Raw genomic sequence first — 461,373 nt, 5'->3', positions numbered from 1 at the left:
ATTCTCCGGTCTTTTGCTGAGTGCCTGATCCATGTCCATATATATAATTTTGTGTTCTTCCGGTCCTGAAAGGACAAGCGAACCCAGACTTTTTCGATAAGCTGCAGTCAACTCATTAAAGGGAAATGACGGTGTAACTACCATGGACAGATCTCCCTGTAAATATCGAATGACATGCTCACGGAAAGTTTCAGCTGAGATTCTCAACGTCTCCAAGTCCATCTGCGGAGCTCCGATCTGATCTTGATTCTGCAAGAACATAACCAGACACTCATGGGGTCCGCGACCAAACCACACGTTAAATTGCTCTCCAAGTACTTCCTCTGCAATATTACCTACCGCAAAATCCATCAGATCCAGAGACTGCTGGTCCATCGATGAGAAGCGTCCTGTAAGACGAATCAGCATCATCACAGCCGATTGTTCCGGATCGATATGAATCTCATATTGTTGCAGTTGTTCCCGAAGTGCCCGCGCCGTGATCTCACGCCCCAGCAGCAGATCATGCATGAGATTTTCCCGCAAAATTTTATAGTCAGACTTCCGACTGTATAACAGCCGGTGATATTTATCGAATTCATCCCACTCATCGCGAAGAGACGTGATGGCTGCCGACACCGATCCCATAAACTCATCATCGTTTACGGGTTTCAGGATATAATCTGCTGCCTGCAATTGAATGGCTTTTTTAGCATAATCAAAATCACTGTGACCCGTTAGTAAAATACAGCGGATATGAGACCAGCGCTTGCTTACCTCTGCAATGAGATCCAGTCCTGACATGCCAGGCATGCGAATATCGGTAACCACGATATCTACTGCATTTTCCTCCATAATCTCCAACGCTTCCTTACCGGATGCGGCACGCAGCACGGTCGTTACTCCAAGCTCTCCCCAGGGGATCGTAAGTTCCAGACTTTCTGTTACGTAAGTCTCATCATCTACCAGTAATATATCAATCAAGTGATTCACTCCCTATTTCGTTCATTCTGCAAATGGATTCCATCGCTACACATTCCAAGTGCTTATCCTTCATTCTCCAGAAGAAACTCCTGTTCGGCAGGCCATGACAGCGTTACGCGTAATCCACCAAGTTCCGATTCCGTTACACCCAGCCCTGCCTGCTCCCCATATCGAAGCTGGAGTCTCTGATTCACATTCCACAGGCCACAGCCCATCTCCTGATCCATCGTTCCCCTGAGCTTATTCAGAAGCGCCTCACGTGCCTCCTGCGTCATGCCTTGCCCATCATCTTCAACGACAAGAACCATGACACCACCCTGTTTTTCCCCGGATACTCTTATTTCTCCGGCCTCCGCGTCCGCTTCGATACCGTGAATTACCGCATTCTCCACTAGGGGTTGCACGATGAGTGGCGGTACCTCCTGTCTTAACATCTCATCAGACAGATCAATCTTGTAATGAATGCGGTCCATACGCATCCGTTGGATCTCCAGATAACAGCTGACAAATTCAATCTCTTCTGTCAACGGTACCACGTCCCGCTCCTGTCTTGTCGTATACCGATAATAGCGCGATAGATTATGCGACATCGCTACAACAGCGTCCATACGCTTGAGTTTCGCCATACTTGTAATGAAGGAGAAACAATTATAGAAAAAGTGCGGGTTAATCTGCGATTGCAGCTGCTTCAACCGAGCTTCACGTACATGAATCTGTTCCAGGTAAACGTGTTCAAATAACTGCTGGATCTGCTCCACCATCAAGTTGAAACGTTCGGACAGGAAACTGAATTCATTGCGGCCCTTTGGCTTAATCCTCACGGAATAATCCTCCTGCTTCAATCGCTGGAACCCACGAATGAGTTGTTTCACTGGCACCTGCACCTGTACATAGAACAAGTACGCCACACCAAAACTCATCAGCAACAAACAAATCATGGAAGAATAGAACAGCATATTGGATTGGTGAATGGGCTTCAGAATATCTGATAGCGGCATATAGTCCACCAAATACCAGCCTGTTGTACTGGATTTCACAGTGTTGACCATATATGGCTCGTTCCCGATCACTACTGTACGATTATCAACGTCCTGAAGTTTATGGATGGACAGTTCTTCCATCAACTGATTCGTTAATGAACGATCTGAAGTCCGGTTATAGATAACACCCGATTCTTCACGGAAATAGAAGGGGTCATGCCTGCCATCGTCTTTGAATTTGTCGAGCATATCCCGGATGTTGTCACTATCAAACTCCAGTTTAATAATCGTTTCTGCATTATTAGCCGGGTCTTTAATGCCGTAAGGGGATACCGTAATCCAGCTAAACATGAACCGATCATCTTCCCCGTCCTGAATCTTGCGTACATCCCAGCCGGAAATGATATTTTCCCTTAGTGCTTCTTTATCGTAAGAACGTGCGTCCCTTTCGGAAACCACCCTGCCCAGCGAAGGAGAATACAGATATAATTTCGTGGCCCAATTGGATGAGCTTTCCTGAATACTCAGCTTATTCTGAATACGTTTGACCAGGTTGATCGCATCCAGATCAAAGTAGTTACTGTCCGCATAGATTCGCCGGAAGCTGCCAATATCAGGATCATGTATGAGCAGATTAGGCCATGAGGATAACAGTTCGATGTGTGTGTTCACTTGATTTTGGAAAAATTCAAGCTGGTTACTATTCGATCGATTCAACTCATCTCTGAGAACAGCTGTTGTTTTGTGATTGGAGTACCAGTACAAAAGCACTACAGGAATCAGCATAATCAGAATAAGAATGACCATTTTGGAAAACAGGTTTGTCCGATATGACATCTTTTCATCTCACCTTGTCTTAATTTGTCGTGACATTAATTGTAATGATGTAAGCGCTAAAGACAAACAATTTTTTTGAGACAAACCGATTCATTATCTAGCGTAAGCGTTACCAATTCAAGGGGAAAGGAGATAAAACCAATATTTCTGCACTAAATGCAACTTCCACGCACAAAAAGAGCCAGCGATTAGCCAGCTCTCTATCTAATTTCAGTATATATCTTTAATCGTTCTATTCAACTCAAACTTTATTCCAATTCTGTTTATGTAATTATTCTTTTTTTCTATGAAAATATCACTATGGAATATCATAATCAAATACCGTATTCGCTCCATCCACGCCTACATCCAGCACAATATCCATAAGTTTCCCATTGACGAACAGAGGGGATTCCGCTTTCCCGTAAAACTCCAACTTACCTGTAAACGTTCCATGGCGTTCAATCTCAACATGTACGGGCCTTAATTGGACAGACTGCAAGGCTTCCAATAGGGGATCGTCCTTTAACTTATAACTACGTGCGAGATCAGGCAATAACACGGCGGATACGGAATCTCTGCCGTAATTTTTGAGTGTCAGATCACAGGTTGCTCGGGTCTCACCCGTTTTCAGCACGTTAAAGGTACAAGAACTTGCATTCTGTACATAGGATACCGCATTAATGCCTGAAGCTCCCCACTTGGCTACATACATGATTTTATCCGTCATGTACGAATAACTGAGAACGATAGCGATAACTACGATCCATAACCCTTTTGCAAGAGCGGGGAATGATTTCCCGATTTCTTTGCGAGTAAGGTAAAATCCACACGCGAATATCCCCAATCCGAGGAAAAGTGTGATATGAACTCCACTCAAGTAAGATGTAGTATACGGTGATATACCTATTGCTGACAGCATGGTATCTCCAACAGAAAAACCAAGATGATGGTTACATGTAAAGATAATAGCAAATAGCAATAACGCCCCTGAGAACACAAGTCTGGTTCTCGACACACGAACACCCCCTAATCAACCACCTTATTATATCATATTTTTCCTATTTATGATTAACAATCCAAATCAAAAAAAAACAATAAAAAGAACGTCTTCGGTTGTTCACCGAAAACGTCCTCCATTTTCACCGCTGACAAGAGCTTGTAATAACACAGGTCTCTCTGTCATGGCTGACGATCATTTATTGCTTAGCCAAGAATGCATCGAGTTGTTCCTGTTTGGCTGCAATAATTTTATCGATTCCCGCTGCTTTCAATTTCTCCAGATATTTCGGAATCATCTCATTTGGATCAACTGCGCCCGATGTCATACCCGGCTTGAACTGTTTGTTCACGTTGTTGACCGCAGCAATTTCATTTTTGACAGATTGGCTGTTGAATGTAAAGCCCAGTGCTGGCGACTTCACACCTTTGGCGTTAAACTCTTTGAACTTCTCCCATTTCTGTGGATCTTCATTATCCCAGAGGAAGTTCAGGAATTGGTTACCCAGTTGCCATTGTGCACCTGGATTGTAGGTACGACTGTTGGCATCTACGCCATCAGGGAGAGCAATGATATTATCCTGTCCGTCTTTTTTCACATAATGTGTACCTTCAATTCCGAAGTTTAACAAGTTGTTAATTTCCTTGTCGGAATGCAGCAGGTTAATGACCTGCATCGCTTTCTCCGGTTGCTCGGAAGAACGGGAGATTGCAAGCATCGCTCCAGACGCATCACCCGTCGTGATTGTTGGCTGTGTCATCTCAATCTGAGTGAGTGGGAAACCCACATACCCTTCTTCTTCTTTATCCTTGCCTGGCTTCATGCCATCTGTCCAGAGAAACGCTTTTCCAGCCTTCGCCTGGTCTTTCGGGAACACATTAGAAGTAGCAGCATCACTGTTGATATATCCCGCTTGATACCACTTGCGAGCGAGTTCAGCTGCTTCTTTGAATTCTGGGGTCTCCACTTCATTCAGCACCGTTGTTCCGCCTGCTGTTTTGGAGATGACTCCAGGTACGGAAGCATCACCGAGATAATCCCAATCCAGATTCTCTAACAGCCCGTTACCGTTGGTATTGGACATATAGAATGGTGTGATGGCTGGCTCGTTTTCCTTGATTGTTTTGAGCAGTGGCTCCAGATCAGCCCAAGTTTTTACAGCTGTCAGGTCCAGCTTATACTTGTCAGCCAGATCTTTACGTACCAACACACCACGTGTGGCAGCAAGTTCCTTATTCGTAGGAACGCCGTAATTCACGCCGTCCACCTGGGAACCTTCCAGAAAGGCAGGGTCCAGGTTTTTCTTAATATCCTGGCCATGTGCATCAAGCAGATCATTCAAGGGTAAGAATGCGCCTTTAGCTACATTCACCGTGTAGTTCTGCCAAGCTGCTGTGAAGATAATGTCTGATTTTTCACCTGAAGAAATCATGAGATTCAGCTTGTTATCCCACTGTCCCCAGTCAATCGCATTGATCTTAAGCGTGGCCCCGATCTTTGGTTCCATCTTTTTGTTAATCTCGGCTTCCACCAGAGCGACATCCTTCTGTGGTGTCCCTGGGTAGAACAGTGTCACTTCATAGGGTTTGCCCCCACCTTCACTTGCTCCTCCGCCTTCTGCGCCAGGTGTTGTTGTTCCACCCTTGTCTGATGAGCAAGCAGCCAGCACCAGGCTCAGCGCCATAACCGTTGCCATCATGCGTGACCATACCTTTAATGATCTAACCAATTGAACCCCTCCTGTCATGTGTTGAACCATACAACCGAATTCCCCAATTCACAATTAAACCGATAACTACTTCTGTATATGCCCTTTCAGTCCATCTTCATTTACCTTGCCCACTCCGCTAACCGGTTCAGAGTTATCCCTTCACAGCGCCAACCGTAAGACCTTTGATGAAATAACGCTGGAAGAACGGATATGCCAGTACAATTGGACCAATACCGACTACAGCCATCGCCATTTGCAGAGTTTTGTTAGGCAGATTCAGCAATCCACCCTGCGACGAAATCTGTGAAGAGACGTTGGAGTTGGTTGTTAAATATTGAATATCGAGCAGCGTCCGGTACATAAGGTACTGAAGGCTGATCGTCCGGTTATCTGATATAAAAATCATACTAAGGTACCAGTCATTCCAGTAATTCAATGTACTGAACAACGCGACGGTTGCCATTACGGGGAGAGAGAGCGGAAGCACGATACGTGCAAACGTTCTCAATTCTCCCGCACCATCAATCCGAGCCGATTCCAGAATAGACACCGGAATGGAGTTCGCGAAGAATGTACGCATGACCAGTACAAAGAATGGGGATAGCAGTAGCGGCATAATGAGTGCCAGTAGGGAGTTTTTCAGATCCAATACGTTGACATAGACCAGGTACCAAGGTACCAGCCCCCCATTGAACAACATTGTGAAGAAGATGAAAAAGGCGAACCAGCCCCGGTAAGGCAGATCTCTCCGTGAGAGCGGATACGCATACAATGCGGTCAGCGCAACACTTGTAATTGTACCTACAACGGTAACGATAAAGGATATACCATACGAGTGAATGATCTGATCCATATCTCTGAACAGAAACTCATAAGCCGTCAAGCTGAATTTCTCTGGAATAAGCTTATATCCATTGGCAATTACTGTTGTCTCGTCCGAAAATGAGATGGCGAAGACAAGCAGGATCGGCACGATACAGGCAATGGCATAGAATAGAAACATCGCATGAATAACGGATGCGGAACGCTTCGATACGGCTAGTGGATCACGTGATTTCACAGCTGACTTGCCTCCTCTCAAAATAATGCATTATCTTTATCTATTCGCCTTACGATGGTATTGGATACAAGAACCAGCACAAATCCAACGATTGCTTGGTATAGACCAGCTGCTGATGACATCCCGATATCTCCACCGATAAGGAACGTACGATATACGTAGGTATCCAGTACATTCGTTACAGGGAACAGCGCTCCCGATTCCAATGGAACCTGATAGAACAGACTGAAGTCTGCATAGAATATACGGCCAATTTGCAATAACGTCATAATGACGATTAATGGGACGAGAAACGGAATGGTAATGAAACGTATCTGATGCCATTTGGTTGCGCCATCGAGCACAGCTGCTTCATAATATTCTTCATCGATACCCACGACAGCTGCCAGATAAATGACGGCATAATATCCAATATTTTTCCATGTGTTCACGAGTGGCAAAATATACGGCCAATACTTCGGCTCTGAATACCAGTCGATCGGCTGACCGCCGAACATCTGCAGAACCGTTGAGTTCATGAAGCCTGAATCCTTGCCCAGGAAAGCCAGTACCAGATAACTGACCACAATCATGGACAAGAAATACGGTAATAACATAAGTGATTGATATAACTTGGACATTGCCTTGTTCTTCACTTCATTGAGCAGAATAGCAAGCCCGACACCTACTAAGAGATTCAGTGCAATGAACACCGTGTTATACGCGAGTGTATTTCGGGTAATTTCCCATGCATCACTGGTTGAGAACAAATATTTAAAATTGTCCCATCCACTCCATGGGCTACCCCAAATACCATCAGCATAGTTTACATTTTTGAATGCGATCAGAACGCCGAACATCGGCATATAGTTGTTCACCAGTAGAAACAGGACACCTGGCAAGAACATGAGATACAGCACCTTGAATTTGCCAAGATTGTGCCACACAGACTTGCGCTTTCGGACTGTTTCTCCCGGTATTTCCGATATCCGTACTCCCTTACCCGCCTGGGGTTGTGTCTTCATAACTTGTTCTCCCTCACTCCTCTTGAATTCTTCCTCAGGATGAAGCTCCGTTGCGGCTCCTGTGGTTCAAGTATACGGCGGGGCGAGTAAGACCTCTATCTGCTGTGGTGACCTGTTGACTTATCAAATTATGACTTTAGTACCAAAAAAAACAAAAGACGCAGCATGCTGCGCCCTGAACTATACGGTACGTGACTGTTTTCGAAACTCCTGTGGCGTTATACCCGTGCACTTTTTGAACATTTTGGTGAAATGCGAGTAATTGTAGTACCCCACCTTGCCAGCGATATCCGTCACTTTGACGGTGGACTGGGACAACAATGTCTTCGCTTTGGCTACTCTGCCCTGCAGAATAAACTCAGATAGGGACATCCCCTTCTCTTTCCGAAACAGACGTGATAGATAAGCGGGATTGAATCCGGCAAAAGCTGCAAGTTCCTCTCGCATAAGTTCTTCACCAATATGAGTTTCAATATAAACGCACAACTGATCCACAATGGTCATGGGGCTATGATCGTCCGGGTACAACACCGGGATAACACGATCAATCAGATCCGACGTCCACTGTTTCAACTGCGGCAACGACCTTGTCACCATACTCTCTTCCGGCTCCCGTTCACCCGGATACAGACTGCGTATTGACACGTTTTTCTGATGAAGCAGCGGATAGACCACATGCAGCATGGCATGATAGTAGAGATGTAACATTTCAGGAGATAAACCCTCTTGGGCAGCAAGCAACTCAAAAATCTCATCCACACGTTCTCGCAAATCTCCTACTTTACCTGTCTCAAAAAGAATAGATAATTCCGAAAACCATGGAATAGGCAAAAAGCGATCTTCCTGATCTCTTCCCCGCTCATCATAGACAAATACTTCTTCAAGCTCCTTAATATTGCGCCGCTCCATATCCATCAGTTCATTTAACATGCCTTGCAGCTCAGTCACAGCAACCGGGGCACCAACATAACAGGACAACCGACAGTAGAAATACGTACCACATTCCTGAATATATCCCTGACAACGTTGTGCCACTTCGCTCGCACTCGGAATGATGCCATCTTGCTCATAAGCAAGCACAATATTTAATCCACTTTGATCCTGAAACACCTCACCGGGCTTGTCGCCCAGTAGCATCTCTTTGGCTGCATTACGAAGGGCATATTCCAATACCTCTTCGTCACGCAAATCAAAATCACGCACCCATTCCTCTACCGATATCACAATGGGTAACACACGAGCATGCGGATCAATCTCGGCACCATACAGTTCTGCGAGCTCTTGCAACCGTTGTTCGGTTAACGTGATACGCTGAGAGATGGCATCTTTCCAGAAGCGTTCCGTCAGCAGCGGTTTATGGGTTTTCCAGCGTTTGTATACGGTCTCATAAACTTCGTTGGTACGGGTACGCTGCTCCCCATCCTTGATCTTCTCCACCGCCTGGGTTACTACCTTAATCAATTGATCCGCTGGAGCCGGCTTCAACACATAATCAAAGCTGTTTAGCTTAATGGCTGTCTGAGCATAATCGAATAAAGCATGCCCTGTCAGGAAAATGGTCATTATACCTGGATCATGTTTTAACACCCAGCTTTGCAGGTCAAGCCCTGTTTCACCAGGCATCTCGATATCACAGATCATGATATCAATAGCATTAGCCTTTAAAATCTTTCTTGCCTCTTCGGCATCACCAGCACTGTATACCTGGTCAATGCCTGCTGCTTGCCAATCGACCCCTTCCACCATTGCTTGTAATGCATACACTTCATCATCCACGATCAACAGGTTCCGCATAGGCTCCCCCTTCTTCCTCTTCGGTCTGAGCGGGTAAATCAATGATGACTTTGGCGCCATGATCCACCTCATTGCCAAACTGCAAACTGGCTTGATCACCATACTTCACTAAAAGCCGATGAGCCACGTTCCATATACCGATATGCTGTCCACTCGGGTCTTCAGCATATTGTCCATGTTGCAGACGCCCCAACAATTCCTCTTCAAATCCGACACCATTGTCCACAATCATCAGTTGAAGCACCGTCCCATCGACCTGACCGGATGACTTCACACCGAGGCGCGCCACGATCCGAATGACAAATGCTTGTGTCCGGCGCTGAAATCCATGAATAATGGCATTCTCCACAAAAGGCTGAATGGTTAATGGCGGAATCACATAATGTCCCAGATTCGGCTCAACATCCAGTTCAAAATCGAATCTGCTTGGAAACCTCAGCTTTTGAATTTCTAAGTAATGACGAATGTGCTCGAGCTCTTCATCCAGACGAATAACACGTTTGCCTGCACGCAGGCTGAATCGAAAATAATCGGCCAGATGACCAGCCATCTGCTGCACCAACTCATGTTTTTGCAAGGAAGCCAGACTATGAATAATATTGAGTGAATTCAGGTAAAAGTGAGGATTGATCTGCATCTGCAGTTGTTTGAACTCTGCCTCCCGCGTCCGCAACTGTTCCTCATACACATCAATCTTCAGATGCCTGATCTCACTGGTCATTTGATTGAAACTTCGTGTCATAAATTCAAGCTCCGACGAAGATGGCGGGTCCAGCTTCACATCGAGATCTCCACGGCTGACCCTTCTCATGCCTCGGATTAACGCATTCATCGGGCGGAATAACAGATGCCGCAAAAAGATCAGTGCAGTAACCAGAATTACTGCCGCACCAATGGGAAGCAGACGAATGATCTGCTGGAAAAACGGGAGGTTACGCATCATGTCTTCCTCAGGCAGTAGCACGATATAATTCATCTGGGACATGGCCGAGGCAGTACCCAACATCAAATATTGACGTGCTTCTCCCTTGTTCACAACTTCAGAGATCACCTGATACGGATTCTTCAGGCCGGAAAGATGCGCTGCAGCCAGCTGAATCTGTGCAGTATTCAATGTGGAATCCGATAGTGCCCCACCGTCTGTTCCAACAATGACTGCACCTCCCCGATCTCCGGATTCAGTGAATTGTTGTGTATGATTCAGTGCATTCATATCAACAAGTGCACCTGCATAGAACTGCTGGTTGATTCGCACCGTTTTCACCAGCGCATTCCACGTCCCGCCACGCACGATGCTCCATTCCGGCTTCTGGATATCCCCTTCCAATTGCTGCATCTGGACTGGCATACTCTCCTGCACAACCGACTTTTTGACATCATAATTGCCTGAAGTGGCGAGCAGCAGATCATCATTCACGGCATCATATAGAAAAAAAGAATCGATTAGATTATAAAAACCGATATCTGTCATGAATTTGTTCATAATCCGTTGCTTTGCAATGATATAATCACCGCTGCCGTATTTCAGAAAAAACAGAGAGATAATATCCGGGTCCCGCTCGCCCAGACTATATAAATACCGATTCGTCTCCTGTAACACACGTTCATTCTGCTCCACACTCTTGGCGAGATGATTCATATTGGTGAGGGATACTTTGTCACGTACAACTTTCATGGCGTAGACGTTGTTGTAATAAAGCAGCATGAATAATGGCAGCATGATCAATGTAAGACCCACTATAAATTTAAAACGAAGTGAACGGATAAAGCTCATGGATTATGGATTCCCGCCCTTTTAGAGGTAGTTCAAAAAGTCCGCTGTACTGAAACCAGACTTATTGAACACACACTTTATTTCAACATAGTTTTTTTCTATTTTCTTCCTTATGATGGCATGTTTATTGTAATCACCCCTGCTTGCCACTGTCTATGGGGTCCCGTGACCTTCACATATCAATTCTGGTGACTTCCATCCGCTCCAATTTCAAGAGTAACAAGCTTCATGTAGTAATAAATTCTCCAGTTGTAAAAAAAATCCTTCATTATTACTCAGAAGCTTCACCCTAAAAATAAATGCTGCGGCAAGCCCCGGACTCCACGAACGCCCGATCTTGACATGCATACGATATATCACTCCTCGGGTTAGTCACCAGGATGTAGGGAGGCCTGTTCGATGAATATTCAACTCACTGCGTTACACTATGTCTATCTGGCATTTATCGTCTTGATCATCGCAGTTATGATCCGGCGCAGGGACACCACCATCATCTGTGTTGCGGGTATTATGACCATTGGACTTCTGGCAACCGAAACCTTAAGCGGGTCAGTTGCTGGGATCTTCAGCAGTTTTATCTATGCAACAAAAGAATTGCTGAGTACAATCTTTATCATCTCAATTATTGTGGCAATGAGCCGTGTTCTGATCAGAACCGGCATTAATGAGGTCATGGTAACACCCGTTACAAGGTTTATCCGTTCTCCTCAGGTCGCTTATTGGGGTATCGGATTGATCATGATGGTAGTATCACTATTTTTCTGGCCATCCCCGGCCGTAGCACTCGTTGGTGCAGTACTGCTTCCTGTAGCCGTGCGTGTAGGTCTTCCTCCGATTGGAGCTGCTATTGCGATGAACCTGTTTGGACATGGGATTGCACTGTCGGGAGATTACATTATTCAGGGGGCTCCTAAACTTACAGCTGATGCGGCGGGTATACCAGTCACTTCCGTCATGACGGCCAGCATTCCTTTGGTCATTGTCATGGGCACCGTATCTACACTTACAGCCTTCTGGATGCTGCGCAAAGAGATGAAATCAGGTTCACCTGTTCATTCCCCAAACGTTACATCAGGTACCGTGAGCACGGAACCTTCTTCTTCATCAGAGGCTGTGTCCACCTCCCTACCCACTGATCAGCCTGTTGAACGTCAAGCCATGTCACTCCGTTTGCAAAAAGCATTCGCTCTGCTTATCCCTCTGTTATTCGCAGTTGATGTGATTCTGATGTTTGTATTGAAATTGCAAGGCGGCGACGCAACAGCTCTGATTGGCGGAACCGCTGTGGTTATACTGATCGCCGTTACCCTTGCCGCACACCGACATGCGGGACCAGAGGAAACGACCAATTATTTAATAGAAGGATTTCAGTTTGGTTTCAAGGTGTTTGGACCGGTTATTCCCATAGCCGCATTTTTTTATCTGGGAGATGCTGCGATTACGGAGTTGTTCATCAACCCTCTTCCTGAAGGTTCACACGGGATTGTGAATGATCTCGGGGTCGCACTTGCTAGGCTGGTGCCATTAAATGATACGGTGGGCGCGATTACAATGACGGTAACCGGAGCAGTGACCGGAATGGATGGTTCGGGGTTCTCGGGGATATCCCTGGTTGGCTCGATTGCGTCCATGTTTGCAGGTTCAGCAGATTCCGCACCTGTACTGACAGCATTAGGTCAGGTTGCAGCCATATGGGTAGGTGGTGGAACCTTGATTCCATGGGCATTGATTCCTGCTGCTGCAATCTGCGGAGTCAATCCTTTTGAACTGGCAAGACGCAACCTGAAGCCTGTACTGCTGGGACTCACGGTAACAACAATTGTAGCCATCTTTCTAATCTGACCAAAGGGTTATGCTAAACCGTTCAAAAAGACGTGCGCGAACGCGCCCAGTTCCAGAGATCTTCACGTTTCATCTCTGCCAGATGCAGCATGTCCACATATGGATCTCCCTGTAGTCCAAGTACAGAAGCAAAAGCAGGCTCCGTCTTCCAACCTGCCTGTTTCAGTCTGCGGATCTCACGGTGTCCCGCGTCTCCCCACAGTTGCAACAATCTCCACTCTACGATCATATGTAAGTATGCATTCTGCCTGTAAACTGGCACGGATTGGGCAAAAATCTCCACAGGCCAATGTCCCACTTGCAAATTACAAGTCACATAAGGACGTTGGTCTGGAAGATCCCCACCACGTACACATTGAAACTCAACAACGGCTCCGATTCGATTGTGTATCTCGGCTTCAAACACATCCAGATCCTCTGCATAACACAGCAGATCCAGATCACTGCCCGGAATATCAATATCAATTGGCACCGTTCCTGCTGGATATGGGTGATAGTCAGCTAATATATCAAGTAATCCACTGCTCTGTAACACATGATAGGCGTCCTGCTGACGTGTATTACCCGATGCCAGATGTGCCATTACTTCTGCGGTAGTACTCATCTCCCCGCCTTGGACCACAGTTAGTTCGAGCCTCCTGTAATGACCTGTTTCACACGTCCCACTTGACCACTCGTTAGTCGTACTTTGATTCCGTGTGGATGTGTAGGTGACTTGGTTAACAGATCCTTCACAATGCCACGTGTCAGCTTACCTGTAGCTTGATCCTGCTTCAGCACAATGTCCACTTCCAGACCTGGCTTAATATTTACACGTTGTTGTCCATTCATTATGTTCACTCTCCTCTATGTCGTAATTCATACCATGTATACTATATAACCCTTAAACTCAAAGCTCCATCTATTGTAGACGTTTTGGTTTCAAAACAAAAGGGACACGGCAATAACCTCCTAAGGCTGGTTCCATGGTTGATATGAAGACCAAGATAAAGAAACCGCAGGTCTCTTCATCTGAGACCTACGGTTTCTAATTGGATTACCATGTTCAGGGCTGCACATGCTTCAAAATAGACGAGGGCGAAGTTCCATCCTTCGCGGCTTCGCGTGCCTTTACAGCAAGTAGCTCAGACACCGTAACGAATTGGTACCCCTGCTGCTGTAGTTTCGGCAGAATCGTTTTGAGTGCTGCTACCGTATGCGACTTGCCTTCCACCTTATCGTGAAAAAGTACAATATCCCCATTACGTGCGTTCTTCAACACTTTGTTAACGATAGCCGATACACCTGGAGAAGCCCAGTCCCGTGTATCCTGATGCCAAGACCAGAGTACAATGGTATACCCTTTTTGTTTGGCAGCCTGGATGACCATGTCATTGTAATAGCCGCCCGGTGGCCTGAACAACAGGGGACGCTCCGCGCCAGCTTTAATAATGGAACTTTCTGCTTCGTTCATATCCTTCATGTACTTGTCCGCACGTGTTGATCGAACTGCATACGTGTGCGCATACGTATGGTTGGCGATTTCATGCCCTTCGAGCTGTTCCTGCTTAATCAGTTTAGGAAATTTATCTGCCCATTTGCCAAGTACAAAAAAAGTTCCTTTAGCATGATACTGCTGTAACAAAGCCAGGATCTGCGGAGTCTGAATCGGATCTGGTCCATCATCAAAGGTAAGGGCGATGAGTTTATCCTGTGTGGGAACTTCCCACACAATCTCTCCTCGTTCCTCATAATACTGACGGTTCTTCTGTACAGGCTTCGCATAGGCAGAACTGCTACCCAGCAAAATAATTAGCGTGAACATTCCGATGACTCGGGCTGCCTTCAGGTTCATGTGGTGTCCTCACTTTGTCTTCATACGTAAACTCCCTGTTAGCATTTCCCGATTCACCCGAACTCATTAACGAAAGATCTGAGCCACGACTGCAATTTCCTCAGCAGTTAATTCCACATTTAATGTTTGCAGATTGTTAATGACCTGCTCTGGTCGCTTGGCACCCGGAATCAATGCATCAATAGAAGGCTGAGTTAGGTACCAGGCCAGAACCAGATGCGCGACCTCAACATCCTTGGATTGTGCTATGCTGCGCAGTTGTTCAACTTTATCGAGATTTTCAATGAAAGCTTCACCTGTGAACAGCGGGTTCTTTGCCCGTCCATCCTGAAAGGTTGTATCACGATTATATTTCCCGCCCAGCAGTCCCGCTGCCAGAGGGAAGTAAGGAACAAAAGAAATGTTATGCTCAGCCGTATACGGCAATAGCTCTTTCTCCGCATCTCTTTTGAACAGATTATATTCAGATTGCAGTACGTCTACATGCCCGTCCTTGTTGGCTTCACGCAACTGATCAATGGAGAAATTAGATACGCCAATGGCACGAATTTTGCCAGCGTCTTTTAATTGTTTTAACGTATCTACCGCTTCATCCTTAGGCGTATGTTCATCCGGAAAGTGGATGTAGAACAGATCAATGTAATCGGTTTGCAGACGTTTCAACGCCTCATCCACGGCTGTTTTCAGAAAAGCAGGTGAGTTATCTATGACAATCTTGCCATCCACAAATTTATGAGCTGCCTTGGTTGCAATGATGGTATTCTGCCGCTGACCAGTTTCCTTCAGTACTTCACCAATCAGTCGTTCGGAATGCTCCGGTCCATAGATGTATGCCGTATCCAAAAAGTTAATACCTTGTTTCAAAGCTGTACGAACTACTTCCTTACCCGTCTCATCATTCAGCATGTCCGGATAGATATTATGTCCGCCTACTGCATTCGCACCCAGTCCAATGGGATTCACGATCAGATCCGTCTTGCCCAACCGAATTTGTTGTTCTGCCATGTCTCATCTCTCCTTCACTGATCGAATAAGTACAATTTAGTTGTAACGTCTTTCTTGTCCCATATTATATCAAACCGTTTAGCATATTTAAATTATCGGATTTATCGGGTTAGGTGTTTTTCAGCGCAGTTGCTTCCACGTCGTTAATAAACCGGCGCAGTTTCGCAGCCACATCACGGGTGATTTCGCCGTTTTCATACAGTTGTTGCACTGTATTGCGCTGTTCCTGAATGGCCACCATCTGCAACTCCAATTTCTCCTGATTAAACGGATCTTCCGTTTTACCTTGGTTCCAAGTGCGCAATTTGGCAATTACACGCTCATACTTGGCAATGACCGACAGTGCGACGACTCGATTCCCATCATTCATATGAGCACGAATAGCCTTAATTGCCGCTTCAGAGGTGCGCAGCTTCACCTGACGGAACAGTTCTGCATTTTCAAGCATAAATGGTTGATTCGGCTTCTGGGACCGGTTGGTGAATAGATGTCCTAACACACGCCCGATCTCGCTGATCGAGGTCATGAACTGAGTGTTTGCGCGATTCGCCAGCATCATTTCCTTGCGATCCAGCCAGCTGTCACATTTGAAGGCCGCATCAGAAGCAATTGCATTTTCGTCTAACATTACTTCAACTTCTTTACGCTCCGCCCGGGTGGCAATCAGGTTAATAGCCGTTTCTTGTTTTTGAATATCTTTGCGTTTATCGGCGGTAAGCTGACCTGCGGCCTGTCTGATGTACTTGGACAAGTCGGAGACAACCGCGAGTGCCGCAGCTTTGTTCTCATCGTTCATTTCGGATTTGACAGCTCGTATTGCCGCATTCAGCATAATGTCATGTGCTTTTCGTTCTGACTTCTGCGGTGTTTCTTCTGTAGATTTCCCATCGTCCTTGGCCAGAACTGGAAGAAACACGCTCGCCGCAATCAGGGAGAAGAGGATAACCCCTGCCGCCAGGAAAATAATCAGATCCCGTTCAGGGAAAGGTGATCCATCCTGAAGCACATAAGGAATGGAGAACGCACCCGCCAATGTAACAGCTCCCCGCACCCCAGAGAGGGAAATGATCGTAATATCCTTGAATCTGGGCCTGCCAATAGAGGATTTGGCACGCAGCAATTCATTCCCTTGCCAGAACAGATAGATCCAGAGAAAACGCAGAACCAGCAGTAGCACCGAGATCAAGCCCACATATCCCAACACCTGCAGATTATTAAACGAAACATTTTCAAAAATGGTACTCAACACATCCGGTACCTGTACACCCAGAATAACAAACACCAGACCATTTAGTATAAATAAAATGACTGACCATGTGCTCGCAGATACCACCTGCATTTTCAACTGAACCGATTCAGCGCGGTCACGCTCAATGGCGTGGATAATACCGCCTGCCACTACCGCAAGAATACCTGATACCCCAATTTCTTCACTCACCAGATAGATGATAAATGGCGTCAGGATTTGCAGCAGCATGTGAATGGTCACATCTTCCATGCCCAATCTACGGATCCATACCCCTAGCCTGATTAACAGAAAAGATAACAAGGCCCCGACAAGAAGTCCGCCAATCGCAATCAGAATAAAACTGAAGGTTGCATTCGCCAGGGAAAATACACCTGTAACTGTGGCTGCAATTGCGAATTTGAAGGCCACGAGGCCAGATGCATCATTCATTAATGCTTCACCTTCAAGAAGCCTATGTATGCCTTTGGGCAAATGTACCCGGCCCGCCATGGCGCCAACGGCCACAGCATCTGTCGGGGACAGTATGGCTGCAAGAGCAAAAGCAGCAGGTAACGGAATCGAAGGAATCAGCCAGTGAATGGCATATCCCGCCACGACCACCGTCACGAATACAAGCCCTAGTGCAAGCAGAAGTATCGGTGCACGCAGATTCCATAATTCATTCCTTGGCGTTCGCTTACCATCGTTGTATAACAAAGGAGCGATGAACAGTACAAAGAACAATTCCGGATTCAACGGCAGGTGAACACCTGCGGGAAGCAAAGCTATAGCTACACCAAGCACGATTTGAATGAGCGGAATGGGAATAAAGGGTACAAACCGGTTTAAGATATTGGATAAACCAATCAGTACCAGTAACACAAGTACGGCAATAAATATTTCCATGATGACAATCCCTTTCCGCTATAGAAGTGGTGAAACCTTTGTTGTATAGGTTTATTTTAACATAATCCAACCTTTATTATAAAAATGTTGTCATATTCATATACCCATTCAACTGGCTTCAGACTAGTCTGAATGAAAGATTTCTGATGGATTCTGTATATAAGATGTTACAATATGCTCAGGACAATACCCGTTTGGAAAGGAACTTGCATCTATGGCATTTGGAATTAAACGACAAGAGCTTGCTACGTGGAAGGAACAAGTGGCTCGGGGTGAGATTGCGTACCTCACTCATTTCTGGATTGACAACCGATTTCCCGGTATCACCAGTGTCACCAAAGTTGGCTGTGCAGATCTGGAACGTCTCGAACGTTGGTGCAACGATCATGGGTTGGACCCGCGATACATTCATCGGCGGCAACCCTTTCCCCACTTTGACCTGATGGGCAGCAAACAAAAAGAAATTTTGATCCAGGAAGGCTTTACGGATCATGTGGTTCGCTTTCATTTGTAATCAACTCAAAAACGCCAGTCTTCAAGGTTCATCCCTCCGCAATTAGGGACGAACTCATGAGGACTGACGTCTTCAAGGATCAAGTCATATTGTGGACTACCGGTGGATCTGCTCAAACGACTTCATGTTCTCCAGTAGTTTCAGTTCAATTTTCTTCAGCATGCCAAACATCTGCTGTTGCTCCTCTTCGGAAAGTGCTTGCAACAATTCCCAGGTCATTCGGCCGCGATTCGCATTAAGTGTCTTGGCAAGCTGCGCGCCTTCATCCGTTAAGGAGAGCCACACAATTCTCCGGTCTTCTTCACTGCGCACCCGCTGGATCAACCCTTCCGTCTCCAGTTGATTCAGTACAATGGTGGTTGCGCCGGAAGACAAACTGAGTTGTCTGGCCACATCAACCGCCATGCAGCGTTTTTCACGTAAAATCATGCCCAATATATGACTTTTTGTCGGATTCAGTTTACAGTTGGTTTCGGTCTTCTGCTGCTGATCCAATACTTTATTTTTATATCTGAAGAAGGCCTCCAACAATTGATCTACGTTTGCCAATTGAGAGTTTCGCTCCGTATCCGGGCTCATAAACGTTCCTCCTGCCTTTCATCATAACCTACCTTGTATTGTAACATATTTACACTATGATGTTTGTGAAAAATGCGCTTGTATCCGACATCCTATCGTTGACTGCAAGACTCTTGTTTTATTTTGGGTTTCGCCTATTGCATTATGGCAACGGGTTTGTTTATAATAACCTATATCTTTAAAGTTACTTTTAGTTACTTAATGATTTTAATAAATCTGTTGTTATAAAGTAAATGAAGCGTCACCATTATAATGCAAGGGACTTATGCACATGAATCAGAATACACAATCACAACTCAAAACGGATGTTTGCATCGTCGGCGCTGGACCTGGCGGTGCTTTGCTTTCTTATTTACTGAATCAAAAAGGAATCTCCACGATGCTCATTGAGCGGCAGCCCCACCTGCACAAGTCGTTTCGCGGGGAGTTGCTCAATGTGGACGGCGAAGCCATCTTAAATAAACACGGCATCTATTCCCTCATTCAGGAACGCGGAGCGCTGCTCTTGGAACAGATTCAGTATTGGGAAAATGGGCAGATTATTCATACGGTATCACCGGGCAATGGAGAATCTCATGTTGGTATTCATGTACCCCAAGATCATCTCCTGGAAGCCATCGTGTCGCATGCTCAGCAGCACAATTCAAACGAACAAGTACTATTCAATACGATTATGACCGGTTTGTTACGAGACAAGAACGGCCAGGTCGTGGGTATTAACATTCGGCAGAAGGGTGTTCCTGCCTCCATTGAAGCATCTGTAATTGTGGGTGCTGATGGCAGATACTCTGCTGTACGCAAACATTCCGGTATGACCCCGGAGATTCGTAAGCATGGATATGATCTGCTCTGGGCACGCATTCCGGCACCCGTAGGTTGGGAACCCGCTGTTCGAATGGCCAGCATGGATGGTCAACAGCTCGCACTGTTCTCACAGTTCGGCGGTTATGTTCAGATTGGATGGAACATTCCCGAAGGAGCTTACTCCAAGCTGCGAGAGCAGCCGATTGCTCCTTTTGTAGATAAACTTGTATCTGCTTTTCCTTGCCTGTCTGATTCTGTAGCTGCCAACATTCAGAGCTGGAGTGATTTTGTTCTGTTATCTGTCGAAAGCAGCTATTGCCCGTCGTGGGCACAGGACAATGTTGTACTCATCGGTGATGCCGCTCATACCATGACACCAACCGGTGCGTTTGGACTTAATGCCGCGCTCGAAGATGCGGATGTGCTCTCCGAATTACTTGTCCAAATGGCTGCAGATCAATTCAGTTCCACTGCACAACTTCAGGAACTTCAGACGATTCGCGGTGCAAAGGTACAGCAGCAACTTGCACGACAAGTGGAGATGGAATCCTCTTTCCAACAGCGTTATGAATCCTTTCTCTAAACCCAGTTAATACGGATAAAATGCCTATATGCCCAAACAGCCGATCACTTCCTCATAGAGAAGAATCGGCTGTTTGGTTTGTTGGTTTATCTTTTTTATGTAATTCCGTATCCTTCTTCATTTTCGTTTGCGTGGAGCAAACGTGTCTTCTCTGGGTGCTTCTTGTACAGTATCAACGTCCTTCGGATAGGATGAGATGTTATCTTTTTCATATACTGCTTTCTCCAGATTGCTTAAGCGGCGCAATACTTGTTTGCTTTTATGAACGATATATACAATACCAATAATCAGCAGGATCAACATCAGAATGAATATAACCATCCCCGGGTAAAAGACAAATGACATGAATCCACCTCCTTTGAAAACGATTTCTCTATATCATTCTAACCCGAATGATTCAAGATGTGAACCCGATTGGAAGTTTCGCTTGTGGAATAAGGACTAAACCACCTGACACAACGACAGGAACTCACCCTGCTGCAAAAGTAAAAAAGGTGGCATCCCTGATCAGGATTACCACCTTGAACCTCGAATAAGATTCGAAGTCTGTGATTATTATTTTATCCTTCTCTGCCGTTCATGGCACTAACTCGAAGTTCTGTCAGTGGCAGAGACGTTTGCTCTGGGTGAAGTAGTCTCACTGTTCGGCTCTCACCGGGGAGCAGATCGAAATAATTGTCACTGAATCGGACACGCCCAAGGGGAAGCTCCAGCTTCACCAATCGTGCAATCCCACCACTGGCCGTAACCGTAACAGACTGCTCCTCCTCGTTCACATGTACGCTCAATTGCGACTCTGGCATCGTCACATCCTTAGGATCGCGCAAGAAGTAACGATTACTCGGTGCCGCAAATCCTTCGGATACCAACTCAACCATTACTTCCTCCGCGCGTCTATCCTGTAACACCTCTACTTCAGTTAATTCAACAATACACCGTGAGGATTGGGATGTTACTTCAACAGCATGTGAGCTGGAGTAGATCTTCTCTCCATTCAATGCATAGACATTGAGCCGCAGCTGGCCTTTCATGACGTCCCGAGTATCGTTCACAACCCACAACGCAAGCGGCTCACATGGCTCATGCTCCAGTGACAACAGAACAGGATGAAAGAATATTTTCCCATAATAAAAGGATGCCTTCGGCAGCAGTTCATAATCAATCATGGACCAGCTTGTTCCTGGCCAACTATCGTTCAATTGCCATACAAGCGCTCCGCTGTTGCGGTGATTGATGCGCCGGAAATGTTCAATTCCATATCGTAGCCCTTCTGCTTGAGTAAGCATGGAGTAGTTCATATACTCTTCTATGTCTTGCGGAATCCCTGTGTAACCCTCCATAAGCAGAATACCTTTCTGGTGATTGGTATCTTTGTTACGATAGGCCATCTCCGGACTGCCCCAGTAAAACTGCCCTGCGGGCATATTTTTCTCCAGTGTGTAACGATTGGCCGAGGCGTGCATACCAAATTCACTGCTGAACAACGCATGATCCTTTTTATAATTTTTGAACGTTACACCTTCAATGCTGTAGTCCAGCAGCGGCGGCTCTCCATGCTTCCTTGGATAGACCGAACCATGCCATACCTGCCAATTGTGGCGATCCCCCACATCCGGGTCATTCGCATCCTGACCGTTACTGTCCCCGAACGGCGAAGAAGGCCAGTACGGACGAGACAGATCCAATCGCTCCAGCACTTCAGGGATCAGCTCATGATAGATAAGTTCACCGTAGAACGGGCTGGTAATATCTCCACTTGCAGACTTCATATCATAGAGCCAATCTATTTCATTATTCCCACACCAGAGGGCAAGCGAGGCACGGTTACGCAGACGTAAGACATTGTTTTCTACCTCTTGCCGTACATTATCCATGAAATCACGATTGAAATCCGGGAACAGTGCATTCGCGAATGCAAAATCCTGCCACACCAACACCCCTTGCCGATCACACTCATCGTAGAAGACATCCTTCTCATATATACCACCAGCCCAGACACGCAGCATGTTCATATGCCCTTCCACCGACAGCTCGACAAGCTCACGATACCGAGAGTTGGGGATGGCGCCAATCAGATGATCAGCCGGGATCCAGTTGGCACCCTTGGCATATACTTTGACTCCATTCAGAATAAAAGTAAATGCATTTTCACCCCTTTCATTGTGAAGAGCCAGCTCAATCGTTCGTAACCCATAAGGCTCGTTATAACGATCCACTTCAACGCCATTTGCGAATAATGTAACCTCCAGCATATACAGATAAGGTTCACCCAGATCATGAGTCCACCATAACTGAGGTGACGTAACGTTTAATGTGGTATCTGCTATACCACCCTCTACGGGTAGTTCAGTGACACCTGCCACCTCGTGTCCACTGCGATCCAACAGACGAACATTACAGGTCGCAACCACAGCCTGCTCACGTTTCTGTCTGCTACGGTAAGACAAGACCGACTTCACATCCGCTGTGACATGTAAGACTGCCAACTCTGAACTGACTGATTCCGTACGAGCATACACATTTTCCAGCTTGGCGATTGTTCGTTTTTCCAGCCTTACCGCACCCCAGATCCCCACCGTAACCATGCGTGGACCCCAGTCCCAGCCAAAATTCATCGCTGCTTTTCGCAACCATGGCCGTTCCTTCGTATACGAGGACCAGTCAAAGGTTTCTTTGTCCCGGTGATGCAGGTGAAGCGGATCAAACTTGACAGCAATCGCATTCCAGCCGCTGCATACCAGAGACGTTACATTAAACGTATGTGACATAAGCATATTGGCCGTTTTCCCGACCTCATGGCCGTTGACATATATCGTTGCAAACGTATCCAATCCTTCGAACACTAATTCAAAGTGCTCCTCTGTCTCTGCATCGCTCACCAGATTGAAGGTTGTGCGGTACCACCATTCCTTTTGCTCAATCCAGCGACTTTTGGCATCATTATGTCCGTAATAGGGCGGATCAATGATACTGCGCTCAACCAGTGCAGCATGTACATCGCCAGGCACTTCAGCCCCGATCCAGAAACGGTCATCCAGCGCAGCTGCTGCCACATCCATTGCCCGCTTCTCTCCAACTTCAAAATGTTGTATCTTCCATTGTCCCGATAAATCCTGACTTGAACTATAGGTCTTCATCCGTATGCCCTCACTCTCCAATAACCCTGAGTAATACCATATCGAAAACGTTTGCAATAAGGCAAGACATGTTTCCTAATCTGCTCATTTCTAACTTCCCGAAGGCTTGAACGACAACGCCTCTTCGCGATATTCACTCGGGGTCTTGCCGGTATGTTTTTTGAACAGTCTGCTAAAATATTTCACGTCCTCGTAGCCGCTGATTGCAGCGACTTCACTAACCTTCGCTGGAGACACCGCGAGCATATCCATCGCTCTTCGTATACGCATATCGGTGACAAAATCTCCGAAGGTCACACCCATTTCTTTTTTAAACAGTTCACTGAGGTGACCCGGATGTAAATGAACATGTCCAGCTACCTGCTGCAGATTAATATCCTGCGCCAATGATGATTCAATATAACCGATAGCCTTCTGCACATGGGTAGCCTGTCCCTGACCCATTCGGCTATGATAGACATGCATCAGACCATACAGATGATGGAACAACATATCCCCGAGCTCCGCAGCTTCGGCATCTGGTTCCGGCAACCAGGGCTCGAGCCTTGCGGGTTCTTCACGCCCTGTGGCTCGCATTGTGCGAGTCAGCCAGCGATGACCTGCAATGACGGCCGAGTGCAGACAAGCATTGAACGATTCTGGTGTGACCTCCGGTTCTGTAATCAGATTAGCCACAAGTTCCCGCGTCCATGTCGTTAACGTGACTGAATCATTATCCAGCAATATTGTACCAAGTCTGGTCTCCGCTTCGTGCGTAAGTACAGTTTTACCACCTTGGCGATCCTGAACGTGCTCATAATGCCATACTTTATAATCCATCAAACCCCGATATCGGAAGGCAGCTGAAGCAGTTCTATAGCTTTCGTGCAGATCTGCATATCCACGCATAGGCAGACCTACCGCTGCTCGCAGGGTGCACTTCAGTAATTGCTCCACCCGACGTAATGCACTCTCCAGCCTGAACGTAGTTTCATGTTCTACAGGCGGCCATGAAACTACACAGATAATTTGCTGTTTCTCTACATGAGCAATGGCACCAGGTAACATATCCTCCAGGGTATTCTGCACCGCAAATCGTAATAGCGCATCCGAGGATCGATCCCAACCCTCTGCTCGAAGAATAATGACTTGTCTGAGAATCTGTTCATCATCAAGGCCAACAACCCCTGCCTCTTTTCCAGCATCAGATCGCAAGAATGAAGGAAAATGGCCCGAAGCGGTGTCACCATCAATGATCCACCCGGCAAATAACCGCTCTCGATTCTCCCGCATAAGCTGGCCCTCTCTGGACTTCTCTGCCCAACGTTCCGTGATTCGCTGTTTGGCCTGTAATACGGTTTTGATGATCTCTTCCGGCTTGCTTGTTTTGAGCAGATAATCTGTAACACCTTGGCGAATCGCCTGTTGGGCATAAGAAAAGTCATCGTATCCGGACAAAATAATGACCTCCAGCTCAGGTAACAATTTCAGACCCTCTTCTGCCAGTTCCAGCCCTGATCTGCCTGTCATCCGAATATCCGTCATCAGGATATGTGGACGTTCCTCAGCCAAACGTGTTAACGCCTCCTCTGCCGAGGCAGCAGGTTGAAGAAGTTCAATTCCGAGTTCATGCCACGCGATAACGCTGGCAAGCCCTGTACGGATAATCACTTCATCATCAACAATTAATAGTCTCATGACGAACCCTCCAAGATTGGAATGGAAAACGAAATCCGGGTACCTCCCCCAACCCTGCTGTCTACTTCAAGCTGTGCATCCGCTCCATAATGGAGCAGCAGTCTCTCATTTACATTGCAGAGCCCATAACCGCCTTGGTTTAGCTGTTTTTCCGGCTGTTTTCCCTTCCATTCCCTAATGCTTATCCTTAATTGTTCCAGCATGTCCTGCTCCATGCCGACACCATCATCCAGCACCAGCACATTCATCTGTTCATTATCCGGGTCCTTGCGAATCATTATAGTGATGGTACCCACGCCTGCTTTGGGCTGAATGCCATGAATCATGGCGTTCTCAACAAGCGGTTGCAGCAATAACTTCAGCATCATTCGCTTCTCAAGCGCTGGATCTACGATATAATGCAACACAAATTGATCAGGGAAACGAATCGACTGCACACGCACATAATGGCGAATATGAGCAATCTCCTGTTCCACAGGGCAGTAATCCTGACCATTGTTCAAGCTGATACGTAGAAAATCACTTAGGCCCTCAACCATATCCGCAATCCGCTTCTCTTCAGACATCAAGGCAATCCAATGAATTGAAGAGAGCGTGTTATATAGGAAGTGCGGATTAATCTGCGCCTGAAGCACCCGAAGATCCGCTTCTTTTTTGCGAGCTTCACCTCGAATAACCTCTTCCTTTAATAACTGAATATGTGCACCGAGCAGATTGTAACTCTCCCCAAGCCTGCCAATCTCGTCATCACTTTCAGATCGAAACAGAGGAAGCGGGCGTTCCGGATCAATTCGGGACAGATGCCGGGTAAGCACACGAAGCGGCCTCGTCACACGCCGCACCGTAAACCAGACCAAGCCAGCACTGATCACAGCAGACATGGCAACGGCGCAGCCGGTTAGAATAAGAATGTACCGATTCTCGGACTTGTACTGGTCGTATGGGACTGTTCCAACCAACGTCCACCCCGTCAATTCTTCCGGATAATAGAGCAACGTCCGTTTATCGTCACCACTGCCATACGTGGTGGTTCCGCTACCGCCATCCTGAATTAACGTCGAAATCCCTGGTTCGACACCTTCCAGCTTAAGTCCAAGCCGAGATTTGTCCATCGAAGACAGAATCTCTCCAGAACTGCCGATGAGCTCCAGTCTGCCTTGCCCTCTGCCTAATCCCAGAGCCGCCCATCCCTTGGATATGGCCTTCTCATCCAGACTAATGGCTAACCAGCCGATGGGTCGATAATCATGGATACTACGGATTGGCCGAACCAATGTGATCACATTTTGAATACCCGCGTAATTCTGCACCGGGTATACCCCCGTCCATTTTTTCACTGCTTCACCGCTCGGCACTGGTGGATAAGATAAGCTTGAATTATTGGATTCATACCAGGTAGCCGTAGACAATGTGGCATCGAATCGGCTTGGATATATGGCGATGTTCGCAATATATTTCTTGGAAGCAGCCAGATTGGTCATCCTGCCCAGGATATCCACCCGGTCCAGCTCATGATCTTCATTGTGGCTAAGATACTGCTGGATGTCCCGTTCTCCAATCAGAAAAATCGATAGGTTCTCGGCATCTTGTAACATATAACGAAGATTCGCTTCCACCTGTTTCAGCGTATCCATGCCGGACAGCTTTGTTTTTTGCTCTGTAATGCGGGAAGAGATCAGAAAGGCGAACAGACCCAACGCCAGCAATGGCACAATCATTGAAGCCGTCACGACGACCGATAGCTTCCTTTGTAACGAAGATGTGAGCCAGCGTGCCAAACGTTTCTCCTCCTCTGGATGCGCTTTCGCTTATCCTTTGACAGCTCCTGCTGTCATGCCTTTCATAACTTGTTCCTGGAATATGAGATACAAGATAATGGTTGGAATGACCGATAGGGTCATGGCAGCAAGCGTTAATCCGTAATCGGTTTGATACCCATCCGCAAAGTTCGCAATGGCCAGCGGTAACGTTTTCAATCCGGTTTTGTTGATGAATACAAGCGCAAATGAAAAGTCATTCCACGCATGCAGGAAACTCAGGATCGTAACCGTTGACAACGCAGGTACAGACATGGGTAACATGATCCGGGTAAACAGCCCCCAAAGTCCTGTTCCATCAATAAAAGCTGCCTCTTCAATATCACGTGGAACACTTGTCAGATAAGCCGTAAGCACAAAAATAGCCGTAGGCAATGCAAAAGCCGTATAAGGTAATATTAAGGCCCAGTACGTATTTAGCAAGGACATCTGTTTCATTAAAATAAATAAGGGGACAAGTGTACTATGGATCGGAATGAGCATACCAACAACAAAGAAGGTCATGATCAACCCTTTCCAGCGAAACTGGAAACGAGCCAGGATGAATGAAGCCAGCGCTGCAATAAACAGCGTCAGAATAAGTGATCCCACCGATACAATTAGTGAATTGCCAAAAGCGGTTCCCAGCCTGGAGCTTTCCCATGCATTGCTGAAATTGGCAACATTCCAGTTTTCCGGCAGACCAAAGGGCCTGCTATAGAAATCTTCATTTGTTTTGAATGCACTAATCACGAGCCAGTAGAACGGATACAATGTTAAAATACCATAGACCGTTAGCAGCGTCCAAACAATTCCGCTACGTAGACGGCGAATCGGATGGCCCGAGCTGCTTTGTGGTGATGGCATGGATACAGGTGTCACGCGCATGATAACTCCTCCTCTCTATTGATTCTCTTTTCGTTTGCGACTAGTTAGCCACTGGCTTGTTCCGATCAGCAGCAGAGAGATCAGTACGATGGTTGTGGAGATCGCACTACCAAAACCATATCGGTATGTTGTAAAGGTTGAATTGTACATATACGTTGCAAGCAGTTCCGTCGCATGTGCCGGACCACCCTTGGTCATGATGTAGACCAGATCAAATGATTTCAGACTACCCGAAATACATAGAATGATCGCTACCTGAACCGTACCCCAGATTATGGGCAAAGAGACCGATACCAGTTTCCGGATTCCTGAAGCACCGTCTATTTTGGCAGCATCATGAATCTCGCCTGGAATATTCTGTAGTGCCGAGATAAAGATAATCAGATACAACCCGACAAAGCTCCAGAGCAGCGGCGGTACCAATGAGAAAATGGCAATCTTGTCATCGGAAAGCCATTGCAGCTTCCAACTTTCCAGCCCCAGAGCGTCCAGCAGAAAGTTCAATATCCCGATCTGCGGATGATAGATATACTGCCAGATCATACCGATAACGACAGTGGATAACACCATCGGCAGAAATACGGCTGAGCGCAGAAACCGCTGTAATGGATTGCTTTTGTGTAATATGACCGCCAACATCAACGCTAACGGAATTTGTCCAAACACCGATGCCAATACAAAAATAACGTTATTTTTCAGTGCCCGCCAAAATACAGGATCATGCCAGATCTCCACGTAATTATCCATACCAATATATTTGGATGCGCCGATGCCGGACCAGTTGAAGAAACCGTAGTATGCCGACCACACGACCGGTACAAATACAAACAATGCATAAATGATGACTGCCGGGGCCAGCCCCAGCATAATAAAACGCCGACTGCGCAGTGCGTTCATCTGTTCACTTCCCTTCGATAAATGCCTTTACCAACTTGCAACTGACTATTCCATTCATACTTAAAACCCCTCCCCTGCCGGGAAGGGGTTTTAACGAATGGTTACTGACTAACTGCATTGGCTTGAGCCGCCTGAATTTTGGCTGCAATGTCTTCAGCCTTGCCGCCCATTAGCAACTCTTGCAATGCATTATTAATAACCTCAACCGTTGCCGATCCCAGCTTGGAATCGTATACTGGCGTGATCTTCACTTCTTGCATCAGATCATATAATTCTACGAACAATGGATGTGCTTTGGTTTTGTCCAGATCAATCTTGTAACTCACCAATGTGCTGCTATCCAATGTGGCCTTCTGACCATCAGGTCCTGCCAGCGCATAGAACAGCTCCATCGCTGCCTCTTTTTGCGGACCGCTCAGCTTTTTACTTACACCCAACCCGGTTCCTACTACACCGGATGTTGTTCTTGGTTCACCCTGACCTCCGTCCACTGGAGGAAGAATCGTAATATGTGTGTTGTTCAACACCTCTTCAGGTGCATTGTTCACCAGATTTGCCAAGGCCCATCCGCCGTTCATGACCATCGCTGCCTTACCTTGGAAATAAAGCTGCATCATCTGTGTCTCATCGATACTGTTGAATCCATCTTGGAATGCTTTGGTGTTGCCAAGCTCCTGCATCTTGTTCAAGGCTTCAATAAATTGTGGATCGGTAAAGCTAGCACCCTCTTGTGCTGCCGCTTTCAGGAACCAGTCCGTACCGGTAATCCGATCAGCCAGTGTACTGAATATCGTTGATTGAGCTACCCAGTTGGCCTTGTTGCCAAGTGCCATGGGAATGACTTTATTTTGATTAAAAGTAGCAATCGCTTGTTCCAGTTCCGCCCATGTCTCAGGTACTTTTACGTTGTACTGTTTGAAAAGAGCTTCATTGTAATAAATGAAGGAACTTGGCGCCAGATTCATCGGCACGGAGTAGATATTCCCGTCTACGGTGTATCCGTCCAATGCATTCGGGATAAAGTTATCTTTCCACTCTGGCTTTGCGTCCAGCTCTGCATTAATGGGCTGTAACAGATCCCCTTTTACAAATTCCTTCGTCATGGCATCCGGCCACATCACGAACAGGTCTGGCATCTCGTTGGCAGCGGCCACCGTACGAAGCCGGGTTTTGAGACCATCTGTTGGCAAGCCTTCATCCACAACTTCAATATCTGGATGCGCCGCGCGAAAATCTTCAATAATTTTGCGCATCGCAACCGCCTTTGCGTCCTGTCCGGTCCAGTTGTGCCAGAGTGTGACGGTTACTTTGTCATTCCCACTGCCTCCTTCTGAAGTGTCCCCGCCAGCACAGCCAGCCAGCATAATGGAGAACAATGTTATTGCCAGGAAACCTGAAAGCCATTTTTTCAACATCTCTATAATCCCCCTCGGCGATTTGAATACACTTATTGTAAATGTTAACGCTATCATACCGTAAGGTGACGATCCACGGATGCAGGGGTGAAAAATATCGGTTCCCCTGTTTGGAATTTACTTTGCTGGCTTATTGTTCATAACAACTAAAAAGAGCCCTCACAATGAGAGCTCTTTCTTGTTGCAGCCGTTGGCTGCTTCACCCCAGGCTATATATAATGAATAAGTGCTAAATCGTATTAAATATGGATTGCGTATTATTGGATACTGTTTTTCACCAGTTCTGCAAAAGCTTCGGACCCTTGCGTAGTGAGATGTACGCCATCTTTTTCAAAATATTCGTCATGTCCCTCACTTGCACTGTTCCAGTCAATCAACGAGACATTGCTGTATTTGGATGCTGCCTCATTCAACGCCCTGTTCACCGTTCGTTCCCACGGACGAGGTACGCGCACAGTAACCAGATATACCCGATCCTCATCTTTCAGATAATCAAGCACAGCATTCAAGTTTTTGGAGTTAAAGGAACCATTCGTCCCGAGCTCCAGCACCACTTTGCTGCCCATTTGGTTGTTTTGCTTCAGACCTTCCAATACATCGCCTGCCTGCCACATCTGACGACCAACATGTCCGTCCACATACACTCCCGATATACTTTGCTCCAGATACGGTTTTGCATCCAAAATCACCGAATCTCCAATAACGGTATAATGAACCTTGCCATCCTGAGCAGGAGGAGCCGTTTCTTCATTGTCCTGAGATAAATCAGGTGCATCATCCGTATGATCCGTATTATCGGATTGATTCGATCCGGCGTCATCCGGTGTATCATTCTCGTTCGTCACGGAGTCATCAGCCGGCTTATCTTCAGACTGACCGTCCTTGCCAGCATTCACTGAATTGTCTTGTTCGTCAGGTTTTGAATCTGGAGCAGACTCTCCTGTTGGCTTCTCATTTTTCCCCGGATCATCTTTCGTTCCTGCTTCCGGTTTATGGGTATGAGCATCGTTCTTTTGGCCAGAGCCTGACGTTCCTGTAATAGCCGGCAACACATCCTGTCCCTGTTCCTCCGCTACGGAATTCTCTCCATTTAATGTGTTGGACATCGATACCGAATGGGAATCGGAGTTCGCTGCATGGGAGACCATCATCTGAGATACTGTATAGGACAACAGCAGAATCGTCATCAACAGACCTGCCCGCTTCCACCATACGTTACGTATACCGATTGATGACCGCCCTCTTCCCCATAATCGGGACCAAGAATCACGGAATCCATTGTACCGAATCGGATTTTCAATATATTTAAGGGACAATGAGGCCAGTACAACCGTTGCAGCAACCTGTAAAATGATGCGTACAGGATGTGCTCCTCCCGTATCCACCGCGGGATTGGTTAAAATAATGACTGGATAATGCCACAGATATAATCCGTAGGATCGCTCTCCGATCCAGCGTAATGGCTTCGCACCAATGATACGTGCCAGGAAAGACGATGGGTGAGCCAACACCGCTACCAGCAACGTTGTTGCGATAGCCTGAAGCACCATGCCCCCTTGATACAGAAACGGATCATATTCACTGCTGTTCAGCATCATGTAGATTAACAAAGCGAGCGCAGCAAGTCCCGACACATCGAGCACAAGCCGGTTCATGCCAGACAGAGAGTTCGATAGCTTGCGACTAGGCCACACCACGGCAAGAGCAGCACCAGCAAGCAGTGCGAATGCCCGCGTGTCTGTTCCATAATATACACGGCTCGGGTCCAAATCCGGATTATACATGATGGCCATTGCGCCAGCAGATAATTCAGCTGCGACGACAATGAAAACGACCAGCCATCCCTTTCTTTTGAACACTACGATTGCCGCGATCAGTAGAAGAGGCCATATAAGATAAAATTGCTCTTCCACAGCCAGTGACCAGAAATGTCCAAACGGTGATGGAGGGCCAAAACTTTCGAAATAGGAAACGTTGTGAAAGATATACCACCAATTGCTTATGTATAATACACCCGAAACGATATCACCACGAAGCGCAGCAAGCCGGGATGGATCTGTACAAGCCAACCAGATCATCACCACTGCTGTCATGGTCAGCATGCCTGGAAGCAAACGCCTTACCCGTCTTACCCAGAAATCACCGAGTGAAATGCGTCCATGTTCCTGCCACTGTGACACGAGAATATCTGTAATTAAATATCCCGAGAGAACAAAAAATATACCTACACCGAGCAGTCCGCCCGGAATAAAATCCAAATTCAGATGATACGCGATTACCGCAAGTACAGCGATGGCTCGCAAGCCGTCAAGTCCGTTCATATGTCTCTTACGATTTAACGATTGTGACATGCATGCCCCTCCTTGTTACTGTGAGTCAACAACATCGGTGTTGGGGGCATAAAGGAACTCCTGATCGTTCTGGTTGTCATTAACATACGTATTGCACCTTCCATCTTTCATTTACAGCATAAGAAAAGCTTCTGTTCGAAGCACGATCCGATGATGCGACATTCTGTGTGAATTCTATAATCTTAAAGAAGACGAGTTGCCTATCCATTAAGTTTAATTATTAAAATATTCTTTATATTCATTCGTGAGTTCACGTTTAGCATTATACGCCCGTATTAAGCCTTATACTTTACAGGAATAGTTACAAACGATTAAACCGATGTAACCTTTCCTGCCAGCTCATATAGCTGTAAAATCATACTCTAATTTTGTCGTTAAATATAGTACTTTTCATCGAGTGGCTAAAATTACCTGTCCCGCTTGCGCAAACCAGCATACCCACGCACACATCGATTGAAACAATTGAATTCATAACAAAAGGCTGCCGACTTGCTCAGCAGCCAATATCCATTATAAACCTATGTCAGACCGGATTGAAAGTTTTGCTCATAATTGCTTCTTCTTGCCTAGGACCCTAGAGGTAGAACGGGTGAATCTTTTCTTCTGTCCTCGCATCCATGATCCGGTATGCTGAACGCCCTGTGTACATTGGGATTTGCAACTTCTCCAGATCAACCATTCCATTCTCCAGAAAGTACTTCTGATCCTGATATCGCTGTAACACTTCGCCTGCAATCCATTCATGGTCACCATATGTCGTAATATCCATAACCTTGCATTCATAAGCAAAATAAGCATCTGTCAAAATGGGTACACTTACCTTGATTCCTTCCTCATACGGAATGCCGAATCTTGTGAATTTATCCGTATCTCTCCCACTGAACGTTCCTGCAGCTTGAATCCACTCCGATCGATGACCTGGCAGGAAATGAACACCGAATACGCCACTCTTCTCAATGAGTTCATAGGAGTATGTTTCCTTACGAAGGGAGATGCCGTATACGCCTGGTGATGACCCGATGTATGTATGCCATCCGGACGCCATCACATTCTGGACTCCCTCATGACGTGAAGTCACCACCGCTACCATTCCAGGATAAGAATAAAATATGGGTTCTTCTATCGGCTGACGCATCTAATCCCCTCTCTTCTTCGTTATAAACACAACTTTAATTATAAAGGAAAGAAACAGGTTGAAACAGCGTTTTGCAGAGGATTTCGCTATAAGCGACACATTCAGTATCATGTTATACTGAGATGGATCAATTTCTAAAAATACAATACTGGGAATGTGATAGGATATGGTCAAATCAGTCAAATATACCTCCTAAATAAAAGACATTATTCAAATTTAGGAGGTTATAACTTATGTTTAATTCAATCGTGTTAGATCAGTGGGATCGAAAGCCATACTTTGACCACTACTTGAATCAGGTCAGATGTACCTACAGCATAACTGCTAATCTGGATATCACTCTATTGATCAACGAACTGAAGCTTAAAGGATTGAAGTTCTATCCGGCTCTTATTCATATGATCTCTACGGTCGTCAATGCACACAGGGAATTTCGAACTTGTTTTGATGCCGAGGGAAGATTGGGCTACTGGGACGAAATGTCTCCGAGTTATACGATTTTTCATGAGGACAACAAAAGTTTCTCAACGATCTGGACAGCATTCCATGAAGATTTCGAGACGTTCCACAATCGACATCTGGAAGATATGAAGAATTACAAAGATCACAAACAATTTGTTGCCAAACCTAATGAACCACCAAATACTTTTCCCGTTTCCAGTATTCCTTGGGTGAACTTTACCGGATTTAATCTGAATATTTACAATGAGGGAACCTACTTGTTGCCTATTTTCACGATGGGGAAATATGTTCAACAGAACGATAAAGTATATCTTCCCTTATCCGTTCAGTTACATCACGCCGTGTGCGACGGCTACCATGCTGGTGTTGTATTTAATGAATTGCAATCACTTGCAGATCGATGCCAGGATTGGTGTTAGTTAGCTAAATGACAAAAAGGCATTTCTGACTTCATGATGGAGTCAGGAATGCCTTTCTTTTTCTCTTTTTTTCAAAAGATATTTAATTGCATTTACTGTACCCACAGTTGCTGCATGTTTTGCAACCTTCCACATTCATCAGGGATGCCGAGCCGCATGAAGGACATAAATCTCTCGATTCGGTAAAGGTTTTCTGATCCTCCACTTTTGGATACGTGCTCTCCACTTGACTCTGTTCTTGTAATGCTCCAGGTTCGTTCTCCTGCACATCGCTCTGTACATGACTTTCCAATGCTTTGGCGACTGCATCAGCAATCGATTCCACTCGATTAGCTCCGAAGCCAATCGCGCCCGAACCACCGATTCCCTTGAGATGTTTGATCAACAGTTCCACCTTGTGCCCATGATCTCCGTATCGAAGGAACAGAGAGCATACTCGACCGAGTGCCTCAGCCATGGCAAACACGTCCGATCCCGCTTTGCCCACGTTCAGGAAGATCTCACCCGGCGTTCCCTCCAGATCATTAATCGTAATGTAAGCCATACCGAATGGCGTATTGATTTTGTATGTCGCACCGCGTAGTACTTGAGGACGACTTCTATATTGTTTATCCAGCACTGTGGAAGAGGAAGGGGCTTGATCGGAAGAATGCGTTCTAACACCAACCTGGCTATTGGAAGTTCCATCACTTGCCTGCACTTCAGCATTATTCGGGTTTTCTATAGCAGATACGACTGTCTTCTCTTCAACTTCCGCCGTGTTCTGATCTTCAGCCTGGGTCGCTTCCTTCTTCGACGTGGACAACACCTGCACATCCCTGCTGCCATCGCGGTATATCGTTACTCCCTTGCAGCCAAGGTCGAAGGCCAGTTCGTACAGCTCAGCCGTATCCTCCACTGTAAAATCAGCCGGACAGTTGGCCGTCTTCGAGATCGAACTATCCACCCATTGCTGAATCGCAGCCTGCACCCGTATGTGATTCTCAGCCGACAAATCCATCGCCGTCACATAATAGTCTGGTAAAGCTTCACCCGGATGTTCATCCAGCCAATCTTGTGCGATCGGTACAAACTGTTCATCATAACCTAGACGGCTTTGACGGAAATACTTGAAGGCGAAATACGGCTCAATACCTGTTGATGTGCCCACCATCGTACCTGTACTTCCCGTTGGCGCCTGTGTGATCAGTGTGACATTTCGAATGCCCTGTTTACGAATGGCCTCTCCCACTTCAGGGTACGTCGCAACCATGTTTTTCATGAATCCACTCTGTAAGTACGGTTCAGCTTCGAAAGCTGGGAAAGCTCCCTTCTCTGCTGCAATCTCTGCCGATGCCAGATAGGCCTCCTTCGCCATGAATCCATACAGTTTATCCAGAAAAACAAGGGATTCAGGACTGCCGTATCGAATACGCAGCTTAATCATCAGCTCCGCCAGTCCCATTGTGCCAAGCCCAACCCGGCGTTCACGCTGCTGATTCAGTCTATTTTCCTCAAAATGATATGGTGTTGCATCGATGACATTGTCCAAAAATCTAGCCGAGATGCGAATGGTTTCCGCCAGTTCATCCCATGCCACATCATGATTTGTTTCATCGTAGAATTTGGACAGATTGATCGCAGACAGATTACATACACCCCAGCCAGGCAGGCCTTGTTCCCCGCACGGATTAGTACAGATAATCGGATTGAAGTACCAGCTGTTGGACATCTGGTTGTAGTACTCCATGAATACCACACCAGGCTCTGCCGATTTCCAGGCTGATTCAATAATGGTATGCCAGATTTCGCGCGCCTTCAGTGTACGATAGTGCACCACCGAATGACCTGCGGCTTTCCATTGCTGCATATCCCCGTTCCACTCGGTGTCGTAGTCCGGATCGTTCGTATCGGGGAAAACCAAGTCCCAATCTCCGTCCTGCTTGACAGCCTCCATAAATGCGTTGCTCACACATACAGACAGATTGGCATTGGTCACCTGCCCCATCGTTTGTTTCACGGTAATAAAATCAAGCACATCTGGATGCCAGTCATTCATCATCAGCATGAGCGCACCCCGGCGGCTTCCGCCCTGTTCAATCAGTCCAGTCGTATAACTGAACAATCCGCCCCACGATACGGAACCGCTGGATGATCCGTTGACACCTTTCACCACCGCTCGGCGAGGACGCAAAGAGGACAAATTAATGCCAACACCTCCCCCACGTGCCATAATCTCCGTCATCTCGGTCAAAGTCTTCATGATTCCACCCCGACTGTCTTGCGGAGACGGAATGACATAACAATTGAAGAGTGTCAACTCGTCGCTTGCCCCCGCACCCGCAGCAATTCGGCCTCCGGGTACTAACTTCCAATCTTCCAACACAGAGCGGAACTTGGACTCCCACGTTGCCCGCTGATCGGCGGTGGATTCGACAGAAGCCATCGCTTTGGCAAGACGGTCCCACATCTCTTCCGGAGTTTTTTCTATGTTGAGTGTCAATTTCTCCACGTTTGTCTCAATCATTTCTCCGCTTCGAGTCCTTACCTGTACAATCTGACCCTTACGTTCTATGATTTCGCCCACTTCCTTGGTTGGGAACTTGGGATCATCCTTCGTTAATACCAATACCACATCTCCGACCTTGGCATGATTCGAATCAGCGTCCTTCCAGGCGTATCGGTCCAGAAATATTTTTTCGCTAAGTCCTTCTAATTGATGCGATCGTTGGTTTGATTTCATCGCTACATTCAACCTCCCCGGTATAAAGCTCCATTTTCACTATAAGAGTAAACTATGATAAAACACCACATATAGTGATACAAAACCAGTATATTACACCATATATTGATTTTCCATGCGACTTTTATCATAGTCCATCTTCATAGACTCCCCATACTCGGACAAGCTTCTTCACACACCCTCATACGCATGAATACGACATCTGTGAATTTTTTGGCACAGAAAAAACATGTGCCTTCACTAAATTTCTGGGTTCAATATAAGTTAAACTAATCATTTGCACGTCAACGGAGAGGACAGAAAAAACCTGAAAAAGCGAAGCGTTCGCCTAAAAGCTTTCTGAAAGAAAGCTGCATCGAAAGCATACGCTATCCCCGGATTTCCCCTCCAGAAAAGGGAATCAAAGAAATCTGGGGATAACAGCGATTGGAAGGTTATTCTGTCATCGGAGTGACAAGTGTAAATATTCCTTATTTGAACCCACATAGTTATGAACTGACTCTCATTCGTCCATACTATTACCTACGAATAAAACGTCATCACGTATGGCAGGGGAGGAAACACCATGAACCGGAAAAACCCGCACCACACGAATCAACCTGTAGCTGAGCTGCCCGTTCCTTTGGAATTTGATCGGACTTGGATTAATCAATTGGAATCACGACTGGATAAAGGAGGTCCTTGGGGGGATTATCGACTCTTCCAACTCGGCATTCAAGCCGAAGAGACCAACCTGATTCCCAATTTTGACGAGATCCAATGTCTCAAGCATCTACAAGGCCTTACCCCACTCCCTCACCAGATGGACACTGCTCGCAGAGTATTATTTGAAATGTCAGGCCGGGCCATTCTCGCCGATGAGGTGGGTCTGGGCAAAACCATTGAAGCCGGTCTCATTCTGAAAGAATATATGGTTCGGGGTCTCGTATCCAAGGTACTCATTCTCGTGCCTGCCTCTCTTGTACTGCAATGGGTACGGGAGTTGAATTCAAAATTTGGCATCCCTGCTATTGCCCAGAAAAAGGCCTATTCCTGGCAGAATGAAGTAGTTGTTGCTTCCATAGATACAGCCAAACGTGACCCGCATAAAGATATGCTGCTGAATACTGATTACGACATGATTATTATTGACGAGGCTCATAAGCTCAAAAACAAGAAAACAACCAACTATCAATTCATGCTCAAATTGCGCAAAAAGTATTGTCTGCTGCTTACAGCTACACCTGTGCAGAACGATATGAGTGAATTGTTCAATCTGATCAACCTACTGAAGCCCGGTCAACTAGGTCGTCAGGGTGACTTTGCGGCCAACTTTGTTGTAGACAAACGTGTTCCGAAAAATCAGGAACAGCTTAAGAACGAGTTATCCAAAGTCATGATTCGTAACCGCCGCGGCGAAGGCCCCGTTCAATTTACCAAACGGAACGTCTCCAACGTGAATCTGCAATTATCGCCTGAAGAACAAGCGCTTTATGATGGCGTGACTTCCTTTGTTAAAGACCAGTACCAGGAAGCTGGCGGCAACCTGAGCAGCATGCTCTCCCTTGTTACATTGCAGCGTGAAGTGTGCAGCAGTCGGGATGCTGTATTCGTGACGCTTGTTAATCTGTCGAAGAAACTTCCGCTGGACTCTCCCCTTCGGGACAAGATTTGGGAACTCGTTGCCCATATTAAAGCGATCAAGGAGAATACCAAAGCGGAGAAAACGATGGAGCTGGTTCGGAACATGAATGAAAAAGTAATTATCTTCACCGAATACCGGGCCACGCAGGAGTATCTGCTAAACTATTTCCGCAACAATGGGCTTACGGCTGTACCCTATCGGGGTGGCATGAATCGAGGCAAAAAAGACTGGATGATGGATCTCTTCCGCGGGCGTGTGCAGGCCATGATTGCAACCGAAGCGGGTGGTGAAGGCATTAATCTGCAATTTTGCCATCATATGATCAACTTTGATTTGCCTTGGAACCCTATGCGGGTTGAGCAGCGGATCGGTCGGGTACACCGGCTGGGACAGCAGAATGACGTGAACATCTTCAATTTATCCACGACTGGAACCATTGAGGAACATATTCTGAATCTGCTGCATGAGAAGATCAATATGTTTGAGATGGTGATCGGCGGGCTGGATGTCATTCTGGAACGGTTAGAGAAGAAGGAGTCTATTGAGAAAAGTTTGTACAAAATCATGCTGGAATCACAAACTGATGAAGATATTCGCCGAAAAATGGATTCACTTGGACAATCGTTGAACTCTATTCAACGTGAGGTTTCAGATGAAGGGCCTGCCGTATCCGGGTTGTTAGATCTTCGTAAAGGAGGTAGCTAACTCATGACCATGTCTCCCCATGAAGTGCAGGCTTATGTTCTCACCTATCTGGAAGCACTGGATTGTCAGATTATGGAGCGTTCCCCTGCCCATGTTACAGTCAAACTCTCGCCTGAGGCGGACAAAGCGTTGACCAATCGCCCCTATTATTGGGGGTTCGTGGAACGAACCGGAGCACCCGCTGAGACGATGTCCTTTACATTTATATTTGATCCTGACAGTTATCAGCAGGCCATTGAAGCAGCAGAAGCCACAGCTGCGCAAGCATCACCTCCTGCTGTTCCTAACCCTGATGGAACGAATGGCGTAACCAACGGCAGTCCGCAAGGCGAGCCACCAAAAGAAACTATTCTAGGCCGTTACTTCGGTATTACGCCATCGCTGCCACAGCTGGGGCCAGGACGAATATTGCGTGAAGAAGTGGTGTATGGCAGTCGCAGACTCCAGCAGATTTTCGGCGCTGCCCGTGAAGGCGGTGCTTTCGTGAACCTGTTCGAACAGGCTGCCAAACGGCAATTGCGCGCTACAGCTCCAGCCGTATATGAGCCTTGGCTTGGTGTCTGTTTCAAGGTGGAATTCGCCTGTGATTTGAAACGGGAGGAATTGCATTTTCTCGGTATCTCCCTTCGCTCGGGTGAAATTATAGAGAAATTCGGCACGAAGCTGAACCGACGTGATCTTAGTCCGAGGCTTGCGGAGAACATGCATGTACAGACAGCTAAAGTTTCGTTATTTGATGCCGGAGCTGCTTTGGAATCTCATTTGACGAACCGCTTGTTGGAACTCGATTATAGCTGGGCAGAGAAAGCCCAAGAGCGGCTTGATCTGGAGCTGGACGTGTTGGACACCTACTATGAGGCGGTACTCCGAGAAGATATGCCTGAGGTAGAATCACCAGGTAACATAACCTCAGACACGGAGAATGTCCCTTCTAACCGCACGCCACCTGTACCACTGAAAAAAGTTGTGGATATAACTAACGCTAAACCCATTGGAGCAGATGTAGAACTGGCGGCAGAGGCCGCAGTACCGATCGACTCCGAGACAGATGCCGAAGAAGAGAAAGCAAAACAGGCGGTAATCGATCGCGAAGCTATGAAACTGCAGTATGAGACACGCCGGACCGAGATGATCTGGCAATATGAACCCAAAGTGAAAGTGACTGCCATTAGCAGCGGCATGTTTCACTTAAGATAGACGAAGACACTACTTTTCCTGCAAATGCTGGCAAAAGTAGTGTTTATTTATGATCAGCTACCCGACAGGTTGCAGCAACCTTTGCATAGCCTGTCCCCTAGAATGAAACTAGGACCCGCTCAGGTAACGGATAAATGAAAAAGTAGGTGTAAATTTGAGACGATTCTTTCATACGTGTTGGAACAACGCTTGGAAAACAACCTGTATAACCTTGGGCTTGCTCAGTTGTCTTGCCCTATTCTCTTTTTGGTCGATAGCCAATGCAGAGGAACAAAAAATGTCTTCGCTATCCCCCGCATCATCAACAGAGTATAGCTCCAAACATCATGCCATTCAGAATGAAAAGCTAGCTCCCGCTGCTGTGCAACAGTTTGCAGAGCAACAAGCTGTTACACTTGGTACAGCTAACGGCGAAGTGCATTGGAAGAACGCCGACCTGGACTTCTACCCTCTGGGGCCGGGTTTACATAGCTGGCTTGTACAAGCTGAGTTTGAAGGCAAACCGATCGGATATATGATTATTACGGCCACAGAGCAGGGCCAGTTGATGCTTAGTGAATATGGTCATGGAGAACAGTCACCATACGACAATGAACTTCTTGGACAAGCCTTGGATCGACAACATGTGAATCTTGAGGTATTACTCGCTGGCGGGGGAGAGCTTCATCTTGGTTATGCTCTTCCCCTACTGGCTTATTGGAAAGTGGAACAACCTAATCATCCTGCACTTTATATTGAGGCTACGAACGGAGATGTACTACCTTCAGAGTTACTGAACCTGCTAGAGGCTGATTCCAAACAGAACTCTGCCAGCATAACTGATTTATCCACAACGCCATCTTTATCAGTCGATCCACTTCATCTTCGCCCCGTCTTCAATCCGGCTGACAATTTATTGTGGATTACCTCCAAACCTGTTGCTGCCGACCGGGCACAAGATGTGATACAACACGGGGAGAATCAAGAGATTGTTTTCTCAGCGGGTGATCGTAACGTTGTATACGGTGGTCCTCTACCCGTTAGCGGTTATCAGCTATGGCATGCAGATCAGGAAGCAGAGTCCATTCTATATGTAGCGCTAGGTGGAAAATCATCCATTCAACGCTTTGTCCCTTTAAGCACATTGCAGCAAGATGGCCATTTTTACCTCGTAAATCCTTGATCATCAGCAAATTCTTAAGACACAGTCAGATAATTTGTAAAACAACAAATAAGACGCCTTCCCATTTTATTAAGGGATTGCGTCTTTTGGTTTACCATTAGTGAAATAGGTAAGGGATAGTCACCCTTTTCCCGAAGAACTTCGTTTATGAGACTGTGTATCGAATTCTTTTTCCTTTTTCCCCACCCACAGGGATACAGCGAAAGGGATCATACCAAACCACTTCATCGCCCACGGCTCTTTCCTTTTGGTGCGACCTTTCCGCTCATCCTTCGGCGTATCGATATAATGTACTACACGTTGCGTAATGTATTTTACCAACTCATCACTTTTGGCCATAACCTCTGCCTCCTTCGCTCCTGCACTTTCACGGAGCTTACGATAGTTCTATTGTGTGCAGGATGTGCAATGGTTAAACATTTTTTTATTGAAAGGAGTATGAAAACCCTCAAAATGCACAGTCTAATGCCAAAGGTATCCATACAGTCTTTAATCTGCATCCGGTACCTATTTCATGAAGGAGTGTGTATTCCCATGTATAAGCTACTGACCGCTTCGGTGGCCTTGCTCATTAGCTTCCATTGTCTTCCCATCCTGCCCCACCATGTCGCGCATGGAAAAGCAGCCCCGTCCCAGAACAGTCCATCCATGCTACCAGTGACCGATGGAGATGCTTATCGCTCAAGTCATCATGCCTTTGCAGCACCCGTTATCCTGCTCGACGTAGGCCATGGGGGTATTGACGGTGGTACGTCAGCCCAAGGTGTGCTGGAAAAAGATATCAACCTGGCCATTAGCCAAAAGGTCTATCTCCTGCTTCGCAGCAAAGGTTATGCCGTTATCATCAATCGACTTGGTGATTATGCACTTAGTGATGAGAACCGCTGGCTGAACAGCCGCTCCCGTCATACCAGAGATCTTGCCCAACGTAAAAGCCTTAGCGAAGAAGTAAGTACAGATATCGTGGTCAGCATTCATGCGAACTGGAGTCCCCGATCGACAGCACACGGCCCGGTGGTACTGCACCAGAAAGAAGGCAGGAGTTATTTGCTGGCCCAATCCATTCAGGATGCCATGAACAAGTTGTACGAAACGGAGCACGGGGTTGTATGGGGCAAGCCCTTTTATATATTGAATTACGTGAAGCAACCTGCCGTCATCGTCGAAACCGGATTTTTGAGCAATGCGGCAGATCGAGCCAGAATGAATGACCCCGCTGAGCAAAAACGAATCGCCCAGTCCATTGCCAATGGCATTATTTATTATCTGTCGGTAGTGTAGGAGCAGACTGCCATTGCCACACATCTCGAACCAGATCACCAATCCCTACAAATTGGACCTGATTTTGCAGACGGGAGACGGATTCACGAATTACTGCGGATGTGTTCATCCCCGAATGACCGACATGACCAATGACAACACAGATATCCTTGTCGATCGCACGCTGAGCAGCCAGATCCAGTTGCTTGCGAATGTGTTGCTTGGAGTTTTGATCATCCAGGAAAATGTCATTACCTACAGGTGGCATGTTTTTGGATATGGCCAGTTCCCCCACCACGGAGCGAAAGTTCGTACGACTGTCTACAAAGAAGAGGCCCCGCTCCTTGCATACATCGAGCACAATGGACATGATGCGTTTGTCCGAAGTAATTTTGGAACCCATATGATTGTTCATGCCAATGGCGTGCGGCACATCATCAATCGCTTTCTCCACGCGTGAGCGGACTTCTTCATCTGTTAGATTGGATGTGATTGCACCCGGGCCCAGCCATTCAGGTCGTCCTTTCTTGGGTTCCATGGGCATGTGCACAATCACATCCATTCCCTTTTCATGTGCAGCCATCGCATCTTTCTTCGTTGTTGGTAAAAAAGGCATAACCGCTACCGTCAGTTTGACTGGCATCGCCAGGATCTCTGCCGTACCCTTCATGTCATTACCAACATCATCGATGATAATCGCTAACCGTTTGTGATTCGATGTGGACTCTGAAGCTGCCGCTGTAGGCCCTCCTGCCGATATGCCTGCGTAAAACACAATCAATAATGCCATGATACCTGCAATGAATCGATAATTCTTTCTCTGTACCTTCATCATGATTCCCTCCCCGTAACTTCTGTGATCTCATTGTTTGATAATGAAGGGAGGAATATGTAAGCCAAAGCCTTCCTTAATGATCATACCCCCGCCCATTGAAGACCTCTATCTCAAGCGAATCCCCCATCATTCCAGTTTTCCCTTTTGCATTCAGACAAGAACTGTCATTGAATAGTTAGAAAATAGAGATTAATTAGAAAAAATACTGTAATTTGTCAGGTTTTCAGTTTAGGAATTTTTTAGTAGAATCAACAAATGAAAGAGGTTCTATGCTTCAATTCTATCCTATGATTTATGGAAGGAGGTTTTGAAAGGGTTTACATAAAATAAATGCCAGACAATCCGCTATTCTTGTTTGTTATTCCTGGTTGCGGTTTCTCTATGTAACTTACTATTATCGAGGAGGATGAAAGTAGTGAAATTCAAACTAAAAAAGACGATTAATGTTCTTTTGGCCTGTTTAACAGCCCTGCCTTTGATGTTAACCCCGACAAATGTGTCAGCAGCCAGCGATGCCAACATTAATTTGTCCTCGGAAAAACAGCTGATCAAGGGCTTTGGGGGCATTAACCTTCCTGCCTGGATTGGTGATCTGACTCCCGCTCAACGTGAAACTGCTTTTGGTAATGACCAGAATCAATTAGGCTTCTCCATTCTCAGGATCTACGTTGATCCAGATTCCAATAACTGGTATCGTGAAGTTGCCACAGCCAAACGAGCTATCGAAAAGGGTGCTATTGTATTTGCATCCCCATGGAATCCTCCAAGCAGCATGGTTGAAACGTTCAACCGCAATGGGGACACAAATGCCAAACGTCTGAAATACGACAAATATACCGCATATGCGCAACATCTGAACGACTTTGTAACCTACATGAAAAATAACGGCGTAGATCTGTATGCCATTTCTGTACAAAACGAACCGGATTATGCTCATGACTGGACTTGGTGGACTCCACAAGAGATCCTTCGATTCATGAAAGAAAATGCCGGGTCCATCCAAGGTACCAAAGTCATGGCGCCTGAATCATTCCAGTACTTAAAGAACATATCCGACCCAATCCTGAATGATCCGCAGGCACTTGCCAACATGGACATTCTGGGAGCACATACGTATGGAACCCAGATTTCGAATTTTGCCTACCCTCTCTTTAAGCAAAAAGGAGCCGGTAAAGAACTGTGGATGACTGAAGTGTATGTTCCAAACAGTGACAACAACTCAGCAGACCGCTGGCCTGAAGCATTAGACGTTTCCTATCACATGCACAATGCCATGGTAGAAGGTGATTTCCAGGCCTACGTGTGGTGGTACATCCGCAGACAGTATGGTCCGATGAAAGAGGACGGTACCATAAGCAAACGCGGGTATAATATGGCTCATTTCTCTAAATTCGTGCGTCCAGGCTACCTGCGAGTCGATGCAACGAAAAATCCGGATACGAACACATTTGTCTCAGCCTATAAAGGTGATAACAAAGTCGTCGTCGTGGCAATTAACCGTGGAACTTCAGCCACAAGCCAAAAATTCGTTCTGCAGAATGGTAATGCCTCTACTGTGTCCTCATGGATTACGGACAGCAGTCGAAATCTGGCAAGCGGAACCTCGCTTAACGTATCCAATGGAGCCTTCACGGCACAGCTCCCGCCTCAGAGCGTAACAACGTTTGTTGCCAACGTTACTGGCGGAAATAGCGGCGGGAATACAGGCAGTGGCACTACGTATGAAGCCGAGACCGGAACGTCACTTACGGAAGCTGCCATTGAAACAATCTACACCGGTTACACTGGGTCCGGGTATGTTAACTTCAATGCGATGACTGGTTCGGCCATTCAATGGAACGGCATTAATAACACGACAACAGGTACCAAAAACGTAAAGTTTCGTTATGCGCTGGAAAGCGGCACTCGGAACCTCGACATTTTTGTGAACGGAACCAAAGTCATTAGCAACGAGCCCTTTCCGGCTACGGGAAGCTGGTCCACTTGGGTTGAAAAAACAATACAGGTCCCCATGAACACGGGGACCAATACATTGAAAGTGGTTACCACCGGATCGGAAGGACCGAATATTGACAGCGTTAATGTTACCGCAGCACAATAAACGTTCCGTATGGCTGATGGAAGACATTTGCTGTACGTGCAGCTAAGCACTAACCTCTTGAATACTCATCACTAAAGTTAGTGTTATATCAAAAAATGCAAAAAAAGACTCCTTAAGCGTTAGCTTAAGAAGTCTTTTTATTAGATGCGGTCGAGAGGACTCGAACCTCCACGGGGGTTAGCCCACACGGACCTGAACCGTGCGCGTCTGCCAATTCCGCCACGACCGCATATTGTATCTCCGTCATCAATATCGGCGACAATAAATAATATATCATGCGTAATCTATCATGTCAACACTGAAAATAATAACAATAAAGCCCGAATCAGACGTCCATGTCGATTCGGGCTTTACCTTTAACTGCTGCTAATAGTTTGGTTCATTAAAACGGAAGCATACTACAAATTACAGCTTGGAAGGCCAGTTGCCATACCATGCATAACCGCCTCTTCTTTCTTTATCAATATCACTTAATTTGTATTTAACTACCCCGTCACGACCAATAAAGATTGGTTTATCCGTTCCGATCTCATAGAAGCGTGCCCAAATTGGTGCAGCTTTGGAATCAGCGATAATTTTACTATCTCCATTAGCTCTTTCATACTTGTAACCCGTAATTTTCACTTTGTTAAACCAAGCCTCCGCTCCTTTAATGGATGCGGTAATTTTAGCGTTAGCAGGTCTGGTTTTCAGAAATTTAACAATCGTTACACTCTCTCCAGCTGTCAGTGATGGCACTTCGTAGATTCTTGCGCTCGCTGGTTTAAGAGAGCTGGAATCATGTTGTTGTCCCCATGCTGTCAGCTTACCACCTGAAACGACCTGTGTATTCAGAATCGCCTCCACACCTTTGGCAACTGAATTTTTACTGCGGTTAGCAAGTGTGCTGTCGATAAATGAGAAATCACCTTTGCGTGCTGCTACTTCATCCAGCATGATCATTACATTAATCATGGCATCATCATTGTAAGTGATGTGCTTGTGGTATCCGGAGCTTTGGTAAACTTGTGGCCACCCGCCGTTTGAATACTGCATGTTGATCAAAAAGTTAATTCCTTTGATTGCAGCTGTGGAGTAACGCGGATCATTCGTCTTTTTAAATTCCTTCGCCAATCTTCTAATTTCTGAGTATGTAGCCTTGTTGTCTATCGTGGACTTTGCCCACTCTCCACTTGTCTGTTTATAATCTTTTCTCCAACCTCCATCCGGCAGCTGGTTCTTCAAAATATCAGAAATACTCGCTGTAGTACCCGACGCATCTGCAGCAGATACCGTCCCTACAGGGAGAACTGCCATTCCAACTACTGAGAACACCATCGTACATGCCAGGACAAAAGTAATTATTTTCTTCGCTTTCAAATGTAACACTCTCCTATGTTCGTTTTTATAAATCTTCCACTTCTACTTTACCTATGATATACGCCCCAAACCTCCTTTATTTGTATTTATCGCATAATAAAATCAATTTTCATCCAATATGTGGATTGGATAATCAGATAATATGCAAAAAATCGATTTTTGTCAATATATGCAACTTAATGAATATAATCTCTCTAATTCTACATAACGGGATAGTTCTTTTAACTCATGACAAACCTATTTATTTATCCAAATTCGTCTTAAACGAACCAATAATGACGTTTTTGTCATGAATGATACCCAAACTTGATCCCTTCTTTCATATAAAAACCTTAATTCCGCTAACATTGAGGTATTACGAAGGGTTTTAAATGGGTTTGACAATTACGCATTTATGCAATATAGTTTCAAATAGTTACAAAAACTTAATTATTCATTGCCGAGTTTCATGTTTGAAAACGGGGGAACCAATTTGGGTGAATTATTCTTATACATAGGAAATATAGGGAACCTTCTACCGAACCCTTAGCTAACTCCGTAGGCATCGAAGGGAGAACATTGATTTTGAAAAAACTGATTATCTCCATTTTTGGAGCAGCTGTATTATTTACATCCGGGGCAACAAGCACAGAGGCAAGCAGTATCAACTCCGTAGTGAACAACATGACAGGTATTCCTTACAAATGGGGTGGCACAACTGTAGCCGGCTTCGACTGTTCTGGTTTTATGAGATATCTTTTCAACAAATACAGCATTGAATTACCACGTACTTCGCAGCAGCAAGCCAAAGCAGGTACTCCCGTATCCAAGAGCAATGTTCGGACAGGTGATCTGGTGTTCTTTAATACAACAGGCAAAGGCATTTCACATACAGGTGTATATATCGGCGGCGGACAATTCGCTCATGCCTCCAGCAGTAAAGGTGTAAGCATCACGAAGTTATCGAATCCATACTTCAATGATCGTTATGTAACAGCACGTCGGGTAACTGGACAGTTTATGTATGATAAAATGTTAGGTAAAATGTGATTCACATACAAAAAGGCATCGGTTATTAACCGGATGCCTTTTTTGCACTTAAAAATTTATGTTGCATTGCTTACTAATGCAGCGCCTTCTGCACTCGCATCGCACCCTGAGACAGGGCATGTCCTCCACCAACAGCTCCGGCCACGGCTACGGTCTCCATGATCTCCTGATCTGTTGCACCCTTGGCACGGGCTTCTTCTACATGGTAGAAGGTACATACCTCATTGTTGGCGAATAATCCAATGCCAAGTGCAATTAGCTGTTTTGTCTTCGCATCAATCACGCCAGGTTGGAAGCATTCTCCGGTAAACTCATGATACGACTTCACCACACCTGGCAGCACATCGCTTAATGCTCCAATCTGATCCTTGTAGGCATGAACTTTATCATTCATCAATGTCATGGCTTGTAGCACACCCTCTCGGCTATAGTTACAGATCTTCCTCACTGTACCTATCTTCTCTCCCGAGTGAGCCAATTATGCCAAGAAATCATGGTAATTCCAAACATTTAACGCGCATGGCCCTGCCATAATTATAAGCTGTTACTCACTAAGTGGACTCTGGCGCGGCTCGCTGAACAGCTGATAGCTGTAACCTCGGTCCAGCTTAACGACACGTCGATTCTGACGACGGATAAGTACCTGCTCGCCATCCCAGGCAACCACAATGCCCTTCACGTCGTTCGATTCCAGCTCGTCCCGTACGACTCTAACTTTCTCACCTGACAGACGCAGGGCGTCCAATTCTGTATCACTAATCATCTTCATGGCTCCTATATTTCAAATTTATTTACAAAAAGAGACCTAAATGAAAAGTCATTTAGGTCTCACGTGACTGTATTGGACTGTCATGTCATTCGAAATTATGTCCCGACTGAAAGTTACCGCTGCGCGTGCTCTTTGCTGTCGTTCTTCTCGAACCAAAAATCAAGCACTTTGGCGGACATCACACGTTCTTCAAGGTACTCCACTTGATGCGGTGTAAATTGTTCTTTCCAAGAGAAGGACAACTCTTCGCACAAGCCTACAATCGTCAGTAATTCTGACCAGGCAACATAGCGTTTGTACCAGAAAAATTGAGGATGTTCAATCATATAGGGATAAAGGTCATCGAATTCCGTATGTTTACAATCCAGGGCACGTTCAAAATGAACTTTCGATTCCGCCAGCTTATCATTAAAAAATTGTTCTGTTGCCGGTTGGTTCCCCATGGTGTTGCCTCCTCTCCCTAACATAACCCCATTATAAATGAAATCGGCGGTCATGCAAAGGCATAGTTCAAAAAATAGGCCCTATTCCTTTAAAATGTCACATTTCGTTATCGTCAAATTGTACTGTTCCATCGTTCAGGGAACGAATGCGTACCAAGGCTTCCACCGGAATACCCTGTTCACGAATCGTGCGTGCCCCTGCCTGGAAACTTTTCTCGACCACAACGCCGAATCCGACAAGTTCCGCACCGGAACGCTCGATAATTTTGATGACGCCACGAGCGGCATCTCCATTGGCAATGATATCATCAATGAACAAAATGCGGTCATTCTCATGAATGAACTCGCGGGATACCATAATGTCAGTTACAATTCCTTTGGTAAAGGACGGTACACGTTCACAGTAAGCATCAGGATCAGCCAGAAGTGTTTTTTTGCGACGGGCGAATACAAGGGGCACCCCAAGTTCATAGGCTGCGGCAAACGCAACCGGAATCCCTGAGGATTCTACCGTGATTACCCGAGTTACTCCACTTTCACGAAAACGGGCAGCAAACTCACGTCCCATCTCCATCGTTAATGCAGGATCAATCTGGTGGTTCAACAGACCATCCAGCTTTAATACTTGATCCGAGATAACCACACCTTCTTGTAAAATTCGTTGTTTCAATAATTCCATGATTTGACCTCCCAAGCCTATCCTATGAGGTAAAAGTATCATATATCTATCTATAAGTTCAAGCGAAATTGCCTTGACGCTGTCCTTGGGACGCATTTCAAGCCAAAGCTCATTATCGATTGTCATGACTTTCGTGGGTCAAGCATACCTTGTACCATGGTACCCGCATGTCCAAACTATACAGGGGCCTGAGAGGGGAAACACATGAAACAGGCATTTCGGGTGCTGCAGATCGCATTTACATACATTGGAACGGTTGTTGGAGCCGGCTTCGCTACAGGGCAGGAAATTTTGCAGTTTTTTACCCAGTATGGCAAATGGGCCACCATCACCATAGGCTTATCCACCATGCTCTTTGTCTGGTTAGGTACCAAAATGATGCTGATCGCTCACGATACCGGGTCCCGCTCTTATGAGGATCTGAACAAACATTTATTCGGCCATAAGGCGGGCAAATGGATCACCTGGGTGACCCTTCTCATTCTCATTGGCGTGAACAGTGTCATGCTTGCCGGAGCAGGCTCCGTTTTTGTCGAGCATCTGGGTTTGCATTATCAGACAGGTCTGATCGTCACACTTGTAGGGACATATCTGCTTCTCGGTCGGGGCATTCAAGCCATCCTACAAATGAATAGCATCGTTGTGCCCATGATGCTCCTGTTATCTCTGCTCATGATCACCAGTACGATCCATCATCCAGGTGCTTCCCGATTCATCACACTGACGACAGACTCAAACCCTATTCAAGTGTGGCTGTCTCCACTATTGTATACTTCATTCAATCTGGTGTTGGCTCAAGCTGTTCTTGTGCCTGTAGGTAACCAGATTCGTAGTCGGAATGTGCTGAAGTGGGGTGGAGTATTGGGTGGAATTGGCGTTGGTTTCATGCTGATGGCAGCTCATTTTGCCATGTCAGCTCAGATGCCCGGCATCATCCAATTCGAAATCCCGATGGGCAGCATTGCCTTTCAACTTGGATGGGCAGTGCAATCTGTATATGTATCCCTTATTTTCATGGAAATATTCACTACCTTTGTAGCCGATATCTATGGAATGACCTTGCAACTGAGACAACATATACGTGTCCATCCCCGTTTCATTACATTAACCATTATGCTATTGTGTTACTCACTCAGCCAGTTTGGATTCAGTTCCCTGCTGTCCATCCTTTACCCCATCTTTGGAACAATGGCATTAATCTGGGCTGCCAAATTGGTACTGAACCGCTGGGGCACCTTTCGTAAACGCAACAATATATAAATCTCACGGTCCATGTATTTCATGAATATGAGCATCCGTTTGCCTTCTAACCACAATTCACCGCGGGTACTCTTTCCTTAAACATGACAAAAGGCCGCTGTTTATCACAGCGGCTCGCACTTTTTGCTCTACGTTTTAGGCTTGGCTAGGAAACTGTAGATACATCTTTTTCAGCTCATTGACTGATCTGCCGAGCGAGTAATGTGTCTTGGCTTTTTCACACGCTGAACGGGCAAGTTCATAACGATAAGCCGGGTCCAGCATCACCTTTTCAAGCGCTTCAGCCAATGCAGAAGGATCTTCTGCCGGTACAAGCAACCCATTGCTACCGTTCTCGATCTGTTCCGGTATACCACCTACATCCGTACCCACAAGGGCAAGACAACTCAGCGCCGCTTCAGCGAAGACGGAACCAAATGCTTCTGCCCGTGAAGGAAGTACAAAAATATCAAAGAATGGCATGAATTCCTCAGGGTGCAGTGTGTAACCATAGAAAATGGTCTCATTATAGATCCCCAGTCGCTGCGCCAATTCTTCCAGGTCAGGACGAATCGGTCCATCTCCAATAATATGTAACACATAATCATGACCTCGACCCTTCAGTTCCGCACAAGCTTTGAAAAGAATATCCAACCCTTTTGCCGGAACAAGTCGACATACCGTGACCAGCTGTGGTATCGCATTATCATGAGGGATCGGCTTAAAGCGCTTCTCATCAAATCCATTGGGAATCACACCGATGACATCAGGTTCCTTCACGTAGGGAGCCAGATAACGGCGGAACGAATCCGACACCGTCAAAAGGCGCTCTGCCTGGTGTTCCAGCTCACCATATATCGCAAGCAGGAATCGATGCTCCGGTCCATCCGTTTCAATGCGTCCATTAAGGATTAATTCTCGTTCATAACTGGAGTGAATCGTCTGAATGAGGGGTGTATCCGGGAAAACTGTTTTCATCGCAAGTCCTGCAATTGGGTGGTGGGCATGGATCAGATCATAGGGCTTCTGAATTCGCAGTTTGGTCCACCAAAGATAATCACGATATGTTTGAATATATTTTTGGACAACAGGACTATCCTGATATTCAGTCCAGTCAAACGTTTCGAACTGAACTTCCTCTCTGCCCTTATTGCGAATTCGCTTTGGCAACGAGAACAGATCCATTTCCCACCTCGGGGTTGTAAATCTCTCTTGCATATACGGAATCATAGAGGATACACCTCCGGGCTGCTCCGGAGGAAAGAAAAGCGCCTGCAGCAATTTCACCGTTAGTTTCCCCCTTTCTAACTTACGTACTGCTCTACTATCCATTATGACATAGGGAAGCCGGAACATCTATATTACGATAACTCGTATATACAACATATTCATGAAACGTTCCCCTCAGAAGCAAAAGCTCTAATTCAGCAGTCCATCGCTTGCGGTTGTCGTCAACATATTCATAGGATAGTCAGAATTCTCAGCTCAGTGGCTCCACGGGCTTCTCATATGTACTGTAACCATCGGTCACTCCCAAAAAAGTATACCCGTTCCGCGCGTAAAAGGCGTTCAACGTAGCATTGCTCGCTCCGCAATCTAACCGAACCGTATGTTTGCCTTCAAAATGTATGCCGCTGCTGGACCATTGCAAAATGGACCGTCCCAGACCGCTCTGAGCATATTTTCTTCGAATCGCTAACCGATGCAGATAAATTGCGCCATCCTCGGCATGAGCTTTTGAACCCCAAAGATGAATATCCCAAGGACTTGGCTGAACCAAAAGGATGACCATCCCCGCTACATCCGCTCCTTTTTTGAATACAAACACATCCCCACGGCGAATCGCCCCTGCCGTATCATGTGAATCTTCACCTTTAAGCAAAGCGTTCCATTGGGAAGAACCTTGGCTCTGTAACCATTCGGCTGTCTCCACCAGCAGCGACATCACATCCTCCGTATCTTCCGGCTTCGCCTGAACCGCTTGAAAACCATCGTTAATATATTCGCTACTGATCCTGAATGAGTGCATCATTGTTCTCCTCCGCTTCCTGATCTCTTTTAAACTAATGGTACTATACCGGGAAATGGATTTTTCGTCAAAACGAGAACAAAAAAAGGTAAAAGGCGGTTGCCCTTTACCCATCTATTCTGGCTTCATCAATAATCTGATTTCGATACAACATCGTCAGGTGCAAGGTGTCAAACTCCATTTCCTTGTCCAACTCCTGCATCAACACTTCGACCAGGCTCTTTCGCTGAATGCTGGTACCAGGAACCTCGTATTCAATGTATCCCGTCAGATCGGAATGAGAAGTGTCTATAGTTGCTGTTCCCACAGGCAATCCACCTCGCTCCTGAAGAAACAACTCATATACCCGGAACTCCCGATCCTTACGCTTCAGCATGACATAACATGTTTCTTCAGCGGCTTCCAACTCGTCCAGATCTGATTCATCGGTATCCTCAAAATCCTCGGAGAAATCGCGATGTACCCACTCTAGCGTTTCGAGTTCGTTGCCCTGATGCCACATGCCGATTGTAATCGTATCGATGATATCTTCATCCAGCTCTCTGACCAGTAACTCTGCCGCAGCTTCCAATTGATTCTCTTCCGGCTCGTCATACCAGTGTATTTCACCTTGTACATCAGCGCCATATTGTTTTAAGGAAGCTTCTGCAAGTTCCTGCCCTTCGACATCATTGAATATATACGTCGATATGCTGCGTCCTGCGCTTACCATTTCCATCTCCAGAACCTGATCCCGATCTTCATATGTAAACGATTCGGCTTGTGAAACAGGGATTACCTTACTTCCACTGCTACCTATATCGTCATAGCTGCCTTCGTCATGATTCATATCTTCAGACGGCCACACTGTCTCTGACTCAGGCTTATGCAGAACCGTATGTAATGAGCCACAACTAACCAGCACTTCATAATACGCAACTTCCAACGCATCTGCAAGAGATCGGACATAGGCATGTACTTTTTCCACAATAAATTCCTCTGTATCATCTGGCAGAGACTCCTGCTCGATCTGAAGACTACCAGATAAACGATCTCCTTCTCTGTACACAAGGAAAAGTGATCCTGCATATTGACCATTGACCATCACGTCCTGTACCTCTCCACCTGATGTCCGCAGGTCTGCAACCAATTCCACATCATATTTCATCACGTGTCCTCCTCCATTCCTAACGTTATTCTCTTAGGATGCCCCGAGGACGGTAGATTATGAGGAAAGCGTGCATTTTAAGTATAAGATGTAGGGTTAGACGGATAACACATATTTTTGGATTGCGTGTGCCACACCCTGCTCGTTATTGGAGAGTGTAACCTCGTCCGCAGCAGCTTTCACCTCGTCCGGTGAGTTATCCATGGCAATGCCTTTGCCCGCAAAAGTCAGCATCGTAATATCATTGAAGTAGTTACCAATCGCCATAATCTCCGAAGGCATGATTCCTTTCGATTCGGCAAGCCTTTTAAGCGCAGCGCCTTTGGACGCTTCGGGATGCATCAGATCAATAAAAAAGTCACCACTCCGTGTCATATAATAAGGCAGATTCCAAGTAGACCATTCCTGAAGTACTGCATCCATCTGTTCAATCGGACCAAATGCAGTGAACTTCGCCAGCGGTTCTGTCATGTCAACCCACTTGGGTAACTTCAGTGGCTCGGCCATAAAGTTGTAATACATCTCACGCACCTGCAACCCCAAACCTTCCGGTTGATCCACATACAGACCAAATGCCGTATTGATGTCAAAATGTACTCCATTGGTTCGACAGTAGGATATGATCGGCTCCAGTCCTTGTCCATCTAATGCAAAATGATGAACTACCTCACGGGTATCGACTTGCGCGGTAACGGCGCCGTTATGCGTAATCACATATCCATCCAGTCCCATCTGCTCCATAAAAGGAATCGTGTTGGCAGGACCTCTACCTGAACACAGGACAATCTCTGCTCCCTGACGGGAAGCTTGGATCAAGGTCTCCTGAGTCCATTCGGTAAGTTCATGATGATCATTCAGCAATGTTCCATCTACATCAAGTGCAATTAATTTATAAGTCATCTGGCTTCATCCTCATCTGTTAGTAGTCGCACCCACCCAAACCCTCCCTTCCGAGGGAGGGCCCCAGAGAGCTCTGCCCTCTGGACTCCCGTCTTGCTCACCGGTGTTAGGTCGGGTCTTGCTATGTCACGGTTGTTGTAGGAACGCTTGTTGCCGGGCACACCGCTGGTCAGCGGCGGTCCCACCCAAGCTTAACCGGGACCATTACGGGCAGGGCTTCGCTCTCTGCCCGGCTCCCTGCTTCACTTCGTGAAGATCGGGAGCTTTCTCGCCTGCGGCGTTAGTATCGGGGCTTTGCTTCCCTCCACAACTCCCTGCTTCACTTCGTGAAGATCGGGAGCTTTTTCCGCCTTCGACGGTTAGTATCGGGGCTTCGCTTCCCTCCACAACTCCCTGCTTCACTTCGCAAAGGACGGGAGCTTTTACTTCCGCAGAAGGCTCAACTCATCTGCGGTTAGTTCACGATAGCTTCCGATAGCAAGATCGGAAGCTAGTTCCAGCTCACCCATCGCCACGCGTTTCAGATAGACCACTCGCTTGCCTACCGCCTGAAACATACGTTTCACTTGGTGAAACTTCCCTTCGTGAATAATAAGCGAGATCGACGAGATCGTACCTTCTTCCGTCTCTTCCTGACCAAGTATAGTCAGTTCGGCCGGCAACGTCTCGTATCCGTCATCCAATTGAATGCCCGCCTTGAAACGTTGCACATCCGCTTCATCCACGTTTCCCAGCACACGGGCTTCATAGGTTTTGGGCACATGCTTGCGTGGAGATAACAGATCATGGGCAAGTGGACCGTCATTCGTAAGAATGAGCAGTCCCTCCGTATCCTTATCCAGTCGTCCCACAGGAAAAGGATTGAACACCCGATCCTCTTTGCGCAGCAGATCCAGTACCGTCTTATCTCTGTTGTCCTCGGTAGCAGACACGACACCCGGAGGTTTATGCAACATCAGATAGATCATCTCCCGATACACAATCCGCTCCCCATCAGCTTCAATGACGTTGACCTCGGGATTCACCTGTACACCACTGTCTTTCACCGCTTTGCCGTCCACATGGATTCTGCCTTGTTTCACCATTTTTTTGAGTTCACTTCGTGTTCCCACACCCATATGGCTTAATATTTTGTCCAATCGCAACGTTTGTTTGCCTTTTCCACTCATACCGATGTCCACCTCCAGCCTGCCGGATATTCATTCTTCAGTACACCATCCAGCCATTTCCCCCAGCCAGCGGCATAACCATCTACACATACAAGAACGTACCCTTTGGCAAACGTATCCGCCTTGAGCACCACTCGTTCTTCTTCAATATTTAACGTTTCACCCTTGAGGTACCTCACGGCTTCGCCATCAGCGGATGACAGATTTACGCTTCTCCGTGCTTCAGATGCATTCAGAGCACACGCAAGCGGGTGGGACGGAACAAATCGTCCATTCTTGATCGTGCCCATAAACCAGCCTGGACGAATGACTTTCAGTCCCTCCAACCGAGCTGCACCAACCGATGATTGATACACACGATCTCCATAACATACCGTCTCTCCCGTTAACTCAATCTCCAATTGTTCTTTCATAAACTGACTGTAGATCTCAACCGGATCAATACTTGCCGAATCAGCTCCGCGTCCATGACCCCGTTCCGATTTACGACCACCGTGATCTTTACCTTTTTTGCTCTGTCTACCCGAATTCTTGCCGCCGCCAGCCTGTCTGTCATGGGACTCTCGGGATTCGATTCGCAATAAACGTTCCTTTTTACGATCAGCCTTGGTTATAGCAATTGAAGAAGCAGCAATAGAGTGATCCTTGTTCCCCTCTGCTTCAATCCTGGACACATCCACGACCTGCCCATACTCCATTGCTCCTTCTTTAACTACTCCAGGTTGATCTGTTTCTACTTCTTGCCCTAGACGATGCTGCAATACAGCGACATAATGTCCCTCTCCTTCCAAAAGGTGAGGCCACAATCTTGCGGTGCCACGCGTTTGATCCAGTACAGCTTCCGTCTCCTCTGCCTTCTCTGGCATCATCTGACGTACCCATTCCGGACGTCCTGTTGCGAACCCTGTATCTTCAGGAATGTCCATTACTACGAAATCCCGGTTTACATTCAGGAACTCCGCAATCATCGCTTCGTTTTCCTCCGGCGCAAAGGTACATGTCGAATATACGATGGTTCCTCCCGGTGCCAGCAACCGTGCCGCAGTCTCCAAGATATCTCGCTGCATGAGCACACATTTTTCCACCGAATGATGTTCCCATGATTTCACCATGTCCTCATCCTTGCGGAACATGCCTTCACCTGAGCAAGGCGCATCTATTAATACTTTGTCAAAATAATGAGGAAATGCATTTGCGATCCGCTCTGGCGACTCATTCAAAACAACCGCGTTACGCACCCCGTACAGTTCCACGTTCTTGGCCAGCGCTTTGGTGCGTTCAGCATGGATATCGTTCGTGACAAGTACACCCTTGCCTTGCAGCTTTGCAGCAATCTGTGTGGTTTTTCCTCCCGGAGCAGCACACAGATCAAGCACACGATCTCCAGGCTCCACCTGCAATAATTCAACTGGAGCCATTGCACTTGGTTCCTGTATATAATACAGGCCTGCATGATAATAAGGGTGCAGCCCCGGTTTAACACCATGAGGTACATAGAATCCTGTCTCACACCACGGAATAGATCTTAGATCAAACGGAGCAATCTCATCGAATTGTTCCATCGATATTTTTAGCGTATTCACTCTCAGTCCCGCATGAGGAGACTGTTCATAAGATTTCATAAATTGTTCAAACTCATCACCCAGCAAACTTTTCATTCGCTCAGCAAATATCAAAGGTAACTTTACACCCATATTCCCACTCATCCTGTCTTGGTAAGATTGCAATATCGTTTTATTTTATCATATCCAAGCTTTGCTTTCCTATCATATCGTATCTATTCCACTACAGCGTGTAATGTAGTATAATGGCAAGTAGATTGATTCCTGAGCAAAAATTCGGGTGTTTATGCATATTATCCCAACCTTTATTTTTGCCCAAACTATATTTCGATATGATCGATGGGGGATGTCCAATGAAATCCAAGAAGAAAAAGAAAAGTGCTGCGATCCTTATTTTCCTGGGTATTTTAATCATTATGATTGCAGCACTGGTTGTCGTAGACCAGCAATCCAAGAAACAGATGGATTCAGTGGAAAATGCTTATGGCATCGCTGCTTCCAAGCTTAATCCAGCTACACGGGAGCTACTTAGTGATCCCAACTATCAACAAATTATTGTACCCACTGATCTCAAAGCCAAAATCGATAACAAAGACAGCTTTTTTGTTTATTTCTTTGCTTCCGACTGCTCGCACTGCCGTGCCACAACACCTCAGTTGATGCCACTGGTTGACAGTGAAGGTATTGAGCTGCCACAGTTCAATCTGCGTGAATTCGAAGCAGGATGGACCGATTACAATATCGAGTTCACACCTACACTCGTCTATTATGAGGCTGGTGTCGAGAAAGACCGTATGGTTGGCGGACTGCAAGAGAATGGCAGTGACCAAGGCTACACACTGGATGATTACAAACAATTTTTCCAAAAATATAAAGGCAGCGCTACTCCTTCAGCAAGCTAAATGATAGGATCTGTTACCACAGTATCTACAATCAGGTACTTGTATCACCAGAAACTGTTCTGTTGAAGGACAGGCTGCGCCACCTGCAATCATCTGAATATGACGCAACATTCAAAAATACCCCGATCGTTCCCTTTACAGGAATCGTCGGGGTGTTTCATATACATGGAACTTCATATCCATGGGATGCTCATTTGAATGTTAAGGTGACTACGGTTCAACTTTTACTCTGATCCATCGCCTTTATCTTCTCTTCGTATATTCGCCCTCTGGTAGGACTCCGGCGCTGCGGAATATTAGGTTTTAGCTCAAGCGATCTTCTAGATATCTCTTGTTCTAAGACCTCATCAACAATTCGTATGGACAAATCCCTATAAGTCACAGACTGAGCGTCAGGCTCAGACAGTTGCTTCACGATTGCCTTTACTTCCTGTACCAAAATCCCAAGCTCAATGCCCAGGGTCGTAGCAGGATAAGGTTCCAGAAGATCAAGTGAGCTCTGTAACATCATCGTTCCTCCGCGGAGATTGCCATTCCTGAAGTGGTATAAACCAACTGCAATTTGCAACAACCCTTTATAGAGAGAATCCCGGTTCCGTTCAAGCCACAATTCTTCCAGCACCTCATGGCACTCGAAATAATCCTGATCCCGATTGAAGTAGATTAAGTAGTCAACGTACAGTGGCTCATAGATGCTCATCCGGGTTTTCGCCCTTTCTGGCGTTGTTCAGAAGTTTCTTCACGTCATCCAGCAAGTCTTTGAGCCCTTCCATATCATGCTGTTCCCAGTAATCGTTAAATCGCTTCTGTGCTTCAATTGCTTCACTGACAAGGTGGTAGAAGTATAATTGATGAATGATATTCAATGTTCTTGACACGATATTGGAATCATCCTCAAATGCCTTCTGCGCCTCCAAAATCTGTAGACGAATTGCAGACATCTCGTTGTCCAGTATAAACGCGGCCTCAGCCGTTTTTTTCAGCCTGGTTCTCATCTCATCAGGTAACCCTTCGCGAAACTTGTAACTCAGCGAATGTTCAATGGTAGCCCAGAAATTCATGGCAAGCGTCCGGATCTGTATCTCGGCCAAAACTTTCTTTTGTCCCAGAGCCGTCTGAACGGGATACTCAATAATCATATGGAAGCTTCGGTAGCCGCTCTCTTTGAAATTCGTAATGTAATCTTTCTCAATGAGTACCGTGAGATCCTTACGACCTCGAATATACTCGGCAACCCGACGGATATCATCCACGAACTGGCACATAATGCGGATACCTGCAATATCCTCAATGCCTGTTTCCACGTCATCAAGCGACACATTCAGTCGTCTGGATTTCTCCAGAATACTGGATATTTTTTTGACACGACCGGTAACGAATTCAATCGGGGCATACTCTTCCCGTTTCTTCAGTTCCGCTCGCATTGTCTTAAACTTGACTTTCAATTCCTCTACCGCTTGTTCATAAGGAAGTAAAAATGTACCCCAGTCTCTACCGTCCATGCTTATGCCTCCTGTCTCTATAGCGTCCCCTGTTCTATTCCATTATACATGATGTTTGGTGGGGGGAAGAGTCCCGAACCATTTTACGCTCTTCCCATGCTTCTATATTTTCATTCCGGGGATTCACATTCCTTCTTAACGATGCTCCGCACCAACCGCTTCAGAGATATGACGATAACCGTCCTTGCGCAGCAACTCACGCAGTCCGGCATGAATGCGCCGATTCACCTCAGGTCCTTCATAGATCAATGCTGTATATATTTCGACCAAGCTTGCTCCGGCTTTAATTTTCTCGTATGCATCCTCACTTGTGAAAATGCCACCTGAACCGATAATCGGAAGTTTGCCTTCGGTCTGGCGATAGATCTGGCGAATAATCTCCGTTGAACGGTCACGTAGAGGTTTACCGCTCAGACCGCCAGTCTCTTTTGCATGTTGGTGGGAAAGTCCTGTACGACTGATGGTTGTGTTCGTAGCAATAATGCCAGCAACACCGCTGTCTGCAATTGTGCGAACCATATATTCAAGTTCCTGATCATTCACATCCGGTGCGATCTTCACCAGAACTGATTTGGTCGCTCCGCCCGCTCGTGCATGCTGCACGTTCATCTCGTTCATAACCGCAGCGAGCAGTTCCTTCAATTCATTCCCATGTTGCAGATTACGCAAATCCGGTGTATTTGGTGAACTGATATTAACCACGAATAGATCAGCATAATCGTATAGTGCCTGAATGCACTTAGAATAGTCCAGATGAGCTTCCTCATTAGAAGTTGCCTTATTCTTGCCTATGTTAACAGCCACTGGAATACGCCGATCCTGTAGACGTGCCAATTCACCTGCCATGGCTTCCGCACCAAGATTGTTGAAGCCCATTCGGTTCACCAACGCCTCATCTGGAGGCAAACGGAACAGCCGTGGTTGATCGTTACCAGGTTGTGCAAGTGGTGTCACGGTTCCCACTTCCATGAATCCAAATCCGATGGAAGAAAAGCCCGTTACGGCCTGCCCGTTTTTGTCCAGACCCGCAGCCAGACCAACAGGTGTAGGGAAATGACACCCAAACATGTCAACAGCCAGATCAGACGTTTCACGAACGCCGTACATCACACGCAGTCCGGAAGGAACCGGACGGATGCTACCCACGCCACTAAGGCCGCCAATAATCAGATGATGGGCCTGTTCAGGGTCCATTTTGAACAACAAAGGTTTAGCAAGACTTCTGTATAACAAATCACTCACTCCGTTCTGGTCCGGTACGCCAAAAAGCCGTTGTCCGTCTTTTCATATGTAAAAAAACACTCTACTCACAAGTTTATCTGTTTCTTATTAAAAAGGAAAGTAGTTTGCGCATAGACAGCACAAATCGAATAATACAAAATGCTCACAAGAAATCCACCCGCCCACTGGAAATGACGAGTTGAATTCTTTACAATGAGAGCATGGTTACTCTACACCAGTTCTATTCCAAATAAGGAGGAATAACTCATGGCTCCCAAACGTAAACCACCTGCATTACAGCAAAAGAAAGAAGAAGTGAATCGCAAAGCCATTGCATGGACAGCAGCCAGTGTAGGCGGCCTGATCATCATCATTGGTGCTCTTATCATTATTGCCAACATGTAGATGATTCAGGCTGAATCCATCTGATTCTACATATCAAACAGATCAATTCAGCCAGTGATACGTTTTGTTCGGATTATTTTGCTTTGGAACAAGCGTATGCTGATAACGCTGCTTTGCTTCTGGAACAAGCGTCAAATCTGGCAATACATCTTCTCCAATGCGTACCGGAGTGCCTTGCGGAGCAAGAGCGAATAACTCTTCTACATCTCCTGTACGCATTCTCACACATCCAAGGGACTCATCCAGTCCGATACTGTCTGGCTCGTTGGTCCCGTGGATGGCATAATTCGTATTCGAGAGCTGCATACCTCTGCTTCCGAACTCCCCGTTCGAGCGTCCATTCGGATTGACCACTTTATCTGTAATGACAAATGAACCCTCCGGTGTTCGATCACCGCCAAGTCCCACATCATACATACGAACAATGGTATCCCCACTGATTAATGCAAGTTTATGTTTATTCTTATCAATGACAATCTCCAGCGGTTCCTGCAAAAAAGGCTGACCTCCCAGCGTATCTGCAAAAGCGGCATTTTTGCTTTGAGACGAATTCGAAGTCGTTGAACCATTCTCTTTACCACTCGAATCGTTCTTTCCTTCCTGTACCTTTCCTTGATGCAAAGCTAGCAGCTTCGGAAACATCTCGGTCATCCCTGACGCAGTCTCTCCCAGAATATTGTTCGGAAATGGCTGAGCCATTTGCGTTACACTCTTGGGCCAAGCATCATTTTTTTTGCGATAGGCAACGATTGCACTTGATAATGATGCAGCTGCTTCCTGCTTGGCGGTCCACGCCAAGGCCATCTTTTTGATTTTCGGTGTAATTTCAGGAGGTTCACAGTTACATTGCTTGGCATCATAACTCTGTGCAGTCAATTTCCCGCTTTTATTGGTTTGTACTATGTATTTCACAGGCATATTTCGTTTCCATAAAGACCAGTCATCTGAGGTTTGCATGCCCAGTACAGCAGAGGTCTCTACTTTTGGGCCAGACCCGGACCAGGCAGCTGCGAGCGCAGCCTCGCCATGATTACCTCCACCAAATGCCGCAGCAGTGAACACATTGCTTGGCGCAATGGATGCAGTTCCAACCTGTTTATCCGCTTCTACAGGCGCTTCGATGTCATCTGTGGATTCCAGTGCTGCTGACAGTGCGTCGGCCGCTTCCCGACTGAAACCCGGAGCGTCCGCAGGTGGCAGACCTGCCAGCACAAGCAACATGAGCAACGTGAGCCACATTTTGCGTCTACGTTGTTTTTTCTCCTTTTGCTCAGACATCTCCACCAGTTTATCCTGATAGTCTACCCAGATGTCCGCAGGAGCTTTACTGCGTTCAAATGCCTCATAAACCTCGCCCGCTTGCTGAAAGCAATAGTTGGCTTTGGCCTCCTGTCCTTCGCCCAAATACTCTTTTCCGAGCAAGTACCAAGCCATTTTATTGTCGGGATGTTTCTTGACATATGTTCTTAGATGAGTATTTTGCATCCGATCCTCCACTATTTCGCCTTTTTCGTATATCATTATATATCGGCATAACCAAGCGTTGAATCCATAGGACTTGAGTACCCGGTGGAAAAAAGGGGGGTTCGACAATGTTCGTCCTTGATCCACAGTCAGATAATCACAGTTAAATGAATGCAAAAAAAGCACCTTCCCTTGTCGTTAAGACAAAAGAAAGTGCTCTATGTTCATGTGAGAAATAATTAGCCTTCTTTATTGAAAGGCTCGTCCGCTACTTTGATTGAATCTGTAGGGCAGCCATCGCATGCATCCTGCATATCGTCAAACAAGTCGTCTGGAATAGCTTTGACACCATGGTTAGCATCGCCGTCAAAGATAACTTCAGCCAAACCTTCATCATCATAATCGTAGATGTCTGGAGCTGTTGCTCCACAAGCGCCACATGCGATACATGTGTCTTTTTCAACCCAAGTATATTTACTCATTTACATTCTCTCCTCCTAAAATTCAAAACGTACAGTGTTTTTATCTAGAAACATATTAATACAAAGTAAGGATAATTACAAACATTTTGCAACCACAAGTCTCTATTATCCCTTATTTAATCAAGACTTTGCAAGTTATCTTTTTGCAGGGAAGTACCGCGCACTTTATGATTACGAAGCAGCACGGAAGGATCGTCTCCAAGCATGCCTGCGGTCACAACAGCATTCTCACCAAATTTATCACGTAACTGATCCATAATCCGAATCAGATTGTCCTTCTTGGGCTTCTGCTCATATTCGAACAAGTCCATCTGTACAGCGGATTCTTCTCTTGGAATCAGGTTTTGAAGTGTCACACCCAGCATGCGTACAGGTTTGCCACTACCCCAATGCTTCTCAAATAGTTTACAGGCCTCACGGTAAATGACCGTTGCATCCTCCGTAGGAACTTCCATTAGACGTGATCGGGTGATTGTCTTCATATCCGGTGTCCGGATTGTTATCTGAATACCCTGGCTGAACATTTCGTGCTTGCGCAACCTTCTGGCTACCTGGTCACTTATATTGAGGAACACCCGATGAATCTCATTCATATCCGATACATCCGCCGGTAAAGTGGTTGTATGCCCAATGGATTTATTGGCCTCCCGTTCCGCGTGAACTGCGGAATGGTTAATGCCATTCGCGGAATTTTTGAGCCATGCTCCATTAACTCCAAATAGTTCGGTCAACATGTTCTCATCCGACTTGGCCAATTGACCAATCGTTTCAATGCCCAGTTTTTTTAACTTTTCAGCCGTTTTTTTGCCAATGCCAAACATCTCGTTGCATGGTCTGTGCCAAAGAATCCGGGGTACATCCCTCATGCGTAAAATGGAGATACCGTTCGGTTTTTTCAGATCCGAAGCCATTTTCGCCAATAATTTGTTGGGCGCAATGCCTATGGAACATGGCAGCCCCAATTCATCCTTGATTCTACGCTGAATACTCTCCGCAATCTCCATTGGATTCCCGAATTGCCTTGAACCTGTAATATCAAGATAACATTCATCAATGGATGTCGCCTCAAGTTGAGGCGTATAGCTATACGCAATCTGCATGAAGGCTCTTGAATATTGACGATATAAATGAAAATCAGGACGTATCACAATGAGATCAGGGCACTTTTTCATGGCTTGGTGCACAACCATACCTGTTGAGATGCCTCGATTACGAGCGGCATATGAGCAGGTTACAATTACACCCTTTCGCAGTTCACTGCTGCCCGCAACGGCCGTTGCTTTTCCTCTATATAAATCTGGTTCCTCGGCTTCATGTACAGAGCAGTAGAAAGCATTCATATCGACATGTAGAATCACCCGTCCGGCTGTAGGGTAGTATTGATCCACATTTGCTGGAGGATTGCCGTCTGAAGACATCATGAACCTCCGCCCTTTCTTGCACACTAATTAATGAAACGAATTTCTTTCTTCTATAGTATATCAAACCCGTTATGTTAATTCAGTCATGAGCATTTATTTTCTGCGAGATCTGATCAGAGACCGAATAATTAACCATCCTACACTCACAAAAAATATCAAAGTGATCAGAGCAATAATCGTATTTTCCCATAAAAAAGTCAAAATCACCCCTCCTTTTCTTCCATATATTACAATTAAAACTCAATAATAGATTATAACATACATCCGGATTATGATTAACATCCTTCTTTTTTCTCTAAAATACGTTAATTGTTACATGAAACTGCGATTTCTATGTAGCATTTGGCTATAATGGTGCTATAATAATTAATTATACAAATTGACGACTTTAGGACAAATCAGCGCATTGAGTTTAACACAGTGTAGCGTTGCCGAATCGAAGGATTCGTCCACTAACGTACTTAACAGCTTTTCCTAACTTAAAATCCAAACTTTTAAAAGAGCGCTTTATCTCAAAGGAGGATCTTCATGTCAAAGGCCATTTCCATCTTCGATACGACTTTACGTGACGGCACACAAGGGGAGGGTGTCAGCTTATCGGCAGACGACAAACTCAAAATTGCCAAGAAGCTTGATGACCTGGGTGTCCATTATATTGAAGGCGGAATTCCCGGCAGCAATACCAAGGACATTGAGTTTTTCAAAAGAGTCAAGGAATTAAACCTGAACGCAAAGGTTGTTGCTTTTGGCAGTACCCGCCGTAAAGGCAGTGTTGCTAGTGAAGACGCCAACCTGAAGCGCATGATCGAATCTGGTGCTCAGGCTGCAACCCTGGTCGGTAAATCATGGGACTTCCATGTGCACACCGCTTTGCAGACTACATTGGAAGAAAACTTGTCCATGATCTATGATTCCATCGCCTATCTGAAACAGAATGGAATGGAAGTGATCTTTGATGCAGAACACTTCTTTGACGGATTCAAACATAACCCGGAGTATGCTCAAGCGGTCTTGACCAAGGCCCACGAAGCTGGAGCGGACTGGCTCATTATGTGTGATACCAATGGCGGGACGATGCCAAACGAGGTGCACGAGATCGTATCCACACTGCATAGAAGCCTGCCTCATGCACATCTCGGGATCCATACACATAATGATTGTGAACTGGCTGTGGCCAACACACTCAGCGCTGTACAAGCCGGAGCCCGTCAGGTGCAAGGAACGATGAATGGTTATGGAGAGCGTTGCGGTAACGCCAATCTAGCATCCATTATCCCGAACCTGCAACTGAAACTTGGCTATGAATGTGTTACTGATGATTCCATGAGACAACTTACAAACGTGGCTCGTTATGTTAGCGAGATTGCCAATGTGAATATGCCGATTAATCAGCCTTATGTCGGCAATGCTGCTTTTGCTCACAAAGGTGGGATTCACGTCTCTGCCATCCTGCGGGATTCACGTACCTATGAACACATCGTGCCTGAACTGGTTGGTAACAAACAACGTGTGCTGGTCTCTGAACTTGCCGGACAAAGTAACATTGTATCCAAAGCCCAGGAACTGGGGCTTGAGTTCGATCCAAGCAGTGCCAATTCACGTCAGATTATTGAGAAAATCAAAGACCTGGAACATCAGGGTTACCAGTTCGAAGGCGCAGATGCTTCGCTTGAATTGTTAATTCGTGAAGCGAACGGTGACATGAAAGAATTGTTCACGTTTGAATCATTCAAAATGCTTGTGGAGAAAACGGCGGGTAAATCCGTTGTTTCTGAAGCTTTTGTCAAAGTGAATATCGCTGGAACAAGCGCTTATACCGCTGCTGAGGGCAATGGTCCGGTTAACGCACTCGATAACGCCCTTCGGAAAGCGCTGGTACAATATTTCCCTTCACTTGCCAACATGCATCTGTCGGACTACAAAGTGCGTGTTCTGGATGAGAAGGATGCTACAGCTGCCAAAGTTCGTGTATTGATCGAATCCAAAAATACAGAGAACACATGGAACACTGTTGGTGTATCCGAGAACGTAATTGAAGCAAGTTGGGAAGCGCTCGTTCACAGTTTCCGCTATGCTTTGCTTCAAGAAAAATTACAGGATGAGCCGGGCACACTCCCTATTCCTGCTCATGGGATAAGCAACCACTAATAACGCTTATTTCCCGGAAAATATAAAGAAGCCTCTGTACCCATGATTCATGGATGCAAAGGCTTCTTTGTTTACATGAAAATTAATTCGCAATTAACTTTTTAATCTTACGTTCCAACTCTTTCTCAGGCAATATGCCCAGAACAATCTCCTGTATAACTCCTCTGGAGTCAATCAGAACATTCGTTGGAAAAGCCACCCCATTGTATTGAGCATACACAGTCCCCTTCTCATCCAAGGGAATAGGGAACGTCAGTTGGTACTCATCCACAAAAGCTTTGGCATCCTTGAGTTTATCATATGACGTTACATTAACCCCATACATGTCAAGCTTATCCTTGTATTTCGCAGCCATTCTGTTCAGCTCCGGAGCTTCCTGCTTACACGGCTCACACCAGGATGCCCAGAAACTGACGAACGTGGCCTTATCTTTGGCACCGCCCACACTGTACGTCTCTCCATCCATTGCTGTCAGAGAAAAAGCAGGTGCCAGAAGACCCGCACGTGGTCCCGTCTCTGTAGGCATCGGTTCTTCCTGCTTAAAGACGGCTGCAATGCCGTCACCCGCATTCTGGGCCAGTGCAATACCAACCAGCAAGACAACACCAAGGAGTATGTATATGTTTCGTTTCATAACCCGCCACCCTTTTATATAATTAGCATATTGAAACTGAAACCGTAATTTCTGCACATGCTAAGTGTTTATCACGCTCTATCATAGTTCACCAGAACATGATTCCCAAATGTTCTCTTTATTATTGTACCCTTTTCCTTTAAAATTTTACAATCCGCATCACTGAAAATAAAATGAAAAAGGACTCCTGCCATAGCAGGAGCCAAAGAGAGAGGGGTGAATACAAATGGCAGCACTTCACGGGCAGCAAAACGCCTTCTACATCCCTTCTTCCGTAGAACAAGAGATGTCAAAGCACATGTTCCTTTCGCTGCCACAAGAAGCCTGCGGGGTTATGCTGGGTGAAACCGCAGCGGGCGGTATACGAATCAGTCGGTTTCAGCCCATTCGTAACGTAGCACCTGACCCGCTGCACCATTTTACTCTGGACGATGCCGAATGGATTCGGTGCGTATTCTCCGAGCCCAAGCTCATTGGTATCTTCCATTCTCATCCACATACAAGGCCCGTTCCATCCTTAGAGGACATCCAAGCGCTTCAGGCCTTCGCCGGTTTGCTTCAGATGTACCTCATCGGCTCACCCGACCTTACAAGCGGGTCGCGATCTCATATGCATCTGAACGGTTATCTGATTGAATCTTCGAAGGAATCGCAGGATCCGGCACAACACGTTGTGCCTTCATACAATCTGCTTCCCGTTCCGTTATGCGTGACTTAGCTGGGTATACAGATCACCCAAGGTCTCTACATTTTTACGAGTCATGTCCTCCAAGTAGCAGGACCATAACTGTGCAGTCATTTTTGAATCTTCCAGTGCATGGTGACGTCCATAGATCGGAATCCCTCTGGATTCCAGCAATTCATCCAGACCATACCCCGGCCTGCTCGGTTCAAGCCAGCGGGCCAACATCATCGTATCGATTAAACGATGTGTCAGCCTTACCTTTGAAGTCCGCCACAGAGCTGCATTCAGAAAAGCTCGGTCATGCGCACTTGCGTGTGCAATCAGAACATTTCCACCTACAAAAGACATGAAATCATGCAACCCTTCCAGCAAAGTTGGTGCGTCCAACGTCATCTCCTGTGTAATACCTGTAAGTTCAGTAATATGTTCCGGAACCGCAGTCTTGGACTGCACCACCGTATAAAACTGTTCTCCTTCCAGTACCACACCTCCATGTATACGGACCGCACCAAATGAGATAATCTCATCCCCGTGCTGGGGCGAAAATCCCGTCGTTTCCAGATCAAATACAACTGCGTCCAGCTCATTTAGAGGTGTATGCAGAACCTCAGGTCTGCGCTGTTCTCTCATCATAGAGCGGATAAACGCCATGTGTTGCGCCGTAGGGGCTCCCATAATGGAAGCGATGGCGGAAGGAACCCCTCCCTGACGCAGCGAATTCCAGAATCCTGTATTGCCCCTTGCCGGCTCTCTCATGGACGTCTCCTTTCTGCAAAACGCAACTGTCTTTGCAAAGCACGATGCACTCGTCGTACCAACCCGAGCGTATCCCTGAGCTCATAATGAATCTGTTTTTGTTTCATCTGTTTCTCATCCAGAAACCCACTGCTATGTTGCAAATCCCCTTGGATGACAACCGGTGTAATTCGGCGAAATTTCAAAGCAGCTAAGAAGGCCCGCTGGCATGCATCCAGTAATGTAAATGGAACAGCTTCAAGTGAAGTCAGTCTCTCCACTCTTTTTAACGTAGATGACTCCTTGATCCCATGTTGCAAAGCCAAATACCGGGCACTGTTCACCAGCGGAATGTACAAGCCATACTTGATATCAAATCCGCCTGCATGTTCACCAAATCGTTCTGTGACCACACGTCCAAGTACATTTAATGTAGCTTTATGTTTAACCGTATTGCGAAGAACTGCATCCGAAAGTTCAGGAATCAGTCTGAACTGTTCATAAAAACTCGTGATCCATTCCTCCGCCAGACTTTGCTCACCTGCAACAAAACGCATGTCTGAAGCAATAATCAGATTACGAACGGGCTCCCAATTCAGATCCGAGCTCCAATCTGCTAATTGTTGTTTCCATGACGCCAGCGTTTTTCTCCAGAGTGGCTCAGAGCACATGACTTTACCTTCGCACTTGGCGTAACCAAGCCCTTCTAACACATCCGTCATTCGCTGTCCGAGCTGAGCAAAATATTCCTCTTTACCTTCATGCGGAGTATCGCTAATGATCATGCCATTATCCTGATCACTCCATAACGTTGCTTCTTCCCTGCCGGAACTGCCAAATACGATAAAGGCATAGGGGACGGGAGGTTGGCCGAAGCCTTCCTCAACCATCCCCTGAATGCATAACTCTACTGCTTTCCGTGCAATCCGGTCATGCAGTTCATTTACCGTTTGGTACCACTCGATCGGCGACAAGGAAGCGGACAACAATTCCTGGAGCTCGTTCTGTAATATTACACGTGCCTGGCGCAGTTCTTGAGAAGACACCGCACCATCGATTCCCTGATAAGACCAGGAATAGTTTGTATACGAGATGGGTTCCATCATGTCCAGCCTCCTTGAAGCATGATTCAGCATCATTCACCTCAGGAGCTGAACGTACCACCATTGGATTTAGAATCTACATTTTTCATTTGTTCAGGGTATCCGTAAGTACCGTGCTCACTGATATCCAGACCCATTGTTTCTTCTTCTTCAGTAACACGGATGCCCATGATCGCTTTCATTCCGCCCAGAATAATGAAGGACATTACCAGTACGAAGGCAAAAGCACCTGCCAGACCGAGAAGCTGTACGCCCAATTGGTGGAATCCACCGCCATAGAACAGACCCGCTTGACCTACACCAGCATTCTCGGCAAGTTCAGGAGTAGCGAACAAACCTGTGGAGATTGCACCCCACATACCAGCAATACCATGTACGGAGAAAGCGTAGATTGGATCGTCAATTCCTTTACGATCGAAGTACTGTGCTGTGAAGAATGTGATGATACCCGCCAGAGCACCGATAACCAGGGCTGCCCAAGGTTCAACGAATGCACATGCTCCTGTAATCGCAACGAGTGCCGCAAGCACACCGTTTAACATGCTAGGAATATCAGACTTCCCAAGTACTGCCCATGAGATCAACAGCGCAGCAACACCACCGGCTGCAGCAGCTACGTTAGTAGTTAATGCAACATAACCGAAGAATCCATCTCCCATGGCAGACAATGTACTACCTGGGTTGAATCCGAACCAACCGATCCAGAGGATAATAACCCCGAGTACGGAATACACTTGGTTGTGACCAGGAATGATGTTAGGTTTGCCGTCTTTGTTGTATTTACCAATACGTGGTTTCAACAAGATCGTCGCTACCAATGCTGCAGTCGCACCAGTCAAGTGAACAACCGTCGATCCTGCAAAGTCTTGCATACCCAGCTCAGCCAACCAGCCGCCGCCCCATACCCAGTGAGCAACAACCGGATACATGATAATGGTATAAAGTGTACCGAATACAATATATACGCTCATTTTTGCACGTTCAGCCATACCACCGCAGGCAATGGCCAGAGATACCGCCGCAAAAGCGAGGTGGAAAACGAATTTAATAGTCAGTGGAACATCGGAGAAAGCCAGTGATTCGAAGGAAGCAGCCATCTTGTCACCGCTCAGGAAAAATCCTGTTGTTCCAAAGAAGCTGTTACCATTACCGAAACCAAGACCGAAACCCAAAGCCCAGAAGGCAATAACTGAAATTCCCAATGTCAGGATGGTCTTACCCGCAATGTGTCCTGCATTCTTCATTCGTGTTGAACCCGCTTCAAGTAAAGCAAATCCCCCTTGCATCAAGAACACGAGTACAACAGCCAAAAACGTAAAGGCTGAGTTCAAACCACTTTGAAGTTCAATGTTAGTCGGACCCTCCGCAGCCGCAAATGCGCTAACCGGAAAAGCGAACAAAGTAAGCATTACTAACATGGAAACCAACCATTTCTTTCTCATATACCCCACTCCCTCTTATGTTAAGTTTCTTCACATAACGTGAAACTCTTAATGTCATTATAAGCAGAAGAGAGGAAAGTTGACAAGAGTATTTTCATCAAAATTGAAAATTATTTCTGGGAATAAAGTCATACGTCTTTTTCTTGCACTTAAGTACATAATCACATTCTATGAGTACATAGATATAGAAATGCAGTATGCTGATTGCCAAAGCATAACGTTTGACTGTACGGTTAAAGATCATGTATCATACTTATTAGTAAGAAAAATTGGGCGTAGTCTAGAAATTCACAAGTGGAAACTACAATTCCCTACATTTGAACTTGCAAGCGAGGTGAATATCATTGGGGATATGAAACTTTTTCGGATTGGCGAACTCGCCAAGACCGCTGGTGTTAGTGAACGGACGATTGATTATTACACAAAGCTTGGACTAATCGCTCCCGAAGAACGTACACAAAAAAATTATCGTCTCTATAGTAATGAAACTTTAACGAGGCTTGAACGTATTGTACAGATGAAACAAGAGAAGTATAGTCTCGACGAGATTAAACAATCTCTTGAGAAGTGGCGTCTGGTTAGTACAGAAGAACAAGTTGCCAGCAAATTGACAACATTGGAACTTCACGTACAACAACTTGAGCGAGAGGTTAACGAACTCAAACCGCTACTTGGAGAGATGAAACCTGTACAAGCACGTAAAATGATGGCAGGGCTCCTCACCAAAAGTGCCGGTACAATGGAGGCACTAAAAATCTTGCTTGAGAACACCATGATGTAGCTTATTCATAGAAAGCGGAGGAATGAATATGAGTTTTAATAACGGTATGTTCGTATTGATCATTATCGCCTTTTTGCTCTCTTTATGGGCGCAATTTCGCGTTAAAGGTACGTTTAGACGTTGGTCGGAGGTACCGAACCAGAACGGAATGACTGGTTATGATGCCGCTCGCCAGATGCTTGATGCTAACGGCCTGCATGATGTTCCAATTGAACCTGTACGCGGCACACTCTCTGATCACTATGATCCGATCAATCGGGTTGTACGTTTATCAGAACCAGTATATTACGAAAACTCAATCTCAGCTGTTTCGGTAGCGTGTCACGAAGTTGGCCACGCCATTCAGCATAAAGAAAGTTATCCGATGCTGGCACTGCGTCACCGGATCTTCCCAATTGTGAACTTTGCATCCGGATTAGCTCCATTCCTGTTAATTGCAGGATTCATCTTCAATGCCATGAACCTTGTAGGTATCGGTATCATCTTCTTCTCCGTAACTGTAGCATTCCAACTCATCACTTTACCGGTTGAGTTCAATGCAAGTAATCGTGCCAGAGAGATTATGGTATCCGAAGGGTACATCCGTAATGAAGAAGAAAAAGGTGTCGCAAAAGTTCTGAATGCCGCAGCCTTGACTTACGTTGCTGCAGCGTTGATCTCACTGCTTGAGTTGATTCGTTACATCGGAATCTTCAACAGCCGCGATTAATTGGATACCTATACAACAAAAACAAAAAAACAATACCCCACCGTTAATCGGATGGGGTATTGTTTTGTTGTAAACCGAAATAATCAAGCAAGAATGAACGAAAGGACTGAGCAACCAGCGGCAATTTATCATGCGCACGATGAATTAACCCGATAGTTCGCGTTACTTTGGGATGGGAGATAGCCACATGTGCCGGTTGCAACGGATTCGTCTGGAATAACGCCATCTCAGGTAGCAGACTGACCCCCATGCCCGCAGCGACCAATCCGCGGATGGTGTCGGTCTCTTCCCCTTCAAAAGCGATCTTGGGTGTAAAACCAGCTTCCAGACAAGCATGCCATACAATAGGACGAAGAGAATAACCTTTGCTGAATAATACAAATTTATCATCCTTGAGCTGTTCAAGCGCAATTGTCTCTTCACCAGCTAACGGGTGATTAGGAGGAAGGATCGCATGTAATTCTTCCGTGAGTACAATATCGCCATCTACTTGATCATGCTTCTCTGGAAAAGGAGAAATGAATGCCAAGTCTACCTCTCCCGATAACACATCACGAATCAGTGTAGGGAACATCCCCTGCTTGAATCTGAATTTCACGTTGGGGTAGCGCTGACGGAAAGCAGCCACCACGGAAGGAATGAGATGAATCCCCAGGCTATGCGGAAACCCAATTCGAATCTCTCCATGCTCCGGGTCCAGAAACTCATGAACTTCCCCGACTGCCTTGTCCAAATCTTTCAAGATACCTTCAATTCGTTTGCAAAAAAGCTGCCCTACTGCAGTCAACTGCAGGTTTCGCCCCTTTTGCATAAAAAGGTCCACGCCCAGTTCTTCTTCCAGCTGATGAATCTGACGACTCACCGCCGACTGTGCCACATGCAACTCTTCAGCAGCCTGTGTTACATGTTCCTTCTGTGCCACTTTCAAAAAGTAATGCAACTGTCTTAATTCCACTCGCCTGATCGCTCCAATCTGTTATACCCTACTTATCCTTGACTGTATTCCATCTTGAGAACGTTCTGACTACCGCTTTAAGCTGCGGGGTTTCCACAATCTGATCAACAGTCCGTAAATAAAGAATCCACCCAACAATCCGCCAAGGTGAGCCATCCAGTTGATGCCTGACATGGCAAAGGAGAATATGATTCCGAACAAAAGCAACGTGTACATCGTTTTGCGCGAAGCCTCGTCCATCATCGTTCGCTGGAACAGCGCTACATACAGGAATGCACCATAGACGGCATAGATCGCTCCTGAAGCACCTACCGAGATGGTAATGCTCCCAACCGAGTTGTACCACGCAACAGCAAGAATATTACCCAATACACCGCCACCCAGGTACAATACACCATACCTTACCGACCCGAGCAACCGCTCCATCGGTGGAGCAAATACAATTAACGCAAAGCTGTTAAACAATAAATGACCGAAGCCCGCATGCAGGAACATGGATGTAATGTAACGCCACCATTCATGCGCGAACAGTTCATGATTCGTAAGTGCCCCAAATTTCAGCAGCACCATATTGTTCGTTGATCCACCGTTCACCGTTAACACAATAAACATGACTACATTGGCAATTAAAAAAAGCGACGTCAAAGGGAAATACTTCAAATAACCTTTCCAGTTCTCATAGCGAATAAATATCATAAATTTCTTCTTTCACTCCACCCTGTTCAGATCGGACTCACATCTCTGATCCATCGTAATGGTACATGCCCGAATTGGACAATGCCTTTCATAAAAGATTATAATGGATTTTGGCACGGATCACCAATTTATAAGGAGGAACATTATTATGACACAAGAACGTACAGGCGCAGCCACATTTAAAGGCAACCCTATTACATTGATCGGACCCGAACTGAAAGTGGGCGATCAAGCACCTGATTTTACACTGAGCAAGAACCTGGTTGAGGATGCTTCCCTGAAAGACTTCGCAGGCAAAATCAAATTAATCAGCGTTGTTCCTTCCCTGGATACTGGCGTATGCGATGCGCAAACTCGTCGTTTCAACGTGGAAGCTGGAGAACTCGGAGACAATGTTGTTGTCTTGACAGTCAGTGTTGACCTTCCGTTTGCTCAGGCTCGTTGGTGTGGAGCAGCTGGTGTTGACCGCGTAGTTACATTGTCAGACTACAAAACACGTTCTTTCGGTGAAGACTACGGCGTTCTGATCAAAGAATTCCAACTCGACATGCGCTCCATTTTTGTTTTGGATGCCGAAGACCGGATTACATATGTGGAGTATTTGCCTGAAATGACAGACTCCCCTAACTTCGAACAAGCGATTGCTGCTGTAAAAGCTTTGCTGTAGAAGTTATCATACGTTCAGAACAAAAGCGAGGAAGGTTAACCTTCACTCGCTTTTTGTTATTTATCATCTATTTCAATCATTTGCTTTATACTTGCTTAGCTTTTTATCCAGTACAGAGAATAAGTTCATAATCGTGCGATAATTGGAACCCAAGTCTCCAAGTGAACCACGTGAAGCTGAATACATATCCACCGCACTGCGAACAGGACTTACTGAGATAATGGAAACTGTAATATCCATCGTCCGTCCAAAGGTAGTCCGCTTCTCCAGAATAACTTCTCCAACAGAAGGCACTTCATGTAGCACTTTATAACCCGGAATCTTTTTGAGTGTCGAAGAGACCTCTTCCCAGGCTCTGTCTTTGGATAAGTTATAATACCGTGTTTTTAATTTGGGATCCTTGGCTCGATCGCTGGTCCCCTCCATGCTGCGGATGATACCGACGAGCGTTCTCTTTAAGGTCAAGACCCTTCCTCCTTTGATTGTAACCGTTCCATTTATGTATCTTAGTGTAACATTGTTCAAGTAGTAACAAAAGGGCAAGCATCATATTTATCATAAAACCAATCAAAAACATTCATCACAACTTAAAAACACCCTGAAATTCCTTTTGTAGAGGAAAAGTCAGGGTGCTGTACATGAAGATTTAGGAACCCGCCTATGCCGTCCGGCTACATTGTCTTATGAACCTGCTTGGCAGGTGGGTGACCGCAAAAATGCTTTTTGAAGTCCCCATGTCGTATAGACAGGGCTTTTCAGCAACATTCTGTGTTGATCTCCCGAAGACATCATCATTGGTTCAAAACAACGAATAACCGAAACGTACATCGCAGGATGTACAATTATTATATCCCTAACTGTGTAAAAAGTAAATGGCGATTCATCATGTTTTATTTTTGCAATGTAATGTTTTTGTCGTCTGATGGCTCAGATGTTTCACCATTCTCTGCTGATTGTTCAGCCAGCGCAGCAGCTTCCTCTTCTTCCTTCTTGAGTTGCATCTTCTCCATCTGCTCCTGCATCTTGTTGAAGGTTGCGTAGAAGTTAAAGAAAGCAAACCAAGCAATGATGCTGATAATGAAGAAAACAAACAAGACCGGATAACGGAAACCGATGTAGAACAGCAATCCACTTCCCAGCAATGTGGAAAATACACGGAATGGTCTGATCAGCGTAAGCAATACCGCATTTTTGATAATGAGTCCGATGGACATATGATAATGTACAACCATCGAGAAGAAGTTAAAGAGTGATACAAATAACAAGAGAAGCAGTACTAACATGATGATTCCCACGAGCTGCATATTGCGGAACTGCGTCATGTACACTGTATAATCCAGATACATAATTGCGAACAGCAGTGTGTAAAAAATACCCCCAATTAAACTTTGCTTGTAGTTTTCCTTGTAACCTACAAAGAAAGTACGGAAGATCGGTACATCCGTATCGCCCATATTCCATTTACGAACAACCGTAAACAGCGCCGAAGTCGCCGGGAACAGTGTAAGCGGTGCCACAATAGCTATAGCCCAGTTCATTTGCAATGATTCGTTTGCGAGGTTCTGCTGCATCACGAGCAGTTTCATAATCAAGAAAAACAAGAACGGAGACGAACAAATAGCCCACAACAGATTGGTTGCGGCCAGTCTCGTAATCCACTCTGTAAGCCGGTAGATCCCACCCATAGCTCCTTTAAATTCCAAACATTTCTCCTCCTCTGCAGCCTTGCGAATTACCTGAAGTCTAATATTAATATACCTTATTATAGATAGGAAAAGCCAGTACTTCCCGAAAAGAGATCGTCATTATCCTTAGCTAGCGCTTCTGGCCGCTTATGATAGTAAAATAAAATGATGCAGTCACTTTGAAAATAAAAAAATGGAGCAGTTGCCCGCTCCATTTTTCAGATCATACGTTTATATTACTCGAAAGAAGAATCTTTCGCTGGACGACGTCCTTCGTTACTGCTTGGACGCGGTTTGCGGTCACGGTTGTAACCACCTTCTCTGCTTCCACCGCCAGTGCCAGTGCTGCTGCCGCTGTTACGATCACGGTTGTAACCGCCACGTCCGCCGCCACTGCTGTTGCGATCGCGGTTGTAACCACCACCACTGCCGCCGCTACCACTTGTGCGGTTACCGCTGTAACCCGATGGTTTACGTCCGCCAGAGCGAACATCCGGTTTACGACGTTTTGCACGGATTGGATCTTCAGGAGTCAGATCAACTTGAGCATCTTTCTTGTCACCTGTCAGGAGCTTCAGTGCAGCCGACAACAGTTGAACAGAATCATATTGCTCAAGCATTTGAATCGCAATACCTTTGTATTCGTTCAATTCGCCTGATTGTACGATTTCCAGCAAGCGCTCTGCCGTCAAACGTTGTTTACCTTCAACCGCTTCTGCCATTGTTGGCAGTGGTTTACGTGGAATACGGTGACGTGTTACACGCTCGATGAAGTGCAAGTGATCAATCTCACGCGGTGTAACGAAGGACCAAGCAGCACCCTCTTTACCCGCACGACCTGTACGACCGATACGGTGAACATAGCTCTCCGGATCTTGCGGAAGGTCAAAGTTAACAACGTGAGTTACACCAGATACGTCGAGACCACGTGCAGCCACGTCTGTTGCAACGAGTACGTCAATGCTGCCGTCACGGAACTTACGCATTACCGCATCACGTTGATTCTGGGACAAGTCACCATGAAGACCGTCTGCAGAATATCCACGTTTTTGCAAAGCTTCAGCCAATTCGTCAACACGACGTTTTGTACGTCCGAATACGATCGCCAGTTCAGGAGATTCCATATCCAACAAACGGCTCAATGCTTCGAATTTTTGACGCTCAGGTACTTCGATATAGGATTGGTCAATCAATGGTGCACTAACATGTTTCGGAATCACAGAAATGTGTTCAGGATTGTTCAAGAATTGTTGTGCCAATTTTTGAATGTTAGGAGGCATTGTTGCTGAGAACAGCATCGTTTGGCGCTCGTCTGGAACTTGTTTCAGGATGGATTGGATATCCTCCATGAAACCCATGTCGAGCATTTCATCTGCTTCATCCAGTACAACAGTTTGTACATCATCTAGTTTGATTGTTTTGCGGTTGATGTGGTCAAGGAGACGTCCAGGTGTACCAATGATGATCTGTGGTTTTCTTTTCAGTGCACGGATTTGACGCACGATATCTTGTCCGCCGTAGATTGGCAGGGAGCGAAGACCTTTGAAGCGAGTAAGTTTTTCGATCTCTTCAGCAACTTGAATTGCAAGTTCACGTGTAGGTGCCATAATAAGGGCGCGGATTTTCTCGTCACTTTTTGAGATTTTGCTGATCAACGGAATACCGAATGCAGCTGTTTTACCCGTACCTGTTTGAGCTTGACCAATCAAATCTCTGCCTTCGAGTGCCAAAGGAATCGCTTTGGATTGGATCGGTGTTGCTTCTTCAAACCCGAGCTCAGTGATGGCTTGCAGCACCAGTGGTTCAAGATTGAAATCTGTAAAGTTTAAATTTGTCAAAATTATTCATGCTCCTTTTATATGGTGGACATGGTGGACAATCCACTTTGTTGTCTGTATTCTTAAGTAGCGTTAATATTTATAGGGTATCCCAACGGGACGAATTATTTTCACTAACGAATATAATTCCATGAATGGGTCCCCAACATAAGACTAAAACTACATACATGTGTTTGAAACATTTCAAAATTTTATTGCTCCATTTAGGAAAAGTTTCCTACTCAAGAATATCCACAAATTATTATATCACAAAACAATTCAAGATTACCAGCAATCTGGTTTTAAATATAAATGAGGTGATTAAATTGCCCAAAATAATTTGGCACTCTTTAGTGATCATTTTGGGTGCTGCAGCTATTGCCTGCGGCTTCAACTGGTTTTTGGTCCCCCATCAGCTTTTAAGCGGCGGGGTGTCCGGTATTTCAATGCTTCTGGGTTATTTTACAACGTTGAATCTTAGTATAATGTATTTTGTTCTTAACATTCCCCTGCTCATTGCAGGTTGGTTTATTCTTGGACGACGCTTCATTACATTAAGTATTCTTTCGGTAGCAGCCACTTCCTGGTTCATTGCGCTTCTGCCTGTTTTTGCTGTGGCTACAGACCCTTTACTTAGTTCTGTATTTGGCGGTGTGCTTATTGGAATGGGTACTGGCGTTTCCTTCCGAGTCGGCGGCTCCACAGGAGGACTCGACATTGTTGGGTCCATTTTCACGCGTAAACGAGACTTTCCGATTGGTACAGTGATGGCCGGTATGAACGGTACGATCATTATGCTTGCAGGATACCTGAGTGACAATTGGAATACGGCCTTGGCCTCGATGGTATCCATCTACATTACAGGCAAAGTGCTTGATCTGATCCATATCAGTCACGTCAAAGTAACACTGTACATTATTACAAACGAAACCGAAGCCATGTTAAAAAAATTACTTGTTCGGCCTCGTGGAGTTACCAAAATTAAGACTCAGGGAGCCTACACGGATATTGAGAAGGACATGCTCATGACCGTCACCACCCGTTACGAGTTGGTTGAAATTAAACGTATTATCAAGGATACAGATCCAAACGCTTTTGTTAACATTGTGGAAACGGTTGGTGTTATGGGTTCATTTCGCAGAAGTTGAGACACCTGTACGGTTAACAATTCACAACATTGTGGTATAATAACGGTGTACGGCTCCTAAATATGTTGTATAGCAGGTTCAACCCTTCAATTTCACAGGCCATATGCTTTCCCGAATCGCGCCGAATGACTTACCATTTTGGAATTCGAGTAGGAAAGGGTGATTATTGTGGATATGGAAACGGTAAAACTGTTTGAGATTGTCAACAGATGGTGCCCGGAAATGCTCCCTTTCTTGAAACCGAATGAACTCGACTCACTGATTGTCCTCCGGGATGGGCTGGGCATCCTGGAACAGGGAGACGCAATGGAAATCATTCAGTACAGTATTTGTGAGCATCAAAATGAGATTTACATTCAATAATTTTTTTCAGATTGATCACGCCGCTTCTTGCAGGGGATTTCCTCAGCAGGAAGCGGTTTTCATTTTTTCCATGTGTTTCATTACTTGATTAATATGGTTAAAAGCCCAGAGGCTTTAATGTATAATTCATACATGGAATGCACACATAAGGGAGTGGAAATGAATGAACATGTTTTGGGCTTTAATGGCTATGGCCTTTGGAAGCTTTGGTGGTGCCCCCGCAGTGGCGGACCAGGGAAATCCTCAATTCCAATCGTTAACCAACAGTTTTAACACCGCAATTATCCAATCTCAAAAAGATCAGGTTGTTATTGATGCCGATAACCCACCTGCCAAAATTGATCCTCAACCTGATGCACCCGTGGTCAAAGGTATCTATGTAACGGCCTACAGTGCCGGCGGTGCACGTATGAAAGAATTGCTGGAACTGACCGACAGTACAGAACTGAATGCCATGGTCATTGATATCAAAGACGATCTCGGATACATAACTTATCCCACAGAAAACAAAGCGCTTCAGAAAATGGGTAAATCCCAACCTTTTATTCGGGATATCGATGCCTTGATGAAACGATTGCAAAAACATGAGGTCTACCCGATTGCACGTGTCGTTGTATTCAAAGATACGATTCTTGCCAAGAAAAATCCGGAGCTCTCCTTCCGCAACAAGGATGGATCTGTATGGGCAAATGGCAAAGGCGACAGCTTTGTGAATCCGTACAGCAAGGAAGTATGGGACTATAACATTGAGATTGCAAAGGAAGCTGCCAAGCTTGGATTTAAAGAGATTCAATTTGACTACGTTCGTTTCCCGGAAGGTTTCGAAACTCGAGCCGATGTACTGAAATACACCAAATCTGACAAGTCACGAGTGGATGTTGTGGCTGAATTCGTGCAATATGCACGCAAGGAGTTAGCCCCGCTAGGGGTCCGTGTCTCGGTTGATATTTTCGGTTATGCCGCTTCTGTACCTGCAGCTGAAGGCATCGGACAGGATTTTGTTAAAATATCCGAAAACGTGGACGTCATCTCACCGATGGTATACCCTAGTCACTATTCTACTGGCTGGTATGGGGTCAAGGACCCTGACAAAGATCCTTACACAACCATCAAGGGTTCAATGGAAGATACACACAAGAAACTGGACCCTACCAAAGAACTCAAACCTGTCATTCGTCCGTGGATCCAGGACTTCACAGCAAGTTGGCTGGGCAGTGGGCATTATGTCAAGTATGGCAAGAAACAAGTGGAAGACCAGATTAGAGCGATGAAAGACATGGATGTGCATGAATATCTGCTCTGGAATGCGTCCAACCGTTATACATCAGGTGTACAATATAAGTAATCCGCACTCTTTCATACTTCTCATTTCATCCAACCTCGTTCTGCTTGAAGCGGAGCGAGGTTTTTTGGTGTTCATTTTTCTCTGTACACCCCTACTCTGCTTTCTGTCCCTATTCAAATTGATCAAAATCCACTACAATAAATAGCTGTCCAGATATGACACTTGGATGACATCTCTTCAGAATAGCGAGGCACTGCCAGTGAACATGAACACAACAAGTTTTTCCCAAAAAGTGAAGCAATTCCTGATTATATTTTTGCCCATCTTCACCACTCAAATCGCCCTCTCTGCCATGTCGTTCTTCGACACGAATATGTCAGGCAAGTTTTCTCCGGCCGACCTTGCAGGCGTCGCGATTGGCACAAGTCTGTGGATGCCAGTTCAAACTGGACTAAGCGGGATTTTGATCGGTATTACACCTGTCGTTTCCCATCTGTTAGGTTCCAAACGTAATGATCAGATCGGGTATAACGTCATCCAGGCGTTGTATCTCGGGATCGCTGTCAGTCTCGTCGTGATCGGAGCCGGGGCGTTGTTACTTGGCCCTATACTGAACGGAATGCCTCTGGAACACCGAGTTGCCCAAGTTGCCTTCTATTTTTTGTGCGCACTTGCTTTTGGCATTATCCCACTCTTCGGATATACAGTGCTGCGCAGCTTCATGGATGCACTTGGCCAGACACGGACTACGATGTTTATTACGTTAGTTTCCCTGCCCGTTAACATCTTTCTAAATTATCTGCTAATATTCGGCCGCTGGGGTTTTCCACAATTAGGCGGTGTTGGTGCTGGTGTTGCTACAGCATGTACATACTGGCTGATCTTTCTTATTAGTCTCTTTTTTGTCCATCGGGTCGAACCTTTCGCCCAGTATGGCATTTTCCGTCAATGGACCCGTGTATCGTTGTCCAAATGGAAAGAGTTACTCAAGATTGGAGTGCCCATCGGATTCGCGACTTTTTTCGAAACGTCCATCTTCGCTGCTGTGACTTTAATGATGAGCCGTTTCGATACCACAACCATTGCTGCCCACCAGGCGGCGCTGAATTTCGCTTCTACGCTCTACATGCTGCCTGTGAGTATATGTATGGCTCTTACGATCCTTGTGGGCTATGAGGCAGGTGCGGGGCGTCTGAGAGATGCCAGACAATACAGTCTGCTTGGAATTGGTGGAGCCATCGGACTCTCACTGCTGACAGCGATCGTGTTGATTGTGTTCGGCGAACAGATTGCAGGCGTGTATTCAAACGATCGAGAGGTCATTGCACTTACGCAGCATTTCCTCATCTACGCCATTTTCTTTCAGATCTCGGATGCGATTGCTACACCGACCCAAGGAGCATTGCGTGGCTACAAAGATGTTAATCCGGCACTGATCATTACGTTCATAGCGTATTGGATCATTGGGTTGCCTGTAGGTTATCTAACTGCTACGTATACTTCACTCGGTGCCTTCGGATACTGGATTGGACTCATTGCCGGCCTTGCTGTAGGAGCAACAGCGCTTCTCTGGAGACTCTTCCTGGTACAAAAACAAGCCGCACTCCGCAAGGCGTAACATTGATATACTCACTCCGTGAAACAACAAAAAGAGCACAATCCACGTTAAAGCGGGATTGTGCTCTTTGCGTATGAATCGAATTATTGGGACAAACGTTGTGCAAGCTCGTAAGTCACCATATCGAAATCTTTTTTTGTGTTAACCACTTTATCAATATCCGTCAGGGTAAGTTCACCCTTGATAATGCCACAACCTTTGTCTGTCTCGCCTGCGATCAGACTACGGACAGCGAAGTCGCCAAGACGACTTGCCAGGTTACGGTCGAAAGGTGTTGGCGTACCCCCACGCTGAATGTGACCCAGAACGGTTACACGCGGCTCATACGTTGGGCAACGTTCCATCAGTTCTTTTGCTACATCTTCACCCTTGCCCACGCCTTCAGCAACGATAATAATACTGTGACGTTTGCCGTGTGCAAAGTTAGCTTTCATCCGATCTGCTACTTCGTCCATGTCAAACGGAACTTCTGGGACAAGAATCGTTTCAGCACCCGAAGCAAGTCCGGCATGCAGAGCGATATCTCCACAGTGACGACCCATAACTTCCACGATGGAAGAACGTTCGTGTGAAGACATCGTATCACGTAATTTGTTTACTGCATCAACCACTATGCTTACAGCTGTATCAAATCCGATGGTATAGTCGGTGAATGAAACATCGTTATCAATCGTTCCTGGCAGACCCATGGTGTTAATGCCCAGCTTGCTGAGTTTGTTTGCTCCGTTGTAGGAACCATCCCCACCGATAACAACCAGACCGTCAATGCCACGCGCACGCAGAATGTCCGCACCTTTTTGCTGACCTTCAGCGGTATAGAACTCCTTGCAACGTGCCGATTGAAGAACCGTTCCCCCACGTTGGATGATATCTCCTACACTCCGCAAATCCATTGGGAAAATGTCATTATTCAAAAGACCCTGGTATCCACGTTGAACTCCAAATACTTCGAGACCGTGAAACAGTCCGCTGCGAACAACCGCACGAACAGCCGCGTTCATCCCCTGTGAATCACCACCGCTCGTTAATACTGCGATTTTCTTTACTGCTGTCATGATGTTTCTTCCTCCTCTAGTTTCACTTCAGGCTCCGCAATATCACACCTGACTTACATATTTTTCCGTATCCAGCGACTGAAAATGAAGAAAAATATTCTTGTGATCGGACTATTTTTCAGCAGACGTTTGGATACAACGCGAACTTCCTGTTGTTCGCTAACTTTGGGATCAGACAGGTAAATGGCAATCAGTCCTTCGATGATCATCCGGTGAAAGGAGCTTCCCGGAATCTTCTGTACATCGCTGCGTGCCATCTCCACAATAAAAGCAATTCGGTCCAGCATTGTCTCCACATTCTCATAATAGTTGCAGAAGTTGAGATCTCCCCCGATGCGGTCCTCATCCTGATCAATTAAATAATCGAGCATAATGTGCAATGCGCATACATGTGGGAAATAGGCCGTGTGGATCGAGGCCGCTTGCTCTTCAGTCAACTGATCGTCACTCGCAGCCAGAAACAGCATGAAAACGCCCAGTGTAGAGCCAGTTGCAGCAGCAAATTCGTTCCAACGAAACTGAGGTGTGCGATGACGATGCTCCGACCACCATTCGAGCAGTGCCGTTTCTCTCAGTTCCGGCTTGATATGCTTATATACCTGCAGGTCCGTGTATAGGCCTGCCAGATCCTGAATTTGGGGCTTGGCGGACGTATAGCCTGGTAACTGACGGGTCAGTTCCTGACATGTGGTCACCAGATTCCGCAGATATCCACCGTCATCCTGCTCCTCACGGAGGGCATAATAATTGACGGGAATTGCTTCGGGATCTACCGCATCAAGCATGGATTGATGGAGAAGACGAAAGTCATCCGGGTCCATCGACGTGCTGCGGTCGCACAGATTGTCCAAATAATCACTAATAGTTTGATATGAAACGATCAGCGGAATCAGAATGTGTCTGTTTGGCAAATCAGCCAATGCGTAGACGGTTCCGCCTTCACAGTGAAACTGTTTATCCTTCAGACTGGCAAGTGCCTGTGTACGCAACTCCTCATTCGGAATCGCCTCAGCTTGAGCACGCCATCCATTCAGTGCCTTCCGTGTTTCCGGAATGGTGTATTTGTACACCCCTCTCATCAATGCCAGCGGTCCACGCGGATATTGATGACGTTTTCGATTTGATTGGCTCAAAATAAATGTGCCTCCACTTGGTTGAATACGTATTAGAGCGATTTTTAACCATTCCTATTATAATATGATCCCCTTAATTGTACAAATGATCTGCCGCATATTCCGCATAAAAAATCGCATCGGCGTTCAAAGCTTTGTGATATACTATCCATATTTCATCCATCAAAGGAGTCGTTGACATGTCGTCAAGTGAATCACTTTCGTGGAGACGGTTATTTTCTTTTTTTGTGCCACTTGGCATTTCCGCCTCTCTCGTCACCATTTCTCACGTCATTATAAACAGTACATTAGCACGTTCCGCTCATCCCGAGACGGTTATTGCCAGCTATGCCATCGCCGGTAGCTTGTTAACCCTCACGGAACGCCCCTCCACCCTGCTGCGGCAAACCTGTTCCGCACTGGTTCGCGATCGCCTTTCCTTTCAGGCCCTCACGTTTGTGACCAAAATATTTCTTGCCTGTGTGCTTCTCATTGGGTTTCTTATCGTATACTCTCCCGTTGGTACCGGGGTGTTCAAATACTTGTTTGGTGTAAGTCCGGATTTGCTGAACAAAGTCATCGACGTATATGAAATTCTCATGTATGTAAGTATCTTTTCAGTGATCCGCAACATCTATCAGGGGATCATCATTACGAATAACCGCACCAAGTGGTTAACCATCGGGATGGTATTCCGTTTAGCCGGAATGTACGGCCTATCCCTCTATTTCATATACACAGACAGCATTGACAGTGGACGTGTAGGCGCTATCATTTTTGCTGCTGGCATGATGATTGAAGCGCTTGTCAGCTTTCTGGAGGGTAACAGCATCAAGCGCAAGATGCCAGCCAAGCTTGAGGATCATCCCGTCGAGAGCAAGGGAGACGTATTTCGCTTTTATAAGCCGCTTCTGTTATCCAGCTTTGTAGCGCTGTTCATAGGACCGGTTATTAACATCGTACTTGGCAAAACGACCGGGATCGCACTAGCCATTTCATCCTTTGCCATAGCAAGCAGTCTGATGCAGTTGATGCTAAGCTTCTTTACATACATCCATCAGATCGTGCTGAATTTCTACCTTGTGGACGCCAAACTGGTACGAAAATTCGCACTTGTCACCGGATTTATTCCGTTTGCGATGATGGTGTCGATTGCCTATACCCCCTTGGGACCATGGGTACTCGAAAATGTAATGAGCGTTCAGGGCGAACTTTTGCAACAAAGTCTGTGGACACTGCGTGCGTTCGTCTTATTTCCACTGATCTTCCCTTTTCTGGATTTCAGCAATGGCCTCATTCTGCTTCGCGGTCAGACAAAAACGATGTTTCGTTCGCAAACGGCGAATGCAATCTGCACGGTGATTGTGCTGCTTATACTGGTTAGTATTTTTCCTGCGTGGAACGGCATGATTGGCGCTGTAGCCCAATCCCTTGGCCTGCTCGCCGAACTTATCATTGTCTGGCTTGTCATCCGGCGCACGAAGCAAGAACCTACGATGTCCGTGCCTAGAGCCCGTAAATCAACATCCCTGAAAGGGTAATAAAATCATTGAATTGTTATAAAGATTGGAGTCTCTCATCATGAAATTAAGTCACAACGCCCGCCCGGATCAGAACTGGTTGCGGGCTCTCATGTTCACCATCTTTGGTTCCACCGTTCTGGTGGTATCCTACTTCCAGCTTTACTTCAGTCATCTGGGCTTCAGTCGGGCTGAGATTGGATATCTCTACGGAATTGGCCCCCTCATCTCTGTGTTCTCCAATATGTTCTGGAGCATGGCCAGCGACCGCTACCAAACGGTACGCAAAGTGATGATCATTCTGCTTGGTGGTCAATTGATCACAGGGATCATGCTCGCCAATGCAACAACTTTTGGTCAGGTATTTGTACTCGTGACCCTGTTTTACTTTTTCTATTATCCGGTCTATCCACTCTCCGATACGATGGCTATTACAACGGCCAGCAAGTACGGCCGAAATTTCACTTCCATTCGAGTCTTCGGATCGATCGGTTATGCCTTCTTTGCATTAAGTATCGGGTATTTCCTTGGATCTTTTGGTCCAGCATGGACGATTTGGGTCTGCGTTGGTCTTGCTGCAACTACACTATTGATCAGTTTTCAATTGAAGGATCAACCTTCGGGGAGCAGTAGCAAAATGGATCTATCTGGGTTATGGGCTATTTTGAAACGCAGAGATGTGCTCACCTTTTTTGGCTGTGTATTTTTGCTTGCCATGGGACATCGCATGAACGAAGCATTTCTTACCATCACGCTAAAAGATCTGGGTGCCAGTGAGGGGCTGATCGGCTGGTCTTTGCTGATCTCTTCCGTAAGTGAAATCCCCATATTTCTACTGCTCAGCAAGTATGGAAACCGTTATAAAGAACTGCCGCTAATTGCTTTTGCTGCACTGATGTATACGGTTCGTTTGCTTCTCATGTCCGTCTCCGATACACCTGCAGCTGTTGTTGCGATTCAGACGATGCACAGTGTAACCTTTGGTATTTTCTACGTTACGGCGGTCCGCTACATCATTCGCCTAGTTCCGGACGGCTACAGAGCTACAGGTATGGCTTTGTTCACCATTGTCTGGTCCAGTGCTTCGGGACTTCTTAGCGGAACGTTGGGCGGACTGCTGCTGGAACATGCAGGCAGACAAACCTTCTATCTCACCGCTATGGCTTTCTCCCTGGCTGCACTGATCGGTTTCGGATTGAAGTTATGGTCCAGCATGACCAATCGTGTCTCCTGAACACACAGGGAAACTTACATCGTATTCAACCGTTATATACACTGAAAATTTTAGAATCAAAAAAAGCACAGCCTCCCATGGGGGGACTGTGCTTAGGTTCTTAATATTCAGCTATAAATTTATAATATATAAGAAGTCCGTTAGCCGGATAAATTCTTACAGTTTGTTTACGTTAGCTGCTTGAGGACCACGGTTTCCATCAGTGATTTCGAATTCTACCGCTTGACCTTCTTCCAATGTTTTGAAGCCATCTCCTTGGATTGCGGAGAAATGTACGAATACGTCCTCGCCGCCTTCAACTGAAATAAAGCCATAGCCTTTTTCTGCGTTAAACCATTTAACTGTACCTTTCAAATGAAAAACCTCCTAAAAATATCGCCATCTATGGCGAATACCCTTATTATACTGTATGGGCTTCCATTTTGCAATTTATCTTTCCATAAATGTCGAAAAAATTTGCTTTGAATCGTAGGGTACGGTATCATTTTACCAAAACCGTTAGTTTGGAGACTACCTATGATAAAAAAACATGAAATATACAAAACAGACAAGTGGAATATGATGACCGTAGAAGTTCAAGGCAAATATCTCGTACTCCGAGAAATTTCGGAAGAGTGGGGCGAAGAGTGCCATACTTTCCTAAGTCGTCCTGCATTAATGCACTGGGCTGAACGCCGTTTTCCAAAAGCAGATTTTGAGAACCGTGAGGATGAATGGCGTCAATTGATGGCTGCCTTCAAAGGGGTCTAACCCATGCAGCTTGACTCAAGCAATGTCGTCATCTTTATTATCCTTGCCTTCTCTCTTGGTATTGTGCTTATTCTGGGACGCAATTCCATCCCGGATCGATTAAGACGGGGAATGGCGCTTATTGCTACCCTGCTCATTTGTTTCGCCTTTTTCCTGATCGTTTATTTTCTGTATAACATGGGAGCCTAATCACGGGGACCCAGATGCTCAAATATTTCAACGTGCCTAAGGTCATACTATACGAGATTATTCGTATCGTAAGGAGGAAGGCCGTTGAAATACCAGAAATCGCTATCTGTTATCCTGGTACTTAGTCTGATTCCTTCGTCTCTCTCCGCACAGGCAAGCGAGACGAAGGCAGCTTCGTCCATACATTCATCAGATCATCAAAGGAGGATTTCCATGAGTCAATTATTGAAACGTTCCGAGGTGCCGGCTGAACATAGCTGGAAACTGGAAGATTTATTTGCCGATCAGAAAGCCTGGGATCAAGAATATGAAGAAGTATCGTCTTTGACCAAGAAGGCCTCCGAATTCCAAGGCAAACTGAATCAACCTGATGTACTCAAATCTTGCTTCGAATTCGAAGATGAGATCAGCCTCAAAATAGAACGCCTCTTTGTGTACGCACGTATGCATCAAGATGAAGACACAGCGAATCCTACATATCAAAACCTGTCCCAAAAAGCCCAGAAATTAGGCGTACGGGTTGGTGAAGCACTTTCTTTTGTCACACCGGAGATTCTTTCCCTGCCGGATGATCAGTTGGACGCATTTATTGCGAACGAAAAACTTTCTGCTTATACATTTACGCTGGAAGAGATGAAACGCGAAAAAGCCCACGTTCTTAGCCAAGCAGAAGAGGCTTTGCTTGCACAGGTAGGCAACCTTTCACAAGCACCACAGACAATATTCAGCATGCTGAATAACGCCGATCTCAAGTTCCCAAGAATCAAGGATGAACATGGTAACGAAGTTGAGCTGACACACGGCAGCTACATTCAGTTCCTGGAGAACCCTAACCGTGAAGTTCGCGAACGTGCCTTCAAAGCGGTATACGAAACCTATGCCAAACAGAAGAACACAATTGCGGCTGCCCTGAATGCAAATGTAACCAAAAATATGTTCTATGCTAATGTTCGGAAGTACCCTTCCGTGATGGAAATGTCCCTATATGGAGATAACATCCCAACGGATGTGTATACCAATCTGGTAGACACCATTCACGAGAGCCTTCCGTTATTGCATCGTTATATGGACCTGCGCAAAAAGTTGCTGGGTGTGGATCAATTGCACATGTACGATCTGTTCGCTCCACTCGTAGACGAATACAAAATGGATATTACCTATGAGGAAGCGAAACAAACGGTTAAAGACGGTCTGAAACCACTCGGCAAGGACTATGCTGACGCATTGCAGACTGGATATGATAACCGCTGGATCGATATATATGAGAATGAAAATAAACGTTCAGGCGCATATGCCTGGGGCGCTTACGGCACTCACCCGTATGTCTTGTTGAATCACAAAGATAACCTGAACAGTATGTTCACACTCGCACATGAAATGGGTCACGCTCTGCATTCACATTACTCGGATACAACACTTCCGTATCGTGATGCACAGTACACCATCTTCCTGGCTGAGGTTGCATCCACAACCAACGAAGCGTTGCTGATGGATTATCTGCTTAACAAATCAACAGATCCAAAGGAAAAATTGTATCTGTTGACCTATTATGCCGACCAATTCCGTACAACGGTATTCCGTCAGACCATGTTTGCTGAATTCGAGAAAATTATTCATGAACGTGCGGAACAAGGTGACGCATTAACACCACAATTGTTATCCGAGATCTATTATGATCTGAACGTTAAATATCACGGAGAAGGCATGGCTGTCGACAAAGAAATTGAAATGGAATGGGCTCGTATTCCCCACTTCTATAACAGCTTCTACGTTTACAAATATGCTACAGGCTTCTCCGCAGCAACAAGCTTTTCCAAGCAAATCCTGGAAGAAGGCCAACCGGCTGTTGACCGATATCTTGGCTTCCTGAAGAGCGGTGGCAGTGATTACTCCATCAACATTCTGAAAAAAGCAGGTGTGGATATGTCTACACCACAGCCAATTCGTGAAGCTATGAGTGTCTTCAAGGAACTGATTGAACAGATGGAGCAACTAACCAAATAAGGTTGTCTTTCCATGTGACCTGCATCCCTTGCCCTTTCGGGCAGGGGATTTTATCATCATTGCAAGATGCAACATACCCGAATATGGGTAATGCATATCTAGTTCTCAATTGTTCAACAAGGAGGCAACACCATGAAAATGCAATGGGCACTCATAGCAGGTCTTGTTTTTGCACTGCTCACGGGAATCTTTGCGGTTATTAATGTGGATTCCGTACAAGTCAACCTGTTATTTAACACGGTACAAATCCCGCTGATCTTGCTGATTCTCGGCTGTACCCTGATCGGTGGAATTATTGTAGGGTCATATGGCATCTATCGCCAATACAGACTGCAACGTGAGAATAAACAATTGAAATTGCGTGTATCTGAATTGGAAAGTTCCGCGACAAGCAAATCTACGTTGGATTCTTTCAAATCGATGGATTCGCTTGACTCAAATGAATCCGACAGCCTATTGGAGAATGATTCGACCCAGAGTCAGCGCAAAGGAAACCCTACGGGAACACTGTAACCAATCAGAGACAGCCTGCTGGCGAGTCAGGAATGGTAGTATCACATTCTCTCCCCCAGACAGGCTGTATTTTGTTTCACACCATACCCATGATCCGAGGAGGAAATTACACAATGAGTTTTACAATTGATGAATCATACGTTCTGTCTTTCCTGAAAAAATTGTTGGATACACCAAGCCCAAGTGGTTACACACATCATATTATCGAGATGATCCGGAAGGAAGCAGCAGCACTGGGCATCGCTTGTGAGCTGAATAACAAGGGCGGGGCGGGGCTTACATTGCCCGGACAGGACTCTTCCAAGACAATCGCTTTAAGCGCTCACGTGGATACGCTAGGGGCCATGGTACGCTCGGTTACATCCTACGGCACATTGAAGCTTACCTCTGTCGGTGGCTTTTCGATGCAAAGTATTGAAAACGAATATTGCAGCATCCATACCCGGGATGGAAAAACATACACAGGCACCATTCTCTCCCTTCATCCGTCTGTCCACGTCTATCCGGATGCACGTACCTTTGAACGGTCCGAGAGCCATATGGAAGTTCGAATCGATGAGGTCGTCTCCTCCAAGGAAGATGTGTTGAAACTCGGGATCTCTGTCGGCGACTTTATCTCCTTTGATGCTCGCGCAGTCATCACGCCGAGTGGTTATATCAAATCACGTCATCTGGATGACAAAGCCAGCGTGGCTGCCCTCTTTGGCATCCTTGAGTCTGCACATCGTGAAGGCTGGAAACCATTACATAACGTCTCTCTGCTTATCTCGAACTATGAAGAAGTTGGACATGGCGCATCGTATATCCCTGCGGAAATCAGTGAAATGATCGCTGTAGACATGGGAGCTATGGGTGATGACCTGAGCTGTAAAGAAACCGACGTTTCTATATGTGCCAAAGATTCTTCTGGCCCGTATGACTACGATATGACCAGTCGTCTCATTGAACTGGCCAAACAAGATGGGATGAATTACGTCGTCGACATTTATCCCCACTATGGCTCAGATGGCAGTGCAGCATTACGCGGAGGAAACAATATCCGTGCAGCACTGATCGGTCCTGGAGTTCATGCATCTCATTCCATGGAGCGTACACATAAGGATGCTGTCCTGAATACGGCACGATTGCTCGCAGCCTACATTACAACCAAGTAAAACAGAATCATTTTTCTACGAAATCATTATGGTGACATTCATATGTCTTGTCTAATCAAAAAGGCCCCTTCCAAGCACACTGAATTGTTGTGCTTGGAAGGGGCCTTTGTTGTCATATCTTTTAATCTGCCTGTTCGACATATGCATGATACTTACGATCCAATATCTCTAACTCTGCCTTATGGTCACGCATTTCATTTCTTAACACATGCATGGTTTTCCGAACCGCGCTCAGTCCATCCTTAACCTGACGTTCGGCTTTACGAATTTTGTCTTGAACCATCCAGTCCACGAAGAGGTTATCGAAGAAATAGTCTGCGAATGAAAGCAGACCCCCCAGATGCAGATCCGCATGTACTGCCATCTCTACATCCTCCAGTTCCTTCTGAAAACGTCGTAGACGCTTACCTGCATCCATGATGGCGACCTGAGCGTCATCCATTCTTCCTCGCTTGATATGTGTGGAGATGACCCCACCACCCATCATGTCATATACACCCCAATTACCTGCCGAAGCCAAAGCCTTCTCGGCACGTTCAAGGGCATAGAGCAGGTATTCCCCCTCCCGGAAAGCTTCATCCAGTTCCTGAAGCTCGCTCGCCAGATGTTCCCGATTCTCAGCCATCTGTTGCAATTCCGCATCCTGGTCCAGCAGTCGACCTTCCTTCTTCCCCCACAGCGCGTTGTAATCGCTCTGCCAGTACTGATACTGCCGCCCGCCCTCCAACTCCTGCTCCACATGAATTCGTTGCTCCTGTACGTCTTGTAACATGCGACAAGCGGTGTCGTATGCAGCCTTGCTCTCCATGAGTTCCAGCTCTTCCTTCTCCAGACGCTCTGTCTTCTTGCCAATCAGTTGATAGAAAAATGCCGACAATGTCATACTGTTCAGTCGATCAACGTCCTTCTGCTCCTTCTGGAGATGCTCCAGACGACGTTTTACCTTTGCTTCCCATTCGCTTTCCTCCGTTTGAAGCTTCTCCAGACGTTTGGTCCATTTCTCGTAAATTCTCCCCTTTTCCTTGAGCGCTGCCAACTGTTGATTAATTTCTTTATACATAAGTGTGGTGTTCTCTCCCTTCTATGGAATTCTTTACTTATACAACGTAATGAACATACAGAACGTTTCACATAAAATCGCAAATTCGCAGACAAAAAAATCGCCCTTTTCTCCAATGCGACATAAAGTCACTGTAGAAGAAAGGGCGATGTTTAGTTATAAATCAAGACTTGCTCTGTTCAATCTGCTCTGCAAGTTCATTCAGAACGGTCCAGCGTTCCATCAATTCATCCAGATGACGTTCAGCCTCAACCTGCTCCGCCATCAACTCCTGCAGACGGGCAGAATCACTAAATGACTCTTCCATCTCTTTGTTAATCCGGACAAGATTGGCTTCAGCCTTCTCAATATTTTCATCAATCTGGTCGTATTCACGTTGCTCCTTAAAGCTGAATTTCAACTTCGGTTTAGCCGCTGACACAGCAGGCGTCGTTTTCTCCGATGACTGCTTCACCTTCGCCGCTCCTGTATCACTCTCTTGATTAGCTCCAGGCGCATTTTTCAGCATCCATTCCGCATACTCACTGTAGTCGCCGACGTGCACACGTACAGCACCGTTGCCCTCAAAAGACAAAACTTTATCCACAGTACGATCAAGGAAATAGCGATCATGGGATACGACAAAGACAACACCAGGAAAATCATCCAGGTAGTCTTCCAGTACAGCGAGTGTCTGGATGTCCAGATCATTCGTCGGCTCATCCAGCAGCAATACATTCGGCGCAGCCATCAGCACACGCAGCAGATACAGACGACGCTTCTCTCCACCAGAAAGACGGGAGATTGGCGTCCACTGGGATGCCGGAGTAAACAGGAACCGCTCCAGCATCTGGGATGCTGTAATCAGAGAGCCATCAGCTGTTTTCACATTCTCGGCCACTTCCTTGATGTACTCAATCACACGAAGAGATTCGTCCATCTCCTGATGTTCCTGTGTGAAATAACCCAGATTGACCGTAGGACCAACGTCAACCACACCTGCATCAGGTTCCAGCTTGCCAGATATCATCTGAAGCAACGTGGACTTACCACTACCGTTCGGTCCGACAATCCCTACCCGATCTCCAGGTACGGCAATATAACTCAGATCTTCGATCAGCGTGCGGCCACCCACGGATTTGGAAAGATGCTCGATCTCCAGAATCTTTTTACCCAAACGAGTGGAGCCAACGGATACTTCCAATGAACCCGAGCGCTGGACTCCTTGTTGGTCTTTGAGTTGTTCGAAGCGATCAATTCTCGCTTTTTGTTTCGTCGTCCGTGCCTTGGCACCACGACGAATCCATGCAAGCTCCGTCCGAAGCAAGTTCTTACGCTTCTGTTCCGAAGAAGCTTCCCGTTCTTCTCGCTCCGCCTTCAGTTCCAGGAAACGTGTATAGTTCGCTTCGTATCGGAACAAACGTCCATGATCCAATTCCAGCATGACATTCGCCACACGATCCAGGAAATACCGATCATGCGTAATCATAAGCAGTGCGCCGCGGCGCTTCTGCAAGTACTGCTCCAACCAAACGACCGAATCATTATCAATATGGTTCGTAGGCTCATCCAGAATGAGCAGTTCACAAGGATGAATCAGTGCAGCAGCAAGTGCTACCCTTTTGCGTTGTCCACCAGACAATGTGCCCATCAGTGCATCGAATTGACGAATACCCAGTTTGGACAAAATGCTCTTCGCTTCACTCTCCATCTGCCAGAGCTGAAGCTGCTCCATTTGCTGATTCAAACGTAATAACCGCTCTTGCAACGCTGGATCAGACGAATTCAGTTCCAATAATTCCATCGTTTCCGTATATTCACGCACGGTTTTCATTTCCATGCTGTCACCTTCGAATACTTGTTGCAATACCGTATTATCCGGATTGAAATCCGGATTCTGTGCCAGGAACTGAATACGTACGTCATTACCGATCGAGATCTGTCCCGCGTCTGCAGGTTCCATACCCGATATCACACGCAAAAACGTGGATTTACCGGTTCCATTTACCCCAACGACACCAATCTTGTCCTGATCAGCCATACCAAATGAAGCATCCTTGAACAATATTTTTTCGCCATAACTTTTTGCAATTTGCTCTACCGTCATTATGTTCATTGCTCGTACCCACTTCTCTGTGAATTAAAATTCAATATTACGTACATCCGCGCACTTACTTTAAACTTGTAAAAAAGAACGGCATCCGTCCAGAAACAATGCTGCTGCAAAAGCAATTCGTTTGTTCAGATGTTCCTCATTAAACTCCGGATTCAACATGATATCCATCTTCAGCCGGTCCAGAATTCCAATATAGGCTTCAGCGAGCAATACAGGCTCAGGTACACTTGCACTTTCCAATACCTCACACACCATACTCATGTATTGATTCATGAATGCCTTCATGAATTTCATCAGATCCGGATCATTATTGGGTGCCATAAAAAAGAGCTTGGTATGATTGCGACGCTCATAATAATACGTAAGGTGGGTCTTGGCTATTGCTCCAAGTTTATCACCTGTGTTCTCATACGAGTTCAAAGCATATTCAAGACGGCTGATAAAACTGTTACAATCCCGCTTGGATACTGCGATAAATAATTGTTCCTTGCTTTTGAAATATAAATAAATGGTGCCTTTTGCGATGCCGGCTTCGTCTGCAATATCAGACATTTTGGTCTCATAAAAACCTTTCGAGCCAAAAATACCATAGGCCGCATCCAAAATAGCCTCCGATTTGTCTCCCTGTACAGTGCTCAAAATGTATTCCCCCCTACAACGCCAAAATGTTACCTAAACCAATCGCCACACATCCGCCGATCACCGAGCTAAGCACGTTCACCAGGTCGTTACTCATCCATGCCCAGCCACGAGCCCGAACCGTTGGATGCCCGCAATGTTCATGTACCTCAACTTCACGGCCACACACAGTACAACGATACATCATCTGCACCGTTGCGCCCAGATAGGAATCGGCAAAAGCACCTGCCAACCCGCCTGCAAGACCGACAAAAGTCCAACTAAACAGACTAAGCCCTTCTATCCCGGCGATCCAGGAAAACAAGAATGCTCCCACACCAATCAGAGCCCCGCCTACGGCTGCAGCCACGGTGCCAAGAAGTGAAACACCTCCTGAAGCACCTGGCGTAAGTACCTTCCACGTGAGAACAGAGCGCGGCGGCTTGCGACTGAGACTCCCAATTTCGGTTGCCCATGTATCCGATGTAACGGTAGCCATTACACCAATGAAAGCATACACCCATGCCGGATGTGGAAATATCCAGTATCCCAGACATAGGAACATACCCATTCCACCATTAGCCATCACTTGTCCGGCATCCCGATTTCCTGACTTGGCATAGGATTTCTCCAGCTCCTGCTTCCGATCTTTACGAAACCTGGAGAGCAACGTTGAAGTAATGAAAAACAACAATAACGTGCCAAACCAGAACAGGTTACCCGCTCCGTAATATATCGTTCCCATCATGATGGCTGCCAGGCAGCCAGACAAGGTTAGCGACTTTTTCGCATAGGCAGCACCTGCCACCATAGAAGCGCATACGGCGCCAATAATCCAATCCATAATGTCTCCTGCATGCAGCGTATGTACAGCCCGCATGACGTTTATTGTATTTTTGAAATTCAATTATACCACGGTTTGATCCCAATGCCGAAACTCCTTACGCCAGCACACAAAAAACCTGTTTTGGCCTCGTGTAGAAGTGCCAAAACAGGTTTTTGATCAAACGTTAAAACAAGATACCCTCCCTCTTCAAGTAACGTCTGGAATTCGGTGTTCCCAGGTTCTGTTTCAGACCCGCTTCGCTCCTCCAATGACCCCATATCGGTAGAGTACTCTGCGACCAAACCAGTTGAACAATCGATCCGTCAGGAATCCCATAAAACCCAGGGAAATCAGCCCGACAAAGATCCAATCTGTTCGGAAAAAGAGTCTGGAATTCCAGATTAAGTAACCCACTCCCTCATTCGAGGCAATCATCTCAGCACCGATTATGGCCATATACGAGGTTCCCATCGCCAGTCGCACACCCGTGAAGATATACGGGGTTGTCGCCGGAACAATCACATGCAGCAGAATCTGCCGTTCATTGGCTCCCATACTGCGGGCCGACCGGATTTTGTCCTCTTCGACGGAGAGTACACCTGTCAGTGTATTCAATACAACAATGAAGAAGGTTGCGTACATAATAAGCGCGATCTTGGATTGTTCTCCAATACCGAACCACACCAGAAATAAGGTAATAAAGGCGATCGGCGGGATAAAACGTATAAAGTTAAGGAACGGTTCCGCGAACAGCCGGATGAGATGAACTTTACCAATAATCAGCCCTACCGGGATAGCAATGATGCTTCCGAGTACCCAGCCCGCCAGTACACGAGTGAAGCTGATTCCGATATACTCCATCAGCGTACCGTCAGCAATCAGTTCGCGTGCTCCCAGGATCGTCTGCCACGGACCAGGGATTACGTCAGGCCCATAGATGAGGGCACCGAGCTGCCAGATTAAGATGACCGTTACCCATAGAAGCGGGATAGACACCCATTTTTTCTCCAACCATTTCATCTTACATATCACCTCAGTTATTCTTCAAAGTGGCCTTGAATCCGGTCGTACAGGGTGTTGAACTCAGACGAGGCGATGTTCCTCGGGTAAGGTAAGTTGTTGTGGTAAATATCCGTTATATTCGAAGCCGGACCTACAGACATAATGCCTATGCGCTCACCAAGCAATAACGCCTCCTGAATATCGTGTGTGACAAAGATAACGGTTTTATGGGTTTCTTTCCAAATATTAACCAGTTCTTTCTGCATGGTCCGCCGCGTCATGGCGTCCAGCGCACCGAATGGCTCATCCATCAGCAAGATCGCCGAGTCATTCGCAAGTACGCGGGCCAATTGAACCCGCTGCTTCATACCACCTGATAGTTCTTTTGGAAATTTCCCCTCATGAGCACTCAGTCCCACAAGCTGGATGTAACGATCAGAGATCTCACGTCGTTGTGTCTTAGGCACCTTGGACATTCGAAGTCCGAATTCAACATTTTCCCTCACAGTTAGCCATGGAAAGAGAGAAGAATCCGCCTGCTGGAATACCATTGCCCGATCCCTGCCCGGTCTGTCGATCTCCTTGTTATCCACCTTGAGCTGTCCGCCCGACTTGGAGATAAAACCCGCAATCATATTCAGCAGCGTTGACTTGCCACACCCACTGGGACCAAGCAGGACAAAGAACTCTCCTCCCTTGATAACCAGATCGACATCCTTAATGATATAATGCACATCCCCATTGGTCGGGGCATGATACGTTTTCCGAAGCTGTTCAATATGAATGGTATGCTGAGTTGCAGGTAAGGACATAACGGACACCTCCCATTTCAATATAAATTATTTACTATATGTCACTTTATCCGGCAGAGCCTGCTGGAGAGAAGTCAGATCGAGTTTGGAGTCGAGATCAAAATCCTGTTCGATGATTCCAGTGTCCACCATATATTGCTTCTGACCTGCCAAACTATCATAAGCAGCCTGCGTAAATCCAACTTCCCATGGATTGATCGGAAGGTCTTTTAATGTGGCATCTTTAGGCTGTTTGGTCTCTTGATACATCAGATCTGCAACCTCTTCAGGATGCGCTTGAGCATACGTGGAAGCTTCATCCAGCGCCGCAAGGAAGTCACTGATCTTTTCAGGTTTTGCCTGGATGAATTCATTACTTGATACCAGTCCCATACCAAGGCGTATAGGCGTCTGAGACATATCCGTCAGCTGATGTACTCCTTCGAGTGCATCGAATTTATCGGTTAACGCGGAACCTATGACCCAAGCGGCATCAAGGTCTCCCTGTTTCAGTGCGATGTAGGCCTCATCAAAAGCCCCCTGACCAATTTGCGTCACATCACTCAGCGCCACCCCCTGATCTTTCAAATATTCATCCCATAGATATGGAATAAATGTGCCTCGAATGAAACTCACTTTCTTGCCCTTCAAATCCGCTCCACTCTGAATATCCTCCTTTGCATACAGCTTCCAGGCGGCTGCCGCTTCATCCGTAGTCTGGCCTGCAGAAGCGATGACTGAATATTCCCCTTTAGACAAAGCATTTAATACAGGGAAGTCCGCCCCGTACGCAATATCTACCTGTTTGATAAATAGTGCATTTACACCTTCAGCCGGTGAGCCAAACGTAATACTCTCTGCATCAATGCCCCTGTTTTCAAAAAAACCTTTGGCAATGGCTACCCTGAACGTTGGGTTGGTACTTGTATCTGCGATTCGAATTTTTACATTATCGGTATTTTTACCGGTAGCGTCTTTTGCTCCAGATCCTGCTGCGTTTGAACTGCATCCGGATAATAGGAGTGCCGTTGCCAGGAATAATATCAATACGCCGGTTACTATGGATGGTTTTCTCACAATATACACCCCATTCGATCTAGTCATGATTCTTGACGCTTAACCGCCTGACTTGCCTTCATCCGACGTTGCCACACAGGCTGCACCCTCCACAAATGGAAGAGTTGTCTCTACGCTCACGATGGATGCAGAACCTTTGGGTGCTGCTCCCGGGACCCTGTAGGTGGAGACATCAATGGCTTCGATGGCAACTTCCTGCGGTTTCTCCAACTGTGGAACCCACTGATAAGGAACTCGATATGAGCGATAGACCATATTGGTATTCCGCCCATCCATGTAAGGGGAGACATACTCCCAGACCAGCTCATGCTCCGCAGTCACTTCGAACAATCTGCCATTGGAACCCTCGGTTATTAGGGTGTTGCCGTTAGGTAAACGCTGGGCGGAACTGATGTATGGGCTATAAAATTTATAAGAATCCGTCGGAACTGAGAAACCTGCTTCTGCCGATGTATACTGCCAGACAATCTCCAGAGTGACCGGGTTAATCTCCAGTACACGGGAGTGATCCCGAATCGCATGTTTCAATCCAAATGGAGAAGCCGGATTTGGAAGGCCGTAACCTGCCCAGCCGCCATTGTCGAATACGAGCAAATTCCCTTCACCCGGTAGACCTTGGGGAATGATATGTGCATGATGCTGCCCGATAATTGTGCCGATGTGTTTCGCTTCATGTGAAGTATAGTCTGGCCCTAATCTCCACACGATCTTTCCACTCTGTCTGTCTGTAATGGCGATTATGTTGGCCTCTCTGGCATCCCAGATAATATTGTCGGGGTGGAACCGTTCGTCTCCTTCTTCATAGAAACGGTTGGGTCCGACATAAGAAGCAGAATTAATATGTAACCAGTCACCAACACCACCACCTAGATGACCGAAAGAACGTGTATTCGGATCACGGAACAGGACATTTCGAGCAGCTTCATCAAAACCTAATTCTTCAAAATGTTCGTTTGGCAGCCACTCCCAGAGTACCTTCCCCTCCCAATCGACTTCGATAATGGCATCATCAAGCAATGGCTTATCTGAAATTTGCGGGTTACTCACATTTTTGTGTGCCAGAATAAGTGTTTTACCACTCTTCGTCTTTGGCGCAAGGCCAGGTGCATAATAACCTACCGGATTCCCCTCACGCTGATAATCATGATGCTGGCGGGCATACCATAGCGGCTCATACCCCGGATCTTCGATGTGTTCGTAGCTATTGTATTTCCATACAATGTTGCCGTCCCAATCCACTTGGACCAGATCGACATTGTCCTGAATACCGAACTTCGGATCTCTCCGACCCGTGCTGCCCAGCACGTAGCCGCCAGGTAATATTTTGGCCGGAAAACCTAACAATCCTTTCCACAGGTGAACCTCCTTGCCATTCATATCGATCAATACTACGCCTTCTTCACCTGCCTGATAAACGGTATAACCGCCCCAAGCCTTATCCGGATTGTATAACGTCGCTCCAGTTGGATATATTGTTGAGTGTCCCATTGCTCATCTCTCCCTAGAATGTTTGTGGTATATCAAATGTCGTTACATTGACCCAACCTCAATAACTGAGATAGTTCCTCTTCCCGGCATTGTCCCGCTGCTTCTGCTCAAGGTCACTTGTGGAGGACCGATTATGTTCTTGTATCCCGTTGCTCTCCGCCAATTCCAGCACCGTGTCCGAGAATCCCTCCAGATTCGCTACTACCCGCTCGTAGAATTGACTTTGCTGCTCCAGTTCCTCACTCGTAAAACCCTCAAACAGAAGCGTGATACATCGGGCACCGATGTTGCTGTTTCTCGCATACATCTCCCGCCCGCTGGATGTGATGTCCAGTAAAACCGTCCGGCGATCGTCTTCCTTTCGTCTGCGGATGGTGAGTCCCTTTTTCTCCAACTTATCGGTTAGAGCAGTAATGGCACCGGATGTAAAGTCCAACTGTTCTGCCAGATCTCCAAGCCGCTGTTCTCCCTCACGAATGATTTTGTGCAGGATAAGCATGCCTGGCAGGCTGATACCTTCTACAGAGATGCGATCCCGCTCTTTGACAAATCGTCTGACCATTTTGCGAAATAACCAATCCGTCCGCTCCAACGCTTCCCAGTCTCTATCGCTCATTTCATAACCTCCTTGATCGTTTGAAGCTTCAATAAAGATACGAAAAAAGGCCCCCGAGGACATTCCTTAGAGGAGTAGTCCTGGGAGCCTTTGGTGGTCCAATCAGCTCAATGCAGTTTTCAGTTCAAATTAGTTCACTGTTCATTTAATGAGTATTAAAATAATTGAGATTATCATATAACCAACTAACCCAACCTGTCAAGTGAGAATTGTATTAGTGATCTTTTCTTGTTGCGGTCGTTCTCCGCTAGGTTAAAATTACTTATCCTGTTTTAAGTTTCACTTCAGGTTTCCCGTTTACACTATTCTCAGATCGAAACATCTACAACTACATCAACGACAAGCTACGATTCAGTTCGTACTCAACTACAGAAATGAGGATTATCCATATGAATATGAAAAGAGTCATTATTATAGGCACAATGATTGTCACTATGTCCTTCTCTGGAACAGCCTGGGGCCAGTCTGCCATCTCTCCCATACCTACTGCTAAATGGTCCATCGTTGACTTGGACACTCGTGAGGGAAGCAGTGATGAGCTGCTCGACGCTCTGAATCAGGCTTCAGAAGTGGATCTGTACCAGGAACTGTACAACGGCAAATCACTGAGGACGATTACGGAAGAAAACAACGGGAATTTGGATGAGGTCATTGCTATACAAGTAAGGCAGCTCAAGGAACAGTTGGATGAACGGCTCGCAAGTGGAAGTATCAGCTCGGAGCAACATGCTGCACAACAAGCTGAACTGGAAGAGTTGGTCACGCGGAGTGCAAACACAGCATACAGCTTGGCCTAAATTAGTAGCGTATCCGTACGATGAAGATATAAACATATATCCACGATAACACAGCAAAAAGGAGCGTATTCACGCCCCTTTCTTGTACCCTATTCATCTCAAGCAGGTATGATGTGTAATCCTTATTGCGCTGCCCCAATCGTGCAGGCACCCAAGGATTCGCCGTCCCATGCCAGTTCGAGCACATCTCCTGCTTGTGTTGGTCCAACACCTTCCGGTGTTCCTGTAAAAATGACATCGCCCGGCCCCAGGCCGTAATGGTGACCTACATAATCCACAATATCTTGTAAACTGAAGATCATGTTACGAATGTTACCACGCTGGACTTCCTCACCATTTTTGGTCAATGTAAAGTCTTTCTCAAGTAAAGCTGCCGCACCCGGGAATGCCTGAAATGCAGTAACCGGAGCGGAATTTCTGAACCCTTTGGCCGCTGTCCACGGGTGGCCTTTTTTCTTAATCACGGTCTGTACGTCACGTAACGTAAAATCAATACCAAGCGCATACGCATCCACCAGCTCATCCACCGCCATACCTGGCTCATAACTCCGGCCGATTTGCACGACCAGTTCAGCTTCATAGTGAACTTCACCCTTGCTAGCAGGCAATTCAAGCGTTTCACCATTCAGGGGCACGACTGCATGAGAAGGTTTCATAAAGATCATTGGCTCATCCGGAACCGCGTTACCCAATTCTTCCGCGTGAAGTTTATAATTGCGTCCTACACAGTATACATTGCGAATGTTAGTCAACATGGGTATATTACCACCTTTATCGGATTCATTAGTGCATATAGGAAAGTTAGGGTCTGAAAAATCGGCTGCTCGTCTCCTGAAATGCCAACTCCCACACGTCAGGACGGTTCGTACATAACATGAGTTCTGGATCAACTGCCGCCAGTTTCTTCATAATGGTCTTGTCATCCACTGTCCAAGCCATCACCCGAATGCCTGCACTCCGCATCTCGTTCATTAAGGATTTGTCTACATTGGTGTATCCAATCGAGAGGAATGTACAATTCATCTGCCGCAGGGCGGTTAACAGATCACCAGGTCGTGCATCGATAATTAGCCCCGTCTGGATCTCCGGCGCAAGTTTCTTCACTTCGATTAGAGCGGCTGGTTCAAATGAGGTGATCACAACATCATTTTGCATATGTCTTTTTCTCACTTCATGTATAACAGCCGCAGGCAGACCCGGGTACATGTCTCCCTGCGTTTTCAATTCAATGTTCAAACGCACTCTGCCGCACGAGCGATCTAACAATTCACTCAGCGCCGGAATCCGTTCGCCTTTGTAAGACTTGTTTTTCCATGCTCCCGCATCCAGACGTTGCAGATCAGCCCAATCGGTTTCCCGAACCAGGCCCTTGCCATTTGTCGTGCGGTCCACTGTAAAATCATGAATGACCACTGGTACACCATCACGCGACAACTGCACATCCAGCTCCATCCACTGAACTTCAGGCCGCTCTATGGCCATCAGGAATGCAGCCATCGTATTCTCTGGTGCAATAGAAGAAAATCCACGGTGCGCTACACAAAGGTTGTTCATTTGATTCCCTCCTCAAAAAGGTTTTTAATTAGGTGAAGCGACTCCATTCCCATCATATCGAATGCCCGGGGAGAGCTTTGCCATCTGTTCCAACAGCAGTTTGTTCGCCTCATCGATCATCGGAATGGCCTGGCCAAGCCCGGCCTCATAAGGGATAACTTTCATGCTGCAAGCTGCATCTTGACTACAGCGAGCCTGAAATACCGCCGTTTTCCATGTCTCTTCAGTTGTTGATCTGGAGAAAATGAAATTTCCCGTACTGTATGCAATCCACTTCCCCTTATAGTACTCCAGCCCTTGCAACACATGAGGATGACCACCTATAACCAGATCAGCGCCAGCATCTACAAACTCATGAGCCAATCGGGTCTGGTCACTATTCGGAGTACTTACACGTTCTTCTCCCCAATGTGCAACCACGATGACCAGATCAGCCTTCTTACGGGCCTCTTGGATCGCTTTGACTGCTCCTGTGGAATCATAGGCTTCAGCTACGCCAGCCCGATTGCCTTCCGCCTTCCAACTCGTTTCCGGTACAACTCGGGAGAACCCAAGCAATGCAATCTTCATGCCTTTGCGTTCCAGATATGCTGGTGCATAGGCCTCATCCCTGTTCATACCTGCCCCGGTGTGAGCTATGCCATATTCCTTGAGATAAGTTAACGTATCCACCAAGCCCTCTACGCCCTGATCCAGAATATGATTGTTTGCCAAATTGACAGCATCAAAACCGGCTGAAGCCATTGCCGCCAATGCTTTGGGCGATGATTTGTAGACATAGGTTTTATCAGTTGCACTGGTACCACCACGAGTTATTGGTGTCTCCAGGTTACCGATGGTAAGATCATCATCCTTGAATAATCTGCCGAGTTTGGCAAAGGGATAATCATAACCGTTCTTATCCAGCAGTTCAGCAACTTTGCCCGAGAATTGAATATCACCAACAAAGTTAATCGTGACATCCTTCGCTGAATTGGAAGGTTTCGACGCCCCTGATTCCTGATCCACACCTGCATTTCCCTTGGTGCTGGATGGTGTCGAAGTTGCCACAGGTTTTTTCGTTTCGGATTCTGCTTTCTCACTATTGGTATTGCTTGAAGTGTCAGGTGTCGCTACTCCCGTTGTCTTTTCTACATCCTCTGTTGTCTCTTCATCCGTAGCTTTAGGATCTTCTTCCGAAGTCTCATCTGATTCCGAGTCTGGATAAGTTACTTGATCGCCGCCTTTGGCATCGTCTCCAATGGAAGGCTGATCCTGATCGACGATTTCTTGTTTCACCGGCTGGTCTGCCTGTTGCTGACGTGTATTAATGACATAAAAAATGCCCACCAGACCAATTGCAATGATCAATACAATATTAACTGTCCAGATGATTGTGATTGTATTGCGGGTGCGTTTACTACCTTTTTTCTTCTTTACACTTCGCTCTGATCTTGGGGGATACATAAGCAACTCCTCTTCTTCTTCACAGCCATACATACCATTATATCAGGCATATTCTGGATTTCCATCATTCCTTGGAACTGTATCGATTGAAAGGGTATGAACTCAGTTAGCTTCCAGATCTTCACATAAAAAAAGCCATCTCTCCAGTAGATAATTCTACGTTTGAGACAGCTCTCTTGCTGTACTTAATCTGTTGCAAGCTCTTGTGTAGCCTGAACAGACATTTCCTTCGCTTGTCTGATGCAATCAGGCAAACCTACGCCCTCATAACCTGCACCTGCAATGTACACACCCGGTAATTTGCTGCCAAGCTCCTCACGGAGGGCAGCAATATGTTGGAGGTGTCCCACCGGATACTGTGGCATGGATTTACGTAGCCTTGTAATCTCGGAGAAGATCGGCACTGCTTCAATACCCATCGTCTCTCTCAGATCCTTGAGAACGAGATTCGTCAGCGCTTCATCCGGAAGCTCTACGTTCTGTTCGTCACCGGAGCGACCAACATAACAGCGAAGTAGCACCTTATCGTCCGGGCTCGTATGCAGCCATTTCGTCGATGTCCACGTGCAAGCCGTAATATTGCGACCCTCTTTCCGCGGAACGAGGAAACCCGACCCGTCGAATACATGCTCCACCTCTTTTTTCTCAAAAGCGAGCACTACATTGGCTACAGACACATAGTTAATCGCATCCAGTGCCGCTGTGTCCACGTGAGGCTTCAACAGCTCAGACGCAACATACGTTGGCACAGTAACCACTACATCATCGGCTTCAAGCATTTCGCCATTATCCAGTTCAACACGGTATCTGGTTTGTGCTGCATCAAGACGTTGCAGTGACTTCACCGCGGTGTTCAGACGTTGATCCACATCCTGCAACTCATGGACGAGTGCATGAACAAGACTCTGGAGTCCCTGACGAAAGTTCAAAAAAGCACTTCGTTTTGTTCCGGTATGCGTCTCAGCCGGTTTGCGGCCTGTCATCATGCCCCGGATCAAGCTGCCGTAATCGCGTTCTACTTCTCCGAACTGCGGGAAGGTAGCCTGGAGGCTCAATCGTCGCATGTCACCTGCATAGATTCCCGCGAGCAACGGTTCCGTCAAGTTCTCCAGCACTTCTGCTCCAAGACGGCGTTCAATCATATAACCGAGCGATTCATCCTCTGTTGTACGACGCGGCGGGATGACAAAATCCATCAACGCCCGCAGTTTGCCTGCCGGAGAGACCAGACCACTTCTCAAGAATGGTCTTAGTTCTGTCGGAATACCGAGAACAAGTCCTGCTGGCATAGGATGAAGCTTGCCACGCTGCATGATATACGTTTTCTTCGACTCCGGATTCTGACTGACCAATTCATGATCAATCTCCAATTCTTTAGCCAGGTCAATCATTGCTGTTTTGCGAGCCAGGAAAGAATCCGGCCCTTTTTCAATCACAAATCCATCCCGGTGCAGTGTCTCAATCATGCCTCCCATGGACGAGCTTTTCTCGACCAAAGTAATCACAGGTTCAACTCCTGCTTCCCGGTAATGCTTGCGGATATAAAATGCCGCGCTGAGGCCGGTAAGGCCACCGCCGACAACAACAACACGGCGTTTCTTATCACCCATTACTCATCCGACCCTTGCTGCCATTGGCTTATAATAACGTCGCTTAAGGTCTCCATGTATAGAGGATCGCTATTGAGAGAATCAATACGCATCAGGCGCATGTCGATCTCTTTGGCAATCGATTTGGCCTCAATATCGAGATCATAGAGCACTTCGAGATGATCCGAGACAAACCCGATTGGTGCCACAAGCACATCCTCTACCTGTTCACGAGAAAGCTCCTGTAACGTATCCAGAATATCCGGTCCAAGCCAAGGCTCAGCTGTTCGTCCGGCACTCTGCCACGTAAATTGCCAATTCGTTATGCCTACACGTGATGCAATCACTTCCGAAGTCTCCAGCAATTGTTGCGGATATGGATCACCCATCTCCACAATACGTGCCGGCAGACTGTGCGCACTAAACAACACTTTCACATCTCCGCGTTTTGCTCCAGCTTCCTCAAAAGCGTCCAACTTGGCACTGACACGTGTGGACAACGCCTGAATTAACTTCGGATGCAGATGATAACTCTCAATAAAGGACATATGAACGCCCAGCTCTTCTGCTTTTTCACGTGCACGTTTGATATAACTGCCTACACTCATCGTGGAAAAATGAGGAGCCAGTACAATACCAATCGCTGTCTGAATTCCATCCTTCGCCATCTGCTCCACGCCATCCTCAATAAACGGATAGGCATGCTTCAGTCCTTGATAACAACGGAATTCCACATCAGTGCCACGCTCATCGCGGTTTAATGTCTCTTGAAGGGCCTTGACCTGATTGTCTGTGTTCTCCCGAAGTGGGAAAACACCGCCAACAATGGCTTCATAACGATCCGTCAGTTCTTTCAATTGCTCTGGTTCAGGCGGACGTCCTCTGCGGATATGTGTGTAATACGCTTCAACACTCTCCATATTTTCCGGTGTGCCATACGACATCACCAGTACACCTACAGTATTAGTCATTGGTTACCGTCACCCCACTCTTCATTGCTTCGGCAGAATATTCATGAATATACGCCGTTAGTTCTCTGAGCTTTTCTAGCGATGCTTCAGGAAATAATCCGTGTCCGAGGTTGAAAATATAACCCGGCTCCTTGATTCCTTCGTCAATAATCACTTTGGCTTGTTCTTTAATCAGTTCCATCGGGGCAGTCAGCAAATATGGGTCCAGGTTACCCTGTACTGCAAATTTGCCGCCAAGACGTTGCCGCCCTTCCGAAATGGATACTCTCCAGTCGAGTCCAATCACATCGGCTTGCAGATTATGCAGTGCTGGCAACAACTCACCGGATGCAACACCAGGGAAATAAATCTTCGGTACATTCAAATCCGATAATTCGGTAAAGATACGGGTAATCGTAGGCAACACATATGTTCTGAAGTCTTTGGGAGAAAGTGCTCCAACCCAGCTGTCAAACAACTGGAATGCCTTACCGCCATTCGCAATATGCGCACGGACATATGTAATAACCATATCACCAAGCTTCTGCATCAGCTTGTGCCACACCTCAGGCTCGCTGTACATCATCGTTTTGGTGCGGATATAACCTTTCGAAGGTCGTCCTTCAATCAGATAACTCGCAATCGTGAATGGTGCGCCCGCAAACGTAATAAGAGGCACATCAAGCTCTTTATCCAGAATTCGAATGGTTTCCAGAATATGTGACAGATCTCCTTCTACATCGATGGGACGCAGCCGATCCACATCTGCAGCCGACCGAATAGGATTATCGATTACCGGTCCAATATTTTTTACAATGTCAAAATCAATGCCCAGAGAGGCAACCGGATTCATAATATCGGAATACAAAATAGCCGCATCTACACCAAGTTTGCGTACCGGCATGAGTGTAACTTCAGCCGCCAGCTCGGGTTGTTTGCAGATTTCTAGCAAGGAGTATTTTTCTTTAATTTTGCGATATTCAGGATCGTAACGTCCAGCTTGACGCATGTACCATACCGGGACACGGTCTACCTGTTGTTTGAAACTTGCCCGAATCAGTCGATCATTATAGCTCATGTAAGAAGCCTCCAATAGTTTTTGGACTCATAATTACCATTATGCCCTTTTTAAACAGCCGTAACAACCACATGCAGATGCGTTCTACGTGACAATACTATGACATTCCTTACACCCATCCCTCATATGCCAATTATGTTATAATGAAAGAATGGTGTTTTTTTGAGAATTACAGAAATATCTTTGAAAGGAAGTGAAAGCACTTTGAAAACGTGGAAAGTAAACCTCATTGTGCTTTGGTTCGGACAATTTTTGGTCAACTCGGGCATGACCATGATTACCCCATTTTTGTCTCTTTATCTCGCAAGAGATCTGGGCGTTGTTGGCGAACATGAAATTGGCATTTGGGCGGGATTTATTTTTGCAGCCAATTTCCTCACCTCATTTTTGTTCCAACCGCTTTGGGGCAAGTTATCGGACAAGTATGGTCGTAAAGTTATGCTGCTGCGTTCGGGATTCGGGATGGCCATCGTAATTGCCCTTATGGGTCTGGCACAGAATCCTTGGCAGCTTCTCTTATTGCGTTTGCTTAACGGTACCATCTCCGGTTTCAATCCTGCAGCTGTTGCGCTGATATCGGGTACCACACCGAAGGACCGCATGGGTTTCGCCATGGGAATCAGTCAGTCCGGGCAGGTTGCCGGCACCATCCTGGGTCCGCTCATCGGTGGCTTGCTAGCTGATGCGGTAGGCTTCCGCCCCATTTTCTACATTACAGGTGGACTGATCTTTGTCGCTTCCATGCTCGCCATGTTCCTGGTGAGAGAGAAATTCGACCGTCAAGAAGCAGCCAAACTGCCGGCACAATCCGTATTATCCGGTCTGAAGGAATTGAACAAGTCACCTCAACTGCCCGCACTGTTTGCTGTGACGTTTCTGTTGCAGTTTGCAATGATTAGCCCCATGTCACTCTTGCCGCTGTATGTGCAAAAATTGCATGCTTCGGATGTAAACGTGGCCTTCTGGGCAGGACTTGTCGGTGCAGTTACGGGACTATCCAATATGGCGATGTCTCCGATTCTCGGGAAGCTGAGTGACCGGATTGGTCCTCACAAGGTGCTGACGTTCTCCCTCATAGGTACAGGACTCATGCTTATTCCGCAGGCATTTGTTCAGACCGTGTGGCAGCTCATTCTTGTTCGTTTCATGATGGGTGTATTCATGGGTGGCCTGCTTCCGAGCGTTAATGCCCTGATCCGTTCCTACACATCCGATAGCATGATCAGCCGTGCATTCAGTTTTAATACGAGTACTCTGGCGCTGGGCAACATGCTTGGAGCGATCATTGGAGGATTTATGGCAGGATTCATCGGGATCGAAGGTCTGTTTATCGTATCTGGCGGACTGCTGCTGCTTAATATGGTTTGGGTCCGATTCAAATTGTATAACAAACCTGCTTCTATTCGGGAATCCTGATTCCCTATCCATTTCTTAATGAGTACATCTTACTGTTCCATTTGAAAAAGCCGCTTCCAGCGCCTAATTGGCCTGAGAGCGGCTTTTGTCATTCATGCGCCATTCATCATTTATTTATTAGATTGAATTCTATCGGATAATGTTTCACACCAAATACAAAAGCACTTTGTATCGGTTGCAGAGCCGTTCCAGGCACAAGTTGAATGTTTCCCATGTGCTGAAGCAATGTATGAAGAACTACCCTTGCCTCCAATCGAGCGAGTGGTGCACCCAAACAAAAATGAATGCCAAAACCAAAGCCCATATGCCTGTTCGGCTTGCGATCAGAGATGAAATCTTCCGGGTGTTCAAATTGGGCACTGTCCCGATTGGCTGCTCCAACCCAGGAAATCACCTGCTCTCCAGCTTGAATCGTCTGACCATTCAACTCTACAGTTTCCTTGGCGACCCGCCCAATCGCGACAATTGGCGGATAATATCTCAGCGTCTCTTCAATCGCAGAAGTAATCCGTTCAGGCTGTTCGCGCAACTCCTGTTGTAGCTCGGGTTGTTCAGACAGAATACGAACCGCATTGGTAATCAGGTTGGTTGTTGTTTCATTACCGGCAGCAAGTAATAGAATACAGAAGCCTACCACTTCATCTGAAGTCAATTGCTGACCATCAATCTCCGCAGCAAGCAGTAATGAGATCAGATCATCCTTTGGCTGCAACCGACGTTCTTCCATAATGCCAGTGAAATAGATATGCAACTCCTGCATATTTCTTTTTTTCTCCTCCAATAACTCCTGGAAAGCCTGATCACTATCGTCACGCGCGCCTTTCACCAACACATCAGACCAGTCTTTGAACTTTTGACGATCCGCCGCAGGGACTCCGATCAATTCCGCAATGACAATGACGGGCAGTGGTGTTGCAAGGTCATCAATAAGTTCCATATGTCCTTCTGACAGGTGTGGAGCAATTAACTCATCTGTGATTTCCTGAATACGCGGAGCCAATGCTTCAATTGCCTTGGGTGTAAACGCCTGATTCACCAGATCACGCAGCTGTTTATGTTTGGGAGGGTCTGTCGTCAACATGCTCGTATTGGCACGATCACGTGCAGAAGAGAATAGTTTCGGATTTTTCAGAACGTACTTCACATCTTCATAACCAAAAACATCCCAACATTCTCGATGCTCATCATAGCGGACTGGAGTGTTATCACGAAGTTCTGCATACACCTTGAAGGGAGATAACCTCTCTTCCAAAGTCTCCAGTTCCCGAATCGGAATGTAATTTGCATACTTTCTCGGTGCCTGTTTCATCGTTTCTCCTCCAATCAATATTATATATTTATTTACATATGTTGATCACCCCTATTATAAACATAACTCTATAACGAAACCACTCTTTAGACCGTAATTGAGCCCCATTACCTAATATGCGTTACTATCATCCTCTCATTCTGTTACCTACTTCTGATATGAGTCCCAATTCGACATTCTTTTATTAAAATGCTTCATTTTATCAGGACAAAAGACTCATTATGTAATGTTAACTAACATTACAAGGGCTTATTTTCCTTCAAAAATACTAAAACCGCTTCTTTTCTATCTCTGATCAAAATGAATAATATTTCATAATTCCTTATAAACAATCATTTTACTCTTATTATCTATGAATGTAACCGATTACTCTATTGTTATCTATATTTGTCATATTACTTAACATAAAATACAATCAATTTGAAATGGTATACATATTCTTCTTAACAAACTTAACATCACACTTACTTGAAGGAGAGTGCTATTCATGAGTAAAACATCCAATCTTCGTCCCTGGGCCGTATGGAGTACCGCAGCTTTAACAGCATTGACCATCTCGTTGTCCCCCATTGGAACCTACGCCGCGCACGCAGCTACGGTAGAGGTGAAAGGCACAACAGGTGCTGTTCAGACAGCAACTACTACTCCGGCTCGCAATACTTCCATTCCTGCAATACCAGACTCTTCCAAACAATCTGCACTTCCTAATGTATTGGTAATCGGAACTGGCGGAACGATTGCCGGTCAATCCGAGGATGCCACCAGCTTCCAGAATTACAAGGCAGGTACACTTCCGATTGGAGAGATGGTAGACGCCTTACCGGATAAACAGAAGATTGCTGATGTTAGCACGCTCCAATTCGGAAACTCAGGTTCAGGTTCCTATAGCATGAGCGACCTCTATGACTTGTCGCAGACGGTAGACAAAGCTCTGGCAACGTATGACAGTGTTGTCGTTACCACGGGTACAGATACAATGGAAGAAATCGCTTATTTCCTCGATATGACTGTTCAGAGTGACAAACCTGTCGTGATCACAGGCTCCATGCGTCCATGGACCGTCATCGGTTCTGACGCTCAAGCCAATCTGTACAACGCCATCAAACTTGCAGGCAGTGGTCGTACCACTTCATTCGGCACAGTACTCATGTTGAATGACACAATCCAGCTTGCTCGCGGTGTAACCAAGACAAATGATTATCGGACAGATACGTTTGAAACGCCCATGCTCGGCGCTGTAGGATATATTGATGAAGAAAATATCCGAATCTACCGTGCTCCTGCACGTGCCTTGAAACCTGAAGGCACAGCAAAGCCCGTATTTGATCTAAGTAAAATCACAAAGGCAGATCTGGCGAAAGTAGAAATTGCGATCTCATATCAAGAAGCTGGCGGGGGAGCCATTGAAGGATTTGTGAGCAGCGGTGCCAAAGGAATTGTGACTTCCGGTACCGGAGCTGGTGGCATCTCCAGAGCTATGGGACAAGCTCGTACCAAGGCCATTGAAGAAGGTGTCATCTTTGTGACCACCACTCGGACGGGTTCAGGAAGTGTGTACGGCGGCGGCAAAGGTATCATTGCAGGCGACAACCTGAGTCCACAACAAGCTCGTGTATTATTGATGCTGGGCCTGTCCTTCAGTGATGATTTTGACACCATCAAAAAATGGTTTGAAACGTACGGAACACCTGAAGTATAAATAGAACTACTATAACGATATCTGTAAACACAAAGAAAGAGACGATACTCCCTGTGATTCAAGGTGTGTCGTCTCTTCTTTGTGTGTTTTTAGAAAACTCCGTACAGCATCACGATCCACCTCACAAGCATAAAAGCGTGAGATCGTGTTTCATCGGAGTTTTATCTTTAGGAAATATCCACTTTTACTTCACCCAGGCAAGTACCAGCCCATCGTAATCCGGCAACATGGTCGTCACCAGGCGCGGGTCACTTGCCATCTGTTCATTGAAACGACGAACAGCAAGCACGGCCGGGCCCTGCTTGTCCGGATTCAGTGTACGACCACGCAGGAAACAGTTATCACCAACAATAACAGCACCTGGCCGAGCCAGCTTGATGGCATAATCGAGATATACCGGATAATTCTCCTTATCTGCATCAATAAAGAAGAAATCAAATGTGCGACCTTCCTGCTCCAATTGCTCCAGGCTGTCTGCCGCCGGGCCAATACGGTACTCTACCTTTTCGCCAAAACCGCCTTCCTCCAGATGACCACGCGCCATTGCCGCATATTCCTCTTTCAGTTCCAGCGAAGTCAGGGTTCCATTCTCACGCAAACCACGCGCAATGCAGATCCCACTGTAACCGCCCAGCACGCCGATTTCGAGCGCAGCTTCTGCTTTGGATGTCTTCGCTAGAAACGTGAGCAATCGTCCATATGCCGCCGCAACCGAAACTTCCGGCATACCGTTCGAACGGATGGCCTCTTTCACTTTCAGCAAAAGCTCATCCTCTTGAAATAATTGATTTACATATTCATCAGGGGTCAGATTCACCACTAAAATCCTCCTTGGACACTTGGACTGCTTTCCATATGGATGCCAATGTTCTATAATAAATGTTTGTTATCAACACAGGCGGTTGACTGATGCATCACTTCGAAGAGGCGTGCATACGTTCACCGCATTTCTCATTGTAAGTTTTTTCACGGAAAGCGGCAAGGCCGCACCGTTACTATACAGCAGAGAGAAGGATTTCCCTTCTCCAGCTTGAAATGGAGTTGAAATGAATCACATGGCTCAATTGCAATTGATCGCAACCTCGGCGATGGGACTCGAGGCTGTTGTTGCCCGGGAACTGAAGCAACTGGGGTATGAAGATGTTACGATCGACAATGGCCGGGTTTTCTTCACAGGAGATTATATTGATATTTGCCGTTGTAACCTGTGGCTGAGAAGTTCGGATCGCGTATTGGTGAAAATGGGTGAATTCCCTGCCACGACTTTCGACGAATTGTTTGAAGGCACCAAAGCGTTGCCTTGGGAAGAGTGGATTCCAGCCGATGGCGAATTCCCTGTAGAGGGTCGTTCTCAAAAATCCCAGTTAAGCAGTGTGCCTGCATCACAAGGGATCGTGAAAAAAGCAATCGTAGAGAAACTGAAGCTGACTTATGACACAGAGTGGTTCCCAGAGGATGGGTCTCGTTATGTGATTGAGGTCATTCTGCTAAACGATCGCGCCCTGCTTACTTTAGATACGACGGGACCAGGTCTGCATAAACGGGGTTATCGTAAACTCGTTACCGAAGCGCCACTCAAAGAAACACTTGCTGCAGCTCTTATTCAGCTCAGTCGCTGGAATGTATCCCGTCCATTCTATGACCCATGCTGTGGATCAGGCACAATGCTGATCGAAGCCGCTATGATCGGCTGGAACATTGCACCAGGACTTCGTCGGACCTTCAACTCTGAGGACTGGGCTGTCATTCCTGAAGAATTGTGGGAACAGGCGCGCGAAGAAGCATTTGATGCTGTACGTGACGATGTCCCGTTACAGATTTCAGGTAGCGATATTGATCCTGAAGCGATTGAAGTTGCTATGGCAGCGATCAAAAGTGCTGGGTTCGCCAAAGATATTGAAGTCAGCGTCCTGCCCGCTCATCGCGCTAGACCACAGGGTGAATATGGTGTCATCATTACCAATCCCCCATATGGTGAACGTTTGAGTGAAGAAAAAGAAGTTCAGAAGTTGCTCCGCTCATTAGGGCGCAGTTACCTCGACATGCCAACATGGTCCTTTTTTGCAATCACATCAACCAAAGCTTTCGAGGAGTATTTCGGTCATAAGGCAGACAAACGTCGCAAGTTGTTCAACGGACGAATTGAAACCCAGTACTATCAGTATTTGGGCCCACTGCCCCCACGAAATAAAACACCACAATCTTCATAATTGTTTCGAATCTAAAGTGCTCCTGCCATCCATGGCCGGAGCGCTTTTTTTGTGCGCTTTTCTGGTCATATGAATTCACCGACTTCGGTCTTCGCTTCCGCAGAAATCAATTCTCCCTGAGGCATAGTTGAAAACACATGAGGCCACGCTATAATGGATGGAGCCCTATTTTACATTCCGATTACAAAACAACAAAAGCAAGGGGGACATACATATGGTTGTCACTCGGCCTACGCGTAGCTCCATGCCACGCGGGCTTTTAAATCATCCATTAACGTTATATCTTATTTTTCTTGTGCTCATGCTGCTCAAACTCATGTGGCTCCATCACAATCTTCACGCTTATAACATTACGATGGGACTGCTGGATAAAGTCATTGCTATTGGATCTTTACTACTCTTGTCCTTCTGGACCTGGTTGTTGCCACGTAGAGGAATGATCGTGTCTCTCGTGGTGCTTAACCTGCTGCTTACCGCACTAATCTACGCCGATATGGTGTATTATCGCTATTTCCAGGATTTCTTGACCATCCCGGTATTGTTGCAAGCCAGACAAGTTGACGCATTAGGGGACAGCATAGCTACACTAATCTACACAAGCGATCTCTGGTTCTTTGCTGATTGGCTTGTCGTTATTCCGTTCGCAGCTATCGTACTATTCAACAGACGTTACCGTTCGAAGCACACCAGTCCGTCTGTTCATGGCTATGGGAGGTATTCGTACAACGATGGCAAGGCACGGTTGCGCCGCCGTCTCACGGCTGGCAGCATCGCCCTTGTGCTGGGACTTGGCCTCGCCGTCGGCCCGATTTATTTCTACAGTAAAACATGGGCCAAAGGCCTGTTCGATAACAACTGGTGGAATGTATCCATGTACAATGTGACCGGACTGCTCGCTTTTCACGGTTATGATCTGTACAACTTTGCCAAAGACCACATCGGCTCCGGGCCGCAGGCTGATCCCGCTGATGTTGAGCAAGCAAAAGCGTTCTTTGCTGAAAGGCGAGGAACTGCCCCGCAGAATGATGCCTTGTTTGGCAAATATAAAGACAGCAATGTCATCATTGTTCAGGGTGAGGCTTTTATGAACTTCATGATTGGTCAGAGCATTGGCGGTCAGGAGATCACACCGCATTTTAATGAACTGATGAAGGAAAGTCAGTATTATAGTCACTTTTACCACCAGACCGGTCAGGGCAGAACGTCAGATGCCGATTTTGGTGCAAACATTTCCCTACATCCACTTCCGGTTGGATCAGCGTTTGTACGTTATGCAGACCATACGTATGATTCACTTCCTTCCATTCTGAAGGATAACGGGTATAGCACCAACGTATTTCACGCTTATGAGAGCGGCTTCTGGAATCGGTATACGATGTATCAGAACATGAAGTACGACAAGTTTTATAGTAAAAATGATTTTGCACAGGATGACCCGCTTGGCTGGTCCCTGTCTGACGAATCCTTTTTCCGCCAATCCGTTGAGAAAATGAGCAGTGAGGTTACCGAACCGTTCTATTCCTTCCTCATTACACTCAGCAGTCACCATCCATACGCCCTGCCTAAAGAGAAACAGCAACTGGATGTAGGCGAGTTCCAGGGGACCATGTTTGGTAACTATCTGCAATCCGTTCATTACGTGGATTCGGCGCTCGGCAAGATGGTCGAGGATCTGAAAAATCGGGGATTATGGGAAAATACCATTTTTATGTTCTACGGAGACCACGACAACTCGATTAAGGAACAATCACAATACGAACAGTTCCTGGGACGTTCACTGAACGAACTGGATATGGCACAGATCATGAACGAGGTCCCCCTGCTCGTGCATTTACCGGACGGAGCAGCTGCCGGAACCATCAACGAACCTTCGGGACAACTGGACATCACGCCTTCCGTACTGCATTTGCTAGGCTTATCCGACCAGTCCTATTATCACATGGGTAACGACGTATATGACGGGTCTGGGCGTACGGTTGTGCTGCGTAATGGCACATTCTCGGATGGTTCTGTATTCTATATTCCATCGGATGATTATATCTATGAGAGCGGTGCTTGTTATGACCTGTCCACACGCGACAAAACGGACATCAATGCTTGCCGCCCCAGTCATGATGAAGCAACCAAACGATTGCATGTCTCGGACACGGTCATTACTTATGATTTGATTCAGCGCTTTCGAGAGGAAGACAGTTCAACAGCAACATCGCAATGAACAATATCGTAATGACAAGCTAAACAAATACACGAAATGAATTGAATTGGATTTAAAAAGGAGAACTTGCATTACATGACATCACACACTGAACCACTCAATATTGAACAGCAATTGTTCAATGCAGCCGCAAAATTTGTGAAGCAACGTTATCCTCAGGGATGGGGCGGCGCGGGTGCCGTCTATACCGAAGCTGGCTCCCTGCTGATTAGTGTAGCTCCAGAGGTCATCAACGATGCCACGCATCTATGTATGGAAACAGGGGCTTATCTGGAAGCCCACAAATTGAACGAACGTGTCACCCACTCCCTCTGTATCGCTCGTGATGACGAGCATTCAGAATTCAAGGTCCTTACACCTTGCGGTGTATGCCAGGAACGATTATTTTACTGGGGCGAAGAAGTCAAAGCTGCCGTATACGATCCTTCTGGTCAACTGGTCTTCAAGAGACTGGATGAGATTCAACCTTACCATTGGTCCAAGGCATATCGGGATAAAAAGTAATCTCCTTGCGAATTATAGAAAGTGGCTTTATAATTGTAACTATATTAGTTTCAACTAAAAGGATAATGGAGGTTTAACATAATGAATATTGAGATATGGTCTGATTTTCTGTGCCCTTTCTGTTATATCGGTAAACGCCGCCTGGAGAATGTACTGGAACAGTTCCCACACCGTGATGAAGTGAAGCTGCAATTCAAAAGCTTCGAGCTTGATCCAAACGCTGCATTGAACCCAGGCAAAACCAATTCGGAATATCTGGCTGCCAAATATAATATGAGCGTGGAACAGGCCAAAGGTATGAATGCCCAGATGAATGCCAATGCTCGTACGGCAGGACTGGAATACAATATCGATGCCATGATCCCTACGAACTCCTTCTCAGCTCACCGCTTGACACACTGGGCAGATACACAAGGCAAAGCGCTTGAACTTAGTGAACGGATCTTCCAAGCTGTGTTTATTGAAGGTAAACACTCCGGCGACCCTGAAGTGTTGGCTCAGTTAGCAGAAGAAGTCGGCCTGGATCGAGAGGCAGCTACGGCAGTGCTGTCCAGTGATCAATTCACCGACAATGTCCGCGCTGACCAAGCGGAAGGCGAGCAACTCGGCATCCGCGGTGTACCGTTCTTTGTATTCGACCGTAAGTTCGCCGTATCGGGCGCTCAGCCTGACGAGGTGTTTCTGGATGCCATTCAAAAAGCATGGGACGACCGTTCCCCTTTCACCATGGTTGAATCCAACACAACAGAAACAGACGGCAGTGGCATCTGCACAGATGACGGATGCGAAGTCCCGAAAAAAAATTAAGCCAATTCACACACAAAAAGCAGCAGGATCAGGGAGTATGCCCTGATTCTGCTGCTTTTTTATATGCTACACACGACTCTAGCTCATTGTATATATTTGTGTCTGATGAACAGTTACTGTGGAGGGGACGGAATCGATTCTGAAGAAGCGAAGCGTTCGCCTGAAAGCTTTCTGCAAGAAAGCTGCATCGGAAGCATAAGCTGTATCCAAATTTTATCCTCTGAAAAGAGGAATCAAAAAAAATTTGGAGACAACAGCGATCGAAAGAACGATCCGTGACCGGAACCTCCACTAACTTATCATCAAACACATAATTCAATTAGCGCCTACCCACTTAATCCCAAAACAGTTGATCTGGATGTGGACCCGTCCGCTTATCCGAATCCAGTGCATCAATCTGTCTCAACTCATCCGGTGTCAATTCAAAGTCAAAGATGTCCGCATTCTCACGAATACGCTCCGGGGTAACCGACTTCGGAATCGTCACAATCTGATTCTGAATGTCCCAGCGCAGAATGATCTGTGCCGGTGTTTTCCCATATTTTTGGGCCAGTGCTTTGAGGGTGGACTCTTGGTTCAGCTTACCTTTCATGATCGGGCTCCAAGCCTCCAGTTGAATTCCCTGCGCCCCGCAGAAATCTTGCAGTTCTTGTTGGATCAGACCCGGATGCAGCTCTACCTGATTAACCGCAGGCACCGTTCCGCCCTCATCTATAATATCTTGCAAATGGTGAACTTGAAAGTTACTCACACCAATCGCACGGATGCTTCCTTCGCTATATAGACGTTCGAATGCTCTCCACGTCTCCTTGTACTGGTCTCTGCCAGGCCAGTGAATTAAATAAAGATCAATCACATTGAGTCCAAGCGCCTTCTGACTGGCTTCAAATGCTCTCAACGTTGAATCAAATCCCTGATCCTCGTTCCAGAGTTTGGTCGTCACAAACAGTTCGTTACGGGCAACACCACTGCTTGCAATAGCTTGTCCCACTTCTTCCTCATTGCCATAGATGGACGCGGTATCAATACTGCGATATCCAACCTCCAAAGCGGTCTCAACCGCCTGTTGTACTTCCTTACCTTTTGCTTTATATGTTCCAAATCCTAGCCATGGCATCGTTACTCCGTTGTTCAGAATCGTACAATCTGTAATATGTTTTGTCATTCTGTACCTCCCGTATGGAATTTTGCCTGCTCTTGTTCTATTAACCTTCTCACAGAATTTTAAGCGGCCATTCGACATACTGTGGGAGTAAACCCATGATCGAGAGTCTTTGCAAAAGATATGAAAAACCCGCAAAGCATTACTGCCCTGCGGGTTCTGATGTGACAGGAACGTTATAGATCCCCTTGACCGTGCTGACTCTGGATTGAATTCAATCGTCTCTTCTCCTCGATGAACATTTCCTCTGCCAACTCAACACCTTGCCCTCCGAGTGAAAGCTCTGCTTGTCGCATCGCCTGCTCCGTGTGTGCCAGACGTCGTTCCGCCTGTACAATGGTCTGTGCCGTCGGATGAGACATGGCCTGAGATACAGCATAATGAAGCTTGTTCACCGCATTTTGCGCCTGAGATACGGTGGTATCGGCTTGCAAACTGGAATCATAACGCTTCGGCATGAGTATTCCTCCTTGGGATTATCATGTTCCTGTTACCCCTTTAGGATGGATAACACAAGCCTTCCTTATTCTTCTTTTGTGTTTTTATCGTAACTTTAGTTGATCTGGCTACGTTTGTTAGATAATCATGCCGAATCAGGAGGAATTTATTTGAAGAAAGTATTACTGACACTCTGTATGTTGCCCTTCCTCATTTGGCTACAAGGCTGCGCTCCTGCAACATACGAGATAGAAGGATATACAGCCTCATCCATGAACCCAGACATCCCAGTCCCAACCAATGCAAAACTTATTGAAAACATAGCTTATTCCGATCATCCCACCCTTAAAGAATGTGTTAAGTATGAGCTGAAACATATTGGGGGTGAGCAAGGACTCTACCCGCCAATGGATTATTTTCAGAAGCTAGCGGATACAGGATGGGTGGAATTAGAGGAAGAACGGCTGGGACATGTACATTTTCTAAAAAAGGATGCTACCGTCATTGCCATTGAAATTCGAGAAGATACCTTCCAAATTACTGAGTTGGTCGAAGGTGCTATGGAGTAACACACCCTTTCACTTCTACCCAAACGCAAAAAAAAGGAGAGGCACGTAGCCCCTCCTTTCTGATGTGTGGACAGTTTTCTCCACTCACCTTGTTATATCCTATTACTTCACGAACTTTGCAACTTTGGCGAGCACTTCTTCTTCTGTCGGCGCACTGATATACCGACCATTAATAAAGACAAATGCACGTTTCGCGCAAGGACCGCAATAGGATTTGCACCCAATCTTGATCTCCGTGTCTGGAGCCATTTTTTGCAACTTGGGCACAATCGATTTCAGTCGGACATGATTACACTTTTCGCATACGCGGATATCGTTAGCCATGAGTTCCCCTTCTTCGCGCCCTTAGTGGTCGCCGTGATTACCTTGGGATGGATTCGTAATAACAAATCCCTCTTCCGGGAAGTAGAGGTAGTCAATTTTAACACCGTTCAACAAAGGCTGGTCATTTGCAAGAATGACATCAATCTCTTTATCGGTAGATACAACCGTATCATTTTCTTTTGGTGTGTCGAGATCAAGCCCGTAGTGAGCATGGTCACCATGTGCATGGGTGATGACAACGCGCAGTTTTTTTCCTTCGTTCTCCGGCTTGTCCAATTCAAGCTTCAATACTTTAGCAGCATTACGCGTAATTTTGCAGTTCATTCTCTTCATCTCCTATATTGTAATTGCAGGTTTCAACAATTTCAGCATTCTTAAACTACAGCATCTATTGTAAAGAAAGTTACCGCTCTTCGCAATAACATTGATGCGAATTCTATGTTAAACCTATCCATTTAGGCACAAATTAAGAAGGTGTCCCCTCTTGAAGCACAGGATATTTACGTTCTGCCCGGCTTACAAACCAGTTCATCAGAATCAATGTGACCCCGATATCATCGATGGGCATAAACGGCATTACGTCAGGAAGTACCCAGTACAACAGCGCTGGAATAATAAACAACAGCTTTTCTCCCAAAGGAATCTGCGGAGCCCGGAGCAGCCGGGGGAGCCTTTTGAAAACTTGTGTCCATCGTTTGAACGACAGCAGTCTTCTCCACTTCATTTGAATCCCTCCGTATAATTATATATGTCGCCGAAAAGGCACATCCATCATTACCCGTTCGAAAACCATTCAGAACGAATGACGTAACATGCCATTATAAAAAATAATAAAAACGGAACGTCGCTCATGGCGTCCGTTCCTGTTATACGAATGATCTACTGTTAAGTTTCACACCATCATAATTCAGGGTCTTGCCTCATTGTCCATTGGATAACAGTTCAGCCAGCAACATTCCCACTTCTATACAAATATCATCAAACTGTTCTACGGGAAGCGGATTAACACCCAATCCAACTTCTACCGTGAAGCCCGGTCTACCGAAATCTTGAATAAACCAGTCCTTGTATCCGGCATCACTGCCACCGAGCTTCACCGCCTTGTAGCCGGAAGCTTTGGCGAGTCTACGCGACAGCGGTCCACTCTCCCTGGGTTCCAGATCACGGTAGTTCCAATAGATCTCCTGTCCCTGACTATGCAGGGATACAACCGCATCAAATGTGTGTTGCCGCGTCCACTGCGCAAGCGCCTGTGCCTCCGGTTCTGTCAATGGCGCTGTCCCCGCATAATCCCTGGGGCCCGGTGAGGTTATACCTCTTCTCGCTGCCTCTTCATCCCAATGGGCTGGAAATTGATCATTCAGATCCACCCCTCTGATGTTGGCCTTCCAATGGGTGAAATGTGATCTGTCGGCATTCCAGGCCAACAACTGCTGTGCATGTGGATGCTGATTGACCACACCTTCCTGAACCAGTTCGACCCCGTCCGGATTAACCATCGGCACGGCCCAGAGTGTCGTCTCTTGCATCCAGCGTTCTGTCTGGTATTGATGCCATGCCCTATGCGCACCATACGCCTCGGCATACTCTTCAATAAACTTCATCAGAACTGCTGTTGTCAACCACTCATTCGCATGAACGGAAGCGTTAACATGGATATGTCTCGCCCCTTGCCCAATACGCAAATAAGGCAGTGACTTGCCCATGACACTTGTTCCGATTGAACCCGTTTCAATAAACGGGTATTGATTCTCCAGCTTGTCTATATCCCTGATTAATTCTCGATAACCATACTCTCCCTGAATCTTTACAATAGTTTTTCCATTCGAAGCCGGAATATGAATACAGCGACCAACCCAGTCGGTTATATTGGTAATTTCAGGATTGGCCTGGCGCAACAACTCTTCGTCCAGACCAAATCTCCCTGCAATCTCCCCTACACTTTCTCCAGGCGGTACAGCGTATCTGCGACCTGTCCCGGGTACAATACGCAGCATCTGACCTGCCAGCAAGTATGGCTGGGAAGCCACTTCCGGGTTTAGTGCAGCAAGTAACTCTTTGGTCATATGGTGTGCTGACGCAATTCGCGGCAATGTATCTCCCCGCTGAACGATAATCCACTGCAGATCCATGTTGTTCTCCTTTCCACAGGAAAAGACAGGTCTCCTGTCCAGTTCTGACCAATTTCGTGTCTGTAACATATGTATGCAGGTCAGGTTGTCCGTCATGTGACAAGAATCATGTTTATCTCCTGTTAATGCATAATGACGACAAAAAATCCCGGAACTTCACAGTTCCGGGATAGTCCACAACCAAATTACATTAATTAAAAGTCTTATTCATGCATAATTTGAGTATAACTATGATAATTGCGTAACTTGCCAGACAACAGGGGTCTTGGAGATCTGCTCCCCCAACCATCGACGGGTGATATTCTGGAACATTCTCGGGTCACCCGTGCAGAAAAATTGATGCACTGGAGTCTCATCCCCACTGGCCAGCTTTCGTTTATCATATAAAATAGTACTGATTTCACGTGCCGTTTCATCTGCTGAACTGATTAACTTCACTTCCTGTCCCATAACTTCCTGAATCGTGTCCATGAGAAAGGGATAATGCGTACAACCCAGAATAAGACAATCAATTGGCTGTTGTTTGATCTCGCCCAATGATTGTTCCACCGTATGTGTCGTGTGCTCGGAACGAAATTCACCTTGTTCCACCAACGGCACCAGCGCCGGACAAGCCTGACTGACCACATCAATATAGGGGGACAACTGCTTGAGTGCCGATGTATAAGCCCCACTACCTATGGTACCTGTGGTACCAATCACACCAATACGTCCTGTACGTGTCGCTGTGATTGCGGCCCGCGCACCCGGATGTATAACACCAATGACAGGCATATTCACCTTGGCACGGATATACTCCAACGCGGCTGCTGTTGCTGTGTTACAGGCGATAACGATAACCTTCGGATCGAATTGGATCAAGAAATCAACGATTTGTTCCGTAAATTGTTTTACTTGTTCGGACGAACGGGGTCCGTACGGTGTCCGGGCAGTATCCCCAAAATAAATGATCTTTTCCCGCGGGAGTTGACGCATCACTTCCTTGGCGACGGTCAATCCCCCCACACCGGAGTCTAATATAGCGATTGCTTGCTGCACGAACACACCGCTTCCTTCTTCATTGAATTGGTTCTCAAAACGATTGTTTCTCAGAGCTTTCTTCCTACCGTATGAACATTCCGGCAAAAAGGTACCTACATCTTACCCGATTTCATCGCAGGGTTCAAATTAAATCCACGCGCTATGTCATCTATGTGTGGACACGCAACAAAGCAGGCTCTCCTCTAAATAGAGGAAAGCCTGCTTATCCTAAGCTTTGCTTAGTTGTCGTCCTTGGACTCATCCGCAGGAAGCTTCGCTACGATGTCAATTCCGGGTTCATCCACTGTTTTATCGATATCGTTATCAACAATGGCTGCCGATATGCGAATTTCTTTCCCTTCAGCGCAATTGCGCCAGGATTGAATATCCTGAATCACGACATCTGCGGTCTCTTTAACTTTGGATACGATCTGCGAACTTTGTTCTCCCACGATACCAGCCAGTTCCTGACCTTTCTCCGATACCTGACGAGCACCTTCTGTAATATCCTGACGAAGTTCACGTCCCGATTTCGGCGCCAGCAATAATGCCGTTACTGAACCAACCACGGAGCCAATAAGAGCTCCCCACAACAAACTTTTGTTAGAATCCTTCACGTCACATCTCTCCCTTTACTATTGTTTAAGTACCGGACTAGAAGCAACGGTCTGTCGCTCAGCCATCCGGGCGAATGCCTACTCTGTTGATGCATTATAAGCAACACAGGCTTGACTTGACACTCCAGATGTTAAAAATAATCTGAACGCCCTTTTTGAATGGATGCAAATGACTTGGCTTAAACTCAGTTCTGACGAGCCGGCTCGAGATCAGCCGCGGCATGCATGCTCATCCCCCGGGTCCAAATCAATCACATATCGTCCAGGTGCAATCAATGCTGCCTGATGTTCACAACGCCAGCGACGTCCACCTGAAGAACCCAGCGTCTGTCCATCTTGCAGAACATCCCCCTGATCAAATATGTAATATGCTGCACCCAGTAAGGTCTGAGCCACCGTATCGGGATCAAGACCGACGAAGTGACACTGGACATCAGGTACACCCAGCGCAGATAATCCCACGGTATCCATGACCAACCCGCGCTGTTCCTCTGTACCTCCGGCTTGATACATTCGAACGTTCATGGCTGCATACAGATGTTCCTCACGTTCCTGAGCTTGCGTATATGCTTCCGGTTCAACCAGCTTATCACTGCCATACCAATACAGCGCATCACAGGTCACACTCTCCATGATTGCCAGTACAGTCTTCTGAAACAGCTCCAGGCGCTGTTTACGAGGCATGGCAGCCGTGAACATATCATGTATCCGAATGGAGTAACGCGCAGCTTCCACAGCTTGTCCCACTTCCGGCCAATGCCATGCTTGTTGCAGAGCACCGCCAAAGCGAGCACGATCTGCGATTTCATTCACAGGAAGCATGCAAGTCTGAGCAGGGATATCCCCTTCCTGGAAGGATACCTTGTGGTCCAGATGATAGAAGACAAGCATCTCATGCTTTTGCCCTCCGCTCTCTTGTTTCACATCCAGTCGGACTTGTCCTGTATGACGGATCATAGCTTCCTGCAAACGCAGGCGATCCACCTCTGGACGTTCCCGGAACAAAAGTTCAACCATATACACCGGATGGAATCCGGAAGGTGTTTCATTTGTTTCGTTACTTTCAGTATTTACTTCATTGAATTCTTTTGATTCATTTGATTCATTTGTCATGCGATTTCCCTCATTCCTTACGCTGTCCCTCGGCTTGTGCCGTATTGAAAGGACCAAGTTCTTTTTCCACGTAGGCGCTAACCTGAGTAGTAAAATGTTCAAGTATACTCGGCAACTCTACGCTAAGTGGATGGAGCTCAGACCGCTCCCAAGTGTAATAATCCTGCACCAGTGGCTTGCGTAACGTGACAAGCTGACGCAATATCTCATAGGTCGGATTATCAAAAACCTTTTCTTCATAATTAATCTGAATAATATCATCATAGCTGCTTGCATCTCTCATGATGAAGCCGTCTATCAGATAACTTCCCACATCGGTAACAATCTCGATCGCTAGGTGAAGACAACGTTCCTGTACCATACCCAGCATGAGACTGCCATCCCAAGCTTCTGCTGCCCCGCGAAGCCCTTTAGCTACTTCCGGTACAGCAGCAAGCCGGCGGGCAATCTGTTCTCTGTTCACATAATACATTCGTTCACTTCCCGTTCAGTGAGTTATCGGTTCCGTTTCCCTCTTCGCTTAAGCCAGAATATCATCACAGGACAAGCGATTAGAAACACAACAAAAATATATAGAAATTCCATAACGTCTCTTAAATCGCTCATGCAGAGTCCCCTTTATCTCAACGTAGTTTGAATGAAAGATCAGATTTCGTAGTCCACTGCAATTGACTGTTCTCTGACTTCGTTCATGTACTTGATAACTTCCTGATGAAGCGGGTGTACCTGATACGCCTGGAGATCCTCCAGTGACGCAAACTCCGCTGTGAGTGAAATGTCGAACGATCTCTCCGAGCGAAGCACATCAATCCCGATTTCAAGTGAAACCAGGACATCAATTTTACCTTCCAGATTGCGAAGCACCTGGGCTGCAGCTTCAATGCTTTCTGCTGAGCGATCTTTCATTTTGAACAGGACAATATGTTTTATCATCTGGGCAAACACCTCGTTTAATATAATAGTAGAAATGAATGAATTTTCATGTATCCAAAATATATCATAACGTTCTCTATTACGAAAGGATACTTGGAAACGTTCTCTTGATAAGAAAAACTAATCCGAACCGTTTCCTTTCGATTCGGATTTCTTTTGAGATCCATCCTCTGTCTGTTTCACGGAGTCATCCTGCAAAGTTTGTCCTGTTTCAGCCTGCTGTTTGATGTTGTCCGGGGTTTGCTGCGGTTTGGACCATTCACGATTCGTCAGATACTCCTGATCCTCCTGTTTCTTCAACACTGCAATGGCCTGTCTGAGCTTTGCAGGCAATGGAAGACCGATTTTGGCATAATTCTCGGTAATCGAAATGAGTTCATTCACCAGATAGAAATAAATAGCTCCGCCTTTGATAAAATCGGTTCCCATGATCAGATCAATTCGATGAGCAAGCAAAACAACGGTCAGCATGAGCCCTTTGCGGGCAATCCCCCAGAATCCAATGTTGCTATTCAAGCCGGTACCTGTTCTTACCGCCGCTGCCAAACCTGTTATATAATCCACAGCCATCGCGACCGCGAGCAGGCTCAGCAATTGATCCCATCCGCCAAAAGCAAACGTAACAAATGCTCCCGAGATGACAGCAAAGGTATTCACAGATAGATGCACGTTCCTCACCTCTCCTTTACACTTGAGTATCATACAATATATGTAAAAGTAAGAGATTTGACAGGTCACATGTCATGCTGAACATGCGGATTTATCATTTCAGATTTGTGCACATCCTCTTCACAACAGGGGAACGAAAATCACATGCTTTTGGGGAATTCAGGGAAATAAACCGCATCATATCAACAAAAAACAGATAAAAGTTCTTTAGACCTAGTAATAAGTAATTAGAACTATATTATTTTTATTCCTGTCCAATTTCTCCCCTCATTTTTAGTGAAACATTGTAATCTAGGAATATACTAGGATGTGAATTGCGCATGGTCTAGTTCGTAGTTCCCTCTTTATCGTGAATTGACGCATTGACGCATTTGTAACCGGTAATCCCGGCACTTGAAAGTACCCCGTTGTTTATTGTAGTATTTGGTTAAAAAAAATCGGAGGAAATATGCCTAATCAACCAGAACAACATTCCATCCAGGCGTGGTCTCTGATCAACCGTAAATACTTGGGAAAAGGCGTCCGTGTTAAACGATTCCGAAAACCGACACGCTGTCAAATCCGCAATCGTGTTCTTCTTGCCGTGCTGATGGCCAATGATATCAAGTTGTCCCAGCTTGCTGAAGACCTCTCCATCTCTTCACGCAGTGTCAGTGCGTGGGTATATGAAGGACGGATACCCGGCAGTACCAATTTGGACAAGACTTGCCAATTACTCGGCTACCCGCGTCATATTCTCTTCAATGAAGAAGTTGTGCGTAATAGCCCTGTCATATGTCAACCCGAGTCATCTCGCTTCATGAAGCGTACGGTGACCCGTTCTCCGGTTAGTAACCGTATTTTGACAGGCTTGTGTATGGTCCATGATCTGTCGGTGACAGATGTCAGCCACTGGATCGGGGTTCATCCCGGCACTTTCCGCAAATGGCTGCATCAGGGAACACTGCCTTCTGCTGCATTTCAGGAACAAGCGGAGCAATTTTTCCGTATCCCGAAAACTATTTTGTTCGCAGATGTCATCTTGAAAGATCGTCGCAACAACTAAATAAGCGAACAGCCAAAAGGCTCTGATCTCCCCATAGGGAGGCCAGAGCCTTTTTTAAAATAAATGCATGCCTTCTCTCTCGGACTTAAAGCACTGTTCTGGCTATTCCATCAGAAATGTCAGATAACCTACCCTTTTTCGTCTTTTGCTCCCAAGGAGAGCCATCACAGCCCGCTAAAAGCGAAGTTAATGCATTTCATCAGGACCATTCTCTCCAAAGGTCATCCTAACCTCGTGTTTAACACTTCATTGATATATCTCAAACCGGTATATCGAGGACGAAGTGTATGCGCTGTGTTGAATGCATGTTCCACCATCTCCGGGGTTACACCGAGTTGCTCAGTAGTCACAGGTCCACCTACTTGTTCCAACCATGCGATGAGCTGAGAAGCCTCCGGCAATTGATCATATATCCCAAACACTGGTTCACCCGATGTCTGTGCAAGTTCTTTATATTTTACTGTAAGCAATGCACATGCTACACCAACTTTGGCACCATGCAGAACCGGTCTTTCTCCCGCTTGCATCAGATCCATCTCCAAAATATGGGACAGATGATGCTCACCTCCGGATGCCGGACGGGAATGGTCAATGATCAGCATGGAGATACCGGAAACAATTAATGCGTCCATTAATACAGCTACTCCTTCTGCTCGCCCCTCCGCAATCGCTTGTACATGATCTATGCAGGTATGCAGCGCTTCTTCTGTCATCCGATAAGCAACCGGACAGAACGGTTCCCCGCCCAGATCACGAGAAACAATCCAATCTGCAAGGGAAGTATATTTGCCAAGCATATCTCCGAATCCGGCAGCCGTCATCACTTGGGGAGCTTGCTCCAGGATATTCATATCAGCAAAAATGGCTTCAGGCGGAACAGCCTGAAATGTCTGTTTGATTCCGCTTACAATTAAGGGTGCACCCGCAGAGGTAAAGCCATCTACTGAAGCCGCTGTCGGTATCGACAGAAAGGGCTTATTCATTTTGGAACAAACAAATCTCACCAGATCATGAATGGTACCTGAACCCACCGCAATCACAGCCTGACTTTCGAGTCTCACACCCAACATGACCTGTACAATAGCTGCTTCATCCGCAATGATATCCCCCGTGCGATTCTCCGGTAGAGCGATCTCATCCACATGCATTCCCGCTTCGCGAATACTACTCAGCACATCAGATCCGGCGGCCCGAAACGTATGTCGATCATAAACAACCGTCACCTGACGATATCCTTGCTCAGACAAATAACCCGGTAACCTCTGAATGGCACCAGCTTCCAGATGTATCAGCATATCCACCACTCTGTGTTGATGACCGCAAGCACACTGCTGTGCTTCCTCATTCCATGCTGCAATTCGTTCGTTCATATTCATTCGCTCTTACCCTCCCATATGAGATATCATGCATAATTAACGGGTTAAAACCACAAGATAAAAAAGGAAATAAAATGTGATGATTTTCCTGATCACACTTTACTGCCTGTACCCAATATTTGCAAATCCATATCTCACATTTCCAAGTAGGTGAAGCAATGAAATTAACGAAAGAATTAGGAATTTCGCTCGGATTTCTCGCCGGAACCACTTTTGGCAGCGGTATCGCTTTTTTGTTTCGTCTCCAGTCGGTTGAAGTGGTTGCCAGTGTAACGCTATTTGGTATTGCAGGAGCCATTGCCGGGATCATCACGGCAGTCATTCTGCGCCAGCGGCAACATTAGCATTGGCATGCTGGTAGCAAAATGTAGGCTTCACACGAATGATCCACAAAATAAAAAAAGGTTCGTGAATTGCCCTAGAGCAACTCACGAACCTTTTTTGTTAGATGCGGTCGAGAGGACTCGAACCTCCACGGGGGTTAGCCCACACGGACCTGAACCGTGCGCGTCTGCCAATTCCGCCACGACCGCATAATATGTATCTCCTCATCCATCGATGAAAAGCGTTCCGGTGAAACAATTCCTTGTTTTACCATAATTCAGAGTATACATGCTCCAAAATAAAAATGCAACTTCTTTTTTTATTCATTCACGAAAAGGACATATGTCCTTTTTTCTCAACTTCAAACACCCTATCGTAGCATTAAACAACAAATATACCATCCATAAGAATGCAAAAATGAAGGAGAGATCCACCTTGAAAACAACCCATCTGTGCTTTATCGGTGCCGGGTTTCATGCATCCACGAATATTTATCCTTCTGTTGTTGAAGCCGGAGCGCAGATCCAGGCCATTGCCACACGCAGTATGGAACGCTCTGAAGCAGCTCTGCTGCGATTTGGCAGCAACGGACAAGCGTATGACAATGCTCAGCTTATGTTACTGCAGGAAACTTGTGACGGTGTCGTTGTGGTCGCCCAGCCTGTAGATCAGACCGCTCTTGTTCTCGAATGCATTCGGGCTGGCAAGAATGTATACGTGGATAAGCCGCTCGGATGGAACGCAGCGGAAGCCGCCACTGTAGCAGAAGCTGCCGAGCAGGCTGGCGTCGTTGTCATGGTTGGTTTTATGAAACGTTATGCCCCCATATACATGAAGCTGAAGGAGCTAATTGATAGTGGTTCGCTAGGTAAGGTACGTTCATTCCAGATGAAATTCGCTGTAGACAGTACCCCATTTTGCAAGGATGAGGAACAGTTCATGAAGCTCGCTGCCATTCATATGGTTGATCTGATGCGTTACTTATTCGGAGAAGCAATACGAGTTACAGGCACAACCGTGAAGGATGGGGAACACATTAATCAAAGCATTTCCCTTGTATTTGAAAATAACGTAGTAGGTAGCGCTTATTTTACCGGCATGAATGCTTGGTCACGGGAGAGTGAAAGTGTACTCGTCACCTTTGACAACGGATTTGCGTCAGCTGAAGAGATCAACACACTTACTGTTCATCAATCCCGAAGCTCGACCAGCCTTCCCTGGAAATCTCTCGAGGAGCAAGATACTGTATATGCACCTTCCGGATCTCCCATGTCCGGAGCTTATCGGGACCTTTATCTACGCGGATTTGTTGGTGAAATGGCGCACTTCATCGCGTGTTGCCAGAATCAGACTGTCCCACATTCCAGTGCCAAGGATAATATTGCAACGATGGCTCTATGTGACTCCATTCTATCGTCACTGAAGTAGCGTATATACGCTCATCATCATATTTTATACATCCAGCGAAGAGCCTGAAACCCGGGCTCTTTTTTTATCTTAGAGACATCAACACATCTGCCTTCGACTATAATTAGGGTTTATAATCCGCATCATAAGTGATATGCTCTTTCATGAACTATACGTACGTTATGTAATATAACCACCCAAATAGATACTATAGAAAATCACCGGAAAGTGGAGGTGTACTTATAATGAAAAAGGACGCGACCAAGCTATGTCCCGCGCCATACGGCTGTTCCGTGGAAGTTACCCTCAGTGTGATCGGAGGCAAATGGAAAGGTGCCATTTTGTATCATTTATTCTCTGGTCCTTTGAGATTTAACGAGATCCGAAAATTGTTTCCTGACATTACCCAGCGTATGCTCACCCTGCAACTTCGAGAGTTGGAAAGCAGCGGAATTGTTCATCGTGAAATATACCCCCAGATCCCACCTAAAGTGGAGTATTCCCTCACACCATTTGGTGAAACGTTACGCCCGATTATCTTCAGCATGCGAGATTGGGGAGAAACCTATACAAATGAGGTTCTGGCCAGATCCTCACAAGAGATATAGTACACAAAAGAAGCTGTCCCTAGTTTTTAGGGAACAGCTTCTTTGCTTGCTTATTTAATAACCGATTGGATCGTAACCGTACGGTTACGTCCCTCTTCCTTCGCTTGATACAATGCATTATCCGCCAAGTGAAACAGTTCTGTGGATGTTGTGGAGTGCTTCGGATATTCAGCAATTCCAGCCGAGATGGTGACGGAACGATCTATAGGCAATACGCTTTCTTCGACCGTTATTCGGATACGTTCAGCAATCTCAAAAGCGACGTTAGACTCGGAATTTCTTAACAAGACTACAAATTCCTCTCCACCAAACCGGGCGCAGACATCTTCTGGTCGAACAGACAATTGAATGATATTGGCAATGTGTTTTAATACTTCATCCCCAGCATGATGCCCGAAAGTATCATTAATGGACTTGAAGCGGTCAATATCCAGAACAATAATGGAGAACGGTACCTCATCCTGAATCCATTCCTGAATGACTTCTTCGAAGGTTCTGCGATTGTTCATGCCTGTTAAAACATCTGTTCTGGCATCATAGACAAGCTGGTTTGTCTGTTTCCTAAAGTTCGCCAAGGCGCCAACAACTGCTCTTGTTAGAAGGTCTGCCTCTCTATTCCAGTGAGGTTTCATCACAGGCAGATCTACTTGTCCCTTATCGACCTGATTCACCAAATCAGCCAGCATAGCAAAAGGACTGGCCAGCTTGCGTGCAACCCGAACCACAATAAGGGTCAGGATCAGGAAAGGCACTGAGGTGTACAGCAACAACATACGGATATGATGATTCAACTGATCGTACACCGTTTGGGTTGGAGACACGATTACGACGCCCCAACCTGTTGATGGAACTTTGTAATAACCTGCAAGCGAATCCACACCTGCCAGGTTTTTGTATTGTTCTTTACCGTTCTTGTTTACTAGCAGCTTTTGCACCACTTCATTTTTACTGACATTTTCACCAATTCGGTTGGTGTTAGGGTGAAATAACAAAGTGCCCTTCTTATCCACAATAAAAAAGTAGGACCCATTACTTGTCTTGAGCTGACTGCCAAAAGACAGACTCAATATATTATTTTCCTGTAAAAAGATATTTCCACCAATCGTTCCTTGGTACTCCCCTGCCGAATCAAAGATTGGTTCACTGACAAATACAATTCTGCGTTTGGTTCTGGGTGTCTGGTACGCTTCGGAGATATACGAAGTCCTCAAGCTAACCGCTTCTTTTGCTGCATTGGAACTAACATGGTGACCTACGCTAGCCTGTGAGTAAGGTGAGGTAGACCTAACTACTCCCGCTTTATCTACCAAAGAAACGGAATTGAAAAAATTACTGCTATTGCGAACCAAATCCAATGTGGAATTCAACTCTTTTGTATTGGAGTGATCCATATCCGGGAAATAATTGGCTGCATATTTCAAGCTCTCCTGCATGGAATAAAAAAGCGAATCCAGCGTTTGGCTCATTTGCACAGCGCTTGCATAGTTTAGGGACAGGGTGTTATCAATGAGTGACTGTTTCTGAGATGTATAAGATGAGATGACCATGAGGGTCAATGTCATTATAACTGAAATAGTGACCAACCCGCCGAGTAAAGCCGTGAGGCTGATCTTCTTGATGTTTTTTATTTTTCTTCGTAATCTTCTAGATCTCTTGATCTGTGCAATCATCGTTTACTTCCCCCGGATTTTCATGAAAAAGCATATTCCTTCTATCTTATACGAAAGTTGTTAAGATCAAATAAAGAGACTGAGAAATCTTAACAATTACATCGTAAGATTGACGATTTAATGACATTTTACTTTCCCTGGAAGAATCACTGTTCAGGATCGTCCTAATCGACAATGATATATCCTTCTTCTGGCTCTTGTTCAACAAACCCTGCCATCTGACGAACCTGAAATTCGATCGGGTGATGACTACCCATTAAAATGCGATTTTGAACTTCATCCGCTGTTTCTGTAGGTAATGCGAATGCACGTGTATAGGCAAACTGTGCCTGAAGTGTCGTATAGATCGCATTGACAAGCAGATCGTTGCCCGCACGCCCAAACACATTAAGGATGACAGCTCCGTCCGAGTCCAGCTTGTCCTTGACCACGGCAAAAAAATCACTGGATATAAACTGCTCGGGTGTACCCGTTGCCGTAAAGGCATCAATAATAATATAATCATATGACGCAGCAGGTTCCTGGCCCAATAATTCACGACCATCCCCAATGAGCACAGGGCTTCCCTCATAACCAAAAAAGGTCCGGCTCAACTCCACGACCTCTGCGTCAAGCTCAGCCACCTTTACCTGACGATGAGACAAGTAGGTTGGCAATGTGCCAATACCATGTCCCACCACAAATACGGTATCAAACTCAGGATCATTCCGTTCCATTAGATGCACTATCGCTCTCGGATACTCCAACACCATCCGGTTAGGCTCATCCAGATCCATGGCTCCCTGCACAGCTGCGTTGGAGAATTCTAATACACGAAACTGGCCCTTCTCTCCATAAAGCTTTTTGGTATCATATACCGTCAGCTCATGCTGTTCACTTTTATTCCGATACAGAACTCTCACTAACCGTTCTCCCTTCAATCTATTGCACACATTCGACATATACCTTCATTCTATTACACGGGATGACAACATACCACCCTATACTTTAAAGATCATAGTACAACAAAAAACCGTTCCGACTCATTCGGAAACGGCCTTTTGATGAACCATTTAACACTTCTAAGACCCTATGGCCTCATGCAGAGCCTGGACATATGCTACACCCAGATTAGAGAGAGAAGTGCTCTTGTGGCTTATCCACCCTACATTAATGGATTCCTCACATTCCAGCGGTACAGGAATTATCTCGTCTCCGTTCAGATCAGCGCTAAGTACACCTGTAGAAATCGTATAACCATTCAGACCAATCAACAGGTTAAACAATGTTGCGCGGTCATTGACCTGTATGCTTTTGGGGTGAGATAACGTACTCAGAATCTCTTCGGAAAAGTGAAAGGAATTGTACTCTCCCTGATCAAATGACAAGTACGGATAATCCTGCAGTTGCTCGATTGCAACCGACTCCTGCTTCGCCAGCGGGTTCTTCACACTGATAAAGATATGAGGCTTGGCTGTGAACAAACTCGTGAAAACCAATCCCGCATCTTTTAACAATTTGTTAATCACCTTGGCATTGAACTCATTCAAATACAGGATGCCAATTTCACTGCGCAGGCTTTTCACGTCCTGAATAATCTCGTAGGTCTTTGTCTCCCGAAGCGCCAACTCGTATTCATCCTGACCATACTGCTGTACCAGACGAACAAAGGCATTCACTGCAAACGCATAATGCTGCGTCGATACAGAGAAGTGCTGCGGGGATGGCTTGGCGTTCAGATAACGATTCTCCAGCAATTCAGCTTGTTCTACCACCTGACGTGCATAACTCAGAAACTCAACGCCTTCTTTAGACAGAGATATTCCCTTATTGGTACGTTCAAAAATAGTAATTCGCAACTCCTGCTCCAGATCCCGAATGGCATTCGAAAGGCTGGGTTGCGAGATAAACAACCTTTTGGCTGCTTCATTCATGGAACCGCGCGTGGCCACTTCGATCACATATTTTAGTTGTTGTAATGTCACTGCACTATTCCTCTTTTCGTATCAATTGAATCTATTATATACCAAAAGAGGATCCGAACTTAAGCCATGCTTGCTGTCGGTCTCACTACAATCTCATTTACGTCCACCTCTGCCGGCTGGCTAATGGCATACAAGATACTTTGCGCAATCGCCGAGGCAGGAATCGATATGCGCCGATACTCTTTCATGAGATCACGTGCTTCTTCATCAGAAATCGTATCCGCGAGTTCCGATTCCGTCACGCCCGGTGATACAAGGGTTACACGGATATCTCCGCCTACTTCCTGTCGCAACCCCTCCGAGATGGCGCGGACCGCATATTTGGTTGCACAATACACCGCTGCCGTTGGTGACACGGCATAGGCTCCAATAGAGGCGATATTAATAAACTGGCCGAAACCCTGCTTTTTCATGACGGGTAGTCCAGCTACAATGCCATGCAGAACCCCACGAATGTTAACATCTATCATGCGATTCCACTCATCTACTTTTAACGATTCAAGGGGAGATAGCGGCATAACTCCAGCGTTATTTAAAATAACATCGATACGTCCATAGCGAGTTTGAGCGAGGTCAACGATGGTTTGCATCTCTTCCAATCTGGTAACATCCAGCGAATGATACTCCACCGATCCGCCCTCCAAACGAATGGAGGAGGCCAATGCCTCCAAACGTTCCATACGTCTAGCTCCAATAACTACATGTGCTCCATGCTGTGCAAGCAATCGAGCTGTTGACTCGCCAATTCCACTACTCGCACCGGTAATGACAACCACTTTCCCTTTTACATTGGACATATTTTAATCGCTCCTTATTTAGTTGTTATTGTACATTTTCTCTATACAAAACCATGCCTGCATGGTACAAAACGCCGTCCCTGAAGTCTCCATCCGCTGTAAATCCCGTATCATCCACGTACTCTATATGTTTCCCATGAACAACATAGCGACCCTGATATGCACTTTGCCGATCTCCTCTCGCTTCATCATATCTACCGCAAGGAAGAAGTTCATGTCTGATATATCCATCCTTCGTGACCCACATCCCCACATACGGGTGTTTTGATTCTTGTTGGTCGCCCATTGAATTGCGCTCCATTGTTTCTCACTCCTTTCTGCTTCAAAAGATTCCGTGGCTTCTCTCCATTATGTAAAGGATCAACCTTTGTACGATAGAAAAATCCCGCAGTATTCTTGCCTATTCCTCCAGAGCATTTTAAAATAATAGTAATCGTGCTTTACAAGGGGGACTGCAATTCATGCTTATCAAAACAAATGAAACGGATACGAGCATCACGGAGCAGCAGCAACAATTGGCTCAGCTTATTGAGCATTTCACCCCAAGTGACGGGATACATCCAACAGCAATTCCATCCCTTGCCTTAATCCGTGCCTCCGAGATCTCACAACCCATATATTCCGTTTATCAGCCTTCCCTCTGCATTGTCGCCCAAGGTTCCAAATTAGTTATACTCGGCCGAGAGAGCTACACCTACAACCTGTCACAATATTTGGTAGCTTCCGTAAACTTGCCTATTTCAGGACAGGTTGTACAGGCTACAACCGAACATCCCTATCTATGTATTCGACTGGATTTTGATTCAGGGCAGATTTTCGATCTGATTCACGATACCCCTTCTGCTCAACCCAAACCTGACCATTCAACACAAAGAGGATTGTTTGTTAGCTCAACCAAACCTTCCCTTCTTGAAGCCGTGATCCGATTGGTTCGGCTGCTGGATACACCTGAAGACATTCCTGTCCTTGCCCCTATGTTTATCCGCGAAATTCTATATCGTATTATCCAGGATGAACATGGACACTCCATCAAGCAGTTTGCTATTCAGGACAGTCATGCACAGCACATCGCCGAGGTGATCGAAGTCATCCAATCCGATTACGCTAAGCCACTTCGGATTGAGCAACTTGCTGCCATGATCAACATGAGTTCTTCCTCATTACATCATCATTTCAAAGCCATTACCGCCATGAGTCCTTTGCAATTCCAGAAACAAATTCGATTGCATGAAGCCCGGCGAATGTTGCTAGCAGGTTCAACCGATGCCGCCGACGCTGCGTTCCAGGTTGGCTATGAAAGTCCGTCTCAATTCAGCCGGGAGTATGCACGCATGTATGGTCTCCCTCCCAAAAGCGATATCAAACGACTTCGTCATACACTCGATATTAAAAACTAGAAACAACAAAAAGACCCGCGTCATCATGACGTGGGTTTTCAGATTCAAATAGGCAGCAGCGCCATCAAGAGAATAGGTTCTGTTTTTCAAAAACAGATATCTGGTTCTCCCCGGTAATAGGACATTCATCAGGATACATACTTCGTTTCTCCAACTTCTCGTCGATAAAATCAACCACCTGCTGTAGCGAAGCAATCTGTGCTTCAACTTTCTTCCGGTGATTCACCAGCATCTCCCGTTCATCCGGGAAATCGGCGAGATCGGAATCCATGGACATTTGTAAATAAGGCTTCATTTCTTCCAGAGACATTCCTGTTTTTTTCAGGCAAGTGATCAACTTCATCGTATGGATATCCTCCGAGCGATATACCCGATGGCGATTGGCTTTGCGTTCCGCTCGGGGAAGCAGCCCAATCTTCTCATAATAACGAATTGTATCTTCTGATAATCCGGCCTGTTCTGACGTTTCTTTAATGGAGAACACTTCATTCTCACTCATCATATGGGCCTCCTCCACATTCATTTCTCTCCATATTACAACTTGGAGCTGACTCCAAGTCAAGCATGATCCTTTCCACCCCAACACCCCTTGACTTGGAGTCGACTCCAAGTTATAGAATGAGCGCAGCATACAGATTCGTTCTGTAATCCCATTCTATCTGGAGGTATATATGAATATACAAAATCAGCTTCGCACCGCTCTCATCACAGGTTCAACGTCAGGAATTGGTCTTGAACTGACACGCAGGTTACTCGCTGAGAGATGGCAGGTAATCGGTCTCAACCGTTCTGCTTTCCCATCCGAGGATACCGATATTCAGAACGCCTTACGTTCAGGCCAGCTCCGTTGGGTTCAGGCTAACCTGACCAACTATGACAGTCTGAGAACTGCACTGGATCAGATTAAATCCGATACCGATTCGATTGATGTCTTGTTTAACAATGCCGGGGGTAGCGCTGCCGAACTTCGTTTCTCTGATCAGGGGCATGAACTGCACTTTGAACTTCAGACGATAGTCCCTTACATCATCTACATGGAATTAGTTGAGCTATTACTCAAAGGACAGATGAAAACAGTTATTAATACTTCCACCACCTCGTTCAATATGGTCAGACAATTTGATATGAACATCCTGGAACGTCCAGCCGAATTCAAAAAGCTGTTTGGTCCTTATGCCACCTCGAAGCTCGGCTTATCCCTATGGACACGCGAGGTTGCCAAGTCTGCCAGTGCGGATGGCATACAATTACTAAGCGTAGATCCCGGTGGAAATAACACGCTAAGGGGCAACAAAACATCCGGCCTGCCCTTCTATATCAAACCTATCATGAAATGGTTCTTTCCTCATCCAAGCCATGGCGCTTCGCTGCTCTACAATGCGGCCTTATCCCCAGCCAGACACGAATCCGGTGCGTTCCTGGTTAAAAATAAAGCGGCAGCGCTTCGCTTCACAGAGCAAGGCCCTGCTGTTTTAAAGCGGGTAAACGAGATCTACGAGCAGCGTTTTCGTACAACGAAGTCTGGAAAGACCACAATCACCCCATCTTAATCATGATGGATGGTGAGCAGTAAACATAACAGAAAAACACGCCATAGCGGCGTGTTTTTAGGTTTATAGGCTTTATGGTTTTTTTCCTTGTTAGATAAAGACACTCAACAATAACACCATGCCAAAGGCGGCAAATCCGAGAATGGTCTCCATGACCGTCCATGTCTTAAGTGTCTGCGGCACAGACAGATTCAAATACTCTTTGACAATCCAGAATCCCGAATCATTCACATGGGACAAAATAATTGAACCTGCTCCCGTTGCGAGCACCAGCAACTCCGGACTTACCCCCGGCATCGTCATAGCGATTGGAGCCACAATGCCCGCCGCTGTTGTCATAGCAACCGTAGCTGAACCTACCGCCGCACGAATCAATCCGGCAATAACAAAGGCCAGCACGAGTGGCGACAGATGCGCACTTTGGGCAAAACCCGCTATCGCGTCACCTACACCGCTGTCTGTCAGGATACGGTTGAATCCGCCTCCTGCACCGATCAGCAAGATAATGGAAGCAACTGGGCCCAAGCAATCATTTGTATATTTCAATATCTGCTGTTTGCTGAAACCACGTGCATATCCAAAAGAATAAAAGGAAAAGAGCAAAGCGAGCAGCAGTGCAATAATCGGACTACCGATGAAATCAACGACCTGACGGAATCCGTTTGTCTCTGGTAAAATCAGATCCACAATCGTAGCGAGCAACATCAGAATCACCGGAAGCAAGATCGTAAAGAGGGTGATGCCGAAACCAGGCAGTTCCCGATCTTTGGTCTCAGTGAACTGTTCCATTAGCTCACTTGAAGTCTCGACTTTGATCCGCTTGGAAATCCATGTTCCATAGAGCGGACCTGCAATTGCTGCGGCTGGAAGGGATACAATCAGAGCCAGGAATATTGTTTTACCAACATCGGCATTGAAGATTCCTACCGCGAGCATCGCCGCCGGATGAGGCGGAATCAGACTGTGTACCACGGCAAGACCCGCGACAAGTGAAAGTCCGATTTTGATCAGCGACGTCCCTGTATGCTTCGCAATAACAAATACCAGCGGGAAGAGTAGCACGATCCCAACCTGGATAAATACCGGAATACCACAGATCAGTGCAACAACCATCATCGCCCAGTGTACATTCTTCTCACCGAAGACACGAACGAGTGTCTGGGCTATTCGTTCGGCCCCACCAGACTCGGCCATGAGTTTCCCGAGCATCGTTCCAAGTCCCAGAACAATCGCGATGAATCCGAGAACGCTTGCAACACCTTCCTGATAAGACTTCACGATATCCGTGAACGGCATACCCGAGATCAATCCCATAAAGACAGCGCCCACGATTAGGGCAACAAATGGATTCATTTTAAATTTGGCAATTAACAGAATCAATCCAAGAATGGATATCAGTGCGTAGAGCAGCAGACTTGCATCATGACTAAGACCGAATACGGAATACATCCGAATAGCCTCCCCCAAGTTGTTATGTTGTGTCAGCACGCAGAATTACACTGGCCCAAACGACCTGAACACTGCGCACCTTCGTATTAAGCTTAAGCTTCGATCTTCTCTACCGTCTCCAGTAGCGCACGTTCCCCGCCAACATTCCCTGGAAACACGATATATGGGATACCACTGAATTTGGCTTCTTCCCCTGTCAACCATACCGGAATGCCCGCAGCCACTTGACCGAGCACCCTTGCTTTGCGTATGGCCAGACCTTTTGTTGCCACATCACTGGATGTAATGCCACCTTTGGCAATAATGAACTTCGGTACGACTTCAAGAGATTGCACAATCTCGACCAACGCGGACGATACCGTCTGACTGATCTTGAAATTGCCCTCATGTCCTTCTACGGTGATGAGCTTACGGCTGCTGTATACAACAACATTGTTGCCCTCCGCAAGCTGTCTGTTCGCTTCACCAATCACACGTCGAATTTCTTCCGTATATCCATCCGGCGTTAATACACGCTCCACATCGATCTCCAGACTGATGATGCCCGGAAACGTAAGCAGTTGTTCCAGTTGACGAGTCGTCTTCTGCACATAGGAACCAACAACAACGATTCCGCCATGTTGTTCCTGTCCGCTTGCGATCAGCTGTTCTTTCGGCAGAAATGCCTGATCCGAGATGCCTGCATACGATTTGACAAAGGAGGCCGCCGTCCGGAAAATATAAGCTTTCCCCTCATCCTCTGCTTGCAGCAAAGCCAGAGAAAGTACATCCATATCTGCATAAGAGAGCGCATTCACGATAATCGGTACATTGTCTTCGGCTTTCAGCAAAATCACTTTGACTGCATCGACTCCTTGACGGATTTCCTCCAGTGAAATGGTAAGACAGCGACTAGCCTTAATACAGCCTGAAGTCTTCTCCTCTACCCACGATGGCAGATCTCCATGCTCATACCCAAATACTTTATCCTTGGCAAATTCCGTCTCATGAACTGGAATCAACTGTTCGCCCTCAACCATATAATGCGTGTTGCCTATCGTAACCCGTCCTGCCTCGAAAAAGGCCGGAATGATCAGTTGTCCGTCATATGCACGTCCGCTGACACGCGCCACTTCTTCGGCTAGCACATCCGTCTCCAGCGGATAATAACCACGTAGCATGGAGTCACTACGACTCACAAAGGTGAAACTCGTTCCTTCCTCTGCTGCAACCTCTTGCACATTGCGGGCAATCTCCCGATTAATACGTTCCGCTGTATCTGCATCCCGCCCTCGTGTATTGGTCAGAATATAGAATAACGATTCAGAGGATCGAAACGCCTCCTGCAACAGTGGCTTGTCCCACTGTGTCAACACATCAATATCATGAACCGTCTGTACACCGGTTGGGTCATCATCCAGCACGATAATTTTGCGAGCCCTCGCATCCTGCAATTGCCTAATCTGTCCTTGCACTCCTTCAGAAGAGTTGTCCGTCCGAAGAGCTGCGGGGATATCCGATAACGTCTGATAGGTCATGTCTCTCCACCTCATATCTATATCTATTAACATTCTTTTTTCTTTTTTTAATTTTTTATTAGACCCGATTCACTTCTACACCTGCGAGTTTCTCAAAATACTGAACGATTCCGCCATGGTCATCTGCGGCTTTACCATCAATCTTCAGTGCATGGAAAATCTCCAGCAACTGACTGCTGAGCGGTAAAGGAACACCGATATCATGCGCCGTTTCCATCACATTGGTCATGTCTTTGAGATTAATATCAATGCGTCCCCCAGCGACAAAGTTACGATCCAGAATGAGTGGAACTTTTGCATCCAGTACCGCACTTCCAGCAAGGCCACTACGGATTGCCTGATACATCTTCTCTACATCAATGCCAGCCTTGGCTGCAAATACAAGCGCTTCGGACATGGCGGCAATATTCAGGTTCACGATAATCTGATTCGCCAGCTTGGCTGTTGCACCTGAACCATTATCCCCCACTCGCGTTACATCCTGTCCGACCACTTGCAGAACCTCTTTCACAGATTCGAAAATCATTTCATTGCCACCCACCATGATGGCGAGTGTACCATCTATAGCTTTGGGTTCCCCACCACTTACGGGCGCATCCAACATATGCAAGCCTGATTTGGATACAAGCTGAGCCAGCTCTTTGGAAACGACCGGCGAGATTGAGCTCATGTCGATAATGATACTTCCCGTATTGGCTCCTGCCAGCACACCTTGTTCGCCCGTTATAACGGTGCGGACATGCTCTGAGTTGGGCAGCATCGTGAAGATGACATCACTATGCTCAGCCACCTCTTTCGGAGATGCTGCGCCTCGCGCTCCTGCATCAGCCAATGACATCACAGCCGTTTGATTAATATCGTATACGCTTACATCATATCCCGCCCGGATCAGGTTCAATGACATAGGACGTCCCATAATACCGAGTCCAATAAATCCAATTCGTTTCTTCATCTTGCAATCCCTCCAGCCTAAATTCTTCGCTTTTCACTCTTGTAATCGCTATCATTCCTGTTCACATTCGTTATTGTACACAACATTTTAATTTTTGTATACAATTTTATTATTTATGTATCCGAAAATTAAAATTTGGTTTTTAATCTTGTTGTTTATTGCCTTCTTTTTCGCTAAAGTAAAGGGAGAGGTGAAATACAATGCAACCAAGTACGGACAAGTCCCGTCCAGCTTATCAGCAGGCCTATGAAGTTCTGCGGGACATGATTTTGCAAGGCACCCTTTCTCCGGGAACCAAACTTGTGGAAGAGAAGCTGGCGACCGATCTGAATGTAAGCCGGACTCCGATCCGAGAATCCATCCGCCGGCTGGAACAGGAAGGATTAGTCGTGAACAAACGGGTCGTCAAGCTAACCGAGACCGATCTAAGAAATACGTTTGAATTACGGAAGTTACTGGAGGGACATGCGGCTCAATCTGCAGCTGCCTTCTTATCCGCCCAGGAAGTGGCGGCTCTTGAGCATTGCGTTCAAGTGGGACATACCGGAAGCAAAGAAGAGATTATGGAAGCCAATAAAGAGTTTCACGAAATCATCATGCGCGCGAGTAATAACGCATTGATGATTGATCTCTTCGACAAAATGCAATCCGTCATTTATCTATTCCGTCAGACGGTTGTGTATTATCAGCGCCCCTTCCTCATTGAAGAGCATCATCAGATCTGTGAAGCGATCAAGGCACATGACGGGCAGACTGCCGAACGACTGATGAAAGAGCATCTGCAATCCGATCTGGAATTCTGCCTTCATTTGATTCGATAACCGGATTCATGGATTGTTCGACTTTCTCACATCCGTATAAAGACGTGACCGCATGCGGTCACGTCTTTTTTTGTCGTTTGTCCCTCATATTATCCAGGCCCTGATTCATAGGTGTAAACATAACGATACAATGTCGCGTGTGACATGTTATTGAATCTGGAGGGATCACTCAATGACTAAAGGACAGCAACCTAACGAAAAATCATTTATTATCCCGCAACCCATTCGCAGTGATGGCGCTGGTGGACCTGATCTGGGACCCAGAGACGTCATGAGAGATATACAAAACCCCGATATACTGGTACCTCCGGCAACCGATAATGGGTTATTGCCCAATCTGAGAATGTCTTTTTCCGATACCCATATGCAATTGAACCATGGGGGTTGGTCACGTGAAATCACCGTACGGGATCTCCCTATTGCCACTACACTGGCAGGTGTGAACATGAGCCTGACACCGGGAGGTGTAAGGGAATTGCACTGGCATCAGCAATCCGAGTGGGCCTATATGATCTGGGGAACGGCAAGAATTACTTCGGTAGATCAGAATGGACGTAATTTTATTGCGGATGTCGGGCCTGGCGATCTCTGGTTTTTCCCCAAAGGTCTACCCCATTCCATTCAGGGACTGGAGGATGGTTGTGAATTTCTGCTTGTGTTTGATGACGGGTCCTTCTCCGATCTGAATACGTTATCCATATCCGATTGGTTTGCCCATACCCCACCAGAGGTATTGTCTGTCAATTTCGGCGTGCCCGAATCCGCTTTTCAGTCAATGCCGAAGGAACAGGTCTACATTTTCCAAGATACCGTCCCGGGTTCCATCGAGAGCCAAGAAGTTCAGTCGCCATATGGTAGCGTTCCTCTCACATTCAAACACCGATTGCTGGCCCAGGAACCACTCATTACCCCCGGCGGAAGCGTCCGGATTGTCGACTCCACCAACTTCCCCATCTCAACTACCGTTGCAGCCGCACTTGTTGAGATCCGACCTGGCGCCATGCGTGAACTGCACTGGCATCCCAATGCAGATGAATGGCAATACTATCTGACAGGACAAGGGAGAATGACTGTCTTTGGAGGCAATGGCATTGCTCGCACATTTGACTATCGGGCTGGAGATGTCGGATATGTTCCTGTCGCAATGGGACACTATATACAAAATACCGGCACAGACACTTTATGGTTTTTGGAAATATTCCGAAGTGATCGATTCGAGGATGTATCGCTGAATCAGTGGATGGCGTTAACCCCGCAGGATCTGGTCCGTGACAATCTGAATGCGCCGCCTGAGTTGCTCAATGCCTTGCGTAAAGTAAAATGGCCTGTCGTTTAATTTAGTATGTATCTCTATCATTAGTCCTGAAATGGGGTAATTGTCAGAGAATCCCACTATATAAGGAGGAATATGAAAGATGAGAGCCGTTACGTTTCAGGGAATCAAGGACATTCAAGTCAAAGAGGTTGAAGATCCCAAACTGCAACAGAAGGATGACATTATCGTTCGTATTACTTCCACAGCTATATGTGGATCCGATTTGCATATTTATCAGGGAGCCTTGCCTGCTGCCAAAGATTATGTTATCGGTCATGAACCGATGGGCATTGTAGAAGAAGTAGGTCCAGAAGTGACACGTGTGAAGAAGGGGGACCGTGTGGTCCTGCCTTTTAACATCGCTTGTGGTGAATGCTTCTATTGCAATCATGACATGGAGAGCCAGTGCGATAATTCCAATGGCAATCCGGATATTCATACAGGTGGATATTTTGGATTCACCGAACGTTACGGAAACCACCCCGGAGGTCAGGCAGAATTATTGCGTGTTCCCTACGGGAACTTCACTCCGTTTGTGATTCCTGAATCCTGTGAACTGGAAGATGAGGCTTTATTATTCCTGTCCGATGTTCTTCCAACCGCATATTGGAGCGTGGAGAATGCCGGAGTTAAACCGGGAGATACGGTCACTGTACTCGGTAGTGGACCCATTGGGCTGATGACGCAGAAGTTCGCCTCGATGAAAGGTGCCAAACGTGTTATTGCTGTGGATCGCCTGCCCTATCGACTGGAGAAAGCCAAACGTTTGAACGATGCAGAGATCTTTAATTTCGAAGATTACGATGATATGGGTGAGCACATTCGTGAGATTACACAAGGCGGAACCGACGTTGTTATCGACTGTGTAGGTATGGATGGTAAAAAAACCACGCTGGAGGAGATCGGACAGAAGCTGAAACTTCATGGCGGTTCACTGAGTGCGATCGAAATCGGCATGAAAGCGATCCGCAAATTCGGTACACTCCAACTTACGGGTGTATATGGCTCTTCCTACAACATGTTTCCGTTAGGTAATTTGTTCGAACGCAATATCAATCTTAAAATGGGACAAGCTCCTGTTATACATTACATGCCTGAATTGTTCCGCAAAATCACTGCTGGTGAATTTGATCCAACGGAAATCATCTCCCATCGGATTTCACTGGAGAATGCAAGCGATGCATACCGCATTTTCAACGATCATGAAGACGAATGTACCAAAGTTATACTAAAACCCTGAACCGTCGCTTTGACTATAAATATGCAAAATAAAACAAGCAGAACTACCTGTTCAAGGTACTCTGCTTGTTTTATTTTATCGACATTCATCCTGTTACCGTTGCATAAACTGCTCAGCCAGCTAAATGGTCTGTACCTAATCAGACATGAGTCGGTTTAGTCGCTTGGATATACACACTTTCTCCTTGGAAGCTGTCGAGCTTCCCGTTCGTTGTCACTTCAAAATTGAAAAATTTTCTGATGATGGACGGTGCACTCAACATACTTGCTTCAAGTTCCCTTCTCTCCCGTTCCGGCAGTGCCGCACGGTTACACCACTCTTCAAACTTAAAGCGCTTCTGGAAGGAAACCATCGTTTCCATTCGGAAGCCCGCATACTCCAGCATATGAATCCATTCCGTCTTGCGCCATGCTCGAACATGGCTTGCATCCCGGCACTTCTCGACTTCATTGTAAAACTGGTCATTCTCATCACGTTCAGGTGCCACGTTGTCAATGAATAACAACCTTCCACCGGGCTTCATGACTCGTAATGCCTCATGAACAAACGAAGAAACATCCGGAAAATGGTGAGCAGCGATTCGGCAGGTTACAAGGTCATAGATATCATCATCGAATGGCAGCTTCTCTGCATCCCCGGCAACAAAATCTACATTACAGTGTCCATTGCCCTGGATAAATTGTTCAGCCACCTGTAGCATTTTCTCCGTTAGATCGAGAGCTGTCACCCGCTGAACAAGTGGAGCCAGAGCGTTGGCGACATGCCCTCCCCCAGTGGCGATATCCAGCACATTCATATCTGGAGTGGCTTGAGATAAAGCCACGAGCAACGCGAGATCCTCACCTTTGGCATGCCCCGAACTCGTCACGTATTTACCAGCATTTTTCGTAAACTGCTTCTGTACCTGACTTTTAATTACATCAGACATTCCAATTCCTCCTGCATAAGTTTCATTAGGCGAAACATAGTTTCAAAATATAATTATATTTATTTTACCATAGATGAATGTAAAAGCTAAATAAGCATTTTACACAAATCCGGAGGCAACTTTCCACTACCTAACAAAAAAGCTGAAATAAAAAACATCCCCCAAGTGAATTTCACCCAGGAGATGTTTCTTATATTTATTACTTCACAAGCGTTGGTGACTTCTTCCACAGTCCCAAAATCAGACCGGAGATCACAGAACCAATCGCAACAGCAAGCAGGAACAATAATGCGTGGTTCGCCAGTGCTGCAACAAAGATCCCGCCATGCGGAGCTGGTACATTAATGTGCCACAGTTGTGTCAATCCGCCAGCAACAGCGGAACCCAGAATACAAGAAGTCAATACACGCAATGGATCAGCCGCAGCAAATGGAATTGCACCTTCTGTAATGAAAGAGAATCCAAGTACATAGTTAGTCAGGCCTGATTTGCGTTCTTGCTCTGTAAATTTGGATTTGAAGAACGTTGTTGCAAGTGCAATCGCCAGAGGAGGTACCATACCGCCTGCCATTACCGCTGCCATCCATGCACCGTCTGTGTTACCACTGGATGTAAATACGCCGATAGCGAACGTGTAAGCCGCTTTGTTGAACGGTCCACCCATATCGATGGACATCATGCCGCCAAGCAGCAAGCCCAGCAATACTGCATTACCTGTACCCAGATTACCCAGTGCATCTACCAGCCAGGTGTTCAGGGAACCAAAGATTGGATCAAAGACATAGAAACTGATTGCACCCACGATCAGCAAACCAAATACCGGATACAGCAAGATTGGTTTCAAGCCATCAATTGCTTTTGGCAAACCTTTGAACAACTTACGAAGACCAATAACTACATAACCCGCCAGGAAACCGGCAGCCAAACCACCAAGGAAACCGGCGTTTGAGTTAACCGCCATCAATCCACCGACCATACCAGGCATCAGGGCCGGGCGATCACCAATACTCATCGCGATAAATCCGGCAAGTACCGGAATCAGGAAGTGGAACGCACCTGTTCCGCCACCGATCGTTTGAAGCAGTTGCACAATCGGATTCTCAGGGCTAGCGAGTTGTTCGAACAAGAAGGAGATTGCTAGCAGGATACCGCCACCTACAACAAATGGCAGCATATGCGAGATACCGTTCATCAGATCTTTATAGATTTTGCTACCTACACTAATCTTGCCAGTGCTCGCGCCCTCTTCCTTGGCATTTCCGCCTTGGCTGCGATAGATCGGTGCATCACCGTTAACGGCCTTGCGAATCAGCTCTTCGGATTTACGGATTCCATCACTCACCGGTCTTTGTAATACCGGTTTGCCATCGAAACGTGCCATCTCCACATTTTTGTCTGCGGCAACGATAACCCCTTTAGCACGAGCGATCTCATCAGCAGTGAGAACATTCTGCGCTCCTTCAGAGCCGTTTGTCTCTACGCGAATATTAATGCCCATTTCCTGAGCTTTCTTTTTAAGTGCATCTTCAGCCATAAACGTATGAGCTATACCGGTTGGACAGGCTGTAACCGCAACAACAAAATCTTCCGAATTGGCATTACCTACAATCACACCAGAAGTATTCTGTTGCTGACCAGTAGTAGAAGTGGATGCGGCATTTGCTGCTTTTTCAGCTTTTGCTTTTTCTTTGGCTGCTTCCTTCTCAGCTGCTTCAGCCTGTTTGGCATCAAACAATGCACTAACTTCGGCTGGTGTATCTGTACTCATCAATTGTGAGATGAAATCGCTATCAATCAACAACCTGGAAAGAGCTGCAAGCGTCCGCAGATGGGTATTACCTGCGCCTTCTGGAGCCGCAATCATGAAGAACACATGAGCTGGCTGATCATCCAACGCTTCAAAATCAAGCCCTTTTCTACTCTTGGCAAATACAACTGTTGGTTCGTTCACCGCTGTTGTTTTGGCATGTGGCATTGCAATTCCGCCACCGATACCTGTGCTGGATTCAGCTTCTCTTTTATAGATCATTTCCTTGAACAGGACCGGATCATTGATTCGTCCGCTTCGGTTCAGGCTTGCAATTAGTTCATCAATAGCCTCATCTTTGGTTGTGGCTTGCAGGTCCATGATCATCGTTTCCTGGATCATCAAGTCTGTTATTCTCATCTTGGTACACTCCCTTAAGTTCAGTCGGCCTGCATAGGCAGGCCTCACTACATTACAATTACAATGAAGACCTTCAATAAGACCGTTAGACTAGATTGTCGTAATGGTCACTTGATTACGCAATTCATCAATCAATTCACGTGTTGCCAGATCATCCGAGAACGCAGTTGCGCTTCCAGATGCAACCCCTGTGCGGAAAGCTTCCAGCAAATTTCCGCTCTGTACATAGGTACCTACGAATCCGCCAATCATGGAGTCACCGGCACCAACCGAGTTTTTCACAGTACCTTTTGGCACATTCGCATGATTAACTTCCGCTTTGGTAATGAATAATGCACCCTCGCCTGCCATGGAGATCAACACATGTTTGGCACCGGCTTCCAGCAACTTACGCCCGTATAACACCAGTTCCTCGCGAGTATTAATCGTTACACCGAACAGTTCGGCCAGTTCATGATGATTTGGCTTCACCAGCAAAGGTGCATGTTCAAGAGCTTCCATTAACGCAGGGCCAGTTGTATCAATCACAAATTCGGCACCCGTTTGCTTGCACACTTTAATGAGACGATCATAAAAATCCGTTCCAAGTGAAGGCGGTACACTTCCGGAGAGAATGACAATATCTCCTTTTTGCAATGATGACAATTTGTGAAGCAACTGCTCCGCCTCTTCGGCACTGATTGCAGGTCCAAGACCATTAATCTCTGTCTCTTCTCCATGCTTCAGCTTGATGTTAATGCGAGTATCGTCTGCAATCGTAACAAAGTCTGTCCTGATGTTATCTTCTTGCAACTTGTCATTAATGAAACGTCCCGTGAATCCACCAAGGAAACCAATAGCCGTGTTATCTGCTCCAAGTTGATTCAGTATGCGAGAGACATTAATGCCTTTGCCACCAGGGAGCTTCAAATCCCGATTCATTCGATTCAATCCGCCAAGCTTCAGCTCATCCACTTCCACGATGTAATCAATGGACGGGTTAAGTGTTATCGTATATATCATCGTTATCCCTCAATTATTTTAGTTTTCTGGGCGATTCCAGGCCGCCAATGTTCTGGCATCTGCTCGGTAATCAAATCGGCCTCCTCCAAATCAAACAATTTGGCAAAAGTAATTTCCCCTATTTTGCTGGAATCAGCCAGCACATAAGATTTTCCCGACAATTGATGTGCACGCCTTTTAATCAAGGCTTCCTCCGGATCCGGTGTTGTATACCCCATTTCGGGATCAACTCCGTTGCTTCCAAGAAAACATTTATCAAAACGGAAATTATCCATGTTCTGTAATGCGATACTGCCAATGACTGCTTTCGTATGAATTTTCATCATACCTCCGAGCAAATAACTGCGAATTCGCTTGCTTACCAAAGCCTCAACATGTGAAAGTCCATTGGTAACAACCGTTACGTCTTTAGCTTCAATAAAAGGAATCATGGCTAACGTTGTCGTTCCTGCATCCAGATAAATGCATTCGCCATTTTCGATCTCCTGTGCAGCCAAACGGGCAATCGTCGTTTTTTGTTGAATGTTTTTGAACGTTTTTTCTTCCATGCCCGGTTCCAGCGTTTTTTCATTCACCAGTGCGGCACCGCCGTGGATGCGTTTGAGCATCTGACGACTCTCCAGATCGATCAAGTCACGCCTAATCGTTGATTCAGAAGCACCCAACACATCAACAAGCTCTTGCAATTTCACAATTCCCTGTAAATGTAAGCGCTCTATAATTGCAGCATATCGTTCTTCAGTCAGCATCTTCATTCCTCCAACTGCTTCTATAGTATCATAATTCACTCAAAAAACAACCATTTTCATTCAAAATAATTTAAAAACATTCAAAAACCCGCATCTTTCGACTTATTTTCTTGTCCAATTGTCCCTTTCTTACTTCATGTTCTTAAAGTTGGAATTCCGTGCCCTTCAAATCTTCATTAAAAATCCTGCAGCCTCCAGCGCTGGATGCGCGGCGTTGCAGGATTTTGCTGTTCATGGGAACTGCATGACGTTTATGATTCTACAACCATAGCATCCGGTTTGGGTTTAAGCCATTTGCCATCTTCATTAATAAAAGCACCCTTGAAGCGACCCATCTCCAATTGTTCAATTAGCCTCTCCTCGTCCATGACCAGAATCTCAGCGAGCTGCCCCGAGGTGTAATAATGAGTGGGATTGTAATCGAGCAACACAGGAACAGACGTATCATATAGTTCTTTGATCAGATTTTCAAAGGAATGCCGACCCAGGTTCTCCATATCTCTATAAAACTGCAAATGTTGGGACACCATATTACGGAAAGATTTATTCTCCAGATGCATCCACAACGTATTGCAGGCCCGAACACTCATATGATTTTGTTCCACATCGTAAAATTGAACTTCTTCAATCTTCATGTATTTCTCTTGAAATGCAACGATCTTAATCAAAGGTACATTTCGTTTACGCGACGCTTTCTTCAAATGGGCTCTAAATTGTTCATAGTTCATTTCATTCATCTATTATCCCTGCCTTTAACATGTTCCAACCGACATTTTACAACAAATTAAAGGCAAGTGTAACCTTCATCATATGAAAAACAAAAAAACGTGCAGCATCAGATGCCACACGTTCACAAAATTATAGCGTGCGATTACTCAGCGAGGGCGCCACTTTTCACCCACGTAGCCGTAAATTCCTGTTCTTCATACGCATAGAATTGTTGCAAAATTACCTCTCGATCATCGAGGAACAACTGATCCGCTATGGCAGTGACGAGTTTCGGCACTGCACTCTTCGTTCCCGATATTGCGGATGCCGACAGACCACAGCTGGCAAGTGCAGAGTAGTTGAATACAAACAGTCCGTGCAACGGTTTCTCACCCTGTTCACTCCTGCTTGTCATTGCAAACCCGGAACTCAGGTATGGATGTGCGTCCAGCAACGCATTGCGATGCTCTTGCGGGGCCTGATAACAGTCCTCCCAACGCGCGATGTATGACTCTATAAGTCTGAGTTCAGGGCGGAGTGCCGGATCACTGAGAAGACCTGTGCTAATAATCAGAAAATCAAACTCATATGCTCCCTGTGCGGTATGCACAATCGCGCCATGGTCTGTTGCTTCTACACTCAGCCAAGGCGAATTCAAATGCAGTTCAAATCCAGGCCAGGCTGCCGCACGATTAAACGTATCGTTGGTTGGGGGTTGATTGAATTTGAAGAAATGAGAGATCACTTCATATTTATCCGCAACCGGAAGAGCGTGGTATCGCTCAATCATACCGGATTGTTCCATCTGACGAATGGGATTAACACTAGGCAGCTGTTCCCGCCGTACAAATACATGAGCTTCTGCCACACCGGTGGCAAGGGCATAACTGGCATTATCAAAAGCAGAAGCGCCGCCGCCAAGCACAGCAATTCTTTTACCTTTTAACCGATCAAAATCAATGGCTTCCGACGTATGGGCATACAGCTCCCGAGGTAATCTATCCGCAATCATGGATGGCACATGCCACTCTCCACCACCTTGTATTCCCGTAGCAAACACTACTTTGCGAGCAAGTATGACATCCATCTGAGTTCCTGCCCTGTTCACATGAAGTCGATGTATACCGTCCTCTATTGGCTCAATCAGTGTCAATTTCATCTCATTAAGCACAGGCAGATTCAGCACTTTCCGATACCAGCGTAAATAATTCATCCAGTCTCCGCGCGGGATCTTATCGACCTCTTCCCAACCTTCGGGCCCAACCTGTGCTTCCCACCATGAGCGAAAGGTTAACGAGGGGATACCCAGATCGATGGAAGTAAGATGCTTGGGTGTACGTAAAGTAACCATACGCGCATAAGTCTCCCAAGGTCCCTCAAGCCCCGATGTATTCTCGTCAATAACAACAATATTGGAGATCCGTTCACGAAGAAGTCCAAATGCCGCCCCTAATCCACTCTGGCCTCCACCCACAATGACGACATCATAGACATGACCATCCACATGTTCTCTTGGACGTACCCAGTTCGCGCCACCAAATGACAAATAAGCCAGATCATTCTTCACACGTTCATTCAAAGCTTCCAGGCTCATGATTCATCAACCCTTTCGAGATACATCTATGAACTAGTCTTTCTTTGATTATTTGATGTAAGTTAGTTGTTAGTTATATTGAGAGTAATTGTGATTTTTTTTTGTGTTTCTGAAATATATTAGCGTTATTATATGAGTTATCGGGGATGAATTGAAGTTGGCGGCAGATTTATTGTCATCAAAACTAAAAATATCTAACATGCTTGTTAATTCCTACGAAACTCTAACTGGATTATTAATGCAGTTCCTGCTGAGCGGATGATTTGCAGAAAAAAAAAGACAGTCCAAGATGTAACCTTGGTCTGTCTTTTTAAAGGAATGCTATTGGCCGGCTTGTTCACGGCGCTGCAATTTTTCATTGGTTAATTTCTCAGGGGTCACATCATGCCCCAGTGGGTCCACAACGGATACTGCCAGCATGGTTGTCAGCACCTGACCTCGAATAGCCTGCAAATATTGTTTTCTAAGCTCGTGCTGCTCGCTTTGTTCTGCTTTTGTCAAACCGACGCTGCTGCGTTGTTTTCGACTTAATTCGTTAATGCGTCCCAAAATAGGAATCATGAAATCCACCTCACTTGTTAGTCCACTTGCCAAAAGATATTTCGAATATCTTCAAACTAACTTATTACAACTTTACGAATTTGTCCATAGGCGCAATCCGTTGAGAAGTGTTTAGGTGATCTCATGCACAGACCACACAATTCCATTTGTAGCACCACTGCCCAGGTTCAACGTAATCGTCAGCCCGTTTGCGGCATAGAACAGTCCAATCACATCTCCCGCATTTAATGCCACTTCTACCGCCAAAGTCACCGAACCACTTCCCAGCACTGCCCGCAGTGTAAGTAACGTAATCGCGACATTTAGGACGGGCAACAAACCACTGACAAGTGTCGTTACCGTAGGTGATGTTCTCTGTACAAGAAAGGCTGGGTTAACCCCAGCACCCAGAGATAGAGCAATCGCTGCAGTCGTTGCATAATTGATCGTGGCCACAATAGAGTATCTTCCGGTTACCGGGACGGTATAGTTTCCTGTGGTTGCATTGAAGTTGGCATTACCGTAATAAGGAGCCGTGGTCGTCCAGTTGGTTAACTGAGTGCTGGTTGCTGTCGAAAGTGTAGCCAGGAATGCCGAGAACCCTTGTGTTGCAAAATTGGGGCCGGTTGGTCCAGTGGCTCCTGTCAAGCCCGTGGCCCCGGTTGCACCGGTAGTTCCTGTTATGCCTGTTGCTCCAGTGGCACCCGTAGCTCCGGTTGCACTCGTTACACCGGTTGCCCCCGTAATTCCATTAGCCCCAGTTGGTCCAGTCGGGCCGGTGGCTCCCGTAATGCCTGCTGTTCCGGTTATTCCTGTAACTCCTGTTGTGCCGGTACTTCCGGTGGTGCCCGTTGCACCTGTAGTTCCTGTTGTCCCAGTTACACCAGTTAGTCCTGTAGCTCCCGTTATTCCTGTTTCTCCAGTTGTTCCGGTCGCGCCAGTTATACCTGTAACTCCTGTTGAACCAGTACTTCCGGTGGCACCTGTTACACCCGTTGTACCTGTAGTTCCTGTAGCACCGGTCACACCCGCAATACCCGTGGTTCCTGTTGTTCCCGTACTTCCTGTTGTTCCCGTACTTCCTGTTGTTCCCGTCGCGCCGGTCGTGCCTGTAACGCCTGTTACACCCGTCTCTCCTGTAATACCCGTGGTTCCTGTTGCTCCAGTCACACCTGTGATCCCAGTGGCTCCAGTCGTACCTGTTGTACCTGTTGTACCTGTTGTACCTGTTGTACCCGTAACACCAGTTACGCCAGTGGCACCAGTTACGCCAGTGGCACCAGTCGCACCCGTAGTTCCTGTCGCTCCGGTTACGCCTGTAACGCCTGTAGTTCCCGTTGCTCCAGTAGCCCCGGTTGGTCCCGTCACACCAGTCGTACCTGTGCCCCCTGTTAGACCCGTCTCTCCAGTTTGACCAGTTGTGCCGGTGGCACCTGTAATTCCAGTAGCTCCAGTCACACCCGTAATGCCAGTTACGCCGGTCGTGCCGGTTGCTCCTGTTTCACCAGTAATACCCGTTGGACCGGTTGCCCCTGTAGCACCAGTCGTACCTGTGACTCCGGTTATGCCAGTCGCACCAGTAGCTCCGGTTGGTCCTGTTGTACCTGTCGTGCCGGTAACGCCTGTTGCACCCGTCTCTCCAGTCGAGCCGGTTACGCCAGTAACTCCCGTAGTTCCGGTTGCCCCAGTGGCTCCGGTCGCACCGGTTGGTCCCGTTACACCTGTTGTACCGGTGGCGCCTGTTACGCCCGTCTCTCCTGTAATGCCCGTGGTTCCTGTTGCTCCAGTAGCCCCGGTGGGCCCCGTCACACCAGTCGTACCTGTGACCCCTGTTAGACCCGTCTCTCCAGTGGCACCAGTGGCTCCTGTCGTTCCAGTTTGGCCAGTTGTGCCAGTGGCTCCTGTAAATCCAGTTACCCCAGTAATTCCAGTAGCACCAGTCGCACCTGTAATCCCGGTTAGACCCGTCTCACCTGTCGTTCCTGTGACCCCTGTTGGACCTGTAGCACCAGTAATTCCTGTGGCTCCTGTGCTCCCAGTTAGACCCGTCTCTCCAGTGACGCCTGTTGCTCCGGTCGCACCAATTGTGCCCGTAACACCAGTTAAGCCAGTCGTGCCGGTTGCTCCTGTTTCACCAGTAATACCCGTTGGACCGGTTGCCCCTGTAGCACCAGTCGTACCTGTAACTCCGGTTATGCCAGTCGCACCTGTGATACCCGTAGTTCCCGTTGCTCCAGTAGCCCCGGTGGGCCCCGTCACACCAGTCGTACCTGTGACCCCAGTTAGACCCGTCTCTCCAGTTGCTCCCGTCGTTCCAGAAATTCCAGTAGTACCTGTAACCCCAGTAAGTCCAGTTACTCCCGTCTCACCAGTTTGGCCAGTTGTGCCGGTGGCGCCGGTAATTCCAGTAGCTCCAGTCACACCCGTAATGCCAGTTACGCCGGTCGTGCCGGTTATTCCTGTTTCACCAGTAATACCCGTTGGACCGGTTGCCCCAGTAATTCCAGTAGCACCAGTCGCACCTGTAATCCCGGTTAGACCCGTCTCCCCAGTTAATCCAGTAAGTCCAGTTACTCCCGAAACTCCGGTTGATCCTGTCACACCAGTTTGGCCAGTAATTCCAGTAGCACCAGTCGGCCCGGATACGCCAGTTATTCCTGTGGAACCCGTACTCCCCGTTGCTCCTGTAACTCCAGTCGTACCTGTGACTCCGGTTATGCCAGTCACACCAGTGGCTCCGGTTGGTCCGGTTGGTCCGGTTGGTCCTGTCGTGCCCGTGGCTCCAGTTAATCCCTTAACACCAGTTGGACCAGTAATTCCTGTTAGACCTGTTTCCCCTGTGATACCAGTTGTGCCTGCTACACCAGTAGCTCCCGTAGTACCCGTACTTCCCGTTGGTCCTGTGAACCCTGTTTCTCCAGTTGATCCCGTCACACCAGTCGTACCTGTCACCCCTGTTGGACCTGTAGCTCCAGTCGTACCTATTGGTCCTGTTTCACCAGTATTCCCTGTTAGTCCTGTAGTGCCTGTCGGACCAGTTATACCAGTAACTCCAGTCGTACCTGTGCTCCCAGTTAGACCCGTCTCTCCAGTGACGCCTGTTGCTCCTGTCACACCAATTGTACCCGTAACGCCAGTTAAGCCAGTCGTGCCAGTTGGCCCTGTTTCACCGGTGACCCCGGTTATGCCAGTAGCTCCGGTATTACCAGTTGAACCAGTAGCCCCGGTGAGTCCTGTCGTGCCAGTTACACCAGCAATTCCTGTTATGCCACTAACTCCGGTTGCACCTGTAACACCAGTTGTTCCCGTCGTACCCGTACTTCCAGTTATACCTGTTAGTCCTGTCTCTCCTGTTGGGCCATTCAAACCGGTAGATCCCGTTACACCTGTAGCCCCGGTGACACCAGTGACTCCTGTTAGCCCAGTTGCACCAGTTGTTCCGGTTGCGCCGGTTACTCCCGTGGCACCTGTACTTCCTGTTTCTCCAGTCAAACCCGTAGGACCTGTAATACCAGTTGCACCCGTTGTGCCTGTTGGTCCTGTTTCACCAGTTTGGCCAGTCGAACCGGTAGGGCCCGTCACACCAGTCGGACCTGTGACCCCTGTTGAACCTGTATCTCCAGTAGTTCCGATTGAGCCGGTTGCTCCTGTCTCTCCAGTGACGCCTGTTGCTCCGGTCGCACCAATTGTACCCGTAACGCCAGTTAAGCCAGTCGTGCCGGTTGGTCCTATTTCACCAGTTGGGCCAATCGAACCGGTAGGGCCCGTTACACCTGTGTTTCCTGTTAGACCGGTCTCCCCAGTAACACCAGTGGCCCCGGTCACTCCCGTCAGTCCTGTGAACCCTGTTTCTCCAGTAACACCTGTCGTTCCGGTTACGCCAGTCACTCCCGAGATACCTGTAATTCCGGTTGCTCCTGTCGCCCCAGTCGATCCCGTCGGTCCCGTCGCGCCTGTGAATCCTGTTAGACCCGTTTCCCCAGTGACACCAGTCAGTCCGGTAACTCCGGTCACGCCTGTGATACCCGTGGTTCCAGTAATGCCAGTTAGTCCAGTTGTACCTGTAATTCCAGTTTCTCCAGTTGCACCGTTCAGTCCCGTCACACCAGTCGGACCTGTGACCCCGGTTAACCCCGTCTCTCCTGTAAGGCCAGTCGATCCGGTAGGGCCCGTTACACCTGTGGCCCCAGTTATACCCGTTTCCCCGGTGACACCAGTGACTCCTGTTAGACCCGACTCTCCAGTTACACCAGTTGTTCCGGTTACTCCCGTGGCACCTATACTTCCTGTTGCTCCAGTGGCACCTGTTGGGCCCGTTACCCCAGCTGTACCCGTGGTTCCGGTAATACCAGTTAGTCCAGTCGCACCCATAGCACCTGTAATACCAGTTGCACCTGTACCTCCTGTTAGACCCGTCTCTCCAGTGACACCTGTTGCTCCGGTTACTCCCGTAATACCAGTTGTTCCCGTTATGCCACTAGTGCCAGTAGTTCCGGTCACACCAGTAAGTCCCGTTACGCCAGTTAAACCAGTCGTGCCGGTTGGTCCCGTTACACCTGTGTTCCCTGTTAGACCAGTCTCCCCAGTAACGCCCGTGGTTCCGGTCGCTCCCGTAATTCCTGTAGCTCCGGTACCTCCTGTGACGCCCGTGGTTCCGGTAATGCCAGTTAGTCCAGCCGCACCTGTAATTCCCGTTTCTCCAGTTGCACCGGTCGATCCCGTCACACCAGTCGTACCTGTGACCCCTGTTGAACCTGTATCTCCAGGAGTTCCGATTGAGCCGGTTGCTCCAGTAGGGCCTGTAACTCCAGTGATTCCTGTTTCACCTGTTGGACCCGTAAATCCGGTGACACCCGTTGGTCCTGTATTTCCCGTCAGACCTGTAGCTCCTGTCTCTCCAGTGACGCCTGTTGCTCCGGTCACACCAATTGTACCCGTAACGCCAGTTAAGCCAGTTGTGCCGGTTGGCCCTGTTTCGCCGGTGACCCCGGTTATGCCAGTAGCTCCGGTATTACCAGTTGAACCAGTAGCCCCGGTGAGTCCTGTCGCGCCAGTTACACCAGCAATTCCTGTTGTGCCACTAACTCCGGTTGCACCTGTAACACCAGTTGTTCCCGTCGCACCCGTACTTCCAGTTATACCTGTTAGTCCTGTCTCTCCTGTTGGGCCAGTCGAACCGGTTGAGCCCGTTACACCTGTAGCCCCAGTTAGACCCGTTTCCCCGGTGACACCTGTGACTCCTGTTAGCCCCGTCTCTCCAGTTGCACCAGTTGTTCCGGTTGCGCCGGTTACTCCAATGGAACCTGTACTTCCTGTTTCTCCAGTCGCACCTGTTGGGCCAGTTACACCAGCTGTACCCGTGATTCCTGTGATACCAGTCGCACCCGTAGGACCTGTAATACCAGTTGCACCTGTACCTCCTGTTAGACCCGTCTCTCCAATGACACCAGTGGGCCCGGTCGCTCCAGTAATTCCCGTCGTTCCGGTTACGCCAGTCACTCCCGAGATACCTGTAATTCCGGTCGCTCCAGTCGCCCCAGTCGGTCCCGTCGTTCCTGTTGGACCGGTAACTCCCGTTAGTCCTGTGAACCCTGTTTCTCCCGTCACACCTGTCGTTCCTGTAACCCCTGTTTGACCTGTATCTCCAGTAGTTCCCGTTACTCCTGTATCCCCGGTGGGTCCTGACACACCAGTCGTACCTGTGACTCCGGTTGTGCCAGTGGCACCAGTTGCTCCGATCGCACCTGTACTTCCCGTTGCCCCTATCGCCCCAGTAGATCCTGTAGCACCTGTAACTCCGGTGGTACCCGTTTCTCCAGTAGCCCCGGTCGGTCCTGTCACACCTGTCGTGCCGGTGTTTCCATTTAAACCCGTCTCTCCAGTGGCGCCAGTTGCTCCGGTAACGCCAGTTATTCCTGTGGTACCGGTAGTTCCCGTTACTCCTGTATCCCCGGTAGGTCCTGACACACCAGTCGTACCTGTGACTCCGGTTGTGCCAGTGGCACCAGTTGCTCCGATCGCACCTGTACTGCCTTGAAATCCAGTAATACCTGTTGCACCTGTTATTCCAGTCGTTCCTGTTGTGCCCGCAATTCCAGTAACGCCAGTTACTCCGGTTGTACCTGTTGGTCCTGTTTCACCAGTGACACCACTTATACCAGTGGCCCCAGTGAGTCCTGTCACACCAGTCGTGCCGGTCGCACCTGTACTGCCCGTAAATCCAGTAATCCCTGAAGCACCAGTATTTCCAGTAACGCCAGTGATGCCTGTCGTGCCTGTTTCGCCGGTTGCTCCCGTCACACCTGTTAATCCAGTTGCCCCCGTAGTGCCTGTTGTTCCAGAAGTACCAGTGCTTCCTGTAACTCCAGTCTCACCCGTAATACCTGTTAGACCCGTCTCTCCAGTGACGCCAGTCGCTCCGGTCGCACCAGTACTTCCTGTAGTTCCGGTTACACCAGTAACTCCCGTAGACCCGATCCCCCCAGTGGGGCCTGTCGTACCAGTAAGTCCCGTTTCCCCAGTGGCACCAGTTGCGCCGATCGCACCTGTTATCCCTGTCATGCCGGTTATGCCAGTATTTCCAGTTGGACCCGTACTTCCCGTTGCTCCTATCGCCCCAGTAAATCCTGTAGCGCCTGTAACTCCGGTGATACCTGTCTCACCGGTTGGGCCGGTCGCGCCCGTAGTACCTGTCGTTCCAGTTACGCCACTGACTCCTGTGATACCTGTGGTACCTGTGGTTCCAGTAATACCAGTTGTTCCTGTTGCTCCGGACGGGCCTGTGATTCCAATTTCGCCAGTACTTCCCGTTAATCCAGTCGCACCCGTAATACCTATTAGACCCGTCGCTCCGGTTGGGCCAATCGAACCTGTAACTCCCGTGAATCCTGTTTCACCAGTAGATCCTGTTAGTCCCATCACACCAATTCCAGTTGGACCAGTTGCTCCAGTGAACCCGGTAGCCCCAGCTAATCCTGCAACTCCAGTTGGACCTGTAAAGCCGGTTATACCGGTATTTCCTGTAGCACCGGTCACGCCTGTAACACCAATTCCGGTAATTCCAGTTGCGCCGGTTGTTCCTGTGACTCCAGTTGATCCAGTGCCAGTTGCACCTGTAGCTCCTGTACTTCCTGTAGAACCAGTTGCTCCCGCCTCACCCGTTTGACCGGTCAGACCTGTAACTCCCCTAGTTCCAGTCACACCTGTGGTGCCCGTCAGTCCGGTAGCTCCTGTTGCACCTGTGACTCCAGTTATTCCGGTACTTCCCGTGGTTCCAGTTACTCCGATCCGTCCTGTTAAAATGGTTGCTCCCCATATGCCGGGATACCCAGGATCTCCGGTTAACCCAGTAGCACCTGTTGCTCCAGTGAATCCTCTCATTCCCTGATAACCCCGTGGGCCGCGAAGGAAAGGAATCCTGTGACTTTTCTTTTTTTTGCATTTACGTCTGCTTTTCTTACAAGACTTACTCTTCTTCTTTGGGATAGAGTGTTTTTTTGATTTTTTTGCTTTCCGTTTACCTGTACTGATTGAGGAAATTTTGCGTTTCCTTTTGGACATACCGCTCACAAGAGAATCCCCCCTCCTTGTACACCACGTCAAATCCCCGCATTTTACAATAGTACACTCTATGCCCGGGACTAGCTTTATGCGCCCCCTATTCCATATACCTATAAAACCTTACAGTTAGTGATCAATCAATTACTTTTCTCCAAAAAATATATTCCCCCTCTACTCCCCCTGCAACTCCAACTCCTTAATCGTCAACTTAATTCCTTCCTCAAAAGATGTTGCCACAATCGGGCCAATCCGTTCCTCATACTTCTGTCTACTCAAGATCAGGGGTTCCTCGGTCAGATATAACATTTCTACAATTTCTTTCATAACGGGTACACCCAGTCCAATCACCGACAATCCTACTTTTCCTATCGCCAGCACAGGTTTGCTTCTTCCCGCAGCCTTCCGTGCCAATCGCACGATGTCATGACCCGAGATGATCCCCGATCCAGGAATGTTCCAATTCTGTCCATACGTCATCTCTCTGCTTGCCAGCTCCACCACCATGACCGCAGCATCCGGTAAATAAATATACTCTCTCGGCACGTTCATATTTCCGATAAAAAAAGCCATCTTACCTTTTGCTATCGCTTCAAGGGTTGAACCCAGATAGGAAGCTTGATTAGCCGATGGGCCATAATAATCTGGCAAACGAACGATCATCACCTGAGCTCTACTCCATCTTGTGCTGAATAACATCTGTTCATAGGCAAGTCGTGTCTTGCCTTTTCGGGTATGTGGCTGCTTCGAATGTTCTTCGGTTACTTCCTTCATTTATCTTCTGTTATAGCAGCGGAATCAGACCGCTCTCCATCTCGTTATATGGAACGTTCGCACAATGAAACCTCTTTCATCCATTTAGTGATTGATCAATAACTAAAATATAAAAAGGGACTTTACCTCCCTCTCTATCGTTCCTTCAACTCTGGCATATCCAGTGCATTAGATACATTACACAACATCCCGATTGCCAGAAAAATCATGGTTCTTTTCAGCGGTTCAGCAATTCCTGCAACGGTGAAAGCTTCCAGTACCATGGCTCTTACATCACTAATGCCTTTTTGCATAGCCTGACGAATGACTTCCTCCCGGATCGTTTGCGCCTGCATCTGAAGCAAGATCTCGCTCTTGTGCGATTCCAGAATCTTATCATAGGCTTCAATGAGATCATTCTCTAACTGATCTGGTGTCGCCATCTCCACCACAATTCGAAACGAATCAATCACCCGTGTCCATGAGACCTCAATTGCAGTTAATAATAAAGCTTCTTTTGTTTTGAAAAAACGAAATATATACGGCTGTGAGATCTGTGCCCGTTCAGCCACCTGGGCTGTAGTCGCACGATAATAGCCAATTTCCGCGAAGACGTCAATTGCTGCAGAGATAATATCATTTCGCCGGTTAACCGACGCTGCTTTATCCTTTGCCATGATAATCCGCCCTCCAATAGTTAGTGATTAATTGATCAATAGCTTGAAGTATAACGAATACTATCCCTCGATGCAAAGGTATCGTGACCTTGTACAAAGCCAACAAACCCGCAGACGCTGGCTCAAGCCGCTGCAGGTTGTGTAACTTGTCGATCATAGATTCTATCCACTGGAAACCGAAGAGAACATGGTTTGTCTGAAACAGATTCGTACCATGCGGTACAAGAGTGTCTGTTCACTGCTGAAGAAGTTTACGCAATCGTGATTCCGAATCCAGCTTCGGACAACTGTCACAATACCCATGTGTATGACTTCCGTCTCCAACCAGATAAGCCAAACAACAATATCGGCGTAGCAGGAACGGAGGTCCCTGCCACCCGGAATGTTCGAAGCGCTGCAGCTCATTGGCAAATGTACATGCATTATCGTTTTGCCGATCCAGCCAGAGGCTTTGATCTTCTTGAATCTTTGCAAGCCGTTCATCTGTCTTCCAAATGCTCTGATCATTGATCATACGTGCATACAATTGTTGCACATTATGGGCAACCAGAGACCACATGACCTTATCGCTCGCTCTTGTAGCGACGGCTACCGCTCGCAGGACAGGTTCCAGATGTAACAGCACTCTTTTCTTGAGCAAGCCACTCTCTGACCTGCGCTGAACAGGATCTTCACCCTCCAGAGAGGTTCTCTCCAGCAGAGTCTCATATCGCATGCCACCTGCACCATTCAATTCAAACCGCACATCATCGTCTGCAACGCTAAGTATAGTATCGTATAGACTGAATGCTGAAATTACGGACATCACGAATACGGAGTAACGTTTGGCAAAAAGTGTACCGACGGCCGCACTTCCTCTTCCGCCCAATTGAAGCCCTTGCTGCATAGCCTGTTCACGCAATATCAAGTTTCGTTTCTCTTCATTCAGCAGATCCTTCACACGGAAAGGATACTTGGAATCATCGCAGTCCACTTGGATCGTCGTCACAAAAAATTGCTGTAACACTTCCGACATCTCTGAATAATCATGTCTTGGATAATGTCTCATCTATTGAATCATCTCTTCAACTTCGTTGATAATCTCGCTTCGCCCAATCGCTCCCCAGCCCTTAAACAACCAGAACGAGTCTGTCGTATAGACCTGATCTGCACCGACAGCCGGCACTCCCTTCCAGAGTGAGCTTGCATTGATGTTGTTTAAATACTCATCGGCATTCGGGTCAACCTCAAGAACTACGAAATTAGCATCGATATCCGCGATTTTCTCCATGGACAGGTCCTCACGTTGTTCGGCAGGTGTCACAGTCGTTGGCACAAATCCAAGATCATGATACAAAAGTGTGTTGGTTGGATGTCCTTTTGCCGCGTAAATTTGTAAGGTCTTCTCTCTTACACGCAGATAAGCCAACTTTTTTTGATCCAGTTGTTCGATCTTCGCTTTTAATTGCTTCGCCTGCTGCTCTACCTCGGCTATCTTTTCTTTTGCCAGATCCACTTTGTTGTACATCCCGGCAATGGTCAACAGATCCTGTGTCCAATATGTCGTATCATCAACAAAATCCAGCCATTCAGTACCAAGTACAATCGTCGGAGCGATTTTCTCCAACTGATCATACGTACTCTCCGCAGTTCGACTCTCAATAACGATGACATCCGGATCAATCTGAAGGATAGCCTCCAGGTTAGGACTGTCTGCAGACCCTACCGTTGGAATGCCGGCAAGCTGATCTGCAAAGTAAGGCAAATAATCTCCTCCGTAACGAACTTCTACATTAACGCCTGCTGGTTTCTCACCAATCGTCAACATGTGATCGATGTAAGCAGCAGATAATACCACCATACGCTCTATTTTTTGCGGTACAACCGCTGTTCCTTTAAGATGCTCAATCGTTTGTGTACCACTCTCTTCCACAGGGGTATCCTGTTGCGGAGGCGTTGCTTCTGTTACTTCTGATGCCTTGCTACATGCCGTCAGAACGAGCACAAGCAGGGCCAACAGTATCATCGTTGTTGCTCTCTGTCTTACCATTTGTAGTAAATCCCCTCTACTATTTAATAATAATAATCATTATCACTATAGTAGGGAAAAGCATACAGGCTTACCATGGATTATTCCACTCTCTTCTCTTGCACAATATCACCGTAAGGTAACCCCAAGTTGCTCTGCCACATATCGCATGGCCCACATGCGTCCGGTGGGACCCAGCGTTTTGAAGAAAATATCTCCTGCATTATATACATGGCCTTCTTGAACAGCCTTTAATGCCAACCATGCACTGGATCGCTGCAATTGCCCCAGTTGAGCACGTGCCTCTTCTGTCGGGTCGACCATTACAAACACATGATCCGCGTCGTATAACTGCAAATCGCAAACTTTGCTCTCTACAGCCCACTGTTGTTCCGGAAAATCACGAGGCAAATAAAATCCCAGATCATCATACAACAGGGCCCCTGTCTGGTTGTTCAATCCATACATTCGGTAGAAATGAGAAGTCACCCGGATGAACATGACACTCTGTTTCCCCCACCTCGATTGAATGCGCCCTCGAAGAACCCGGCTCAGTTCAGCATGTTGTTCTATCCACTGTACGGCCTGTTCGGTGCGGCCCATAATGTCCGCCATATACAGAAGCCTCTCCCCAAAATGGTTGGTGTGCTCCAGCATGGTGGTAGGCGCGATACGATGCAGGGAGTCATTTGGCTCCAAACGATCACTTGTAATGATCAGGTCCGGTTGGACTCGCCTCAAATCATCATAGTTCTGATTGAAGCTATCCAGAATAAGTCCCTGATGACTGTGTGCTTGAAGCGCAGGTATGGCAACATGTCGAGCCACCCTCTGACCATAGGATAAAGCCGATACTGGCCTCAAACCAAGCGTTATCACATAATCGTCCAACCCGTAATACAAGGTGGCAATGCGATTCACTTTATTTTTCATATACAACGTTGGGGCGATTCCTTCGTTTTTCTTGAAAACTCTGCTGAAATAGTGCTCGTCCTTATAACCCACTTGCTCTGCAATATCCTTGATTTTATCTGAAGAAAATAACAGCTGCTTGGCCTTTGCCATACGTAGTTTCAATATATATTCAATCGGAGTCATGTTTAATTGCCGTTTGAATGTTCTTATAAAATGATTCACACTAAGCCCTGCCACGCGGGCCATCTGATCAATTCGAATGTCTTCCATATACTGATGCGTCATATAATCAAGTGCCAAATCCATCCCCGCTACAGGGGGTGTTGCTTCATTCACATGCATCATTAACTGAATCAACAACTGATGCAAAAGATGTTTCCTGCGCGTCTTTTCCAGACTCGTAAACGAGTGTTTTCCACTCATCAGGGTATCCATCATCTCCTGAATATCACGTGTATTGGAAGGAACATTAAGTTTGCCCGTCACAGGGAGATCAAATGCCTCGGTATGCCAAGCATTCTTACGCCGGGTAAGTGTAACACAGGAAAATAAAATGATCTGATATCGGACAGGTGCTTCCATATCCGTCTGAAACTCCACATGCATTCCTGGCTTCAACAAAAACCACTCGTCTTGAGATACCGTATGTACAATGTTATCCATAGACAAAGATCCTTTGCCCGCGATGACCCTGCAAATGGCGAACCTTTTCCAGATCCGACGCTGAACAGCCCCCGGATTGCTAAAGTAATGGCAGACGTGGACAGCAGAGAAATGTAGTTGCTCCAGTTGTTTGATCCAATCATTTTCCTTCATGCTCACGTCCCCTCCCTGTTCTGATCCGATTCTATGTGAACTGATTACACTCTATTTTTCAGCTCCCAATAGTAAATTCTTTATACTATCCAACTGCAACTCCAGTGAATAGGGATCTTCCATGACGAACTCATCCTCTGTACCATCCAAGGAACCATAGGTGTAGACTTGTCCTTTCTGCACAGCAGGCAGACGTTTCCAAACCTCGCTGTTCAGGATCTCTTTGGCGTCCTCACTACCCGAACCATATAAGAAGATATGATCTCCCATATACTCAGGCAGTACTTCAAGGGAGATCGTCTCGAATCCATCCTTCATTTCGAGTGCTTGCTGAGTTGGAGGCAGTTTCAGCATCTCATAGATCGTGGAACTACCATAGTTCCCGCCTTCTGCACCAAGTACATACAACGCTTTGTACCCTATTTGTATGATGGATACGGTCTCGCCTTCTTTAATTACACCATCTATCTGCTTCTTAGTCTCTTCGATATTCTCTTCATATGTCGTGATCCATTGCTCTGCTTCCTTCTCTTTTCCAAAAACACCAGCAATCCGGCGCAGCTTTTCCAATGGGCCAGAAGTTTTATCACCTTCCCAATAAGGTAAAAAGACGGTCGTTGCAATTTTTTCGTAATCCTCAATATTTTTATCAATGGAACCGATGATGAGATCCGGCTCAAGTGACACTAACTTCTCCAGATTCATTGGGAACTCTCCTCCCAAATCCTCAATACCCGCTATAACATCAGTAGCAATGCCAGACTTTTCAATCCATCCTTCGTTCAGCATAAATGTTCTTACACCAACCGGTACTATGCCCAGTTTCAGCAGGTACCCCATATATTGATCTGAAGCAACACGCTGCGGATTGGCCGGGATTACCACATCTCCCCTCATTGTAGAGACGGTCCGCGTCTCCGGCTGTGCAGTCGATTTCCCTGCCTCCGTTGCCTGGTTACCCGATTGTGTAGTAGTCGCATTGGTCTCTGTTTGCGTACCACTTGCAGACGGCGCTGGACTGGAACAGGCCGTGAGCAATAGCGTGAGACACAACATCATGCTTAGTGCTGTCATTTTGAATTTTCCTTGCATTATTAATTCCCCTCCAACACTCTTTTGATATTGATAATCAATATCATTATATAGATGGGAATGTAACGAATGAAGGGCATTTTCTTGCATTACACTGGGCAAATCTTGCTTGTTGTTCAATACCAATGGGTGTTTCGACTTGTTTAACCGTTGGCTTACTCCTTTTTTGTAGCGAATTGGAGAAAGCCCTTTTATTTTTTTGAAGCTACGGCTCAGTGAATGTGCATCCGGATAGCCGATCTGTTCTGCAATCTGTTGCAGCGTTGCACTGGTATGCACCAGAAGATGTGCGGCCCTCTCCATTCGAATCTGTCCAAGATACTGGATGGGACTGATGTTTAACTTTTGTTTGAACAGCCTCGACAAGTGCCCCACACTGCATTCCATTGCTTCTGCCATTACGTCAAGAGCTATGGGCTCATGGAGATGAGCATTCATATATTCAATAGCCTGTGTGACCGTATCCGGTTTATGTGGCTGAATGGATTGTTCGTGTAAGTCTGTCAATAAAAGATATACCCATTGATGAAATAAGGTTTTGGCATGTAACTTTGCAAGCTTAGTAGACTGCTCCCACTCCTGTTTCAATTCCTCCATACACTGATACATGTGTAGCGGACGGGTTGGTACAAATGCATATTGGTCCTGAAACGGACGTTCATGGTCCATCAGATACTGAATTTCCATCCCACAGGGCAAGGCTAGGATGGCTTTGTACAAAATCATATAATACGCCACGCCCGAATCCGTCTCCATATTTAAATACGCCTGCTTGCCTCCATGAATGATGTGGAATCCCTCCACGATGTATCTGTGTTGATCCATTCGTATCCGTGCACTTCCGTCGGTTATATATAGATAGGTACTTGCTGGTAGTTGATAATTCTTCAACTTCTCCCCAGGATGCAAAGCGTTTTGGCGTACATCCAGTATTTTGACAAAAACATGATTCCACAACCTGATGTGATCATTCAAATTCATATCCGCTGTACTTTCCCTCCCGCCATATTACATCGACATACCTTCTTGCTTTCTTTATGAAGAGCCTGTAATTTTCGCTCAGTATGTATATTTCATTTCATTATAAATCAATTGATAACAATTCTCAATAACATGCACAATCAATATTAACTTACCCATTTGGACAACATATATGGACTGCAATGTATACGTAGCGGGATAATAACGCCAGCATCAGCAACATTTTCTAACCTGTTGCAAAATCATAAAAGGCATGATATATTAATTGAGCCATCAATGATTGACGCATCAAATATTGATACATCAATGATTCGAGAGCATCCAAATAATCATTAGGCAATGGCATTGTATACTGCAACATTAATCATTGGTTAACATACGCCGTTGTTCATGATTCAGATTCACCCGGGAGGTCTAGTCATGACACGTATTGTTTCCAAAGAAGAACAAATCATCAATCTGTTGAACGTGTTGGGTAACAAACTCAGTCCCAAGTTCGAACGCTGTACAGGTATCAGTTCCTCTCGCTTTGAAATTCTGCATGAGCTGGATCAGGTCGATGAGATTAACCAATCCATGCTGCAGAAAATCATTAACATTGATAGTGCTGCGATTACACGCCACTTGAAGCAGCTTGAAGCGGACCTAATGGTTACAAGACGTAAGAATCCCGATGATAATCGGGTCACTTTTGTTCGTTTGACGGACCACGGTCGGAAGCAGATTGAAGGCTACAAAGCTGAGAAGACCAATTTTATCAACCAGATTTTACAGGATTTCAGTGAAGACGAAGTTCAATCACTCGCCGATTTCCTGGAACGTATGCAGAACAATTTCTAAACCCATATATAGAGGAGAGATCCATGCATGAGTACAATTCAAAGCAAATTCCAAAAAACCAATGATTTTAACGAAATCACCTACGGTCGTCGTTCTGTTAAACTTTACGATCCTGAAGTGAAAATTAGCCGTGAAGAAATGACTGAAATTCTGTCAGAAGCTTCCCGTGCACCATCTTCGATCAATTTGCAGCCTTGGCGTTTTCTGGTTGTAGATACGACTGAAGGTAAAGAAAAGCTTGCTCCACTTGCGAGATTTAATCAAAATCAAGTGTTGACTTCCTCCGCAGTCATTGGCGTATTCATTGACATGAAAAACGCGGAACATATGGAAGAAATTTTTGGCAAAGCTGTAGAACTCGGTTATATGCCACAAGAAGTTAAAGATATGCAACTATCAAAAGTATTACCTTATTATGAAAATATGCCTGCTTCCGCTATTCGCGAAGTTAATATGATCGACGCTGGACTTGCTTCCATGCAATTAATGCTTGTAGCACGTGCTCACGGTTATGATACTAACCCAATCGGTGGTTACGAAAAAGACCAAATCGCAGAAGCATTTGGCATGGACAAAGAGCGTTATCAAGCGGTTATGTTGATCTCGATCGGTAAATCGGCCAAAGAAGGTCACCCATCCTACCGCCTGCCTGTAGAAACCATCACAACTTGGGCATAATATCAGGGACGGTTTCCCCTTTCTTAACACATTCCAAATAAACACAATATGGAGGTTATACATTATGATTATCATTCACGCTCATCTGCAAGTTAAACCGGACCAAGAGCAAGCATTCCTCGCAGCTGCGAAAGAACTGATGGCTGCTACACGTCAAGAAGAAGGTAACATCAGCTACGATTTGGCGAAAAGCACAGAACGCGAACAACAATACACGATGATCGAGCTGTGGAAAGATGAAGCTGCTACAGCTTCCCACAACACAAGCGCGCATTTCCAAGCTTTTGTTCAACAAGCAGCAGCATTCATGGCCGCTCCAATGAACGTTGAAGTATTTGCTGGAGAACAAGTTAAAGCTTAATAGCGCTTTAACTGCCGTGCGTATCTAACATGTGAATAAGCTGCTCTTGGTCATATGACCGAGGGTAGCTTTTTAGTTTCCTTTTGAAAATAAGTTCACTTCAACAAAAAACACGCCAATTAAGGCGTGTTTTCTTCACTCATTGAAGAGGTATTAAACAAGTGAACATGGACTACACTACCCGAGCAGGAGTAATGCTTTGCGGATTGTTAAACACATTTTTCGGGTCATACTTGGCTTTGACTCTCCGCAGTCTGGCATAGTTGGCTCCATAGTACACTGGACCGGAATTTTTGATCCCTTGGTCTGGAACGTTGATATAGGAACCCACAATGTATGGTTGCAATTTCTTGCGAGTATTACGAGCGAGTGCGATATTTTTGGCGGCATGGGATGGTTTGAGCCACGTACTGGTCCATTCCACATAGAACTTCTCTTTACGCCAGAAGAAGGCGGTTGATCTAGGTGATTTGCGACTTACTGCTCCGCCCCAGTTGAGGAAATAGAATCCGCCTGGCCCCTCTTCCAGGTTCTCCAAAAATGTTCGCATCGATTTAATGGCTTTGTCGGGGAATGGTTTTCGTCCAAAACCGGACGAGAACTGGTTGCTATACCGTTGAGTCTCGGTCGGATCAGGTTGTAATAAGAACTTCACAACTTCCGTGTAAGGTAACAAACGAACAATGGAACTTGTCGGTGTGCCAACACTTGTAATCGGCTGCAATAGACGGAGTGCCTCTGTTTTTGACCCTAGGAACAGCCCCTCCATGACGACATTGCCACCCTTTTTCGGTCCGATGGACAACTCGCTGCCCAGTCTTGTATCCACAGAGGGAGCCCACCTCTGCCATACTTTGAGCACCTTTTCGAATTGAGCCCATGGCCAGGTAATCTTAAATACAGTTGCTTTCGCTGGAGCACGGCGCACTTTGAATTTGTAGCGGGTGTATACTCCGAAGTTACCACCGCCCCCTCCCCGAGAGGCCCAAAAGAGATCTGAATTACGATTTTTATTGGCCCGAATCACTTTTCCTTTGGCGTCCACCATCTCCACCTCAAGCAGGTTATCACTGATAAGACCGATGGTACGCTGGAGAGGCCCAATTCCCCCACCTAACGTAATTCCACCGATCCCTACAGTAGGGCTGTCACCAAAAGGAGCTATGAACCCTTGCTTGGCAAGGGTATTCGCAATTCTCCCTACTCGGTTACCCGTACCCACAACAACCGTTCCATTTTTTTTATCAAGTTTGATGGAATTCAGATCACTCACATCAATCACGATACCGCCATTCACTTGGGAAAGATTCACTTCCAGCGCGTGTCTGCCACTCCGCGGACGAATCGGAACATTATTCTCACGAGCCCATCGGATAGCGTTGGATACATCCTTCGTCCGTTGGGCAAAAACAAAAACTTTGGGAAATCTGTCCGTATGCGGGTCCCAGTTCTTGCGCGCCGCTTCATATCCTGGATCACCTTTGTAAATAACCCGTCCGGTAAGCTTGGTTAATGATTTCACACATCCCACTCCCTGCTGAATAATTGTCCTACAGCCTCTGCTGCATCAAGCACTTTATACTGTATGACGGACATTCGCGGAGGGAATGGGCTGGTGCCTTAATTTAAAGGTTCGCGTTTCAGAGGAAACAAAAAGGAATTTCCCTTTCAGGCCACAGAACAGGCTTGAGGAAAATCCCTTTTATCTCGAAACTAGTCGCTTCCCGAATCGGAATCAATTCTGATTAACTTGCGCGCTTCCTGTTCTTTTTCACCATACCAGACGAGCACATCGGCAAACAGATCCATGATGCGAACAAAGTTCTGCTTATCCGCTTCTGAAATCTGATCTGCATACTTGAAAATCTCATCAAAGCAAAGTTCCCTTACAAATTCGGTATACTTCACATACACCTCGCGACCTTTCTCCGAAGGTTTGACGTATATGTCTTTGCGGTTACCGCTTAAATGAAATTTTTCGAGCAACCCTTTTTCCGTCAGATTCTTCACGTTCTTGGAAAATGTACTGCGGCTTACACCCAGGCGTGCGGCCATCTCCGACATCTTCTCTTCCTTGTCCTCGGCTTCCAGAATATATTCCAGCGTCTGAATCTGTGAAGCCGAGAACATCATATCTGTACCATAACTTCGCTGCAGCTTATACGTGTTTGAGTACGCATTACCGTATTTGATAATTTTCTCAATCAGTTCCCGATGGTCGCCCATCCAATCTAATTTCATGCGTAATCCCTTTCATATTCAGATTCTCTCTCTTACTCTACTGAAATCAGATCCGTTTTTCAATCCATGTAATTGCTTCTTCAATCACATCATCACGAGTCGGTTCATTAAAGATCTCATGCATCAGATGAGCATAAATTTTGAGTGTTTTATCCGTTGAAGCGATATCTCCGTAAAAGTCACGGGAATCCTTTTCGCTGACCAGTCCATCATTGGCCCCATGCAGTACAAGTACGGGATCTGTAAACTGCTTGGCGTTCTCCTTCAGCCATGTTATGCCATTTCCCAAGCTGTTAAATAAATCTACAGAGATCTGCTTTTCAACCAGTGGGTCATTCGCGTAAGCGGATACAACTGCGGGATCACTACATACGCCACTGCCCAGCTCATTCGGGAAATACGTGCCTGTAGGAAGATCCATCGGCAGTTCTCCGGCAACTTTTGTATTGTAACGAGTGAGAGCTCCGGATAGCACGATGCCTTTGACCTTGCCTGGATATTTCGTTCCAAAGGACGAGGTTGCAAAACCGCCCATACTATGTCCGATGACAAACAGCGGAAGATCGCCGCTCTCTTGCAATGCCGCCTCGACAATGACATGAACATCTTCAATAAGATGATCAAATTCTTTATAAAACGTACGCTGTCCCTCGGATCTGGCATGACCACGATGGTCAAAGCGATACACATTAAAACCACGTTTATTTAATTGTTCCGTCACATAATCGTAGCGACCTGCATGCTCACATAGTCCATGAACAATGACTACAGCTGCCTTCGCATCACTAACTAAATTTTCACTAGAATATAGGCGAGTACCGTCAAAAGATTCGATTGTTGTTTCAATTATACTCATAATATTTTCCATCCCTCTCGCTACGCTCAAGCACCAAACAATAAAAAATCTTTAGCACAGGGCGTTATTCGTATACTTAAGAATGAAGTCCTTACAATTATATTTGATAAGAACAATATAGTTTCTTATAGAAACTATATTACCACCGTCGGTACCCCTTGTCTATATTAAATTAAAGCGTTTACATAGAGACCATGTCATACCTTTGATATCTTCCCTGATCTGTTGTATCGAGTCGATTTACAGCTTCATGCACACACGCGAACTAAGCTACGCATTTGCTACCTGAACAATCCATAACGAAAAAAACGCCATAATATATTTCGTAATGACGTCTTTTTCGTTATGGTATCTAGAGGATCGTTAACAGAAATGCGGAGAAAAGCCATCTGTGTCATCAGGCAATAATTTTATGCTCTACCACCCTGTAAACAACGGCTTCGGACCCACATGCGTGGGAAAGAGCGGCAATACTTCCTCTGCCAACTCCTGAATCACCTCAGCAGGAGGCCGACTCGAAAAATGAATGCCTAGTGCAGCATGATTAACGCCGACTGATCGCCATTCCTCCAAAAGCTGAATCAAACCTGCCCGACCTGTACGTAATATGTACCCGCCACGAAGCGGTGTTCGAGGATAATTGACATCTTCCACCAGATCAATCCATTCGTTGGTCATATGCGGCTTAAACATGCCATTAGGTATTTTTTCACGCCAGGCACTAATCTTATGGCCAAGCATCTGAGGACCAGATTCGTTTGCCGTTGCTTCGGGATACGTGAGCCAGCCGTCACTGTTCTTCGCAATCCAATCTAAAGACTGCCTGCTTGAGCCTGTCACAACGAGCGGAATACCACCAGCTGCTGGTTTCGGGAGCAATTCAAGCCCTTTCAATTGACCAAGAGAAGATTGAATTGCGCCAGTTCTATCCTGTATAAGCTCACGAAAAAACTCCACCGTCTCACGGAATCGCACATCACGATGCTCCCCATCTATCCCATAAGCCGGAAACTCAGCAGGTCGGTCGCCAGAAGCAATCCCTAACACAAGTCGTCCGCCCGAAAGTACATCAATGGATGCAGCTGCCTTGGCTAAATCAATCGGATGGCGAAGCGTGAAGATCGCGCTTCCTGTTACTAGGGAGACGTTTTGGGTTCTTGCAGCAAGATAGGCTAGATAGACAAATGGATCAAATACTTGTCCAGCATCTCCAAAGCCGGGATCAAATAGAGGGACATCTCGCACCCATACAGCTGCAAAATTGCGTTGATCAATGCTTTCCACGAGGTCAGCTTGTCCTTTTAGAACATCCATGTGTCCTTTATAAAATTTAAGTGGTAAAAACAGCCCTATTGTTAATTGGTCTGGGGCAAACATACGGCGGAAACCAGGGTGTTGATTGAAGTTTTCCACCGCTTGTGTTGACGGATTTTCTATTCGTTCCATAACATCTATAGGTTTGTTCATTCCTTCTCCTCCTACAACAATAGTAATCCAGTGTACTGGTATCTTTTCAATTCGACCGGAACTGATATAATTGTAACCATCGATTGACCCCATAAGTAGTGACAACTCTCAACAAAATCATAGGGTCAGTTCTGGCAACGAGGAGGATTAGCATGATTGATTTAACATTATTGTTGAACAGAGAGTCTGGAGATCCGTTATACGCTCAGCTTTATCACTATATTAAAAAAGAGATTTTGAACGGAAAGTTACCAGCCGATTCTCGACTTCCCTCTATTCGCTCACTATCCAGCCACCTCCACATTAGCCGTAATACAGTGGATATGGCGTATCAACAGTTATTAGCCGAAGGTTATGTCCAGAGCAGACCTAGAAGTGGCTTATACATAATGGATTTGAAGCTGGAAACATTGCCCTTGTCCAATGTAGTGAGTAAGGATTGGTTGGAAAACAGTATTCAGGATAGCCCAGAGATTCGATACAATTTTCGTTATGGTGACGTAGATGCTGAGCATTTTCCATTTGCCACTTGGCGCAAGTTATCCAATCAGAGCTTGCTCCAGAATCAAATGAAGTTGTTCTCTTATGGCGATCCTCTTGGAGAACCGGGACTTCGATCTGAAATTGCAAATTACCTGCACAGTTCTAGGGGAGTAAATTGTTCACCTGATCAAATTATAATTGGAGCTGGTGTTCAATACCTGCTCGGTGTGTTATCCGGATTACTAGGTGACGTTAGTCATGGTATCGCGATGGAAGACCCGGGATATGACGGTGTTCGGACGGTTTTTCAACATAAAGGTCTGAACATTCACCCTATTCCGCTGGAAGCAGATGGACTTCATATCCATAAGTTATACAAAAGCAATTCCCGCATCGTCTACATTACACCGTCACATCAGTTCCCCTATGGAATGGTCATGCCTCTCGCCAAGAGAATGCAATTACTGAAATGGGCAACAGACCAGAATGGGATCATTATTGAGGACGATTATGATAGTGAGTTCAGATATGTCGGCAAACCGATACCTTCCTTGCAAAGCCTGGATACTCAACAGCGAACCGTTTACCTGGGGACATTTTCAAAGTGCCTTCTTCCTTCATTACGAATTGCGTATATGGTTCTACCACAGACCATGTTAGAACTACACCGTAAACAAGACTACCGATTATATGATCAAACGGTCTCTCATTTTCAGCAGAACACCCTAGAGCTGTTTATGAGTAATGGACATTGGGAAGCCCACATTCGCAAGATGAGGAAGGTATATCGACAGAAGCAATTCACACTCATTTCGATGATTCAGAAGATGATGGGTGCTCAAGTTACCATCATTGGTGAGGATGCAGGACTTCATATTTTATTGCGTGTACATAACGGAATGGATGAACACAAGCTGATTGCTACTGCTGAGAAGGAAGGTGTTCAGGTCTACCCGGTATCCCCCTTTTGGGCACAACCAGCTCAAGCGGAGCAATCCATGGTTCAGATTGGTTTTGGTGGATTGAGTATTGAGGATATTACAGAAGGCGTATATGCCCTTCATCGGGCTTGGTTTGGGGTCTGAGAACATTCGTGTGACCACGACCACAAAACCAAACCATTTCCACATCGAAAAAACCCGCTGTACACTCGGAAATCCTTGTGTTTAGCGGGTTCTTTACATATGGGAAACCTAGAGTGATCTATATTTCTTATTTTAACATTCTAATCATTCATCTCATCAACAGCAGTCTTACCTGCGATTCGTCCAAAAGTAAAGATATCCGTCAAGGCATTACCGCCTAAACGGTTGCCTGCATGTATACCTCCTGCAACTTCTCCAGCCGCATACAGATGTGCAATCGGCTGACCGTTTTCATCCAATACGCGAGTTTGGGTGTCGATCTTAATTCCGCCCATGGTATGGTGAACTGCCGGCTTTCTAGGCGTAGCATAGAATGGAGACTTCTCGACTTTTAAGCTAAACGTATCCTTATGGAACTCCGGATCAAAGCCCGCATCCACATATGAGTTATACTTATCAATCGTATTTCGAAGAACTTCAGGTTCCATTTTGATTTTCACTGCCAGTTCTTCTATCGTATCGGCTCTGAACAAGGTACCTTCTTCGACTTGACGGTCTATCTTTTCCTGGCTTGTGTTCGCTGCCGTTTTCTTGATCTCGTCATCCGCAATCAGGTAAAATAAACTTCCCTGCTCGATAGCTGCTTTCGTTAAGACATCTCGTCCAGAGAATTCATTAACAAATCGTTCTCCCTTTTTATTAACAATGACAAAGTTTTCAGGCGGTACTTGCAGTCCACTGAAGAGTTCGCCCGTATCCGGATCGGCTACAGGCATCATTTGAGTGAAGCCCATGCCTGTCAGCGCTGCTCCTGCACTCTTACCTAGCGATATTCCATCACCAGTCATCGCATAGGAATTTGTTGTTTTGATATCATCGTCAATATGGCTCCAGTATGTGTTGTATTCCTTGAGCATCTGTGTATTTGCACCAAAACCGCCGCTGGCAAGCACAACGGCTTTGGCATGAATGGTTATGTTCTGACCATTGACACCTGTTGCGATAACACCTGTTATTTTTCCATCTTCGATGATCAATTGTTTGACCGGGCTATCTGTAATAATTTTTCCTGAATGCTCTTCTACATATTTGCTAAGTGCAATGATAAAGGCAGAGCCATAACTTTTGACAGGTTTATGGCCACGACGCCAAAGGGCACCCACTGGAGCAAATACGATACTCTTATCATACTCAACCCCGATATCCTCAAGCCACGTTACACTTTCCAAGGCACGGTCTGTAAGTACTTTGACCAGATCGTATTGTCCATAGATCATGCTCCCATTCAGGTCTGTACGTTTGCCCCCAAAATACGTTTGCATTCTGTGAAGAAGTGGGGAGTCGAATAAATAAGCCTTTTCTGTGCCGAACTTATCCTGATATGCAGTAAACTCTTCTTTGAGTGCATGGAAATCATCTACATATTCTGGATGGATCAAGCTCTCATCGGTACTTAATAAATTCTCAATCGTCTGTCTTTCCCCTGGATTCTCAGTGAACTGTTGTTGCCATACAGGATCTGCAGCATTGACAGGACCACCTGAGCGGATCGTATTCCCCCCAACAGCAGGATATTTCTCAAGTACAATCGCACTTGCTCCTTGTTGTAAAGCTGTAGCAGCAGCACTGAGTCCTGCGCCACCTCCACCTACAACGACCACATCGCAAGTGTATTCTTCGTCATCTTTCATCTGGCTGCTAGCAGGTTTTGGACGTCTTTTCAGGATGTCAGGATTCACTCCGGCAAGCTTAACCGCTTTGGCTACACCATTGATGACAGCATTACTGGTTTCAGAAGCACCTGAGAGAGCATCTACATTCAGCGTCTGTCCCTCAATGATTTTATTCGGAATTCTTACAAAAACAACATCGGCGATGCCTTCGGTTTCACCCTTCGAATCGATATCGATGCTTTCAATTCTATTTTCACTAAAGGATACCTTCATCGGCAGATTGCCACTGTGACCTATAGCATTGATCTCATACACACCGGGATTATAAGTGAATTCTTCTTCTTCGTTCAGCTGATTTGAAATTTTGGCAAACCGAAGGAACCGCAGGAAACATATTTCCAGGAAATCGATCGTTCCTTCATTGTTCAGGTTGCCTGATTCGTCAAATGCTTTATGTGCGCTGCCAAGCAAAAATTCATACCCTGGCATCACGTTAGCTTCGACACCTGGTGCATCCAGGATTTGACGAAGATGCAGCTGTGCACGCGAGGAACCTTGTGTTCCCTGTGACGCACCTATGATCATCACGGGTTTTCCAGCCAGCGGATGGATTTCAAAGCTCAACCATTCCAGCAGGCTTTTAAGAGATGAAGGGATGGAATGGTTATATTCTGGAGTCGCAATAATGACACCATCACTTGCCATAATTTTTTCATTAAACGATTGTATAATTGCACTGTTTGTTTGATTATCGGACTGATTAAACATCGGAACATCTGTAATATCGAGGATTTCAATGGCTGCTCTGGACTCAAAATGCTTTTGTATGAATTGAAGCAGCTTGCGATTATACGATTTCTTTGCATTTGTGCCAACGATCGCTATGATTTTCATTGTGATTAGCCCCCTACTCTTGCCAGGAAAATTTTTTCGTTTTTTTCTTCAACGTCCTTTTGGATAACAGTTCCGTAGTGATCTCCGTAAACAAAACAAACTCATTGAAGATTTCGTCAAGCTCGGCCACTTTTTGAGCGTCAATGAGATTACCACTGCTATCAAATGCACTCTGGGATTTTCCCAAAAGAAACTCGCTGCTAGGCATCATTCTCGCACCAAGCTCAGGCGAATCCAGGATTTGTCTAAGATGCGCTTGTGCCCTGGAAGAACCGAGCGCACCATGTGAAGCACCCACAATCAGAACAGGCTTGTCTTTCAAGGTTTGAGTGGTATAACTGATCCATTCCAGCGCACTTTTCAGAACGGCAGGGATTGCATGGTCATACTCAGGAGTAGCGATAATGACACCTTTCGCTTTAGAAATTTGATCTAATAAGTCTTGTACCTTCACAGGAATATCAACTTCAGCATCCTCTAATTCATCTTTTTCAATAAAAGCAGGCATATCCTTAATTTCAAACAAGTCAATCTGGGCTTCACTAGCAAAATGCTTTTGCATAAATTGAAGCAACGTCCGGTTCGTTGACACATCCGAATTCGTGCCCACGATAGCTAAATAGTTCATCGTAATCCCCTCTCTGTCATTCGAGATGATGTTCGTTACTGTCAGGCTCAATCTTTCGGCCTAACTCTAACATATCAAAGCTCAAATGATCTAATAGTTATTCATTGCAGTTTGATAACTAATTTGTTATAATCACCTCAAATTCAAAGTTTGTTACTTTTTTCACAAGGGGTGAGGAACATGTCTAAGTTAGAATCTCAAGATATCTTGTGTTACATTGACAGCCTATTAAAATACAGCAACTATAGCAGGGCCGCACAATCCCTTTACATATCTCAGCCCTACCTCACAAAGGTTATCAAAAAAATCGAAATTGAGTTGGGCTGTGAGCTAATCACTCGCAACAAACTTCCGTACCGATTAACCGAGCAGGGGAAAATATATTATCAATACTTAACTTCACTCGAAAACAGCTACGCCAAGCTTATTAGGGAAATCTCATATGTATCGGATATTGGCAATAAGGTGATACGGATCGGCATTCTTCCGAGCCTTGGTGTGTACTTAACGCCCCTTTTTTTACCAGATTTTCTCGAGCTTCATCCTGCTTATAAAATTAATCTTGTCGAGGATTTACCTGAAAAAAATGAGAAACGTCTCCAAAATAATGAGCTGGACTTCTGGATCGGGCAAAATTCAAGCAGTATCTCCCCTAACTTGAACTCGTTTAACTGGGGCAGGCACAGTTACCAGGCCATCATTCCGCGTTGCTGCGAATTATATCAAGAGAATGTTGCAGTCATCCCGGAGGGCACGATTGAGATCAGCACCATTTTGAATCAAAAGCTTATTCTAACGTCCAAAGGTTCGGCAATCCGAAAACAGATTGATCAATTGCTCAGTGTCTACAAGGTGCAGCCTAATATCGTTATGGAGAGCAATGAAATCTACACGGTACTGAAGCTGGCAAAGCATAATTTAGGTCTGACCTTTGTGCCTGAAAGTATCCATATCAAGGAGTGCCCTTCGGAATACAACATCTATCCAATCCCTGTAGAGAAGATGAGTCTGGATTATTTTATAGCCCATCATGGAGAAAAAAAGCTGCATAGCGTGGATCATGACCTCATCCATACTTTTCTCAATCACGGACAACAATGTGCAATATAGGAGGCTATCATGAAACCTTTTACGAGAACGATACCGCTCATGGGAACGAACATATCCCTCTATATCAAGGGGACAGATGCTGAAAAGCTTGCCGAGGAAGCCGTGAATATGCTTGTCCATTATGAACAAGTATTTAGTGCCAACAGTGGGCAATCGCAGCTTGCCATGCTAAAAAAAGAAGCCGCATCACATCCGCTTAGAGTAGACAAGGAACTGTATGATCTTATTAAGATAGGCAAAGAACACAGCCTGAATAAAGATTCATTTTTAAATATTGCGATAGGGCCTTTGATCAAATTGTGGAGAATTGGTTTTCGCGAGGCACATGTGCCGGAGGATACCGAGATTAAAGCGGTGCTGGAGCTCTTGAATCCGGAGCAGATACAGCTTGACGATGAGCTACAAACGGTCCATTTATTCAAAAAAGGCATGGAAATCGACCTTGGAGCGATCGCTAAAGGTTATTTTGCTGATCAAGTTATGTCATTTTTCAAGAAAAACGGAGCTACATCAGCTATGGTCGATATGGGCGGCAATGTTCTGGTTCATGGCAATTCTCCCACCGGGTCCAGTCACTGGAAAGTTGGAATCCAAAATCCCTTTTTACCTAGAGGAAATGCAGCAGCACTCGTTAGTATACGGGAGCAATCCGTCGTTACATCAGGAATATACGAGAGAGTTTTAGAGAAGAAAGGGGGTCAGTACCATCATATATTTAACAGCGGAACAGGCTATCCAATCGAAAGTAATATCGCTTCTTTAACGATTATTGCGGATCGATCGCTCGACTGCGATATATATACTACAGAATTATTTGGGTTAGATGCGGTCTCCATTGTTCATAAAGTAAATCAAATGAAACATATCGAGGCTGCCGTCATCACAACAGAGGGTGACCTGGCCTACACCGAGAATCTTAGGGGAAAAATCCATCCGATATCAGGGTAAAGTTATGAGATTGTTGATTGGCTACATTTCCGAAAAAGATGGTAGAGGCAACAAGCTAATTTTTCCTTTTTACACAGGTCACTCAGATGACAGAATAACTTTCCTATCGCTGTTATACCCAGATTTTTTTGATTCCCTAGGAGCATCCAAAACCTTTAAAGCTAAAAAAACCGCCATTGAAGGCGGTCTAAAAATGCTCATTCTCTGCAGCTGTTTACAAACCGTATGTATATCAGAGCGTTTCCATCAATTTCTGAATTTTAGATTCAGAAATTAAATATACAGGGCCTAAGATATCAATTTTACCATCCTTTACACGAATAGCACTCTCCTGCTCTGCCGCATAAACATTCATCTGTTCAGATAGTGGAAACAGGTATCCTTTAACAAACGTGCTGTAGTCGCGTCTAGCATGAGATTCATAGGCAAAATAATTAAAGCTCAGACCCTCATAAAACGTAGTTGTTTCATCCTTAGGATTAGTATCAGCCGAGGATATCCATTTTGCAGCCATATTTAATGCACCGGCACTTGCACCGAGGATAACGGCGTTACTGTTCTTAATAATATCGGATAGTTCATATTCCGCCAAAAACTCGTGCTGCTGAACAGGATATCCTCCACACATAAAAATGACAGAAGCGTTCCGAATCAACTGATGAGCCTCTTCTTTCTGCATACGATAATCAATGAAGTGATATTCATCAAAACTAAGGTTAGCCTGCGTTAACCAAGTCCATTCCGTAATATCCTCAAAGTTCACTTGCTCTCCTTCATAATCAGACGGCTTAGCGCTTATCATCACAAGCGATTTTCTATCTGTGATATCCTCATGTAACCGCCCGACCAGCTTTTCTGGAAAAAAATCATTAAACCAACTGAAATAATAGTGAGTACTCAAACGTTATTACCTCCATATGTATAATTGACATGCTCCTATTTTTAAAAATTAAACTTAAAAGACAACTCTCCATTATCATAACATCGAATTGAAAGATGAGAGTAGTTCTATTTCCGAAAAGCAGTATGTCTGTTGCCCTATTCAGAACTGATCATCTTATAGGATAATATAGAGTATATATCAACTTTATATAAGGGATGGGATGACAATGAGTACGCTTCAACCGATTATCCATGTCTTGAAACATTCGTCCGATGAAGACGTCATAGAACAGTTTTTCGAGTACGAGTCGTTAATCTGGATTGATTGGAGAGAAGACGAGGGAGATATCATCCATTACTTTAACGGCCAACTGCCGGAATCTCACCAAATTCAGTGTAAAATTATCCAAATCGACAAACCAAGGGGCGTCGATATCGTGTTAAGTTCGGACGAGCGTACGCTGACGATTCCGTTCGCCGATGATTGGACTGATCGGGACAGTGCCGTTCGGGCTATGGAGGAGATGATCGCTCCCCAATATCAGATTCGATGGTTTATGGAATCCCTGGGCAGTGACACGTTGGCATTTCTATTATTGTCAACGGAGCAGTGGACGGAGTTAGAGAAGCAATTCGGCAAAGAAAAGCTGGAATTCCACTTCCAGCCGATAACGAGCAAGAGCATGATGTTTTCCCTCGACGTGGATGACGTATTCAAATTAATTGAGACAAGGCAAAAAGCGCGTACCTCTGAATAGACAACAAAAACTCTTCCTTGTACACTGAGTTCCCCAGTATTCCAAATAAAAACGCCATCACGTAATGTGATGGCGTTTCTCTATACTTAATGTGTCTACATCAAACCCAACAAATTATAGATCATCACTGCTGCTTCTGCACGGCTAGCATTCTTTTTCGGTGCAAACTCATCGTTACCTACACCGTTTATTATGCCTGCTCCCTGTATTGCCTCTACCGCTTGCTTCGCATAACTTGCGATGTTTGCTTCATCCTTGAAGGCTGTAGCTTCACCACTTGCTAACGCTAGTTGCTTAATTTGGATCGCCTTGTATACCATAACCGCCATATCTTCTCGCGTAATGTTCTCATGAACTCCGAATCGTCCATCTGGTTTCCCGTTCACAATCCCCAGCTTCTGCGCGGTTGCGATATTTCCATGGTACCATTCTCCTTGCTTCACATCACTAAAGCTTGTCGTTGCGCTCTCATCCGATAGCTCAAACAACTTCATCAGCATGGTGATGAATTCTGCTCTTGTCACTTGACCATTCGGATTAAACCCGCTGTCGCCTACACCCTTCACAATGCCTCTTGCCCCCAATGCTGAGATCGCATCCTTCGTCCAGTCTTGAGTCACATCCTTAAAGCTCGTTGCAACATACGCTACCGTATACTTGCTCAGATACGTTGGCTTGAACTCTACTTTTCCTGTCGCTGCATTGTATTTACCATTCGTCACGACTCTTAGCTCTCCGTTGTCCTTCACATCGTATACGACGACGTTGTTTGGATTTTCGTTAGCCTTTAGTGTGTATGGCAATTCAATCACGAGATCATCTCTGCCATCAAACTGTGTAAGTTTCTTACCATCAATCGTTAGCTCGATATCGTATACGACCTCACCGTTCAGCTGAGCTTGTGCGCCAGCTGGCAGTTGATTAGCTGCAATTTTCTTAATCGACAATCCTAACGTTTTCCCTGCACTTGTTCCTGTTCCAAGCAGTTCGGTTGCCACTGTTACAACTGCAGAGCCTATGTTGATCTCGATGCGATCTACCGTAGAAGATCCACTTGTTAAGCGCGCATCTACTGCGAGCTCCATCGTTAGCCCGTTCAAGCTCTCATCTGCTTCAACTCGCATGTGTAGCTTACCGCCTGTCGTTTGATCAAGCGCACGCTTCATTGTATCCGCACTTAACTTCACTTCAGAAGTACCGCTCTCATTTACAACTGGTTTAATGTTTATTTGGCCGTTGTCCATGACCACTGGCTCATTTCCACCTGGAGCTGGTGGTACTGTAGGTGCAGGAATGTTACCGTCACCGCCACCATTTCCATTACCACTGCTTGGTGCTTGTGGTGTTCCATCAACCAATGGTGTTACCGTTACCGTAGCGCTAGATGATAAACCACCATCCACTGTAGTTACTGTAATCCTTGCTGTTCCTGGTGCCACCGCTGTTACTTGACCTGTCGCACTTACAGTCGCTACAGCTGTATCGCTAGAGCTCCATGTTACTGCTTTTTTCGTTGCATTAGCTGGTGTTACCGTAGCTGTCAATTGCCCTGATTGACCTTCTACGATTGACAACGTCGTTTTGTCCAAGCTAATTCCGCTAACGGGTACGTTCTTCCCGTTGAGTGCATCATACTCACTTTGTGTAATTGGAATTACCGTTCCGTGACGCGGACTAGCTGGTAAGTTGTAGTTAGAAGATAATGTCCAGACACCTGATGCAAGATTTGTTGTCTCGAATGGAACATAACCTCTTCCACCAAACTCATCTACGAATAAATACCATTTTTCATCGGTATTTGATTTGAAGATCGTTGGACCCTCGACCCATTTGATGTTACCAACGCCTTGATTAATCATCTTGAAGGTTGGATCTAAGATCGAGTCACCCACCTCTTGGAAGATCATCTTGCCAAATGGAGCAGAAGCTCCGTTGTTTTGCTCATCTTTCGTAAAGCGATACACTTTTCCTTCATGCTCAATCATCGTTGTGTCAATGATTGAATATCCATAATCCAAATATACTTGCGGTTCAGTAAACGTATAGAAATCTCTTGTCTTGCTATACATCATTTTTTGATAAGCATCGCCTGTATGGGATGCATCATCAAACATTCTTGATGCCCAAAATACGATATATTCACCCGTTGTCTTGTCGTACATAATTTCTGGTGCCCATGTATTGCCCGCTTCTTCCGGTGCAACCTCTACCATGCGTTGATCTGTCCAGTTGACTAGATCATTCGATTCCCACACCATAATGGAACGACTGCCCCATGTCTGTGCTCTACCCCAGTTACCATTGCCGTTAATTTTCAGATCGGTAGCGATCATGTAGAACTTGTCACCTTCAGGCGAACGAATAATGAACGGATCACGTACCCCTTTCTCCCCTAAGGTAGAGGTCAATACCGGTTTACCGTCATTCAATTCTCGCCAGTTCAATGGATCATTGCCGTTACTTAGTGCAAAGTAAACTTGCTCGCCTGTTGCAGTACCTTCTCCAGTGAAATATGTGAAAAAGTATCCCGCATATTTTTCATCAGCAGGCAGTTCCTTCACCTTCGCAATGAATTCCTTCGTAGTGGATGCTGAATTTAACTTAATCGTAGCTGTAAGCTTCACATCTACATTTCCACTACCGTGTGCCGGACGTTTTACTTCTCCAGTAACTGAAACGACGTTCGGTTGTGCAGAAGCCCAAGTAATTGTTGTTCCGTATAGTCCAGATGCTGGTAGTGTTATATGACCTCTTACATCATTCATGTTATGAACGACTAGTGCTGCTTTTGCTTCATCTACAGAAGTGACATCGTTTGGCAATGCCTTAACCGTCAACTGAAAAGTTTTGTTAACTGTCTCTGTACCATCTGTAAATACTGCTGTTAACGTTACAACTTGATCACCTTTTGCGTTAGCTGGTCTAGTTACGGCACCTGTAGTTGAGATGACATTCCCCTTATCTGAAGTCCAGCTTATTGTTGTGCCATAAGCACCTGATGTTGGCAATGTGACATTGCTTATAATCGTATCTTTTGATGCATTAGCAGCGAGAAGATCATGAATCGTTAATTTTTCCGTCGCAGCCGATACAAGCATGCCCTCCATTAAAGCAATCTTCTGATCTGAATGGGCCTTAAGTGACTTAATATCTGCCGCAGTCATAGCACCGTCATAGATTTGGAAGTCTGCAATCAACCCGCCGAAGTATGGATCAGCTGGATAGAATGACTTACCGATGGTTCCACTACTGCCTGAAGTATTTTTTATTTGTTCTAGTGTCATTCCATTCGTTGAGCCTGATGCAACTGCAACACCATCAATATAAAGCGTAAGTGTACCATCCGTGCCTGAAACAACAGTCGTAACTACTTTCCATTCATTATTCTTTAAGCCCGTGGTGGAAGTTGAAGACTCATTATTCCAAGCATTCGTCGCGATACCTAAACGAGCTAGACCGTTAGCGTTATAACGTGGTGTGAAGTACGTATAGTGTGTATTATTGTTTGGTCTTCCTAATGCATATAACCACTCCGCAGCGTTTTTACCGCTCCAGTTCATAATGGATGAAACGGTCATATCCGTTAATCCATCAAGTACTCCTTGTGGTAGCTCTACATAAGAGTTAGTTGTGCCACCAGTAAAGCTTAGTACACCAGCATCTTGTGTACGAATCCATTCTGCTTTAGACGGATTCATCCATTTCCCGTTGAAGTTTCCTGTTTGGTCAATAACCGTCGCACCATCGATATCATTCATATCGTAGTGAAGAATGAGCTCTGCCCCGGATGGCTGCTCTACTGGAGGAGTAACGTCTTCATCAGCTAATGTTGCAATCTCTTCAACGGATAATGCACGATTATAAATACGGAAATCATCCAATTTACCATCAAATAAACTATGAGAACTGTTTCTCGATTTACCAATATAATTCATCGTTGTTTCCAGTAACATTCTCGGCTCAACGTTAAATGTCGAGCTACGTTTAACCTCTTGACCATTCACATACAATACTGCATCAAATTCATCCATTGTAATGGCAACATGCTGCCAAGTCTTCGTTGGTAATAGCCCAGCATTTCTCACCGCATATTTATATTCTGATCCTAGTCGCGTGCTGTCACTACTAAACTTCTCTGTAAAAGGTGTTACAACAGTGAACTCCAAACTACCTGTATCCCCTTGTGTGCTCAAGTACATGGTGTTGCGGTTAGCCTGTCTGCCTGTCTCGGAAGCAAAATCAAATATTCTTTGATTTGCTTGATTTCTGTCCATTTGAACCCATGTAGAGAACGTAGCCTTCTCAAGATTCAAGGATTGAATCAAGTTATCTGGCAGCTTCACATATCCTGTTGATCCATTAAGCTCTAGTGCACCACCCGTTTTACCGATGCGATCCTCTTCATTAATCGTTGCTCCACCTACTAGTGTTGCGTGATGACCGTTGCCAGAAATGTCATTCACCGTTGTACCATTCACTGTATTTGCATCGAATGAGTAATGTACAACCGGGTCTGTTGATGGTGCTGGACCTTTCCATGCATACTTCTCTTGCAGAGCATCATACTCTGCACGTGAGATTGGAATTACCGTCCCGTGTCGTGGTCCTGGCGGCAGTGCATATTTATCACTACTTAATACATTGTTCATATATTGCGTGCTACTATCCAGATCTGTTGTATATCGAACATGATATGGCCATGAATCAAGGAACAGATACCATTGGTCTTTATTATTATCCTTAAAAATCGTTTGCCCTTCGTTGTTTCCATTATTTCCGATCAAGCCAAGTTTATTATCACGTGTACCCGGAACAGCGTCGTATTGAAGGCCGTTTGCTGCAATACCGTCCTTGTCATAATAAAAAGTTGGTGCTTTCTCCACATACACTTTAGTATTCACTTCTGATTTGGTGAATCGGTACAACATATCATTATGCTCAATAAACGTCGTATCAATGGTCGGAAGTGACTCATCAATCATGACCTTTGGCTCAGAGAAGTTGTAGAAGTCTCTTGTTGTTGCGTAGTACATCACATTGTACTGGCCTGCAGGTCTTCCGTTATAATCACCATATGTCTCTGTGTTTTTCATCGATGATGCCCAAAATACAATATACTCTCCAGTTACCGGATCATAGATAGCTTCGGGTGCCCACGTATTTCCTCCATTCTTAGGAGCAACCTCGATCATACGCTGCTCGCTCCAATGAACGAGATCCTCCGACTCCCAGATCATCATGTAATGACTACCCGTAATTTGAGCTTGGTCGAAATTTGTACTTTCGCCCATTTTCAAATCGGTTGCCAGCATATAGAATTTATCACCTTCTGGTGACCGAATAACGAATGGATCACGAAGTCCTTTTTCACCCATATCAGATTGAAGGATCGACTTACCATTATTCAACCCTTTCCAGAACAATGGATCTTCAGCTGTAGCGAAGGATATCTCTTCACCACCCTCATATTCACCTGTAAAGTACGCAAAAAAGTAAGCATCATGCTGTACTGGCGCAGTTGCTTGTTTAATCGTAACGTTAAACGTAAGCTGTTTAGAAGCTGCACCATTCGTAATTGTAGCTATTAGCGTAACGGGCGTATCCGTAGCTTGACGGCTTACCCAGCCTAGCTGTGTAGCATTACCAGCCGCTTCAGCCGTTCCTTTCACAACTGCCGGTCTGCTAGATAACCATGTAATGGTGGAGTCTTGTTCACCTGTAGCGACAAGACGTAAGTTACCTTTAACGTTGTCAGCATTGTAGATCTCTATTTGTTCAGCGTCTAGGTCAACCTTCTGCTGATCATCGAATTGCTTCAAGATCGTAACAGGGAATACAGCTGTAGTTGATACTCTTTGATACGTTAAAGTGGCCGTAAGCTCTGCCTGAACATCACCTGCTTGAACAGCTGGACGTTGTACAGTGCCATGGTTAGAAATGACAGTAGGATGACTAGAACTCCAAGTAATGCTCACGCCGTTTTTACCGCTTGTAGGTAATGTAACGTTTCTTGTTATCTTATCGGTGCTCTTATCGCCTTCACCTAAGTAACGACTGATGTTAAGTTGATTCGCTGCATCATCAACAGTGAGCTGACGTATTTTGGAGATGTGAGTTGCTCCTTCTTGTTGATATAACTCGCCTACTTCTTGCTCCGTCAACGCACGATCATATACTTGAAAATCAGCTACGCTACCTTGAAGGTATGGATCGTTTGAGAAGATTGATTTACCGATAAAGCCAGAGAAAGTAGCATCCGGATTAATAATTTCTGACAGCTTTAGTCCCTTTGCATTACCCGAAGCAACCTTAACTCCATCCACGAATAACGTTATCCTATTGCTAGCTTCGGACAAGGACACCGTTACATGCTTCCACTGCCCACCGATAAGGTTTGAGTTTGCGCTACCTGTAACTAATGCTTCATTCGGCCAGCCATTTTTAGAGATACCTGTAGCAATCATATTACCTGATCCACTACCGTGACGTGGTGTTACGAAGAAATATTTGTTCGTTTCTGGAGTTAATACAGTACCCAAACCGAAGATCCAGCGATTCGTCCCATCATTTGTCCAGTTCACGATTGAAGATACTGTAATCTCATTTAGACCGTGTAGTAGATCTAGTCCATTTGAGCCCTTAGGAATCTCAATATGCCCACTATTAGATGTAGAGCTTCCACCATTGAAGGAGACAAAGCCAACCTCACTGTTTGAAATGAATTGTCCATTATTTGGATTTCTAAATATTCCGTCAAATGTAACTGCCTTATTGGCAACATCCTTCAGTACGAGTTGACCGTCTACTTCTTCAGTCGTCTTCATGTTGTAATGAAGAATAAGATCATCTTTTAGCGATTTTCCCTTAACGGTAACGGCTGATGTAGCTGTAAACTCTCCATCTTCAGTCTGTACCGTCATTGTGGCTGTACCTTCACTAACAGCTGTAACTTTACCCGTTGAATTGACAATCGCTACACTGGAGTCACTAGATGTCCAGATAACTCTTTTATTCGTTGCATTTGAAGGTGAAATAGTAGCCACTAATGTCTCGCTGTCCCCCACTGATAAAATAAATGTAGGTTCATTAAGCGAAACATTCTTAACGGCAATCTGCTCAATAGAGTCATCCTTAGGTAGTAAGGTAACCATGAACTCCTTCGTTGCCTGGCTTCCACCTAAAGAAATGGTTGCAGTTAACGTCACTTGTTGCTCCATTTCTCGTAAGAACACTTCCCCAGTTGGACTAATCGCACTCTCATCACTAGAAGTCCATGAGATCATTGCGCCATTCTTATCTTCAGTAGGCAGTTCAAGAGATTCTGTAACTGCCGATATGTCTCCTAACGTTAACTCTATTTTGCCTTGTTGTACTTGCTTTTCATTAAACGATTGTTCATATACTACAGCGATATCTTCATTATTTAGTGCCTCTCCGTAAATTCTTAAATCTTGAAAGCTACCCGCAAAAGTAGCATCCCCTAAATAATTGGAGCGACCGATGTAAGCATGCAGATCCGTACCAAAACTTGCTGTTGTTTTCTCTTTCGCGCTCGTGCCTATATGAACACCGTTGATATAACCTGTAATAGAGCGTTCTGTAATAACCGTCGTATAGTGAACCCATTGACCTTCGTACGGTTTCGTTGAAGGGCCTGATACCCCTACCTCAGTCGTCCAAGGCTGGTCAACATTATTGTTATTCGTAAATACTGACTTAAAATCACCACTTGGATTCGATGGATTAAACATCCAGTAATTCGTTGGCAAGTTATTGCCAGCTGCTGGAGTACCGTAGAATAATGCTGAGTAGTTCCCACTTCCTGTGTTGCTCTTGATCCATACAGATATCGTTGTATTTTCTTGATTATCAAACAAACCAGTAGGAAGCTGAACGTAGTTTGTATTACTATCTGTTCCCCCAGGTAAAGTGAGACCATCCGTGTACGTAATTGCTCCTACGGCCGTTCCATGCTTTTCATTACCTGATATATCCTGTACATGCTCAAGCAATGGATAATGCGCCAACATCGTTGGTGTTATTGTGTCCGCTGAAGCTTGATTGCTAAATGGCAGAACAAGATTAAACCAGCTACTGAAGGTCATAAGTAAAACTAACATTAGGATTGTAATTTGCTTCCGCATAGCATTCTTCCCTTCGATTAATTTTCAGAAGCATACAACCCATATCTCTCACCTTTAAAACCAGACCACCTCGCTCAAGGAAATAGAGATACGCCTTAAAAAAAGAATGCGCTTACATTTCTTCTCATATTACGTCTTCAACACTTCCAATTCAATGTAGTATCTTGTTCATAAGGTGGATTTTTTTATTGCAATTCACGCAAACTTCAACACTATCCCTATGCTTCGAAGTAATCGTTTTCATTCTTAATATACTCTATAGATAAATTAAAGGATTGAACGCCTGATAAACATAATATATATAGTTGGGCGCTTGTCATATGGACAACGTGTCCGAATACGATGCGGTAAGCCTTGGGCGCACCGCATCGAAAAATAAGGAGGATTTTCATTTATGCCAAAACGATTTAGCAGAATGCTCGCGTTCCTCTGTTGCTTGGTAATGGTGGCGTCGCTAATACCTACCAGCTATGCCGCCGCCACTGACAACATCGAGAACGCAGAAGCGAATGAAACACCCACCGCCATTTTTGGAACTCCCGAACTCGGGTCAAACGACCCACTCTGGGGCCAGACCATGGAGCATCACATCAACAAAAGCACTGTGCCCGCCGATCCCAGACCCCATGCCACGGGCACAGCCAGAATCCTTTGGGACCATGACTACCTGTATTCCAGAGTAGTTGTGAATGACAGTAATCTATATCAGGGAGCTGGCGGAGATCACCAGTACGACAGCCTGGAGTTTTATGTCGGCACCGGAACCGGAGGCTCAAACCAATGGCGCGTTAGCGCGACGGGTGTGTTCTCAGGGCAGGCCGCTCCGGGCAGAGCTGCATGGACCCAGATCACGGAAACAGGATATATCGTGGAGATGAGAATACCCAAAAGAACCTTGACCTTGGAGGAGGGCAAGCTTACCTTTGAGGTTTATATTAATAACTCAACGGAAAAGGGCGGTGATCGTTATGAAGTCGTTTCCTCTTTTGGAGTTCCAGACGCAGCTTATACCAGCGCTGATTCATTTACAGACAGCCTGCAGCTCTCTTTAGCCAATGAAGTGGACACCAGATTCTCAATCACCGCCACTGCGGGACCGGGCGGCCGAATAACGCCGAACCCACCCGGCGATGTTCTGAGAGTAGATCGGGACTCTAACAAAGAATTTACGTTTACCCCCGATTCCGGCAAAATGGTGGATACCGTAACGGTAGACGGTGAGACCGCGACTCTATCTGCTGGCACTTATACCTTTTCGAATATTGAGGCTGACCATACAATTCACGTAACATTCAAAAACGATCCGGACGCGGGGATACTTCCCTTTATCGTATGGAATGACAACTTCGCCAGTGGCGAGTACACAACGGCTGTCATCATCGACTTAGGCGAGGGGAAGGCAGCGTTAGGCTCCGAGCTTAAGTCGGGCTTGTTTACCTTGTCAGCTAGGAACACAACCCTGAACGGCGAAGCGGTGACCTTTGAAGGAACGCGCAAGATCACAAGGGTATACGCTAATGACGAACCGAAGGTACGCGGCTATCTGGGGCCGGTAAGCAATTCACCGGATTATCAGGACGGACTGGCAAGCGGCCGTTACATCGTAGTTGAGTCTGAGTTTTATTCAGCGAGCGGCGGCAAAACAACGCTGGATGGCAGCAGTAACTCGACAAAGCAGGTTTACAACATCGTCCCAAACGGAGAGATCGTACTGACAGAGGGGAGTCCACTTCGCAACGTGGTTTTTGAACAGGAAAAAGTTGTGAATCCGATCCTTGACAAGTTTACAACATTCACGGACAATTCGGTCAATCGCTCGCTCTACCTTCACAAGGATGAAGACGGTAAAGTGATCAAAGGATTGCCGCTGTATGTTTATACCCACGGCATGTCACGCGGCGGCACAAACGCTGCGACAGACCAAAAAGCGGCCATGAAATCCGCCAACGGCTCGGTCGCTCTAATGAAAAAAATGGAAGAAAATCCTGACAAGTACGCCAGCCATGTACTGAATATTTCCTATAATGGCGTATCTGTTCCCTCAACAGAGAATGTTAAGAAGGTCATAGACGCCCTGATTGCCAGCGGCGAAGTAGACCCTAATCGTGTTTACGCGGCGGGCTTCTCATGGGGCGGCCAGTATACAAACAACTTAGTTAACAGCCATCCTGGCTTCTTCACCGCCGCCGCACCTATGGCCCCGGTAAGCGGTTCACCGAATGCTAAGGACAACGACACTCACAACAACCTGGCCTATTGGATGTTTTTAAATGCTCATAATGCTGGAGGCTACCAGACTAACCTCAATAACTTCATCAATAACAATATGCCGAAAATGATCAACGCGAGGGCTTCGCGCTTTGAGAGTAATGAGGTCCTTACGTGGCCCTACAATCAATTTGATCAGCCAAATCTGAGGCCTAATCCGGCCAACACACCTGTTCTGGCTGATTACATAGCCCACGAAGTTGAAGCGGCGGTTCTTTACAACCAGATAACTATGGGGAATTGGAGCATAGCTCCCACGGCGCAGTCCTCTAACTTGCCGGCTTGGAACAATGACTACACAGACGTCTTTGATTGGATGTTCGCGCAGAGAAAACCGGTCGTGCCAGGTGCTCCAAGCGGCTTCAAGGCGACAGCCGGTGACGGACAGGTCACATTGAACTGGACCGCCCCTGCTGACGACGGTGGCAGTGCGATCTTGGGCTACAAGGTATGGTATGGCAACGGGACGCCGATTACACTGGATGCGACGGAGACCAAATATACCTTCAAGAACCTGACAAACGGCCAAGGCTACAACTTCACCATCATCGCGGTGAATGCAAAGGGCGACGGCGCGGAGATCAGTGCTACGACGACGCCGATGAAGACGACGACTCCCACTGTGCCTGATTCTGGCGGCAATACGGGAAACACCGGAAATACCGGAAATACCGGCAACATCGGTAATACGGGCAACACCGACAATACGGGCACCGGGACAGACGCTGGAACGTTGAAGTCGACCTACACAGTGAATACACCGAAGGATAAACCCGCGATCACAGACAAAAACGGCAACACCACCCTTCCCGGTGGCGGCGAGATTGCGACCAAAGGCGGGACGAAGATTAAGGTACCCGAAGGCACATCGATAGACTCAAACGGTAAGTTAACCATTCCGGCAGACAAGAGCGCCGAAGTGATACTACCCGGCGACAACAGCACAGTGACCATTTCGGGAGGATCGACGATAGCGAGCGACGGTACGGTTACAGTAGGCGGCAAAGACGCGCATGTGACCCTGCCCAACGGCAACCGTGTGGATATTCACGGCGGATCGAAGATACGGAGCGGCGGAGCGGTTGTGGTAGGACCGAGCGGCGCAAAAGTTAGCTTAGATAACGGCATGTCGCTGAACATCCGTGAGGGTACGGAGCTGGCATTTGATGACGCCACCCCACTGGGCTTCCTCGTGCTATCGGGCAATCCTTTCAGGGATGCCAACATGGACGACTGGTTCTACAACGATATAAATTTCGCCTACACATACGATCTTTTCAACGGCACGACGTCCACGACGTTCTCACCCCGCACCGCAATGACGCGTGCAATGTTCGTGCAGGTACTGTCCAATCTTGAGAACGTAAACCTCTCCAGCTACACGAGTTCCCGCTTTAACGACGTGACGGACGGACAATGGTACACCGCGGCAGCCGAGTGGGCGGCCGAAAAAAGCATAGTTAACGGTACAAACGTAGACCTGTTTGACCCCAATTCACCGATGACGCGCGAGCAGATGCTGGTGATACTGTACAACTACATGAAGTACAAAGGCTATGAGCTCCCTGAAAGCCACTCTAAGCCCTTCACGGACGAGAGTGAGATCAGCTCATGGGCGTTGGAGGCCGTTCAGGCACTGCGGGACATCGGCATTGTAGTAGGCAAGCCGGACAACTTCTTTGCTCCCAAAGCCACCGCCACCCGCGCCGAAGTAGCCACGATCTTTGTAAGATTCGTCGAATATCTGGCTAACTGAAAGCGTATACAGATAAATGCAGACCCTTCCGGTTGGACAATATCCAGCCGGAAGGGTCTCCTTGTTTTCAAACTGTACTTTTTTTGACAACTCCACAGTCAGGACTTTAAAACCTCTATTTTTGCATCTAGAATATTCGTCAACAGGCTCGTCACTAATTCCAAAAATTATAATTAATTAATGCATGTTCTGATTTATTTCACGCACAAAAAAACGCCATCACAATAATGTGATGGCATTCTTGATTATGGAGCCTAGGGGGATCGAACCCCTGACCTCATCGCTGCCAGCGATGCGCTCTCCCAGCTGAGCTAAGGCCCCAGGATATGAAATAGATAACTTGTCCAACACTGCAACGTTCCACAGGCGACTCCTATATCATATAAAATCCAGCTTTCGCTGTCAATCACTTTTTCAAGATCCAAAGTGATTGGAGAAGAACAACCGATTTCACTGGCACATACGGACTGGAACTCCAGACTGCTCTTCTCCCTTTACCCACTTCACTAATCCTCCAGATTGTCTTTGGACAACAGGGATTTCAGTTCTTTCATGAACATATTGATATCTTTGAACTGGCGGTATACCGACGCAAAACGGACATACGCCACTTCATCGACTGGAAACAACTGTTCCATCAATAACTCACCAATCTGGCGACTCTCCACTTCAGCATCGGCTGTATTACGCAGAGATTTCTCCACTTCAGATACCATCATCTCCAGGGTCTCTACGGAGACTGGACGTTTCTCACAGGCACGAATAAGCCCGCGGAGAATCTTGTCCCGGCTGAACTCTTCCCGGCTACCATCTTTCTTAATGACAATCAGTGGAGTCTCCTCAATCATCTCAAACGTTGTAAATCTTCGGGCACACTGCTCACACTCACGGCGACGACGAATGGATTTTGCTTCGTTGGCCGGACGCGAATCAAGCACTTTGGTACCCATATAACCGCAATAAGGACACTTCAAAACAGATCACTTCCCACGTTTTACTTTTTACCACATATTCCCTGTACTGATTTTGTAATGAAAAACGCATTGCCGACACATAATACTTTTACCAACCCGCGAGGAGGTGAACAGCAATGGCACAAAGCAATGGTAACTCCAACAACCTGGTGGTAACTAAAGCTTCCGCAGCACTCGAGCAAATGAAATATGAAGTTGCTCAAGAACTCGGAATCAGCATCCCACAAGACGGATACCAAGGTAACATGACTTCTTACGAGAACGGTTCGATCGGTGGATACATCACGAAGCGTCTGGTAACAATTGCAGAACAGCAATTGGCAGGTCAATACCAATAATATCTGCATCGTAATACGCTACACAGAGGAGCATGGAGCGGCCGGTGAACAACCGGCCTGCTCTGTGCTTCTACTTATATACTTAGAACGTATTATAGATCTTTACATACTGATTATAATAGTAAATGACTCTTTGTACATAGTGACGCGTCTCACCAAACGGAATATCTTTCACTGTATCGAACGAGCCATCCCATACACCATCTCTAAGCCAACTGTTTACTTTGCCTGGTCCCGCATTATAGGCAGCGATCATAACTGCTTCATTGCCATCGAATTGATCGGACAGATTCCGCAGATACCATGTGCCTAACTGAATATTTCGTTCAGGCTCGTGCTTCAATTCCTCCAGCGAAGTGTCGGGAATTTTGGCTTGTTCCAGTATCCAGTTGGCCGTATCCGGCATCAGTTGCATGAGCCCAATGGCACCTCGTTTGGATTCCTTGCTTGTCTTGAAATTAGTCTCCACCTTGATAATGGAAGCAATCAGAAACGGATCAACCTCATAACTCTGAGATTGGGCACGAATCTCTTCCTTATAATGAATGGGATAGAACCATGCCATCCAGTTTGTATTCAGAAATAACACCAGTACAAAGGACACAAACATCAACAGCAGTACACGTTTCTTACGCAATATTCTCATAACAAGCCCTTACGCTGTAGATATGAGTCAATTTGCTGCTCCGTCGCAGACCATAAGCCGCTGTTATCGATGACAATGTCTGCCAGCTGTTTTTTGCGCTCAATATCCATCTGTACATCCATCCGGGCCTCAGCCTGTGCTGCAGTCATTCCATCCCGACTCATCAAGCGATCTCGTTGCACCGATCTCGGGACATATACGACCATAACTTCCTCGAAACCGTCCTCCAGACCTGATTCGTAGAGCAAAGGAATATCAGACACCACAAGTTTATCCGGATGTTGCAATTCGTATGCAGCAGCCCGTTCGCGCATCTCTCTTCGGATCGCCGGATGTGTAATAGCCTCAAGTGCCTTTCGTTCCTCTGGTTGTTGAAAAACAATGCTTCCGAGCTTTTTCCGATCCAGTGTTCCATCTTCGTTCAGTATGGCTTGTCCAAACCGCTTAACAGCGGCGGCCAACACGGGATGCCCGGGCATCATAACTTCCCGGGCAATAACGTCTGCATCGATGAGCAACGCTCCCTTACTGGCGAGATAGGCGGAAACACTGCTTTTGCCTGTCGCGATCCCGCCGGTTAAGCCTATATTCATCGTTTCACCTCATAACAACTTCATTATTCCCATAATCATTAACAATAGCGCTGGCAATACAGACAGTCTTCGCATCCAGCGCAGAGCTGAGAATCGTAGGCCAACCTTCATGCCGAGTGACAGAAACGCCCCACTAAACAGTGCAATAATGAGTGCTGTCCATAGTGTAGGGAATCCCAGAAGTGCCGCTCCCAATCCTGCTCCAAACGCATCCAGAGACAGGGCAATACCTAGCCACATCGCTTCTTGAGCAGATATACTCCCCGAGTTATCCATATCCGCCTTGGAGGGACTGCGAAGAATCTGAATGACAACGCCCAGCTTGCGCAGCTCCAGTGTAAATACCATTCGTTCCAGTGATCCATTTGAAGCCGACTGCTCCAGATCCAGTGCAAGCACCTGATTCCTGCCCTTTGAATCCGACAGTCTCTCTTGTGCTTCTCCCACTCCAGTTACCTTTGCTTCTGCTGCCTCACCCATTCCAGTGTCTGTTTCCAGCTGTTCTTTGCCTTGCTTTCGAATGAGTTGCAACAGTGACCATGCACCAATACCTATCAATATAACGGCTCCCACGATCGAAGCGATATCCGGTGACACCACATGGGACAACAACACACCTACTTGCATCGACAAGGCAATAACCAATCCCGAACAGATCGAAATAACAGCGATAGATAACAGGGGAATCTTAGTCCTCCGTAACCCATATGTAATCCCGACTCCAAAACCATCTAAACTAAGCGCCAAAGCAAGCGCCAGCAATGAAATAAAATGATGCAGCACCCCGGACTCCTCCTCTGTGCGGTACTCGTGCCAACTGAAGATGCCAGTATGGGTATACGCCCGCTTATTTCTGCCATATCAGTATATGGAGGGAGGAATCCAAGGGTGCTATGATTTCATCATTTCGTTCATTCAGTTCATGTTACAGCAGCTGACAGTTCGGACAAAAATGCGTGCCACGGCCACCAACCACCGTTTTTTCAATTAACGTACCACAAGTTGTACAAGGTTCTGATTTGCGTCCATAGATTTTCAGTTGATGCTGGAACATCCCCATCTCACCCTGTCCATTCACATAGGACTTGATGGAAGATCCACCTGCATTCACTGCATCTTGCAACGTAGCCACAATCGCTTCATGGAGTACCGTTAACTGAGCTTCGGTCAGTGTCTTGGCGATGGTCTCGGGATGGATACCTGCGCGAAATAGAGCCTCGTCCACATAAATATTCCCGATGCCGACCACATATGCCTGATTTAAAAGGACTGCTTTGATTTTGGTTGTACGCTTGCCAACCGCCTCGCGGAATGCAGTTACCGTAAAAGCTGGATCAAGCGGCTCCAGTCCCAGCTTCAGCAAAGGTTTGGACACCAGTTCCTCACCTGCATTAAACAGATGCATCGTACCGAACTGACGCACATCCTTATAACGCAATTCCGTACCATCATTAAAATGGAAGATCACATGTGTATGCTTCTCCACATCTTCATGCTGCTCGTACACACCGTACCTTCCTTCCATCCGCAGATGGGAGACAAGCACCAGCCCGTCCAGCAAAATACGTAAAAACTTGCCTCGACGCTCCACCCCAATGACGGTATGTCCCGCGAGTTCCATTGCAAATGCATCTATGTCGTCCGGCCGCTGAATAATCCGCGGCAAGCTAACGGTAACATGATCAATCGTTTTGCCTACAATAAGTTGATTCAATGTTCTTCTGACTGTTTCGACTTCCGGTAATTCCGGCATGATGTTCTCACCTCCCCTATATTATAACGGAAGATGGCGCTCAGCGGGACCCTTTTCTTATATCTCAAACATGGAAAGTCCTTTTGTAAAATACCGGAAATACCGCGCGGCGCTTGATTTATTTCGCTTCGTACCAGTTATCACCAAAGCTGACTTCTGCTTTCAGCGGAACCGACAGTTCCAATGCTTTTTCCATAACTGAAGGGACTAACTCTTTCATCAGTTCCAATTCATCGGCAGGCACTTCGAATACAAGCTCATCGTGCACCTGAAGCAACATACGGCTCTTCAACTTGCGTTCCCGCAGCGCTTCATCCATCTGTACCATGGCCAGCTTAATGATATCTGCCGCAGTTCCCTGAATCGGTGTATTCATCGCCGTACGCTCTGCGAAGGAACGCAGATTGAAGTTACTGGCATTAATCTCTGGCAGGTAGCGACGTCGCTCCAACAGCGTTTTGACGTAACCATCCTGACGAGCTTCCTTCACAATGTCATCCATATATCGGCGGACACCCTGGAATACTTCAAAATACTGATCTATAAACTGCGCGGCCTCTTTACGCGTAATATGCAGATTCTGTGATAATCCATAATCACTTATTCCATACACGATACCAAAGTTAACTGCCTTGGCGGAACGACGCATATCCCCATCCACATCCTCAGGCTTCACGCCAAATACATCCGAAGCGGTCTTTGTATGAATATCCATATCGTTGACAAACGCTTCCTTCAAGCGCTCATCGTCCGAAATGTGTGCCAGTACACGCAGTTCAATCTGGGAATAGTCTGCTGCCAAAATGGACCACCCGGGTTCCGAAGGAACAAATACCTTCCGGATTTTGCGACCTTCCTCCATCCGAATCGGAATGTTCTGCAAGTTCGGGAATTGACTGCTAAGTCGTCCCGTTGCAGCAATGGTCTGACGATAATACGTATGCACCTTGCCATCCCGATCGGATATCTCTTTCAGTAATCCTTCCACATAAGTGGATTGCAGCTTGGCAAGCTGACGATATTGCAGAATATGCTTGACCACATCATTATAAGGAGCCAATTTCTCCAATACTTCAGCATCTGTGGAATAACCCGTTTTGGTTTTCTTCACTACCGGCAAGCCCAGTCTATCAAATAAAATTTCACCCAGTTGCTTCGGTGAATTCAGATTAAATTCCGTTCCTGACAGCTTGTAAATCTCAGCCATCAACCTGCTGATCTGTTCTTCAAACTCACTGCCCAAAGCCTGCAGATCGGCTGTATTGGCCTTGATGCCCTGTTTCTCCATGTCTGCCAATATGCGTGACAACGGCATCTCCAGTTCATGGAACAGCGAATTCATCTCATCCGTTTCCAGCACCTGCTCCTGAAGTGGAATAATGGCTGCGACAGCAGCAGCTTTGCGGCATAGGAAATCACCCAAGATCTCTACTTCCGGCACCTTGTACTTGGCCCCTTTGCCCATAACCGTGTCATCCTCCACAAGTGATGGCAGACCATACTTGGTCGTGAGTCCACTAATCGTCTGGTTGGATTCCGTTGGATCAAGCAAATACGCAGCTAGTTGTACATCAAATGACGCACCAGCGAATTCAATGCCATGCGCATGCAGGGCCAGATCTACACGATGAAGATCATACCCGCGCTTGGGCTGCTCTGAATTACCAAGCCATGCCCGCACTGGAGCCGCAGCTTCGGAATGAAGCAATTCGGGAGATATGAACGTATACGTTCCAGCGGAACCTAGAGCTAGTCCAATCAATTTTGCTTGGTGCGGGTTATCCCCATGTGTCTCCACGTGGAGGACATCAATGGAATCCAGTGAACTGAAAAGCTCACTGATGTTGTCTTCTGTTGCAATGGAAGACTCCACTTCGGCAGCAGGGACCGCTTCCTGTTCAGAACCAATGCTGCCACTGAACGACAGACGTTCGAGCAAGGATTTGAATTCAAGCTTAGCTAGTGCAGGGCCAGCATGTTCTTCTTTTAATCCAGCAAATTGCATATCCTCCCACGTCTGCTCCAGCGGAACTTCCCGGTGAATCGTCGCGAGTTGTTTGCTCATCCGGGCATCTTCGGCATGGGCCTCGATCTTTTCTTTCATCTTGCCTTTCAGCTCACTTGTGCCGTTCAGCACATCCTCTACCGATCCGAACTGGTGCAGCAGCTTCAAAGCTGTTTTCTCACCAACCCCGGGAATACCCGGAATATTATCGGACGCATCGCCCATCAGACCCTTGAGATCAATAATTTGCAGCGGCGTCAGACCATAACGCTCCTTAATCTGAGCAGGATCATACAGTTCAATATCGGTTACCCCTTTGCGCGTCAGCCCGATATGTACATGTTCGGAGGCGAGCTGCAGCATATCTTTGTCACCCGATACAACGAGCACCTGTCTGCCCGCTTCATCCGCGCGTTTGGTTAACGTTCCGATGATGTCATCCGCTTCGAATCCAGCCAGCTCAAACTGAGCGATGCCAAGTCCTTTCAGCAGTTCTTTGAGCAAAGGGAATTGCTCTGACAACTCTGGTGGTGTTTTCTCCCGTCCACCCTTGTATTCCTGATACCCTTCGTGGCGGAACGTGATTTTGCCTGCATCAAATGCAACCATGACATGTGTAGGCTTATGCTCTTCAAGCAGTCTCAGCAGCATCGTAGTGAAGCCGTATACCGCATTGGTATGCAGACCTTTCGAGTTGGTCAGAGGCGGCATTGCAAAAAACGCCCTGTAAATAATGCTATTTCCATCTATGAGAATAAACTTGTCCATTCCAGCACCTCGCGTATTATATGGTCAACCTCTTCAAATTACATCTACTCTCATGATACCATACCCACCTGTCACATCAAAAAGAATAGCCTCTTTCACTTCACATTTAATCGCAAAAAAGAACCTTCTCCACAGACAGCTGTACACAGCCTACCTGAGAGAAAGTCCTTTTCCATTCATATGATTGCATTACTTAATCAGTACTGATTCCCCAATTCCAAATCAATACTCTTCTATTGATTCAGATCTGGACGTTTACCTGTCACCAGGTATACCGTGCTCTCACCAATGTTGGTTGCATGATCGCCAATCCGTTCAATGTAACGTCCAACCATCATTAACAGCATAGCCTGAGAAGCCTGATTCGGGTGCTCTGTCATTAACGTGTAGAGATCACTGATCATGTGGCTATACAGTTGATCGACCTGATCGTCAGTTTGAGCCATTTTATAGGCCAGATCTGTGTTTTCTTTCAGGAAAGATTCGATGGATTCATCGATCATGGATTTCACGATTTCTGCCATTTGCGGGATGTCCACCAAAGGTTTAATCAGCTTCTGTCCATCCATCCGGAGTGTCACCTTCGCCACGTCGAGAGCAAGATCTCCCATACGCTCCAGATCACTGGAGATTTTGAATGCCACGATAATACGTCTGAGATCCTTTGCCACCGGCTGTTGTGTGATGATCAGTTTGGAGCCAAGTTCCATAATTTTGTCTTCAAGGGCATTCAGATTCGCATCATTCTTGATGATGACCTGAGCTTTCTCCGCGTTCATCGTTTGTAAACTCTCAATAGCACCATCCAATGCTGCTCCTACATGTTCACCCATTTGTTTGAGCAAGGTACGCAGCTCTTCAAGCTCCTGATCAAATTCTTTTCTGCGAATCATAGATTTCATGTCCTCCTTATCCATCATCTCCGGGTATGCCGGGATCATTCCAACTCAGCTCGCTTAACCGAACCTTCCAGAGATATAATCCTCGGTTCGGGAATCTTGCGGTGTGGAGAATAACGTCTCCGTATCAGCTGCCTCCACCACTTCACCATTCAGGAAAAACACTGTACGTCCGGATACCCGTGCCGCCTGATGCATATTGTGGGTAACCATAACGATCGTGTACTTGTGATGCAATTCCTTCACTAACTCCTCAATCTTCAAAGTAGAGATCGGGTCGAGTGCGGACGTTGCTTCATCCATCAGCAGAACGTCAGGCTGTACAGCCAGCGCCCGCGCAATACAGAGACGCTGTTGTTGTCCGCCGGACAAACTAAGTGCCGACTTTTTTAATACATCCTTCACTTCATCCCACAGGGCAGCATGGACAAGACTTTGTTCCACCAACTGGTCCAGTTCAGCCTTTTGGGTTACCCCGTGCAAGCGCGGCCCATAAGCGACGTTATCGTATATGGATTTTGGAAAAGGATTCGGTTGTTGGAACACCATGCCCACTCGTTTGCGCAGTGTCTCCACTTCAATCTCATTACTGTAAATGTCAGAGCCATTCAGCATAACCTGTCCTTCCACACGAACACCCGGAATCATGTCATTCATCCGGTTTAACGTGCGAAGCAATGTCGATTTACCACAACCTGACGGCCCGATGAACGCAGTAACGGTTTTTTCCGGCAGATCCATCGATATATTTTTAAGCGCGTGATGCGTATCATAGTATAAATTAAGATTTTCAATGTGAATGAGGTCCTTCATGGATGTTCACTTCTCCTTCGCTGCAGGGACACGGAAACTCCCTTTACGTTGAGACCGATACTGATAATCTGTTATCGCTGCTCGGCCATCTTTAATATCCTACCCTTTCATTGTAAAAACAGTATCACTTTCATGTTAACGGAATGTAAAAAAGACATCCTTAACCTTCATGATCTGCTTAATGGATCAATCTGATTCCTGATGTCTGCCTTATTGACTACTTTATATTACTCACTATTCGAAACCATCTCATCCAGCTTCGTACGAATGTGCTCTGCCACTTCTCCAGCTTTCCCGCCTTCCATGGCGATCTCCTCTGCTATACGAGACAAATCTCTCACCGCACTATTCAGTTGTCGGAACGTTGCTCCCCCTGCGGTGACATGTACCGAACTGTCGTCAATCTCCGCTCCGCTTGCCTTAACCAGTTCAACAGTCTGAAGGGTCAACCCACCAATATTCTCTAACAATGAAGACATGTTCCCCGCAACCTCACGGGTCTGTTTTGCGAGCGCTCGAATCTCGCCTGCAACAATCTGAAAACCTCGTCCATATTCACCGGCATGAGCTGCTTCGATGGAAGCATTCAGGGCGAGGAGACCACTCTGATCTGCCAGGGATCGAATAGAATGTGCCATGCCTGAGCCTGTTTTGATCGAATTCAGCATGTGATCCGCATGTTGTCCTTGACTCTCCATATGCTGATGTACCCGGTTATAGGAAGCATCAACGTGTTTCAAACTCTCTTCGCCCTGCTTGGACAATGCCATGATCTCACGGGCCTCATGTACAGTCTGATTCGCTGCATTCACCAGCTTGGTGACCGCATTGTTGATTCTGGATATCTCCTGTCTGCTCTCGGTTACTGTACGTATGCGCTCTTCCGTAACAGCCTGTTGCAATCTGCGAGATAGCGACATTACGTCCCGCATCGTCAACACACCAAGCAGTCTGCCTTGGTCCGTAACCAACAGACAATCGTAGAAATGCTGTTCATTCCGTCCAAGTGCGATATCAATAATCGTTGCGGCTTCCATATGAATATCTGCAATAACCGGAGATGTATTCACTACTTGTATGACCGGCTTACGGTAGAATAGATCTGCGGCAAAACGGCCATTTAACATCCGATATAACGTCTCTCGCATTAACAATCCAGTGGGTTTCATCTGCTCATCACACAATACGATACATGGGTGTTCCTGATCCTGATTCATCATCGTGGCTGCTTCTCCACAGGTGGTATGGACTCCGGCGACAGGTACTTGACGATAATAGTCATGCAAATAGATCACAGATTCTTCAGCAACTAGTGCTACTTCAGTTTGCTCCATTATGAGTGTAGTTAATTCTTCATTATGTAAAACAACATGAGGCTGGTCAGGTTTCACTTCGAGCAACATGGGCATAAATGCGCAATCTCCTTTACGTAATACCTCCGTCTTGAGGTGGGTTATGTAGGTACAAAGTATCACTCAGATAAGTCCATGCTACTCCCTCTACGTAAAGAAAAATCTTCCTTTATGTTAAATGAACGTAAAATAAAACTCCCCGATCATTGCTAACTTGAATGATGGGGAGTTTTTCTTTTGACAACCAATTTATAACCTACACCACGAATCGAATCAATGTGAACCGATTCCGGGTCCAGCTCCAGCTTTTTACGTAATGAACTGACGTGAACGTCCACGGTTCGTTGACCTCCGATATAATCGAAGCCCCACACAGCGTTCATCAGATCATCCCTTGTCAGTACCACACCCGGCTTTTTGGCCAAATATAGCAGTACTTCGAACTCTTTCGGACGCAGACTGATGGATTGTCCACCCAGTGTCACTTCATATTTCAGAGGATAAATCTCCAGCTCTCCCAGAATAATTCGTGAGCCATCCTTGTCCTCAAGCTGTGGTAAATCTTCACCATTGGAATAACGTCTTAATACCGCATCCACTCGGGCTAATAACTCAGATACACCAAACGGTTTGGTAATATAATCATCGGCACCTGATTTCAGTCCCTGTACAACCTCGGCTTCACCGTTCTTGGCCGTCAGAATGATAACCGGTGTACTAACACCCTGTATTCTTAACTTGCTCAGAATGTCCAGACCATTCATGCCCGGAAGCATCAAATCCAGCAAAATGAGATCAAATTCCTGGGACAAGGCCCGATCATATCCTGCAGATCCGTGATCCTCTGCCGTAACGTCATAACCTTCCTGTGTCAGGTTATACGTGAGTAATCTTGATAATGTAGGTTCATCTTCAATAACTAGTAAACGCTGTGCCATGATACCCCTTCTCTCTTCATAGGTTGTCTGTTGCCACAACACTTTTTCTATCATAGCACTAATTTGTTAACGCGGTGTAAAACAATACAACCTTTTTACATTTTGATACCAGACGCCTACATCTCTTCGTCTTGAATGAATGGAAGGATCACACGGAACGTTGTCCCCATGCCCAGTTCACTCTCTACAGACAATTTGCCATGATGCAGTTCCACCAGATGTTTAACGATGGAAAGTCCAAGGCCTGTGCCCCCTGAATTACGGGATCTGCCTTTATCAACACGATAGAACCGTTCGAAGATTCGCGGCAAATCTTTTTTCGGTATGCCAATTCCTGTATCTGACACCGCAAAGACAACTTCATCATCATTATCCATCGTCACCTGTAACTTCACTCGTCCACCATCGGGGGTATAGTTGATGCCGTTGGATAACAGATTGATGAAAATCTGCTTCATCTTGTCCTCATCCGCTTCAATGTACAGTTCCTCCGGAACATGCATTTCCAGACGAATTTGCTTTTTCTCCGCCACCTTGGACAAGGTGCCCAGCACCATTTCGAAGAAAGAGTGTACATGCACAGGTGAGCATTGCAACGGTGCGCGTTTCGATTCAATTTTGGATAACTCCAGAATATCCCCGATTAATCGGTTAAGTCGATCTCCTTCATCATAGATGATTTTCAGGAATGATCGCTCTGTCTCCTTATCCTGTACCCCGCCGCTGAGCAACGTTTCGGCAAACCCTTTGACCGCAGCGACTGGTGTCTTGAGCTCATGAGAGACATTTGCAACAAACTCACTGCGCATGGACTCCAATCGGCGAATCGCCGTCACGTCCTGCAACAGGAACAACATGCCTCGATATCCACCATCATCTTCGGACATCGGTACTCCATCAATACGAATCAGTTTTTCCTCCGGGTTGAACACACTTACTTCTTCATGCATCCGTTCTTTCAGTGCAACACTCTCTTCAATGGTACGTGTTAATTCGTAGTGTCTTTTCAATTCAGTATAAGGTTTACCCGTAACCTTTCCTGCCTGAATACCAAGCATACGCTCCGCTTCCCGATTGACCAGTGCAATGGATTGCCCTGCGTCGATCATGACAATACCTCCGGTCATGTTTGCGAGGACACTCTGTAACAACGCTTCATTGTCACGGATCGTCTTCAGCTGGGACTGCAAGCTGTCTGCCATTCCGTTTATGGCAAGCCCCAGCTGTCCGATCTCATCTCTACGCGTTACATCAACTCTGGCATCGTATTCCAGCTTGGTGATCCGATGGGCCACTTTTGTAATATGCTCAATCGGGGATGTTAATCCGCGTGCAACCCGATAACTGACAAACGCGACAATTAAGAACAATAGCCCAAGTGCAGCAAACATAATCATCCAACCACGCTGAAGCCCTTGATCCACAGCCTGTAGACTCATGGATAGACGAATGTAGCCATCAAATTTGCCGCTAGGTATTTCAATCATGTCGCTTTGATCCGAATTCACAGGTAGCGCTACATACAGCATGTCTTGTCCCAATGTCTCACTGTAACGTATGGATTGCCCGTATCCATCTCCGACGGCACCCTTAATCTCCTCACGGTTCAAGTGATTATCCATGGATGCCGGATCACTCTCGGAATCCCCAATGACCATGCCGTCTTTATTGATGAAGGTTACCCGGGAATCCGTCAGACGATCCAGTTCCAACGCCCGATCCGAATAATACTTTCGTGTGGCTTCCGAGGTTGGATCACTTGCATCATGGAATGGAAAAGTTGCTTTGAGCAAATTAATCTCGCGCACCATGGTTTGCTCCAATGCGGCTATATGCGTAGTCTTAAACACTCTGCCCATCGTATATCCAGCCACAATGACGGATACACCGATCAGCACCATCATAATGATGGCAAGGCGAATTCGGAACGGTCTCATCTATCTCTTCCTTTATGATCAGATTAATATCTAATGAATTGCTCTACATTGAATCCAGTTCAATTCGGTCCCCACGGGTACCCGGATTGGAAATTACGAGAAACTCCACTTCTTCGTCGCTCCGATTCATCATCTGATGCGGCATTCCGGGTGCGATCTCTATTCCTTCATGGGTTTCCAGCACAAACGTCTCTCCATTAAGTTCCATACATGCTTCACCGCTGAGGATGAAAAAAAACTGACGGCTTACCGAATGATAATGTCGTATTTCAGCCGTTCCAGCGGGCATTCGTTCATGGATAATGCTCAGTGTTTCATTTTGAACGAGATGCCAACCGTCGCACTGTGCACCCCATATATAATGTGCTGCATTCTGTTTGCTCATTTTCATATGACTTGTCCCTCCGAGTATAATTGCTCGATCTATCATATCACAGATTAGGGAACTCCCAATCTTTTCAGTGAGTACTTTGCAATATGCTATCAACTGCAGTCAGACAAGGCTAATAATAAAATATCATAGTTGTATCAACAGAGATGCCGACTTTTGTAAACAGGTGCTAACCGCATCTTTGACATACATATTCACCTGATATAAAAAAGACGCACCGCTCAGCCATGCTGAAAGCGATACGCCTCTCTATATAATCAATCCTATCCTGAGTCTAAACGTTCATTACGTATTATCCGTTCACCACTTCGCCGCCATTCACATGTATCACCTGTCCGCTCACATACGAAGAATCATCTGAAGCTAGATATACATAGGCTGGAGCCAGTTCATCCGGTTGTCCTGGCCGCTTCATTGGCTGCGTTGCGCCGAACTCACTTACTTTTTTCTCATCAAATGTGGATGGAATGAGCGGTGTCCAGATCGGCCCTGGTGCAACGGCATTGACACGAATTCCCTTCTCAATCACATTCATCGATAACGAACGAGTGAACGAAGTGATTGCTCCTTTGGTAGATGAATAGTCAAGCAGGGTTGGGCTACCACGATAGGCTGTGATGGAGGTTGTATTAATAATCGTACTGCCCTTCTTCAGATGTGGCAGGGCTGCCTGTGTCACATAGAACATGCCAAAGATATTGGTACGGAATGTACGCTCCAACTGTTCTGGCGTAATATCCTCCAGATTCTGCTGTGGATGCTGTTCTGCTGCGTTATTCACGACAATGTCCAGTTTGCCCAGTTCATCTACTGTCTGCTGAACCGACTTCTTCGCAAAGGCATCATCACCAATGTCACCTGCAATCAAGATGCACTTGCGTCCTTCTTGTTCGACCTGACGTTTCGTTTCCTTGGCATCTTCGTGCTCGCTCAGGTATACAATGGCGACATCCGCGCCTTCCTTGGCATAGGTAACAGCAACAGCACGTCCAATTCCGCTGTCCCCCCCTGTAATAAGGGCCACCTTACCTGTCAGTTTACCTGCTGCCTTGTATTCAGGCTTCTCAAATTCCGGTCTGGGATGCATCTCCGATTCAATACCGGGGCGTTGATCCTGATGCTGTGCTGGCATTGTTTTTTGATTTTGTTGTGTGTTGGTTGACATCTAACATTCTCCTCTCAAAATGTGAACATGTTTGGATTACAGAAGACATGGACCCTAACTGTATACTTCCTTGTCTTTCGTTCTCTGAAAAAGTCTCATTCTGTAGGATGGCATGAACAGTTCAGATTATTCTTCTGCGATGAACAGCAACTTAAGCCTCAGCGTGCTGTCTCTAATCGTTATTTACCACCCTCTTTAGATATCAAACAACCAATTTGCTTCAAAGCCTGTTTGGCCAAAATTCGAAATTTATTCGAAATTAGACTGTTTCATGATACAAAGTGTATTCCTATGCTGCTTGGGCTGATGTACAATGTACAGTATACTGATGTGCTTTAACTCTCATCTTTATTGGTTTAATCATTCTAACCTAACATGGAGACCTGACAATGGAATCGCATATTAATTCATATATAACACTCGTCGCTACTTCAGCCGTGCTGAATGTCTTTTTGTGTTTATATACCTATTTCAGAAGATCCGAGATCCCCAGTTCCAAAATATTCATTCTCTACACAGCAGCACTCTCCATATATACTTTTGGTTATGCGATTGAGCTGGCCAGCAACACGCTGGAGCAGATGATGTTTTGGACCACCGTGGAGTATATAGGCATGCCCTTCTCCGCATCTCTTGGCCTCATGTTGATGATAAAGTACACTGGAAAAACGTTATCCAAAAAGGTAACTGCCGCGCTGTTTGTAATCCCTTCCATTACACTAGGTATGGTTGCAACCAATGACTTTCATCATCTGTTTTATAAAAAAGTATGGCTAAGAGAAAATAGTCCCGTTCCTCTGATGGATATCGCAGTGGGTCAATGGTATGTTGTACACGGTGCATTCACCTTCTCCTGTCTGTTATGTGCCTGCCTCATTCTGATTGGACAATGGAGACACACCAAGAAGATGTACCGTCGTCAATTACTTACTCTCATTACTTCACAGATTATTCCCATGGTCGCAGCTTTTCTGTATTTGCTTGGTTTGACCCCCGGCGGGATGGACCCCGTACCCGTACTCATGTGTATCACATCTGCCATGTATATCTGGGCGATTCTATCCTCACGTCTACTGACCATCGTACCCATCGCCAAAGACAGTATTTTCGAGAGTATGCGTGAAGGTGTTATTGTACTGGATAGTTTCAATCGACTGGTCGATTACAACAGATCTCTGCGTGACATGTTGCCAGAGCTTAATACAACCATGATTGGCCAACCCTTGGATGATATCTGGCTTAATCTTGCTGGAAAGACGTTTCCCGTTGAATACGGAAGAGAAGGATTGCAAACCGATCTGTACTGGCAGTTAAATGGAGAGACCGTCTGTTATCAGGTCAGGACATCTTACGTGTATAACAAGGATGCACAGACTGTGGGCAGTCTAATTATGTTAATCGATATAACGGAACAACGCTTCTTGCAAGAACAGCTGAAACAACTGGCTTATTTCGATGGTCTGACCAAAATCTATAATCGCACTCAATTTTTGCATAGAGGACGGGAGATTTTAAGTGAAGCTCAGTTTAACCCGCAACCTGTTTCATTTATTTTATTTGATATTGATTACTTTAAACGCATCAACGATACGTACGGGCATGATGTTGGCGATCAGGCCATCATTCATGTGGTTTCTGTTTGTAATCGATATTTAAGCCCTGAGATGTTATTTGCCCGATATGGAGGCGAAGAGTTTGTCATCGCTCTTCCGAATACCTCGCTTCAAGAAGCCGAGAAACTTGCCGAACAACTGAGAGTTGCCTTATTGAATGACCCCCTGGATGTTAAGGGAGTGCCTATTACGCTGACCTCAAGCTTTGGTATTGCCCAGTACAATGGAGGGTCAGATTCACTGGAGTCCTTGTTACGCGATGCTGATACTGCCTTGTACGAATCCAAGCGCAATGGTCGAAATGCAGTGCGGGCGTATACTGTGAGTACAACTTAACCAATGTAGATCGCGTCTGATGGAATATGCATGCTGTTATGTATGGTAGTGATTCCCTCTAGTTTCAGTTCAAATAAATCGAGGACTACTGATTTTTCTTGATAATAACAAAAAATAGACAGCCAATGAGGCTGTCTATTTTTTGTTTGTTCCAACGAAACACCATCTTACATCTCATCCGGCTTGTCCTAAGTACGTCTGCAAACGCTTAACCAACGACTAACAATACATCTTCATAAGGTGGATTAACCGTCCGCAACGCACTTAGATCACCTGATTATTCACCATCAGGTACACCATGATTAGCAAGAATACAGCCAGAAGTGTACTGAACATACGGATCTTGCTTTGCTCAGGACCCACATCACGTTTGTTTTTCACACCTTCTGCAGCGAGTCGCAGCGGTTTACCCATGATTCCTCCAATAGCCGCAATAGCCAAGAGCAGAACAACAACGACAGCCATCCAGACATGAGAATACTCACCTTTGGTCATCAGGTAACCACCAGTAAGAAGTTGGATTACAAGTCCATACTGCGCGACTTTGTTCAAAGAACGAAGTGATGCAAAGGCTCCCTCTTGTGCTGCGGCATTCAAAGTACGGATTTTACCGACCACAAATGGCAGAATCAAATAGAATCCCATCGCCAGTGCTCCAACAATATGGAGCAAATACATAATCATTGTCAAAATTTTCATCCTCCTCAACATTTTCGGTGTGCTATACATCACATCCCATTATACTGGGGAACTTATCCAAAGAAAAGAAAACCTCCGGGTTTACCGGAGGTTTTCTTTTAGCTTCTGTTCAAAAAGTTTTCAAACTTACAGGTTTACTACCGAAATGACGTTGCGAACCGAATCAGCAGATTTGTCCAATCCTGCTTTTTCTTCCGCTGTCAGGTCAAGTTCGAATATTTTCTCAATGCCATTACCACCCAAAATGGTTGGTACACCGAGGAACAGATCATTATAGCCATATTCACCTTCAAGATAAGCGATCACTGGAATGATACGTTTCTTGTCCTTCAAAATCGCTTCGGTCATCTGAACAAGCGAAGCTGCTGGTGCATAATAGGCACTGCCGTTACCCAGCAAATTCACAATCTCGCCTCCGCCAACACGTGTGCGTTGAACAATGGACTCAATGCGGTCTGCCGGAATCAACGTATCGATCGGAATACCACCTACACTCGAATAACGAACGAGTGGCACCATGTCGTCTCCGTGGCCGCCAAGAACGAATCCACGAACATCTTCAACAGATACGTTCAACTCTTGCGCAATGAAGGTACAATAACGTGCTGTATCCAGAACACCTGACTGACCGATAACACGGTTTTTAGGAAAACCAAGGGTCTGATAAGCTGCATAAGTCATCGCATCCACCGGGTTGCTTAGAATAATGACGATGGAATCAGGGCAATATTTTTTCACATTTTCACAAACGGACTTCACGATACCCGCATTCGTATTGACCAGATCGTCGCGGCTCATACCCGGTTTACGGGCGATGCCAGCGGTGATGATTACAATCTCAGAACCTGCAGTATCTTCGTAGTTGGAAGTACCGACGATATGACTGTCAAATCCTTGAACAGGACTTGCTTCCATCATATCGAGTGCTTTCCCCTTCGTCGGGTTCTCCAGTTGAGGAATATCAACCAGCACAACATCCCCGAGTTCTTTTTGGGCAAGCATTAATGCGGTCGTAGCACCGGTAAAACCGGCGCCGACTACTGTGATTTTTTTGCGCTGAATAGTCAAGATTCACATCTCCCCTTACAGGTTTTTAATGATTTGATCCGCGAATTCAGAACATTTCACTTCAGTAGCGCCGTCCATCAGACGTGCAAAGTCATACGTTACTGTTTTATTGTTAATGGATGTTTCCATACCTTTGTAGATCAGGTTAGCTGCTTCTTGCCATCCCAAGTGCTCAAGCAACATTACTCCGGACAGAATAACGGAACCAGGGTTCACGACATCTTTGTCCGCGTATTTAGGTGCAGTACCGTGAGTTGCTTCGAAGATAGCATGTCCTGTTACGTAGTTGATGTTCGCTCCAGGAGCGATACCAATTCCGCCAACTTGCGCTGCAAGTGCATCGGACAGATAGTCACCGTTCAGGTTCAATGTTGCGATAACATCAAATTCGCCTGGACGAGTCAATACTTGTTGCAGAGCGATATCGGCAATCGCATCTTTTACGATGATTTTACCAGCATCTTCAGCGGCTTTTTGTGCTGCATTCGCTGCATCTGTACCTTCGTTTTCTTTGATGATGTCGTATTGTGCCCATGTGAATACCTTGTCAGCGAACTCTTCTTCAGCCACTTCATATCCCCAGTTTTTGAAGGCACCTTCTGTGAATTTCATGATATTACCTTTGTGTACCAGTGTAACCGTCTTACGGTTATGGTCAATTGCATACTGCACTGCTGCACGTACCAGACGTTTCGAACCTTCGGAAGAAACTGGTTTGATACCAATACCGGAAGTCTCAGGGAAACGGATTTTGTTAGCACCCATCTCCTGTTGCAGGAACTGGATCACTTTTTTCACTTCTTCAGAACCTTCAGCATACTCGATTCCTGCATAGATATCTTCCGTATTCTCACGGAAAATGACCATGTCTACCAACTCAGGACGTTTAACCGGAGAAGGTACACCGTCGAAATAACGAACAGGACGCAAGCATGTGTACAGGTCAAGCTCTTGACGCAGGGCTACGTTCAGGGAACGAATACCGCCACCGATTGGCGTAGTCAATGGTCCTTTGATCGCTACGATATACTCACGAATGGCTTCCAGTGTATCATTTGGCAACCACTCACCGTATGTATCGAATGCTTTTTGTCCAGCAAACACTTCATACCATGCGATTTTTTTGTTGCCATCATAAGCTTTTTCAACAGCTGCATCCAATACACGTTTGGAAGCTTTCCAGATATCACGGCCTGTACCGTCACCTTCGATAAATGGAATGATCGGATTACTAGGTACTTGAAGTGTACCGTTATCAATTTGGATTTTTTCGCCTTCAGTTGGGTGAGCAAATTTTTCTAATTTCATAGTTAAAATTCCTCCTAGGTTTCGTATATGCAGTATTCATCATACCACTAGTCTTGTTGAGAGAAGGGTCCTGAGAGCTTAAGCCAGTAAAGCCTCTGCTTTCCAACCCTTCACCTCGTCCATATTATTATACTGTTTTTGCGGCTATTAGCGAAGTTCAATAGAAACGTATTTCTGTTCTGTAGGGCCAGTGTACTCCGCACGTGGACGAATGATGCGATTGTCCGCAAGCTGTTCCAAAATATGCGCTGTCCATCCAGACACCCGGCTGATGGCAAAGATCGGAGTGAACAATTCCTGTTCGATCTCCAGTTGGGTGTACACAGAAGCAGAATAGAAGTCTACGTTAGGCTTCAGTCCTTTTTGTCCTGTTACCAGTTCCTCGATCTTCACAGACATATCATACAAGCGCGTATCATTGTTCATCTCGCCAAGTTCCTTGGACATCTTCTGTAGATGTTTGGCGCGTGGATCACCGTTTTTGTACACCCGATGTCCAAAGCCCATGATTTTTTCACGATTATTCAGTTTTTCCTGAATTGCCGCTTCAAGACGATCTGGCGTACCGATCTCATTCAACATTTTCATAACGGCTTCATTAGCACCGCCATGCAGTGGTCCCTTCAGTGCGCCAATGGCGGAAGTTACACCGGAATAGATATCCGACAGCGTAGCAACCGTTACACGGGCTGCAAATGTCGAAGCGTTTAACTCGTGATCCGCATGCAGGACAAGAGCTTGATCCAATGCTTTCACTGCGGTCTCGGATGGTTCTTCACCAGTCATCATATATAAAAAGTTCTCTGCGATGGAAGCGCCTTCTTTTGGAGCCACAGGTTCTTTGCCCTGACGGATACGGGCGATGGCTGCCACAATCGTTGGCAACTGTGCTTGCAACTTAACCGCTTTGTTCTCATTCGCTTCCGTTGTCATCTCATCTGCTTGCTCGTCGTACAGTGCAAGTGCAGAGACAGCGGAACGAAGTGCAGCCATGGTACTGACGTTTTTCGGATACAATTGGATTTGTGCAATCAACTCGCTCGGAATCGGCGCGTAATCGCTCAGGCTTTTACGAAGGGATTTCAGTTCATCCGTTGTTGGCAATTTACCAAACCACAACAAATAGGCAACTTCTTCAAAGCTGGCATGTTCAGCCAAATCGTCGATATCGTAACCACGGTATGTGAGCACACCGTCTACAATAGAACTGATCGAAGAGGTTGTCGCAACGATGCCTTCCAGACCTTTGGTAGCTGTCATATTACATCTCTCCTTTAATAAGCGAAATCAGGAACCATTCCAGAGTGTCATATAAGTGCCAAAATGCACCTATTCTCTTTTTGTAAACATTTTCATTTTAAAATTAACAAATATTTCAAAATACGGTTTTCCTATCTGTCAATCGGTATTTACTTATAACATCATACTGGATTTTGTCGTTTATGTGAACATGATGAGAGTTCATTCGCACATCAAACTTCTTTATCGGACTGATAAAGCATTTTTGAAAGCCTTTACAAAAACAAGGTTGACATTTAATGTTTTTTAACCAATCCTGTCGTATGAAGAACTTTCTATTGCTATATTCTGTAATACTAAGGCATACTCTAGGCAAAAGAAAGAATCCCCGTATATCTTGTTCAAAAATTCGCTTTTGAACAAGATCTGGTATCATCCCGGCGTTTCAAAACCTTGTAAATGCTCTATATTAATTAAGATAGCCATCTATTTCTAATACTGCTTCCTGGATCATACATAGGTCGGCTTAATTGAACTAAGGAGAGTTGATGCTTGGATAGAATAATAATGAAACGCCTGCTCCGTGGCTTATGGGTTATCATTGCGGCCGTTCTGATCGCCGTTGCCATATACTTGCTGTTCCCGCTTTTGTACCCTTTTGCGATTGCCTGGATTATCGCCTATGCCATGAATCCATTAGTGAAACTGCTTCAGCATCGAGCACGATTCCCCCGCTGGCTGGCTGTGACTCTTTCATTGATCCTTTATTTTGGAGCCATTGCGGTGGTGCTGTCTGCGGCGATTACCCGTATGGTAAAAGAAGTCATTTCACTTACGACAAGCTTTGATCTTCATGTTGATGAGATCAAGGACACGTTTGTGCGCTGGACCCAGAATGACACCATTCAAAGTTTGACTGCGCAGATCAATGAATTTTACAAGGAAAATCCCAACTACCAGGAAACCATCAACAGCAATATTAGTAAAACAACTGAAACGGTGGGTACCGCCGTCACAGATCTGGTCACCGGGTTTTTCAACATGATTCTGGGTCTGCTGACTTCCCTGCCCAACATGGGTGCGGTATTAATCGTTGTTCTGTTGTCTACATTCTTCATTAGCAAAAGTTGGACCAGGCACAACATCACCGTATCGGGATGGGTACCCTCTTCCATCCGCAAGCCGATATCCGACATATGGACTGACCTTAAGAAGGCACTGTTCGGATACGCAAGAGCACAATTGATCATGATCTCGATTACAGCACTATTCGTCATGATTGGACTGCTTATATTGCAAGTCAATTCAGCCTTCACCATCGCTCTGATGATTGGTTTGGTCGATCTGCTTCCTTATCTGGGTGTTGGCCTTATCATGGTGCCTTGGGCAGCGTACCTCTTTATGAATGGGGATCTGTATCTGGGCATTGGGATTAGTATTATCTATCTGATCTTATTGATCGCCCGTCAGATTATTGAACCGAAGGTACTTGCAAGCAGTGTAGGGCTCGACCCACTCGCCACGCTGGTTGGCATGTTTGTGGGTTTGAAGTTGTTCGGTGTTCTGGGCTTGATTATTGGCCCTGTCAGTCTCGTGATTCTCGATGCGTTCAATCGGGCTAACGTATTACGCGACCTCAGAACGTATATCATCAACGGCCGTGTCCGATGAGGCATCATCTTATGAGCACCCAGGAAAATAGAAAAAGGCTTCGTTCAACAGAAATCATCTGCTGAGCGGAGCCTTTTTCTATTATGCAAAACAACTGGTGTTTCATTTCGGACGACGATAAAACGTAATTTTGCCACTTTTCATTTTTTTCTCCAGCCACCCCAGGAAGAACAGACGGTACACCGGACGTGTTAATGGAAATACCAGTGTAAACCCGATCAGATCCGTTACAAAGCCTGGAATCAAAAGCAAGAAACCACCGACAAAAATAAAAAGACCATCGACCATTTTTCTTCCAGGTACCTTGCCACGCTCCATCTCGGATTTGGCGTCCACAAGTACCTTTCGCCCTTCAAACTGCAACATTGCTATACCAATCAAGGACGTGAGAATCATGAGAAGCAATGTCTTTCCGGCTCCGATCCAGTCACTCATCAGAACAAAACCAAATAATTCAATCACCGGAATGATTAAGAGTAAAGCCCACATCCATTTTCGCATTGACGTATTACCCCTTTCCCGAAAGCCACACCTTTTCAAGCGCGCTGTATAACTCAGAGGCTACCTTATCCAGCCGAACTGGCTTCCAGTCCCCATTCACCCATACATGCTGGGTAGAAGCTGTAACTAGCCGTTCACCGGGGAGTGATTCATCAGTTGACCATACCCGTTCTCCAATCGCCATATGCTCATCAGGTTCTTCAGACATGCGTCTTACGTCATACTCATAATTCAGTCGCAGACCACTAAATGCAGCAATACGGGTGAAAATGATAATCTCATCATCATATCGGGCAGGCTTGTGATACTTCACATCCAGTCCGGTTACGGGAAGCAGTAACCCCTGTTCCTCCATTTTACGATATGTATACCCCATTTGGCGAATCATCTCAGTTCGACCGATTTCAAACCAATTCAAATAGTTCGCGTGGTAGACCACGCCCATCTGGTCACTTTCTTGATAGCGTACACGAAGACGTGCCGCATACCAGTTACCATTGCTCTGTTCACGCACGTTATCGGCCTCCTTCGCTCTATCATTCATACGTGTTACCTCGTTGTAAAGTGTCAATAAGATGGAAAAAAAGCAACGGGACAATAAAGCCCCATTGCTTCTTTCCTGTTGCTTCTCCATCCAAGACGCTATTAAGCGTTGTTTGGAATTTGGCTTACTTTAATCAGGTTGGTAGAACCGGAACGACCCAAAGGTACACCTGCTGTGATCACAACCAGGTCTCCTTCTTTAACAAGTCCGGATTTTACGCCGCCTTCAATTGCATTTTCGAACAAAGCATCCGTGGAATCAACCAGTCTTCCTTTGACAGGAGTTACACCCCAAGCCAGAGCCAAACGACGGGAAGTTCTGTCTTCCGTTGTCACAGCGATGATTGGAGATTCTGGACGATACTTGGAAATCATGCGTGCAGTATGTCCTGATTCAGTCGAAGTAATGATCGCTTTTGCGTTCAAATCTTGAGCTTGGAGAGCAACCGATTGGCTGATTGCTTCTGTAACTGTTGTTTGTTGAGCAACACGTTGTTTCAGGTACAACTCTTGGTATGGCAGAGCAGATTCTGCTTTTTCAGCAATACGGGACATGGTCAGAACAGATTCAACTGGGTATTTACCCGCAGCTGTCTCACCGGACAACATGATTGCATCCGTACCGTCGAAGATCGCATTCGCCACGTCACTTGCTTCCGCACGTGTTGGACGCGGGTTACGCTGCATGGAATCCAGCATTTGTGTAGCTGTGATAACCGGTTTACCTGCAACGTTACATTTTTGGATCATGCGTTTTTGTACCAATGGTACTTCTTCCGCAGGAATCTCAACACCCAGGTCTCCACGAGCAACCATCAGGCCGTCAGACACTTCAAGGATTTCGTCGAGGTTATCGACACCTTGTTGGTTTTCGATTTTGGAGATGATTTGGATATGTCCAGCATTGTGTTTTTCAAGCAATTCACGAATCTCAAGTACGTCACTTGCTTTACGTACAAAAGAAGCCGCGATGAAATCGACACCTTGTTCGATACCAAATACGATATCGTTAGCGTCTTTTTCGGTGATACCCGGTAGAGAAATGGCAACGCCCGGAACGTTAACACCTTTTTTGCTTTTGATCGATCCGCCGTTAACGATACGGCATTTGATCTCGGTGCCTTGCACTTCCACCACAGTCAGTCCGATCAGACCGTCGTCGATCAGAATTGTAGATCCCGGTTCAACATCATTCGGAAGATCTGTATACGTAATGGAAAGACGTTCTTTGGTTCCCAGAATTTCTTCTGTTGTCAAAGTGATGTACTCGTCTTGAACCAATTCGATCGGTTCAACTTCGAGTTTACCTGTCCGAATTTCCGGTCCTTTGGTGTCCAGCAGGATCGCTACTGTTTTGTTCAACTCTTCGCATGCTTGGCGAATCGCAATGATCCGTCCGCCGTGCTCATCGAAATCACCGTGGGAGAAGTTCAGACGGGCCACATTCATACCGGCCATAATCAATTTTTTGGTGTTCTCCAGAGATTCACTGGATGGACCAATGGTACATACAATTTTCGTTTTACGCATTTTGGGTTTCCTCCGATTTTAAAGGTATTACTCTTTATCTATTTTTCTTTTTCCAACTATTAAATTTACTATACTTTTGCTCATTTGTATAGGAAATTCGTCACATTATTCAGCATTTCCCGACAAATTACTCGCAACATCGACTTTTACAAGCTCTTGAGGGGCTTCATTGGATGCTTGAGGTTCAAACGTGACCGATCCAATTTTACGGAATTTCTCATAACGATCCTGTTTCAGTTGATCCCCGCTCCAACCCTTCATATCGTCGAGATGACGGACCAAAGCTTCACTGATGAAAGCAGCAGATGCTTCATAATCCCGATGAGCACCGCCGCGTGGCTCAGGGACAATCTCTTCAATGACTTCCATCTCCAACAGGTCTTTGGCTGTTATTTTCATTGCTTCAGCCGCCTGATCTGCCTTGGATGCATCCTTCCAGAGAATCGAAGCAGCGCCGTTCGGAGAGATTGCAGAATAGATCGCATGTTCCAGCATCAACACACGATTACCCACAGCCATAGCGAGGGCACCGCCGCTTCCACCTTCGCCGATGACCACAACAATAACAGGAACCGATAGCTTCGCCATTTCCATCAGGTTGCGAGCAATCGCTTCCGATTGACCTCTCTCTTCTGCAGTATTACCCGGATACGCCCCTTTAGTATCAATAAACGTAATAATAGGACGGCCAAATTTGTTCGCTTGTTTCATCAGACGAAGTCCTTTTCGGAAACCTTCTGGATGAGCGCTGCCGAAAAAGCGGGCGATATTATCCTTCGTGTCTTTCCCCCGCTGTTGTCCGATTACCGTTACTGTCTTTCCATTCAACTTGGCAAGTCCGCCAACAACCGCAAGATCGTCTCCGAACATGCGATCACCGTGCAGCTCAATGAAGTCCGTAAATATCAGCTGGATCAGGTCCAGCGCCGTTGGGCGCTGCTGATGACGGGCCAGATGCATCTTCTGAGCTGCTGTTATGCCAGTGTAGATCTCTTCTTCAAGTCTATGGTAACGTTCTTCCAGGCGGGCAATCTCGTCCGTGAAGTCGATCCCTTTTTCCTGTCCAAACTGTACGAGTTCATCAATCTTTTTGCGCATCTCAACCAGAGGCGCTTCATATGGCAACTCACCCGCCATTTAGACCCCTCCTTTTTCACTATGCATATCCAAAAGCTTGCCAAGAGTGGCCCGAAGCTCTTTCCGGTGCACAACCATGTCCAACTGACCGTGTTGCATATTAAATTCAGCCGTTTGGAAATCATCAGGTAACTTCTGACGGATCGTCTGTTCGATAACGATTCTGCCGGCAAAACCAAATACAGCGCCAGGTTCGGCAATGTTAATATCGCCCAGGCTCGCAAAACTTGCCGAGACTCCACCTGTTGTTGGGTCCGTAATGACCGAAATGTACAACCCGCCCTGTTCATCTAAACGGGATAAAGCTGCGCTTGTTTTGGCCATTTGCATGAGGCTGAGAATACTCTCTTGCATCCGGGCACCACCTGATGTTGAGAAAATAATCAATGGTAAGCGTTTCTCTGTGGCATGCTCAATGGCACGGGTAATTTTCTCCCCTACAACAGAACCCATGCTGCCTGTGAAGAAATCAAAGCTCATGACAGCAACAACTACAGGCAGGCCATCAATGGTTCCTTCCCCTGTAATTACCGCTTCCTTCAGGCCCGATTTCAGACGCTGTTGTTCCAATTTGTTGCTATATCCAGGAAAGCCAAGTGGATCAACCGATATCATATCAGCATCAAACTCAACAAATCCTTGATCATCAAGTACCATAGCAATGCGCTCCATAGCGTTAAGACGCATATGATAACCGCAGGCAGGACATACTTTCAGATTTTTCTCCAATTCCTTGCTATATTGAATCGTGCCGCATTTGCTGCACTTGTTCATAAGCCCTTCAGGTATTTCACGTTTTGGGCGTTCTAGGACTTCCTGGCCTTCGCCGGGAAGTGCACGCTCGGAAGGTATGGTAGCGTACTTCCGTTTCTTCTGGAATATATCTTTGAACACAACTACACCTCTCCAGCCGTTGATTTGATGGCCGCAACCTGCAAAGCGCTGCTTGTGGCAGCTTCATCCGCGTGTTACGGTAAACCGCTTACGACCCACACGCTGCCATGGGCCTTGTCCAGCATTCACAACAAAAAAATCCGCCGGTACAGGGCAAGGATCACCGGCTTCTGTCAGCACGATTGATGTTACCTGCAAAAACCGAAAGATTGTTGCGCCGATGTTTGAATCTATCTTGGTAGGGTCTCCGGGAGCAACCAGGTCGGTCCTTGTCCTAACAAAAAAAGAAGGAAGGACAGCAGCATACAATACATGCAAGTCGATTCCTCTCTCCGCTTACGCGATTAGTCCCTTATGTACCGATGGTACTTCTTCATCTGCCAAGGCACGTTGATGTCGAACAAATCAGGAATGCAGAATGGAATTCAGCACTTCCTGGACCTCTTCCAATTCCCCAGAAGGGACGCGAATCTCAAATTGCTGCTTGGATAAACTGATGGGACGGGTCTGTACCAGAAAACCTTCTTCCGAAAGCTTGGTCTTGATCTTGTCCGCAACCTTTGCTGTCGGTGCAATGTAAATCACCGTCCACATGCCTTGTCCGCCCCCTAAGCTAATGTTCAGAGCCCGTATATTGGACTAATGATAACATACCTCACTTTTTTTCTGCAAGAAAGGGTTCGGGACCTTTGGGGAGAATTTGGGATCATGAGGGACATTAGTCCCCCACGAATAACTCATATGGTTGACGAAATCTTCTTGTTCATACCTCTTCCATAAGTAGCCGCAAGCTTATCAGGGCAGCGTCAGCCGCCCTTGAAGACCTTCATATGAGCCATTAGATTGACCATAACAGACAAGCATGGAAATACAGGGGGTTAAAGGTCTGAGGGGTATTTTTTGGCTTTAATATTTTTGTGTGCAATCCGGGCAGAAGCCGCAGCAGCCACCCCTGCGACCAGATCATCCAAAAAGACATGAATGGCTGTTGTGTGTTCGTTCAAATCATGAATTACACCTATTTTTTCTTTATCCAGGTAACCAAAGCTGGTTAAACCAATCATACCATACACATGAGTAATGCCGAGGGCCAGAGTCTCGTCCACTCCATACAGGGATTCATCCGCTTCCATAATAGCCTGTAACGGTTGGGGCAAGAGTTTTTTCTCCGCAAGTTCGTCGAGAGCAATACCCGTATAGAGCGTATATTGCACCTCTCGTTTCTGCAGAACGGATTTCACGCTGGTTACACAGTCGTCCAAGGTCAGTTCGGGGTGGTACCCTTTTTGCAGACGGTATACAATTGCTGCGATTGCATCAATCCGTACACCCCGCCGGGCCAGCATGGCTTCTACGATTTCATATGACATATCTCGACCTCCCGCATCAATCCCCCGAGGACCACGAGGTCCTTCGGTGTTCTCAAGTGTATGCAGCAACCTGTTAAAATGTTCATAAAATGTGCGGATGGTTAAGACCAGTCGCACCCTGGACCTGTTGCAGGATTGTACATTCCGCTCTGGTCTGTAGCTGGCCTATGACAAGTCTGCAATTTGTTTGTTTAAACCCTGTCGTCAGGGAACCGAGCTCGCACTAAAATAATCAAAAAAAAAACCTGTTCAGCATTGAGCCAAACAGGTTTCATACTATGGATAAGTGCTATCACTTACGGGACAGCCTCTTATTTAATTTTGACCGTGCCTTCACCCAGCATTTTCTCCATCTCGGAGAACAAGGTTGGTGATGGCTTAATCCGGTAGGCATCACTCAGCGCAAGCAGCTTCTGCTGCTGCTCATAGAAGAGCACTGTCGCCACAGGTCCGGGATGCTCCTGAAGCAGCTGCTTCAGACGTGCCAGAAGCTCAGGCTTCTCCGCATGCGGGGCAATCTTCACGAACACCCGTTGCTCCACGGCTCGCGGTTCGCGGCTCTGCGCTGGGCTGCCTGCCGCCTCTGCGGCACCGCCAGGCCGGGAAGCCGCCACCGTGGCTGCGCCCGTACCCGCCGCATCGCTGCGCGTCGCTGCTGAGCCTTGGCTCCCTCTGCTACGCGCAGCGGAAACATCCCCGCCTGCGCTGCTGCGCTGCGCTTCGGCTCCTGCGCCCGCTGGTCGCCGCGGAGAAGCCGCCTGCGCCGGGCGCGAAGAGCTGCCGCTGCCGGGCTTGACGCGCCGGTCACGGCTGCGCAGCTGCTGCTCCAGTGCCGCCGGTGACAACGGCACCACTTCCTCAGCCAGCAGCTTAAACCCTTCGTCCTGCTGCTGCACTTTGGCACGCACGACGAGCAGTTCACCTTTCCCGACATGTTGCTGGCTACGCCGCCATACCTCGGGAAAGAGAACCACTTCACAGCGTTCAATCTGGTCTTCCAGCTCCATGAACGCCATAGCCTTGCCCTGTTTCGTCGTAATCGACTTCACAGACACAACCATACCCGCGGCGACGGTCATCGTGTCGTCTGCCGCCTCGGTCAACTCCATGATCCGGTCAGCCCCACTGGATTCCAGCACATCTTCATAGTCATCCAGCGGATGCCCGGAGAGATACAAACCTAACAACTCACGCTCTAGCTCCAGTTGCTGCCCTGAGGAATAAGGAGGAATTTCCGGATATTCAATCTCCCAGTTTGGCGTCTCAACAAAGTCGAACAATTGAATCTGCAGATCCTCGCGTTCCTTGCGCCATTTCAACGCCGCTTCAACAGTCTCATCCAGCATCGCCAGCAATTGGGCCCGGTGGCCGGGTAATGTATCAAAAGCTCCGGCCTGGATCAGCGATTCAATCACACGTTTGTTGCATACACGCAAATCCACACGACGACAAAAATCGAGCAAACTGTCGAATGGTCTCTCCTGCCTTACGATCATAATGCTTTCCATTGCCTGGGTACCGACATTTTTCACAGCGGCCAGACCAAATCGTATTGCACCCGTTAATTTTTCCTCATCCGAATTATCATTAGACACTGCAACGTTCTTCTCCACAGAGGACAGCTCCTCTTGTTCCGCGCGCGAAGAAGACACCTCTTGTCCTTCGTCATTACCATTATCCATTGAAGAAACCGTCACCAATCCCGGTTCCTTCCGGTTGTCGGATGCCTCAGGCATGGTTGTCGCTGCCTGCCATTCATATCCACCACCGTCCTCTTCCGGTCCAGGACCGGGATCATCCGGTAGAGGTGCTTCACCATATTCGGTTTGTCCCGAATGCCCATCATGCTCATGAACGCGATCTTCCCTGAAGGAACTCACGTTACCATTCGTGGCATGTTCTTCGGCAGGGCTTCCAGCGTCATTCTCTGCATCTGCTCCCGCAGTCTGCTGCGATGCATTGCTCTGATCCCCGGCTCCTGCGCTGCCGGACGGCACAAATACAGGTGTAAACAGAATACCGCTCTCATTCACATCCGGCGGAAGCACCTCCATGTCCATACGCCGACATTCCACTACGTACTCTGCCACTTTCCGATGACTGCCCATTACGGCTGTTAACATGGATGCCATAAAATGAACCGGATAATGCGCCTTCAGATAAGCCGTCTGGAACGCAAGCACACCATATGCCGCGGCATGAGCACGCGGGAAGCCATAGTTGGCAAACTTGACGATCATATCATAGACCAGGTCTGCCTCTTCTTCGCTATACCCTTGTTTCAGGCTGCCTTGTACAAAGTGTCCACGCTCCAGATCCAGCACTTCCCGTTTCTTCTTGGAGACCGCTCTGCGGAGCAAATCTGCCTCACCCAGCGAGAAACCCGCCATCCGGGAGGCTATCTGCATGATCTGTTCCTGATACACGATGATCCCGTACGTATCTTTCAGGATAGGCTCCAGATCCACATGGGGGTAATCCACTTCAATCTGTCCATGCTTGCCCTGAATGTATTTGGATATGAACTCCATCGGACCCGGACGGTACAAGGCAAGTACAGAGATTACATCTTCAAAACTACTTGGCTTCATCTCTTTCAGCACACGGCGTACCCCGGCAGATTCCAGTTGGAATATGCCCATCGTGTCCCCTCGCCCAAGCATCTCGTACGTTAACGGATCATCATCGGGGATAAGGCGGAAATCCGGAATTTCTCCATGTTCCCCAATCCAGCGTACACACCGCTCAATGATTGAGAGGGTACGCAAACCAAGAAAGTCCATCTTAAGCAGCCCAATAGACTCCAGGTTTTCCATGGAATACTGGGTTAACGCTGTCCCTTCACTGCCCTCCTGAAGTGGCACCGCATCGGTCAGCGGGTCACGGGAGATAACCACTCCCGCAGCATGGGTCGAAGCATGACGTGGCATGCCCTCGACCTTCATCGCCATATCCAACAGCTCACGTGTCTTAGGCTTCGTTTCATACAGCGCCTTCAGCTCAGGTGTAGCTTCCATAGCCCGCTCGATGTTAATACCAAGTTGCGCCGGAATCAGCTTTGCAGCCTTGTCCACTTCGCCATAAGGCACATTCAGGGCCCGCCCAACATCACGTACAGCTGCACGGGCAGCCATCGTTCCAAACGTAATGATCTGGGCGACATGGGCTTTGCCATATTTATGCGCGACATAATCAATGACCTCATCCCGCCGCTCATCGCTGAAGTCAATATCAATATCCGGCATGGAGATCCGCTCGGGATTCAGGAATCGTTCGAAGAGCAGGTTGTATTTCATCGGATCAACATCGGTAATATGCAAAGTGTACGCTACCAGACTACCTGCCGAGGAGCCCCGGCCCGGTCCAGTAACAATGCCTTGCTTATGCGCATAGGCGATAAAATCCCAAACAATCAGGAAATAATCCGAGAATCCCATGCTGTCGATTATACCCAGCTCATACGCCAATCGTTGTTCGAGTTCGGATCGAAGCTCTGCATCTGTCCAACGTGTGGACTGCGCATAACGCTCCTCCATTCCTTCTTCGCACAGCTGACGCAGATACACCGAAGGGCTGAGTCCATCAGGAAGCGGTCTGTATTCCGGCAAAATCGATTTGCCAAATTCCAGCTTCAACTCACAGGAATCCGCAATGCGGACGGTGTTTGCCAGAGCTTCGGGTACATGAGGAAACAAACGAGCCATCTCTTCTTCACTTTTCAGATAGAGCTGATTGGTTCCAATTCGGAGCCGATTCTCATCATCCACGGTCTTCCCTGTTCCGATACAGATCAATACATCCTGAAGCTCCGCGTCCTCTTCGGATAGATAATGTGCATCATTGGTAGCTACAAGCGGAATCTCCAGCTCGGCAGCCAGTTTGATCAACTGTGGATTTACCCTTTTTTGCTCCGAAAGCCCATGATCCTGAAGTTCCAGATAGAAGTCGTCACCAAAGATATTTTTGTAGCGTAACGCCGCACGCCTCGCCTCTTCTTCTCGTCCATGCAGTAGATGTTGTGGTACTTCACCACCAAGACACGCACTTAGACAGATAATGCCCTCGTGATGGGCAGCCAGACTTTCCATATCTACACGGGGTTTGTAATGAAAACCTTCGAGATGTCCAATCGAGCACAATTTCATCAGATTACGGTAACCCGTCATATTTTTGGCCAGCAAAATCAAATGATGAATCGGTTGATCCTTGCGGCTTCCCCGCTCTTTGCGGGACCCTGCTGTCATGTATGCCTCGCACCCTATAATCGGCTTGATGCCTCGTTCAACGCAGGCTTTATAAAAAGGAATTGCACCATACATCACGCCATGGTCGGTCAGCGCAAGTGTCGTCATTCCGAGATCTGCAGCCTTATTCACGAGATCCGGAATACGCGCAGCGCCGTCCAGCAAACTGTATTCGCTGTGAACGTGCAAATGCACAAAAGAACTCATGTTTTTTTCTTCCTTTCGCCGCAGATAGTCGCAGCATTGATCTTCTGATCCGTCTGCTACCCTATCTATCTCATATATATGAATTAAATAAATAAAAAAATGGAATCACCTATTAAAATTCGTGACAACCTCTTAAAAGGAGACTTTATTATTCTATTTTATCATAACGTTTGGGGGCACGCCCATACAATAGAAGTACAAGCCGCTCCCCCTGTGACAGACCGAAGACAGGAGGTGTGCTGCTAGGTCTGAAAGGGGTGTTGCCAGTGAGCACATTTTTGTCCAAAGCCATTCTTGATTTCTTTATTGCGTTTGGAATCGTGCTGGGCGGCGCGATGATCGGAGGTATTGGAGCAGTGATCTCTCTTCAGCCTCCGACACAGACGATGCTCGATATTTCTGGAAAAATAAAGATATGGGCACTCGCAGCCGCTGTCGGCGGCACAATAGATCCCATGCGTGTCATCGAGAGCAATTTCCTGGATGGTAACCTGTCTCCGGCAGTCAAACAAATCCTGTATTTGATCTCTGCTTTTATGGGCGCGCATATGGGAACCGAGCTGGTGAAATGGGTGTGCGGCGGAGGCCGGAGCTAATATGAGACAGGAACAGCGTTCATGAGAGTTCCGCCATTTTCTCGTTACCGCCCGCTGATGCGAATGACCGCTGTGTTTGTTCTGGGAATGATCGCTGGATGTGTCGTCTACAACGGCGTATTTCACCTGAGTTACAATGCGTTGTGGCTGAACAATCAGGAGCTGCAGCTTCAGCTGCATCAGAATGAGGAGGATATCAAAACGCTGAAAAAATACAGTAAACGCCAAACCGTTATCAAGGAAATCAAAGTCCGTGCAGAAGAATCGGATAAGGGGCCAGACGAGGCTTCTCTGAAAGTGATGTTACAGAAGCTCGGAGACGAACTTGAGGTGCTTCGGGGCAGAGATGTATTCAACATCGATGAGTATAGCAAAATGACGCGAATCATGCTGAATCAGAAAGTGTACTCAGTCAGGGAAAAGGAATACACCGTTCAGGTCAAAACGATGCTGGTTATGGAAGGCGTACTGCAAGTTTGGGTACAGATTCGCATGCACGTTCCTGCGTAACAGCAAAAAACTGCCCTTGTCTGCATCTCTGCATGGTACAATAAGGGCAGTAAATGCTTTCCAGAAAAGGAGCTGCGTCTTTGTGTTCATTGATGTACTCAAATATGCACTAATCGCCATCTTTGCTGTTGCCATGGTTTTTGCAGCGTTAAACAGTATTCGTTCACACAGAAGCTCGGATGCTACCAGCGCCGGTCTGTACCGTTCGTGGACAAATATCTGGATGGGCGGCATGCTTGTCGTGCTTGCACTGATTCTGATGTTTGTCTTCACGGGTTCCACTTTATCTGTGATTGTGGAAGCGCTATTTCTGATTATGGGTGCGTACAATGTATTTGCCGGAATACGTAACCGCAGTTATTATGCGCGGCTTCAACAACGGTCCAGTAACGGATCAGGTACAACCTCCGGACAATCTGCATGATTCGTTGAAGCTCTATCGTTGTGACTGCAAAAAGAGAGTACTTCCCCTTCATTAAGCGAAGCCAGAACCGCGCGACAGCGCAACCCGGCAGAGCTTCTTGATCAGGGAGTACTCTCTTTGTCTATGCCCGAGGCAACGTACCCTGCTAGGCATGGTCAATCGACTGCAATGTCATTACCGCTTTGCATACCACACTGCCTTCACGGGTAACCACAATGTCCATTTTGCACGTTCGACGACTGGTTTCCAGAATTAACGGTCGAACCAGGATCTGATCCTCAATCTGTACCGGTCGAACAAAATAAGTTGTTACATTATCCACCACATGGTCGTTCCCTGTAACATCCCACGCTGCCCGCCGGCCAGCCTGTGTCATCACATTCAACAGAACACCTTCGGAGATCGTACCCAGATCCGTTGCCATCTGAGGAATGATGAATCCGTGAAATAACAATTCGTTCTGTTCACCGCGCTCCTCGGCAAACCCGTTCCAGATCAGATGATCAAACGTCTCTCCCAGTTGTGGCTGCTTCTGTGCATCCCGCATGGCCTGAAGCACTTCCTTGCGTGTGACGGACGCAATCAGTTTGCGATTCCGATCCACAATTGGCAGAAAATCAATGCCTTCCCAGGTCATAATCTGGGCAGCAGAAGCAAGAGATGTCTGCAATGAGGCCGTAATCGGGCGGCGTATCACACATTTCTCAATACTTTGATCTTCTTTCAGCTCACTGACATCCTTCAGACTCACAATCCCGATGACCCGGTTCCATTCATCCACGACCGGGAAGCGATGTTCACCCGTCTCTGAAACCAACATATGAAAATCTGCGGCTGAACTGGTCACCTTCAGCACCTGCAAGCGAGGTTTCTGACCAATGATATCCTCAACAAGCATAATTTTTTTCTTAATCAGCCTGTCGAAGATCGCACGGTTAATCATCGAAGCCACCGTGAATGTATCATGTCTGGATGAAATAATTGGTAGCCCAAGCTCGTCAGCCATAATTCTTACTTCACGACTTGTCCCAAAACCTCCCGTAATCAACACGCCCGCTCCCTGTTCGAGGGCAAGCGAGTGAGCATCTTCACGGTTACCCACAATCAGCAGACTCCCAGCGTCAATATAACGGGCCATTGCCTGTTCCTTCATCGCGCCAATCACATACTTGTGCAGCGGTTTGGCGAGACCTTCGTTCCCCCCCAGCACATGGCCTTCCACAATGGTCACAACATCAGCAAAGGTCAACTGTTCCGACATGCCCCGAGGTCTCTTCTCGATCCGCACCGTTCCAATTCGTTCCTTGGTCACGACCAGCCCGAAGTTCTCCGCCTCTTTCACCGCACGATACGCTGTCCCTTCACTTACACCCAGCTCCCGCGCAAGTCCACGTACTGATATTTTGCTGCCAACCTTCAGTTGTTCAATATGTTGAAGTAACTGTTCATGCTTCGTGACGTTCTCTTCCTGTCCGTCCAACTGTACCACCCCCGAAGATGCATCTGTACTATACTGTATCTATTATAACACGGCTTTAGGAAAATAACCCCACCCCTACCCATTCTCACAGGCAAGTTCGCCATCTGAATTTAATCATCCCATTAACATCTAATTCTGTATGTACCAAAAAAGACCGGGGCCCCTTTGTACCAAGGGATTCCGGTCTTCCATGTTGGATCTCATTCTGTACCTTATACAGACTCGCTCCGCTCCTGCTTGTCCAGCAGTTTCATCTCCCACTGCCGTAGCTTCGCCCGGCGAACGGCTTCCAGTGCACGCTTCTTCTCTTCATCTACACCGAGAATAAAATGCAGATGTGCACCAACGATTAATAAGGAGAACAGCACCCATACGATGCCAAAAATATTAACCCAGTCCATTCCTCCAGCAAAGGAAATCCGCGGCAGTGCAATGACCAGCATCGACAACGCAATAAGCAGATAGATTACATGTTTTGCTTTTTTCAACCTCTTCACCATTCACAGCTCCTTCGTTCTTGATCGACTCTATATGTCTAGTCTATGAACGATAAGGAGCTAATATGAAAGGTTCAGGTAAAAAAACAAGACAACCTTTTTGAACTACCTTTTTACGCTTCAGCGCCACCGTACAGATGACCCAGGCTGTCAGCAATAATTTTATTCACGTCTTCAATGATGACACTGAGGCGACGCTCCGCATCAAACAAGCGACGGATATTCAGATTCAAGCTCAGTACTTCAAACAGTTTCTCCATTTTCTCCATCTCATCCGGAGCTGGCATATCCCCGCTCATCATACGTTGTTGCAGTTCCATTTGTTGATCACGGAAGTTATCCAGCATTGCTTTTGCATCCGGATCAGCTTCAATCAGCTTCATCGCGGAAGTAATCTCTTCCACCTCGCTGCTTTCTCTCAGTGCTTTGGCCAAATCATTGGCTTTGTCATAAATGTTCACTATTATTCCTCCTCAGATTGGTTTGTTCATCCGTGTTAATACACGCTTTTCTTCGCTGTCAAACAAGGGCGATCTGAAACAGGCCATCCATAACCTGCCTCGAAATCAAATGCATTTAATCCATATGGGTCAATCACCAAGGGTTATATGTCCTCATATGATGAAGCACATGCCATGTTCAGATGCCGTTCAACTTCGAGATCAGACATCAAGTTGCCGCCCGGAAGGAGATCCGTGATGTCCACTAAAAAAGTAACGATTCAGGTTACCGGCTCGGGCATCCTGCAGGACGACGTCATCATGCTGGGCGAAGGGGTGCTTAAGGCGCTTAAAATCCCTTCAGGAAGGCCGCTTCAGTTACAATTTGGCTCTTTCCGCCGCGAAGTCACTGTTATTCCGGTACCAAGGTATGACGGGCTGCGCATCAATCAGACAGTTGCCAGCAAGACCGGTCTCGTTCCACGTTCGGTCCTGAGGGTATCCTATCGTTCAGCCAGCCGTACGCTTCGCCTTGGACCCTACATCAGTGTACTGGTTAGCCAGGATTATCCCGATCAGCCAGATCGGCCCTTTGGCTCCATCACGATGTTCTGTCAAGAACTGGTGAACGCCTGCCGTAAGCAAGGCGCCTATGTATCCTTTTTCACACCGGAGGATATTGGAGCGGTAACGGGTTATATGAAAGGCTGGGTGTATGATGACGGCTGGAAAAAGACTGTTCTGCCTGTAGCAGACGTCGTCAATAACCGGCTAACGTCCCGCAAGCTTGAGAACAAACCTAGCGTACAGCATTTTATGAAAGAAGTAAAATCGCTCTACGGCACGCAAACCTTCAATGAAAAGTTTCTGGACAAAAACGAAGTGTTTGACGCACTCAAGTCCATTTCAACGCTTAAACGAGTTCTTCCCGAGTCTCATTTGCTCAAGACGTCCGCCATGCTCAAGACGATGTGCAACCGACATCCGGTTGTATTTCTGAAGCCCGTCCGCGGTTCTTTGGGCAAAGGGATCATCCGGGTCTCACGTCAGATTGACGGAAGCTTCCTGACTCTGGCGACTGGCGTCGGGGGGACCCGGAAACAAACGTATACTTCTCTGGATAAACTGTATGCCAGTATGTCTGGGAAAATGAAAACAACGCGTTATCAGATCCAACAAGGGCTGACTCTCATTGACAACAGTGGCAGACCCGTGGATTTCCGTGCGCTCGTGCAAAAAAACCGTACAGGTAAATGGAGTGTAACCTCCATCGTCGCCCGGATTGCGGGCGGGAGTCACTACGTATCCAATCTGGCACGGGGTGGAAGTCTCAGCACCGTCAAGGATGCTGTTGCCAAAACACAGTTGTCTGGATCAGCCAAAGCTTCCGCGTATGCAGGATTGCATACCGCAGCACTGGATATCGCTAAAGGAATCGAAAGTGCCATCCCTGCTCATTTTGGTGAACTTGGTATTGATCTGGCCTTGGACACCACTGGGCGCGTATGGCTGCTCGAAGTCAACTCCAAACCATCCAAGAATGATAATACACCACTGAGTGAGAGCAAGATCCGCCCTTCCGTCAAAGCCATGCTCGAATATTCTACGTACCTGGCGGGTTTTTGAAAAGTTATTCCCTATTGGAAACAAATCTGATAGAGGAGAGGTGCAGCGTAATGTTTCCAACATCTCAGACCAAGACACTGGCCATTCTGGTACGTGCAACCGAAGGCTCACCTCCCTTTACGGATGAACTTTTCTGCCGTCGTCTCAGTTTGGGGAGCATGAAATACGCCCTTCAGATTATTGTGATCCCGATATCGAATGATGCAGTCCATCTCCCTCTTCAATGGGGATATGTTTATCATCAAGGGAAGTGGAATTCGGTACCTGTTCCTGCAGTCGATCTCATTATGGATCGTTGTCTTCGCCCTATCTCCAGGTACGCCAGACAACAGCTTAAGGAATGGATACCAACCAACGGCACAGATCAACACCGTTATTGGTCTGCTTCCCTTCCAGGAAAATGGGAGGTACATCGTGTGTTGTCCCGAAATCCTGAATTGAGGTCACAACTTGCTCCCACAACCCGGATCGGATCGCATATTCCTTGGGAAACATGGCTGGACCGTTGGCCCAAAGGACTGTTCTTCAAACCGGTATCCGGGACTCATGGCAAAAATACCTTTCGCCTGTCTCGGGGAACGACTCCATCAACATGGATCGTGGAGGGGCGTAACGAGGACAATGAACCCTTTTTTCTTACATTCAACCATACCCAGGCTGTATCTTCCTGGCTAGCATTACATCAGGCTGAACGTAAGATGATCGTGCAGCCATATCTGGAGCTTAGCCATCATGGAAGAGCATTCGACATACGGGCTCTAATGCAAAAGAATGGGCAAGGTCGCTGGACGCTTACCGGATGTATGGTACGGGAAGGACCCGAAGGTTCACTCACGTCCAATCTTCACGGTGGGGGTAAAGCATATCCTGCCCACGCATATCTGCTCCAGCGATATGGAACGATCCGCACGGAAACTCTGCTGAAGAGCATCCGGCAGACTGCTACTCTTATCCCCACCCTGCTGGAAAGCCGTTTCGGCAGGTTAGCCGAATTGGGGCTTGATTTCGGAGCAGATGCAGAGGGCCAACTCTGGCTAATTGAAGTCAACTCCAAACCAGGCCGCACCTCATTTGCAGAAGCGGGCGACCGACGCATGCATACCCTGACTTATACCCGGCCGCTTGCCTATGCCCGTTATCTGTTGCAACAACATGTTCTCACGGACGTCGTTCGTCCAATGAAATTGCCGAATACATCCAGCAAAGCTGGCCTGAAACCCATCCCGATTCACGGCGGCTGAGGCCCGCAGCGCCCGCTTGCCATGGAGCCCAAGGATCTTTTCAGGATAGGAGGATAAATCATGAGTTTGACCTTTTGCAATCTGCATTTCACCAAGCAACCGGATAAAGTGGTTTATGTATCCAACGCTTTAATGAAGAGCCTCAACCTGTCCGGCAAAAAAACGGTGCACCTTCGCTTCGGGCGTGACCGGGTACCTGCAACGATCAAACCAATCAAAAAAGCAGGTAAACATCTGTATCTCGCTTCAGGTATCCGTAATATGATGAACGTTCCCAAACGGGGCAGTATTTATCTCCGGAATTTGCAAAATGATGAGGTCCAGTTAGGTCCACTGATCGGCGTACTCTCTGATGGGCCTGCGACGAGCACGAATCCATTCGGTTCCCGTACTGGTTTCATCAAACAGTTACTCCGTGAAGGCAGCCGTAAATCCTACATTTACGCTTTTACTCCTCGGGATATCAATTGGCAGAACGAGACGGTATCGGGTTTTTTCCTGAATGATAACGGAAGCTTTACCCGCAGAACCGTACCTCTGCCCGATGTTGTCTACAACCGGTTACCAAGCCGTCGTTCAGACTTCTCACCAGCAATCAACCAGCTGCGGGAACGATTTGTTCGCCGAAAAATTCCGTTCTTCAACTGGAGCTTCTTCAACAAATCGGATATCTATACGTTGCTGGAGAACGAGCCGGCAGCAGGACGGTATATCCCTGAATCGATTACCAATCCTTCCGTTGAACAGATGAAGGAAATGTTGGAACGCCATCAGTTCGTCTACTATAAGCCTACTGCAGGAAGTCTGGGGAACGGGATCTACCGCCTGACTTATTCGCCCAAACGTGGATATTTCGCACGTTATCGCAAAAAAGGCGGTAATGCACTCCTGCGTTTTGGGTCCTTCAACAGTCTGATGCGCATGCTTCAGGGAAGACATGGCAAACAGCTACGCGGATATGTAGTTCAGCAGGGAATACGTCTAATTGAGATTGATGAATGTCCAATTGATTTCCGTTTTCACATGCACAAAAATGGTAACAATCAATGGGTTGTTGTCGGGATTGGAGCCAAAAAGGCAGGACGTGGCAGCGTCACAACACACATCAAAAATGGCGGCTCCCTAATGACTCCTGAGCAGGCGCTCAGTCGCAACTTCGGCGATCGTGCGGGAGAAGTTCTTCAGCATGCCAAATCCGTCGCTATTACACTGGCCCAGGCGATTGAAACCCAGCACCAGCATCTGATTGGTGAGATTGGCTTTGATCTGGGCATTGATCAGGAGGAACATGTATGGATGTTCGAAGCGAACGCCAAACCCGGGCGCTCCATTTTCCGTCACCCTTCACTCCGGGTGGAGGGCAAATCGTCGGTGGAGCACATCTTGGAACACTGCCTGTATTTGAGCAAGTTCCGGAAGAAGGAAGAGATTTGATGACCCTTCATGATGATTTCAAACCTGTCATTGCTGTTTTGACCATGCATGATAAACAGCGTATGTTCAGGGGAAATCATCAAAATTTTCAAGATATCTTACAGACAGGCGAGAGCATGGGATACGTGGTGTACATTGTAACTGTACGGGATCTGAACGTGAGTGGTCCCACCGTGAAAGGATATACGTACAACAAGGGGAGTGGAAAGTGGGTTTCACAACCTTTCCCCCTTCCCCATGTTCTGTACAATCGTATTCCCAACCGGGAAGACGAAGGAAAACCTTCCGTGCAGCGTAAAATTGACGAATGCATGCAATCAGGAATCGAACTGTATAACCCATTCTTTTTCAACAAATGGGATCTGTTCGAATGGCTCAGGAAATCCAAATCGACTCAGCAACTGATCCCTTATACTCGGCGGATGCGAAGTGCTTCTTCTCTGGGTGCCGTTCTACGGGCGTATCCTTATCTGTACCTTAAGCCCGAGAGCGGCAAAGCTGGTAAAGGAATCATGATGCTTAAATTTCAGGAAAAAGAACGGCTTCCCTATCGTCTCAAAATACAAACCACACGTAGAAGCACGACCTATAAAGCATCTACACTTGCCAAGTTATGGGCACGAATTCGCAAAGAAACCGGACATACGCCCTATATCATGCAACAAGGCATTGAACTGGCATCCTCTCGTAAACGCCCCTTCGATTTGCGTGTTCTTGTACAAAAGAACACCAAGGGCCAATGGAGCGTAACCGGTGTAGGAGCGAGACTTGCTGGCTCCCGTAGCATTACAACTCATGTGCCGCGCGGCGGGAGCGTAGAAGACCCTGAGAAGCTGCTGACCGAGCTTTTTGGCGAAGAAATGTCAACAACCCTGATGAAACGTGTGAAATCCACTTCATTAATGATCGCAAGACAGGTAGAACGGGGATCAGGTTACACGCTCGGAGAAATGTCCATGGATCTGGGCATTGATGACCTGGGGGAACTCTGGTTCTTCGAAGCCAATGCAAAGCCCATGAAGTTTGATGAACCACAGATCAGACGGCGGTCATTGGAACGTATATTTCACTACAGCGCTTATCTTGCCCGTCAGTCCAAACGATGATAGACAGGAATACTGCAAAAAGAAGGTGATTGTTTGTGTCCTCACCTGTTCTGGGCATTATGACGTTGTACTTAAATGAACATCGCGCTCTTGAAGAACGAAGCGTTTATCGCAGAATGATTCTTGAAGGGCGCAAGCGGGGACTCGATATCTATGTATTCACACCAGCCGACGTACACCCCGGCGGCAAACAAATTGAAGCCATGGTTTTTCATGAAGGAAAAGGCTGGTCCAGGGAGTGGCGATCATTCCCGGACCTGATCTTTGATCGTTGCCGGATTCAGCGTAACCGAAGGTTCCAGCAATTGCTTGCTTTTCGTGAGAAATATGGGCATCTGCTCTTTCTGAACAGGCCACTACGCAATAAATGGACCATCCACCAGACCCTTTTGCAAAAAGCCAACTTTCGTGAACACCTGCCGGAAACCGCTCTATTTCAGGATATGTCCGATGTAAACCGGATGCTTAAAGTTTCTTCTCTGGTCTATCTCAAACCCATTAATGGAACAGGCGGACGTGGTATTCTGCGCATTGAACGCAGCAGTAGCGAGGCTAATACAGTGCTTGTTCAAGGGCGGGATCAGAAGCGTCGTATCATCACTCCACGTAAAGTTCATTTATCACGACTTGGCGCGTTGCTCCAGCACTGGAACATGAAAGACAAGTATCTTGTACAAAAGGGCATTCAACTTCAGCTTCCGAATGGACGTGTGCATGATTATCGCATGCTCGTTCAGAAGAACGGAGAAGGACAATGGGAGCTTACTGGATGTGCCGGACGCATGGGTGCAGAAAAAAGCGTAACCTCCAATCTGCATGGCGGCGGTCAGGCAATAGCGATGGACCGACTCATGAAGCAATGGATCGAAGATGACGACCTCCGGGCAGAAATTAACACAACTGCAGAGAAATTCGGCATTGATGTTGCTTCGTTTCTGGAAGATACGTATGGGGACCTATGTGAGTTGGCACTGGATTTGGCGATTGATAGAAGCGGGCGTATCTACCTGCTTGAAGTTAACCCCAAACCTGCACGTGAAGTATTCGCTCGTATCGGGGAGCGGGATATCTATTATAAAGCCATCACTCAGCCGCTGGAGTATGCCTTATGGGTATATCGCAACAGACCTCCCGGAACGGCCAGAAAGCCAGCCATTCCCAAGCCCGTTACGCAAAAATCACCCAGAGTAAAAAGAAAAAGTAAAGCCAAGTGAGTGAAGAAAAAGCAGGAGTCTATGTTCGCCAAGTGCGAGCATCTGCTCCTGCTTCACTGTTTTTATTTCTGTTCTTTCGACCATTGCAGCGTGTCGTTGTCAATCACAATATACCCTTTTTCCTCACCTTGCACATAAGATAATGCCAATCTCATCAGGTCAGGTTCTAGCTGGCATGTGGTTACACGTGTAATCTGGTCTGTGTGATCCGCGGGCAGGCACAACGTCAGAATACCCACTTTACCCGAGAAATCAGTCTTGCCCTGGATGACCGATGTTTCCAACTTGGAACCATATACCTCAGATACCCAGCCGGGCTGCTCCGTCAACGCGAAGGCTTCCTTCCCGATGCCTGCCGTAACCCATTGCATCGTCAGCGTTATAGAAGATGCCTCATAGCTCATATCCGCCGTCATTTCTCCAGCTTCATTGATTCTCAACGCAATATCCGCTTGCGGATGCAAGTGAAAACGTTGCTCCAGAGTATGCTCTGCTTCTGCCTCCAGCCAATCCACAATTAGTAGTATAGGAATTTCCGCCCCTGCCAGCATCCACCGACGATGTGTAACTGGATCTGGCAAATGTGTATATCCATCCTGTGAAGCATCAATGAAGTGATAGGTGTCATTGCTCTCCCAACGTAACGTTGTGGCCTGAGCCTCCGGTTCACCCCATTGCTGTGTGGAGAGATAAGGTGTCTGATCCAGACCATCCACCGTGACGGTATTGTGCGCCCGCGTACTTTTGAAATACCGACGCCATTTCCCTTCTTCATACGTATAACGTCCGGTGTCCGTGAAGAAAAGCTGGTTCTTCCACATCCACTCCACATTCAGCGCATCCGCATGTCCGTGTGCTCCGCCCATGGCAGCCGCATCAAAAAAAAGATATTGATACTTGTCCCTCATGACATAATATCCTGTCTGCGGAAAGGCTCGGCTCGACAACACCGGAGAAGAAGAAGCCTGTAGTCTGAGGCATCGCTCATATTTCTCCACACCCAGCAACCAGAGACACTCCGAGCTATCCGTTCCGCGAGCCATCAAATCATCATCGTCCAGGATCGCTCCAAGCAGGGACAGTCGTTGTCGTCCATCGCCAACCCAATCCGAATCACCAATACCGGTAGACTGATGATCTGGTCGGATCAGCGCCTCAGTAAATGCGGCCATTTGGCGTAGACAGCGGGCATACCATGCCGAGAAAGGATGTCCTGAAATCTCACCCAATCGATAAGGTGTGCCAAACATTTCGATGCTGGCATTGTGGTAATGTGTTGTCAGTTCAACCTGTATTCCCTCTTCACCCAACTGATGCAGCAAACACAGCTCAAGACGTTCCATCGCCACTTGACGCCAGTGTGGACTTCGCGGGTGCTGGTGGTAGAACGTAGCGATCATGAACAAGCCTTGCATATGCATAATGGCATGATTGATTTTCGTGCTGCCGAGATAACGGGTCAAAAACTCGGCGTGCTCGTCCAGACCTTCTCGAAACTCCGCCTGAAAGCCTTCGTCTATCAGTGAACTCGCTTCCATATATTTATATGCCGATATCCAGGACTGCACACGTAGTCCCGTCTCCAGCAGGCGCCACGGACCGGGTTTTTGAAAGAACACAGCCTCGTCGTAAACCAGATTTACAGGTACCGGGTTTTGCTGTCTCCAGCTACGGAAGTGGTCAATAAATGCTGTTACATATAGCGGATTGCCCTTCATCAGATACGCCTTACCCAGATCGAGCATATGCCAGTGTCGATTGATGCCCCATGTGAACTCCAGATCATTGGTCGGGTTGTGAAGCCAGTCCACGGGTGTCCCCATCGGAATCCAGCGATTCAGATCGTTGGTATAAGGAACGATAAATTCATTCAGGATGGCACGATTGGCAATCGTGAGCGAATTTCGGGCTTCTTCCGGAAAATGTTTTTCATAATATTGGGCAGCCCGTTGCAGGTCTGTTGCCGAAAGGTAAAAATCGCTCATTGGGACGCCTCAAGAAAATCCTGACGGAACGGGGTAAACACATCCAGAATGACGGAGTCCTCCAGTGCCTTAACCCCATGCGGGACGTTAAAACCGGCATAAAAGCTGTCCCCTGCTTTTAAGATGCGAGTTTCTTCACCGACCTGAACCTCAAAGCTACCTTTGACGATATAACTGACCTGCTCGTGCGCATCATGGGAGTGAACTTCTCCAATACCACCTTTAGCAAAGGTAACCTCCACCATCATTAATGTACCGCCCATACCCAAGATCTTGCGGGAACTCGTTTCGTTCACGATATGTGCATCGATAGACGCATGATTAATAATCATTTTGCTTTTCCCCTTTCCTTGTGAATAAGCGACCGAAGTAGTTAAACCACGGCCGCTATGAACGTTTATTAGTCTTCTGTGGACAATTTACCCTGAAGTTTGGAAGAATCAAACGAAGGATCAGCAGTTATGTTGGTCAGCCCTGCCGCTTTGGTTTTCTCCAGAGCTGCATTGTACCTTGTATCCAGATCCTTGATCACAGCATCGAGATCGCCACCCGTGAATACAAAGATTGAAAAAGCCTCACTCCATTTGGTGCCTTCCAGTGAACTCTCAGTTACCACACTTGGATTTGCCGGGAAAATGGCATCATAACGTTTGGGCAGGAAACCTTCAATGCCCGGAATGCTTGGTTTTTTGTCAGAGCTTAATACAGCAGGAATCAGTGAGATTCCGTATCCTTTTTCGTAATACTCACTCTGAAGATCTGTGCTGTACACATACTCCATAAACTTCCATGCCGCTTCCTTGTTGGCAGAATCTGCATTGATGCCGATGTAGGAGCCCCCGATGACTTGCGAAGCGCCCTTGATCGTTCCATCATTAGTTGGTACAGGAGCGGCTGCCCAATTTTCTTTTGTAGGAAACTGATCTTTATATACACCTGGTTCACCGGAGTGGTTAATGTACATTCCGATTTTACCTTGAGCAAACTGGGCTCTGAGCGGATCGATGTCCAGACTTTCAACTCCTGGCAACATGCTGCCATCCTGATTCATCTGACGAAGCGCCATTGCGATATCCTTGTACATCCCAAAATCAAATTGGCCTGTCTTGTAGTTGTAACCATCAATACCAACATTATTGCTTGCACCTGCAATCGTATTGGCTGCTCTCCAGAAGCCGCTGCTGCTCTTGAACGGGCTGGCAAAGCCATAGATACCTTCACTTTTACCAACTTCGGTAATTTTTTTGGCATCCGCAACCATCTCAGCCAACGTTTTTGGCGGACTCTCGATCCCTGCCTTTTTGAAAATATCTTTGTTATAAACAAGCCGCCAGACCTGCCCTGTATTGGGGAGGGAATATATTTTTCCATCAATCGTGTTTTTATTTTCAATCAAGCTGTCTTTAAATACGGCCTTCATCTCATCACTCATGTATCCATCGATCGGGGCGAGATACCCCTTCTGATAATACGTCTGAAAATCATTAACTTGCAGCACATCGGGTGCCTGCTTGCTGGCAAAAGCAATATCGACCGCCTGTGGATAGTTGTCCCCCATCACGGTCATCTCCACTTCAATGTTGTCCTTGTTCGTCCGGTTGAACTCATCGATCTTGGATTTCATAAAATCAGCATCATGGCGGTCCGGTGTCCAATATATGATTTTGGTTTTCCCTCCGGCATTCTCCCCGCTGGTCCCCGATTCGCTATTTGCCGAAGTACCACTGTCAGCAGAACAACCTGCCAAACTTAGCGCCAGCAATGCACTTAGCGTAGTCACCATCCACTTTTTAACCATTGATATGCCCCCTTATGCTTGTCTGGACAACCTGTTTGAGTTATCCGTTAACGTAATGATAATCGCTACGCTTTCATGGAGGTGAGGGACATTCTAACTTTGCATGGTGGGAAAAATGACGATCCGTATCTGTTTTCAGTTCTCATACATTTGCCGGAAGCAGGTTGGCGTCATGCCGCAATATTTCTTGAACAAACCGCTGAAATAAGGCCTGTCCTCATAACCCAGCCTCTGGCAGATCTCTTGCACCTGTACACCTGCAACCAGCAATTCTTTGGCCTTTTCCATCCTCATCTTAGTAATATATTGAATCGGCGTTATGCCCGTTTCCTTTTTGAAGGCATTGGCAAAGTAACTCGGACTTAAATGTACGGATTGGGCACAGGAATGCAACGTCAGATTTTCTGCAAGATTCAGACTGATATATTCCTGCGCCTTGCTAATCGCCTGTTTGACATCGGTGAGTCGTTTTTTGTCCATAATCTCGCAACCCATACTGCTAAAATGTTTGATATATCCCCTCCAGCCCTCAAACGTCAAGGAACGCATCGCCTCAAGCACTGTCAGGTCGGCCTCCAGACGCAAGCGTTCCTCTGCTGTAATCTCATCACAAAAGGCACGGTAGATGGCAAAAGCAAGTCCAGACAGCAAACGAATCATCGTGAGTGGCTCGGGAAAACCTTCGGAAACCTGCCATTCTTCGAGAATTTCATCAATGATGCGGTGACAGGTGCTCTCATTACCACATTTGAGGGCGTAAAAAAGCTCTTTCTCCTTCTCCAGAGGATATATCGGAGCCACACAGGCCTGATTTTCCAGTTCAGCATACTGGAGGATGCAATTGCCTTCACTGTAAAAACGATAGGATATCGCCTGATCTGCATGTGCGTAGGACGTCCAGATTTCCTGTGGTCTGCGGGCAATCGTACCCACACCAATCGAGACTGTTTTTTTGCTGAATCGCTCCACATTTTGGCGGCATTGCTCCAGTAGCTCGGAGACGTCGATCTGGCTTGGTGTGTTCAATATGGCTGCAAGCCGGTATCGGTTTTCCCGTAAAACAACGCCTTTGGTATAACGATTTATGGTTTCCTCCACAATATTTTGGACCGCAAAAGGAACGATTTCGGCATCCAGATGCATCGTGTATCCATACCGCGTATAACCATCCACCTCAATGACCATGACGAGAAGATTGGAGGAATCGAGATCAATATGCAACTCGTTCCAGCGGCTTTCATTCAGGAATCCCCCGATTTCATGACGCAACAAGCCCAGTAGATAGCTGTGACGCTCATACTGGCTGCTACTCTCCACCTTCTGCTCCAGCTGTTCCAACTGCTTGCACTGTGCCTGTTCTTCCTTAATCACCTGTCTTACCTTCAACACCGCACCGAGTATTTCTTCAGGGGTAAACGGTTTGAGCAAATAATCGGATGCACCCAGCTTGATGGCCTCCTGTGCATATTGGAAATCCGAATAACCACTGATGAAAATAAATTTGGCTCGCAGTCCGGCATCCAATGCCCGCTTCATTAGCTCCAGCCCGCTCAACTTGGGCATCCTGATATCACTAATCACGATGTCGGGTTGCTGCTCCAGCAACAAGGACCAACCGCGCTCTCCATTGCTCGCCGTGCCTACAATCCGAACCTGATGATCTTCCCACGGAATAGTTGAAGATATGCCCTTTACAACTGCCTGGATATCATCCATAACACACATCGTCAATTGGCCCATACTGCCCCTCCTCAGGTGATCGGAATCGTGATAACAACCGTTGTTCCCACATCTGTACTGCTATGAAATACAATTGAGGCCACATCCCCATAGTGCAGGCTTAATCTGCCATGGAGATTGGATAGGGCATAACCTTTGCGTCCCCCGTCAGGAACATCCTCAGCATAGATGCTGGCTACATCCATACCACATCCATTGTCAGCCACCTCCAGCCGTAGTGTGTCACCCTGACGATCAATGCGGATCAGGATAACACCCAAATCTTCTTTGTCATTGAATCCATGCAGGATGGAATTCTCGACCAAGGGCTGGAGTAATATTTTTAAAATATCAACAGCGTAACAAGACGGGTCCCCCACTTCAATCCGATAAACGAACAGATCCTCGTAACATTTTTGCTGAAGCTGCATGTATTGTTCGACATGTTTGATCTCCTGCTCCACACTGGTGATGTCTTTCCCATCATTCAGTCCCAGACGGAATAACAAGGATAAGGAGACGATCATCTCACTTACATCCTTCTTCTCTCCGCTCTCACTTTTCCAGAACATCGTATTAAGCGTATTGTAGAGGAAATGAGGATCAACCTGCGCCTGAAGCGCCTTGACTTCAAACCGCCGTTTGTCTTGCTCCGTTGTCCGTACTTCTTCAAACAGAATCTGAATCTGGTCCAACATCCGATTGAAACGATGCCCTACAGCGCTGACTTCATCGTCATACTTGCTGCGAAACCGTACATCCAGATCATTGGACTCCACCTCAACCATCAAGCGTCGCAGTTTGTTCAGTGGCTTCAACAGAGCGGAGGCCAGCAGCTTGGACAACCCGAGTGCGAGCAAAATGCAAAACAACATGATCAGGATGATCAGCCAGCGTATCTTTTGTAGGGGGGACAACAAGTCAGCCTTGGACTGTACACTTACCATGACCCAATCCTCGTTCATCGACAATGCCGAATAGTTAACAAGCATGTCCTCCCCCTGATCGTTCCTGTAGGTAAAATCCCCAGCATCGCCACGGCTAAACTGTTGGGTAAAGTCAGGCTCCATAATAAAATCGTAATTTCGGGACCTGGGCCGAATGACTTCATTTCCGTTTTTGTGCAGCAAAAACAGTTGAATCTGGTTATTCATGAGATCCTGCGTCAGAATGTCTCGCATCGCCTCTTCCTTCATATTGACGACCATATATACATTCGAATAGGTATGATTATCGATCACAATAGGTTTGAGCAACAGAGATAACACATTTCCTTGGGATTGGAATAACTGACTCTGATGTGAACCAAACCACATCGTATTCCAGCCTTGCAGCTTCACGTAGCGTCCGTATTCCTTGTTGAATGAGTTGTTGTGATTCGGAAAATCTTTGGTCGAGAAAAAATCACCGATGGGTGTTGTCAGATATGCGGTATCAATCAGTGGCTCTACGAGCTTCAATTGAGCAAACGATGTTTGCAGCAGCGAGAGATTCTGATAATAATGAGATGTGTTATTTTTTCCCACGTCCTTCATGACCTGGGTGAACGTTTCATTGAGCATAAAAGAAAAAGAGGATACAACAATGTGCCTTAGATGTTCATCCATAACCTGCACTGATTTGTTCAGAATGCTTTGTTTCAGTTCAAGTGCATTCTGCTCAATGCTTCGTGCAGCAAAGAGATAAGAGCATATCCCGGTCACACTGATGCACAAGACAACGAGAAAAATGTACAGCAGCTGTATTCTTTTTTTCAGGGACATTTTATAAAAGTTGAATATCATCGGCGCTCGCTCCTTGAACACGGCTTGGCCCGTCCGCTGTGAATTAAAATGAGTATAGCACAGTGGAATAACCCGTAAAACCGTTTCCATGATTGTGCTCACGCCTATCCTTTCACAGCTCCCAAGGTCACCTGCATGAATGATTTGTTGGCAAAAATATAAACGAGGAGCAGTGGCAAAATGGACAGACAGGCTCCGGCCATCATCAGTTGGACCTCAGCCGCAGCTCCGATGCCATATCGCAGATTAGCCAGCCCAACCGGCAAAGTCTGCAAGTCCGGATTGCTCATGGTGAACACAAAAGGAAGAATATATTCATTCCATGAACTCTGGAATACACCCAGACCTGCAACGGCGAGTCCGGGCCGCAGGAGTGGAAGAATAATTCGCCAGTATGTGGTGAAAAAATTACAGCCATCAATCATCGCCGCTTCATCCAGTTCGCGCGGGATGCTCTTGAAGAAACCAATCAGAATAAAGTATGTGGCAGCGTGTGCGCTGATCAATATAATAATAACGCCCCACAACGTGGTATTCAGCCCCAGCTTGACCATGAGGTCAAATTGCGGACGCAGCACAACCGCGCCTATGGAAATAAACAGAGTAGATGCCATGAGCAGGGTGTACCCCTTTTTCCCTTTGAAATTCACTCGATCCACAGCGTAGGCTGACATCGAAGCTACCAGCAGTGTGCCAACTGTTGTACTGATGCTAACAAACACGCTGTTAATGGTAAAACCCGAAAAATTGGCGGTTTTCCAAGCCTGAGCATAGTTGGAGAACTGCCAAATCTTCGGCCAGATGGTAGCTCCTCCAGTCAATTCCTGGTTTGTTTTGAAGGAACCGAGCAATACAAGTATGATGGGGAACAGCGACAGCAGAGCGATTGCGATCAAAAACAACCAAAGTACCGTTCGTTTGGTCCAGCGAATGAGTTGGGGAGACCCTGAGGGCGCAAGCACGTTTTGAGTCATCATCGTTTCCTCCTGATAGGGATTAATAGACATCATTGAGCTTTTTGGATATACGGAAGTAAATGAGCGTCACAGCCCCTACGATGAGAGCCGTTGTGAAACCAACTGCACTGCCATAACCGAGCTGCTGGAGTGATTGGGTGTCAGCCGACACGGGAAACAACAGTTTGAACAAATACAGATACATCACCTCTGTTTTGCCATACGGCCCCCCTTCGGTCAGCACCATAATACTCTCGTAACCTTTCAGCGCCGTGGTAATTGCCAGCATGATGATCATCTGCAAGACAGGACCCAGCAACGGAATCGTTACATTTCGCAGTTTCTGAAACTCACTCGCTCCATCCAGCGATGCCGCCTCATATAACTCTTCAGGAATGCTCTGTAGACCTGCAATGAACAACAACATATAGTTGCCCACAGCCCCCCAGATGGCGATGATGATGGTTGTTAGCATGGCATGTTCAGCCCCCAGCCAGCTAATAGGTTCGGAGATCACATGATACTTAAGCAGCAATTGGTTCAATATTCCGTTATAGGAGTTGAAAATAATAAAGAATACAATCGCCATGACCGAAGCGCTAAAAATAGTGGGAAGATAATAGATCGCCCTAAAGAGGGATCGCCCTCTCCATTTGCGATTCAGAATAATCGCCAAAGTTAACGACAGTGGAATCGTAACGACGAGTTTGCCCAGGGCATACACACCCGTGTTGCCTACTGAATCCCAGAATTGCCCGTCACGCAAAATGCGTCCAAAATTATCAAGCCCGATGAAGACAGGCGTCCCGATGCCTTGATAATCATAGAACATGTAACGCAGCGCCCATAACAGCGGATAGATCCCGAATACAACAGTTAAAAAAAGACTTGGAAAGATGAACATATAGGCATGTATTTTGGATGGTTTCACCAGAATCGGACCCCCTATAGCTTTTGAATGAAGTATAGAGGGAATATGGAGGAAAGCGGGATAGGGAAATCAACTTTCTACAGGGGAGAATGTGACTGCATGATCATACAAAAAAACCTGTATTCAACGAATTTCCGTTGAGTCTACAGGTTCATATCATGTGGTTCGTAATCTTAAATCTCAGGATACGTATACGGCGTAGAGGCTACTCTGCTTCATCATACAGACGCAGCAGTTCTGTAAAATCAGAGATGAGCACATCTGAGCCTGCAAGCTCCTCATCACGACCAAACCCGGCATAGGCACAGCCGATGACCGCCTGACCGTTCATTTTACCCGCTTCCACATCAGAAGAGCGATCCCCTACCATCCATGCGTCCTGAATACGATGTTTCTCAAGCAGGATCTGCACCAGATTAATTTTGGAAGGAGTCTTGTACTGGCCTGCACTGTATACCCCTTCAAAGAAAGGCATAATCTCGTGTGCAAACGCCACACCCTTCACATAGTCCTCCAGCCCGTTACTTGCAACAAAAAGACGCACTCCTTGTTGTTTTAATGCTTGCAGCGTTTCTTTCACCCCAGGATACAATTGGGAACCTCCTTGATCAAGCCCCTCAATCTCCAGTTGAAGCAACAGTTCGTCTGCACGGCGATGTGCCGCTTCCGACGCCTCAGGCATAACCACTTTCCATATATCTTCGAGCAACATGCCCAAACTTCCCAGCATCCGTTCCTCGGGTGGAGTTTCTCCTTCAAAGTGCCCTTCGGCACGCAATGTATCAAATAGTTGCTGGTAAGCTGGCAACAACAGGGTCTCTGTCTGGAACAGCGTACCATCCATGTCAAAAATCATCGCTTCCGGTTTGAGCAATACCTTCTCTTTATTCATGTCCAATGTTCCTTTCGGATTGGGATATCGTATATGTAATTGGAATCGTTCCCTTCCCATGATAAACATAACGTTTGAACGTGTAAACCAACGATTGTAAAACATCATCAACCCCAACCTTATACAGCATTAACCAAACGTTATATTATAGTTAAACAAACTATATACAAAAGAAGTTTCTTTACGTATAATACTAAAAAATAGTGCTTTAGACACCTAATCTAAAGACCTACAATTATCGAATTTTCGGTTTTTTCGACAACTACATATACCCCATAGAGAGGAATAACAAACATGAAAAAGCGAAAGACCTTTAAGATTTTTTATAAGATCGGATTAGGATATTTACTCGTACTGGCTGTACTGGCTGGTTGCATCCTGCTGATTCAGAACAGCACAAGTCAGCTCCAACGGGAACTGGATTTTCTGGTCGATCACGATATGAGGGTACACGCCCTCACCTATGAACTCGAAAGAAACATGGTAGATATGGAAACAGGTCAACGCGGATACATCATCACGGGTCAGGACAACTATCTCGATCCCTACACCCAAGGAAAAGAGCAACTTATTACACTCAGAGATGAACTTGCTGCTTTAATTTCGGATAATCCGGCTCAACTTGCACTTTTGGAAGACATACATACTAATATGGAGAACTGGGTCCAGGTCGCTGGTGAACCTATGGTCGCCCTTCGCCAAGCAAATAATACGCAAGCCATTCGAGATTTTTTCGCAGATGATCCAGGTAAAAGAGACATGGACCAGATTCGGACTGCTCTCGATACGTTTCGAACCAACGAGCATACGTTAACCGATAACCGTACAGAAGCACTGAAGCAAAAAAACACACTACTGAACTTGGAACTGTATGGGGCACTTATCGTTGTGGCCATTATCTCGTTCATCACTGCTTTGGTCCTGTCACGTGCCATTGTTAGAAACATTCGTACCGTAAAGCAGGCATTAAATGACATCGGTTCTTCCAATGGTGACCTGACACTGAGAATCGCTACGCCAATGAAAGACGAAACTCGTGAACTCGCGGAGGCGGCCAATACAATGCTCACTGGTTTGCAGCAAATGATGCTGGACGTTCAGAGCAATGCCATGATTCTGAGCACAGCTTCGGATCGATTGGATAAAGGGGTGGCCGATAGCCATCTTGCAGGAAAAGAAGTTGCCACTGCCATGGAACGTGTCGCTGAAGGCGCTGATGAACAGGTTGCTCTTACGCAAACCATGGTAGCTGCGATGCAGCAATCCCTCAACGGGCTTAATCGTGTCGCCTCCTCGGCAAGTGATGTGGCAGGCCGTGCAGTTCGTACCGAATCCATTGCTGTGGATGGGCAACAGCGCATTGATAATGCTGTAGGTAAAATGAGTTCCATTGAGCAATCCTTCCTCTCTGTACAGGAAGCCATTAATGAAATTTCGAAGATGTCTGATCAAGTGATCAACATTGCAGATTCAATGTCGGGTATTGCGAGACAAACCAATCTGCTTGCACTTAACGCCGGAATCGAAGCTGCCCGCGCTGGGGATAATGGACGTGGCTTCGCTGTCGTTGCCGCGGAAATTCGTAATCTTGCAGACCAAAGTGCAACATCAGCCAAAGAGATTACAAGTATATTGGAAACCGTGGTAGCAGGTGTTCAAAGTACGGTGCAGGTGGTTGATGAGAGCACTCTACATGTGAATGAAGGATTGCGGACCATTGAGGATGCAGGTAATGCTTTTTCAACCATTACTCAGCATATTCATAACCTCAGTGGTGAAGTTCTGGAGGTATCTGCTGTTGTCGAGGAGTTAACTTCCGGTAGTGAGGCTGTGATGAAGTCCATTAATGAAGTATCGGCTGTTGTGGAAGATACTGCATCAGCCACGGAAGAAGTATCTGCGATGACGGAGGAACAACTTGCTTCTCTGCAGGAAATGTCTGACACGTCCAAGCAGTTGAATGAAATGTCCGATGCACTTGATCAGCTGGTTAAACGCTTCAAACTCGCATAATCCGACTCAACCTACTGATCGAGTATCTAAATAGCTGTATCATGAGCATATATCAAAAGAAAAAGCATCGCAGACAGACTCACCCGAGCCTCTGCGATGCTTCTTTGTGTTAAGGAGAACTGAATCAGGAAAAGGTGCACCGGGCACCTCATATGAAAAAACCTAAGTACTCCTTTTCTTATCTCGATTGTTCCGTGTTCCGTAGCGCTTCAAGTATCAATTGTGCCTGATACCCATCGTTAAAATCATATATCTTAGCTGGTTTGCCTTGTATACGGGCAATGACATGTTTAAGAACCGGCAATTCACTGGCGGATTCAAGCACTTCCACTGGAGAAAGTGGCTGTCCCACCAGGCCCGTCTTCAATTCTTCCCAATTTTCCAAGGCAATCGTGCCCTTCGCACCGTACACCACCATGGATACACGTTCTTCCCCGGCAAATTGAGAGATGCCGTTCAGCTGAATTCGGGTTCCGTCTTCCAGTTCCATTGCAGCCTGTACTTCTAGTTCACAGTCACCATTCTCAGGATATTGAACCTGAGTGCTAACAACCCGGATGGCACCAAACACCTTTTGAATCATATGAATCCAGTGAATCCCTACTTCAAGAATAAATCCACCCTGTTCCCGGCTCGTAATCCATGCATTCTGTTGCCATGATCGTGGCCACTGCGGGAATTGCAAAATGAGATCTATTTTGCGAATTGCCCCCACAGTACCCTGCTCAATCATCTCTTGCAACTTCAGCACGGAAGGTTCATGCGGCATCGAGAAGTGGATGGCATGAACAACGCCCGCCTGCTCTGCTGCCTCCAGCATCTTTTTGGCTTCTTCTACACTATTGGCAAGCGGTTTCTCACAGAACACATGAATTTTGCGCTCCAGTGCTTCCATGACAACCGGATAATGAAATTTCGGCGGAACTGCAATATACAGCAGATCAATCTGATGTTCATTCATCAATTGCTTGTAGTCCGTATACGTCCTAACTCCCCGATGAGAAGCTGCAAAAGACGCCAAACCTTCCTCATTCGCATCACACACCGCTACAATCTCAATCTTTGTATCCATCTTCGTATTCTCGATTAGATGAACCATATGTAATCCCATTTTACCCAGCCCAATCAGAGCCATCTTGATGACTGTCATTCCATCCCCTCCCAATTCCTTTCCAGTATAGCAGAAAGCAAAGAATTGCAAATGCGATGCATTGATACGAAAAAAAATAAACCTCTAGCTTTCAAGTCGCTATTAGAGGCTGAAATTCATCATTTACAGTCATTTTTTTACATTTTTTTGTAACTAAGACTCGATTGGGTAATTCGTTGCAGGGATATATAACCAATTATTTTTACTTTAACCAGCAACACTTAAAGCGTTACCAACTTAAGAATCAGGAATTTAGACTCACAAAAACAGGTTGACAAAAAACCACAAAAAAAGATACTCTTCCTAATAACAATGAATATTTCCTCTTACAACCTTAGACTGTAACTTGCATTCAATAAATGGAATATGCGTATGGTTCTAATAACCTATTTCATGAAGCGAGGTGTCCCGCATGAGAACAGTTGCGGACTATTTGGCAGAAACTCTGCGTAATCTAGGCGTTACTCATGTCTTTGGTATTATTGGTAAATCCATCTGTCCTGCTGTACTGAAAATGGTGGATTACGGATTAGAGTTCATTCCAGGCCGTCATGAATCCAGCTCAGGTTTTGCCGCATCCGGTTATGCATTACAGACAGGTAAACTCGGCGTTGCCTTTGCCACATCCGGTCCAGGCGGAACCAACCTGCTTACTGCAGCAGCCCATGCAAAAGCCAACAATCTGCCTGTACTGTTTATTACGGGTCATCAATCCATTCAGGAACTGGGGCTCCCCCAGTGTCAGGATTCTTCTTCCTATCTGGCTGATCTGGCCGAGATGTTCAGGCCTGCTACGCTATTCAGCAAACTGGTTGAGCGTGGAGATCACTTCGGCACACTGCTGAATCATGCCCTTTCCATTGCACTCGGCCCTAATAAAGGCCCTGTTCACCTCTGTATTCCTTTTGACGTACAGACCGAATTGTTATCCCAATGCCGGATTGTCATTCCCGAACCGGAACCTCTGCTTAGCGTATCTAATCTGAATCGCATTACTCCTCTCATTCAACAATCCAATCGCCCTTTAATTATTGCTGGTAAAGGTGTAAGTCGCGCCAGAGCCCATGATGAATTGCTTCAATTGGCCGAATCGTTCAACATTCCCGTCATTACTACTCCTGGTGGAAAAGGAGCGATTGCGTGGGACCATCCCTTGTACCATGGACCTTGTGGTGTTGGAGGTTTCCCGCATGCAGACGACATGTTGAACCAAAGTGACCTTTATATCGTACTCGGTTCACGTCTAAGTGACATGACCCTCTGCAATCTGAAGCCTGAACATCACCCGGCACACCTCATTCAATTTGACGCTGATCCTACATTTGTAGGCAAGATTCTGAGCGCTCAAACCTTACATATCACCGGTGATTTGAAGGACAACCTGCAATATTTGCTGGGCACATTAGAAGACCTTCCTACTCCTGTGAGAACCACAGCACCCATGGATTGCACTGTCCCTTTACCAGATCTCCCCCAACTGTCTCTGGCTTCTGTACTAGATGGAATGAGCGATCTGCTTCCGTATGATCATAAGCTGTTTGTTGATGATGGCAGCCATGGATTTCATGCGGTTCAGCGATATAAAGTCAAGAAACCAGGCAGCTTTGTGTTTGACGCGTACTTTGCCTGCATGGGGAACGCCATTGGTATGGCGATAGGTGCAAAGGCCGCTTCACCTGAAGAGACCGTTGTATGTATCACCGGGGATGGATGTTTCATGATGCTTGGGACGGAGATCAATACTGCGGTATGCAACAATCTGAACGTCATTTTCATTGTCGTTAACAACAAACAACTGGACATGGCACTCAAAGGAATGGAAAAAACAACAGGCAGAATTGATGGCACATTATATGAAGTTCCTATGGATGCTGCCAAATTCGCCGAATCGCTCGGTGCGGTTGCGTTTCGAGCAGAGACTCTTGCTGAATTCTCATCTGCGTTGAACACAGCCCAGACGTTGAATCAGGTAACTGTTATTGAGCTTCTGACCGATCGAGATGAAATTCCACCCACAGCTCACCGCACCGTAAATTTGAATTAGGAGGAGCATATCATGAGTGAACATGTAGCTCAGGGACTAGACCGTTTCGCGAAACTATCTGGTGAGTACGGCGCAAGAGCTCTCGCACCCATCAAAGAACATTTTCCCGAATTGTCGGAATTTATTATGGGGACGGCGTACGGGGATATCTTTCAGCGCACCACGATTACGGATCAATGGAAGGAAGTTGCTATCATCTCTTCGTTGATCACCCAAGGACAGTATGAACAATTGGGCGTACATTACACGATGGCTCTGAGTGTCGGGGTAACTGTAGATCAGCTCAAGGGAATATTGCTACATCTGGCGCCATGTGTGGGTGCTCCACGCATTATAAGTGCATTTAATATTTTGCTTGCCACCTTGGACGAAATACAGTAATTCACTTTTCTACATTTTTATACATGATTCGACTTTTTTATTGATCTTTTTACATTCCTACCTTTATAATATGGTTAAATTATCCTTCGAACCAGCTCGCATCTTAGAAGCTTTCGGCAGAGGCCCAATGGGCTGTGTATCCACTAACAGGATAGCCTTAACTCATTTAAAGGAGAGAGATCAAACATGGGAAATTTCATTCTGAAGACTGACGTTCCAAACAAGGTGTTAAACATTGAACTGGAGGGTTCTTTCTCTCAAGAAGACGGTTTGCGTTCCATCTCGGCCTATCAGGATACGATCGCTTCTATTAACACGAAGGAGTATGACCTGAACATCGATTGCAAAAAGTTGAATGTTACTGCTCCGGAGATTGTTCCTCTTCTGGAAGGCTGCCTTCAATTGTTCAAAAAAGATGAATATAAAAAAGTCGTGTTGACCCTCGAGAACAACGCGATTCTAAAAATGCAATTGTCCCGGCTCGGCCGGTCAGTCGGTCTGGACAATCTCGAAATCATATCTACCGTTACCACTTAATAAACCAGGCGGACAAGCTGTGAATTCACCCTTCCGCTCAAGAGGAGAATGAAGATGGCCGGAATTCGTATTGTAGATATCGATATCTATCATCCAGCAACCAAGGTGCACAATGATTTTTATATTGAACATTTTGATGCAAGAGGTGTAGATATTCGTGGATTGTTACAGGCACTTGGTCGTGATACACGTTATAAAATTGACAACGATGACGAAAATTCACTAAGCATGGCCTATGAGGCGGCCAGTAACCTACTGGAAAAAACCGGGCTCACCGGTGCAGATATTGATCTGATTGCTTATGCAAGCCAAACGCCAGAATACATCTTTCCTACGAATTCCCTGATGATCCATCGCCTGATTAACGGCGCTTCTCACACGATCTGTATTGACAGCAACGCCAACTGCGCGGGTATGACTGCTGCTTTCGAACAAGTTAGCCGGCAGATGCTGGGCAATCCTCGAATTCGCCGCGCATTAATCATCGGCTCTGATTATGTGGCTCCTCACGCCAGTCCCGATGATCCCGTATACTTCGCCAATTTCGGTGATGCAGCAGCGGCGGTTATTGTAGAACGAGATGAACATGCTGTCGGTTTCATTGATTCCATCTATCAGACGGATACCTGTGTGTATGGTAATTCTCTTTTTCCTGCAGAAGGCTTGGCAAAGCTGGGCACAACGGGTGTAGATGCGGGTGCCTTTCATGTGAAATTCATCCCATTTGATGATTCCATCTGTGTGGATGCTGCTTCAGAGTCCATTCGTACCTTGCTGATACGTAACGAGATTGCTCCAGATGAGATCAGAGCGGCCTGCTTCTCCCAACTATCCATTAGTAACATTCGGGCTGTATCTGCGAACGTCGGCATTGGTGATGATATTGCCGTCTATATCGGAGATGAGTTCGGATACACCTCAACCAGCAGTCCATTCATCGCATTACATCGAGCGGTTACAACCGGTCAGATTCAGCGTGGTGACAAAGTTCTGTTCTGGACCGTTGGGGCCGGGTGGCAAAATGTAGCCATGGTGCTTGAATATTAGGCCTTACTTCACCAAAATAATAACCAGGACGATCCCTTTTATTTTAAATTCAAAAAGGATCGTCTTTTTATTTGAAAGCAACCCTCAAAACACCATGTACACTGCTTCGGGCTTTATTAACTCATAGCAGTTAACTCAAAGCAGTTAACTCAAAGCAAAAAGCAGCCCTATTGGACTGCCAGACTTCTGCTTTTATACCAAACGTTCAGAAAATCTTCTTTGTCTCCCGATCGTCTTTCAGGATCTCTACAGCCTCCCGAAAACGTAAGGAATGCACAATCTCGCGTTCCCTTAGAAACTTCAGACTATCCTGCAGATCCACGTCATCGGTCAGGTCGATCAACCATTGATATGTAGCCCGGGCTTTCTCTTCTGCTGCAATGTCCTCGTACAGATCCGCAATTGGATCACCCTTTGCAGCAATGTAGGCAGCTGTAAAGGGAACACCGGAGGAATTGGTATAAAACAAGGCAGAATCGCGTTGAGCATAGTTCGGCCCAAGTCCCGCTTCTTCCAGTTGATCCACCGACGCGTCCTTGGTCAACTTGTAGATCATTGTGGCAATCATCTCCAGATGAGAAAATTCCTCTGTAGCAATATCCGTCAGCAGACCGATAATCTTGTCTGGAATCGTATAACGCTGATTCAGATATCGAAGGGCAGCGGCCAACTCCCCATCGGCACCGCCATATTGTTCCATCAGCAATTTCGCCATACGAGGATCACATTTACTAACCCTCACGGGATATTGCAGTTTTTTCTCATACACCCACATGTAAGACGCCTCCCTCTACGTTATCAAAATACAGCCATTCTTCTAACCCTCGGGCTTCCTGTCCCTAAAGTCCTGCAAGGAAGCCTGAGGCTGATGTGTCACACTTGCCATGGCCACGGCGTCTGAGACCATTCCCACGGATATTTGGAGAAGGCATGACCAAAGTTCATAAGTGGTCCATACAATTGTTGAAACTCCTGCGCCACCCGCGTACGTTCTTGCGTGAATTTGTTATATTGCTCTATGCTCTGATAATCCCCAGGATGGGTGTCCAGGTACAGATTCAGCTCCACTAATACAAAATCCAGAGCCTGAAGTTCCTCCAGCAGCTCATAGTATTGGGTATCGCACGCTTTTGCTCCTTCAGGTTCCATCCACTTCCACCTTCCTTCCCTTCGATCTAGCTGGTGTATAAGGGCTGTATAATGCAGGCCATAAGGTTCCCAATCTCAACGCTTCCGCCGGGCTGTACTGCGGCCAGCCCATGGGCTGAAATGGAATAAATAACTGCGGAGGTACCAGATACGTCCGAATCGCTACCGGCGGACAAGGATCAAACGGCCCCACAAAAGGGGCGTAAGCACGAAGCTGCGGATCTTTCACAAAACAACGCCTCCTTATTACATCGTTGGTGCATATTGAATAACACTGAGTTCTTTCCCGCTTCCCGTCTCTATATCCATATGACGCTGTCCCCGAAGTTAATCCGAAATTCGTTTCAACTATGTGCAGAATTTCTCCAAATTTTCTCTAAAATAAAAAAAGACCTTCGGTTCGTTCCCCTTTCAGGTAACGTCCAAAGGTCTTACATCCTGGCAGATCTTCGTAATCTGCATCATTTCATACTTTTACTCGTCTTATCTTACTCCTGCAACGAGTTCTATTCTGCTGGTTTTTCTTCCGAATTCATGTCTTGAGGGACAGATTGCTTGTACACTCGAACACGGGTAATTCGCAAACGAGTCGATTCTTCCACTTCAAAAACGTACCCATTCAGCTCCTGCGTTTTCCCCTTGGATGGATTGCCCCCAAGCTCTTTAAACAACCATCCGCCGATGGTATCCACTTCTTCATCCTCAATGATGGCTCCGGTCCACTTATGAACTTCTTCAATAAGCGAACGACCATCAACGGAAAATGAATCTCCACTCCGTTCCATATGCGGACGCTCGTCCTCAAACTCGTCATACAAGTCTCCAACGATCTCTTCCAGAATTTCTTCCGCAGTTAACAATCCAGCTGTGCCACCATATTCATCCACAACCAGCGTCATCTGTGAATGTTTCTTCTGCATGAGACGCAGCACATGGCTGATTTCCATCGATTCAGGAACGTTTAAGATTGGACGGACAAGTGAAGCCAGATCATGTTGTTGCTCCGGTTTAGACAGCAACAGATCGGTGATGTGTATAAATCCAATGATCTCATCCTTGTCTTCTACTGCTACGGGATACCGGGAATGTTTGGTTGCATTAATAATCTCCAGGTTCTCTTCCAAAGACATATGTGTGTACAGACAATCCATGTCTGTACGTGGCAGCATCACTTCACGTGCCAGCATATCGGAGAAATCAAAGATGTTGTCCATCAGTTTGATCTCATCTTTATCGATGACACCACTTTTGGCACTCTGCTTCATCAGAATACGAAGTTCATCTTCCGAGTGAGCTTCGCCTTCACTGGCAGGTTCAATACCCGCCAGACGCAGCAATGCATTGGCCGATACATTCAGTACCCAGATGAACGGGAAGAAGATTTTGTAGAACAACAGCAAGGGCGCAGATAAAAACAATGCCACTCCGTCTGTTTTTTGAATTGCCAACGATTTAGGTGCAAGCTCACCCAGCACAATATGCAGAAACGTAATGATACAGAAACCGATAATGACCGACACGGTCGAAATAAGCCCTGTATCTCCTACACCAAGTTTAAACATGAGTGGCTCAACGAGCAATTCGGAGATGGCCGGTTCTCCCAGCCACCCGAGTCCAAGCGATGTCAGCGTAATCCCGAACTGAGTTGCCGATAGATAGGAATCCAGTTTACTATTCACCTTCAGTGCATAACCAGCCATACGATTTCCTTCACTCTGCAATTGAGTTAAGCGTGTCTGCCTTACTTTCACAAGCGAAAATTCCGCTGCGACAAATACGCCATTCAAAAATACGAGCAAAAAGACACAGACCAGATTAAATACCAGCTGCCCAAGATGAAATTCGGTATGAATATCCAAGTTGAAACTCCCCTTTTCTATCTATTTCAGGAATACACCTGGAATATCAACGTGTGATTGCCTTTCTCGATTTGAAATCCACACCTTTGTAATACATATCTGCCACTAGCAGGTTTGGTCCGCAACAGGATGCAATATCGCAATGGCAATTGACCGTTTGATTCAACGGATGTTCAGCTGACCATTCATGGAACACATCATCCAGTTTACGATCACGAATATTACCAAATTCCGGGATATCGGCAAAATCGGTCACATACACATTACCCGTGAACATGTTGACGTTAACGCGGTTGCGTCCGTCCGGATCATTACGTACCGTCACATTTGGTTCGCTGTATAAACGGTTGATCAGTTCCCGATCCTGCTCTGCTGCACTGCACGCGAAGAATGGCAGAGTACCAAAGAGCATCCACATATCTTTGTCACGTGCATCAAGCAAACGATGAATCGCTGCTCTCATATGGTCCAGTGATAACACGGGCAACGACGAAGCAAAGTTCGAATTATACATTGGATGCACTTCGTGACGAACACAGCCCATCTCACGAATCAATTGATGAATACCATCCAGCTTGTCGTGTGTACGGAAGTTAATCATGGACTCGGCAGAGATAAACATGCCTGCTTCACTTAATTTGCGGGAATTTTCAATCATTTTCTCATACATCTTCACCGCGACTTCACGTTTCACAGGTCTGCCACTATTCGCAAATCCGACTTGATGGAAATCGTCAGCATTCAGGTAGTTGAATGAGATATGCATAACGTCCAGATACGGCAAAAGTTGCTCATATCGGCTGATATCCAGCGTTAAGTTGGAATTGATTTGGGAACGGATTCCACGTTCCTTGGCATATTTGAGCAGTGGGATAATCATCTCATCCACTGTTTTCTGGCTAAAGCTTGGCTCGCCACCCGTCAGACTAATCGTCTGCAGATGCTCCACTTCATCCAATCGTTTCAGCATCAGCGGTAATGGAAGAGCCGGCGCTTCACGCATCGTAAGCATATCTCCTACGGCACAGTGCTCACACCGCATGTTACACAGATGTGTCACAGTCATTTCTACACTGGTCAACACATGGCGTCCATATGTACGCAGAGAGCCAATCGGATCCCACGGATCATTCGTTGGAGATAAAGGCATCGGTTGTACCGATCCTGAGTTTAGCATGGTCATTGTTCTTCACCTTATTCCTTTTATTAACCTAAAAAGTTTTATTTACATCATACCTTGTGTTTCTCTTTTTGGAGTTATCTTTTATCATAGCACAATTTTGAATGCTCCGGCATACGTAGACCCTGTCCATTACATGACAAAAAACACTCAGGTAACTCCGGGCCGAATCACGAAACGGCCCCGATATTACGACATGAGCGCTAATCATTTCTAAGCTTGTTCAGCTTTCCAACCGTTCACTTTGGGCAGATGAAGGTGTATCCTCCAGACCCTCTACACCTGTGATCATCACAGACAGTGCTGTGGACAGGTTAATTTCGTAGGGCGAAGATAAGGTCTGGCCGTCGGCATCCTTGAGCACCCGGATAAGTGGACGTTGAGGAACACGTGGATGAATCGCTGCGACCACCCCAACCTCTCCCGTACTGAGCGTGACCGATAGGCCCACGGGGTAGATCGCTACACAATCCCTGAATCTCTCCAGCATTCGTTGTTCATAAAGCGTTCCTGAGCCCGTATACAGCACCTCTACGGCCTGATGTGGCAGCAAGGCTTGCTTGTAGACTCGATTCGTTGTCATGGCATCATACGAATCAGCAAGCGCAATCCACTTGGCATACTCATGAATCTCTTTATCCTTCAGCCCAAAGGGATATCCGCTGCCATCAATTCGCTCATGGTGCTGCAATGCACAATGTGCAGATAGAAGCGGTATACCTGGTTCGTCTTTGAGAATACGATGTCCATATGTAGTGTGCTGCTGAATGATTTTAAATTCCTCGTCACTTAATCTGGAAGGCTTATGCAGAATTTCTGGTGCAATCTGAGTCTTGCCAATATCATGCAATAAGGCACCCAGACCAATCTCCATTAATTGCTGGCGTGTGTAACCCGAAGCGACACCAAGAACCAGTGTATACACACATACATTCAGCGAATGATTATACAGGTCAAAATCACTGGAGTTCATGTCCATCAGCATAATCATGGCTTCCTTCTGACTGCCGATGTCTTCCAGAATCGCATTCATCACACCACTAAGCGCTTTACCGAAATGAGGAATCCGATTCTTCGTTTTCATTCCCGACATGCTCTGAAATTGCTGCTTGATCTCTACCAGTGCCTTCCTTCGGGTCTCTTCCTGCAACATTTCAGGAACAATGATGTCCTCTGTCGCAGCATCTTTAATATACACATAACCGACTCCGAGATCCTTAAGGCGTCCAATCAATCGACTGGTTAGCTCTACATCCTCACTAAGTAATACAAGGCCTTCTTCACTATAAATACGTTTCCCCAGCTTCATGCCAGGCTGCAATAAGTTTATATGTACTAAACGCACAGCCTATCCTCTCCCGCTCCGTAGATGTAATTACCACTAGCCGCCGCTTCAGCAGAAGGCAAGCACTTTAAATTTAGCTTTGATGCCAGCGGGCTCGCAGGCTGTCGTCCAGAGCCCCTGGTCGTTTTATTTCCGCTTCCAGCAAATCGCGTATGAATTCCGGAAGATGATAGAGCGTACGGGTTCCATGAGCAAGAGGAGGATACCCCACATTGAACGTAAACATGTCCAGTGTCCCAACGATATACTCACATTGTTCGTCCATAGGCTCCCCATTGATGGATATGGTCTGGATCTTCTCATAGGCTGGCGCATCTGGGTTGTATTGAACTTCCATTCCGTCCATACATAACGTGCCTAGAATATGACCACGAAAACCAAATCCCACAATGGGCTTACCTGAAAACTCGTCCAACAAGGACTGCTCAAGTGCTTCACGAATATGACTTCCACTCAAGCATATTGTACAAGCATTTATAGGAGATGGACATAGGGAATGCAACATTCCTTTTGTAATATTACCTTGTGGAAGATCTCCGAGAAGCTGACCTGCATTCACCAGAGACAGCTGTGCCCCCGTGAAATGACGTACAGCTTGTGCAAGCAAGGTTGCAAACGGGGACTCCCGGTCATACGTGATGGGCAGCACCCGATCCGTTATCACTGCCGTCTGATTGAGTGTCCTTTCGGCCTCGGCACGATTCGTAGCGATTGCCAGCGCGACCTGATCATCCAGTAATATACTCTTGGCAGCCATACAACCGCTACTTACCAGATGGAGAGGTTCTCCCACACTTATTCGTTCCAGAACCACTTTCCCAAGCCATTGGCCAAATTTTCCAGCTGCGCCCAGCACGGTCTGACCAATGACTAAAGGTTCTTCGAGAACATGATGGGTATGTCCACCGAGAATAACATCAATTCCAGTAATCTGCTCCGCCAGTCTCCGATCTGTCGAAAGCCCCAGATGAGAAAGAATAACCACAACATCCACTTCATCACGTAATGCTTCCACTTGAGCTCTTAATGACTCCACAGGGTCCAGAACATCCCACCCGAGCAATTCATAAAACGTGGTAAAAGGGGCCGTTGCCCCCAGCAGACCAACGCGAAATGGACCTTTCTCCACAATCAGAGAAGGTTTCATCCACACTGGCGCGAGTCCAGTATCTTGCTCCACAACATTGCTGCATACCACAGGACACAGAAGTCCAGCGTAGGACTGTGAGAGCTGAGCTGGCGTAAAGGTTAGTCCTTCGTTGTTACCAATTGTAATGGCATCGTAGCCCGTCAGGTTAATAACATCAACATTAGCCGTACCCAGTGTTCCCTCTGTTTCAACGGCCATCCGGTCCATATGATCGCCGATATCCAATACAAGGAAGTTGCCACCTTGGTCACGTTCCTCATTGATCATAGCGGCGATGGTGCTCATGGAGCCGAAGTGGCTATGAATGTCGTTGGTGTGCAGAATCGTTAACTTTTGCTTCTCCCTGGTGCTCATCACACCGCCTCCCCTGCTCTTCAATAAACGTTCATTCTTCTAATGGATAAGCATAACATTTTCCGCGTCGTTATGATATATTTATAGGGTTTAGAGATCAAAAAGAGGTGAGTCATATCCATGAAATTGACAATTCAACTATTTGCAGGCATTGCAGAACGTTTAAATACATCCCTTCTGGAGTTTGAGTACATTGGAGACATTCCAACCGCTGCCGATTTAAAAGAAAAACTGAGTCTAGCCTACCCAGAGGCAGCTTCTCAGATAAGGACATCCTTTTTGGCAGTTAACCAGCAGTACGCTCCTGCCGATACTATACTTAGCTCAGAAGATGAACTTGCGTTGATCCCTCCCGTCTCTGGAGGCGATGGTACGGATATATCCGATGAACAGCTTCGCTCTACCGTTCCAGAGCATCGGACTGAAGATGGCTTATTTCTAATTACAGAATCCACTTTGTCCGTGGAAGCAACAACGGCGCTAGTGATTACCCCGAATCACGGGGCAGCTCTTACTTTTGTAGGTACAACTCGTGAAATGACCGGTGAACAGCGCACCGTTCATCTTGAATACGAGGCCTATGTGCCGATGGCTCTTTCTCAGATGGCAGCCATTGGTGTGGAAATCTCCGATCGCTGGCCTGGTGTGTTATGTGCAATCAGTCACCGAATCGGCAAAGTAGATGTGGCAGAGATTAGTGTAGTCATTGCTGTTTCCTCGCCTCATCGCAACGACTGTTATGATGCAAGCCGTTACGCCATAGAGAGACTGAAACAGACCGTTCCGATCTGGAAAAAGGAAATTTGGGAAGATGGATCTGAATGGAAGGGGCATCAATTAGGACCATGGAACCCCATGGAGAACTAAACAATGAGCCTTTACACCTTTTTAGACAGAGTGGGTTAATAGTAAATAAGTCGTTGTCAACCCATTTTTTTCTTGTTATTATAATTATATGTGTCGATATTAGTCGAGAAAAGGTGGTTTATACGTGAGAGTGCATGTTACTGATCTTAAACCGGGTGACCTGTTACAAAATGATGTATACAACAGTTCGGGTCTCCACATGCTGATGAAAGGTTCCACCCTCAGTGAAGATGACCTATCCAAACTGTTGCAACATGGAATCGAGTACGCAGATGTAGAACACACACCATCCGACCTACACTCTGATGCACAAACCTTACCTTCCGATCAAACCCGTCTGTTAACTAATTTGTTTAACGATACGATCAAAGGTACTGAATCTCTATTTCAACAAGCGATGGAGAAGGGTTTTATTGATGAGACACAGGTCGATGAGATTTTGTTTACCCTAACAGAACAGTTGGAAAAACAAAAAGATGTTGTCTCCTTGTTGCTTATGCTTGACGGGGATAGCGATTATACGTACAACCATTCATTGCAAGTCGGAATGCTCGCTTTTTATATCGCCGGCTGGATGGGTTACAACCCCGAGGAATGTCTAACTGTAGCCAAAGCAGGATATCTTCATGATATCGGCAAGTCCAAGATTCCTTCTGAGATTTTACATAAACCTGGTAAATTGACCACGGAAGAATTTGACGAAATGAAGAAACACACATTCTATGGGTACGATATCATTAAAGAATCCACGCAGGATGAAATTCTGGCAACGGTTGCACTTCAACATCATGAGCGCGAGGATGGAAGTGGTTATCCTCATGGACTGCGAGGAGACGAGATCCACCCCTATTCCCGTATAACTGCTGTAGCAGACGTTTACAGCGCCATGACGACGAATCGGGTATACCAGACCAAACAGGAACTGATCTCTGTTCTGTGTGAGCTGTACAGCCTCAGCTTTGGTCAGTTAAATGCTGAAGCAACACAGGAACTGATCAAGCACATGCTGCCTAATTTTATCGGTAAAAGGGTTCTGCTCACCACGGGTCAGACGGGGCTCATTGTCATGAATAATCCTGCGGATTATTTCCGACCACTCGTTCAGACCTCTACGGCCTTTATCGATTTAGCGAAAGAAAGAGATATTGCTATCGTTGAGATTTATGTACAGTAACTGTTCATTGTACACAGCATGTATACGAAGAACCCCATAGTAACTGAAATAACCAACTTATAGGTTGGCATATGACAAAAGGGAAGCCGTAATCGGCTTCCCTTTTGTCTATTCCGATTCGATCATGTTGGATTACACACAGAATGCTTTTGTGATGATAACCAACAGAATGAACAGTACCAAGATTGCACCAGTGTTTGTGAACATATTGTATCCACCAACGCCGCCTACTCCGCCTACATTGCCACCACAGCCATATCCTACTTCGCTCATGTGATTGCCTCCTCTTCATCAGGTATACCCTAACATATGACGTTTCCGTTGGAATGAACCGGGCGAACAGGCAACATTCGATAAATGGTTGTCTGTCTGCATCTACCTGAGTGGGTTAGCCTTTTGCTACTCCCTGTTCTTTGCAGGGATCTATATATCGGACTCCGAATGAACCTGGATGCCTTTTTCCTTGCGGTACATGATAACAAGTAATCTCCAAAATTCATAACTGCCTTTGTCATTCATAATAAACGGTCGATAATAATCAAACGCTTGTTGCGCCCATGCGGGACAAACCATATTGGAAAGTTGCTCCTGTTGCTGAATCCATCCCCCTTGAATCTCCAGCGTTTTCTGCATGGCTTCAAACATTTTCTTCTGCTCAGACGTCATCGGCGGAGCCTCCTGTTCCTGAGATGCAGTTCCGTATTCGGCCTGTAGATACGCACCCGGTTCTGTCACACCATCTTCGCTGGCAGTATATCCGTAAGATGGTGCGCTGGTTTTCCGGATCTCATAATGTACATGCGGGCCGGTACTCTGACCCGTGCTTCCCTGATTACCGATAAGCTGGCCTCTCTTCACCCGCTGCCCAACGTTTACGGCAATCCGCGAAAGGTGAGCATAACAATGCAAGTAACCGCGATGATCTTGAAGTGCAACTGTAAGCCCATAACCGCCGAATCCGGAGCCTGTAACTCCTTCGGAAGCAAAACGTACCCTACCTTCCATAAAGGCATAGACGGGGCCATTCCAAGGCTCTGTCACGAGATCAATTCCGCGGTGGAATGTCTGTCCACCATGAATAGGATGAATTCGATAGCCGAATGAACTTGTAATCCGATATCCCTCGAAAGGGTTCACGCTCATACACTCACATCCTTTTCTATCATTAAATGCTTAAATCTATGAAATGGCTTGTGCTATTGGTCTTATTTTATTCCACAAAAATACCGCTCAGAATATCATTTAGGAAACCTTATGGTCTCTCCAACGGTATATTCCAAGCGGCGCTGTGCTAATATGAACACTCTATGAGATGTATATATTATTATTTCATTTTAACCACTGCTCACTTCTAATTCAGAGGTCTGTATATGACGCCTAGCTGATCCAATTCCTGTCCTGCTCTTCCATAAAATCCGGCAATGTACCACCCCGCTGGTGCCTCAAGTTTGATTTGATCCGAGGTCTTTTGTCCGCCTTCAACTTTATTTCCAAGATTGGTGGACAACTCCACGTAAAAGATCCGTTTATCTCCATTACGTGTCCCCTGACCAATTGTTGCCTCGGTTAAGTACTCTCCGTCTGCCAAGTTCAGTGTGGCAATGTTGGATTGACCACCATGTACCAGGTTCGTTCCATCCCTGTACAGCGTTGAAATGCCGTCTACACGGTTGCCCGAATTAAGCACCACTGAGCTAGGTCTGGCATCGGGAATCTGATTCAGATCATTAAACCCAGTTCCTCCAGATCCTCCGATTGTTGAACTTAGTTGGTACTGAGAAGATGTGCTGTACACAAATTCCGCTGTAATCGGATAATGATCGGAGAGTTGCTTCCCACTCGGATCAACAAATGTTTGATTTTCTAACCGATAGCTCTGTGCATTAAGGGACAACGCTTTACTTCCGCGATACAAAATTTTGTCCACGATCTCATAGTTGGGTCCATTTAAATTGCTTGCATCCATAAGGGCGTCTCCATCAGCGGGAATACTCCCACCTCGGATCAAATCGATCCACGGATCTCTTAAACCATTCTCAGACATGAGCAACTCTATATTGTCAGCAGCACGGGTGTACCGTGTATTGGTATCCCCAAATACGATAACTGCGTTCCCGTCCGAGTGCTCCTTTATGTAATTGGAGAGTTGTCTGATATTATCTCGTCTGGCCTCAAGCGATTTATCATCGCTACCTGCGTCCGCATGCAAGTTGTACACGTCCAATTTTACCTGAGGTGTGATCTCATATGTAGCTGCTGTAAATCCTTTTGGAGTCAATTCATCACTTCCATTGTCAAAAAGACCAGATCGCTTATCCCAGGTAATACGTTTCAAGTCACGGAATGGATATTTGGACAGACTGTTCAACCCACTACCAAAACCCGCAATTCCGCTTGTTGTCGTCAAATACGGCAGAGTGACCTGAGATATCAGCTCATTATGATAATTAAAATCCTCTTGCACATTAATGATGTCATAGTCATTTAATTTGGGGGAAATCTGAACGGTGTACTCCTTGGGATTGGAGCTGGATACCAGGTCTGGAAGACCACCTACATTGTAACTAAGTACGTTGAATGAACCCGATACCGATCCATCTTCTGCTGCACTCGCCGTTGATAAAAATAACGGAGAGCTCGTAAAGGCAACAACAGCAGACAATACCAAGGCTGCTCCTTTTTTAACTATACTTCTTCGCATCATACCCCTCCTCATATTAGAATCTATTCAAATATATGTAATATTCGTTAATGGAAGAATAACGCTGGTCTATTCATTTGTAAATATACAAATTGAACTAAAGAATATTTCCACTTGCCACTCCGATAACAGAATAACCTTCTGATCACTTTTATCCCCAGATTTTTTGAATAAAAATACCCCCTAGAGAGACTTTTTAGAAAGTCTGTTCTAGAGGGTATTCGATCACATAAAACGATATCTACCGCTTAACATCAGCAACTAGCTTCAGCTTTACGGCTTCGAAAGGCGCTGCATTGGATTAACCAATGGAACCTTCCATTTCGAATTTAATCAATCTATTCATCTCAACGGCGTATTCCATTGGCAATTCCTTCGTGAATGGCTCAATGAAGCCCATGATAATCATCTGTGTTGCTTCTGCATCAGTCAGACCACGGCTCATCAGGTAGAAGAGTTGATCCTCAGACACTTTGGATACTGTAGCTTCATGCTCCAGCATGATGTTATCATTCATGATTTCATTGTAAGGAATTGTATCTGATGTGGACTCATTATCGAGAATGAGTGTATCACACTTGATGTTGGATTTCGCGCCCTCAGCTTGACGCCCAAAGGAAGCCAAACCACGGTACGTTACTTTACCACCATGTTTACTGATGGATTTGGAAACAATCGTAGATGTTGTATCCGGAGCCAAGTGGATCATTTTTGCACCTGCATCCTGATGCTGGTTTTTACCAGCTACAGCGATGGAGAGTACGGAACCTTTAGCTCCACGGCCTTTCAGTACAACCGCTGGATATTTCATCGTCAGTTTGGAACCGATGTTACCATCGACCCATTCCATCGTAGCATTTTCTTCAGCAACCGCACGTTTCGTAACGAGGTTGTAGATGTTTGGTGCCCAGTTTTGAATCGTTGTGTAACGAACACGAGCATTTTTCTTACAGATGATCTCAACAACCGCACTGTGCAGTGAGTTCGTGCTGTAGATTGGAGCTGTACATCCCTCTACATAGTGAACGAAGCTGTCTTCGTCCGCAATGATGAGTGTACGCTCGAATTGTCCCATATTCTCGGAGTTAATCCGGAAGTAGGCTTGCAGAGGTACTTCACATTTAACGCCCTTAGGCACGTAGATAAAGCTTCCTCCGGACCATACCGCACTATTCAAAGCAGCAAATTTGTTATCTGCTGGTGGAATAACCGTTGCAAAATATTCACGCAGGATTTCGGGATGCTCTCTGAGAGCCGTGTCCGTATCCATGAAGATAACACCTTGGTCTTCCAATTCCTTTTGCATGTTGTGGTATACAACCTCGGACTCATACTGAGCCGATACACCTGCAAGGAACTTTTGCTCTGCTTCAGGGATACCCAATTTATCAAAGGTTTCCTTGATTTCGGAAGGAACTTCCTCCCATGTTTTACCTTGTTTCTCCGAAGCACGCACATAATACTGAATTTCATTGAAATCCAATCCGTCGAGATCTCCGCCCCATTTCGGCATTGGCATCTTTTCGAATTGTTTCAGGGATTTCAAACGGAATTCCAACATCCATTCCGGTTCGTTCTTAATCTTGGAAATCTCGGTAACCACTTCTGCAGTCAGACCTTTACCGGTTTGAAAGATGGATTTGTGCTCGTCGCGAAAACCATATTTGTACTCTTCCATTTCTGGTGCTTTTTTAGCCATCTTGCTCTACCTCCCTATCGTTATTGTACTTTGTTCTCTTCGTCAATCCCTTTGCGTAATGCATTCCAGGCCAGAGTGGCACATTTGATGCGTGCAGGGAACTTGTTCACACCGGATAGGGCTTCGAGATCTTCATAATCGTCGAAATCGACTTCTTCACCTTTCATCAGTGAGGAAAAACGGTTAGCGATATCGAGTGCTTGTTCCATCGTTTTGCCTTTGACGGCCTCTGTCATCATCGATGCAGAGGACATGCTGATGGAGCAGCCTTCACCCGTATATTTGGCTTCCTGGACGATTCCGTCTTTCAGCAAAATTTGCAGTGAAATCCGGTCGCCGCACGTTGGATTGTTCAAATTCACCGTGACAGCGTCATTATCAAATGTTCCGCGGTTACGCGGGTTTTTGTAGTGGTCCATTATAACACGTCTGTACAGATCATCAAGTTGCATCGCCAAAATACTCCTTTGTCTGGATTAAGGCGCTGACAAGCCGATCTACATCTTGTTCGTTATTGTATAGATAGAAGCTGGCACGAGCTGTTGAGCTAACTTCAAGCCAGCGCATTAGCGGTTGACAGCAATGGTGTCCGGCACGAATGGCTACGCCACTCGCATCCAGCACGGTTGCCACATCATGCGGATGAACATCCCCCAGATTAAAGGTAACAACACCCACATGCCGCTTGGCTGGGCCATAGATGGTTAACCCATCGATCTCGGCCAGTCGTTCTGTTGCATAAGCTGCCAGCACACTTTCATGATGTGCGATCTCATCCATACCAATCTGCTCCAGAAAATCAATGGCAGCTCCCAACCCTACCGCACCTGCGATAATCGGGGTTCCACCTTCGAACTTCCAGGGAAGCTCTTTCCAGTTGGATTCGTACAGACCCACATCATCAATCATTTCACCACCGAACTCAATGGGTTCCATGGACTCCAGCAGCGCCTTTTTGCCGTAGAGTGCACCGATTCCGGTTGGTCCGCACATTTTATGACCGGATAATGCATAGAAATCACAGTCCAGATCCTGAACGTCCACCTTCATGTGAGGTGTGCTTTGTGCGCCATCAACAACGATGACAGCACCATTGCGGTGTGCAATTTCAGCAATTTGTTTCACTGGATGGATCAGACCCATAACATTGGATACATAAGCGATTGCTACAATTTTAGTATTGTTCGTAATCGTCTTCTCAACATCAGCCAATTCAATATGACCGTCAGGCTGAAGCGGAATGTATTTCAATGTTGCACCTGTCTCCTTGGCAACTTGCTGCCAAGGAATCAGATTACTATGGTGCTCCATTTGCGTGATAACAATTTCATCGCCTTCTTTGCAATTGGCGCGGGCGTACGATGAAGCCACCAGATTGAGGGCTGTCGTTGTACCGCGAGTAAAGATAATCTCCTGTGTACGGCGGGCATTGATAAACTTGGCTACCTTCTCACGTGCGCCTTCGTAAGCGTCCGTTGCACGGCTTCCAAGGGTATGAACACCTCGGTGTACGTTGGAGTTCTCATACTCATAATAATGTTTGACTGCTTCAATCACAGCATGAGGCTTCTGTGAAGTTGCAGCACTATCTAAATATACGAGCGGGTGTCCGTTAATTTCCTGGTGGAGGATCGGGAACTGCTCGCGAATGGACGGGTTCATTGTCCCAGCTTCTTCTCAATCAGGGACTGCAATTGGGTGCGCAGTGCTTCCAGAGGAATATCCGCCACCACCGGAGCCAGGAAGCCATAGATGATCAGGCGTTCGGCATCCGTACGGTTAATTCCGCGCGACATCAAGTAATGAATCTGCTCGGCATTGACTTGACCAACAGAAGCCGCGTGACCTGCTGTTACATCATCCTCGTCAATAAGAAGGATTGGGTTGGCGTCTCCACGTGCTTTAGGGCTCAGCATCAATACTTTCTCTGTCTGCTGTCCATCAGCTTTGGTAGCGCCTTTCTCAATCTTCGTGATGCCGTTGATGATTGCAGAAGCTTCTTCACGCATAACTGCACGTGTAATCATCTGGCTTGGTGTATTCTTGCCGAAGTGACGAGCTTCTGTGGTGTAGTTGATTTTCTGCGAACCGGAACCTACAGCGATGACTTTGGAATCAGAACTTGATCCATTGCCTTTCAGCACGGTCATCGTGTTGCTTGCTGTGTCGCCATTGTTCATTTCGCCTACAATCCACTCGATGGAAGCATCATTCTCCAACACTGCACGACGGAATGAAACATCAGTTACATTCACACTCAGTTGATGAACCGATGCGAAACGTACTTTAGCACCGGATTTTGCGAATACTTCCACAACACCATTATGGAAAACAGGTGCGGACAATTCGCCAGATACATAGTTATCAACATAAGTTACTGAACTGTTTGCTTCTGCAACAACAAGCACGTGAGGTGCAAACGTTGCAGATGCGTCATCCGTAAGCAACACTGCTTGCAGTGGTACTTCGATTTCGACATTTTTCGGAACATACAGGAAGACCCCGCCATTCCAAAGTGCCGCATGTAATGCAGCGAGGGAATGCTCATCCGCTTTCACTGCTGTGTTCAGATATTGTTTTACCAGATCGCCATGTTCGCGAACCGCTGTAGCCAGATCCGTGAAGATAACTCCTTTTGCTGCCAGATCAGCAGACACCTTGGAGTAAACCGTACCGGAATTGCGCTGGATAACCAGACTGCCTTCAGCTTGATCCTGAACCAGATCTTTGATAGAAGCAGGTACTTCTGTCAAAGAAGAAATAGCTTCACTTGTTTTATATGTTCCGTACTCGCTGACATTCCAGCGTTCGATTTTTTGTTTTTCCAGTTTAGGAAGCGCAAGCCCGCTCGCAAGCTTTAAAGCTTCAAGCCGCTGTTCGGTCAACCAGCCGGGTTCATTGTTGCTTTCCGACAAGGCGCGAAGCGCTTCAGATTCAACCGGAAGAATTGTTTGTGTAGTCATTAATTAATCCTCCTCCGTTTTGTCTTTACGCTTCTTGGCCTACAGTTTCGTCTGTAATTCCCAGCTCTGCCTTTACCCAGTCATACCCTTCCGCTTCCAGACGGTGAGCCAATTCAGGTCCGCCGGATTTCACAATACGACCTTGCATCATTACGTGAACATAGTCAGGCGTAATGTAGTTCAACAGACGTTGGTAGTGAGTGATGATCAGGAAGCCACGGTCTTCGCTCTTCATAGCGTTCACACCGTCAGCCACGATTTTCAAAGCATCGATGTCCAGACCGGAGTCAATTTCATCAAGTACTACGATTTTCGGATCAAGCAACATCATTTGCAGAATCTCGTTACGTTTTTTCTCACCACCGGAGAAACCTTCATTCAGGTAACGGTGAGCAAACTCAGGGTTCATGTCGAGTTCTTTCATTTTACCTTCCATTTGACGAATGAACTTGATCAGGGAGATCTCGTTACCTTCGCCACGACGTGCGTTAATTGCACTACGCAAGAAGTCGGAGTTTGTAACACCTGCAATTTCACTTGGGTATTGCATAGCCAGGAAGAGACCTGCACGTGCGCGCTCATCTACAGCCATATCCAATACATCTTCACCATCAAGTGTAATTTTACCGTCTGTTACTTCATATTTAGGGTGACCCATCAATGCAGAAGCCAGAGTGGATTTACCTGTTCCGTTTGGCCCCATGATTGCGTGGATTTCTCCACCTTTCATTTCCAGGTTGATGCCTTTCAGGATTTCCTTACCTTCGATCGTCGCTTTCAGACCTTCAATGACGAAATTCGTAGCCATGTGTATTGTTTCCCTCCATTGATTAAATTGATGTTAGTTGTCGAAAACGAAAAAGCGCCTATTATATCTGAACAGGGCTTCCCCTGAATTTCTCCTGTACTCGATTCTTAAAGCAAGAACACTTTAGAATAATTCTAAACTGATTCTCAATGATAATCAAGTCATTTCCTAAGAACCTTTGTCCATTGCATGAAACCTTATTCTTTCTGATTCTATAGTAAAAGACAAATTGAATCAAATCAGAAAACATCTTAAGCACAAATGCACAGTGAGAAAAATCACAGCAATTCAAGCTTTTATGTCATCTGCTGTACACTAATCTAAAAAAAGGACTCATCCATATTATGGACAAGTCCCTCCGTTAAATAACGTTACCATTTACAATTTGAGCATCTCGTTAATCTTCTGTACCTGTTCGTCAAAATCCGCAACGTCCACCACCGGCGTCATTTCGCGCGGCACCGGACCATTCGGAATAGAAATCCATGAACGGCAACCATTATATTCAGGCAGTACGGGGATTTCCATCGGTTCTTTCAAAAGGTACACACGTAAAATCAATACATGGAGCGGATCTTTCCGTTTCCATTTCAAACGGTCTTCGGCAAAATCCGCTGTCCACATATGAAAGTCAAGAAGTCGATCCAGCATCTCCTGATCTCGTATCTCCAGATCCTGCGTTACTTCGGCATATGCAGTAATACGGATTGTCGAAGCTTCGGGCACCCATTCGGCCAGTGATTCTTCAACATAGGATTGATCCGAGGACTTAATCAGTTCTTTACGCTGATGTTCATAAGTCGGATACAGATAAAACGCTGGACTTTTCAGCTCAAAATGTCGGGTTTCCTCTACAATGCCACCTTTGCGCATCACCATAATTTGGCGACCCGTTTCCAGCGCTTTGATTGCAGAAGCCCATTCTTTTAAAGCCGGTATCGTTGGTTCTAACATAAGCGGTTCCCTCCCCTATCGTTCTTGTCAGCAGTATAGATGCTCAGGGCATTTCTGACAACCGATTGGGGAGCAGAAGGCTTACGTAAGAATCATCCTTATATTAGATTGAATTTTGGCTGTATTAACCTAGGAAAGAGCGAAGCATCCACATGTGTTTCTCCAGGTCAGCCTTAAAGCCTGTCAGCATATCGGATGTTGGTTGATCTTCAGCTGCATCTGCAACTTCGATACCTTCCTGATATTCGTTCGAAAGTGTAGCGAAGTCCTCGATCAGGTTTTGCACCATTGTTTTTGCGTCTTCGCCACCTGCTGCTTCCTGGATAGAGGAAAGCTCCAAATACTCTTTCATTGTAGCCGCCGGGCTACCTTTCAGCGTAAGGATACGCTCTGCGATTTCATCCATTTGTACTGTAACTTCGTTATAGAACTCTTCAAATTTCACATGCAACGTGAAGAAGTTAGGTCCTTTAACGTACCAGTGATAGTTATGGATTTTAACATACAATACGTTCAGGTTAGCTACCTGACGATTAAGTACTTGTTCCACCGATTTTGCTTGATCTGTTTTGTTTTTTGTAGCCATATTAATCCCATCCTTTATTTAAAATTAGTCTGTCATGCCATGATAAGCAGGTTGTCCCGCAATGCATAACAGAGAGTTAATAATGTGTCACCACATGTAGTGGAGAGGCTTGTTAACGGCGTTTCTCTCAACCGTCCGGCCTATTTGTTTTTACCCTTGAACCGGAAGTTCGAATCAGGATCGACTTGACTTGTCTCAAAAAAAAGTTCAAAAACCGCGTTATTTCCGATATACTGACATATACCAAGCAAAGAAGTGGGTTTTCCTGTTTCTTCATATATATGGAGGTGGCACCTTTGTCCCAATATCGCCCGTTTACCCCCCAGGATGCAATTGAACTGGCCAAAACATTACCGGGTCCATTTGCGGCAGATGCGAATCTGGATTGTCACGAGATTGGCGATGGCAATCTGAATTTGGTATTCCACATCACGGATCAGAACTCCGATAAAAGTATCATTATCAAACAGGCGCTTCCTTATGCGAAAGTGGTTGGAGAATCATGGCCGCTCTCTCTGGTACGTGCCCGCATTGAACGTGAGATTCTGCAGGAAGAGTATCGTCTGTGTCCAGGGATGGTACCCGAAGTGTATCATTACGATGATGACCTCGCGTTAACGGTTATGGAAGATCTGAGTGATCATGTGATCATGCGTAAAGGCCTGATCGAAGGTGTTTCCTATCCTCTTTTTGCACAGCATATTGGGGAATTCATGGCAAGAACGCTGTTCTTCACATCCGACTTGGGCATGGATCAGCAATTGAAGAAGGAACAACAGGGCAGATTCATTAATCCGGACCAATGCAAAATAACGGAGGATCTGATCTTTGATGAACCCTACCGGATCGCTGAGAAAAATAATTATGATGTTTCCATTGAAGACGAGGCTGAAGCCCTTCGTACAGATGGAGAGCTTCACCTTGAAGTGGCCTTGCTGCGGGAAAAATTCCTGACACATGGGCAGGCACTGCTTCATGGAGATCTGCATACAGGCAGTATTTTTGTTACACCTGAATCAACTAAAGTCATCGATCCGGAATTTGCATATTACGGCCCCATAGGATTTGATGTCGGTGCAGTCCTCGCAAACCTGCTCTTAAATTACGCATCCCTGCCAGGATGGATTCAGAATGAGACTGCTTTGCGTGAGCGTGAAACGCTTATGCTGAATATGGTTCGTGATGTATGGACTGAATTCGAATCTCGTTTCCGTGCCCTCTGGGTTAACGACCTCGTTGATCCGATGGCAAAAACGCCAGGCTATCAGGATCTGTATGTGCAACAATTGTTCAGAGATTCGATCGGCTTTGCAGGTGCCAAAATGGTTCGTCGTATCGTGGGACTCGCTCACGTGGCGGATATAGATACGATTCCAAATGCAACTGAACGTGAACATGCTCAGCGTAAAGCGTTGTCCATTGGTAAAGCATTGATCAAGAACAATCGTCGCTTGAATACCATCGGCGAAGTACTGGATATTGTATCCACAGCTGTTACTACTACTAAGGCTTAACATAAGGAACGGAGGAACCACCCATGACAACCCCTGAATATCAGCCTCTGTCCTCTCTCATCTGGAAAAAGGACAAGCTTGAAATGCTTGACCAGCGTCTGCTGCCCGAAACGATCCTCATGTTGAAATTGTATACACCTGAGGAAGTATGGGAATCCATCCACTCCATGAAAGTACGCGGTGCTCCGGCGATTGGTATTGCTGCTGCATTTGGTGTTGTATTGGGTGCCAAATCATATGACGGAACAACCGTTCAAGGTTGGTTGGATCACGTAAAATCCATATGTGCTCATCTGGCTACTTCCCGACCAACAGCGGTGAACCTTTTCTGGGCACTGGATCGCATGATGCAAAAAGCAAATGAGGTCGTTGAATCCGGCCTGAGCCTGGATGAGGGCAATGATGCTCTTGAAGTAGAAGCTCTGTTGATTCAGAAAGAAGACGAAGAAGTATGCCGCATGATCGGTGAGAATGCACTGCCATTGTTCGAAGATGGTATGGGTGTACTCACTCACTGTAATGCAGGTGGACTGGCTACTGCGAAATATGGTACGGCAACTGCTCCAATGTATCTCGCACAGGAACGTGGCATTCACCTGAAGGTATTTGCAGACGAAACTCGTCCCGTACTTCAAGGTGCACGCCTGACAGCATTTGAGTTACAGCAAGCCGGCATTGACGTTACGCTGCTCTGTGATAACATGGCAGGCATGGTGATGTCCAAAGGCTGGATTCAAGCCGTTATCGTCGGAACGGATCGTGTTGCTGCGAATGGCGATGTAGCTAACAAAATCGGAACATACAGCGTGGCTGTGCTTGCCAAAGCTCACAATATTCCGTTCTATGTAGCCAGCCCATTGTCGACCATCGACTTGTCCACTCCATCCGGGGACCTGATTCCGATTGAAGAACGTGCTGCGGAAGAAGTGACCGAAGGATTTGGTAAACGTACAGCACCGCAAGGTGTTAAAGTATACAATCCAGCATTTGACGTAACGCCTAACGAATATGTAACAGCTATTATCACGGAAAAAGGTGTTGTTCGCGCACCTTTCCAAGAAAATCTGGCTGCCTTGTTCGCGAAGGAAGAAGCTTAATTTAATGAGAGTATTTAAGAAAAAAATTCGTGTATAGAGCCATTGACTACTGATGTGCCCGGCTCTGTATTAGGACGCTAAGACGCTAAAGAAGGGCTTCCCATATGGGGAGCCCTTCTTTAGCGTGATTAGATCATTTTCAACAAAGCCTCTACACCCGTCATGCCAACCGTAATGCCCATGGCCTCGGCTTCTGTTGTCACCGACTCCATAGGTGCATGCAACAATTGCTCCAGTGTACGCACACCAACCGCCCGAGCTGCAATAATTTTGCGATCCCCGAGCTTCTCATTAAGTAACCCCACGTCGAGTGCTCCGCACATGATATATCCTTTGGATGTGTTAATGGTCAACAACGTTGTTTTGGGCAGCTTGACTTCTACCCCTACCAATACATGCTCTCCAACTACAATGGGCTCCATCGTCACCATAATTTCCCGATCCACCTCCTCTTCCACAGGTCACGATAATTGTATGCCTCATTCTGGATTGTCGTGTGGACACCTGCCGTGTTTGAGAAAATGTAGGTACTTACAGTTCAGACAGTGTTTGTCATGATACATTATAGAAGAATATGGAGGAATTGATATTTTGACTGCCAATTATTACCTAAAAGTGGGAATGAGCATGATTATCGGACTATAAAATGGCTCAAAATGAATGGGGAAATTTCATAGGGAAATATCCAAACTTTAAAGAAACAGTGAACCGGCGAGATCTGTATCCTCCATTTGAGAGAGCGGTGCCTTTCGTGAAAAACTCCTGAAGCAAGCCATTCAGATTTTCATTGGAAGCCCGCGGCCAGAGGACTAGGAGGAAGCAAAATAAACCCTGAGGTTTAACTGTAACCTCTAAATAATAAGACTTGATATCGTACAGCATGATCAATCATTTTTTGATGATAGTATAAATTTAAATTATACAAGGGGAGCACTCCCCCCCTTGCGCATCACATACCAAAAATTTTAACTATGATTAATACTTCACCCAACCATTGGTGGCATTCATATTTTTTTTAGTAGAAGTTGTATAGTAATACTTATTAGACGGTGTTGAAGCTTTAATGTTAATTCCTAATGTATCACTAACAAAACCTAAAGATGCGGTTGCTCGCATAGTCCAAGTCCCTGTGGCATTAAAGTATCCCTCTGAAATGTACCCCGGACTATTATTTGATGTCTCACTTAGAGTGAATCCTGGATTCCGATTTAGATGTCCTTGGATTACTTGAAGAGGCTTAACAGCTGCATTTCCATTGTGCTCCCAACTAACTGTCAAAGTTATTGTGGATGTATCTACACCAAATATGCTCAATTTCTCTGACCTGCTCACCGATGCCGCTTGATTAGCTCTAGCCGCAAAAGCGCCAGCTGATAATTGATTTGCTTGAACTTGATCAGTAGAACTGGACTCTATTTCAATTGGTATTTCTTGATTAGAGCTTTTATACGATGAAGTTTCGTTACCAGACAACATTTCGCTCATTGCATTTACATATTCTTCTGAAAAAATAAAACTTAAGAAAGCTTTTTGTTTAGTTGTGGTTAAACTATTAAACTGCTCTAATGTCTGATTAGCTCCAGTATCCCCATCATTAATAAGTTGTATCAAATACTCTGTATATTGCTCAGGTGTATATACTTCAGGTTCAGGAGTATCTTTCGCAGATGCCATGGATGCAAATATCGTTGTTACTAGAATTAGTGCAAGAGCACTCTTTGAGAATTTCCTTAACATTGAATCATTTCCTCCCATTTGGTTAATATATTAGTATTGGCATGGTGATTTATATATGTTACCATTAATTAGGCGATTTGAAACAGTTATACTAAATTATCATCAAGAAGGTGGAGGATAATATGAAAAAATATACCCTACTATGGGCCGTTCTTGCTGTCATAGTAATACTAGCAATTATGTACATCTTTACTGATATAGCTTGAAAAAGAGATCATTGAATTTATTTCTCTCAAATGTCCTCCTCACGCTTTCAAGGACATTTATAAAAAGGATAATTGCAGTTGATTTATTTATTAAAAAAATGATTCCTGTGGTGATACCCATAGTAAGCTCAACTCGGATTTAAAAGTATACATTCGTTGTTACTTTTGAGTCCGATTACTTTCAGGTAGATTTCATAAAGTTAACAAAAGAATACCTGTTCTCAGATTAACATTAGAGTTTCAATATTTATATAAGACGAATCTCGTTGGTTAAGATTGTCTTGAGATAATTAAAGTTCTCCGTCACAATGACGGTGACTAGCACCTATATTAGAATTTGAAAGAGGTCGTTTTTAAGCAAAAACATAAACTTAATCTGCAATTATGCAGTAAACTTAGTAGTCCTATACTCGGTTTAATTTAACAGGTATTATGTTGAACATACATGCTTTTTAGGTACACTAATCATATTTGAGCCGTGAAAACTGTATGTCATTGTGTCCAGCCTACCTTAAAACATTTGCTCATCATTCTTTAATCGTCTTATCTCCGTTAACTCTCTTCTAATTCCCAGTACACGTCTATGCAGTACACTGCGGTCTATTGATTCAGCTACCGACTTTTTGAACTGGACATCCAAATCACTTAATTGCTCCTGAGCTAGTTTCTTTTTATGTATTGGTTTAACTAGAACTTTTGTAGTTTCAGGCTTGATAGGCTTCAATCTTTTCTGCTTCATAATCTGTTCAAATACACTGTCCTCTTGATGCATGGTCTTCATTCCTTAATGTGTGATGAACACATTGTATCATAACGAGAAGACGACTGTTACACAATAAAGTACAGATGCTTAGGGATGGACATGAGCCTAAACGTAAAAAAAAGAGGGCCAACGCCCTCTTTGATGATGTACTCATTTTATAAAATGTAAAAATACGCTTGATTTCCTGGACTCTTCACAATTACTGTGGTCACTAAATCACCGGCATCCCGTTTACGGATACTTGTGATCGAATCTAACTCTACATTCGCAATAACTCTTGGTAAGACATACGCGGCCAGATCAGGCTTGGAAATTGTCACTTCAGTAGCCATATCGACAATCTGTCTCACATCTACTGTAGACTGCATATCCTTCCAATCTCGCACCTGAAGATAGCTATCCAAGTATTCTCTTTCCTTGATACTAATGTGTGCATCCAAAACATCCATATACTTGACCTCAATGCTGGAAAGCACATCAGGTCTTGAAATATATAATTGCCCAAGCTGCTCTGCTAAGTAAGGAATCTCAAGACTAGCTGCCCTCTCATCATGATCTAATGCTCTGACTTGAAGATCACTATTCAGATCAGGCTTATTAACCTTAATCTCAGAAATCACAGTCGAATCATCGTCGTACATGACCGTTATCAAAGACCCCAACGATGAAGTTACTTTTGTATAATTGGAGACTTCCAATGAAGTATGAAGATCAGGTATGGATACAATTAAACTCGTATCCCGTCCATCATCGAGCAGCTGTGATATCGTTAACGTACTGACTAGAGACATTTGTCTATCTACCGTAATGACTGAAGGCAAGTCAGGATGAGACACTGCGATTTCTACAGTTTTTTCGTCGTCTAGACCTGTTCTAACGGCAAGATTACCGTCTGTATCCTTAGTTGTTCGTATAGCAGTAATGAACTGCGCATGAAGCTCGGGCTTAGAAATAGAAACCCATGTTTCCTTCTCTTCTGTCCTACTTTCAGCAATAGAAATGTTCGAACCTAGTTCTGCATCTATACGTTTAGCTATTGTCAGATCTACATCCAGGTACGGACGGCTGACCGCGATTACTTGAGGTATATCATGATGCATGTGATCCTCATAACGGTGGACGTACAACTGAGATTTGAGCCAGTCCAGCCCAATATCACTGTGTACAACTAACGTTGAAGCTATATCCTTGCGACCTACACCATAAATAAAAACTTCACTTTCAATTTCGGTTCGACCGATGGAATAAATTTGAGAAGTGATATATTTAATCTGCAAAACAGGTGGTTTGGAAGACTCACGAGTGTTGAAATAAATCGGCGTGTTGCCGCTAGACTGAATAATCAGTCCAACATTCGAAAGAATACCTTCTCTCCACATTTGAAGTAATGCCATCATATCAAACTCAACATAACGTTCAGTCGTATCCAGGATATAACTGGACGATAAGAGCTGAATGGACTGAGGTCTGTTCGCATACGTAATCCCGTACTCACGCCACAACGTATCAGGCTGATGCAGCTCAATGTGTGCTCCAGGTGCCAGGGTTCCTGTGTAATATAACCTCAATTTAGCGTCTTCCAGATATAACAGATCAGGTATTCTAGTATCAAAATCACCGAAATGTATAAACGATTCGAATTGCTCTATCTCGTCTCTACCGATCATCATACGCTGTGTATCACCAAAGTTGAGCGTCTGCAGGTGAGTTTGGCTTCGTGTGGTCGCATCAGCAACAGGCTTAAGATTAACAGTTACACGCGGTGCTTCCAGTAATTCATATTTGCCGTGTGCACGGTTATGTGGGCGAACGTACAACATGCCTTCAAGATCAACTTTGGATGCCGCTTGAATGGTTGCGCCCAGATCTCCTTGCGACCTGTACATCACCGATAGCGAATTGCTCAATTCCTGTGACCGTCTGACACGTACGGATACACTAGAGACGATCTCGGACACTTTTCTTGTAGCAGCTATTAGGGTTGAAGACAGTTCTTCATCCACCTGATTGTACAGAATATACTTTGCTGTAAAACGATTTTCCGGACTTTTAATATGTATATAACTATCTAATAGAGTCTCCCCGTTATTAATTCCACTCACTTCCTGTCTCATTGTATTGAGAGCTACACCCGGTCTGCTGTGACCTTCATTTCAAAATTGCCATTAGGATTCGGCTTGGCATGAATATCCGTTGCGATACGAATATAAAAATCGATGCTATCCTCCGGTTGAATCAGACCATAGGTCAGATAATCGATCGGAAGAAACGGGTCGGCCTGTCTGGATAATTGGACTTCAACACCATCCGTTTCGAATTTCTTATCCATCTCCAGGTAAACATGATCCACAGCATAACCAAGCAAGTTTTTGATTCTGACTTTCTTTGTTAACGTCGTCTGTCCGGCAATGATCACCCCATAATCAAGTTTTTTCAAAATACCACCAAAGGTATCTGAAAGAAAATCTCCAGACTCATCCATAAACATTAATCCTGAATACGATCCGATAAACTTGATTTCCCGTGAGTCTACGGCACCCCAATAATCCTGAAATTCAACCTTCAATGTATTCTCTACGCCAAAATTAACATTTCTCTCGTCAATATTGAGTTCAATATTGAATGGAGATGCTGCTAGTCGTGTAAAATTGCCATCCGCCGGATAATACGTTTTACCGTTCAACAAGACGCGGTATTTAACCTTGCCCTGATCTGCATCATCAAGCACACCTGTAAGTTTGTTACCAGAGAAGGTCAGGTCGATTGTGGCTGTGGTGTTTAACAGTTGTAGTGACATATCTCTAAACTCCACTGCATGTCGCGGTGCATCAACGACCATCTTCACTTCGTCAAGCAAGTAGCTGTTTTCATAATGCTTACTGCTATCGAAGTAATAGGCGATTCGTGTTAAATCAATTAGATCCTTTTCAGGGATGGCGTTGAGTGTGTCCAGATTCATTCCTTTTCTTTTGAATAGGGTTGTATTCTGGATATCCATATCGAGCCACTTGTTGAAACGGTATGTCTTCCATGTGAGCCCTGAGTCGAACGAAGCAGCCATTCTTAGTATACCTTCCGGACTGTTCTCCGTTACTTTTGTAGCAATAACTTTTTTGACATCTCCAAAGAGCGCTATGTCTGTTGGTTGAACAATTAATTGTTCAAACGGTAGCGCGTTATACGTCAGCATCATGTCCCGATTTCCGGCGATTACCTCTTCATCATTCGTCCACGTAACTACGTCAAAATCTCCCTCAAGTTCATCCAATGGGGAGTAGTTAGCCGTAATATTCAGTTCCGCTGATGTTTTGGATGGATCATCTGTGTAGTATAGAACGTCTACACTATCACCCAACTCATCGTATATTGTAAAAGGCTCGGTTTCGATTGTAATCGTTGATTCGGTTTGATTCGGGTCGTCAGTGTATTCAATGATTTTGATCTCTTTGTCTTCCCATTCTTCCGCTAGGGTGAAGGGTTCAGTTTCGATATTGAAAGATGCTTCTGTTTTGGTTGGGTCGTCCGTGTAGTAACATAGTTCTACTTCACCTTGAAGTTGTGACCATGCGGATTCAGGTATGATGGAGATGTCGTCCATACCATAATTCAGGTATCGGGATTCATCAATATCGTCATCTAACGTTTTCCATTGATTGCTATAGTACATATATTTTCCTTTATGAAATACTAAAGATAAATATGCTATATTTCTTACAGATTGTTCCGTGAATTCATTATTTAGTTTTGTTCGCGCAATAACCTGTATGCCACTATTCTTAACTGATAAGCTTCCATTTTCAAATAAAGAGACATACTTCGCAACACCTCCTGTATTTGTATCTCTTCCTGTGAAATTTAACACAATTTTTTGAGGTACTGAACTACATGTAATTGTAATTCTTGTGAAACTAGTGTCTGTTGGGGTCGCTGTTGGACTTGCAGGGTTATACAATAGAACGGTTGCAGAGTTAGAGCCGAACGCCTTATTACCATCGTTAAGACCTTCTTTACTCCAAGTTCCACCTCTGTCCCAATAACTAGGAATCCCATTAGTGTTACTGTCAAAAGCACTTGTTAAAGAATATATAATTTTATTATTACTTTTATCAAATAGTTCAATCTCATTAATTCGAATACAATTCCCACTATAACATCCTTCTAATTGAATCGTATAATTCGCCATAATCTCATCTCCTTTCTTAATATAAATAAATCAATCATTTCATATAGTTATGTGATTGATGCTTTCTTAATTTGTATTTTAGTTGTATCAATTATTTGTTTGAAGACTTTTCCTGATCCTAACACTTCAAAAGATTCATTTTGAAAAGCTTTATCCTCTGTAGAACTTGACAGATCAATTGCAATATCTTTTCCCATCCCATGTTTCAAAAAGTTATTTTCAGATGCAATATTTAATTCTTTCAATCTACCTTTCGCGATTAGTTCTAATTCCCCTAAGTTCACTAAAGAAGTTGCTCCATTATTTTTTGAAATATTCAAGCGATAAAATCTAAAACTTCCACTATTCTCTATATAGAAATTTTTAGCTACTCCTAATAACCAACCAGTTATATCATATTGTGAATCTAAGATAGTTTCTTCTCCAACAAACAAACCTGTGCTTGATGCTTCCACAGTCCATGAGTTTGGTGACCTAGAATTTATAGAATTATTTGATGGATACATTCTATACGATACGATTTTTTTTTCATTGCCTGAACCAAAATCACACTTCAGCCATCCGGAAGTCCCAGTAGAAGTTTGCCAATAACTATTATCTTTTATGCCATCAAAGACTCTCCAGCCCTCGAACCCCGCAGTTGAAGAACTTGTAGTTATGTTATTTGCTAAAGGTAATGTGAATTCATTCGGGAGTAAAGAATATAGTTTATCTCCTGATGAAATCAAAAATTTACTCGAATATGCTGATCCATAAGCGTAGTATCCATTTGGTGGAGAGTAGAAAAATGGAGTGAATCCAAAATTTATAAATGCACTTCTAGAATTCCCGCCTCCTGCGCCTATCACTGGATAAACCTCACCTAAAGTTTTTATGTCTGAAAATGCTACTCCTAAATCGACTCCATTTCTAGTAAACCCGAGTGTTCCAGCATCTAAATCTAGATACAAACCAATAACATCGCCTAATACCCATGCGGGGCTATAAGAAGTATTTTCTGGATATCTATATCCGTTGTTTCCATAGCCAACCCTCCAACTAGTGTCAACAATAGAAGATCCTCCGATAGGATAAGTTGAGTTTGCAATTCCTAAATAGAAAGCAGGACTACCAGAGTTTAGCTTCACCTCCCAATACCATTTTCCATACGATCTGCCGACGTTTGTCCTAATGGTTTTAGAAGCATGAGAATAGACTAAGCTACCATCCGACAGCCTTAAATCAATAATTTCCATTGAATTGTCTCCTTTCAAAATAAATAGAACACATCTTCAATTGAGATATGATCATTATAAATTTAGCCAAACGCAATTTTATCTATTTGACGCTTTGACATATCAATAGTGTGTTCAAAGATTTTACCTGTACCTAATGTGATACTAATATTGGTATATTCTTTTATTTCTCCCACATTGAATGTTAAATTTCCAACCTCATTCATTCCATGATTAACATATGTTAATTCGGATATATTGTGAAAAAAGCTCATTGATAAGTGTCTGATACCATACATCCTCAACTCACCAATTCCTACACTTACTGCTCCATTATTAGAAGTTATATTCAATCTATATTTTTGGTAAAAACCTATTTTGTTTAGATCGTAAATATTAGGTTTATCGTTAATCCAAGTAGACTGATTGTTCTGTGTATCCAATACAGTCCAATTTACTCCATCATTACTTCCTTCAAATGTCCAACTTTTCGGTCCAAAGGTGGGGTTGCTTAATATGACCATTAAATCGTACCTAGCTACAAGTGTTGGTGTTTTGAAATCGTATGCTACCCATCCATAAGTTTTTCCGTTTGGAGCCCAATATCTTTGAGAAATAGATGCTCCATCAAATGCACGAAAAGCAGGGACGGCCGTTTCATCGCTTGCGCTTGCCACTCCGCTAGGTGTAGTATTTGTAGTCATAATAGGTATAAGACTTGTAGTATATTTTCTGCTCAAGGTAAAATATTTTCCACCTGATGAAAGTAAGATTTTATTTTCATATCCCTGATATCTCTCGTACCCAGAAGGCATTTTGTATCTAAAGGTTTTTTTTCCAAAATTTGAAGTTACAGTGGATGCTGTTGATGCTGCTCCGCTACCATGAGTTGGATAAATCATTCCAAGACTTTTTAAGTCATTAAATGCAACTCCTTGTGATACCCCATTTTTCCAGAACTCCAATGTGCCATTATCCAAATCCATCAATATACTTATTGTATCTCCTATAATGAAAGTGTTCGCATAAGCTACTCCCGAAGCACCACTCCATTTCTTACCGTCAGAGAAATATCCCCTATGATTAACTGTATTCCATACTTTCACACCCGTTGTGACGCTAGTAACACCAATCATTGCTAAATTGTCCGACAAAACCACTTCCCAATACCACTTACCCGAACTCCTACCTATTGTAGCAACTGCAGCATAATTATGGTTTAGTGATGTTGCAGTTAGATCATCATTCGACAATGTGATACCAGGTAGTTGTTGCCAAAATACACCTGTCATAAATCTATCTCCTTTCATATAAATAAAAAAGAAGTAGAGCATACATACTCTACTTCACACTCACATTTTTTATTTCAATATACTTCTTCAGATCAATGCTTCCTTTAAACAATTTTCCTGATCCTAGTGATCCATTGGCAGTCATAATCTGAATTAAATCTACATTCTTTCTATCAAATACAGACAGATCATCCATTCCATCATTAATAAAAGTGCTTTCTGATGGTAAAGTTACTGAAATCATGCTCCATTCAGATGGAATTGCATCAATTATACTCTTCTTAATTAATTCCAATTCTCCTACTGTAGTATAGTTCAGTCCGTTATTAGATGTAATATTTAGTCTATAATTGAAGTATGAATATTCTTTATCTAAAACAAACTGCCTTGTTTCTTTCTGACTCCATCCTGTTGAGTTGCTAACCGTGTGAATTACACTCCAGTTAATCCCATCGTTAGATCCTTGAAATGTCCAATCTTTAGGTGCTGAACCTAAATCTGATGCGTCTCTTGACGTTATGGAATACATACTTAATGTGGTTATATCATTAAATTTATATGCTAGATGCCCACTAGGACTGCCAGCACTTGAAGCCCAACAATCTTCTGTACCTGTTGCTCCACCATTAAATGCTCTCCATGCTTCATAACTGGAATTATATATGCTACTTGCACTTGTTACACCTGATGGAGTAGTATTGGATGTCATTAAAGGAGTAATGATTAGAGTTTTATCCACTTTAGAACTCCCCAATTTAAAGCGTTTGTATTCAGCGTCATGCTTAATTAATGATCTAAACATTGGGAAAATTCCAATTTCCATTAATGGTCTAAAACCAGTTGCAGTGGCCGCCCCCACATAAGAAGTTGGATTATATCCACTCGCTCCTACATTTCCGCCTGTGCCACCTCGTCCAGTTCTGTTTGCTGATCCACCAGTATTTGTTGTAGAAGCCCATGATGCGGCTCCGCTCCAATTCCATACAAAATTGCTACCAGCACTGATCGCTCCATTTAGTGTAGAGTTAACAATATATTTATCCCATTCATTATCCTTATCCGTTGCGTTGATACCGCCTGTGGGAAGTCGAATTGAGGTTGAAATCTCTTTTGTCTTTAATAATGAAATTGGTGCACCGCCACCACCAGCCATTCCATTTGCATTTATAGAGTCCCAACTTATGCTGTGTTGAATATTTCGATCAGCGACCAACAGCTTGTGATCATCCCCATCTTCTACCATAATGAAGTAAAAATCACCATTCGGTGTTGCAGAACTTGATATAGGAATAAGATCAGAAGATTGCTCTCCTAATCCGCTAAACAATCCAACGTTGTTCGCTACTGAAGTCTGGTAATGACATCTGATACGCTTACCAATCTCAAGTTCAGTAACACTTGTTACTTCATCTGGATGGAACAATCGACCATCAAGGTCAATGTCTATAGCATCAAGAGAAAATGTTCCACTCGAACTAGTTGTCGATAATTTCACTTTGTGTAAACCCTTTGTCAAACCTGATACTTCAAAAACCAATACTTGATACTTATTCGCTGAATTGTTGGGATTCCATGTGGAGAATTTTCCATCAATCTCTATAGTTACGTTATTCACTCTATTAGTCCAATACAGATCAATGATCCTCAATTTTGTCCCATAAAAATTAAATTTAATGCTATTTGATGATGCTCCATTAAGTGGAATATAGTGGGCTGTTCCTACATAAGTATTAGAATCACCTGTAGCTGAAATCCAACCCACTCCTTCGTATTTAATAGCTGAATTACTATTGTCATACCTCTTCCAACCTGGTTCTGGTGCAAATAAACGTTGTCCCACCTGAGCCACCATATAGCCTGTGTCATCAATATCTACAGCATCAATATCCAATCTCCAATCTCCGTTAGTTCCGCTGATAAGCTTAACTTCATGGACACCTAATGGTAGATTAGTTTTTTCATAGGTTAACCGTTGTCTTTCGTCTATTGTTGTTGCCATTTTTGAATTAAACTTTTCAGTTGCTCCATCAATGACCACTGAAATATCATCTGCAAAAGTCGAACCTATACTTGATATTAGTCTTAACTTGGTTCCGTAAAATTTAAATCTAATTTCGTTGCCGCCCATCCCTTTTGCAGAATAGTGATGGGTTGCATTGTACAGAGTTGGCGTTCCTGTTTGAGTTTGAAATATCCAATTATCTCCATGATATACAAAAGCATCGTGTGTATCGTCATACCTCTTCCATCCTGTTTCAGGGGAGGTTAGAGCGTATCCATACAGATACCCCGTTTCATCAATATCTATAGCATCTAAAGTGAAATTTATACGATTATGACCTGTTGCAATAGTAACCGTGTGAAATGCAAGAGGTAATCCAGTCTTTTCATACACTATGGATTGCTGAAGGCTAGGGGAACCTACTGCACGAAACGCACTATACATCTCTGTTACACCATCTATCGTGATAGAGTTATCAGAATGCCTATCTGAGTAAAAGTCAGAGATAATCCTAAGCTTTGTTCCGAAAAATGAAAATGTAACATAGTTATTGTCGACAGCTCGGCTAGTTACTCTTATACTGCCACCATAATAACCTGTATTGGATGGGGTTGGGGTGGTCCAAGTTCCTGTATACTTTAAACCTATATGTGTATCATCATAACGTCTCCATCCTACCTCTGGTTCTTTTAGCTGATCTCCTACAGTTGCCATATATTACACCTCCCTATATTCAAATACTGGTCTAAATCCAATATAGTTTTGTGACGAAGCACTTCCTGTAAAAGCAACACCTCTATTATCGTCGCGCTGTTCATATCCTCGTACTATTCTGCTTGAAGAGGGTGCAGATAAGACTGCCCCTTTGTTCGTAGTCCATGAGCCGAGAACAGGCGTTTCCTTTGCCCACGAAAATACATTATGGTGATGCCACACATTATCGTCATTGGGCTGTACCTTTCCACCCAAACGACCATTTTTGATATACTCATCCCACTCATTAATCGTAGGGAATGCTCCCAATCCTAAGTCCTTCATACTCAGCTTCCCATCCTTATCTGCATATCCTACTCCACCAGATATACTACGGACAATTCCTGAGACACCACCAAAGGTTTTAGGCAACCCTTCGATAATCTTATTTGCATTCATTGAATCCCAAGTGACAGTAGAATGTCTAATGCGATCAGAGATTAAAAGACCTTTATCTACTTTAATAGCGTACCAGTAGTAGTTGTTTAAACTTGTAGTACCAACCAACCCATTTACAGGTATTTCGTTTATTCCTAGAGTGCCATCTATAAATTGCTCTCCAGAAGAATCATATCTCCATACAATATAGTCGCCAATCTCCATATCACTTATATTCGATCTCAATACGCCTGTAGTCGCTGGAACTGCCATAAAATCACCCCTTACTCACTCTGATTCCATCTAATTTCTTGAATTTCGTATTTTCAATCTTCTGCCTCAGCACCATCCCTGCTGGAGTGTCCGATGCTCTTTCCATATTCAATTGATATGTCTTCTTTAAGCCTAGAGAACCCGAGTCACTTTCGACAAAGGAATTGTTGTATTTCCCCTTCTCCTTAAAATCATCTATGTAGAAATTCGAATATTCTTTCTCAGCAACAATCTCAATTTTCACCTTCGCATACTTTGCAGGCGATTTGGACACAGCGCTATTAGCAGAGATTTCCTCATACGCCCCCCACTCAAACCCATCCTCAGATGTACTCCAGTAGATCTTGTATGCTGCGCCACCCGCAATATCTACGCTTGCAGCCACACCTTTAAATGAAGCAATCTTATCCTGAATCCGAATGGGAGTGGACTCCCAAGACCCATTAGCTGGATAGATTGAATTCCCGTCCGCATCCTGGCTCAACTCTCTTAGTTTCAACTTCTGGGCCTGATATATCGTATCTTTGAAAACACCTATGGATAGATCTATATCCAGTGCTATTTCTTGAATCGCCATACTTTCACCACCTTCTCATCTCAAAATCCAACTCAACGAATGTCCCAGTTTATGATTCCTGCATGATTTGCCTTCAGAGGGGCTACAACTTGATCTATGACAAAGCCATTTTTACGAATAACTAATTGCCCAGGCAGGTCCTGATCTGAGGTAATTTTAATTTGGAGAAAAGCAGTTTCTTTCAATGGCAGGGAACACACACATTGAAAGTTAATCTGCACATCGTTCAAATTCATCATTTTTTTGTACCCGAAGTTAAAACATTCAATCGTATTATTGAAAGCCCCCGAACTCCCAGGACCTGAATGTCCACTCATATTCACATCTGAAGAAACATTCTTGAATTGAATGATGTCACTGTATAGAAAGGTCCTACCCGTTAGCGGGTATTCTTGTTCTTCACATACGTATGATATAGAGTACCGATCCGCATTAATATGAAATACACCGTTGGCAACGTTGTGATACACGTGAGATCCTTGCCCGATCAATCCAAAAGAGACCAACTTTTCCTTGTTAATTTTATAAAAACTGTTTGATTGTTGTGTCTGCAAATCGAATTCGCTTAAATAAGTACCATCATAATAATCAGCAATCCATACATAGGCTTGAGATACAGGTGAGCGCGTAAATTGTGTATTACCTAGAATCACAGGACTTCCCCCTTTTAATAAAAAGGACAGGCTGCAATAGCCTGTCCCATAACTGTTTCTTTTTTTACACGTAACGGTAGGAAATACGTTTCTTGAACTGTTGCTTGCCACTTTTCGCGTTCAGCGGCACTACACATTGAATGGATAGCGTTACATAGTTACCAGCCGCATCTTGAGGATTTCCATTGTTACTAACGCCCAGGATTTCTTTCGGTCCCGGTGCAAATGGTGTTGCATAAGCGGTTCCCGTATGATCTTTGGTTGTCTTGCCTGTTGTTCCGATGGGTTTGGAAAAATCCTTACCAATACGTGAACTTTCTTCTTCCAGGTCTGTCTCCCCCAAGGAATCAACCTGAACGTGGAACCAGTTATTCTTCACCACTTCTACATCATGAGCCTCCGTGTCCCCAGTACCACCAGTCATATCTCGCGTTGTAATCGTGCAATCTTCCATTTTAGATACGTCCGAAGCGCCATTCTTATTGTTCCATACATTGAAAATAAAAATATCACTTTTGCTATCCGCATCAATAACCTTGTAGTCAAAAGGGGTAATAATCTCATTACTATGTGTAGCATCCATCCATGAAATAATTGGTTGTGTCATTATAATCCATCTCCTTTTTTATGTTCTGATCGTTAATTGAATCGTAAGATGTTGAATGTTTGAACCGGCTTCGACGATGTTGATTCTGAAGATATCTCCAGCCTCCACTTTTCTCACCTCAAATGTAGCCTCACCATCATCTTGATGTTGAAATGCTTCAAATTTCAGTGGACTCCCCATCACATCCTGCCAGTGAATGAGATCCTTGGATCGTTCAATTCTTATTTCAGTTGCGGTATCTCCAGTAACCCCACAGTAGCCCTTTACATGTAAAATCTCGCCATCGAATGGAAAAGGGGCTAAAATGCCCAGTACTTCCGGGTAAACCTGTGATTCTTTGCAAAAGACAATAACACGATCCTGTACTTCCAATGGAATCTCATTTAATTTCAGGTGTTCAGCTGTACTCATGAGCCCATCCACATCGGGATTAACCACCTGAAGGTTTTGACCAAATACATCAATCTCTACCCATGTCTTTCCATCATAACGATATCTCTTGCCATCCTTATACGTCTGTACCGTCCAGCCTATTTCAGGAGAAGGGTACTGCATACTTAACTCCTCAAAATCAGCAACCGGACTCTGGTACACAAGTCGAGTCGTCTGATAAGCCTCTTTTGCTTTTCCGGCAGCCTGTAAGGCTTCGCCAGCAGCCTCCAGTGCCCGCTTGATGGCGAGTTCGGTTTCCCCAGAATCTCCAGGCTGTCCCGGACCGCTATGTTTCACTGCTTCTCTAATTAAAGACTCTACATGTGCTAAAGTTATCCCATTTGACATAATTCACCTACCTAAGCGTTATGTAGCATATTTTTTATAAGACTGTTTCCAAGTTGATACCTCCCCCATAACTAGGAAACCTGTCTCTGGCTTATCATTAAAGAAATTCTTGAACAACCATGAAAAGCATTGCTGTGTCTAGCTTTAGAGAAGTTTTCTAATGGGACTAATGCCAGCTTTTTTGCATTCCTTGCAGTATTTCATTCGGTTCGATTTTGCCAGCATCCGTTTTCCGCATACAGTACAATTTTTAATATTTTCTCCTTTCCAGCGAGAGTACTCCAACACAAAGTCATCGAAGCGAACTAACTGGAAGGCAACCTCACCATGCTCCGCAGCGAACAAAACCTGTACGTTAGTTGAATCGACACGTTGACTTTCTTTGAGATACCCTAACTGAATAAGTTTGTGCACCAATAACCCCTGATCTTTTTTGCTTACGGCCATTTGACTATCACCGTAGATTTCTTTCCATTCATTATTAATCCAGTACGTATCATTTTCATTGATTCGATTATTAATCTTGCTGTAGACCAGTAAAACAAAGGCCAATTTCTCGAGTCGTTTACTTTTAAGTTGTTTGATCTTTTGAAGTTCTTCGTGCGTTACAGGTACATGATCAATCTCGATTAGCGTGCTCTTGCTTGCCTCCTCCCTTATCTTGATATACTTCTGAGACTGCTTAATGATACGATTGAGAAATGTATCCCACTGGACAGCATTGTAGTCTGGATAATACTTGGTCATAAACTGATTTAACAACGCATATGCATCTTCGGCGTTCTTCCCTTGTTGAAGCCCGTATTTAGCTAAACAAATCAACGTTTTGGTTGGCTTCTTATCCATTTTCCCATGTGCAATTGCTTGCTCGGCATGATGACGTTCATTCAGAATGATTTTCAAGGGCGCTGCTCCTTCACATACATTTGGGTCATTTTAAAGGTTCTTCCCGCGTACTCAATATCGCCGTCCCGGTCTCTAACCGGATAATGGATGATGTGATCATTGCGGAGCAATAGATTGCGAATAATCTGATCCCCGGAGACATCCCATACAAATTGCTTTGATTTCTCCGCATTTCGATAACACATGTCCACAATCATATTGCACAGATCTTCTTCGTTATTGCAGATCTCCAGCGCCTGCTCCTTGAAACGTGAAACAAACAACTGCCATCGGGCTGATCTTTCTTCCTTTTTCACCTTACTCTTGCGCAAGTTAGTCATATAGCTACGTAGCTCTTCGTTATGCATCTGATATAAACGTTGAATCTCCTTGTAACGAGCTTGTGAGTATTTTTTGGTACTCATCAGTATCGTATGATCAAATGGACTCTCGGACTGTTTTAGCTTTAACTTGTTGAACTCATCTTCCACTTGATGGCATAACCGGTTCATCACAGATGGTGCCGTGGATACAGGCATTCTCTGTTCATACTGTGCCAGGAACTGTTCCTGATCCGGAGATAGCTCCTTCTTCGAATACAACTCATCCACAGTCATGCCAAATAACTGCAAGCACTTCTGACTCGTTTTTTCTACATAGGTGGTATATTCTTTTTTCTGTTCCGGGTCATTGTATATGAAAAAATAAGGTTTCTTGTGTGCTACCATTTTCAAGGCAGACTCGTCCGTTACCGCAGCGCGAATATCATACCAGTGCTTCGGCATTTTTTTACATTCAATACCTTTGGCCTGATCAATGGCATTTTGTTGATAATGCTGACCACATTGAATTCGGTACATCATTTCCTGATATTCTGCACTATGCTCCTCATAATTGGCTAATACATCAAACATCGATGTGATTTTGTTCGTTGTAAAACCGATCAGATCACCAAAGCTGTCTTTGTTGGCCTGAATCAGATCCTTTTCATCCGGAATTTTTTGGGCTGAGGTTTTCTGTACACATACAATCGCATCAAGCTCCTGAATTGCCCCAAGAATTGTGTGGTTGTCTGTAGTTAAGACCTGATCACTATCCATATCTGCACCATTTAAGGAATGCGTCGTCGTATCCCATGAATTTAAGATCGTGACCGTGTTCATATAGCGATACCAATGCTGCATCTCATCTGTATTTCGAAAACGAAGCACCTTGATATTGTTATGACAAGTCATCGGAGCTCTGAAGCAAGCCACGCGGTCTACATGCCGCTCATTCCAATATCTGGAGTAGAACTCACCCGAGCTCAGCAATCCTGTTAGAGGTAAGCCAAATATGCTCTGACACAATGTATAGGGATCGCCAGAAATAATACTGAAATTGCCTTTCACTCTTAGAACTCCGATCTTGGCTTCATTCATTCGTTTACGTATTAAGGTATGAATTTTGTTGCGCACAAAAGGATCATCTATAAGTCGCGGGTCTACCATCAGCCCTTTGATATAATCATCTGGACTATTTCTATAATCGTTCTCATGGATGTGAATTCCTTTGAGAAATAACAGTGCCTTGCGATAGTCTTCACCCAGTACATCCTTAATCGAGTCCACCGTGGGAGTAATAAGTTCACCAATCTCGTTATCATCCAATTGGAGCGACTGAATAAACTGGTAGTTTAAATGACGCTCATCCTCCAGTTCTTCGGGTGTAACCTTCGTTACGCTGAACGTGTAGCCATAATAACCGCAACATAACAGATAATCGTCGATACTGTTGTACGAGCTCCATAGTTTGAGCATAGACGTTGTGATGATTAGGTCTACCTCTAGAATATCCACAGGATTACCCCAGGCATCGTCCACCATATACTTGCCTGCAACTCGATCAGCAAATTCGTGATAATCAAATGTAAAGACCATACCTTTACAGAAGCTATTACGGATACAAAATCCACTCGGGATATATGCATGTCCCAGCTCGGTTGCCCATCGTTCACTAAGTGCAGGAGAGATAAGACCGAACCCATCACTCATGTTCATCTGAATAGGCTCATTTTTCCTACTCTCAATGCGAGGGTATTCTGTCTCGGTATCATCAATCTGAATTATGTCTGCGCCAAATTCAGTTATACAATCATGAACAACCAATACCCGTTCGGGATGTGACACAGGCGTGCTTGTACTGCAAGCCAAGGCCTTATATGCCTCCAGTTTGGCAGGAACCAGCTCTTTATTGGGATCTCTGCCGTTATTCAATCTTTTCTCCAACAGCGGATGAATATCCTCACTCACATAGATGACCGTCGAACTTTTGGCTCCACCTGTCGTAGCCAATAACCGCTTGTATTTCTTGCCGTTGATGGAGAAAGCTTTTGATGAATTCAGCCGATCATAGTCTTTATTATTTTCAATGACCACCAGCAAGTAATCATCGGCAAACTTCAAATTTTTTAGTTCTTCATGCAATTTCTTCATTGCTCTTTTATGTTCAGCATTGGTTTTCAAGGCTTTTAATCGCTCTATTTCCAGCTTGATTCTAGCCAGATCTTGTTCCCTCTCCTTGGTGCCTCGAATACGATCTATAAAACGAAACACCTGATGGTTTCCAATAGATGCCACTTCTCCATTTACTGTCGCTTCTTGATAAGTAAGATGCAGATCATAATCCGCTTTTCTAATTCTGGAAGATGTAATTTTATAAACGTATCTCAATCGATCCTGATATGCATTGCCCATTCCCGATTCCCCCTGTTGCTTCCTGTCCTGATTAAATAAATTATAGAGTAGACCCGCACGACTGGCGCAGGCAAACAGGACGATCAGGGGATGAAAAAAGAAGAATATTTGTTCTATTCTGGAGAGAATTTAAGGGGCACTCCGGGACTAGATACATCTCGAATCGGCATATTTCTGCGTCTCTAGCACTATGATAATTTCCTTTTTAATGATATAGTGAATTGAAGCGTTTTTTTGAGCTGACATAATTTTTAACGGGGCTGGGATGAATGAAAGAAACCTTATCCAATCAAGAGGACATCGGCTTTTTATTTAATGTCGATATACTTATTAAGAGCCGCTCAAATGCATTGGCACTGCAGTCCCTGTTGGAGTTCATAAACAATGAAGAACAAATTGCGGACTTTCGGATTCAATCCGGCATAGAGCTAGGCAAAATTATTGAAGCGACACTCCAGTCCAAGAAGGACTCTTTCGTCACACTTCACAACGAACGCAAAAAAGCCAACGCAGCACAGAAGGCGTCCACTGCAGCTCAGACACCTGCCTCACCTGCTCCAGTCAAAACACAGAATCAACAAGAACAACCGGTTAGCGAGAAAAAGCCTGCCACCCAAACATCCAATGTATCCGATGGAAACTCGTTTGACGCGTGGATTGACACGCTCATTAAAGAGAATAAACTCACCCGTATTGTTGTCAATAACAAAAACGGTAAACATCAGAGCATTCCTTGCCGTATTCTGAATTTTGATCGTGATACCAGTATTGTGAGCATCTACCATGTCGATGAAAAACAGGTGTATACGTTCCGAACCAATGAAATCGATGAGTTTCTGTAACTAACTTCATCAGATTAAAACAAAAAGCAACTTGCGTTAGAATGACGGGACATTCTAACGCAAGTTGCTTTTTTAGTTCAATGGTTCATGTAGGATTGAACCCTCCGAGATTTATTTGGACCGATCAGGAGCGATCCTTACCTCGCTGCCATACATCTAATGCCAATAACAACCATCCGGCAATGAAGGCTACCCCACCAATCGGTGTGATGGCACCCAGAATCTTGATGCCAGAAATACTAAGCACATACAAACTGCCTGAGAACACAATAATTCCGATAAACAACAGACGCGCTGCCCACTTCAGTTTTGTCGATGCTCCAAGTTGACCAGCCGTCAAACCAATAATGAGCAAAGCCAATGCATGAATCATGTGATATTGCACACCTGTCTCATATGTAGCTATGGCCGCCGGCCCAATCGTATCCTTGAGCATGTGAGCACCAAACGCACCAATCGCCACCGACAGCATGGTCATTACAGCTCCAAGCATCATCCATCTTCGTTGCATATAAGTTCTCTCCCTTAATTCAACTACACTTCACACCTATTATTGTAGCGAATCCACTCCTTCTTTACCAGTCGGGACGGAGCTTCAAAGGTCATATGTCTGTTTATACTTAACAATCCTATCCCTGCCCTATAAATTGTAGGAAACAAGCGTAAATCCTTGATTTTTATCGATATTTATGGAAAAGTAAACAGGTATGTAATCGTTGTATTTTAAGAAAGAATCATTACTCATTGATTAGGTTAATAACACTCAGTACGATGATTAAGGGAGGCAAGTCAACATTATGGATAATCGCGATTCCTATAATTCAGGTTATAACAACACGGATCAGAATCCTGGCCATGCAGATCCATACAATAACAATGGGTATGAAGCATACCCGCCAGATCATGAGAGGCAACCAATGGCACCACTGAAACATTCCGGACCTGGGATCGCCAGCTTTGTCATTGGATTGGTTGCAATCTTGGGTTATATTCTGATATTCTTTATTGCCACCATGGCTGTAAACGAATCCATCGGAGTTCTCACCCCGTTGCAGACAGAAGAGATCGCCTTGCATCCAGCAGTGGTTCTGGCTTCATTAGCCATCCTGGTCTGCCTGATTCTCAATCTGGCCGGAGGTATCGTCGGAATTATTGGTCTTGTCCTCAAGAATCGAAAGAAAGTTTTTGCCATTATCGGAACCATATTAAATGGGATCATGATTCTGTTATTCGTTGGACTTATCTTGGTAGGCATGACGCTGATGTAACGCTTTGCATCAACGTCATGTTTCCTTATAATTAAAATGAATGGGTTTACACATAAGTATAATCTATATTTTTTGCCAAAATCATTGTTTTCAAAGGAGATTGACATGTCACGAATCAAAATTTTTGCGGACAGCACAAGTGATCTGGCTCCAGAATGGATCCAGCAGCACGATATCGGTATCATCCCTTTGTATGTCGTGTTCGGTGAAGAATCACTGAAAGACGGTGCTGAGATTAAGCCTGAACAGCTATATGAACGTGTTAGCCAAGATGGGCGTCTTCCCAAAACAGCTGCACCTTCCCCCGCTGACTTCATAACGGCATTTCAACCTTACATAGATCAAGGGGATGAGATTTTATATATCAGCTTATCTTCTGAACTTTCCTCTACCTATCAAAATGCACGACTAGCGAGTTCCGAGTTCCCGGAAGGTCGAATATCGGTCATTGACTCACAGAATCTCTCATCAGGAATTGCACTGATGGTAATGAAAGCTGTTAATGCTGCTGATAAAGGACAAAACCTGACTCAGATTACACACCTGATTGAGGCGATGAAATCAAATGTACGCACGGAGTTTGTTATCGATACACTAGAGTATCTGCATAAAGGCGGACGCTGTTCGGGCATGCAGAACCTGATTGGAAGCCTGTTGAAGATTCGTCCTGTCATCCGGGTAACAGATGGCAAGATGGCACCTGCCTATAAAGTGCGCGGGAAACGGGAGAAAGCTCTGGAACAAATGCTGAATAATACGCTCAGCCAGAAGGATCAGATCGATCCAGACCTGCTGATTGTTGTGCACACCATGGCTGAAGAGGATGCGCTTGACTTGCAGAAGTCTTTGCAGGAACAGACGGGTGCCCGAGTTGAACTAACCACTGCTGGTTGTGTAGTATGCAGTCATTGCGGCCCGAAAACGATTGGAATCATCTATAATACTGTTTTATAGTATTACACGTTACATCGTATCGTATTACCCAATCCTTTCTTCTAAATCTGTATGTGGTACATCCAATACTTGGACTGGCATACCGTTATAAACAAAAAAGGGCATTCCGAGCTTAATCGCTCAGGATGCCCTTTAATATTTTTGCTAAACTTTTGAATGACCTACACTTGGTCCATTGCTCATTATGATACAGGATCAATAACTTTTGGTCCGCAGATCATCCAGACTTTTGAATGCGTATCCTTGCTTGCGGGCCTCATCAATAATGGAACCCAGAGCTTCCGTGTTATCTTTGGATACCGAATGAAGCAAAATGACAGCGCCCGGATGGAGTTGTTTCAACACCTGTTGATGAGCATATTGTGCGCCACGCTGCACATTGGTATCCCAATCTTTATAAGCAACAGACCAGAACACATTCACATACCCTTGGGCATGACTCTCTGCAAGCGTACGATTGTTAAAAATTCCACGCGGTGGCCGTAAAAAGGTCGCTTGTTGACCGGTCAGCCGATTGACCTCCGTCTTGACCTTCTCAAGTTCCTCTCTAAGCTTTTCATTGGAGATGCGGGTCATATCCGGATGACTCCATGAATGATTACCGACAATATGACCTTCAGCCGCCATACGTTTGACCAACTCAGGCTGATCTTTCAGATAATGACCTGTCACAAAGAAAGCCGCCGGCACCTTCTTGGTACGCAAAACATCCAGTATGGCAGGTGTGAATCCATTCTCATACCCGTTATCAAACGTGAGATACAATTCCTTCTGTTTTGTATCCCCCAGGAAAATGGCATCGTTATGTTGTAAGATTGATTTAAAGCCTTCCTGATCAATGGAGGGCAGTTGACCGTTTTGACTTTTTTTGAAGCCAAAGTGATACGCTCCGGTAACCGGTGACGCTTCAGTCTGTGCCGGTACCATACTGATGGATAACAGTCCCAACAGTATATATAGAACCATTCGCTTCATTCTATCCGCTCCTGTTCCTGAAAAATTCGGTTAGTCGTTTGCACACACGAACACCTTCAGGTAATATGCCACAGTAACGGCTAATGTATGTAAATCATTAACGATCGAAACGTTTATTTTCAGGTTGTGACTGAGATTGATGGAACAATTCAAGTAAGGTCTGAGGTTTGCCACTGGAAACAAGCCATTCCCTCACGGTCTGTATGGCACGGGTCTGTCCATCTCCCCGATCACGCCATGTAAGCAACTCGATAACTTTGATAATCAAGGCCGACATATTGTGATTCTCCAGTTCGGACCGCTCTGCCCTCAGCTTGTGATACAAAGCCTCCTGCTCCCAATCCAGTAGAATCTCATCACCGATGGTTGGCTTCAAAAGTGTATACGCTCTGTCACAACCTTTACAACGAACCGTGCTGACCTGTTCATCTATAAATTCCGCTCGGATATCCTGCTGGCAATCCGGGCATTTAAACCCAACTTGTATGTTTTGTATGTTTTTGTTCATGACATTGTTCCTCCTGCGATGTGAGCATTTTGCATCATTCTATTCAAAATACTCCTTGGATATATGCATAATGCTTATGTATGTACTACATCTATACCCGATATTTTGTCGATTCACGCTTATTTTGAAGAAATCTGTAAGGTGCTATAATCTTGTAAATATGTTAAAATATTATACATATCATGGTAGGGAAAAGGCGGGATACTCATGTCGAAGGAAGAGCGCAACATAACCTGGCAATCATCCAGCATCAACAGGCAAGACCGGGAGAAGCATAATGGGCACCATAGTCGTGCCATATGGTTTACCGGGTTATCAGGTGCAGGAAAGTCATCCCTTGCATTTGCCCTGGAGCAGTATCTCTACGATCAAGGCGTACGCTGTTATGTTCTGGACGGGGATAATATACGTCATGGCCTGAACCGTGATCTCGGTTTTACAGCAGGGGATCGTCAAGAAAATCTGCGGCGAATTGGTGAAGTATCGAAGTTAATGGTTGATGCCGGGTTGTTTGTACTTTCGGCTTTTATCTCTCCTCATGAACAGGATCGGGAGATGGTTAGACAGTTATTTGAACCAGATGATTTCATTGAAATCTATGTGCGCTGTTCAATCCAAGAATGTGAGCGGCGTGATCCCAAGGGTCTATACAAAAAAGCCCGCAATGGTGACATCCCGCATTTCACAGGCATTTCCGCCCCCTATGATGTACCCAAATCTCCTTCATTTATCATCGATACAGAGCAATGGTCCATTGAGGAAGCTGTGCAAGAGATCGTACAGCATTTGGAGCAGATTGGTGCTCTTCAACTGCCGCTTCCTACGAAAACAGCCCTCGTTCATTAATTCTTGCTCATTATACGAACTACCTACATGAAAGGCGCACCAATTGTGGCGCGCCTCTTTACGTGAACCCATTGCTGGTTATACCATAGATAAATGAATAAAGAGAAAAAGATACACACTCTATCATCACGTTTGAACGTCTTCTGATGTCCACTCACTCACTTACTGCCCCACAACACCCGCTTGCATGTTCAAAAGTTTGCTGAACGTCCCTACCGGATCAGTAGATAACTGCTGGTACCCGCCCTCTTGAATCACCCGACCTTCATCAAGTACAATTACACGATCTGCCGTCCGAATCGTGGACAATCGGTGTGCAATCACGATAATGGTCACATGTCCTTTTAACCGTTCCAGCGCCTCATGAATGTACTGTTCATTCTCACTGTCCAGCGCACTCGTTGCTTCATCCAGTACCAATACAGAAGGATTACGCAGCATAGCCCGGGCAAGCACCAATCGCTGACGTTCACCCCCGGATAGACGAATACCCCGATCACCAATAATCGTATCCAGACCCTGAGGCAACTTCCGTACAAATGCTGCAGAGGAGGAAAATTGCAAAGCCTGCCACATCTGTTCTTCACTTGCATTTGGATCAACCAGACGCAGATTCTCACGAATACTTGTGTGAAACAGGAATGGATCTTGGGAGACATATCCGATTGAACTTCGCCAGCTCAATAATCGTTCTTCTGACAGAGGAACACCGTCAATCAAAATACGACCAGTTTCAGGCCTCACAAGGCCCATAATCAGATCTATCAGCGTGCTTTTGCCTGCTCCGGATTTCCCCACAATTGCGGTCATACCCCTTGCTGGAATCGAAGCTTGCACATTTCTCAATGAGTAAGCATCACTTCCCTCATAGCGATAGCAGACATCCTCACAGGTGATAGATTCCTTCAGTTCCATAGGTTGAATCCCATCAGTTCCAACTTCTCCTGCCGAAGCAATCTCTTCACTAATCTCCCGACTCTTCGCCGTCTGCGCTTGTAATTCTCTGACTACCCGAAATGCAGGCAGCATGGAGCTGATGTACTCCAGATTGGACTGAATTGCCGTAAACCTTGGCCATAATCGGGAAAAGATAAGGATGATGAGCAGCAGACTTGCGGGAGGCACCGTCATTACACGGAGAGAAAGATAGATGAATGCCGCAATAATGATTGCCGCGGACATCCGGTGAATCAGCTGTGTTCCACTGTTCAATTGGCTAAACTGAATGACATTGCATTCTATCTGTCTGCACATGCGCTCAAACCAGTTCATGTGGGAGCGCTCAAGCATGTTGCTCTTAATATCCTTAATGCCGTTAAAATGCTCGGTAATGCCGTTATAATAACTTTGCGAGAATTCAGAGGTCTGGTCTCCGATCTGCTTGGCCCGCTTGACGAATTTTCGTAAGACGATAAATAATACCAATCCACAGACCAGCACAAGTGCCGTCAACTTGGCGGATAACCAGAAAGCAAGACCGATCTGAATGCCCGTAAAGATCAGAGAGGCTGCCATTTGCAGCATAATGCTCGTTCCCTGGCTCACACGTGCAAGTTCAGTCGTTAATATATGGTTAAAATCGGATTTTCGTTTTTGGAGAAAAAATGACCATTGCGCCATAATAATAGCACCATAGGTTTCCATGCGCAGCGTTCGTACAAATTGCTGTTGGATTCGAGTATTACGGATCGTCTGGAGACGTTGCATCCAGGCCTGTCCGGAGACAATCAACACAAAGGTGAACAATACGAGTAACAATTGGCTATTTTCAGAAAAACGATTCAACACGTCGCCAAGCCAGGGAATGTTTAAGCCTGTGGAGCCCATCTCAAATATGCCAATCAGACTCAGCATCGGAACAAGCATGTAGATACCGATCCCTTCCATGAGACTGATACAGATCATCCCTAGCAGATTCCAATATAAAATGGGCCCCGTGACATGATGCAACTTTCGCATGAAATACCTTAATTCCGAGATCATACTTTACCCCTTTCCGTCACCGTATACCTTTTAATTCGCCGCCAGAACCAGAGAAACGGACGTAACGGAAAGTACAGAAAAAACAAAGAACGCGGAAGCGGCAGTTGATCCACATCCCATGTACTTGGATATAAACGTTCAATAAAGAAAAAGCATTTCTGTTTTGTACTTCGAAGTTTAAACAAATACGATTGATAAGACTTCATATCAGCCGGACTTTCCAGCATGTCGTTCATGAACTTTGCGCCTTCGTTGGCTAATCGTTTGCCTGTACGGTCACTCAAGGACATCAAGGACCTGTACTCTACATCCAGCGGCGTATTCAGCAGCTCCGAGGCCAGATAAAGAGCCTGTGAACCAATGGATAAACGTCCCTCCGCTTTCAGACGTCTCTCTAATTTCTTCACATCAAGTGGCATGCTGCGGATCATCTGGTCGATATCCAGTAACCAGCGCAGTCTGAACCAGCCGTGTCGTGCACCATGGGTTACGAGATAGGCCCATAGGTCTTCTTGTTCGAGCATACGGACAGGTGTCTGTGTGTATGAACTGAACCGACTGCGTTTCCACAGCAATTCAAAATCGGTTTCTTTACCCGAATCCGGGTTCAGACGCCAATGGATCTCCACTTGAGTCCTTTTGACCGGATGGGTGTAACAGATATGATGTTCCCGCCATTTCCAGCTGCGCACCGTAGGTGCCCGCTCCCCTTCCTTGGATACATATCCGAGGGTAGCCAGAATGCCTTCAGCCGCTTCCACATCATCAAACGGAATCAGGATATCCAGGTCTTTGGAGGTTCGCATCGATACATCGCCATAGAGATCATGGGCGAGCGCTGGTCCCTTTAGTGTAATATTGCGGATACCGCGTTCACGAAAAGCTCCACACACCTGCTCCATTTCAGCTGTCAGATGTAACATGCGGAACGTATTGACCGTATATTGTTGTCTCAGACTCTCCATAACATCTGCAGGAATGATTGCAGAGTTGAATTCTTTCATTTTCACATAAAGGACAGAGTATAAGCGGTGATGATAGACAAGCCGCAGAAAAAGCTGCCAATCGGTTCCTTGCAAACCCGCCTTGAGTTCTTCAGGGGATAGAGCCGTCAGATCACCTCTAATCATGCTCAAAATCAGCTTAAGCTCCTTCGGAAACCCTGATGAATAGAGTTCACTTTCATGTATCATAGACAATCTCCCCAGATCCCTTCTCCGGACACCGTTTGCCAAACACACCGACAACCGTATATTGGTCCATAGTATCAGCTCCGGTCACGATCAATTTACCACTTCGCAGCCAGGCATGAGCCATCATATGTCCTTGCTTATTCCGTGCAGTCCCCATGTATAACGTACTCTCTATCTTGCGTCGCTCAAGCATCTTCATCCCGGCAATCGCCATTACAAGGCAGCGGCTTTCCCATAACGTATATTTGCTGGCGAGCGAAATTGCTTTGGAAATATTACGTATAGTGATGACCTCGCTGCGTTCGAGTCCTGTCATCGGTGTTTCTACCATAGGCGTACCCAGCCCTGGCGCGATTTTGGCGAATGGCATAGCCTTCTGTATGCGTGCCCAGCCAAGGAGGATATAGGCCTCCCATACCAGTCGACGCATCGACCGCGGGAGCGAGAGATAAGCCTTTATTTTTCGCAACATCATTCTACACTCCGCGAGTAACGTCGATTAAACCTTCACGGGACAGATGTTCCATGAATTGCACCACCTGCTCACGACATACATCTGGCTCAATCTCATACTCCGCAGCAAGTACCTCAACAACTTCACCCAGCGTGCGTTCTTCTGCGATCAGGTCCCAGATTCGTCCACCGGTACTCCCGAGATTATAGTATTTTCCAGAGCTAATGCTCATCATGACTTTCTCACTACCCATATCACTGACCAGATTGCCTTCCTTCCGGGTTACCCGGTCTTCCACATTCATCGGCGTAGTCGCTGTCATTGTCCTGTATGCACTCCTTTGCGTATATGATCTGTGATCCGATCCACCATCTCAAATGCTGTAAACTCAGCACCCGTTCTGACCAATCTGCCAATCTCCACACTTGCTGAAAGTCTTGAAGCCGTCTCGAACAACCACTGTGCCAGCCCCTGTCTTGCAACGAGTCCACCACGGAACGTATGCGAGCATAACAGATGCAGTCGTTCTAGCCCCGCCACTTCAACCAGTTGAACAGATGTATGGTTTTCCTCCGGTTGTGGAGCAAGTTCAAATACTCCACCTAGTGGTACGGCCATCTCATGAAAATAGTGCTGAACAGGTATCGCATACTTCGTAATCTCTGCGTGAACCGTTGCATAATCCTGTTCCTTCATGCCGAAGCCGTCCAGACTGGGTTGCCATAACTTCTGTTGCGGGTAACCAGGTGATACGATAGCTCTTCCTCCGGCATCCCAGGTCAGCGCAACAACATCATCGGTGAGAAGCGGATATCCGCGTGATGCCAGTGCGGCCGACAGTGTCGATTTGCCTGCTCCCGAATGTCCGACAAATGCGTAAGCCCAGCCATCAATAACCACTGCACTACCATGCAATGGAAGGATGCCACGCTGCATCATAATGACCGCCATACAGGTGCCCAGGATGAATAATCTGACCTTTTTCTCATCCGCTCCTGGCTGAGGGGATACAACAATGCGCTTTCCTTGTTCCATTAGAAACAGACCTGTATCTTCGATTTTGAAAAAAAGACTGCCCTCTCGTGCCACAAAGTTGTCGTTGCCTACATCCCAATCCTCCCACAATGGGGTCAGATCTGAAGACTCGATGTGCACATCCACGACATCAAAATCAGTCTCCGCATCCTTGGGTGCGATCTGTAGTTCAGGCATTCGAATTTGGCTCGACCAGCGCAGACCATACGCCACATAATGCACAGGCAACAATGAACGACGCCTCCTTCGTAATAAAATGTAAAAAAAGCCCTTATATTCATGTTGCTCAATATAAGGGCGGAGGCGAAAAGCTGGATTTGTTGCATTTCCGCCCTTTAAGTATGATGACACTTCATAAAACTAAACAACTTAGGAAGTTGGATCGTACAGATCCGCATCGTGAACCGTGATCCAGTCAATTTGTCTGTAGCCAGTACCGGCCATTGTTTGATTGACTTCCAACACTTCAAGAGCTGGTGCTTGCCATTCCTTTTTTTCCATTTGCATCGTATTCACCTCCTTTTCGCACTTCTAAGTATGATGGCATATGGTAAAGCTTTCTAACTAGTTCCGTAGAGATCCGCATCGTGAACCGTAACCCAGTCGATATGTTTGTAACCTGTGCCCGCCATTGTTTGGTTGACTTCCAATATTTCCAGTGCTGGTTCTTGCCATTCCTTTTTTTCCATTTGCATCGTATTCACCTCCTATCATGAGTCAATTGTAAGAAAAATCCGGGCCCACAGTTCACCGGGCTATATCAGAATTTCCGAATGAACCGATAGACGATCAGACTATGCATCATCAATCGCAGATCTGGATGTGAAGCAAGCTCTGGTCTCGGACTTGGAAAGTTGGCCAGGGCAGATTTGATACGCTCCGTGTTTAATATGCCAGCAACCTTGCTGTCAGAACACAAAGCACGTAACTCAGCCGTAAAGGCATCCCAATTTGGAATGATGCGATGTAACCAATCTGCAGGCTGCACACCTCGTACCCGTTGATTCAGTCTGACCTTGTCAGGCAACTCCGGTGAAGTAGCCCGGCGAATCAATGAACGATCCGTCCCTTGTTTCACATATTGTTCAATCGGAACGGACAGACAGAACCGGATGACTCTGGCATCACTTGTCGGATCACGTTCCCAAGCGCGGTAACGCAGAGAACATTTCGTAGCTACAGCACCATTTTTGTTGGCGATGGCCAGGTTATTAAATTTCTCGGCACGGACTTTGAGTGCATCAGCCTGGGCACCGCCCTGCAGAACAATAATGGATTTGAGTCTTTCCAGTACACCCGTTCTCTGCGCAAAGTCAGGATGGATCAATTGTACGGATGCGGCCTGGCTGGCTCCTTTGGACTGAGCCTTGAACCAATCCGGATATGCCTTTTTCCCGGTGATCTTGGCTATACGTGAGAAAGGCATGCCCGTTCGTTCACTATACTGCTGCATCTCACGGAACCAGCGGTACCAGCGGCCACTTTTCAGTAGACTGGCGTAATAATCCAGAGCCGGTCCCCAGGAGATGGTGAAATTACCACGTGCCCCTGTGAGCAGGATGCCTGCATCTTGCTGGCTCGCTTTTTCATAGAATCCGCGAATCCAGAATGAATTTTCAAAGTATTTATAGGGCATTTCCATAATGTCGAGCCAGGTATCTACTTCACTGAGTGGACTTCTGCCTTCAAAATCGAGGTAGTTCTCTGTGATATTGCCGACATGATTAATCGTGGAACGTATGAAGGGCCGTTCGTCTGCGAGCAACGTTTTCGACGTATAATCTGTGAAATCGGGTACGGGAACATAACTATAGGCCTGCAGCCGTTTGCCCTGACTTCTCAGTGTTCCGGAAGCAAAACCAACCACGGCTCCCGAGTCCAGTCCGCCACTTAATGCAGCAGCCACCTGTCTGTGCGTTCGCAATCGTGATCCAACCGCCTGCCCAAAGACCTCCCTAAACGCTTCTACATACTCGCCATCGGATTTAAGCCTTAGAGGTTCCACTTCATTCCAGCGATGATATTGCTTCAGCTCCAGTCTCCCATCCCGGAAGACAAGTGTATGTGCAGAAGGCAGCTGGCTTATTCCCCGATATACAGTTGAATTGATATCTGCTGAATCATGCATGTCAGGAATGGCAAGGAATTCGGACAGCCAGGTCTCATCAAGTTCTTTATGTACCCCTTCAAGCCCGAGCAACGGATTCATCAGTGTGCAGAAAGCAAAACGTGAACCATCATGTCGGTAATAAAAAGCTCTCATGCCTGTAATATCTCTTGCTGCATACAGTTTTCGATTCCGCTCATCCCATATCGCGAATACAAAATCCCCCAGCAATCGGACGGCTACATCGTCTCCCCAGCGCTGATAGGCACGCAGGATCAATTCACTATCCGCCAACATAGCCAGTTCAGCTCTGGATATTTGTAATTGATCTGCCAGTTGTTCCCGGTTATCCAGAATGGCATCTGCCGTGATGGTCAGACCACTTTCCTCATCATATAAAGGCAACTTCTCGCTAACCGATTCCGGTGTAATCCATTGGGCATGACAGCTGAGGAACGCCTCATTGCCTTTCCACACTCCTGTTGTATCCGCAGGGACATGCCCCAGGCTTGCGTACAGACGCCAGCTGTCTTCCCATAGCGCCTGCTGACCATCGTTGTGAACAATTCCTGCTATGGCGCTCATGACTTGCCTCCCCGTAGAATCTTGCGCTGTGAAGCCCATGCGCTGATCTGATGACCAAATGGTACCCATGATTTGATACGCTGTATTTTGCTTTGAGCAGAAGCCAGCTGGTCTTTCAAGCGTTCTCGCTCACTGTAACCCCGTTCCAGACGATGATCTGCTGCACGTAATGCGGCTTGCAGCTGTCTGATCGTTACCAGTGCAGCTAGCGTCGGGTCTGTCTTTTCCGGTTCTTCGACAACTGGGTCATTAAGATTCCCAACCGGATCATGAACGACAGAATCTGCCGGTTGCATTCGGTATTGTGGTTGCCACTGGCAACCGGTCGCTGCTGTCAACTGATGCGTGATTCGGTCAATGACCTCTTGATCCGGACTTGCATCATAATGTACACCCGTCCATTGTTCGGCTTCTGCGAGCTGTTCACTGTATCCCATCTGGTGGAACAGATCTGCCCCCATCACACGGCAATACAGTTCAACTTCATGTGGTTCTAATATGTTTTTCCAGTTGTTAACAGAACCCTGATGTGCCTCTTGATGCGAAGAGAGGAAAGGATCACCCACGCCCATACTGTAGAACATGTCAGACTTGGCACTGTCCAGAAACTGTCCATACTGCTCCATTCCCTGTTCATATCGAATTCCCAGAAACGCGCATAGTTTCTCAAGTTCTTCCTGAGGATTGGAAACCAATCGTTCATATTGCAATTCATACGCATTGGAATGGGGTTTGGCAAAATAATCATTCAAGCGGAGCATCCCAAGTGTGAGATCTACGGATTTCATATTTAATTTGGGGCTCTGCAGACTATGAATCAGGTCGAATCCTTCTCCTGTGTGGCGGTTTACCTTTTTGAATGATGCAGCTACGGCCAGAGGATTACGCTGGAGATGAATGCGCTTGGACTGTGGGAACAGACGATCCAGCCATTCCAGCATGTAATAATAACGCGGAGATTTATCAACGACGAAGTCTGCTCCGCTCCCCTCCAGGAATCCATTGTAGATTTCAAGAGCAAAACTTCTGCACGCCTTCTCGAAGACATCCTCAGATACCATGGCATTGTAGAACTGGCGCATGATGGAGCTGCCACCGTAAGCACGTGAATCAGCCTTGGGTAAATCGACAAGATTCATCAGAAACCACATTTCCTGGGTGGCAAATATACGACTATGATTTTGCAGCATTACGGTGGATAAGGAACTACCACTGCGGGGAACACATAGTAAGAAAACAAGTCCGTTACCTTGAGCATCGATCAATGGCAGCCTCTCCTCTGTTCATTAGTATAAATGTGTAGCTGGGATAGACCAGACTCTACCTTTGTGTTTGGCAAAACGAGTAATATGCACGCTATAGGTCAGCATTTTGCAATATTCCGTCGGAAGTTCACCCGGGAATGAAGCAAAACACATGATTACATTCGACAACTCTCGGATACAATATGTATTTATAGTTTTACTCTATGATACAAAATGTATCATGTCAATCTTTTATTTTCACCTTTTCATAAATTGATACTCTTTCACTGTATTCTGCTGTCTGTCATTTAAGCACTTATTCATGGATCAATTATGTTCTGATTGCACAAACGCGAATAAGCTCCAGACATGTTCTGTGAGGAACAAGGCCTGAAGCCATACGTAATCCGTTGAGAAACTTAATATGAAAACGGGTGAACAACCATCAGGTAAATCTTACATCTGAACTTTTCCCAGTAGCTCCAACGCTCCCATTTCGCTCTTCTTCCTGATCTGCCCGTGTAGCATCCTGCAACCCCTTCTGTACCTTCACGGTTAACAATACAGCAATGCCCGCGACGAAAAAGAAGATGAGCGACAGAATACCCCAACGTGTGGAACCCGTGATCTGCCCAACATAACCAAACACAAATGGACCAAAGATCGAAGAGAATTTGCCTGTAATATTCACAAAACCAAAATACTCTCCTGTTCTGCCTGCTGGCATCAGATTGCTAAACAGGGAACGCGCTGTGGATTGACTCACACCCTGCACGACACCAACCAGCCCGGCGAGCACATAGAAGTGGATCGCTTGTGTCATGAAATAACCGAGAATCACAATACATATGTAGACCGATAAGCTAACGATTAATACCTGCTTTGCTCCCCAACGCTGTGCCCATGCTCCCAGTAACAATGTACACGGGAACCCGATGAACTGGGTTAACAGTAGCGCGAGCATCAGGTCGGCTGTGCCTATGCCTATACTTGTCCCATAGATCGTAGCCATTAGAATGATGGTATTAATGCCGTCATTAAAAAACCAGAAAGCCACTAACATGCGGATTAACTGGGGAAAACGCCGCATCTGACGAAAGGTTTGCCGCAGTCTGCGTACGCCCACCGCAACGTACCCTGTCCACGTTCCGGGCAGATCCGGTGATGCAGGCCGTCTCGGAGCATGGCGAAAGATCGGTATCGAGAACAGCAGCCACCACAACGAGACGGAGATGAAAGCAAGTCTTGTTCCTGCCAGTGTACTGCTCATCCCGAACCAGCCCGGTTGCTGAATCATCAGCAGGTTCACCGCAAGCAGCAAACCTCCTCCAATATAACCATAGGCATAACCTTTGGAGGATATCATGTCCCTTCGTTCCACGGGTACCAGATCCGGCAGCATTGCATCGTAAAAGGTGTTACCACCCGCAAAACCAATTGTAGATATGATCAGCAATGCGGAAGCAAGGAACCAGTCCCCTTCACCGATTGTGCTGAATCCCAATGTAGCAAGGACGCCTATAATTGCAAATACACGCAGGAAGTCGCCCTTCCGTCCTGACAAATCAGCTAGCGTGCCTAGCAACGGTGTTAGCAGAGCTACGCACAACATGCCAATGGAGTGTGTATAGGCCAGGTAGGAGGCGGCGGTATCCGTATCCAGCGTTGCTGCAGCCACCGAAGCATAGAATACGGGCAATACTGCGGCCAGTACTGTTGTTGCGTAAGCCGAGTTGGCCCAATCATACATAATCCAAGCCTTGATCGCCTTTTTATTCACATAAATCCTTCCTTTACATGTATCTATTAAATGATTGATGTCTTTCTCCTATTGTATAGGAAGGATATCACACTTGTTCACTGTTTCTGTAAAAAATGGTGCAGTTCTGTTCTTACGACTCACCTTACCTCTGAGGTGAACTTGCGTAATTGTATCATTTTATATCCACTCTCATCACATATCGTCCTCGCCCGTGAATATACTTAATTACCGACAGGCCAAACTGTGCCGCGTAATCAATGGGGGGTGCCTACATGTCAAATTCACACCAGCCTTACTCGTTCGTCGTGTCGAAGGAAGATTGGTCGCTTCACCGCAAAGGGTACCAGGACCAACAGCGCCATCAGCAAAAGGTGAAAGATGTCATCAAGCAGAATCTGCCTGATCTGATTACGGAAGAAAACATCATCATGTCTGATGGAAAACAAATCATCAAGGTACCAATCCGCAGTCTGGATGAGTACCGTTTTGTGTATAACTACCAGAAGCAAAAACATGTCGGTCAAGGAGACGGTGACAGTCAGGTCGGAGACGTCATCGGTCGTGATCCCTCTGCTTCGCAGAAACCCGGCAAAGGCGAAAAAGCTGGCGATCAGCCTGGTCATGATATCGTGGAAGCCGAAGTTAGTATTGAGGAATTGGAAGATATGCTCTTCGCTGAGCTGGAATTACCCGATCTGAAGCAGAAAGACAAAGACCTGATTGAGACACATACGGTAGTTTTCAACGATATTCGCAAAAAAGGCATGCAGTCCAATATTGACAAGAAACGTACCATTCTGGAGAATCTGCGTCGCAATGCAACGACCGGTACGCCAGGCATCCATCACATCAGTCCGGATGACCTGCGCTACAAGACATGGGAAGACAAAATCATTCCACAATCCAATGCCGTTATTATTGCCATGATGGATACATCCGGGTCCATGGGTTCGTTTGAGAAATACTGCGCGCGCAGCTTTTTCTTCTGGATGACCCGTTTTCTACGCCGTCAGTATGAGAAAGTTGAGATTGTTTTCCTCGCCCATCATACGGAAGCCAAGGAAGTAACCGAAGAAGAGTTCTTTACCCGTGGCGAGAGCGGAGGCACCATCTGCTCCTCTGTATATATGAAGGCGCTGGATATTATTGACAGTAGGTATCCACCTTCCAGCTACAACATCTACCCTTTCCACTTCTCTGACGGGGATAATCTGACCTCGGATAACGAACGGTGTGTGAAGCTGATCGGTGAGTTAATGAAGCGTAGCAATATGTTTGGATACGGTGAAGTGAATCAGTACAACCGCAGCAGCACACTGATGTCGGCTTATCGTCATATCAAGATGGATCAGTTCATGTATTATGTGATCAAAGAAAAAGGCGAAGTGTACAAAGCTTTGCGCAGCTTTTTCCAGAAACGGGAAGGAGGCAGCGTTAGATGACAGATGAGATCCGCGACCTAGAATACGCTATTGCCGAGATTATGGAGATTGCCAATGGTTTTGGCCTGGATTATTACCCCATGCGGTACGAAATCTGCCCATCGGATATTATTTATACATTTGGAGCCTACGGCATGCCGACCAGATTCAGCCACTGGAGCTTTGGCAAAACATTTCATAAGATGAAAATGCAATACGATTTTGGACTCAGCAAAATTTATGAGCTTGTCATCAACTCCAACCCTTGTTATGCCTTCTTGCTGGATGGAAATTCCCTGATTCAGAACAAATTGATCGTAGCCCACGTATTGGCACACTGCGATTTTTTCAAAAACAATGCCCGCTTCTCCAAATCCAACCGTAATATGGTCGAAAGCATGGCCGCTACGGCGGATCGGATCAGCAATTATGAGATGGAATACGGAACGGAAGCGGTTGAAGCATTTATCGATGCCGTGATCGCAATTCAGGAACATGTGGACCCACAGCTGATTAAACCCCGCCATTTGGACAAACAACGCTACATGGAGATGAAAATGCGGGAGCAACGCGGTGAGAAAAAACCGCGGCCAGAAGGCCGCTATGATGATCTATGGTCACTTGATGACGTGCAGATTGAAGAAGCACCCGCCGAAGGTATTCAGGTCCATCACTTTCCGCCTGAACCAGAGAAGGATGTCATGTGGTTTATTCAGGAATTCTCCGAAGTGTTGACCGACTGGCAGCGGGATATCATGAGTATGATGCGTGAGGAGATGTTATATTTCTGGCCACAGATGGAAACCAAAATCATGAACGAAGGCTGGGCATCCTACTGGCATCAACGCATTATCCGTGAGCTTGATCTGAACAGTGAGGATACGATCGAATTTGCCAAACTCAACTCCTCCGTGGTGCAGCCATCTAAACAAAGTCTGAATCCGTATTATTTGGGACTGAAGATTTTCGAGGATATTGAACGGCGCTGGGATAACCCAACCCGTGAAGAACAGGAACGTTGGGGCCGCAAACCAGGGCAAGGTCGTGCCAAAATGTTCGAGGTGCGTGAATTCGATTCCGATACCTCCTTTATCCGCAATTACATGACCAAGCAATTAACCGAGGATCTGGACCTCTACGTATTTGAGAAAAAAGGCCCGGACTGGAAAATCACCGACAAGTCCTGGGAGAACATACGGGATCAGCTCGTATTTTCACGTGTTAACGGGGGCTCCCCTTACTTGGTCGTGCAAGATGCTGATTATCTGCGGACAGGGGAACTCGTGCTGAAACATCAATATGAAGGCATCGAGCTGGATTTGAAATATATGGAACGCACCCTGCCTTATCTGTATCGCCTCTGGGGACGTACCGTACATGTCGAGACACGTGTCGAGGATAAACCGATCTGGTTTACGTATGATGGCAAGAAACACCACCGCAAGTTTATGTAAGGTTTTCGATTATCATTATAGGAAACGAAAATATAAATGCTCTTATCATGGGTGAGTTTAATGATTAATAAAAGATAAGACATAAAAAAGCGGCAAGTTCCCGACATAAACGGGGACTTGCCGCTTGGCATACATAAAATTAGGATGGTGCCGGTGGTGTACCATTACCCTGTAATCGCAGCGGCACAAAAAAATCATGCTCCACTTCACTTGCTGGCAGTGGGCGACTGAAATAATAGCCCTGAATTTCCCGGCAATCATTCTGCATCAGAATATCCAGTTGGCCTTTCGTCTCAATGCCTTCCGCAATCACTTCCATCTTGAGATTCTGTGCCATCGATATAATGGTCGCCACAATGGCTTGATCGCTGTGACTCTCTGTAATGTCCGTCACAAACGAACGATCAATCTTAAGCTTGTGAATCGGGAAATGCTTCAGATAACTCAGTGAACTGTATCCCGTACCGAAATCATCCAGGCTGATCTTGACACCCAGTGCTGTCAGTTCATTAAGAATCGCCGTGGATACGGCTGCATCCATCATCATGCTCTCTGTTATTTCCAACTCCAGATATCGAGCATCCAGCCCTGTCTCCAAGAGTGCATTCTTGACCTGTTCTACCAAGTTGGATTGGTGGAACTGCTGGCTGGACAAGTTAACCGATACCGGAATGAGTGGTCCCCCACTGGCATGCCAGAGTTTCATCTGCCTGCATGCTTCCCGCAGCGTCCAATTGCCAATCTCATAGATCATGCCTGTCTCTTCTGCAAGCGGGATAAACACATTGGGTGCGAGCAGACCTTTGAGTGGATGGTTCCAACGTATGAGAGCCTCCACACCAATCATGCGGCTATCCTCGGTACGAATCTGTGGTTGATAGTACAGGACCATCTCATCGCGTTCCAACGCTTTACGAAGATAACCCTCCAGCTCAATGCGTTCATATAGTTCCGAATCCAGTTGGGCCGTGTAGAATTGGAAACCATTTTTTCCGTTTTTCTTCACTTCATACATGGCGGAATCCGCATGTTTCAGCAAAGCATCCACGCCCACTCCATGATCCGGATACATCGCAATTCCAATGCTGGCGGTTACGTAAAAGTCATTCTCCTTCAGTCGATAAGGTAACTGAATGGCTTCAACAATCTGTTTTGCAAGTTCTGCCACTCTTACTTCTGTCGCTTGACCCTGGGTCACAACGAGTGTGAACTCGTCCCCGCCCATCCGGGCCAGCATGACATTCTCCATAGCCAAGGGATCAGAAGCTTCTATGGCTTTCATGATCCGGTTGCTCACTTCTCTTAGAAATACATCTCCAATGGAATGTCCCAGCGAGTCATTAATCATCTTGAAACGATCTATATCCATCACCATAACGGCAAAAGAGTTCCCTTTTTCTGCTGAATCGTTAATCGTACAAGCCAGCACATCATCCAACTTGCGCCGATTGGGCAGCCCCGTCAACGGATCATGCAAAGCTTGGTGACGAATCTTCTCCTGAGCCTGTTTCTCCTCCGTTACGTCTTTGATCAAAATGTGACTTCCCACATGTCTGCCATCAATGACAACAGGAACTACAACAATACTAAGGTCCAGAAGTTCACCCTGCACATCTCTCATTTTGGCCATGTAGTGCGCCTGCTCCAGCCCATGATCATCCCAATCGATGGAATCAAATTCACTTATCCACTCTATATCGATTTGCTGAGCGATCTCATCAATGGAACGATCCATGACCTCTTTTTCAGGATATCCAGTGATTGTTGTTACAGCAGCATTAATCCCTTTAACAATACCTTCCTTGTTCACTGAAATAATAGCATCCGAATGGTTATGATACAGGGCCTGATACCATTGCTCATTCTCATGAATCCGTCGATCTTTCTGTGACATTCGCTGATTGATAAATATGCCAAACAACGTCAAGCCCAAAGCAATAAATGTGCCCGATGCGATCAAGTAGGCGAGAATACCTGGCTCAATCTGCATACCTGAACTTACCTTCAAGCCATGTGAATGATGGAAATGTGCGGCTGACATCCCAGTATAATGCATGCCAGAGATTCCAATACCCATAATGAGACCGCTGCCCATCTTGTAAACCCAGGTATGTCTTGATTGATGATAACGGAAGAAAAACATGAGCCACAATGCCGCAAATGAAGCAAGCGCTGCAATCAGAATAGATAACACCACTCTGCCTGGTTCATACGTAACCGGAATTGACATCGCTGCCATTCCCACATAATGCATCGAGCTGATCCCTGCCGTCATCAGTACTCCAGCAATCATGAGCTTGCTTATCCTGCCCGATTGTCTACCCGCAATGTTCAAGGCCACCCCCGATGCGACAATAGCAAGTAGAACAGATAAAACAACCTTACCGGTGGAATAGGAGACTTGCGTAGGCAGAACAAAAGCCAGCATACCTACGAAATGCATGGACCAGATTCCCAGCCCCATCGAGACTGCACCGCAGGTAAGCCATACATTCCGCGCCATCCCGCTAGCCTGACTTACACGGCCTGCAAGGTCAAGGGCAGCGTATGAAGCTAACGATGCAATAATATAGGATAAAATAACAAGTTCTAAGTTGTACGTGCCATGTAGGTGCTCCACTCACTCTGTCCTTTCAACCGGGAAAATGCCTTGTATGTATGCAAAAATGTAAAAAAGAAGCGAGTGCGCTGTCTGGATGACAGGCACTCCCTCCGCATCATTTGACTCGTGACAACAGACTTAGTTGAAGCCGTTGTCATACATTGGAACCCGTTTATATGAATGTATATAGTCTAAACGTCCCAGCCTTTAAAATCAACACTTATTTCCAGATATACAATGTTGAATAACTAACATTCTCATATTCTAATTCACAACTAAATATTCTATTTACGAGTCAGTAACAGACTGCCAAAACCGGAAGTATCTTGATAAGAATTACCTGATGAATCACTCCAGATGGACACACTGCTTCGCTTGCCATCTCCCGCGCCATCATCATTAACTTGAAGATCAAACCCAATCCATCGTTGCCCTTCAGCACGAACGCTGTCTAGTGGGATTGCCACTTCAACTGTATACCCTCCGCTTGTTAATCGGGTAGCTGATTTGAAACTTTCTTTCCGTGCATTTCCACCAAAAGAAGCCTCATTATCAAAATTGACCCGGTACTGGGCGTCATCCTCCTGATAGAATGTTGTCTGATCTTTGCTCGGGTCGATAAAAATCTCGATTGAATCCTGCTCATGTGCATTAGAACTTAATTTGCTTCGCAAAGGATCTTTCACATCTGCTAATACATACAGGTATTTCTCATCCCATAACAGCTGTGCAGTCGCCGTTGCACCGGCGTTTCCGACCACCCAGACATCCGTTTTAACAGATGCAGCCTTTTTCCAGACGTTATCCTTTTTTGCATCAATGACAGGTTTGCCATAAGTGACCTTGGTTTGTTTCAAGACAGCACCGAGCTTCAGTTTGCCCCGGTTGGCTGGTTTGTCGGGCTGTTGATTGGAAATATCATTCCAAACAATGGTCGCTGTCTTTCCAGCAGCATGTTCATCCGTAATCCGAAAATCCAGAGACAAGACCTGGCCTTCGGTAAGTAAAGCAGCTGACATAGGCAGTGATGCGTATACAACATACCCGGTTTTTGTCTCCTGTACGTTGTAAGTATTTTTATCTTTGCCTTTACCGCCATCCCGTTTAAATGTATATTGACCATTTGCAGACGGCGGATTTTTCTTCTTGGCAGACAGATCAGCTTCAGAAGTTGCAGCGCCTGTCCCCTTGACTTCTTCCGCGAGGAAAACCTGCACCTGATCCCCTTTGCGATGTGTGGTATCCTTCACTTCCACTCGTAAATTCACCTTTTTGGCATCCCACATCATACGAGCCTCACCCGTAACCGCAGATGAACCATCTGCCAGATGATTAATTTCGAGTCCTTTCACAGCACCCCAAAGAATATCTTCCTGTCCTTTGTGATTCGGGAAAGAAGGGCTGGCCTTCAATGCTGTCCATTCATTGCGATAGATCGGAAGAGTCGTAGGGTCCACCAGTGCCCAAAATGCCGGCTTTGCTTTTAATTTACGATCAAATAACAATGGTGCATCTTTGCGTCCTTTGACTGGATGATTGTCAAGCCATGTACCATCATCCGCAAGTCCCCAGACTGTAACACTGTCCATTACGCCGCGTTTTCCCAATTCGTCGAACAGGTCGAACAGTTCACGATAACGGTAAGCTTGTTGCAGCATTAATTCATCTGTGACAGGCATCTCCAGTTCAGAATTACTCGAATAGATCGAAACGTCCAGCTCTGTAACCTGTACATTTACACCAAGAGCGATCACTTTCTCAAAAGCCTCACGAATGAGCTTTACATCCGGTCCGTACATGGATACATGCATCTGGAATCCAACTGCATCAATCGGTGTTCCTTTGGCAAGCAGCTTCTCTACAAGCTTCACCATATCATTCACCTTGTTTCCATTGCCCTCCATTCCATAGTCATTAATCACCAGTACAGCATCGGGGTCAGCCTCACGTGCATAACGGAAAGCCAGCTCAATGTAATCACTGTCATCTCCGTCGCCATCTACATCCCCAATAATATCTCTCCACTTGGAATTACTGGCCTCATTCCGCAAGCCGCCTCCGTCTGAGATGACTTCATTGACGACATCCCATGTATGAACCTTTCCTTTGTACCGGGTCACGATGGTTTGAATATGGGTTTTCATCCGCGCAAGCAACTGTTCCCGCGTGGCAGGTTTCGATGCATCATTCGGATCTGTAAAGAACCAATTCGGCACCTGACTATGCCATAACAGCGTATGACCTCTGATTTCCATGTCATTTGCTTCGGCAAACTTCACCAGGCGATCTGTCTCTGACCAGACAAACTCTCCTTCCTTAGGCTGCATCGCATCCATTTTCATAAAATTGTCCGCTGTAATACTATTAAAGTGTTTCGTCAACAACTGGGAATGCTGGTTTTCCGCGTCTAGTGCAGACTGGTTGATGGCAGCTCCCATTGCGTAATTTTGTCCCACGATATCGACCAGATTCGGAATATCCTTCTCAATTTCAATTTTCTGAGCAGCCGTAATCAGAACATCATCCACGTAAAATGAAATCGTATCTGCCGGCGTCACTTCCGCTGACGTCTTCCATGGTGTCTCCACATACATGCGGAATCCGGTGATGCCACTATTTTCTTCGGGAATCACCACATCGGCCTCGACTTTTTTCCACTGTCCTTTGTTCAAGGTAGCGGAGGCAAAGGTAGCATATTCAAGACTCGAAGCGTCTTTATTGTATTCTTTCTCGAGTGCACCGTTAAGGACCTGACTGTCCGGCCCTTCATCGTACATGGCCCAAAATGAAATATGAACTGTGCTGCCCTTCTGTACATGATCCAGCACTTCAACTAAGGGTCCATGGAACGTTTCGGTACGTGAAGAGGTTCTCAGGCTGCGTGTACTGTCATGACCTACTTGCGTTACGATATCAAGCTTTTCACTTGCACGTGGACGCCATTGTCCCAACACACCATCTTCAAAATCAGCCTTGAACAGTACTTCATCATCGCCAGTCTTAACGTCCGCTGCCGAAGCACGTGTCCCTCCTGTTCCCACACTTGGGAACAAACTGAAGATCAATACAGCCGACAAGCACAAGCTCCACCATTTTCTCAAATGCATCCGATCTCCTCCTTGGTTCGTTGTTTGTGAAGAATAACCTTTGCTCTGCCATGTGCCAGCCCTTTACAAGATCGTTATACAGGATGGATAGATGCAAATGGACAGAAAATTGTAAGCACTTTCATTATACGATTGCCAGTAAACTTTGTTTACCCGTTAAACTATAGGACTTGCACCACTCCATAAACCATATGTTTCCAAATGAGATGTATAAAGACAAAAAGCACAGCTTATTAGCTGTGCTTCGTGTAAACATCTTTACTATTTGCGTTTCTAAGCTTTTAAAGGTGCTGTCGTCTGACGGATGACCAGATTGGAAGGTTCCGTCACCACAGGGGGAGAATAAGATGGATTCTCAATCATGGCAATCAGATATTCGATGGACTTAATGCCAATGGAATAGATATTCTGATTCACCGTGGTCAACCCCGGTTTGAATACCTCAGCATAATACGTGTTATCGAACCCGACAACCGAGATATCTTCTGGTACACTCAGTCCATGCTTTTCAATTTCATGAATCGCACCAAAGGCAGACATGTCTGATGCACAGACAATTCCCGTTGGTTGATCCTGAAGTGCCAGCAATCGTCGGGCAGCCTTGCTTCCCCCGTCGAAGGAATAATCGCAGATCTCCAGATATACCGTAGAATACGGGATGCCGCATTCTCGCAGCCCTTCCCGATATCCTTCCAATCGCAGATTGGCTACAGCAGGTCCAAGTGTCCCTGAGATATAGGCAATTTTGCGGTGCCCAAGCTCATGCAGATGTTTGACACCCATCGAGATCCCGTTCGCGTTATCCGTAGTAATGTAACCGGCACGTTTGCCCAACATGTCCGTATCAACAAACATCGTTGGAATCTCTGCATCCACCAGTTCCTGAATACTCGCGTTTTCTCTGCCTTCCCCGAATACCACAACGCCATCCACATTACGACTGCGGCAATGTTTGATGAACGAGTACGCCGGATCATCGAATCGAGTAGACAACCGGACCAGGTCATATCCACTGTTCTCCAGCGCTGTCTTGATCCCTTCCAGCAACTCCGACACAAAAGGGTTCGTAAACGGAACTGTTAACAGTACTCCCACCGTCCATGAACGGCGTTTGACAAGTCCACGTGCGACCACATTGGGTTGATATTTCAATAATTCGATGGCTATATTGACTTTTTTGCGTGTTTTTTCACTTACATCAGGATAATCGTTTATCACTTTGGAAACGGTTGCAACAGATACTCCCGCTTCCTTGGCTACATCATGGATAGAAGCCATCTGATCACCTCAACCTCTTTCGAATCCCCTGTCTCCGGCTGCATTTTCTATAACATCGGCAGGTTTGTCTACCCATTATAGCTTAAAACAGCCTGAAACGGTATGGAAGGTTCCTAATGCTTTTAAGCTCTATTCCTGCTGTTCCAGATTCTTCAAATCCAGAGACAGTTTCTCCATTGTTGTTGCAAATACAGCGAGTTCAGCCGAGCGTGAAGCTTGGCTACGTGCTCCGCGAGACGTATGATCCGACTCCTGTTGCACACTGCTCAGTTTCTTCATGATCTTCTCCAGATTAGACTGAATCTTACCCTGTGCATCCCGGGAACTGGCTGCAAGCTTGCGCACCTCACTGGCAACTACTTCGAAGCCACGTCCAAACTCTCCTGCATGAGCAGCTTCAATCGCTGCATTCAGGCCGACAAGATGACTCTGATCCGATATCTCGCGAATGAGTTCACCCATTTTTCCGATCTGCTGGATCTCTCCTGTTAATTCGGTAAGCATAACCTGAGCCTGATCCTGAGAAGCCGCTGTTTCTTTGGCAACATTCGATATAGCCATTGCACTTTCATTTAATTCACTAATCATGCCTGTAAGCTCTTGGGTAATCTGCGTAATTGCCTGTAATGTATGTTGTTGGTCATCGGCAAGCTGATGTAACTTTTCTTTTTCTTTCTTCTCATAGGCTTCAAGGACAAGCTGTGAATCCAGATTAAACATTTTGCTGAGCGCCTGAATGACAAGATGCCAGGAATCAGGGATAACCTGTTGGAATATGCTCGTTGCAATATCCAGGTAGACCATATAGGTACCCAGATAATAATCTTCAGACAGACCAATCCGTGAATGCACAAGTCCAATCGCAATCCGTTGCTCAATATATGCGTCATCCACGATTCCATCCGTCATTGATAACCAGTACATCTTCTGTGTTTCTTTTAGACGATCAATGGTAGAGAATCGAGCGATCAGATCTACCAATTCAGGATAATTCCCCACATGATTGTAGAAATGATCCACCACTTCATTAACGACTTTTTTAAAAACAGGCCGATGATCGGCAAGCAGTTTTAGATCCCCTGCGGTTAATCCCATGTAATCAAGTTGCTTCTGTCTTGTTGCGGAAATACTGCTCATATCTGGTTCAGTCAGCTCCTTAATAAACACTAAATTACTTTAAATTGTAAATATATGTATTGATTATAGACTAAAATACCTAAATATACATATACCATTAGAACTAATTCTCTTTAAAATTAACCTTATTTGTCAGCTTTTTAGACTAATATGACCTTCATGTAATTAAAAAGGCCCTGACCCTGCTGTGAAGGAGCCTCACAACAGGCATCAGGAGCCTGATCCGGAATGGTTCGTTGCCGATTAGCGATTAAGCAGACTACCCACATAACGTAACAGTTCATTCGCGCTGGCTGCGGTGTATCCATGTTCCTCAATTAAACGTTTAATGACTTCATTCATACGTTTCAATTGTGTTGCATCCGGTGTTTTGGTTGAGGTTGTGATCTTGACAATATCTTTCAGATCGGTGAACAACTTTTTCTCAATCGCTTCACGCAAACGGTCATGGCTGCTGTATTCGAACTTGCGCTCCTTGCGGGAGTATGCCGAGATTCGGATCAGAATCTCTTCTCTGAACGCTTTCTTTGCATTCTCGGAGATCCCGATCTGTTCCTCTATGGATCGCATCAGACGCTCATCCGGGTCCATTTCTTCATCCGTGAGCGGGTCACGCATCTTGGACCAGTTGCAAAATGCTTCAATGTTATCGAGGTAATTCTCGAATAACGTTCTTGCGGATTCCTCGAATGAGTAAACAAATGCTTTCTGCACTTCCTTCTTGGCCAGTTCATCATACTCCTTGCGTGCAAGAGCAATGAAGTTCAGATAACGCTCCCGCTCTTCCTTCGTGATCGAGGCATGTTGGTCCAGACCATCCTTGATCGCCCGCAGAATATCCAGCGCGTTAATGCACTGAAGATTTTGCTTAATCAAAGCACTGGAGATCCGGTTAATGACATACCGTGGATCAATGCCGGACATCCCTTCATCCAGATACTCATTTTGCATCTCGCGCAGATCAGCTTCTTTGTATCCTTCCACTTCTTCACCATCATACATGCGCATTTTTTTAACGAGATCCATGCCTTGTTTCTTCGTTTCCTTCAAGCGGGTAAGTATGGAAAAAATGGCTGCAGTCCGCAGTGCATGCGGTGCAATATGAACATGCTTCATGTCACTTTGCTGAATGAGCTTGGCATAGATTTTCTCTTCCTCGGATACCTTCAAGTTGTACGGAATCGGCATGACAATCATCCGGGATTGCAGTGCCTCATTCTTCTTGTTGGAGATAAAAGACTTATACTCCGATTCATTCGTATGCGCCACAATCATTTCATCCGCACTGATTAAGGCAAAACGTCCCGCTTTGAAATTTCCTTCCTGCGTGAGCGACAGGAGATTCCATAGGAATTTCTCATCACATTTCAACATCTCCTGGAACTCCATTAACCCACGGTTCGCCTTGTTCAACTCCCCATCAAAACGATAGGCACGTGGATCGGATTCGGAACCAAACTCCGTAATGGTGGAGAAGTCGATACTCCCCGTCAGATCGGCAATATCCTGTGATTTCGGATCGGATGGACTGAACGTTCCTATTCCCACGCGATTATCTTCGGAAACAATGACACGTTCCACCGGTACCTTGCTGATATCACCACCATATTCGGTACGGAGTCTCATCTGGCAGGATGGGCAAAGGTTACCCTCAATACGGACTCCAATTTCCTTTTCCACTTCAGGACGAAGCTCCAGCGGAATCAAATGCAGCGGTTCCTCATGCATCGGGCATCCATCAATGGCGTATATGGCACCTTTCTCTGTCCGCGAGAACTGTTCAAGCCCCCGCTTCAGCAGCGTCACCAGCGTCGATTTCCCTCCACTTACAGGACCCATCAGGAGCAAGATCCGCTTCCGTACATCCAGACGGCGTGCAGCCGAGTGAAAGTATTCTTCAACCAACTTTTCAATCGAACGGTCCAGCCCAAAGATCTCCTGTTCAAAAAACTTGTACCGCTTATGCCCACCTACTTCTTCCACCCCAAACGATTCAATCATCTCATACACTCTGGCGTGAGCCGTCATTGCCGGAGTCGGGTCCTCTCTCAGCAGTGCAATATAATCTTCAAATGTTCCGTTCCATGTCAAACGGTCACTCTCTGCCCGATGTTCCGCAACGCGTTCAAAAATATTCATGCTTGGTACCTCCCATGGCTCCTTTAGTGTGATTGTCAACCATTCCGAATGGTATGAAGAAATCAATAGAATTGCGGCTCCTGCTTGAATACCAATCTTGCGGTCCTGTGTTGTCCCGCCACCCTCTGTCCAAACGTCTTGTTTTGTTGTGAAAAGTGTATTACATACCTATGCGGCAATTCGGATAAGTTGACCTCTTTTTTTTCAATCAACCGCTTCGAATTTTGGCTTTTCCCTGTTCTATCAGACATCTTGTGCCTTCAGAAAAAAAAGAACGAATATGATATAATGAGGGTTCTAAATTCAGGAAACCGGACAACACATGGTCAGAGACAGGCCACTTCTGGAAAGGAGCACGGACGATGGCAGTGAAATACGAAACCGAATTATATTCGCCTGTGAAGGCTTTCTTCGAGCAGCGTGGCTTCGACGTCAAGGCGGAAGTCAGACATTGTGACCTCGTCGGAGTCAGATCAGACCAGGACGAACCACTCATTGTGGAGATGAAAAAAACATTTAACCTCTCCCTGTTGCTGCAGGGCATGCAGCGCTTGAAACTTAGCCCGTTCGTGTATCTGGCCGTCGAGCGCAATCGCAGTAAACGCGGAGCCGTGAACCAACGCTGGAGCGAACTGACCGCACTATGCAGACAGCTCGGTCTGGGGCTGCTGACTGTCACATTTTACAAAACCAAAGCTCCCCTGATTGATGTATTGTGCGAGCCCTCCGCCCTGATCCCCCTCACTGGCCCCAATCAGGTTGCCCGTAAAAGCGGTGTTCGGCGGAAACGATTGCTCAAGGAATTCGACGAACGCAGCGGAGACTACAATACGGGAGGCAGCACACGAAGACAGCTGGTCACAGCATATCGTGAGAAGGCTTTGCGTGTCGCATCCGCTCTACGGACGAACGGAGAAGCCTCTCCGGCCAACCTTGCCAGACAGACAGGCGTAGGTTCTGCCGCAGCAATTCTGCAAAAAAATTATTATGGCTGGTTTGAACGCCTCTCCCGTGGAAAGTATATTCTGACGATTAAGGGAGTACAGGCGTTAACCGAGCATGCACACATGCTTGAGGATAATGATATGATTGAACGAACCATTAATGAACTCGATGTAACGTATTCTGTATCTGGTGAAAATAAGGACGACCTTGCACACATTGCTGAAGCAGCGGAGCAGTACTTAAAAAATACAGGCCATATCTGATATGGAATCACTCGAAGTAAGTGATATGAAAAATAAGAATGCAAAAAAAACACCTGTAATCTCCACTGGAGACTACAGGTGTTTTGATGTGTTCTATATAGAAGATTGTTATTAGAATTTTACTGCTACTTCGGAAGCCAATTTCAGACCTGCAGTAACGATTTCTTCAGCACGATCAGCAGAAGCGTTATGTCCTTCAACGATAACCACTTCAGGGTTTTGAATGCCCCACAAGCCGAGAACTGTTTTCAGGAAGTTCAGGGACATTTCAGCAGCTGCCATTGGGCCTTCGGAATAAACGCCACCACGTGCGTTAAGCAAAGCTACTTTTTTGTCGCCAGCAAGTCCTACAGGACCTTCAGCAGTGTATTTGAATGTTTTACCAGCTTGGCTCAGGTAAGCAATGTAGTTTACCAATGGAGCTGGAACAGTGAAGTTCCACAGTGGGAATGCAAATACAACTTTGTCAGCTGCCAGGAATTGATCTTGCAATTGTGCTGCAAGTGAAGCTGCTTTTTGCTCGTCAGCTGTCAGTTCAAAACCGTTAGCTGCTTTGTAAGTACCTGTGATAGCAGTGTTACCATAGAATGGGAATTCTGTATTGTAGAGATCCAACTCAGTAACTGTGTCACCTGGGTGGGACTCTTTGTATGCGCTCAAGAATGCATCGTACAATTTAACGCTGACTGCTTGATCTGCAGGACGGTCATTTGCTTTAACAAATAAAATATTAGACATGTTGAATTTTCCCCCGTTAAATAAAATATATGAGTGCTTTTCCTGAACTGGCCACCATTGTAGCTTATATAAAGAAACCAACAACTCATTAATTCATATTATATATAAAAATGTTAGTGGATGCAATAACGTAATCACTTTGGTCATGAACCAATTTTAATTTTTGCTACAAAATCTATTTTGATCTGACTTAGCTACGAGCCGTAAATTCGGAAATGGCTTCACTGATCAGGTTCATGCCAAGTAGCAATTCATCCCGGCCCGGGTGGCTAAAGTTCAATCGGATGTAACGTTGATCCTGTACACCTGTGGAGCATAGTGATCCAGGAAGAAAGGATACACCTTTGGGCAAAGCCGCCTTAAGCAGAGCGCCACTATCCAATCCTTCCGGCAACTGTACCCACAGATACATTCCGCCCTCAGGGATGTTGTACTGACACCCTTTCCAGCCCGGCCTCTTCAACAGTTCAAGCATCAGTTTGAGTCTTGTCTTATACTCCCGATTCAACATCGATAGGTGATCACTCCAACGAAATGGGGAATGGGCAAGCAATTGATACAACAGCCGCTGATTCATCGGACTGGACTGACCATCTGCAATTCGTTTAACCGAGGCCATTGCCTGAATCAGCGCAGGATGCCCAGCGGCCCATCCAGTTCGAAGAGCGGGCGCTACTGTTTTGCTGAATGAACCAATGTAGAGAACATGTCCACCCTGATCGGCAGTATCCAGTGCAAAGAGTGAAGGATATTTACGATAGAATTCCGTTGGCTCAAGCCCATCAAAATGGAGCTCTCCGTATGAATCATCTTCCACAAGCAGTACACCATAGCGCGAACACAGCTCAAGGACAGCCTCCCGCCGCTCCATACTCCACAAAGCACCGGTCGGATTCGAGAAACTGGGTGCAGCAAAAAGCAGCTTCGGTCTAACCTGCTGCATGTGATGCTCCAAAAGGTCTGGCAGTATGCCGTCCCGATCACCCATTACGGGCACAATCTTGGCTCCTTGCATCTCCAGAACCTCAAGACAGCCTGGAGATGTGGGATGTTCAACCAGTACAGAATCTCCTGGCTCAAGCAATAGACGCATCACCAGATCGATGGCCTGCTGGGTACCAGTGGTCAACAGAATCTGCTCGGGTACCGTTCGTATGCCTTTGCGTGCATTCCAGTCTTTGTTCAACCACTCTCTTAGGGGGGTGTAGCCTGCTGGCTCTCCATATTGCAATGCGGAGGGGCCTGAACTAAAGACAGACACCGCTGCTTCTTCCAACAATTTGAAAGGAAACAACTCCTCCGCAGGCAATTCTTCTGCCAGAGAAATGAAATAATCCCTGCCAGACATCTCACGTATATCCCTCAGTGGTGATGACAAAAGCCTGTTGGTACGGGAAGCAAAGAAATATTTCATCGATCCGTTCCCCTTTCATCCCTATTCCGAAACTGTACTCGCAGTCCGCAGCCCTACAACCTATTCCTGCTCGCCATCGAATATGACCGGATGCATATCTAACTGTTGTGATCATGGGAAGAACAGACCTGTTTCGTCAGGATCCCGTCTTCACTTGTCTTGCATGCAAGGCATAACGTTCAATGGCCTGTGCTCTACTGCTCACTTCCAGCTTCACGTATATTTTACGCAGGTAATTATCAATGGAACGTCTGCTAACGTTGATCTCATTCGCTATTTTATCATAGGTTACACCCTGAACAATTCTTTCCATGATAAAAGTTTCGGTTTCTGTTAATTCAATGACACGCGCTTCTGTCGGAGACTCCACAGGTTGCGCCCATTCCGCACTGTTTAACCACGACAATGGAATGGACACATGGCCCTCACGTAATCCAGAGATCAGATGAATCAGCTGGCTAGGGGAAGCCTGTTTGGATAACATGCCACTTGCACCAAGGCTCATCAGATGACGAAACAGCTTCACATTGTCTTCATCCGTCAAAATAATGATGTGACTGTGAGCTGACAGATTCTTCATCTGAGCAATATATTGATCTGCCTGACCCTCCGGAAGACGATAATCCATCAGAATCAGATCAGGCTGGTGAATATTCACCAGATCGAGCCCTTCTGTTCCGGTCGAAGTCATACCACGTACCGTCAGATCTTGCTGCTCTTCCAAAATCAATTTTGTACCGAGCATGCTGGTGGGGTGGATATCTATGATGACCACCTGCCATACTTTTTTCATTGTTGTTCCCCCTGTTATGTATTGGACAAATAACTTTTAAATTCTGTCATGATGATTTCATCGTCTATGCGACAATCCGAGTATAGAAGAAGCATAGGTCGGATTATGTCGAAAAACAGAAAAATACAGGAGGAAGCCGATAAAAAAGCTCTATTTTCACTGTATTTTGTTATAAAAACACCATGACGTCCATCTTCCCATCCCCGGAAAGGTCAAAATATAGTATAAATTTCCTGCATTTCTATCTAAAAAAGTCGAAAAACCTGCCCAAAGTTCCTACTTATTGCATCTATAAGAAATTGTATCCTAGGACTTCCTTCCGATGCAATCTCTTTTTACTCTATTAAGTAAAGAATTTCATTTTTGCGTAATCAATAGGGGCATGATAGAATGAGGACTGGAAATTTTTTTGTACCTATTAATGACCAGGAGTGATGATATGAAACCATCTGCCCCGTCCTCTGACATCCATCACACCCGGAGCGCCAAAGGCAAGGCTGGATCTTCAATCAAGCTGTTTCTGGTAATGTGGATTGTTCTCATTGCACTAGGAGTCGTTGGAACCTACTATTATAGTAACCATCTCCAGCAACAGATGATTAACCAGCTTCAAGCCCATAATCAGCAGCAGATTGCAGCACTAAAAACCGACTACGAAAATCAGCTAACAACGATATCAAAGGAAGTAGAAGACCTGCAGGGACAGGTTCAATCCTTCAATGAATTGCTGACTTTCACCAAGGATAATGCAAGTGACAAAACGGATAACAGCAACAAACTGTATACCCAGCTGAGCGAAGTCAAAAAACAACTGGAGACACTCCAGAAAAAGATGGACCTGCTCAAATGATTACACCCGTCAAACAGGTTAATCGTTTTTTTATGCTTGCACTCGCTCCTTTTGTTGGATTGATATTATGCCTGCTGCTGCTTCGTCCTCCACTTGAACCCGGAGGTTTGATGCCTACCGAACTGTCAGAGGATACGATTACACCCCGGACCCAAGCAATTAGCCAAGAGCTTGCGGGGGCAAAAGATGCTGCTGTCCAGACTTCTTCTTCTATTAAAAGAACGACACAGCTCTATAATAAAACAACTAGTACGATGTCTACACTTGTGCAGAAGGCTTCCACCCAGGCGGATCGTCCGGAAACGATCTACAACAAACGGATTTCATCCAAGCTTGGCGTTCCATTTGAACGGGTAGACAGTGACCGGCTAACGATTGAAATGTACAGAGTGAATCCTGGCAGCTATAAGGGCTATGCCATGAAGATCAAGCTAAAAGACCCTACAGCCATGCAGATGGCTCTAGACAGTGAACCTGGGCGTTCTGAGACGACCATGCAGGCTGTAAAGCGTAACGGCGCAATTGCCGGGATTAACGCAGGTGGATTTGCTGACAGTGGCGGCAAACGTTATCCACTTAGCACAACCGTCATGGACGGGAAATACGTGAATGGTTTCCAGGCCAGTTTCAAAGATCTGTTTTTTGTAGGACTTAACGATGCCGGTAAACTGGTCGGAGGTAAGTTCTCCGACAAAAACTCACTGGATCGCCTGCAACCGCAATTCGGGGCTACGTTTGTTCCGGTGCTGCTACAGAATGGGCGTAAAACCACAATTCCTGCCAAATGGAAAGTATCACCCAAACGAGCACCACGTACAGTCATTGGCAATTATAAGGATGATCAGTTATTGATTATTGTAGTTGACGGATATAATGAGGGCGGAAGTTCCGGTGCTACCCTTGAAGAGTTGCAAGGGCGGTTGTACAAGCTTGGGGTGATTGACGCCTATAATCTGGATGGCGGTGGATCATCCTCGCTTATTCTGAATAATCGGGTTGTGAATAACCCTTCAGATGGCAGCCTCAGACCAGTGCCCACACACTTTTTATTTTACAAATAATAGGGTGAAGCATTTCTTTTCTACCTATAATGGTTATAATAGAAGAAAATGAGCTTGTGCAGGAGGTGCGAAGGGCATGTCATTTTCACTGACATTCTGGATTATTGCAATCGTATTGACTCTCTTCATTACAGGCATTCTCACTTCATCCTACAACAATGACAAAACAAAAGGCTTGTAAAGGCCAAGCCTCTCTCCGGAGAGGCTTTTTCTATTGCTTCATCCTCGAAATAACAAGAGACAAGGCTTAAAAGAATGATTCGATTCTTCTAAGCCTTGTCTCTTGCTGTATTCGGGATCAATAGCTAACCACCCGGTCATTCCGCATAGATATAACAGAATCAGACGAAATAGGCCCACTCACCGACCCACCCTCAACTAATGTCACATAAATTCGTTCATGATCAACGGGTTCTCCAGCAATAATTTTGATCAATTGTTCAGCGGCGAGTGATCCCCACTTGCGCTTGGAATAATCAATGCTTGCCAATCTCGGCTGGACGTATTTGCTCAATTGAATATTGTCGAATCCGATGACATCAATCTCCTGACCAACGCCAAGTGCACTGTCTGCCAGACGATCACATAAGCCAATAGCCATCTCATCATTGAGGCAGAATACCGCTGCGGGTCCATCATACACCTGTACAATCTGATCTGCGGCTTGTTCTCCACCACTCTTCTCAAAATCTCCCGTGATCTCAATCCATTCCACATCGGCTTCACGTTCCGCAACCTGTCTCACAGCCTTTAACCGCTGCACAGAGTCAAACGAACCTTCCGGTCCTGTCACCACGTAGATTTTCTTATGTCCCTGTTCAATAAGATGTTCCATCGCAAGTGTCGCCCCGGCTTTGTTATCCAGCAGAACCTGATTAATGTTGGGATGATCCATCTCACGGTCCAATACAACGATTTTGTGCCCACGATCGGCATACTGCATTAGTTCCTCACTTGCAAACGTATGATCCAGAATGATCGCACCATCAATCATTCTCTCTGGAAGCATGCGATGGGATTGTTTACCACTGCACACGATCAGGTCATAGCCTTGAGCATTACATACGGCTTTCATGCCACTCAGCAAGTCTCCATACACATCTCCTCTAAAATCGGTCAAGAATACACCTAGAATTTTGGATTCCCTCTTCTTCAGTGTTCTTGCTGCGGCATTTGGAACATAGTTCAGTTCTTTGGCAATGGCCAAAATTTTGGAACTCGTCTCATCGGTCACTTTGTTGCTGCCATTCAGCGCATATGACACAGTAGAGATGGAAACTCCCGCCTGTTTGGCGATATCCTTGATACTGACCACATTCTTCGCTCCCCTGTTATGTTTATCAGGCCCTTCATAGTGAAAGGCCTGACACATTACTCTTTCCATCCCCCGGATTAAACGAGTCTGAATGATTTCTTCTGGGTATCCCGACTGTTTGCACCAACAAGAATATGGAACTCGCCTCGATCACTGCGGTAGCTTAAGTCAGAATGGTGATAACGAAGCTGTTCTTCATTTAACGTAAACGTGGCTGTACCACTCTCGCCTGGCGCCAGTGCAAGTTTCACATATCCTTTCAGCTCACGCATAGGACGAACGACTTCACCCGTTACATCACGAACGTACAACTGAACGGTCTCTACGCCTGCGCGCTCACCCGTGTTTGTTACACGTACTTGAATGCTCAGGGACTCTTCGGCAGTCATCTCGTTACTTGACACTTCAAGATCACCATAAGAGAACGAAGTGTATGAGAGACCATAACCGAACGGAAGCAAAGGTTCATTCGGGCTGTCAATGTATTTGGATACGTAACGTTCTTCCGTCTTCTCCGGGTTCAGTGGACGACCTGTATTGAAATGGTTGTAATAGACCGGAATCTGACCTACGGACTGCGGGAAAGACATCGTCAGACGTGCAGATGGATTCACTACACCTGTCAGAACATCTGCGATCGCTGCTCCGCCTTCACTACCTGGGAACCAGGCTTCAAGAACGGCATCCGATTCATCGATTACACCATGCAGATCCAATGGACGGCCGTTGAAAATAACGCTGGCAATAGGTTTTCCCGCTGCTTTGAGCTGTTTGACCAATTCCAATTGGGCTGCTGGCAGACGAATATCCGTGCGCGAGCCACCTTCTCCACTCATCTCGGAGTCTTCACCAAGAGCAAGGACAATCAAGTCTGCTTTGCTTGCCACTTCCAGGGCTTCGGCAATCTGCTCAGCTGTAATCGTATGAACATTACTGCCTTGAGCAAATTGAACTTTCCCACCCGTCAGGCGTTCTTGCAGAGCTGTTCCCAACTTAACTGCATCTTCCTTAACTCCTTCGCAGGACCACCAGCCCAGAATATCAGGACTCTGTGCAAAAGGACCAATAAGGGCAACATTAGCGTCAGGTTGAAGTGGAAGCACGCTCTCATCATTCTTCAACAGGACAGCTGATTTCGTTGCCAGTTCATACGATACCTGACGGTGCTCTTTGGAGAATACAATCTCACGTTCACGTTCAGGATCAGCTGCACGAAGTGGGTTATCGAACAATCCCAGCTTTTCTTTCAGTTGCAGAATTCGCAGAACGGCTTCATCAATGAGCTTCTCATCCACTTCACCACTCTCAATCAGTTCAGGCAAATGATGTACATAACAAGGTGTCATCATCTCCATATCTACTCCTGCGCGAATGGCACGATATGCCGCTTCACGATCATCTTCTGCAGCACCATGCGCAATCATCTCGCGAATGGAAGCCCAATCCGAGATTAACACACCATCAAAGCCCCACTCGTCACGCAAAATACCGCGCATTAACTTCTCATTGCCACTTGCCGGAATACCGTCAACCGTATTGAACGAAGTCATGACCATCTCCACGCCCGCATCCAACGCTGCTTTGTACGCTGGCAAATAATACTCACGCAGGTTACGCTCAGACATGTCCACCGTATTGTAATCCCGACCACCCTCAGCCGCTCCATATGCCGCAAAGTGTTTAACACAGGCTGCAAGACGATCTGGCTCATCCTTCAAGCTGTCGCCCTGATATCCACGTACAAACGCAGCCGCGAACAAACTGTTCAGATAAGGATCTTCTCCTGTCGTTTCCATCACACGGCCCCAGCGCGGGTCACGAACCAGATCCACCATCGGTGCAAAGGTAACATGCAAACCGGATACAGCTGATTCACGTGCTGCAATTTCAGCACTTTTCTCAGCCAGTTCTGTGTCCCATGAACAACCGATCGCGAGTGGAATCGGGAAAATGGTTTTGAATCCATGAACTACGTCAGCCATGAACAAAAGCGGAATGCCCAAACGACTTTTTTTCATATAAGCTTGCTGTACATCAATGATGGCCTGCGCACCGGACAACCCCAGAATGGACCCACTGGCATCCACGGACTGCTCCGTAATCCCCATCTCTTCCATCGGCCCTGTGATCTGACCTTCAACATTTGTTCCTTCATAAAAGTTGGCAGTCAACTGAAGAAGCTGAGCTGTTTTTTCCTCCAACGTCATCTGTTTTACCAAGTCTAACAACTGCTCGTTATTCATCGGATCGTATCCTCCACTATAAGTTGTTGAAATAAAGAACCCGGCTGCGTTCGGGGAGAGACCGCGCACCGGGTTCAAAATTAATTACTGAATGATTACTAGAATTTATCGTTTAGCTCATCCAGATAAGGTTGAACCAGGGACATTTTACTGTTTACCCATTCTTTCCAGTTTGCCTCTAGATCTCCGTTTTTGAGGATCAAGTTGGCATATTCATTCTGGTAGTCGAATGAAGCCTGACTCTTAGCTTTGGAATCGTACAGGTTGACATCCCAATCGTATGGTGCAAGCGATTTGCCTTCTGTACCAAGTTTTGCTTTTTCTTCGAACAATTTCACGGCTCTATCACGGTAATCTTTTTTGATTGCAGGGTTTACAACACTGAAGTCGTCACCGAGCAGATACAGACCTTCGAAACGTGCTGGATATTTATCTTCCAATACCGTTCCTTCTGGCAACAAGCTAACGAGTTCGTTGTTTTCATCATATTTCCAATCTTTTCCTTCAAAGCCCATGTTGATGAGCAACTGTCCTTCTTTTGTTGCGGAGTAATCGATCAGATCCATGATCCGTTCGAATTTCTCGTCACTGATGTCCGGATTGAAGATCAATGCAGACCAGAAGTTGGCTTGCTCCATGTTACGGTATTTCCCGTCATCGCCTACTACGATTGCTGTGTGTACCAGTTCATCACTATCTACACCCAGATTTTTTTTCATATCGGAATCCAGACCTTGTCTGTAGGAAGCCAGTCCGCCCAGACTTGTTACAGCAGCTGTACCTGTTACTTTGAAGTTGTTTTGACCTTCATTGTTTTTCCATGTGTAGAACTCAGGATTGAGCAATCCGTCTTTATAGGCTTTTTGCATCAATTTAAGTCCTGTCAGCGTTTCAGGATCTGCTGGTCCCCAGTGGAATTGGCCATCTTCACCTTTGTAGAACGGAGAGTCAGTCATGGCATGCACACTGTTTGGCATAATCATGTTTGTCATAGCATCTGCCGCATTGTAGGACAGAGGTACAAGTTTGTTACCCACTTTGCCTGGATCTTTTTCTTTCACTAGCGCAGCATATTCATTCAATTCGGTTGTTGTATAAGCATCTTTCAGTTCAAAACCAACCGCTTCAGCCCAGTCTTTACGAAGCGCAATGACACCAATTTGGTTCGTGAGTGGGTCAGCCGGTTTGTTCTCGAAATAGATTGGTCTAGGCAGGACATATGTTCCACCTGTCAATTCTTCCAACTTGTCTCCAAGACCCGTCAAATTGTAAGCTGCTGCCACGTTAGGCCAGCGTTCTTTCCAGTCATCCGGGAATTTGTAGAATAAACCTTGTTCAATGCTGTTAATGGCATCGCCATGTACGTAGTTCCATACCGCTACATCCGGCAAGTCGCCAGAGTTGATCCACAGACGAAGCTTCTCGCCCCATGAATCCCAATCGATATAGTTGTAGTCCCATGTTAAATTAAATTTGTCTGTCCAGAACTTGTGGAAATCATTATCCAGGTTCCCGTTTTTGATTTCTGTCAGGTTAGCTACAGAGATGGTCAGGTTGTCTTTGTAATTTCCCTCTGCATCTTTTTCGTTACCACCTGAAGCTCCTTGACTGGAACAAGCGGTCACCATCAGCATAACTACACTAAGCGTGATGGCAAAGAGAGCTCTTACTGACAACTTTTTGTTCGTTTTCATGTTTTACCCCCATGTTTTTTTAGTAGAATTTTATTGCAAAATCCTATACGTATATCAGGTCTTGATTGCCCCTGTTAATACCCCTTTGGCAAAGTGTTTTTGCAGCATTGGGAAGAAACACATAATTGGTACCATGGTGACAAATACGGCCGCCATCTTCATACCCATTGAGAAGTTGCTTGCCTGGGCAGCATCCACACTGGATGCATTGGATGCATTCGTCGTAGATGTCACGATAATATTTCGGAGTACATTCTGGAGCGGTAACTGATCCGCTTTTCGAAGGAATATCATCGCATCATACCAACTGTTCCAGTAAGCCACACCGTAGAACAACGTGATTGTAGCCATAATTGGTGTAGCCAGCGGAAGAACAACGGAGAACAAAATTCTCCACTCTCCTGCTCCATCCAGTCTCGCCGATTCCATTAGCGATTCAGGCAAGGTGTAGAAGTAGTTCATCATTAGAATCATGTTAAACGCACTGAAGCTTCCCGCCAGGATAACGGACCACAGCGTACCTGTAAGATGAAGTGATTTCATGATCAGGTACAGTGGTACGATACCACCATTAAAGATCATGGTGAACAGTACCAGGAAAAAGAGAAATTTCTTAAACGGAAATTTGTTGCGACTAAGGCCATATGCCATGCTTGTTGTCAGGAACAAGCTGAGTGGCAAGCCGATAACTAGCAATATAATTGTATTTTTGTACCCCGTCAGAATCGTTCCGTCAGCGAACAATGCCTTGTAGGAATCCAATGTCCATTCTTTAGGGAACATCAAAAATGGATTGTCAGCATATTCTTTTTGTGTTGCAAACGAGATCATGATGACATTCCAGAATGGAATCAGGATCATCAGGGCAAGCACTAGTAATACGGCGAAAATAATGTAATCGAGAAGTGTCATTTTTTCTGTACCAATTCTCGGTTTTTTGTTAGCTTTCTTGCTCATCTCATTTTTCCTCCTCTCTTATCGGAACAATCCGTCTCCGCCAAGCCACTTGGCAAATCTGTCAGCAAGAAGCAGCAAGGCCATATTCACCAGGGAACGGAACAAGCTGACCGCTGTCGAGAATGAGAAATCGGTAGATGACTGGAACGTAATCCGATAGATATATACATCGAGTACTTCCGATACATTTTTGGTAGCGGCATTTGCCAAGTTGAAGATCTGGTCAAACCCGGAAGACATCAATCCACCAACCGAGAGAATAAACATGATTGTGATGGTTGGAAGGATGTTCGGCAAAGTAATTTTGAACATCTGTTGCATACGGGAAGCCCCGTCAATCTGTGCTGATTCATACTGATCCTGATCAATACCGGAAATGGCAGCCAGGAATATAATCGCGCCCCATCCACTTGATTTCCAAATATCAGTCAACAGCAACATGGGTACAAAGTTGGATTCAGACCCCAGGAAGTTAATCGTTGGCAATCCGAGTAATCCGAGCGCGCTATTTACCAGTCCGTCATATGCCAGCACATTGATGACTACCCCGGATACGATGATCCAGGAAAGGAAGTGCGGGAATGTAAGAACGGTTTGGAACAATTTTTTTCCTCTGCGCATCCGCAATTCATTCAGCAACAGCGCCAGAATGATCGGGAACGGGAACTGAATAATCAGTTTCAGAATATTGATGTACAGCGTACGCCATACTGCGTCGATAAAGGTTGGATCACGGAAAACATATTTGAAGTTCTCGAATCCGCTCCATGGACTTCCCCAGATGCCCAGGTTGGCCTTGTAATCTTTGAATGCCAGAGACAGGCCACCCATCGGCATGTAGGCAAACAGAATTAGCCAGACAAGCCCCGGAATAAGCAGGGTGTATGTCATTCGGTGCTTCCAGATTTCAGTCCAGAGCGAATTGCCCTTCACGTTTCCCTTCAGCTTTTTGCTAGGTCCTTCGGCTGCAGGTTTCACATTGCATCTCCTCACTCTACTATGGTCTTGTCGTTGTACAGAAAATCAAACATCGTTCTCAGGTGGTGCTCCCAAAATCTCCATTCATGAGCCCCCGGCGTCTCCACATACCGAAAATCAAAGGCAGTCCCCTGCATGTATCTCGCATAGTCGCGATTCATCTCTACAAAGGGGTCACTATCGCCACAGCAACTGAGGATATCCGGTAAAGGAACACCCTGTTCCAGCAGCTTGGCCGACAGTGCGTAAATATCCTGATCGGCTTTTACCTGTAAACGTTCTCCAAAAACCGCTTTCATTTCCTTGATCATTGTCGCTGGCATATGGGGATCATGAAGCCGTGTCTGGATATCCGTTACGCCAGATAGAGACACTACTTTGCGATATCGCTCTGGATAAGTTAGTCCACATTTCAGTGCACCATATCCACCCATGGATAAACCTGCAACGTATGTTTTCTCCGGATCAGGATTCAGATTGAGCAGACGCTTGCATATTTCAGGTAACTCCTGAGTGATGTAGTGGAAGTAATTCAGGCCGTATTCCATATCGGTGTAATAGCTTCGATTCGCTTCCGGCATAATGATCGTACAGCCATATTGCGCTGCATACATCTCAATTGTGGTTAACCGCTGCCAGGTACTCGCATTATCGCCTGCCCCGTGCAACAGATATAGTGTACCGCCTGAAGTCTCTCCGGAGTCACTGGACACAACATGTATGCTGGTATTCATGCATAAGGTTGGCGATCCAGTTTCGATCGTTATATGTGCCATAAATGTAACCCCTCTCATCATCGCCTGCTGTCTTTACTCATTCGTTTCTCTGGCGTTGGATTGCAGGCTGTTGTAGATTCCCTTGTATTACGATGGGTTATCGAAACGATTTTCTCGAATCGTTTCAAAACATAGCCAACGTTGATTCACATGGAGTTCATTACAACACTTTTAATGTGGAAGCGATTTCTTCGAATCGTTTCGAATAAATCATAAGCCCGATGAGTAAATCCTGTCAATAACCTTTTTACAAATTTCGCGTTTTTTTCTCGAAAAAATGCTCTTTTAAGTCTAAATTTGCGTCCAAAGACACTATTATTACGAAAAAATGAAAATTTAGTAAGTACTATTACAACTTTAATTGACACCAAACCAGGTTTATACTAACATGGGTTCTGATTTTGCATTCGAATTACGGAAACGTTTCACCAACCGATTTTACTCAGGTTTCACCTGATATTAGGGAGGTTAATATGTCTGAGCAACTCAAAGGTTTCATTCATACGATTACGGAGCAACAATTGAACGTTTTTTCCATTCGCATATTACAAAAAGGGCATCTGCTTGCCCATTGGGACCGGGATAAGGATCAGCGCAGAGTACAACATTCCATCAGTAAATCCTTCACGTGTATGGCCGTTGGTCTTGCGCTTGAAGAAGGTCTGATACATCTGGATGCGACACTTGGTGATTATTTCTCTTATGATCATGTCCCGACTGCACAGCGCAATCTCCCATCGCCGCAGGAATTGAAACTAAGTGATCTTCTCCGAATGTCTTCGGGTCATGACTCTCCCCCTCTTTGGGCTGATGAGCGAGCTTCATTGACTGAAAAGGACTGGGCGAAATATTATATGTCTCTGCCTCTGGACCGGGTACCTGGAGAACAATTTACATATAGCAGCGGGGATACATTTATGATCTCAGCCATGCTACAGGCTGCTACCGGCCAAACCGTGAAAGATTACCTGACTCCACGGTTATTTGATCCGCTTGGCATCCATGATGTAGAGTGGGAAACCTCTCCACTCGGCGTAACGCTTGGCTGTGCAGGTCTTTGGATAAGCAATGAGGAACTGAGTCGATTTGGACAGTTACTGTTGCAGGAGGGCTTTTGGGAAGGCAGACAGCTTGTACCTGCGGATTGGATTCGACAGGCTACGTCCCAGCAGATCGAAACGACTGGAGACGGAGATTGGGGAAAAGGTTACGGGTATCAGTTCTGGATGTGTTCTCATGACGCTTACCGCGCCGATGGTGCCTATGGTCAGTTGTGTATCATAATTCCCTCAAAGGAAGCTGTCATATGTATTAATAGTGAGGAAGAAAATATGCAAGGCATCCTGAATGCCGTGTGGAATGAGGTTTTACCCCTTTACACCCAGCGTTAGTCTACGTATTTTATCTTTTTTTCAAATTGCAATTATGCCATTCAATTGAGAATATAAAAAAAAACGCCACGGGGTCAATGGACCCCATGACGTTATTTCTTATCCGTGTTGTGGAAGCTGAGTCATTTCATCTAAACATTGTGCGCATATGTAACGCTCTTTGAACTCGTTGACTTCCTCGATGGATCCGCAGAAAATACATTTTGGACGATATCTCTCCAAGATAATATGGTCCCCTTGTACTAAGATTTCTACAGGATCTCCCTCATTCATTTGATACCTTTTACGCAAAGATTTAGGCAATACGATCCTACCTAATTGGTCAACTTTGCGAACTACTCCAGCTGGCTTCATAGCTACGGCACACCTCTCCTATCTTACTCTAAATTTCTAGGTACATTTGTACTATGTTTATAGATTCGCCAAGATTTTGTCGAATCCTGCTGGAAATAAACATTTTTTGTCCTTTTTTTTGAAAAATGTTTTTTTTCCGAATTCTAGCCGTCATTTATAACCAAATTTTATCCTTCTAACCCCGGGAAATTGAGCTGGCGTAACGCTTCATATACAATAATTGCTGCCGAATTGGACAGATTTAATGATCTAACGTCACCAGTCATTGGCATTTTCATGCATGTATCGGGATTCGCAGCAATTAATTCAGGTGGCAGGCCTTTAGTCTCTTTACCAAAAACGAGGAAATCCCCATCCTGAAAATTAAAATCACTATATCGGTTCTTGGCCTTCGTAGTTGCATAGAAGAAACGACCTTCCGGATATTTTTCCTGAACCTCAGCAAATGAGTCGTGGTATTCAATATGGACAGCATGCCAGTAATCCAGCCCTGCACGTTTCAATGTAGCATCATCTGTTCGAAATCCAAGTGGACGTACGAGATGCAGATGGGTACCGGTTGCCGCACAAGTACGCGAAATATTGCCTGTGTTCGCCGGAATTTCTGGTTCAACCAGAACGATGTGTAAAGCCATATGTGTTCAATCTCCTTTTCATTTCATGTTGACGACAACCCTCTAATCTTAAAGAAAAGCCCTCCACACGTCAATGTGGAAGGCTCCCTATACTTAATTATCCATTTGTCTTCTGGAAGTGACTCATGAAGTCTGTCAGTGCCTTAACACTCTCATAAGGAGCAGCATTATAAATGGAGGCACGGAGACCACCCACACTGCGATGTCCTTTCAAACCTACAAATCCTTCTTCCTCCGAAGCCTTGATGAACTTTTTCTCCAATTCTTCAGAAGCAAGACGGAAGGTTACATTCATGAGGGAACGATCTTCTTGTTCCACACAACCACGGTAGAAATCACCGGAACCATCAATTGTGTTATAGAGCAATTCCGCTTTTTTCGTATTTTTTTGCTCAATACCAGCCAGTCCGCCCTGTTCTTCAATCCATTTCAATACTTCATTCACCATATATACTGAGAAGGATGGTGGCGTATTGTACAGGGAATTGTTATCTACATGTGTGCTGTAACGAAGCATGGTTGGAATCGTTTTAGGCGATTCGCTCACCAGTTCCTCACGAGCAATTACAACCGTAATTCCGGATGGACCCAGGTTCTTCTGTGCACCTGCGTAGATCATGCCGAACTGATTAAGATCAAATGGTTTACAGAAAATATCACTCGACATGTCCGCAATCAGAGGTACTGAACCGGTATCCGGGAACGACTTGAATTGCGTACCTTCAATCGTTTCGTTGGACGTCAGATGTACATAAGCCGTACGTTCCGGCAAACTCAGATTCGAAACATCCGGCAATTTCATAAATTTCTCTGCTTCTGAAGATGCAGCAACATCTGTCTCGCCGATCAACTTCGCCTCAGACAGAGCCTTTTTCGCCCAGCTGCCAGTCATCACGTAACTTGCAGTCTGCCCTGCACCGAGCAGGTTCATTGGCAACATCGCGAACTGAGTGCTTGCACCGCCCTGCAGAAAGAGGACCTTGTATCCTTTTGGATTGCCTAGAAGCGACAACAACCGCTCCTGAGCTTCATTATGTACAGACTCATACACCGCTCCACGGTGAGACATCTCCATAATCGACATGCCTGTATTACGAAAATCTACAAATTCCGCCTGTGCACGCTCCAGTACCTCAAGTGGTAACGCCGCAGGTCCTGCATTAAAGTTATACGCTCTTTTTGTCACAAAATCCCCCGCCCTTTCCATCCGTAACTCTGACATACAAACAGCATTTTGCACAATTCGATTAGAATCGCTCACGGGTATAAGAGTTGGACAGGAAGAAGCATCCTGATCCAACCAACGTATAGACAAATTGAAACATTTTGATCTATATCTTACTTATTGAAAGTCGCTCTATGGATTTGTGCAAAATGCACTCAAAGTAAATATTATCGCTATGATATCAGTATTCTCTATCTGCTTCAAGGGCAATATGCACTGAAGTGTTGAATTCAGGTAATCAAATTCCTTTATCACCCTGCAAAGTTAAAGCACTACATTGTTTAATTCAAGGAAAAGCCTCCGAGAGCGTGTCCCGGAGGCTTTAAGTTGGAACAAGAACTGTTCCGACCCCGACCAATTAGCAGTCGAAGTAGAGGCTGTACTCGTGCGGATGAATGCGGATCGCTACTGCTTTCGCTTCATCACGTTTGAGGTTGATGTAGTTATCAAGGAAGTCTTTCGTGAATACGCCGCCTTCAGTCAAGAACTCGTTGTCAGCTGCCAGAGCATCAAGTGCTTCTTCCAGGGAAGCTGGCACACTGCGGATGTTTTCTTTGTCTGCATCAGACAGGTCGTAGATGTTTTTGTCGAGCGGACCATATCCAAGCTCAGTTGGGTTAATTTTGCGTTTGATTCCATCCAGACCCGCCATCAGCATTGCAGAGAATGCCAAGTATGGGTTAGCTGTGGAGTCTGGTGTACGGAACTCGATACGACAACCTTTTGGTGTCACAGCTGCAACCGGAATACGAACTGCTGCGGAACGGTTACCTTTGGAGTAGACCAAGTTAACTGGTGCTTCGTAACCAGGTACAAGACGTTTGAATGAGTTTGTACTAGGGTTAGTCAAAGCGATCAGTGCCGGAGCATGGTACAGAATACCTCCGATGTAGTGCAGAGCCATTTCACTCAGGTTAGCATATCCCGCTTTGTCATAGAACAATGGGGAATCGCCATCAAAGATGGATTGGTGAACGTGCATTCCGCTACCATTATCACCGAACAATGGTTTTGGCATGAATGTTGCTACTTTGCCATATTGACGTGCAGTGTTGTGCACGATGTATTTGTATGCAAGCAGGTTATCTGCTGTTTTCTTCAGTGTATCAAAACGGAAGTTGATTTCGGCTTGACCCGCTGTCGCCACTTCATGGTGATGACGCTCGATTGACAGGCCAGCTTCTTCCAAAAGGCGACACATTTCGCTACGAATATCTTGTTGTGTATCCACTGGTGCTACTGGAACATATCCGCCTTTAGTACGAACTTTGAAGCCCAGGTTTCCGCCTTCTTCCTGACGGTTGGTATTCCAAGAAGCTTCTTCTGAATCTACGAAGTAGGAAGAGCTGTTCGTGCCGCTCTCATAACGAACATCGTCGAAGATGAAGAACTCGGATTCAGGTGCGAAGAATGCTGTTGTACCTACGCCGCTTTCTTGCAGGAAAGCTTCTGCTTTAACAGCGATACTACGTGGGTCACGCTCATAACGCTCGCCATCCGGAGTGAAGATATCACACATAACATTCAATGTAGGGTGTGCAGTGAACGGATCGACATAAGTCGCTTCAGGGTCTGGCATCATAACCATATCGGACTCTTCAATTCCGCGGAAACCTTGGATAGAAGAACCGTCAAAAGCTACTCCATTTACGAACGTGTCTGCATCCACAGCCGAAGCTGGCAACGAGATGTGATGTGCACGACCAGCTAAATCTACAAAACGAAAATCTACCCACTCGATGTTGTTCTCTTGAATTGATTTCAATACGTTTTCAACCGACATGTATTCGTCCTCCCAAATATTCCGAACATTAAACAACCCCACTAAGAAAATGTCTAAATTCGAATTTTTTTCTGTCGTCATTATAAATTTTAAAACATGACATCGTCAATACTTATGTAAGGTATTTTTTGAAGGGATGTTAGATATACTCACACTTTATAAATAACATAAATTCATATAACAACTAGTTTTATATACATTTAACTGGTTTAATGCGGTAAAGCGACCCCTATTTTAACCTAAATCATGGGAAAAACTTCACATCATAAATGTTTCTTATCACTATTGATTAATAAATACGTTCAAAACTGCAAAATATGCAAAAAACCGAGCATCTATCTGATTCCGTTGCAATGAACGAGATCAAAGGAGATGCCCGGATGATGATCCAGACCTTGACTATGAAATTCTTATTACACGCCTACACGTGCCGGGAAAAATTCTGCCGGTTGTTTGGCTGTGCTGAATGATTTACCCACGATTGGTGCCAATTTCTCCAGATCCTGCAGCAGGTTAGCGAATTGGTCAGGGAACAAGGATTGCACACCATCTCCTGTCATGGAGTTATCCGGATCGGTATGCATTTCAATGATCAGGCCATTGGCACCCGCAGCAACGGAAGCTTTTGTCATCGGTTCCACCAGTTCACGTCGTCCAGTACCATGGCTCGGGTCAGAAATAACCGGCAAATGGCTCAGAGACTGCAGAACAGGGATCGCTGACAGATCCAACGTATTCCGTGTGTAGGATTCAAACGTACGAATACCACGTTCACACAGCATAACATTTGGGTTACCACCCGCAAGAATGTATTCAGCCGCATTCAACAATTCATCGTATGTCGCACTGAAACCACGTTTCAACAATACGGGTTTACCACACTCGCCCAATTTGCGGAGCAGGTCAAAGTTCTGCATGTTACGTGTACCTACTTGCAGAATATCTGCGTACTCGGCGCAAATATCCACATACTCAGGTGTCATGACTTCAGTAATGGTCAGCAGGTCATGTTTCTTGCCTGCTTCCGCCATCATGATCAATCCCTCTACGCCCGTTCCCTGGAAGCTGTAAGGACCCGTACGAGGCTTAAATGCTCCCCCACGTAACACTTGCCCACCAGCAGCTTTCACAAGCCCGGCAATCTCATCAATCTGTGCAGCGGATTCAACCGCACATGGTCCGCCCATGACAACAAGTTCTTTTCCGCCGATATCTACACCTTTGATGGAGATCACCGTATCTTCCGGATGGAAGTCACGACTTGCCAATTTGTAAGACTTCGAGATTTTAACGACATTCTCGACACCTTTCATTTGGCGAAGATGCTCTTGCATTTTAGGTTCAACTTTACCAATCAAACCAATGATAGTACGATCCTCTCCGCGAGAGATATGCACCTGAAGCCCTTCTTTTTCAATAACTGCAACGATATCCTGAATCTGTTCCTCCGGTGTAGCTTTGCCTGCAATAACGATCATATTAATTCCCATCCTTCCTTGTATGAGAGCACAATCATTTCTTAATGTGCGTCTGATTAAATTTAAAAATTCTGTCGCGCTTAAACGCTTGTTCGCTTTTAAGCTTTTATCCGTTAAAGTGAATATACCATAGTTATCTGATTGCGTCAAGGTACACACTCCTTATCCATATACAAAAAAAGAATCCTGCTCCACAGGCTCCGACATTCGGATCTGCATAACAGGATTCTTCTCATTCACATCTCGTTTTTAATTCACATACAGTTAGACTTACTTTTACATTTCCTAAGGTGTACGTGTTTTTTCTCTAACTGGAGGCAACAGTTTGCTCATGTTCACGGTACGTTTGATCTCCCACGTCTCCGGCTTGTCATGTTCATACTGTTCCAGGTAAAGGATGACTTCTTTCGTGATCGGCGTTGGTGTTGATGCACCCGAAGTAACCGCCACCTTATTTACACCTTTCAGCCATTCTTGCTGAATCTCGGAAACATCAGATACACGGTAGGCCGTAACACCCGCAATCTCCTCCGACACTTGTGCCAGACGGTTAGAGTTATTGCTGCGAGGATCACCCACCACGATAACCAGGTCCGATTGACCTGCCTGTTCCGCTACAGCTTCCTGACGAACCTGAGTTGCAAGGCAAATCTCATTATGAATCTCTGCGCCCGGAAACTTCTCCAGCAGACGGCTCATAATGTGTTTAATATCCCACTGGCTCATCGTTGTCTGATTCGTAATAAGGATTTTGCCTGGAGATACGTTCAGTTCTTCGATCTCTTCTTCCTTCTCGATCAGATGAACGAGATCTGGTGCAACACCAACGGCACCTTCTGGTTCAGGGTGATTCTTTTTGCCGATATAGATGATCTGATAACCCTCTGCCGTCTTCTCCCGAATGAGATCATGTGTCTTGGTGACATCAGGGCATGTTGCATCCACTGTTGTCAATCCTTTGTCCCGTGCCAACTTGCGCACTTCAGGAGATACACCATGAGCTGTGAAAATAATCGTGCCACTCTCCACTTGGCTCAAAATATCCATCCGGTTCGGACCATCCAATGTAATAATACCTTCATCTTCAAAGGAATCCGTCACATGTTGGTTATGCACAATCATACCCAATATATAAATAGGTCGTGGTAAATCCAGATTGCGTGCCGCTTGACGCGCGAGCACCATCGCATCCACAACGCCGTAACAATATCCCCGCGGCGAAATTCGTAGTACTTCCACTTGGTTGCCACCCGCTTTCTTTCTCGGCAACGTTGCCGATGTAATTGCAGTCCTGTCTATTATACCTTTATTCGATAGGCGGAGCAAAGACAACCGGCAACCAGATAATAAAGGTGGTTCCTTCTCCACGTCTGGTCACAACCTCAACCGATCCGTGGTGTTCTTCAATAATCCACTTCGCAATCGAAAGTCCCAGACCGATCCCCGGTGTCGCCCCACGGGATTCATCCGCCCGATAGAAACGATCAAAGATGAACGGCACTTCGTCCCGATCCATCCCAATACCAGTGTCGCTGATGCGTAGTCCTACCTGACCTTTGTATAATACGGCATCCAGCGTCACAGAGCCTTCAGGTGTGTATTTAAACGCATTTTCGATGAAAATAAACAACATCTGTTGCAGATAGTCCTTGCTACCGTTCACATAAATACCATTAAGGATGGAAAAATCTCCTGGAAGCCAGTCTGCCTGACGATCCAGAAATTGTGCTCTACGTGCCACTTCCTGTACGAGAATTTGCAGCGGGGTCGGATTCAGTTCAATTTTCTGACCCGTATCCGCTCTCGCCAGCGATAACATGTCGCTGATCAGCCTGCTCATACGTTTTCCCTCGTCCGCCATATCTTCAATGGCTTCCAGCGACATTTGTTTGACAGTCTCCTCATCCAGATTCGGTCGGTCGGTCCCCTCCTGATCCCACAGCTTCTTCAGGAAGTCTACGTTCCCGCGTATGGTGGTCAGCGGCGTACGCAGTTCATGCGATGCATCGGATACAAAGCGGCGCTGGGCAGCATTCGTCTCCTCCAAACCGCGGAATGACAATTCTGTACGTTCAAGCATATTATTCACCGTTTCAATCAGACGCCCGATCTCATCCTTCGGCCCGGCATATTGAATACGTACACTTAAGTCATCTCCAGATTGAATCTGATTGGCGGCATCAATGACAGTCACGAGCGGACGCATCGACTTGCGGGCCAAGACGAGACCTGAGGTAATAGCCAATGCCATCGCTACCAGCCAGCCAAAAACCAAAATATTAAGCAACGCTTCCAGCAAGCGCTCCTGTGAACTTACATTCGCACCAACCTGAAGAATCCCACGTACTTCATTGGTTCCCTGAAGAGAAAGGGGAAGCTGATTCACCAGAAACGGTGTACCATCCACATAGATCTTGGATATGCCTCGCTCTTTAAGTATCTCATTGGCTTTTAATACCGGAAATTGAATCTGCAGTTTCTCCATATTACCCGAGATTCTGCCTGAGCGACTCTGATAATCCCAGAGTTGAATATAAATTTGTGCCTCCTGAAGCTGGCTCTCTGTAAATGGGTCCAGATCCAACGACTGCGAAAGAGGATTTACACCAATTTGATCCGTAATCCGGGCACTTTTCACCTTTAATTGCTGTTCGACTTCCTGATAGGAATTAAAATAAACAAAGGCATAGATGACAACGCCCCAAAAAATAAGCACGGCGGCCAGAATACCAGAATACCATGCGGTTAGTCTTAACCGAATGGACATGTCAGGAGTCACCTCTCAGAATATAACCGGCTCCCCGGATGGTCTGGATTAGACGTTTGCCACCGTATTCTTCAGTCTTCTGTCTGAGCATGGCAATGTATACTTCAAGCACGTTAGACTCACCGCTGTAATCATAACCCCAGATTTTATCCATAATCAGATCACGGGACAGTACCCGTCTTGGATTTTGCATGAACAGATTCAACAGTTCAAATTCTTTGGCAGTCAGCTCCAGACGCTGCCCATCTCGCAATACTTCACGTGAGTCATTGTCCAAAATGATATCTTCATACATTAAGCGGTTGTCCGGCGTACCCGCACTATCTGACTTGCGGCGCAGCAATGCACGGACACGTGCCAATAATTCTTCCAGCGCAAAAGGTTTTACAAGGTAGTCATCGGCTCCTGTGTCCAGTCCGGTCACCCGGCTCTGTACTTCATCCTTGGCCGTAAGCATCAGCACAGGCACTTTGCTGCCTGCTTCTCTCAATCTGCGACATACCTCAAATCCGTCAATCTGCGGCATCATCACATCCAGCACAACGATGTCCGGCTCCTTGTCCATCAGTTTGCTGAGGCCTTCGGCTCCATTGGAAGCCGTCTGTACCTCATATCCTTCAAAAGCCAGCCCCCGGCGGAGCATGGATACAATTTTTTCGTCATCATCCACAATCAAAATAGTTGAGCGCATGGTGGTCTTTCTCCTTTATCCTAACGTTTTATCCCATTGTAACAGGCAGAAGCACAATCTGCATCTTCAAGTAGGCGTCTCCAATCCGTCCTGGTCCATTGTAACCCTGCTTCATCAGGGCAAAAAAACGGAAGGGCCTTCAAACCCTTCCGTTGTGTTAATCCTTGCCCGATATTTATGGTTGCTGCTGTTGTGTATCTGTTGTTTGTGAAGTATCAAAATCATTTTTGTTACCGATTTTGATTTTCAAATCCATCTTCTTACCATCACGCACCACGTTCAGTGTAACTTCACTACCGATTTCCTGTTTCTTGATAAAATCAATCAGATCTTGACTTGTCGCGTACGGCGTACCATTGGCACCTGTGATGATGTCATATGCACGAAGATCTGCTTGGTAAGCCGGTGATTGGAAGATCGTGCTGGCTACAACTGAACCTTCGGTAACGTCTGTTCCCATTTGTTTAGCAACTTCAGGCGTGAGAGCCATCAGAGACGCACCGATAAAGGGTACTGGCTCTTTGGGAACTTCTTTGTTCTCTTTAAGATATTTAACGGCTTCAGAGATGACGCTCGACGGGATTGCAAAACCAATTCCCTGTGCATCTGCGCTTACTGCAACGTTCATTCCGATAACTTCCCCATTCAGGTTAAGCAACGGACCACCGGAGTTACCCGGATTAATCGAAGCATCTGTTTGCAACAAATGGCTGTACTCACGTGTTTTTCCTGTTTCTTCATCTGGAATGCTGATCGTACGTTCTTTGGCACTCAGTACACCTGCTGTAACCGTGTGTTCGAATCCTTCAGGGTTACCAATAGCTACAAGCCATTCACCGACTTGAGTACTGTTGGAATCACCCAGTGGAGCTACAGGGAACGCATCGTCACCACTGTTTTTCTCAATTTTCAATACAGCCAAATCCAGATCAAAGCTGCTTCCCAGCAATTTAGCCTCATAAGGCTTGCTGTTGTTCTCCAGGGTTACCTGGATTACATCTGCACCCTGAACAACGTGTTGGTTCGTCAGGATATATCCTTCTTTGTCAAAAATGAACCCGGAACCAATGCCCATAGGCACAAGCTGATTACCGCTTTGTGGTTGCTGGCTTTGGCCTTGATTGCCTTCCGTTCCGCCCCCATTACCAAAGAAGTATTGGTACAGCGGATCACTTGTATTTGATCCACCCTGACCCAATCCTGTACGTGAGGACTGCTTCGCGAGTGTTTCGATTTTGACGACAGCCGGACTTGTACTTGTTACTACGGAAGACACATCTTCTTTGCCTGTTGGCAGTAACGACGCTGTGACATTGTTGCCTCCGCCTGTGTTTGTAGACGCTTCCTGTCCTGAACTTTGATTGTCTGTGTTCGTAAGTGCCGTCTCCGGTGTGAACATGTTTGTTCTATCAGCTGTGTACATGAGAACGGTGATGACCAGCATCCCGGCAATAAAGGAAAATAGAAGTGATCTTACGGAAGAACGTGGCTTGCGGTTATTATAGTTCCAGTTGCCTTTGCCGCCATTCCCTTGATCTCCACCGTTACCTGAGCCGTTTCCGCCGCCTGCTGATGATCTTTTCGCTTGTTCGGATGGTTCACTATTATAGTAAGTAGGTACGGGTCTCACCGGATCAGGTTTTGTAATCTCTACATTTCCTTCTTCACGCTGATTAGTGCTTCCCATGTGATTTGCTGTATCTTCCTGATTCACGGACTGAAAAGGTCCATAAGAATAATAATAGGAGGATTCGTCCGTTCCGGAAGAATTGCGATTCTCCGTTTGTTTGGTTTCGTTTTCCTCGTCTTGACGGTTCGATCTATAGTTGCGTTCATCCATGCCTCTCTACCTCCCAATCTCTTATTCCCAAGAGATATTCTTTAACTGTCCTTATTTTGTACTTTAAACCTTAACCGTACCTTAAAAACAATTAAAAAGGAGATAAAAGCACATAAGAATAGACTCTTTTCCCCGTCACGACAGCATTTTACCCTTTCGTTTTCACCCATCCCTGACGATGAGCATAGATGGCCAACTGTGTACGATCGTCCATCTCACATTTCATCAGCAGGTTACTTACATGTGTTTTGACGGTTTTGATACTGATATGTAATTCTTCTCCAATGTCTTTGTTGGTCTTTCCCTCTGCAATAAGCAGCAGCACTTCCTTCTCCCGTTCAGTCAGACCCGATTCACTCTCTCTCGCTGTACGTTGTCTGATTCCCCGGGTTAACGCCTGCGAAACATCACCTGTCATAACAGGCATGCCTCTATATGCCCCTTGCAGAGCATAGATCAGTTCTTCAGCAGAGACTGTCTTCAGTACATAACTTACCGCACCCGCTTCAATCGCTTGCACAACCAGATCATCCTCCAGGAAACTGGTGAGCATCACAATTTTCATCCCTGGAAATTCAGTCATGATGGCTTTTGTTGCTTCAGCGCCATTCATTACAGGCATCATCAGATCCATTAGAATCAGGTCCGGCATTTCACTATCATTTAACTTACGTAACTGATCAAGCGCATCCTGCCCGTGGCCCGCTTCTCCCATCACATGAAAAGTAGGTTCCAGCATCAGATATGTTTTCAACCCCATGCGCACCATATCATGGTCATCCACAATCATCACGTTTACTTTACCACTCATTGCGTCTCCCCCTCTGGTTCACTCAGGAACGTTCGGGAATTTCGGGATCAATACCCGTACCGTCGTTCCCGCTCCCGGTTTCGATATAATCTGAACTTGCCCCCCAAGCTTCTCCGCCCGTTCACGCATGGTAGATAACCCGTATGAACCCGGACGCTCCGCTTGCTGTAAAAATCCCTGACCATCATCGCTGATGCTCATGCTGATCTGATGTTCACTCTCCCGTATGGACAGACTAACCACTCCAGCCTCTGCATGCTTCACGACATTGGCAACTGCCTCCTGAATAACAAGAAACAGCTGGTGCTCAATGGCATCCGAGATTCCGCCATCCAGTTCCAGCTCTTTCACACCTTTAAGACCATTCTGCCTGCAATAATCAGGAAACCAACTATCCAGTGCTGCGGTGAGGTCACGCCCTTCCAGCTCCACCGGTCGAAGTTGGGCAATCAGTCCTCGCATCTGACGCTGTGCAATATGTGACATCTGTATTAACTGGTCCAGTACTTTACCGCCATGTTCCGGATTCATCTCCAGCAGTCGCGGTAAGGACGAAGCCGACATATGCATGGCAAACAGCTGCTGGCTAACCGTGTCATGGAGGTCCCTTGCCATTCGTTTGCGCTCTTCAAGCACAGCCCGCTCCGAGGCTTGCTCCTTCTCAATGACTTCCTGCTCACCGAGGCGCTGAAGCAGTCTCATCTTTTTCTCAATCGAATCCATCATGACATTGAACTCCTGATAGACACGACCAAACGAAGCGTCATCCGCTTCAGGCATGCGCACCGCCAGATTACCCTTGGATACTTTCAACATGTTGAGATCAAGCAGGTCGATCTTGCGTTGGAGTCGTAATGCAGCGATATATCCGGTGATAACGGTGGCCAGCACAACAACAGCAACATAGGTCCATGCCCGCTGACGACCAGCCCCCATCAACACCTCTCCATACAATAGATAGAATCCGCCCAGCGTAATCAGACCAGTTAGCGCAAAATACATCATCAGTTCCCATTTATTGGCCTTGAGAATTGTTCGAATCATGCATTAACCCACCTTATTCACTTTGACGTCTCCGATAAACACACTTACAATAATCCGTACTTTTTTGCTTGCTTCATGGTAATGGGCAGTTTCAGCCTGGGCACTACTCAGGAATCCGCCGCGTTTCTGGTTCAACAGTGACATATCTCCAATGAAGGAATTTGTCGTCACCGTCACACCCAGATCCATATCTTCCGGAACAAATACTTTCACATCCCCAATAAATGAAGAAATGACAATCTTCGTCTCCCCATAAGGAATCTGTGCCTTCGTCAAATCAATTACAGTATCTCCGATAAAAGCCGAGATGTTCATTGGTTTCAACGAGAACACTTCCTGCCCCATGTACAGATCACCGATGAACGCCGATTTGTTAATGGTATTGCCACTGCCATAATCCCCATAACCATTTCCGTAGCCATCATCATAATGTTTTCCATATCCGGTATCGTTAGAGTTATAGGATTGATGTTTCTTCTTATATTGATGCCCTTGTGATGATGAATCCGTTGATCCTGTGAAATGAGGGCCATGTGCATCGTTCTTCTGTTCCTGTTTTGGTTTGCCAAAGGTTTTCTCGAACTGTTCGTCAAACGACGATGGCATCTCCAGATCCTCCGGAGCCAACGGTTTATAAGGTTGCTCAGCTGCTGGAGGTGGCTGCATCTTGTCATGATGTTTCCGATCACGACGTCGTGGCCCGATCAGTACGAACAATCCTCCGCCAATCAGCATAACCGGTATCAGATAACGAATGAACTCCCCCATGGAGTAATCAATCCATCCCAGGTTACGGGCAAGAAAGTAACCACCAATTGCCAGTACAATTACCGGTCCTATAAAGGCGTAACCCCCGTTGCGACGAATCTCGGAGATTCCTTTGACCCCCCACCAGATTAGAAATAACGGCCAATATGTTCTGAAAATATATCCTACATCAATGTCATATCCCAATTGTCTGAACAAGATCATCGCACCAATAGCAATAAGAGGTATGCCAACCCACCAGCGGTCACGCGTCGATCGTTTCATCGCTCATGTCTCCTTTGTCTGTATTATGTATCCAGTGTAACTCAGACAAGACAATGAGAACAGCGGCGGCAGGTGGAATTCATCTCGGTCTCGAGACTGAGATCAGAGGATATTAATGTAAAAACTTCGTATATGTAAAACACCCCGGAGCTGCTGCTCCAGGGTGCTGAATCATCATTTGATTAATGAATCTTCAATTATTTTTTGTATTTTGATGCTTTGCCTTGGCCAGTTTGGCCTGTGTTTTCTACACCGAACTCGGCATTGTATTTTTCATCAGGTGTTTGGAAATTATCTTGTACTTTGTTTTGAGCGGATTGCTTCACTTTTGCTGCTGCATTCTCTTCTCCAAACTCTGCATTATACTTCTCGTTTGGCGTTTGGTACCCTTGTGATTTTTTAGCCACAACGAATCACCTCTCTCTTCATATTTACGATGCATTGCTGCACCGCGGGGTTCGTCCCCAGTCAGTATTATGTGAAGAGAGCACTTCAGTTATTCATGTTCAACATGTGAAATTAAATGGCCTTGTCCAACCACGAATCCGGTACAGATTTGTACACATCGATTGCATCGGCCAACTCGCTGAGCATCTTTTCTGTACACTTTCCAGCGCCTTGCCTGATCACCTGTACCTCCACATCTTTTTTGCCCCACTCTTTGTACACTTGCTTGGTTGTCGGGAAATACAGATCGATTTTATGACCTTTGATCGCTGAACCCGTATCTGCAACAATTCCGTAACCATAGCCTGGAATATACAGAATGGAACCCATTGGGAACAATTTTGGATCAGCTGCAATCGTGGAAACTGTTTCTTTATCACGACGTACTTTGACACCAGAATACGTAATTCCGTATTGAGGATGTTTTGGTCCTTTTCCTGTAGACTCCACACCTGCCGTATATCCCGTTGCTGTAACCTTTTGTGTACCCAGGATTTGTTCTGAACGCGGAGCAAGCACAGGCATAGACGGATCTGCCACTTGTTTCTCTGGAAGCTCAGGTCTTGGAATGACCATTGGTTGTGGTGACCACAATAAAGCCATATACACCATGGTCGTCAACTGAGCCTCATCGCTGTATTGATGGCTAACCTGTTCCCGAAATTCTTGATCAGACTTGCTCGAAGTTTCAATAATTGGACCTTCAATGCCGCTGCTCTGACTCTCGACATGCAGTACTGTACTTTCCTCTTCAAATGTATAGGCATCCACCTGATTCAGGTTGATCATCATCCCGGCGAATATTACACAGCCAACCAATAAACCCCGTATTTGTTTCTTTTGAATTGAGAATTGCTTTTTCATTGTATAACCTCCCCCTCACTGCAAAGGTTTTCCAAAAAGCAATTAATCTATACTTTTTACTGCAAACACTACGAAAAAACGCCTGAATAACATAGGTCAATCCCATGTCATTCAGGCGTTATTCAGAGTGATCAGCGCAACTTATGCACTGGTTATCTGATAAATCATTTGTTCATTTATACCAAACGTGTTGCAATTTCTTCTTTCAATTGAGCGATAATTTCATCGACCGGTTTCATGCCCAGATCGCCTTCTCCACGCTTACGCACGGATACCGCTTCTGCATTACGCTCATTCTCACCAACAACAAACATATAAGGCATTTTCTCCAGCTGCGCCTCACGGATTTTATATCCAAGCTTCTCGTTCCGCAGATCGGCTTCAGCAGAGATTCCCGCACGTTTCAGTTTCGCTTCCACTTCACGCGCATAATCGTCGAAGTTTCCGGATACCGGAATCACTTTCGCCTGAACCGGAGACAACCACAGCGGGAAAGCTCCTGCAAAGTTCTCCAGCAAGAATGCTGTGAAACGTTCCATTGTACTAATTACCCCGCGGTGAATAACGACTGGACGATGTTTCTGTCCGTCATCTCCCACATATTCAAGTTCAAAGCGCTCAGGCAACAGGAAGTCCAGTTGAACCGTAGACAATGTCTCTTCTTTGCCCAGGGCTGTTTTGATCTGAACATCCAGCTTCGGACCGTAGAACGCCGCTTCACCTTCTGCTTCATAGAATGGAAGGTCAAGCTCTTCCACAACTTCACGCAACATACGTTGGGACATTTCCCACATCTCGTCATTCTGGAAGTATTTCTCAGTATCCTTCGGATCACGATAGGACAGACGGAAACGGTATTCGTTGATACCGAAATCCTTATAGACTGTTTGAATCAACTCGATAACACGAGCGAACTCTTCTTTGATCTGATCCGGCCGTGCAAAAATGTGTGAGTCGTTCAGTGTCATTGCACGTACACGATGCAGACCTGTTAACGCCCCCGACATTTCATAACGGTGCATCATACCAAGCTCGGCAATACGGATTGGCAGATCACGGTAGCTGTGCATGCTGGACTTGTACACCATCATATGGTGAGGACAGTTCATTGGACGGAGAACAAGTTCCTCGTTATCCATAACCATTTTCGGGAACATATCTTCCTGGTAGTGCTCCCAGTGTCCAGATGTTTTGTACAATTCCACGTTACCCAGAACCGGTGTGTATACATGCTGGTATCCCAGGCTTTCTTCCAGATCCACAATATAACGCTCCAGAGTACGGCGCAGCTTCGCACCGTTAGGCAACCAGATTGGCAAGCCTTGACCGACCAGTTGGGAGAATGTGAACATTTCCAGCTCTTTACCCAACTTACGGTGATCCCGTTTTTTAGCTTCTTCGAGGAAGTGCAAATGCTCGTCCAGCTGTGCTTTTTTCACAAAAGCCGTACCATAGATACGTTGAAGCATTTTGTTTTTGCTATCTCCACGCCAGTAAGCACCCGCGACATTCATCAGTTTGAACACTTTGATTTTGCTAGTTGATGGTACGTGAGGGCCACGACACAAGTCGAAGAATTCACCTTGCTCATAAATCGTAATCACGCTGTCCGCTGGCAAATCACGAATCAACTCAAGTTTGTAAGGATCGCCCACTTCTTCGAACGTTTTGATCGCGTCCTCGCGGCTAACTTCCTTACGTACAATTGGCAAGTTCTCGTTCACAATACGTTCCATTTCCTTCTCGATCTTTTGCAGATCTTCAGGATTGAGCGCATGTTCGAGGTCCATATCATAGTAGAAACCATCTTCAATGACAGGGCCGATACCGAGGCGTACCTCTTGGTTACCATATAAACGTTTCACTGCTTGAGCCATCAAGTGAGCTGTACTATGACGCATCACTTCAAGTCCTTCTGGTGAATCCAGAGTGACGATCTCCACCAATGCTCCCTCATGAAGTGTTGTGGACAAGTCCACCACGATACCATCCAGCTTGCCGGCTACGGCATTTTTGCGCAATCCGCTGCTAATTGAAGCGGCTACGTCCTCAATGCTGCTGCCATCCGCGTACTCACGTACTGAACCATCCGGTAATTTAATGTTCACTGCCATTTGTTTCATTCCTCCTGTTAATGTAACCTTCGTGTCCAGATATTTATGGACTGATTATCTATTGCTATTCCAGTCATTTTGCAAAGGAACGCAAAAAACACCCGTCCCGGCAAAGGGACGAGTGTTATATACTCGTGGTTCCACCCTAATTCAGCTGATTCATCCATATTCGGAAATACAGCCCTCATTGGCATGACGATAACGGGCATGACCCGGCAGATCCTTACTCGCGGATAATCCCCAATAAAGGCGATATTCTAACTCCACTTTCAAAATTGCAGCTACAAAGGGGTAAACCATACGTGATATCCGGAGGAAATTTCAGCCTAGGTTCCTCTCTCTGCACCGATCTTGCGTGTGGTTGTTGTCTTTGTCAACGCTTTTGGTTCAATGGTTCACATGAAAAATTCATGGATCAACAGTTATTATAATTGCCGAGATCACTTGCGTCAAGACCTGTCAACAATCCTGAGCGCAGCACTTCGCATTCCGGGCAATGATGACATATTTGCACTTTGTCTTCAAAGATCTGGCATATGGTCGAGATGATTGGCAGATCCGGGGTGCGTGTATGGAGCATGACCTTCTCAGGAGAGATTGAGATGAGTGTACTTACAATCATATCTTCAATATCCATCTCCAGTTCCAGACCCGGCATTTCCACAACGACCTGTTCATCCTTTTGCACGGGTAACAGATTAAGTCCAGCATCCAGGACCTGAAATTCATGCATTCCCTTGTGTACAAGATGAACCAGAGGTACTTTGGCTTCTTGAAAAAACACAAAATATTTCAACAGCCCCATAAACTCTTCATACTGCCGATCCATCCAGAACTCATCCAGCGCATACTCCACTAATTCCTGAAGCTCCTGCTTATATGGCCGTATGCGGAAGTTGATAATGCCTTCAAGGTGAAAAAAGTGAACATCCTCCAGGTCCTGCCGTAGTCCACTGGCTAACGTAGTACGACGGCGCTCTCGAAGTCCGGGCTGATCCAGATCACCATTTAATAGAAGTGGCATGCAGATTCGATTGACCTTTTCCACCTCATGCTCATCCATGACAGAACACGCCTTGGCGATCATATCCTCCACCATGCTCCGTTCTTGTGTCTCCATAATGAAGTCGGCGAGTCCAAGGGAGAGCAGATCACTGATCCGGGGAAGCCATTGCTGGAAGTCTTCGTGATTCTCATTCCCTCTGCACACCCAGGTTGCTCTTCCATCATTATGTTTGAAGGTGAGCCGAAATCCTCTTTTACTTATATGTAAACCTTTGGTTTTTTCCTTGACACAACGATAAAATTGATCCGCTTCCTCTTGCCCCGATACATCGGTCCATACAGCAAACAGTTCCACAAGAATCACTCCTTTCCTTCCTGTTCAAAGTATATGGCAAGGCCGATGGGGATATACGAAGCGGATTGATGGAAAGCGTGTCATGATTTCTCAGTATATTATAAAGAGGTTTGGAGTTAAGACAAAAATGTGTTATTATTTTAATAACAGTATATTTCACGGGAAAGGAGGGAAGCCAGAATGAGACAACAACCTAGAATACTCCACTACACTATCATTATCATTTTGTGCGTTTTCCAAGCCTTGTGCTTCCCTATTCCGATGCAGTCCGAATCTGCCGTTGGGGTGTCTGTAGAAGCAACTTCCAACAAGGAAGTGCTGTTGCAAATACCCGAATCCCAGCAGAAACCTGTCATTCGCAAATATCCACAAGTTATGTCCAAGCTGATTGCGGTTACGCATAATAAGCCTGTCTTTCTTGTCCTCGCATTGTTATTGATGCTGCGAATCCCTACAACGGGTCTGTCCTTTAAACCGTGGTATTGTCTGTTTAAACGCAGATTATTTCTGCTACCTATTAAGTTTACCAGCATGTATGTATCCCTCACCCCTATAGCACCAAAATACGTGAACGCTCTTCACTAGCCGTTACGACGTATTTACAGGTTGCTTTTGCATGAAGACACCTCTGTAATTAAAGACGGTGCGCTTGTGCATAACTTATAACCCTTTTAGCACACGTTAGATAAACCCATGTTTATGACAGTACCTATTTTTGTTGTACCCACACCGACAAATTCAAATCATATGGCTGTGTCAGGAATTTCTGGCTCTGTTTACCCGCATCTTTTGATGTTCCCTTGAGCAGCAGATTAATCATTTTCGGGAAATAAGCCTGTCTTCTATGGCCAGCCCCTAATTATAAGGAGGCAACAATCCATGGATGTACGCGAAACAGACTTGCCGGGAATCGGCAAAAAATTTCAGATTGAAACAAGCAGCGGTGATAAAATTGTCATTATTATTCACGATGACGGTCGCCGGGAAATGTACCACTTCGAGTATGATGATCCCGATCAAAGCATCTCGATGATCACACTTGACGATTACGAAGCACGACAGATTGCTGCTATTGTTGGCGGATTAACTTACAAACCAAAACAGCTTGAAAATATTGAAGTGACGTTTGACGACCTGATTATCGAGTGGTACAAAATCGAACCATCCTTCGGAAGTATCGGTAAATCCATCGGTGAATTGGACGTACGTCAAAACTCTGGGGCAACGGTTATCGCCGTTGTAGAGAAAAATCACAAAAAACATATCAGCCCAGGTCCGGAGGTAGTTATCAGTGCAGAATCCACGGTGGTAGCCGTTGGCGAACGCAATCAGCAGAAACTGTTTAAATCCCTCCTCCTGACTGGAAGGGGGTAAATAGATGGATCATTTGATATTCGAAGTAGGTCTGGCCCTTGTGCTTATTGCAGCAGCCGGCCTTTTATCGGCAAAACTAAGATTTTCGGTCGTTCCATTTTATATTCTGATCGGGATGGCCGTGGGGCCACATGCCATGAAAATCTGGCATCTGGACTTCCGTTTTATTGAGAGTCAGCCTTTTATTGAATTTATGGGTCGGATCGGTATCCTGTTCCTTCTCTTCTACCTTGGACTTGAATTCTCGGTAGGTCGTTTAATTAAATCGGGTCGCTCTATTGCAGTTGGCGGCTCGATCTACATCGGCATTAACTTTACGCTGGGATTAATATTCGGTTTTGTGTCCGGTTTCCCAGTTGCAGAAGCACTTATTATCGCAGGTATAACTACCATCTCTTCCAGTGCCATTGTGGCCAAGGTACTCGTTGATTTGAAACGAACGGCCAACCCGGAAACAGAGATGATATTGGGTATTATTATGTTCGAAGATGTATTCCTCGCTGTATATATCTCGATCTTGTCCGGACTTGTGCTTAGTGATTCATCCTCCATCGGAGGCGTCATCATGTCCGCACTTATTGCCCTCGGATTCATGCTTATCGTGATTATCCTTGGACGCAAAGCAACACCGCTACTAAACAAATTGCTTAAAATTCGATCGAATGAACTATTCTCTCTCGTTGTATTTGGAGCCTTGTTCCTGGTAGCTGGTTTCTCTGAAACTATTCATGTTGCCGAAGCGATTGGTGCATTACTGGTTGGTCTGGTGCTTGCTGAAACAGAACATGCGAAACGGATTGAGCACTTGATTCTACCGTTCCGTGACTTCTTCGGAGCCATCTTCTTCTTCAGCTTTGGATTGTCCATTGATCCGTTGTCCTTGGGTGGCGATGCCGTATGGTTAGCTCTGATTGCAGTTGTTATTACATTGTTCGGTAACTTCCTGGCGGGTATGCTGGCCGGGCGCAGTGCAGGACTTTCACCCAAAGCATCGGCGAATATTGGATTAACCATTGTGTCACGGGGTGAATTTTCCATTATCTTGGCCAACATGGGTAAAGCCGGGGGACTGTTGCCAATGATTCAACCGTTTGCCGCGCTGTATGTCCTAATTCTGGCCATTCTGGGTCCTTTATTAACCAAAGAGTCCAAACATGTATTCCGTTTATTGGATAAAATATTCAAGTTCAAAGATCCTCGGAAAAAGAAAGAAGAACCAAAGGTGCTGCAGAAAGAAGGATAACACCTATGTCTGTACAGAACAGACATACTAACGTACTTCGCGGCTCTTACGCCGATCTTTCTGTGACTAACCCAGGGAGAATGGCTCGAAAGCCGCACTAAGGAGGATGACCTATGAAAGCACCTCTGATATCGGCTAATCCGGTGCCAAACACCGCCAAGACCAGGATATCGTCTACCCGCCGCTGGTTAAACCTGTTTCTCGTTATTGCGGGCGGAATTCTGGCCTCCGTGGGACTTGAATTGTTCTTACACCCCAATAAGATTATTATTGGAGGCATTACAGGCATTTCCTCACTCTTCGCCCACTGGACCGAAATGAGGATTGGATTGTTCCTATTTTTATTCAATGTGCCGTTTATATTTCTGTCTTACAAGATTGTGCAGAAGAAATTTGTACTGGTTACTGTTCTAGGTCTGGTTGTCTTTTCGATCGGTGCCATTGTGCTTCATCCCATGCCGCCACTTGTAGAGCATCCGCTGGCTGCCGCCATGTTTGGCGGATTATGCCTCGGACTCGGAATTGGGCTCGTCGTACGGTATGGCGGGACACTGGATACGCTGGAAATCGGTGATCCGTCTTCCCGCCCACCTGAACGTGTGTTTAGCGGAAAACGGATGCTTATCGAAAAAATAATCATGCTTCTTAACTTGTTGATACTGACAGCCGCTGGTGTTGTCTTTGGCTGGGACCAAGCGATGTATTCCGTAATCGCCTACCTTATTGCTTATGAAATGGTGTACATTGCGTTCAGGGGCTTCTCTTCCAAACGCAAAGTATGCATATTGACCACACAAAGCTCTCAAGTTGAAAAAGCTGTACGCAAACGGCTACGCCGTGAACCTGGAATTCTGGAAGCCACTTCTGACTCAACACAACTCGCGATGGCGGAAGGATGGATCAGGCAAATCCCGGGTGCACTTTATTATGAGGTACATGTGCTGGAGATGATCTGGTTGAAGTCCATTGTGCGTCACATTGATCCACATGCGGGTATTGTAACGAATCCGGAAAAATAAAAAAACGCTCTCTTACCCTATGGATGAACAGTATTGTCCACCAAGGTCAGAGAGCGTTTTTTTCTGTTATTATAATTAATTGTTATTATAGTTCAACGATGGCTTTGACTACATGTGAATCTGGCAAAAGCCATTGGTCTATTGCCGTAGGTAGCTCATTAAATTCCACTCGGTGTGTGATGTACCCATCCATACTTAGTTTCTTTTGACGCAAGGTCGACAGGACCTGTTCAAAATCTTCACGGGTTGCGTTTCGACTGCCCAGGATACTCATCTCCCGCTTGTGAAATTCGGGGTCATGAAAGGTAATATCCGCTTTCACCAGTCCAACAAAAATGAGTTGACCACTATGCGCCACATATTGAATGGCCTCATTCATGGAATTCACGTTACCTGTTGCATCGAAGACAGCTGTAGCATAGTCGCCTCCCGTAATTTCAGCCACTTGTTGTACAGTATGTTCATTGGCCTGTACTAGGTCATCCGCTCCAGCCCAAGTCCGGCTAAGCTCCAGCCTGTCCAGATTACGATCAACGGCAATAACACGCGCTCCAGCCTGTTTGGCGAATGCCATCACACCCAATCCAATGGGGCCAGCTCCAATCACAACCACATGCTCACCAGGTTTAATTCCTGCTCTTCTGACGGCATGGGCTCCAATGCTTAATGGTTCTACCATTGCCGTCTCATCCAGTGTCAAACCCTCTGCTGAGAGCAGATGTGAGACAGGCACGCTGATTTTTTCTCTCATGCCTCCGTCTACGTGCACACCCATGACTTGCATGGACGCACAACAATTGGTTTTTCCACTGCGACATGCAATACAGTGACCGCAGTGCAGATACGGAATAATACTTACCTGATCCCCAGGCTGTAACCCAGCCTCGTTCGGACCGATTTCTTCAATAACAGCCGCCAGTTCATGACCCAGAACACGAGGATAGGTAAAGAATGGCTGATTGCCTTTGTACGCATGCAGATCCGTTCCACAGATCCCAATCCGCCGAATGGCAACCAACGCCTCTCCTTCTGCTCGTTCTGGTTGAGGCAGGTCCTGGAGCTTCAATTGATCTATTTCTTCACATACAATGGCTCTCATCGTTGCTCCCCCTTGGATGCTTCTGCTGACGTGTTGCTTGGCTTCGTATTATATTCAGGTCGTCCGCTTGACCATGTCTCGTTATGCAATGGAGCCAGAATGCGCAGCACTTCATCCAGCAGGCTCTGATCCAACGGTTCCTCTATCCAGGCTGCATTATTGAGGATATTGCGATGGCTGGCACTGCTCACCAGTGTTGTCGGAATTCGTTCATTCGATGTGGAGAATTGCACGGCCAGCTTGGCAATGTCACTACCTTGTTCTGCACAGAAGCGGGCAGCCTTCAGGCAGAGCTCTTTCACCCGATTGTCTGCCGGATGCCAGGCAGGAGCCCCTCGGGTACTCAACAAGCCCATAGAAAGAGGCGAAGCATTGACGAGGCCAATTTCTTTTTTTTCCAACAGGGGCAATAACGATAATAATGAGGTATCATTCAATGAATAATGACAATACGAGATGATCGCATCCGCATCGATCTGTGGCAGAACCTTCTCGAACAACGGTAAGGGCAATCCACAAATGCCCGCATGTCGTATAACTCCCTGCTCTTTCAGACGCAGCAACGTTGGAAAGGCTTCTTCTACGATGATCTCTGCTGGCACAAATTCAATATCATGCAGGAACAGAATGTCGATATAGTCTGTATGCAGTCGATCCAGGCTCTCTTGCACGCTATCCAGAATCCGCTGACGTGAATAATCAAACTCATTTTCCCCATACCGTCCGGCTTTGGTTGATAACATATATGAACTGCGCGGCAAGCTACGGATGGCTTCACCCAACACGGACTCCGCTTTTGTCAGCCCGTAGTAAGGCGAAACGTCTATGTAATTCATCCCCGCATCTACGGCTGCATGTACAGTGCGAATCCCTTCGTCCCGGTCAATGTCACGAAATACAGAACCGAGTGAGGATGCTCCAAAACTCAATACAGGTACGTCCAGTTCCGTCTTGCCAAGTATTCTTCTCTTCATCGGTTTAACCCCTTCCAGCGTGTCTGACTACACAAGTTCCCTTTCATTGTAACAGTTCAATTTCAATATAAAATATCGCCAATTGCGTAACATGTACTGTTTGATGACCTCGAACCGCAGAAAGAAATCAAAAAACCCGCCGTCTCTCCAAACGGAGTAGTCAGCGGGCTTGGCTTCATAAATACTTATCTAACGATCAAAGTTTATAAAGAGTAGTATTGAATTAATTAGAATTAGTTCTGCATTACGAAATCTTCATGTACGGCATTCTCTTCGTCGAACATGCGCACAATCTCGTATCGGGTGTTACGTTGTGCCGGGATATAACCGGACTCCCGAATCAAACGGAGAATGGATTCAATGTTAACTTTATATGTTGCACCAGCAGCAGATACAACGTTCTCTTCAATCATCGTGCTACCGAAGTCATTACAGCCAAATTCAAGCGACTTCTTACCGATCTCAGGACCCATCGTTACCCAAGAGGATTGAATGTTCTTGATATTATCAAGTACTAGGCGGCTGATGGCTACAGTCTTCAAGTACTCTTCTGGAGTCTGACGCTCCAGCTTGAGGTTTGTATTATCCGGCTGGAAAGTCCAAGGAATAAACGCCAGGAAACCTTCGGAGTCATACTTGTTCGCAATACATTCGTCCTGAGCTTCACGTACACGGAGCAAGTGTAATGCACGCTCTTCCATCGATTCACCAAGTCCGATAACCATCGTTGCCGTGGTGTTCATACCGATGCGGTGTGCAGTTTGCATAACGTCCATCCAATCGCGCCATGAGCCTTTCAAGCGGCTAATTTTCCGACGTGTGCGGTCATCCAGAATTTCGGCACCGCCACCAGGCAAGGAATCCAGTCCAGCTTCGTGAATGGCACGAACAACTTCTTCCAATGTAAGGCCATCGGATACTTCAACCATTTTCATAATCTCCGCTGGGGAGAAAGAGTGCATCGTGATGTTTGGGAAACGCTCTTTGATGGCTTTCAACAGGTCTGTATAATAGCTGAAAGGCAAGTTTGGATTCGTTCCACCTTGCATCAAAATCTCGGTACCATTCACATCTTCTGTTTCCTGAATCTTCTGGAAAATAACTTCGTCTGGAAGCACATAACCTTCATCCGAACCAGGTCTGCGGTAGAAAGCACAAAAACGGCAGTACACATCACACACGTTTGTGTAGTTGACGTTACGCCCAATTACAAATGTTCTGTATGGTTCAGGGTGCATGCGTTTCACAATGACATTAGCAGCTGCCCCGATTTTGTCCACTTCATTGGATTCAAATAGCTGAATCGTGTCTTCCAAGTCCAAACGTTCGCCCCGAAGGGCTTTATCTAAGATACGGTCTACCGTACTCATCGTAAAAAAGCCTCCCTCATGAAGAGAAATTATATAACGATCCGTCCCAACTTGTTCAAGAGAAGCAAGTTCTGGTGGCAACATCGTATTTCTGTACTCCACATATCGTAACACAGGTTACATGTGAAAAAAAGCACCTTATGTACAGGTGCTTTAAAAATAAGTAAAAATTTTTACATATGGAAAAGAATTAGTTCGAGATTAAGTGATACGCATCGGCGTATTCGGGCATCCACTTTTGTTAGGATTCCTGAAGTGCTTGTTCCAAATCTACAATGAGATCTTCGATATCTTCCAGACCTACGGAGAAGCGCAGCAACCCATCTGTAATGCCACGGTCACGGCGAACCTCAGCCGGCATTGCCGCATGAGACATCATCGCTGGGTAGGACAGAATACTCTCCACAGCTCCCAAGCTTACAGCAACAATAGGTAGCTTCACCCGGTTAAGAACTGCTTTTGCACGATCACCTGAACCGACGTCAAAAGAAACGACAGCTCCATATCCTGTGGACTGGCGCTCATGTGCCTCACGGCCCGGATGATCCTCCAGTCCAGGGTAAAAGACAGCAGTAATATCACTGCGCTCATTAAGCCATGCCGCCAGTTTGGCTGTGCTCCGTTCACTATGAGCCATGCGAGCACCCAAGGTTTTCATCCCGCGCATCAGAAGCCAGGATTCTTGTGCCCCCAGTACAGTTCCAAGTCCATTTTGCAACTGTTTCAGTTGTACGCCAAGTGATTCCGTGCGAGCAACCGCTAACCCTGCCAGTACATCACTGTGACCTCCGAGAAACTTCGTAGCACTATGTACGACGATGTCCACACCAAGCTCAATTGGACGCTGATAGTACGGTGTCATAAAGGTGTTATCCAGAATTGTGATCAGGTCATGTTCCTTCGACCAGTCAGTTACGGCAGCGATATCCGTAATTCGCAGTGTAGGGTTGGACGGTGTTTCCATATAAACTGCCTTAGTGTTTGGCTTGAGTGCCGCTTTTACTTCATCTATATTGGTCATGTCTACAAAGGTTGTCTCGATCTGCATACGGCTTAATATGGAAGTAAGCAAACGATACGTACCTCCATATACGTCTTCCGTTACAATCATGTGATCCCCTGCAGAGAACATCATGAACACGCTTGAGATCGCAGCCATCCCCGAAGAATAGGCAAAGCCTCGTGCGCCGCCCTCCAGCAATGTGATGTAATCTTCCAGAGCCTGACGTGTCGGATTACCCGAACGACTGTAATCATGTTGAGGCGGATTGAAGATATCAAAATGATGGAATGTTGATGCTTGGTAGATCGGTACACTGGAGGCTCCAGTCGTTTTGTCAATCTCATCGCCAAAATGGAGCAATTTGGTATCAAATTTCAACTCGGAATTGGGCTTGTTGTTGGACTCACTCATGAGTGCACGCCTCCTTCCACTTCCTGTTGTGCAGCTGTCAGAGCATTGCCGAGATCTGCAATCAGATCATCCGCATGTTCAATGCCTACGGAGAACCGGAGCAAACGGTCATCCACACCTACGGCTTCACGAATTTCAAGCGGAATATCCGCATGAGTCTGTACTGCCGGATAAGTCATGAGTGATTCAACTCCGCCGAGACTTTCGGCAAAAGCAATGAGTTGGATATGACGTAGCAACGGTTCAACATAACGTGCATCCTTCACTTTGAAAGAGAAGATACCTGTGTTACCCGTGGATTGTTTGTTCTGTATCTCATACCCCGGATGATCAGATAGACCTGGATGATACACTTCAACCACCGCTGGGTGCTCAAGCAAGTATTTAGCAATAGTAAGTGCATTGTGCTCATGACGCTCCATGCGAAGAGCCAGCGTTTTCATACCTTTCATCAACTGGTAGGAGTCACTTGGAGATAATACCGCTCCAATGGAATTATGCAGGAACGCCATCTCAGCAGATAACGCCTCACCTTTGGTAATAATTAGTCCGGCGAGCACATCATTATGTCCGCCCAGATATTTGGTAGCGCTATGAATGATGATATCGGCACCCAGTTCAATCGGACGTTGGAAAAATGGAGTCAACAACGTGTTGTCAACAATGGTCAACAGGTTGTAACTTTTCGCCCAGGAAGCAACGGCTTCCACATCGGTGATCATCATCAGTGGGTTGGTTGGTGTCTCAATAAATACAGCTTTTGTATTCGGTTGACGAACCTTCTCCAGTGCTGCCAGGTCATTCGTGTCCACATAACTTGCAGTTACGCCGAAACGGGACAGAATACGTTCCAGCAGACGATAGGTTCCACCATACAGATCCAGCGATACAATCAGATGATCCCCTTGACCAAACATGGCGAAGATCGTTTGCAGCGCGGCCATTCCCGAGCTACAGGCAAACCCTGCATCACCGGACTCCAGCGCTGCGGCGGCTTCTTCCAATACTTTACGGGTTGGATTAGTCGTACGAATATAATCAAACCCCGTGCTTTGTCCAAGCTTCGGGTGGCGAAACGCAGTGGATTGATAGATCGGAAAGTTAATGGCGCCTGTTACCGGTTCATTAATGGACCCAATTTGTGCTAAGCGGCTTTCGATTTTCAACTTGTTGTTGTCTTCCATTGCTGCATCCTCCTGTAATCTCGATTAGATTTGCGGGCCAATATCGTAAGGTGTTTCTTGATACACATAGTAATTGAGCCAGTTAGAGAATAATAAGTTGGCATGAGCGCGCCAAGTAGCTGGTGGCACACGAGAAGGGTCGTCATTCGGATAATAATGCCTAGGCAATGCGATATCCAAACCTTTGGCTGCATCCCGGTCATACTCCCACTTTAATGAGAACGGGTCATACTCGGCATGTCCTGTGGCAAAAATCTGTTTGCCGTCTTTGGTAGCAACCAGGAAGATCCCCGCTTCCTCAGATTCAGCCAAAATCTCTAAATTCTCATTCTTTTCAATATCTTCGCGTCTCACTTCCGTATGACGGGAATGTGGAACGTTGAATACTTCATCGAATCCACGCAACAATGGAACATGTGGTTTATTGATGGTATGTGGGAAAACGCCAAAACACTTTTCATCAAGTGCAACCTTGGGTACGTCAAAATGATGGTATAAACCTGCCTGGGAAGCCCAACATATGTGGAGGGTTGAAGTCACATTGGTTTTAGTCCATTCGAAGATCTCCTGGATTTCATTCCAATAGTTCACGTCTTCGAAATCCATCTGTTCCACCGGGGCACCCGTAATAATCATTCCATCGAAACGGCGGTGCTCAATCTCATCGAAGGTTTTATAGAACAGATCCAAATACTCCTGAGACGTATTCTTCGACGTATGGGATTTGGGATGTACGAGAACGACATCCACCTGAATAGGCGTGTTTCCCACCAGACGAAGCAATTGTGTTTCGGTCGTTTCCTTTGTGGGCATCAGGTTTAATATAGCGATACGGAGTGGACGAATATCCTGCTGATATGCAGAAGTTTCATCCATGACGAAGATATTCTCTCCTTCAAGTACTTCTTTTGCTGGTAGAGTATCGGGTATTTTGATTGGCATAGTAAGTCTAACTCCTCCTTGTGCATAGATAGATGCAGCCACCCTTGGCTTGATGTCTTCACATCAATACAGTTATAGACTGCCTTGAGCTTGTAAAAACATTGAATTGCTCTTTCATCCAACGTTACAAACAACCTCAAGTTCCTTAGCGAAAATCACTGCTGAGAAGTCGGGGCATATGACAAAGACCTTCCTCGGATTTCGAGAAAGGTCATATGTAAAATAGATATGCGCCTCTCTCATCTCTCAGTTACAACAGTGCCACCTGACACTTAGTCGCTGCAAGAATTAGCACCGTGCGGTATACCGCCGGTTGCCGGGTTTCATCGGGCCAGTCCCTCCACCTACTCTTGATAAGATTTCGCTGTATTAGATTGTAATTAAATCTGGTTCACCGTCTACTTTATTACATTAATGCCCTCACGTCAAGTTGCAGTTCGATGTCTGCTTCCCAGATCGGAACCGTTCATCATCCGTTGTCATACACTGCCTCAGGGCGCGAAATAGACACATTTTTGCGCTTGAAAGCACCTTGTACCAGCGGTATACTAAACAAGGTGTTATAAACCCTTATGTGAGAGGTGACATATTAAATGGATGGCGACCCGAGGCCTGACTGGCAGCCGAATTCCGACAAACTGCATAAAGAATTAACATCAGCATGCCGGCAGCGGGACGTGACTTCCGTTTGATTATATAGTGAACGCAGCCCTGATCTCCAGGCTCCGCTGCCGACCGGCTGATTTGTTCTTTTTGCGCCCATAATGATAATATCCGCCAAGTTGGCGGGTGCAGAAGGAGTAGATTAACGATGAAAATCCGGTTGGTAAACAACGGTGTATTTATTCCGGTGGACGACATTCAGCAGGCGCTGACTCCACCAGCGGAAGGATTTTACTGGATTGATGCAGACATAGACGATTTGGCGGTACTTCAGCCGCTGTTCTTGATGCATGATCTGGCTGTGGAAGACTGTCTTAGTGACGAAGAACAACGTCCGAAGATTGAAATTTATGAGAACCATTATTTTATTGTGATTAATAGCATCCGTTTTGATGATGAAGAGATATTTCTACGTGCGGTCAACTTATTCCTCGGCAGACATTTCATTATTAGTGTTACCAAGCACAAGGTCAGCGAATTGCGCACACTGAAACCCATCCTGTGGGAACAGGAAATCAGTACACCGGATCGTCTGCTGTATTTGCTGGTTGACTTGATTGTTGATAATTATTTCACCGTAGGTGACCGAATTGAAGCACGGATCGAGAAGCTTGAGGAAGACATTCTGATGCACACCAAAAAGTCACATCTGAATGAAATTATCGGGCTACGCAGTGAGATTCTGTGGCTGAAAAAAGTCCTTGGACCTCAGAAAGAGGTCATTAACACCTTGAATAAAAAAGATCTGCGTCTCATCGATGATCAACTGCAAAAGTATTTCAGTGACATCTATGAGAATGCTGTAAAAATATCTGAAACCTTTGAGACTTATCGCGACCTGATGGGCAACTTGCGAGAAGCCTACCAATCCAGTATTGCGAACCGGGCGAATGAGATCATGCGTGTATTTACCGCCATTACCACGGTCTTCATGCCGCTGACGGTCATTACCGGTATATACGGCATGAACTTTACGAACATGCCAGAGCTTAACTGGAAATACAGCTATTTTGTTGTGATTGGCCTAATGGTTACCCTGGGCCTGAGCATGTTCTTCATTTTCCGCAAGAAAGACTGGGTATGAACTCGTATGAAATAACAAAGACGAAGCGCTCCTCCGGGAGAAACGCCTCGTCTTTTTTCATTTCTGATTATTAACCAACATTCTTCTCTGTCTCTGCGTGCCGACGGAAGCGGATTCGAATCATGCGCAGTCTTTCATAGACCTGCTCCAGACTTCCTCCATCGGGTTTCTCTCCTCCATACACCTTATGTAATACTGGCTTCAGGAACGTATCTCCCAGCTCCTCATACGCACTCCATACGGCCTCTTGTTCGTTCTCTGGCATCACTGCCAGCTCCACATCAAGAAGACAATCGGTGTCATAACCTTCGTGATCCAGTGCCTCTAACAGCTCAACCAACTCGCGTCGGGATAATCCAGATCGATTAACAATCTCCTCTAATGTATACCCTTCCTTCATGCCTTCAAGCACCTGCTTACGCGTGGTAAACTTATCAAGTTCCTGCTTGTACTTCTGCTCTCTTTGCTTGTATAACCAGCTCTCATACTCTTCTTCCTTCAGCGCCGTGTATACCCAGTCCAGCGGGAATGTCGTTGAACGCTCCAACCCGTTTGTAATCTCCATCCATTCCGCACCATACTCGGTTGCTTTGCTCTCCCCTACGCCCGGCAGTTGCATCAGTTCATCCAGCGATTGCGGAACAAAGGCACTGATCAAACGCAGCAGACGATTCGTTGCAATAAAATACGGTGCCTTCCGGTCAGACACAGCTCTCTTCCTGCGCCATGTGCACAGATCCGTATATAACTGCTCATTGCCGTATAACTCACTGTAACAATGGAGCCGCTGTCCACCATAACTGCGTGACTTCAGATCATCATTCTCGTGAAATAACCCCTGCAACTGCGGTCGGTACCCCTCACTCATCTGTATGGCAAGCTGATGACGGTAAATATGAAGCAGCTCCTCCCAAGAAGTCCCTTCATACCAGATGCTGTCCTCACGCTCTCCTTCCTCGTAGCGACTCCATCCCAGCTGCCAACTATCTTCCTCTTCCCCAATCCATAACTGTGCATACTCTGCATTCTGATCTGACATTCTGGACAATCTGTTCATGAAAATGACTTCCATTTTCGTTCCCTCCCTTTGAATATTCAGCTTATACGAGTTAGAGATACTACCTATAGGCAGCACAAAAAAAACACCCCTCCTGCAAAATCCATGCAAGAGAGGTGCTTCCTCATTAACCGTACTATGCTGTTTCCCATATCATACCACAATGGTAAAATTCGTCAATCCCTTAATGACCTACTTATTCAATGCCAACTTGGCAAGCGCCAGTGAACCACACAGACCCGCATTGTCACCAAGTCCTGGTGAAACAACATACTGGTCAATGTCGGATTGAAGTGCCGGATGCTGAACGTATCCAGCCAGCAACTCCTGCAGTTTGCTACGAACCATCGGGAACAGGTGCTCCTGCTTCATTACTCCGCCACCCATGACAATTTTCTGCGGAGAGAGAATCAGAACATAGTTCATCAGGGCGTGTGCCAGGTAATGTGCTTCGATCTCCCAAGCTTTATGATCTGCAGGCAGTTCATAAGCCGGTTGCTCCCAACGTTTGTTAATGGCCGGTCCTGCTGCAAGGCCTTCGAGGCAGTCACCATGATACGGACAGAAACCCTCGTATGTATCCTCCGGATGTCTGCGTACAATGATATGTCCCATCTCTGGATGTGACAATCCATGGACCATTTTACCGCCAACCACAGCACCTGCACCAATACCTGTACCCACAGTGATATACAGACAGCTCTCAAGACCTTGTGCAGCGCCCCAGGTTGCTTCTCCAAGTGCCGCACCATTCACATCCGTATCAAATGTCATCGGCACATCAAAATGCTCCTTGAGCTTGCCAATCACGTTATACTGTCCCCAATGTGGTTTAGGTGTTGTTGTGATATAGCCATATGTTGGGCTTCCTTCAATCGGATCAATCGGACCGAATGAACCTACACCCAGAGCTTCAATGCCTTTGCCTTCAAAAAATGAAATCACTTGAGCCATGGTCTCTTCCGGTGTTGTTGTTGGAAAACTTACGCGTTCCAGAACTTCTCCGTTTTCTGTGCCAATACCACATACAAATTTGGTTCCGCCTGCTTCAATTGCGCCTAAGATCGTCATGTTAGTCACACTCCCAAGTTAGTTTAAAAAGGAATTCGAATTGCTTTACTTGATGACACGATAATTACCCTGCTACTTGTTCTCCAGCTTTGACAATCGTTTCATTAACGTTTGCCTCCAGCTGTCTGACAGCGCAGGAATGGCCAGCAACGCCTGAATACCTTCGACATTTTCTTTCCCCTGATGCATGATTCGATTGGCTTCAAGAACCGTCATTGAGGCTGGATCGGTGCTGATCCGTCGAAATATCGATGAAGGCCTTACCTCACCTTCTTGCAGTACACGAAAGTAAAAGCCGGTATATCCACTCTCCTGAAAATAAACAGGCAGCTCCTTATAGTCATACCTCGCACCCAGCTTGAAGCAAGGTTGTCTGGGCTGACTGACCTGCACTGTGGCTTCGCCCAACTCGTACACATCACCAATCCGTACGTCTTCTTCGGCACAGCCTTCAACTGTCAGATTTTCTCCACAAGCTCCCCAATCCAGCTTGCGATCCATCAGTTGTTCCAGCGCCGGATAACGACTGTAATCGTATACACAAACGGCTTTGTCAGGGCCGCCATGATGCACCAGATCCGCCTGCGCGTCCCCTGTCATTCCAGTGAATGACAGGAAAACCGCGTCGGATACAGGATGTTTCACAATGCCGCTCAGCACTTCACGCTTCTGTCCAGGGAGCGGCTGCGGCAGTCCTACATTAATGGCCAGAACAGCTGTATTGCCCTCCCCTGGCTTTCGATCAGATGTGAGTGTCATTTGCGTCTACCTCCCATAATCACTTTCTTTTAACGCACAGAGCCGCCAAATACGAGTGTATTACTCAAGAGCCGGCCTGGTGAAGTCAGCATTTTGCCCCCGGCATACATACCTGAGGATGCACCACCATCCAGATTCATGGCCTGTTTGGCACCAAGCTTCTGCATCACCGCTGCCCACTCCTTGATTGTTGCTCCGGAAACGGTAGCCAGCATAACAGAACCATCCGCCATGATCGCGATACCACTTCTGGCTCCGGAAGCGTTAAGAATCTTGGCATCCTTGAAACCTTCGCTCGTCGGATTGACAGCTACCTTGCCGTCTTTCACCAGACGTGGCCCTGCTCCCACAGCAGTCACTACATCTTGCCAAGGAATCTCTTTGCCTGCTGCGTTCGTATACTTATAATTCATTTCTACGGTCGAACCAACGGTGAAACGATCCGAAGAAGACTTCTGGTTACCTGTGAAGACCAGTACCGAGCCATTCTTAGGAATCGCTACATTTGTATTAGGCACTTTTTTGGTCACGATACCTTTCTCCATAACAACCGCAGTGCCACCTTTGAACCCGACTGTGGCACCTCGTTCAGGCGTATACAGCATCGTAATGCTTGCGTTCGCTGAAGGTGTTCGATTAATAAAGGTCGCATACCAACTGCGTGATTTACCTTTTGTATCCGTTACTTTACCTGTCAAACTCACCTGAAGTGAATCCATGATCGCCGAGCCGTCTTCCTTAAATCCGATGGATGTTCCGTATCTTCCAATATGTATGACCTTACCATTTGCTATTAACATACCGTATGGATCTGGTGCTCCGTTATATGCTTCAAAAAATGCTCCGTTAATGGCTGCTTGCGCACCATAGGCTTTCACAATCGATGGCAATGTTGCCGTCTGACCAACTTGCTTCTTCGCGAGTCCCACGGTAACCGGTGTTCCCTTTGGAATCGAAACGGTCTGTACGGTAAAATTACGTCCTGCTGCTTTTACTTTCTGTACTTTGGTGCTAATTGCTGCTTTGGCATCCACTGTCTGTGGTGCACTTACTGCTCCCGAAAGAATTACGGGCAAGGCCAGGACGAGGGCCATAGCCCCTGTCCACCACTTTTTACCTGTTCGTACGTTCTGCATGTTGCTCACCCTATTGCCACTCCCATCCAAGAGCCAAGGCTCTTCATCTCAAGTTGTTCAAACTTGTCCATCACCATATCCGGATCAAGACGCAATTCACAGATATCCAGCGCACAGGCAACCGGAACAGCACAATGAATCTCTGCCAGTTTGCGGGACAGATGAAGCATGTCCAGATCATTCTCAATCTTGTTACGCACCGAAGGGGTCAGTTTATCCATGTTGCTCAGAATCCCTTCAATGGAGCCGTATTCCTGTACAAGCTTCAACGCTGTTTTCTCACCAATCCCCCGTACTCCGGGATAATTATCGCTGGCATCTCCCATCAGACCCTTCATGTCAATCACTTGACGAGGTGTCAGTTGTTTCTCTGCCATGAGCGTTTCAGGGTTGTACACCATGTAGTTGCCATGGCCTTTTTTCATAATAATGATACTTGTGCGGTCATTGATCAGTTGCAACATGTCGTGGTCACCCGTCAGTACCATAACATTCATATCGGTCTCTTCGGTATAATACTTCGCAAGCGTCCCGATGCAATCGTCGGCTTCGAATCCTTGTGCACCTATATTCGGAATACCCAGGCTATCCATGACTTCACGAATCAGAGCAAACTGGGGAATCAGGTCATCCGGAGCTTCAGCTCGGTTGCCTTTGTAAGCTGCATATTCTTCACCGCGGAACGTCTTACCGCCCATATCCCAACAACATACGACATGACTTGGCCCAAAAGTCTGAACCGCATCCCAGAAATAACGGATAAATCCGTAGACTGCGTTGGTAGGCAACCCTGCCTTTGTACGTCTGATATATCCGCTTGCAGATGTCGCATAAAAAGCACGGAACAACACCGCCATACCGTCTACCAGCAACAAAGTAGGTTCATTACGTTGATTCACTTGAATTTGTTCTCTCCTATCTAAATCTAGCATATAAAATATCGAAACTAATTCTATCATTATAGCATAGTTCCGCCAACCATCGTTCAGCCAAAAAAGCCCTGAATTTTGAACAATTCAAGGCTGATATTCAGCGCGTTTATGCGTTATTCCATTCCTGCTCGTACGTTTCTTCCTTGAATCCAACCGTCACCTTTTCTCCATCCGTAACGATCGGACGTTTGATCAGACGACCATTGGAAGCCAATAAACGAATCTGTTCATCAGCTGACATTCCCGGAAGTTTGTCCTTCAGTTGTTGTTCTTTGTACACTTCCCCACTCGTATTAAAGAACTTTTTCACTTCCAGTCCACTCTTTTGGATGAGTTCTGTTAGTTCAGATTCTGAAGGCGGTGAGTCAAAAATAGGGATTAACTCCAGCTCATGTCCTTGAGCTTCAAGCCATTTTACAGCTTTGCGGCATGTGCCGCATTTGGCATATTGATATACTTTTAAGTTACTCATGTATGTGTTCCTCCTCTGCTCCGGTTTCGACTTCTCGCTTCCCTTGGTTTGCTTCGCAAATCCAAAAGTCGCTCCAAATCGATACCATCGCCATGTAATTTTACTGACTTTTGCGAATGAGATCAAAACACATTCGCTATATTTTTTTGGGTCAAAATCTCACAACTTTTGTATCCTTAAAAGCTTTTGAAATTTGAATTCTTGAAATATTTAACATCAAATTGGTAAACATCAATACATTAAACCATAATGATTAGCCTACGGCATGTTGTTCGGGTGCATTAAGCATCCCTCACAAGGGTAAGACAAACAGCGTTGAACTCCAAACAGGACAGGCCGTGCAGGAAACTGCGATACGAGGTGCAGATCTAAGGGACTCGTCGCAGCTTCCTACAGTTCTTCTCTGGGAGCTGCCTCATCATTCAAACGTTGCTCCAGCGCGGCCATATCTGCTGGAAAAGGAGCTTGGAACGTTATGCGTTCCTTTAGAATTGGATGTTCAAACGTCAGCTCACAAGCGTGTAATGCCTGGCGTTCGATCCAGCTGTCCCGTTCTTCTCGAACAGCCATGGTCTGCTCATCGATCTCATGCACAGGTAGTGTCTTGTACATTCGATCACCTATCAACGGGCAGCCGATGGACGTCATATGTACCCTGATCTGATGGGTTCTGCCACTTTCCAGCTTGAGGCTTATCGCACTGGCGCTGCCCCCTGACCAACGTGTTACGGTCGTGTACAACGTTCTTGCAGCGTAGCCATCAGGTGTTACGATTCGGCGGTGTGGCTCTTCAGGATCGCGATCGATCGGGCCATCTACTGCCCCCTGTTCCGGGACAGGACTGCCGTGCACAAGTGCAATATATTTCTTGTCCACTGTTCCTGCAATCATCTGTTCAGAGACATGTTGATGGACATAAGGGTTCTTGGCTATGGCGAGAACACCTGACGTTTCCTGATCAAGGCGATGAATCGGTCTAAACCGAAAGCGCTCGCCCTTGGTTTTCCAGTAATGAACAACGCCATTTGCCAAAGTACCTGTATAATGTCCATGTGTCGGATGAACGATGATGCCCGCATCCTTGTTGACAATAAGCAAGTGCTCATCTTCATACAGAACGGTAAATGGAATAGGCTCGGGCAAAATATCATCCGATTCCTCTTGCTCCATCCGAACTTCAACGACATCACCCGCAGCTACCTTGACGCTAATGTACACGCGCTCTCCATTAAGCATGACACCTTGCTCCGTCAGCTTAATTTTGGACAAAAGCTTACGCGACACCAGCAGCCGCCGCTGAAGCACGGTCTTCAGCAGCCAGCCATCTTCTTGTTCGGTCACCGTGTAGACAATCGGCGAATAATACTGGCTCATTCTTTGCGGCGGAAGACTTTTTTGCTCCGCACATATTCAATATCGGCCACCTGTTGTCTCGCGTTGGCCGTCCGTGCAACCACGAAGAAATAATCAGACAGTCGGTTTAGATACCGTCGTACAGACGGATTAATATCTGTATGTTGTCCAAGTGTTACCGTGCGACGCTCTGCGCGACGACATACAGTACGGCACACATGAAGAGCAGAAGACAGCTGACTGCCACCAGGAATAATGAACCGTTCCACTTTTGGGTTCTCTGCATCATACTGGTCGATCCATTGTTCCAGACGTGTGACCATTTCATCTCTCACCTTATATTTGGTCTCACTAATCTTCACAAAGGCCAGATCCGACCCGCAATCAAACAGTTCCTGCTGAACTTCCAGCAGATGTTCACGCAGATCTTCAAATTCCCCTTGAGCAGAGTCAATAAGGCTGATCGCCTGGCCTACAAAACAGTTCAATTCATCAATCGTGCCATAAGCCTCAACTCGGTCATCATCCTTGATGACGCGTCCACCGATGACCGAAGTCTGTCCTTCGTCACCTGTTCGTGTATATATGCCCATCGTTATCCCTCCAATTGGTAATATAATAATGAATACGGGAATGCCATTTTTTCAGAAACCCGTCTATCGCTTTACACGTATATAAGAATTGGTGTGCTCTGCCGAGTATACGACAAATCAAAGGAAACCAAAAGTAAAGGAGACGATTATGCAAAACTGGATAACCGATTTCATGGAACAATACGGCTACATAGGCATTGCACTCATTATTGCTCTTGAGAACGTATTTCCCCCGATTCCATCCGAAATCATCTTGCCGTTTGGCGGATTCATGACCACCTATACCAGTCTCACTCTTCCAGGAGTTATTATCGCCGCAACTATTGGTTCTGTCTTTGGTGCTGTGATCCTGTATGGTATTGGTTTACTCATTGACGTCGAACGCCTTGAGAAAATTGTGGAACGCTGGGGACATGTTCTGCGCATCAAAAAAGAGGATATTCACCGTGTCGATGCATGGTTTGACAAATATGGCATGTGGACCGTATTATTCTGCCGAATGGTTCCCCTCGTTCGTAGTCTTATCTCCATTCCCGCAGGCATGTCCAATATGAAATTTGGTTTATTCCTTCTCTTTACAACCATTGGTACATTGATCTGGAATGTCATTCTTGTCTGCGTTGGTGCTGCGCTTGGCGCATCATGGGAGAGCATTTTGCACTTTATGGACGTCTATTCCATTGTAGTGTATGTCATTCTGGCCATCATTGTCATCGGATGTATCATCTGGTGGATCAGACGTAGCAAAAAGCAGAAATAAAAAGGATAGCTTAATAAATAAAGCCTCCTCGCCACCAATTCGTGGTTAAGGAGGCTTCTTTATGTCACCCGTTTATGTCATCTCGCTATCGTTCATCTTCATTTCGCATGCCCTGACTCTTAAGATCGATAGCCAGACCAGATACCAGCAAGTACATCTTTTCAGCATGTATCTGCAGCATCCGATTAACCGAAGCCATTCTCGCTGTAAATATTCGTTCTTCCTCGGTAGGATGCAATGTGCCATGCATTTCATTGGTAATCACAAGCAACTTCCCCTGATAAGACAATAATGCATCAAGCAAAAGCTGTGTCTCTGAACGCTGATGATCCAGATCCTCTGTTGCCCTGAAACCGGCAGCCATCCAGGAGGTCAGACTGTCTACAATTACAATTCGCTGATCCGCCAAAAACAGATTGGATTCCCGATTAATCTGGGTGATCACCTCTGTCAGATGCTGACCGTTCCCGGCATGAATGGCACGATAATGAGCGGATGGCAATTCGGGAATAACGGGATCATGATCACCGGTGGATAAATATACACCCTCCCGGCTAATCCCGGCTGCGTACTTAAGGGCAAACCGGGTTTTACCACTACCTATGCCGCCTGTGACCGTAATCAGCAATCCGCTTCCCTCCTTCCATAGCCATTCTGAATTTTCTTTACTCTGTCAGCGCCTTCAGCACTTTTTTGGATTCTTCGACATTGGAAGATGACACTGGAATGGTGGCGAACAAATTGCTCGCAGCATATTCTACATCTTTAAACATTTTCATATCTTCGAGTGGAATGCCGTAAAGATGTGATTCTTGCTTGAGATCTGAACCTCCATCTCCTTCACCCTTCTCTACCAATACTCCACCCTCAAATACACCCCGTTCAAACTTCTTGGGATCAAAAGTATCATCCAGCGGAACATTGGAGCCATTACTTCCGTATTGTTTCATGTCGGATTCAGGCAATATGAAAATATCATGTCCTCCAGCCGCATATTCTACCATAATTTTCTGAACATCATACATCGCACTGGTGATCACTTCTACCTTGGGTTCCTCGCCCAGTTTCTGTTGCAGATTGGCCTGTAACTGCTCTGAGATTACAGATGGATTTCCTTGGTTATCAATGATGAAAATCGAAAAACCATCTTTACCTCCACAACCAGCAAGCAGAAAAACGATAGAAATGATTGCAGTAAGCCCCCAAAATCTCTTCATTCCAGTTCCCCCTTTAGTCTCCTATGTCCAATATATCACAATTGTTCCACGCAAAAAAATAACCTGGCTTATCGGGGGATCACCCTGCCTTTACACACAAAAAAAGAAGACCTTCTCAGGTCTCCCTTTCTTTACTTTCTAATTCGATTAATGAAACGTTTCAATCCAGCATAAACGTTATTTTGCTTTAATCGGGTTAGCCTTCATATATTCATTAATCTTTAAATCCAGCAAACTGCTGATTTCAATTACAATATCGGATGTGAATGATTTCTCTTCGAGGAAGATCTGTTCCATCTTGCGACGAAGCATATGAATTTCATCTTCCAAGGAAATGTCATGCAAAGATGCGTTATCGGGTTTCACCGACCATCGGTCGCCATGATCGCCTTCTGCCAGATAGTGCCCACGATTCGTCGGTAAATCATATTCAACACAAAACAAAGCTAACCCCTCCTTGGAAAAATGGTTTCCAAATTTATGAAAACTTATTTCAAATTGAAATTATATCACATTATTTTGTAAAAGAAAGTTATTTTTTTCAATGATAAAAATGTCACATTTTTAAAAAGATTCTACTTTAGTATTAACCCTCTTTTTGCAGTTTGTAAACAAAGTTTCCGATTCGTTCCAAAGCTTCATTTAATTGGGTTACAGAAGTAGCATAAGAACAACGCAAGAAGCCTTCACCCTGAGGGCCAAAAACATTGCCCGGAACAGCAGCCACTTTATTCTCCGTTAACAATCGCTCAGCAAACAGGTCTGAACTCATACCCGTCTTTTGAATGCTCGGGAATGCATAGAATGCTCCCTGAGGTTCATGACAATCAAGTCCAATATCCCTGAATCCCTGCACAATTAAACGTCTACGCTGATTATACGATTCTACCATTCGATCTTTCTCACCCAAACCATTTGTCAACGCCTCAAGTGCAGCAACCTGACCCATGGCCGGCGCACACATTACCGTATACTGATGGATTTTGAGCATGGCTGCAATAAGCTCAGGATGACCACACATGTAACCGATCCGCCAACCTGTCATTGCAAAAGCCTTCGAAAATCCGCTTACGAGAATGGTCCGCTCCTTCATGTCAGGGATAGCTGCAAAGCTAACATGTTTTTGCGTATACGTCAATTCAGCGTAAATTTCATCCGCGATCACAATCAGATCATGCTTTTTAATCACTTCAGCAATAGGCAGCCACTCTTCATACGTCATGATGGCTCCAGTGGGATTACTCGGATAACACAGAATAACCACTTTCGACTTCGGTGTGATACCAGCTTCAAGTGCTTCGGCCGTTAACTTGAACTGATCTTTCGCGTAGGTTTCAACACCAACTGGTATACCGCCACCGATAGAAGCGATTGGTGAATACGCCACGTACGAAGGTTCAGGAATGAGAATCTCGTCGCCAGGTACAATTAATGCGCGCAAAGCCAAGTCAATCGCTTCACTGCCACCCACGGTAACAATAATCTCATCCTTGGGATCGTATTTGGTATCAAACTGAGTATCCAGATATTCACTGATGGCTTCTCTCAACTTCGGCATACCTGCGTTGGATGTGTAGCTGGTCATACCTCTTTCCAGCGAGTATACACAAGCTTCACGCATATGCCAAGGGGTAACAAAATCAGGTTCACCCACACCCAATGTGATAATATCCTTGTTGTCTCCAACCAGATCAAAAAATTTACGAATTCCGGATGGAGGTATCTGCTGCACGAGGGGTGCCAGATAAGATGTCATTTTCTTGTTGTTCCCGGTTGTCTGTTCATTCACTATCATGACACATCTTCCTTTACGGCGAGATCATGAGACGGTTGTCTTCCTGATGGTCTTCAAAGATAATCCCGTCCTGCTTATATTTTTTGAGAATAAAATTCGTTTTGGTTGAAAGTACAGAGTCTATCGGAGACAGTTTCTCCGACACAAAATTAGCGACTTCACGCAGGTTGCCACCTTCTACTTCAACGAGCAGATCGTATGCACCGGACATGAGATATACGGACTTTACTTGCGGATAGAGATAAATACGTTCGGCAATCCCTTCAAAACCACGACCACGCTCCGGCGTGATCTGCACTTCAATCAGGGCCGTTACTTTTTCATCATCTATTTTGCTCCAGTTCACGACGGTTGCGTATTTCACGATGACGTGGTCTTGTTCTAGCTGTGCCACGGCGTTCTTGATCTTGTCTTCCGACTCCCCCAGCAGCGTCGACAGCAGTGCGGGAGTCCTTCTCGCGTCTTCCTTCAGCAGATCCAGAACTTTTAATTGCAGATCGTTCAAATCTTTCATGGTTTTCCCTCCAGCGTCATCCAGGTTCCTGAAAATGAATTAATACTTATATTACATGAATTTGACGTTGATGCATAGACAAAAGACCGCCTGCCCTGAATTCAGGCAAGCGGTGGTATGGTCCTGTAACGTTAGGTGCTTCAAACCTCTTTTGCAAAGGTTACATGTAATAAGGGTTACCGTAATTCGGTTGATGCTGAGACACATTAGGAGCTTGGCTATATGAACTGTTCTGCGTATTCTTTTCCTGAATGAATTGCTGACACTTTTGTTGGGTCTGGTGGGCGGACTGAATTTGCTTGTCCACGTCCTGACGAAGTGCCTTGGACGAGACAGAATACATGTTGTTTTGCTGCATCAGATTGAACAGTTCCCCTTGTAATCTTAGGGTATCGTTCGTCAGGTCTGTGAACATTCGACGTGTCATGGGGCAGGAAGCTTCCGTTGTCGCAGTCGTATATTCGCGCGAGGTTCGTCTTAAATCTGCAAGAATCGACTTCAGCAGATCCTGCTCCTGCATAAAAGCGCCATTAGTTGATAAAGATTGAGAATACATGCGTTTTCCTCCTATACAGTTAGAGTTGTCTTCAATTACTGACTTGCGCCGGTGCAAGAGACTGATGTTGCTGCAGTGCATTGACAAGCGTGTTCAGATGTTGTTCATGTGAGCGAACATAGTGATTCAGAGCTTGTTGAATTTGTGGATTATGTGTGATGGAAGCTGTGGCTGCACACTGCTTAATCAGCAGTTCTTCATTGGTGATAGAGTCCGCAATGTAGTTCAATTCCTTGGGACTCAGCGCTTGCATAGTATGATTCTGCATGTTTCGATGGCCTCCTCGGCATAAAGTTTATGCGCAATTATTGTTAACCCGGTCACACAAAAGTATACAAATTTAAATTATAAAGGAGATGTTTCTAATGGATCTGGTCTATGGCACACCTTTCTGGCCCTCCACTTTCAATTCAACATTTAATTATTCTGCTCTGCAAGAAGACATCTCTTGTGACTGCCTCATCATTGGTGGGGGCATGGGGGGCGCATTGACATCTAAACTACTCACGGAACAGGGTGTTAACACTGTTGTGATTGATAAGCGAGACATTGCCAACGGCAGCAGTTCTGCCAATACAGGTCTTTTACAATACACCAATGACAAGACACTAACCTCATGTATCCACACTTTTGGTGAAGCAAAAGGCGTACGTTTTTATGAGCTTTGTCGTGAAGCCATGAAACAACTTGCTCAAATTGCAGACAGCCTGGATACAGACCCTTGGTTTATCCCACGAACAAGTCTTTGTTTTGCGAGCAGTGAAGATGATGTGGCCCTATTGGAGGAAGAATATCAGACCTTGAAGCGTTATGGTTTTGAAGCTGAACTGTGGGATGCCAACAAAATAAGCCAGCATTTCCCCTTCAGCAAACCCGCTGCACTGTACACCATGGGAGATGCGGAAGTGAACCCCTATCGTTTTGTTCATGCCTTGTTTGAATCCGCCAATAAGCGTGGCGCTCGAATCTATGGTCAGACGGAGATGATACACTGTGAATACGATGAAGATGGTGTAGTCTGCCACACTGCCAACGGTAAAATCCGTGCCAAGAAAGTCATATTTGCTGCCGGTTACGAGACACAGGACATCAAAAAGGATCGCGGAGCCTATCTGAAAACGACCTACGCGATTGCTACCAAACCGTTGTCTGATCTTAGTGAATGGTTTGAACACAGCATGATTTGGGAGACAGCTCGCCCATATTTGTATATGCGAACAACACCGGACGGAAGAATCATCGCAGGCGGTTTGGATGAAGAAACACCTCGAGAAGATCAACGTGAAATACGTTCAAAACACCGGGGAGATACACTCCTGGAAGAGGTCCGTTCCTATTTCCCTTTAGATGATCTTGAAGTCGATTATGCCTGGGGCGCTGTGTTTGGTAATACGAATGATGGCCTCCCCCTGATCGGTACACATCCCGATTATCCGCATTCATATTTTGTAGAAGGATATGGAGGTAACGGAACCGTATACAGCATGATTGCTGCTTCCTTAATTGTGGATGCTATTACTGGCAAACAAAACCCTGATATGGATCTGTTCTCTCTCACACGTACAAGTAAACCATCTCCTGTATAACCAACAACTGAATCAATACAACTACAAATAGGGTACAGCACACGGAAAGTTCTCTTTTCCCGCCGCTGTACCCTGTTTATATATTGGGAAGCCTGCTAAGCCGAGGGCTCTTGCCCTTCCGTTCGGTTCAATAACTTGCGCATAAAGATCCATCCAATTAGCGGAGAAGCACCGAGGACAATAATAAGCCAGGTTAACATGCGTAGAGACGGAGCATTTAAGACTGTCACAATAAATATGGTCAACCCACATAGTCTGCCAAGCATCAGGCATAACTCTCTCAAAACGACAAGTTCAACCCTTTTCTCCACATTTTCGCCACTTGTGCCCATCATGTCGAATCCCGCTGATATCATCGGTAATACATATAACGGCATCGCAACAGCACTCCCAATCCCCATGATTAACAGCGTACCATAGGTCACTTTCCAGAGAAGAGGAAGAAGCACAACGAGCAGAATGAGGGCTCCAATGAACATGCCTTTTGATCTATACTGTGGTTTAAACCATTTCCCGGCTGCCCAATAACTTACTAGTGCCACAGCAGAAGTGATGAGTGAGAACTGCCCCAATTTGTACTCCTGTGCGGTAGCCAAATATACAAGCAGTGCAATCAGGAAGGCAAAGACACCTTCACGTGCACCCTGAGCGAACAAACCCAAGCCTAAGGTCCTCCAGGGACTATCCCGCTTGGATAGCTGTATCCAAGGTTCCGACCAGCGGTATGTACCGCTCACCTTTCTTTTTTTCAGAAAAAAACTAAAAACTACTGCTATGACATAAATAACGAGTGATACCGTGAAGATGAGCCGATATCCTGTGTTGTCTGTCATGCGAGTAATAATCAGACCGGAGAACCATGGACCTATAATTCCTGTCATCGAACCAAGTAACCCGACCCAGCCATTGAATAAATCCCTGTTTGCCCGATCCGTTATTTCAAAATACACAACATTAAATGCAATCCAGAATAGCCCCAAGGAACAACCCAGTAGCATACCCAGAGGCCATATCCAGTCTACAGCTTTGGAACCAGCCCAGAGGACTATCATATAAAATATGCCAGACAGCGCAGTACCTAGTCGTAGTGCACTCATTTTATTGTGTTCCTTGACCCATTTGCCAGCAAGCCAGAATGTCAGTCCAATGGCCAGTTGCTGGCTGAGAGTGAACCACCCCAACATGGCATAATCCGGACGGCTTTTCCACAGAAACACATTCAAAAAGGTTCCCGACAACGCTCCGGCTAACGCAAACAATCCATTCACGCCCAAAAGCAGAATGGATTGTCGGCCTAAAGTAATCTTCATCTGCTCCTCCTTCATCCACCTGAAGTGAACTATGTACAGGTAGGTCTTAGGGTTAACGTGCCCCAAGCAAGAGGAAAACATGATGAATCTTCAGGATTGCTATGAAATTGGTTAGAATCTCCGAAATGTTTATTCCTGCGTACTCAGGTTCTTGATCAGACGCAGACGATCTTCCTCAGACAGACTGTATTGAACTTGGAAACATCCAGAGCATACATAGGTCAATACTTTAAACGGTGATGCCAATAGTGACCCTTCGCCTGAAGCTGCGTTAGCAACTGGTGTGAAGTTATCCTGCGTTGCAGCTTGTGTACCTGCGAGAATCATGAATTCCCGGCAATTCGGGCACTCTGGTACTTCTTCCTGATGATCAAGTTGCTTCTGTACACCTTGTTCATACTGAATGAGATCATTACCTTCATCCGCGTATTTGGTTAACGTTCGCAACTCCGGCAATTTGAGTTCGACTTCATCCCCCCACAGATCTGAAAGATCCGTAGTCTGTTTCTCGTTCGTTACATCGTCTACATCATAGATGTCGTCCTCAGCTTCATCGTTCTCTTCATCATCGATGTTAATGTTGAGTGTACGGTATCCTTTTAACTCATTGTGACAATAAGGACACTCTTCTTCAGGACCGAGTTCCTCATCCCATACAATCTCCGTCTGACACCAAGGGCATACTGTTGTTTCCATATTGATCAACCTTTCTCTTTCATATAATCATGTATTCATTACATAGATGACACCGATGGCAAAAAACACGATCGATGCCGCAAACAGAATCCGTATCAATATCTTCATGACTGGTCCCCCTAGATAATGCTCGCGCCAATAACAAACGACAGCGAGACTGAAATAATCATGGATATCAATCCGACAGCTCGGTTATCCGATTCGATCTCCTTGTCAATGGAGAACACGGGTGTCAGGAATTCGAACAAAAAGTAGGCAATGAGCAGAAGGATAAACCCTACGAATGACCATGTCATGGCTTCATATACCGAAGATTTCGCTTGTATGCAGAACCGCAATACGTTGCAGATCCCGAAGATCTTACCTCCTGTAGCCATCGCAACGGCCACATTGCCCTTCTTGATCTCCGTCCAGCATTTATACTTGGTCACCAGTTCGAAGCAAGCCAGAAATACGAGCAGCTCCATAATCGCTACCGAGAAAAAACCGAGTACCATCCCCAAGGGATGAGACAGCAATTGGTCAATGCTTTCTATCACGCACCGTTCCCCTCTCCCATCTGCGACCTTCATGAATAAGGTCACAGAATATCATTGATTCATGGACCGGCTATTCCAATTCTGCGACGGTCACACCGTTCCCGCCTTCTCCGTAATTGCCCAGCCGGTAGCTTTTAATATGTTTATGCTTACGCAGGTAATCCTGAATACCGGAACGTAAAATTCCTGTACCTTTACCGTGAATAATATAAACTTGGCCCAGGTTGGCAAGGAAAGCTTCATCAATGAACCGGTCTGTCTCCATCAGGGCTTCTTCCAGGTTGGTACCACGCAGATCCAATTCACTTTTTACATTATCATCACGTGTGCGCTTCATACCCGTTACCGGTTTTTGCTTTGGTTTGGCTGCGGGAGCCGATTGCTGCAGTTCCAAGTCATCCAGGGATACTTTCATTTTCATAATCCCCAGTTGTACCATAGCGTCTTTGCTACCCGCCATCTCTACAACATGGCCTTTTTGATTCAAACTGTAGACAAGCACTTCATCACCAGGACCGATAGCACGAGTCTTCGGCGCTGTTGCCGTCTTCTTGACCGTTTTTCTGCGTTTCTCCGGTTCAGCCTCGTCCAGCTGTTTGCGGGCAGCAATGAGTTTGTGCTCCTTCACAGAAGCACCTTCTTCCATAGCCAACAGGCGAAGATCTGCTATAATCTTCTCCGCTTCCGCGCGAGCCTTGTCCACAATGCTACGTGCATCTTCTTCTGCTTTTTCAATCCGGCGATCACGCTGTTGTTCCAGCTTCTCCAGTTCGGTCTGATGACGACTGCGTAATTTCTCCATATCCTGGCGCAAGCTCTCTGCCTTCTCACGCTCTTGTTCGGCCGTAAGACGGTTCTCTTCAAGAGAAGCAATCATGTGCTCAATCCGTTGATCCTCTTCCTTCACTTCGCCACGGGCGTAGTCGAGAATGTAACCCGGCAGTCCCAGTCGCTCTGCAATGGCAAATGCATTACTTCGTCCAGGTACACCCACCAGAAGGCGATAGGTTGGACTCAGTGTGTTGATGTCAAATTCCATGCTGGCATTAATGACACCTTTACGCTCATATGCGTATGCTTTCAGTTCACTGTAGTGAGTGGTTGCAACCATGCGACATCCCGTCCGGTGCATATGCTCAAGCATGGAGATTGCCAGTGCGGAACCTTCAGCCGGATCTGTCCCTGCGCCAAGTTCATCGAGTAATACCAAACTTTTTGGTGTCATGTTTTTCAGAATGCGAATGATGTTGGTCATATGACTGGAGAAAGTACTCAGATTCTGCTCGATACTCTGCTCGTCCCCAATGTCTGCATAGATCGCATCAAATACACATAACTGACTGCCATCCTCAGCCGGAACAAATAAACCGGACATGGCCATCAGACTCAGCAATCCAATTGTTTTGAGCGTTACCGTTTTACCACCCGTATTGGGACCTGTCACGATAATGGATGTATAATCATTGCCCAACTCTATGTCAATTGGTACCACGTTTTCAATTGGAATCAGTGGATGACGGCCTTTCTTGAGCTTCAGGAACCCGCGGTCATTCATGCGAGGCAATGTTGCTTTCAGTTCACGAGCCAGACGTGCTTTGGCAAAGATAAAATCAAGTGATCCCAGCAAGTCGACATCATACAACAGCCACTCTCCCTGCTCACTGACAAGTGCCGTCAATTTCTGCAAAATAATTTCTATTTCGCGTTCTTCCCGAATCCGGGTTTCGCGTAATTTGTTGTTCATTGCAACAATGGATTCCGGCTCAATGAACAATGTCGCACCCGAACCGGATTGATCGTGTACAATCCCGCCAAAGTACGAACGATATTCAGCTTTCACCGGGATCACAAAACGGTCTCCTCTGATGGTGATGAGCTGATCCTGAAGCATCTTGGATACGGTAGAGGATCGAATCATGGAATCCAGTTTTTCGCGAATCCGCGCTTCTCCGCCTCGCAGCTCACGACGAATCTGCGCCAACGTTACGCTTGCACTGTCGGCAACCTCTGCATTATCGTCAATACAGATTTTGATGGCATCCTCAAGCGTTTTTTGCTCTGACAGTTGATCACTGATATAGAACAATGATTCGATGGGCTCATCTTCATGCAAAGTACCAATCTGACGTTTCAATCGCCGCGCTGCAAAGGTTGTATTGGATATTCCCAAAAGTTCGTGAGGGTTAAGTGTGCCTCCAATTTCAGCACGTTTGATGGAAACCGTAATATCTACAATTCCCCCAAACGACGGTGAGCCTTTCAAGCGATCAAATGTGAAGGCTTCATCGGTTTGCTGCAGCAACCGCTTCACTTCTTCAAGTTCACTGCTTGGTTCAAGTTGCTCCGCTTTCTTTTTTCCCATGGTCGTCTGGGCAAAGCTAAGCAATGTATTTAAAATTTTGCGATATTCCAGTGTGTGTAAAATTTTCGTGTCCAAGTGTACAACTCCTTCCAAACTATATCTGTATTATAACGAAAGAAACTTTCTTACGCTATTTAACGAATCCTTCCACACATAACTTCAACCATAACACCACAAACTACAGGTGTCAGGATTGTGCAACCTCTCCATCCCCCTTGGAGTTGCCCTGCTCAGTTCAATCCGAATAAAAGGAGGTAAACACCATGAATTTCCTGGGACATGTCGTGCGATTTGTCATCGCTGCAATTGTATTAATGGTGGTCAGCTGGATCGTTCCCGGATTCGCCGTTGGTGGCTTCTGGAGCGCTCTGTTGCTTGCTCTTGTCATTGCCCTGCTCGGCTGGATCGTTGAAGGTATCTTCGGCAAAAGAGTCAACCCGTTTGGTCGCGGTATTGTCGGATTTATCGTTAGCGCACTGGTGATTTGGCTTGGTCAATATGTTGTAGATCATGTTGAAGTCAGCCTGCTCGGTGCCATTCTCGCTGCGCTGGTTATCGGGATTATCGATCTCTTCATCCCGGTATCCACCCCTTTTGATGCCGGACGAAGCTCCAAAAGTTAATCTCCACTTCACCCTAACGTCCCCATGTATTCTCCTAAACCTCTGAAGGCCCTGTGCCGGAAGGGGTTTATTTCATTCGGGCAGTACACACGCTCTGCCGTACACGTACAATTTTCAAAAAAACGACATACGCAGCGTGTACAGGCATCCGCATATTGCGGTATGATGACTGGAGCAATCATTCAAATTTTATCCATATCACGCTTTAAGGAGGCACATGATGAAGAAAGGCATAACATGGCTTGCTGCCTGTATGTTAATTCTGGTCCTCACTGCATGTGGAGGAGCAAAACAGTCCGCAGAATCTGGCAGCAATGGATCCGATGCTGATGCTGGAGTTACAGCCAGTGAAGAATTGGTCATCAAGGCAAGTAACTATGAATTCGATCAACCTGAGTACCATCTTAAAAAAGGCGTTCCCGTTAACATTGTTTATAAAAATGAAAACGGAAATCACGGTATTCTTGTGCCTGAGCTGAATCTTCAACTGGATACCAGAAATAGCTCCAAAGTCATAACCCCGGACAAAGTTGGTGAGTTTGAAATGTCCTGTTCTGTCTTCTGTGGTTCAGGACACAGCAGCATGATCTCCAAAATTATCGTTGAAGAATAGTATTCAAGACAAGGAGCCCCCGCAGCGACGGGAGCTCCTTCTTTAGTATAACAAATTGTACCAGAGTACGTTGCCCACGAGCCAGTTCTGCTGCATTCATTCCGCTAGGTCTGGTCCTGTTCAATCAATTCAATCCATTCGTTATATTCCGTCTGCAATTTCGTATATTCATCATGCAACTGACGATATTCCGTGTTCAGCTGCTCTGCCTTCTCCTGCTCCATTTCACGTTCAACCTGTAACAAACGTAATTGATTGGCCGCTAGTTCGTAACGCTCCCCCATCTCAAGCAGTTCAGTTTCCATGATCTCTTTCTCTTGGGTCGCTTCTGCACGTAACTTGTCCAGCTGCTGTCGTTCTTGCTCCAGTCCCTCCAGCAACTCACTACTTGCAGCACTTTCTCTCTTCCAAACCGTCAGTTCATTCTCAAGTGTAGCCCAGCGTTCCTGCCATGATTGTTCCTGAGCCGCCCATTCATCTGCACGGCGTTGCCATACCCGGTCGTTCTGCTCTGCTTGTTCAACGCTTGAGCGAAGTTCTTCTTCACGTCTTGTCAACTGCTCCAGACGGGATGCCAACTCGTTCTGTTTGGTTGACAGTTCTTCGTGTTTGATCTGCCACTCCAACGCTTCTTCCTCAGTCTGGGCTAGCCGGCTCTCTTGCTCCGAGTAGCGCTCGGAAAGTTTAGCCGAAGACTGTCTCGATTCTTCAAGTGCGCTCACAATCTCTTGTTTCTCCTTGCTCAATTCATCCAGCTTGGAACTGTAATTCTCTTCCCGTTGTAATGCATCACTGTAATCGTTACGGATTTGTTTATAGTTATCCTGAAGTCGGTTCAGCTCTTCCCGAACAACATTTAGCTCAACTTCAAGCTGATTGCGTTTCTCTTCCAAAAGCTCTGCATCCTTCTGGTATTGCACAGCCTCTTCATGGTTGAAACGAGACTCTTCCTTCACCACGGACAATTCATCATGAAGGGATTGCACACCAGACTCCAACGTTTCATTTTGTTCAGCAACTTCAAGAATCTGATTCTCCAGGTCTCCGATCTCAGCCAATCGCTGCTCAGCAAGATCCTTCAAGGACTGCTCACGTTCCGTAAGTGTGCCGATCTCATTCTGCAATGTACGCACCGCAGCATGAGCCTGTTCAAGCACTTTTTGCAGTCTGCGCTGTTCCTCTTCCGACTTCACTTCAGCCTCACGAAGCTTTTGGGCTTCCTGTTCAAGCTGTGCATGTTGCTCCTGAAGTTTGCGTAGCTGTGCTGTGAGAGAGGTTTCTCTATCCACAGTTTCATTATACTTCTGCTTCCATTGTTCCTGTGAATCACGGGATTGCTGGGCAGCCTGTTCCGTTTCACGCAGAAGCTCCTGCAACTGGGAACGGTCCTCTTTCAACTGCTCCAGTTGTTGCTCCAGTTCCGTAATACGGCGCGTCTGAACTTCCTGCTCCTGTTTACGGACCCCATGCTCATGACGTAACGATTCCAATTGACCACGCTCGTGCTGAAGCTGCTGTTCTTGCTCTGCAACCATGTCCTGTGCACTGATGAGCTGGGTCATTACTTCTTCTAATTGCTCTTCGACATCTAATAGTCGAGTCTCCGCCTGTTTACGTTGGTCCTCAAGTTGCTGCTTGAGCTTGCCCTGTTCTTCTTGCAATAAGGCCTCTGCCGCAGCTTCGGCTTCTTTTGCCTGGGACGCTGCTGCTTCCTTGGCTTGCTGCAATTGTTCCTCGAGGGCTGCTTCTTTCTCCATCCATTCGAGTTCCAACTGCTCGGATAACGCCTTGAACTCCGCATTCAACTGATTTATCTCAGTCAGGCGCTTCTGCTCCGCTTGTTCCTGCAAGTCAGCCCGTTCCTGATTCGCCTGATCCGTGAGCTCTTGTGTCTGTTGCAGCGCTTTTTCTTCAGCCTGTTGAAGACGAAGTTCCATCTGTTGCTGAAGTTCGTTATATTGCAACGCTGCTTCTTCCTGAGCTTTCTTCAGATTGCTCTCTGCCTGCTCCAACTCGGACAAAATGGCCGACTCGGCTTCTTCCTTGGCTGTCTGAACCTGCTGCGCAGCCTTGGCTTCAATCTGTTGACGTTCTGCAACGGCACGGCTTTCGGCTTCTTTTAATTGAGCTGCAGTCTTGTCCTGCAGGTCTTTATATTGCGCCGCAGCTTTGGCCTGCGCCTGCTGCAATTCGGCTGCAGAACGGTTCTGAGCTTCTTTGAGCTGGGAAGCAGCCTGTGCCTGTGCATTTTTAAGCTGGTTAGCCGCTTTCTCTTCCATTTCCTTCAGCTGTTTCGTTCCCTTGGCTTCTGCTTCCTTCAGTTGTGCCGTCGCTTGGGCCTGCAATTTCTGCACTCGCTCCGTTGCTTGAGCGCGTTCTTGCTCCAGCAGCTTATTCAACTTGGCTATCTCTGAATTTTTGTCCGATTCGGACTTTTGCAACGCCTGCTCTGCTTCAATCTTCAGCTGTTGCAAATCAGCAAGAGCCTGGTCACGCCGTTCCAATTCTTGTTGATGTTCATTTTGTATGGCGTTTAACCGATTCAATTCGTTTCTCAGTTCTGTACGTTCTCCAGTGAGCATCTTCAGTTCATTACGGATTTCCTGAGTCTGAAGAGACTGTTCAGCCATATGTACAGCCGCCAGTACCGCAATACGCGGAGTATCCAGACGGGAATTTTGCTTGGAGATCGCGCCCATACGCTCATCTACCAGGTTAGCTACTTGTTTCATATAGTCGGCACTGCTGCCAACCAGTTTATAGGAAGTCCCGTAGATCTCTACGGTGACGCGTGTACGATCAGGTGTAGTCACAGTTGTGCCCTCCTTCAAGTCTGTATGTTGATTCTAAGCTGTAATCACAAAAAAGTCACATCGATCCTCTAATGCTAAGGATTCGATGTGACTTCAAACAATTCCTGCTAATCTTTGTTCAAAAAATCTTCTTTTGTCCTATTTACGCAATTCCGCTCCGAATTGCTCTTCCAGACGAGCCACTACACGGGCGTGAACTTCAGTAACTTCCTCATCGGTCAGTGTACGTTCACGATTCCGGTATACCAGTGCCATCGCCACGCTTTTCTTGTTTTCACCCAGTTTACTACCAGTAAACACATCGAACACCTGTACAGTTTGTAACCATTCACCCGCCGATTCACGAATGGCGCGCAGCATATCTCCCGCTTCAATATCCTCATTCACAACAACCGCGATATCACGTTCCATGGCTGGGAAACGCGGAAGTTCACGATAACGAATGTCAGCGTCTGCTTCATTGTAGATCGATTCAAGTGCAATCTCTGCGATGTACACATCATTCAGATCATACTGCTGTTGCAGTTCCGGATGCAATTGACCCAATGTACCGATCAATGTGCCTTCCCCGCCATCCTTACCTTCCAGGTAAACCGATGCGGAACGTCCCGGATGGAATCCTTCAGGGCTGTTTGCTACCAAGCGAATGCGTTGTTCAAGCCCCACATAGGCGAACAGATGCTCAAGAGCACCTTTCAGATCGAAGAAGTCTACTTTCTCCGCTCCAACATTCCACTGCTGGCTTGCACGATTCCCGGTGAGCAGCAAGCCCAGTACCGGAATCTCATGTGGTTGTTTGGTCAACTGATCTTCTTCAGTGAAGAACACATTGCCCACTTCAAATACAGCCAGTGAATCCTGTTTACGGTTCATGTTATACACCGCTGCATCCAGCATTTGCGGCAAAATACTCGTACGAAGCACACTGCGGTCCTCACTCATAGGCATCGCGAGTTTCACGGCTTTACTGCCTTGTGTCAATGCCGGGAACAATGTCGCTTTATCCGGGTGTACAAAGGAGTAACTGATCATTTCCTGCCAACCACTGCCTGAGAGCAATCCACGAATCGTGCGGCGCATTGCTTGAGAGCGTGTATATGCCCCTGGAGTCGTCGGTCCTTCAATCCATGTGGTTGGAATGTTGTCGTATCCGTACAGGCGTGCAATCTCTTCAAACAAGTCTACATCGAGCGTAATATCCCCTCTGCGTGTTGGCACTTCCACATCCAGCAATCCTTGATCAGCATCACCACATGCAAAGTGCAAGCGAGCGAAGATCGTTTTTACCTCAAGCAAAGACAGATCAGTTCCCAGATAACGATTCAGTCTGTTCAGCGACAATTGAATTACACGTTTCTCCGCAGCTTCTGCTCCAGCTTCCACGATTCCCTGGTGCACTTCACCTTCAGCATAACGCTGAATCAGTTCAGCCGCACGATCCAAAGCCGTAATGACCGCACCCGGGTCTACTTCCTTCTCAAAACGCATGCTTGCTTCGGAACGTAGCCCCAGTTGGCGCGACGTTTTCCGAACGGTTCCGCCGTCGAACTTGGCGGACTCCAGCAACAGATTCACCGTACCTTCCGATACCTCGGAATTCTCGCCACCCATAACCCCAGCGATGGCTACAGGTTTCACGCCGTCCGTGATGAGCAACATGTGCGGCTCCAGCTTGCGCTCCTGTCCATCCAGCGTAACAATCGTTTCGCCTTCGTTGGCCATCCGCACTTCAATATGGCCCTTTTCCAGCTTATCCGCATCGAATGCATGTAGCGGTTGACCGTATTCCAGCATGACATAGTTCGTGATATCAACGATGTTATTGATTGGGCGAACACCTGCCGCCATGAGACGGTTTTGCATCCACAGCGGGGAAGCACCCAGCTTAATGCCGGTTACATAACGAGCTGCATAGTGAATGCATTGCTCCTGTGCCTTGATCTCTACAGAGATATGATTCGCGGCTGCATCACCAATTTCAACCAGTTGGTCTTTGGGACTTGGCAGCTTCACTTCACGACCCAGGATGGCACCCACTTCATAAGCTGCACCACGCATGCTGAGACAGTCGGAACGGTTCGGTGTCAGGTCCAGTTCAAGAACATGATCGTCAAGACCAAGAACCTGGCTGATTGGCGTGCCAACCTCTGTTTGTTCCGGCAGAACGAGAATACCTTCCTGCTGATCTTTCGGCAACAATTTATCGTTCATGCCCAGCTCTTTGGCGGAACAGATCATGCCAAGGGAGACAACACCGCGCAGTTTGGCTTTTTTGATATCCAATCCACCAGGGAGCTTCGCTCCAACCAGGGCTACGACTACTTTTTGGCCTGCATCCACATTTTTCGCACCACACACGATCTGCAGATCTTCTTCCTGACCAGCATCGATGACACATACATTAAGTTTGTCTGCATCCGGGTGTTTCTCCTTGCTCTTCACATAACCTACAACAACTTTATTCACGCCCTTGTTGCGGTTCTCCACTACATCAATTTCGACACCCGCACGGGTGATTTTCTCTGCCAATTCCTGTGGCGTCACACCTTCAAGGGAAATATAATCAGACAGCCAATCTGTCGATACTCTCATGGACGTTCACTTCCTTCATCTATAAATTGGTGTTCCCGGTTCATTCGCTTGCTCTATATGGTTAATCTTTCTTGTCTTAAAGTTACAGCCGTCCAAATTGCTTCAGGAAGGTCAGATCGCTATTGTAGAAATGACGGATATCATCGACTCCATACTTCAGCATCGCGATACGTTCTACGCCCATACCAAATGCGAAGCCACTGTATTTCTCCGGATCGTATCCACCCATCTCCAGTACTTTCGGGTGAACCATACCGCCGCCCAAAATTTCAAGCCAGCCTGTTTGCTTACATACGCGACAGCCGCTGCCGCCACATTGTACACAAGTTACATCCACTTCCGCACTTGGCTCTGTGAACGGGAAGAAGCTTGGACGCAGACGAATTTCTGTGTGGGAACCGAACATTTCGCGTACGAATTGCAACAGGGTTCCTTTCAGATCGCTCATACGAATGTTTTCGCTGATGACCAAACCTTCAACCTGGTTGAATTGGAAAGAGTGTGTCGCATCGTCATCATCACGGCGGTATACTTTACCTGGACAGATGACTTTGACAGGCACCTCGCCCTTCATGCTCTGCATGGTACGTACTTGAACCGGAGATGTATGGGTACGCATCAACAAGTCTTCGGTAACATAGAAAGAATCCTGCATATCGCGCGCCGGGTGATTCTTCGGCAGATTCAATGCTTCAAAGTTGTAATAATCCATTTCGACTTCAGGACCTTCCGCTACGCGGTATCCCATACCGATGAAAATATCTTCGATCTCCTGTACCACTTTGGTCAGTGGATGCAGTCCGCCTTGACGTCCACGACGTCCTGGCAGAGTCACATCAATTTTCTCGGATTGCAGACGCTTCGCCGTCTCTTCCTTCTGGAACTGATCCTGCTTGCTGTCGATGACTTCCTCAATGGCAGCCCGAACATCATTGGCTACTTGACCAATAACTGGACGTTCCTCCGCACTAAGCGCACCCATACCACGCAAAATCTCAGTTAATGCACCCTTTTTCCCCAAATACTTTACACGCAGATCACCGAGCGTCTGCGGATCATTCACACTAGACAACTGCTCCAGCGCTTCGATCTTCAATGCCTCTAAACGTTCTTTCATGTGTAATTGCCCCCTTTTTGTGGTGTTTTTGCAACAAAAAAAGGCCTTCTCTCCCCTGAAGGGACGAAAAGACCGTGGTACCACCCTTGTTAGACATCCATTGCTGCGTGGCCCTTCTGGCCTGCAACTGGTTCTGTCTCACTTTGTACGGAATAACGACCGTTAACCGTTTGCCCCTACTGTTGCCTCTGTGTCTGCACACAAACAGGTTCAGGGAACCGCTTCGGAGTGAATTTCGGCAACCTTGTTCTACAGAAACGCTCTCAATCTAAGGCGCTTCCTCCCTGTCCAGAGGCACTGCTTACTTATCTCCATCATCACGTTTGCTTAGTTTACCTATATCGATGTAATCATCGATGATCGTTCATAATTATATGCAAAATAGATCGAAATAGCAAGCCGTCCATATTCTAATTTATGCTTGCACCTTTATCTTTCAATTGTTTCAGGCGCTGCTGGATTTCGCGAATCTCAGCTGCCTCGACTGCTCGCTCATTCGAATGCTCGGGCTGTGTCAGACTGTCTTTTCCAGCAGTGCTCACAGGAGACAGCAACTCCGATAGGCGCATCTCCAATCGTAACCGCTCGTCATCGGATTCCCGGGTCTCCAGCGCCACCTCCCGAAGTTTGGTGGACTGCTCCCAATCCGACACACCTCCTTCAAACAGAGTTGCTGTGCCACCAGCCTCCAGATCGCATAACCGATTCGCAAGTGACTTCGTCAGCATCCGGTCATGGGATACAAGCACCAAAGCACCTGAAGCCTGTTTTAATACATTCTCCATGACTTCCTGGGTATCAATGTCCAGATAATTCGTCGGTTCGTCCAGCACCAGCAGATTGGCTCCGCCAAAGTACAGTCTCAGAAATGCCACTCTGCACTTTTCCCCCATGCTCAAATCCCCAATGCGCTTGAATACATCATCTCTGGAAAATAGGAAACATCCCAGAATGGTACGTGCCGCACTTTGTGTCATGGATGGAAGAGTAAGCAAGCTGTCCAGCAGCGTCAGATTTTCGGGAAGCCCTTCCAGCTCCTGTGAAAAGTAACCGATTTTCAGCTGTGGATGCCGGGTGACCTTGCCTTGCGAAGGTTCCAGTTCACCAATCATCAATTTCAGCAGTGTTGTCTTGCCGGTTCCATTAGGACCTCGTACAGCAAGCCGATCTCCGCGTTCCACAGTAATTCGAAGATTGCGTAGCAATGATTTGTCTCCCGTATATGAAAAACTCACCTCTTCCAGCGCAAGCAGCTGGCGTGCAGCCAGTGGATTCATCTGTAATTCCATGTTCAACTTTGCAGCTTCACGAGGTTTATCCACCCGTTCCCGCTCTAAACGTTCCAGCTGTTTTTGTTTCGCATGGTAACGTGAAATATTTTTGTTGGCTTTGGCTTTGTAGAAACTCTGGGTGATCTTCACCTCCACATCAGTCGCCGAATTATGCGCTTTATGGAACCATTCCTGATAATTTCGAATCGTTTCTTCCAACGCCTTACGTTCCAATTCCTGCCTGCGGTAGATCGTTTCCTGTTCGCGTAATTCACGCTCTTTGTGGATCTTGTAGTCGGAGTAACCTCCCTTGTATTTGGTCAGGGCATCTGGACTGAACTCAATGACTCCTGTTGCTACCTGATCAATAAACGTACGATCGTGTGATACAAATAACAGCGTACCTTCATATGAGGATAACCACTCTTCCAGCCAGCGCATGCTTCCCTCATCCAGATGATTCGTCGGTTCATCCAGGATCAGGAATTTGGGTTTGCTGACAAGTAGCCCCGCCAAACGAGCCTTTGTTTTTTGTCCACCACTCAAGGAATGATAGAGTCTATTCCAATGCTCTGCGGATAATCCAAGGCGAGTCAGTACTTTCTCTACCTCAGTCTCCCACATATAACCGTTCAACTGTTCATATTGCTCCATCACTTGTGTATAAGCTGCAAGCAACTCTTCATCCGCTTCAGTGCTCATGCTCAACCGTTGTTCCAGTTCTTCCAAGTTCCGTTTCACTTCATAGATCTGACCGCTCTCACGACGGACCGCATCCAGTACATTCATCCCGGTCTCAATCTCCGATCGCTGGCGCATGAACCCCCATTCCTGCTGAGGGATATGACGTTCAATCCGTCCACCACCATGCTCCTCACCCAAAATGATACGTAACAACGTTGTCTTGCCGCATCCGTTGCGACCCAAAATGGCGAGTCGTTCGCCCTCATTAATCTCCAAATTCAATCCTGTAAACAATTCAATACCGTTCCACTCTTTTGATACTTCATGTAAGCGTACCAATGTCATCATGAGGCCTCATCCTTCCTGCATCCTTTTTGCTGAACAAAAAAAACCGCTGGCATCAGCCGGCGGTTTGGCAATTCAGGGTTGGATCAAGCATTCAAAGACAGATCTAAGGTAAGCTACGGCATGAACAAAGAAACCCAAAATACAGGGTACACGTAAACCTCAATGGCTTACTTGCTCCATACCTTTTCCCATAGCTGAATTTGGACACACGAATCCCCTCATTGCTCAGCCGCTCTGGCTGACTGCGTCATAAAACCGTCTGCAGTTAACTGGGGTTCAATTCATGTGTTTTACTTCATGGGACGTATGGTTACCTCTCATTCATGTGTAGTATCAATTTCTCCGTTATTGTACCAGAACATTGTAAAAAAGCAAAGGGTACATAATTTAAACTAAAGAATACTTACTTACTCGCCACTCCTAAAATAGAACAATCTTCTGATCGCTGTTACCACGGGATTTCCTTTAGCGCAATAGAAAAAGCCCCTGCATCGCAAGGACTCCGGTACTGCTTCATTAAGCGGGTGATGGGAATCGAACCCACGCTATTAGCTTGGAAGGCTAAAGTTCTACCATTGAACTACACCCGCATGATTGAAGATTTATTGTTAAGTTCCTTAGGAATTTAACAGTGATTTTACAAATAATAATATACCATGATCCTCTATAGCATGCAAGTCATATTTTCCATTTTTTTCATTACGCATCCATCAAAAAAAAGCAGGAGCACCCTCGCGCCCCCGCTGTTCCCTATCCTGTAGGCTTATCCACATCTCTCAAAAACTTCTTTTCAAATTCAGCGGCTTTAATCGGTTTGCTGAAGAAATAACCCTGAGCCTCGTGACAGTGTTGATTGCGAAGAAAGACCATCTGATCTTCGTTCTCCACACCCTCAGCTGTGACTTTCAGTTGTAAATGATGCGCCATTGAGGTGATGGTAGATACGATCGCTGCGTTATTGCTGTCCTCCATGACTTCATTCACAAATGAACGGTCAATCTTAAGCCGATCAATCGGCAGATCCTTCAGATAGTGCAACGAGCTGTATCCCGTTCCAAAATCATCAATACTGATATGCACACCAATTTCTTTGATTTTGCGCAACTGTTCGAATGACCGGTCTTTATCAAATGTCATGCTCTCTGTAATCTCCAGTTCAAGCCATACAGGCTCTAGTCCCGTCTCTTTGAGAATGCCATTGATATTGTCCAACAAATGGGAGTGCCTGAATTGTCTCATCGACAGATTCACCGAAACACACAGTTTACGATAACCGGCTTCCTGCCACTGTTTGTTCTGTGCACACGCTTCACGAAGCACCCATTCTCCAAGTGGCACAATGAGCCCACTCTCTTCTGCCAGAGGAATAAAGTCCGCCGGAGATACCGAGCCTCGTTGCGGATGCTGCCAACGCACCAAGGCTTCCATGCCAACGATTAGCCCACTTTGCAGATTAACCTGCGGCTGGTAGACCAGGTAGAACTGACCTCGATCCAACGCCTTGCGCAGATCATTCTCAAGCTGCAAACGCTCCTGTGCCTTCATCTGCATCGCATGGGCAAAACGATTCAGTTCCATTCCTTGTTCCTTTGCACTGTGCAAAGCCGTATCGGCATTCTGAATAATCTCCAGTGGTGACTCCCCATCATGTGGGAAAATGGCCATCCCAATTCCAAGTGTCAGATGATACTCATTGCCATCAACCAAGACGGGCTTCTCAAAAAGTTGCAAAATGGATCTTGTCCGACGCAACGCTATATCGGTTGAACTGAAATCTGTCATCGTTAATGCAAACTCATCTCTTCCCAATCCAAAGACTTCTTCTCCTGGAAGGGACAATTGTTTCAGTCGTTGACCTACCTGACGCAAAACACGGTTAGCTGCTTGCTGTCCAAGCGAATCATTTATGGTTTTGAACCGATTAATATTCAGGACCAATACACCAACAAGCTGTTCCTGCACCACGGCGTCATCCATCATCTTTTTCAGCTGCTGTGAAAGGCGACGACGGTTTGGAAGTCCCGTTACATCATCATGATGAGCAATATAGTTCATCTTGGCTTCCGCGACCTGCTGTTGCAGGAAAGGTGTGTCCACTACGGACGTATACAGTCCTTTTTGGATGAAAAAATATGCCATACAATTACTCAGCAATCCTAATAACAGATTGAGATCGTTCACCCCAGTTGCTGAAACAAAATAACATTCACCAAAAAAGAAACACAGAATGCCACATAGAATGGTTGGTAAATCACTGTCTTTGGTTTTTTTCCATTGTACAAACAAAAGAACTGCAATAATGCCATAGAGCAATCCAACCATAAGATGAACTCGAGTGAAGATACCACCAAGCACTTCCCCATCAAGCATACTCGGCAACATGCTCCATTCCTGAATAGCCAGTATGTACAAAATAACAAAGGTACCCAATGTCCCACTTAACAGTAAGAATTTGCGTGGTAATGCAAACTCTTTCTCATTTAAGGTATACACGAGCAGTAAACCTACGGAACATACCAAAGATCCCATGGTTGACATCATTAAGGAAAACTCCGATTCCATCATGGCTCCATTTGGAATCTCTTCTGCAAATGAAACGATATGAACCAGTTCAAATAGTCCAATCAATAAAAAGAGTGTTGTCAATAATGTCCTCCGAAGCGTTAGCTTCTGTGTCCGAAACAACCAGCTTTGATTATAGATGCCGATACAAGCCGCTACCGCAGCAAATCCACCCAAGAGTGTCAAAACCGGGTAACCCGATATGATCAGATCAGAGCTTGAAGAAGAACGAAACCATTGACTTGCGAGGAAACATAATAAGCCGCCCACAGCGACCCAAATTATTTTTCTCTGATCTTGCAGATTAACCTTCATGCCGTGTTTTCCTTCCCGGGATCACCTATCCTGAATTACATTAACCAAACTTAACAACTTACTACACGATTCGACAAAAAACATATTAACCAACGTTCAATTCACATGCATACACATGCTATCTGGTACATAATAACATTTAATTTTGTATACGTGAACTAAAAAATAGTTACTCCTAGGAATATTTATTCACAAATATATAGAAAAACAAGGCATTAAGAACTAAAAAAACATGGATCTCCAGTTAGAGTCCATGTTTTCCTATTTTGCAACTGTATTTCAGACTATATTACTTCTCAAAATTCACTTCTGGTGTTGTTAATTTATCATAGAAATCAACAACCTTATCCTTGTCTTCCGATGAGCGAATCGCCATTGCTGAACGTGGATGCTCGTCCAACGCGCCTGTAATCATGTAAGGCAGAATGTAACCCCATTCTTCTTTTTCTCTGAGTGGAACCATCAACTGTTCCAACACACCAAGTACTGGACGCAGATTGTATTTTGTTCCTTTCAGATGAGCTACGAGCAATTCGGTTGGACAGTTTCCTGCCGCACGTCCCATACCATACACAGAAGCATCAAGCAGTTCGACGCCAAGTTCTGCCGCAACCAATGTGTTAGAAAACGCAAGTTGCATATTATTATGTGTGTGAACACCAAGACGTTTGTTAGGCAAGTGAGTCTTGAACTTCTCTACCAGATATTTCACATCATTATGGTCCAAGCTACCGTAGGAGTCTACAATGTAAACAACATCCACAGCGCTTTCTTTGATCAATTCAAATGCTTCCAGCAATTCATTCTCCATAACATTGGAGAGTGCCATAATATTAAGTGTAGTTTCATATCCACGATCATGGAATGTTTGAACCAGTGCAAGTGCCTTGTCTACATCTTTGCTGTAGCAGGCAACCCGGATCAGATCCAGCATGCTCTCACTGCGAGGCAAGATATCATTTTCGTCCACACGCCCAACGTCAACCAGTGCAGACAGTTTGGTATTGCCTTTTTGAGGAATAACTTTACGCAGGAAATCATCGTTCAGGAAACGCCATGGTCCTGCTTCCTCGGCACCTTTAAGCAACTTTGGAGAGTTCTTATATCCAATTTCCATATAATCAACGCCAGCTTCATTCAATCCAGCATATAGCTGTTGAACAAAGTCCACGCTAAAGTCCCAATTATTCACCAATCCGCCATCACGGATCGTACAATCTACAATTTTGCAATGATTTGTCTTCATTAATGTCTGCTCCTTTTCTGACCAACTTGTGTATTCCTCTCATGATACTTGAACGTGACAAGAAAAGTAAAGGGATTCCGGACTTATTTACTTCGATAAGATCTCCAGATTCGGTCAATCTCAACCATATCGGAACGATCGGGAGATTTCTCTCCATAACGGACGGCATTATACGTATCTGGCAGTCTCGCAGACAGCTCATCTTCTTCTACCTTCATACCATTCTGAATAATGGTCTGTGCAGCCTCCAGCGGAGTGTGTGTCCGCTGTATTTCCACGCCTCGATGAGCGGCTCTTTCAATCCAAGTCCGATAGTAATACCGAACACGTTCGGCATCCTGTGCAGGTGGCGCCTCTTTCTTGCGAAACCAATTCTTTCGGACTTTTGCTGGCGCATCAAGCGTCTCACTGACATCGATATACTCCGTCCGTGGTTCTGCCTTCTTTTCACCTGGTTGTAACATCCCCTTGAATCGGTCCATAAGTCTGTTTATCGTTTTTTGTCCCAACCTCAGAAGCAGCCACAGAATTACTCCTGCTACAGCACACATCACTACCCATCCGAGGATGTTCCAGAAGACTGAGGGCTCGGATGGCGGCTCTCTCCAGTCATTCGGTATATTTAACTGCTGATTGGGGTTGTCCATTGGTAATCGTGGCTCCTCGCCGGAAATCGGACCAAACCATCCCCTGATCCATGCAAGCAAGCGATCACGTAGCGGTCCCAGCCAGGCAGCCAGACTTGGGAAAGCACCAATCGCGACGATAACAATAAACATCCACATGAACCGCTGATGATTCGCACGTGCAAAATCTCTTAATACCAATCTTCTCTTGCCGTCATTGAGTATTGCCTGATCCAGTTGCAGCATATATCGTCCAACCAGCCAAAAGGCAAAGCTGATCACTCCCGCAATATAGATCCATAGGGTATAGGTTTGTATCGGCTGCATGAATTCCAACGAATTCGAAGCAATCATAAGCACGATTGCACTGATTACACCCATAATCTGCAAGCGCCATAACAATACAGAATGAAAGACTGGCTGGAGGGTCAGACCTGCATAAGCCGAGATGACTCCACACAGTACCAATGTGATGATATCCGGCAACGGGAGAATAAGGCTCAACCCAACAACGAGTGCGAAGAGAAATCCTATGACGAGTGCCGCTAGTCCACGAATGAGTGTACTTTTCTCGCTAAAACCTGGAATTTTATGCTGAATGAATTGTCCTAACCAACCTACAAGAACAACCAGGATGAATAATGTGTACGGCAAATGTTCCATTGCGTAGAATGAAGCAAGCGTAAATATCGGAAAAAGGTATATGCCAGCCATCAAGACGGCAAGCATTGTTATGAGTCCTGTGGTCGTCACTACCGGTCTGTTCCTCATGCACTCACCGCCTTCGTATTACCCTTCACGTCCTCTACCGGGAGAATCGTTACACGATGTCCTTGTTCGTGCAGACGTGCAATCTCGTGCTCCATAGCGGCAGATACATAGGATGTAATCAGCAGATAACTGCGGATTTGCTGTGCTTCTTCATTCAGACGTACTTCATCATTCAGGAATTGCTCCATGGGCACCATGCATTTCAACTCTGTCTCAGCCATAGCTTCCAGTAACCGTTCCAGATGGGGCGTGCCATAATCCGGTTCAATCCGAAGTGTATCGCGGCCTCCACCCACATGATAACCATTATGGGCGAAACCTGCCGGCAACCCTCTACCGATGGCATCCACTGCAGCTGTGGCAGCGTAACGAAGTGCCCGCTCAATCTTTTCCGGTCGAGTAACAACACTCCACATATCTGCAGATTCCTGAATATTGACTACAATCCAGGATTGCGGATCAGCCGTCCATCCCTGCTTGTAGACTTGTAATTCACCTGTACGTGCACTCGCTTTCCAGTGAATACGATTCATGGGGTCGCCTGCGCCATAAGGCCGAACACCCAGAATCAAGAAAGGATCTTCAACGATCCATCGTGATACTTCAACTTCTCCCTGCCAAACCTGATAAATTGCAGGAAGATCCTCTGCATTCACTAATGAGGGATACACAATCATAGACATTTGCAAAGGAATCGGTTTGGTGGAACGCCACACGCCAAAGAGATCCCCACCTGTCATCGTTGCTGTATTTAATGGATAAATTCCACGCTGAGTACATGTGAAAGGATGCTTGCGCGTAATACGAGTAAACGGTTTTAACGTAAAAATACTCTTATGGTTCTGATAGATTTCGCCTTGACTAATATCCATACCTGAGCCGGAACGAAATACAAACGACACTGGCATCATCGATTCAAGTCTGAGCCACGGTACGGAGACTCGTTTCTCATTCGATATCGTCTCCACCATCTCAAGTTCATCTCCAGCGTAACAACGCAGCTTGCTGAATTGTCTGCTGTACCTGAGCTTTCGCAGTGCAGGTCGTCCAAACCACACACCATGTATAACAACGACAATGCCTCCAACAAGGACAAGCCATAATAATGCCATAAGATTAACGCCCGCTTGTAGCGAGATTCTCCGTAGGCACTTCTGTCTGATTCAGAAGTTCCTGGATGATACGCTCAGCCAAGCCCTCTTGTTGTCTGATCCGGTTACGGAATACCAGTCGGTGCGCCAGCACAGGTCCCGCCAGTGCTTTAATATCATCAGGCAAAACAAAGTCTCTGCCATGCAGTGCAGCCCATGCCTGACTTGCCTTGAGTAATGCCTGGGCCCCTCGTGGACTTACGCCAAGCGAGAGCTCTGGATGTTGCCTTGTCGCTTCGGTTAACTGAATGATATATCGTAGCAGATCTTCGTTGATTTGCACTGTTTTATACGTATCCTGCGCCTTCAAAAGTTCTTCACGACTGATCACTGCCGAGAGATCATCAACAGAACGACTGGCTACCGTACGTCTCAAAATTTCTACACTCTCTTCACTGCTTGGATAACCCATGCGAATTTTCATCATAAAACGATCCATCTGCGCTTCAGGTAGCGGAAAAGTTCCCTGGTTATCTACAGGATTCTGGGTGGCGATAACGATGAATGGCCGTTCCAACTGTCTCGTTGAACCGTCGATACTGATCTGGCGTTCTTCCATACACTCCAGCAAGCTTGATTGTGTACGCGGTGTAGCCCGGTTAATCTCATCAGCTAGTACAAGATTGGCAAACAAGGGGCCGGGTCGGAATTCAAAATCCCCTTCTTTTTGATTAAAAAAATGAATCCCTGTTAAGTCCGAGGGCAGCAAGTCCGGTGTAAACTGTATCCGTTGGAATGTGCAGTCCAATGAAGAGGCTACCGATTTGGCAAGCATCGTTTTCCCAGTACCCGGTACATCCTCCAGCAGCACATGTCCTGACGCTATGATCGCTGTCATCACCAGCTCTATCGTATGCTCTTTTCCCACAATCACTTTTCCCACGTGATCCATCAGTTGTTGATTCATTCGTTCCATTCCTTGGATTTCCATCTGCATCTCATCCTTCCGTTATGGAGCTTATGTATTCGCATTCATTACTAACTATAACCGTTATTGGCAACATAAAACAAAGGAGTTGGCAAATGGCCAACTCCTCGACTCCCCGCTTTTCTCAATATACCAAGGGTAACATAATTATAAACCGCGTGCCTTCACCCTTTTTGCTATCCACAGAGATGGTGCCTCCATGGTTCTTGATGATTCGGTAACTCACCGAAAGTCCAAGCCCCGTTCCGCTCTCCTTGGTCGTGAAGAATGGATCAAACAGACGTACAAGCGTGTTATGGTCCATCCCATGACCGTTATCCGCGATGGAGATCTGCACGAACTTGTTTTCCGTGGCGGTAGATATTCGAATTAGACCCGTATGTTCTTCGCCAACTTCCTCAATGGCATCCATTGCGTTTTTCACCATATTCAAAATAACCTGCTTAATCTGTTTGACATCAATGGACACATTCAGCGGGGCATCCCCTTCATCCAGTACGATCTCGCATCCCTTCATCAACCCTTCGCTTTCGGTCAGCAAGACCACCTCTTTGAGCAAAGAGTCGACGGATATCACGGTCTTCTGTGGAGCTGACGGTTTGGAAGAATTCAAAAATTCGTAGATGATGTCATTCGCCCGATCAATCTCCGTCAGTATGATTCGAGCGTACTCGTCTTTGCCGAGCTGCAGCAAATGGGGCCTGAGCAGTTGAATGAACCCACGGATTGCAGTCAACGGATTACGAATTTCATGAGCAATAGATGCTGATATTCGCCCCAGCATCGCAAGTTTGTCATTTTGATAAGCGGTCTGTTCAATTTGTTTATAATCAGATACATCTTTGACGCTGAATAAGAAGTCGCCATCCATCTGATCACCGTACGTCACAGTAACCAGCCAATGCCTTCCGTATTCATCAATCAACTCATGATAGCGCTTACGATGAAAAATAGTTTCCCGATAGATACGTAAAATTTTCTTTTTCTTGAATCGGCTCATCTGCGGATGATGCAGCATTTGCATCAGGGTGCAGCCGCTCAACAGACTTCGTGGAAGCTCCAACAACTTTGCCATCTGAACGTTAATAAACGTCAATACACCGTGACTGTCAAACAACATAATACCGCTATCCAGATGTTCCAGTACATTCTCGTACTTGTTGTTATCCAGATGCACAGGCGGGAATCCATCCGTTGGTTGAGGCACTGTATCCTGAAATTCACTAATCATGTCAGGTTCCTCCTTTTCACGTAAATGATAAACTTGCCATTCGGACATCATATCATCACAGAAACAGGAAGGGCCGATTTTATTGTTCATTACCGGTGCCCTTTCGTTGGGGGGCTGAGCCGAAAATATGGATGGCATGGCCGGAACTCAAGCTGGTCTATTCCCGGTAACCAACAGTCGATCCGGAAAATCATATACGTTTGTCCCATTCTGACCTTCTCCTATTCCCAAACACGAACATTTTTTGCTCCGCCTCTTTGCAAGTCTGTTTTTATCATAGACAAGTTTATAGAAGAGAGTCAATCGGAGAAAGTGTCGAATGGAAATTATTTTAAAAAAAACCTCGAATTAGTTCCAGAATACAGCAAAAAAACGAAGCCGTTTCACCCAGTAGGCAAATCAGCTTCGTTTTTAATATCTTTAATTGGTGATATATCCGAGAGCATCTATAGTCCGGTCTTATTATGCTGAATTTTCAGTCTGCGCTGACTCATCACAGCTAATCGACGTTTAAGTTCGCTTTCCCACTTCTCGTCTTTGGTTTCCTTGGCGAGCCTGAGCAAATCCAGAGCCATATCAATCTGGCGCTGCACAATGACCATGGCATCCTCGCTCTCACGGTTTACACAGTTTTCAAAAATCGCATCCTCATCTTCTGTAACATAATCTTGAAAGTCGATCTCGGATGCACCGTCTCCATGCGCATATTCAGCCAGGATTTCGTATTCGTTTTCCACTTTATAATGCACCTCAACCCGGTGACACACCGGGCAAAACAGCAGGGGAACATTATGAACCTGGGTGCGGTAATGCTTCAGCGTGCCCTTCGTTCCAACCATACTTGCCCCACAACAGTAACTCATTTTTGTTCACCCTCCTTATTACGTGCCGGGACTTTTTTGTTAAAATGCAATCCCGTACACTTACAGCACTTCCGAAAAGGAATAGTTCCATCAGTGTTTCACATTCATGTACAGATTATAAATGCAGAGCACCGGAATATTTACCGGGTTTCCATACCCTATTCGCCTTAAAGGCCATCAATTCCTCTTTCAACAAATAAAAAGAAGACTTTCTTCTAATATATTATTAACACGCTTAGCTGCTTGTTCAAACACTTTTGATTAACTTCGTGATAACTTCCGGCAAAAGGGTGCAAAAAGCCCTCAATCCCTAACGGGATGAGGGCTTGAACAAAAACCGTTCAAGTTAATCTGGCTTACAGGTTAGTGTCGCCTGGTTTCCAGTTCATTGCACACAATCCGCCGGATTGCAGTGCTTGCAGTACGCGAAGTGTTTCTTCAACACTACGGCCTACATCGTTGTGGTTAACCACTTGATATTTCAATTCGCCTTCTGGATCGATGATGAACAGACCGCGCAATGCTACGCCTTCTTCTTCGATCAGAACGCCGTAATCTTTAGCCACTTGCTTCGTGATATCGGAAGCCAGTGGGAAGTTCAATTGACCCAGACCATTGCTGTCTACAGGTGTATTGATCCATGCTTTGTGGCTGTGTACGGAGTCTACGCTCACGCCAAGGATTTCTGTATCCAAAGCTTTGAATTGCTCGGAAGCAACGCTCAAAGCTGTAATTTCAGTTGGGCACACAAATGTGAAGTCCAAAGGATAAAAGAAGAATACAAGCCATTTGCCACGATAATCGGACAGTTTAACGGAACCGAAGTCTTGTCCGTCTCCCGATACTGTTTCCATTGCGAAATCCGGTGCTGGTCTACCTACCAAACGTTCTGCCATAACTAAAAATTCCTCCTTTGGGATTATGTAAGCATCCTTGCGGATTGCTCATCATCAAGAAAAACGCGTACGCTTTTCCTGTAATTAAAATGATTTGATACTTGATAACAAGTACAAGTAAAATGTTATCATCCGGACTTCCCAAAGTCAAGATTATAAACATTATTTTTTTATAATCATTATAAATAAGGATTTTTCGTGGCAAAAATGATAAAGGAACAGCCCTCTGTACATTCCATAACTGGAAACAAAGGGCTGCCTGTAGTTGGTAATATAATTACGCCTGTTTCTGAATAGCCGCCACGATCAAATCGCCCATTTCGGTCGTGCTGATCGCTGTGCTCTTGTCTACAGCAATATCACTCGTGCGGTGTCCTGCATTCAATACATCCGACACAGCTGCTTCAATGGCATCCGCACCTTCTGTATAACCAAAGGTTGTACGGAACATCAACGCCAAAGAGAGAATGGTTGCAATCGGATTAGCGAGGCCTTGACCTGCGATATCCGGTGCGGAACCGTGTACCGGTTCATAGAGTCCGAAGCTGCCCTCTCCCAGTGATGCAGATGCGAGCATACCGATGGAACCTGTCAACATCGCTGCTTCATCACTCAAGATATCTCCGAACATGTTTTCCGTTACGATGACATCGAAGCTGGACGGACGACGCAGCAATTGCATCGCGCAGTTGTCTACCAGTACATGCTCCAGTTCAACATCCGGATAATCCGGTGCTACCCGGTTCACGACTTCACGCCAGAGACGGGAAGTTTCCAATACGTTGGCTTTGTCTACAGAAGCCAGCTTTTTGCGACGTCCTTGCGCAATTTCGAATGCCTGACGAACGATCCGCTCCACTTCTGTTACATTATATGCACATGTATCTACTGCCTCTTCGCCCTGTGCACTTTCACGTCTGAACTTCTCTCCGAAGTAGATCCCACCTGTCAACTCACGTACCACCATCAGATCTGTACCTTCCAGTACTTCAGGCTTCAGAGTTGAAGCATCCTTCAAGCAATCAAATACAACAGCCGGACGCAGGTTGGAGAACAATCCAAGTGCTTTGCGAATACCCAGCAGGCCTGTTTCCGGGCGAAGCTCCTTGCTGTTGTTATCCCATTTTGGACCACCAACCGCTCCAAGCAGGACTGCATCTGCACTTTTACATACAGTCAGTGTTTCTTCAGGAAGAGGTGTACCCTTCTCATCAATCGCGATTCCGCCAAACAACGCATGCTCTGTCTCAAAACGATAACCGAATACTTCCTCCGTACGTTTAAGAACTTTCTCAGCCTCAGCTACGACTTCAGGGCCGATTCCGTCACCTGCAATAACTGCAATTTTTTTCACGTCTGCCATTGGGTTGTCCACTCCTTATATTTCATTCATTAATTATTCATAACGTAACGTCTCATATTAACTCTCTCTTTTGTATCATATTCCAAGGAAGGTCATTTGACCAAGATATACAATCTATGACTTTAATAGATTTTACCTATAAGCCAATAGAGATTGGCCTTTCCAAGTTGTTCTGACCTCCCGGCTGGGTTAAAATATAGCTGAATTCAAATCAGGTACGCAGGAGGGATAAGCAACATGCAATATTCGTATTTGGGTAAATCAGGCCTCAAGGTCAGCCGAATCTGTCTCGGCACCATGAATTTCGGGCCTGCTACAGATGAAAAAGAAGCTTTCCGCATTATGGACGCAGCACTCGATGCAGGCGTGAACTTTTTTGATACCGCTAACATCTACGGTTGGGGTGAAAATTCCGGCCTTACCGAAGAAATTATCGGACGCTGGTTCAACCAGGGTGGGGGCAGACGTGAAAAAGTAGTTCTGGCCACCAAAGTATATGGCTCCATGCATGATGATACAGATGGCCCCAACAACGAAGCTGGCCTCTCCGCCTACAAAATCAGACGGCATCTGGAGGGCTCCCTCCGCCGCTTACAGACCGATCATATCGAGCTATACCAGATGCATCATGTAGACCCTGCCATATCGTGGGACGAGCTGTGGGGTTCGTTCGAGAATGCCGTTCATCAGGGTAAAATCGGTTATGTAGGATCGAGTAACTTTGCTGCATGGCAGATTGCAATCGCTCAAAGTGAAGCCAAGAATCGTCATTTCCTCGGCCTGGTTTCCGAACAACATAAATATAGTCTCAACTGTCGTTTGCCTGAGTTAGAAGTACTGCCCGCAGCCAAAGAGCTGGGCCTCGGCGTCATTCCATGGAGTCCACTGGATGGTGGATTACTGGGACGTAACGCTCTGCAGAAACTGGAAGGAACACGCAGCGGGGGCATCGCTGGACGGATCGAGCAGCAGCAAACTCAGCTTGAAGACTTTGCCGCACTGTGTCGTGATCTCGGTGAACCACAGGATACGGTGGCTTTGGCATGGGTTGCAGCCAATCCGGCAGTGACCGCCCCGATTATCGGACCACGTACGCTGGAGCAGTTTGAGACCGCACTCAAATGTCTGGACGTGACTTTGGATGAAGCCGTGCTCAAACGTCTGGATGAGATTTTCCCGGGTCCAGGTGGACATGCACCTAATGCATACGCGTGGTAATAGCTTGATAGCGTAAGCCAATACAATAGGTAATTGTAGAAAATGTACTGTGTTTTACTTCCATAATTATATATATACAAGCAAAAGAGTCTGACCCTCCACAGGAGAGTCAGACTCTTTACGTACCTCACTAAACGTAACAAAGCAAGCCGAACGATCTTCTATATCCATTAAATTAAAGATAGATCATTCTAGCAGCATACATGTGTCTCAGCTTAAAGTTCAGTTCAATGAAAGGTGCGTGCTTCTTGCATTGGAGCCTACAGGTTAACGTTTACACGGTTTGTGTATGTCTTCCGCTTCTCAATCAATTGATTCAGGCCGTCTACATAGGCACGTGCACTTGCACCCAATATATCTGTGCTTACGCCACGTCCTTGTACCGAAACCTGATTCTGAGTCAGCACAACATGTACTTCACCCAATGCATCTTTACCATGCGTTACCGATTTGATGGAATAGTCAGACAACGTTACGTCTTCCCCACTCACTTGGTCAATCGCATTGTAGATTGCATCTACCGATCCGTTACCCTCTGCTTGCTTCTCAAGCGTATCCCCGTCAAGCGTTGCAATGCGGACTTTGGCCGTTGGTACCGATTCGTCTCCGTACGTTACGAAGATGGATTCCAGTTTATACACCTCAGGTGCATCCTGCAATTTCTCTTCAATTACGGCAAGCAGATCTTCGTCAGTAACTTCTTTTTTCTTATCAGCCAGATCTTTGAACTGGGCGAAAGCCCGATTCAATGCTTCTTCTTCCAGCTCATATCCCAGATCAATCAACCGTTCACGGAAGGCATGACGACCAGAATGTTTACCCAGTACAAGTTTACTTTCCTTCAGACCGATGGACTCTGGAGTCATAATCTCGTACGTTGTTTTTTCCTTCAACATGCCATCCTGGTGAATGCCGGATTCATGTGCAAAGGCATTTGCCCCAACAATAGCTTTGTTTCCAGGCACAACCATACCTGTCAAACGGCTAACCAAACGACTGGTCCGTGCAATTTCAGACAACTGCAGCGATGTTTTCGCCTGGAAAAATTCCTGACGTGTCTCCAGTGCCATAGCAATTTCCTCGATCGCCGTGTTTCCGGCACGTTCACCAATGCCATTGATCGTACCTTCGATCTGATCGGCTCCGTTGAGAATGGCTGCAAGTGTATTGGCCGTCGCCATACCCAAGTCATTATGACAGTGGGCACTCAGCTGTACCTTTTCAATACCGTGTACATTCTCCTTGAGATGTTTGAAAATGTTTCCGTATTCATATGGGCTCAGGTAACCAACCGTATCCGGAATATTCACGACGGCTGCACCTTCTTCAACAGCCATATTCACCATTTCCACGAGGAAATCATACTCGGTACGACCTGCATCCTCAAGGGAAAATTCGATCTTCGAGAATGTTTTCTTTGCATAACGAATCGCGGAACGAGCTGTATCCAGTACCTGCGCTTTGTCCATGCGCAATTTATGTTGGCGGTGAATAGGTGAAGTTGCCAGGAAAACGTGAATGCACGGGTCCTGTGCACCTTTAAGTGCTTCCTTAACTGCATCAATGTCTTGCTCTCTGGAACGGGACAAGCCAATTACAGTCACATTTTTGACCGCATTTGCTACTGCATTGACAGCTGCCAGGTCACCTGGAGATGCCGCCGGGAAACCCGCTTCCATCCGGTCAATGCCAAGCCGCTCGAGCTGATGGGCAATTTCCACCTTTTCACGAGTGTTCAGATTGACTCCCGGGGATTGCTCTCCATCACGCAGCGTTGTGTCAAATACATAGATTTTACGCACGCTTCGCACCTCCTGTACTTGTTATTATATCTCTGAACCAGCAATAGCGGCTCACGCATAAGCACGGCCGCTATTCCCAGTTAAAGCTCTAAGTTTACTTGATTACCTTAAAGTGCATGCTCTAGAAGTTAATGCTTACTTCTTGATCCAGTGCATCATCTCACGCAATTGTCCGCCAACCACTTCGATTGGGTGTTCAGCTTCGTTACGACGAGTTGCTGTCAAGAATGCACGTCCGGATTGGTTTTCCAGAATGAAGTCGCGTGCGAATTTACCTTGTTGGATATCTGTCAGGACTTCTTTCATTGCTTTCTTCGTATCTTCAGTTACAACGCGAGGTCCAGTTACATAGTCACCGTACTCAGCTGTGTTACTGATGGAATCACGCATGCTTGAAAGTCCGCCTTCATACATCATGTCAACGATCAGCTTCAGTTCGTGCAGACATTCGAAGTATGCCATTTCAGGAGCGTAACCCGCTTCTGTCAATGTTTCGAATCCAGCTTTTACCAATGCACTCACGCCACCACACAGAACAGCTTGCTCACCGAACAGATCTGTTTCTGTTTCTTCACGGAAGGAAGTTTCGATAACCCCTGCGCGTGTACAACCGATACCTTTAGCATAAGCCAAACCGATTTCTTTAGCTTTACCCGTTGCATCTTGCTCAATCGCGATCAGGCCCGGTACACCAAAACCTTCCACATAAGTACGACGTACCATGTGACCAGGGGACTTAGGAGCTACCAGCAATACATCGCTGTTTTTTGGAGCAACGATTTGACCGAAATGAACGTTGAAACCGTGTGAGAAGAGCAATGCAGCGCCTTCTTTCAGGTTTGGTTCGATTTCGTTTTTGTATACAGAAGCTTGAGTTTCATCTGGCAGCAAGATTTGAACTACATCTGCGCGGCTTGTTGCTTCAGCCGGGGACAGAACTTCAAATCCGTCATTTTTTGCAGTGTCGAAGGATTTACCTTCACGAAGTCCGATGACTACGTTCAATCCACTATCACGAAGGTTTTGAGCTTGGGCGTGGCCCTGGCTACCATAACCGATTACCGCGATCGTTTTTCCTTTCAATACGTTAAGCTCTGCATCCTGTTCATAATAAGTAGTTACTGGCATGTTTATAAGTCCTCCTTTGTATTGTAAAGAACCCTTCATTAATGAGCGGGTGTCTCAAGGGACCGCCTCGCTTGGAGTGTCAAAAGCATCTCTGGTCTGATCCGATCCGTTCAGACACCCGCCCATTAATGCGGGAATGTAGCTATATTTTCAAGCGTTACATCACTAAAATGTTAAATTACAACTGTTAAGGGACTGACACTCACATAAGATCAACTGTATATGTTAGCTAACCGTCGTCCCTCTTCATTCATTATAACTTTATACGTTGCCGCGTACCAATGCAGTTATGCCTGTACGGGACAATTCGCGAATGCCATATGGCTTGAGCAATTCAATCATAGCATCAATTTTGTCCGTATCTCCGACTACCTGCACAATCAGGCTGCCTGGACCAACATCTACAACGGATGCGCGGAATGTTTCTACCACACCCAGAATTTCAGGACGCTCGGAAGGCTCTGCTTTCACTTTAATCAAAGCGAGTTCACGGGCTACCATCGGTTTCAGGCTGAAATCAACCACTTTAATAACATCGATGATTTTATACAATTGTTTCTCAATCTGCTCCAGCGTTTTATCGTCACCAATGGTGACAATAACCATCCGGGAGAGTCCAGGTTCTTCCGATTGACCTACGGTAATACTCTCAATGTTAAATCCGCGTCGACCGAACAACCCTGATACACGCTGAAGGACGCCTGGCTGATCGTTTACCAATATTGAAATCGTATGTCTAATCATTCGTCAGCATCCCCCATCAGCATTTGATCAATTGTTGCTCCCTGCGGAACCATTGGATACACATTTTCATCCTTGCGTACTACGAATTCTACAACGACTGGTCCTGGTGTATCCAAAGCTTCCTGCCAAGCACGCGCTGCTTCTTCTTTATTCGTTGCACGCAATCCTTTCACGCCATATGCTTCAGCCAGTTTTACAAAATCCGGGCTTCCTGCCAGATCAATGTGGCTGTAACGGTTCTCATAGATGAGTTCCTGCCATTGGCGAACCATTCCAAGTACCTGATTGTTAATGATCACAATTTTTACCGGTATATTGTTAATGGCACAGATTGCGAGTTCTTGGGAACACATCTGCATTCCGCCGTCACCGTTAATGGAGATAACAAGTCTGTCCGGATTGGCCATCTGAGCACCAATTGCAGAAGGGAATCCAAAGCCCATCGTTCCGAGACCACCCGAAGTTACCCATGAACGTGGTTGATTGAACTTGTAATATTGTGCCGCCCACATCTGATGTTGTCCCACATCCGTAGTCACAATCGCTTCACCTTTGGTTGTATCATTCAACATTTCAACAACCCACTGCGGTTTCAGCACTTCGTCTGAATCCGTATAGCTGTATGGCTTCTCTTGTTTCCACTGTTTGATCTGATCTCTCCATGCATCTGCACGCTCTGCACGTCCAACTTCTTTGTTGGCTATTTCAAGTACGGTCTTCACATCACCAACGATTGGAATATCGGTTGCAATGTTTTTACCAATCTCAGCCGGATCAATATCGATATGAACGATTTTGGCATGTGGAGCGAATCCGTCCAGCTTACCTGTTACCCGATCATCGAATCGTGCGCCGATATTAATCAGCAGATCCGACTGTTGGATGGCCAGGTTGGATGTGTATGTTCCGTGCATTCCTGGCATCCCTGTCCATAGTTCATGCCCACTTGGGAATGCACCAAGCCCCAGAAGGGTTGTCGTAATCGGAATGCCTGTCTTCTCAACAAACTCGAACAGTTCTTCATGTCCTCCCGAGTATACCACACCGCCACCGGCCAGAATCATTGGACGTTCTGCTTCCTGAATGGCCTGAGCCAAACGGTCTACCTGCAATTTGTTTGGTACTGTCCGTGGATTGTACCCTCTTAATGTAACAGGTTCAGTACTCGGTTCAAACAAGGTTTTGTTGGCTGAGACATCTTTCGGAATGTCGATCAGTACAGGACCTTTACGGCCGGTGTTGGCAATATGGAATGCCTCATGAATGATACTCGACAAATCCTTAACATCTTTTACCAGATAGCTGTGTTTGGTGATCGGCATTGTAATCCCGGTAATATCCGCTTCCTGGAAAGCATCCGAGCCGATCAGGCTGGAATTAACATTTCCCGTAATGACAACCAGCGGCACAGAATCCATATATGCCGTGGCAATTCCAGTAACCAGATTGGTTGCTCCCGGCCCGGAGGTAGCGATACAAACACCAACTTTGCCGCTTGCACGTGCATATCCGTCAGCTGCATGAATTGCACCTTGTTCGTGACGGGTTAAGACGTGTTTGAAATCCTCGAAACCATACATTGCATCGTAAATGTACAACACTGCGCCACCCGGGTAACCAAATACGCAATCCACACCTTCAAGCAACAAACTTCTCAGCAGAATCTCGGAACCGCTAATGACCTCCGGCTTCATCCATTTTTCACGTAATTCATCTGTCGATCGTACTTCTGGAATTTGAGCTCCCATTAGTCATCCTCCTCTCGGAATTTACACCATTCTGACATTTAAAGTTACAAAAAAAACCTTCCATCCCCTGCAAACAAGTTCATGCTTGCGAGGGACGAAAGGTTATCGCTTCCGTGGTACCACCCAACTTTGCCCGAAATTTCGCAATAACGGACCTTACCAGGTACAACAAAACGAATAGCTCAAACGAACATAGTCGTTTCCCATACCTGTTGTCTGTAACGCAGACATACGATTTTCCCTAATACGCGAAAGGAGTGACATCCAGTGCTTTTCAGGAAAACAGCTCCGAGGTGAGCTCGTATATAAGGGGTAATGGTGGTGGTTTCAGCAATTCCAGCCACTCTCTGAGCAAAAGAGCCCTTAAAACTTCGTCCTCTTCATAGCCGATGAAATATTCTCGTTAAATGTTAGGAACATTATATGATTCCTCCAACCGATAAGTCAATACCTGTTTTGCATAAAAATTCAGAGAACCTTCCTTCCTCCCTCTTCAGCCTATAAGGTTGCCCTAATCCTAGCGCTTCATTCAGTCACCTTTTATCTTGCTTCGGGCATAGGATATACGAGCAGCACGACTGGTCCTGAAAGGAGGCTCCGCATGGTGATTCGGCAACGCACATCCAAGCTGGATGATGGCGCCATCATGAAGCTGATTGACACTCAACTTGTTCCTTTATCCCATATGAGCGAAAAGGAAATTAATAAAATCCGCAAAGAAATACCCCTGCGAATGAACAGGGGCATGACCTTTGTTGTCTCGCCGGAGCCAGACAAAGCTGCTGTGGCATTCATCCATTTTCTCATGCATGGGGAATTGCTCTATGTCGATATGATGGCCGTTAGTCCGAAAGAACAACGCAAACGTTACGGGCAAACTTTGTTGCTCAAAGCAGAGAGTTTTGCGGTATCCCGGGGTTGTCGAAGATCTAAAGTGATGGTGGATGAGGGCAATACCAAAGGGCTTCAGTTTTATCAAAAAAATGGATACAGCGCGATTCGATACATCATGATAAGCCGCTGCTACGAATTGGAAAAAACATTATAGAATGTCCTAGAAAAATCCTGGTGGGCGTGGACCTGGACCATAAGGGCCGAATCCAGGACCAGGTCCATATCCGCCACCAGGTCCTCCAGGTCCTCCAGGTCCATATCCCGGTCCGTAGCCTGGACCATATCCAGGACCTGGTTTTGGTCCAGGTCCATATCCGGGACCGAAGCCGGGACCACCTCCATAAGCATAAGGCAGTGTGGCAATAGCGAGCAGATCAAACAATACTAGTGGCAGAATCGCTTTTGTACGTACTTTTTTGCCATTCAAACGCTTGAGTACCAGTTTGTTGCCCGATACTTTCAACAGCTTTCCCGTAACCCGAGTGCCGTCTTTTTTGATTGCAACAATATTTTTGCCTATTAATTTCATCGCTTCATCACGCGTAACTTGTTGTTTCATACTTTCCCCTCCTCCTCGGATCGTTCAAAACAGTGTATTCGTCCATCACTGAATTCGCCTGTTTCTTTGTCCCTACCTGAAAATATGGGTATTGCACGAGAACCAAGTTAAGCATGTAAAAGTCGATGGGCGTTCAAGAAAACAAAAAAAGGCCCGCACAAGGCGGACCCTTTATCAAAACTCTGAATAGCTAAACTGATATGGAAAAGGTTGTTACCTTTTACCAGGGTCATACGCTTCACCGAGTGCAGACGGAGCCGAAGAACGTCCAACCGCTGCAACGAGAACGATGATGGTAAGCAGGTAAGGCAACATGAAAATAATTTCCTGGGGAATACTTTGTGACCATTCAAACAACTGTACATAGTTTCGGATCGCTTGTGAGAATCCAAAGAAGACAGCCGCACCAAAGGCACCAATCGGATTCCACTTACCAAAAATCATAGCTGCAATGGCAATATAACCTTGGCCGGAAACCGTATTGTGTGAGAATGTACCCGTAGTCGTCAAAGTAATCGCAGCTCCACCAATAGCCGCAAGCGCACCACTGATCATAACGCCAATATAGCGATAACGAAGCACTTTAACACCAACCGTATCAGCCGCACTTGGATGTTCACCTACAGAACGAAGGCGCAGACCAAATGGCGTTTTGAACATGATGTAATACGTCAGGAATACGAACAGAATGGCCAGATATGTCGTTGGATATACGTTCTTGAAGAAGGCTTCTCCAAGCAAAGGAATGTCTTTCAACAATGGCACATCAAACTTGCTGAAGCCTTGAACCAACGGTGAATCACCAGAACCTTCAAACAACAGTTTAACCAAGTACAACGTACTTCCTGCTGCCAAAAAGTTAATGACGATACCACTGATAATCTGGTCTGCCTTAAATGTGATAGACGCAACGGCATGAATCAGAGATACCATTACGCCCAATACAATCGCGAGCAAAACCCCCATCCAGGCCGATGTCGTTCCGCCCATGCCCGCTTCTTGAGCATAATGCGCCCCGATTCCAGCTGCAAAGGCACCAAAGACCATAAAACCTTCAAGTCCAAGGTTGGTTACACCTGATTTTTCCGAAAAAATTCCGCCGAGTGATGCAAAAATCAATGCCGTAGCAAAGACAAGCGTCGTATTGATAATTTGCCCAATTGTCAACAAGTCCATCTACAACACCTTCTCTTTCTTACGCTTCGAATAGAACGGTTTAAGTATCCAGCGCACGATGCCTTGTGCCGCAATGAAGAAGATAATCGAACCGATCACAATCCGAATAATCTCAGGCGGAACATCCGCAGCAAAACTCATACCTGCAGATCCGTACGTGAGGGTACCAAACAACACTGCCCCCAATAACACCCCAAACGGATGATTCAAACCAATCAGGGCAACCGCAATTCCGTCAAAGCCTGTTCCCGGTGAACCCGACATTACGGTTTGGTATTGGAACACACCAAGAACCTGGAATGCACCACCAAGACCTGCAAGCATACCACTGATGAACATCGCTTTTACGATATTCCGGTTAACATGCATACCTGCATATTCAGCCGCATTAGGGTTGTAACCTACTGCACGGATTTCATAACCCTGTTTTGTTTTCCACATATAGATATAAAAGAGCACAGCCATCACAATGGCAATCAATGTCCCCATGTGTACACGGGAGTTGCCCATCAGTTCAGAGAGCCATGTCAAACTAATCGAAGCCGATTCGCTGATATCCACGGAACGATTCTCGCCCTTCAACAGCAAGAATTGGCGAACGATAAGGTTGGCCAGATACAGACCAATCCAGTTCAACATGATACTACTGATAACTTCATTAACCCCACGTGCCGCCTTCAGATAACCAGCAATCGCGGCCCACAGACCACCAAACAATGCACCCGCAATCAAAGCCAGTGGCGCATGAAGGTAGATCGGCAAACCTGCAAACTTAACACCAACAAATGTTGCAGCGGTCATACCAACGAGAAATTGACCTTCTCCCCCGATATTAAACAACCCTGCACGTGATGCAAATGCAAATGCGAGTCCAGTCATGATTAGTGGTGTCATTTCCCGTACTGCTTCACCAAAGTTGTACATGTCGCCAAATACCTTGGTGAACAATGCACCATAGGCTTCAATTGGATTGTAGCCACCAATCAGCATGACAACTCCACCGAGAATAAGACCCATAATAATAGCTACTACAGGTAAAATAAATGAATCTCGGGTAAACCATTTCAATACGTTATTCATGCGCAGTACCTCTCTTTTGGGTGCTGCCCGCCATCATCAAGCCGAGCTCCCTGTCATTGGTTTCTTCCGGCAGCACCTCGCCAACGATCTGGCCTTCATAAATAACAGCAATTCGGTCAGATACATTGATAATCTCATCAAGCTCAAATGAAATCAGCAGAACAGCCTTCCCTTGATCGCGCTGTGCAATCAGTTGCTTTTGCACGAACTCAATAGCCCCTACATCCAAACCACGTGTTGGTTGCGCAGCGATAAGCAGTTCAGGGTTTTTATCTACCTCACGGGCGATAATGACCTTTTGCTGGTTTCCTCCGGACAAGGACCGAGCTTTGGTCTCGATGCTTGGTGTACGCACGTCAAATGCCTCAACAAGCCGCTTCGCCTGCTGTTTGATGGCATCGAAGTTAAGGAACCCTTTACGGGTGTATGGTGCTTTATAATACGATTCCAGAACGATATTTTCACTCACTGAAAAATCAAGTACAAGTCCGTGTTTATGGCGATCTTCCGGAATGTGGGCTACACCCGACTCCGAGATATGGCGCGGAGAATGATTGGACAGCTCCTTGCCCTCCAAAAGAATCGAACCACTCTCTACTTTACGAAGTCCGGTAAGAGCTTCAATCAGTTCACTTTGACCATTACCATCCACACCTGCGATTCCGACAATCTCTCCTGCACGTACGTTCAGGTTAAGTTGGTTCAGAACCGAAATACCTTCTTTATTCTTCGCCGTTAATTTACTGACTTCGAGCACATTGGCTCCAGGTGTAGCCGGTTTTTTGTCCACTTTGAATGTGACATTCCGCCCCACCATTTTCTCTGCCAGCTCATTCGGATTCGTTTCCGAAGTTTTGACCGAATCAATCACTTTACCCCGACGAATAATCGTTACCGTATCGGAGATTTCCATGATTTCTTTCAGTTTGTGCGTGATCAAAATAATGGACTTTCCTTCAGCTACAAGCTTCTTCATGATGATCATCAGTTCTTTGATCTCTTGAGGAGTCAATACGGCTGTAGGCTCGTCAAAAATAAGAATGTCTGCACCGCGATACAACGTTTTAACAATCTCTACACGTTGCTGCATTCCGACAGAAATATCATGAATTTTGGCATGAGGATTCACCTTAAGTCCATACTGTTCGGAAAGACGCTGAACTTCAGCGGCTGCTTTTTTATAGTTAATATTGAGACCCTTCGTTGGTTCAGATCCCAAAATAATGTTCTCTGTTACCGTGAACGGCTGTACAAGTTTAAAATGCTGATGCACCATGCCTATGCCAAGATCGATCGCTCGGTTAGGGCTGTCGATGATGACAGGCTTGCCATTCACTTCAATGGAACCTTCATCTGGCTGATAGAGACCAAATACAATATTCATCAACGTTGACTTACCAGCGCCGTTTTCGCCCAGTAGCGCATGGATCTCGCCTTTACGAAGCTGAAGGCTGATGGCGTCGTTGGCAACAATGCCTGGGAAACGCTTCGTAATTTGTTTTAACTCAACGACGGGGGTTGCTGCACCCATGTAATCACCCTTATACCTGATATAGTGTGGTTCCGCAAACGTAAAAAAAAACGTCTATCGACGTACTTTCAAAAAAGACAGACCGCGCTTAGCTGAAGTTTTTCTTGCGATAATCGAATGGTTCAGCTCATTAAGAACATATCAATTCCATTATCTTAAGAAAAGCTCCTACCGGAGCGTTGGTGCACAGTGACCTTGTACAATTGTTATGATGACTTGATCAAATGTTCCTGTTCTTGCAATCATAAGGCCGGTCAAGACCGGCCCCAATGATTATTCATTTGCGACTAAGATCAAAATTACTCCGTAGGAACTTTGATTTCGCCGCTGATGATTTTTTCTTTGTACTCTTCCACTTTTGCAAGTGTATCAGCAGATACATTGGCAGTAGAAGTATCAGCAATACCTACGCCGTTTTCTTTCAAAGTGAGGTTCTCGGAACCACCAGCGAATGTACCATCAACTACTTCTTTGTTAACGCGCTTAACTGCTTCGTCAACTTTTTTGATCATAGAAGTCAAAGTGATCTCATCACCAAACTCAAGAGATTGGTCTTTGTCAACACCGATAACCCATACATCTTGACCTTGTTTCTTACGAGCACTTGCTTCGTTAAACACACCGTTACCTGTTGCGCCAGAAGCGTGGAAGATAATATCTACGCCTTCATTGTAAAGTGTTGCTGCTGCTGCTTTACCCAAGTCAGGTTTATCAAATGCACCTGTGTAGTTAGAAATGAATTGAGCATCAGGGTTAACTGCTTTAACGCCTTCTCTGAATCCTACTTCAAACTTTTTGATCAGTGGGCTTTCCATACCGCCTACAAAACCAATTTTGTTGGATTTTGTTGTCAGACCAGCCACAACACCAACTAGGTAAGATCCTTCTTCTTCAGCAAATGTTACAGATTTAACGTTAGGAGCATCAACAACACTGTCGATGATCGCGAGTTTAGCATCAGGGTTTTGCTCAGCTACAGTTTTGATTGCATCAGCCAATTGGAAACCGATACCCCAAGTCAGATCATATCCGCCTTTAACAAATTCGTTTAGGTTAGGAATGTACTCTTCATCGGATTTACTTTGCAGGTATTTAACAGCAGCACCTGTTTCTGTTTCAGTCGCTTGCAGAGCTTCCCAAGCGGATTGGTTAAAGGATTTGTCATTAACTCCACCTACGTCAGTAACCATACCGATTCTGAGATCGGATTTCGCTTCAGTGGATGTGCCACCTGTATCTCCTCCGGCATTTGTTTCTTCTTTCGGTTTGCTACCGCAACCTGCGAGCATAACCGATACCGCCAGCAACATTACCAAAGACAAGCTGAGCATCTTTTTCATTTCTCTTTTTCCCCCTTAATGATATATCCCTCATTCCAATCCAGCCTACAATTGAACGGTTAACAGATAGCAGGAATGACTTTTATGCAGAATGTATGGTTTCTTCGACATTAAAAGCGCATTCTCACCCTTGAAGCATCCTATCATCTGTCGAAAAACCGAACATTATGACATGGAGAGAAAAATCTAGGACTAGCCTACTAGAGGTGATTATACAATCAACCAGTGTTAAAATCCAGATGTTTCATCACCAAATATCACATATTTTTGTTCTTTTTTTATTGAAAACGCTTAATAATTTAGCGATTTAACACACTAACGTTACAACGATGTGATGTTATATAACAAAAACATATCGTGAACTTTAGTGATGAGAGGGATTTACCTGTTTTTATTTGTATTATTTCACCGTTCGTATTTTATGTATTCCCATGGACCGTTATTCACCAGTTATCTGGTTTCATTGTTCCCTTCCAGACTACAGCCTATTCGCTCTACTCACTCAGAGATTCATCCTCGAATTTCTTCCCAAGCCGTAAAAAAAGCCGCCATATAGGTACGGCGGCTTGTATCATACAATTTAAGCGTTGATTTTGCCTTTAGCTACAGTAGCCAAAGAGTTGAACGCATTGATGTCGTTAACGGCCAGATCAGCCAACATTTTGCGGTTCATGTCTACTCCAGCAAGTTTCAAACCATGGATCAGTTTGTTGTAAGACAAACCATTCATACGTGCTGCAGCATTGATACGAACGATCCACAGTCTGCGGAAGTTACGTTTCGTGTTGCGACGGTCACGGTATGCGTATACCAGAGATTTCATTACTTGCTCGTTAGCTGTTTTAAAAATACGGTGTTTGGAACCGAAATAACCTCTTGCCAGTTTCAAAACCTTTTTATGACGACGACGTACTACAAAACCGCCTTTTACTCTTGCCATATTAAAGAACCTCCCAAATAAATATAAATGTATCCGTGGTATGTGTACGGCCGTAGCCGATCCCCCATACGGAATGTACTAATTAAAATTAGCCTTTCAAGTTAGCCAAGCCTTGTTTCAAACGTCTAACATCCCCGGCAGCCATAACTGGGTTACCGTTCAGAACGCGCTTAGCACGTTTGGATTTGTGGGAAAGCAAGTGGTTTTTGTGAGCTTTGTAACGAAGGACCTTACCGGAACCGGTAATTTTAAAGCGTCCTTTCAAACTGCTGTGTGTTTTCATTTTAGGCATTTTGTGTTTCCTCCTCCAATGTTATCAGGCTTTAGGAGCCAAAATCATGATCATACTGCGGCCTTCCAATTTCGGTTGACGTTCAACAGTACAAAGTTCTGCAACTTCTACCTTAACGCGCTCCAAAATCCGTTGACCAATCGCGGCATGTGCAATTTCACGTCCGCGATAACGAACAGAACATTTCACTTTGTCGCCTTCGTTCAAAAACTTAACTACATTACGAAGCTTCGTTTGATAATCGTGCTCCTCAATATTGGAACGGAACCATACTTCTTTAATATCAACAATTTTCTGGTTCTTACGGGCTTCTTTATCTTTCTTTTGTTGCTCATAGCGGAATTTGCCATAGTCCATAATACGACACACCGGCGGTTTAGCCTGTGGTGCCACATTGACCAGATCCAAATTCAGGTCAATCGCCATTTGCAGTGCTTCGCGAATGGGCGTAATCCCAATTTGTTCTCCTTCAGCTCCGACAAGGCGTACTTCCTTCGCCCGAATCTCATCATTAATCATGTGATCTTTACTAATAATCGTCCACCTCCAGGTCATTTTGAATATCCAGTTAAACAAAAATAAAAGGGATGCCGGTCAAGCTACCGACATCCCTGTAATCAACACAATTCTTCATGAGTATACACTTCATAAATTATTGGGATCGTTGACCAGCCAACATGTTTGTTGATCAGGTGAGAAGTCGGACTTCTGCTTGTGATTCCATTGCTATTCGCTTTAAGGCACTTGAATACTATATCACCCATGAAATACATTGTCAACATTCTTCACAACTTTTTTTCGTGAATTACACATTTGTGATATCAGATGTCAACAAAGTATCACATGCATGTTCCTTACCCTTGTTTGCTTTGCACCTCATCCAACCGTACAACACGTGTATGTTGAGTGTGGCTCCACTGTTTGTTGTTCTGCGTAAAGAAAGCGTAGAACGTAATCGGGTACCAAGACAGCAGGTAGATCGGGAACAAAATCAGATATAGATAAACTTTGGCAAAGGTAACCTTCTCCAGCGCCATGGACAACAGGAACGTCAGAATGTTCAAACCAATAGCCACGAAGCCAACCCATAACGGGAAGTATCCATAAATATTAGCAATGTGCGGACCACTGAATATCGCCATGTCTACCCACATCACAGCCGTCATTAGGAACGTAAGCAACACCACATAGACATTGGCTCCGTAAATAGCAAGGTCAAATTTCACCAGGCTTCTTTCCTTAATGGACTGCCATAGCAGCGGGAAGAAGTATCTACGCGCAACTGTAAAGTGACCTTGCATCCAGCGCAGACGTTGTCGCGCTGAAGCTTTGAATGTTAATGGCTTCTCATCAAATACTTTGGCGTCATAGTTGAAAACAGGATACACATTACGTTGCACACTGCGCATCGTAAACTCCAGATCCTCAACCAGACTTGTTGCACCCCAACCAATTTCCTTCAACAGGTTGGTCTCAAAGCACATTCCGGTTCCTCCGAGGAAATTCGCCATGTTCAAGTTATGACGAGACAACTGCCACAGACGGTTGATGTACCAGTAAGATACACCGTAAGCTGCAGTAATCCAGGAATCCTCCGGATTTTTCGTATCAATGTATCCTTGGATAACACGCGAACCATTGTTCAAGTCATCATTCATCTCAAGCAAGAAGTTACGGTCAACCAGGTTATCCGCGTCAAACATAACAACTGCGTCATACTGACGTGGCAATTTCCACAGGTACTTAAGCATCCATTCGATGGCGTACCCTTTACCTCTTAAATCGGCATTGGTACGCACACAGGCGTTTAATCCATGCTCTCTGACAATTTGAGCCGTTCCATCTGTACAGTTGTCACAAATGACAAACACATCGTACAGATCTTCCGGATAATCAAGTTGTTTCAAGTTCTCCATCAAGGCACCAATGACTTGTTCCTCATTGTGTGCTGCGACGAGTACAGCGAATGATTTTGTCGCCGGATAATGTTTCTTTTTCTTTTTCTTAATCAGACCGAACAGCGAAAACGTGAATTGGTACACGGCTAGCAGTGCCAGAATGACCTGCATCGTGACGAATATAGCGTCCAACATCGTTCTCTGTTACCCCCTTTTTTTCAAAACCCAGTTTACTCAAGCATTTCTCTTCCTGATTCTGCAATTTATTTTTTTTTGATCTGCAGAATATGACCCTGTTCTTTTGTGTACTACGTGAATATATCAGGCAATGTTTCAAAGCTTGGTTGCTATCAGTTGGCTGCTTTATCGATTCTGTATCCTTTTCAGTCATTTGTCAAAACCCCAATTCCACTTTTTGAAGCAGAAATGTGATCTTTAAACGCTGAATAGACACTTCGTGATACCACAACCTCGCATTCATGCCTGTTATATCTTATTTTCAGCCGTTTACTTGATTTTTATTTCTAAAGTCCCTGCTTTTTTCATCAGCATGTTATTCTTCGTCAGAGGCTCTATAACAAATAACGCAAACAGACCTCAAAAAGTTTGAAACAGAACTCACATTTTTTTTACCTCATTTCAGCCATGTTGAATCATTGTATCTTTTTTGGCTGACCCAAGTCAAAAAGTTAAGATGGGTATATATCCACTCTTTAACATGAATTTCACTTTCTTTACATGGGTTCTTCTTGAAAAGGACAACATTTAAAAATATGATAAACATATACCTGAAATAACCTCAAGTTCATGAAAAACGGTTATATACTAATCAGGACGAAACCGGATGCAGAAAATCACCGGAAATAATGCCGCCATTACGGGCGGCCTGACTGGCAGGAGGCCAATATGAGCCGTTTATTCTTAAAGTTTCAAGATTATGATCGAAATGTTTTTATGTGGATCAACGGCCGACTTCATAATCGTTTTATGAATTTTTGGCTGTATTATTTCACCCATCTGGGTGGAGCAACTTCATCTATTGCAATATCCTTGTTAATCTGGCTGCTTGCTCCAGCTCCATGGAGCACAACAGGACTCCAGGCATGTATCGCCCTTGCGGTCAGCCACATCCCTGTAGCCATCGCGAAAAAATTGTATCCCCGCATTCGACCTTATCTGGCCTTGCCGGATACAATTACGTTCCGTAATCCACTGACGGATCACTCGTTTCCTTCAGGGCACACAACTGCCATTTTTTCGGTCACAGTTCCCTTTATGACCACTGATCCGATCTTATTGCTAATCTTGTTGCCTGTGGCCCTTATTGTCGGATTCTCTCGAATTTATCTGGGGTTACACTATCCTTCCGATGTTCTGGCGGGTGCCACAATAGGTACTTTAGTCGCACTTGCAACAGTTGCATTCTGGTCTTAAAGCCGATATGTTAGACTCAGAAAAACCTAGCAGGAACAGGTGAAGTAAGCGTGGAGAAAAAAAGAGTATTACTATTATCTGAAGGCTTTGGTACGGGTCATACTCAAGCCGCCTATGCACTGTCCAGCAATTTGCGAAAGCTCTCGCCAGACGTGCAGACAAAAGTGCTTGAACTGGGAAGTTTCTTAAATCCAAAGGTTGCACCTCTGATTATAACAGCATACAAAAAAACGGTTACCAACCAACCCAAACTTTTCGGATACGTATACAGACACCAATATAAAAAATCATTGAACAGGCTGACCACACTGGCGTTGCATAAACTGTTCTATACACACACACGCAGCGTTGTGCGCCAGTTACGTCCCGATGCGATTGTCTGTACACATCCGATTCCAAGTGCTGTCATATCCAGACTGAAACGTCTGGGTGTACAGGTTCCCCTATGCACAGTCATCACCGACTATGATGCACATGGGACGTGGATTAACCGTGAAGTAGACCTTTATCTGGTTTCTTCAGATGAGGTTAAGTCCAAACTAATGCTACGAGGCGTACCTGCAGACAACATTCGAGTCACGGGCATTCCGGTGCATCCAAATTTTTGGGAGCATCCCGGGCGAGAAGAGATCCGAAGCAGATTTAACCTCAAGAACATGCCTACTGTACTGGTGATGGGCGGCGGTTGGGGAATGCTCAGCGACAAGCTGGTCCATCCGTTGCTGACACGCTGGCATGAAGATATTCAGATCATTTTTTGTCTGGGTCGCAATGATAAAACACGGATCAGCATGGAACAGAACCCGATGTATCGCAAAGAAAATATTCACATTATGGGGTACACCAACGAAGTGGACAAATTAATGGAAGTATCCGACCTTCTGATCACCAAACCTGGGGGAATGACATGCAGTGAAGGCTTGGCGAAAGGAATTCCCATGTTGTTCCACAACCCTATACCTGGTCAGGAAGAAGAAAACGTCCATTATTTTACAGCAAGAGGGTTGGGAGAACCCATAACTTCGCCCGACGTAGTGGTTAAATGGATGAACAAGCTGTTGCATCACTACCCGGATGTTGTACGTAAACGCAAACGTCATCTGGCGGAAATCGCCAAGGTTCATCCAATGCAGAGCGCTCAAAGTATTATCGATCTGCTGGAGGACGTTCGTCCTTCATCCGCAGAAGAGGCCCGTTTATGAATTTATCCCATTAGGATGTCGCTTCCTGTATTCTTCGTCCAATCACGCCTCTAACCAACGGCTTCAAACAAGCCTGCAACCACATTGAAAAGGTGCCTTCGAATTTGAAGGCACCTTTTCTTTATGAAGGAAAGTACAAACTATTGAGTGCCTGCTGACTTCAAATACTCCTGCCACTGCTTGGTGTATTCTGCCTGAATTTTTTCCAAACCTGCTTGTTTAGCCTTCTCCATAAATGTGTTCAATCCAGCCTCTACGTCTGCCACCAAACCTACATTAAGCGGATACAGATATTGTTTTTCCACTTGTTCCAATGCAGCCTTCTCGGCTTGGTACGGTGTCCAGTCTTCAGCAAATCCGGTATAAATATCCGGCTTTTTGATTTTGTCGAGATCTTCAAACATGGTCAGCACGTCATCAAAGGTTTTGTCATAGAGCATGAATTCCGGGTTACGCCATGCCCAACCATTCATGCCCTCACGCGGGAAGCCGTTTGTTTGTGCATCGCCTACCATTTTGTAGTATCCATTATCTACCTCGAAGTTTTTGCCTTCAACGCCGTATTCAGTCAACCAGTTATATCGTTTGTCTGTCACCAGTTTCTCATAAAATGCCAATGCTTTTTCCGGGTTTTTACTGCTACGCGGAATCGCAAAACCATTGTGGATCGGGTGAACCGGTTGTGCAAACCCTTTCGCATTCGGGTACGGGAAATAAGCCAGTTTCCAATCTGGATGAGTAGACTGCACCTTGATGACATCTGCATTAAATTTGTTCGGGTTCTCCCCGGAAAGAACAACAGCCGCTTTTCCATTTTGCAGCAATGAGTTGGAAGTATCCTTTACATTCAGTACGTTTTTCGGGAAAAATCCTTTGTCCATCCAACGTTTGTATGTTTTCAGGTCTTCCAGGTGTTGCGCCGATCCCCAGTAGGACGTCACAGTTGTTGGTGTATCATACATAATATCCAGTCCATATGGAAGTTGACCTGCTGTATTAACCAGCTTGGATGTCAATTGACGAATACCATGGGTATGGTTGGCATTGCTATCCGCAATCGGAATCATATTGGGTTCGTTGGCTTTGATGCCCTCCAGATACGCTTCGAGCGTCTCCAAGGATTCCGGTTTCGGAAGATTGTACTTCTCGCGCAAGTCCTCACGGTACGCAATTCCCTCGGTTACATACTCAATCCAAGTGGATGGAACTGTATAGATTTTGTCATTGATTTTGACAGCATTCCACATGTCATCAGGTACATGAGCTTTCAGCGCTGGCGCTGCTGTAGGCAACATTTCATCCAGTGGCAGGAACGCACCCTTCTTGGCATAGGACTGGTAGAATGTCCAATCTGCTGTGAAGATCAGATCGATCGGCTGTCCGGAAGACAGCAGCAGTTTATATTTTTGATCCCAGTCGGTCCATGAGGTGTAGTTGAATTTCACATTGACGTTCAGATCAGCCTCCGCCAGCTTATTGATCTCGGATTCAATAACAGGCAGATCTTTGGGAGCATCCCCAAGCATGTAAAATTGAAGCGTCACTTTCTCGCCTTTGTTCCCGGATGTTCCTCCCTGCTCACTTCCTTGCGTCGATCCCCCCGAACCGTTATTACATGCGGCAAGTACCCCGGCGAACAACATCAGGGCAAGTACCAGAGACAGGTGCCGAATTGTTTTGTTACGCATACGCATCCTCCCTTTTTGTGGTGAACCTTTATATGTTAGCGCAGACTCGCCATGTTTCAGACCTGAAAAGATATCAGTGGCCTGACGCCCACAGCGCGTTCACGTTCTAACCTTTCACTGCACCAATGGTGAGTCCTTTAACAAAATAACGTTGTACAAACGGATACAGGAACAAAATCGGTCCCGTTACAACGATAGCCATTGCCATCTTGGTTGATTCGGTAGGCACATCCTGACTGAGTGTGATCCCTGTGCCAATCGCCATCTGGTCAATGAATGTTATCGTGTTCATCGTGTTGTAGAGATAAAATTGAAGTTGGTACATATCCGGGTTGTTAATGAAGAGGGATGAGGTAAACCAGTCATTCCAGTAACCCAGTGCCAAAAACAGACCTACGGTGGCGATACCAGGCATCGCCAGTTTCAACACAATGCTGAAATAGATGCGGAAGTCATTCGCTCCATCAATTTTGGCGGACTCAATCAATTCATCCGGCACTGCCGAGCGAATGAAGTTTTTCATCAGGATAATGAGGAATGGTGTCATCAACCCCGGGAAAATAAGTACGGTGTACGTATCTGTGAGATTGAAGTAGTTCGCCAGCATAATGTACCAAGGCACAAGTCCCCCACCAAACAGGGTTGTGAAGTAGATAAAAAACGAGAACGTGTTCCGATATTTAAAATCCTTACGCTGGAGCACAAATCCGGCCATCGTGATGAGGAACAGCCCTAGCGTAGTCCCCACCACCGTTGTAAAGACCGTTACCCCATAAGCCTTGAGTACCTGAGTCGGGAATTTGAACACCATTTTGTAACCTTCCAGGGAAAAGTCCGTTGGAAAGAGGTGATAACCATCCCTCACAATGGACTCGTTGCTGCTGAATGAACCGGATAGGATCAGCAGGAACGGTAGCAAGCACATGATTGATAAAATGATGATGAAGCTGTAGGAAATCAGTTGGAACATGAAAGTGAATTCCGAATCTCTGAGACGCGTATTCGTACGAGTGTGAGTATTCATTGGCGTGTTCATGATCGTTCTCCCTCCTGCCCTGCGGGCGTTCTAGAACAAGGCGTAGTCCTCATTTACTTTGCGGATAATATAGTTGACGGTCATGATCAAAATGAATCCAAACAAGGACTGATACAGACCAGCAGCCGTTGCCATCCCGATATCAAACGTTACTTTCAGTGAACGATACACATACGTATCAATAATATCTGTAGCGTTGTACAACACCCCGTTGTTGCCGATCAGTTGATAGAACAGGTCAAACTGCCCCTTCATAATGCTGCCGAGTGAGAACAACAACAGGATGACAAAGGTTGGCTTCAGCATCGGTACTGTAATGTACCAGATCCGCTGAAATATATTGGCCCCGTCGATTCGGGCAGCCTCATAATACTCATCACTGATACCCGTTATGGCGGCCAGATAGATGACCATGCTGTATCCAAGATTTTTCCATAGATAAAAGATGATGATCAGAAACACCCAGATCCAGGGTGTGTTATAAATGTCGACCGGGCCGGCCTCAAAACGTTTGAGCACCGTGTTCACAAAACCCGACTCGTAGTTAAACATGTTGTAAGCGATTACACTTAATAGTACAAATGAGATGAAATACGGCAAAAACATGACGGATTGCGTAATTTTTTTGAATAACCTGCCCCGGATCTCGCTAAGCATGATCGCACAGAAGATCGCCAGACCGTTTCCTAATATAATGAAGGCGAGATTGTAACCCACGGTATTGGTTGTGAGCTTCAGCAACATTCCGGATTGCCATAGGAACTTAAAGTTCTCCAGACCGACAAATGGACTACCAAATAATCCGCCTTCAAAATCATACCGGGTGAACGCATAATAGATGCCGACCATCGGAAAATACGAGTTAATCAGAAAAAAGATCAGCGTGGGCAACAGCATCAGAAACATGATTTTGTTTTTGTTCAATTCTTTGAGCATGGCTCGATCCCTCCCGAATTTCTTGCGGTGCTGCGTGGTGGAGCTCTCTTTTTATTGTAGATGCTCTCTTCACTCACGGATACTGAAGCTTCCCTTCAGAAAATGAACGATTCTGCGAAATGAACTATGAACAAAATGAACGAACCATGAAATGAACAGACATCCACACACATCCGTTCACAAATGTTGATATCGTGCATAGACTACACCTAGTGAACAATCCAGCGAAAGTTGAACTTTATGTAGAGAAAACAGGCAAAACAGCCTGTCCATCATTGATGTAAACGCATACATAATATATAATTCAAGTTACTCTTGTTCTTCTGCTCATCCAACTATGAAGCCTCACGTATGTATATGAAATTCTATGTGGTTCACCCAAAATAGGAGGTTTGAGGGGGAAACAGAATGCGTAAACGTTCAGAGGACAGTCAGAAGGTCTTCACACGGATTCTGATCGGCATTATTATTAGTACCGTCGCTACCTTACTTGTGGCTTCTTCTATTTTGTACGTCAACTATAATCGGATTGCTCTTCGTCAGGTTTATCGCACAGATATGAACAGTCTTACTCAAACCAGCCGTGAAGTGGCCAAAATGACCGAGACTGCAAAATCATTGTCATATCAGATTTATCAGGACTACACCATCTCTTCATTACTGCTCTATTCCAAACCGAATATCTATGAAATCACATCCGCGATGGAGCAGCTAGACAACTACCGTATGTCCCTTCCTTTTATTGAATCTATCTATGTATATAACTCCAAAAGCAATGAATTCTTTATCAGTTCCGACGTGCGCAATGGGCAGCAGTCCATCTCGGAGATCGACGATCAGGGGATTAAAAGTATCCTCCAGAACTTCCATGACTATAAACCTTTTGTTCCCATCCCGCGTACATATCAGGTCGGTTCTACTGAAGCGACAGAGGTTAACAGCTACACCTATCTCTGTTATGACACGATCAATGACAATTCCAAACTAAACTACGCTGTCATCGTTAATATCAAGGATGATTGGCTCAGTCCGAATATGAATGCTGTGGATCAACCAGGCAAGACCTTTATCGTAAATGAGAATGGAGACCTTTTATCTGACTTTGGCGACCGTGCATTGATGAAAAATCTCTCCAGCGAAGCTTTTATGAAGCCAATTATCCAAGATACGGGGCAATCAGCTTACTTTAGCGGGAAGGTCGACGGAGAAAAATCTCTCATCACCTATACCGCTCCCGATGATCTGGGTTGGCGTTATGTAAGAATAACACCTTATGATCTGATTACATCAGATATACGGAGTATGCGCACACATACCGTTCTGTTTTGTGTTGGACTTCTCTTCGCAGGCTTACTGCTCTCTTACCTTGTGTCCCGAAAACTATATCACCCTATTGATAAGGTACTTGTTCGTTTACGTGTGATGGAAGCAGAGCGACGTGGCAGTCTTCATTTGTTACGGCAGGATTTTCTACGAGGGGCCCTGCAAGGCCGCGAAACAGTAACTGGAGGTATGCTGGAAGAACGGATGAAGTTCTATGGTTCCTCCATTGATGTTCAGCGTGCATCCAGGCTGGTATTGCTGCGTATTGACCATTTTACCGAATTCTGCGAAACGTACCGTGATGAGACCCAGCTTGTAAAATACGCCATGATGAACATATGCACCGAGACAGCCGATCTCCACTACAATGCGGAAGCTGTGGACATGGGCGGTGATCTGATCACACTCATCTTCAATGAGAAAGCGGAAAGCCATGAACTTGAGCAAACTGCTCATAACCGGATTGAAGAGCTGCTACGTATGATGCAGGCAGCTGTAATGACCCATTTGAAATGCTCCATCTCCTGTACGATCGGCACGGAAGAAGATTCATTGGAAGACAGTATTGCATCCTACACCAGATCAGCCGAAGCCTCACTGCATCGTTTGTTCATGGGACCGGGCTGTCTGATCTATACCTCTGACATCATGGCTTATCACGCCAAGGAGTACGCATTTCCAGCAGGTAAGGAAAGACAACTTGTTGATCATCTAATGACAGGTAAGACGCGAGAAGCAAAACAAGTCTATGCAGATATCGTCGGCGAGACAGCCTCGTATCCATTTACCGTTTTTCAACTAGCCTTATCCCATCTGACGATGACACTGAATCATGTACGAAACACCCTAAAGAAGAATAATCAACTCACGCTTGATTCAGTCTCGGATGGTCTAATGTTGCCTGTCAAAGACGCGGAAGACATTAGTGAAGTACATGAACACTTCTATCGGATGTTTGATGAGCTTGGTTCCAAAGTCGAGGAGAAACGCACACTGAAGCACGAAGAGTTGATTCGTAAAATCAATGGCATTATTGAGCGGGACTATGCGGACCCCAATCTATGTCTAACTTCTATCGCAGATGAGTTGGGCATGTCGCCCATCTATATAAGCAGGCTCTACAAACAGCTCACCCTGAAAGGGCTCACGGACGTAATTAACGAAACCCGCATAGCCAAGGCCCAGCATCTGCTGGTGGAGACGGAGAACTCCGTTGCCGACATTGCCGAGAGAACCGGATTCACCAACAGTTCATACTTCTATCGCATGTTCAAAAAGTTCAACGGGGTTACACCAAACGATTATCGCCGCAAAGAATTTCATTCAGAAAACTTCTGAAATCATCCCAGACTTGAGTTTATGGAGTAATGCACATCGATTGTTAATGCAAAAAAAGAGCGACCTATGAGAATGAATTATTCACCTCATGTGTCGCTCTTCTTTAATGAGTTTAAGTTAGATTTCGATTTATTCCTGTTCCTGATCTTCGCCAGACTCATCCGAAGCTTCACGAACTTTATACTTGTCCAGACGTGTCTGCTGATACTCACGCAAGGCCTCTTCACCCACAATCACTTCAACCCGGTGAATGTTCATACCTTTACCCATGAATTTCTGCTCGTACTCCGTCATCACATGTTCTTCATTCAAACCATCACGATGCAGATTCAAAGAAATATTGGTCATTTGCAGGCCGAAGTCGGCAATGGCGTTGAGTGAGAAATCAAACAGCGTCTCCGAATCGGTTTTGAAATGAATCTCACCTTTGGGATTAAGCAATTCCGTGTATTTCTTCAGGAAGCGCGGGTGCGTCAAACGACGACGTGCATGCTTTGCTTTTGGCCAAGGATCACTGAAGTTCAAATAAATGCGTTCCAGTTCTTCCGGTTCAAAAACTTCTTCGATCTGTTCAATATTTGCCAGAGCAAGCTTCAGGTTCGGAGGTGTCTCCACATCAGCCTGACTCCACGCATTACGAGCTTTCTCACTGGCACGACGCAACAGTTCATCATACATATCAATACCGATGAAATTAAATTCCGGATATTTATAACTCATTTGGCTGATAAATTGACCTTTACCCATACCAAATTCCACGAAGATCGGGTGATCATTGCCAAACAGTTCAGACCATTTTCCTTTATGTTGCTTGGGGTCCAGTACAACAAGATCAACTTGTTGCTCCAGATTTTCTCTTATCCCTTTTCTGCCACGTAAACGCATTTTATTCCTCCGTTTGTCCCATACTTGTCTCAGACTTATTTTGCCGAAGAACTGGCAAATTGTAAAGAGCAATGAAAAGGGAATCTTCGGATCTGCCACTTTGGGCAAATCTCAAAGATTCCCTCTTCGATTTATTTGGAATTGGGGTCCAACTACTTTAGTAGTTCATAGTCTACCTTATCTTGGTGTGAAAAATCAAATGTCTTTTCGAAAGCATCGCGAACTTTTTGTCTTGCAGCCGCTTTCACTTTCGGATTTCCATTAAAACGAACACCTGTTAAAGCCAGTGCTTCTTCTGCCGTCAATTCAACAGACACATGATTCAATTCATTGTTTTTAACTTGGGAATTCATTCATATCACCTCACGGTATAGTATGGTCCATGACGTCAACGTTGATTCAAATGCTATGATGAATAATACCCATTAGATGGTGTCTGACGCTGATTTAAATATAACATAAGGTGTAAACTATAGCAAGGAGAAAACCTTGATTTTACGGCCTATTTTTGCGTTTCGATTCCCTTTTTTTTTAGTTTTTTGATACAATGATAAAAGTTCATGAAGACACCTATAATCGCTATCCATCGTCTATGACGGAAATCGCATAGCGCTTCTTCTTTTGTTCACGTATGATTACGGTAATTCGACAGCCAAAGGAGTACCCTGAAGATGAATGCACCTGCATTACAGTCCCCTCTCCTGTGGGGAGATAAACGATTCCATACCTGGAATTATGAGATGCGCGATCAATTTAACAATAAGGTTTTCAAAGTGATGCTGGATGCTGGATTCACCTGTCCCAACCGCGACGGTTCCATTGCCAAAGGTGGTTGCACCTTCTGCAGTGCGCGTGGATCAGGCGATTTTGCCGGCAGCAGACGTGAAGATCTGGTCACCCAATTCAATACAATTCGAGATAAACAGCACCTCAAGTGGCCTAAAGCCCATTATATTGGCTACTTCCAAGCCTATACGAATACGTATGCTCCGGTTGAGGAGCTGCGCGAATATTTTGAAGAAATTCTTGAGCAACCCGGTGTTGTTGGTTTGTCCATCGCTACTCGCCCGGATTGTTTGCCAGATGACGTTGTTGATTATTTGGCTGAACTGAACGAACGCACCTATCTGTGGGTTGAGATGGGCCTTCAAACGATCCATGATTCCACATCAACATTGATTAATCGCGCGCACGACACGAAGTGTTACGAAGAAGCGGTTGAGAAACTGCGCAAACGGAATATACGTGTGTGCACGCATATCATATATGGTCTGCCTCAAGAGACACATGAGATGATGCTGGACACTGGACGTGCAGTTGCCAATATGGATGTACAGGGAATCAAGATTCACCTGCTGCATCTGATGCGCAAAACACCAATGGTGAAGCAATACGAAGCCGGTCTTTTACGTTTTTTGGATCAGGACGAGTATATCAAGCTGATCGTAGATACACTGGAGATGCTTCCACCGGAAATGATCGTACACCGTCTTACAGGCGACGCACCACGTGATCTGTTGATTGGACCGATGTGGTCCATGAACAAATGGGAAGTGTTAAACTCCATTGATCGTGAGCTGCGAGAGCGGGATTCATGGCAAGGTAAGTATTGGAGGCGAGCATAGATGGGCTTTCTTTCGGTTCTCAGCTGTGCGCATCAGTGGATTGCTTCCCGTCTGCAGCCAGGTGATCTGGCGATAGATGCAACGGTGGGTACAGGAGCAGACACACTATTTTTGGCACAACAAGTTGGCCGGCGTGGTCAAGTCATTGGATTCGATATTCAAAGTGAAGCCCTCACGCTGGCACAGGCCCGGATTCGAAAACAAACCGATGAAGCCAAGCTTGGCTCCATCTCCATGCTTCAACTAAGCCATGATCGAATGGCAGAAGCAGTTCCTGAGTCATGGCTTGGTACGGTTGGTGCAGTTATGTTCAATCTGGGGTACCTGCCTTCAGAAAGTGCAGATTCCTCCATCATCACCGAGACTGACAGCACGATCGCTGCACTCGAGGCTGCACTCGCTTTATTACGCCCTCGCGGAATTATTACGGTTGTGCTCTACCCCGGTCATGACGGAGGGGCACAGGAAGCAGAAGCTGTATTGGACTGGTCCTCTGCCCTTCCGGTGGAACAGGCACAGGTTGTGATGTATCGCCAGTTACAGCGAAAAACTTCTCCTTTTCTGATCGGAATCGAGAAAAAATAATTTCCTTTGTTCACCAAATACAATAAACTAGACACAATCGCAAGGCGAGCTATTAACGGCTTTTTCTTACTGCGATCTGTGTTCTACATCTACATATGCAAACGTATTCACTTGTTTGCTCATGGCGACTACATGCCCATGACTGATTAAAGCGATCCACCATTTCATATACTAGAGGAGAGATTACTGATGTCTACGCCATACCCATTACAATTCCAACCTGAGTTCAAAGAACGTGTGTGGGGCGGTCGTGCGCTGGAGCAATTCGGCCTTACGCCCCCTGAAGGACATATCGGAGAAGGATGGATGATTGCGGATCATCCCAACGGTACAACCAAGGTATTAAATGGAGCACTGGCTGGCAAAGGTCTGGATGAAGTTCGTGAACAACTGGGCACCGAATGGCTTGGAACCAAAGGTGTCTCTGAAAAAGGCGGCCGTTTCCCCCTTCTGATTAAGTTGCTTGACTGCAACGATGACCTGTCCGTTCAGGTTCATCCAACTGACGAGTATGAGGCACTTCCTCCTGGCGAGCTTGGCAAAACAGAAATGTGGTATGTACTCGACGCAAAACCGGGCGCACACATCATCTATGGCTTGAACGAAGGCGTTAATCGGGCAACATTAAAAGAAGCATTGGAAAACGGCACGGTGATGGATACCCTTCGTCAGGTACCTGTAGAAGCTGGTGATACGTTCTTTATCCCTGCCGGAACAGTGCATGCGCTCTGTGCAGGTGTCGTTGTCGCTGAGATTCAGCAAAACTCGGATACGACGTACCGGATATACGATTACAATCGTCCAGGACTGGATGGCAAACCACGCGAGTTGCATGTTGAAGACTCATTAAATGTCACCGCCTATGAGGGCGCAGGTGCCTCAACGATGAAAACAAATAACGCTACTCCTGGTGAATGGCTCAAGCTTGCGGAATGCCCTTATTTTGTAGTTGAAAAAGGTATTGTGAACAAACGTTGGGAACTCTCCACCAATCCTGACAGCTTCACGATTCTCGTTGTCTGTGAAGGAGAAGGAACTTTGGAGTGGGCACATGCTGAATCAGACAGCATTGAATTGAAAGCTGGACAATGTTATCTCTTGCCAGCCAATCTGGGTTCTTATACATTGAACGGGAATACCACTGTTCTTCGCTCTTATCTGCCCTAAATCAAGCTTATATGTAACCTGTGAAGGAGGAATTACACGAGATGCAGGAATCTACCTTTGCCTTGGTCGCTAGTGAAGGTACCCGTATTTATGTGTACCGCTGGCTTCCCGATCCGGAATGCAACGTTAAAGGTGTAGTGCAAATTGCACACGGCATGGGCGAGACAGCAGCCCGATACGCCGAATTTGCCGACATCCTTACCCAAAATGGCTATGCGGTTTATGCTAATGACCATCGGGGTCATGGCAAAACTGTGGAGAATGCCAAGTTGCTTGGTAATGCTGGTATCGATGCCTTCCGCTGGATGGCGAGTGATATGATCAATCTGGGCGAAGTAGCCGCCAAAGAGAATCCTGGGGTGCCCCTGTTTCTAATGGGACATAGCATGGGCTCATTCTTGGTACAACATCTCATGTACGCTGGTCATGAGCAGTACCATGCCTTTATTTTATCCGGGACAAACGGCAGACGTGGTCTGCTCCGGTTTGGAGAGAAGTTGGCCTTCTTGCAGTGCGGCATTCAGGGTGCTACCCACCCCAGCATGCTACTCAACGCGATTGTATTTGGTGGATTTAATCGCTCTTTCCGCCCTGCAACGACACCGTTTGATTGGTTGTCCCGGGACTCACAAGAGGTTCAGCGATTCATTGATGACCCCCTGTGCGGAGCAGTGTGTACAGCAGGCTTTTTCCGCGACTTCTTCAAATTGCTGCTTGAAGTCCATCTTCCACACAATATGGAGCGCATACCCAAACACAAACCCGTATACCTGTTCTCAGGTGAGAAGGACCCTGTCGGACTTCATGGCAAAGGCGTTCTTAATCTGGTCTCGCAGTATAAGAAACTTCAGCTGGAGAACATTGAGTATCGCCTGTATCCGGATGGACGGCATGAAATGCTGCATGAGATCAACCGAACAGAAGTGGCTCAGCATGTTGTGAACTGGCTAAAGCGGAATACCCCTGACTCGAATACACCCCCTAGTCCGTTGAACCTGACTGAGACGGCTGACTCTATATAATAGAGTCGGAGACAACATACCAAGAGCCAAAAGAAACCCCTGAATCGGATGTACAGCTCACGCTGCGCTCCAGTTCAGGGGTTTTCTTGTTAAGCGATATGAATGATAGCTATAATCAAACGTTATGGATTAACCTTCAATTAACAGGGATTCCGGGTCTTCAAGCAGTTCTTTCACGGTCACGAGGAAACGAACAGCTTCACTACCGTCGATAATCCGATGATCGTAGGACAACGCGATGTACATCATTGGACGGTTCTCCATCCGTTCTGCATCAATCGCCACTGGACGAAGCTGGATCTTATGCATCCCCAGAATACCCACTTGAGGTGTATTCAGAATTGGCGTAGACAACAAGGAACCAAATGTTCCACCATTGGTGATGGTGAACGTTCCACCTTGCAGATCAGATAACGCCAGCGTGTTGGAACGAGCTTTGGATGCCAGGTCCGCAATGCTCTTCTCGATCTCGGCAAAGCCCAGACGATCTGCATCACGCACAACCGGTACAACCAGTCCTTCCTTCGCAGATACGGCGATGCCGATATCATAATACTTTTTGAGTACAACATCTTCGCCATCAATCTCTGCGTTAATTGTAGGGAATTTTTTCAGAGCCCCCACAACCGCTTTGGTGAAGAAGGACATGAAGCCCAGGTTAATCTCATGTTTCTCTTTGAACTTGTCCTTACGGCGTTTACGTACATCCATGATCGCAGTCATATCAACTTCATTAAACGTAGTCAACATGGCTGCTGTCTGCTGAGCCTCTACCAGACGTTTCGCAATGGTTGCACGACGACGAGACATCCGCTGACGCTCCACTGGTTTGGTATAGGTAGAACTTCCAGCTGCCGGAGCACTTGGTGCGGCTGGAGCTTTACTCGCAGGTGGAGCAGCAGGAGCAGGCGCCTGATTGTTATGGCTCTTCACATCATCCTGGTATACCCGTCCAATCGGATCTTTGCTCTGAACCTGATCCAACTCGATACCACGTTCACGTGCAAGCTTACGGGCAGACGGTGAAGCCGTCTTAGCACTATCAGATGACTCTGGCGCTGCCGCAACAGGTGCCGATGGTGGTGTTGGAGCTTCAGGTGCAGGAGTAACGGCCTTTTTCTCTTCAGCCGCTGGTTCGGAAGCGGGTGCACCGCTTCCTCCTCCAGAACCAGCTGAGAGTGTACCGATCGTTTCACCGATCTCGACCGTCTCTCCTTCCTGACGAATGATCTTCTCCAGCACGCCACTTTCTTCTGCGCTGATCTCAATATTTACTTTATCCGTTTCCAGTTCAAGAAGTACATCACCCTGATTAACGGTATCCCCTTCTTTAACCATCCATCTGGATACAGTTCCCTCAGTTATTGACTCACCCATTGCAGGTACTTTAATTTCACTCACAGCTGTTACCTCCCCAGTGGAATATTATTCTTCGTCGTTTGTTTCAACGCAGATGTAATAATCTGTTGCTGTTCCATACTATGCACAAGCTGATAACCGCTGGAAGGACTTGCGTGTTCCGGGCGACCTTCGTATCTAACGGTTGTGCCTTCCGGGGCAACTTCACGAAGACGAGGCTCCATGTATGTCCAGGCACCCATGTTTTTGTTTTCTTCCTGTACCCATACCAATTCTGTTACATTGCTGAAACGTGCGAGTATACGTTTGATCTCTTCTGCCGGGAACGGATACAACTGTTCCACACGGATAATGTGAAGCCATGACCGATCTGCTTTATCTTTTTCAATAGCATCTTCCAGGTCGATGGCAATCTTGCCACTGCACAAAATAATGCGCTCTACGCGATCCGGCTGTGTACCCAGACCGGCTTGCTCCAGCACAAGCTCAAACTTACCTTCACTGAATTCGACTGCCGGTGATGCAACACGCGGATTCCGAATGAGACTTTTCGGTGACATCATCACAAGTGGACGAGCATCTTCCGTTTCAGTCAACGAAGCTTGACGACGCAACAAGTGGAAGTACTGAGATGCACTCGACAAGTTGGCAACCGTCATGTTGTCTTCTGCACAAAGCTGCAGGAAGCGTTCAAGACGAGCACTTGTATGCTCAGGTCCCTGACCCTCATTCGCGTGTGGAAGCAACATGACCAGACTGGATTTCTGAGACCACTTGGCACGACCCGCTGATACAAACTGATCAAAGATAACCTGTGCACAGTTGGCAAAGTCACCGAATTGAGCTTCCCAGATGACCAGTGTATCGGGTGAATATACGTTATATCCGTATTCGAATCCAACAACGGATTCTTCAGACAACGGACTGTTATAGATTGCAAAGGATGCTCTTGCCTGTGGCAAGTGATGTAATGGGCAGAACTTTGCTCCATTCTCCGAATCATGCAACACCAGATTCCGATGAGCGAATGTAGCACGCTCGGCATCCTGTCCACTAATCCGAATTGGCTTGCCATCTGCCAGAATGGTTGCAAATGCGAGTGTCTCCGCAAGGCTCCAATCCACTTTTTCCCCTTCGTTCAGGGAAGTGCTCCGGCGTTGCAAAATCCGCTGTAACTTCGGATACACATTGAAGTTCTCAGGCCATTTCAGCAGATCGGCATTAATACTGCGCAGATTCTCAAGCGGTACCGCAGTCGGAGTAATCGTAACAGCCTCCGGCTCACTGATTTTCCGCTGATAATATTCATGTACTTCATTTTTCTTCATCTGGTCATAAGCTTCTTTTAATTTGTTTGTTACTCCATCGCGAATGCTCGTAATGGATGCATCATCGATAATCGATTCCTCTTTCAACTGATCCTGATACAAGTGGCTTACCGTTGGATGGTTTTTCACCTTGTCATAAACGATAGGTTGAGTTGTTTCGGGATCATCGGTTTCGTTATGGCCGTAGCGACGATAACCGATCAAGTCGATCAGGAAATCCTTTTTGAAACGATTGCGATACTCGGCTGCCATACGAATGGCCGCAATACAAGCATCCGGATTGTCCGCATTCACGTGTACAATCGGAATTTCGTACCCCTTGGCAAGGTCACTTGCGTAGTACGTTGAACGGGAATCACTGCTATCTGTAGTGAAACCCAGACGATTATTGACGATAATATGGATGGTTCCGCCATTCTGATAACCTGGCAAAGCTTTGAAGTTCAGCGTCTCTGCAACGATCCCTTCTCCTGGGAATGCTGCATCACCGTGCATCAAAATGGTGGCTGCCTTCGTTACGTCCTGTTTCGGATATCCAGGGTCACGACGGTCATCCTGAGCCGCACGAGCAAACCCTTGTACAACCGGATTGACGTATTCCAGATGGCTCGGGTTATTCGCCAGAGTAAGGCGGGCCTGCACAGTTTCCCCGTCTTTTACAAAACGGTTGGCACCCATATGATATTTGACATCCCCCGTCCAACCGTAGTTGATTCCAGTCGAACCTTCCGATGGAACCAAATCTTTGTTCGGAGCATGATGAAATTCAGAGAAAATTTTGCTGTACGGTTTGCCCAAAACATGAGCCAGTACATTTAACCGTCCACGGTGAGCCATCCCCATCAGAATGTGGCTTGATCCGGCTTCTGCCATGATGCGAACAGCTTCATCCAGCATCGGCACAAGCACATCGTTACCTTCGATGGAGAAACGTTTCTGCCCAACAAATGTTTTGTGAAGATAATCTTCAAATTGCTCGACTTCAACCAAACGTTCCAACAAAGCCTTACGTTCTTTCGGCGTAAGCGGAGCCGGTGATGTCCGGGATTCCGCACGACGATTCAGCCACTCACGCTCTTGAACTTCGTGCACATGACTGAATTCGTAGGCCATAGGTCCAGTGTATATCTGACGCAAGCGTTGGATTGCATCCCATCCGGTTGCTGTCTGCCCATCTGCACCTTCCCAGATCAGGGAAGCAGGTAAAGCTTTCAGATCTTCTTCGTTTAATTCAAAATGCTGAGGTTCCAGCAAAGATGTGTCTGTATCTTCACTGATTCCAAGCGGATCTATATCTGCAGCAAGATGACCATAGGTACGGATGTTCCATACCAGTTTACCCGCTGTAACCGCTTTCTGTAATAGTTGAATGTCTACGCTTCCGGAAGCCGATTGGGCGTTGCCGGAATTCAAGGTTGTGCGTGCATCCCTGCCAGACATCGGCGGTGCACCCCATTGTTCAAATAGTTCACGATAAGCCGGTGTAACCGAACCAGGGTCTTGAGTGAATAATTCATATTGTTCCTGTACGTATCCCATATTGGGGCCATAGTAACTTTCCCAGGGCTTCTTGTTGCCTTCCACGATCGTCATCGACGTTCCCTCCGTCTTGATTTAGTCATAAGTTTTTGACGGAAATCATTGACTAAGCCGTAATTTGCGTTCGTTCAACATTTTAAGCGAAATTTTTCATGAAGTCCAATAATCGTGCTGTTGGTGGTAGTAACGTTAGTCCGACGCTCCCGTCAAGGTTTGTCTGCGTTTTCAAAATCAAAGTAAAACAATGATTGTATATACCGTCGCACAGATGTCGAATACTGTCCTGATCCGTTCGAAGGTTACACTTTCTCCTCTTCTTCAAGTGAAGTCCATGTTCTACTATCTATTCTATAAACTTTTACGCTCAGGAGCATTTCCTATTTTTAGTTCAATTGATGCATAAATTAGATGAATCGAATAAATCGATCAATTTGAGTAGAACAACGAACGCTTAATTACAACAAAATAGGCATACGATCTCCCATTTTACCTCCTTAATTGAATTGTGGTCCATTATGTGCAAAAACAAACCGTCAAGTTAAACATTAACCATTTGACGTCACATTCAACAAATAATTGGGGTTTTCTTCAGGAGACCCACAGCAAAAAGCTGGCCCAGACATGAATTATCCGAGCAGCTTCTTTGCATTCAGCAAATTTAAGTTAACAATAAAGTTGAGGATGCACATCAAGATGTACTTTGGCTAATCATATACTCTGCAAACGGCGTTAGGGAAAGATCTCTAACTTGCTCCAGTGTAAACCAGTCCGCGCCCAGCGAATCTTCGCCATCGGGTTCTTTTTTGATATGATCCGGCCGACTGGCTGCGGTCAAAACAACATCATACAACATCCCGATATGGTGCAACTCTTCCGGCTCACCTTGATACACCCATTACAGTACCGTAGACTCCGCAGAACGAATCATCACTTGTAGATGGGTCAGGCCCGTCTCCTCTTCAATCTCACGATGAAGAGCAGTCTCTGGCTGCTCGCCAAATTCCAGCCTTCCGCCTGGTAAATCCCATTGCCCCTGATATGCTCCGCGAGCCTTATGAATCAACAGGAATTGGCCCTCCCAAGCTACCAAGCCATATACCCCAATATGTGTATGCCGATTCACTTAAGGACTCTTCCTTTCGTTTTCATCCTCTGTAACAGCATCCAGATCTATGGCCATACGGATCATATCCACACAGCGGATACCATCCTCTATAATCTCTTCCTCATAATGCCTCACAAAGAAGTCACGATCAACCCCGATAATGCGAAAACCGCAACGTTGGTATAACTTCAATTGATGAAAGCTGGAGTTGCCTGTCCCAATCTCTAGAATTCGACATCCCAATCTACGTGCAGCTTCCATCGCTTCCTTAATCATGTGTTTGCCTACACCTTGTCCCTGCAGTTCTTCCTGTACGGCAATATTAACAATCTCCGCAGTCTCTGGACGAGTCTTCAACAATACGAACTCCCCAACCATCTCTCCTTCGTACTCGGCAATAAAACAAACACCCCGACTCAGGTATTCATCCACAATTGCTTTTGAAGGATCAGCCATCAACAAAAGTTCGTAGGGTCTCTCTTCTTCCCAGTCCAAAATCCGGAACGACAATTTCATGCCAATCTCCACCTTTTCATCGTACAATATTCATTTACGTTCTGTTTGCAGAAGCCTATGTATGGCAAATCCACAAATATATCATTCTTCATTTCAACAAACTAGTTTACTAAATCTATTAATCACACACTATTACCCACAGACTAGTCATCTCCTATAAAAATAGTAAACTTCATTATATCATAATATTTGGATATAAATATATAGATATGGATGATACATTTTGAGTCATTATTTTTATCCTAACCCAAGCTTAAATGCTCATGAATTAATTTCCATTACCCATCAATCGTAGCCGCAATGTATCCTTGCAGGGCATGCTGGTATCCCATGATTTTTCCTCCTTCTGACGGTTTAACTTATTGGGTCCCACTCTGTTCAAGTACGGAATCGCTATACACCATAAATGTCTCTTGCAACGTACGGCCGGATGACTTCTCCCAGATCACACTCCGCTCAAAAGTGCCTTTTTGGAAAAAACGTGGGAAACGTTCAGCAAACCAATCCTGCATAGGCAGCTCAAAAACCCGCTTCATAGGCACCCATAACAGTTCGCCTTCGGGCGGATCTTGCAATAACTGACCCTCGAATGAAGTCGCCAAATAGTTAAATACCATGTACCGCAATCCTTGTTCGGGATCACAGAACTCATCAAGCCCTTTATACGTAATCTCATTGACTGCTAGCCCCGTCTCCTCCAGAACCTCCCGCACGGCACCATCCACGATACTCTCCGGAAAATCTACCTTCCCCCCAGGAGCGATGTATCCCGGAAATCCTTTGCGGTCCGGCCGATTCATTAACAACACCTGATCATTCGTTTTGTCCCATACCATACACATCGTTAATATCTCTATTCTAGTATCCATATTCGTCCTCCTGCTAACATGCGCTTCTCTGTTGTACACTAACATTTCTGGGAATAACCTGTGTTTTCCTTCTTTATTCCCACTCTGATTCATTCGTATTTTCACCGGTCTCACAGTATAGTCTATGATGATATATATGCATACGAAAGGCGGACGCCCTGTACACCTGTACATCAGAAGCCCGCCTGTTTTGTGATATTCTATGCTGCTCTTTCCTCAAACCTAGAGTTTCCAGCTGTCAGTTCAATTCCGTAATCAACACCCGGCGTTCCTTCCATTCAGCCCGGCGATAAGCCTGTTGCATACCAAATTTGCGGATACTTGCCTTTGGCACCGATTTATATGGCAAAACGATCGTAAAGTCCTCATCAAACGAGAAAAAAGACAGGCCTACTTTTTCATTGGATAACCACTCTGCTTGAATCGGTTGTCTGGAACAGGCATCAAATGTACAACTGAGACCTTCTGCAAAAAAATCATAACGCGCAGCAGGTGTTCCAGGTTCCTCCATACAGAGAAACAGACTGAGCTGATCACAGAAAAGCATAATCTCCACATCACTTTTCAGCCTCTGTTTCAGTGCTTCAGCATCACCACCAAGCTGTTTCTCCCAATCCAGCTGACGTTCGTTTTCTTGCTCCAGATAATCTCGGATGTCATCATCATCCTGAGCATTGGCCCCTAGATTTTTCTGAAACAGTTCCGTATACATCAAGCTACACAATAATCCGGCGTAGAGGTTTTTCTGCCGAACTTCTTCAATCCCTTTATGGTAGAATACAAAACGCGGACGCAATGGAAAGTCACGAAACGAATACGGCGATTGACTGTAATCATTCCAGAACGGAGATGAATCCAGTTCAATCCAACCACGGTCATGTTCCTTGGCCGCTAGAATCAATTCATCCCGATGCGCAGCATCGGCTAATAATTCATTTTTCCAGTGGGAAGCCATCTCTCCGGCTACTAATCCATGCTCATGCTGTGCGGTCAAAACAAAATCATGCTCTCTCTCATATACGATCATGTGCTGTCACCCTTCCGCATGGTATACGTTGACTTTAACATAAATTGGGTTAAACTTTCCTAGTAAGTTGTTTTTCGCTCCATTTTGACGAAAGGCATTATGAAAGGCACAATGTAAATGTGTTGTCAGTTTCCTGAAATTTGGTACACTAAAGCTTGTGTCCACAATTATATTACATACAGAAAGCGGGATCTCATGAATTTATACTCTCCTTACATCGAGTTTAACCGCAAGGAATGGGCTGAACTTAAAGAACATCAGACCACTCTTCCACTGACGGAAGCCGAATTAGAACAGTTAAAGGGATTGAATGAAGAGGTATCGATTCAAGAAGTCGAAGATATATATTTGCCTCTTACCCACTTTATTGACCTATATGCAAGAGTTTCACGAGAGCTGAATCAACTGACGGCCTCCTTTATGAAAAAAGAAGCTCTCCCCACCCCCTACATCATTGGAATCGGGGGTAGTGTTGCCGTGGGCAAAAGTACAGCGGCCCGCTTACTGCAGGCACTGCTCGCCAGAGGTAAGAATAGCCCGAAAGTTGACCTTGTCACAACTGACGGTTTCTTATATCCCAATGCGGTGCTGCAAGAGAAGGGCATCATGAACCGTAAGGGATTCCCGGAAAGTTATGATATCAAATCCCTGATTCAGTTCATGGGTGATGTGAAATCTGGCAAACCGGAAGTGAAAGCACCCGTCTACTCTCACCTCGCCTACGATGTCATTCAAGGGGAAGAGAAGCAGATCTGTCAACCCGATATTCTCATTATTGAAGGTATCAATGTACTTCAGATCAAAAAGGAAACGCCTTTGCTGGTTAGTGATTTCTTCGATTTTTCCATCTACATTGATGCGGAAGAAGAACATATACGACACTGGTACGTTGAGCGTTTTAAGCTACTCCGCAATACAGCGTTCCAGAACACAGATTCCTTTTTCCATCAACGATTCGCCAATATCGATGAAGAAGAAACCGTGCGTACGGCCAACCAGATCTGGCAGGATATCAATGCCAAAAACCTGCATGAAAACATTTTGCCAACCAAAGGACGTGCCAGACTGATTCTGAAAAAGGAAGCCGATCACTCCATTGGACAGATTCAATTGCGCAAACTGTAGACAACACTCGTGCAGTACACTTTGATGTTATAACTAATTACCCTTAAAAGGAGAGAAAAACACATTGCAAACCCTGATTATACTCGGCAGTATTATGATGTTCCTGGCTGTTGCTTTGGGTGCTTTTGGCGCACACGCGCTCAAGCGCAAACTATCCGCTGACATGATCAAAATCTATGAAACCGGTGTTCAATATCACCTCATCCACGGACTTGGCATCATCCTGATCGGACTGCTGGCAGACCGTCTTGAATCCTCTTCACTCGTCATGCTTGCCGGATGGCTGATGTTCGCCGGGATTATCCTGTTCTCTGGCAGCCTGTACGTTTTAAGTGTGACGGGTGTTCGCAAATTGGGAGCCGTTACCCCACTTGGCGGAGTCGCATTTTTGGCCGGATGGGTTATGATCATGATTGCTGCATTGTAATATGCCCCGTGGATAAACGAAAAGAGTGTTCTGGCTGATATAATATCGCTGGAGCACTCTTTTGCTGTTTAATCTGTCCAGATTCTTCGAATGGTGGACAGCCCTGCATCCGGTCGTTGTCTCTCCAGCACATACACATCCGGGTTAGACAGTTTGCTCCACTCTTCATAACCAAAGGATGGTTCATACTCACGAATAAGCAGTGATAACAAGTTTCCATGTGTAACCACGGCCGCGTGCTGTTCCGGTCTGCTCCACAACTCTTCCAGTAGTGCCAGCCCCCTTGCAGCCGCGTTTCTCGAAGATTCCCCGCCTTCTTCCATCCAATCCACATCATCGTATGTACGTTTCAGTACATCCATCCAGTTAGGCAGATCAAGAGAGCTAAGTACCCTCTCCTGAAGACGTTCATCCGTATGTATATGTTGCATCGTTGCTATGCCCAGTGGCATAGCCGTCTGAACGGCCCTTTTCCATGGACTGGAGACAATATACGTTATGGAATGATGAGCCAAGATATCTGCAAGTTTTTCAGCCTGCCTGATCCCTTCATCAGTAAGCTCTGCATGGGGTTCCTGCCCTGTGGCCTTGGCGTGACGGATAAGATAAATGGACTGCATAGCTATCACCTCCTATGGTGTAACTTACTTGGAGTTCATCTCAAGATATTGAAGTGCACTGTACATCTTCTCCTGCTCTTCCGGTCGGCCTGATGAACTGAGGAAAGTGACCTGTTCCCCTGTTCTGTCTCCATGTTGAGCCACCAGTCCAAGCCGCTGCTTCAGATGGTTCACTGTGCCTTTACTGCCATCAATGATCTGTATATGATCGGGCAGAACCGTGCGCAGAATGGACGTATAGAATGGATAATGCGTGCAACCAAGCACCACTGTGCCATACCCATGAACATCAACATCTGCCAGCTTGAACCGGAAATAATCAGCGATTTTGCGCGGATCAAAATCCAGCTGTTCACACCATTCCACAAGTTCCGGCAACGCAATGGAATCCACACTGTGGTGATCATCAACACGTGATACCAGTTCGTTATACTTGGTTTGGCTCAAGGTGAGGGCCGTGGCAAATACAAGCACTCTCTTCCCACTGTTGCGATTCATCTCCACGGCTGGTTTCACCGCAGGCTCCATGCCAATGATCGGGATATCATACTTGGCGCGCAGATCCTTCACAGCCAGACTTGTTGCTGTATTACAAGCAATCACGATGGCTTGAACATCCTCCTGAACGATGGCTTCCACACAATCAAAAATATGTCCTCTAACCTCATCCGCAGACTTCGTTCCATAGGGGACATGCAAGGTATCCGCATAATACAGAAATTTTTCTTCTGGAAACTGTTGTAATGCCTTATGCAAAACGGTTAAACCACCGATGCCTGAATCAAAAAAAGCAATTTTCTTTTTCAAGGATTTCACCTCTATAATGTATTCTTCGGGTTCCAAGAACCTCTCAATGCTGCTCATGCTGACTGGAGGTGAGGTTTGTACTTCCGGCTCATCACACACTATGGATGATGAGCCATTATTCTACGCTCATTTTATACTGTTTGAGCCAGTCCTTGCCACTATGCCACGCCTCTACAGGGTTAAGCTCTCCGAGCATTTCAGTACTTGCCTGAGCCATGATCCATTCCTTGAGACCATTGTCCGGACTGGATTCGAGCTGCTGTAGCAGGAAAGGCAGTCCTGCCTCCCCCGTATTCAAGATGTCGTCGTAAGCCTCCCGGTTACCAGCAATATAATCATTCGGATTGCTACTGGTCAGGAGGACAGGGTCGCTAACCATCTGCTGCAACTTGCTTTCAATGGTTGCTGATAATGCTTGGTCTTCTGTCCGAGTCGAACATGCTGCTACCGTCAATGCTGTGCATACGGATAACAAACCCAGGTTCAGTCTTCTGCGATTCACTGTACCACTCCTTTCAACAAAGAGTTAACTCAACAGATTCAGCTTTCATGCTCAAGCCCCCGGCCAACTACAGAACAAGTTCCCATTGTTCTTCGGTAAGCTCCTGACCTGACAACATCTGCTTGCGGACTTCCTTCACTTCAAAGCCCACAGATTGATATAATCTACGCGCGCTGATCAAAGACTCATTGGTCCACAGGATCACCGGATGTGTAGTCCTTTTCTTTTGCAAAAAGAATGGCCTGTTCGATAAGCTTCACGCCCCATCCTGCACCACGTGCTTCCGGTTCGATCAGAAACCAGCGAAGTTGAGCCGTATTTTCATTCACCTGAGTAAGTCCTATGGAGCCGGAAGCTGTATGATCTAACTCAACAATCCATAACATCTCCCTCGAATGATTGCCTTTAATTCCAAACGAATTCACCGCATGGGTGATAAATTCAGCAAAGCTATGATCATAATTATACTCGTTTCGATAGATTCGGATATGTGCTTCAATGACATACTGCAGATCCTTTTGTACGAAAGTGCGAATCATCAGACATCACAGTCCTTCCTCAAATCCACAGTTGTGATACTGAAATCCACACCGAACTGAATTAATCCGAGTTTACGGGCAACTTGCTGTGAAGCAAGATTATCCCAAGATGTACTGTAGATTGGCATGCGTCCACGCTCCTTGACATAATACTGCCAGCACTTTACTGTCTCCGCTGCATATCCATGTCCTCTATAACCGGGTGCCGTATACAAACTCGCTTCCGTCCCATGATCGGAGAGCCTTGCGGAGCAGCACACTGCCACAGCAGAATCCCCAATAACATAAGCGGCAACAGGCCATTTTTCATGCAAGTGGTGTGTTAATTCGGGGAAATGCTCTGCCAGCAAATAACGCTGCTCCTGACCAATCAACTGAACCTTCTGATTCCATTTGTTAGATGACTCAGGAAAAGCATAGGCGGGTCCCATCCACACACGGTTAACTGGCTCAAAGGTTTCCACCTTGCGAATCAGTTTCGGAATATCCAATGGAAGCTCGCTATCCTTACCCAACTCATCGATTAGATTCGGCGGTAACTGCTCATGGTAATAGATCAGTGAACCAGTAGAAGTCATGCCGATAAAAATGGCTGGAGCTTGCCCACCACCTGGCTCGTTAATGCTTATTAGACGCTGCTGCTCATTGATTGTATACAACGTGCTCACCTGTATTTTCAACATTTCCATAGACGACAGGTTGGATTTTGGAACCATAACTAAGAAGTTAACCTTTGCAATAATCGTTTGCCTTCACTGCCTTTACCAGCTTCTTGCTGCTCCAGAAAATCGGATAATTCACGTAAATCAGCCGGGCGATATCCAGCCCCGCACCCGCAATTATGATAGGTAAAACCATGACGATACAGCATCATCACTTTGGTCCATTGTTTGGTATCATTTTGCTTGGGCGCCTGGAAATCCTGTCCCATGCTGACCATAGATGTGGCACATTGCGGGCATCTATATTCAAGTTGTGCCACCACCTCAGGGCTCAGGTCATGTCTGGAAACTTGTTTAAATGATTTGCGACAAATGAAACATGCATAGATGTCTTTATATGGTCCTGACAAGGCATATCTGCACATCATCTGCACCCCCTTAATAATTTCCATTATACGGGATTTCACACACATATACGAATGGATTTTGCATATTTGCGAAAATTACACCACTCACTCATTGACCTTAAATCGTAGCTTGTTTCCAGGCCTCAGCAAGTTCCGCAATCGATGCGTACCGCTCGGACCGATCATCGCTCACTGCACGTATCACAACCTGATACAATGCTTCTCCGGCATCCCATCTCTCATAGGAACGATCCTTCTCCCCGCCAAGCAAACCAAACGCCATTGCCCCCATGTTGAATACATTGGTAACCACATCTATGGGTGCGCCTAGCTCAAATTCCTCAGGGGACATAAAGCGGGAAGATCCCCACATGCGCCCCATGGTATTGGTAAAAGAGCCCTTCCGATAAAAGTCGATATCACAAATTTTCATAAAGTTTCTGTCAAAATCATAGATCAGACTGCCATCATACAAATCAACAGCCACATAACCTCTTCGTTCCACCTCGATATGAAAATTCAGAATCTGCTCCATTGCCCGAATGCGTGTCTCAACAGGAAGCTGTCTGAACCGATAGTAGGGCGAACGCGGATCTTCATATTTGGCCGGAGGCGGAAAATACCAGTGGGAATGCAAACACTCCCCATCCACCCAATCGAATACACAGGCATACCCCTCATCCGTTGCAAAATGATCCGTTAGTCGAATCAACGTGTCATGCGCCAAATCTTCGTAAACGGAAACAGATGATTTCAGATTAAGAATGGCTTCCGGGGGACTTCCCGTATGATTCGCATGAATTGTATGTGCTCCCGCATATTTAACGAACAATCGCTTTCCATCCTTTTGCACAATACCGAAGGAGATATTCCCTGAATCCTGCTGATCGAATACGCGAAAGACCGTACCCAATGGCTGTAACCAATCGAAAGAATGAGACTCTTTTAAAACAAAGGAAACACCGTCGATACCAAGTTCAACATGATCTGTCATCGGACTCCTCCTGTGGTGATATTTTCATCCAATGTTGAGTGCTCAGCATAAAAGTAATTCATATGCGCCTCATCATATCCCTGACCGTTGACTTCCAATGCGTTACGCTCGATGCCGTAGACTTCAAATCCATATCGCTCGTATAAACGTCTGGCTGACTCATTCGTTGTAACTACACTCAGATTAATCTGCTTGATGCCTTCCAGATGTCTTCCACGATCCAGCACCTCGCGGAGCAAGAGCGAAGCCAGCCCACTTCCCCGATATGGCGGAGCAACATAGACGCCCCAGATCATGCCTTTGTGCCTGAGCTTTAGGCCATACTCTCTTTTGAAACCCATCATTCCCGCCAAGGTTCCTTCTTCTGTGTATGCTCCCAGAATATAATCATCGGGCTCATTATGTATGCGTTCCTGTACTTCATTTATGGGGATCTGAATCGACAATTCAAACGAAGCCCCAAAGGCTTCAGGATGTGTTTTCAATGCTTCTAATCGAAAAGGCCAGTAGGTGTCTGCTTCATCCCGCTGAATATTGCGAATGATATAGGTCTCTTGCTTTTGATCTGCATTCATTCTTCGACCACTCCCTGCATCTCATAAGGATAATCGATCTGAAGTTTTACATTCGCTGCCGCTTCCTGTCCTGCAAGCAACCCAACAACATAAATCCCAAGGTCAATGGACGTGGCCACACCACCGGCAGTAATTACATTTCCATCTTTTACAATCCGCTTCTGAATCACCTCGGTGACATACGGCTCAAGCAAATTATATGCACGGGGATGTGTTGTTGCTTTTTTGCCGGATAAAAAACCAGCTGCACCCAGCAGCAGAGAGCCTGTGCACACCGAAACCTTCAAAGGCACAGACTCAGCCTGTTTCAGCCAACCTACAAAGGCCTCGTCATATCGAAGCT

General features: G+C 46.0%; 404 protein-coding genes, 4 tRNA genes, 1 other RNA gene, 2 pseudogenes and 2 riboswitches (2 of these 413 running past the window's edge). Of the genes and pseudogenes, 105 read left to right on the top strand and 306 right to left on the bottom strand.

All coding sequences use genetic code 11. The annotated features are described in order from the left end of the window. The 8 genes from C161_RS10710 to C161_RS10675 form a co-directional block, all read right to left on the bottom strand. Positions 1-963: the 5' portion of a response regulator gene (locus C161_RS10710; RefSeq protein ID WP_036670221.1), read on the bottom strand. The gene continues 666 nt to the left of window position 1, outside the view; 963 of the gene's 1,629 nt are visible here — the first part of the coding sequence; it begins with the start codon at positions 961-963; its stop codon lies beyond the left edge, outside the window. 62 nt (positions 964-1,025) lie between these two features. Further along, the gene (locus C161_RS10705; RefSeq protein ID WP_036670219.1) at positions 1,026-2,780 is read right to left on the bottom strand and encodes a sensor histidine kinase; all 1,755 of its coding nucleotides are present in this window, start codon (positions 2,778-2,780) and stop codon (positions 1,026-1,028) included. Positions 2,781-3,078: 298 nt separating this feature from the next. After that, complete coding sequence (locus C161_RS10700; RefSeq protein WP_036670218.1) at positions 3,079-3,777, bottom strand: hypothetical protein; 699 nt, start codon at positions 3,775-3,777, stop codon at positions 3,079-3,081. A 181-nt stretch (positions 3,778-3,958) separates the two neighbouring features. Further along, positions 3,959-5,488 carry an ABC transporter substrate-binding protein gene (locus tag C161_RS10695; protein ID WP_036670216.1) on the bottom strand — a complete coding sequence of 510 codons (1,530 nt, stop codon included), beginning with the start codon at positions 5,486-5,488 and terminating at the stop codon, positions 3,959-3,961. A 133-nt stretch (positions 5,489-5,621) separates the two neighbouring features. Next, entirely contained in the window at positions 5,622-6,530 is a 909-nt protein-coding gene (locus C161_RS10690; protein ID WP_017689303.1) for a carbohydrate ABC transporter permease, read from the bottom strand. A 17-nt stretch (positions 6,531-6,547) separates the two neighbouring features. Further along, a complete protein-coding gene (locus tag C161_RS10685) occupies positions 6,548-7,534 on the bottom strand; it encodes an ABC transporter permease (protein WP_036670214.1) in 987 nt (328 codons plus the stop codon). A 180-nt stretch (positions 7,535-7,714) separates the two neighbouring features. Next, positions 7,715-9,328, bottom strand: coding sequence for a response regulator transcription factor (locus tag C161_RS10680; protein WP_036670212.1), 1,614 nt, complete (start codon positions 9,326-9,328; stop codon positions 7,715-7,717). After that, positions 9,303-11,102: a sensor histidine kinase gene (locus tag C161_RS10675; RefSeq protein ID WP_036670209.1), complete on the bottom strand. Its 1,800-nt coding sequence runs from the start codon at positions 11,100-11,102 to the stop codon at positions 9,303-9,305. Before C161_RS10675 ends, C161_RS10680 begins: the two co-directional genes overlap by 26 nt. Before the next feature lie 399 nt (positions 11,103-11,501). Between C161_RS10675 and C161_RS10670 the strand changes: the two genes are divergently transcribed. Beyond that, positions 11,502-12,944: a membrane protein gene (locus C161_RS10670; RefSeq protein WP_036670206.1), complete on the top strand. Its 1,443-nt coding sequence runs from the start codon at positions 11,502-11,504 to the stop codon at positions 12,942-12,944. A gap of 22 nt (positions 12,945-12,966) precedes the next feature. Here C161_RS10670 and C161_RS10665 read toward each other — a convergent pair whose 3' ends face one another. The 5 genes from C161_RS10665 to C161_RS10645 form a co-directional block, all read right to left on the bottom strand. Next, positions 12,967-13,548, bottom strand: coding sequence for a DUF4269 domain-containing protein (locus tag C161_RS10665; RefSeq protein WP_156946101.1), 582 nt, complete (start codon positions 13,546-13,548; stop codon positions 12,967-12,969). Positions 13,549-13,568: 20 nt separating this feature from the next. Further along, entirely contained in the window at positions 13,569-13,775 is a 207-nt protein-coding gene (locus C161_RS10660; RefSeq protein WP_026081155.1) for a YwbE family protein, read from the bottom strand. A 214-nt stretch (positions 13,776-13,989) separates the two neighbouring features. Next, a complete protein-coding gene (locus C161_RS10655) occupies positions 13,990-14,778 on the bottom strand; it encodes a polysaccharide deacetylase family protein (RefSeq protein ID WP_051449686.1) in 789 nt (262 codons plus the stop codon). 66 nt (positions 14,779-14,844) lie between these two features. Beyond that, on the bottom strand, positions 14,845-15,783 hold the full coding sequence (locus tag C161_RS10650; RefSeq protein ID WP_036670203.1) for an aldo/keto reductase: 939 nt from the start codon (positions 15,781-15,783) through the stop codon (positions 14,845-14,847). A gap of 109 nt (positions 15,784-15,892) precedes the next feature. After that, positions 15,893-17,917 (bottom strand): Na+/H+ antiporter, encoded by a 2,025-nt coding sequence (locus C161_RS10645; protein ID WP_036670202.1) that lies wholly within the window; start codon positions 17,915-17,917, stop codon positions 15,893-15,895. Between the two features lie 214 nt (positions 17,918-18,131). On the opposite strand from C161_RS10645, the gene C161_RS10640 reads away from it, so the two are divergent. Then, the gene (locus C161_RS10640) at positions 18,132-18,431 is read left to right on the top strand and encodes a hypothetical protein (protein ID WP_036670200.1); all 300 of its coding nucleotides are present in this window, start codon (positions 18,132-18,134) and stop codon (positions 18,429-18,431) included. Between the two features lie 96 nt (positions 18,432-18,527). Here C161_RS10640 and C161_RS10635 read toward each other — a convergent pair whose 3' ends face one another. Then, positions 18,528-19,010 (bottom strand): MarR family winged helix-turn-helix transcriptional regulator, encoded by a 483-nt coding sequence (locus C161_RS10635; RefSeq protein WP_036609579.1) that lies wholly within the window; start codon positions 19,008-19,010, stop codon positions 18,528-18,530. Positions 19,011-19,281: 271 nt separating this feature from the next. Here C161_RS10635 and C161_RS10630 point away from each other — a divergent pair, with 271 nt between their 5' ends. Continuing rightward, positions 19,282-20,397, top strand: a complete 1,116-nt coding sequence (locus C161_RS10630; RefSeq protein ID WP_036670199.1) for an FAD-dependent monooxygenase — start codon at positions 19,282-19,284, stop codon at positions 20,395-20,397. Positions 20,398-20,514: 117 nt separating this feature from the next. Here the strand turns inward: C161_RS10630 and C161_RS10625 are convergent, their stop codons facing one another. From C161_RS10625 to C161_RS10585, 9 genes are all read right to left on the bottom strand, one after another. Next, on the bottom strand, positions 20,515-20,742 hold the full coding sequence (locus C161_RS10625; RefSeq protein WP_036670197.1) for a hypothetical protein: 228 nt from the start codon (positions 20,740-20,742) through the stop codon (positions 20,515-20,517). A gap of 215 nt (positions 20,743-20,957) precedes the next feature. Next, on the bottom strand, positions 20,958-23,534 hold the full coding sequence (locus tag C161_RS10620; RefSeq protein ID WP_036670195.1) for a beta-mannosidase: 2,577 nt from the start codon (positions 23,532-23,534) through the stop codon (positions 20,958-20,960). 90 nt (positions 23,535-23,624) lie between these two features. Beyond that, positions 23,625-25,211 carry a helix-turn-helix domain-containing protein gene (locus C161_RS10615; protein WP_036670193.1) on the bottom strand — a complete coding sequence of 529 codons (1,587 nt, stop codon included), beginning with the start codon at positions 25,209-25,211 and terminating at the stop codon, positions 23,625-23,627. Continuing rightward, complete coding sequence (locus C161_RS10610) at positions 25,208-26,989, bottom strand: cache domain-containing sensor histidine kinase (RefSeq protein WP_036670192.1); 1,782 nt, start codon at positions 26,987-26,989, stop codon at positions 25,208-25,210. Before C161_RS10610 ends, C161_RS10615 begins: the two co-directional genes overlap by 4 nt. Before the next feature lie 30 nt (positions 26,990-27,019). After that, positions 27,020-27,874, bottom strand: a complete 855-nt coding sequence (locus C161_RS10605) for a carbohydrate ABC transporter permease (RefSeq protein ID WP_235193817.1) — start codon at positions 27,872-27,874, stop codon at positions 27,020-27,022. Between the two features lie 36 nt (positions 27,875-27,910). Next, complete coding sequence (locus tag C161_RS10600) at positions 27,911-28,792, bottom strand: carbohydrate ABC transporter permease (RefSeq protein WP_036609591.1); 882 nt, start codon at positions 28,790-28,792, stop codon at positions 27,911-27,913. A gap of 101 nt (positions 28,793-28,893) precedes the next feature. After that, a complete protein-coding gene (locus tag C161_RS10595) occupies positions 28,894-30,207 on the bottom strand; it encodes an extracellular solute-binding protein (protein ID WP_036670188.1) in 1,314 nt (437 codons plus the stop codon). 257 nt (positions 30,208-30,464) lie between these two features. After that, positions 30,465-32,558 carry an acyltransferase family protein gene (locus C161_RS10590; protein ID WP_036670186.1) on the bottom strand — a complete coding sequence of 698 codons (2,094 nt, stop codon included), beginning with the start codon at positions 32,556-32,558 and terminating at the stop codon, positions 30,465-30,467. A gap of 574 nt (positions 32,559-33,132) precedes the next feature. Continuing rightward, positions 33,133-33,693, bottom strand: coding sequence for a flavin reductase family protein (locus tag C161_RS10585; RefSeq protein WP_036670183.1), 561 nt, complete (start codon positions 33,691-33,693; stop codon positions 33,133-33,135). A gap of 233 nt (positions 33,694-33,926) precedes the next feature. On the opposite strand from C161_RS10585, the gene catA reads away from it, so the two are divergent. Then, the gene (gene catA / locus C161_RS10575; RefSeq protein ID WP_036670176.1) at positions 33,927-34,574 is read left to right on the top strand and encodes a type A chloramphenicol O-acetyltransferase; all 648 of its coding nucleotides are present in this window, start codon (positions 33,927-33,929) and stop codon (positions 34,572-34,574) included. Between the two features lie 82 nt (positions 34,575-34,656). Here the strand turns inward: catA and C161_RS10570 are convergent, their stop codons facing one another. Beyond that, positions 34,657-37,296, bottom strand: a complete 2,640-nt coding sequence (locus tag C161_RS10570) for an adenosylcobalamin-dependent ribonucleoside-diphosphate reductase (RefSeq protein WP_036670175.1) — start codon at positions 37,294-37,296, stop codon at positions 34,657-34,659. 565 nt (positions 37,297-37,861) lie between these two features. Between C161_RS10570 and C161_RS10565 the strand changes: the two genes are divergently transcribed. From C161_RS10565 to C161_RS10555, 3 genes are all read left to right on the top strand, one after another. Continuing rightward, positions 37,862-39,625, top strand: coding sequence for a DEAD/DEAH box helicase (locus C161_RS10565; RefSeq protein ID WP_036670173.1), 1,764 nt, complete (start codon positions 37,862-37,864; stop codon positions 39,623-39,625). 3 nt (positions 39,626-39,628) lie between these two features. Next, positions 39,629-40,822, top strand: coding sequence for a YqhG family protein (locus C161_RS10560; protein WP_036670170.1), 1,194 nt, complete (start codon positions 39,629-39,631; stop codon positions 40,820-40,822). Between the two features lie 277 nt (positions 40,823-41,099). Continuing rightward, positions 41,100-41,984, top strand: coding sequence for a hypothetical protein (locus C161_RS10555; RefSeq protein WP_036609605.1), 885 nt, complete (start codon positions 41,100-41,102; stop codon positions 41,982-41,984). A 120-nt stretch (positions 41,985-42,104) separates the two neighbouring features. Here the strand turns inward: C161_RS10555 and C161_RS10550 are convergent, their stop codons facing one another. Further along, positions 42,105-42,323, bottom strand: a complete 219-nt coding sequence (locus C161_RS10550; protein WP_036609606.1) for a YqzE family protein — start codon at positions 42,321-42,323, stop codon at positions 42,105-42,107. Positions 42,324-42,518: 195 nt separating this feature from the next. On the opposite strand from C161_RS10550, the gene C161_RS10545 reads away from it, so the two are divergent. After that, positions 42,519-43,265, top strand: coding sequence for an N-acetylmuramoyl-L-alanine amidase family protein (locus C161_RS10545; RefSeq protein ID WP_036609607.1), 747 nt, complete (start codon positions 42,519-42,521; stop codon positions 43,263-43,265). Here the strand turns inward: C161_RS10545 and C161_RS10540 are convergent. Further along, entirely contained in the window at positions 43,240-44,034 is a 795-nt protein-coding gene (locus C161_RS10540; protein ID WP_442789428.1) for a divergent polysaccharide deacetylase family protein, read from the bottom strand. The genes C161_RS10545 and C161_RS10540 overlap by 26 nt on opposite strands. 451 nt (positions 44,035-44,485) lie before the next feature. Here C161_RS10540 and C161_RS10535 point away from each other — a divergent pair, with 451 nt between their 5' ends. Next, the gene (locus C161_RS10535; RefSeq protein ID WP_036670169.1) at positions 44,486-46,180 is read left to right on the top strand and encodes a carbohydrate-binding protein; all 1,695 of its coding nucleotides are present in this window, start codon (positions 44,486-44,488) and stop codon (positions 46,178-46,180) included. Between the two features lie 145 nt (positions 46,181-46,325). On the opposite strand, the gene C161_RS10530 is transcribed toward C161_RS10535, so the two are convergent. Continuing rightward, a tRNA-Leu gene (locus C161_RS10530) sits at positions 46,326-46,409 on the bottom strand. Between the two features lie 176 nt (positions 46,410-46,585). Then, positions 46,586-47,548 (bottom strand): pectate lyase, encoded by a 963-nt coding sequence (gene pelA, locus C161_RS10525; protein WP_036670167.1) that lies wholly within the window; start codon positions 47,546-47,548, stop codon positions 46,586-46,588. Between the two features lie 418 nt (positions 47,549-47,966). Beyond that, positions 47,967-48,098, top strand: a riboswitch (cyclic di-AMP (ydaO/yuaA leader). A gap of 5 nt (positions 48,099-48,103) precedes the next feature. Between pelA and C161_RS10520 the strand changes: the two genes are divergently transcribed. After that, positions 48,104-48,568, top strand: coding sequence for a C40 family peptidase (locus C161_RS10520; protein WP_036609611.1), 465 nt, complete (start codon positions 48,104-48,106; stop codon positions 48,566-48,568). 73 nt (positions 48,569-48,641) lie between these two features. On the opposite strand, the gene C161_RS10515 is transcribed toward C161_RS10520, so the two are convergent. The 4 genes from C161_RS10515 to C161_RS10500 all read right to left on the bottom strand — a co-directional run bounded on the left by C161_RS10515 (position 48,642) and on the right by C161_RS10500 (position 50,459). Next, entirely contained in the window at positions 48,642-48,971 is a 330-nt protein-coding gene (locus C161_RS10515) for a carboxymuconolactone decarboxylase family protein (protein ID WP_017689352.1), read from the bottom strand. 141 nt (positions 48,972-49,112) lie between these two features. Continuing rightward, positions 49,113-49,331 (bottom strand): hypothetical protein, encoded by a 219-nt coding sequence (locus C161_RS10510; protein ID WP_036609613.1) that lies wholly within the window; start codon positions 49,329-49,331, stop codon positions 49,113-49,115. Positions 49,332-49,450: 119 nt separating this feature from the next. Further along, on the bottom strand, positions 49,451-49,780 hold the full coding sequence (locus tag C161_RS10505; protein ID WP_036609615.1) for a hypothetical protein: 330 nt from the start codon (positions 49,778-49,780) through the stop codon (positions 49,451-49,453). Between the two features lie 97 nt (positions 49,781-49,877). Further along, positions 49,878-50,459 carry a xanthine phosphoribosyltransferase gene (locus C161_RS10500; RefSeq protein ID WP_036609617.1) on the bottom strand — a complete coding sequence of 194 codons (582 nt, stop codon included), beginning with the start codon at positions 50,457-50,459 and terminating at the stop codon, positions 49,878-49,880. 204 nt (positions 50,460-50,663) lie between these two features. On the opposite strand from C161_RS10500, the gene C161_RS10495 reads away from it, so the two are divergent. Beyond that, complete coding sequence (locus C161_RS10495; protein ID WP_036609619.1) at positions 50,664-51,719, top strand: YkvI family membrane protein; 1,056 nt, start codon at positions 50,664-50,666, stop codon at positions 51,717-51,719. Between the two features lie 135 nt (positions 51,720-51,854). On the opposite strand, the gene C161_RS10490 is transcribed toward C161_RS10495, so the two are convergent. The 6 genes from C161_RS10490 to C161_RS10465 all read right to left on the bottom strand — a co-directional run bounded on the left by C161_RS10490 (position 51,855) and on the right by C161_RS10465 (position 58,637). Continuing rightward, positions 51,855-52,985: a glycosyltransferase family 4 protein gene (locus tag C161_RS10490; RefSeq protein ID WP_036609621.1), complete on the bottom strand. Its 1,131-nt coding sequence runs from the start codon at positions 52,983-52,985 to the stop codon at positions 51,855-51,857. 193 nt (positions 52,986-53,178) lie between these two features. Further along, positions 53,179-53,727 (bottom strand): GNAT family N-acetyltransferase, encoded by a 549-nt coding sequence (locus C161_RS10485; RefSeq protein ID WP_036670165.1) that lies wholly within the window; start codon positions 53,725-53,727, stop codon positions 53,179-53,181. A 106-nt stretch (positions 53,728-53,833) separates the two neighbouring features. After that, the gene (locus C161_RS10480) at positions 53,834-54,874 is read right to left on the bottom strand and encodes a hypothetical protein (protein ID WP_036670162.1); all 1,041 of its coding nucleotides are present in this window, start codon (positions 54,872-54,874) and stop codon (positions 53,834-53,836) included. Between the two features lie 96 nt (positions 54,875-54,970). Beyond that, entirely contained in the window at positions 54,971-55,774 is an 804-nt protein-coding gene (locus tag C161_RS10475) for a Cof-type HAD-IIB family hydrolase (protein WP_036670159.1), read from the bottom strand. A gap of 422 nt (positions 55,775-56,196) precedes the next feature. Beyond that, positions 56,197-56,943 (bottom strand): pseudouridine synthase, encoded by a 747-nt coding sequence (locus C161_RS10470; RefSeq protein ID WP_036670158.1) that lies wholly within the window; start codon positions 56,941-56,943, stop codon positions 56,197-56,199. Continuing rightward, entirely contained in the window at positions 56,940-58,637 is a 1,698-nt protein-coding gene (locus C161_RS10465; protein WP_036670156.1) for an RsmB/NOP family class I SAM-dependent RNA methyltransferase, read from the bottom strand. The genes C161_RS10470 and C161_RS10465 overlap by 4 nt, the downstream gene beginning before the upstream one ends. Positions 58,638-58,858: 221 nt before the next feature. On the opposite strand from C161_RS10465, the gene C161_RS10460 reads away from it, so the two are divergent. After that, positions 58,859-59,407, top strand: coding sequence for a thioredoxin family protein (locus tag C161_RS10460; RefSeq protein WP_036670155.1), 549 nt, complete (start codon positions 58,859-58,861; stop codon positions 59,405-59,407). A gap of 217 nt (positions 59,408-59,624) precedes the next feature. Here C161_RS10460 and C161_RS10455 read toward each other — a convergent pair whose 3' ends face one another. From C161_RS10455 to C161_RS10445, 3 genes are all read right to left on the bottom strand, one after another. Next, a complete protein-coding gene (locus tag C161_RS10455) occupies positions 59,625-60,107 on the bottom strand; it encodes a DUF309 domain-containing protein (protein ID WP_036670152.1) in 483 nt (160 codons plus the stop codon). Continuing rightward, positions 60,094-60,909: a GTP pyrophosphokinase gene (locus tag C161_RS10450; RefSeq protein ID WP_036670150.1), complete on the bottom strand. Its 816-nt coding sequence runs from the start codon at positions 60,907-60,909 to the stop codon at positions 60,094-60,096. Before C161_RS10450 ends, C161_RS10455 begins: the two co-directional genes overlap by 14 nt. Before the next feature lie 135 nt (positions 60,910-61,044). Then, positions 61,045-62,142, bottom strand: coding sequence for a quinone-dependent dihydroorotate dehydrogenase (locus C161_RS10445; protein ID WP_017689366.1), 1,098 nt, complete (start codon positions 62,140-62,142; stop codon positions 61,045-61,047). 255 nt (positions 62,143-62,397) lie between these two features. Between C161_RS10445 and C161_RS32760 the strand changes: the two genes are divergently transcribed. Then, the gene (locus C161_RS32760; RefSeq protein WP_017689367.1) at positions 62,398-62,535 is read left to right on the top strand and encodes a hypothetical protein; all 138 of its coding nucleotides are present in this window, start codon (positions 62,398-62,400) and stop codon (positions 62,533-62,535) included. A gap of 42 nt (positions 62,536-62,577) precedes the next feature. On the opposite strand, the gene C161_RS10440 is transcribed toward C161_RS32760, so the two are convergent. From C161_RS10440 to C161_RS10430, 3 genes are all read right to left on the bottom strand, one after another. Next, positions 62,578-64,056, bottom strand: coding sequence for a L,D-transpeptidase family protein (locus C161_RS10440; protein ID WP_235193781.1), 1,479 nt, complete (start codon positions 64,054-64,056; stop codon positions 62,578-62,580). Positions 64,057-64,238: 182 nt separating this feature from the next. Beyond that, on the bottom strand, positions 64,239-64,481 hold the full coding sequence (locus C161_RS10435) for a ferredoxin (RefSeq protein WP_017689369.1): 243 nt from the start codon (positions 64,479-64,481) through the stop codon (positions 64,239-64,241). 116 nt (positions 64,482-64,597) lie between these two features. Beyond that, positions 64,598-65,899: a DNA polymerase IV gene (locus C161_RS10430; protein ID WP_036670145.1), complete on the bottom strand. Its 1,302-nt coding sequence runs from the start codon at positions 65,897-65,899 to the stop codon at positions 64,598-64,600. Positions 65,900-66,430: 531 nt separating this feature from the next. Here C161_RS10430 and cimA point away from each other — a divergent pair. Beyond that, positions 66,431-68,050 (top strand): citramalate synthase, encoded by a 1,620-nt coding sequence (gene cimA, locus C161_RS10425; RefSeq protein ID WP_036670144.1) that lies wholly within the window; start codon positions 66,431-66,433, stop codon positions 68,048-68,050. An 82-nt stretch (positions 68,051-68,132) separates the two neighbouring features. On the opposite strand, the gene C161_RS10420 is transcribed toward cimA, so the two are convergent. Beyond that, positions 68,133-68,684, bottom strand: coding sequence for a TlpA family protein disulfide reductase (locus C161_RS10420; RefSeq protein ID WP_036670142.1), 552 nt, complete (start codon positions 68,682-68,684; stop codon positions 68,133-68,135). A 226-nt stretch (positions 68,685-68,910) separates the two neighbouring features. On the opposite strand from C161_RS10420, the gene C161_RS10415 reads away from it, so the two are divergent. Next, positions 68,911-69,402 carry a M67 family metallopeptidase gene (locus tag C161_RS10415; RefSeq protein ID WP_051449685.1) on the top strand — a complete coding sequence of 164 codons (492 nt, stop codon included), beginning with the start codon at positions 68,911-68,913 and terminating at the stop codon, positions 69,400-69,402. Here C161_RS10415 and C161_RS10410 read toward each other — a convergent pair. The 3 genes from C161_RS10410 to C161_RS10400 are packed head-to-tail and all read right to left on the bottom strand — an operon-like array spanning position 69,388 to position 72,649. Next, positions 69,388-70,125, bottom strand: a complete 738-nt coding sequence (locus tag C161_RS10410; protein ID WP_017689374.1) for an exonuclease domain-containing protein — start codon at positions 70,123-70,125, stop codon at positions 69,388-69,390. The genes C161_RS10415 and C161_RS10410 overlap by 15 nt on opposite strands. Continuing rightward, the gene (locus C161_RS10405; protein WP_036671001.1) at positions 70,122-71,207 is read right to left on the bottom strand and encodes a DUF294 nucleotidyltransferase-like domain-containing protein; all 1,086 of its coding nucleotides are present in this window, start codon (positions 71,205-71,207) and stop codon (positions 70,122-70,124) included. Before C161_RS10405 ends, C161_RS10410 begins: the two co-directional genes overlap by 4 nt. 41 nt (positions 71,208-71,248) lie before the next feature. After that, complete coding sequence (locus tag C161_RS10400) at positions 71,249-72,649, bottom strand: ammonium transporter (RefSeq protein WP_036609643.1); 1,401 nt, start codon at positions 72,647-72,649, stop codon at positions 71,249-71,251. A 352-nt stretch (positions 72,650-73,001) separates the two neighbouring features. Between C161_RS10400 and C161_RS10395 the strand changes: the two genes are divergently transcribed. Next, positions 73,002-73,430, top strand: coding sequence for a MerR family transcriptional regulator (locus C161_RS10395; protein ID WP_017689377.1), 429 nt, complete (start codon positions 73,002-73,004; stop codon positions 73,428-73,430). A 28-nt stretch (positions 73,431-73,458) separates the two neighbouring features. Next, on the top strand, positions 73,459-74,139 hold the full coding sequence (locus C161_RS10390) for a zinc metallopeptidase (protein WP_036609646.1): 681 nt from the start codon (positions 73,459-73,461) through the stop codon (positions 74,137-74,139). Positions 74,140-74,182: 43 nt separating this feature from the next. Here C161_RS10390 and C161_RS10385 read toward each other — a convergent pair whose 3' ends face one another. Continuing rightward, positions 74,183-75,094: a LysR family transcriptional regulator gene (locus C161_RS10385; RefSeq protein WP_036609648.1), complete on the bottom strand. Its 912-nt coding sequence runs from the start codon at positions 75,092-75,094 to the stop codon at positions 74,183-74,185. Positions 75,095-75,163: 69 nt separating this feature from the next. Next, complete coding sequence (locus tag C161_RS10380) at positions 75,164-75,790, bottom strand: rhomboid family intramembrane serine protease (RefSeq protein ID WP_036670140.1); 627 nt, start codon at positions 75,788-75,790, stop codon at positions 75,164-75,166. 148 nt (positions 75,791-75,938) lie between these two features. Between C161_RS10380 and tpx the strand changes: the two genes are divergently transcribed. Further along, entirely contained in the window at positions 75,939-76,457 is a 519-nt protein-coding gene (tpx, locus tag C161_RS10375) for a thiol peroxidase (RefSeq protein WP_036609653.1), read from the top strand. A 72-nt stretch (positions 76,458-76,529) separates the two neighbouring features. Here the strand turns inward: tpx and C161_RS10370 are convergent, their stop codons facing one another. From C161_RS10370 to C161_RS10360, 4 genes are all read right to left on the bottom strand, one after another. Then, the gene (locus tag C161_RS10370; RefSeq protein ID WP_017689382.1) at positions 76,530-76,922 is read right to left on the bottom strand and encodes a DUF1499 domain-containing protein; all 393 of its coding nucleotides are present in this window, start codon (positions 76,920-76,922) and stop codon (positions 76,530-76,532) included. 182 nt (positions 76,923-77,104) lie between these two features. Beyond that, a non-coding RNA gene (gene ssrS / locus C161_RS31940) (6S RNA) lies at positions 77,105-77,296 on the bottom strand. A gap of 51 nt (positions 77,297-77,347) precedes the next feature. After that, on the bottom strand, positions 77,348-78,160 hold the full coding sequence (locus tag C161_RS10365; RefSeq protein ID WP_017689383.1) for a YesL family protein: 813 nt from the start codon (positions 78,158-78,160) through the stop codon (positions 77,348-77,350). Between the two features lie 218 nt (positions 78,161-78,378). Continuing rightward, on the bottom strand, positions 78,379-79,980 hold the full coding sequence (locus tag C161_RS10360; RefSeq protein WP_036609657.1) for a DEAD/DEAH box helicase: 1,602 nt from the start codon (positions 79,978-79,980) through the stop codon (positions 78,379-78,381). A gap of 305 nt (positions 79,981-80,285) precedes the next feature. On the opposite strand from C161_RS10360, the gene C161_RS10355 reads away from it, so the two are divergent. The 4 genes from C161_RS10355 (at position 80,286) to C161_RS10340 (ending at position 84,373) form a co-directional block, all read left to right on the top strand. Further along, the gene (locus tag C161_RS10355; RefSeq protein WP_036609659.1) at positions 80,286-81,107 is read left to right on the top strand and encodes a YitT family protein; all 822 of its coding nucleotides are present in this window, start codon (positions 80,286-80,288) and stop codon (positions 81,105-81,107) included. 174 nt (positions 81,108-81,281) lie between these two features. Next, complete coding sequence (locus C161_RS10350) at positions 81,282-81,470, top strand: hypothetical protein (protein WP_029880762.1); 189 nt, start codon at positions 81,282-81,284, stop codon at positions 81,468-81,470. Positions 81,471-81,633: 163 nt separating this feature from the next. Next, the gene (locus C161_RS10345; RefSeq protein WP_036670137.1) at positions 81,634-82,815 is read left to right on the top strand and encodes a putative glycoside hydrolase; all 1,182 of its coding nucleotides are present in this window, start codon (positions 81,634-81,636) and stop codon (positions 82,813-82,815) included. A gap of 166 nt (positions 82,816-82,981) precedes the next feature. Beyond that, positions 82,982-84,373: an MATE family efflux transporter gene (locus C161_RS10340; protein WP_442789426.1), complete on the top strand. Its 1,392-nt coding sequence runs from the start codon at positions 82,982-82,984 to the stop codon at positions 84,371-84,373. A gap of 83 nt (positions 84,374-84,456) precedes the next feature. Here C161_RS10340 and pfkA read toward each other — a convergent pair whose 3' ends face one another. Then, positions 84,457-85,428, bottom strand: coding sequence for a 6-phosphofructokinase (gene pfkA / locus C161_RS10335; RefSeq protein ID WP_036609663.1), 972 nt, complete (start codon positions 85,426-85,428; stop codon positions 84,457-84,459). 53 nt (positions 85,429-85,481) lie between these two features. Then, a complete protein-coding gene (locus C161_RS10330) occupies positions 85,482-86,561 on the bottom strand; it encodes a tetraprenyl-beta-curcumene synthase family protein (protein WP_017689390.1) in 1,080 nt (359 codons plus the stop codon). Positions 86,562-86,740: 179 nt separating this feature from the next. Here C161_RS10330 and C161_RS10325 point away from each other — a divergent pair, with 179 nt between their 5' ends. Next, entirely contained in the window at positions 86,741-88,081 is a 1,341-nt protein-coding gene (locus tag C161_RS10325) for a multi antimicrobial extrusion protein MatE (protein WP_036670136.1), read from the top strand. A gap of 40 nt (positions 88,082-88,121) precedes the next feature. Beyond that, complete coding sequence (locus tag C161_RS10320; protein ID WP_036670134.1) at positions 88,122-89,294, top strand: MFS transporter; 1,173 nt, start codon at positions 88,122-88,124, stop codon at positions 89,292-89,294. Positions 89,295-89,450: 156 nt separating this feature from the next. Here the strand turns inward: C161_RS10320 and C161_RS10315 are convergent, their stop codons facing one another. Next, on the bottom strand, positions 89,451-89,648 hold the full coding sequence (locus tag C161_RS10315) for a cold shock domain-containing protein (protein ID WP_017689394.1): 198 nt from the start codon (positions 89,646-89,648) through the stop codon (positions 89,451-89,453). Positions 89,649-89,810: 162 nt separating this feature from the next. Between C161_RS10315 and C161_RS10310 the strand changes: the two genes are divergently transcribed. The 5 genes from C161_RS10310 (at position 89,811) to C161_RS10290 (ending at position 93,904) form a co-directional block, all read left to right on the top strand. Then, positions 89,811-90,044 (top strand): hypothetical protein, encoded by a 234-nt coding sequence (locus tag C161_RS10310; protein ID WP_017689395.1) that lies wholly within the window; start codon positions 89,811-89,813, stop codon positions 90,042-90,044. 3 nt (positions 90,045-90,047) lie between these two features. Continuing rightward, positions 90,048-90,233: a hypothetical protein gene (locus C161_RS10305; protein WP_036609669.1), complete on the top strand. Its 186-nt coding sequence runs from the start codon at positions 90,048-90,050 to the stop codon at positions 90,231-90,233. Between the two features lie 213 nt (positions 90,234-90,446). Further along, complete coding sequence (gene pepF, locus C161_RS10300) at positions 90,447-92,237, top strand: oligoendopeptidase F (RefSeq protein WP_036609671.1); 1,791 nt, start codon at positions 90,447-90,449, stop codon at positions 92,235-92,237. Between the two features lie 132 nt (positions 92,238-92,369). Beyond that, positions 92,370-92,750 carry a LapA family protein gene (locus C161_RS10295; protein WP_036670132.1) on the top strand — a complete coding sequence of 127 codons (381 nt, stop codon included), beginning with the start codon at positions 92,370-92,372 and terminating at the stop codon, positions 92,748-92,750. A 113-nt stretch (positions 92,751-92,863) separates the two neighbouring features. Continuing rightward, on the top strand, positions 92,864-93,904 hold the full coding sequence (locus C161_RS10290) for a M42 family metallopeptidase (protein WP_036670130.1): 1,041 nt from the start codon (positions 92,864-92,866) through the stop codon (positions 93,902-93,904). A 121-nt stretch (positions 93,905-94,025) separates the two neighbouring features. On the opposite strand, the gene C161_RS10285 is transcribed toward C161_RS10290, so the two are convergent. The 9 genes from C161_RS10285 to C161_RS10245 all read right to left on the bottom strand — a co-directional run bounded on the left by C161_RS10285 (position 94,026) and on the right by C161_RS10245 (position 103,477). Next, positions 94,026-94,964, bottom strand: coding sequence for a hypothetical protein (locus C161_RS10285; RefSeq protein ID WP_036670128.1), 939 nt, complete (start codon positions 94,962-94,964; stop codon positions 94,026-94,028). 163 nt (positions 94,965-95,127) lie between these two features. Continuing rightward, complete coding sequence (locus C161_RS10280) at positions 95,128-97,059, bottom strand: ABC-F family ATP-binding cassette domain-containing protein (RefSeq protein ID WP_036670126.1); 1,932 nt, start codon at positions 97,057-97,059, stop codon at positions 95,128-95,130. A 60-nt stretch (positions 97,060-97,119) separates the two neighbouring features. Continuing rightward, positions 97,120-97,698: a TetR/AcrR family transcriptional regulator gene (locus tag C161_RS10275; protein WP_036609680.1), complete on the bottom strand. Its 579-nt coding sequence runs from the start codon at positions 97,696-97,698 to the stop codon at positions 97,120-97,122. Between the two features lie 13 nt (positions 97,699-97,711). Continuing rightward, complete coding sequence (locus tag C161_RS10270) at positions 97,712-98,521, bottom strand: DUF92 domain-containing protein (RefSeq protein WP_036670125.1); 810 nt, start codon at positions 98,519-98,521, stop codon at positions 97,712-97,714. A 228-nt stretch (positions 98,522-98,749) separates the two neighbouring features. Then, positions 98,750-99,523 carry an ABC transporter permease gene (locus tag C161_RS10265; RefSeq protein WP_036670122.1) on the bottom strand — a complete coding sequence of 258 codons (774 nt, stop codon included), beginning with the start codon at positions 99,521-99,523 and terminating at the stop codon, positions 98,750-98,752. 17 nt (positions 99,524-99,540) lie between these two features. Then, on the bottom strand, positions 99,541-100,317 hold the full coding sequence (locus tag C161_RS10260) for an ABC transporter ATP-binding protein (protein WP_036670119.1): 777 nt from the start codon (positions 100,315-100,317) through the stop codon (positions 99,541-99,543). Between the two features lie 27 nt (positions 100,318-100,344). Then, positions 100,345-101,400 carry an ABC transporter substrate-binding protein gene (locus tag C161_RS10255; protein ID WP_051449684.1) on the bottom strand — a complete coding sequence of 352 codons (1,056 nt, stop codon included), beginning with the start codon at positions 101,398-101,400 and terminating at the stop codon, positions 100,345-100,347. A 12-nt stretch (positions 101,401-101,412) separates the two neighbouring features. Continuing rightward, positions 101,413-102,861, bottom strand: a complete 1,449-nt coding sequence (locus tag C161_RS10250) for an aryl-sulfate sulfotransferase (protein ID WP_036670115.1) — start codon at positions 102,859-102,861, stop codon at positions 101,413-101,415. Positions 102,862-102,919: 58 nt separating this feature from the next. Continuing rightward, complete coding sequence (locus C161_RS10245; protein ID WP_036670114.1) at positions 102,920-103,477, bottom strand: MarR family winged helix-turn-helix transcriptional regulator; 558 nt, start codon at positions 103,475-103,477, stop codon at positions 102,920-102,922. Between the two features lie 389 nt (positions 103,478-103,866). Here C161_RS10245 and C161_RS10240 point away from each other — a divergent pair, with 389 nt between their 5' ends. Continuing rightward, positions 103,867-104,274 carry a hypothetical protein gene (locus tag C161_RS10240; RefSeq protein ID WP_036670112.1) on the top strand — a complete coding sequence of 136 codons (408 nt, stop codon included), beginning with the start codon at positions 103,867-103,869 and terminating at the stop codon, positions 104,272-104,274. A gap of 122 nt (positions 104,275-104,396) precedes the next feature. On the opposite strand, the gene C161_RS10235 is transcribed toward C161_RS10240, so the two are convergent. The 6 genes from C161_RS10235 to hemE all read right to left on the bottom strand — a co-directional run bounded on the left by C161_RS10235 (position 104,397) and on the right by hemE (position 110,891). Then, the gene (locus C161_RS10235; RefSeq protein WP_036670110.1) at positions 104,397-105,029 is read right to left on the bottom strand and encodes a fumarylacetoacetate hydrolase family protein; all 633 of its coding nucleotides are present in this window, start codon (positions 105,027-105,029) and stop codon (positions 104,397-104,399) included. A gap of 46 nt (positions 105,030-105,075) precedes the next feature. Beyond that, positions 105,076-105,828, bottom strand: a complete 753-nt coding sequence (locus C161_RS10230; protein ID WP_036670108.1) for a glycerophosphodiester phosphodiesterase — start codon at positions 105,826-105,828, stop codon at positions 105,076-105,078. A gap of 24 nt (positions 105,829-105,852) precedes the next feature. Beyond that, positions 105,853-107,274 (bottom strand): CapA family protein, encoded by a 1,422-nt coding sequence (locus C161_RS10225; RefSeq protein ID WP_036670106.1) that lies wholly within the window; start codon positions 107,272-107,274, stop codon positions 105,853-105,855. Between the two features lie 185 nt (positions 107,275-107,459). Further along, entirely contained in the window at positions 107,460-108,884 is a 1,425-nt protein-coding gene (gene hemY / locus C161_RS10220; protein WP_036670104.1) for a protoporphyrinogen oxidase, read from the bottom strand. Beyond that, positions 108,884-109,834, bottom strand: a complete 951-nt coding sequence (gene hemH / locus C161_RS10215) for a ferrochelatase (protein WP_036609705.1) — start codon at positions 109,832-109,834, stop codon at positions 108,884-108,886. The genes hemY and hemH overlap by 1 nt, the downstream gene beginning before the upstream one ends. Continuing rightward, positions 109,827-110,891, bottom strand: a complete 1,065-nt coding sequence (gene hemE, locus C161_RS10210; RefSeq protein WP_036609707.1) for a uroporphyrinogen decarboxylase — start codon at positions 110,889-110,891, stop codon at positions 109,827-109,829. The genes hemH and hemE overlap by 8 nt, the downstream gene beginning before the upstream one ends. A gap of 204 nt (positions 110,892-111,095) precedes the next feature. Here hemE and C161_RS10205 point away from each other — a divergent pair, with 204 nt between their 5' ends. Beyond that, a complete protein-coding gene (locus C161_RS10205; RefSeq protein ID WP_036670103.1) occupies positions 111,096-112,307 on the top strand; it encodes an MFS transporter in 1,212 nt (403 codons plus the stop codon). Positions 112,308-112,413: 106 nt separating this feature from the next. Here C161_RS10205 and C161_RS10200 read toward each other — a convergent pair whose 3' ends face one another. Then, complete coding sequence (locus C161_RS10200; RefSeq protein WP_036670101.1) at positions 112,414-113,616, bottom strand: cytochrome P450; 1,203 nt, start codon at positions 113,614-113,616, stop codon at positions 112,414-112,416. Positions 113,617-114,103: 487 nt separating this feature from the next. Here C161_RS10200 and C161_RS10195 point away from each other — a divergent pair, with 487 nt between their 5' ends. Next, entirely contained in the window at positions 114,104-115,315 is a 1,212-nt protein-coding gene (locus C161_RS10195; RefSeq protein WP_036670100.1) for an asparaginase, read from the top strand. 184 nt (positions 115,316-115,499) lie between these two features. Here C161_RS10195 and C161_RS10190 read toward each other — a convergent pair whose 3' ends face one another. Beyond that, on the bottom strand, positions 115,500-116,132 hold the full coding sequence (locus C161_RS10190; protein ID WP_036670998.1) for an O-methyltransferase: 633 nt from the start codon (positions 116,130-116,132) through the stop codon (positions 115,500-115,502). 238 nt (positions 116,133-116,370) lie between these two features. Here C161_RS10190 and C161_RS10185 point away from each other — a divergent pair, with 238 nt between their 5' ends. The 4 genes from C161_RS10185 to C161_RS10170 all read left to right on the top strand — a co-directional run bounded on the left by C161_RS10185 (position 116,371) and on the right by C161_RS10170 (position 121,051). Further along, positions 116,371-117,525: a THUMP domain-containing class I SAM-dependent RNA methyltransferase gene (locus C161_RS10185; protein ID WP_036609715.1), complete on the top strand. Its 1,155-nt coding sequence runs from the start codon at positions 116,371-116,373 to the stop codon at positions 117,523-117,525. A 214-nt stretch (positions 117,526-117,739) separates the two neighbouring features. Beyond that, complete coding sequence (locus tag C161_RS10180; RefSeq protein ID WP_036670098.1) at positions 117,740-119,740, top strand: LTA synthase family protein; 2,001 nt, start codon at positions 117,740-117,742, stop codon at positions 119,738-119,740. 75 nt (positions 119,741-119,815) lie between these two features. Then, entirely contained in the window at positions 119,816-120,244 is a 429-nt protein-coding gene (locus tag C161_RS10175) for a cytidine deaminase (protein WP_036670095.1), read from the top strand. An 81-nt stretch (positions 120,245-120,325) separates the two neighbouring features. Then, positions 120,326-121,051: a DsbA family oxidoreductase gene (locus C161_RS10170; protein ID WP_036670092.1), complete on the top strand. Its 726-nt coding sequence runs from the start codon at positions 120,326-120,328 to the stop codon at positions 121,049-121,051. Positions 121,052-121,385: 334 nt separating this feature from the next. Here the strand turns inward: C161_RS10170 and C161_RS10165 are convergent, their stop codons facing one another. Then, on the bottom strand, positions 121,386-122,216 hold the full coding sequence (locus C161_RS10165) for an aldo/keto reductase (RefSeq protein ID WP_036670089.1): 831 nt from the start codon (positions 122,214-122,216) through the stop codon (positions 121,386-121,388). 173 nt (positions 122,217-122,389) lie between these two features. Further along, the gene (locus tag C161_RS10160) at positions 122,390-122,671 is read right to left on the bottom strand and encodes a hypothetical protein (RefSeq protein WP_036609724.1); all 282 of its coding nucleotides are present in this window, start codon (positions 122,669-122,671) and stop codon (positions 122,390-122,392) included. 150 nt (positions 122,672-122,821) lie between these two features. On the opposite strand from C161_RS10160, the gene C161_RS10155 reads away from it, so the two are divergent. Further along, on the top strand, positions 122,822-123,220 hold the full coding sequence (locus C161_RS10155; RefSeq protein ID WP_036670087.1) for a hypothetical protein: 399 nt from the start codon (positions 122,822-122,824) through the stop codon (positions 123,218-123,220). A 102-nt stretch (positions 123,221-123,322) separates the two neighbouring features. On the opposite strand, the gene C161_RS10150 is transcribed toward C161_RS10155, so the two are convergent. The 10 genes and pseudogenes from C161_RS10150 to C161_RS10105 all read right to left on the bottom strand — a co-directional run. Next, positions 123,323-123,544, bottom strand: a complete 222-nt coding sequence (locus tag C161_RS10150) for a DUF1450 domain-containing protein (RefSeq protein ID WP_017689421.1) — start codon at positions 123,542-123,544, stop codon at positions 123,323-123,325. 21 nt (positions 123,545-123,565) lie between these two features. Beyond that, a complete protein-coding gene (locus C161_RS10145) occupies positions 123,566-123,868 on the bottom strand; it encodes a heme biosynthesis protein HemY (RefSeq protein ID WP_036670085.1) in 303 nt (100 codons plus the stop codon). Positions 123,869-124,010: 142 nt separating this feature from the next. Then, complete coding sequence (locus C161_RS10140) at positions 124,011-124,268, bottom strand: hypothetical protein (RefSeq protein WP_036670081.1); 258 nt, start codon at positions 124,266-124,268, stop codon at positions 124,011-124,013. A 196-nt stretch (positions 124,269-124,464) separates the two neighbouring features. Further along, positions 124,465-125,676 (bottom strand): M14 family zinc carboxypeptidase, encoded by a 1,212-nt coding sequence (locus tag C161_RS10135; RefSeq protein WP_442789425.1) that lies wholly within the window; start codon positions 125,674-125,676, stop codon positions 124,465-124,467. A 228-nt stretch (positions 125,677-125,904) separates the two neighbouring features. Further along, positions 125,905-126,714 (bottom strand): glutamate racemase, encoded by an 810-nt coding sequence (gene racE / locus C161_RS10130; protein ID WP_036610949.1) that lies wholly within the window; start codon positions 126,712-126,714, stop codon positions 125,905-125,907. Positions 126,715-126,935: 221 nt separating this feature from the next. Further along, positions 126,936-127,313 carry a YtxH domain-containing protein gene (locus C161_RS10125; RefSeq protein WP_017689426.1) on the bottom strand — a complete coding sequence of 126 codons (378 nt, stop codon included), beginning with the start codon at positions 127,311-127,313 and terminating at the stop codon, positions 126,936-126,938. A gap of 210 nt (positions 127,314-127,523) precedes the next feature. Beyond that, a complete protein-coding gene (locus tag C161_RS10120) occupies positions 127,524-128,426 on the bottom strand; it encodes a DUF4261 domain-containing protein (protein ID WP_036670080.1) in 903 nt (300 codons plus the stop codon). A 10-nt stretch (positions 128,427-128,436) separates the two neighbouring features. Beyond that, positions 128,437-128,898, bottom strand: coding sequence for a DUF86 domain-containing protein (locus C161_RS10115; RefSeq protein WP_036609731.1), 462 nt, complete (start codon positions 128,896-128,898; stop codon positions 128,437-128,439). Positions 128,899-129,071: 173 nt separating this feature from the next. After that, complete coding sequence (locus tag C161_RS10110; protein ID WP_017689429.1) at positions 129,072-129,359, bottom strand: Dabb family protein; 288 nt, start codon at positions 129,357-129,359, stop codon at positions 129,072-129,074. 285 nt (positions 129,360-129,644) lie between these two features. Further along, positions 129,645-130,028: pseudogene (locus C161_RS10105) on the bottom strand (phage holin family protein); the annotation flags it as partial. A gap of 448 nt (positions 130,029-130,476) precedes the next feature. On the opposite strand from C161_RS10105, the gene C161_RS10100 reads away from it, so the two are divergent. After that, complete coding sequence (locus C161_RS10100) at positions 130,477-131,073, top strand: helix-turn-helix domain-containing protein (RefSeq protein ID WP_017689431.1); 597 nt, start codon at positions 130,477-130,479, stop codon at positions 131,071-131,073. Positions 131,074-131,294: 221 nt separating this feature from the next. Here C161_RS10100 and C161_RS10095 read toward each other — a convergent pair whose 3' ends face one another. Beyond that, positions 131,295-132,449: a sn-glycerol-1-phosphate dehydrogenase gene (locus C161_RS10095; protein WP_051449683.1), complete on the bottom strand. Its 1,155-nt coding sequence runs from the start codon at positions 132,447-132,449 to the stop codon at positions 131,295-131,297. A gap of 158 nt (positions 132,450-132,607) precedes the next feature. Here C161_RS10095 and C161_RS10090 point away from each other — a divergent pair, with 158 nt between their 5' ends. Continuing rightward, positions 132,608-132,793, top strand: a complete 186-nt coding sequence (locus C161_RS10090; RefSeq protein WP_036609735.1) for a hypothetical protein — start codon at positions 132,608-132,610, stop codon at positions 132,791-132,793. 105 nt (positions 132,794-132,898) lie between these two features. Here C161_RS10090 and C161_RS10085 read toward each other — a convergent pair. Next, a tRNA-Leu gene (locus tag C161_RS10085) sits at positions 132,899-132,982 on the bottom strand. Positions 132,983-133,208: 226 nt separating this feature from the next. Here C161_RS10085 and C161_RS10080 point away from each other — a divergent pair. Both C161_RS10080 and C161_RS10075 read left to right on the top strand, forming a co-directional pair. Next, positions 133,209-134,201, top strand: a complete 993-nt coding sequence (locus tag C161_RS10080) for a Gfo/Idh/MocA family protein (RefSeq protein WP_036670077.1) — start codon at positions 133,209-133,211, stop codon at positions 134,199-134,201. A 224-nt stretch (positions 134,202-134,425) separates the two neighbouring features. Continuing rightward, on the top strand, positions 134,426-134,788 hold the full coding sequence (locus tag C161_RS10075; protein ID WP_036670076.1) for a winged helix-turn-helix transcriptional regulator: 363 nt from the start codon (positions 134,426-134,428) through the stop codon (positions 134,786-134,788). A gap of 50 nt (positions 134,789-134,838) precedes the next feature. Here the strand turns inward: C161_RS10075 and C161_RS10070 are convergent, their stop codons facing one another. The 5 genes from C161_RS10070 to C161_RS10050 form a co-directional block, all read right to left on the bottom strand. Then, positions 134,839-136,350, bottom strand: a complete 1,512-nt coding sequence (locus C161_RS10070; RefSeq protein WP_327196779.1) for a sensor domain-containing diguanylate cyclase — start codon at positions 136,348-136,350, stop codon at positions 134,839-134,841. Between the two features lie 272 nt (positions 136,351-136,622). Next, entirely contained in the window at positions 136,623-137,360 is a 738-nt protein-coding gene (locus C161_RS10065) for a spermidine synthase (RefSeq protein ID WP_036670073.1), read from the bottom strand. A 159-nt stretch (positions 137,361-137,519) separates the two neighbouring features. Continuing rightward, complete coding sequence (locus C161_RS10060) at positions 137,520-138,422, bottom strand: LysR family transcriptional regulator (RefSeq protein WP_017689438.1); 903 nt, start codon at positions 138,420-138,422, stop codon at positions 137,520-137,522. Between the two features lie 59 nt (positions 138,423-138,481). Further along, positions 138,482-139,219 (bottom strand): SDR family oxidoreductase, encoded by a 738-nt coding sequence (locus tag C161_RS10055; protein WP_036670070.1) that lies wholly within the window; start codon positions 139,217-139,219, stop codon positions 138,482-138,484. A gap of 25 nt (positions 139,220-139,244) precedes the next feature. Beyond that, on the bottom strand, positions 139,245-139,520 hold the full coding sequence (locus C161_RS10050; RefSeq protein ID WP_200869416.1) for an Atu4866 domain-containing protein: 276 nt from the start codon (positions 139,518-139,520) through the stop codon (positions 139,245-139,247). 160 nt (positions 139,521-139,680) lie between these two features. Between C161_RS10050 and C161_RS10045 the strand changes: the two genes are divergently transcribed. Then, positions 139,681-140,616 (top strand): AraC family transcriptional regulator, encoded by a 936-nt coding sequence (locus tag C161_RS10045; RefSeq protein ID WP_051449681.1) that lies wholly within the window; start codon positions 139,681-139,683, stop codon positions 140,614-140,616. Between the two features lie 64 nt (positions 140,617-140,680). Here C161_RS10045 and C161_RS10040 read toward each other — a convergent pair whose 3' ends face one another. Then, positions 140,681-141,118, bottom strand: a complete 438-nt coding sequence (locus C161_RS10040; protein ID WP_051449680.1) for a MerR family transcriptional regulator — start codon at positions 141,116-141,118, stop codon at positions 140,681-140,683. Positions 141,119-141,287: 169 nt separating this feature from the next. Between C161_RS10040 and C161_RS10035 the strand changes: the two genes are divergently transcribed. Further along, positions 141,288-142,166 (top strand): SDR family NAD(P)-dependent oxidoreductase, encoded by an 879-nt coding sequence (locus C161_RS10035; RefSeq protein ID WP_036670064.1) that lies wholly within the window; start codon positions 141,288-141,290, stop codon positions 142,164-142,166. 90 nt (positions 142,167-142,256) lie between these two features. Here C161_RS10035 and C161_RS10030 read toward each other — a convergent pair whose 3' ends face one another. The 3 genes from C161_RS10030 to garR form a co-directional block, all read right to left on the bottom strand. Then, positions 142,257-143,615: a GntP family permease gene (locus tag C161_RS10030; protein ID WP_036609749.1), complete on the bottom strand. Its 1,359-nt coding sequence runs from the start codon at positions 143,613-143,615 to the stop codon at positions 142,257-142,259. Positions 143,616-143,707: 92 nt separating this feature from the next. Then, positions 143,708-145,132, bottom strand: coding sequence for a four-carbon acid sugar kinase family protein (locus tag C161_RS10025; RefSeq protein WP_036670062.1), 1,425 nt, complete (start codon positions 145,130-145,132; stop codon positions 143,708-143,710). A gap of 58 nt (positions 145,133-145,190) precedes the next feature. Continuing rightward, complete coding sequence (gene garR / locus C161_RS10020; RefSeq protein WP_036670060.1) at positions 145,191-146,084, bottom strand: 2-hydroxy-3-oxopropionate reductase; 894 nt, start codon at positions 146,082-146,084, stop codon at positions 145,191-145,193. Positions 146,085-146,284: 200 nt separating this feature from the next. Here garR and C161_RS10015 point away from each other — a divergent pair, with 200 nt between their 5' ends. From C161_RS10015 to C161_RS10005, 3 genes are all read left to right on the top strand, one after another. After that, positions 146,285-146,905 (top strand): GntR family transcriptional regulator, encoded by a 621-nt coding sequence (locus tag C161_RS10015; protein WP_036670058.1) that lies wholly within the window; start codon positions 146,285-146,287, stop codon positions 146,903-146,905. A 172-nt stretch (positions 146,906-147,077) separates the two neighbouring features. Then, complete coding sequence (locus C161_RS10010; protein WP_036670055.1) at positions 147,078-148,241, top strand: oxalate decarboxylase family bicupin; 1,164 nt, start codon at positions 147,078-147,080, stop codon at positions 148,239-148,241. Positions 148,242-148,320: 79 nt separating this feature from the next. Next, entirely contained in the window at positions 148,321-149,460 is a 1,140-nt protein-coding gene (locus C161_RS10005; protein ID WP_036670053.1) for a zinc-dependent alcohol dehydrogenase, read from the top strand. Between the two features lie 139 nt (positions 149,461-149,599). Here the strand turns inward: C161_RS10005 and C161_RS10000 are convergent, their stop codons facing one another. The 14 genes and pseudogenes from C161_RS10000 to C161_RS09935 all read right to left on the bottom strand — a co-directional run bounded on the left by C161_RS10000 (position 149,600) and on the right by C161_RS09935 (position 171,791). Next, positions 149,600-150,388, bottom strand: a complete 789-nt coding sequence (locus C161_RS10000) for a class I SAM-dependent methyltransferase (RefSeq protein WP_036670051.1) — start codon at positions 150,386-150,388, stop codon at positions 149,600-149,602. 199 nt (positions 150,389-150,587) lie between these two features. After that, on the bottom strand, positions 150,588-152,555 hold the full coding sequence (locus C161_RS09995) for a PTS fructose transporter subunit IIABC (protein ID WP_036670049.1): 1,968 nt from the start codon (positions 152,553-152,555) through the stop codon (positions 150,588-150,590). A gap of 90 nt (positions 152,556-152,645) precedes the next feature. Next, entirely contained in the window at positions 152,646-153,557 is a 912-nt protein-coding gene (pfkB, locus tag C161_RS09990) for a 1-phosphofructokinase (protein WP_036670042.1), read from the bottom strand. A gap of 2 nt (positions 153,558-153,559) precedes the next feature. Continuing rightward, positions 153,560-154,306, bottom strand: coding sequence for a DeoR/GlpR family DNA-binding transcription regulator (locus C161_RS09985; RefSeq protein ID WP_017689448.1), 747 nt, complete (start codon positions 154,304-154,306; stop codon positions 153,560-153,562). 251 nt (positions 154,307-154,557) lie between these two features. Continuing rightward, the gene (locus tag C161_RS09980) at positions 154,558-155,043 is read right to left on the bottom strand and encodes a hypothetical protein (RefSeq protein WP_036670041.1); all 486 of its coding nucleotides are present in this window, start codon (positions 155,041-155,043) and stop codon (positions 154,558-154,560) included. Positions 155,044-155,177: 134 nt separating this feature from the next. Then, on the bottom strand, positions 155,178-156,608 hold the full coding sequence (locus C161_RS09975) for an NAD(P)-binding domain-containing protein (protein ID WP_036670039.1): 1,431 nt from the start codon (positions 156,606-156,608) through the stop codon (positions 155,178-155,180). Positions 156,609-156,929: 321 nt separating this feature from the next. Beyond that, positions 156,930-157,169, bottom strand: coding sequence for a DUF896 domain-containing protein (locus C161_RS09970; protein WP_036670038.1), 240 nt, complete (start codon positions 157,167-157,169; stop codon positions 156,930-156,932). A 111-nt stretch (positions 157,170-157,280) separates the two neighbouring features. Continuing rightward, entirely contained in the window at positions 157,281-164,528 is a 7,248-nt protein-coding gene (locus C161_RS31485; RefSeq protein ID WP_084650194.1) for a beta strand repeat-containing protein, read from the bottom strand. Between the two features lie 351 nt (positions 164,529-164,879). Next, positions 164,880-165,549: pseudogene (locus C161_RS09960) on the bottom strand (NAD-dependent epimerase/dehydratase family protein); the annotation flags it as partial. A gap of 64 nt (positions 165,550-165,613) precedes the next feature. Beyond that, positions 165,614-166,135 (bottom strand): TetR/AcrR family transcriptional regulator, encoded by a 522-nt coding sequence (locus C161_RS09955; RefSeq protein WP_036670036.1) that lies wholly within the window; start codon positions 166,133-166,135, stop codon positions 165,614-165,616. Positions 166,136-166,370: 235 nt separating this feature from the next. Beyond that, complete coding sequence (locus C161_RS09950; protein WP_036609771.1) at positions 166,371-167,183, bottom strand: (2Fe-2S)-binding protein; 813 nt, start codon at positions 167,181-167,183, stop codon at positions 166,371-166,373. Continuing rightward, on the bottom strand, positions 167,184-168,164 hold the full coding sequence (locus C161_RS09945; protein WP_036670033.1) for an ABC transporter substrate-binding protein: 981 nt from the start codon (positions 168,162-168,164) through the stop codon (positions 167,184-167,186). It lies immediately after the preceding gene. 108 nt (positions 168,165-168,272) lie between these two features. After that, positions 168,273-169,874, bottom strand: coding sequence for a helix-turn-helix domain-containing protein (locus C161_RS09940; RefSeq protein ID WP_036670031.1), 1,602 nt, complete (start codon positions 169,872-169,874; stop codon positions 168,273-168,275). A gap of 51 nt (positions 169,875-169,925) precedes the next feature. Continuing rightward, positions 169,926-171,791, bottom strand: coding sequence for an AraC family transcriptional regulator (locus C161_RS09935; protein WP_235193780.1), 1,866 nt, complete (start codon positions 171,789-171,791; stop codon positions 169,926-169,928). 576 nt (positions 171,792-172,367) lie between these two features. Here C161_RS09935 and C161_RS09930 point away from each other — a divergent pair. From C161_RS09930 to C161_RS09920, 3 genes are all read left to right on the top strand, one after another. Beyond that, positions 172,368-172,787 carry a MarR family winged helix-turn-helix transcriptional regulator gene (locus C161_RS09930; protein WP_036609779.1) on the top strand — a complete coding sequence of 140 codons (420 nt, stop codon included), beginning with the start codon at positions 172,368-172,370 and terminating at the stop codon, positions 172,785-172,787. 27 nt (positions 172,788-172,814) lie between these two features. Further along, entirely contained in the window at positions 172,815-173,465 is a 651-nt protein-coding gene (locus C161_RS09925) for a nitroreductase family protein (protein ID WP_036670026.1), read from the top strand. Between the two features lie 64 nt (positions 173,466-173,529). Beyond that, positions 173,530-173,826 carry a putative quinol monooxygenase gene (locus C161_RS09920; RefSeq protein ID WP_036609783.1) on the top strand — a complete coding sequence of 99 codons (297 nt, stop codon included), beginning with the start codon at positions 173,530-173,532 and terminating at the stop codon, positions 173,824-173,826. A 172-nt stretch (positions 173,827-173,998) separates the two neighbouring features. Here the strand turns inward: C161_RS09920 and C161_RS09915 are convergent, their stop codons facing one another. From C161_RS09915 to C161_RS09900, 4 genes are all read right to left on the bottom strand, one after another. After that, entirely contained in the window at positions 173,999-175,348 is a 1,350-nt protein-coding gene (locus C161_RS09915; protein ID WP_036670025.1) for an FAD-binding oxidoreductase, read from the bottom strand. Between the two features lie 191 nt (positions 175,349-175,539). Then, on the bottom strand, positions 175,540-176,067 hold the full coding sequence (locus C161_RS09910) for a MarR family winged helix-turn-helix transcriptional regulator (protein ID WP_036670024.1): 528 nt from the start codon (positions 176,065-176,067) through the stop codon (positions 175,540-175,542). A gap of 46 nt (positions 176,068-176,113) precedes the next feature. Further along, a complete protein-coding gene (locus tag C161_RS09905; RefSeq protein WP_036670022.1) occupies positions 176,114-176,923 on the bottom strand; it encodes an alpha/beta hydrolase in 810 nt (269 codons plus the stop codon). 417 nt (positions 176,924-177,340) lie between these two features. Continuing rightward, the gene (locus tag C161_RS09900) at positions 177,341-178,390 is read right to left on the bottom strand and encodes an LLM class oxidoreductase (RefSeq protein WP_084650117.1); all 1,050 of its coding nucleotides are present in this window, start codon (positions 178,388-178,390) and stop codon (positions 177,341-177,343) included. 152 nt (positions 178,391-178,542) lie between these two features. Between C161_RS09900 and pdxR the strand changes: the two genes are divergently transcribed. Further along, positions 178,543-179,958: a MocR-like pyridoxine biosynthesis transcription factor PdxR gene (gene pdxR / locus C161_RS09895; protein WP_036670020.1), complete on the top strand. Its 1,416-nt coding sequence runs from the start codon at positions 178,543-178,545 to the stop codon at positions 179,956-179,958. A gap of 140 nt (positions 179,959-180,098) precedes the next feature. On the opposite strand, the gene C161_RS09890 is transcribed toward pdxR, so the two are convergent. Further along, the gene (locus C161_RS09890) at positions 180,099-182,525 is read right to left on the bottom strand and encodes a flavocytochrome c (protein WP_036670018.1); all 2,427 of its coding nucleotides are present in this window, start codon (positions 182,523-182,525) and stop codon (positions 180,099-180,101) included. Between the two features lie 13 nt (positions 182,526-182,538). Continuing rightward, positions 182,539-183,153, bottom strand: a complete 615-nt coding sequence (locus tag C161_RS09885) for an NADPH-dependent FMN reductase (protein ID WP_036670012.1) — start codon at positions 183,151-183,153, stop codon at positions 182,539-182,541. A gap of 180 nt (positions 183,154-183,333) precedes the next feature. Between C161_RS09885 and C161_RS09880 the strand changes: the two genes are divergently transcribed. Next, entirely contained in the window at positions 183,334-184,263 is a 930-nt protein-coding gene (locus C161_RS09880) for a LysR family transcriptional regulator (protein WP_036609797.1), read from the top strand. A gap of 9 nt (positions 184,264-184,272) precedes the next feature. After that, positions 184,273-185,211: an FAD:protein FMN transferase gene (locus C161_RS09875; RefSeq protein WP_036670010.1), complete on the top strand. Its 939-nt coding sequence runs from the start codon at positions 184,273-184,275 to the stop codon at positions 185,209-185,211. 232 nt (positions 185,212-185,443) lie between these two features. Here C161_RS09875 and C161_RS09870 read toward each other — a convergent pair whose 3' ends face one another. Next, on the bottom strand, positions 185,444-186,112 hold the full coding sequence (locus tag C161_RS09870) for a Type 1 glutamine amidotransferase-like domain-containing protein (RefSeq protein ID WP_036670009.1): 669 nt from the start codon (positions 186,110-186,112) through the stop codon (positions 185,444-185,446). Positions 186,113-186,320: 208 nt separating this feature from the next. Between C161_RS09870 and C161_RS09865 the strand changes: the two genes are divergently transcribed. Continuing rightward, positions 186,321-186,851: a hypothetical protein gene (locus tag C161_RS09865; protein ID WP_051449678.1), complete on the top strand. Its 531-nt coding sequence runs from the start codon at positions 186,321-186,323 to the stop codon at positions 186,849-186,851. Positions 186,852-186,946: 95 nt separating this feature from the next. Here C161_RS09865 and C161_RS09860 read toward each other — a convergent pair whose 3' ends face one another. After that, positions 186,947-194,971 carry an immunoglobulin-like domain-containing protein gene (locus tag C161_RS09860; protein ID WP_235193779.1) on the bottom strand — a complete coding sequence of 2,675 codons (8,025 nt, stop codon included), beginning with the start codon at positions 194,969-194,971 and terminating at the stop codon, positions 186,947-186,949. Between the two features lie 418 nt (positions 194,972-195,389). Between C161_RS09860 and C161_RS09855 the strand changes: the two genes are divergently transcribed. Further along, positions 195,390-199,019 (top strand): S-layer homology domain-containing protein, encoded by a 3,630-nt coding sequence (locus C161_RS09855; protein ID WP_036670005.1) that lies wholly within the window; start codon positions 195,390-195,392, stop codon positions 199,017-199,019. Positions 199,020-199,267: 248 nt separating this feature from the next. Here C161_RS09855 and C161_RS09850 read toward each other — a convergent pair. Both C161_RS09850 and nrdR read right to left on the bottom strand, forming a co-directional pair. After that, positions 199,268-199,340: transfer RNA gene (locus tag C161_RS09850), tRNA-Ala, on the bottom strand. A gap of 185 nt (positions 199,341-199,525) precedes the next feature. Further along, entirely contained in the window at positions 199,526-199,993 is a 468-nt protein-coding gene (gene nrdR / locus C161_RS09845; protein ID WP_026081166.1) for a transcriptional regulator NrdR, read from the bottom strand. A 116-nt stretch (positions 199,994-200,109) separates the two neighbouring features. Between nrdR and C161_RS09840 the strand changes: the two genes are divergently transcribed. Continuing rightward, positions 200,110-200,331: an alpha/beta-type small acid-soluble spore protein gene (locus C161_RS09840; protein WP_017689472.1), complete on the top strand. Its 222-nt coding sequence runs from the start codon at positions 200,110-200,112 to the stop codon at positions 200,329-200,331. An 82-nt stretch (positions 200,332-200,413) separates the two neighbouring features. On the opposite strand, the gene C161_RS09835 is transcribed toward C161_RS09840, so the two are convergent. From C161_RS09835 to C161_RS09780, 12 genes are all read right to left on the bottom strand, one after another. After that, a complete protein-coding gene (locus C161_RS09835) occupies positions 200,414-200,977 on the bottom strand; it encodes a lytic transglycosylase domain-containing protein (RefSeq protein ID WP_036609809.1) in 564 nt (187 codons plus the stop codon). After that, entirely contained in the window at positions 200,974-201,570 is a 597-nt protein-coding gene (coaE, locus tag C161_RS09830) for a dephospho-CoA kinase (protein ID WP_036670004.1), read from the bottom strand. Before coaE ends, C161_RS09835 begins: the two co-directional genes overlap by 4 nt. Before the next feature lie 9 nt (positions 201,571-201,579). Continuing rightward, the gene (locus C161_RS09825; protein WP_036670002.1) at positions 201,580-202,353 is read right to left on the bottom strand and encodes a manganese efflux pump; all 774 of its coding nucleotides are present in this window, start codon (positions 202,351-202,353) and stop codon (positions 201,580-201,582) included. Positions 202,354-202,495: 142 nt separating this feature from the next. Next, on the bottom strand, positions 202,496-203,323 hold the full coding sequence (mutM, locus tag C161_RS09820) for a DNA-formamidopyrimidine glycosylase (RefSeq protein WP_036669994.1): 828 nt from the start codon (positions 203,321-203,323) through the stop codon (positions 202,496-202,498). 118 nt (positions 203,324-203,441) lie between these two features. Then, entirely contained in the window at positions 203,442-206,096 is a 2,655-nt protein-coding gene (polA, locus tag C161_RS09815; RefSeq protein WP_036669986.1) for a DNA polymerase I, read from the bottom strand. Between the two features lie 233 nt (positions 206,097-206,329). Further along, positions 206,330-206,989 carry a phosphate signaling complex protein PhoU gene (gene phoU, locus C161_RS09810; RefSeq protein ID WP_017689478.1) on the bottom strand — a complete coding sequence of 220 codons (660 nt, stop codon included), beginning with the start codon at positions 206,987-206,989 and terminating at the stop codon, positions 206,330-206,332. A gap of 63 nt (positions 206,990-207,052) precedes the next feature. Next, the gene (gene pstB, locus C161_RS09805) at positions 207,053-207,808 is read right to left on the bottom strand and encodes a phosphate ABC transporter ATP-binding protein PstB (RefSeq protein ID WP_036609821.1); all 756 of its coding nucleotides are present in this window, start codon (positions 207,806-207,808) and stop codon (positions 207,053-207,055) included. Between the two features lie 227 nt (positions 207,809-208,035). Then, entirely contained in the window at positions 208,036-209,217 is a 1,182-nt protein-coding gene (locus tag C161_RS09800) for a methyl-accepting chemotaxis protein (protein WP_036669983.1), read from the bottom strand. A gap of 152 nt (positions 209,218-209,369) precedes the next feature. Beyond that, positions 209,370-210,098: a response regulator transcription factor gene (locus C161_RS09795; RefSeq protein WP_036609823.1), complete on the bottom strand. Its 729-nt coding sequence runs from the start codon at positions 210,096-210,098 to the stop codon at positions 209,370-209,372. Between the two features lie 116 nt (positions 210,099-210,214). After that, a complete protein-coding gene (gene pnpS, locus C161_RS09790) occupies positions 210,215-212,035 on the bottom strand; it encodes a two-component system histidine kinase PnpS (RefSeq protein ID WP_036669981.1) in 1,821 nt (606 codons plus the stop codon). Between the two features lie 43 nt (positions 212,036-212,078). Further along, positions 212,079-212,426, bottom strand: a complete 348-nt coding sequence (locus tag C161_RS09785) for a cupin domain-containing protein (RefSeq protein WP_036669973.1) — start codon at positions 212,424-212,426, stop codon at positions 212,079-212,081. 292 nt (positions 212,427-212,718) lie between these two features. Further along, positions 212,719-213,591 (bottom strand): SDR family oxidoreductase, encoded by an 873-nt coding sequence (locus C161_RS09780; protein ID WP_036669971.1) that lies wholly within the window; start codon positions 213,589-213,591, stop codon positions 212,719-212,721. A gap of 389 nt (positions 213,592-213,980) precedes the next feature. Between C161_RS09780 and C161_RS09775 the strand changes: the two genes are divergently transcribed. Next, positions 213,981-215,540, top strand: coding sequence for a histidine kinase N-terminal 7TM domain-containing diguanylate cyclase (locus tag C161_RS09775; protein WP_036669970.1), 1,560 nt, complete (start codon positions 213,981-213,983; stop codon positions 215,538-215,540). 264 nt (positions 215,541-215,804) lie between these two features. Here C161_RS09775 and C161_RS09770 read toward each other — a convergent pair whose 3' ends face one another. The 4 genes from C161_RS09770 to citZ form a co-directional block, all read right to left on the bottom strand. After that, positions 215,805-216,230, bottom strand: coding sequence for a hypothetical protein (locus C161_RS09770; RefSeq protein WP_017689485.1), 426 nt, complete (start codon positions 216,228-216,230; stop codon positions 215,805-215,807). A 135-nt stretch (positions 216,231-216,365) separates the two neighbouring features. After that, the gene (mdh, locus tag C161_RS09765) at positions 216,366-217,307 is read right to left on the bottom strand and encodes a malate dehydrogenase (protein WP_036609827.1); all 942 of its coding nucleotides are present in this window, start codon (positions 217,305-217,307) and stop codon (positions 216,366-216,368) included. Between the two features lie 15 nt (positions 217,308-217,322). Beyond that, entirely contained in the window at positions 217,323-218,615 is a 1,293-nt protein-coding gene (gene icd / locus C161_RS09760) for an NADP-dependent isocitrate dehydrogenase (RefSeq protein ID WP_036609828.1), read from the bottom strand. A gap of 147 nt (positions 218,616-218,762) precedes the next feature. Then, entirely contained in the window at positions 218,763-219,875 is a 1,113-nt protein-coding gene (gene citZ / locus C161_RS09755) for a citrate synthase (protein WP_017689488.1), read from the bottom strand. A 531-nt stretch (positions 219,876-220,406) separates the two neighbouring features. Between citZ and ytvI the strand changes: the two genes are divergently transcribed. Then, positions 220,407-221,525, top strand: a complete 1,119-nt coding sequence (gene ytvI / locus C161_RS09750) for a sporulation integral membrane protein YtvI (protein WP_036669968.1) — start codon at positions 220,407-220,409, stop codon at positions 221,523-221,525. Between the two features lie 102 nt (positions 221,526-221,627). Here the strand turns inward: ytvI and C161_RS09745 are convergent, their stop codons facing one another. The 9 genes from C161_RS09745 to C161_RS32960 form a co-directional block, all read right to left on the bottom strand. Continuing rightward, positions 221,628-222,026, bottom strand: coding sequence for an FxsA family protein (locus tag C161_RS09745; RefSeq protein ID WP_036669966.1), 399 nt, complete (start codon positions 222,024-222,026; stop codon positions 221,628-221,630). A gap of 7 nt (positions 222,027-222,033) precedes the next feature. Beyond that, positions 222,034-222,570, bottom strand: coding sequence for an acyl-CoA thioesterase (locus C161_RS09740; protein ID WP_051449677.1), 537 nt, complete (start codon positions 222,568-222,570; stop codon positions 222,034-222,036). Positions 222,571-222,671: 101 nt separating this feature from the next. Next, positions 222,672-224,099: a pyruvate kinase gene (pyk, locus tag C161_RS09735; RefSeq protein WP_017689492.1), complete on the bottom strand. Its 1,428-nt coding sequence runs from the start codon at positions 224,097-224,099 to the stop codon at positions 222,672-222,674. A 105-nt stretch (positions 224,100-224,204) separates the two neighbouring features. Further along, entirely contained in the window at positions 224,205-225,236 is a 1,032-nt protein-coding gene (locus C161_RS09730) for an acetyl-CoA carboxylase carboxyltransferase subunit alpha (RefSeq protein ID WP_036669951.1), read from the bottom strand. Next, complete coding sequence (gene accD / locus C161_RS09725; protein ID WP_036609844.1) at positions 225,237-226,130, bottom strand: acetyl-CoA carboxylase, carboxyltransferase subunit beta; 894 nt, start codon at positions 226,128-226,130, stop codon at positions 225,237-225,239. 63 nt (positions 226,131-226,193) lie between these two features. Then, a complete protein-coding gene (locus C161_RS33300) occupies positions 226,194-226,328 on the bottom strand; it encodes a hypothetical protein (RefSeq protein ID WP_255319678.1) in 135 nt (44 codons plus the stop codon). 207 nt (positions 226,329-226,535) lie between these two features. Further along, complete coding sequence (locus tag C161_RS09715; RefSeq protein WP_017689496.1) at positions 226,536-226,724, bottom strand: hypothetical protein; 189 nt, start codon at positions 226,722-226,724, stop codon at positions 226,536-226,538. A gap of 284 nt (positions 226,725-227,008) precedes the next feature. Beyond that, the gene (locus C161_RS09710; protein ID WP_036609851.1) at positions 227,009-227,500 is read right to left on the bottom strand and encodes a phosphatidylglycerophosphatase A family protein; all 492 of its coding nucleotides are present in this window, start codon (positions 227,498-227,500) and stop codon (positions 227,009-227,011) included. A 311-nt stretch (positions 227,501-227,811) separates the two neighbouring features. After that, positions 227,812-231,951, bottom strand: a complete 4,140-nt coding sequence (locus C161_RS32960) for a DNA polymerase III subunit alpha (RefSeq protein WP_036669950.1) — start codon at positions 231,949-231,951, stop codon at positions 227,812-227,814. Between the two features lie 266 nt (positions 231,952-232,217). Between C161_RS32960 and C161_RS09700 the strand changes: the two genes are divergently transcribed. From C161_RS09700 to C161_RS09690, 3 genes are all read left to right on the top strand, one after another. Then, positions 232,218-232,547 carry a YtrH family sporulation protein gene (locus C161_RS09700; protein ID WP_026081169.1) on the top strand — a complete coding sequence of 110 codons (330 nt, stop codon included), beginning with the start codon at positions 232,218-232,220 and terminating at the stop codon, positions 232,545-232,547. A 21-nt stretch (positions 232,548-232,568) separates the two neighbouring features. After that, positions 232,569-233,057 (top strand): hypothetical protein, encoded by a 489-nt coding sequence (locus C161_RS09695; RefSeq protein WP_036609856.1) that lies wholly within the window; start codon positions 232,569-232,571, stop codon positions 233,055-233,057. Between the two features lie 82 nt (positions 233,058-233,139). After that, entirely contained in the window at positions 233,140-233,481 is a 342-nt protein-coding gene (locus C161_RS09690) for a YtpI family protein (protein ID WP_036669948.1), read from the top strand. Between the two features lie 145 nt (positions 233,482-233,626). On the opposite strand, the gene C161_RS09685 is transcribed toward C161_RS09690, so the two are convergent. From C161_RS09685 to C161_RS09675, 3 genes are all read right to left on the bottom strand, one after another. Beyond that, positions 233,627-234,961: a DRTGG domain-containing protein gene (locus C161_RS09685; protein ID WP_036609860.1), complete on the bottom strand. Its 1,335-nt coding sequence runs from the start codon at positions 234,959-234,961 to the stop codon at positions 233,627-233,629. A gap of 212 nt (positions 234,962-235,173) precedes the next feature. After that, positions 235,174-235,458: a hypothetical protein gene (locus tag C161_RS09680; RefSeq protein WP_085981456.1), complete on the bottom strand. Its 285-nt coding sequence runs from the start codon at positions 235,456-235,458 to the stop codon at positions 235,174-235,176. 113 nt (positions 235,459-235,571) lie between these two features. After that, positions 235,572-235,919: a YlbF family regulator gene (locus C161_RS09675; protein WP_036609862.1), complete on the bottom strand. Its 348-nt coding sequence runs from the start codon at positions 235,917-235,919 to the stop codon at positions 235,572-235,574. A 237-nt stretch (positions 235,920-236,156) separates the two neighbouring features. Between C161_RS09675 and C161_RS09670 the strand changes: the two genes are divergently transcribed. From C161_RS09670 to C161_RS09650, 5 genes are read left to right on the top strand one after another with little or no spacing between them, the layout of a single operon-like run. Beyond that, positions 236,157-237,524 (top strand): YheC/YheD family endospore coat-associated protein, encoded by a 1,368-nt coding sequence (locus tag C161_RS09670; protein WP_036609865.1) that lies wholly within the window; start codon positions 236,157-236,159, stop codon positions 237,522-237,524. 50 nt (positions 237,525-237,574) lie between these two features. Beyond that, positions 237,575-238,765, top strand: coding sequence for a YheC/YheD family endospore coat-associated protein (locus C161_RS09665; RefSeq protein WP_051449676.1), 1,191 nt, complete (start codon positions 237,575-237,577; stop codon positions 238,763-238,765). Between the two features lie 60 nt (positions 238,766-238,825). Beyond that, positions 238,826-240,199, top strand: a complete 1,374-nt coding sequence (locus C161_RS09660; protein ID WP_036609869.1) for a YheC/YheD family endospore coat-associated protein — start codon at positions 238,826-238,828, stop codon at positions 240,197-240,199. Beyond that, a complete protein-coding gene (locus C161_RS09655) occupies positions 240,199-241,305 on the top strand; it encodes a YheC/YheD family endospore coat-associated protein (protein WP_036669946.1) in 1,107 nt (368 codons plus the stop codon). Before C161_RS09660 ends, C161_RS09655 begins: the two co-directional genes overlap by 1 nt. A gap of 35 nt (positions 241,306-241,340) precedes the next feature. Next, on the top strand, positions 241,341-242,519 hold the full coding sequence (locus tag C161_RS09650; RefSeq protein WP_051449675.1) for a YheC/YheD family endospore coat-associated protein: 1,179 nt from the start codon (positions 241,341-241,343) through the stop codon (positions 242,517-242,519). 62 nt (positions 242,520-242,581) lie between these two features. On the opposite strand, the gene C161_RS09645 is transcribed toward C161_RS09650, so the two are convergent. From C161_RS09645 to C161_RS09610, 8 genes are all read right to left on the bottom strand, one after another. Beyond that, the gene (locus tag C161_RS09645) at positions 242,582-244,504 is read right to left on the bottom strand and encodes an alginate lyase family protein (RefSeq protein WP_036669944.1); all 1,923 of its coding nucleotides are present in this window, start codon (positions 244,502-244,504) and stop codon (positions 242,582-242,584) included. Beyond that, positions 244,501-244,836 carry a cupin domain-containing protein gene (locus C161_RS09640; protein WP_036669940.1) on the bottom strand — a complete coding sequence of 112 codons (336 nt, stop codon included), beginning with the start codon at positions 244,834-244,836 and terminating at the stop codon, positions 244,501-244,503. The genes C161_RS09645 and C161_RS09640 overlap by 4 nt, the downstream gene beginning before the upstream one ends. A 68-nt stretch (positions 244,837-244,904) precedes the next feature. After that, the gene (locus tag C161_RS09635) at positions 244,905-246,302 is read right to left on the bottom strand and encodes an ABC transporter substrate-binding protein (RefSeq protein ID WP_036669932.1); all 1,398 of its coding nucleotides are present in this window, start codon (positions 246,300-246,302) and stop codon (positions 244,905-244,907) included. A 135-nt stretch (positions 246,303-246,437) separates the two neighbouring features. Further along, positions 246,438-248,042, bottom strand: a complete 1,605-nt coding sequence (locus tag C161_RS09630; RefSeq protein ID WP_036669929.1) for a helix-turn-helix domain-containing protein — start codon at positions 248,040-248,042, stop codon at positions 246,438-246,440. 11 nt (positions 248,043-248,053) lie between these two features. After that, positions 248,054-249,805, bottom strand: a complete 1,752-nt coding sequence (locus C161_RS09625; protein WP_036669927.1) for a sensor histidine kinase — start codon at positions 249,803-249,805, stop codon at positions 248,054-248,056. 104 nt (positions 249,806-249,909) lie between these two features. Beyond that, positions 249,910-250,779, bottom strand: coding sequence for a carbohydrate ABC transporter permease (locus tag C161_RS09620; RefSeq protein ID WP_051449674.1), 870 nt, complete (start codon positions 250,777-250,779; stop codon positions 249,910-249,912). A gap of 22 nt (positions 250,780-250,801) precedes the next feature. Next, positions 250,802-251,692 carry a carbohydrate ABC transporter permease gene (locus C161_RS09615; RefSeq protein WP_036669926.1) on the bottom strand — a complete coding sequence of 297 codons (891 nt, stop codon included), beginning with the start codon at positions 251,690-251,692 and terminating at the stop codon, positions 250,802-250,804. Positions 251,693-251,897: 205 nt separating this feature from the next. Then, complete coding sequence (locus C161_RS09610) at positions 251,898-252,584, bottom strand: HAD family hydrolase (RefSeq protein ID WP_036610980.1); 687 nt, start codon at positions 252,582-252,584, stop codon at positions 251,898-251,900. Positions 252,585-252,878: 294 nt separating this feature from the next. Between C161_RS09610 and C161_RS09605 the strand changes: the two genes are divergently transcribed. Then, positions 252,879-254,597, top strand: a complete 1,719-nt coding sequence (locus C161_RS09605) for a methyl-accepting chemotaxis protein (protein ID WP_036669924.1) — start codon at positions 252,879-252,881, stop codon at positions 254,595-254,597. A 178-nt stretch (positions 254,598-254,775) separates the two neighbouring features. On the opposite strand, the gene C161_RS09600 is transcribed toward C161_RS09605, so the two are convergent. Beyond that, a complete protein-coding gene (locus C161_RS09600; RefSeq protein ID WP_036669923.1) occupies positions 254,776-255,747 on the bottom strand; it encodes a Gfo/Idh/MocA family protein in 972 nt (323 codons plus the stop codon). Between the two features lie 412 nt (positions 255,748-256,159). Here C161_RS09600 and C161_RS09595 point away from each other — a divergent pair, with 412 nt between their 5' ends. From C161_RS09595 to C161_RS09580, 4 genes are all read left to right on the top strand, one after another. Next, on the top strand, positions 256,160-257,791 hold the full coding sequence (locus C161_RS09595; RefSeq protein WP_036669922.1) for a thiamine pyrophosphate-binding protein: 1,632 nt from the start codon (positions 256,160-256,162) through the stop codon (positions 257,789-257,791). A gap of 12 nt (positions 257,792-257,803) precedes the next feature. After that, entirely contained in the window at positions 257,804-258,172 is a 369-nt protein-coding gene (locus C161_RS09590; protein ID WP_017689521.1) for a carboxymuconolactone decarboxylase family protein, read from the top strand. 186 nt (positions 258,173-258,358) lie between these two features. Beyond that, positions 258,359-258,709: a hypothetical protein gene (locus C161_RS09585; protein WP_036609902.1), complete on the top strand. Its 351-nt coding sequence runs from the start codon at positions 258,359-258,361 to the stop codon at positions 258,707-258,709. A gap of 54 nt (positions 258,710-258,763) precedes the next feature. After that, entirely contained in the window at positions 258,764-259,756 is a 993-nt protein-coding gene (locus C161_RS09580; RefSeq protein WP_036669916.1) for a 3-oxoacyl-[acyl-carrier-protein] synthase III C-terminal domain-containing protein, read from the top strand. A 205-nt stretch (positions 259,757-259,961) separates the two neighbouring features. Here C161_RS09580 and C161_RS09575 read toward each other — a convergent pair whose 3' ends face one another. From C161_RS09575 to C161_RS09545, 7 genes are all read right to left on the bottom strand, one after another. Further along, on the bottom strand, positions 259,962-260,531 hold the full coding sequence (locus C161_RS09575; protein ID WP_036669914.1) for a manganese catalase family protein: 570 nt from the start codon (positions 260,529-260,531) through the stop codon (positions 259,962-259,964). 98 nt (positions 260,532-260,629) lie between these two features. Further along, positions 260,630-260,905: a spore coat protein CotJB gene (locus C161_RS09570; protein ID WP_036669913.1), complete on the bottom strand. Its 276-nt coding sequence runs from the start codon at positions 260,903-260,905 to the stop codon at positions 260,630-260,632. After that, on the bottom strand, positions 260,895-261,134 hold the full coding sequence (locus C161_RS09565; RefSeq protein ID WP_036609912.1) for a spore coat associated protein CotJA: 240 nt from the start codon (positions 261,132-261,134) through the stop codon (positions 260,895-260,897). The genes C161_RS09570 and C161_RS09565 overlap by 11 nt, the downstream gene beginning before the upstream one ends. 277 nt (positions 261,135-261,411) lie before the next feature. Then, positions 261,412-262,764, bottom strand: coding sequence for a hemolysin family protein (locus tag C161_RS09560; RefSeq protein WP_036669911.1), 1,353 nt, complete (start codon positions 262,762-262,764; stop codon positions 261,412-261,414). A gap of 46 nt (positions 262,765-262,810) precedes the next feature. After that, complete coding sequence (gene yfkAB, locus C161_RS09555; protein ID WP_101313331.1) at positions 262,811-263,947, bottom strand: radical SAM/CxCxxxxC motif protein YfkAB; 1,137 nt, start codon at positions 263,945-263,947, stop codon at positions 262,811-262,813. 220 nt (positions 263,948-264,167) lie between these two features. After that, positions 264,168-265,253 (bottom strand): HD-GYP domain-containing protein, encoded by a 1,086-nt coding sequence (locus C161_RS09550; RefSeq protein ID WP_235193778.1) that lies wholly within the window; start codon positions 265,251-265,253, stop codon positions 264,168-264,170. A gap of 109 nt (positions 265,254-265,362) precedes the next feature. After that, complete coding sequence (locus tag C161_RS09545) at positions 265,363-266,793, bottom strand: bifunctional metallophosphatase/5'-nucleotidase (RefSeq protein WP_036669907.1); 1,431 nt, start codon at positions 266,791-266,793, stop codon at positions 265,363-265,365. Positions 266,794-266,913: 120 nt separating this feature from the next. On the opposite strand from C161_RS09545, the gene C161_RS09540 reads away from it, so the two are divergent. Both C161_RS09540 and C161_RS09535 read left to right on the top strand, forming a co-directional pair. Further along, complete coding sequence (locus C161_RS09540; RefSeq protein WP_036609923.1) at positions 266,914-267,660, top strand: molybdenum cofactor biosynthesis protein; 747 nt, start codon at positions 266,914-266,916, stop codon at positions 267,658-267,660. Between the two features lie 124 nt (positions 267,661-267,784). After that, positions 267,785-268,834, top strand: coding sequence for an HD-GYP domain-containing protein (locus tag C161_RS09535; RefSeq protein ID WP_036669905.1), 1,050 nt, complete (start codon positions 267,785-267,787; stop codon positions 268,832-268,834). A 132-nt stretch (positions 268,835-268,966) separates the two neighbouring features. On the opposite strand, the gene C161_RS32755 is transcribed toward C161_RS09535, so the two are convergent. The 10 genes from C161_RS32755 to C161_RS09490 form a co-directional block, all read right to left on the bottom strand. After that, complete coding sequence (locus C161_RS32755; protein WP_017689533.1) at positions 268,967-269,107, bottom strand: hypothetical protein; 141 nt, start codon at positions 269,105-269,107, stop codon at positions 268,967-268,969. A gap of 150 nt (positions 269,108-269,257) precedes the next feature. After that, a complete protein-coding gene (locus tag C161_RS31480) occupies positions 269,258-269,977 on the bottom strand; it encodes a M23 family metallopeptidase (RefSeq protein ID WP_051449673.1) in 720 nt (239 codons plus the stop codon). A gap of 208 nt (positions 269,978-270,185) precedes the next feature. Further along, on the bottom strand, positions 270,186-271,535 hold the full coding sequence (locus tag C161_RS09525; RefSeq protein WP_200869414.1) for a jacalin-like lectin: 1,350 nt from the start codon (positions 271,533-271,535) through the stop codon (positions 270,186-270,188). 301 nt (positions 271,536-271,836) lie between these two features. After that, complete coding sequence (gene sufB / locus C161_RS09520) at positions 271,837-273,234, bottom strand: Fe-S cluster assembly protein SufB (protein ID WP_036669904.1); 1,398 nt, start codon at positions 273,232-273,234, stop codon at positions 271,837-271,839. 20 nt (positions 273,235-273,254) lie between these two features. Then, complete coding sequence (sufU, locus tag C161_RS09515) at positions 273,255-273,686, bottom strand: Fe-S cluster assembly sulfur transfer protein SufU (protein WP_017689537.1); 432 nt, start codon at positions 273,684-273,686, stop codon at positions 273,255-273,257. Continuing rightward, positions 273,676-274,896, bottom strand: a complete 1,221-nt coding sequence (locus C161_RS09510) for a cysteine desulfurase (protein WP_017689538.1) — start codon at positions 274,894-274,896, stop codon at positions 273,676-273,678. Before C161_RS09510 ends, sufU begins: the two co-directional genes overlap by 11 nt. Then, a complete protein-coding gene (gene sufD / locus C161_RS09505; protein WP_036609929.1) occupies positions 274,893-276,197 on the bottom strand; it encodes a Fe-S cluster assembly protein SufD in 1,305 nt (434 codons plus the stop codon). The genes C161_RS09510 and sufD overlap by 4 nt, the downstream gene beginning before the upstream one ends. A 25-nt stretch (positions 276,198-276,222) precedes the next feature. Then, entirely contained in the window at positions 276,223-277,005 is a 783-nt protein-coding gene (gene sufC, locus C161_RS09500) for a Fe-S cluster assembly ATPase SufC (RefSeq protein ID WP_036609931.1), read from the bottom strand. Between the two features lie 378 nt (positions 277,006-277,383). Further along, positions 277,384-277,959: a DUF1802 family protein gene (locus tag C161_RS09495; RefSeq protein WP_017689541.1), complete on the bottom strand. Its 576-nt coding sequence runs from the start codon at positions 277,957-277,959 to the stop codon at positions 277,384-277,386. Between the two features lie 124 nt (positions 277,960-278,083). After that, on the bottom strand, positions 278,084-278,545 hold the full coding sequence (locus C161_RS09490) for a Dps family protein (RefSeq protein ID WP_017689542.1): 462 nt from the start codon (positions 278,543-278,545) through the stop codon (positions 278,084-278,086). A gap of 296 nt (positions 278,546-278,841) precedes the next feature. Between C161_RS09490 and mtnK the strand changes: the two genes are divergently transcribed. Next, entirely contained in the window at positions 278,842-280,059 is a 1,218-nt protein-coding gene (mtnK, locus tag C161_RS09485) for an S-methyl-5-thioribose kinase (RefSeq protein ID WP_036669902.1), read from the top strand. 23 nt (positions 280,060-280,082) lie between these two features. Beyond that, positions 280,083-281,156 (top strand): S-methyl-5-thioribose-1-phosphate isomerase, encoded by a 1,074-nt coding sequence (gene mtnA, locus C161_RS09480; RefSeq protein ID WP_036609936.1) that lies wholly within the window; start codon positions 280,083-280,085, stop codon positions 281,154-281,156. A gap of 128 nt (positions 281,157-281,284) precedes the next feature. Here mtnA and C161_RS09475 read toward each other — a convergent pair whose 3' ends face one another. From C161_RS09475 to C161_RS09405, 15 genes are all read right to left on the bottom strand, one after another. Next, positions 281,285-281,587, bottom strand: a complete 303-nt coding sequence (locus tag C161_RS09475; protein ID WP_017689545.1) for a YunC family protein — start codon at positions 281,585-281,587, stop codon at positions 281,285-281,287. 544 nt (positions 281,588-282,131) lie between these two features. Continuing rightward, positions 282,132-282,830 carry a hypothetical protein gene (locus C161_RS09470; RefSeq protein ID WP_235193777.1) on the bottom strand — a complete coding sequence of 233 codons (699 nt, stop codon included), beginning with the start codon at positions 282,828-282,830 and terminating at the stop codon, positions 282,132-282,134. A gap of 780 nt (positions 282,831-283,610) precedes the next feature. Next, positions 283,611-283,871 (bottom strand): hypothetical protein, encoded by a 261-nt coding sequence (locus C161_RS09465; protein ID WP_036669899.1) that lies wholly within the window; start codon positions 283,869-283,871, stop codon positions 283,611-283,613. A gap of 146 nt (positions 283,872-284,017) precedes the next feature. Further along, entirely contained in the window at positions 284,018-285,976 is a 1,959-nt protein-coding gene (locus C161_RS09460) for a CBM96 family carbohydrate-binding protein (protein WP_036669897.1), read from the bottom strand. 11 nt (positions 285,977-285,987) lie between these two features. After that, positions 285,988-287,529 (bottom strand): hypothetical protein, encoded by a 1,542-nt coding sequence (locus C161_RS09455; RefSeq protein ID WP_156946098.1) that lies wholly within the window; start codon positions 287,527-287,529, stop codon positions 285,988-285,990. Positions 287,530-288,092: 563 nt separating this feature from the next. Further along, entirely contained in the window at positions 288,093-289,280 is a 1,188-nt protein-coding gene (locus C161_RS09450) for an SPRY domain-containing protein (protein ID WP_036669882.1), read from the bottom strand. 62 nt (positions 289,281-289,342) lie between these two features. After that, a complete protein-coding gene (locus tag C161_RS31475; RefSeq protein WP_051449672.1) occupies positions 289,343-290,551 on the bottom strand; it encodes an SPRY domain-containing protein in 1,209 nt (402 codons plus the stop codon). 49 nt (positions 290,552-290,600) lie between these two features. Continuing rightward, positions 290,601-293,267, bottom strand: coding sequence for a discoidin domain-containing protein (locus tag C161_RS09440; RefSeq protein WP_036669881.1), 2,667 nt, complete (start codon positions 293,265-293,267; stop codon positions 290,601-290,603). Positions 293,268-293,270: 3 nt separating this feature from the next. Then, positions 293,271-293,957: a hypothetical protein gene (locus C161_RS09435; RefSeq protein WP_036669879.1), complete on the bottom strand. Its 687-nt coding sequence runs from the start codon at positions 293,955-293,957 to the stop codon at positions 293,271-293,273. Between the two features lie 4 nt (positions 293,958-293,961). Further along, positions 293,962-294,534 carry a hypothetical protein gene (locus C161_RS09430; protein WP_036669877.1) on the bottom strand — a complete coding sequence of 191 codons (573 nt, stop codon included), beginning with the start codon at positions 294,532-294,534 and terminating at the stop codon, positions 293,962-293,964. A gap of 32 nt (positions 294,535-294,566) precedes the next feature. Further along, a complete protein-coding gene (locus C161_RS09425) occupies positions 294,567-295,187 on the bottom strand; it encodes a hypothetical protein (protein WP_036609954.1) in 621 nt (206 codons plus the stop codon). Between the two features lie 64 nt (positions 295,188-295,251). Then, positions 295,252-295,794: a hypothetical protein gene (locus C161_RS09420; RefSeq protein ID WP_036609956.1), complete on the bottom strand. Its 543-nt coding sequence runs from the start codon at positions 295,792-295,794 to the stop codon at positions 295,252-295,254. An 18-nt stretch (positions 295,795-295,812) separates the two neighbouring features. Continuing rightward, a complete protein-coding gene (locus C161_RS09415) occupies positions 295,813-296,574 on the bottom strand; it encodes a hypothetical protein (protein WP_051449671.1) in 762 nt (253 codons plus the stop codon). A gap of 144 nt (positions 296,575-296,718) precedes the next feature. After that, positions 296,719-297,477: a hypothetical protein gene (locus C161_RS09410; protein WP_036669874.1), complete on the bottom strand. Its 759-nt coding sequence runs from the start codon at positions 297,475-297,477 to the stop codon at positions 296,719-296,721. Beyond that, positions 297,474-300,194, bottom strand: coding sequence for a hypothetical protein (locus tag C161_RS09405; RefSeq protein WP_036669873.1), 2,721 nt, complete (start codon positions 300,192-300,194; stop codon positions 297,474-297,476). Before C161_RS09405 ends, C161_RS09410 begins: the two co-directional genes overlap by 4 nt. A 269-nt stretch (positions 300,195-300,463) precedes the next feature. On the opposite strand from C161_RS09405, the gene C161_RS09400 reads away from it, so the two are divergent. Next, positions 300,464-301,036, top strand: a complete 573-nt coding sequence (locus C161_RS09400) for a hypothetical protein (protein WP_036609959.1) — start codon at positions 300,464-300,466, stop codon at positions 301,034-301,036. 124 nt (positions 301,037-301,160) lie between these two features. Here C161_RS09400 and C161_RS09395 read toward each other — a convergent pair whose 3' ends face one another. Beyond that, positions 301,161-301,547: a DUF423 domain-containing protein gene (locus tag C161_RS09395; RefSeq protein WP_017689551.1), complete on the bottom strand. Its 387-nt coding sequence runs from the start codon at positions 301,545-301,547 to the stop codon at positions 301,161-301,163. 286 nt (positions 301,548-301,833) lie between these two features. Between C161_RS09395 and C161_RS09390 the strand changes: the two genes are divergently transcribed. Together C161_RS09390 and C161_RS09385 are read left to right on the top strand one after the other, a co-directional pair. Next, a complete protein-coding gene (locus C161_RS09390; protein WP_051447149.1) occupies positions 301,834-302,304 on the top strand; it encodes a hypothetical protein in 471 nt (156 codons plus the stop codon). 105 nt (positions 302,305-302,409) lie between these two features. Further along, on the top strand, positions 302,410-303,258 hold the full coding sequence (locus tag C161_RS09385; protein WP_036669872.1) for a DegV family protein: 849 nt from the start codon (positions 302,410-302,412) through the stop codon (positions 303,256-303,258). A 195-nt stretch (positions 303,259-303,453) separates the two neighbouring features. On the opposite strand, the gene pdaA is transcribed toward C161_RS09385, so the two are convergent. Together pdaA and C161_RS09375 are read right to left on the bottom strand one after the other, a co-directional pair. Then, complete coding sequence (gene pdaA / locus C161_RS09380) at positions 303,454-304,233, bottom strand: delta-lactam-biosynthetic de-N-acetylase (protein WP_036669871.1); 780 nt, start codon at positions 304,231-304,233, stop codon at positions 303,454-303,456. Positions 304,234-304,330: 97 nt separating this feature from the next. Then, positions 304,331-304,741, bottom strand: coding sequence for a hypothetical protein (locus C161_RS09375; RefSeq protein ID WP_036669870.1), 411 nt, complete (start codon positions 304,739-304,741; stop codon positions 304,331-304,333). A gap of 207 nt (positions 304,742-304,948) precedes the next feature. Here C161_RS09375 and cysC point away from each other — a divergent pair, with 207 nt between their 5' ends. Next, positions 304,949-305,587, top strand: coding sequence for an adenylyl-sulfate kinase (cysC, locus tag C161_RS09370; protein ID WP_036669868.1), 639 nt, complete (start codon positions 304,949-304,951; stop codon positions 305,585-305,587). 162 nt (positions 305,588-305,749) lie between these two features. Here the strand turns inward: cysC and C161_RS09365 are convergent, their stop codons facing one another. The 10 genes from C161_RS09365 to C161_RS09330 form a co-directional block, all read right to left on the bottom strand. Further along, positions 305,750-307,546, bottom strand: a complete 1,797-nt coding sequence (locus C161_RS09365) for an ABC transporter ATP-binding protein (protein WP_235193776.1) — start codon at positions 307,544-307,546, stop codon at positions 305,750-305,752. Between the two features lie 20 nt (positions 307,547-307,566). After that, the gene (locus tag C161_RS09360) at positions 307,567-308,700 is read right to left on the bottom strand and encodes a nucleotidyltransferase domain-containing protein (RefSeq protein ID WP_235193814.1); all 1,134 of its coding nucleotides are present in this window, start codon (positions 308,698-308,700) and stop codon (positions 307,567-307,569) included. 52 nt (positions 308,701-308,752) lie between these two features. Continuing rightward, positions 308,753-309,235, bottom strand: coding sequence for a lasso peptide biosynthesis B2 protein (locus C161_RS09355; protein WP_017689559.1), 483 nt, complete (start codon positions 309,233-309,235; stop codon positions 308,753-308,755). A 4-nt stretch (positions 309,236-309,239) separates the two neighbouring features. Beyond that, a complete protein-coding gene (locus C161_RS09350; protein WP_036669864.1) occupies positions 309,240-309,539 on the bottom strand; it encodes a lasso peptide biosynthesis PqqD family chaperone in 300 nt (99 codons plus the stop codon). Next, positions 309,536-310,483 (bottom strand): hypothetical protein, encoded by a 948-nt coding sequence (locus C161_RS09345; RefSeq protein ID WP_036669862.1) that lies wholly within the window; start codon positions 310,481-310,483, stop codon positions 309,536-309,538. The genes C161_RS09350 and C161_RS09345 overlap by 4 nt, the downstream gene beginning before the upstream one ends. A gap of 138 nt (positions 310,484-310,621) precedes the next feature. Next, entirely contained in the window at positions 310,622-310,759 is a 138-nt protein-coding gene (locus tag C161_RS32320; RefSeq protein ID WP_174806426.1) for a paeninodin family lasso peptide, read from the bottom strand. A gap of 53 nt (positions 310,760-310,812) precedes the next feature. Beyond that, positions 310,813-310,947, bottom strand: coding sequence for a paeninodin family lasso peptide (locus tag C161_RS32315; RefSeq protein WP_179088635.1), 135 nt, complete (start codon positions 310,945-310,947; stop codon positions 310,813-310,815). Positions 310,948-311,012: 65 nt separating this feature from the next. Beyond that, the gene (locus C161_RS09340; RefSeq protein ID WP_036609989.1) at positions 311,013-312,944 is read right to left on the bottom strand and encodes an asparagine synthase-related protein; all 1,932 of its coding nucleotides are present in this window, start codon (positions 312,942-312,944) and stop codon (positions 311,013-311,015) included. Continuing rightward, positions 312,941-314,209, bottom strand: a complete 1,269-nt coding sequence (locus C161_RS09335) for a sulfotransferase family protein (RefSeq protein ID WP_036669860.1) — start codon at positions 314,207-314,209, stop codon at positions 312,941-312,943. Before C161_RS09335 ends, C161_RS09340 begins: the two co-directional genes overlap by 4 nt. A gap of 424 nt (positions 314,210-314,633) precedes the next feature. Next, complete coding sequence (locus tag C161_RS09330) at positions 314,634-315,968, bottom strand: MFS transporter (RefSeq protein ID WP_036669857.1); 1,335 nt, start codon at positions 315,966-315,968, stop codon at positions 314,634-314,636. A gap of 254 nt (positions 315,969-316,222) precedes the next feature. Here C161_RS09330 and yhbH point away from each other — a divergent pair, with 254 nt between their 5' ends. Next, on the top strand, positions 316,223-317,392 hold the full coding sequence (gene yhbH / locus C161_RS09325) for a sporulation protein YhbH (RefSeq protein WP_036609998.1): 1,170 nt from the start codon (positions 316,223-316,225) through the stop codon (positions 317,390-317,392). Beyond that, positions 317,389-318,825, top strand: a complete 1,437-nt coding sequence (locus C161_RS09320; RefSeq protein WP_036669855.1) for a SpoVR family protein — start codon at positions 317,389-317,391, stop codon at positions 318,823-318,825. Before yhbH ends, C161_RS09320 begins: the two co-directional genes overlap by 4 nt. 139 nt (positions 318,826-318,964) lie before the next feature. Here C161_RS09320 and C161_RS09315 read toward each other — a convergent pair whose 3' ends face one another. From C161_RS09315 to C161_RS09295, 5 genes are all read right to left on the bottom strand, one after another. Then, positions 318,965-321,445: an EAL domain-containing protein gene (locus C161_RS09315; RefSeq protein ID WP_036669854.1), complete on the bottom strand. Its 2,481-nt coding sequence runs from the start codon at positions 321,443-321,445 to the stop codon at positions 318,965-318,967. Positions 321,446-321,711: 266 nt separating this feature from the next. Further along, on the bottom strand, positions 321,712-324,534 hold the full coding sequence (locus tag C161_RS09310) for an endo-1,4-beta-xylanase (RefSeq protein ID WP_036669851.1): 2,823 nt from the start codon (positions 324,532-324,534) through the stop codon (positions 321,712-321,714). Between the two features lie 273 nt (positions 324,535-324,807). Beyond that, complete coding sequence (locus C161_RS09305; protein WP_017689571.1) at positions 324,808-325,812, bottom strand: LacI family DNA-binding transcriptional regulator; 1,005 nt, start codon at positions 325,810-325,812, stop codon at positions 324,808-324,810. A 129-nt stretch (positions 325,813-325,941) separates the two neighbouring features. Then, positions 325,942-326,949: a globin-coupled sensor protein gene (locus C161_RS09300; RefSeq protein WP_036669849.1), complete on the bottom strand. Its 1,008-nt coding sequence runs from the start codon at positions 326,947-326,949 to the stop codon at positions 325,942-325,944. A gap of 243 nt (positions 326,950-327,192) precedes the next feature. Then, complete coding sequence (locus C161_RS09295; RefSeq protein WP_036669848.1) at positions 327,193-329,088, bottom strand: PrkA family serine protein kinase; 1,896 nt, start codon at positions 329,086-329,088, stop codon at positions 327,193-327,195. Positions 329,089-329,450: 362 nt separating this feature from the next. Here C161_RS09295 and C161_RS09285 point away from each other — a divergent pair, with 362 nt between their 5' ends. After that, positions 329,451-330,296, top strand: a complete 846-nt coding sequence (locus C161_RS09285) for a DUF2161 domain-containing phosphodiesterase (RefSeq protein WP_084650111.1) — start codon at positions 329,451-329,453, stop codon at positions 330,294-330,296. Between the two features lie 111 nt (positions 330,297-330,407). Here the strand turns inward: C161_RS09285 and C161_RS09280 are convergent, their stop codons facing one another. From C161_RS09280 to C161_RS09270, 3 genes are all read right to left on the bottom strand, one after another. Further along, entirely contained in the window at positions 330,408-331,034 is a 627-nt protein-coding gene (locus C161_RS09280) for an FMN-dependent NADH-azoreductase (RefSeq protein ID WP_036610012.1), read from the bottom strand. Between the two features lie 190 nt (positions 331,035-331,224). Further along, positions 331,225-332,448, bottom strand: coding sequence for an aminotransferase-like domain-containing protein (locus C161_RS09275; RefSeq protein WP_036610015.1), 1,224 nt, complete (start codon positions 332,446-332,448; stop codon positions 331,225-331,227). Between the two features lie 136 nt (positions 332,449-332,584). After that, positions 332,585-333,241 carry a response regulator transcription factor gene (locus tag C161_RS09270; RefSeq protein WP_017689577.1) on the bottom strand — a complete coding sequence of 219 codons (657 nt, stop codon included), beginning with the start codon at positions 333,239-333,241 and terminating at the stop codon, positions 332,585-332,587. A gap of 439 nt (positions 333,242-333,680) precedes the next feature. On the opposite strand from C161_RS09270, the gene C161_RS09265 reads away from it, so the two are divergent. Both C161_RS09265 and C161_RS09260 read left to right on the top strand, forming a co-directional pair. Next, complete coding sequence (locus tag C161_RS09265) at positions 333,681-334,091, top strand: uroporphyrinogen-III C-methyltransferase (RefSeq protein WP_017689578.1); 411 nt, start codon at positions 333,681-333,683, stop codon at positions 334,089-334,091. After that, positions 334,088-335,152: a phosphodiester glycosidase family protein gene (locus tag C161_RS09260; protein WP_036669840.1), complete on the top strand. Its 1,065-nt coding sequence runs from the start codon at positions 334,088-334,090 to the stop codon at positions 335,150-335,152. The genes C161_RS09265 and C161_RS09260 overlap by 4 nt, the downstream gene beginning before the upstream one ends. Before the next feature lie 298 nt (positions 335,153-335,450). Here the strand turns inward: C161_RS09260 and C161_RS09255 are convergent, their stop codons facing one another. The 6 genes from C161_RS09255 to C161_RS09230 all read right to left on the bottom strand — a co-directional run bounded on the left by C161_RS09255 (position 335,451) and on the right by C161_RS09230 (position 343,115). Continuing rightward, complete coding sequence (locus C161_RS09255; RefSeq protein ID WP_036670976.1) at positions 335,451-336,467, bottom strand: LacI family DNA-binding transcriptional regulator; 1,017 nt, start codon at positions 336,465-336,467, stop codon at positions 335,451-335,453. 77 nt (positions 336,468-336,544) lie between these two features. Then, the gene (bglX, locus tag C161_RS09250) at positions 336,545-338,710 is read right to left on the bottom strand and encodes a beta-glucosidase BglX (RefSeq protein WP_036669837.1); all 2,166 of its coding nucleotides are present in this window, start codon (positions 338,708-338,710) and stop codon (positions 336,545-336,547) included. Positions 338,711-338,808: 98 nt separating this feature from the next. After that, on the bottom strand, positions 338,809-340,404 hold the full coding sequence (locus tag C161_RS09245) for an ABC transporter substrate-binding protein (RefSeq protein ID WP_036669835.1): 1,596 nt from the start codon (positions 340,402-340,404) through the stop codon (positions 338,809-338,811). A gap of 54 nt (positions 340,405-340,458) precedes the next feature. After that, the gene (locus C161_RS09240; protein WP_036610027.1) at positions 340,459-341,361 is read right to left on the bottom strand and encodes a carbohydrate ABC transporter permease; all 903 of its coding nucleotides are present in this window, start codon (positions 341,359-341,361) and stop codon (positions 340,459-340,461) included. Positions 341,362-341,379: 18 nt separating this feature from the next. After that, positions 341,380-342,339: an ABC transporter permease gene (locus tag C161_RS09235; RefSeq protein WP_017689585.1), complete on the bottom strand. Its 960-nt coding sequence runs from the start codon at positions 342,337-342,339 to the stop codon at positions 341,380-341,382. An 11-nt stretch (positions 342,340-342,350) separates the two neighbouring features. Continuing rightward, the gene (locus C161_RS09230; RefSeq protein WP_036669834.1) at positions 342,351-343,115 is read right to left on the bottom strand and encodes an alpha/beta hydrolase; all 765 of its coding nucleotides are present in this window, start codon (positions 343,113-343,115) and stop codon (positions 342,351-342,353) included. Positions 343,116-343,588: 473 nt separating this feature from the next. Here C161_RS09230 and C161_RS09225 point away from each other — a divergent pair, with 473 nt between their 5' ends. Beyond that, on the top strand, positions 343,589-344,506 hold the full coding sequence (locus C161_RS09225) for a serine hydrolase domain-containing protein (protein WP_036669832.1): 918 nt from the start codon (positions 343,589-343,591) through the stop codon (positions 344,504-344,506). A gap of 99 nt (positions 344,507-344,605) precedes the next feature. Here C161_RS09225 and C161_RS09220 read toward each other — a convergent pair whose 3' ends face one another. From C161_RS09220 to C161_RS09145, 16 genes are all read right to left on the bottom strand, one after another. Next, positions 344,606-344,860: an AbrB/MazE/SpoVT family DNA-binding domain-containing protein gene (locus C161_RS09220; RefSeq protein ID WP_036610032.1), complete on the bottom strand. Its 255-nt coding sequence runs from the start codon at positions 344,858-344,860 to the stop codon at positions 344,606-344,608. A 167-nt stretch (positions 344,861-345,027) separates the two neighbouring features. Further along, entirely contained in the window at positions 345,028-345,495 is a 468-nt protein-coding gene (gene trmL, locus C161_RS09215) for a tRNA (uridine(34)/cytosine(34)/5-carboxymethylaminomethyluridine(34)-2'-O)-methyltransferase TrmL (protein ID WP_017689589.1), read from the bottom strand. A gap of 97 nt (positions 345,496-345,592) precedes the next feature. Then, on the bottom strand, positions 345,593-346,681 hold the full coding sequence (serC, locus tag C161_RS09210) for a 3-phosphoserine/phosphohydroxythreonine transaminase (RefSeq protein WP_036669831.1): 1,089 nt from the start codon (positions 346,679-346,681) through the stop codon (positions 345,593-345,595). 397 nt (positions 346,682-347,078) lie between these two features. Then, positions 347,079-348,503, bottom strand: coding sequence for a type I glutamate--ammonia ligase (gene glnA / locus C161_RS09205; protein ID WP_036669830.1), 1,425 nt, complete (start codon positions 348,501-348,503; stop codon positions 347,079-347,081). Between the two features lie 413 nt (positions 348,504-348,916). Continuing rightward, positions 348,917-349,981, bottom strand: coding sequence for a 3-deoxy-7-phosphoheptulonate synthase (gene aroF / locus C161_RS09200; protein ID WP_036610039.1), 1,065 nt, complete (start codon positions 349,979-349,981; stop codon positions 348,917-348,919). 285 nt (positions 349,982-350,266) lie between these two features. Beyond that, positions 350,267-351,220 carry a 4-hydroxy-3-methylbut-2-enyl diphosphate reductase gene (locus C161_RS09195; protein WP_036669829.1) on the bottom strand — a complete coding sequence of 318 codons (954 nt, stop codon included), beginning with the start codon at positions 351,218-351,220 and terminating at the stop codon, positions 350,267-350,269. Between the two features lie 67 nt (positions 351,221-351,287). After that, positions 351,288-352,748, bottom strand: a complete 1,461-nt coding sequence (locus C161_RS09190; protein WP_036669828.1) for a sensor histidine kinase — start codon at positions 352,746-352,748, stop codon at positions 351,288-351,290. 1 nt (position 352,749) lies between these two features. After that, positions 352,750-353,439, bottom strand: a complete 690-nt coding sequence (locus C161_RS09185; RefSeq protein ID WP_036610048.1) for a response regulator transcription factor — start codon at positions 353,437-353,439, stop codon at positions 352,750-352,752. Between the two features lie 175 nt (positions 353,440-353,614). Continuing rightward, positions 353,615-355,279 (bottom strand): S1C family serine protease, encoded by a 1,665-nt coding sequence (locus C161_RS09180; protein WP_036610051.1) that lies wholly within the window; start codon positions 355,277-355,279, stop codon positions 353,615-353,617. 148 nt (positions 355,280-355,427) lie between these two features. Continuing rightward, on the bottom strand, positions 355,428-356,090 hold the full coding sequence (locus tag C161_RS09175) for a response regulator (protein ID WP_017689597.1): 663 nt from the start codon (positions 356,088-356,090) through the stop codon (positions 355,428-355,430). A gap of 18 nt (positions 356,091-356,108) precedes the next feature. Next, positions 356,109-357,134: a HAMP domain-containing sensor histidine kinase gene (locus C161_RS09170; RefSeq protein WP_036669825.1), complete on the bottom strand. Its 1,026-nt coding sequence runs from the start codon at positions 357,132-357,134 to the stop codon at positions 356,109-356,111. A gap of 3 nt (positions 357,135-357,137) precedes the next feature. Beyond that, complete coding sequence (gene liaF, locus C161_RS09165) at positions 357,138-358,166, bottom strand: cell wall-active antibiotics response protein LiaF (RefSeq protein WP_036669822.1); 1,029 nt, start codon at positions 358,164-358,166, stop codon at positions 357,138-357,140. A gap of 197 nt (positions 358,167-358,363) precedes the next feature. Then, the gene (locus tag C161_RS09160; protein WP_036669818.1) at positions 358,364-358,573 is read right to left on the bottom strand and encodes a hypothetical protein; all 210 of its coding nucleotides are present in this window, start codon (positions 358,571-358,573) and stop codon (positions 358,364-358,366) included. Positions 358,574-358,685: 112 nt separating this feature from the next. Beyond that, positions 358,686-359,225, bottom strand: a complete 540-nt coding sequence (locus C161_RS09155) for a 3D domain-containing protein (RefSeq protein ID WP_156946116.1) — start codon at positions 359,223-359,225, stop codon at positions 358,686-358,688. A gap of 428 nt (positions 359,226-359,653) precedes the next feature. Continuing rightward, positions 359,654-361,591, bottom strand: coding sequence for a threonine--tRNA ligase (gene thrS, locus C161_RS09150; RefSeq protein WP_036669815.1), 1,938 nt, complete (start codon positions 361,589-361,591; stop codon positions 359,654-359,656). A gap of 415 nt (positions 361,592-362,006) precedes the next feature. Continuing rightward, positions 362,007-362,951 (bottom strand): putative sporulation protein YtxC, encoded by a 945-nt coding sequence (locus tag C161_RS09145; RefSeq protein ID WP_124113713.1) that lies wholly within the window; start codon positions 362,949-362,951, stop codon positions 362,007-362,009. A gap of 180 nt (positions 362,952-363,131) precedes the next feature. Between C161_RS09145 and C161_RS31470 the strand changes: the two genes are divergently transcribed. The 4 genes from C161_RS31470 to C161_RS09125 all read left to right on the top strand — a co-directional run bounded on the left by C161_RS31470 (position 363,132) and on the right by C161_RS09125 (position 366,587). Continuing rightward, a complete protein-coding gene (locus tag C161_RS31470; protein WP_051447154.1) occupies positions 363,132-363,536 on the top strand; it encodes a hypothetical protein in 405 nt (134 codons plus the stop codon). A gap of 294 nt (positions 363,537-363,830) precedes the next feature. Continuing rightward, the gene (locus C161_RS09135) at positions 363,831-364,325 is read left to right on the top strand and encodes a cation:proton antiporter regulatory subunit (protein WP_036610059.1); all 495 of its coding nucleotides are present in this window, start codon (positions 363,831-363,833) and stop codon (positions 364,323-364,325) included. Between the two features lie 4 nt (positions 364,326-364,329). Continuing rightward, complete coding sequence (locus tag C161_RS09130; RefSeq protein ID WP_036610060.1) at positions 364,330-365,568, top strand: cation:proton antiporter; 1,239 nt, start codon at positions 364,330-364,332, stop codon at positions 365,566-365,568. A 113-nt stretch (positions 365,569-365,681) separates the two neighbouring features. Next, positions 365,682-366,587, top strand: coding sequence for a YitT family protein (locus C161_RS09125; RefSeq protein ID WP_051447155.1), 906 nt, complete (start codon positions 365,682-365,684; stop codon positions 366,585-366,587). Positions 366,588-366,672: 85 nt separating this feature from the next. On the opposite strand, the gene C161_RS09120 is transcribed toward C161_RS09125, so the two are convergent. The 6 genes from C161_RS09120 to metA form a co-directional block, all read right to left on the bottom strand. Then, entirely contained in the window at positions 366,673-367,686 is a 1,014-nt protein-coding gene (locus C161_RS09120) for a zinc-binding alcohol dehydrogenase family protein (protein ID WP_036669813.1), read from the bottom strand. Beyond that, positions 367,683-368,660: an aldo/keto reductase gene (locus tag C161_RS09115; protein ID WP_036669811.1), complete on the bottom strand. Its 978-nt coding sequence runs from the start codon at positions 368,658-368,660 to the stop codon at positions 367,683-367,685. The genes C161_RS09120 and C161_RS09115 overlap by 4 nt, the downstream gene beginning before the upstream one ends. Positions 368,661-368,893: 233 nt before the next feature. Next, on the bottom strand, positions 368,894-370,030 hold the full coding sequence (gene mqnC, locus C161_RS09110; protein WP_036670972.1) for a cyclic dehypoxanthinyl futalosine synthase: 1,137 nt from the start codon (positions 370,028-370,030) through the stop codon (positions 368,894-368,896). Positions 370,031-370,271: 241 nt separating this feature from the next. Next, a complete protein-coding gene (locus C161_RS09105) occupies positions 370,272-371,444 on the bottom strand; it encodes a trans-sulfuration enzyme family protein (RefSeq protein WP_036669808.1) in 1,173 nt (390 codons plus the stop codon). After that, entirely contained in the window at positions 371,441-372,628 is a 1,188-nt protein-coding gene (locus C161_RS09100; protein ID WP_036669806.1) for a PLP-dependent transferase, read from the bottom strand. Before C161_RS09100 ends, C161_RS09105 begins: the two co-directional genes overlap by 4 nt. 24 nt (positions 372,629-372,652) lie before the next feature. Continuing rightward, entirely contained in the window at positions 372,653-373,570 is a 918-nt protein-coding gene (gene metA, locus C161_RS09095; protein WP_036610071.1) for a homoserine O-acetyltransferase MetA, read from the bottom strand. A 236-nt stretch (positions 373,571-373,806) separates the two neighbouring features. Next, positions 373,807-373,930, bottom strand: a riboswitch (SAM riboswitch). A 451-nt stretch (positions 373,931-374,381) separates the two neighbouring features. Between metA and corA the strand changes: the two genes are divergently transcribed. Continuing rightward, positions 374,382-375,317: a magnesium/cobalt transporter CorA gene (gene corA, locus C161_RS09090; protein ID WP_036669804.1), complete on the top strand. Its 936-nt coding sequence runs from the start codon at positions 374,382-374,384 to the stop codon at positions 375,315-375,317. Between the two features lie 70 nt (positions 375,318-375,387). Here the strand turns inward: corA and C161_RS09085 are convergent, their stop codons facing one another. From C161_RS09085 to C161_RS09050, 8 genes are all read right to left on the bottom strand, one after another. Then, on the bottom strand, positions 375,388-376,389 hold the full coding sequence (locus tag C161_RS09085; RefSeq protein WP_036669802.1) for an HRDC domain-containing protein: 1,002 nt from the start codon (positions 376,387-376,389) through the stop codon (positions 375,388-375,390). A 177-nt stretch (positions 376,390-376,566) separates the two neighbouring features. After that, entirely contained in the window at positions 376,567-377,445 is an 879-nt protein-coding gene (locus tag C161_RS09080; RefSeq protein ID WP_047842269.1) for an ROK family protein, read from the bottom strand. A 72-nt stretch (positions 377,446-377,517) separates the two neighbouring features. Next, the gene (locus tag C161_RS09075; protein WP_051449669.1) at positions 377,518-378,204 is read right to left on the bottom strand and encodes an MOSC domain-containing protein; all 687 of its coding nucleotides are present in this window, start codon (positions 378,202-378,204) and stop codon (positions 377,518-377,520) included. A 29-nt stretch (positions 378,205-378,233) separates the two neighbouring features. Continuing rightward, the gene (locus C161_RS09070) at positions 378,234-379,340 is read right to left on the bottom strand and encodes a phosphodiester glycosidase family protein (RefSeq protein WP_152417041.1); all 1,107 of its coding nucleotides are present in this window, start codon (positions 379,338-379,340) and stop codon (positions 378,234-378,236) included. Positions 379,341-379,345: 5 nt separating this feature from the next. Next, positions 379,346-380,239, bottom strand: coding sequence for a 5'-3' exonuclease (locus C161_RS09065; RefSeq protein WP_017689620.1), 894 nt, complete (start codon positions 380,237-380,239; stop codon positions 379,346-379,348). Positions 380,240-380,378: 139 nt separating this feature from the next. Further along, complete coding sequence (locus tag C161_RS09060; protein ID WP_017689621.1) at positions 380,379-380,744, bottom strand: arsenate reductase family protein; 366 nt, start codon at positions 380,742-380,744, stop codon at positions 380,379-380,381. Positions 380,745-381,134: 390 nt separating this feature from the next. Beyond that, positions 381,135-382,118 (bottom strand): RluA family pseudouridine synthase, encoded by a 984-nt coding sequence (locus C161_RS09055; protein WP_036669800.1) that lies wholly within the window; start codon positions 382,116-382,118, stop codon positions 381,135-381,137. After that, on the bottom strand, positions 382,115-382,690 hold the full coding sequence (locus tag C161_RS09050) for a cob(I)yrinic acid a,c-diamide adenosyltransferase (protein WP_036610088.1): 576 nt from the start codon (positions 382,688-382,690) through the stop codon (positions 382,115-382,117). The genes C161_RS09055 and C161_RS09050 overlap by 4 nt, the downstream gene beginning before the upstream one ends. Before the next feature lie 148 nt (positions 382,691-382,838). Between C161_RS09050 and C161_RS09045 the strand changes: the two genes are divergently transcribed. Continuing rightward, on the top strand, positions 382,839-383,450 hold the full coding sequence (locus C161_RS09045; protein ID WP_036669798.1) for a DedA family protein: 612 nt from the start codon (positions 382,839-382,841) through the stop codon (positions 383,448-383,450). Between the two features lie 85 nt (positions 383,451-383,535). On the opposite strand, the gene C161_RS09040 is transcribed toward C161_RS09045, so the two are convergent. From C161_RS09040 to C161_RS09010, 7 genes are all read right to left on the bottom strand, one after another. Continuing rightward, positions 383,536-384,078, bottom strand: coding sequence for a bifunctional adenosylcobinamide kinase/adenosylcobinamide-phosphate guanylyltransferase (locus C161_RS09040; RefSeq protein WP_017689625.1), 543 nt, complete (start codon positions 384,076-384,078; stop codon positions 383,536-383,538). 37 nt (positions 384,079-384,115) lie between these two features. Continuing rightward, positions 384,116-384,667, bottom strand: a complete 552-nt coding sequence (locus C161_RS09035; protein ID WP_017689626.1) for a hypothetical protein — start codon at positions 384,665-384,667, stop codon at positions 384,116-384,118. Between the two features lie 177 nt (positions 384,668-384,844). Next, complete coding sequence (locus C161_RS09030) at positions 384,845-385,066, bottom strand: aspartyl-phosphate phosphatase Spo0E family protein (RefSeq protein WP_179198508.1); 222 nt, start codon at positions 385,064-385,066, stop codon at positions 384,845-384,847. A gap of 187 nt (positions 385,067-385,253) precedes the next feature. Then, positions 385,254-386,462 carry an aminotransferase class I/II-fold pyridoxal phosphate-dependent enzyme gene (locus C161_RS09025; RefSeq protein ID WP_036610094.1) on the bottom strand — a complete coding sequence of 403 codons (1,209 nt, stop codon included), beginning with the start codon at positions 386,460-386,462 and terminating at the stop codon, positions 385,254-385,256. Between the two features lie 13 nt (positions 386,463-386,475). Next, positions 386,476-386,976, bottom strand: coding sequence for an Lrp/AsnC family transcriptional regulator (locus C161_RS09020; protein ID WP_024628343.1), 501 nt, complete (start codon positions 386,974-386,976; stop codon positions 386,476-386,478). 160 nt (positions 386,977-387,136) lie between these two features. Then, positions 387,137-387,532: a spore coat protein gene (locus C161_RS09015; RefSeq protein WP_036669796.1), complete on the bottom strand. Its 396-nt coding sequence runs from the start codon at positions 387,530-387,532 to the stop codon at positions 387,137-387,139. Positions 387,533-387,563: 31 nt separating this feature from the next. Continuing rightward, on the bottom strand, positions 387,564-387,800 hold the full coding sequence (locus tag C161_RS09010) for a hypothetical protein (RefSeq protein WP_036610100.1): 237 nt from the start codon (positions 387,798-387,800) through the stop codon (positions 387,564-387,566). A gap of 97 nt (positions 387,801-387,897) precedes the next feature. Between C161_RS09010 and C161_RS09005 the strand changes: the two genes are divergently transcribed. Then, positions 387,898-389,118: an NAD(P)/FAD-dependent oxidoreductase gene (locus C161_RS09005; RefSeq protein ID WP_036669794.1), complete on the top strand. Its 1,221-nt coding sequence runs from the start codon at positions 387,898-387,900 to the stop codon at positions 389,116-389,118. 95 nt (positions 389,119-389,213) lie between these two features. On the opposite strand, the gene C161_RS09000 is transcribed toward C161_RS09005, so the two are convergent. The 4 genes from C161_RS09000 to C161_RS08985 all read right to left on the bottom strand — a co-directional run bounded on the left by C161_RS09000 (position 389,214) and on the right by C161_RS08985 (position 394,100). Continuing rightward, positions 389,214-390,428: an MFS transporter gene (locus C161_RS09000; RefSeq protein WP_036669793.1), complete on the bottom strand. Its 1,215-nt coding sequence runs from the start codon at positions 390,426-390,428 to the stop codon at positions 389,214-389,216. A gap of 129 nt (positions 390,429-390,557) precedes the next feature. Beyond that, complete coding sequence (locus tag C161_RS08995) at positions 390,558-391,124, bottom strand: hypothetical protein (protein ID WP_036669791.1); 567 nt, start codon at positions 391,122-391,124, stop codon at positions 390,558-390,560. 119 nt (positions 391,125-391,243) lie between these two features. Further along, positions 391,244-391,696, bottom strand: coding sequence for a DUF350 domain-containing protein (locus tag C161_RS08990; protein ID WP_081745925.1), 453 nt, complete (start codon positions 391,694-391,696; stop codon positions 391,244-391,246). Positions 391,697-391,733: 37 nt separating this feature from the next. Further along, on the bottom strand, positions 391,734-394,100 hold the full coding sequence (locus C161_RS08985; protein ID WP_036669790.1) for an endonuclease MutS2: 2,367 nt from the start codon (positions 394,098-394,100) through the stop codon (positions 391,734-391,736). Between the two features lie 188 nt (positions 394,101-394,288). On the opposite strand from C161_RS08985, the gene C161_RS08980 reads away from it, so the two are divergent. Next, positions 394,289-394,648: a phage holin family protein gene (locus C161_RS08980; RefSeq protein WP_036610114.1), complete on the top strand. Its 360-nt coding sequence runs from the start codon at positions 394,289-394,291 to the stop codon at positions 394,646-394,648. 217 nt (positions 394,649-394,865) lie between these two features. Next, positions 394,866-395,261, top strand: coding sequence for a cytochrome C oxidase subunit II (locus C161_RS08975; RefSeq protein ID WP_373461337.1), 396 nt, complete (start codon positions 394,866-394,868; stop codon positions 395,259-395,261). 104 nt (positions 395,262-395,365) lie between these two features. Here C161_RS08975 and C161_RS08970 read toward each other — a convergent pair whose 3' ends face one another. The 3 genes from C161_RS08970 to pheS form a co-directional block, all read right to left on the bottom strand. Beyond that, positions 395,366-398,074, bottom strand: coding sequence for a hypothetical protein (locus C161_RS08970; RefSeq protein WP_036669775.1), 2,709 nt, complete (start codon positions 398,072-398,074; stop codon positions 395,366-395,368). Between the two features lie 138 nt (positions 398,075-398,212). Then, a complete protein-coding gene (gene pheT / locus C161_RS08965; RefSeq protein WP_036669772.1) occupies positions 398,213-400,666 on the bottom strand; it encodes a phenylalanine--tRNA ligase subunit beta in 2,454 nt (817 codons plus the stop codon). 82 nt (positions 400,667-400,748) lie between these two features. Next, positions 400,749-401,783 carry a phenylalanine--tRNA ligase subunit alpha gene (gene pheS / locus C161_RS08960; protein WP_036669769.1) on the bottom strand — a complete coding sequence of 345 codons (1,035 nt, stop codon included), beginning with the start codon at positions 401,781-401,783 and terminating at the stop codon, positions 400,749-400,751. A 28-nt stretch (positions 401,784-401,811) separates the two neighbouring features. Between pheS and C161_RS32955 the strand changes: the two genes are divergently transcribed. Further along, positions 401,812-401,949, top strand: a complete 138-nt coding sequence (locus tag C161_RS32955) for a hypothetical protein (RefSeq protein ID WP_235193773.1) — start codon at positions 401,812-401,814, stop codon at positions 401,947-401,949. 244 nt (positions 401,950-402,193) lie between these two features. Here C161_RS32955 and abc-f read toward each other — a convergent pair whose 3' ends face one another. The 11 genes from abc-f to leuB all read right to left on the bottom strand — a co-directional run bounded on the left by abc-f (position 402,194) and on the right by leuB (position 416,038). Next, positions 402,194-404,086: a ribosomal protection-like ABC-F family protein gene (gene abc-f, locus C161_RS08955; RefSeq protein ID WP_036669766.1), complete on the bottom strand. Its 1,893-nt coding sequence runs from the start codon at positions 404,084-404,086 to the stop codon at positions 402,194-402,196. A 519-nt stretch (positions 404,087-404,605) separates the two neighbouring features. Beyond that, positions 404,606-404,676 (bottom strand) — tRNA-Gly (locus C161_RS08950). 160 nt (positions 404,677-404,836) lie between these two features. After that, positions 404,837-406,963 (bottom strand): bifunctional diguanylate cyclase/phosphodiesterase, encoded by a 2,127-nt coding sequence (locus tag C161_RS08945; protein ID WP_036669765.1) that lies wholly within the window; start codon positions 406,961-406,963, stop codon positions 404,837-404,839. Between the two features lie 289 nt (positions 406,964-407,252). Beyond that, on the bottom strand, positions 407,253-408,209 hold the full coding sequence (locus C161_RS08940; RefSeq protein ID WP_036610133.1) for an aldolase catalytic domain-containing protein: 957 nt from the start codon (positions 408,207-408,209) through the stop codon (positions 407,253-407,255). Between the two features lie 83 nt (positions 408,210-408,292). After that, positions 408,293-409,606 carry a DUF4129 domain-containing protein gene (locus C161_RS08935; RefSeq protein WP_036669764.1) on the bottom strand — a complete coding sequence of 438 codons (1,314 nt, stop codon included), beginning with the start codon at positions 409,604-409,606 and terminating at the stop codon, positions 408,293-408,295. Continuing rightward, positions 409,603-410,718 carry a DUF58 domain-containing protein gene (locus tag C161_RS08930; RefSeq protein ID WP_036669763.1) on the bottom strand — a complete coding sequence of 372 codons (1,116 nt, stop codon included), beginning with the start codon at positions 410,716-410,718 and terminating at the stop codon, positions 409,603-409,605. Before C161_RS08930 ends, C161_RS08935 begins: the two co-directional genes overlap by 4 nt. Before the next feature lie 4 nt (positions 410,719-410,722). Then, the gene (locus C161_RS08925; RefSeq protein WP_036669762.1) at positions 410,723-411,688 is read right to left on the bottom strand and encodes an AAA family ATPase; all 966 of its coding nucleotides are present in this window, start codon (positions 411,686-411,688) and stop codon (positions 410,723-410,725) included. Between the two features lie 121 nt (positions 411,689-411,809). After that, complete coding sequence (locus C161_RS08920) at positions 411,810-412,916, bottom strand: PAS domain-containing sensor histidine kinase (protein ID WP_036610143.1); 1,107 nt, start codon at positions 412,914-412,916, stop codon at positions 411,810-411,812. A gap of 446 nt (positions 412,917-413,362) precedes the next feature. Continuing rightward, positions 413,363-413,779 (bottom strand): hypothetical protein, encoded by a 417-nt coding sequence (locus C161_RS08915; protein ID WP_017689649.1) that lies wholly within the window; start codon positions 413,777-413,779, stop codon positions 413,363-413,365. A gap of 356 nt (positions 413,780-414,135) precedes the next feature. Then, positions 414,136-414,675 (bottom strand): peroxiredoxin, encoded by a 540-nt coding sequence (locus C161_RS08910; RefSeq protein ID WP_036610146.1) that lies wholly within the window; start codon positions 414,673-414,675, stop codon positions 414,136-414,138. 277 nt (positions 414,676-414,952) lie between these two features. Beyond that, complete coding sequence (leuB, locus tag C161_RS08905) at positions 414,953-416,038, bottom strand: 3-isopropylmalate dehydrogenase (protein ID WP_036669759.1); 1,086 nt, start codon at positions 416,036-416,038, stop codon at positions 414,953-414,955. 237 nt (positions 416,039-416,275) lie between these two features. Here leuB and C161_RS08900 point away from each other — a divergent pair, with 237 nt between their 5' ends. After that, a complete protein-coding gene (locus C161_RS08900) occupies positions 416,276-417,256 on the top strand; it encodes an aldo/keto reductase (protein WP_036669756.1) in 981 nt (326 codons plus the stop codon). A 260-nt stretch (positions 417,257-417,516) separates the two neighbouring features. On the opposite strand, the gene C161_RS08895 is transcribed toward C161_RS08900, so the two are convergent. The 4 genes from C161_RS08895 to ilvB all read right to left on the bottom strand — a co-directional run bounded on the left by C161_RS08895 (position 417,517) and on the right by ilvB (position 422,678). Continuing rightward, complete coding sequence (locus C161_RS08895) at positions 417,517-419,058, bottom strand: 2-isopropylmalate synthase (protein ID WP_017689653.1); 1,542 nt, start codon at positions 419,056-419,058, stop codon at positions 417,517-417,519. Between the two features lie 135 nt (positions 419,059-419,193). Next, entirely contained in the window at positions 419,194-420,186 is a 993-nt protein-coding gene (gene ilvC, locus C161_RS08890) for a ketol-acid reductoisomerase (protein ID WP_036669754.1), read from the bottom strand. Between the two features lie 261 nt (positions 420,187-420,447). Beyond that, positions 420,448-420,930 carry an acetolactate synthase small subunit gene (ilvN, locus tag C161_RS08885; RefSeq protein WP_024628317.1) on the bottom strand — a complete coding sequence of 161 codons (483 nt, stop codon included), beginning with the start codon at positions 420,928-420,930 and terminating at the stop codon, positions 420,448-420,450. Further along, positions 420,927-422,678, bottom strand: coding sequence for a biosynthetic-type acetolactate synthase large subunit (ilvB, locus tag C161_RS08880; protein ID WP_036610160.1), 1,752 nt, complete (start codon positions 422,676-422,678; stop codon positions 420,927-420,929). Before ilvB ends, ilvN begins: the two co-directional genes overlap by 4 nt. Before the next feature lie 604 nt (positions 422,679-423,282). Here ilvB and C161_RS08875 point away from each other — a divergent pair. Continuing rightward, the gene (locus C161_RS08875; RefSeq protein ID WP_036611020.1) at positions 423,283-423,726 is read left to right on the top strand and encodes a GNAT family N-acetyltransferase; all 444 of its coding nucleotides are present in this window, start codon (positions 423,283-423,285) and stop codon (positions 423,724-423,726) included. Between the two features lie 6 nt (positions 423,727-423,732). On the opposite strand, the gene C161_RS32750 is transcribed toward C161_RS08875, so the two are convergent. The 9 genes from C161_RS32750 to C161_RS08830 form a co-directional block, all read right to left on the bottom strand. After that, complete coding sequence (locus C161_RS32750) at positions 423,733-424,131, bottom strand: hypothetical protein (RefSeq protein WP_036669752.1); 399 nt, start codon at positions 424,129-424,131, stop codon at positions 423,733-423,735. A 213-nt stretch (positions 424,132-424,344) separates the two neighbouring features. Then, positions 424,345-425,307 (bottom strand): ABC transporter permease, encoded by a 963-nt coding sequence (locus C161_RS08865; protein ID WP_036610165.1) that lies wholly within the window; start codon positions 425,305-425,307, stop codon positions 424,345-424,347. Then, the gene (locus C161_RS08860) at positions 425,308-426,387 is read right to left on the bottom strand and encodes an ABC transporter permease (protein ID WP_036669750.1); all 1,080 of its coding nucleotides are present in this window, start codon (positions 426,385-426,387) and stop codon (positions 425,308-425,310) included. Beyond that, complete coding sequence (locus C161_RS08855) at positions 426,380-427,918, bottom strand: ABC transporter ATP-binding protein (RefSeq protein WP_036669749.1); 1,539 nt, start codon at positions 427,916-427,918, stop codon at positions 426,380-426,382. Before C161_RS08855 ends, C161_RS08860 begins: the two co-directional genes overlap by 8 nt. A 299-nt stretch (positions 427,919-428,217) precedes the next feature. After that, a complete protein-coding gene (locus tag C161_RS08850; protein ID WP_036669747.1) occupies positions 428,218-429,258 on the bottom strand; it encodes a BMP family lipoprotein in 1,041 nt (346 codons plus the stop codon). 580 nt (positions 429,259-429,838) lie between these two features. Then, entirely contained in the window at positions 429,839-430,198 is a 360-nt protein-coding gene (rplT, locus tag C161_RS08845; protein WP_017689664.1) for a 50S ribosomal protein L20, read from the bottom strand. A gap of 88 nt (positions 430,199-430,286) precedes the next feature. Next, a complete protein-coding gene (gene rpmI, locus C161_RS08840; RefSeq protein WP_017689665.1) occupies positions 430,287-430,490 on the bottom strand; it encodes a 50S ribosomal protein L35 in 204 nt (67 codons plus the stop codon). 24 nt (positions 430,491-430,514) lie between these two features. Next, positions 430,515-431,009 (bottom strand): translation initiation factor IF-3, encoded by a 495-nt coding sequence (infC, locus tag C161_RS08835; RefSeq protein WP_017689666.1) that lies wholly within the window; start codon positions 431,007-431,009, stop codon positions 430,515-430,517. Positions 431,010-431,344: 335 nt separating this feature from the next. Continuing rightward, positions 431,345-432,583, bottom strand: a complete 1,239-nt coding sequence (locus tag C161_RS08830; protein WP_036610177.1) for a glycosyltransferase family 2 protein — start codon at positions 432,581-432,583, stop codon at positions 431,345-431,347. Between the two features lie 711 nt (positions 432,584-433,294). Here C161_RS08830 and C161_RS08825 point away from each other — a divergent pair. Continuing rightward, positions 433,295-433,822, top strand: coding sequence for a phosphatase PAP2 family protein (locus tag C161_RS08825; protein WP_017689668.1), 528 nt, complete (start codon positions 433,295-433,297; stop codon positions 433,820-433,822). Between the two features lie 50 nt (positions 433,823-433,872). Continuing rightward, complete coding sequence (locus tag C161_RS08820; RefSeq protein WP_036669745.1) at positions 433,873-435,024, top strand: UDP-N-acetylglucosamine--LPS N-acetylglucosamine transferase; 1,152 nt, start codon at positions 433,873-433,875, stop codon at positions 435,022-435,024. A 140-nt stretch (positions 435,025-435,164) separates the two neighbouring features. Here the strand turns inward: C161_RS08820 and C161_RS08815 are convergent, their stop codons facing one another. The 3 genes from C161_RS08815 to C161_RS08805 all read right to left on the bottom strand — a co-directional run bounded on the left by C161_RS08815 (position 435,165) and on the right by C161_RS08805 (position 438,684). Further along, positions 435,165-436,718 carry an extracellular solute-binding protein gene (locus tag C161_RS08815; protein WP_036669742.1) on the bottom strand — a complete coding sequence of 518 codons (1,554 nt, stop codon included), beginning with the start codon at positions 436,716-436,718 and terminating at the stop codon, positions 435,165-435,167. Positions 436,719-436,818: 100 nt separating this feature from the next. Then, a complete protein-coding gene (locus C161_RS08810) occupies positions 436,819-437,682 on the bottom strand; it encodes a carbohydrate ABC transporter permease (RefSeq protein ID WP_370511436.1) in 864 nt (287 codons plus the stop codon). Positions 437,683-437,778: 96 nt separating this feature from the next. After that, positions 437,779-438,684 carry an ABC transporter permease gene (locus C161_RS08805; RefSeq protein WP_017689672.1) on the bottom strand — a complete coding sequence of 302 codons (906 nt, stop codon included), beginning with the start codon at positions 438,682-438,684 and terminating at the stop codon, positions 437,779-437,781. A gap of 408 nt (positions 438,685-439,092) precedes the next feature. Here C161_RS08805 and C161_RS08800 point away from each other — a divergent pair, with 408 nt between their 5' ends. Next, positions 439,093-441,345, top strand: a complete 2,253-nt coding sequence (locus C161_RS08800) for an AraC family transcriptional regulator (RefSeq protein ID WP_036669739.1) — start codon at positions 439,093-439,095, stop codon at positions 441,343-441,345. Between the two features lie 129 nt (positions 441,346-441,474). Here the strand turns inward: C161_RS08800 and trmB are convergent, their stop codons facing one another. Further along, a complete protein-coding gene (gene trmB / locus C161_RS08795) occupies positions 441,475-442,230 on the bottom strand; it encodes a tRNA (guanosine(46)-N7)-methyltransferase TrmB (RefSeq protein ID WP_036669736.1) in 756 nt (251 codons plus the stop codon). A gap of 152 nt (positions 442,231-442,382) precedes the next feature. Further along, positions 442,383-442,583 (bottom strand): hypothetical protein, encoded by a 201-nt coding sequence (locus tag C161_RS08790; protein WP_036610190.1) that lies wholly within the window; start codon positions 442,581-442,583, stop codon positions 442,383-442,385. A 318-nt stretch (positions 442,584-442,901) separates the two neighbouring features. On the opposite strand from C161_RS08790, the gene C161_RS08785 reads away from it, so the two are divergent. The 4 genes from C161_RS08785 to C161_RS08770 all read left to right on the top strand — a co-directional run bounded on the left by C161_RS08785 (position 442,902) and on the right by C161_RS08770 (position 446,629). Next, a complete protein-coding gene (locus tag C161_RS08785; RefSeq protein WP_036669734.1) occupies positions 442,902-443,855 on the top strand; it encodes a TIGR01212 family radical SAM protein in 954 nt (317 codons plus the stop codon). Continuing rightward, a complete protein-coding gene (locus C161_RS08780) occupies positions 443,856-444,440 on the top strand; it encodes a class I SAM-dependent methyltransferase (RefSeq protein WP_036669733.1) in 585 nt (194 codons plus the stop codon). A gap of 189 nt (positions 444,441-444,629) precedes the next feature. Further along, positions 444,630-445,607, top strand: a complete 978-nt coding sequence (locus C161_RS08775; protein ID WP_036669731.1) for a type I phosphomannose isomerase catalytic subunit — start codon at positions 444,630-444,632, stop codon at positions 445,605-445,607. Between the two features lie 41 nt (positions 445,608-445,648). Further along, positions 445,649-446,629, top strand: coding sequence for an alpha/beta fold hydrolase (locus C161_RS08770; protein ID WP_036669729.1), 981 nt, complete (start codon positions 445,649-445,651; stop codon positions 446,627-446,629). A 129-nt stretch (positions 446,630-446,758) separates the two neighbouring features. Here the strand turns inward: C161_RS08770 and odhB are convergent, their stop codons facing one another. The 7 genes from odhB to C161_RS08740 form a co-directional block, all read right to left on the bottom strand. Further along, positions 446,759-448,030, bottom strand: a complete 1,272-nt coding sequence (odhB, locus tag C161_RS08765) for a 2-oxoglutarate dehydrogenase complex dihydrolipoyllysine-residue succinyltransferase (protein ID WP_036669727.1) — start codon at positions 448,028-448,030, stop codon at positions 446,759-446,761. 5 nt (positions 448,031-448,035) lie between these two features. Next, positions 448,036-450,909: a 2-oxoglutarate dehydrogenase E1 component gene (locus C161_RS08760; RefSeq protein ID WP_036669715.1), complete on the bottom strand. Its 2,874-nt coding sequence runs from the start codon at positions 450,907-450,909 to the stop codon at positions 448,036-448,038. Positions 450,910-451,543: 634 nt separating this feature from the next. Then, positions 451,544-451,747, bottom strand: coding sequence for a hypothetical protein (locus tag C161_RS32950; RefSeq protein ID WP_051449668.1), 204 nt, complete (start codon positions 451,745-451,747; stop codon positions 451,544-451,546). A 3-nt stretch (positions 451,748-451,750) separates the two neighbouring features. Further along, a complete protein-coding gene (locus C161_RS32945) occupies positions 451,751-451,978 on the bottom strand; it encodes an NUDIX domain-containing protein (protein WP_051449667.1) in 228 nt (75 codons plus the stop codon). Then, positions 451,979-452,476 carry a GNAT family N-acetyltransferase gene (locus C161_RS08750; RefSeq protein WP_036610208.1) on the bottom strand — a complete coding sequence of 166 codons (498 nt, stop codon included), beginning with the start codon at positions 452,474-452,476 and terminating at the stop codon, positions 451,979-451,981. 359 nt (positions 452,477-452,835) lie between these two features. Next, positions 452,836-453,345 carry an 8-oxo-dGTP diphosphatase gene (locus tag C161_RS08745; RefSeq protein ID WP_036669710.1) on the bottom strand — a complete coding sequence of 170 codons (510 nt, stop codon included), beginning with the start codon at positions 453,343-453,345 and terminating at the stop codon, positions 452,836-452,838. A 238-nt stretch (positions 453,346-453,583) separates the two neighbouring features. After that, positions 453,584-454,372 carry a DUF3891 family protein gene (locus tag C161_RS08740; protein WP_036669708.1) on the bottom strand — a complete coding sequence of 263 codons (789 nt, stop codon included), beginning with the start codon at positions 454,370-454,372 and terminating at the stop codon, positions 453,584-453,586. A gap of 195 nt (positions 454,373-454,567) precedes the next feature. Here C161_RS08740 and coaA point away from each other — a divergent pair, with 195 nt between their 5' ends. Further along, positions 454,568-455,497: a type I pantothenate kinase gene (coaA, locus tag C161_RS08735; RefSeq protein ID WP_036610217.1), complete on the top strand. Its 930-nt coding sequence runs from the start codon at positions 454,568-454,570 to the stop codon at positions 455,495-455,497. 64 nt (positions 455,498-455,561) lie between these two features. After that, positions 455,562-455,924 (top strand): DUF423 domain-containing protein, encoded by a 363-nt coding sequence (locus C161_RS08730; RefSeq protein WP_036610220.1) that lies wholly within the window; start codon positions 455,562-455,564, stop codon positions 455,922-455,924. 68 nt (positions 455,925-455,992) lie between these two features. Here C161_RS08730 and C161_RS08725 read toward each other — a convergent pair whose 3' ends face one another. From C161_RS08725 to C161_RS08685, 9 genes are all read right to left on the bottom strand, one after another. After that, complete coding sequence (locus tag C161_RS08725; protein ID WP_036669706.1) at positions 455,993-456,544, bottom strand: histidine phosphatase family protein; 552 nt, start codon at positions 456,542-456,544, stop codon at positions 455,993-455,995. Between the two features lie 24 nt (positions 456,545-456,568). Continuing rightward, positions 456,569-457,351 carry a glutamate racemase gene (gene murI / locus C161_RS08720; RefSeq protein WP_051449737.1) on the bottom strand — a complete coding sequence of 261 codons (783 nt, stop codon included), beginning with the start codon at positions 457,349-457,351 and terminating at the stop codon, positions 456,569-456,571. A 115-nt stretch (positions 457,352-457,466) separates the two neighbouring features. Next, positions 457,467-457,853: a hypothetical protein gene (locus tag C161_RS08715; RefSeq protein WP_051449666.1), complete on the bottom strand. Its 387-nt coding sequence runs from the start codon at positions 457,851-457,853 to the stop codon at positions 457,467-457,469. A gap of 185 nt (positions 457,854-458,038) precedes the next feature. Then, positions 458,039-458,392 carry a GNAT family N-acetyltransferase gene (locus C161_RS08710; RefSeq protein ID WP_036669703.1) on the bottom strand — a complete coding sequence of 118 codons (354 nt, stop codon included), beginning with the start codon at positions 458,390-458,392 and terminating at the stop codon, positions 458,039-458,041. Further along, positions 458,392-459,081, bottom strand: a complete 690-nt coding sequence (locus C161_RS08705; protein ID WP_235193772.1) for a GNAT family N-acetyltransferase — start codon at positions 459,079-459,081, stop codon at positions 458,392-458,394. Before C161_RS08705 ends, C161_RS08710 begins: the two co-directional genes overlap by 1 nt. 29 nt (positions 459,082-459,110) lie before the next feature. After that, complete coding sequence (locus C161_RS08700) at positions 459,111-459,482, bottom strand: hypothetical protein (RefSeq protein WP_327196775.1); 372 nt, start codon at positions 459,480-459,482, stop codon at positions 459,111-459,113. 97 nt (positions 459,483-459,579) lie between these two features. After that, entirely contained in the window at positions 459,580-460,455 is an 876-nt protein-coding gene (locus C161_RS08695; RefSeq protein ID WP_036669694.1) for a serine/threonine-protein kinase, read from the bottom strand. Beyond that, positions 460,452-461,030 carry a GNAT family N-acetyltransferase gene (locus tag C161_RS08690; protein WP_036669692.1) on the bottom strand — a complete coding sequence of 193 codons (579 nt, stop codon included), beginning with the start codon at positions 461,028-461,030 and terminating at the stop codon, positions 460,452-460,454. The genes C161_RS08695 and C161_RS08690 overlap by 4 nt, the downstream gene beginning before the upstream one ends. Next, positions 461,027-461,373, bottom strand: the 3' portion of a protein-coding gene (locus C161_RS08685; RefSeq protein ID WP_036669691.1) for a DJ-1/PfpI family protein. It continues 235 nt past the right edge of the window; only the last 347 of its 582 coding nucleotides appear in the window; its start codon lies off the right edge, out of view; its stop codon occupies positions 461,027-461,029. Before C161_RS08685 ends, C161_RS08690 begins: the two co-directional genes overlap by 4 nt.

The sequence above is a fragment of the Paenibacillus sp. FSL R5-192 genome (assembly GCF_000517845.1).
GTDB lineage: Bacteria > Bacillota > Bacilli > Paenibacillales > Paenibacillaceae > Paenibacillus > Paenibacillus amylolyticus.
Note: the sequence above shows the minus strand (reverse complement) of the source record. Positions and strands in the feature narration are given on the sequence as shown.

What these genes read in the sequence shown, in the direction of transcription:
- C161_RS10705 (WP_036670219.1), bottom strand. Translation starts at nt 2,780, where the DNA reads ATGTCATATCGGACAAACCTGTTTTCCAAAATGGTCATTCTTATTCTG.
- C161_RS10685 (WP_036670214.1), bottom strand. Translation starts at nt 7,534, where the DNA reads ATGAAGACACAACCCCAGGCGGGTAAGGGAGTACGGATATCGGAAATA.
- C161_RS10680 (WP_036670212.1), bottom strand. Translation starts at nt 9,328, where the DNA reads ATGCGGAACCTGTTGATCGTGGATGATGAAGTGTATGCATTACAAGCA.
- C161_RS10675 (WP_036670209.1), bottom strand. Translation starts at nt 11,102, where the DNA reads ATGAGCTTTATCCGTTCACTTCGTTTTAAATTTATAGTGGGTCTTACA.
- C161_RS10670 (WP_036670206.1), top strand. Translation starts at nt 11,502, where the DNA reads ATGAATATTCAACTCACTGCGTTACACTATGTCTATCTGGCATTTATC.
- C161_RS10665 (WP_156946101.1), bottom strand. Translation starts at nt 13,548, where the DNA reads ATGAGTACTACCGCAGAAGTAATGGCACATCTGGCATCGGGTAATACA.
- C161_RS10660 (WP_026081155.1), bottom strand. Translation starts at nt 13,775, where the DNA reads ATGAATGGACAACAACGTGTAAATATTAAGCCAGGTCTGGAAGTGGAC.
- C161_RS10655 (WP_051449686.1), bottom strand. Translation starts at nt 14,778, where the DNA reads ATGAACCTGAAGGCAGCCCGAGTCATCGGAATGTTCACGCTAATTATT.
- C161_RS10650 (WP_036670203.1), bottom strand. Translation starts at nt 15,783, where the DNA reads ATGGCAGAACAACAAATTCGGTTGGGCAAGACGGATCTGATCGTGAAT.
- C161_RS10645 (WP_036670202.1), bottom strand. Translation starts at nt 17,917, where the DNA reads ATGGAAATATTTATTGCCGTACTTGTGTTACTGGTACTGATTGGTTTA.
- C161_RS10640 (WP_036670200.1), top strand. Translation starts at nt 18,132, where the DNA reads ATGGCATTTGGAATTAAACGACAAGAGCTTGCTACGTGGAAGGAACAA.
- C161_RS10635 (WP_036609579.1), bottom strand. Translation starts at nt 19,010, where the DNA reads ATGAGCCCGGATACGGAGCGAAACTCTCAATTGGCAAACGTAGATCAA.
- C161_RS10630 (WP_036670199.1), top strand. Translation starts at nt 19,282, where the DNA reads ATGAATCAGAATACACAATCACAACTCAAAACGGATGTTTGCATCGTC.
- C161_RS10625 (WP_036670197.1), bottom strand. Translation starts at nt 20,742, where the DNA reads ATGTCATTTGTCTTTTACCCGGGGATGGTTATATTCATTCTGATGTTG.
- C161_RS10620 (WP_036670195.1), bottom strand. Translation starts at nt 23,534, where the DNA reads ATGAAGACCTATAGTTCAAGTCAGGATTTATCGGGACAATGGAAGATA.
- C161_RS10615 (WP_036670193.1), bottom strand. Translation starts at nt 25,211, where the DNA reads ATGAGACTATTAATTGTTGATGATGAAGTGATTATCCGTACAGGGCTT.
- C161_RS10605 (WP_235193817.1), bottom strand. Translation starts at nt 27,874, where the DNA reads ATGCCATCACCACAAAGCAGCTCGGGCCATCCGATTCGCCGTCTACGT.
- C161_RS10600 (WP_036609591.1), bottom strand. Translation starts at nt 28,792, where the DNA reads ATGAACGCACTGCGCAGTCGGCGTTTTATTATGCTGGGGCTGGCCCCG.
- C161_RS10595 (WP_036670188.1), bottom strand. Translation starts at nt 30,207, where the DNA reads ATGTTGAAAAAATGGCTTTCAGGTTTCCTGGCAATAACATTGTTCTCC.
- C161_RS10590 (WP_036670186.1), bottom strand. Translation starts at nt 32,558, where the DNA reads ATGTCACAATCGTTAAATCGTAAGAGACATATGAACGGACTTGACGGC.
- C161_RS10585 (WP_036670183.1), bottom strand. Translation starts at nt 33,693, where the DNA reads ATGCGTCAGCCGATAGAAGAACCCATATTTTATTCTTATCCTGGAATG.
- catA (WP_036670176.1), top strand. Translation starts at nt 33,927, where the DNA reads ATGTTTAATTCAATCGTGTTAGATCAGTGGGATCGAAAGCCATACTTT.
- C161_RS10570 (WP_036670175.1), bottom strand. Translation starts at nt 37,296, where the DNA reads ATGAAATCAAACCAACGATCGCATCAATTAGAAGGACTTAGCGAAAAA.
- C161_RS10565 (WP_036670173.1), top strand. Translation starts at nt 37,862, where the DNA reads ATGAACCGGAAAAACCCGCACCACACGAATCAACCTGTAGCTGAGCTG.
- C161_RS10560 (WP_036670170.1), top strand. Translation starts at nt 39,629, where the DNA reads ATGACCATGTCTCCCCATGAAGTGCAGGCTTATGTTCTCACCTATCTG.
- C161_RS10555 (WP_036609605.1), top strand. Translation starts at nt 41,100, where the DNA reads ATGTCTTCGCTATCCCCCGCATCATCAACAGAGTATAGCTCCAAACAT.
- C161_RS10550 (WP_036609606.1), bottom strand. Translation starts at nt 42,323, where the DNA reads ATGGCCAAAAGTGATGAGTTGGTAAAATACATTACGCAACGTGTAGTA.
- C161_RS10545 (WP_036609607.1), top strand. Translation starts at nt 42,519, where the DNA reads ATGTATAAGCTACTGACCGCTTCGGTGGCCTTGCTCATTAGCTTCCAT.
- C161_RS10540 (WP_442789428.1), bottom strand. Translation starts at nt 44,034, where the DNA reads ATGGCATTATTGATTGTGTTTTACGCAGGCATATCGGCAGGAGGGCCT.
- C161_RS10535 (WP_036670169.1), top strand. Translation starts at nt 44,486, where the DNA reads ATGAAAGTAGTGAAATTCAAACTAAAAAAGACGATTAATGTTCTTTTG.
- C161_RS10515 (WP_017689352.1), bottom strand. Translation starts at nt 48,971, where the DNA reads ATGACATTGATGAATGATAAAGTTCATGCCTACAAGGATCAGATTGGA.
- C161_RS10510 (WP_036609613.1), bottom strand. Translation starts at nt 49,331, where the DNA reads ATGATTAGTGATACAGAATTGGACGCCCTGCGTCTGTCAGGTGAGAAA.
- C161_RS10505 (WP_036609615.1), bottom strand. Translation starts at nt 49,780, where the DNA reads ATGGGGAACCAACCGGCAACAGAACAATTTTTTAATGATAAGCTGGCG.
- C161_RS10500 (WP_036609617.1), bottom strand. Translation starts at nt 50,459, where the DNA reads ATGGAATTATTGAAACAACGAATTTTACAAGAAGGTGTGGTTATCTCG.
- C161_RS10495 (WP_036609619.1), top strand. Translation starts at nt 50,664, where the DNA reads ATGAAACAGGCATTTCGGGTGCTGCAGATCGCATTTACATACATTGGA.
- C161_RS10485 (WP_036670165.1), bottom strand. Translation starts at nt 53,727, where the DNA reads ATGCACTCATTCAGGATCAGTAGCGAATATATTAACGATGGTTTTCAA.
- C161_RS10480 (WP_036670162.1), bottom strand. Translation starts at nt 54,874, where the DNA reads ATGAAATATGATGTGGAATTGGTTGCAGACCTGCGGACATCAGGTGGA.
- C161_RS10475 (WP_036670159.1), bottom strand. Translation starts at nt 55,774, where the DNA reads ATGACTTATAAATTAATTGCACTTGATGTAGATGGAACATTGCTGAAT.
- C161_RS10470 (WP_036670158.1), bottom strand. Translation starts at nt 56,943, where the DNA reads ATGAGTGGAAAAGGCAAACAAACGTTGCGATTGGACAAAATATTAAGC.
- C161_RS10465 (WP_036670156.1), bottom strand. Translation starts at nt 58,637, where the DNA reads ATGGGTGTAAAGTTACCTTTGATATTTGCTGAGCGAATGAAAAGTTTG.
- C161_RS10460 (WP_036670155.1), top strand. Translation starts at nt 58,859, where the DNA reads ATGAAATCCAAGAAGAAAAAGAAAAGTGCTGCGATCCTTATTTTCCTG.
- C161_RS10455 (WP_036670152.1), bottom strand. Translation starts at nt 60,107, where the DNA reads ATGAGCATCTATGAGCCACTGTACGTTGACTACTTAATCTACTTCAAT.
- C161_RS10450 (WP_036670150.1), bottom strand. Translation starts at nt 60,909, where the DNA reads ATGGACGGTAGAGACTGGGGTACATTTTTACTTCCTTATGAACAAGCG.
- C161_RS32760 (WP_017689367.1), top strand. Translation starts at nt 62,398, where the DNA reads ATGGCTCCCAAACGTAAACCACCTGCATTACAGCAAAAGAAAGAAGAA.
- C161_RS10440 (WP_235193781.1), bottom strand. Translation starts at nt 64,056, where the DNA reads ATGATATACGAAAAAGGCGAAATAGTGGAGGATCGGATGCAAAATACT.
- C161_RS10435 (WP_017689369.1), bottom strand. Translation starts at nt 64,481, where the DNA reads ATGAGTAAATATACTTGGGTTGAAAAAGACACATGTATCGCATGTGGC.
- C161_RS10430 (WP_036670145.1), bottom strand. Translation starts at nt 65,899, where the DNA reads ATGTCTTCAGACGGCAATCCTCCAGCAAATGTGGATCAATACTACCCT.
- cimA (WP_036670144.1), top strand. Translation starts at nt 66,431, where the DNA reads ATGTCAAAGGCCATTTCCATCTTCGATACGACTTTACGTGACGGCACA.
- C161_RS10420 (WP_036670142.1), bottom strand. Translation starts at nt 68,684, where the DNA reads ATGAAACGAAACATATACATACTCCTTGGTGTTGTCTTGCTGGTTGGT.
- C161_RS10415 (WP_051449685.1), top strand. Translation starts at nt 68,911, where the DNA reads ATGGCAGCACTTCACGGGCAGCAAAACGCCTTCTACATCCCTTCTTCC.
- C161_RS10410 (WP_017689374.1), bottom strand. Translation starts at nt 70,125, where the DNA reads ATGAGAGAGCCGGCAAGGGGCAATACAGGATTCTGGAATTCGCTGCGT.
- C161_RS10405 (WP_036671001.1), bottom strand. Translation starts at nt 71,207, where the DNA reads ATGGAACCCATCTCGTATACAAACTATTCCTGGTCTTATCAGGGAATC.
- C161_RS10400 (WP_036609643.1), bottom strand. Translation starts at nt 72,649, where the DNA reads ATGAGAAAGAAATGGTTGGTTTCCATGTTAGTAATGCTTACTTTGTTC.
- C161_RS10395 (WP_017689377.1), top strand. Translation starts at nt 73,002, where the DNA reads ATGAAACTTTTTCGGATTGGCGAACTCGCCAAGACCGCTGGTGTTAGT.
- C161_RS10390 (WP_036609646.1), top strand. Translation starts at nt 73,459, where the DNA reads ATGAGTTTTAATAACGGTATGTTCGTATTGATCATTATCGCCTTTTTG.
- C161_RS10380 (WP_036670140.1), bottom strand. Translation starts at nt 75,790, where the DNA reads ATGATATTTATTCGCTATGAGAACTGGAAAGGTTATTTGAAGTATTTC.
- tpx (WP_036609653.1), top strand. Translation starts at nt 75,939, where the DNA reads ATGACACAAGAACGTACAGGCGCAGCCACATTTAAAGGCAACCCTATT.
- C161_RS10350 (WP_029880762.1), top strand. Translation starts at nt 81,282, where the DNA reads ATGGAAACGGTAAAACTGTTTGAGATTGTCAACAGATGGTGCCCGGAA.
- C161_RS10345 (WP_036670137.1), top strand. Translation starts at nt 81,634, where the DNA reads ATGAACATGTTTTGGGCTTTAATGGCTATGGCCTTTGGAAGCTTTGGT.
- C161_RS10340 (WP_442789426.1), top strand. Translation starts at nt 82,982, where the DNA reads ATGACATCTCTTCAGAATAGCGAGGCACTGCCAGTGAACATGAACACA.
- pfkA (WP_036609663.1), bottom strand. Translation starts at nt 85,428, where the DNA reads ATGACAGCAGTAAAGAAAATCGCAGTATTAACGAGCGGTGGTGATTCA.
- C161_RS10325 (WP_036670136.1), top strand. Translation starts at nt 86,741, where the DNA reads ATGTCGTCAAGTGAATCACTTTCGTGGAGACGGTTATTTTCTTTTTTT.
- C161_RS10320 (WP_036670134.1), top strand. Translation starts at nt 88,122, where the DNA reads ATGAAATTAAGTCACAACGCCCGCCCGGATCAGAACTGGTTGCGGGCT.
- C161_RS10310 (WP_017689395.1), top strand. Translation starts at nt 89,811, where the DNA reads ATGATAAAAAAACATGAAATATACAAAACAGACAAGTGGAATATGATG.
- C161_RS10305 (WP_036609669.1), top strand. Translation starts at nt 90,048, where the DNA reads ATGCAGCTTGACTCAAGCAATGTCGTCATCTTTATTATCCTTGCCTTC.
- pepF (WP_036609671.1), top strand. Translation starts at nt 90,447, where the DNA reads ATGAGTCAATTATTGAAACGTTCCGAGGTGCCGGCTGAACATAGCTGG.
- C161_RS10295 (WP_036670132.1), top strand. Translation starts at nt 92,370, where the DNA reads ATGAAAATGCAATGGGCACTCATAGCAGGTCTTGTTTTTGCACTGCTC.
- C161_RS10290 (WP_036670130.1), top strand. Translation starts at nt 92,864, where the DNA reads ATGAGTTTTACAATTGATGAATCATACGTTCTGTCTTTCCTGAAAAAA.
- C161_RS10285 (WP_036670128.1), bottom strand. Translation starts at nt 94,964, where the DNA reads ATGTATAAAGAAATTAATCAACAGTTGGCAGCGCTCAAGGAAAAGGGG.
- C161_RS10280 (WP_036670126.1), bottom strand. Translation starts at nt 97,059, where the DNA reads ATGAACATAATGACGGTAGAGCAAATTGCAAAAAGTTATGGCGAAAAA.
- C161_RS10270 (WP_036670125.1), bottom strand. Translation starts at nt 98,521, where the DNA reads ATGGATTGGATTATTGGCGCCGTATGCGCTTCTATGGTGGCAGGTGCT.
- C161_RS10265 (WP_036670122.1), bottom strand. Translation starts at nt 99,523, where the DNA reads ATGAAATGGTTGGAGAAAAAATGGGTGTCTATCCCGCTTCTATGGGTA.
- C161_RS10260 (WP_036670119.1), bottom strand. Translation starts at nt 100,317, where the DNA reads ATGTCCTTACCTGCAACTCAGCATACCATTCATATTGAACAGCTTCGG.
- C161_RS10255 (WP_051449684.1), bottom strand. Translation starts at nt 101,400, where the DNA reads ATGACTAGATCGAATGGGGTGTATATTGTGAGAAAACCATCCATAGTA.
- C161_RS10250 (WP_036670115.1), bottom strand. Translation starts at nt 102,861, where the DNA reads ATGGGACACTCAACAATATATCCAACTGGAGCGACGTTATACAATCCG.
- C161_RS10245 (WP_036670114.1), bottom strand. Translation starts at nt 103,477, where the DNA reads ATGAGCGATAGAGACTGGGAAGCGTTGGAGCGGACGGATTGGTTATTT.
- C161_RS10240 (WP_036670112.1), top strand. Translation starts at nt 103,867, where the DNA reads ATGAATATGAAAAGAGTCATTATTATAGGCACAATGATTGTCACTATG.
- C161_RS10235 (WP_036670110.1), bottom strand. Translation starts at nt 105,029, where the DNA reads ATGTTGACTAACATTCGCAATGTATACTGTGTAGGACGCAATTATAAA.
- C161_RS10230 (WP_036670108.1), bottom strand. Translation starts at nt 105,828, where the DNA reads ATGAACAACCTTTGTGTAGCGCACCGTGGATTTTCTTCTATTGCACCA.
- C161_RS10225 (WP_036670106.1), bottom strand. Translation starts at nt 107,274, where the DNA reads ATGTATCCCCCAAGATCAGAGCGAAGTGTAAAGAAGAAAAAAGGTAGT.
- hemY (WP_036670104.1), bottom strand. Translation starts at nt 108,884, where the DNA reads ATGGGTGATAAGAAACGCCGTGTTGTTGTTGTCGGCGGTGGCCTTACC.
- hemH (WP_036609705.1), bottom strand. Translation starts at nt 109,834, where the DNA reads ATGACTAATACTGTAGGTGTACTGGTGATGTCGTATGGCACACCGGAA.
- hemE (WP_036609707.1), bottom strand. Translation starts at nt 110,891, where the DNA reads ATGAGCTATAATGATCGACTGATTCGGGCAAGTTTCAAACAACAGGTA.
- C161_RS10200 (WP_036670101.1), bottom strand. Translation starts at nt 113,616, where the DNA reads ATGAAACAGGCACCGAGAAAGTATGCAAATTACATTCCGATTCGGGAA.
- C161_RS10195 (WP_036670100.1), top strand. Translation starts at nt 114,104, where the DNA reads ATGAGTAAAACATCCAATCTTCGTCCCTGGGCCGTATGGAGTACCGCA.
- C161_RS10185 (WP_036609715.1), top strand. Translation starts at nt 116,371, where the DNA reads ATGGCTCAATTGCAATTGATCGCAACCTCGGCGATGGGACTCGAGGCT.
- C161_RS10180 (WP_036670098.1), top strand. Translation starts at nt 117,740, where the DNA reads ATGGTTGTCACTCGGCCTACGCGTAGCTCCATGCCACGCGGGCTTTTA.
- C161_RS10175 (WP_036670095.1), top strand. Translation starts at nt 119,816, where the DNA reads ATGACATCACACACTGAACCACTCAATATTGAACAGCAATTGTTCAAT.
- C161_RS10170 (WP_036670092.1), top strand. Translation starts at nt 120,326, where the DNA reads ATGAATATTGAGATATGGTCTGATTTTCTGTGCCCTTTCTGTTATATC.
- C161_RS10165 (WP_036670089.1), bottom strand. Translation starts at nt 122,216, where the DNA reads ATGACAAAACATATTACAGATTGTACGATTCTGAACAACGGAGTAACG.
- C161_RS10160 (WP_036609724.1), bottom strand. Translation starts at nt 122,671, where the DNA reads ATGCCGAAGCGTTATGATTCCAGTTTGCAAGCCGATACCACCGTATCT.
- C161_RS10150 (WP_017689421.1), bottom strand. Translation starts at nt 123,544, where the DNA reads ATGGCTAACGATATCCGCGTATGCGAAAAGTGTAATCATGTCCGACTG.
- C161_RS10145 (WP_036670085.1), bottom strand. Translation starts at nt 123,868, where the DNA reads ATGAACTGCAAAATTACGCGTAATGCTGCTAAAGTATTGAAGCTTGAA.
- C161_RS10140 (WP_036670081.1), bottom strand. Translation starts at nt 124,268, where the DNA reads ATGAAGTGGAGAAGACTGCTGTCGTTCAAACGATGGACACAAGTTTTC.
- C161_RS10135 (WP_442789425.1), bottom strand. Translation starts at nt 125,676, where the DNA reads ATGGATCTGCAGTGGATTATCGTTCAGCGGGGAGATACATTGCCGCGA.
- C161_RS10120 (WP_036670080.1), bottom strand. Translation starts at nt 128,426, where the DNA reads ATGACAAATGAATCAAATGAATCAAAAGAATTCAATGAAGTAAATACT.
- C161_RS10115 (WP_036609731.1), bottom strand. Translation starts at nt 128,898, where the DNA reads ATGTATTATGTGAACAGAGAACAGATTGCCCGCCGGCTTGCTGCTGTA.
- C161_RS10110 (WP_017689429.1), bottom strand. Translation starts at nt 129,359, where the DNA reads ATGATAAAACATATTGTCCTGTTCAAAATGAAAGATCGCTCAGCAGAA.
- C161_RS10100 (WP_017689431.1), top strand. Translation starts at nt 130,477, where the DNA reads ATGCCTAATCAACCAGAACAACATTCCATCCAGGCGTGGTCTCTGATC.
- C161_RS10095 (WP_051449683.1), bottom strand. Translation starts at nt 132,449, where the DNA reads ATGAATATGAACGAACGAATTGCAGCATGGAATGAGGAAGCACAGCAG.
- C161_RS10090 (WP_036609735.1), top strand. Translation starts at nt 132,608, where the DNA reads ATGAAATTAACGAAAGAATTAGGAATTTCGCTCGGATTTCTCGCCGGA.
- C161_RS10075 (WP_036670076.1), top strand. Translation starts at nt 134,426, where the DNA reads ATGAAAAAGGACGCGACCAAGCTATGTCCCGCGCCATACGGCTGTTCC.
- C161_RS10070 (WP_327196779.1), bottom strand. Translation starts at nt 136,350, where the DNA reads ATGACATTGACCCTCATGGTCATCTCATCTTATACATCTCAGAAACAG.
- C161_RS10055 (WP_036670070.1), bottom strand. Translation starts at nt 139,219, where the DNA reads ATGTCCAATGTAAAAGGGAAAGTGGTTGTCATTACCGGTGCGAGTAGT.
- C161_RS10050 (WP_200869416.1), bottom strand. Translation starts at nt 139,520, where the DNA reads ATGGAGCGCAATTCAATGGGCGACCAACAAGAATCAAAACACCCGTAT.
- C161_RS10045 (WP_051449681.1), top strand. Translation starts at nt 139,681, where the DNA reads ATGCTTATCAAAACAAATGAAACGGATACGAGCATCACGGAGCAGCAG.
- C161_RS10040 (WP_051449680.1), bottom strand. Translation starts at nt 141,118, where the DNA reads ATGATGAGTGAGAATGAAGTGTTCTCCATTAAAGAAACGTCAGAACAG.
- C161_RS10035 (WP_036670064.1), top strand. Translation starts at nt 141,288, where the DNA reads ATGAATATACAAAATCAGCTTCGCACCGCTCTCATCACAGGTTCAACG.
- C161_RS10030 (WP_036609749.1), bottom strand. Translation starts at nt 143,615, where the DNA reads ATGTATTCCGTATTCGGTCTTAGTCATGATGCAAGTCTGCTGCTCTAC.
- C161_RS10025 (WP_036670062.1), bottom strand. Translation starts at nt 145,132, where the DNA reads ATGACCTATCAGACGTTATCGGATATCCCCGCAGCTCTTCGGACGGAC.
- garR (WP_036670060.1), bottom strand. Translation starts at nt 146,084, where the DNA reads ATGAAGAAACGAATTGGATTTATTGGACTCGGTATTATGGGACGTCCT.
- C161_RS10015 (WP_036670058.1), top strand. Translation starts at nt 146,285, where the DNA reads ATGCAACCAAGTACGGACAAGTCCCGTCCAGCTTATCAGCAGGCCTAT.
- C161_RS10010 (WP_036670055.1), top strand. Translation starts at nt 147,078, where the DNA reads ATGACTAAAGGACAGCAACCTAACGAAAAATCATTTATTATCCCGCAA.
- C161_RS10005 (WP_036670053.1), top strand. Translation starts at nt 148,321, where the DNA reads ATGAGAGCCGTTACGTTTCAGGGAATCAAGGACATTCAAGTCAAAGAG.
- C161_RS10000 (WP_036670051.1), bottom strand. Translation starts at nt 150,388, where the DNA reads ATGTCTGATGTAATTAAAAGTCAGGTACAGAAGCAGTTTACGAAAAAT.
- C161_RS09995 (WP_036670049.1), bottom strand. Translation starts at nt 152,555, where the DNA reads ATGAGAATAACAGACTTGATGATCCAGGAAACGATGATCATGGACCTG.
- pfkB (WP_036670042.1), bottom strand. Translation starts at nt 153,557, where the DNA reads ATGATATATACGATAACACTTAACCCGTCCATTGATTACATCGTGGAA.
- C161_RS09985 (WP_017689448.1), bottom strand. Translation starts at nt 154,306, where the DNA reads ATGCTGACTGAAGAACGATATGCTGCAATTATAGAGCGCTTACATTTA.
- C161_RS09980 (WP_036670041.1), bottom strand. Translation starts at nt 155,043, where the DNA reads ATGAATGAAATGAACTATGAACAATTTAGAGCCCATTTGAAGAAAGCG.
- C161_RS09975 (WP_036670039.1), bottom strand. Translation starts at nt 156,608, where the DNA reads ATGAGCCTGGAAGCTTTGAATGAACGTGTGAAGAATGATCTGGCTTAT.
- C161_RS09970 (WP_036670038.1), bottom strand. Translation starts at nt 157,169, where the DNA reads ATGATTCCTATTTTGGGACGCATTAACGAATTAAGTCGAAAACAACGC.
- C161_RS31485 (WP_084650194.1), bottom strand. Translation starts at nt 164,528, where the DNA reads ATGAGAGGATTCACTGGAGCAACAGGTGCTACTGGGTTAACCGGAGAT.
- C161_RS09955 (WP_036670036.1), bottom strand. Translation starts at nt 166,135, where the DNA reads ATGGCAAAGGATAAAGCAGCGTCGGTTAACCGGCGAAATGATATTATC.
- C161_RS09950 (WP_036609771.1), bottom strand. Translation starts at nt 167,183, where the DNA reads ATGAGACATTATCCAAGACATGATTATTCAGAGATGTCGGAAGTGTTA.
- C161_RS09945 (WP_036670033.1), bottom strand. Translation starts at nt 168,164, where the DNA reads ATGGTAAGACAGAGAGCAACAACGATGATACTGTTGGCCCTGCTTGTG.
- C161_RS09940 (WP_036670031.1), bottom strand. Translation starts at nt 169,874, where the DNA reads ATGAAGGAAAATGATTGGATCAAACAACTGGAGCAACTACATTTCTCT.
- C161_RS09935 (WP_235193780.1), bottom strand. Translation starts at nt 171,791, where the DNA reads ATGGATCAACACAGATACATCGTGGAGGGATTCCACATCATTCATGGA.
- C161_RS09930 (WP_036609779.1), top strand. Translation starts at nt 172,368, where the DNA reads ATGACACGTATTGTTTCCAAAGAAGAACAAATCATCAATCTGTTGAAC.
- C161_RS09925 (WP_036670026.1), top strand. Translation starts at nt 172,815, where the DNA reads ATGAGTACAATTCAAAGCAAATTCCAAAAAACCAATGATTTTAACGAA.
- C161_RS09920 (WP_036609783.1), top strand. Translation starts at nt 173,530, where the DNA reads ATGATTATCATTCACGCTCATCTGCAAGTTAAACCGGACCAAGAGCAA.
- C161_RS09910 (WP_036670024.1), bottom strand. Translation starts at nt 176,067, where the DNA reads ATGAAATTAGATTGGATGGGCGACCATCGGGAACTGATTGAGAAAATT.
- C161_RS09905 (WP_036670022.1), bottom strand. Translation starts at nt 176,923, where the DNA reads ATGAGTATAATTGAAACAACAATCGAATCTTTTGACGGTACTCGCCTA.
- C161_RS09900 (WP_084650117.1), bottom strand. Translation starts at nt 178,390, where the DNA reads ATGAACAAACCTATAGATGTTATGGAACGAATAGAAAATCCGTCAACA.
- pdxR (WP_036670020.1), top strand. Translation starts at nt 178,543, where the DNA reads ATGATTGATTTAACATTATTGTTGAACAGAGAGTCTGGAGATCCGTTA.
- C161_RS09890 (WP_036670018.1), bottom strand. Translation starts at nt 182,525, where the DNA reads ATGAAAATCATAGCGATCGTTGGCACAAATGCAAAGAAATCGTATAAT.
- C161_RS09885 (WP_036670012.1), bottom strand. Translation starts at nt 183,153, where the DNA reads ATGAACTATTTAGCTATCGTGGGCACGAATTCGGATGTGTCAACGAAC.
- C161_RS09880 (WP_036609797.1), top strand. Translation starts at nt 183,334, where the DNA reads ATGTCTAAGTTAGAATCTCAAGATATCTTGTGTTACATTGACAGCCTA.
- C161_RS09875 (WP_036670010.1), top strand. Translation starts at nt 184,273, where the DNA reads ATGAAACCTTTTACGAGAACGATACCGCTCATGGGAACGAACATATCC.
- C161_RS09865 (WP_051449678.1), top strand. Translation starts at nt 186,321, where the DNA reads ATGAGTACGCTTCAACCGATTATCCATGTCTTGAAACATTCGTCCGAT.
- C161_RS09860 (WP_235193779.1), bottom strand. Translation starts at nt 194,971, where the DNA reads ATGTTAGTTTTACTTATGACCTTCAGTAGCTGGTTTAATCTTGTTCTG.
- C161_RS09855 (WP_036670005.1), top strand. Translation starts at nt 195,390, where the DNA reads ATGCCAAAACGATTTAGCAGAATGCTCGCGTTCCTCTGTTGCTTGGTA.
- C161_RS09840 (WP_017689472.1), top strand. Translation starts at nt 200,110, where the DNA reads ATGGCACAAAGCAATGGTAACTCCAACAACCTGGTGGTAACTAAAGCT.
- C161_RS09835 (WP_036609809.1), bottom strand. Translation starts at nt 200,977, where the DNA reads ATGAGAATATTGCGTAAGAAACGTGTACTGCTGTTGATGTTTGTGTCC.
- coaE (WP_036670004.1), bottom strand. Translation starts at nt 201,570, where the DNA reads ATGAATATAGGCTTAACCGGCGGGATCGCGACAGGCAAAAGCAGTGTT.
- mutM (WP_036669994.1), bottom strand. Translation starts at nt 203,323, where the DNA reads ATGCCGGAATTACCGGAAGTCGAAACAGTCAGAAGAACATTGAATCAA.
- polA (WP_036669986.1), bottom strand. Translation starts at nt 206,096, where the DNA reads ATGGACAAGTTTATTCTCATAGATGGAAATAGCATTATTTACAGGGCG.
- phoU (WP_017689478.1), bottom strand. Translation starts at nt 206,989, where the DNA reads ATGATTCGCAGAAAAGAATTTGATCAGGAGCTTGAAGAGCTGCGTACC.
- pstB (WP_036609821.1), bottom strand. Translation starts at nt 207,808, where the DNA reads ATGAAGGACCTCATTCACATTGAAAATCTTAATTTATACTATGATACG.
- C161_RS09800 (WP_036669983.1), bottom strand. Translation starts at nt 209,217, where the DNA reads ATGCCCATGTTGCTCGAAGTGAAACCTGACCAGCCTCATGTTGTTTTA.
- C161_RS09795 (WP_036609823.1), bottom strand. Translation starts at nt 210,098, where the DNA reads ATGGCACAGCGTTTACTAGTTATTGAAGATGAACCTACATTATCAAGA.
- pnpS (WP_036669981.1), bottom strand. Translation starts at nt 212,035, where the DNA reads ATGAGACCGTTCCGAATTCGCCTTGCCATCATTATGATGGTGCTGATC.
- C161_RS09785 (WP_036669973.1), bottom strand. Translation starts at nt 212,426, where the DNA reads ATGAAAATGAGCAAACAGAATGCAGCACATTATATATGGGGTGCACAG.
- C161_RS09780 (WP_036669971.1), bottom strand. Translation starts at nt 213,591, where the DNA reads ATGTCAACCAACACACAACAAAATCAAAAAACAATGCCAGCACAGCAT.
- C161_RS09775 (WP_036669970.1), top strand. Translation starts at nt 213,981, where the DNA reads ATGGAATCGCATATTAATTCATATATAACACTCGTCGCTACTTCAGCC.
- icd (WP_036609828.1), bottom strand. Translation starts at nt 218,615, where the DNA reads ATGAAATTAGAAAAATTTGCTCACCCAACTGAAGGCGAAAAAATCCAA.
- citZ (WP_017689488.1), bottom strand. Translation starts at nt 219,875, where the DNA reads ATGACAGCTACCAAAGGTCTGGAAGGCATCGTTGCGACAACCTCTTCG.
- C161_RS09745 (WP_036669966.1), bottom strand. Translation starts at nt 222,026, where the DNA reads ATGCGAAAATGGATGTGGGCTTTACTCTTAATCATTCCGGTGATTGAA.
- C161_RS09740 (WP_051449677.1), bottom strand. Translation starts at nt 222,570, where the DNA reads ATGAATGATAGAGCGAAGGAGGCCGATAACGTGCGTGAACAGAGCAAT.
- pyk (WP_017689492.1), bottom strand. Translation starts at nt 224,099, where the DNA reads ATGCGTAAAACGAAAATTGTATGTACCATTGGTCCATCCAGTGAATCT.
- C161_RS09730 (WP_036669951.1), bottom strand. Translation starts at nt 225,236, where the DNA reads ATGGCGGGTGAGTTGCCATATGAAGCGCCTCTGGTTGAGATGCGCAAA.
- C161_RS09715 (WP_017689496.1), bottom strand. Translation starts at nt 226,724, where the DNA reads ATGTGGACGGTGATTTACATTGCACCGACAGCAAAGGTTGCGGACAAG.
- C161_RS09710 (WP_036609851.1), bottom strand. Translation starts at nt 227,500, where the DNA reads ATGTCATATGAAATCGTAGAAGCCATGCTGGCCCGGCGGGGTGTACGG.
- C161_RS32960 (WP_036669950.1), bottom strand. Translation starts at nt 231,951, where the DNA reads ATGAGTTCTTTTGTGCATTTGCACGTTCACAGCGAATACAGTTTGCTG.
- C161_RS09695 (WP_036609856.1), top strand. Translation starts at nt 232,569, where the DNA reads ATGAGAGTTCCGCCATTTTCTCGTTACCGCCCGCTGATGCGAATGACC.
- C161_RS09670 (WP_036609865.1), top strand. Translation starts at nt 236,157, where the DNA reads ATGTCCACTAAAAAAGTAACGATTCAGGTTACCGGCTCGGGCATCCTG.
- C161_RS09665 (WP_051449676.1), top strand. Translation starts at nt 237,575, where the DNA reads ATGTTTCCAACATCTCAGACCAAGACACTGGCCATTCTGGTACGTGCA.
- C161_RS09660 (WP_036609869.1), top strand. Translation starts at nt 238,826, where the DNA reads ATGAGTTTGACCTTTTGCAATCTGCATTTCACCAAGCAACCGGATAAA.
- C161_RS09655 (WP_036669946.1), top strand. Translation starts at nt 240,199, where the DNA reads ATGACCCTTCATGATGATTTCAAACCTGTCATTGCTGTTTTGACCATG.
- C161_RS09645 (WP_036669944.1), bottom strand. Translation starts at nt 244,504, where the DNA reads ATGAGCGATTTTTACCTTTCGGCAACAGACCTGCAACGGGCTGCCCAA.
- C161_RS09640 (WP_036669940.1), bottom strand. Translation starts at nt 244,836, where the DNA reads ATGATTATTAATCATGCGTCTATCGATGCACATATCGTGAACGAAACG.
- C161_RS09635 (WP_036669932.1), bottom strand. Translation starts at nt 246,302, where the DNA reads ATGGTTAAAAAGTGGATGGTGACTACGCTAAGTGCATTGCTGGCGCTA.
- C161_RS09630 (WP_036669929.1), bottom strand. Translation starts at nt 248,042, where the DNA reads ATGGGCCAATTGACGATGTGTGTTATGGATGATATCCAGGCAGTTGTA.
- C161_RS09625 (WP_036669927.1), bottom strand. Translation starts at nt 249,805, where the DNA reads ATGATATTCAACTTTTATAAAATGTCCCTGAAAAAAAGAATACAGCTG.
- C161_RS09620 (WP_051449674.1), bottom strand. Translation starts at nt 250,779, where the DNA reads ATGACTCAAAACGTGCTTGCGCCCTCAGGGTCTCCCCAACTCATTCGC.
- C161_RS09610 (WP_036610980.1), bottom strand. Translation starts at nt 252,584, where the DNA reads ATGAATAAAGAGAAGGTATTGCTCAAACCGGAAGCGATGATTTTTGAC.
- C161_RS09605 (WP_036669924.1), top strand. Translation starts at nt 252,879, where the DNA reads ATGAAAAAGCGAAAGACCTTTAAGATTTTTTATAAGATCGGATTAGGA.
- C161_RS09600 (WP_036669923.1), bottom strand. Translation starts at nt 255,747, where the DNA reads ATGACAGTCATCAAGATGGCTCTGATTGGGCTGGGTAAAATGGGATTA.
- C161_RS09595 (WP_036669922.1), top strand. Translation starts at nt 256,160, where the DNA reads ATGAGAACAGTTGCGGACTATTTGGCAGAAACTCTGCGTAATCTAGGC.
- C161_RS09590 (WP_017689521.1), top strand. Translation starts at nt 257,804, where the DNA reads ATGAGTGAACATGTAGCTCAGGGACTAGACCGTTTCGCGAAACTATCT.
- C161_RS09585 (WP_036609902.1), top strand. Translation starts at nt 258,359, where the DNA reads ATGGGAAATTTCATTCTGAAGACTGACGTTCCAAACAAGGTGTTAAAC.
- C161_RS09580 (WP_036669916.1), top strand. Translation starts at nt 258,764, where the DNA reads ATGGCCGGAATTCGTATTGTAGATATCGATATCTATCATCCAGCAACC.
- C161_RS09575 (WP_036669914.1), bottom strand. Translation starts at nt 260,531, where the DNA reads ATGTGGGTGTATGAGAAAAAACTGCAATATCCCGTGAGGGTTAGTAAA.
- C161_RS09570 (WP_036669913.1), bottom strand. Translation starts at nt 260,905, where the DNA reads ATGGAACCTGAAGGAGCAAAAGCGTGCGATACCCAATACTATGAGCTG.
- yfkAB (WP_101313331.1), bottom strand. Translation starts at nt 263,947, where the DNA reads ATGACCATGCTAAACTCAGGATCGGTACAACCGATGCCTTTATCTCCA.
- C161_RS09550 (WP_235193778.1), bottom strand. Translation starts at nt 265,253, where the DNA reads ATGAAGCTGGGGAAACGTATTTATAGTGAAGAAGGCCTTGTATTACTT.
- C161_RS09545 (WP_036669907.1), bottom strand. Translation starts at nt 266,793, where the DNA reads ATGAGCACCAGGGAGAAGCAAAAGTTAACGATTCTGCACACCAACGAC.
- C161_RS09540 (WP_036609923.1), top strand. Translation starts at nt 266,914, where the DNA reads ATGAAATTGACAATTCAACTATTTGCAGGCATTGCAGAACGTTTAAAT.
- C161_RS32755 (WP_017689533.1), bottom strand. Translation starts at nt 269,107, where the DNA reads ATGAGCGAAGTAGGATATGGCTGTGGTGGCAATGTAGGCGGAGTAGGC.
- C161_RS31480 (WP_051449673.1), bottom strand. Translation starts at nt 269,977, where the DNA reads ATGAGCGTGAACCCTTTCGAGGGATATCGGATTACAAGTTCATTCGGC.
- C161_RS09525 (WP_200869414.1), bottom strand. Translation starts at nt 271,535, where the DNA reads ATGCGAAGAAGTATAGTTAAAAAAGGAGCAGCCTTGGTATTGTCTGCT.
- sufB (WP_036669904.1), bottom strand. Translation starts at nt 273,234, where the DNA reads ATGGCTAAAAAAGCACCAGAAATGGAAGAGTACAAATATGGTTTTCGC.
- sufU (WP_017689537.1), bottom strand. Translation starts at nt 273,686, where the DNA reads ATGCAACTTGATGATCTGTACAGACGTGTTATAATGGACCACTACAAA.
- C161_RS09510 (WP_017689538.1), bottom strand. Translation starts at nt 274,896, where the DNA reads ATGAACCCGTCCATTCGCGAGCAGTTCCCGATCCTCCACCAGGAAATT.
- sufD (WP_036609929.1), bottom strand. Translation starts at nt 276,197, where the DNA reads ATGACTACACAAACAATTCTTCCGGTTGAATCTGAAGCGCTTCGCGCC.
- sufC (WP_036609931.1), bottom strand. Translation starts at nt 277,005, where the DNA reads ATGGCTACGAATTTCGTCATTGAAGGTCTGAAAGCGACGATCGAAGGT.
- C161_RS09495 (WP_017689541.1), bottom strand. Translation starts at nt 277,959, where the DNA reads ATGTTAGAACCAACGATACCGGCTTTAAAAGAATGGGCTTCTGCAATC.
- C161_RS09490 (WP_017689542.1), bottom strand. Translation starts at nt 278,545, where the DNA reads ATGGCTACAAAAAACAAAACAGATCAAGCAAAATCGGTGGAACAAGTA.
- mtnA (WP_036609936.1), top strand. Translation starts at nt 280,083, where the DNA reads ATGACAACCCCTGAATATCAGCCTCTGTCCTCTCTCATCTGGAAAAAG.
- C161_RS09475 (WP_017689545.1), bottom strand. Translation starts at nt 281,587, where the DNA reads ATGGTGACGATGGAGCCCATTGTAGTTGGAGAGCATGTATTGGTAGGG.
- C161_RS09470 (WP_235193777.1), bottom strand. Translation starts at nt 282,830, where the DNA reads ATGGCATCTGCGAAAGATACTCCTGAACCTGAAGTATATACACCTGAG.
- C161_RS09465 (WP_036669899.1), bottom strand. Translation starts at nt 283,871, where the DNA reads ATGCATCAAGAGGACAGTGTATTTGAACAGATTATGAAGCAGAAAAGA.
- C161_RS09460 (WP_036669897.1), bottom strand. Translation starts at nt 285,976, where the DNA reads ATGAGACAGGAAGTGAGTGGAATTAATAACGGGGAGACTCTATTAGAT.
- C161_RS09455 (WP_156946098.1), bottom strand. Translation starts at nt 287,529, where the DNA reads ATGTACTATAGCAATCAATGGAAAACGTTAGATGACGATATTGATGAA.
- C161_RS09450 (WP_036669882.1), bottom strand. Translation starts at nt 289,280, where the DNA reads ATGGAAATTATTGATTTAAGGCTGTCGGATGGTAGCTTAGTCTATTCT.
- C161_RS31475 (WP_051449672.1), bottom strand. Translation starts at nt 290,551, where the DNA reads ATGACAGGTGTATTTTGGCAACAACTACCTGGTATCACATTGTCGAAT.
- C161_RS09440 (WP_036669881.1), bottom strand. Translation starts at nt 293,267, where the DNA reads ATGGCAACTGTAGGAGATCAGCTAAAAGAACCAGAGGTAGGATGGAGA.
- C161_RS09435 (WP_036669879.1), bottom strand. Translation starts at nt 293,957, where the DNA reads ATGGCAGTTCCAGCGACTACAGGCGTATTGAGATCGAATATAAGTGAT.
- C161_RS09430 (WP_036669877.1), bottom strand. Translation starts at nt 294,534, where the DNA reads ATGGCGATTCAAGAAATAGCACTGGATATAGATCTATCCATAGGTGTT.
- C161_RS09420 (WP_036609956.1), bottom strand. Translation starts at nt 295,794, where the DNA reads ATGACACAACCAATTATTTCATGGATGGATGCTACACATAGTAATGAG.
- C161_RS09415 (WP_051449671.1), bottom strand. Translation starts at nt 296,574, where the DNA reads ATGTCAAATGGGATAACTTTAGCACATGTAGAGTCTTTAATTAGAGAA.
- C161_RS09405 (WP_036669873.1), bottom strand. Translation starts at nt 300,194, where the DNA reads ATGGGCAATGCATATCAGGATCGATTGAGATACGTTTATAAAATTACA.
- C161_RS09400 (WP_036609959.1), top strand. Translation starts at nt 300,464, where the DNA reads ATGAAAGAAACCTTATCCAATCAAGAGGACATCGGCTTTTTATTTAAT.
- C161_RS09395 (WP_017689551.1), bottom strand. Translation starts at nt 301,547, where the DNA reads ATGCAACGAAGATGGATGATGCTTGGAGCTGTAATGACCATGCTGTCG.
- C161_RS09390 (WP_051447149.1), top strand. Translation starts at nt 301,834, where the DNA reads ATGGATAATCGCGATTCCTATAATTCAGGTTATAACAACACGGATCAG.
- C161_RS09385 (WP_036669872.1), top strand. Translation starts at nt 302,410, where the DNA reads ATGTCACGAATCAAAATTTTTGCGGACAGCACAAGTGATCTGGCTCCA.
- pdaA (WP_036669871.1), bottom strand. Translation starts at nt 304,233, where the DNA reads ATGAAGCGAATGGTTCTATATATACTGTTGGGACTGTTATCCATCAGT.
- C161_RS09375 (WP_036669870.1), bottom strand. Translation starts at nt 304,741, where the DNA reads ATGAACAAAAACATACAAAACATACAAGTTGGGTTTAAATGCCCGGAT.
- cysC (WP_036669868.1), top strand. Translation starts at nt 304,949, where the DNA reads ATGTCGAAGGAAGAGCGCAACATAACCTGGCAATCATCCAGCATCAAC.
- C161_RS09365 (WP_235193776.1), bottom strand. Translation starts at nt 307,546, where the DNA reads ATGCGAAAGTTGCATCATGTCACGGGGCCCATTTTATATTGGAATCTG.
- C161_RS09360 (WP_235193814.1), bottom strand. Translation starts at nt 308,700, where the DNA reads ATGATTAGAGGTGATCTGACGGCTCTATCCCCTGAAGAACTCAAGGCG.
- C161_RS09355 (WP_017689559.1), bottom strand. Translation starts at nt 309,235, where the DNA reads ATGTTGCGAAAAATAAAGGCTTATCTCTCGCTCCCGCGGTCGATGCGT.
- C161_RS09350 (WP_036669864.1), bottom strand. Translation starts at nt 309,539, where the DNA reads ATGACAGCGACTACGCCGATGAATGTGGAAGACCGGGTAACCCGGAAG.
- C161_RS32320 (WP_174806426.1), bottom strand. Translation starts at nt 310,759, where the DNA reads ATGCAAATGGAAAAAAAGGAATGGCAAGCACCAGCTCTTGAAGTGTTG.
- C161_RS32315 (WP_179088635.1), bottom strand. Translation starts at nt 310,947, where the DNA reads ATGCAAATGGAAAAAAAGGAATGGCAAGAACCAGCACTGGAAATATTG.
- C161_RS09340 (WP_036609989.1), bottom strand. Translation starts at nt 312,944, where the DNA reads ATGAGCGCCATAGCAGGAATTGTTCACAACGATGGTCAGCAGGCGCTA.
- yhbH (WP_036609998.1), top strand. Translation starts at nt 316,223, where the DNA reads ATGTCAAATTCACACCAGCCTTACTCGTTCGTCGTGTCGAAGGAAGAT.
- C161_RS09320 (WP_036669855.1), top strand. Translation starts at nt 317,389, where the DNA reads ATGACAGATGAGATCCGCGACCTAGAATACGCTATTGCCGAGATTATG.
- C161_RS09310 (WP_036669851.1), bottom strand. Translation starts at nt 324,534, where the DNA reads ATGCATTTGAGAAAATGGTGGAGCTTGTGCTTGTCGGCTGTATTGATC.
- C161_RS09305 (WP_017689571.1), bottom strand. Translation starts at nt 325,812, where the DNA reads ATGGCTTCTATCCATGATGTAGCCAAGGAAGCGGGAGTATCTGTTGCA.
- C161_RS09300 (WP_036669849.1), bottom strand. Translation starts at nt 326,949, where the DNA reads ATGAGCAGTATTTCCGCAACAAGACAGAAGCAACTTGATTACATGGGA.
- C161_RS09295 (WP_036669848.1), bottom strand. Translation starts at nt 329,088, where the DNA reads ATGAATATTTTTGAACGCGTTGCGGAACATCGGGCAGAGAGTGACCGT.
- C161_RS09285 (WP_084650111.1), top strand. Translation starts at nt 329,451, where the DNA reads ATGGCAGTGAAATACGAAACCGAATTATATTCGCCTGTGAAGGCTTTC.
- C161_RS09280 (WP_036610012.1), bottom strand. Translation starts at nt 331,034, where the DNA reads ATGTCTAATATTTTATTTGTTAAAGCAAATGACCGTCCTGCAGATCAA.
- C161_RS09275 (WP_036610015.1), bottom strand. Translation starts at nt 332,448, where the DNA reads ATGAAATATTTCTTTGCTTCCCGTACCAACAGGCTTTTGTCATCACCA.
- C161_RS09270 (WP_017689577.1), bottom strand. Translation starts at nt 333,241, where the DNA reads ATGAAAAAAGTATGGCAGGTGGTCATCATAGATATCCACCCCACCAGC.
- C161_RS09265 (WP_017689578.1), top strand. Translation starts at nt 333,681, where the DNA reads ATGAAACCATCTGCCCCGTCCTCTGACATCCATCACACCCGGAGCGCC.
- C161_RS09260 (WP_036669840.1), top strand. Translation starts at nt 334,088, where the DNA reads ATGATTACACCCGTCAAACAGGTTAATCGTTTTTTTATGCTTGCACTC.
- bglX (WP_036669837.1), bottom strand. Translation starts at nt 338,710, where the DNA reads ATGAATAACGAGCAGTTGTTAGACTTGGTAAAACAGATGACGTTGGAG.
- C161_RS09245 (WP_036669835.1), bottom strand. Translation starts at nt 340,404, where the DNA reads ATGAAAACGAACAAAAAGTTGTCAGTAAGAGCTCTCTTTGCCATCACG.
- C161_RS09240 (WP_036610027.1), bottom strand. Translation starts at nt 341,361, where the DNA reads ATGAGCAAGAAAGCTAACAAAAAACCGAGAATTGGTACAGAAAAAATG.
- C161_RS09230 (WP_036669834.1), bottom strand. Translation starts at nt 343,115, where the DNA reads ATGGCACATATAACGATCGAAACTGGATCGCCAACCTTATGCATGAAT.
- C161_RS09225 (WP_036669832.1), top strand. Translation starts at nt 343,589, where the DNA reads ATGTCTGAGCAACTCAAAGGTTTCATTCATACGATTACGGAGCAACAA.
- C161_RS09220 (WP_036610032.1), bottom strand. Translation starts at nt 344,860, where the DNA reads ATGAAGCCAGCTGGAGTAGTTCGCAAAGTTGACCAATTAGGTAGGATC.
- trmL (WP_017689589.1), bottom strand. Translation starts at nt 345,495, where the DNA reads ATGGCTTTACACATCGTTCTGGTTGAACCAGAAATTCCGGCGAACACA.
- glnA (WP_036669830.1), bottom strand. Translation starts at nt 348,503, where the DNA reads ATGTCGGTTGAAAACGTATTGAAATCAATTCAAGAGAACAACATCGAG.
- aroF (WP_036610039.1), bottom strand. Translation starts at nt 349,981, where the DNA reads ATGATCGTTATTGCAGGCAAAGCTACACCGGAGGAACAGATTCAGGAT.
- C161_RS09190 (WP_036669828.1), bottom strand. Translation starts at nt 352,748, where the DNA reads ATGTCCATTCGGTTAAGACTAACCGCATGGTATTCTGGTATTCTGGCC.
- C161_RS09185 (WP_036610048.1), bottom strand. Translation starts at nt 353,439, where the DNA reads ATGCGCTCAACTATTTTGATTGTGGATGATGACGAAAAAATTGTATCC.
- C161_RS09180 (WP_036610051.1), bottom strand. Translation starts at nt 355,279, where the DNA reads ATGGATGAACGCAACTATAGATCGAACCGTCAAGACGAGGAAAACGAA.
- C161_RS09175 (WP_017689597.1), bottom strand. Translation starts at nt 356,090, where the DNA reads ATGAGTGGTAAAGTAAACGTGATGATTGTGGATGACCATGATATGGTG.
- C161_RS09170 (WP_036669825.1), bottom strand. Translation starts at nt 357,134, where the DNA reads ATGATTCGAACAATTCTCAAGGCCAATAAATGGGAACTGATGATGTAT.
- liaF (WP_036669822.1), bottom strand. Translation starts at nt 358,166, where the DNA reads ATGAAACGATCGACGCGTGACCGCTGGTGGGTTGGCATACCTCTTATT.
- C161_RS09155 (WP_156946116.1), bottom strand. Translation starts at nt 359,225, where the DNA reads ATGGTGTATATGGCTTTATTGTGGTCACCACAACCAATGGTCATTCCA.
- thrS (WP_036669815.1), bottom strand. Translation starts at nt 361,591, where the DNA reads ATGGCAGTGAACATTAAATTACCGGATGGTTCAGTACGTGAGTACGCG.
- C161_RS31470 (WP_051447154.1), top strand. Translation starts at nt 363,132, where the DNA reads ATGAGACAACAACCTAGAATACTCCACTACACTATCATTATCATTTTG.
- C161_RS09135 (WP_036610059.1), top strand. Translation starts at nt 363,831, where the DNA reads ATGGATGTACGCGAAACAGACTTGCCGGGAATCGGCAAAAAATTTCAG.
- C161_RS09130 (WP_036610060.1), top strand. Translation starts at nt 364,330, where the DNA reads ATGGATCATTTGATATTCGAAGTAGGTCTGGCCCTTGTGCTTATTGCA.
- C161_RS09125 (WP_051447155.1), top strand. Translation starts at nt 365,682, where the DNA reads ATGAAAGCACCTCTGATATCGGCTAATCCGGTGCCAAACACCGCCAAG.
- C161_RS09120 (WP_036669813.1), bottom strand. Translation starts at nt 367,686, where the DNA reads ATGAGAGCCATTGTATGTGAAGAAATAGATCAATTGAAGCTCCAGGAC.
- C161_RS09115 (WP_036669811.1), bottom strand. Translation starts at nt 368,660, where the DNA reads ATGAAGAGAAGAATACTTGGCAAGACGGAACTGGACGTACCTGTATTG.
- mqnC (WP_036670972.1), bottom strand. Translation starts at nt 370,030, where the DNA reads ATGAGTACGGTAGACCGTATCTTAGATAAAGCCCTTCGGGGCGAACGT.
- C161_RS09105 (WP_036669808.1), bottom strand. Translation starts at nt 371,444, where the DNA reads ATGAGTGAGTCCAACAACAAGCCCAATTCCGAGTTGAAATTTGATACC.
- C161_RS09100 (WP_036669806.1), bottom strand. Translation starts at nt 372,628, where the DNA reads ATGGAAGACAACAACAAGTTGAAAATCGAAAGCCGCTTAGCACAAATT.
- metA (WP_036610071.1), bottom strand. Translation starts at nt 373,570, where the DNA reads ATGCCAATCAAAATACCCGATACTCTACCAGCAAAAGAAGTACTTGAA.
- corA (WP_036669804.1), top strand. Translation starts at nt 374,382, where the DNA reads ATGAAAATCCGGTTGGTAAACAACGGTGTATTTATTCCGGTGGACGAC.
- C161_RS09085 (WP_036669802.1), bottom strand. Translation starts at nt 376,389, where the DNA reads ATGGAAGTCATTTTCATGAACAGATTGTCCAGAATGTCAGATCAGAAT.
- C161_RS09080 (WP_047842269.1), bottom strand. Translation starts at nt 377,445, where the DNA reads ATGACGATCTTAGGCGCAATTGAAGCAGGCGGAACCAAATTTGTATGT.
- C161_RS09075 (WP_051449669.1), bottom strand. Translation starts at nt 378,204, where the DNA reads ATGACACTCACATCTGATCGAAAGCCAGGGGAGGGCAATACAGCTGTT.
- C161_RS09070 (WP_152417041.1), bottom strand. Translation starts at nt 379,340, where the DNA reads ATGCAGAACGTACGAACAGGTAAAAAGTGGTGGACAGGGGCTATGGCC.
- C161_RS09060 (WP_017689621.1), bottom strand. Translation starts at nt 380,744, where the DNA reads ATGAGTAACTTAAAAGTATATCAATATGCCAAATGCGGCACATGCCGC.
- C161_RS09055 (WP_036669800.1), bottom strand. Translation starts at nt 382,118, where the DNA reads ATGAGCCAGTATTATTCGCCGATTGTCTACACGGTGACCGAACAAGAA.
- C161_RS09050 (WP_036610088.1), bottom strand. Translation starts at nt 382,690, where the DNA reads ATGGGCATATATACACGAACAGGTGACGAAGGACAGACTTCGGTCATC.
- C161_RS09045 (WP_036669798.1), top strand. Translation starts at nt 382,839, where the DNA reads ATGCAAAACTGGATAACCGATTTCATGGAACAATACGGCTACATAGGC.
- C161_RS09035 (WP_017689626.1), bottom strand. Translation starts at nt 384,667, where the DNA reads ATGAAGAGATTTTGGGGGCTTACTGCAATCATTTCTATCGTTTTTCTG.
- C161_RS09025 (WP_036610094.1), bottom strand. Translation starts at nt 386,462, where the DNA reads ATGATAGTGAATGAACAGACAACCGGGAACAACAAGAAAATGACATCT.
- C161_RS09020 (WP_024628343.1), bottom strand. Translation starts at nt 386,976, where the DNA reads ATGAAAGATTTGAACGATCTGCAATTAAAAGTTCTGGATCTGCTGAAG.
- C161_RS09015 (WP_036669796.1), bottom strand. Translation starts at nt 387,532, where the DNA reads ATGTATTCTCAATCTTTATCAACTAATGGCGCTTTTATGCAGGAGCAG.
- C161_RS09010 (WP_036610100.1), bottom strand. Translation starts at nt 387,800, where the DNA reads ATGCAGAATCATACTATGCAAGCGCTGAGTCCCAAGGAATTGAACTAC.
- C161_RS09005 (WP_036669794.1), top strand. Translation starts at nt 387,898, where the DNA reads ATGGATCTGGTCTATGGCACACCTTTCTGGCCCTCCACTTTCAATTCA.
- C161_RS09000 (WP_036669793.1), bottom strand. Translation starts at nt 390,428, where the DNA reads ATGAAGATTACTTTAGGCCGACAATCCATTCTGCTTTTGGGCGTGAAT.
- C161_RS08995 (WP_036669791.1), bottom strand. Translation starts at nt 391,124, where the DNA reads ATGGAAACAACAGTATGCCCTTGGTGTCAGACGGAGATTGTATGGGAT.
- C161_RS08990 (WP_081745925.1), bottom strand. Translation starts at nt 391,696, where the DNA reads ATGAAGGTCGCAGATGGGAGAGGGGAACGGTGCGTGATAGAAAGCATT.
- C161_RS08980 (WP_036610114.1), top strand. Translation starts at nt 394,289, where the DNA reads ATGAATTTCCTGGGACATGTCGTGCGATTTGTCATCGCTGCAATTGTA.
- C161_RS08975 (WP_373461337.1), top strand. Translation starts at nt 394,866, where the DNA reads ATGATGAAGAAAGGCATAACATGGCTTGCTGCCTGTATGTTAATTCTG.
- pheT (WP_036669772.1), bottom strand. Translation starts at nt 400,666, where the DNA reads ATGAGAGTATCGACAGATTGGCTGTCTGATTATATTTCCCTTGAAGGT.
- pheS (WP_036669769.1), bottom strand. Translation starts at nt 401,783, where the DNA reads ATGAAAGAACGTTTAGAGGCATTGAAGATCGAAGCGCTGGAGCAGTTG.
- abc-f (WP_036669766.1), bottom strand. Translation starts at nt 404,086, where the DNA reads ATGATGACATTGGTACGCTTACATGAAGTATCAAAAGAGTGGAACGGT.
- C161_RS08945 (WP_036669765.1), bottom strand. Translation starts at nt 406,963, where the DNA reads ATGAAGGTTAATCTGCAAGATCAGAGAAAAATAATTTGGGTCGCTGTG.
- C161_RS08940 (WP_036610133.1), bottom strand. Translation starts at nt 408,209, where the DNA reads ATGAAGACAAATCATTGCAAAATTGTAGATTGTACGATCCGTGATGGC.
- C161_RS08935 (WP_036669764.1), bottom strand. Translation starts at nt 409,606, where the DNA reads ATGAGGAACAGACCGGTAGTGACGACCACAGGACTCATAACAATGCTT.
- C161_RS08930 (WP_036669763.1), bottom strand. Translation starts at nt 410,718, where the DNA reads ATGGCATTATTATGGCTTGTCCTTGTTGGAGGCATTGTCGTTGTTATA.
- C161_RS08925 (WP_036669762.1), bottom strand. Translation starts at nt 411,688, where the DNA reads ATGGAAATCCAAGGAATGGAACGAATGAATCAACAACTGATGGATCAC.
- C161_RS08920 (WP_036610143.1), bottom strand. Translation starts at nt 412,916, where the DNA reads ATGATTAGTGAATTTCAGGATACAGTGCCTCAACCAACGGATGGATTC.
- C161_RS08915 (WP_017689649.1), bottom strand. Translation starts at nt 413,779, where the DNA reads ATGAGTTACTGTTGTGGGGCAAGTATGGTTGGAACGAAGGGCACGCTG.
- C161_RS08910 (WP_036610146.1), bottom strand. Translation starts at nt 414,675, where the DNA reads ATGGCAGAACGTTTGGTAGGTAGACCAGCACCGGATTTCGCAATGGAA.
- leuB (WP_036669759.1), bottom strand. Translation starts at nt 416,038, where the DNA reads ATGGCAGACGTGAAAAAAATTGCAGTTATTGCAGGTGACGGAATCGGC.
- C161_RS08900 (WP_036669756.1), top strand. Translation starts at nt 416,276, where the DNA reads ATGCAATATTCGTATTTGGGTAAATCAGGCCTCAAGGTCAGCCGAATC.
- ilvC (WP_036669754.1), bottom strand. Translation starts at nt 420,186, where the DNA reads ATGCCAGTAACTACTTATTATGAACAGGATGCAGAGCTTAACGTATTG.
- ilvN (WP_024628317.1), bottom strand. Translation starts at nt 420,930, where the DNA reads ATGATTAGACATACGATTTCAATATTGGTAAACGATCAGCCAGGCGTC.
- ilvB (WP_036610160.1), bottom strand. Translation starts at nt 422,678, where the DNA reads ATGGGAGCTCAAATTCCAGAAGTACGATCGACAGATGAATTACGTGAA.
- C161_RS32750 (WP_036669752.1), bottom strand. Translation starts at nt 424,131, where the DNA reads ATGAAACAACAAGTTACGCGTGATGAAGCGATGAAATTAATAGGCAAA.
- C161_RS08865 (WP_036610165.1), bottom strand. Translation starts at nt 425,307, where the DNA reads ATGGACTTGTTGACAATTGGGCAAATTATCAATACGACGCTTGTCTTT.
- C161_RS08860 (WP_036669750.1), bottom strand. Translation starts at nt 426,387, where the DNA reads ATGAATAACGTATTGAAATGGTTTACCCGAGATTCATTTATTTTACCT.
- C161_RS08855 (WP_036669749.1), bottom strand. Translation starts at nt 427,918, where the DNA reads ATGGGTGCAGCAACCCCCGTCGTTGAGTTAAAACAAATTACGAAGCGT.
- C161_RS08850 (WP_036669747.1), bottom strand. Translation starts at nt 429,258, where the DNA reads ATGAAAAAGATGCTCAGCTTGTCTTTGGTAATGTTGCTGGCGGTATCG.
- rplT (WP_017689664.1), bottom strand. Translation starts at nt 430,198, where the DNA reads ATGGCAAGAGTAAAAGGCGGTTTTGTAGTACGTCGTCGTCATAAAAAG.
- rpmI (WP_017689665.1), bottom strand. Translation starts at nt 430,490, where the DNA reads ATGCCTAAAATGAAAACACACAGCAGTTTGAAAGGACGCTTTAAAATT.
- infC (WP_017689666.1), bottom strand. Translation starts at nt 431,009, where the DNA reads ATGATTAATGATGAGATTCGGGCGAAGGAAGTACGCCTTGTCGGAGCT.
- C161_RS08830 (WP_036610177.1), bottom strand. Translation starts at nt 432,583, where the DNA reads ATGTTGGACGCTATATTCGTCACGATGCAGGTCATTCTGGCACTGCTA.
- C161_RS08825 (WP_017689668.1), top strand. Translation starts at nt 433,295, where the DNA reads ATGAGCCGTTTATTCTTAAAGTTTCAAGATTATGATCGAAATGTTTTT.
- C161_RS08815 (WP_036669742.1), bottom strand. Translation starts at nt 436,718, where the DNA reads ATGCGTATGCGTAACAAAACAATTCGGCACCTGTCTCTGGTACTTGCC.
- C161_RS08810 (WP_370511436.1), bottom strand. Translation starts at nt 437,682, where the DNA reads ATGTTCCAACTGATTTCCTACAGCTTCATCATCATTTTATCAATCATG.
- C161_RS08805 (WP_017689672.1), bottom strand. Translation starts at nt 438,684, where the DNA reads ATGCTCAAAGAATTGAACAAAAACAAAATCATGTTTCTGATGCTGTTG.
- C161_RS08800 (WP_036669739.1), top strand. Translation starts at nt 439,093, where the DNA reads ATGCGTAAACGTTCAGAGGACAGTCAGAAGGTCTTCACACGGATTCTG.
- trmB (WP_036669736.1), bottom strand. Translation starts at nt 442,230, where the DNA reads ATGCGTTTACGTGGCAGAAAAGGGATAAGAGAAAATCTGGAGCAACAA.
- C161_RS08790 (WP_036610190.1), bottom strand. Translation starts at nt 442,583, where the DNA reads ATGAATTCCCAAGTTAAAAACAATGAATTGAATCATGTGTCTGTTGAA.
- C161_RS08785 (WP_036669734.1), top strand. Translation starts at nt 442,902, where the DNA reads ATGAATGCACCTGCATTACAGTCCCCTCTCCTGTGGGGAGATAAACGA.
- C161_RS08780 (WP_036669733.1), top strand. Translation starts at nt 443,856, where the DNA reads ATGGGCTTTCTTTCGGTTCTCAGCTGTGCGCATCAGTGGATTGCTTCC.
- C161_RS08775 (WP_036669731.1), top strand. Translation starts at nt 444,630, where the DNA reads ATGTCTACGCCATACCCATTACAATTCCAACCTGAGTTCAAAGAACGT.
- C161_RS08770 (WP_036669729.1), top strand. Translation starts at nt 445,649, where the DNA reads ATGCAGGAATCTACCTTTGCCTTGGTCGCTAGTGAAGGTACCCGTATT.
- C161_RS08760 (WP_036669715.1), bottom strand. Translation starts at nt 450,909, where the DNA reads ATGACGATCGTGGAAGGCAACAAGAAGCCCTGGGAAAGTTACTATGGC.
- C161_RS08750 (WP_036610208.1), bottom strand. Translation starts at nt 452,476, where the DNA reads ATGAAATTGTCGTTCCGGATTTTGGACTGGGAAGAAGAGAGACCCTAC.
- C161_RS08745 (WP_036669710.1), bottom strand. Translation starts at nt 453,345, where the DNA reads ATGGATACTAGAATAGAGATATTAACGATGTGTATGGTATGGGACAAA.
- C161_RS08740 (WP_036669708.1), bottom strand. Translation starts at nt 454,372, where the DNA reads ATGATCGTATATGAGAGAGAGCATGATTTTGTTTTGACCGCACAGCAT.
- coaA (WP_036610217.1), top strand. Translation starts at nt 454,568, where the DNA reads ATGAATTTATACTCTCCTTACATCGAGTTTAACCGCAAGGAATGGGCT.
- C161_RS08725 (WP_036669706.1), bottom strand. Translation starts at nt 456,544, where the DNA reads ATGCAGTCCATTTATCTTATCCGTCACGCCAAGGCCACAGGGCAGGAA.
- C161_RS08710 (WP_036669703.1), bottom strand. Translation starts at nt 458,392, where the DNA reads ATGATTCGCACTTTCGTACAAAAGGATCTGCAGTATGTCATTGAAGCA.
- C161_RS08705 (WP_235193772.1), bottom strand. Translation starts at nt 459,081, where the DNA reads ATGGAAATGTTGAAAATACAGGTGAGCACGTTGTATACAATCAATGAG.
- C161_RS08700 (WP_327196775.1), bottom strand. Translation starts at nt 459,482, where the DNA reads ATGATGTGCAGATATGCCTTGTCAGGACCATATAAAGACATCTATGCA.
- C161_RS08695 (WP_036669694.1), bottom strand. Translation starts at nt 460,455, where the DNA reads ATGACAGATCATGTTGAACTTGGTATCGACGGTGTTTCCTTTGTTTTA.
- C161_RS08690 (WP_036669692.1), bottom strand. Translation starts at nt 461,030, where the DNA reads ATGAATGCAGATCAAAAGCAAGAGACCTATATCATTCGCAATATTCAG.